Annotated in this window: 371 protein-coding genes, 5 tRNA genes and 3 pseudogenes (2 of these 379 cut by a window edge); 163 read left to right on the top strand and 216 right to left on the bottom strand. The window is 71.8% G+C overall.

Features of this window, described 5'->3' with window-relative positions:
• Window positions 1-606, top strand: partial view of a hypothetical protein gene (locus OV090_RS02985; RefSeq protein WP_267701932.1) — the 3' portion only. It extends 318 nt beyond the left edge of the window; 606 of the gene's 924 nt are visible here — the last part of the coding sequence; its start codon lies beyond the left edge, outside the window; its stop codon occupies window positions 604-606.
• Window positions 607-841: 235 nt separating this feature from the next.
• Here OV090_RS02985 and OV090_RS02980 read toward each other — a convergent pair whose 3' ends face one another.
• From OV090_RS02980 to OV090_RS02965, 4 genes are all read right to left on the bottom strand, one after another.
• Window positions 842-1,225, bottom strand: coding sequence for a hypothetical protein (locus OV090_RS02980; protein ID WP_267701931.1), 384 nt, complete (start codon window positions 1,223-1,225; stop codon window positions 842-844).
• Window positions 1,226-1,306: 81 nt separating this feature from the next.
• The gene (locus tag OV090_RS02975) at window positions 1,307-1,501 is read right to left on the bottom strand and encodes a hypothetical protein (protein WP_267701930.1); all 195 of its coding nucleotides are present in this window, start codon (window positions 1,499-1,501) and stop codon (window positions 1,307-1,309) included.
• 323 nt (window positions 1,502-1,824) lie between these two features.
• On the bottom strand, window positions 1,825-2,511 hold the full coding sequence (gene ung / locus OV090_RS02970) for a uracil-DNA glycosylase (RefSeq protein WP_267701929.1): 687 nt from the start codon (window positions 2,509-2,511) through the stop codon (window positions 1,825-1,827).
• Window positions 2,512-2,522: 11 nt separating this feature from the next.
• Window positions 2,523-3,983 (bottom strand): leucyl aminopeptidase family protein, encoded by a 1,461-nt coding sequence (locus OV090_RS02965; protein ID WP_267701928.1) that lies wholly within the window; start codon window positions 3,981-3,983, stop codon window positions 2,523-2,525.
• A 143-nt stretch (window positions 3,984-4,126) separates the two neighbouring features.
• On the opposite strand from OV090_RS02965, the gene OV090_RS02960 reads away from it, so the two are divergent.
• The 3 genes from OV090_RS02960 to OV090_RS02950 all read left to right on the top strand — a co-directional run bounded on the left by OV090_RS02960 (window position 4,127) and on the right by OV090_RS02950 (window position 8,718).
• Window positions 4,127-6,202 carry a serine/threonine-protein kinase gene (locus tag OV090_RS02960; protein ID WP_267701927.1) on the top strand — a complete coding sequence of 692 codons (2,076 nt, stop codon included), beginning with the start codon at window positions 4,127-4,129 and terminating at the stop codon, window positions 6,200-6,202.
• Between the two features lie 57 nt (window positions 6,203-6,259).
• Window positions 6,260-7,123: a tetratricopeptide repeat protein gene (locus OV090_RS02955; RefSeq protein WP_267701926.1), complete on the top strand. Its 864-nt coding sequence runs from the start codon at window positions 6,260-6,262 to the stop codon at window positions 7,121-7,123.
• A gap of 65 nt (window positions 7,124-7,188) precedes the next feature.
• Window positions 7,189-8,718 carry an ABC transporter substrate-binding protein gene (locus OV090_RS02950; RefSeq protein WP_267701925.1) on the top strand — a complete coding sequence of 510 codons (1,530 nt, stop codon included), beginning with the start codon at window positions 7,189-7,191 and terminating at the stop codon, window positions 8,716-8,718.
• A 232-nt stretch (window positions 8,719-8,950) separates the two neighbouring features.
• Here OV090_RS02950 and OV090_RS02945 read toward each other — a convergent pair whose 3' ends face one another.
• Entirely contained in the window at window positions 8,951-10,759 is a 1,809-nt protein-coding gene (locus OV090_RS02945) for an acyl-CoA dehydrogenase (protein WP_267701924.1), read from the bottom strand.
• Window positions 10,760-10,970: 211 nt separating this feature from the next.
• Here OV090_RS02945 and OV090_RS02940 point away from each other — a divergent pair, with 211 nt between their 5' ends.
• From OV090_RS02940 to mtaB, 3 genes are all read left to right on the top strand, one after another.
• Window positions 10,971-11,564, top strand: coding sequence for a pseudouridine synthase (locus tag OV090_RS02940; RefSeq protein ID WP_267701923.1), 594 nt, complete (start codon window positions 10,971-10,973; stop codon window positions 11,562-11,564).
• 93 nt (window positions 11,565-11,657) lie between these two features.
• Window positions 11,658-13,643, top strand: a complete 1,986-nt coding sequence (locus tag OV090_RS02935) for a serine/threonine-protein kinase (protein WP_267701922.1) — start codon at window positions 11,658-11,660, stop codon at window positions 13,641-13,643.
• Window positions 13,643-14,950, top strand: coding sequence for a tRNA (N(6)-L-threonylcarbamoyladenosine(37)-C(2))-methylthiotransferase MtaB (gene mtaB / locus OV090_RS02930; protein ID WP_267701921.1), 1,308 nt, complete (start codon window positions 13,643-13,645; stop codon window positions 14,948-14,950). The genes OV090_RS02935 and mtaB overlap by 1 nt, the downstream gene beginning before the upstream one ends.
• A 150-nt stretch (window positions 14,951-15,100) precedes the next feature.
• Here the strand turns inward: mtaB and OV090_RS02925 are convergent, their stop codons facing one another.
• The 7 genes from OV090_RS02925 to OV090_RS02895 all read right to left on the bottom strand — a co-directional run bounded on the left by OV090_RS02925 (window position 15,101) and on the right by OV090_RS02895 (window position 22,044).
• Window positions 15,101-15,379 (bottom strand): hypothetical protein, encoded by a 279-nt coding sequence (locus tag OV090_RS02925; RefSeq protein WP_267701920.1) that lies wholly within the window; start codon window positions 15,377-15,379, stop codon window positions 15,101-15,103.
• Between the two features lie 413 nt (window positions 15,380-15,792).
• Complete coding sequence (locus tag OV090_RS02920) at window positions 15,793-16,608, bottom strand: MBL fold metallo-hydrolase (RefSeq protein WP_267701919.1); 816 nt, start codon at window positions 16,606-16,608, stop codon at window positions 15,793-15,795.
• Between the two features lie 387 nt (window positions 16,609-16,995).
• Complete coding sequence (locus OV090_RS02915; protein ID WP_267701918.1) at window positions 16,996-18,207, bottom strand: FAD-binding oxidoreductase; 1,212 nt, start codon at window positions 18,205-18,207, stop codon at window positions 16,996-16,998.
• Window positions 18,204-18,497 (bottom strand): (2Fe-2S)-binding protein, encoded by a 294-nt coding sequence (locus OV090_RS02910; protein ID WP_267701917.1) that lies wholly within the window; start codon window positions 18,495-18,497, stop codon window positions 18,204-18,206. The genes OV090_RS02915 and OV090_RS02910 overlap by 4 nt, the downstream gene beginning before the upstream one ends.
• A gap of 285 nt (window positions 18,498-18,782) precedes the next feature.
• The gene (locus OV090_RS02905) at window positions 18,783-20,084 is read right to left on the bottom strand and encodes a 2Fe-2S iron-sulfur cluster-binding protein (RefSeq protein WP_267701916.1); all 1,302 of its coding nucleotides are present in this window, start codon (window positions 20,082-20,084) and stop codon (window positions 18,783-18,785) included.
• Window positions 20,085-20,270: 186 nt separating this feature from the next.
• Window positions 20,271-21,002, bottom strand: a complete 732-nt coding sequence (locus OV090_RS02900; RefSeq protein WP_267701915.1) for a YggS family pyridoxal phosphate-dependent enzyme — start codon at window positions 21,000-21,002, stop codon at window positions 20,271-20,273.
• A 52-nt stretch (window positions 21,003-21,054) separates the two neighbouring features.
• Complete coding sequence (locus tag OV090_RS02895) at window positions 21,055-22,044, bottom strand: hypothetical protein (RefSeq protein ID WP_267701914.1); 990 nt, start codon at window positions 22,042-22,044, stop codon at window positions 21,055-21,057.
• Between the two features lie 233 nt (window positions 22,045-22,277).
• Here OV090_RS02895 and OV090_RS02890 point away from each other — a divergent pair, with 233 nt between their 5' ends.
• Complete coding sequence (locus OV090_RS02890) at window positions 22,278-22,877, top strand: Maf family protein (RefSeq protein WP_267701913.1); 600 nt, start codon at window positions 22,278-22,280, stop codon at window positions 22,875-22,877.
• 61 nt (window positions 22,878-22,938) lie between these two features.
• Here the strand turns inward: OV090_RS02890 and OV090_RS02885 are convergent, their stop codons facing one another.
• The 7 genes from OV090_RS02885 to glyA all read right to left on the bottom strand — a co-directional run bounded on the left by OV090_RS02885 (window position 22,939) and on the right by glyA (window position 30,061).
• Window positions 22,939-24,183 (bottom strand): hypothetical protein, encoded by a 1,245-nt coding sequence (locus tag OV090_RS02885; RefSeq protein ID WP_267701912.1) that lies wholly within the window; start codon window positions 24,181-24,183, stop codon window positions 22,939-22,941.
• Window positions 24,184-24,334: 151 nt separating this feature from the next.
• Complete coding sequence (locus OV090_RS02880; protein ID WP_267701911.1) at window positions 24,335-25,534, bottom strand: NAD(P)/FAD-dependent oxidoreductase; 1,200 nt, start codon at window positions 25,532-25,534, stop codon at window positions 24,335-24,337.
• Window positions 25,535-25,541: 7 nt separating this feature from the next.
• On the bottom strand, window positions 25,542-26,264 hold the full coding sequence (gene fabG / locus OV090_RS02875; RefSeq protein WP_267701910.1) for a 3-oxoacyl-ACP reductase FabG: 723 nt from the start codon (window positions 26,262-26,264) through the stop codon (window positions 25,542-25,544).
• Window positions 26,261-26,710 (bottom strand): hypothetical protein, encoded by a 450-nt coding sequence (locus OV090_RS02870; RefSeq protein ID WP_267701909.1) that lies wholly within the window; start codon window positions 26,708-26,710, stop codon window positions 26,261-26,263. The genes fabG and OV090_RS02870 overlap by 4 nt, the downstream gene beginning before the upstream one ends.
• A complete protein-coding gene (locus OV090_RS02865) occupies window positions 26,707-27,510 on the bottom strand; it encodes a beta-ketoacyl synthase chain length factor (RefSeq protein ID WP_267701908.1) in 804 nt (267 codons plus the stop codon). The genes OV090_RS02870 and OV090_RS02865 overlap by 4 nt, the downstream gene beginning before the upstream one ends.
• A gap of 85 nt (window positions 27,511-27,595) precedes the next feature.
• Window positions 27,596-28,777, bottom strand: a complete 1,182-nt coding sequence (locus tag OV090_RS02860; protein WP_267701907.1) for a beta-ketoacyl-ACP synthase — start codon at window positions 28,775-28,777, stop codon at window positions 27,596-27,598.
• A 24-nt stretch (window positions 28,778-28,801) separates the two neighbouring features.
• Window positions 28,802-30,061, bottom strand: a complete 1,260-nt coding sequence (glyA, locus tag OV090_RS02855; RefSeq protein ID WP_267701906.1) for a serine hydroxymethyltransferase — start codon at window positions 30,059-30,061, stop codon at window positions 28,802-28,804.
• Between the two features lie 210 nt (window positions 30,062-30,271).
• Between glyA and OV090_RS02850 the strand changes: the two genes are divergently transcribed.
• The 8 genes from OV090_RS02850 (at window position 30,272) to murE (ending at window position 40,660) form a co-directional block, all read left to right on the top strand.
• Window positions 30,272-33,247 (top strand): serine/threonine-protein kinase, encoded by a 2,976-nt coding sequence (locus OV090_RS02850; protein ID WP_267701905.1) that lies wholly within the window; start codon window positions 30,272-30,274, stop codon window positions 33,245-33,247.
• Between the two features lie 243 nt (window positions 33,248-33,490).
• Entirely contained in the window at window positions 33,491-34,126 is a 636-nt protein-coding gene (locus tag OV090_RS02845; RefSeq protein ID WP_267701904.1) for a hypothetical protein, read from the top strand.
• A gap of 152 nt (window positions 34,127-34,278) precedes the next feature.
• Window positions 34,279-35,892, top strand: a complete 1,614-nt coding sequence (locus OV090_RS02840; RefSeq protein WP_267701903.1) for an anthranilate synthase component I family protein — start codon at window positions 34,279-34,281, stop codon at window positions 35,890-35,892.
• Window positions 35,893-35,993: 101 nt separating this feature from the next.
• Entirely contained in the window at window positions 35,994-36,596 is a 603-nt protein-coding gene (locus OV090_RS02835; RefSeq protein ID WP_267707058.1) for an aminodeoxychorismate/anthranilate synthase component II, read from the top strand.
• The gene (gene trpD, locus OV090_RS02830; protein ID WP_267701902.1) at window positions 36,593-37,660 is read left to right on the top strand and encodes an anthranilate phosphoribosyltransferase; all 1,068 of its coding nucleotides are present in this window, start codon (window positions 36,593-36,595) and stop codon (window positions 37,658-37,660) included. Before OV090_RS02835 ends, trpD begins: the two co-directional genes overlap by 4 nt.
• A gap of 9 nt (window positions 37,661-37,669) precedes the next feature.
• Window positions 37,670-38,476, top strand: a complete 807-nt coding sequence (locus OV090_RS02825) for an indole-3-glycerol phosphate synthase TrpC (RefSeq protein ID WP_267701901.1) — start codon at window positions 37,670-37,672, stop codon at window positions 38,474-38,476.
• A 64-nt stretch (window positions 38,477-38,540) separates the two neighbouring features.
• Entirely contained in the window at window positions 38,541-39,212 is a 672-nt protein-coding gene (locus tag OV090_RS02820; protein ID WP_267701900.1) for a phosphoribosylanthranilate isomerase, read from the top strand.
• Window positions 39,213-39,406: 194 nt separating this feature from the next.
• Window positions 39,407-40,660: a UDP-N-acetylmuramyl-tripeptide synthetase gene (gene murE / locus OV090_RS02815; protein ID WP_267701899.1), complete on the top strand. Its 1,254-nt coding sequence runs from the start codon at window positions 39,407-39,409 to the stop codon at window positions 40,658-40,660.
• 82 nt (window positions 40,661-40,742) lie between these two features.
• Here the strand turns inward: murE and OV090_RS02810 are convergent, their stop codons facing one another.
• The 7 genes from OV090_RS02810 to OV090_RS02780 form a co-directional block, all read right to left on the bottom strand.
• A complete protein-coding gene (locus OV090_RS02810) occupies window positions 40,743-41,348 on the bottom strand; it encodes a hypothetical protein (RefSeq protein ID WP_267701898.1) in 606 nt (201 codons plus the stop codon).
• A 68-nt stretch (window positions 41,349-41,416) separates the two neighbouring features.
• The gene (locus OV090_RS02805) at window positions 41,417-41,917 is read right to left on the bottom strand and encodes a hypothetical protein (protein ID WP_267701897.1); all 501 of its coding nucleotides are present in this window, start codon (window positions 41,915-41,917) and stop codon (window positions 41,417-41,419) included.
• A gap of 190 nt (window positions 41,918-42,107) precedes the next feature.
• On the bottom strand, window positions 42,108-43,193 hold the full coding sequence (locus OV090_RS02800) for an aldo/keto reductase (protein ID WP_267701896.1): 1,086 nt from the start codon (window positions 43,191-43,193) through the stop codon (window positions 42,108-42,110).
• 207 nt (window positions 43,194-43,400) lie between these two features.
• Window positions 43,401-44,003 (bottom strand): TetR/AcrR family transcriptional regulator, encoded by a 603-nt coding sequence (locus OV090_RS02795; RefSeq protein ID WP_267701895.1) that lies wholly within the window; start codon window positions 44,001-44,003, stop codon window positions 43,401-43,403.
• 267 nt (window positions 44,004-44,270) lie between these two features.
• Window positions 44,271-45,617: a hypothetical protein gene (locus OV090_RS02790; RefSeq protein ID WP_267701894.1), complete on the bottom strand. Its 1,347-nt coding sequence runs from the start codon at window positions 45,615-45,617 to the stop codon at window positions 44,271-44,273.
• A gap of 386 nt (window positions 45,618-46,003) precedes the next feature.
• On the bottom strand, window positions 46,004-47,869 hold the full coding sequence (typA, locus tag OV090_RS02785; RefSeq protein ID WP_267701893.1) for a translational GTPase TypA: 1,866 nt from the start codon (window positions 47,867-47,869) through the stop codon (window positions 46,004-46,006).
• Window positions 47,870-48,834: 965 nt separating this feature from the next.
• Complete coding sequence (locus tag OV090_RS02780; RefSeq protein ID WP_267701892.1) at window positions 48,835-48,978, bottom strand: hypothetical protein; 144 nt, start codon at window positions 48,976-48,978, stop codon at window positions 48,835-48,837.
• A 27-nt stretch (window positions 48,979-49,005) separates the two neighbouring features.
• Here OV090_RS02780 and OV090_RS02775 point away from each other — a divergent pair, with 27 nt between their 5' ends.
• Entirely contained in the window at window positions 49,006-49,194 is a 189-nt protein-coding gene (locus OV090_RS02775; RefSeq protein ID WP_267701891.1) for a hypothetical protein, read from the top strand.
• 90 nt (window positions 49,195-49,284) lie between these two features.
• On the opposite strand, the gene OV090_RS02770 is transcribed toward OV090_RS02775, so the two are convergent.
• From OV090_RS02770 to OV090_RS02755, 4 genes are all read right to left on the bottom strand, one after another.
• Window positions 49,285-49,905 (bottom strand): RlmE family RNA methyltransferase, encoded by a 621-nt coding sequence (locus OV090_RS02770; protein WP_267701890.1) that lies wholly within the window; start codon window positions 49,903-49,905, stop codon window positions 49,285-49,287.
• Window positions 49,906-50,002: 97 nt separating this feature from the next.
• On the bottom strand, window positions 50,003-50,674 hold the full coding sequence (gene rplC, locus OV090_RS02765; protein ID WP_267701889.1) for a 50S ribosomal protein L3: 672 nt from the start codon (window positions 50,672-50,674) through the stop codon (window positions 50,003-50,005).
• Window positions 50,675-50,817: 143 nt separating this feature from the next.
• Window positions 50,818-51,630: a TatD family hydrolase gene (locus OV090_RS02760; protein WP_267701888.1), complete on the bottom strand. Its 813-nt coding sequence runs from the start codon at window positions 51,628-51,630 to the stop codon at window positions 50,818-50,820.
• Window positions 51,631-51,632: 2 nt separating this feature from the next.
• Window positions 51,633-52,295: a class I SAM-dependent methyltransferase gene (locus OV090_RS02755; protein ID WP_267701887.1), complete on the bottom strand. Its 663-nt coding sequence runs from the start codon at window positions 52,293-52,295 to the stop codon at window positions 51,633-51,635.
• An 88-nt stretch (window positions 52,296-52,383) separates the two neighbouring features.
• On the opposite strand from OV090_RS02755, the gene OV090_RS02750 reads away from it, so the two are divergent.
• Window positions 52,384-53,187 (top strand): YIP1 family protein, encoded by an 804-nt coding sequence (locus OV090_RS02750; RefSeq protein ID WP_267701886.1) that lies wholly within the window; start codon window positions 52,384-52,386, stop codon window positions 53,185-53,187.
• A 266-nt stretch (window positions 53,188-53,453) separates the two neighbouring features.
• Here the strand turns inward: OV090_RS02750 and OV090_RS02745 are convergent, their stop codons facing one another.
• Both OV090_RS02745 and OV090_RS02740 read right to left on the bottom strand, forming a co-directional pair.
• The gene (locus OV090_RS02745; RefSeq protein WP_267701885.1) at window positions 53,454-54,155 is read right to left on the bottom strand and encodes a hypothetical protein; all 702 of its coding nucleotides are present in this window, start codon (window positions 54,153-54,155) and stop codon (window positions 53,454-53,456) included.
• A gap of 198 nt (window positions 54,156-54,353) precedes the next feature.
• Entirely contained in the window at window positions 54,354-55,451 is a 1,098-nt protein-coding gene (locus tag OV090_RS02740) for an OmpA family protein (RefSeq protein ID WP_267701884.1), read from the bottom strand.
• A 105-nt stretch (window positions 55,452-55,556) separates the two neighbouring features.
• On the opposite strand from OV090_RS02740, the gene OV090_RS02735 reads away from it, so the two are divergent.
• Window positions 55,557-56,240: a hypothetical protein gene (locus OV090_RS02735; RefSeq protein WP_267701883.1), complete on the top strand. Its 684-nt coding sequence runs from the start codon at window positions 55,557-55,559 to the stop codon at window positions 56,238-56,240.
• A 79-nt stretch (window positions 56,241-56,319) separates the two neighbouring features.
• Here OV090_RS02735 and OV090_RS02730 read toward each other — a convergent pair whose 3' ends face one another.
• Window positions 56,320-56,937, bottom strand: a complete 618-nt coding sequence (locus OV090_RS02730; RefSeq protein ID WP_267701882.1) for a hypothetical protein — start codon at window positions 56,935-56,937, stop codon at window positions 56,320-56,322.
• An 82-nt stretch (window positions 56,938-57,019) separates the two neighbouring features.
• Window positions 57,020-60,079 carry an ATP-binding protein gene (locus tag OV090_RS02725; protein WP_267701881.1) on the bottom strand — a complete coding sequence of 1,020 codons (3,060 nt, stop codon included), beginning with the start codon at window positions 60,077-60,079 and terminating at the stop codon, window positions 57,020-57,022.
• 519 nt (window positions 60,080-60,598) lie between these two features.
• Here OV090_RS02725 and OV090_RS02720 point away from each other — a divergent pair.
• Both OV090_RS02720 and OV090_RS02715 read left to right on the top strand, forming a co-directional pair.
• A complete protein-coding gene (locus OV090_RS02720; protein WP_267701880.1) occupies window positions 60,599-60,979 on the top strand; it encodes a hypothetical protein in 381 nt (126 codons plus the stop codon).
• A 75-nt stretch (window positions 60,980-61,054) separates the two neighbouring features.
• Window positions 61,055-62,077 (top strand): hypothetical protein, encoded by a 1,023-nt coding sequence (locus OV090_RS02715; RefSeq protein WP_267701879.1) that lies wholly within the window; start codon window positions 61,055-61,057, stop codon window positions 62,075-62,077.
• Here OV090_RS02715 and OV090_RS02710 read toward each other — a convergent pair.
• The 5 genes from OV090_RS02710 to OV090_RS02690 all read right to left on the bottom strand — a co-directional run bounded on the left by OV090_RS02710 (window position 62,046) and on the right by OV090_RS02690 (window position 66,797).
• Complete coding sequence (locus OV090_RS02710) at window positions 62,046-62,744, bottom strand: hypothetical protein (RefSeq protein ID WP_267701878.1); 699 nt, start codon at window positions 62,742-62,744, stop codon at window positions 62,046-62,048. The genes OV090_RS02715 and OV090_RS02710 overlap by 32 nt on opposite strands.
• Window positions 62,745-62,884: 140 nt before the next feature.
• Complete coding sequence (locus OV090_RS02705) at window positions 62,885-64,093, bottom strand: AAA family ATPase (RefSeq protein ID WP_267701877.1); 1,209 nt, start codon at window positions 64,091-64,093, stop codon at window positions 62,885-62,887.
• A complete protein-coding gene (locus OV090_RS02700) occupies window positions 64,093-64,971 on the bottom strand; it encodes a tetratricopeptide repeat protein (protein WP_267701876.1) in 879 nt (292 codons plus the stop codon). The genes OV090_RS02705 and OV090_RS02700 overlap by 1 nt, the downstream gene beginning before the upstream one ends.
• Entirely contained in the window at window positions 64,968-65,207 is a 240-nt protein-coding gene (locus OV090_RS02695) for a hypothetical protein (RefSeq protein ID WP_267701875.1), read from the bottom strand. Before OV090_RS02695 ends, OV090_RS02700 begins: the two co-directional genes overlap by 4 nt.
• A gap of 144 nt (window positions 65,208-65,351) precedes the next feature.
• Entirely contained in the window at window positions 65,352-66,797 is a 1,446-nt protein-coding gene (locus tag OV090_RS02690; protein ID WP_267701874.1) for a lyase, read from the bottom strand.
• 587 nt (window positions 66,798-67,384) lie between these two features.
• On the opposite strand from OV090_RS02690, the gene OV090_RS02685 reads away from it, so the two are divergent.
• The 4 genes from OV090_RS02685 to OV090_RS02670 all read left to right on the top strand — a co-directional run bounded on the left by OV090_RS02685 (window position 67,385) and on the right by OV090_RS02670 (window position 71,576).
• Window positions 67,385-69,016 (top strand): TldD/PmbA family protein, encoded by a 1,632-nt coding sequence (locus OV090_RS02685; protein ID WP_267701873.1) that lies wholly within the window; start codon window positions 67,385-67,387, stop codon window positions 69,014-69,016.
• Window positions 69,013-70,362 carry a TldD/PmbA family protein gene (locus tag OV090_RS50430; protein ID WP_267701872.1) on the top strand — a complete coding sequence of 450 codons (1,350 nt, stop codon included), beginning with the start codon at window positions 69,013-69,015 and terminating at the stop codon, window positions 70,360-70,362. Before OV090_RS02685 ends, OV090_RS50430 begins: the two co-directional genes overlap by 4 nt.
• Window positions 70,363-70,480: 118 nt before the next feature.
• Window positions 70,481-70,993 (top strand): hypothetical protein, encoded by a 513-nt coding sequence (locus OV090_RS02675; protein WP_267701871.1) that lies wholly within the window; start codon window positions 70,481-70,483, stop codon window positions 70,991-70,993.
• A 58-nt stretch (window positions 70,994-71,051) separates the two neighbouring features.
• On the top strand, window positions 71,052-71,576 hold the full coding sequence (locus OV090_RS02670) for a hypothetical protein (RefSeq protein ID WP_267701870.1): 525 nt from the start codon (window positions 71,052-71,054) through the stop codon (window positions 71,574-71,576).
• On the opposite strand, the gene OV090_RS02665 is transcribed toward OV090_RS02670, so the two are convergent.
• From OV090_RS02665 to gcvT, 9 genes are all read right to left on the bottom strand, one after another.
• On the bottom strand, window positions 71,557-71,961 hold the full coding sequence (locus OV090_RS02665) for a hypothetical protein (protein WP_267701869.1): 405 nt from the start codon (window positions 71,959-71,961) through the stop codon (window positions 71,557-71,559). The genes OV090_RS02670 and OV090_RS02665 overlap by 20 nt on opposite strands.
• Window positions 71,962-72,441: 480 nt before the next feature.
• Window positions 72,442-73,977 (bottom strand): sigma-70 family RNA polymerase sigma factor, encoded by a 1,536-nt coding sequence (locus OV090_RS02660; protein WP_267701868.1) that lies wholly within the window; start codon window positions 73,975-73,977, stop codon window positions 72,442-72,444.
• Complete coding sequence (locus OV090_RS02655) at window positions 73,974-75,068, bottom strand: hypothetical protein (protein WP_267701867.1); 1,095 nt, start codon at window positions 75,066-75,068, stop codon at window positions 73,974-73,976. The genes OV090_RS02660 and OV090_RS02655 overlap by 4 nt, the downstream gene beginning before the upstream one ends.
• A gap of 198 nt (window positions 75,069-75,266) precedes the next feature.
• Window positions 75,267-77,834 carry a cytochrome c peroxidase gene (locus OV090_RS02650; RefSeq protein WP_267701866.1) on the bottom strand — a complete coding sequence of 856 codons (2,568 nt, stop codon included), beginning with the start codon at window positions 77,832-77,834 and terminating at the stop codon, window positions 75,267-75,269.
• A 614-nt stretch (window positions 77,835-78,448) separates the two neighbouring features.
• Window positions 78,449-78,769, bottom strand: a complete 321-nt coding sequence (locus tag OV090_RS02645) for an MGMT family protein (protein WP_267701865.1) — start codon at window positions 78,767-78,769, stop codon at window positions 78,449-78,451.
• Between the two features lies 1 nt (window position 78,770).
• On the bottom strand, window positions 78,771-79,940 hold the full coding sequence (locus tag OV090_RS02640; RefSeq protein ID WP_267701864.1) for an aminotransferase class V-fold PLP-dependent enzyme: 1,170 nt from the start codon (window positions 79,938-79,940) through the stop codon (window positions 78,771-78,773).
• On the bottom strand, window positions 79,937-80,929 hold the full coding sequence (locus tag OV090_RS02635; RefSeq protein ID WP_267701863.1) for a hypothetical protein: 993 nt from the start codon (window positions 80,927-80,929) through the stop codon (window positions 79,937-79,939). Before OV090_RS02635 ends, OV090_RS02640 begins: the two co-directional genes overlap by 4 nt.
• A 5-nt stretch (window positions 80,930-80,934) precedes the next feature.
• A complete protein-coding gene (gene gcvH, locus OV090_RS02630) occupies window positions 80,935-81,324 on the bottom strand; it encodes a glycine cleavage system protein GcvH (RefSeq protein ID WP_267701862.1) in 390 nt (129 codons plus the stop codon).
• Window positions 81,325-81,431: 107 nt separating this feature from the next.
• Window positions 81,432-82,553, bottom strand: coding sequence for a glycine cleavage system aminomethyltransferase GcvT (gene gcvT, locus OV090_RS02625; RefSeq protein ID WP_267701861.1), 1,122 nt, complete (start codon window positions 82,551-82,553; stop codon window positions 81,432-81,434).
• Between the two features lie 131 nt (window positions 82,554-82,684).
• On the opposite strand from gcvT, the gene OV090_RS02620 reads away from it, so the two are divergent.
• The 4 genes from OV090_RS02620 (at window position 82,685) to OV090_RS02605 (ending at window position 86,215) form a co-directional block, all read left to right on the top strand.
• Complete coding sequence (locus tag OV090_RS02620; protein WP_267701860.1) at window positions 82,685-83,770, top strand: hypothetical protein; 1,086 nt, start codon at window positions 82,685-82,687, stop codon at window positions 83,768-83,770.
• 163 nt (window positions 83,771-83,933) lie between these two features.
• Window positions 83,934-84,278 carry an SRPBCC domain-containing protein gene (locus OV090_RS02615; protein ID WP_267701859.1) on the top strand — a complete coding sequence of 115 codons (345 nt, stop codon included), beginning with the start codon at window positions 83,934-83,936 and terminating at the stop codon, window positions 84,276-84,278.
• Window positions 84,279-84,536: 258 nt separating this feature from the next.
• Window positions 84,537-85,502: a fatty acid desaturase gene (locus OV090_RS02610; protein ID WP_267701858.1), complete on the top strand. Its 966-nt coding sequence runs from the start codon at window positions 84,537-84,539 to the stop codon at window positions 85,500-85,502.
• Window positions 85,503-85,525: 23 nt separating this feature from the next.
• The gene (locus OV090_RS02605; RefSeq protein ID WP_267701857.1) at window positions 85,526-86,215 is read left to right on the top strand and encodes a hypothetical protein; all 690 of its coding nucleotides are present in this window, start codon (window positions 85,526-85,528) and stop codon (window positions 86,213-86,215) included.
• 47 nt (window positions 86,216-86,262) lie between these two features.
• Here OV090_RS02605 and OV090_RS02600 read toward each other — a convergent pair whose 3' ends face one another.
• From OV090_RS02600 to OV090_RS02580, 5 genes are all read right to left on the bottom strand, one after another.
• On the bottom strand, window positions 86,263-86,964 hold the full coding sequence (locus OV090_RS02600; protein ID WP_267701856.1) for a protein-L-isoaspartate(D-aspartate) O-methyltransferase: 702 nt from the start codon (window positions 86,962-86,964) through the stop codon (window positions 86,263-86,265).
• 202 nt (window positions 86,965-87,166) lie between these two features.
• On the bottom strand, window positions 87,167-89,146 hold the full coding sequence (gene nadE, locus OV090_RS02595; RefSeq protein WP_267701855.1) for an NAD(+) synthase: 1,980 nt from the start codon (window positions 89,144-89,146) through the stop codon (window positions 87,167-87,169).
• A 22-nt stretch (window positions 89,147-89,168) separates the two neighbouring features.
• Window positions 89,169-90,116, bottom strand: coding sequence for a ribose-phosphate diphosphokinase (gene prs / locus OV090_RS02590; RefSeq protein ID WP_267701854.1), 948 nt, complete (start codon window positions 90,114-90,116; stop codon window positions 89,169-89,171).
• Entirely contained in the window at window positions 90,113-91,999 is a 1,887-nt protein-coding gene (locus OV090_RS02585) for an IucA/IucC family protein (protein WP_267701853.1), read from the bottom strand. The genes prs and OV090_RS02585 overlap by 4 nt, the downstream gene beginning before the upstream one ends.
• A 171-nt stretch (window positions 92,000-92,170) precedes the next feature.
• Window positions 92,171-92,923, bottom strand: coding sequence for a sulfite exporter TauE/SafE family protein (locus OV090_RS02580; RefSeq protein WP_267707056.1), 753 nt, complete (start codon window positions 92,921-92,923; stop codon window positions 92,171-92,173).
• A 369-nt stretch (window positions 92,924-93,292) separates the two neighbouring features.
• Between OV090_RS02580 and OV090_RS02575 the strand changes: the two genes are divergently transcribed.
• The 3 genes from OV090_RS02575 (at window position 93,293) to OV090_RS02565 (ending at window position 97,921) form a co-directional block, all read left to right on the top strand.
• On the top strand, window positions 93,293-94,081 hold the full coding sequence (locus tag OV090_RS02575) for a hypothetical protein (protein WP_267701852.1): 789 nt from the start codon (window positions 93,293-93,295) through the stop codon (window positions 94,079-94,081).
• 107 nt (window positions 94,082-94,188) lie between these two features.
• Window positions 94,189-96,513 (top strand): TAXI family TRAP transporter solute-binding subunit, encoded by a 2,325-nt coding sequence (locus tag OV090_RS02570; protein ID WP_267701851.1) that lies wholly within the window; start codon window positions 94,189-94,191, stop codon window positions 96,511-96,513.
• Between the two features lie 250 nt (window positions 96,514-96,763).
• Window positions 96,764-97,921, top strand: a complete 1,158-nt coding sequence (locus tag OV090_RS02565; RefSeq protein ID WP_267701850.1) for a CAP domain-containing protein — start codon at window positions 96,764-96,766, stop codon at window positions 97,919-97,921.
• Between the two features lie 55 nt (window positions 97,922-97,976).
• Here OV090_RS02565 and OV090_RS02560 read toward each other — a convergent pair whose 3' ends face one another.
• Entirely contained in the window at window positions 97,977-98,426 is a 450-nt protein-coding gene (locus OV090_RS02560) for a DUF1579 family protein (RefSeq protein WP_267701849.1), read from the bottom strand.
• A 72-nt stretch (window positions 98,427-98,498) separates the two neighbouring features.
• On the opposite strand from OV090_RS02560, the gene OV090_RS02555 reads away from it, so the two are divergent.
• Window positions 98,499-99,626 (top strand): M20/M25/M40 family metallo-hydrolase, encoded by a 1,128-nt coding sequence (locus tag OV090_RS02555; RefSeq protein ID WP_267701848.1) that lies wholly within the window; start codon window positions 98,499-98,501, stop codon window positions 99,624-99,626.
• Between the two features lie 9 nt (window positions 99,627-99,635).
• Here OV090_RS02555 and OV090_RS02550 read toward each other — a convergent pair whose 3' ends face one another.
• From OV090_RS02550 to OV090_RS02540, 3 genes are all read right to left on the bottom strand, one after another.
• Entirely contained in the window at window positions 99,636-100,601 is a 966-nt protein-coding gene (locus tag OV090_RS02550; protein WP_267701847.1) for a hypothetical protein, read from the bottom strand.
• Between the two features lie 222 nt (window positions 100,602-100,823).
• Window positions 100,824-102,149: an MFS family transporter gene (locus tag OV090_RS02545; RefSeq protein ID WP_267701846.1), complete on the bottom strand. Its 1,326-nt coding sequence runs from the start codon at window positions 102,147-102,149 to the stop codon at window positions 100,824-100,826.
• Window positions 102,150-102,461: 312 nt separating this feature from the next.
• Window positions 102,462-103,469, bottom strand: a complete 1,008-nt coding sequence (locus tag OV090_RS02540; RefSeq protein WP_267701845.1) for an ADYC domain-containing protein — start codon at window positions 103,467-103,469, stop codon at window positions 102,462-102,464.
• A 338-nt stretch (window positions 103,470-103,807) separates the two neighbouring features.
• On the opposite strand from OV090_RS02540, the gene OV090_RS02535 reads away from it, so the two are divergent.
• Window positions 103,808-106,894 carry a tetratricopeptide repeat protein gene (locus OV090_RS02535; protein ID WP_267701844.1) on the top strand — a complete coding sequence of 1,029 codons (3,087 nt, stop codon included), beginning with the start codon at window positions 103,808-103,810 and terminating at the stop codon, window positions 106,892-106,894.
• A 176-nt stretch (window positions 106,895-107,070) separates the two neighbouring features.
• Here OV090_RS02535 and OV090_RS02530 read toward each other — a convergent pair whose 3' ends face one another.
• Window positions 107,071-109,170 (bottom strand): hypothetical protein, encoded by a 2,100-nt coding sequence (locus OV090_RS02530; protein WP_267701843.1) that lies wholly within the window; start codon window positions 109,168-109,170, stop codon window positions 107,071-107,073.
• Window positions 109,171-109,282: 112 nt separating this feature from the next.
• Window positions 109,283-110,155, bottom strand: a complete 873-nt coding sequence (locus tag OV090_RS02525; RefSeq protein ID WP_267701842.1) for a fatty acid desaturase — start codon at window positions 110,153-110,155, stop codon at window positions 109,283-109,285.
• Window positions 110,156-110,343: 188 nt separating this feature from the next.
• Here OV090_RS02525 and OV090_RS02520 point away from each other — a divergent pair, with 188 nt between their 5' ends.
• Both OV090_RS02520 and rpiA read left to right on the top strand, forming a co-directional pair.
• Window positions 110,344-111,528 carry a hypothetical protein gene (locus OV090_RS02520; RefSeq protein WP_267701841.1) on the top strand — a complete coding sequence of 395 codons (1,185 nt, stop codon included), beginning with the start codon at window positions 110,344-110,346 and terminating at the stop codon, window positions 111,526-111,528.
• A 7-nt stretch (window positions 111,529-111,535) separates the two neighbouring features.
• Complete coding sequence (gene rpiA, locus OV090_RS02515) at window positions 111,536-112,177, top strand: ribose-5-phosphate isomerase RpiA (RefSeq protein ID WP_267701840.1); 642 nt, start codon at window positions 111,536-111,538, stop codon at window positions 112,175-112,177.
• A gap of 44 nt (window positions 112,178-112,221) precedes the next feature.
• Here rpiA and OV090_RS02510 read toward each other — a convergent pair whose 3' ends face one another.
• The 3 genes from OV090_RS02510 to OV090_RS02500 form a co-directional block, all read right to left on the bottom strand.
• Window positions 112,222-113,154, bottom strand: coding sequence for a hypothetical protein (locus tag OV090_RS02510; RefSeq protein ID WP_267701839.1), 933 nt, complete (start codon window positions 113,152-113,154; stop codon window positions 112,222-112,224).
• Between the two features lie 92 nt (window positions 113,155-113,246).
• Window positions 113,247-113,627 carry a GFA family protein gene (locus OV090_RS02505; protein ID WP_267701838.1) on the bottom strand — a complete coding sequence of 127 codons (381 nt, stop codon included), beginning with the start codon at window positions 113,625-113,627 and terminating at the stop codon, window positions 113,247-113,249.
• A 33-nt stretch (window positions 113,628-113,660) separates the two neighbouring features.
• The gene (locus OV090_RS02500) at window positions 113,661-115,748 is read right to left on the bottom strand and encodes a PQQ-dependent sugar dehydrogenase (RefSeq protein WP_267701837.1); all 2,088 of its coding nucleotides are present in this window, start codon (window positions 115,746-115,748) and stop codon (window positions 113,661-113,663) included.
• 186 nt (window positions 115,749-115,934) lie between these two features.
• Here OV090_RS02500 and OV090_RS02495 point away from each other — a divergent pair, with 186 nt between their 5' ends.
• Window positions 115,935-116,561, top strand: coding sequence for a hypothetical protein (locus tag OV090_RS02495; protein ID WP_267701836.1), 627 nt, complete (start codon window positions 115,935-115,937; stop codon window positions 116,559-116,561).
• A 34-nt stretch (window positions 116,562-116,595) separates the two neighbouring features.
• Here the strand turns inward: OV090_RS02495 and OV090_RS02490 are convergent, their stop codons facing one another.
• Together OV090_RS02490 and OV090_RS02485 are read right to left on the bottom strand one after the other, a co-directional pair.
• Window positions 116,596-117,870, bottom strand: coding sequence for a site-specific DNA-methyltransferase (locus OV090_RS02490; RefSeq protein WP_267701835.1), 1,275 nt, complete (start codon window positions 117,868-117,870; stop codon window positions 116,596-116,598).
• A gap of 53 nt (window positions 117,871-117,923) precedes the next feature.
• A complete protein-coding gene (locus OV090_RS02485) occupies window positions 117,924-118,430 on the bottom strand; it encodes a hypothetical protein (protein ID WP_267701834.1) in 507 nt (168 codons plus the stop codon).
• An 80-nt stretch (window positions 118,431-118,510) separates the two neighbouring features.
• Here OV090_RS02485 and OV090_RS02480 point away from each other — a divergent pair, with 80 nt between their 5' ends.
• Window positions 118,511-119,581, top strand: a complete 1,071-nt coding sequence (locus OV090_RS02480; protein WP_267701833.1) for an ergosterol biosynthesis protein — start codon at window positions 118,511-118,513, stop codon at window positions 119,579-119,581.
• A gap of 41 nt (window positions 119,582-119,622) precedes the next feature.
• Here OV090_RS02480 and OV090_RS02475 read toward each other — a convergent pair whose 3' ends face one another.
• The 5 genes from OV090_RS02475 to OV090_RS02455 form a co-directional block, all read right to left on the bottom strand.
• Window positions 119,623-120,066 carry a hypothetical protein gene (locus OV090_RS02475; RefSeq protein WP_267701832.1) on the bottom strand — a complete coding sequence of 148 codons (444 nt, stop codon included), beginning with the start codon at window positions 120,064-120,066 and terminating at the stop codon, window positions 119,623-119,625.
• Between the two features lie 40 nt (window positions 120,067-120,106).
• The gene (locus tag OV090_RS02470; protein WP_267701831.1) at window positions 120,107-120,508 is read right to left on the bottom strand and encodes a hypothetical protein; all 402 of its coding nucleotides are present in this window, start codon (window positions 120,506-120,508) and stop codon (window positions 120,107-120,109) included.
• Window positions 120,509-121,200: 692 nt separating this feature from the next.
• Window positions 121,201-122,004 (bottom strand): SDR family NAD(P)-dependent oxidoreductase, encoded by an 804-nt coding sequence (locus OV090_RS02465; protein WP_267701830.1) that lies wholly within the window; start codon window positions 122,002-122,004, stop codon window positions 121,201-121,203.
• A gap of 233 nt (window positions 122,005-122,237) precedes the next feature.
• Window positions 122,238-123,656: a hypothetical protein gene (locus tag OV090_RS02460; RefSeq protein WP_267701829.1), complete on the bottom strand. Its 1,419-nt coding sequence runs from the start codon at window positions 123,654-123,656 to the stop codon at window positions 122,238-122,240.
• A 96-nt stretch (window positions 123,657-123,752) separates the two neighbouring features.
• Window positions 123,753-124,136, bottom strand: coding sequence for a hypothetical protein (locus tag OV090_RS02455; RefSeq protein ID WP_267701828.1), 384 nt, complete (start codon window positions 124,134-124,136; stop codon window positions 123,753-123,755).
• A 104-nt stretch (window positions 124,137-124,240) separates the two neighbouring features.
• On the opposite strand from OV090_RS02455, the gene OV090_RS02450 reads away from it, so the two are divergent.
• On the top strand, window positions 124,241-124,591 hold the full coding sequence (locus OV090_RS02450) for a hypothetical protein (RefSeq protein ID WP_267701827.1): 351 nt from the start codon (window positions 124,241-124,243) through the stop codon (window positions 124,589-124,591).
• Window positions 124,592-124,711: 120 nt separating this feature from the next.
• Here the strand turns inward: OV090_RS02450 and OV090_RS02445 are convergent, their stop codons facing one another.
• Together OV090_RS02445 and OV090_RS02440 are read right to left on the bottom strand one after the other, a co-directional pair.
• On the bottom strand, window positions 124,712-126,385 hold the full coding sequence (locus OV090_RS02445; RefSeq protein ID WP_267701826.1) for a hypothetical protein: 1,674 nt from the start codon (window positions 126,383-126,385) through the stop codon (window positions 124,712-124,714).
• A 342-nt stretch (window positions 126,386-126,727) separates the two neighbouring features.
• On the bottom strand, window positions 126,728-127,225 hold the full coding sequence (locus tag OV090_RS02440) for a hypothetical protein (RefSeq protein WP_267701825.1): 498 nt from the start codon (window positions 127,223-127,225) through the stop codon (window positions 126,728-126,730).
• A 276-nt stretch (window positions 127,226-127,501) separates the two neighbouring features.
• On the opposite strand from OV090_RS02440, the gene maiA reads away from it, so the two are divergent.
• On the top strand, window positions 127,502-128,134 hold the full coding sequence (gene maiA, locus OV090_RS02435; RefSeq protein ID WP_267701824.1) for a maleylacetoacetate isomerase: 633 nt from the start codon (window positions 127,502-127,504) through the stop codon (window positions 128,132-128,134).
• A gap of 62 nt (window positions 128,135-128,196) precedes the next feature.
• On the opposite strand, the gene OV090_RS02430 is transcribed toward maiA, so the two are convergent.
• Window positions 128,197-128,970 carry a helix-turn-helix domain-containing protein gene (locus tag OV090_RS02430; protein WP_267701823.1) on the bottom strand — a complete coding sequence of 258 codons (774 nt, stop codon included), beginning with the start codon at window positions 128,968-128,970 and terminating at the stop codon, window positions 128,197-128,199.
• Between the two features lie 62 nt (window positions 128,971-129,032).
• On the opposite strand from OV090_RS02430, the gene OV090_RS02425 reads away from it, so the two are divergent.
• Window positions 129,033-130,361 carry an alpha/beta hydrolase gene (locus OV090_RS02425; RefSeq protein ID WP_267701822.1) on the top strand — a complete coding sequence of 443 codons (1,329 nt, stop codon included), beginning with the start codon at window positions 129,033-129,035 and terminating at the stop codon, window positions 130,359-130,361.
• Window positions 130,362-130,365: 4 nt separating this feature from the next.
• Here the strand turns inward: OV090_RS02425 and OV090_RS02420 are convergent, their stop codons facing one another.
• The 9 genes and pseudogenes from OV090_RS02420 to OV090_RS02375 all read right to left on the bottom strand — a co-directional run bounded on the left by OV090_RS02420 (window position 130,366) and on the right by OV090_RS02375 (window position 145,562).
• Window positions 130,366-131,205: a DNA-formamidopyrimidine glycosylase family protein gene (locus OV090_RS02420; protein ID WP_267701821.1), complete on the bottom strand. Its 840-nt coding sequence runs from the start codon at window positions 131,203-131,205 to the stop codon at window positions 130,366-130,368.
• Between the two features lie 3 nt (window positions 131,206-131,208).
• Entirely contained in the window at window positions 131,209-135,684 is a 4,476-nt protein-coding gene (locus tag OV090_RS02415; protein WP_267701820.1) for a DEAD/DEAH box helicase, read from the bottom strand.
• A gap of 163 nt (window positions 135,685-135,847) precedes the next feature.
• Window positions 135,848-136,957, bottom strand: coding sequence for a family 2 encapsulin nanocompartment cargo protein terpene cyclase (locus OV090_RS02410; RefSeq protein WP_267707054.1), 1,110 nt, complete (start codon window positions 136,955-136,957; stop codon window positions 135,848-135,850).
• A 131-nt stretch (window positions 136,958-137,088) separates the two neighbouring features.
• Window positions 137,089-137,933: pseudogene (locus tag OV090_RS02400) on the bottom strand (geranyl diphosphate 2-C-methyltransferase).
• 66 nt (window positions 137,934-137,999) lie between these two features.
• On the bottom strand, window positions 138,000-139,403 hold the full coding sequence (locus tag OV090_RS02395; protein ID WP_267701818.1) for a family 2B encapsulin nanocompartment shell protein: 1,404 nt from the start codon (window positions 139,401-139,403) through the stop codon (window positions 138,000-138,002).
• An 81-nt stretch (window positions 139,404-139,484) separates the two neighbouring features.
• On the bottom strand, window positions 139,485-140,882 hold the full coding sequence (locus tag OV090_RS02390) for a family 2B encapsulin nanocompartment shell protein (RefSeq protein WP_267701817.1): 1,398 nt from the start codon (window positions 140,880-140,882) through the stop codon (window positions 139,485-139,487).
• 1,003 nt (window positions 140,883-141,885) lie between these two features.
• Window positions 141,886-143,553 carry a DUF4215 domain-containing protein gene (locus OV090_RS02385; RefSeq protein ID WP_267701816.1) on the bottom strand — a complete coding sequence of 556 codons (1,668 nt, stop codon included), beginning with the start codon at window positions 143,551-143,553 and terminating at the stop codon, window positions 141,886-141,888.
• Window positions 143,554-143,737: 184 nt separating this feature from the next.
• Window positions 143,738-144,292: a hypothetical protein gene (locus OV090_RS02380; RefSeq protein WP_267701815.1), complete on the bottom strand. Its 555-nt coding sequence runs from the start codon at window positions 144,290-144,292 to the stop codon at window positions 143,738-143,740.
• Between the two features lie 310 nt (window positions 144,293-144,602).
• Window positions 144,603-145,562: a fibro-slime domain-containing protein gene (locus OV090_RS02375; protein ID WP_267701814.1), complete on the bottom strand. Its 960-nt coding sequence runs from the start codon at window positions 145,560-145,562 to the stop codon at window positions 144,603-144,605.
• 277 nt (window positions 145,563-145,839) lie between these two features.
• On the opposite strand from OV090_RS02375, the gene OV090_RS02370 reads away from it, so the two are divergent.
• Entirely contained in the window at window positions 145,840-146,829 is a 990-nt protein-coding gene (locus OV090_RS02370; protein WP_267701813.1) for an MBL fold metallo-hydrolase, read from the top strand.
• 21 nt (window positions 146,830-146,850) lie between these two features.
• Here the strand turns inward: OV090_RS02370 and OV090_RS02365 are convergent, their stop codons facing one another.
• The 6 genes from OV090_RS02365 to OV090_RS02340 all read right to left on the bottom strand — a co-directional run bounded on the left by OV090_RS02365 (window position 146,851) and on the right by OV090_RS02340 (window position 152,694).
• Window positions 146,851-148,110 carry a hypothetical protein gene (locus OV090_RS02365; protein WP_267701812.1) on the bottom strand — a complete coding sequence of 420 codons (1,260 nt, stop codon included), beginning with the start codon at window positions 148,108-148,110 and terminating at the stop codon, window positions 146,851-146,853.
• A 205-nt stretch (window positions 148,111-148,315) separates the two neighbouring features.
• Window positions 148,316-148,747, bottom strand: coding sequence for a hypothetical protein (locus tag OV090_RS02360; protein WP_267701811.1), 432 nt, complete (start codon window positions 148,745-148,747; stop codon window positions 148,316-148,318).
• Between the two features lie 176 nt (window positions 148,748-148,923).
• Window positions 148,924-149,604 carry a hypothetical protein gene (locus OV090_RS02355; protein ID WP_267701810.1) on the bottom strand — a complete coding sequence of 227 codons (681 nt, stop codon included), beginning with the start codon at window positions 149,602-149,604 and terminating at the stop codon, window positions 148,924-148,926.
• An 84-nt stretch (window positions 149,605-149,688) separates the two neighbouring features.
• Window positions 149,689-150,375 carry a hypothetical protein gene (locus tag OV090_RS02350; RefSeq protein ID WP_267701809.1) on the bottom strand — a complete coding sequence of 229 codons (687 nt, stop codon included), beginning with the start codon at window positions 150,373-150,375 and terminating at the stop codon, window positions 149,689-149,691.
• Window positions 150,376-150,425: 50 nt separating this feature from the next.
• Window positions 150,426-151,568, bottom strand: coding sequence for a sigma-70 family RNA polymerase sigma factor (locus OV090_RS02345; RefSeq protein ID WP_267701808.1), 1,143 nt, complete (start codon window positions 151,566-151,568; stop codon window positions 150,426-150,428).
• Window positions 151,569-151,614: 46 nt separating this feature from the next.
• A complete protein-coding gene (locus OV090_RS02340; protein ID WP_267701807.1) occupies window positions 151,615-152,694 on the bottom strand; it encodes a hypothetical protein in 1,080 nt (359 codons plus the stop codon).
• A 405-nt stretch (window positions 152,695-153,099) separates the two neighbouring features.
• Between OV090_RS02340 and OV090_RS02335 the strand changes: the two genes are divergently transcribed.
• Window positions 153,100-153,879 (top strand): hypothetical protein, encoded by a 780-nt coding sequence (locus tag OV090_RS02335; RefSeq protein WP_267701806.1) that lies wholly within the window; start codon window positions 153,100-153,102, stop codon window positions 153,877-153,879.
• Between the two features lie 308 nt (window positions 153,880-154,187).
• Entirely contained in the window at window positions 154,188-154,820 is a 633-nt protein-coding gene (locus tag OV090_RS02330; protein ID WP_267701805.1) for a hypothetical protein, read from the top strand.
• Between the two features lie 607 nt (window positions 154,821-155,427).
• Here OV090_RS02330 and OV090_RS02325 read toward each other — a convergent pair.
• The 7 genes from OV090_RS02325 to zigA form a co-directional block, all read right to left on the bottom strand.
• Window positions 155,428-155,748 carry a hypothetical protein gene (locus tag OV090_RS02325; RefSeq protein ID WP_096326272.1) on the bottom strand — a complete coding sequence of 107 codons (321 nt, stop codon included), beginning with the start codon at window positions 155,746-155,748 and terminating at the stop codon, window positions 155,428-155,430.
• The gene (locus tag OV090_RS02320; RefSeq protein ID WP_267707050.1) at window positions 155,745-156,755 is read right to left on the bottom strand and encodes an IS630 family transposase; all 1,011 of its coding nucleotides are present in this window, start codon (window positions 156,753-156,755) and stop codon (window positions 155,745-155,747) included. The genes OV090_RS02325 and OV090_RS02320 overlap by 4 nt, the downstream gene beginning before the upstream one ends.
• A 262-nt stretch (window positions 156,756-157,017) precedes the next feature.
• Complete coding sequence (locus OV090_RS02315) at window positions 157,018-158,508, bottom strand: S8 family serine peptidase (RefSeq protein WP_267701804.1); 1,491 nt, start codon at window positions 158,506-158,508, stop codon at window positions 157,018-157,020.
• Window positions 158,509-158,739: 231 nt separating this feature from the next.
• On the bottom strand, window positions 158,740-159,231 hold the full coding sequence (locus OV090_RS02310; protein WP_267701803.1) for a hypothetical protein: 492 nt from the start codon (window positions 159,229-159,231) through the stop codon (window positions 158,740-158,742).
• Window positions 159,228-161,888 carry a phosphoenolpyruvate synthase gene (locus tag OV090_RS02305; protein WP_267701802.1) on the bottom strand — a complete coding sequence of 887 codons (2,661 nt, stop codon included), beginning with the start codon at window positions 161,886-161,888 and terminating at the stop codon, window positions 159,228-159,230. Before OV090_RS02305 ends, OV090_RS02310 begins: the two co-directional genes overlap by 4 nt.
• Window positions 161,889-161,890: 2 nt before the next feature.
• Window positions 161,891-162,670, bottom strand: coding sequence for a TetR/AcrR family transcriptional regulator (locus OV090_RS02300; RefSeq protein ID WP_267701801.1), 780 nt, complete (start codon window positions 162,668-162,670; stop codon window positions 161,891-161,893).
• Between the two features lie 171 nt (window positions 162,671-162,841).
• The gene (gene zigA, locus OV090_RS02295; protein WP_267701800.1) at window positions 162,842-164,062 is read right to left on the bottom strand and encodes a zinc metallochaperone GTPase ZigA; all 1,221 of its coding nucleotides are present in this window, start codon (window positions 164,060-164,062) and stop codon (window positions 162,842-162,844) included.
• Between the two features lie 207 nt (window positions 164,063-164,269).
• Between zigA and OV090_RS02290 the strand changes: the two genes are divergently transcribed.
• Together OV090_RS02290 and OV090_RS02285 are read left to right on the top strand one after the other, a co-directional pair.
• On the top strand, window positions 164,270-164,626 hold the full coding sequence (locus OV090_RS02290; protein ID WP_267701799.1) for a DUF3592 domain-containing protein: 357 nt from the start codon (window positions 164,270-164,272) through the stop codon (window positions 164,624-164,626).
• Between the two features lie 177 nt (window positions 164,627-164,803).
• On the top strand, window positions 164,804-165,508 hold the full coding sequence (locus OV090_RS02285; protein WP_267701798.1) for a hypothetical protein: 705 nt from the start codon (window positions 164,804-164,806) through the stop codon (window positions 165,506-165,508).
• Window positions 165,509-165,681: 173 nt separating this feature from the next.
• Here OV090_RS02285 and OV090_RS02280 read toward each other — a convergent pair whose 3' ends face one another.
• Both OV090_RS02280 and OV090_RS02275 read right to left on the bottom strand, forming a co-directional pair.
• Window positions 165,682-167,628 carry a membrane dipeptidase gene (locus OV090_RS02280; RefSeq protein ID WP_267701797.1) on the bottom strand — a complete coding sequence of 649 codons (1,947 nt, stop codon included), beginning with the start codon at window positions 167,626-167,628 and terminating at the stop codon, window positions 165,682-165,684.
• Between the two features lie 409 nt (window positions 167,629-168,037).
• On the bottom strand, window positions 168,038-169,744 hold the full coding sequence (locus OV090_RS02275) for a hypothetical protein (protein WP_267701796.1): 1,707 nt from the start codon (window positions 169,742-169,744) through the stop codon (window positions 168,038-168,040).
• 353 nt (window positions 169,745-170,097) lie between these two features.
• Between OV090_RS02275 and OV090_RS02270 the strand changes: the two genes are divergently transcribed.
• The gene (locus OV090_RS02270) at window positions 170,098-171,018 is read left to right on the top strand and encodes a hypothetical protein (protein ID WP_267701795.1); all 921 of its coding nucleotides are present in this window, start codon (window positions 170,098-170,100) and stop codon (window positions 171,016-171,018) included.
• A gap of 127 nt (window positions 171,019-171,145) precedes the next feature.
• On the opposite strand, the gene OV090_RS02265 is transcribed toward OV090_RS02270, so the two are convergent.
• Both OV090_RS02265 and OV090_RS02260 read right to left on the bottom strand, forming a co-directional pair.
• Entirely contained in the window at window positions 171,146-171,721 is a 576-nt protein-coding gene (locus OV090_RS02265) for a superoxide dismutase family protein (protein WP_267701794.1), read from the bottom strand.
• A 125-nt stretch (window positions 171,722-171,846) separates the two neighbouring features.
• On the bottom strand, window positions 171,847-172,341 hold the full coding sequence (locus OV090_RS02260; RefSeq protein WP_267701793.1) for a DUF6265 family protein: 495 nt from the start codon (window positions 172,339-172,341) through the stop codon (window positions 171,847-171,849).
• 116 nt (window positions 172,342-172,457) lie between these two features.
• On the opposite strand from OV090_RS02260, the gene OV090_RS02255 reads away from it, so the two are divergent.
• The 3 genes from OV090_RS02255 to OV090_RS02245 all read left to right on the top strand — a co-directional run bounded on the left by OV090_RS02255 (window position 172,458) and on the right by OV090_RS02245 (window position 176,240).
• Window positions 172,458-173,825 carry a DUF4215 domain-containing protein gene (locus OV090_RS02255; protein WP_267701792.1) on the top strand — a complete coding sequence of 456 codons (1,368 nt, stop codon included), beginning with the start codon at window positions 172,458-172,460 and terminating at the stop codon, window positions 173,823-173,825.
• A gap of 281 nt (window positions 173,826-174,106) precedes the next feature.
• The gene (locus OV090_RS02250; protein WP_267701791.1) at window positions 174,107-175,159 is read left to right on the top strand and encodes a hypothetical protein; all 1,053 of its coding nucleotides are present in this window, start codon (window positions 174,107-174,109) and stop codon (window positions 175,157-175,159) included.
• Between the two features lie 76 nt (window positions 175,160-175,235).
• Window positions 175,236-176,240, top strand: a complete 1,005-nt coding sequence (locus OV090_RS02245; protein WP_267701790.1) for a hypothetical protein — start codon at window positions 175,236-175,238, stop codon at window positions 176,238-176,240.
• 74 nt (window positions 176,241-176,314) lie between these two features.
• Here OV090_RS02245 and OV090_RS02240 read toward each other — a convergent pair whose 3' ends face one another.
• The 3 genes from OV090_RS02240 to OV090_RS02230 form a co-directional block, all read right to left on the bottom strand.
• Window positions 176,315-176,941, bottom strand: coding sequence for a hypothetical protein (locus tag OV090_RS02240; protein WP_267701789.1), 627 nt, complete (start codon window positions 176,939-176,941; stop codon window positions 176,315-176,317).
• A gap of 264 nt (window positions 176,942-177,205) precedes the next feature.
• Window positions 177,206-179,617 carry a VIT domain-containing protein gene (locus tag OV090_RS02235; protein ID WP_267701788.1) on the bottom strand — a complete coding sequence of 804 codons (2,412 nt, stop codon included), beginning with the start codon at window positions 179,615-179,617 and terminating at the stop codon, window positions 177,206-177,208.
• Entirely contained in the window at window positions 179,614-180,213 is a 600-nt protein-coding gene (locus OV090_RS02230; protein ID WP_267701787.1) for a MerR family transcriptional regulator, read from the bottom strand. Before OV090_RS02230 ends, OV090_RS02235 begins: the two co-directional genes overlap by 4 nt.
• A gap of 917 nt (window positions 180,214-181,130) precedes the next feature.
• Between OV090_RS02230 and OV090_RS02225 the strand changes: the two genes are divergently transcribed.
• On the top strand, window positions 181,131-181,637 hold the full coding sequence (locus OV090_RS02225; protein WP_267701786.1) for a hypothetical protein: 507 nt from the start codon (window positions 181,131-181,133) through the stop codon (window positions 181,635-181,637).
• A gap of 181 nt (window positions 181,638-181,818) precedes the next feature.
• Here OV090_RS02225 and OV090_RS02220 read toward each other — a convergent pair whose 3' ends face one another.
• Together OV090_RS02220 and OV090_RS02215 are read right to left on the bottom strand one after the other, a co-directional pair.
• Complete coding sequence (locus tag OV090_RS02220) at window positions 181,819-183,162, bottom strand: DUF1552 domain-containing protein (RefSeq protein WP_267701785.1); 1,344 nt, start codon at window positions 183,160-183,162, stop codon at window positions 181,819-181,821.
• Window positions 183,159-184,916, bottom strand: coding sequence for a DUF1592 domain-containing protein (locus OV090_RS02215; protein ID WP_267701784.1), 1,758 nt, complete (start codon window positions 184,914-184,916; stop codon window positions 183,159-183,161). Before OV090_RS02215 ends, OV090_RS02220 begins: the two co-directional genes overlap by 4 nt.
• A 366-nt stretch (window positions 184,917-185,282) precedes the next feature.
• Here OV090_RS02215 and OV090_RS02210 point away from each other — a divergent pair, with 366 nt between their 5' ends.
• The gene (locus tag OV090_RS02210; RefSeq protein ID WP_267701783.1) at window positions 185,283-186,830 is read left to right on the top strand and encodes a hypothetical protein; all 1,548 of its coding nucleotides are present in this window, start codon (window positions 185,283-185,285) and stop codon (window positions 186,828-186,830) included.
• A gap of 129 nt (window positions 186,831-186,959) precedes the next feature.
• Window positions 186,960-188,447, top strand: coding sequence for a hypothetical protein (locus OV090_RS02205; RefSeq protein WP_267701782.1), 1,488 nt, complete (start codon window positions 186,960-186,962; stop codon window positions 188,445-188,447).
• A gap of 6 nt (window positions 188,448-188,453) precedes the next feature.
• On the opposite strand, the gene OV090_RS02200 is transcribed toward OV090_RS02205, so the two are convergent.
• The 3 genes from OV090_RS02200 to OV090_RS02190 all read right to left on the bottom strand — a co-directional run bounded on the left by OV090_RS02200 (window position 188,454) and on the right by OV090_RS02190 (window position 191,465).
• A complete protein-coding gene (locus OV090_RS02200) occupies window positions 188,454-189,152 on the bottom strand; it encodes a hypothetical protein (RefSeq protein ID WP_267701781.1) in 699 nt (232 codons plus the stop codon).
• A 141-nt stretch (window positions 189,153-189,293) separates the two neighbouring features.
• Entirely contained in the window at window positions 189,294-190,955 is a 1,662-nt protein-coding gene (locus tag OV090_RS02195) for a glycoside hydrolase family 71 protein (RefSeq protein ID WP_267701780.1), read from the bottom strand.
• Between the two features lie 108 nt (window positions 190,956-191,063).
• Window positions 191,064-191,465, bottom strand: coding sequence for a VOC family protein (locus tag OV090_RS02190; protein WP_267701779.1), 402 nt, complete (start codon window positions 191,463-191,465; stop codon window positions 191,064-191,066).
• 490 nt (window positions 191,466-191,955) lie between these two features.
• On the opposite strand from OV090_RS02190, the gene OV090_RS02185 reads away from it, so the two are divergent.
• The 8 genes from OV090_RS02185 to OV090_RS02150 all read left to right on the top strand — a co-directional run bounded on the left by OV090_RS02185 (window position 191,956) and on the right by OV090_RS02150 (window position 202,048).
• A complete protein-coding gene (locus tag OV090_RS02185; RefSeq protein WP_267701778.1) occupies window positions 191,956-192,834 on the top strand; it encodes a hypothetical protein in 879 nt (292 codons plus the stop codon).
• Between the two features lie 16 nt (window positions 192,835-192,850).
• Window positions 192,851-194,701 (top strand): serine/threonine-protein kinase, encoded by a 1,851-nt coding sequence (locus OV090_RS02180; protein ID WP_267701777.1) that lies wholly within the window; start codon window positions 192,851-192,853, stop codon window positions 194,699-194,701.
• A 197-nt stretch (window positions 194,702-194,898) separates the two neighbouring features.
• Window positions 194,899-195,285 (top strand): hypothetical protein, encoded by a 387-nt coding sequence (locus tag OV090_RS02175; protein ID WP_267701776.1) that lies wholly within the window; start codon window positions 194,899-194,901, stop codon window positions 195,283-195,285.
• A gap of 38 nt (window positions 195,286-195,323) precedes the next feature.
• A complete protein-coding gene (locus tag OV090_RS02170; protein WP_267701775.1) occupies window positions 195,324-197,591 on the top strand; it encodes a VCBS repeat-containing protein in 2,268 nt (755 codons plus the stop codon).
• Between the two features lie 73 nt (window positions 197,592-197,664).
• Window positions 197,665-198,138 carry a nuclear transport factor 2 family protein gene (locus tag OV090_RS02165; protein WP_267701774.1) on the top strand — a complete coding sequence of 158 codons (474 nt, stop codon included), beginning with the start codon at window positions 197,665-197,667 and terminating at the stop codon, window positions 198,136-198,138.
• Between the two features lie 754 nt (window positions 198,139-198,892).
• Window positions 198,893-199,675, top strand: coding sequence for a hypothetical protein (locus tag OV090_RS02160; RefSeq protein ID WP_267701773.1), 783 nt, complete (start codon window positions 198,893-198,895; stop codon window positions 199,673-199,675).
• 94 nt (window positions 199,676-199,769) lie between these two features.
• Entirely contained in the window at window positions 199,770-200,846 is a 1,077-nt protein-coding gene (locus OV090_RS02155) for a hypothetical protein (RefSeq protein ID WP_267701772.1), read from the top strand.
• A gap of 38 nt (window positions 200,847-200,884) precedes the next feature.
• Complete coding sequence (locus tag OV090_RS02150; protein ID WP_267701771.1) at window positions 200,885-202,048, top strand: sigma-70 family RNA polymerase sigma factor; 1,164 nt, start codon at window positions 200,885-200,887, stop codon at window positions 202,046-202,048.
• A 39-nt stretch (window positions 202,049-202,087) separates the two neighbouring features.
• Here OV090_RS02150 and OV090_RS02145 read toward each other — a convergent pair whose 3' ends face one another.
• Window positions 202,088-203,455 (bottom strand): hypothetical protein, encoded by a 1,368-nt coding sequence (locus OV090_RS02145; protein ID WP_267701770.1) that lies wholly within the window; start codon window positions 203,453-203,455, stop codon window positions 202,088-202,090.
• 194 nt (window positions 203,456-203,649) lie between these two features.
• A complete protein-coding gene (locus OV090_RS02140) occupies window positions 203,650-205,077 on the bottom strand; it encodes a hypothetical protein (protein WP_267701769.1) in 1,428 nt (475 codons plus the stop codon).
• A 332-nt stretch (window positions 205,078-205,409) separates the two neighbouring features.
• On the opposite strand from OV090_RS02140, the gene OV090_RS02135 reads away from it, so the two are divergent.
• The 3 genes from OV090_RS02135 (at window position 205,410) to OV090_RS02125 (ending at window position 207,752) form a co-directional block, all read left to right on the top strand.
• A complete protein-coding gene (locus OV090_RS02135) occupies window positions 205,410-206,000 on the top strand; it encodes a hypothetical protein (RefSeq protein WP_267701768.1) in 591 nt (196 codons plus the stop codon).
• A gap of 316 nt (window positions 206,001-206,316) precedes the next feature.
• Window positions 206,317-206,925, top strand: coding sequence for a hypothetical protein (locus tag OV090_RS02130; protein ID WP_267701767.1), 609 nt, complete (start codon window positions 206,317-206,319; stop codon window positions 206,923-206,925).
• A complete protein-coding gene (locus OV090_RS02125) occupies window positions 206,922-207,752 on the top strand; it encodes a ferritin-like domain-containing protein (protein WP_267701766.1) in 831 nt (276 codons plus the stop codon). The genes OV090_RS02130 and OV090_RS02125 overlap by 4 nt, the downstream gene beginning before the upstream one ends.
• Window positions 207,753-207,934: 182 nt before the next feature.
• Here OV090_RS02125 and OV090_RS02120 read toward each other — a convergent pair whose 3' ends face one another.
• Together OV090_RS02120 and OV090_RS02115 are read right to left on the bottom strand one after the other, a co-directional pair.
• Window positions 207,935-208,864 (bottom strand): LysR substrate-binding domain-containing protein, encoded by a 930-nt coding sequence (locus OV090_RS02120; RefSeq protein WP_267701765.1) that lies wholly within the window; start codon window positions 208,862-208,864, stop codon window positions 207,935-207,937.
• The gene (locus OV090_RS02115; RefSeq protein ID WP_267701764.1) at window positions 208,861-209,841 is read right to left on the bottom strand and encodes a hypothetical protein; all 981 of its coding nucleotides are present in this window, start codon (window positions 209,839-209,841) and stop codon (window positions 208,861-208,863) included. The genes OV090_RS02120 and OV090_RS02115 overlap by 4 nt, the downstream gene beginning before the upstream one ends.
• A 138-nt stretch (window positions 209,842-209,979) precedes the next feature.
• Between OV090_RS02115 and OV090_RS02110 the strand changes: the two genes are divergently transcribed.
• The 3 genes from OV090_RS02110 to OV090_RS02100 all read left to right on the top strand — a co-directional run bounded on the left by OV090_RS02110 (window position 209,980) and on the right by OV090_RS02100 (window position 211,884).
• Window positions 209,980-210,237, top strand: coding sequence for a hypothetical protein (locus OV090_RS02110; protein WP_267701763.1), 258 nt, complete (start codon window positions 209,980-209,982; stop codon window positions 210,235-210,237).
• 324 nt (window positions 210,238-210,561) lie between these two features.
• Window positions 210,562-210,831, top strand: a complete 270-nt coding sequence (locus OV090_RS02105) for a hypothetical protein (protein WP_267701762.1) — start codon at window positions 210,562-210,564, stop codon at window positions 210,829-210,831.
• Window positions 210,832-210,855: 24 nt separating this feature from the next.
• Complete coding sequence (locus OV090_RS02100; protein ID WP_267701761.1) at window positions 210,856-211,884, top strand: hypothetical protein; 1,029 nt, start codon at window positions 210,856-210,858, stop codon at window positions 211,882-211,884.
• A gap of 64 nt (window positions 211,885-211,948) precedes the next feature.
• On the opposite strand, the gene OV090_RS02095 is transcribed toward OV090_RS02100, so the two are convergent.
• Complete coding sequence (locus OV090_RS02095; protein ID WP_267701760.1) at window positions 211,949-212,584, bottom strand: hypothetical protein; 636 nt, start codon at window positions 212,582-212,584, stop codon at window positions 211,949-211,951.
• 73 nt (window positions 212,585-212,657) lie between these two features.
• Here OV090_RS02095 and OV090_RS02090 point away from each other — a divergent pair, with 73 nt between their 5' ends.
• On the top strand, window positions 212,658-213,908 hold the full coding sequence (locus OV090_RS02090) for a phosphatidylinositol-specific phospholipase C domain-containing protein (RefSeq protein WP_267701759.1): 1,251 nt from the start codon (window positions 212,658-212,660) through the stop codon (window positions 213,906-213,908).
• Window positions 213,908-214,273 carry a hypothetical protein gene (locus OV090_RS02085; RefSeq protein WP_267701758.1) on the top strand — a complete coding sequence of 122 codons (366 nt, stop codon included), beginning with the start codon at window positions 213,908-213,910 and terminating at the stop codon, window positions 214,271-214,273. Before OV090_RS02090 ends, OV090_RS02085 begins: the two co-directional genes overlap by 1 nt.
• A gap of 144 nt (window positions 214,274-214,417) precedes the next feature.
• On the opposite strand, the gene OV090_RS02080 is transcribed toward OV090_RS02085, so the two are convergent.
• A complete protein-coding gene (locus OV090_RS02080) occupies window positions 214,418-215,809 on the bottom strand; it encodes a serine hydrolase (protein WP_267701757.1) in 1,392 nt (463 codons plus the stop codon).
• Between the two features lie 149 nt (window positions 215,810-215,958).
• On the opposite strand from OV090_RS02080, the gene OV090_RS02075 reads away from it, so the two are divergent.
• From OV090_RS02075 to OV090_RS02045, 7 genes are all read left to right on the top strand, one after another.
• Entirely contained in the window at window positions 215,959-217,098 is a 1,140-nt protein-coding gene (locus OV090_RS02075; protein ID WP_267701756.1) for a choice-of-anchor L domain-containing protein, read from the top strand.
• 95 nt (window positions 217,099-217,193) lie between these two features.
• Window positions 217,194-217,844, top strand: a complete 651-nt coding sequence (locus tag OV090_RS02070; protein ID WP_276601084.1) for an SUMF1/EgtB/PvdO family nonheme iron enzyme — start codon at window positions 217,194-217,196, stop codon at window positions 217,842-217,844.
• A 237-nt stretch (window positions 217,845-218,081) separates the two neighbouring features.
• A complete protein-coding gene (locus OV090_RS02065) occupies window positions 218,082-219,809 on the top strand; it encodes a VWA domain-containing protein (RefSeq protein WP_267701754.1) in 1,728 nt (575 codons plus the stop codon).
• A 383-nt stretch (window positions 219,810-220,192) separates the two neighbouring features.
• Window positions 220,193-221,245, top strand: a complete 1,053-nt coding sequence (locus OV090_RS02060) for a radical SAM/SPASM domain-containing protein (RefSeq protein ID WP_267701753.1) — start codon at window positions 220,193-220,195, stop codon at window positions 221,243-221,245.
• A 153-nt stretch (window positions 221,246-221,398) separates the two neighbouring features.
• Window positions 221,399-222,106 carry a class I SAM-dependent methyltransferase gene (locus OV090_RS02055; RefSeq protein WP_267701752.1) on the top strand — a complete coding sequence of 236 codons (708 nt, stop codon included), beginning with the start codon at window positions 221,399-221,401 and terminating at the stop codon, window positions 222,104-222,106.
• A gap of 266 nt (window positions 222,107-222,372) precedes the next feature.
• Window positions 222,373-223,869, top strand: a complete 1,497-nt coding sequence (locus tag OV090_RS02050) for a lamin tail domain-containing protein (protein ID WP_267701751.1) — start codon at window positions 222,373-222,375, stop codon at window positions 223,867-223,869.
• 262 nt (window positions 223,870-224,131) lie between these two features.
• The gene (locus OV090_RS02045) at window positions 224,132-224,869 is read left to right on the top strand and encodes a hypothetical protein (RefSeq protein ID WP_267701750.1); all 738 of its coding nucleotides are present in this window, start codon (window positions 224,132-224,134) and stop codon (window positions 224,867-224,869) included.
• 45 nt (window positions 224,870-224,914) lie between these two features.
• Here OV090_RS02045 and OV090_RS02040 read toward each other — a convergent pair whose 3' ends face one another.
• On the bottom strand, window positions 224,915-225,055 hold the full coding sequence (locus OV090_RS02040) for a hypothetical protein (RefSeq protein WP_267701749.1): 141 nt from the start codon (window positions 225,053-225,055) through the stop codon (window positions 224,915-224,917).
• A 101-nt stretch (window positions 225,056-225,156) separates the two neighbouring features.
• Here OV090_RS02040 and OV090_RS02035 point away from each other — a divergent pair, with 101 nt between their 5' ends.
• Window positions 225,157-225,555, top strand: a complete 399-nt coding sequence (locus OV090_RS02035; RefSeq protein WP_267701748.1) for a CPBP family intramembrane glutamic endopeptidase — start codon at window positions 225,157-225,159, stop codon at window positions 225,553-225,555.
• Between the two features lie 144 nt (window positions 225,556-225,699).
• On the opposite strand, the gene ahcY is transcribed toward OV090_RS02035, so the two are convergent.
• The gene (gene ahcY / locus OV090_RS02030; RefSeq protein WP_267701747.1) at window positions 225,700-226,965 is read right to left on the bottom strand and encodes an adenosylhomocysteinase; all 1,266 of its coding nucleotides are present in this window, start codon (window positions 226,963-226,965) and stop codon (window positions 225,700-225,702) included.
• Window positions 226,966-227,048: 83 nt separating this feature from the next.
• Here ahcY and OV090_RS02025 point away from each other — a divergent pair, with 83 nt between their 5' ends.
• From OV090_RS02025 to OV090_RS02015, 3 genes are all read left to right on the top strand, one after another.
• Window positions 227,049-227,981, top strand: a complete 933-nt coding sequence (locus OV090_RS02025) for a LysR family transcriptional regulator (protein ID WP_267701746.1) — start codon at window positions 227,049-227,051, stop codon at window positions 227,979-227,981.
• A gap of 150 nt (window positions 227,982-228,131) precedes the next feature.
• A complete protein-coding gene (locus OV090_RS02020; RefSeq protein ID WP_267701745.1) occupies window positions 228,132-228,710 on the top strand; it encodes a DUF4269 domain-containing protein in 579 nt (192 codons plus the stop codon).
• A 205-nt stretch (window positions 228,711-228,915) separates the two neighbouring features.
• Window positions 228,916-229,110, top strand: a complete 195-nt coding sequence (locus OV090_RS02015) for a DUF1918 domain-containing protein (protein WP_267701744.1) — start codon at window positions 228,916-228,918, stop codon at window positions 229,108-229,110.
• Between the two features lie 83 nt (window positions 229,111-229,193).
• On the opposite strand, the gene OV090_RS02010 is transcribed toward OV090_RS02015, so the two are convergent.
• The 6 genes from OV090_RS02010 to OV090_RS01985 all read right to left on the bottom strand — a co-directional run bounded on the left by OV090_RS02010 (window position 229,194) and on the right by OV090_RS01985 (window position 241,390).
• A complete protein-coding gene (locus tag OV090_RS02010) occupies window positions 229,194-229,538 on the bottom strand; it encodes a hypothetical protein (RefSeq protein ID WP_267701743.1) in 345 nt (114 codons plus the stop codon).
• A 178-nt stretch (window positions 229,539-229,716) separates the two neighbouring features.
• A complete protein-coding gene (locus OV090_RS02005) occupies window positions 229,717-231,108 on the bottom strand; it encodes an amidohydrolase family protein (protein ID WP_267701742.1) in 1,392 nt (463 codons plus the stop codon).
• 84 nt (window positions 231,109-231,192) lie between these two features.
• On the bottom strand, window positions 231,193-236,241 hold the full coding sequence (locus OV090_RS02000; RefSeq protein WP_267701741.1) for an AAA family ATPase: 5,049 nt from the start codon (window positions 236,239-236,241) through the stop codon (window positions 231,193-231,195).
• Between the two features lie 339 nt (window positions 236,242-236,580).
• A complete protein-coding gene (locus OV090_RS01995) occupies window positions 236,581-238,065 on the bottom strand; it encodes a lyase (RefSeq protein WP_267701740.1) in 1,485 nt (494 codons plus the stop codon).
• Window positions 238,066-238,579: 514 nt separating this feature from the next.
• A complete protein-coding gene (locus OV090_RS01990; protein ID WP_267701739.1) occupies window positions 238,580-239,971 on the bottom strand; it encodes a DUF4215 domain-containing protein in 1,392 nt (463 codons plus the stop codon).
• Window positions 239,972-240,346: 375 nt separating this feature from the next.
• Window positions 240,347-241,390: a hypothetical protein gene (locus tag OV090_RS01985; protein WP_267701738.1), complete on the bottom strand. Its 1,044-nt coding sequence runs from the start codon at window positions 241,388-241,390 to the stop codon at window positions 240,347-240,349.
• Window positions 241,391-241,480: 90 nt separating this feature from the next.
• On the opposite strand from OV090_RS01985, the gene OV090_RS01980 reads away from it, so the two are divergent.
• Window positions 241,481-242,455: a polysaccharide deacetylase family protein gene (locus OV090_RS01980; protein WP_267701737.1), complete on the top strand. Its 975-nt coding sequence runs from the start codon at window positions 241,481-241,483 to the stop codon at window positions 242,453-242,455.
• 185 nt (window positions 242,456-242,640) lie between these two features.
• Here the strand turns inward: OV090_RS01980 and OV090_RS01975 are convergent.
• The 3 genes from OV090_RS01975 to OV090_RS01965 all read right to left on the bottom strand — a co-directional run bounded on the left by OV090_RS01975 (window position 242,641) and on the right by OV090_RS01965 (window position 242,940).
• Window positions 242,641-242,724 (bottom strand) — tRNA-Ser (locus OV090_RS01975).
• 6 nt (window positions 242,725-242,730) lie between these two features.
• Window positions 242,731-242,814 (bottom strand) — tRNA-Ser (locus OV090_RS01970).
• 39 nt (window positions 242,815-242,853) lie between these two features.
• A tRNA-Ser gene (locus OV090_RS01965) sits at window positions 242,854-242,940 on the bottom strand.
• 668 nt (window positions 242,941-243,608) lie between these two features.
• Between OV090_RS01965 and OV090_RS01960 the strand changes: the two genes are divergently transcribed.
• The 9 genes from OV090_RS01960 (at window position 243,609) to OV090_RS01920 (ending at window position 258,604) form a co-directional block, all read left to right on the top strand.
• Window positions 243,609-247,514 carry a serine/threonine-protein kinase gene (locus OV090_RS01960; RefSeq protein ID WP_267701736.1) on the top strand — a complete coding sequence of 1,302 codons (3,906 nt, stop codon included), beginning with the start codon at window positions 243,609-243,611 and terminating at the stop codon, window positions 247,512-247,514.
• A 67-nt stretch (window positions 247,515-247,581) separates the two neighbouring features.
• The gene (locus tag OV090_RS01955) at window positions 247,582-250,644 is read left to right on the top strand and encodes an NAD(P)-binding protein (RefSeq protein WP_267701735.1); all 3,063 of its coding nucleotides are present in this window, start codon (window positions 247,582-247,584) and stop codon (window positions 250,642-250,644) included.
• 23 nt (window positions 250,645-250,667) lie between these two features.
• The gene (locus tag OV090_RS01950) at window positions 250,668-252,686 is read left to right on the top strand and encodes an FAD-binding protein (RefSeq protein WP_267701734.1); all 2,019 of its coding nucleotides are present in this window, start codon (window positions 250,668-250,670) and stop codon (window positions 252,684-252,686) included.
• Window positions 252,687-252,947: 261 nt separating this feature from the next.
• On the top strand, window positions 252,948-253,247 hold the full coding sequence (locus OV090_RS01945) for a hypothetical protein (RefSeq protein WP_267701733.1): 300 nt from the start codon (window positions 252,948-252,950) through the stop codon (window positions 253,245-253,247).
• A gap of 169 nt (window positions 253,248-253,416) precedes the next feature.
• Window positions 253,417-254,613: a PAAR-like domain-containing protein gene (locus OV090_RS01940; protein ID WP_267701732.1), complete on the top strand. Its 1,197-nt coding sequence runs from the start codon at window positions 253,417-253,419 to the stop codon at window positions 254,611-254,613.
• An 8-nt stretch (window positions 254,614-254,621) separates the two neighbouring features.
• The gene (locus tag OV090_RS01935; RefSeq protein WP_267701731.1) at window positions 254,622-255,359 is read left to right on the top strand and encodes an SMI1/KNR4 family protein; all 738 of its coding nucleotides are present in this window, start codon (window positions 254,622-254,624) and stop codon (window positions 255,357-255,359) included.
• Between the two features lie 296 nt (window positions 255,360-255,655).
• Entirely contained in the window at window positions 255,656-257,320 is a 1,665-nt protein-coding gene (locus OV090_RS01930; RefSeq protein ID WP_267701730.1) for a metallophosphoesterase, read from the top strand.
• Between the two features lie 70 nt (window positions 257,321-257,390).
• Window positions 257,391-258,305: a hypothetical protein gene (locus OV090_RS01925; protein ID WP_267701729.1), complete on the top strand. Its 915-nt coding sequence runs from the start codon at window positions 257,391-257,393 to the stop codon at window positions 258,303-258,305.
• 101 nt (window positions 258,306-258,406) lie between these two features.
• Entirely contained in the window at window positions 258,407-258,604 is a 198-nt protein-coding gene (locus OV090_RS01920; protein WP_267701728.1) for a hypothetical protein, read from the top strand.
• Between the two features lie 46 nt (window positions 258,605-258,650).
• On the opposite strand, the gene OV090_RS01915 is transcribed toward OV090_RS01920, so the two are convergent.
• A complete protein-coding gene (locus OV090_RS01915) occupies window positions 258,651-260,018 on the bottom strand; it encodes a serpin family protein (protein WP_267701727.1) in 1,368 nt (455 codons plus the stop codon).
• Window positions 260,019-260,463: 445 nt separating this feature from the next.
• The gene (locus tag OV090_RS01910) at window positions 260,464-261,462 is read right to left on the bottom strand and encodes a hypothetical protein (protein WP_267701726.1); all 999 of its coding nucleotides are present in this window, start codon (window positions 261,460-261,462) and stop codon (window positions 260,464-260,466) included.
• 102 nt (window positions 261,463-261,564) lie between these two features.
• On the opposite strand from OV090_RS01910, the gene OV090_RS01905 reads away from it, so the two are divergent.
• Together OV090_RS01905 and OV090_RS01900 are read left to right on the top strand one after the other, a co-directional pair.
• A complete protein-coding gene (locus OV090_RS01905) occupies window positions 261,565-263,331 on the top strand; it encodes a sulfatase-like hydrolase/transferase (RefSeq protein ID WP_267701725.1) in 1,767 nt (588 codons plus the stop codon).
• Window positions 263,332-263,542: 211 nt separating this feature from the next.
• Entirely contained in the window at window positions 263,543-265,477 is a 1,935-nt protein-coding gene (locus OV090_RS01900; RefSeq protein ID WP_267701724.1) for a serine hydrolase domain-containing protein, read from the top strand.
• A gap of 83 nt (window positions 265,478-265,560) precedes the next feature.
• On the opposite strand, the gene OV090_RS01895 is transcribed toward OV090_RS01900, so the two are convergent.
• The 3 genes from OV090_RS01895 to ftsW form a co-directional block, all read right to left on the bottom strand.
• The gene (locus OV090_RS01895) at window positions 265,561-266,535 is read right to left on the bottom strand and encodes a hypothetical protein (RefSeq protein WP_267701723.1); all 975 of its coding nucleotides are present in this window, start codon (window positions 266,533-266,535) and stop codon (window positions 265,561-265,563) included.
• Window positions 266,536-267,023: 488 nt separating this feature from the next.
• The gene (locus OV090_RS01890; RefSeq protein WP_267701722.1) at window positions 267,024-267,605 is read right to left on the bottom strand and encodes a hypothetical protein; all 582 of its coding nucleotides are present in this window, start codon (window positions 267,603-267,605) and stop codon (window positions 267,024-267,026) included.
• A gap of 56 nt (window positions 267,606-267,661) precedes the next feature.
• Window positions 267,662-268,993: a putative lipid II flippase FtsW gene (ftsW, locus tag OV090_RS01885; protein WP_267701721.1), complete on the bottom strand. Its 1,332-nt coding sequence runs from the start codon at window positions 268,991-268,993 to the stop codon at window positions 267,662-267,664.
• 213 nt (window positions 268,994-269,206) lie between these two features.
• Between ftsW and OV090_RS01880 the strand changes: the two genes are divergently transcribed.
• On the top strand, window positions 269,207-270,364 hold the full coding sequence (locus tag OV090_RS01880; RefSeq protein WP_267701720.1) for a hypothetical protein: 1,158 nt from the start codon (window positions 269,207-269,209) through the stop codon (window positions 270,362-270,364).
• Window positions 270,365-270,605: 241 nt separating this feature from the next.
• Window positions 270,606-271,451: an S-formylglutathione hydrolase gene (fghA, locus tag OV090_RS01875; RefSeq protein WP_276601066.1), complete on the top strand. Its 846-nt coding sequence runs from the start codon at window positions 270,606-270,608 to the stop codon at window positions 271,449-271,451.
• A gap of 402 nt (window positions 271,452-271,853) precedes the next feature.
• Here fghA and OV090_RS01870 read toward each other — a convergent pair whose 3' ends face one another.
• Genes OV090_RS01870 through OV090_RS01860 form a run of 3 tightly spaced genes read right to left on the bottom strand, consistent with a single transcriptional unit; the run spans window position 271,854 to window position 282,372 of the window.
• On the bottom strand, window positions 271,854-276,851 hold the full coding sequence (locus OV090_RS01870; RefSeq protein WP_267701719.1) for a hypothetical protein: 4,998 nt from the start codon (window positions 276,849-276,851) through the stop codon (window positions 271,854-271,856).
• Entirely contained in the window at window positions 276,848-281,683 is a 4,836-nt protein-coding gene (locus OV090_RS01865) for a tetratricopeptide repeat protein (protein ID WP_267701718.1), read from the bottom strand. Before OV090_RS01865 ends, OV090_RS01870 begins: the two co-directional genes overlap by 4 nt.
• A 41-nt stretch (window positions 281,684-281,724) precedes the next feature.
• Window positions 281,725-282,372, bottom strand: a complete 648-nt coding sequence (locus OV090_RS01860; protein WP_267701717.1) for a hypothetical protein — start codon at window positions 282,370-282,372, stop codon at window positions 281,725-281,727.
• A gap of 49 nt (window positions 282,373-282,421) precedes the next feature.
• On the opposite strand from OV090_RS01860, the gene OV090_RS01855 reads away from it, so the two are divergent.
• Complete coding sequence (locus tag OV090_RS01855; protein WP_267701716.1) at window positions 282,422-286,201, top strand: hypothetical protein; 3,780 nt, start codon at window positions 282,422-282,424, stop codon at window positions 286,199-286,201.
• On the top strand, window positions 286,201-286,689 hold the full coding sequence (locus OV090_RS01850; RefSeq protein ID WP_267701715.1) for a metallophosphoesterase family protein: 489 nt from the start codon (window positions 286,201-286,203) through the stop codon (window positions 286,687-286,689). The genes OV090_RS01855 and OV090_RS01850 overlap by 1 nt, the downstream gene beginning before the upstream one ends.
• A gap of 182 nt (window positions 286,690-286,871) precedes the next feature.
• On the opposite strand, the gene OV090_RS01845 is transcribed toward OV090_RS01850, so the two are convergent.
• Window positions 286,872-287,291, bottom strand: a complete 420-nt coding sequence (locus OV090_RS01845) for a hypothetical protein (RefSeq protein WP_267701714.1) — start codon at window positions 287,289-287,291, stop codon at window positions 286,872-286,874.
• 98 nt (window positions 287,292-287,389) lie between these two features.
• Between OV090_RS01845 and OV090_RS01840 the strand changes: the two genes are divergently transcribed.
• Window positions 287,390-287,854: a tyrosine-protein phosphatase gene (locus tag OV090_RS01840; protein ID WP_267701713.1), complete on the top strand. Its 465-nt coding sequence runs from the start codon at window positions 287,390-287,392 to the stop codon at window positions 287,852-287,854.
• A gap of 210 nt (window positions 287,855-288,064) precedes the next feature.
• On the opposite strand, the gene OV090_RS01835 is transcribed toward OV090_RS01840, so the two are convergent.
• The 4 genes from OV090_RS01835 to OV090_RS01820 form a co-directional block, all read right to left on the bottom strand.
• Entirely contained in the window at window positions 288,065-288,931 is an 867-nt protein-coding gene (locus OV090_RS01835) for an MBL fold metallo-hydrolase (protein ID WP_267701712.1), read from the bottom strand.
• On the bottom strand, window positions 288,928-289,344 hold the full coding sequence (locus tag OV090_RS01830) for a DUF6691 family protein (protein WP_267701711.1): 417 nt from the start codon (window positions 289,342-289,344) through the stop codon (window positions 288,928-288,930). The genes OV090_RS01835 and OV090_RS01830 overlap by 4 nt, the downstream gene beginning before the upstream one ends.
• 61 nt (window positions 289,345-289,405) lie before the next feature.
• Window positions 289,406-289,531 (bottom strand): hypothetical protein, encoded by a 126-nt coding sequence (locus OV090_RS01825; protein WP_267701710.1) that lies wholly within the window; start codon window positions 289,529-289,531, stop codon window positions 289,406-289,408.
• Window positions 289,528-289,959 (bottom strand): YeeE/YedE thiosulfate transporter family protein, encoded by a 432-nt coding sequence (locus OV090_RS01820; protein ID WP_267701709.1) that lies wholly within the window; start codon window positions 289,957-289,959, stop codon window positions 289,528-289,530. Before OV090_RS01820 ends, OV090_RS01825 begins: the two co-directional genes overlap by 4 nt.
• A 153-nt stretch (window positions 289,960-290,112) precedes the next feature.
• Here OV090_RS01820 and OV090_RS01815 point away from each other — a divergent pair, with 153 nt between their 5' ends.
• The 5 genes from OV090_RS01815 to OV090_RS01795 all read left to right on the top strand — a co-directional run bounded on the left by OV090_RS01815 (window position 290,113) and on the right by OV090_RS01795 (window position 295,349).
• Window positions 290,113-291,177, top strand: a complete 1,065-nt coding sequence (locus OV090_RS01815; protein WP_346660380.1) for an SMP-30/gluconolactonase/LRE family protein — start codon at window positions 290,113-290,115, stop codon at window positions 291,175-291,177.
• Window positions 291,178-291,386: 209 nt separating this feature from the next.
• The gene (locus OV090_RS01810; RefSeq protein ID WP_267701707.1) at window positions 291,387-292,010 is read left to right on the top strand and encodes a hypothetical protein; all 624 of its coding nucleotides are present in this window, start codon (window positions 291,387-291,389) and stop codon (window positions 292,008-292,010) included.
• A gap of 299 nt (window positions 292,011-292,309) precedes the next feature.
• A complete protein-coding gene (locus tag OV090_RS01805; protein ID WP_267701706.1) occupies window positions 292,310-294,193 on the top strand; it encodes a DUF4215 domain-containing protein in 1,884 nt (627 codons plus the stop codon).
• A 302-nt stretch (window positions 294,194-294,495) separates the two neighbouring features.
• Entirely contained in the window at window positions 294,496-295,029 is a 534-nt protein-coding gene (locus tag OV090_RS01800) for a CPBP family intramembrane glutamic endopeptidase (RefSeq protein WP_267701705.1), read from the top strand.
• Window positions 295,005-295,349, top strand: coding sequence for a CPBP family glutamic-type intramembrane protease (locus OV090_RS01795; protein ID WP_267701704.1), 345 nt, complete (start codon window positions 295,005-295,007; stop codon window positions 295,347-295,349). The genes OV090_RS01800 and OV090_RS01795 overlap by 25 nt, the downstream gene beginning before the upstream one ends.
• 43 nt (window positions 295,350-295,392) lie before the next feature.
• Here the strand turns inward: OV090_RS01795 and OV090_RS01790 are convergent, their stop codons facing one another.
• A complete protein-coding gene (locus tag OV090_RS01790; protein WP_267701703.1) occupies window positions 295,393-297,126 on the bottom strand; it encodes a hypothetical protein in 1,734 nt (577 codons plus the stop codon).
• 691 nt (window positions 297,127-297,817) lie between these two features.
• On the opposite strand from OV090_RS01790, the gene OV090_RS01785 reads away from it, so the two are divergent.
• Complete coding sequence (locus OV090_RS01785) at window positions 297,818-298,729, top strand: FHA domain-containing protein (RefSeq protein WP_267701702.1); 912 nt, start codon at window positions 297,818-297,820, stop codon at window positions 298,727-298,729.
• Window positions 298,730-298,933: 204 nt separating this feature from the next.
• Here the strand turns inward: OV090_RS01785 and OV090_RS01780 are convergent, their stop codons facing one another.
• Window positions 298,934-299,806, bottom strand: a complete 873-nt coding sequence (locus OV090_RS01780; protein ID WP_267701701.1) for a hypothetical protein — start codon at window positions 299,804-299,806, stop codon at window positions 298,934-298,936.
• A gap of 538 nt (window positions 299,807-300,344) precedes the next feature.
• Between OV090_RS01780 and OV090_RS01775 the strand changes: the two genes are divergently transcribed.
• Window positions 300,345-300,992: an SDR family NAD(P)-dependent oxidoreductase gene (locus OV090_RS01775; protein WP_267701700.1), complete on the top strand. Its 648-nt coding sequence runs from the start codon at window positions 300,345-300,347 to the stop codon at window positions 300,990-300,992.
• Window positions 300,993-301,034: 42 nt separating this feature from the next.
• Window positions 301,035-301,199, top strand: coding sequence for a hypothetical protein (locus OV090_RS01770; RefSeq protein WP_267701699.1), 165 nt, complete (start codon window positions 301,035-301,037; stop codon window positions 301,197-301,199).
• 166 nt (window positions 301,200-301,365) lie between these two features.
• Here OV090_RS01770 and OV090_RS01765 read toward each other — a convergent pair whose 3' ends face one another.
• Window positions 301,366-301,668 (bottom strand): antibiotic biosynthesis monooxygenase, encoded by a 303-nt coding sequence (locus OV090_RS01765; RefSeq protein WP_267701698.1) that lies wholly within the window; start codon window positions 301,666-301,668, stop codon window positions 301,366-301,368.
• 104 nt (window positions 301,669-301,772) lie between these two features.
• On the opposite strand from OV090_RS01765, the gene OV090_RS01760 reads away from it, so the two are divergent.
• Both OV090_RS01760 and OV090_RS50425 read left to right on the top strand, forming a co-directional pair.
• On the top strand, window positions 301,773-302,717 hold the full coding sequence (locus OV090_RS01760) for a helix-turn-helix domain-containing protein (protein ID WP_267701697.1): 945 nt from the start codon (window positions 301,773-301,775) through the stop codon (window positions 302,715-302,717).
• Window positions 302,718-302,759: 42 nt separating this feature from the next.
• Window positions 302,760-302,928, top strand: a pseudogene (locus OV090_RS50425) (AraC family transcriptional regulator); the annotation flags it as partial.
• A gap of 198 nt (window positions 302,929-303,126) precedes the next feature.
• Here OV090_RS50425 and OV090_RS01755 read toward each other — a convergent pair.
• From OV090_RS01755 to OV090_RS01745, 3 genes are read right to left on the bottom strand one after another with little or no spacing between them, the layout of a single operon-like run.
• Window positions 303,127-303,831, bottom strand: a complete 705-nt coding sequence (locus tag OV090_RS01755) for a hypothetical protein (protein WP_267701696.1) — start codon at window positions 303,829-303,831, stop codon at window positions 303,127-303,129.
• 45 nt (window positions 303,832-303,876) lie between these two features.
• Window positions 303,877-305,265 carry a sigma-70 family RNA polymerase sigma factor gene (locus OV090_RS01750; protein WP_267701695.1) on the bottom strand — a complete coding sequence of 463 codons (1,389 nt, stop codon included), beginning with the start codon at window positions 305,263-305,265 and terminating at the stop codon, window positions 303,877-303,879.
• Between the two features lie 34 nt (window positions 305,266-305,299).
• Window positions 305,300-306,592, bottom strand: coding sequence for a hypothetical protein (locus OV090_RS01745; RefSeq protein WP_267701694.1), 1,293 nt, complete (start codon window positions 306,590-306,592; stop codon window positions 305,300-305,302).
• 394 nt (window positions 306,593-306,986) lie between these two features.
• Here OV090_RS01745 and OV090_RS01740 point away from each other — a divergent pair, with 394 nt between their 5' ends.
• Entirely contained in the window at window positions 306,987-307,364 is a 378-nt protein-coding gene (locus tag OV090_RS01740) for a hypothetical protein (RefSeq protein ID WP_267701693.1), read from the top strand.
• Between the two features lie 153 nt (window positions 307,365-307,517).
• Here the strand turns inward: OV090_RS01740 and OV090_RS01735 are convergent, their stop codons facing one another.
• The gene (locus tag OV090_RS01735; RefSeq protein ID WP_267701692.1) at window positions 307,518-308,069 is read right to left on the bottom strand and encodes a thioredoxin family protein; all 552 of its coding nucleotides are present in this window, start codon (window positions 308,067-308,069) and stop codon (window positions 307,518-307,520) included.
• 39 nt (window positions 308,070-308,108) lie between these two features.
• The gene (locus tag OV090_RS01730; RefSeq protein WP_267701691.1) at window positions 308,109-309,422 is read right to left on the bottom strand and encodes a cytochrome P450; all 1,314 of its coding nucleotides are present in this window, start codon (window positions 309,420-309,422) and stop codon (window positions 308,109-308,111) included.
• A 349-nt stretch (window positions 309,423-309,771) separates the two neighbouring features.
• Between OV090_RS01730 and OV090_RS01725 the strand changes: the two genes are divergently transcribed.
• The 5 genes from OV090_RS01725 to OV090_RS01705 all read left to right on the top strand — a co-directional run bounded on the left by OV090_RS01725 (window position 309,772) and on the right by OV090_RS01705 (window position 315,125).
• Window positions 309,772-310,383 carry a hypothetical protein gene (locus OV090_RS01725; RefSeq protein ID WP_267701690.1) on the top strand — a complete coding sequence of 204 codons (612 nt, stop codon included), beginning with the start codon at window positions 309,772-309,774 and terminating at the stop codon, window positions 310,381-310,383.
• A gap of 258 nt (window positions 310,384-310,641) precedes the next feature.
• Window positions 310,642-311,313 (top strand): histidine phosphatase family protein, encoded by a 672-nt coding sequence (locus tag OV090_RS01720; protein WP_267701689.1) that lies wholly within the window; start codon window positions 310,642-310,644, stop codon window positions 311,311-311,313.
• Between the two features lie 441 nt (window positions 311,314-311,754).
• Window positions 311,755-313,608, top strand: a complete 1,854-nt coding sequence (ggt, locus tag OV090_RS01715; protein WP_267701688.1) for a gamma-glutamyltransferase — start codon at window positions 311,755-311,757, stop codon at window positions 313,606-313,608.
• Window positions 313,609-313,788: 180 nt separating this feature from the next.
• Window positions 313,789-314,190, top strand: a complete 402-nt coding sequence (locus OV090_RS01710) for a MerR family transcriptional regulator (RefSeq protein WP_267701687.1) — start codon at window positions 313,789-313,791, stop codon at window positions 314,188-314,190.
• A complete protein-coding gene (locus OV090_RS01705; RefSeq protein ID WP_267701686.1) occupies window positions 314,187-315,125 on the top strand; it encodes an alpha/beta fold hydrolase in 939 nt (312 codons plus the stop codon). Before OV090_RS01710 ends, OV090_RS01705 begins: the two co-directional genes overlap by 4 nt.
• A gap of 131 nt (window positions 315,126-315,256) precedes the next feature.
• Here OV090_RS01705 and OV090_RS01700 read toward each other — a convergent pair whose 3' ends face one another.
• Together OV090_RS01700 and OV090_RS01695 are read right to left on the bottom strand one after the other, a co-directional pair.
• Window positions 315,257-315,853: a hypothetical protein gene (locus tag OV090_RS01700; protein ID WP_267701685.1), complete on the bottom strand. Its 597-nt coding sequence runs from the start codon at window positions 315,851-315,853 to the stop codon at window positions 315,257-315,259.
• Window positions 315,854-315,987: 134 nt separating this feature from the next.
• A complete protein-coding gene (locus tag OV090_RS01695) occupies window positions 315,988-316,575 on the bottom strand; it encodes a TetR family transcriptional regulator (RefSeq protein ID WP_267701684.1) in 588 nt (195 codons plus the stop codon).
• Between the two features lie 73 nt (window positions 316,576-316,648).
• On the opposite strand from OV090_RS01695, the gene OV090_RS01690 reads away from it, so the two are divergent.
• A complete protein-coding gene (locus tag OV090_RS01690) occupies window positions 316,649-317,917 on the top strand; it encodes a cytochrome P450 (protein ID WP_267701683.1) in 1,269 nt (422 codons plus the stop codon).
• Window positions 317,918-318,008: 91 nt separating this feature from the next.
• Here OV090_RS01690 and OV090_RS01685 read toward each other — a convergent pair whose 3' ends face one another.
• From OV090_RS01685 to OV090_RS01670, 4 genes are all read right to left on the bottom strand, one after another.
• The gene (locus tag OV090_RS01685) at window positions 318,009-319,832 is read right to left on the bottom strand and encodes a hypothetical protein (RefSeq protein ID WP_267701682.1); all 1,824 of its coding nucleotides are present in this window, start codon (window positions 319,830-319,832) and stop codon (window positions 318,009-318,011) included.
• A gap of 71 nt (window positions 319,833-319,903) precedes the next feature.
• Window positions 319,904-321,343, bottom strand: coding sequence for a hypothetical protein (locus OV090_RS01680; protein ID WP_267701681.1), 1,440 nt, complete (start codon window positions 321,341-321,343; stop codon window positions 319,904-319,906).
• A gap of 293 nt (window positions 321,344-321,636) precedes the next feature.
• Window positions 321,637-322,731 carry a hypothetical protein gene (locus tag OV090_RS01675; protein ID WP_267701680.1) on the bottom strand — a complete coding sequence of 365 codons (1,095 nt, stop codon included), beginning with the start codon at window positions 322,729-322,731 and terminating at the stop codon, window positions 321,637-321,639.
• A 16-nt stretch (window positions 322,732-322,747) separates the two neighbouring features.
• Window positions 322,748-324,547: a bifunctional UDP-sugar hydrolase/5'-nucleotidase gene (locus OV090_RS01670; RefSeq protein WP_267701679.1), complete on the bottom strand. Its 1,800-nt coding sequence runs from the start codon at window positions 324,545-324,547 to the stop codon at window positions 322,748-322,750.
• A 206-nt stretch (window positions 324,548-324,753) separates the two neighbouring features.
• Between OV090_RS01670 and OV090_RS01665 the strand changes: the two genes are divergently transcribed.
• Window positions 324,754-325,188 carry an MAPEG family protein gene (locus tag OV090_RS01665; protein ID WP_267701678.1) on the top strand — a complete coding sequence of 145 codons (435 nt, stop codon included), beginning with the start codon at window positions 324,754-324,756 and terminating at the stop codon, window positions 325,186-325,188.
• 63 nt (window positions 325,189-325,251) lie between these two features.
• Here the strand turns inward: OV090_RS01665 and OV090_RS01660 are convergent, their stop codons facing one another.
• The 3 genes from OV090_RS01660 to malQ all read right to left on the bottom strand — a co-directional run bounded on the left by OV090_RS01660 (window position 325,252) and on the right by malQ (window position 329,352).
• Window positions 325,252-326,196: a ribulose phosphate epimerase gene (locus tag OV090_RS01660; RefSeq protein ID WP_267701677.1), complete on the bottom strand. Its 945-nt coding sequence runs from the start codon at window positions 326,194-326,196 to the stop codon at window positions 325,252-325,254.
• Window positions 326,197-326,596: 400 nt separating this feature from the next.
• Window positions 326,597-327,655, bottom strand: coding sequence for a DUF6263 family protein (locus OV090_RS01655; protein ID WP_267701676.1), 1,059 nt, complete (start codon window positions 327,653-327,655; stop codon window positions 326,597-326,599).
• A 68-nt stretch (window positions 327,656-327,723) separates the two neighbouring features.
• Window positions 327,724-329,352 carry a 4-alpha-glucanotransferase gene (gene malQ / locus OV090_RS01650; protein ID WP_267701675.1) on the bottom strand — a complete coding sequence of 543 codons (1,629 nt, stop codon included), beginning with the start codon at window positions 329,350-329,352 and terminating at the stop codon, window positions 327,724-327,726.
• A 189-nt stretch (window positions 329,353-329,541) separates the two neighbouring features.
• Here malQ and glgX point away from each other — a divergent pair, with 189 nt between their 5' ends.
• From glgX to OV090_RS01635, 3 genes are all read left to right on the top strand, one after another.
• Window positions 329,542-331,689: a glycogen debranching protein GlgX gene (gene glgX, locus OV090_RS01645; RefSeq protein WP_267701674.1), complete on the top strand. Its 2,148-nt coding sequence runs from the start codon at window positions 329,542-329,544 to the stop codon at window positions 331,687-331,689.
• Between the two features lie 386 nt (window positions 331,690-332,075).
• Complete coding sequence (glgB, locus tag OV090_RS01640) at window positions 332,076-334,661, top strand: 1,4-alpha-glucan branching protein GlgB (protein ID WP_267701673.1); 2,586 nt, start codon at window positions 332,076-332,078, stop codon at window positions 334,659-334,661.
• An 89-nt stretch (window positions 334,662-334,750) separates the two neighbouring features.
• Entirely contained in the window at window positions 334,751-336,142 is a 1,392-nt protein-coding gene (locus OV090_RS01635) for an alpha/beta hydrolase-fold protein (RefSeq protein ID WP_267701672.1), read from the top strand.
• Between the two features lie 216 nt (window positions 336,143-336,358).
• Here OV090_RS01635 and OV090_RS01630 read toward each other — a convergent pair whose 3' ends face one another.
• The 3 genes from OV090_RS01630 to OV090_RS01620 all read right to left on the bottom strand — a co-directional run bounded on the left by OV090_RS01630 (window position 336,359) and on the right by OV090_RS01620 (window position 340,394).
• Complete coding sequence (locus OV090_RS01630) at window positions 336,359-336,592, bottom strand: hypothetical protein (protein ID WP_267701671.1); 234 nt, start codon at window positions 336,590-336,592, stop codon at window positions 336,359-336,361.
• A 34-nt stretch (window positions 336,593-336,626) separates the two neighbouring features.
• Window positions 336,627-338,195 (bottom strand): 3,4-dehydroadipyl-CoA semialdehyde dehydrogenase, encoded by a 1,569-nt coding sequence (locus tag OV090_RS01625; protein WP_267701670.1) that lies wholly within the window; start codon window positions 338,193-338,195, stop codon window positions 336,627-336,629.
• A gap of 258 nt (window positions 338,196-338,453) precedes the next feature.
• A complete protein-coding gene (locus tag OV090_RS01620) occupies window positions 338,454-340,394 on the bottom strand; it encodes an aconitase family protein (protein WP_267701669.1) in 1,941 nt (646 codons plus the stop codon).
• Window positions 340,395-340,528: 134 nt separating this feature from the next.
• Here OV090_RS01620 and OV090_RS01615 point away from each other — a divergent pair, with 134 nt between their 5' ends.
• Window positions 340,529-341,440, top strand: coding sequence for a methyltransferase (locus tag OV090_RS01615; RefSeq protein ID WP_267701668.1), 912 nt, complete (start codon window positions 340,529-340,531; stop codon window positions 341,438-341,440).
• Window positions 341,441-341,515: 75 nt separating this feature from the next.
• Here OV090_RS01615 and trxA read toward each other — a convergent pair whose 3' ends face one another.
• Window positions 341,516-341,845 carry a thioredoxin gene (trxA, locus tag OV090_RS01610; RefSeq protein ID WP_267701667.1) on the bottom strand — a complete coding sequence of 110 codons (330 nt, stop codon included), beginning with the start codon at window positions 341,843-341,845 and terminating at the stop codon, window positions 341,516-341,518.
• 194 nt (window positions 341,846-342,039) lie between these two features.
• On the opposite strand from trxA, the gene OV090_RS01605 reads away from it, so the two are divergent.
• Genes OV090_RS01605 through hemA form a run of 3 tightly spaced genes read left to right on the top strand, consistent with a single transcriptional unit; the run spans window position 342,040 to window position 344,573 of the window.
• Window positions 342,040-342,426 carry a hypothetical protein gene (locus OV090_RS01605; RefSeq protein ID WP_267701666.1) on the top strand — a complete coding sequence of 129 codons (387 nt, stop codon included), beginning with the start codon at window positions 342,040-342,042 and terminating at the stop codon, window positions 342,424-342,426.
• Between the two features lie 6 nt (window positions 342,427-342,432).
• Entirely contained in the window at window positions 342,433-343,242 is an 810-nt protein-coding gene (gene ccsA, locus OV090_RS01600) for a cytochrome c biogenesis protein CcsA (RefSeq protein ID WP_267701665.1), read from the top strand.
• Complete coding sequence (hemA, locus tag OV090_RS01595; RefSeq protein ID WP_267701664.1) at window positions 343,239-344,573, top strand: glutamyl-tRNA reductase; 1,335 nt, start codon at window positions 343,239-343,241, stop codon at window positions 344,571-344,573. The genes ccsA and hemA overlap by 4 nt, the downstream gene beginning before the upstream one ends.
• A gap of 210 nt (window positions 344,574-344,783) precedes the next feature.
• On the opposite strand, the gene hemC is transcribed toward hemA, so the two are convergent.
• Window positions 344,784-345,782 carry a hydroxymethylbilane synthase gene (gene hemC / locus OV090_RS01590; RefSeq protein WP_267701663.1) on the bottom strand — a complete coding sequence of 333 codons (999 nt, stop codon included), beginning with the start codon at window positions 345,780-345,782 and terminating at the stop codon, window positions 344,784-344,786.
• A 192-nt stretch (window positions 345,783-345,974) separates the two neighbouring features.
• Here hemC and OV090_RS01585 point away from each other — a divergent pair, with 192 nt between their 5' ends.
• Window positions 345,975-346,319 carry an antibiotic biosynthesis monooxygenase family protein gene (locus tag OV090_RS01585; RefSeq protein ID WP_267701662.1) on the top strand — a complete coding sequence of 115 codons (345 nt, stop codon included), beginning with the start codon at window positions 345,975-345,977 and terminating at the stop codon, window positions 346,317-346,319.
• Between the two features lie 418 nt (window positions 346,320-346,737).
• On the opposite strand, the gene OV090_RS01580 is transcribed toward OV090_RS01585, so the two are convergent.
• The 4 genes from OV090_RS01580 to thiS are packed head-to-tail and all read right to left on the bottom strand — an operon-like array spanning window position 346,738 to window position 349,279.
• Complete coding sequence (locus OV090_RS01580) at window positions 346,738-347,595, bottom strand: S26 family signal peptidase (protein ID WP_267701661.1); 858 nt, start codon at window positions 347,593-347,595, stop codon at window positions 346,738-346,740.
• A complete protein-coding gene (locus tag OV090_RS01575) occupies window positions 347,567-348,247 on the bottom strand; it encodes a thiamine phosphate synthase (protein WP_267701660.1) in 681 nt (226 codons plus the stop codon). The genes OV090_RS01580 and OV090_RS01575 overlap by 29 nt, the downstream gene beginning before the upstream one ends.
• A 50-nt stretch (window positions 348,248-348,297) precedes the next feature.
• Window positions 348,298-349,074, bottom strand: a complete 777-nt coding sequence (locus tag OV090_RS01570) for a thiazole synthase (RefSeq protein ID WP_267701659.1) — start codon at window positions 349,072-349,074, stop codon at window positions 348,298-348,300.
• 1 nt (window position 349,075) lies between these two features.
• A complete protein-coding gene (gene thiS, locus OV090_RS01565) occupies window positions 349,076-349,279 on the bottom strand; it encodes a sulfur carrier protein ThiS (RefSeq protein ID WP_267701658.1) in 204 nt (67 codons plus the stop codon).
• A gap of 274 nt (window positions 349,280-349,553) precedes the next feature.
• Here thiS and OV090_RS01560 point away from each other — a divergent pair, with 274 nt between their 5' ends.
• Window positions 349,554-350,234, top strand: coding sequence for a Crp/Fnr family transcriptional regulator (locus tag OV090_RS01560; protein WP_267701657.1), 681 nt, complete (start codon window positions 349,554-349,556; stop codon window positions 350,232-350,234).
• A gap of 46 nt (window positions 350,235-350,280) precedes the next feature.
• Window positions 350,281-351,492 carry an alanine racemase gene (gene alr / locus OV090_RS01555; RefSeq protein ID WP_267701656.1) on the top strand — a complete coding sequence of 404 codons (1,212 nt, stop codon included), beginning with the start codon at window positions 350,281-350,283 and terminating at the stop codon, window positions 351,490-351,492.
• Between the two features lie 95 nt (window positions 351,493-351,587).
• Here alr and OV090_RS01550 read toward each other — a convergent pair whose 3' ends face one another.
• The 9 genes from OV090_RS01550 to OV090_RS01510 all read right to left on the bottom strand — a co-directional run bounded on the left by OV090_RS01550 (window position 351,588) and on the right by OV090_RS01510 (window position 360,870).
• Window positions 351,588-352,628, bottom strand: coding sequence for a hypothetical protein (locus OV090_RS01550; protein WP_267701655.1), 1,041 nt, complete (start codon window positions 352,626-352,628; stop codon window positions 351,588-351,590).
• Window positions 352,629-352,684: 56 nt separating this feature from the next.
• On the bottom strand, window positions 352,685-354,124 hold the full coding sequence (locus tag OV090_RS01545; RefSeq protein WP_267701654.1) for a L,D-transpeptidase: 1,440 nt from the start codon (window positions 354,122-354,124) through the stop codon (window positions 352,685-352,687).
• Between the two features lie 82 nt (window positions 354,125-354,206).
• Complete coding sequence (locus tag OV090_RS01540; RefSeq protein WP_267701653.1) at window positions 354,207-355,670, bottom strand: radical SAM protein; 1,464 nt, start codon at window positions 355,668-355,670, stop codon at window positions 354,207-354,209.
• Window positions 355,671-355,812: 142 nt separating this feature from the next.
• On the bottom strand, window positions 355,813-356,805 hold the full coding sequence (locus OV090_RS01535) for a hypothetical protein (RefSeq protein ID WP_267701652.1): 993 nt from the start codon (window positions 356,803-356,805) through the stop codon (window positions 355,813-355,815).
• 25 nt (window positions 356,806-356,830) lie between these two features.
• Window positions 356,831-357,493, bottom strand: coding sequence for a hypothetical protein (locus tag OV090_RS01530; protein WP_267701651.1), 663 nt, complete (start codon window positions 357,491-357,493; stop codon window positions 356,831-356,833).
• A gap of 98 nt (window positions 357,494-357,591) precedes the next feature.
• On the bottom strand, window positions 357,592-358,563 hold the full coding sequence (locus OV090_RS01525; protein ID WP_267701650.1) for an N-formylglutamate amidohydrolase: 972 nt from the start codon (window positions 358,561-358,563) through the stop codon (window positions 357,592-357,594).
• Window positions 358,560-360,401: a hypothetical protein gene (locus OV090_RS50420; RefSeq protein ID WP_267701649.1), complete on the bottom strand. Its 1,842-nt coding sequence runs from the start codon at window positions 360,399-360,401 to the stop codon at window positions 358,560-358,562. Before OV090_RS50420 ends, OV090_RS01525 begins: the two co-directional genes overlap by 4 nt.
• Before the next feature lie 305 nt (window positions 360,402-360,706).
• Window positions 360,707-360,778 (bottom strand) — tRNA-Glu (locus tag OV090_RS01515).
• Between the two features lie 21 nt (window positions 360,779-360,799).
• Window positions 360,800-360,870: transfer RNA gene (locus OV090_RS01510), tRNA-Gln, on the bottom strand.
• 184 nt (window positions 360,871-361,054) lie between these two features.
• Between OV090_RS01510 and ggt (OV090_RS01505) the strand changes: the two genes are divergently transcribed.
• Entirely contained in the window at window positions 361,055-362,872 is a 1,818-nt protein-coding gene (gene ggt / locus OV090_RS01505; protein ID WP_267701648.1) for a gamma-glutamyltransferase, read from the top strand.
• Window positions 362,873-362,993: 121 nt separating this feature from the next.
• Here the strand turns inward: ggt (OV090_RS01505) and OV090_RS01500 are convergent, their stop codons facing one another.
• A complete protein-coding gene (locus OV090_RS01500) occupies window positions 362,994-364,469 on the bottom strand; it encodes a metallophosphoesterase (RefSeq protein ID WP_267707047.1) in 1,476 nt (491 codons plus the stop codon).
• Between the two features lie 104 nt (window positions 364,470-364,573).
• Here OV090_RS01500 and OV090_RS01495 point away from each other — a divergent pair, with 104 nt between their 5' ends.
• The 3 genes from OV090_RS01495 (at window position 364,574) to OV090_RS01485 (ending at window position 367,628) form a co-directional block, all read left to right on the top strand.
• Window positions 364,574-366,679 carry a (Fe-S)-binding protein gene (locus OV090_RS01495; RefSeq protein WP_267701647.1) on the top strand — a complete coding sequence of 702 codons (2,106 nt, stop codon included), beginning with the start codon at window positions 364,574-364,576 and terminating at the stop codon, window positions 366,677-366,679.
• Window positions 366,680-366,714: 35 nt separating this feature from the next.
• On the top strand, window positions 366,715-367,014 hold the full coding sequence (locus OV090_RS01490) for a BolA family protein (protein WP_276604490.1): 300 nt from the start codon (window positions 366,715-366,717) through the stop codon (window positions 367,012-367,014).
• Between the two features lie 128 nt (window positions 367,015-367,142).
• Window positions 367,143-367,628, top strand: a complete 486-nt coding sequence (locus OV090_RS01485) for a lipocalin family protein (protein ID WP_267701645.1) — start codon at window positions 367,143-367,145, stop codon at window positions 367,626-367,628.
• 120 nt (window positions 367,629-367,748) lie between these two features.
• On the opposite strand, the gene purM is transcribed toward OV090_RS01485, so the two are convergent.
• Window positions 367,749-368,852: a phosphoribosylformylglycinamidine cyclo-ligase gene (gene purM / locus OV090_RS01480; protein ID WP_267701644.1), complete on the bottom strand. Its 1,104-nt coding sequence runs from the start codon at window positions 368,850-368,852 to the stop codon at window positions 367,749-367,751.
• Between the two features lie 99 nt (window positions 368,853-368,951).
• On the opposite strand from purM, the gene accD reads away from it, so the two are divergent.
• From accD to OV090_RS01465, 3 genes are all read left to right on the top strand, one after another.
• Entirely contained in the window at window positions 368,952-369,845 is an 894-nt protein-coding gene (accD, locus tag OV090_RS01475; protein WP_267701643.1) for an acetyl-CoA carboxylase, carboxyltransferase subunit beta, read from the top strand.
• A gap of 12 nt (window positions 369,846-369,857) precedes the next feature.
• A complete protein-coding gene (locus OV090_RS01470; RefSeq protein ID WP_267701642.1) occupies window positions 369,858-371,075 on the top strand; it encodes a cyanophycin synthetase in 1,218 nt (405 codons plus the stop codon).
• 123 nt (window positions 371,076-371,198) lie between these two features.
• On the top strand, window positions 371,199-371,840 hold the full coding sequence (locus OV090_RS01465; RefSeq protein WP_267701641.1) for a DNA-3-methyladenine glycosylase 2 family protein: 642 nt from the start codon (window positions 371,199-371,201) through the stop codon (window positions 371,838-371,840).
• 230 nt (window positions 371,841-372,070) lie between these two features.
• Here OV090_RS01465 and OV090_RS01460 read toward each other — a convergent pair whose 3' ends face one another.
• Together OV090_RS01460 and OV090_RS50415 are read right to left on the bottom strand one after the other, a co-directional pair.
• Window positions 372,071-372,409: a hypothetical protein gene (locus OV090_RS01460; protein WP_267701640.1), complete on the bottom strand. Its 339-nt coding sequence runs from the start codon at window positions 372,407-372,409 to the stop codon at window positions 372,071-372,073.
• A 96-nt stretch (window positions 372,410-372,505) separates the two neighbouring features.
• Window positions 372,506-373,093 carry a 2OG-Fe(II) oxygenase gene (locus OV090_RS50415; RefSeq protein WP_267701639.1) on the bottom strand — a complete coding sequence of 196 codons (588 nt, stop codon included), beginning with the start codon at window positions 373,091-373,093 and terminating at the stop codon, window positions 372,506-372,508.
• 40 nt (window positions 373,094-373,133) lie between these two features.
• On the opposite strand from OV090_RS50415, the gene OV090_RS01450 reads away from it, so the two are divergent.
• Window positions 373,134-373,847, top strand: a complete 714-nt coding sequence (locus tag OV090_RS01450) for a redoxin family protein (protein ID WP_267701638.1) — start codon at window positions 373,134-373,136, stop codon at window positions 373,845-373,847.
• Window positions 373,848-374,065: 218 nt separating this feature from the next.
• Here OV090_RS01450 and OV090_RS01445 read toward each other — a convergent pair whose 3' ends face one another.
• Window positions 374,066-374,809, bottom strand: a complete 744-nt coding sequence (locus OV090_RS01445) for a MopE-related protein (RefSeq protein WP_267701637.1) — start codon at window positions 374,807-374,809, stop codon at window positions 374,066-374,068.
• A 42-nt stretch (window positions 374,810-374,851) separates the two neighbouring features.
• Here OV090_RS01445 and OV090_RS01440 point away from each other — a divergent pair, with 42 nt between their 5' ends.
• Genes OV090_RS01440 through OV090_RS50410 form a run of 4 tightly spaced genes read left to right on the top strand, consistent with a single transcriptional unit; the run spans window position 374,852 to window position 383,113 of the window.
• Window positions 374,852-375,325 (top strand): hypothetical protein, encoded by a 474-nt coding sequence (locus tag OV090_RS01440; protein WP_267701636.1) that lies wholly within the window; start codon window positions 374,852-374,854, stop codon window positions 375,323-375,325.
• A complete protein-coding gene (locus OV090_RS01435) occupies window positions 375,322-376,512 on the top strand; it encodes a tetratricopeptide repeat protein (protein ID WP_267701635.1) in 1,191 nt (396 codons plus the stop codon). The genes OV090_RS01440 and OV090_RS01435 overlap by 4 nt, the downstream gene beginning before the upstream one ends.
• Window positions 376,509-377,906, top strand: a complete 1,398-nt coding sequence (locus OV090_RS01430; protein WP_267701634.1) for an AI-2E family transporter — start codon at window positions 376,509-376,511, stop codon at window positions 377,904-377,906. The genes OV090_RS01435 and OV090_RS01430 overlap by 4 nt, the downstream gene beginning before the upstream one ends.
• Window positions 377,903-383,113, top strand: a complete 5,211-nt coding sequence (locus OV090_RS50410) for a sigma 54-interacting transcriptional regulator (RefSeq protein WP_267701633.1) — start codon at window positions 377,903-377,905, stop codon at window positions 383,111-383,113. Before OV090_RS01430 ends, OV090_RS50410 begins: the two co-directional genes overlap by 4 nt.
• A 74-nt stretch (window positions 383,114-383,187) precedes the next feature.
• Here the strand turns inward: OV090_RS50410 and OV090_RS01420 are convergent, their stop codons facing one another.
• Window positions 383,188-384,102 (bottom strand): hypothetical protein, encoded by a 915-nt coding sequence (locus OV090_RS01420; protein WP_267701632.1) that lies wholly within the window; start codon window positions 384,100-384,102, stop codon window positions 383,188-383,190.
• A gap of 724 nt (window positions 384,103-384,826) precedes the next feature.
• Between OV090_RS01420 and OV090_RS01415 the strand changes: the two genes are divergently transcribed.
• Window positions 384,827-385,258 (top strand): hypothetical protein, encoded by a 432-nt coding sequence (locus OV090_RS01415; protein ID WP_267701631.1) that lies wholly within the window; start codon window positions 384,827-384,829, stop codon window positions 385,256-385,258.
• Window positions 385,259-385,847: 589 nt separating this feature from the next.
• Here the strand turns inward: OV090_RS01415 and OV090_RS01410 are convergent.
• The 3 genes from OV090_RS01410 to ftsY all read right to left on the bottom strand — a co-directional run bounded on the left by OV090_RS01410 (window position 385,848) and on the right by ftsY (window position 389,532).
• Complete coding sequence (locus OV090_RS01410) at window positions 385,848-386,828, bottom strand: outer membrane beta-barrel domain-containing protein (RefSeq protein WP_267701630.1); 981 nt, start codon at window positions 386,826-386,828, stop codon at window positions 385,848-385,850.
• A 12-nt stretch (window positions 386,829-386,840) separates the two neighbouring features.
• Window positions 386,841-387,839: an outer membrane beta-barrel domain-containing protein gene (locus tag OV090_RS01405; protein WP_267701629.1), complete on the bottom strand. Its 999-nt coding sequence runs from the start codon at window positions 387,837-387,839 to the stop codon at window positions 386,841-386,843.
• Between the two features lie 490 nt (window positions 387,840-388,329).
• The gene (ftsY, locus tag OV090_RS01400) at window positions 388,330-389,532 is read right to left on the bottom strand and encodes a signal recognition particle-docking protein FtsY (protein ID WP_267701628.1); all 1,203 of its coding nucleotides are present in this window, start codon (window positions 389,530-389,532) and stop codon (window positions 388,330-388,332) included.
• 208 nt (window positions 389,533-389,740) lie between these two features.
• Here ftsY and smc point away from each other — a divergent pair, with 208 nt between their 5' ends.
• The 4 genes from smc (at window position 389,741) to OV090_RS01380 (ending at window position 398,186) form a co-directional block, all read left to right on the top strand.
• Window positions 389,741-393,373: a chromosome segregation protein SMC gene (smc, locus tag OV090_RS01395; RefSeq protein WP_267701627.1), complete on the top strand. Its 3,633-nt coding sequence runs from the start codon at window positions 389,741-389,743 to the stop codon at window positions 393,371-393,373.
• Between the two features lie 158 nt (window positions 393,374-393,531).
• Window positions 393,532-394,323: an SDR family oxidoreductase gene (locus OV090_RS01390; RefSeq protein WP_267701626.1), complete on the top strand. Its 792-nt coding sequence runs from the start codon at window positions 393,532-393,534 to the stop codon at window positions 394,321-394,323.
• A 67-nt stretch (window positions 394,324-394,390) separates the two neighbouring features.
• Window positions 394,391-396,484, top strand: coding sequence for a cation:proton antiporter (locus OV090_RS01385; protein ID WP_267701625.1), 2,094 nt, complete (start codon window positions 394,391-394,393; stop codon window positions 396,482-396,484).
• Window positions 396,485-396,767: 283 nt separating this feature from the next.
• The gene (locus OV090_RS01380) at window positions 396,768-398,186 is read left to right on the top strand and encodes a hypothetical protein (RefSeq protein ID WP_267701624.1); all 1,419 of its coding nucleotides are present in this window, start codon (window positions 396,768-396,770) and stop codon (window positions 398,184-398,186) included.
• A 122-nt stretch (window positions 398,187-398,308) separates the two neighbouring features.
• Here OV090_RS01380 and OV090_RS01375 read toward each other — a convergent pair whose 3' ends face one another.
• Window positions 398,309-398,800: an alpha/beta hydrolase gene (locus OV090_RS01375; protein ID WP_267701623.1), complete on the bottom strand. Its 492-nt coding sequence runs from the start codon at window positions 398,798-398,800 to the stop codon at window positions 398,309-398,311.
• 48 nt (window positions 398,801-398,848) lie between these two features.
• Between OV090_RS01375 and aat the strand changes: the two are divergent.
• Window positions 398,849-399,502: pseudogene (gene aat, locus OV090_RS50405) on the top strand (leucyl/phenylalanyl-tRNA--protein transferase); the annotation flags it as partial.
• 646 nt (window positions 399,503-400,148) lie between these two features.
• The gene (locus tag OV090_RS01365) at window positions 400,149-403,529 is read left to right on the top strand and encodes an amidohydrolase family protein (protein WP_267701622.1); all 3,381 of its coding nucleotides are present in this window, start codon (window positions 400,149-400,151) and stop codon (window positions 403,527-403,529) included.
• A 286-nt stretch (window positions 403,530-403,815) separates the two neighbouring features.
• Here OV090_RS01365 and OV090_RS01360 read toward each other — a convergent pair whose 3' ends face one another.
• The 4 genes from OV090_RS01360 to OV090_RS01345 all read right to left on the bottom strand — a co-directional run bounded on the left by OV090_RS01360 (window position 403,816) and on the right by OV090_RS01345 (window position 406,976).
• Window positions 403,816-404,163, bottom strand: coding sequence for a hypothetical protein (locus OV090_RS01360; protein ID WP_267701621.1), 348 nt, complete (start codon window positions 404,161-404,163; stop codon window positions 403,816-403,818).
• Between the two features lie 38 nt (window positions 404,164-404,201).
• A complete protein-coding gene (locus tag OV090_RS01355) occupies window positions 404,202-404,750 on the bottom strand; it encodes an HAD-IA family hydrolase (RefSeq protein ID WP_267701620.1) in 549 nt (182 codons plus the stop codon).
• A 55-nt stretch (window positions 404,751-404,805) separates the two neighbouring features.
• Complete coding sequence (locus OV090_RS01350; RefSeq protein WP_267701619.1) at window positions 404,806-405,813, bottom strand: DUF294 nucleotidyltransferase-like domain-containing protein; 1,008 nt, start codon at window positions 405,811-405,813, stop codon at window positions 404,806-404,808.
• A 65-nt stretch (window positions 405,814-405,878) separates the two neighbouring features.
• Window positions 405,879-406,976 carry an HD domain-containing protein gene (locus tag OV090_RS01345; RefSeq protein ID WP_267701618.1) on the bottom strand — a complete coding sequence of 366 codons (1,098 nt, stop codon included), beginning with the start codon at window positions 406,974-406,976 and terminating at the stop codon, window positions 405,879-405,881.
• Between the two features lie 180 nt (window positions 406,977-407,156).
• On the opposite strand from OV090_RS01345, the gene OV090_RS01340 reads away from it, so the two are divergent.
• Together OV090_RS01340 and OV090_RS01335 are read left to right on the top strand one after the other, a co-directional pair.
• A complete protein-coding gene (locus tag OV090_RS01340; protein ID WP_346660379.1) occupies window positions 407,157-407,639 on the top strand; it encodes an EVE domain-containing protein in 483 nt (160 codons plus the stop codon).
• Window positions 407,636-408,178 (top strand): class IV adenylate cyclase, encoded by a 543-nt coding sequence (locus OV090_RS01335; protein ID WP_267701616.1) that lies wholly within the window; start codon window positions 407,636-407,638, stop codon window positions 408,176-408,178. Before OV090_RS01340 ends, OV090_RS01335 begins: the two co-directional genes overlap by 4 nt.
• 75 nt (window positions 408,179-408,253) lie before the next feature.
• Here OV090_RS01335 and hemH read toward each other — a convergent pair whose 3' ends face one another.
• Entirely contained in the window at window positions 408,254-409,342 is a 1,089-nt protein-coding gene (gene hemH, locus OV090_RS01330; RefSeq protein WP_267701615.1) for a ferrochelatase, read from the bottom strand.
• An 88-nt stretch (window positions 409,343-409,430) separates the two neighbouring features.
• On the opposite strand from hemH, the gene OV090_RS01325 reads away from it, so the two are divergent.
• On the top strand, window positions 409,431-410,180 hold the full coding sequence (locus OV090_RS01325) for a 4'-phosphopantetheinyl transferase superfamily protein (RefSeq protein ID WP_346660347.1): 750 nt from the start codon (window positions 409,431-409,433) through the stop codon (window positions 410,178-410,180).
• 227 nt (window positions 410,181-410,407) lie between these two features.
• Here OV090_RS01325 and trpS read toward each other — a convergent pair whose 3' ends face one another.
• The 9 genes from trpS to OV090_RS01280 all read right to left on the bottom strand — a co-directional run bounded on the left by trpS (window position 410,408) and on the right by OV090_RS01280 (window position 421,745).
• Window positions 410,408-411,487 carry a tryptophan--tRNA ligase gene (gene trpS / locus OV090_RS01320; protein WP_267701613.1) on the bottom strand — a complete coding sequence of 360 codons (1,080 nt, stop codon included), beginning with the start codon at window positions 411,485-411,487 and terminating at the stop codon, window positions 410,408-410,410.
• A gap of 213 nt (window positions 411,488-411,700) precedes the next feature.
• On the bottom strand, window positions 411,701-412,084 hold the full coding sequence (locus OV090_RS01315) for a hypothetical protein (RefSeq protein WP_267701612.1): 384 nt from the start codon (window positions 412,082-412,084) through the stop codon (window positions 411,701-411,703).
• 150 nt (window positions 412,085-412,234) lie between these two features.
• Window positions 412,235-412,702 (bottom strand): response regulator, encoded by a 468-nt coding sequence (locus OV090_RS01310; RefSeq protein ID WP_096332777.1) that lies wholly within the window; start codon window positions 412,700-412,702, stop codon window positions 412,235-412,237.
• A 232-nt stretch (window positions 412,703-412,934) separates the two neighbouring features.
• Window positions 412,935-414,350 (bottom strand): tryptophanase, encoded by a 1,416-nt coding sequence (locus OV090_RS01305; RefSeq protein ID WP_267701611.1) that lies wholly within the window; start codon window positions 414,348-414,350, stop codon window positions 412,935-412,937.
• Entirely contained in the window at window positions 414,347-416,440 is a 2,094-nt protein-coding gene (locus OV090_RS01300) for an ATP-binding protein (protein ID WP_267701610.1), read from the bottom strand. The genes OV090_RS01305 and OV090_RS01300 overlap by 4 nt, the downstream gene beginning before the upstream one ends.
• Window positions 416,441-416,589: 149 nt before the next feature.
• Window positions 416,590-417,960 carry a TrpB-like pyridoxal phosphate-dependent enzyme gene (locus OV090_RS01295; RefSeq protein WP_267701609.1) on the bottom strand — a complete coding sequence of 457 codons (1,371 nt, stop codon included), beginning with the start codon at window positions 417,958-417,960 and terminating at the stop codon, window positions 416,590-416,592.
• A gap of 361 nt (window positions 417,961-418,321) precedes the next feature.
• On the bottom strand, window positions 418,322-420,040 hold the full coding sequence (locus OV090_RS01290; protein WP_267701608.1) for an amino acid carrier protein: 1,719 nt from the start codon (window positions 420,038-420,040) through the stop codon (window positions 418,322-418,324).
• A 103-nt stretch (window positions 420,041-420,143) separates the two neighbouring features.
• On the bottom strand, window positions 420,144-421,166 hold the full coding sequence (locus tag OV090_RS01285) for a hypothetical protein (RefSeq protein ID WP_267701607.1): 1,023 nt from the start codon (window positions 421,164-421,166) through the stop codon (window positions 420,144-420,146).
• A 93-nt stretch (window positions 421,167-421,259) separates the two neighbouring features.
• Entirely contained in the window at window positions 421,260-421,745 is a 486-nt protein-coding gene (locus OV090_RS01280) for a DciA family protein (RefSeq protein WP_267701606.1), read from the bottom strand.
• A 9-nt stretch (window positions 421,746-421,754) separates the two neighbouring features.
• On the opposite strand from OV090_RS01280, the gene OV090_RS01275 reads away from it, so the two are divergent.
• Window positions 421,755-422,141, top strand: a complete 387-nt coding sequence (locus OV090_RS01275; protein ID WP_267701605.1) for a hypothetical protein — start codon at window positions 421,755-421,757, stop codon at window positions 422,139-422,141.
• A 148-nt stretch (window positions 422,142-422,289) separates the two neighbouring features.
• Here OV090_RS01275 and OV090_RS01270 read toward each other — a convergent pair whose 3' ends face one another.
• Window positions 422,290-423,159, bottom strand: a complete 870-nt coding sequence (locus tag OV090_RS01270) for an aminotransferase class IV (protein ID WP_267701604.1) — start codon at window positions 423,157-423,159, stop codon at window positions 422,290-422,292.
• Window positions 423,160-423,220: 61 nt separating this feature from the next.
• Window positions 423,221-423,958, bottom strand: a complete 738-nt coding sequence (locus OV090_RS01265) for a polyprenol monophosphomannose synthase (protein ID WP_267701603.1) — start codon at window positions 423,956-423,958, stop codon at window positions 423,221-423,223.
• 94 nt (window positions 423,959-424,052) lie between these two features.
• On the opposite strand from OV090_RS01265, the gene OV090_RS50400 reads away from it, so the two are divergent.
• Together OV090_RS50400 and OV090_RS01255 are read left to right on the top strand one after the other, a co-directional pair.
• Complete coding sequence (locus OV090_RS50400) at window positions 424,053-424,676, top strand: PilZ domain-containing protein (RefSeq protein ID WP_267701602.1); 624 nt, start codon at window positions 424,053-424,055, stop codon at window positions 424,674-424,676.
• A 107-nt stretch (window positions 424,677-424,783) separates the two neighbouring features.
• The gene (locus tag OV090_RS01255) at window positions 424,784-426,208 is read left to right on the top strand and encodes a hypothetical protein (protein WP_267701601.1); all 1,425 of its coding nucleotides are present in this window, start codon (window positions 424,784-424,786) and stop codon (window positions 426,206-426,208) included.
• A 96-nt stretch (window positions 426,209-426,304) separates the two neighbouring features.
• On the opposite strand, the gene OV090_RS01250 is transcribed toward OV090_RS01255, so the two are convergent.
• Window positions 426,305-428,764, bottom strand: a complete 2,460-nt coding sequence (locus OV090_RS01250; protein WP_267701600.1) for a serine/threonine-protein kinase — start codon at window positions 428,762-428,764, stop codon at window positions 426,305-426,307.
• 174 nt (window positions 428,765-428,938) lie between these two features.
• Window positions 428,939-430,552, bottom strand: a complete 1,614-nt coding sequence (locus OV090_RS50395; RefSeq protein WP_267701599.1) for a rhomboid family intramembrane serine protease — start codon at window positions 430,550-430,552, stop codon at window positions 428,939-428,941.
• A 217-nt stretch (window positions 430,553-430,769) separates the two neighbouring features.
• Here OV090_RS50395 and OV090_RS01240 point away from each other — a divergent pair, with 217 nt between their 5' ends.
• Window positions 430,770-431,654, top strand: coding sequence for a M90 family metallopeptidase (locus OV090_RS01240; RefSeq protein ID WP_267701598.1), 885 nt, complete (start codon window positions 430,770-430,772; stop codon window positions 431,652-431,654).
• Between the two features lie 85 nt (window positions 431,655-431,739).
• Here the strand turns inward: OV090_RS01240 and OV090_RS01235 are convergent, their stop codons facing one another.
• The 3 genes from OV090_RS01235 to OV090_RS01225 are packed head-to-tail and all read right to left on the bottom strand — an operon-like array spanning window position 431,740 to window position 433,690.
• A complete protein-coding gene (locus OV090_RS01235; protein WP_267701597.1) occupies window positions 431,740-432,090 on the bottom strand; it encodes a hypothetical protein in 351 nt (116 codons plus the stop codon).
• On the bottom strand, window positions 432,087-432,488 hold the full coding sequence (locus OV090_RS01230; protein ID WP_267701596.1) for a CbiX/SirB N-terminal domain-containing protein: 402 nt from the start codon (window positions 432,486-432,488) through the stop codon (window positions 432,087-432,089). Before OV090_RS01230 ends, OV090_RS01235 begins: the two co-directional genes overlap by 4 nt.
• On the bottom strand, window positions 432,485-433,690 hold the full coding sequence (locus tag OV090_RS01225) for an NAD(P)-dependent oxidoreductase (RefSeq protein WP_267701595.1): 1,206 nt from the start codon (window positions 433,688-433,690) through the stop codon (window positions 432,485-432,487). The genes OV090_RS01230 and OV090_RS01225 overlap by 4 nt, the downstream gene beginning before the upstream one ends.
• Window positions 433,691-433,941: 251 nt before the next feature.
• On the opposite strand from OV090_RS01225, the gene OV090_RS01220 reads away from it, so the two are divergent.
• Window positions 433,942-435,921 (top strand): hypothetical protein, encoded by a 1,980-nt coding sequence (locus tag OV090_RS01220; protein WP_267701594.1) that lies wholly within the window; start codon window positions 433,942-433,944, stop codon window positions 435,919-435,921.
• A 110-nt stretch (window positions 435,922-436,031) separates the two neighbouring features.
• Here the strand turns inward: OV090_RS01220 and OV090_RS01215 are convergent, their stop codons facing one another.
• Entirely contained in the window at window positions 436,032-436,475 is a 444-nt protein-coding gene (locus OV090_RS01215; RefSeq protein WP_267701593.1) for a universal stress protein, read from the bottom strand.
• Between the two features lie 76 nt (window positions 436,476-436,551).
• Here OV090_RS01215 and OV090_RS01210 point away from each other — a divergent pair, with 76 nt between their 5' ends.
• The 3 genes from OV090_RS01210 to OV090_RS01200 are packed head-to-tail and all read left to right on the top strand — an operon-like array spanning window position 436,552 to window position 439,452.
• The gene (locus OV090_RS01210; RefSeq protein WP_267701592.1) at window positions 436,552-436,977 is read left to right on the top strand and encodes a CBS domain-containing protein; all 426 of its coding nucleotides are present in this window, start codon (window positions 436,552-436,554) and stop codon (window positions 436,975-436,977) included.
• 28 nt (window positions 436,978-437,005) lie between these two features.
• Complete coding sequence (locus OV090_RS01205; protein WP_267701591.1) at window positions 437,006-437,719, top strand: response regulator transcription factor; 714 nt, start codon at window positions 437,006-437,008, stop codon at window positions 437,717-437,719.
• Entirely contained in the window at window positions 437,716-439,452 is a 1,737-nt protein-coding gene (locus OV090_RS01200; RefSeq protein ID WP_267701590.1) for an ATP-binding protein, read from the top strand. Before OV090_RS01205 ends, OV090_RS01200 begins: the two co-directional genes overlap by 4 nt.
• Before the next feature lie 4 nt (window positions 439,453-439,456).
• On the opposite strand, the gene OV090_RS01195 is transcribed toward OV090_RS01200, so the two are convergent.
• The 12 genes from OV090_RS01195 to OV090_RS01140 form a co-directional block, all read right to left on the bottom strand.
• The gene (locus tag OV090_RS01195) at window positions 439,457-440,362 is read right to left on the bottom strand and encodes a hypothetical protein (RefSeq protein WP_267701589.1); all 906 of its coding nucleotides are present in this window, start codon (window positions 440,360-440,362) and stop codon (window positions 439,457-439,459) included.
• A gap of 15 nt (window positions 440,363-440,377) precedes the next feature.
• Window positions 440,378-441,727, bottom strand: coding sequence for a glycoside hydrolase family 18 protein (locus tag OV090_RS01190; protein ID WP_267701588.1), 1,350 nt, complete (start codon window positions 441,725-441,727; stop codon window positions 440,378-440,380).
• Window positions 441,728-441,915: 188 nt separating this feature from the next.
• Complete coding sequence (locus tag OV090_RS01185; RefSeq protein WP_267701587.1) at window positions 441,916-443,157, bottom strand: vWA domain-containing protein; 1,242 nt, start codon at window positions 443,155-443,157, stop codon at window positions 441,916-441,918.
• A gap of 132 nt (window positions 443,158-443,289) precedes the next feature.
• Window positions 443,290-444,486, bottom strand: a complete 1,197-nt coding sequence (locus OV090_RS01180) for a vWA domain-containing protein (RefSeq protein ID WP_267701586.1) — start codon at window positions 444,484-444,486, stop codon at window positions 443,290-443,292.
• Between the two features lie 73 nt (window positions 444,487-444,559).
• The gene (locus tag OV090_RS01175) at window positions 444,560-445,714 is read right to left on the bottom strand and encodes a hypothetical protein (RefSeq protein ID WP_267701585.1); all 1,155 of its coding nucleotides are present in this window, start codon (window positions 445,712-445,714) and stop codon (window positions 444,560-444,562) included.
• Complete coding sequence (locus OV090_RS01170; protein WP_267701584.1) at window positions 445,714-446,352, bottom strand: DUF882 domain-containing protein; 639 nt, start codon at window positions 446,350-446,352, stop codon at window positions 445,714-445,716. Before OV090_RS01170 ends, OV090_RS01175 begins: the two co-directional genes overlap by 1 nt.
• Before the next feature lie 122 nt (window positions 446,353-446,474).
• Complete coding sequence (locus tag OV090_RS01165) at window positions 446,475-446,954, bottom strand: Mov34/MPN/PAD-1 family protein (protein WP_267701583.1); 480 nt, start codon at window positions 446,952-446,954, stop codon at window positions 446,475-446,477.
• Between the two features lie 5 nt (window positions 446,955-446,959).
• A complete protein-coding gene (locus tag OV090_RS01160) occupies window positions 446,960-447,940 on the bottom strand; it encodes a cysteine synthase family protein (protein ID WP_267701582.1) in 981 nt (326 codons plus the stop codon).
• A 13-nt stretch (window positions 447,941-447,953) separates the two neighbouring features.
• Window positions 447,954-448,226 carry a ubiquitin-like small modifier protein 1 gene (locus tag OV090_RS01155; RefSeq protein ID WP_267701581.1) on the bottom strand — a complete coding sequence of 91 codons (273 nt, stop codon included), beginning with the start codon at window positions 448,224-448,226 and terminating at the stop codon, window positions 447,954-447,956.
• Window positions 448,227-448,257: 31 nt separating this feature from the next.
• A complete protein-coding gene (locus OV090_RS01150) occupies window positions 448,258-449,001 on the bottom strand; it encodes a ThiF family adenylyltransferase (protein ID WP_267701580.1) in 744 nt (247 codons plus the stop codon).
• A gap of 6 nt (window positions 449,002-449,007) precedes the next feature.
• Entirely contained in the window at window positions 449,008-449,955 is a 948-nt protein-coding gene (gene cysK / locus OV090_RS01145) for a cysteine synthase A (protein ID WP_267701579.1), read from the bottom strand.
• A gap of 16 nt (window positions 449,956-449,971) precedes the next feature.
• Window positions 449,972-450,388, bottom strand: coding sequence for an Rrf2 family transcriptional regulator (locus tag OV090_RS01140; protein WP_267701578.1), 417 nt, complete (start codon window positions 450,386-450,388; stop codon window positions 449,972-449,974).
• A gap of 366 nt (window positions 450,389-450,754) precedes the next feature.
• On the opposite strand from OV090_RS01140, the gene efp reads away from it, so the two are divergent.
• The 8 genes from efp to OV090_RS01100 all read left to right on the top strand — a co-directional run bounded on the left by efp (window position 450,755) and on the right by OV090_RS01100 (window position 460,920).
• Complete coding sequence (efp, locus tag OV090_RS01135) at window positions 450,755-451,315, top strand: elongation factor P (protein WP_267701577.1); 561 nt, start codon at window positions 450,755-450,757, stop codon at window positions 451,313-451,315.
• Window positions 451,316-451,318: 3 nt separating this feature from the next.
• Complete coding sequence (locus OV090_RS01130) at window positions 451,319-452,320, top strand: amino acid--tRNA ligase-related protein (RefSeq protein WP_267701576.1); 1,002 nt, start codon at window positions 451,319-451,321, stop codon at window positions 452,318-452,320.
• A 339-nt stretch (window positions 452,321-452,659) separates the two neighbouring features.
• Window positions 452,660-453,733: a tetratricopeptide repeat protein gene (locus OV090_RS01125; protein ID WP_267701575.1), complete on the top strand. Its 1,074-nt coding sequence runs from the start codon at window positions 452,660-452,662 to the stop codon at window positions 453,731-453,733.
• Window positions 453,734-453,783: 50 nt separating this feature from the next.
• Window positions 453,784-454,587 carry an energy transducer TonB gene (locus OV090_RS01120; protein WP_267701574.1) on the top strand — a complete coding sequence of 268 codons (804 nt, stop codon included), beginning with the start codon at window positions 453,784-453,786 and terminating at the stop codon, window positions 454,585-454,587.
• A 238-nt stretch (window positions 454,588-454,825) separates the two neighbouring features.
• Window positions 454,826-455,563, top strand: coding sequence for a MotA/TolQ/ExbB proton channel family protein (locus OV090_RS01115; RefSeq protein ID WP_096332814.1), 738 nt, complete (start codon window positions 454,826-454,828; stop codon window positions 455,561-455,563).
• Window positions 455,563-456,087, top strand: coding sequence for a biopolymer transporter ExbD (locus OV090_RS01110; protein ID WP_267701573.1), 525 nt, complete (start codon window positions 455,563-455,565; stop codon window positions 456,085-456,087). Before OV090_RS01115 ends, OV090_RS01110 begins: the two co-directional genes overlap by 1 nt.
• Before the next feature lie 244 nt (window positions 456,088-456,331).
• A complete protein-coding gene (locus OV090_RS01105) occupies window positions 456,332-456,778 on the top strand; it encodes a biopolymer transporter ExbD (protein WP_267701572.1) in 447 nt (148 codons plus the stop codon).
• A 59-nt stretch (window positions 456,779-456,837) separates the two neighbouring features.
• On the top strand, window positions 456,838-460,920 hold the full coding sequence (locus tag OV090_RS01100) for a thrombospondin type 3 repeat-containing protein (RefSeq protein ID WP_267701571.1): 4,083 nt from the start codon (window positions 456,838-456,840) through the stop codon (window positions 460,918-460,920).
• 122 nt (window positions 460,921-461,042) lie between these two features.
• Here the strand turns inward: OV090_RS01100 and OV090_RS01095 are convergent, their stop codons facing one another.
• A protein-coding gene (locus OV090_RS01095) for a hypothetical protein (RefSeq protein ID WP_267701570.1) crosses the window boundary here: on the bottom strand, window positions 461,043-461,373 show its 3' end. 413 nt of this gene lie beyond the right edge of the window; 331 of the gene's 744 nt are visible here — the last part of the coding sequence; its start codon lies off the right edge, out of view; its stop codon occupies window positions 461,043-461,045.

Genomic DNA, 461,373 nt, shown 5'->3' with positions numbered 1-461,373 from the left:
GACTCGATGGCGACGAACTACTGGGACGCCAACAAGTGCGTCGACGAGCCGATGAACGCGGGCGCGGTCGGAGACCCGTGCAACATCGACATGGGCGAGTCGGTGTTCTCGGGGCTCGACAACTGCTCGAAGGGGACGATCTGCCTGAACTTCGACTTCGCCACCGGGCAGGGCGGGACCTGCACGGCGTACTGCGGCGAAGGCAACACGTGCGGCGAGGGCGAGCTCTGCCTCGAGTCGGCGAACGAGGGCGTGCTGCCGGTGTGCCTGCAGTCGTGCGACCCACTGCTGCAAGACTGCGAAGACATGCAGGGCTGCTACGGCGACTCGTCGTTCGGCGGCTTCATCTGCTTCACCCCCGACCCCGGCCAGAACATCGGCGACGACAACTCGCCGTGCGAGTACACCAACGCGTGCCTGGCCGGCTTCAGCTGCCAGGCCGCCGAGACGGTCGAAGGCTGCATGGGCGCGATGGGCTGCTGCACGCCCTTCTGCTCGGTGTCCGGCGGCGACGCCGACTGCGCCCCGACGGAAGACTGCGTGCCGTTCTTCGCCGACCCACCGCCGGGCACCGACGATGTCGGCGTGTGCGTGATCCCGGCCTGAGGTCGAGAGGTCGCACACTCGAGGAGCCGCGAGAGTTGCTCGCGGCTCGCGCGAGGCGATGCGAGGTCGAGCGAGCGGGACGCGAGAGGTCGCGGTCGATCGCTCAAGTCCCGCGAGGTCGGCCAGCGAGATCGCGAGGTCGAGCGGGGGGCCCTGGCGGAAGGCGACCAACGCAAAGAGCCGCGACGAAGATCGTCGCGGCTCTCGGAGCGCGCGTCGTGACGCGATGACGATCTCAGTTCGAGATGCGCGCGGCCGGACGAGCGAAGATCCGGTCGAAGGCGTGCTGGACCTCCTCGGACATGTCGGTGAGGGCGCCGAAGCCGATGAGGTAGAAGGGACGGTCGCGGACGGTGACGCGCCAGACCTGCATCGGCTGGCCGTCGGTCAGTTCGTCGATCATACCGGCACGCAGGGTCGCGGGCTCCTCGACGAAGAGGGGGGCGACCGCGGCGACGCGGCTGCCGAGGTCCTTGTCACCGGTGCCCGAGAGGAACAGACCCTCGCGGGTGGCGAGCGTGAGGTGCTCCAGGCCGGTCCGCTGGGCAACGGCCCGAAGGTAGAGATCCCCGGCGGTCCAGGGGTTTTCGCTGCGATCTTGGCGTCGTTCGTGCGTCATCCGACAAAAACTCCGGTGTGGGTGATGTAGGATAACCGCCGACTTCGACGGGGACAAAATTTCGGCGAATCGCCGGGGTGCTCAGCGGGAGCGGGACTTCAGCCCGGGCGGAGCCTCGTGGCCGAACACGCTCTGCCAGACCTCCTCTACCGACCGGAGCTCCACCTCGCTGCGGTCCAGCTCCGCCAGCCGATGCTTGAGCTCCTTCGGGAGGGTCACCCCATCCGCGTCCGTGAGGATCCGCGGAGGCCGTCGTGCAAAAGGAGGGGTCGTCATGCCGATTCCGTAGCATGACGAGCGAAAGAGAGCAGGGGAAAAAACTCGGGTTCCATCCGGAGGCCGAACGGGAGATGCGAGAGGCCAGCGCCTTCGCCGCGCGACTCGGGCCCGTCCACGTTCACCGATTGGAAGCCGAGTTCCAGCGAGCACTCGGGGCAATGCTGCGTTTCCCCGGAGCCTGGCCGCCGTATCTGTTCGGCACCCGGCGGTGTTTCCTCGCCGGGCTGCCGTACTTCTTCGTGTACCGCAAGCGGCGGCGGGTCGAGGTGGTGGCGCTTTGCCATCACCGGCAACGGCCGGGGCTGTGGCGGCGGCTTCTGTCAGAAGATTTGCCAGTCGATCGCCGGGTAGCCGAGGTCCTCGAGGGCGGCGTTGATGGCCGAGAACGGCCGGCTGCCGAGGAACTTCGGGCCCTTGCCGAGGATCGGCGAGGGGTGGGGGGCGACCAGGATGCGGTGGCGGCGCTCGTCGATGAGGGCGGCTTTCTTCCTGGCGAAGTCACCCCACAGCGCGAACACCACCGGCTCACCGCGGCTGCTCAGGGCGCGGATGACGGCGTCGGTGAACTTCTCCCAGCCCTTGTTCTTGTGCGAGCCGGGGGTGTGGGCGCGGACGGTGAGGACCGTGTTGAGCAGCAGGACCCCCTGCTCGGCCCACGGCTGCAGGTTGCCGTGCGGAGGGATGCCGGACCCGAGGTCGGCCGCGAGCTCCTTGAAGATGTTGGCCAGAGAGGCGGGCGGCTTGACCCCGGGCAGCACCGAGAAGCACAGACCGTGGGCCTGACCCTCGTCGTGGTACGGGTCCTGGCCGAGGATCACGACCTTGACCTGCTCGAAGGGGGTCGCCTCGAAGGCGCGAAACACGTCCTCTTCGGGCGGATAAACCGTATTATTTTCGCGCTCATAGCTGACGAAGTCGACGAGGTCCTTGAAGTATGGCTTGGCCATCTCTTCGGCCAGCGCCGCGTGCCAGCTGCCGGGCAGGGTCCAGTTGCCGTAGCCGTACATGCAGCACCTCCTCAGGCGATCCGGCGCACGGTCTCGGACAGCAGGGCCACGCCGAAGCCGGTCCCGCGGTTCTTCGGGAAGCTCGGGCCGGCCAGGTCGATGTGGCACCACTGCGCCTTGGTGTCGTCCATGTGCCAGTAGACGAACTGCGCCGCGCAGGCCGACTGGGCGTTCATGCGATTCTTTACAGAATTGACCATATCTGCGATATTACTCTCGAATTCTTGCTTGTAGAATTCGGGCGCGAACGGCAGCGGGTGGACGAGGTCGCCGCAGTGCTTGCCGGCGGCGATGATGGTCTGCTCGAGCGACTCGTCGTTGCTGACGACCGCGGCGTGCAGCAGGCCGGTCGAGATCATCTGGGCGCCGGTCAGGGTGGCGGCGTCGAACACGATCTCGGCGCCGAGGGCTCGCGCGGCGTAGCTGACGCCGTCGGCGAGCAGGAGGCGGCCCTCGGCGTCGGTGTTGTTGATCTCGACCGTCTTGCCGGAGTGCAGGCGGAGGATGTCGTCGGGCTTGTAGGCGCCAGGGCCGACCGCGTTCTCGGCGATGCAGAGGAGCAGCGAGACCTTGTGCTTGCAATGATTGGCGGCCAGCACGCAGAAGGCCCCGAGCACGGCGGCCGCGCCGCCGAGGTCGCCCTTCATGGTGTTCATGGCGCCGCTGATCTTGAGACTGAGGCCGCCGGTGTCGTAGGTGATGCCCTTGCCGACCAGGGCGATCGAGCGGCCGCCGCCGGCGGCCGGCGTGTACTGGGCGATGAGCATGCGCGGCGGCTTGACCGCGCAGCGGCCGACGGCGTGGATGCCGGCCAGGCCCTCCTGGAGCAGGGCGTCGCCGACGATCTCGCGCAGCTCGACGCGTGGAATCGCGGTCAACAGCTCACGCGCGCGAGCTGCGAACTCCTCGGGATTGAGCTCGGTCGGCGGCGTGTCGACGTGGAGTGCGGCGATCCGCGTCGCGTGCATCGTCGACTCGACTTCGGGCGGGATCGGGATCGGGCGCCCGGCGGGGTCGAGCGCGAGGATCTGGACCTCGGCGCCGCTGGACGCGCCGCTCTTGCTCGAATAGAGCGGGAGGGCGCGGCCCACGGCGTTGATGGTGGCGAGCAGGTGCGCGGGATCCGGCAGGATGACGATGATTCCGGCCTTGCTGCCGCCGAGGTCCGCGGCCGCCACGACGCGGCGCACACTCTCGGCGCGGCTCGGCGAATTGTAGCGAGAACCGTGGTCGGGGAGCACGCCGAGGAGCAGGCGTCGCGGCTCCGGCAGCCCGGTGAGCGTGCCCGAGACGGCTCCGAGCTCGCCGGGCTTGGTGTCACGCGCGAGTTCGGCGAGCAGCGCCTGCGCCGGCGCCGGCAAGAACACCGGCAACTCACCGGTGAGGACGTTTGCCGCCGCGACGACGAGGACGGCGCGGCTGCCGTGGAGCAGAGCGGGAATGGTCGGGGCGAAGCTCAGGGTCGTGGGCACGGCCGGGAGCATGCCACAAGCCGTCGACTGCGTCGTCCTGCGCCTCTACGCGCGCGCCATTGCGGCGACTGCCGCCGGGTTTTGCCGAAGACGCGCAACACCGGGGGAAGGTGTGTTAACGTCACAGGGTCCCCCGAGAAGCCATGAGCAAACCGGAAGACCAAGCACAAGCAGACCCCCTGCTGGGGACGACTTTCGCTCGGCGCTACTTGATCGAGCGCCGGCTCGGCCGCGGTGGGATGGGCGTCGTGTACCAGGCGACGCAGATCGACTTGAATCGCCCGGTGGTCCTCAAGGTGCTGGCCCCCGATTGGGTCGGCGACTCGGAGGCCCTGGCCCGCTTCGAACGCGAGGCCCGCGGGCTGTCCAGCCTGCAGCACCCGAACATCGTGACCATCCACGACTTCGGCAAGGTGGACGGCCGCGCGTTCATCGTCATGGAGTACGTCCAGGGCGAGACGCTCGACCGCTTCGTCCGCCGCCGCAACCACCTCACGCTCGCCGACTTCGTGCCGATCGCGGCGCAGGTGCTCAAAGGCCTCGGCGAGGCCCATTCGCGCGGGATCATCCACCGCGACATCAAGCCCGCCAACATCATGCTGTGCGAGCGGCAGGGGCGGGCCAACTACGTCAAGATCCTCGATTTCGGGCTCGCCAAGCTGGTCTCCGGCTCGTCCGACATCACCAAGCAGAACGTCCTCGGCACGCCCACCTGCCTGTCTCCCGAGCAGATCCTGGGCGAGAAGATCGACCAGCGGGTCGATGTTTACGCGGTCGGCATCCTGTTCTACTTCATGCTGACCGGGGTGATGCCGTTCCAGGCCGACAACGACGCGTCGGTCCTGTACAAGCACGTCCACGAGAAGCCGCAGCCGATCCAGGAGCTGCTGCCGGCCGACAGCGGGGCCCCGGAGGGGGTGCTGGAGCTCATCAGCCGGTGCCTCGAAAAGAGCCGGGAGCGGCGCCCACGCGACGCCAACGAGGTCGTCGAGGGGCTCATCGATCAGGTGCCGTTCTCGATGTTCCGCTTGCCGCGGGCGCAGCCGCGGACCGAGCCGCTGGAGCCGGAGGAGCCGCAGAGCACCACCGAGCACAGCAAGCCGATCCCGTCGCCGGAGAACATCGTGGTCGGCACGTTCGGCCGGCCGCGGTCGGCACCGGCCGTTGCCGCCGCGCCGCTTGCGCAGGGGATGCCGGGCGCGCCGGGCGGGCCGCAGACGATGCCGTCGTCGGTGATGCCCATCACGGCTCAGTTCCCGCAGGCGACCCTCGACCAACTCAAGGCTCAGGGCATCCCGCTGGAGGGTGGGAGCCTGGTGCAGAGCCAGGACGGGCGCACGCTGCTCGTCGTCGGCCCGCAGGCCCAGGAGGCCGCCGCCCGGCAGCGCACGCTGAACCTGGTCTACGGCGGGGTCGCGGCGCTGACGGTGATCGCGCTGCTGTTCTACGCGCTGAGCGGCAGCGGTCCGGCCGAGGCGGAGACCGAGCGGCCCGAGGTGGCGACCCGCGAGGAGGGCGGGCGCGAGCAGCTCGAGGGCAACCTCGACAAGATCGCGCAGCTCATCGACGAGGGCAAGCTGCCGCAGGCGGAGCGCAAGCTCGAGAGCGCCGAGGAGGAGTTCGCCCGCGACCCGGAGCTGTCCGACCGCGCCGACGAGCTGCGGTCCCGCCTCGAGGTCATGAAGGCGCTGGCCAGCGCGCGCAAGCACGAGCGCGACGGCGACCGCATCAGCGCGGTCAAGGGCTACCGCGACGTGCTGGCGCTCGACGCCGGCAACGAGGAGGCCAAGCAGCGCATCAAGGGGCTTTACCCCAACCTCAACCCGGACATGGGGTTTGCGATCATCACGATCCGCTCGGCCCCGGTGACCGCGGAGGTCACGCTGGACGGCGGACCGCTCGGCTCGACCCCGATCGACGTGCCGCTGCACGCCGGCAAATACAACATCTCGCTGACCGCGCCCGGCTACGGGCCGATGCAGACCGCGCTGAGCGTCAGCGCGGCCAAGGATCAGCCCTACGACTATCTGCTGACCCGGACGGGGGCGCCGGCGAACCCGCAGCCGCCGGTCGAGCAGCCGAAGACGCCGACGGGCGGGGGCAGCAAGCGGCCTCCCGGGGGCGGGACCAAAAAACCGCCCGACGGGCAGGTCAAGCAGAAGCCCAACCCCGCGCCGGAAGACGATTTGTTGCCGGTCGGTCCGAGCAAAAAGCGTTAGTCTCTAGCTCTCGGTTCGTGCGGGTCGCGCGTGACGACCCCGCCCTGAAGGCCCCCCATGAAGAAGCCGATCGTCACTCTCGTGGCCGCTGCGTTTCTCGCCTCGAGCATGCCCGCCCGCTCGGCGGCGGCTGCGGTGTACGTCCCGATCGCCGTGCGCGCGGCGCTGGCCCAGCCGCCGCCCACCGACGCGAACGGCGAGACCTTCGAGAGCTTGGCCGAGCAGGCGCGCGCCAAGTACCGCGAGAAGGACTACGCGGGCGCGGTGGCGCTGTTCGAGCGGGCCTACGCGCTGCAGCCCGACCCGGCGATCTTGTTCAACATCGGCCGCATCCAAGAGCAGGCCAACAACGTCGACGCGGCGATCGCCTACTACCAGAAGTTCATCGCCGACGAGTCGGTCGACATCGGCCTGCGCGACACGGCGCTGCAGCGGCTCGCCACGCTCGAGAAGATCGTCGAGATCCGCGAGAAGGAAGAGGCCAAGTCGAAGCCGAAGCAGCCCGAGCCGAAGCAGCCCGAGGCGGGCCAGCAGGTCGGGCCGCAGCCGGGGCCGCAGCCGCCGCCCGGCGCCGACAAGGCGGGGCAGAGCAAGGCCAAGATCCTGAAGCCGATCGGCTACACGATGTTCGGCGTCGGCGCGGCGCTGCTGATTGGCGGCGGGGTCGCGGGCGGGCTGGCCAAGGGCCAGGAGAACAAGTTCGAGGCCGCGGAGACGCTCGACGACCAGCGCGAGGCCGGTCAGAAGGGCAAGTCGCTGGCGGCCACCGCCGACGGGCTGTTCATCGCCGGCGGCGTGCTCGCGGTGGTCGGCATGGTGCTCTTGCTGGTGCCGAAGGCCCGCAAGTCGAAGGCCGTGCAGGCGATGCAGCCCAAGGTCTCGCCGAGCCAGCTCGGCCTCGGTTACGTCTACCGCTTCTGAGCCGCGAACGCTGGAGCTTTGCGACCATGTCGTCAGTCTTCTCGCATCTGCTTGTCCGGTTCTCTGTGTGCGGCGCTCTCGGGGTGATCGCGGGCGCGTGCTCGGCGACCCTCGACTTCACCGAGTGCTACGAGGACGCCGACTGCGCGGCGTTCTTCGACGACAACAAGCCGATGTACTGCGCGGCCAACGTCTGCAAGATCCGCGAGAAGGGCTGTGACGCCAACTCGCAGTGCGCGGGCCTCGGCGAGTCGTACATCTGCGCGACCTCGAGTGCGCCGCGCGAGTGCGCCTCGACCGAGTCCGACGAGTGCGGCGCACCCATCTACCCCGGCGGCGAGATCAGCGACGACGTCGCGTTCATCGGCGTGATGCTGCCGAAGACCGGCGCCGACGCCGACCTCGGGCTCGAGATGGAGAAGGGCGTGCTGGCGGCGGTCGAGGAGTTCAACGCCAGCGGCGAGCTGCCGAACGGCGACAAGATCGCGCTGGTGGTGTGCGACACCCAGAGCGAGGTCGCGGCGGCGACGTCGGCCGCGCGCCACCTCGGCGACACGCTGACGATCCCGGTGCTCATCGGCCCGGCCGACGACGTCGAGTTCACTGCGGTGGTCGATCAAGTGACGTTCGCCCAGGGCGTCAACGCGTTCACGATGGGGCCGATGATCACGGCCGACATGAGCGAGCTCGACACCTCGACCGGCAGCGGCCTGGTGTTCCAGGCGATGGCCGGCGCGAAGTTCCAGGGCCCGGCGCTGGGCGAGCGCATCGGGGCCGACTTCGCCGGCGACCCGACGGCCAACGCGATCCTGCTGCTGTCGGAGGACGCGTACGGGCTCAGCCTTTACAACGCGGTGGCGACCGAGGAGACGAGCGGGCCGAGCCAGATCCCGCAGGTCCCGGGCAGCCAGTTCATCGCCTCGTACCGCGGGCTCGACGACGCCACCAAGGGCGCCAAGGCCAAGCTCGACACGGCGCTCAAGACCTTCGCCGAGCCGCCGATGCTGATCCTGCTCGGGCGGTCCGAGGTCGCCGAGATCATCAAGCACTACAAGACCACCGGCGCTCCGCTGCCGCAGAAGATCTACGTGACCAAGCGGGCGATGCCGGCGGTCGCGGCGCTCGAGGACCCCGACCTCGCGGGCATCGTCGTCGCAGTCACGCCCGACCTCGAGACGCCGCAGCTGGCCAAGCTGCGCACGCGCCTCGGTGAGGCGAACCTCGCGCCCGAGGGCGCGCTCGCCTACGACGCGACGATGGCGTCGCTGTTCGGCATGGCCGCCGTGAAGTCGGGCGACATCGTGGTCGGCCTGCGCGTCGCCGACGCGTTCAAGAAGCTGTCCGACAAGGCCGGCACGCCGGTCGACTTCGGCGTCGGCCCCAAGATGTTCGTGCCCGCGGCGCTCACCGCCTTCCAGTCGAGCAAGACCGTCGACCTCGTCGGCATCACCGGCCCGCTCGACTTCGACGCCAGCGGCGAGGTGTGCAGCCCGATCGCCGCCTACACGCTCGACGACAAGGGCGGGTGGACGAAGACCGCCGTGTACGCGCCGGCCTGCCCCAGCGCCACCGGCACCTGGGCGCCCGCGCCCTGAGCCGCGCTCACCCGCGCGAGAGGCGTGACCGCCAGGACATGTCCTGGCGGTCATGCTGCTTTCGGGCCCGACCTGGCGCAGGCGACCCAGCGTGGGGAGCCCATGAGCGCTCGAGAATTGCGGTCGTCAGGCTGCTCGTGTCGCTTGTCGACGGAGCAAGCGACAGGGCCGTTCGGACATGTCCGAACGGCCCTGCATGAAAGGGCATGTCCACACGGACATGCCGTAAAGTTCAGACGAACAGCGAGGGGTCGAGGGCGCTCTCGTCGTTCGACTGGATGCTCTTGCCGAGGGCGATCGCCTGCGGGAGGATCGCGGCGACGAAGAACTCGAGGTTGCGCTGCTTGCCGATCAGCAGCGGCTCGTCGCCGCGGGTCTGGCGGAGGCGGGCGGCGACCAGCGCCTGCTCGACGCACTCGATGGCGAGCAGGACCAGGCCGAACATGCGCGTGAAGGGGACGGCCTGGATCATCGCCGCCTCGACCTTGCGCGCCTTGCCGAGGCCCGCGAGGTGCATCGCGCTGGCGGCGAGCAGCTGCACTGCCTTGCCGATCGCCTCGGCGGGGCCGCCGAGGCCGGCCTCCGCGGCGGCGGCGAGCCGGCTCTGGGCCTCCTGCATCCACTCGATGAACAGCGCGCCGCCGCCGATCCGCAGCTTGCGGCCGACCAGGTCCATGGCCTGGATGCCGTTAGTGCCCTCGTAGATCGAGCAGATCTTGACGTCGCGGACGAGCTGCTCGACGGGGTACTCGCCGATGTAGCCGTAGCCGCCGTAGACCTGGACCGCGCCGACGGCGACCTCGAAGCCGAGGTCGGTGCAGGTGGCCTTGAGGATCGGCGTGAGCAGGTCGATGCGGCCGCGCAGGCGCTCGCGCTCGGCCGGGTCCTCGGTGGCGTGCTCGCGGTCGACGACCAGCGCCATGCGCAGCAGCAGCGACCGCATCGCCTCGGCGTAGACCTTCTGGGTCATCAGCATGCGGCGCACGTCGGGGTGCTGGACGATCGCCACGCTGGGCGCGTCCTGGCTGCGGGCCTCGCGGATCGACTGGCCCTGGATCCGCTCCTGCGCGTAGCCGCGGGCGTAGTTGTAGGCCGCGGCCGCCATCGCGTGGCCCTGCACGGCGACGCCGATCCGCGCCTCGTTCATCATCAGGAACATCAGCTCGATGCCCTGGTTCTCCTGGCCGAGCAGAACGCCGCGACACGGGAGGTCGCCGCCGAGGCCGAGGACGCAGGTCGAGGAGCCGTGGATGCCCATCTTCTCCTCGATGCGCAGCACCTTGGCGCCGTTGCGGGCCCCGAGCGCGCCGCCGGCGTCGAACTCGTACTTCGGGACCATGAACAGCGACAGCCCCTTGGTGCCCTTGCCGGCGTTCGGGGTGCGGGCGAGCACCAGGTGGACGATGTTGTCGGTCAGGTCCTGGTCGCCGCCGCTGATGAAGATCTTCTCGCCCTCGAGCAGATAGACGCCAGGCTCATCCGTGGGGGTGGCGCGGCAGCGGTTGTCGCCGACCGAGCTGCCGGCGCCGGCCTCGGTGAGGCACATCGTCCCGCCCCACTCGCCGGTGAACATCTTGCGGGCGATCATCTCCCGCGTGCCCTCCGGGCCGTGGCCCAGGATCACGCGCGCGGCGCCGACGGTCAGGCCGGCGTACATCATGAAGGCCATGCATGCGCCGCACAGCATCTCGCTCAAACTGACGTGGATCGTGAAGGGCAGGCCGCTGCCGCCGAGCTCGCTCGGCGCCGAGGGCGCGAGCCAGCCACCCTCGCGCAGGACCTCCCAGGCCTCGCGATAGCCCTTCGGGGTCGTGACGTTGCCCTGGCCGTCGAAGCTGCAGCCCGCGAGATCGCCGGGCGCATTGATCGGGGCCAGGACCTCCCGCGCCAGGCGCTCGCCCTCCGCGAGCGTGGCCTCGTAGACCTCGCGGTCGAGCTCGGCGAAGCGCGGGATCGCGGCGAGCTGCTCGTGCGCGGCGAGTTGGTCGAAGAGGACGAAGTGGAGATCGCGGAGGTCGACGGAGAAGCTGGTGGTGCTCACGATTCCTCGCTTTGGGCCGCGGCGCGCAGGCGCCGTCGCACTGTGGTACTTCCTCGAACCGAGGGCGTCCAGGCCACAGGCACGGGCTCGCGCCGAAGTCCGGGGGATCGCGCCCCCAGCGGGCGTCGCCGTCGCGTCTGCGCTGTTCGTGAGGATGCAATCGTCGGCGACGCACCCCCGCGAGCGACGAGGCGGCCCACACTTGGCCGGCGTGGCGCAGGTGCTCCTGTTCAACAAGCCCTACGGGGTGTTGACGCAATTCACCGACCGGGAAGGCCGGCCGACGCTGGCGAACTTCATCGACGTCCCCGGCGTGTACGCCGCCGGTCGCCTCGACTTCGACAGCGAGGGCCTGGTGGTGCTGACCGACGATGGGGCCCTGCAGCACCAACTCAGCGATCCGCGCCACAAGCTGGCGAAGACGTATTGGGTGCAGGTCGAGGGGACGGCCCAGGAAGCGGCGCTGGAGCGCCTGCGGGCCGGTTTGGTCCTCCGTGACGGCCCGACCGCCCCCGCCGAGGTGAGGCTCGTCGACCCACCGCCGCTGTGGGAGCGAACGCCGCCGATTCGCACGCGCCTGTCGATCCCGACCTGCTGGTTGGAGCTCGTCCTGCGCGAGGGCCGAAACCGCCAGGTACGGCGCATGACCGCGGCGGTCGGGTTGCCGACGCTGCGTCTGGTCCGCTGGGCGATCGGACCCTGGACCCTCGAGGGCCTCGCGCCCGGGCAATGGCGGGCGCTGTCGGCCGACGAAGCGCGGCCCCGGGGTCAGCGCCAGCTTTTCCGCCCGCGGCGGCCGTGCTAGCGTCCGACGAGCGCGATGGCGACGAACGAAGGGAGCCGCGACTCCGGCCAGGCTGGCGAGGATCGATCGGGGCCGCGGTTGACCGCGGTCATCGTGGATCCTCCGGACTCGCTCCCGCCGACGCCCGTGGTCTCGCACGAGATGGGCGGCGACGACGACCTCGCAGAGGAGTATGAGGCAGCGCTCGAGAACCAGGTCTCGGCGGCCCACTTCTCGATCGAGCTCGGACGGGCGTCCGGCGAGGTCGAGCTCGACGGGCAGCCGACCAGCGTGGACGGCGAGCCCCAGGCCGAAGACGAGGACACCGTCGAGCGCACCGCGGCCAAGAGCCTGAAGGCCAAGGCGACGGCGGCCAAGCGCGACGCGCTGTTCGGCCAGGTGCTGGCCGACCGCTACCGGATCCTCGATCTCATCGGCAAGGGCGGGATGGGCAAGGTCTACCTCGCCGAGCACGTGGCGCTCGGCAAGAAGGTGGCCGTGAAGGTCCTGAACCCGGCCTACACCAACCGCCCCGACCAGGTGAAGCGGTTCCTCCGCGAGGCCCGGGCGGCGTCGACGATCGGCCACGAGAACGTCATCGACATCACCGACTTCGGGGCGATGCCCAACGGCCAGGTGTTCTTCGCCATGGAGCACCTGCAGGGCGAGGACCTCGGCAAAGTCCTCAAGAAGGGGCCGATGTCGTGGGCGCGGGCCCGCCGGGTGCTGCTGCAGATCTGCCGCGCGCTGCAGGCCGCCCACGCGCACGGGATCATCCACCGGGACATGAAGCCGGAGAACGTCTTCCTGATCCAGCGCAACGGCATCCGCGACTTCGTCAAGGTGCTCGACTTCGGGATCGCCAAGTTCCTCGAGGAGAACCGCGACGGCGGCACGAACCCGCTGACGCAGGTCGGCGCGCTGATCGGCACGCCCGAGTACATGGCGCCCGAGCAGATCCACGGCGACCCGGCCGACCAGCGCATGGACATCTATGCGGTCGGCTGCATCCTCTATCAGCTGCTCACCGGCAACCTCCCGTTCACCGACAAGACGATGTACGGGGTGCTGTCGCAGCAGGTGAACGCCAAGCCGGTGCCTCCGCGGCAGCTGGCGCCCGAGGCCGACATTCCGGTCGAGGTCGAGGCGGTCATCCTGAGGGCGATGGAGAAGGACAAGACGCAGCGTTACCAGACGATGGGCGAGCTGATCGAAGCCATCGTAGCGACGCCGCGCGGGGCCGCCGGGCCGGACGCCGGGCGGACCACGACCAACCTCGAGGCGGCGGCCCACGCGGCGCGCCTGGCCGTCGGGGTCAGCATGCCGGCGGGCGTGGCCGTGCCCAACCCGGTGACGCCGGACGATTCGTTGCTGACGCAAGGACTCAACAGCAGCGCGTCGGGGCTGCGGCCGACGTCGCTGTCGCTGCCGTGGCGCGGCGGCACGATGGACGCGCAGATGTTGTCGCGCCTGGTGATCGGCCTCGGCGCGGCGGTGCTGGTGCTGGTGGTCGGCCTGGTGTGCGCGCTCAGCCGCGGCGACGATCCGAAGCCGCAGCCGGTCGACAAGCCGAGCGAGGTCGCGGCGGTCACGGCGGGCTCGCCCGAGGCGCCGAAGCCGGTCGAGACGCCGCCGGAGGCGAAGATCGAGGCGCCGCCGGAGACGAAGGTCGAGCCGACGCCGGAGCCGAAGAAGGCCGACGACGCGCCGATCGTGGTCGACGACGACGCGAAGAAGGACCCGGGCAAGAAGGCCACCGAGCCCAAGAAGACGACCACGGTCAAGAAGAGCGAGCCGGCCGCGCCGAAGGGCGAGGAAGTGTCGGCCAACTGGCCCGAGGTGCTGGGGCCGATGGAGCGCTCGCAGGCGCTGAAGAGCTACCGCGCCGAGTTCGAGACCTGCCGGACGATCAGCACGCCGAAGGGCAAGACCTACAAGCTGCGGCTCAAGGTCGACGGCCCCAAGGGGCGCGTGACCGAGGCGACCTCCGACGACACGAGCGCGGAGGCGAAGTGCCTGGCGCGGGCCTTCAAGACCAAGGTCCGGTTCGTCAACACCCGCAAGACGCCGCAAGAGTTCACGATCGTCGTGCCGCTCTGATGCGCGTCGCGTTCAGCACGCTCGGCTGTCGCCTCAACCAGTTCGAGTCCGACGCCCTCGAGCAGATGGCCCGCGCGGCCGGCCACACCGTGGTCGACGCCGAGGCCGCGCCCGAGGTCGTGATCGTCAACACCTGCACGATCACCCACGAGGCCGACGCCGACGCGCGCCAGCACGTGCGCCGGGCCGCGCGCGCCGGGGCGAAGGTGGTCGTCACCGGCTGCTGGGCGACGGCCGCCCCCGCGGAGGCGGCCGCGCTGCCCGGGGTGACGCTGGTGGTCGGCAACCGCGAGAAGGAGCGGCTGTTCGAGGTGCTCGGAGAGACATGTTCGGAGGAACATGTCCCGGAGATCCACGTGGCCCCGGTCGACCTGCTGCGGCGCGTCCGCGCGGCCCGGTTGCGCCCGGCCGCCGACCCGCGGCGCAGCCGGGCGTACCTGAAGATCCAGGACGGCTGCGACTACCGCTGCAGCTTCTGCATCGTGCCGCAGGTGCGCGGGCGCAGCGTGAGCGTGCCGCCGGCGGAGGTGCGGGCGCAGCTGGACGAGCTGGTCGCGGCGGGGGTGCCGGAGGTGGTGCTCACCGGGGTCCACCTCGGGATCTATGGCCGCGACCTGCGGCCGCGCAGCACGTTGTCGTCGCTGGTCGCGGAGCTGCTGCCGCAGCTCGGGCCGGCGCGGCTGCGCCTCGGCTCGGTCGATCCGCACGAAGTCGACGATCACCTGGTGACGCTGCTGGCGACGGATCCGCGGCTGTGTCCGTACCTCCACTTGCCGGTGCAGAGCGGCGACGACGACACGCTGCGGCGCATGCGTCGGGCGCACACCGCCGCCGACCTGCAGGCGCTGGTGCCTCGCCTGGCCGGGGCGGTGCCGGGGATCGGCGTCGGCACCGACGTGATCGTCGGCTTCCCCGGGGAGTCGGACGAGGCGTTCGCGGCCACGCACGCGCTGCTGGCCGCGCTGCCGCTGGCGTACCTGCACGTGTTCGCCTACTCACCGCGCGCGGGCACCGATGCTGCCTGTCTCTCGGGACAGGTCGATGCGGCGGTCAAGCAGCAGCGCGGGGCGGCGTTGCGGGCGCTGTCGGCGGCGAAGCAGCGGGCGTTCGCGGCGGCGCAGGTCGGGCGCACCCTGCCGGTGGTCGTGCACCGGACGCGACACCGGCGGACGGGGCTGCTGGTCGGTCGGGCCGGCAACGGCTTGACGGTGCTGGCGGCCGGAGACGACGCGCTGCTCGGCCGGGCGACGCAAATCGAGGTCGAGAACGCCGACGGGCCGCTCGCGGTCGGTCGACTGGTCGCGTGAGCGCGCGGCGCGAGCCGCTGCGGGCCCAGGCGCGGACGATCCCGTTCGGAACTTCGGGACAGGTGATGCGCCGCGAGCATGGTCGGCGCGTCGGTCACTACTCTGGCGAGCACGAACGGCGCGCCGGAGCCGACGCGCGCGAGCGGCAGGTCAGCCCCAGAACCAGGCTTCGGCCTCGGACCAGAGCTCGCGCGGCGGGCGGTAGTCGTAGTGGACCGGGACGTTGATGGCGTCGACGCGGCGGGCCAGCTCGCGCAGCGCGACTGCGTCGGGGATGGCGGCGAGCTCTGCGACCGTCGGTTCGGCCGGGAGGACGCAGTCTTCGGGGCGACGATCGGGTCGCCCGTGAACGGGTTCGGGGCCACCAGCTCGCCCTTGTGCACGTGCCGGGTCTTCGGGAACAGCATTCGCGGGCCGAAGTTGATCCACCTGGCGATCAGGTCGCGGTCGTCGATCGGCTCGGCCGCCCGCGTCACCTGCAGCGCGACGGCGCCGAGGGGCAGCGGCCGCGGCGGTTCGGCGTCGGCGCCTCGCAGCACCCCGGCGGCGGCGAGCTCGTGCCACAGCGGCGTGCCGGCGTCGCAGTACAGGGCGCCCTCGAGGAGGAAACCGTTCTCGTGACCGACGGTGGGCCGGTCTTCGACATCCTGATCGCGCGGCGCTTCACCTACCGCCTGCCGATCACCGCGCACCCGCAGTGGTCGTCGCCGCGGTGGTGCTCGTGGAGCACGCGCAGCGAGTCGGCGACGGTGTCTTCGATCTCGTGCTGCGACATGCGAGCTCAGCCGGACGGACGGCACCGCCGAGCTGGCCGCGAGGACATGTCCTGGCGGCCAGTCGGCTCAGAGCTTCAGCTTCATGCCGTCGCGGGCGGCGACGGTGCCGGGGTAGGCCTCCTGGGCGGCCGCCTCGATCTTGCGCAGCATCTCGTCGTCGTGGGCCGGGTCGTGGCTGTAGAGGACGAGCTTGCCGACGCGGGCGGCGCGGGCCAGCTTGACGGCCTCGGCGAAGGTGCTGTGACCCCAGCCCTGCTTGCCGGCGCTGTACTCCTCGGAGGTGTACTGGGCGTCGTAGATCAGGACGTCTGCCCCTTCGGCCAGGTCACGCAGGGTCTCGTTGATGTGGTCGGGCGCGTGCTCGGTGTCGGTGGCGAACACGACCGACTTGCCGCGCTCGTCGACGCGGAACGCGGTGCTCTCCTGCGGGTGCGGCAGCGGGATGTGCCGCAGCGTCGCCTCGGCGATGGTCGTGACCTCCTGCGGCAGCAGGTGATGGAAGAGCTTGGTGGAGCCCATCACGTCGAGGCCGACCGGGAAGAACGGCGTCGACATCTGCCGGTCGAGGACCGCTCGCGCGTCCTTCGTGCAGTAGATGTGGAGCCGGAAGTCCGGCATGAAGGCCGGCGGGAAGAACGGGAAGCCCTGGATGTGATCCCAGTGAGCGTGGGTCAGAAACAGGTGAATGACCCGCGAGTGCGCGGCTCGAGTCTGCACGAGGCGGATGCCGAGCTCACGGATGCCCGAGCCCGAATCGAGGATGACGGTGTCCGTCGTGCTCTCGAGCGAAATCTGAAGGCAGGGCGTGTTGCCGCCGAACTCTGCGTACCGCGGCCCGGAAACTGGAATGCTGCCCCGGGTGCCCCAGAAAGTCACTTCCATGGGGCGCTATCCTTCGCTGGCTGCATGTTTCGCCGATGATAGGGCAGAACAAATTCGGCTGGCAAGCACGGGCCCATGGCACCTCGGAGGTCGGACGGAGATGATATCGCAGTCCGGCCGCCGAGGGGCAGGCGCACCGGGCGGTCGCAACCTGGTTCGCGGGGCGCTGGACGGCCGGCGGGGAGTCGGGAAACGCCGGGGTTTTCCGCCGCCAATCGCCCGGAAGCCGCGGCGGAGCGGCATAAGACCCGTCGCGAAGCCGACCCTGGCGGGGGCGACTCGGGCCCACATCGCGCGGGGCGCGTGAGGCGGCGCCGCCGAATTCGCGCGTGGCTACCGGTTCATGGCGAGGCGCACGGGTTTATTTGCGGGGCCGATCCCGGCGAGTCAGCCGATGATCATGTCCTCGCGGCGGGCGACACCCCCGGCGGCGAAGCGACCCGGGGACCAGCGCGCCAGCATCGGGTGGGCCTCGCCGAGGGCGAGCCAGCGCGCCAGCAGCCGACCCACCGCGGGCGCCATCATGAAGCCGTGCCCGGTGAAGCCGCACACCTGGATGAAGTCGGGGTGGCCGGGGCTGGGGCCGACGATCGCGTCGCCGTCGGGCGAGACGTCGTAGGGACCGACCCACTGCCGCAGGACCTTCATCGCCGCGGTGATCGGCATCAGGCGCGTGAGCGTGGCGCTGAGGTGGGTGAGGAAGCGGAGGCTGGAGTGGAGGGTGAGGCTCTCGTCGCTGCCGTCGGGCGCGTCGGGCAGGCTGATGCCGGTGACGAGCTCGCCGCGGGTGCTCTGGGAGAAGTAGAGGCCGCTCGAGAGGTCGACGACCAGCGGATCGAGGAACGGCTTGAGCGGCTCGCTCGAGAGGATCTCGTGGCGGTGCGGGCGGTTGGGCAGGTCGATGCCGAGCTGGTGGTTGAGCGCGCCCGACCAGGCGCCGGTGGCGTTGACGACCCGGCGCGCGCGCACGACCTCGCCGGTGTGCAGGTGCAGCGCGAAGCCCTGGGCCAGCGGCTCGACGCGGACGACGCTGGTGTGCGTGCGCAGGACGACGCCGCGCTCGACCGCCTTGGCGGCGTAGCCCCACACGAAGGCCCACGGGAACACGACGCCGTCTTCGGGGTTGAAGGTGGCGAGCCGGACCTCGGCGACGTCGAGCTGGGGGACGATCGCCTGCGCCTCGGCGGCGGTGAGCAGGCGGGTCGGCGCCCCGACCTCGCCGTGGAGCTGGACGTTGCGCTCGAGCCGACGCTCGCCGGCCTCGGTGCGGGCGAGGAACAGGTAGCCGCCCTGGCGGAACCACAAGTTGATGCCGAGCTGCTGCGCGAGGTCCTTGCACAGCTCGATGCTGTCCATCATCAGGCGGACGTTGCCAGCGTCGCCCCACTGCATGCGCACGCCGCCGCCGTTGCGGCCGGAGGCGCCGCTGACGAGGTAGCTGCGCTCGATGACCGCGACCGACAGCGGCTGCTTGCCCTTGCCGCCGGACAGCAGGGCCAGGTGGTAGGCGAGCCCCAGGCCCATGATGCCGCCGCCGATCACCGCGACGTCGACGTCGGCCGGCAGCGGAGTGTCGGCGCGGCCCATCGCGACGGTCATGGCGACGGATCCTCCGGGTGGTCGGTGGCGCCGGCCGCGAGGGCGCCGAAGGTCACCGGCTCGACCGGCGGGCGGGCGGTGAACGGGCGCAGGGCGGCGGGCGCGATCAGGTTGCGGGCGACGAGCAGCCGCCCCAGCGCCGACAGGCACTCCTTGCCCTGGCACGGCCCGGTGCCGAGGCCGGTGTAGCGCTTGATCTCCTCGACGTCGGACAGACCGGCGGCGATGGCCCGCTCGATCTCCGTCAGAGTGACGTCCTCGCAGCGACAGACGAAGGTGCGCGCGGTCATGGCAGGCCTCGCGGGGGCAGGAGGGAGGTCGGCGGCGACAGGGGAGGCGAGCGCCGACAGGATGTCCGCAAGGACAGGTCGCCGGCGGCTGGCCCGGGAGACAGGCGAGCGGGCTCGGCCGTCGCGGGCTCGGCGAGCTCGGCAGTTGCTGGTGACGGCTCGTGCGCGGGGGCGGCTGGGGCTGTGAGCTCGGCAGTCGAAAGCCCGGCGAGCTCGGCAGTCGAGGACGACTGGTGGGCCCGGGTGCTCGGGCCTGTCCCACGGGACAGATCGCGGACGCGGGGCTCAGGCGCGGTCATGGCTGTCCTTCGGGGCAGGTGACTCGGCGAGCGCGCGCACCAGGGCCGCGGCGCAGCGGTCGACGGTGCCGCGGATCTCGGCGGGCGTGGTGGCGCCGGCCAGCTCGCCGACGGCCCACAGCGTCCACGGCGGAGGCGGGGCCGTCTGGGCGCCTTCGGCCTCGAGCGGGTGCGCGGCCGGGCCGGCGGCGATCCGGCCGTCGGCGTCAACGACGGGGGCGAAGCCGGCCCCGGTGAAGTGGATCGGGGCGCCGGCCTGGGCGGCCAGCTCGAAGGCGGGCGCGGGGTCGGGGGCGAGGGCGACGAGGTCGCAGCGGAGGATCTTGCCGTCCTCGAGCTGGACGCCCTTGACCCGACGCGCGCCGATCAGCTTGCGCACGCGGGCCGGCGGGACCCGCTCGGCGGCGAGGGTGCTCGCGAGCAGCTCGGCGCGGGCGCCCTCGCCGATGACGACGACGCGCGCGCTGAGCTTGCGACCTGTCTGTTCGAGCATGTCCGCGAGGCCACGTGCGGACACGACCCCCGGGAGGTCGTTGTTGGCCAGGGGGATGGTCGGCTCGTGGGCGCCGACGGCCAGCACGACGTGGCGCGGGCGCAGGCGGTGGAGCACCGGCGGCTGCTCGGAGGCGGCGGCCCACAGCCGCTCCTGCGGGTAGCAGGCGAACACGCCGACGCCGGCGAGGAGCCGGGCCGGGAGATCGCTGCCGGCGAGGGCGGCGGCGGGGCGGCGCTCGACGACCAGCGGCGGGTGGCCGGCGGCGGCCAGAGAGGTAGCGAGCGCGCGGCCCGAGCGACCTGCCCCGATGACCAGGACCTCGGGGGCGTGGTCAACGACGCCGGGGACGTCTTCGGGCGGCGCGTCGGGCAGCTCGCCGAAGCCGGCCAGCTCGCGGGCGACGCCCTGCATCATCTGGTTGGCGATCCGCGGGTAGACGACGAGGTGGTGGTGGTCGATGCCGCGGCGGAACACCTGGTCGACGAGGGCGGTCGGGTCGAGGCCGCCGTAGGTGTTCTGCGGCTCGACGCGCATGTCCTCGCGGACAGGCGTGAGACAGGCCCGCTGGTTGGGCCGACCGTCGACGCGCACGAGGCAGGTGCCGCAGCCACCGTGCAGGCAGGCGGGGCCGCGCAGCCGGCGGTACTTGGCGCTGCGGCTGGTGGCGAGCTCGCCGGCGGCGATCAGCGCGGAGGCGACGGTGTCGCCGGGGCAAGCGGCGACCGGGGCGCCGTCCCAGTAGAAGGAGATCGTCGGGGGCCCGGGCGGTGCGAGCAATGGTGCCTTGGGCACGCGCCTGCGATAGCACGCCGCGCCGCGCGGGGACATGGGCGCCCGCGGGCGCGCCGCTTGCCCTCGGTCACGAGCCCTGGCGGGAGCGCGAGCTCGCCGACGCGGCCGAACATCACCGGGGAGGCGATGGCGGCCTGAACCGTGACGGTGGTCGCGGCACCGCGTGCGATCGCGGCGGCGCAGCGGTCAGGCGCGCGGCGGACGGGCGCCGAAGATGGCGGTGCCGACGCGGACCATGGTCGCGCCCTCTTCGATCGCGACCTCGAAGTCGGCGCTCATGCCCATGGAGAGGTGGACCAGGTCGACGCCGGGGCGCGCGATCGCGGCTTCACGGCGCAGCAGCTCGCGCAGGCGGGCGAAGTACGGGCGAGTCTGCTCCGGCTCGCCCTCGGGGGGGATCGCCATGAGGCCGACGCAGCGCAGCTGGGGACGGGCGGCGATCTGGTCGAGCAGCGCCGGCAGGTCCGTCGGGGAGACGCCAGCCTTCTGCGCCTCGTCGCCGACGTTGACCTCGACGAGCAGCTCGAGCGGGGTGGTGGCGCCTCGGCCCGCGCGCAGGCGCTCGACCTCGCGGGCGAGCTCGTCGACGAGCCCCGGGCGATCGACGGTGTGGACGAGGGCGCCGACGGCGACGACCTTGCGCACCTTGTTGGTCTGCAGCGGGCCGATGAAGTGCCAGCGCGGCGGGGTGACGGCCGCGGCGACGAGCTCGGCCTTGGCGACCAGCTCCTGGGCGTAGTTCTCGCCGAGGTCGCCGAGGCCGGCCCGACAGGCGGTGATCACGGCCTCGGCGGGCTGCTTCTTGCTGACGCCGATGAGGGTGGGCACGGGACCGGGGCCGCGTCGGGCGACGGCGGCGGCGATCCGGGCGCGGACGGCGGCGAGGTTGGCGGCGATGTCGTCTGGCGTCAAGGACATGTCTTGAAGGGCCTGCGCGAAGAGACAGGCAGAGTCGGCGTCGACGGGGTGGTCACTGCGGCAGGCAGGCGCTCGGGGCGACCGCGCCGGCGAAGGTGGGGCCCATGTCGCGGTAGGTGTGGGCGCGCCAGAAGTCGCGCGGATCCTCGGCGAGCTGGAGGGTGCGGTCGTCGCCGCTGCCGCTGACGAGGATCGCGGTGTCGAGGCCGTCGTGGCGCAGCGGGAACGACAGGGCCAGGCGATCGCCGCGCTGGCGGTAGGTCAGGGTCTCAGTGGTCCACTCGTCGTAGTCGCCGCGGTGGTGCCAGCCGACGCCGCGGCCGTCGATCGCTTGCGGCTGCAGCTGGTAGATCGAGAAGCCCATGCCGCCGGTGGCGTAACGGACCTCCTCGCCCCACAGGCGCCCGCCGATCCGCTCGGCGGCGGCGAGGTCGTCGGCGGCGAGGGGCGCGGGGGAGCCTGGCTCTCGGGGCAGGCCCGCGGCGAGCAGCGCGGGCGCGGGGGAGCCTGGCTCTTGGGGCAGGTCGCTGGCGGTGGGCCCGGGCGCGGGAGTGCCTGGCTTTTGGGGCAGGTCGCCCGCGGGGTCGTAGCAGGGCGCGCCGGTGGTGGCCGCCGGGGCCTTGAAGTAGCGGGCGCCGCCGGGCTCGCGCGGGTCGTCGTCGAGGACCAGCCAGGTGCGTCCGCCCTGCTCCTCGAGGCGGTAGGGGACGCGCCGGCGCTCGCCGGTCTTGCGGAAGGTGAGCTCGAGGTGGCCGCCCTCGGCGCGGTAGTCGAAGCTGTGGGTGTTGGTGAGGCCGACCTTGCCGTAGCGGTAGAGGCCGAAGCCGCCCTCGTGGAAGAAGTAGAAGCGCATGCGGTCGCCCTCGGCGAGGGCGTCCCAGCGGTGCCAGACGCCCAGCAGCTCGGGGTCGACGGCGTCGGCGTCGCAGGTGTCCTCGGGGACAGGTTCGCCGGGGTCGGGCGCCTCGACGACGATGAGCGGGGCCGACAGCGCGAGGACCGCGAGGAGGTAGACGCTCGAGAGGCAGAAGGGGCGCCGCATGCCGAGATGGTAGCACGCACCGCCGCCGGGCCCGCCGGGGCGCCGCAGGGCCGCTTGCGGGCTCGTCCGTCGCGGCCGCGGCTGCGTCGCGGACGAGCACGGTCGACCTGCGCGAGGAGCACGGAAGCTGGCGCGTGCGGAAAACATGGCGTGGCGGGCCGAGCCTCGTCGCACCCGCGGGCGGGCGCCGCGGCGAGGTTGCGCGGACGGTCGCTTTCCGGCAAAAGCCGGCCATGACCGAGCCCGCCCCGCAGACCCCGCCTGTCCTCGTCCTCGCCTCGGCGTCGCCGCGGCGGGCCGAACTGCTGCGCTCGGCCGGGATCGCGTGTACGCGCGCGCCGGTCGACGCCGACGAGACGTGGTTGCCCGGCGAGCCGCCGCCGGCGTACGTCGAGCGGGTGGCGCGGGCCAAGGCCGACCTGGCCTTGCGGCCAGGTTCGGTGGTGCTGGCGGCCGACACGACGGTCTGGCTCGAAGGACAGGTCGAACCGCTGGCGAAGGCGGCCGACCGCGCGGAGGCGGCGGCGATGCTGACCCGGCTGGCGGGCCGCTCCCACTTCACGACGACTGCCGTGGCGATCGCGGACCTCCGCGGGCCCGAGGTCCGCTGGCACCCGTTCGCGGTGACGACGACGGTGTGGTTCCGGCCGCTGATTCCGGCGCAGATCGATCGCTACCTCGACACGGAGGAGTGGCGCGACAAGGCCGGGGCCTACGGGATCCAGGGCGCGGCGGCCGGGCTGGTGCGCAAGATCGAGGGCAGCTACACGAACGTGGTCGGGCTGCCGCTCGCGGAGGTGGTGGAGCTGCTGGAGTCGCTCGGGGTCGCCTGAGCGAGGCGGACCGGGTGGCCTCGAGGACAGGAGTCCCAGGACATGGCCGAGAGAGCAGGTGTCAGCCTTCGGGCGGGCCGAGCTTGTCGCCGACTTCGCACAGGAAGTGCGGGCTGACCCAACCCTTGCCGTTCAGGTTGACCGCCTCGTAGCTCGTGAGGACGGGAGGCTGCACGTCGAGGTTCCAGGCGTAGTAGAGCGAGCAGCCGGCGCAATTGGTGGTGCCTGGCTCGTCCAAGAAGATCTTGTCGGTGACCCAGTAGGGCCTCACGACGTCGGGGTCCTGCGGATCGGGCTTCGCGGCCCACTGCGGGCAGTCCTCGCTGTTGAGCGGCTTGCTCGCGCAGCTGAGGCCCGGAGTGACGGGATAGATGCCCATGATCGACAGGTAGCCGGCGGCGTCGCTGTCGGCGGCGACGCCCGAGGGGTAGCCGCCGGTGACGTGGATCGGGGCGAACTCGGGGGCGCTCGCGGCGGTGACGGCGGCTCGCAGGTGCTGCTGCGTGCGCGGGGAGAACAGGCGCAGGCCCCACGAGGCGCACTTCTCCTCGGCTTGCGCCGCGGTGAGCGGCTCGCCGATGAACTTGTCCGGCTCGGGCGGGTTGGGGACCAGAGTGCCCGATGCGTACTTTAAGAATGTGTAGCCGCCGCCGTCGGCTTGCATGTCGCACCACACGGTCACCTGCCTGTCCTCGCGACGGATCGAGTAGAGGCCGGTCTGGGCCGCGTCGCCCCAGCCGGTGCGGATGTCGAGGCACGAGGTCGCCCGCGTGCAGTCGGGGAGGCAGCCGTACATCGGATTGGTGTCGTCGCAGACCTCGCCGTCGGCCGCCTGCAACGTGCCGTCGCCGCAGTGTGGGGAGAAGTCCTTGCAGTACTTGCCGCAGTGGCCGTAGCTGCCGTTCTTGCCCTTGCCGTCGTCGCAGACCTCGTCGCCGATCTTGAGCAGGCCGTCGCCGCAGATGTTCCAGCGGCAGGAGGACGTGCACTCGCGGTCGTCGCCGTTGGCGTCGCCCTGATCGCACTGCTCGGGCACGTCGATCTTGCCGTTGCCGCACGGCGCGGGCGTCGGGTCGCCGGTCGAGCCGCTGTCGCCGTCGCTGCCGCCCGGATCGACGGTGGTGGTCATGATGCCGGGGCCGCTGGTGCCGCTGCTGCTGCTGTCGGTGCCGCTGCCGGTCGACAGCTCGACCGTGGTCGGATCGATCTGCCCGCCGTTGCGATCGAGACAGCCCGCCAGCATCAGAGCCACCGCGACGCGCCAATCGACGCCGACCCGGATGCGAAGAGGGATGCGTGCGTGCATGCGACTCGTTCCCGACGCCGATGAGGGAACAATGGGATTGGGCAAATTGCAACGTTGCACACGCAACCATCGCGCGCCGACCTCTGCCTTTCGCGGAAGTCGGGGGAGGTAGCGAGTGACTAAATTGCGATCTGGCTTACAAAGCTTGCAGTCACTCGCTCGGCGCGGCGACCCGCTGCGGCTGCACGCGAGAGCTTCGCAGCATGTCCTGGAACGGGTTGTCGTCGCGCCAGACGTCGCCCGCGAGCATGCTGATGAGGCCGCGCCGCAGCTGAGGGTCGGGCGTGCGGGCGAAGAACAGGTGCGACACGAGGCGCGTGTGGTAGAAGCGGCGGATCAGCTGCTCGAAGCTGTCGTAGGCGACCTGCATGGTGGCGTGCACCGGGGCCATGAGATCGGCCGCGGCCTCGCGGCCCTCGGCGAGCGCGGGGACGAGGAGGTCGACGGTCCGTTCGGCGCCCAGCATCGCCAGCGAGACGCCCGACGAGAACACCGGATCGAGGAATGCGCAGGCGTCGCCGACGCAGGCCCAGCGCGGGCCGGAGGGGCGAGTGTTCTTGTAGCTCCAGTTGCGGATCGTCCGCGAGGCGCTGCGGGTGGCCCCGGCGGTGAGCCGGCGGCACAGCGGCGAGGCGGCCAGGGCGGCCTCGAAGGCGTCGTCGTCGAGCTTGCCGCGCCACTTCACCAGGCCGACGCTGAGCCGACCGCCGTGCATGGGGATCAGCCAGTGCCAGCCGTCCTCGACGATCAGGACCTTGATGTTGCCCTGCTCACCGAGCTCGGCCCACACCTCGGGCGAGAGGTCGTCGAAGTGGCAGAAGACGGCGGCGCGCCCGAGCTCGTGCAGCGGGGCGATCGTGCGGGCGCCGCGGCCGAGCATGGCGTCCTGGCCGGTGCAGTCGAGGAGGAAGCGGGCCCGGTGCTCCTCGCGGTCGGTGACGACGCGGACGTGATCGCCTATGAACTCGATGTCGCGCACGCGCTCGCCGAAGCGGATGTCGGCGCCGCGGCTCCTGGCGACGTCGCACAGCATGGTGTCGAAGGTGGCGCGGTCGACCTGCCACGCGTGCGGGGGCGTGCCCTCGAGGCCGTCGGCGAAGCTGAAGAAGGCGAACTCGCCGGTGCGCTCGTCGATGAACTCGGCGCCCTGCTTGAACTGCCAGCTCGTGCGATCCATGGCGACGCCGAGGCGGGCGAAGATCGGCAGGTCGATCGGCAGCAGCGACTCGCCGATGTGGAAGCGCGGGAACACGTCCTTGTCGAGCGCGACGGCCCGGACGCCCGCCTGCGCGAGCAAGTTGGCGGCAGTCGATCCGGCCGGGCCGGCCCCGACGATCAGGACGTCGTGCATGGCCGGGTCATACCATGCCGCCGTTGATCCCGATCACCTGACCGGTGATGTACGCGGCGGCGTCGCTGGCGAGGAACGCGACCAGCGCGGCGACCTCGGGGGCGGTGCCGAGCCGTTGCGCCGGGATCCGCGGCATCACGTGGTCGAGCGGGACGTCCTTGATCATGTCGGTGTCGACGAGGCCGGGGGAGACCGCGTTGACTGTGACGCCCTTGCGGGCGAGCTCCAGCGCCAGCGATTTGGTCGCGCCGATGACGCCGGCCTTGGCCGCGGCGTAGGCGACCTGGCCGCGGTTGCCGAGCTGGGCCGAGACGGAGCTCATGGTGATGATCCGGCCCCACTTGCGCCGCACCATCGGCATGATCACCGGGCGGGTGACGTTGTAGAAGCCGCCCAGGCTGGTCCGAAGGACAGCTTCCCAGTCGGCCCGCTCGAGCGCGGGGAACGGGGCGTCGCGGGCGATCCCGGCGTTGTTGACGAGGACACCGAGCGGCCGCGGGTCGGCGAGGATGGCGTTCATCGCCGCATCGGCGGCCGCGTCGTCGCCGACGTCGAAGCGGCTGAGGACGACCTCGCCGCCGGCGGCTCGGATCCGGGCGGCGACGGCCTCGGCGGCCGCGTCGTCGCTGCGGTAGTTGAGGATGATGGGGTGGCCGGCGGCCGCGAGGGCCTCGGCGATCGCAGCGCCGATCCCTCGACTGGCGCCGGTGACGAGCGCGCGTGGCTTCATGCGGGGCTCCCTGCGGAGGTGCTGGGTGGGGCGGTGGTGACGACGGAGAGCACGGCCTCGGCCAGCGGCTGGCCGCGGCGCGTGACTGCGGCGCGGTACTCGGCCATGGCGCCGGCGAACACGCGGGTGGCGACGATCTGCAGCGGGTCGCCGACGGCGAGGTGCTCGGCGTGCAGCTCGAGGTTGCGGCAGGCGGCGATCAGGCCGAGCGCGGGCGGCTGATGGTCGGCGCGCGCGCGCAGGCCGGCGAACGCGGCGATTGTTTGGGCCATGTACTCGAGCAGGGCCGAGGCGTGGACCCGGCCGTCGACGACGAACAGGTTGTCGGGGCGGACCTGCGCGGCGCAGGTGATGCCGTCGTCGCCGGCGGCCACGACCTCGTCGAGCAGCAGCATCGGCGGGCGCTGCGGGACCAACTCGGCCACCGGCGGGAAGTCGGCGGTCATGCCCCGGCTCCGAGCGCGCACTGCCAGCCGACCGCGAGGTGCGGCTCGAGGGCGATCCGCGCCGGGGCGCCGGCGGCCAGCGCCTCGACCAGCGCGAGCGCGGCGGCGCACGGGTTGGCGGCCAGGGCGGCCGGGACCGGACGTGGCGCGGGGAGCATGTCATTCGCGCCATGTTCGAGGCGACATGTCCTCATGGGCATGTCGCCGGGGACAGGCGCCGAAAGGGCGAAGGCGGCGGCGAACGGGTCCCAGCGGCGGCCGGCGGCCAGCGGCTCGGGCAGCGGCTCCTCGGCGAGCACGAGCACCACGTCGCCCTCGCCGGCGGCCACGAGGGCGGCGCACTCGACGAGGCCCATGGCGAGGGTCGAGAGGCCGGCTGACAGGGCGGCGTTGCCGGCCCGGTTGCCGGTGGCGATCGAGACGTAGCCGGCCGCCGTGTTGTGGACGCTGTTGTGGAACTTGGTCGGCGACAGCGGCTCGCCGGGGACGAGCAGGGCGGCGAGGAGGTCGAGGGTGGTGCGGATCTCGCCGTAGACGGAGCCGTACACGAGGGTGGCCGCGGCCCGGTCGACGCCGCCGTCCTGCAGCGCCTGGGCGGCCACCTCGGCGGCCATGCGGGTGAGCAGGCTGGTGCGCCGCCGCATCATCGGTGGCAGCAGCTCGGCCTTCGGGGCGGCCGGCTCGGTCGGAGGCGCCTGTCCTTCGGGCCAGGTGTCGGGCCGGGCCCGCCAGGCGGCGAGGTCGGGGTAGCCGGGGGTCCAGAACCCGAGGCCGCGGACGGCGAAGGCGAGCGCGCTCATGCCGGGCCTCCGACGCGGGCCGCGGGCAGCGGGCAGGATGAACATCGGGACATGTCCCGATGAACATGTCTGGAAGCGCAGGCGCTCATGCCGGGCCTCCGACGAGGACGCTGCAGTTGCTGCCGCCGAAGGCGAACGAGTTGCTCAGCGCGGCGCGGGTGGGGACGTCGCGGCGGGCGGTGACCACGTCGACCGCGAGGGTGTCGTCGAGCGGGTCGGCGCCGACGCTGGCGGGCAGGTAGCCGCCGGCGATGGCGTCGATGACGAAGGCGACCTCGGTGGCGCCCGCGGCCCCGAGCATGTGCCCGGTGTAGCCCTTGGTGGCGACCACCGCGGGCGCAGGGGCCCCGGCGAACACCGCCCGGATCGCCGCGCTCTCCATGCTGTCGTTCTGCTTGGTGCCGGTGCCGTGGGCGTTGACGTGGTCGACGTCGGCGGCGGAAAGGCCGGCGTGCTGGAGCGCGCGCTCCATCGCCATGCGCGCGCCGAGGCCCTCGGGGTGCGGGCTCGTCATGTGGTAGGCGTCGGAGCTCTCGCCGACGCCGAGCAGGCGGGCCGGGCCGTCACCTGTCCGTTCGACCAGGAGCAGCGCGGCGCCCTCGCCGATGTTGATGCCGGCCCGCTCGCGCGAGAACGGACGACATGGCCGCGAGGACAGGACCTCGAGGCCGGCGAAGCCGCGCACGGTGAGGCGGCACAGGCTGTCGACGCCGCCGACCAGGACCGCGTCGCACAGGCCGGCGGCGAGCAGCCGCTGGGCCGAGGCGAACACCTTGGCGGAAGAGGAGCAGGCGGTCGAGACGACGTAGGCCGGGCCGCCGAGGCCGCCGCCGAGGACGCGGGCGACGTGCAGGACGGCGTCGAGGGCGTGCGAGGTCTCGACGTCGTAGGCGGCCGGGAGGGCGCCGCCGTGGGCCTGCGCGTGGGCGTAGGCGGTCTCGCTGGCCTCGATGCCGCCGGTGCTGGTGCCGAGGACGATGGCGACGCGGTCCGAACCCCAGCGGGCGCGCGCGCGGTCCAGCGGGGCCTGCAGCTCGGCCAGGGCGACCGCGGCGATCCGCGCCTGCCGGGTGTCGCGGACCGGGCCGAGGAAGCCGGGCAGCGACGGCAGCGGGGTCGGGATGGCGCCGACGACCGCGTCGAGCTCGAACTCGGCGGGGCACGGGCCGAGGCCGGAGCGACCGGCACGCAAGGCGGCGAGCACGGCGGCGGTGCTGTCGCCCATGCCGTTGCACAGGGCCATGGCAGTGATGGGGTACGGCTGCATGACGGCGAGGGCGGGCGCGGCCGTTCAGAGGCCGGGGGCCGGGAAGGCGCGCAGGAACTCGCGCACGCGGCCGCGGTGGACCTCGCAGCGGGCGTCGTCGGCGTTCTCGACGGCGAGGGCGATGCCGTCGGCGATCAGGTCGGCGACGACGGGCATGTGGTGGGTCTCGATGCCGCGCGAGGTGATGGCGGCCAGGCCGATGCGCAGGCCCGAGGGATCGAACGGCTTGCGCGGGTCGAACGGGATGGCGTTGGCGTTGAGCTCGATGCCGCAGCGGTTGAGCACGCGCGCGACGTGGCGGCCGCCCTGGCCGGTGGGCGTCAGATCGACGAGCAGCAGGTGGTTGTCGGTGCCGCCGGACACGAGGACGTGGCCGCGGGCGATGAGGGCCTCGGCGAGGGCCTGGGCGTTGGCGACGATCTGGTGGGCGTAGTCGCGGAAGCTCGGCTGCAGCGCCTCGCGGAAGGCGACTGCCTTGGCGGCTGTGGTGTGGCAGTGCGGGCCGCCCTGCAGGCCGGGGAATACTGCCTTGTCGATCGCGGCCGCGTGCGCGGCCTTGCTGAGGATCAGGCCGCCGCGCGGGCCGCGGAGCGTCTTGTGCGTGGTGGTGGTGACGACGTCGGCGTGCGGCACGGGGCTCGGGTGCGCGCCGCCGGCGACGAGGCCGGCGATGTGCGCGATGTCGGCCGCGAGGTAGGCCCCGACCTCGCGCGCGATCGCGGCGAAGCCGGCGAAGTCGAGCTGGCGCGGGTAGGCCGAGTGACCGACCCAGATCAGCTTGGGCCGGTTGGCGAGCGCGATGCTGCGGACCTCGTCGAGGTCGATGCGGTGGTCGTCGGGGCGGACGCCGTACTGGACGGCCTTGTAGTAGATGCCGGTGGCGCTGACCTTCCAGCCGTGGGTGAGGTGACCGCCCGCGGGGAGAGCCAGCCCCATGATGGTGTCGCCGGTTTGGCACAGGGCGAGCAGCGCGGCCAGGTTGGCCGGCGATCCGCTGTAGGGCTGGACGTTGGCGTGATCGGCCCCGAACAGCTCGCGCGCGCGGGCGATGGCCAGCGACTCGATCGGGTCGACGAAGTCCATGCCCTCGTAGTAGCGCTTGCCCGGGTAGCCCTCGGCGTACTTGTTGGTGAGGCTGGTGCCGGTCGCGGCGAGCACGGCCTTCGACACGTAATTCTCGCTGGCGATGAGGCGCAGGCTGTCGCGCTGGCGCGCGTCCTCCTGCTCGATCAGCGCGAAGATCTCAGGGTCGGCGGCGGAGAGCTCGGGATCGCGGGCGTGCACGCCCGAGGTTTTCCTGCTCGAAGGGCCGCGGAGTCAAGCCCGGCGCGCCGCGTCGGCCGGGTCCCGAGGCGGCCCCGAGTTCGCCGCAGGCCCGGACGGCGAATGCCGTTTCGCGTCCCGCCGCAGCGGCGCTGCAGCCGCTCCCCTGCAAACAGGGGCGCCGCACGCCTCCAGGCCCACAACGCCGCCGGCCCTTGATACCATGCAGCGGTGGGCGAGGCGGCGAGGACGGGCGAGGGGCCTTTCGCGGAAGGCCCGCCGAGCGCGCGCAGCACCGCCGGGGCCCATTCCGACCTCGATCAGTCGCACCTGACCGGGGTCGAGACGCTGGTCGAGTCGCCGTCGATCGACGAGGTCCAGGCGCTCAAGTTCGAGCGCGGGGCGGCGATCGAGCGCTACACGGTGCTCGACCGCATCGGCGCGGGGGCGATGGGCGTGGTCTACACCGCCTACGACCCGCGGCTCGACCGCCGGGTGGCGCTCAAGATCATGCACGCCCGCCCCGGCCACCGCGCCGACGAGATCGTCGGCCGACTGCTGCGCGAGGCCCAGGCGCTGGCCAGGCTGCAGCACCCGAACGTGGTCGCCATCTACGACGCCAACCGCATCGGCGAGCTGGTGTACCTGACGATGGAGCTGGTCGACGGGCACAACCTGTCGCGCTGGCTCAAGGACGGCAAGCGGACCAGCCAGGAGATCCTCGACACCTTCGTGGCCGCCGGCCGCGGGCTGGCGGCCGCGCACAAGGCCGGGATCGTCCACCGCGACTTCAAGCCCGATAACGTGCTGGTCGGCCGCGACGGCCGGGTGCGCGTGGTCGACTTCGGCATCGCCCGCGGCGCGGAGGGGCCCGAGTTCACGGCTGTCCCTCGGGACATGTCCGAGAACATCTCGACGCCGCCGAGCGCGTCGATGTCGGCGAGCCTGTCGCCGTTCGCCACCACCGACCGCGGCAACCACCCGGCGCCGCTGGCCGACACCGACCCGGCGGCGGCCAAGCTGCAGGCGGTCGCGCTGGCCTCGCAGGCGCCGGCGACGGGGCTCGACTCGGCGATCGCGGGGCTGTCGTCGATGCGATTGACGCGGACCGGCGCGCTGGTCGGCACGCCGGCCTACATGGCGCCGGAGCAGCACATGGGGCAGCGCGTCGATGCCCGCGCGGACCAGTTCGCGTTCGCGGTGGCGCTGTTCGAGGCGCTGTTCAAGGCCCACCCGTTCCCCGCCAAGAATTACGTGCAGCTGACGACGAGCGTGCTCAGCGGCAAGATCGACGCCACGCCGGTGCGCACGTCGGTGCCGCTGCACGTGCGGCGGGCGATCCTCCGCGCGCTGGCGGTCGAGCCGAGCCAGCGGTTCGAATCGATGGACGCGATGCTCGCCGCGCTGGCGCCGACGGAACGGCGGCGGCGCACGATCTTCGGCGCGCTGGCGGTGGCGGGCGTGGCGGCGACGGTGACCGGCGGGATCGTGTGGGCGCAGGTCAAGCCGCCGGGCTGCGAGGGCGCGGACCGCCACCTCGTCGGGGTGTGGGACGAGGGCATCAAGGAGCGGGCGCGGCAGGCGTTCCTCGAGACCGGGCAGCCGTACGCGGCGCGCGCGGCCGAGACCGCGACGGCCGCCCTCGACGAGTACGCGGCGACGTGGGTGGCGATGCGCCGCGAGGTCTGCGAGGCGTCGCTGGTCCACCACGAGCAGTCGCCGCTGCTGCTCGACCGCCGCATGGCCTGCCTCGATCGCCACCTCGAGCAGCTGCAGGCGACCGCGGCGCTGTTCTCCGAGGCGGACCGCGAGGTGGTGCAGCGCGCCGCGGTCGCGGTCGAGGGGCTGCCCGACCTGAAGGCCTGCGCCGACGCCGAGCAGCTGATGCAGGGCCCCGGGCGCGGGCTCGCCAGCCGCGAGGAGGTCGCGCGGCTCGAGGGCATCCTGGCCCACGCGGTGGCCAAGCGGCACGCGGCCAAGTACGCGGCGGCGCAGGGCCTGGCCGAGCGCGCGCTGCAGGAGGGGCGCGCGACCGGGGCGGGGGCGATCGAGGCGCGGGCGCTGATCACCCTCGGGCAGATCGCGGCCGACCAGGGCCGCTTCGAGCAGGCGGTCGAGCTGCACACGCGGGCGATCGCGGCGGCGGAGGCCGGCGCGGTCGACCCGATGCGCGGGCAGGCGATGGCCGAGCTCGGGCTGGTGCTCGGCGGGCTGCAGCAACGCCACGCCGAGGGCGAGCGGATGCTGCAGCTGGCGGCGGCCACCGACCTGCGCGTAGGGGCAGGGCCCATCGAACAGGCGCGAAGGGACATCTCGCTCGGCATCGTGCGGACGGCCCGCGGCGAGCACGAGGGCGCGCGCCAGACGCTGCTGGCCGCGGTCGAGGTGCTGCGCGCGGCGCCGGCGTCGTCGCGGCTGCTGCTGATCGCGGCCTTCAACGCGCTCGGCTCGCTCGAGGACAAGCGCGGGCGCGACGAGGCGGCGCGCCGGTACTTCGGCGACGCGCTGGCGCTGGCCGAGGATCGCCTCGGACCCGACCACCCCGACGTCGCGTCGGTGCTCAACAACATCGCCGTCCTCGAGATGCGGGCCGGTCGCTTCGACCAGGCGATCGCCGCGCTCGAGCGGGCGCTCGACATCCGCGTGCGCACGCTCGGGCCGGACCACCCCGAGATCGCGTCGACGCGGATGAACCTCGGCAGCGCGCTGGTGTTCACCGGCGACTACGCGCGCGCGAGCGGCGACTTCGAGGCGGCGGCGGGGGTGCTGCGGCGGGCGTCGGGGCAGGAGGGGCGGCTGGTCGATGCCCTGTACAACCTCGCCAACAGCTACCACCTGCAGCACGACTACGCCCGCGCGGTGCCGATCTACGAGGAGGCGCTGGCTCGGGGCCAGGCGCTGTTCGGCCCCGACGACCCCGAGGTGGCGTATCCGCTGCACGGCCTCGGCGTGGCGCTGGTCGAGCTCGGGCGCCTCGAGGAGGCCCGGCCGCTGCTCGAGCGGGCGCTGGCGATCCGCACCCGCAAGGACGTGCAGCCGGTCGACCTGGGCGAACTGCGGTTCGCGCTCGCCCGCGCGGTCGCGGGCCGCGACCGTCCGCGGGCGCTGACGTTGGCGTCGGAGGCGCGGGCCGACTACGCCGGCGATCACGCCGACGAGGACGTCTCGCGGGTCGACGCCTGGCTGCTGGCCCACGTCGCTCGCTGAAGCGGCGCCGCCGCGGCCGGGTCTTCGGGTGAGAAGACTGTTCGGACATGTTCATTCGGACATGTCCGATGGGGCTCCTTACATCGTCGCAATCGGGCGCACCCGCGCGAGCGATCCTGGCCGGCGCGCCGACGCGCGCGCGATGTAACGTGTTTGTATGTACCTGCGACTGATCCATTGGCCGCCCGGGCTACGCTCATTCAGCGGGGGATCCGGGCAACTTGCGCCCGGGCGAGAGACAGCATGCCGACACCGAAGCTGAGGCGAGATCTGGTCCTGAAGACGGGGGTCGCGGCGGGGCCCGTGGCCAACCTCGACATCGACCTGAACGCGTCGTTCACGACCGAGCTGACCGGGACGACGATCAAGTGGGAGGACGAGAGCTCGAGCGATCCCGAGGAGCAGACCAAGTTCAAGATGTCCTTCCTCAACGTCGGCGGCGCGAACGTCGGCGCCCTCACCATCAAGCTGGTCGGCAACCCGTGCCCCGACGTGCCGGCGACGGTGACCAAGACGGCCCGCCAGACCACCGATCCGACGGCCACCACCGGCACCGTGACCCTGCTCGACCCGGCCGACGACACCTTCGAGCGGGTGTGGCGGCAGGCGGTCAACAACTCGCGGGTCCAGGTGGTCGACAACGTGGCCAAGATCGACATCCGGGCCAAGGCCGAGGCCGGCTACGTCGTGAATCAGGCCGTCGGCACGGCGACCGACAACTCCCTGATCGTCAACTACGCCTTCGTCGACGCCACCGGCACCGCGGTGGTGTCGGGCAGCGTCCGCTTCGACACCTCGTCGACGGCGTCCGCGGGTTACACGCTCGGCAACGTCCGGGTCGTCGACACCGACTCCGGCGCGAGCGCCCGGCGCCGCTAGCGTCGGCGCGGGCGGACCTCGGCGGCTGCGCGATCGGACAGGCTCCGATGCGCGGCCGCGCGATGCGTCCCCCAGGGGCGGACGCGTGTCCTACCTCGGAGCTCGATCTACGCCGTCGATCGCGTCGGCCGACGCGGTGTATCCTTGACGGCATGATCGCGGGCCCGCCCTTGATTGAGCCGGCGTCGCCGCGGCTGGTGCCGGTGTGGCGCGAGCTGCTGTGCGACGGCATCACCCCCGTCGAGGTCTACGCCCGCTTGCGGGCCTACGCGCGCGGCGGCGGCTCGGGGCCGCCCGACCTGCCCGGCGTCAGCTTCCTGCTCGAGAGCGCGGGCGGGGCCGGCGAACGGTGGGCCCGCTACAGCGTGGTCGGCGTCGGCGCGCGAGCCCACGTGCGCGGGGTGTGGAACGGCTACGACCTCGACGTGACGATCACCCCGGGGCCCGGCTTCTCGCTGCCGCCCGGGGTCGAGACGAAGAGCCGCGGCCTGGCCGGCATCGCCGCGCTGCAGCGGGCCTACGAGAGCCCGCCGCGGCCCGATCTGCCGCGCTTCTGGGGCGGCCTGGTCGGCGTGTGGGGCCACGACGCGGCGCGGGTGTTCGATCCCATCCCGGCCGTACCTGGCCTTTCGGTCATGTCGAGCGATCTGCCGGCGGTCGAGCTGGTGGCGAGCGACACTCTGGTGGTGTTCGACAACTTCTCGAACCGCGTGCGCGTGCTGGCGACCGCGTGCGCCGAGAGCGAGGGCGGGGCGGAGGCGGCGGAGGCGGCCGCGCGGGCCCGCGTCGACGCGGTGGCGCGGGCGCTGCACGGACCCTCGGTGCTGGGTCCGCGGCGGGTTCCCGACGTCGCGCCGCCGGCGACCGAGGTGGCGGCGCCGTGGTCGCGCGAGAAGTACCGGGCGTCGATCGCGGCCGCGCGCGAGCACATCATGGCCGGCGACATCTTCCAGGTCGTGCTGTCGCAGCGGTTCGTGAGCCAGCGCGACGGGATCGACCTGCTCGACGTCTACCGCATGCTGCGGGTCGGCAACCCGGCGCCGTACATGTACCTGTTCGACCTGCCGGCGGCGGCGCTGACGGGCGCGTCGCCGGAGGTGCTGGTCCGCTGCGACCGCGACGCGCTGGCGCCCGCGGTGACGGGGGCCTCGAGCAGCGAGGTGGGCCCGCAGTCGGGCCTGCGCGTGACTGTGCGGCCGATCGCGGGCACCCGGCCGCGCGGGCGCGACGCGATCGAGGACGAGGCGCTGGCCAGCGAGCTGCTGGCCGATCCGAAGGAGCGCGCCGAGCACCTCATGCTGGTCGACCTCGGGCGCAACGACCTCGGGCGCGTCAGCGTGGCCGGCAGCGTGCGGGTGTCGGAGTCGTTCTCGATCGAGCGCTACAGCCGGGTGATGCACATCGTCAGCGAGGTGCAGGGCGAGCTGCGGCCGGAGCTGACGGCGCTCGACGCCCTGCGCGCGACGTTCCCCGCCGGCACGCTGAGCGGGGCGCCGAAGATCCGCGCGCTGCAGATCATCGACGCGCTCGAGCCGGCGCCGCGCGGCTGGTACGGCGGCGCCGTCGGCTACCTCGGCTACGACGGCGGGGCCGACTTCGCCATCTGCATCCGCTCGCTGGTCGCCGTCGGCGAGGAGTTCCGGGTCCAGGCCGGCGCGGGGGTCGTGTACGACTCGTCGCCGGAGGGCGAGGACAACGAGTGCCACGTCAAGGCGAGCGCGGTGCTGCGCGCGATCGCGGCGGCGGCCGAAGGAGGTGCAGCGTGAGCGCGAACGACAACCCCGCGGTCACTGCCGTCGACGCGGCCCCGCCGCTGCCCGGCGGCCAACGCCTGCGACCGGCCGGCGCGCCGCGGCCAGGCTGCCGCGTGCTGGTGATCGACAACTACGACTCGTTCACCTTCAACCTGGTGCAGTACCTGCTGCAGCTCGGCGCGGTGGTCGACGTCCACCGCAACGACGCGGTCAAGCTCGAGCAGGTGCTGGCCGACGCGCCGAGCCACATCGTCCTGTCCCCGGGGCCAGGTACGCCGGCCGAGAGCGGGGTGTGCCAGGACCTGTGCCGCCGGCTGGCCGAGGCCGACGCGCCGGCGATCCCGGTGCTCGGGGTGTGCCTCGGCCACCAGACGCTGTGCGAGGTGCTGGGCGCGCGGGTCGAGCGGGCCGGGCGGATCATGCACGGCAAGCTGTCGCCGATGCTGCACGACGCCACGGGGGTGTTCGCCGGGCTGCCGTCGCCGTTCATGGCCACGCGCTACCACAGCCTGGTCGCGGTCGAGAGCACGCTGCCGGCTTCGCTGATCCCCAACGCCCGCACCGACGCCGGCGAGCTGATGGGCGTGCGCCACGCGACGCGGCCGCTGCACGGGGTCCAGTTCCACCCCGAGTCGGTGCTCAGCGAGCACGGCCACGCGATGCTGCGCACCTTCCTCGAGATACCTGTCCCATCGAACATGGCGGTGACGACATGACCGAAGGGGCAGACGACGAGGCGCTGCGGCGCGGGCTGGGCCGGCTGGTCCGCGCCGAGGCGCTCGACGAGGCCGAGGCGCTGGCGATCTTCCGCGAGATCGTGGCCGGCGCGGCCGACCCGGCGCAGATCGGCGGGCTCCTGGTGGCCCTGGCGATCCGCGGCGAGACGGCGCCGGTGATCGCGGGCGCGGTGCGGGCGATGCGAGAGGCGGTGGTGCCGGTGCCGCTGCGCGAGGGCGGGGCGATCGACACCTGCGGGACCGGCGGCAGCGGGGTGGCCCGACGCAACGTGTCGACCGCGGTGGCGATCGCGGCGGCGGCCTGCGGGGCGCGGGTGGCCAAGCACGGCAACCGCGGGATCTCGAGCCCGTGCGGCTCGGCCGACGTGCTGGCCGCCCTCGGCGTCGACATCACTGCGCCGCCCGAGCGCGTCGGCCAGTGCGTCGACGAGGTCGGCGTCGGCTTCATGTTCGCGCCCAGCCTGCACCCGGCGATGCGCCACGCGGCCGGCCCGCGCAAGGCGCTGGGGCTGCGCACCCTGTTCAACCTGGTCGGGCCGATGTGCAACCCCGCGGGGGTGCGCCGGCAGGTGATCGGCGTGTTCGACCCGGGCAAGGTCGAGGCGATGGCGGCCGCCCTGGGCGCCCTCGGCAGCGAGCGCGTGTTCGTGGTCCACGGCTTCTTCGCCGGCGCGGACCGGCCCGGGATCGACGATCTCAGCCCCGAGGGGCCGAGCACGGTGGCCGAGTGGCACCGCGGCGCGCTGCGCACGTACACGCTGCGCCCGGCCGACGCCGAGCTGCCGGAGGTGCCGATCGCGGCGATCGCCGGCGACGACGCGGCCGGCAACGCGAGCGCGCTGCGGGCCGTCCTGGCCGGCGAGCCGGGGGCCTACCGTACAAGTGTGCAGTACAGCGGGGCGCTGGCCCTGCTGGCGGCCGGCGACGACGGCATCGAGACGCTGCCGGCCAAGGCGCGGGCGATCGGCGCCGCGCTCGAAGACGGCCGGGCCGCGGCGGTGCTCGACCGGCTCGTCGCCGCCAGCCGCGCTGCGCTACCCTGAGGGCAGGACATGAGCGACAAAGGCAGCACGTACCTCGACAAGATCCTGGCCGCCAAGCGGGCCGAGCTCGCCGCCCCCCGGGCGACCCGCTCGGGAGCGCTGACCGACCGCGAGCTGATCGAGCTCGGCGCCCGCCTCCCGCGCCCGCGCGACTTCATCGGCGCGCTGCGCGAGGGCCCGCGCCCGGGGATCATCGCCGAGTTCAAGCGCGCGTCGCCCAGCGCCGGCGTCCTGCGCGAAGGCGCCGACGCGCGCCAGATCGCGATGCTCTACGCGGCCGGCGGCGCGACCTGCATGAGCGTGCTGTGCGACCGGCACTTCCAGGGCTCGCTCGAAGACCTCCGGACGGTGCGCCAGAGCGTGGCGCTGCCGCTCCTGGCCAAGGACTTCATCCTCGAGAAGACCCAGATCGTCGAGGCCAAGCGGGTCGGGGCCGACTGCGTGCTGCTGATCGTCGCCGCCCTGCCGGCGCCGCAGCTGCGCAACCTGATCGAGTTCTCCCACACGCTCGAGATGCAGGTGCTGTGCGAGACCCGCGACGAGGCGGAGATCGATCGCGCCATGGCAGCCGGGGCGAAGCTGATCGGGGTCAACTCGCGCGACCTGCAGACGTTCGAGCTCGACCCCGACCGCGCGGCCAAGCTGCGCAAGTACGTGCCCAAGAGCTTCACGTACGTGGCCGAGAGCGGGGTCCGGACCATCGACGACGCGCTCCGCCTGCGCGACTCGGGGGCCGACGCGCTGCTGATCGGCAGCTACTTCATGACCGCCGACCAGCCGGGCGAGGCGCTGCGCGACCTGGTGATGGCGCTGTGAGGCTGGCCTTCAGACGCGGTGCGGCGAGGCGAGGCGAGGGCGCGCAGCGCCTGGCTTCGGGGACATGTTCTTCTGGACAGGGCGAGAAGGACAGGTCGGTACCCGCATGGTGGTGAAGCTCAAGGTGTGCGGGGTGACCCGCGCCGAGGATCTGGCGGCCTGCGTCGAGCTCGGAGTCGACGCGGTCGGGATCAACCTGTGGAGCGGGTCGCGCCGCGGCCTGTCGCTGGCCGAGGCAGAGGCGCTGCTGCGCGCGGTCGACCCGCCGCGCTCGCTCGAGCGCGTGGGAGTGTTCGTCGAGCCGTCGGCCGACGAGGTCCGCCGCGCGGCCGAGACGCTGGCGCTCGACCTCGTGCAGATCGTCGGCGCCGAAGAGGTGACGGGCTACGGGCTGCCGTACCTGTGGGTGATCCGCGGCACGCCTGCCCTGGCCGAACTGCTGCCGCCGAAGCCCCGGCCAGCGCGCGCGCTGCTCGACGCGGCGGTGCCCGGCTACGGCGGGGCAGGCCAGACGACCGACTGGGGCTGGGCCGCGGCGGCGGTGCAGCAGCTCGCAGGGCTCGAGGTGTGGCTGGCCGGCGGGATCACGCCGGAGAACGCGGCGCAGGCGATCGCGCAGGTCCGCCCGGCCGGGCTCGACGTCGCCAGCGGGACGGAGCTGGCGGGGGCGCGCCGCGGAGAGAAGGACCGCGCGGCGATCGTGGCGCTGCTGGCGGCCTGTCGCGCGGCAACATGAACGATCGGGCATGCTCGGAAGGGCATGTCTGCCGGGGCATGTTTAATAGAGCATGCTCGAATGGGCATGTTGGACGCCGCTGAAGCGCCCGGGAGCTGGGTCGTGGCCGCGCACGCGGGTGATGCCGCTGCGTGCGAGCGCTGCGCTCGGGCCTCGCGCGAGACGAGCGTCGGCGGTCCGGGTATGCTCGCCGGGTGACGAGCGTCTCGCGGCCGGTGCCGGCGGCGGCTCCGTGGGCGGAGTCGATGTTCTCGTTCGGGGTCACCGGCACCAACGGCAAGACTTCGACGACGTGGATGCTGGCGGCGGCGGTGCGGGCGGCCGGGATGTCGGTGCTGCGGGTGTCGACGCTCGGGGTCGCGTTCGACGACGAGGCGTGGCCGCGCGGCAAGCGGTTCACCGACTTCGTGGCCACGCTCGCGCGGGCGCACGAGCGCGGGGCCAGGCACGCGGTGATCGAGACCACCAGCCACGCGCTGGCGCAGGGCTACGCGCGCAGCTGGCGGTTCGACCTCGGGGTGTTTACCAACTTGTCGGTCGATCACTTCGGCACGCACGGCAGCTGGGAGCACTACCTGGCGGCCAAGGCCCAGCTGTTCATGCACCTGGGGCCCGGACGCGTGGCGGTGCTCAACGCGGCCGACAAGCACGCGCTGTTCGTCGACCAGGCGATCCCCGCCGACGTGGAGCGGCGGTGGTTCGCGGCGCCAGGTCGCGGGCCGCGGCTGCGCGCGGCGGACCTCGAGGCCGAGGCGATCGAGGTCGAGGCGACCGGGACGCGGGTGGTGCTGCGCCCGTCGCCGGCCGCGACTGCGCTCGGCGGGGCGCTCTTTACGAGGATGGTGGGCGAGGTGTTCGCCGAGAACGCGCTGACGGCCGCGCTCGCGGGGCTCGCGGCCGGGCTGCCGGGCGAGGCGGTGGCGCGCGGGATCGCCGAGTGCCCGATCGTGCCGGGACGCTTCGAAGTGCTGGCCCACGGGCCTGGCCGGCCGACGATCGCGGTCGACTATGCGCACTCGCCCGACGCGCTGACGCATACGTGCGCGACGGCGCGGCGGCTGGCGGGGCCGCAGGGGCGAGTGTTGGTGGTGTTCGGCGCAGGTGGCAACTCGACGCCAGAGAAGCGCGCGCCGATGGGCGCGGCAGTCGGCGCGCTGGCCGACGTGGCGCTGGTGACGAGCGACAACCCGCGCGACGAGGCGCCGGAGGCGATCGCGGCCGCAGTGGTGGAAGGGCTGCAGGGCGGTCGCGCGGGGTGGTCGATCGTTCTCGACCGCGGGCGGGCGATCGCCGAGGCGGTCGCGGCGGCCGGGGCTGGCGACGTGGTGGTGATCGCCGGCAAGGGCCACGAGGAGGGGCAGACGGCGCGCGGGCAGACGCGGCCGTTCTCCGACGTCGCTGAGGTGCGGCGGCTCGTCGAAGGTTGGCATGTGCCTGAAGGGACATGACCGAGAGGTCATGTGGATTTTCAGGTCGCCGGGGGCGGCCGCGCGGGTGACATGCCCTTTCGGGCATGTCCATACAATCATCTCAGCAGTCGGCCTCGTCGGCGCCGTCGGGGCAGTCGTCGGCCATGTCGCACTTCCAGGTCGCCGGGATCTCGGTGCCGTTGGTGCAGAGGAAGGCCTCGAGGCCGCAGCCGGTGACCTCGTCGGAGTTGTCGAGGCAGTCGGGGACCTCGTCGCAGGCCCAGGTCGCGGGGATCTCCTTCTTGTCGGTGCAGGTGAAGGCCTCGAGGCCGCAGCCGCTGACCTCGTCGGAGCCGTCAGGACAGTCGGGGTTCTCGTCGCAGACCCACGCCGGGTTCTCGAGTGCGGTACCGTCGCTGCAGACGAAGCCCTCGCCGGTGGTGCCCGCGGTGGCCTCGGTGGTGCCCGCGGTGGCCTCGGTGGTGCTGGTCGGGGTTTCGGTGGTCGTCGGCGCGCTGGTGCCGGTGTCGGTGCCGTCGGTCGTCTCGCCCGCCGTGCCGGTGCTGGTCGTGTCGTCCGTGGTGCCGGCGGTGCTCTCGGTCGTGGTCGTCTCGGGGCCGATGTTGGTATCGGAGAGACCGCCGAGGTTGATCGTGCAGCCGGCTGTGGCGACGCCCTGGCTCATGAGGGCGGCGACGGACAAAAATTTGGCGAGGTCGATGTTCATCGTGCCGGCGAATGTGCCACGGGCCGGCGCGCAGGGGCGCGCGCGGCCCATGTGCCGGCGCGCGCGATTCAGGTCGGCGCGAGGCGGACGGTGACCTCTGCGCTCGGATCGAAGGGCGAGCCCTTGACGTCGGCGATGCATTTGACGACGAGCCGCACCCGCGGATCACGCGTGGCGGCGTTCGGATCGGGGAAGCCGTTGCGCGCGAGGATGCCGGCGAGGTCGACCTCGCTCACCAGCCACGGCTGGGTGATGACCTGCCCGGGCTTGAGGTCGCAGGGCATCTTGAGGCAGCTGTCCGAGTAGCTGACGTTCGGATCGGGATCCTTCTCGGCGCGGGCGAGGTTCGGCGAGTCGATGTCGTCCTTCTTGATGTACAGCCACACCTCGTACTTGGTCGCCAGCAAGGTGCACTCCTGCTGCGCGGTGATCACCATCGTGCCCTTGAGGACCGAGTCGGTGACCGGGAAGGTGGCGGTCTCCGCCGGTTGACGCTCGATGACGGTGATGGCGACGCTCGCCATGTTCTTGCCGCCGAGGAACTGCTTGGCCTTGTCGAAGAATCCCATGGCGACGAGAGGTACCACGTCGGTGCACGGGGCGACGATTCCGCGCGGCGATCGATGACGCCGCGAACCGGTGCGATTCGTGGTGGTTCGTCGTGCCCGTCGGCGGCTCGCCCGGGTCGCGGGCGACGGCCGTGCGCCGCGGTAATCGACGTTCCGCGGCGACGGCCCACCTCGACCGACACGAATGATTTCACCCGAGGCTGACGCGGACCGGCGGGGCAAAGGCGGGCGGGCGATCGCTGACTGCGGCGCCGTGCACCGCGGCCTGGTAGCGGTCGCCGAACATCGCGTACGGGGTGGTGACGGGCGGCGCGCTGGCCTCGTCGAGGCGACGCAGGAGCTCGGGCGGGATCTGGAGGTCGAGCGCGCCGAGGTTGTCCTCGAGCTGCTCCGGCCGCGTGGCGCCGAGGATCACCGAGGTGACGCCCGGACGCGTGAGCACCCACTGCAGCGCGACCTGGGCCATGCTGCGCCCGAGCTCGCCGGCGACTGCCTCGAGCGCGCCGACGATCTGCCAGTTGCGCTCGGTGAAGAGGCTGAGCGACTTGCCAGTGCCGGTGCTGAGCCTGCCGCTGCCGCCGTCGCTGTTGGGGCGGTACTTGCCCGACAGGAGGCCGCTGGCGAGCGGACTCCAGGCGGTGATGCCCATGCCGAGGTTGGTGGCGAGCGAGGTGAACTCGGCCTCGATGCCGCGCTCGACCAGCGAGTACTGCAGCTGCAGGTTGACGATCGGCGCGAGGGCATGAGCCTCGGCGTAGGTATGGGCCCGCGCGGCGTACCAGGCGGGGACGTCGGACAGGCCGGCGTAGCGGATCTTGCCGGCGCGCACGAGGTCGTCGAAGGCGCGCACGACCTCCTCGGCGGGGGTGATCCGGTCCCAGGTGTGGAGCAGGTAGAGATCGAGGTAGTCGGTCCGCAGGCGCTTCAGCGAGGCCTCGAGCGCGCGGATCATGTTCTTGCGGCCGTTGCCGCCGGCGTTGGGGTCGCGCTCGGCGAGGTTGTAGCTGTACTTGCTGGTGAGCACGAGGCGATCGCGGTTGCCGTCGGCGATGAACTCGCCCAGCAGCGACTCGCTGGTGCCGCGGGTGTACAGGTCGGCGGTGTCGATGAAGTTGCCGCCGGCCGCGAGGTAGCGGTCGAACACGGCGCGCGCGGCCTGCTTGCTCGAGCCCCAGGCGCCGTACGGGCCGTCGGTGCCGAAGGTCAAGGTGCCGAGCGCGAACGGGCTGACCCGCAGGCCGGAGCGGCCGAGCAGGTAGTACTGATCGAGAGACATGGCGAATCACTCCTGTCGACGACGGCCGCCCCGGGCGGCGCGTCGCGGACTGTCACGATGGGTTGTGGACGATGCGGTCGACGACGGCCGCTCGTGCGGTGCGTCGCGGGCTGTCACGAGCGGTGAGTTGGGAACGGTGCAGTCGACGACGGCCGCTCACGCGGTGCGTCGCAGGTTGCCAGGGGCGATAGGTTGTGGACTATGTAGTCAAGAACTGGTGGAGGGCGGCGCGGCCCGGAGGGCGGCGATGGCGAAGCCGGCGACGGCCCGCAGGGCCTCGGGCGCGGCGCCCGTGCGGGCGCTGACCCGCAGGCCTTGCAGGGTGGAGAGGAGGAAGCGGCCGGCGCTGCGCTCGTCGACGTGCGCGCCGACCTCGCCGCGGCGCTTGGCCTCGGCGACCATGCGCTCGAAGGCGGCCTCGCACAGGGCGGTGGCGCTGCGGGCCAGGGTCACGACCTCGGGGTCGCGCCCGGCCATCTCGATGATCGACTGGATGCCGAAACAGCCGCGCGACCGCCCCTCGGCGGTGTCTCCGGCCACGCCGAGCAGGATGTCCTCGATCGCGCCCAGCGGCGAGGCGACGGCTCGTAGCCGCTCCAGCAGGTCGGCGCCCTGACGCGCCTGGTAGCGCTCCAGCGCGGCGAGGTAGAGGCCGTGCTTGTCGCCGAAGGCGGCGTACATGCTCTGGCGCCCGATCCCCATGGCCTGGAGGAGCTGCTCGGTCGAGGTGCCGTCGAAGCCGTGCTCCCAGAACACGGCCATGGCCCGCTCGATGGCCTCGTCTCGATCGAACTCGCGTGGCCGGGGCATGGCTGGAAAGCTAAGCGTTCTTGACTGCGCTGTCAAAATTAAATGTGAGGGATGCGTGAATGGCGCGGAGGTCTGGAGGCCGCCATACGCAGGCGTCCACGCGTGGACGGCGGGGTGGCTCGAGCGAGGGACGTTGACGCGTCGAATCTTCGGGGCCTGCGCTGCGAAGCACGGCGATGGCGGGCATGTCCTCTCGAACATGGTCTCATGGACATGCTCGATCGGGCATGTCCCCGAGGACAAGCTCGAGCGGAGGGGCGGGGCCAGTCAGCGGCCGCTGGAGACCGGGCGGAACGAATCGACGAAGCGGCGCAGCTCGTCGGCGCGCTCGCGGGCCTGCGCTCGCGGGACTTCGCCGACGATCACGCAGGTGGCGTCGGCGACGGTGACGACGCGGACGAGGCCGTGGGCATTGTCGGTGGTGAGGGTGCCCTCGAGGCCGGCGGTGCCCTCGACGTCGAGCGCACGCACGCCCTGGAGGCGCATGGTGTCGGCGATCCCGCGCAGCTCGTCGGCGGGCGTGCGGCCGGCGATCGGCCTGGCGCGCGCGCTGCAGGTGACGAGCCGCGAGAGGTCGCCGGGCTGCTTGAGCGCGAGCATGCGGGTGGTCATGGCCACGCCGTCGGCGGTGGTGAAGCTCTGGCGCTGCGCGTTGGGCCGCCGGGGGAAGACGGCAGAGAAGCCGACGTCGGGGAAGGCCCAGCGGACCTGCGAGCCCTCGCGCCCGACCTCGACCGGCTGGAGCGCCCCGGCCGCGACCGCGGCGAGCACGGCCTCCTGCTGCTCGAGGTGCTCGCGGAGCTCTTCGGCGAGCGCGTCGACGCGCGGGTGGGGCTCGCGATCGGGGGCGAAGGCGGTGCGCAGGGCGGCGAGCTCGGCGGGGGGGACGTCGACTGCGGCGAGGCGATCGGCGAGGTCGAGGATCCGGTCGCGCTCCTCGGGGAGGAACCACGGAGCGAGGAGGTCGCCGAGCGGGCCGAAGGTGGCGACCGCGACAGCGGGATCGATGGTGTCCGGGAGGGAGAGGGCGCTGGCGAGGACGTCGTGGACGCCGCGCGCGAGGTGAAAGCGGGCCTCGACGAAGGTGCGGCGAGAGGCGTCGTCACTTGTGAGCCGGTCGATGCGAAGGGCGGACTCTTTGAAAAAGGCCGCGGCGACGGCGAGGTACTCGTGTCCGTATTCGCCGCGCGTGAGGGCCCGGGCGGCGTAGAGCTGAAGGATGTCGGCGAGGGCCAGGTGCAATGCGGTGAGCTCGTCGGGGCCGGTGGTGCTCCGGACGGCGGCCTCGATGCCGTCGAGGGCGACGAGGCGCCGGAGCCATTCGCCGTCGGGTCCGTCGAGCCGCGGCAGCAGCTCGGGGCGCTCGCGCTCGAGGCGGACGAAGGCGTCGCGGACTTTTTGATAGTCCTGCGCGGTCCAGGGGGCGTCGGCGGGCGGGAGGTCGTAGGTCCGCCGCAGCTCGCTCGTCGGCTTGTCCTGCGGGGCGTCGACGCTGGCAGGAGCCGTGGTCTCGGTGCTGCGTCGGCAGGCCGCGAGGAGGACGAGGAGGAGCACCAGGCTTCGACCCGTGCCTTGCGAGCGACGGCGCGGCGCGAACGGGTTCGAAGCGAACATCTGCGATGGACGATACAACGGCCGGGACGGAGGCGCACGGACGAGGCCGCGGGTCGCGGGAGGGGGCCGGACGCGGCGAATCCGGGCGCTCGCGGGGCCGACGAATCGGACGCGCTTCCGGGGCGGCAAGGTCGGCCGACATGGCGCGAGGAGCATCGGAAGGCGGCGCTCCGGCCCGCGCGGCCGGGCTGTCGAGGAGCGCTGGTGAGGCGTGGTGCTTCGCTGCGATGACGCCGTCGCTCGCTGCACGAAGAACCCGCGGCGACTTCCGGAGAGGCGCGGTGCTTCGCTGCGATGGGGTCGGCGTCGCACGCATCGCAAAGAAAAAGCGCGACCCCCTTTTTCAAAGGGGCCGCGCTTCGTCGCAGGCGAGGCTCGACGTCGGCTCAGCCCGCGGCGGCCTTGGCCTCGCGCTTGCGGCGGTTGTGGTCGAGGTCGCGCTTGCGCAGGCGCAGGCTCTTCGGGGTGACCTCGAGCAGCTCGTCGTCTTCGATGTACGCGAGCGCCTGCTCGAGGCTGCGCTCGAGCGGGGGCGTCAGGAAGATCTTCTCGTCCGCGCCGGCGCTGCGGATGTTGGTGAACTTCTTGGCGATGCAAGGATTGACGACGAGGTCGTTCTCGCGGCTGTGCTCGCCGAGGATCTGGCCGGCGTAGACCTGGACGTGATCGCCGATGAAGAGCACGCCGCGGTCCTGCAGGCGACCGAGGGAGTAGGCGAAGGTCTCGCCGGGCTCCATGACGATGAGGACGCCGCGCGGGCGGGTCTTCCGTGGGCCGAGGTAGGGGCCATAGCCGGCGAAGGTGGCGGCCATGATGCCGGTGCCGCGGGTGTCGGTGAGCATCTCGCTGCGGTAGCCGATCAGGCTGCGCGTCGGGGTGCGCATCTCGAGGCGGGTGCGGCCGGGGCCGGCGCTGTCCATAGCCCGCAGCTCGCCGCCGCGCTGGCTCAGCTTGTCGATGATCGAGCCGCTGTAGTCCTGATCGCACTGGATGATCAGGTTCTCGTAGGGCTCCTCGAGCTCGTCGTTCTCGTTGCGGCGGAGGATGACCTTGGGCCGCGAGACGCACAGCTCGTAGCCCTCGCGCCGCATGGTCTCGATGAGGACGCCGAGGTGGAGCTCGCCGCGGCCGGCGACCTCGAACTCCTCGGCGGTCTCGCCGGGGCTGACGCGCAGGGCGACGTTGGAACGCACCTCGCGCTCGAGCCGCTCGGCGAGCTTGCGCGAGGTGACCCACTTGCCCTCGCGCCCGGCGAACGGGCCGTCGTTGACGCGGAAGCGCATGGTCATGGTCGGCGGGTCGACGTCGAGCCGCGGGAACACGTGACGCGTGGACGGCTCCTCGGTGGTCAGCGTGTCGCCGACCTGCAAGGTCTCCATGCCGGCGATGGCGATCAGGTCGCCCGCCTCGGCGTACTCGCGCTCGAACCGACGCAGGCCCTGGAAGCCGAGCAGGCGGCGGACGCGGAACACCTCGGCGACGACGGGCGGACCGCCGGTCTCGCCGTGGGCGGGCCGCGGCGGGTGACGCAGCTGGGCCAGACGATCGCCGACGGAGATCCGGCCGCTGCGGATCCGGCCGATGGCGACGAAGCCGAGGAACGGATCGTAGTCGAGGGTGGAGACCCACAACGCGGCGCCGCCCTCGTGCACCACCGGCGGCGGGGCGTACTGGACGATGAAGTCGAGGATCCGCGACATCGGACCCTTCTCGTCGGCGGGGTCGCTCATCGCGTAGCGCTCGCGCGCGCTGCAGAAGATGACCGGGAAGTCGAGCTGCTCTTCGCTGGCGCCGATGCCGGCGAGCAGGTCGAAGGTGGCGTCGACGGTCTTGTGCGGCTCGGCGCCGGGCCGGTCGATCTTGTTGACGACGAGGAGGATCTTGAGGCCCAGCCCGACCGCCTTCTCGGTGACGAAGCGCGTCTGCGGCATCGGCCCCTCGAAGGCGTCGACGACTACGAGGACGGCGTCGACCATGTTGAGCACGCGCTCGACCTCGCCGCCGAAGTCGGCGTGCCCAGGCGTGTCGACGAGGTTGATCCGCACGTCGCCGTAGGTGACGCTGGTCGGCTTGCTGGTGATGGTGATGCCGCGCTCTTTCTCGAGATCGCCGCTGTCCATCGCGCGCTCGATCTGACCTTCTCCGCGGTCGAGCGCGCCTGCTGAAGTGAGTAGTGCGTCGACCAGCGTGGTCTTGCCGTGGTCGACGTGGGCGATGATCGCGAGGTTACGAATCTGCTGCGGGGCGGCCATAGACGCCGTTTTGGGCGGCGGCGGGAAGTAAACCCGGCGGCGCTGCGCTGGCAAGTCGCGCCGATGTGAGCGGCGCGGGCTTATTTTCGGGCGACAGGACGGTCACAGGAGTGAATCGGGGGCGAACAGGGGTCGGTTCGGTCGCCGCGCAGCCGCAAAAGCGGCCGTCCTCCGGCGATCGGCGTCGATCTGGGCCCGCATGACCGCCCATAGGTGCGGCTCGGCCCCGGTCGCGCCCAGGCAGTCGCGGGGATCGCGCGGAGGCACCGGGGCGGGCAGATCCGGCCCGCTCGGCTCGGGCGGCGCGCGCTCCGGCTCGGGCTCGGGCCGCGGCGCCACGTCCGGCAGCCCAGGGTCGTCCGGAGACGGTAGTTCACGGACCGGCGTGGGGGTGATCCGCAGTCGGCGACGGCGTTGCATGGGATCGGATTTGTACTGAACACCCAATCAGTGTCCAGCGATCACCGAGGCTGCCCTGAACTCTTGATCAGAGGGAGACAAACTAAATCGCGCGGCGCAAAACTGCGCGGACGAGCAGATAAGCCCCTGTAGCGGCCCGTGGGCCGTTTCGGGGCCGGGGCGGAGACGCGCGTGCAACGGCGCGACCGGCGGGGCGCGGCAGCGCGCCGAGCTGGTCTTCGGGACAGGGAGATCGCCTCGTAGGGCGCCGCGGCCGCCGGGTCAGGGGCGCAGGGTTACGCGAATGGAAGCGCGGGCCGCCGCGGCTCAGCGGGCGAGCTGACGAAAGCGATGGGCGGCGCGAGCGTCGGGCCCGCTAGCAGCGCTCGATGGCGATGAACAGGGTTCGGACAGGGGTGGTGGTGGCGGCGGCCTGGGCGGTGCCGGGCTGCGGCGACGACGGGCGGGGGATACCGGGGCGACTGGTTCGGCGAGCAGCCCGGCAACGCCGTCGGCGACGGCGACTACAGCAGCGCCGACCTCGGAGCCGGGACGGTCGACTCGCTCTACACCTTCGACGCCCGGGTCAGCGCGAGCGCGCCGGTCAGCCCGGTGCACAACCTGGTGGCGCTGCTCGGGGGCGAGCTGTACCGCTTCAACGTGGTCACCCACGAGGCCGAGTTCGTGGTCGACTTGATGGCGGACGTCACGGGCCTCAGCCAGGACGCGACGGCCACGTGTACGCGAGCCTGTCGACGCTCGAGGTGGTGCGGGTCCACCCGTTCACCGGCGCGGCCTGGTCGTTCGAGACCATGCCGGCGAAGGGTCGGGTGGCGGTCAGCCCGAGCGGGGCGCTGTGGTTCACGCCGGTGAAGTACCTGAACGTCGGGGCGCTGCAGTCGTGGCCGCTGCCGACCGGGCTGTGACGGGCGGGCGCTCGGGCATGTCGTGGAGGACATGTCCCGGCGGCAAGGTGCTTTGGGACATGTCGCGGAAGACATGTCCCCCACGCCCTGTCAGGGCCGGCGGACGGTGGCGTTGGCCTTGAGGCCGCGGCCGACCAGGTACTGCTCGGTGCTGGTGGTGCGCGAGTTCTTGGCGTGGTAGGGGCGCGCCTCCTGGAAGGTGGCGCGGAAGCGCTTGAGCAGCTCGCCGAAGCCGCCGCCCTGGAACACCTTGGCGACGCAGTGGCCGCCGGGGCGCAAAACCATGCAGGCGATGTCGAGGGCGCGCTCGGCCAGGCCCTCGCTGCGGACGACGTCGGTGTGGCGGTCCCCGGTGGTGTGCGGGGCCATGTCGCTGAGGACGACGTCGAACGGCTGCAGCTCGGGGGCGGGGGTCCACTCGAACACGTCGGCGACGCGGTGCTCGACGTGCGCGGGGAAGCTGAGGACGACCGGCTTGAGGTCGATGCCGAGGACGTAGCCGGTCTCGGTCACGCGGTCGCCGGCGTACTGGATCCACGAGCCGGGCCAGCAGCCGAGGTCGAGCACCCGCGCGCCCTGGCGCAGGATGTGGAACCGCTTGTCGATCTCCTCGAGCTTGTAGACCGCGCGCGCGGCGTAGTTCTCTTGCTTGGCGCGCAGGTAGGCGGCGTCGTTGCGGTGGGCCTTGTCGCTGAGGCGGTGGCGGGTCATGACGTGGGGCTTAAGCAGCCGAGCCGGCGCGTGGCCGGCTCGAAGGATGTGGCTCCAAGAGCCTGTCCCGAAGGACAGGGCCTTCGGAACCGGGGTTTCAGCCCTTGTTGTTGCCGGCCTTGATGGCGGGCTTGACGGCGGCGCGGATGGTCACGAAGCCGTTGTTGGGGCCGGGGATCGGGCCGCGCACCAGGACCAGGCCGCGCTCGGCGTCGATCTTGACGACCTCGAGGTTCTGCAGGGTGACGCGCTCGTGGCCCATGTGGCCGGTCATGCGCTTGCCGCGGTGGACGCGGCCGGGGGTCTTGCGGCAGCCGATCGAACCGCCGTGGCGGAAGAACTCGTGCTGGCCGTGGCTGTTCTTCTCGCCCTCCATGTTGTGGCGCTTGATGACGCCCTGGTAGCCCTTGCCCTTGGAGGTGCCGGTGATGTCGACGCGGGTGCCCTCCTTGAACAGGTCGGCGCCGAGCTGGCTGCCGACCGGGTGGGCGGCGAGCGCCGCGGCGGGGACGCGGAACTCCTTGTGGACGTAGAAGGTGCCGACCTTGGCGGCCTCGGCGGCGCCCTTCTCGGGCTTGCTGGCGCGGTTGGCCTTCTTCTCGGCGAAGCCGACCTGCAGGGCGGTGTACGTGTCGCGCTCGTCGGTACGGTGAGCGGTGACGGTGTTGCCGGTGACGTGCAGGACGGTGACGGGGACGCGGTCGCCCTCGTCCTTGAACACCTGCGTCATTCCAAGCTTTTTGGCGATGAGACCGATCTGGAAATTCATGTGGCTCCGGAGGTCTGCAGCGCGGCTTCCTTCACGTTGGAATCAGCGAAGAGCGAGGCGCCGCAGGGACGGGGAAGGTGCCCGCGATCGCGCCGGGCGTCAACCTGCGTACGCGCCGGGGAGGGGGCGGCGGCGGATTTGCCTCACGCGCTGGCGGGGGCGGGCAGGCGGAAGAAGGCGCGGGCGTTGGCCCCGGCCTGCACGGCCAGAGCGGCCGGATCTTCGCGCCGGACGCCGGCGAGGTGCGCGCAGGTGAAGGCGACGTTGGCCGGCTCGTTCTTGCGGCCGCGCACGGGCACCGGGGCGAGGTAGGGGGCGTCGGTCTCGAGCAGCAGGCGATCGGCGGGGCACAGGCGGGCCGCGTCGCGCAGGCCCTCGGCCTGGGGGAAGGTGGCGATGCCGGAGAAGGACAGGAGGTAGCCGCGCTGAAGCCACTGCTCGGCCTCGGCGGGGGTGCCGGTGAAGCAGTGGACGACGCCGCCGCGGGGGAGGGCCGGGGCGTCGTCGAGGATGGCGAGGGCGTCGGCGTGGGCGTCGCGGATGTGCAGGACCAGCGGCTTGTCGAGGTCGCGGGCGATCTCACGGTGGGCGGCCAGCGCGCGTTTCTGCGCTTCGGGGGTGCTGTTGTTGTAGTGGTAGTCGAGGCCGGTCTCGCCGACGGCGACGACCTTGGCGTCGCGGGCGAGGGCGGCGATCTCGGCCAGGGCGGCCTCGTCGGCCTCTTTGGCGTCGTGCGGGTGGATGCCGACGGCGGCGAACAGGTGGGCGTGCGGGGCGACCAGGGCGACGGCCCGCGGGGCGCTGGCACGCGAGCAGCCGACGTGGATCATCTGCACGACGCCGGCGTCGGCGGCCCGCTGCAAGGTGGCGGCGAGGTCGTCGATCATCGGCGGGTAGTCGAGGTGGCAGTGGGTGTCGACGAGGCCAGGGAAACGGGGCGGACGCTGCGCGGGCATGGTCAAGGGTTCATGGCGAAGATGAGGAAGTACTGGTGCGGGAGGAAGTCCTCCTCGCGCTCGAGGGCGAAGCCGGCCTGGGCGAGCTCGGCGACGATGGCGTCGCGCGAGAGCCTGTACTTCGGGTCAGGTGCGAACTTCTCCGGCGGCTGAGCGTCGGGCCGGAAGTCGACGATAGCGAGGCGACCGCCGGGCTTGAGCGCCTGGTGGACTTTCTTGAAGTAGCGCACGCGGTCGCGCAGATAGGCGTAGGTGTTGGCGACGAACACCAGGTCGATGGCCTTCTCGGGCAGCGCCGGGTCGTCGTAGAAAGCGAGGTGCGGCTGGATGTTGGGGGTGCCCCAGCTCTCGCGCTGCGACTCGATGTGGGACCGGAACTCGTCGTCGATGTCGACGGCGTAGACGGTGCCGGTCGGGACCTGCTGGGCCAGCCGGCGCGAGAAGTAGCCGGAGCCGGCGCCGATGTCGGCGATCACTGCGCCCTTGTCGGGGATCGGGAGGGCGCGGACGATCCGGTCGGGCATCTCCCACGACTCGCGCCCCTCGCTCTCCATGGTGGCGATCGCCGCCTTGGGGTCGTCGTAGTCCATGTCGGCGACGACCTCGCGCTTGCGACACCCGACGGCAGCGACCACGAGCACGGCGGCGAGGAGGGGGCGGTACATGTCCGTCAGCTTACGCGCGAGCCCGGCCCCGCGGGAAGTGCCCGAGGCCAGTTCGAGGACGGCCCGAGTCGGCTACACTCCGCGGCCGATGGCTGAGCCTGGAACAGCGAGCGCGGCGCGCGTCCGCCAGGAAGCGAAGGGTCGCGAGCTGCTGGCCGACTCGGGCGTGCTCTGGAGCGCGCTGCCGGTAGAGTGGCCGCGCGAGGCCGAAGGCGGGTCGGCCGCGGCGCTGCCGGGCTGGGGCTGGCGGGTGCGTCGCTCGCTGGCGGCGCTGCTGCTGCGGCCGCGGCGGAGCTTTCAACACGTCCATGAACCAGTCGACCACGGAGCGGCGCTGCGGCTGCTGCTGACGGTGAGATTGCCGCTGTGGGCGGCGCTGCTGGTGACGCTGGGGATTGCAGGCCCGACAGCCGCGATCTACGAGGGGATCCCGCTGTTCGACGCGCACCTGGTCGAGGCGCTGTCGCTGTGGCTGCTGTTGATGGCGCCGGTCGGGGTGCCGCTCCTGTACGCGAGCCTGGGGATCGCCACCCACGTGGCCCTGGCGCTGACCGGCGGAGCGCCGCGCTCGATCGCCGCGACCCTGCGGGCCGTCGGCTACGCCCTGGCGCCCGCGCTGCTGGGGGTGGCGCTGCTCGACTTGCCGCTGTACCTGGGGCAGCTGACGCTGCCGGTCTACCTCGGCGGGCTGGGGGCGCTGACCCTGCTGACGTTCGTGGTCGCCGGCAACGCGCTCACGGGGACGCACCAGATCCCGGCGATCCGCGGGTTCGTGGTCGCGCTGGTGCCAGCGGCGATGTTCGCCGCGACGCAGGTGCTCCGCGCCGTGCTCACGCTCGGCGAGCTGCCCGGGTACGCGCCGCCGCCGGGGCTGCCGTACCTGGTGCCTTGAGGCTGGCCTGAAGGGCATGTCGATCGGGGCATGTCCTCGGGGACATGGCGCGAGGGACATGGCACGAGGGGCATGGCGTGAGGGGCATGCTCGCAAGAGCGAGCGCGATCTTGCGGCGACCGGCCGACGGCGGGCGTTGCGATCGGGGCGGAGGATCTCGCGGAGATGGGCCGACGGGGCGCGGTCCGAGATGCGGCCCTTTAAAAAGACATGTCGCCAGGGCATGGCCCGGGCGACATGTCTTTCAGGGCAGCTCGTGCGAGCGCTCAGCCGGCCTTGGGGGGCTCGGCGGCGTCGGCGGGGACGCCGAGGACCTCCTGGATGGCGGTGTTGAGGCCGGAGAGGTCGGCCGGGGCGACGCCGGAGTACTTCACGGCGTTGCGGCCGTCGGCGAACATGACGGTGCGGCTCTTGGTGATGTTGTACCAGCCGTCGAAGGCGTCGTTCTTGCCGCCCTCGTCGGCCGGGACGACGACCGGGATGGTGACGCCGAGCTCGCTGCGCAGGGCCTTGACCTTGGCCTCGAGCGCCGCGCGGTCACCGGTGGGCGTGGTGGCCTTGCCGTCCTTGATGTCGGTGATGACCGCGAACGCCTTGATCTTGTCCTCGCCGTACTTCTGGACCAGGGCGTCGAGGTTCTTGATGTCGTTGCGGAAGGCCTCGTCTTCGAGGGTGCCGACGGCCATGATCTTGGGGCTGCCGCCGAACTTGCAGACCTGGCAGTACTTCTCGCCGCTGTCGCAGTTGACGATCTCGAACGGCTTGAACTTGCCGCCGACCCCGAGGCCGCTGTCGGCGAGGACGGGCGCCTCGGCGGGCTTGGCCGGGGCGGCCTCGACGGGCTTGTCGGCGGGCGCGGGCGCGGCCGGCTTGGCGGCCTCGACGGGGGCAGGCTTGGTGGCCGCCTCGCCGCCGCAAGCAGCAGCGAGGAGCACGGCGAGGGCGAGGCTCGAACGAGTGGTGAGCATGGGTTCTTCCTCCGAGTGGCGGCCATATTGGCCGGGCGGGCCGCGCGGCGCCAGCCGATCGCCGGCAATTCGTCGCCCGGCGCCGTGCACGCGCGGGGGCTGGGGGCCTCGCTGACGAGGCGGTGGCGCACGGCGCTTCGTGGATGAAGGAGAGGCGAGCGAGGGCCTCGCTGTCCGCACCCGGCGAGTCCCCCGGGCTCACGGGCACAGCGGGCTCGACGGTTCGAGGCAGGCGAGGCCGGCGACGATCTCGACGCGATGGTTGGCGCGCCGGCCCTCCTCGCTGTCGTTGTCGGCGATCGGCTGGTCGGCGCCGCGGCTCTTCACCTCGAGGGTGTGGTGGACGAAGCCGCGATCGATCAGGGCGGCGCGCGCCTTGTCGGCCATGTCGAGGCCGAGCTGGCGCGCCTCGGCGGGCGGCATGCCGGCGGCGGTGTGGCCCTCGAGCACGAACACGCCGCGGGTGGAGAGGCGCTCGCCGAGCTGCTTGCGCCGCGCGTCGAGCTCGCGGAAGCCCTCGGGGTCGAGCTCGCGGGTGCCCGGGTCGTAGGCGAGGCGGACGACGAAGCGCCCGCAGTCGGCGACGAAGGCCTCGGGGCAGCCGTCGTCGTCCTGCTCGCCGTTGATCGTCTCGGGCTGGTCGCGACAGTCGCGGCGGTGGATGCCGCGCTCGAGCTTGCCGTCGCAGTTGACCCACTCGCTGCCGGTCCAGCGCGCGGCGTCGAGGACACCGTCGCCGTCGTTGTCGCGATCGGGGCAGCCGTCGTCGTCGGCGAAGCGGTCGTGATCCTCGGGAACGTCGCGGCAGCGATCGACGGCATCGGCGAGGCCGTCGGCGTCGCGGTCAGGGGCGAAGGGCGGGCAGACGCGCCGCAGCTGGACCCAGCTGCCGGCCCACAGATCGTCGGCGGGACCGCCCGGGACGCCGTGGACGACCAGGCCGATCCGCGCCGCAGGCCGGATCTCGGCGCGCACGCGCGCGAGCAGGTCGGCGCCGAGGGCCCGCATCTGCGCGGAGACCTGCGCTGGATCGGCGCCGGCGCGCGCGGCCGCGGCCATGTGGACGCCGAGCTCGACGCGCACCTGCGGGTCGGCGCGCAGGCGGGCGATCCACTCGTCGAGCTCGGCGGCGCCGTCGCCGTCGAGCTGCAGGGGCATCGCGGTGGCGGCGTAGGGGATCGTGACCAGGATCGCGGCGCACTCCGAGATCGGGGGCGGCTGCGGCCGCTCGGGCACTTGCGGGCCGCTGCAGGCGAAGAGCGCGGCGAGCCAGGCGGTGGCGGAGGATCGTCGCACGCTGAGGGATCAGGATAGCGCGAGGACGACGGACGAACCCGAGTTCTCGTCGCGCTCGCGTCCGCGCGGGTGGTCGGGAGGCCGGGCGGCGGATAGGGTGGACGCATGCGCCGGTTGCAGGTCCTGGGGGTCGTGGTGGTGGTGGGATGTTCGGGCGGGCCGGCGTCGCCGGGGGCGAGCGAGGCGACCTCCGAGGCGACGGCTGGCACGGGCGAGACTGCGGCGACGACCGCGGGGACGAGTTCGACGACGAGCGGCGATTCGTCGACCGAGCCGGCGCCGACGACGTCGACCGGGGTGGCGTCGACGACGTCGGAGCCGGTGGTGTACTGCCAGGGGTTCGAGCGCGACGCGCCGGCGCCGTTCTTCGAGCTGGCGGTGATGGGCGGGGCGCCGCTGGTCGACGGCGCGGTGCTGCCGCTCGAGTGCGGCGGGCAGGGAGCGTGGATGTTCGGCCTGTACCCGTCGCTCGGCGGCTTCGACCCGGGCGGGTACTACCCGCACGTGTCGGTGGTGGTCGACGTCGAGGGCTACGACATCGGGCCGACCGGGCACTTCTACCAGCGCGACGGCGAGTCGTACTACATCGGCTGCGAGGAGCTCGACGGCGGGGTGACGGGAGTGGTGCCGGTGTTCCCGCCCGACGAGCTGGCCAAGCTGTCCGAGGTCGACGGGCTGGCGGCCCAGGTGCACGTCGAGGTCGAGACGCCCGACGGACCGCTGGCGGTCGACGCCCTGGTGACGCTGTCGGCGCCGCCCGAGCTGGTGCAGCTCGGGTGCGTGCTGTGAGGTGTCCTGAGGGACATGGCCTCATGGGCATGTTCGTACGGGCATGCCCTCGGGGGCATGTCCATGAGGACATGTCCTTTCAGCGGTAGAGCGCGCGCTGGTGGAGGCGGGCCTCGAGGGCCGGCCAGAAGTCGCGGCGCCAGCGGTCGGTCCAGGCCCGCTGGGCGAGGGCCCGCCGGTGCTCGGGGATCACGACCAGGAGCAGCAGGACGCTGACGAAGAAGGCGCTGGTCATGAGGCCGATGAAGGCGAGCACCCACAGGTCGCCGGTGACGAGGAACAGGGCCAGCAGCATGGCCGCGCCGAACACGATCTCGCCCCAGAAGTAGGAGTCGTTGTGCCACCACGGGCTGTCGGCGAAATAGCCGTTGGCGGGGCGGATCTGCAGGCCCACGGAGGTGCCGCTGTCGGTCGCCACGGCGGTGACGTCGACCCAGATACCGATGTCGCTGGCGTCGAGGTGCCAGTGCAGGCCGGCGGCCGACGAGTGGTCGTGCAGCTCGAGGCTCTCGGCCAGCGACTCGAGGGCGTCCATCACCACCGGGAGCTCGGCGTCGCAGGGCCGCCACTCGCAGTCGGAGGCGCCGGGCGCGGGCGGGGCGGGACGGCCGGGCTCGTAATATGCGAGCGCGTCCTCGGGGGACCGGACGAGGGCGCTGCCCGGGCTCGGCAGCAGGGGGACGGTCTTCTTCCTCATCGCGGGCGGCGGCGAAGGGAGGTCGCAGCGCTCGCTCGAGGATAGGCGGTCCGGGGCGGCGACACGAGCGCGGGGCGGTTCATCAGGCTGGCTCGGCCGCCGCGGCGGTGGCGGGGCCGTCGGCCGTGGCCGCGTCGGGGGGGATCAGGGGCAGCCACATGCGCACGACGGTGCCGCGACCGAGCTCGCTGTCGATGCGGATGGTGCCGCCGTGGGCGCGAACGAACTTCTGCGCCATCGACAGGCCGAGGCCGGTGCCCTTGCCGGGCGGCTTGGTGGTGTAAAACGGCTCGAACACGTGCGGGAGATCGTGGGCGGCGATGCCGGCGCCGCTGTCGCGGATGACGATCTCGGCGCCCTCGCGGCCGTCGCCGCCGGGCGCGCCGCGGGCCTCGATCTCGATCGCACCGCCGGGGCCGGTGGCGTCGGCGGCGTTGCCGAACACGTTGAGGAGGGCGGACTCGAGCGAGGGGCGGTGGACCACCAGCGCGGGCAGCGAGGCGCCGGTGAACCCGGCGATCAGTCGGACGCCGCGCTCGTCGGCCTCGGGCCTCACGAGCTCGACCAGCCAGCGGAGCACCTGGGCGAGCTCGCAGCGCTCGGCGCTGGGCGGGCGCCGGCGGGTGTAGGCGAGCAGGGCGTCGACGAGGGCGGCGCAGCGCTGCGAGTGACGCTCGATCCGCTCGAGGGCGCGGCGCACGAACGGGTCGCGGGGGCTGCGGCGCAGCAGCATCTGCGCGCTCATGCGGATCACCGCGACCGGGTTGTTGAGCTCATGCGACAGGCCGGCCACGAGGGCGCCGACGGCCGCCATCTTGCTCGACTGGACCAGCTGCTCCTGGGTGTCCTGGAGGGCCTGCAGGGCCTGCTCGAGCGCCTGCTTCTGGCGCACGACCTCGAGGTGGGTGCGGTGCAGGCGGAGCGCGGCGCGGACGCGCGAGCGCAGCTCGACGGCGGCGAACGGCTTGGGCAAGTAGTCGTCGGCGCCGACGTCGAGGCCGCGCGCGGTCTCCTCGCGGCTGGCCTTGGCGCTGAGGAGGACGACGGGGACGTGGCGCAGGTCGTCGTCGCGCTTGAGCCGCGTGACGAGCTCGTAGCCGTCCATCTCCGGCATCATGACGTCGGCGAGGATGACGTCGGGCGGGCGCGCGCGGGCGGCCTGCAGGGCGTCGATGCCGTTGGCGGTCAGCTCGACGGCGTAGTCGGGGCCGAGGACCGCGGCGATGTAGGCGCGCATGTCGGGGTTGTCTTCGGCGACGAGGAGGCGCGGCAGGTCGGGCGCGGGCTCGGGTAGGACGTCGTCGGCGACGACGTCGAAGCGGCCGCGGCGGGTGACGACGGGCTCGCGCGCGGCGGCGAGGTCGACGAGGCGATCGGCGTCGATCGGCAGGTCGACGACGAAGCAGGCGCCCTCGCCGAGGGCGCTGTGGAGCTCGACGGCGCCGCCGAGCTTCGCGGCGAACTCGCGCACGAGCGCCAGGCCGAGGCCGGTGCCCTCGTGCTTGCGGCTGATCGAGCTGTCGAGCTGTTCGAAGCGCTGGAACACCCGCTCGTGCTCGTCGGGGGCGATGCCGGGGCCGGTGTCGCGGACGGTGAGGCGCAGCCGCTTGCGATCGCCGGCGAGCGCGACGGTGACGGTGCCGCCGGCGGGGGTGAACTTGAGGGCGTTGCCGAGGAGGTTGAGCAGGATCTTCTCGAACATGCGCCGGTCGAGCGGGACGACTCCGAGGTCGTCCGCCAGGGCTTGCTGCAGGTCGATGCCCGCGGCCTGGGCGGCCGGCTCGGCGTCGAGGACGATGTCGAGCACGAGGCCGTGGACGTCGATTGGCTCCCAGGTGGGCCGCAGCTTGCCGGCCTCGAGCTTTTGATAGTCGAGGATGTCGTCGACGAGCCTGCCGAGCCGCGAGGCGTTGCGCCACATGCGGGTCAAGGCGGCCCGCGCCTGCTCGCCGCGCAGCTCGTCGGCGCCGGCGAGCAACGACTCGAGCGGGCCGAGGATCAGCGCGAGCGGGGTCCGCAGCTCGTGGCTGATGGTGGTGAGGAACTCGCTCTTGGCTCGCAGCGCGGCGTCGGCGGCCTCCTTGGCCCGCTGCAGCTCGAGCTCCATGCGCTTGCGCTCGGTGATGTCGACGTGAATGCCGAGGAGGCCGGTGACCTCGCCGCGGTCGTCGCGGATCGGGACCTTGCTGGTCAAGAGGTAGGTGTCGGTGCCGTCGGACAGGCGCAACGGCTCCTCGATGTTGAAGATCGGGACGCCGCTCCGCATGACCCTGTCGTCCATCATGCGGAAGAAATCGGCCTCCTCGCGCGAGGTGCAGACTTCGTAGTCAGTCTTGCCGATCACCTCCTCGAGGCTGGTGAAGCGGGTGCTCTGGAGGAAGTGCTGGTTGCAGCCGAGGTAGCGCGAGTCGCGGTCCTTCCAGAAGATCGACTGCGGGACGTTGGCCAGCACGTACTTGAACACCGCCTGCTGGCTGGCGTAGCGCGCGATGGTCTGCTCGCGCTCGGTGACGTCGAGGGCGACGCCGATGAAGCCTTGCAACTGGCCGTCGACGCGGATCGGGCTGTAGTGGGCCTCGTAGAGCACGCCGCGCAGGGGGCCGACCGCCGTCAGCGATTCGCCGGCGAGCGCCCGGCGGGCGGCGTCGACCACCCATGGGATGTCGCCGTAGATCTCGAACAGCGAGCGGCCGACGTCGTTGCCGGGGTGCGGGCGCAGCGGGCTGAGGCCGTGGGGCTCGTTCAAGGTGATGACGCCGCGGGCGTCGCAGGCGAACAGCACGACCGGGGCCTGGCTGAGGAGCGCGCGGAGGTGCTGGTCCGACTTCAAGTCGGGAGCGACGAGCGCGGCGGGCTCGGGGCGGAGGACGATCCAGGCGCCCTCGGGACGGGGGACGACGCGCACGGCGAGCCGGGCGCCGCGGCCGTCGTCGGTGGTGAAGCGGGCCTCGACGGCGCCCCGACAGGCCTGGCCGAGCGCCGAGACGGGCAGCAGGGCGGCGAGGTCGCGGCCGATCAGGGCGGCGCGCGAGGCCCCGAGCAAACGCTCGGCCGCGGCGTTGGCGGCCTCGACGGCGCCGGCCGGCGAGACGACGAGGAGCGCGTCGTCCATCAGTTCGGTGAACTCGGCCCCCGGCAGCACGCTCGCCAAGAATACGTGAGGCGGGCAGGTTGTTCGAAGCGGGCAGCAGGAACGAGGCCGTCTGCGCCCGTGTCCTCGCGGGCGCGACGCCGACCGGCGGGCGGGCCCGCCGCCCCCGCCCTGACGCGACGAGGCCGGTGGCGGCGGGTCAGGAGCGGGCTGGATGGTCGGGTGACATGTCCGAATAGACCTGTGAATAGGGACATGTCCTGAACGGCATGTCGAGAGGATGACGCATCATCGGTGCACCGCGGGCGCGGGGCCGCTCGACGGCGGGGCGGCGCGGGCCGCTCAGTGCGGCGTGGGGCCGAGCGCCGGGGCCTCGCGGGCAGACGCGTGCGCGCGAGCCGGGGAGGAAGTGGGTCGATGTCGGGGCCGAGGCGCCGGCGGGTCGTCCGCCGGTCGTGAGGCGGCGAGGGCGGACTGGCACGCGTGGAGAGCCTCGATAGCTTTCGCCGAGGCGCTGGCGACGTCGCGGGGCGAGGCGCGAGCGCGAGGCGGCCGGGGAGGAGGCCACGCATGGAGATTCGTCGCTGTCGTCGCGGGCTCGTGTTCGTCGGACTGCTGCCATTGATGGTGTCGCCGGGTTGCGAGGAGGTACAGACATTCGTCGACGAGGCGGACGAATGGGACGGGGCGACGAGCGAGATCGAGGAGGCCGAGCCGGTGGCCCCGCGCGGCGGCAGCTCGATGCAATCGCAGCACGGCATGACGTGCAGCAACCGCTGGGCCGACGATTGGGGGGCCACGAATTGCGGCGGCACGCCCGGGGTGAAGTGGCGGCTGCAGGTGCGCTGCAGGTGGCAGGGCGAGCGCCTGGGGCCGTGGCGGTCCGGTCCGGGCTCCGACCGCATCACGTGCAGCCTCGGCGCGTCGCGCTCGATGGTGGTGTGGGGCTGATCCGCGCGGGTCGGAGGCGTTTGCGCAGGCGCGGGCGGCCTGGTTGCGCGCCGCGCCGGCGGTTACCATGCGCCGGTGCGCTCGCCGTACATCGCCGGGCCGATCTACGACGCGGTGATGTTCATCGGCGCGCCGATGCTGGCGCTGGGGCTCGGGGTCGCGATCTCGGGCACGCCGCTGGCCGACGACGAGGTCGAGCTGTGGGGCCGCGAGGGGACGGTCACCAGCTTCTTCATCGGCAGCTTCATCATGGCGCACCTCGGCCTGGTGTTCGTGCGCAGCCACCTGAACCAGCGGATCTTCGTGCGCCATCGGCTGCGCTTCGTGATGGTGCCGGTGGTGCTGCTCCTGCTGCTGTGCGCGTCCGACTGGTTGCTGGCGACGGCGGTGGTGCTGACGGTGTGGTGGGACGTGGTCCACTCGAGCCTGCAGACGTTCGGGCTCGGGCGGATCTACGACGCGCGTCGCGGCAACGCGCCCGAGGCGGGCCGGCGCCTCGACCTCGGGCTCAACCTGCTGCTGTACGTGGGGCCGATCCTCGCCGGGGCGACGCTGCTCGATCACCTGACCGCGTTCGCGGCGTTCGAGCGGGTGGGCGCGGTGGCGGTGCGGGAGATCCCGATCTTCGCCGAGGCGCACCAGGCCGCGTGGGCGCCGGCGCTGCTGATCGGCGGGGCGCTGTACCTGCTGTTCTACGCGCTGGCGTACGTGCGGCTGCACCGCCGCGGCTATCGCGTGTCGCCGCAGAAGGTGGCGCTGCTGGGCTTCACGGGGGCGTGCTCGATCTACACGTGGGGCTTCAACAGCTTCGGCGAGGCGTTCTTCATCATGAACTTCTTCCACGCGTGGCAGTACTTCGGCCTGGTGTGGTGGAGCGAGCGCGACAATCTGCGCGAGCGGCTGGGCCTCTCGCGCGCGCGCTGGGGCGGGGCGGCGGCGCTGGTTGCGATGGTGGCGGTGGCGGGGTCGTACGGAGTGTGGGCGGAGCTGGTCGACTCGCGCGAGCAACGGGTGGCGCTGTGCGTGACGCTGGTCGTGTCCCTGATGCACTTCTGGTACGACGGCTTCATCTGGTCGGTGCGCCGCCGGGAGGTGTGACGAGCCGGAGCTGGCGGCCGGCGAGGTGGTCGAGGAGGGCCGAGGCGAACAGGGTGAGGCCGACGAACTCGAGGGTCTCCTCGCACCAGTCGATGAGGGCGTAGCCGAGGTCGTCGTCGCCGTGACGCTCGGTCCACCAGCCGAGCGGGAGCTCGAAGAGGACGGCGCCGCCGACGTAGAGGGCGCCGGCGAGGATGAAGCGGCGAGCTGTCCCGGAGGACAGGCGGCGCAGGAAGCCGAGAAAGGCGAGGCCGAGGACGAGGACGAGGAGGCCGGCCGGGATGACCCAGTCGAAGTAGAGGACGCCGCCGACGTCGAACTGCCCGCTCAGCCGCTCGTGCAAGGCGATGGTCTCGTCGATCGAGATGGCGAGGAAGCCGAGAGCGAGGAAATTCCAGTAGAAGCGGTCGGAGGTCTCCACGGCGGCGATCCAGCGCAGGAGGCCGGCGCACACGAGCGGGAGGACGCTGGCGTACCAGGAGGGGAGGTTGCCCTCCCAGCTCAGCGAGAGGAGGGTGAGCGCGGGATGATCGAGCTCGCCGAGGTGCCGCAGGAGCTCGGCGAGGAGGCCGGCGAGGCTGACGAGGAGGGCGAGGACGACGAGGAGGCGTCGCACCGCGGACACGGAGAGCTCGAGGACGAGGTCGGGCGCGGAGGACGCGGGCATCGGCGCGGCCACCTTAGCAGCCGGGTGCGAGCGGTGAGCGTCGGGGCGCGCCGCGAAGAACGCGGATGCGTGACGATCGCGCGACTCGGCGTGGAGTGATGCGATCGCTAGCGATCGAGGCGGCGCGAGCGCCCGCCGGGTCACAGCAGTCGCGCAGACTTGAGGTAGTCCTCGACGTCGCGGTAGCTGCCGTCGCCCGCGTACTTGACCAGGTTCCTCGCGGTCCGCAACCACTCCAGGGTCGACGGCTGGACCTCCTTGGCGGCGGCCAGCAGGTCGGACTCGGCGATCGGCCGCTCGGGCCCGCCGGCGAGGATCTCTGTCAGCACCCGCTCCTTGGCCGCCTCGATGACGCCGTCGACGTCGGCGCCCGAGCAGTGCGGCGTGGCCCGGGCGACCCGCAGGACGTCGATGGGGCCGGTCGGCGCGTCGGCCAGCTTGACGCGGAACATCTCGGCGCGGGCGTCGTCGTCGGGCGGCGGGACGAACACCTGGCGATCGAACCGCCCCGGCCGCTTCATCGCTGGATCGACGTCCCACGGCATGTTGGTCGCGCCGAGGACGAGGACGCCCTGATTGTCGTGGGCGACGCCGTCGAGCTGGTTGAGGAATTCGTTGACCAGGGTCCGCGTGTGATCGGTGTGGGCCTTGGAGCGCGAGAAGGCGAGCGCGTCGAGTTCGTCGAAGAACAGCACGGCGGGCCGCTGCTCGCGGGCCCGGTCGAACGCCGCGGCGAGGTTGCGCTCGCTCCGGCCGAGCCACATGTCGAGGATCTCGCTGATCCCGACGGCGATGAACGAGGCCCGACACTCCGAGGCGATCGCGCGGGCGATCATCGTCTTGCCGCAGCCGGGCGGCCCGTACAGGAGGACGCCGCCGCCGGCGCGCTTGCCGAACCGCGCGAACAGGCCGGGGCGCACGAACGGGGCGATGATCCGCACTTCGAGGGTCTTCTTCAGCGCGGCGTGCCCGATCACGTCGTCGAAGCGGACCGCGGCCGGGCGCAACGGGACGACCGCCGCCGGCCGCACGTCGCCGCCGCCCGTGAGGACCTGCAAGGCCGGGGCGGGCCGCGCCGGCCTGATCTCGGGCGAGAAATCCTGCTTGGCCTCTGCCTCCCGCAGGCAGGCCTCGGCGCGCTCGAGGGCCCCGAGCGCGCGATGGCAGCGCATGGCCCCGAGGAACCCCGCAGCCGAGTCGGGCTGTTGTCGGCAGACCAACTCCCATTGACGCAACGCGGCCGCCGCTTGACCGTCGTCCTCGAGCGCACGCGCGTACTCCTTGCGGGTGGCGAGGTCGAAGGGATCTTCGGCGAGCGCCCGCTCGAGCTCGGGGCGGCTCCTGGTCATCAGAATCCCCTCCAGCGCAGCCACCGGCGCAGCAGCGGCGGCCCGACGTAAGAATAGAGGAGCAGGGCGAGGTAGAGGAGGGCGAGGACGAGGAGCACGACCTCGTGGACGAACGGCCGCAGGAGGATGAGGCCAAACACCGCCACGGCCCACAGGACCGCGCTGGCGACCCACCCTCCGCGGAGGATCGGCCACAGCGGCAGCATCGACCAGTGGCTGGCGAGTCGCAGCTCGATCACCGCGTCGACCAGCCGGGGATTGTCGGGGCTCGTGCGCAGCAATTGGCGGCCGATCTCGAGCGCCTGCCGGGGATGACCGCGCTCGCTGAGCACGAGCATCGCCGTCCACGCCACGTGCGCGGCCTCGGGGTCGGCGGCGACCAGCCGCGCGAGGCGGTCGGCGGCGGCTCGATCGTCGCCCTGGATCACGTGCAGGACGGCGTCGAGCACCTGCGCGGCCGCGTCGTCGGGAGCGCAGCGCAGGGCCTCGGCGACCAGGGCGCGGGCCTTGTCGAGCTGAAAGACGTGGAGGAGCAGCCGGGCGTAGTCGGTGAGGGCGACCGGATCGGCCGGGTCGTCGCGCAGCCGCTCGAGCACGACGGCCTCGGCTTCGGCGTGGCGCTTGTCGGCGAGCAGGATGTCGAACAGGAGCGAGCGGGCGCCGTCGTGCCCGGGCGCCCGCGCGAGCGCCTCGTGGGCGCGCCGCTCGGCCTCTGCGCGCTGCTGCTGCGCGAGCTCGACGCGGCCCGCGAGGCAGAGGGTGTCCGGATCGGCAGGGTCGAGCGCGAGCGCCTCGCCGACCAATGCCCGCGCGTCATGCGGCCGCCGGACCTCGAGCAGCCTGCCGATCTGGTGCTGGAGGCCGTGCAGCTCGCTCATAGCGCCTTGAAGATCACCACGAGCGCCATCACGGCAGCGAACGAGACCACCCAGCCGACGAGCATCCACATCAGCGCCTCGCGCCAGCCCGGGAGGTGCGCGTCCTGCAGCCGCGCGGCCCGGTACTCGTCGCGCATGCGGAAGTACAGGCCGGCCCAGATGAGGAGGGCGACGAGACGGCCGGCGTAGCGAACGTACTGAGTCGGCTTGAACTCCGCGGGTAGACCGGAGAGCACTTCGGGGTGGACCGCCGCGTAGGCGCGGGCAAGGCGCGTGGTCGCTGTTCGGCCGCAGGCGGCGGTGTTTCGGCCGCCTGGGCGGCGCCGCGATCGACCCGCCGAGCGGTGGCGTTGCGCGGGCTCGGCGTTGCGAATGGGCGATCAGCCCGGCGGGGGGGTGACGCTCTTGAGCTGGCCGCCCGTCATGTCGCTATATACATAGTGGTCGCCGGCGACGGGGATGTTCTGCATGGCCGGGACGTTGAGCGGGTCGATCTTCCAGGCCCAGCCGGCCTGGTCGACCAGCCACACGAAGCCGTCGACGTCGACGCTGACGCCGATCGGGGTCGAGCACTGGGCGAGGGTGTGCTGGGCGACGAGGGTGCGGGTGGGGACGTCGATCTCGACGAGGCCGCACGGGCTGTTGGAGGCGACCCAGGCGTGGTCGTCGTGGTCGATGGCCATGCCGCGGTGGCAGGCGTTGGTGCCGGCGACCGAGATCCACTGGTTGGTGGCGACGTCGTAGGTCGAGACCGGGCCGGAGCAGCCGGCGAGCCACGGGTTGCCGTTGCGGTCGACGGTCATGCCGTAGGACTGGATGTTGGCGGGCTGGGGGATCCGGGTGAGGGTGATCGGGTTCTCGTTGGCGTTGACGCGCGCGAGCTCGCCGCGCAAGCCGGTGAACCAGGCGTTGCCCAGCGGGTCGAGGGCGCCGCCGTAAGGGGCGTAGCCGCTGCCGTTCCACGCGACGGCCTCCATCGACTGCTCCATGACGCCGGTGGCGCCGTCGAGCCGGACCATGTTGGCAGAGCCGGCCTGGAGGGCGCCGAAGCCGAGCCAGACCTTCTGGTTCTTGTACGTGCAGGTGGCCTTGTCGTAGTCGCCGATGGTCCAGGTGATGCCGCGCGGACCCTCGACGTACTGGCCCGACCAGTTGGCGTGGACGAGGGTCCACACGACGCACTCGTCGGTGCCCCACGGCTTGATGTCGGCGACGCTGGTGGAGGTGGTGATCTGGCCGTCGCCGTTGAAGTCGATGCAATCGGCGATGTTGGCGGCGACGGCGGTGGAACGCCCGGTGCCGCGCGCGTTGACGACGACGAACCGACCGTCGCCCGAGACGGCGGTTCGCGAGACGCTCTCGGTTCCGCCGCTCGGACCGGTGAGGTAGCGCGCCTCCTCGACCATCGTGCGGGTGTTGATCTTGGAGACGAGGCCGTCGCTGGTGGCGGGGATCCAGATGAAGCTCTCGTCGATGTCCATGTCGCCCCCGCAGCCCATGCCGCCGTCAGGCGTGACGCCGAGGTCGAACTTGGGGCCGCCGTTGGTGGTCGGACCCGACATCGAACCGTTGGTGGTGGTCGGCGGGTCGCCGGTGGCGCCCTCGGTCTGACCGACGGTGCCGTCGGTGCCCTCGCTGGCGCTCATCGAACCGCCCTGCGTGGGGTCCGTCATCGTGGTCTCGGGCGGCAGGGTGAGGCTGCCGATGCTGGTCGCCACGGTGGTCGGAGCCGTGGCGCTGGCCGAGTCGGCGCGCCCGCTGTCCCCGCAGGCGACGAGGAGACCGGCGACGGCCATGGATGCGACCGGAAAACGAGGGGAGACCATGGGGCGATGAACGCACGATCACCCTCATGAGGGCAAGTACCCGACCGAAGCGATCGGGACGGGGATGTTCGGATCCATCGTCGGGGGAGCGCCGAGGGGCTTCGCATGCGGGGGTCCGATGTCGCGTCGACGACGCGCTCGCTACGAGCATGTGTCCGGCACGAGGAACGAGACGAGAGGCGGGGTCGCGAGGCGACGGGCGCCATGCGAATGCGCGGAGGCCCGGGGGGCGGGCGAATGCGAGGAGAGGCCGCGAGAGGGCGACAGGAGGACTTGTGGCGAGGTTCGCGGAGAGTCCGGGCGGCAGTGGTGATTGCAGGGAGGGCGGACGGTCGATGCATTGCGAACCGGCGCGGGGGACCGGCGTCGGGGGCGCGGCCGGACGCGGGGATCTCCGCAGGGGCTGCCCGCCGGGGTGGGTCGCGCGCAGGGCGAGGACCCAGGCGTCGATCCGGGGACCGTCGGGGCTGGACGACCCGGGAGGCGCCGCGGGCAGGGGATCCTCCGCGTGGCTCGGGTCCGCGGGCGGCTGTAGAGGCGTGCATTTCGGGCGCGGCGCCGCGGGCGGGATGGGTATCATCGCGCCGATGTCGAGCTCTCGCCGCTCCTTCCTCGCGCTCACGGGGCTCTGTGGGGCCGAGGCGCTGCTCCACGGCTCGCGCGCGGCGTGGGCCGGTCCGGCGCCGAGCCGGATCCCGGCGCCGAAGTCGGCGCCCGCGAGCGCAGACGCGGGCATGGCCCTGCTGGCCGCGAGCCGCTTGCTGGCCGACGAGTCGCTGCTGCGCACTGCGCTCGCGGCGGCGACGAAGGCCGGGGCGAGCTACGCCGACGCGCGCCTGGTGCTGATGCGCCGCGAGCGGGTCGGCGTGCGCGACGACCACGTGAGCGGGATCGGTCGCAGCGAGGACTACGGGGTCGGTCTGCGGGTGATCGCGGACGGCGGCTGGGGCTTCGCGGCGACGGCGGAGCGCAGCGCGAAGGCGGTCGAGGGGATCGCCAAGGCGGCGGTGGCGATGGCTCGCCAGAGCGCGCTGCTGATGCCGCAGCCGGTGACTCTGGCGCCGGCGCCGGTGCTGCAGGGCGGCTGGGTGTCGCCGTTCCAGGTCGACCCGTTCTCGATCGCGCCGGCCGAGAAGGCGGAGCTGCTGCTGGCGGCGGCCCGCGCGGCGCTGGCGGTGCCCGGGGTGGCCCACGTGGACGCGAACGTGGCGTGCGTGCGCGAGGAGAAGCTGGTGATGACGAGCGAGGGCTCGCGGGTCCACCAGATCTTCTTCCGCGTGATTCCCGGGCTGACCGCGACGGCGATCGATCGCCGGCGCGGTCGCTTCGCGGGGCGTGATCACGAGGTGGCGCCGATGCTGGCCGGCTGGGAGCACGTGACCGCGGCGGACCTGGTCGGCAGCGCGCCGAAGATCGCCGAGGAGGCGCTGCAGAAGCTGCACGCGGCGCCGGCGGTGCCGGGCAAAAAGCACGCGATCCTGGCGCCGTCGAACCTGTGGCTGACGATCCACGAGAGCATCGGCCACTCGACGGAGCTCGACCGGGCGCTCGGCTACGAGGCGAACTACGCCGGCACGAGCTTCCTCGGGCCCGACAGGGCGGGCAAGGTCAAGATCGGCAGCGAGATCGTGAACCTCGCGGCCGATCGCACGCAGCCGGGCGGTCTGGCGACGACCGCGTGGGACGACGAGGCGGTGGCGTCGCAGCGCTGGGACCTGGTGAAGAAGGGGACGTTCGTCGGCTGGCAGACGACGCGCGACCTGGCGGCGGCGGCCGGCGAGCAGGCGAGCCGCGGCTGCAGCTACGCCGACAGCTACGCGAGCGTGCCGTTCCAGCGCATGCCGAACGTGAGCCTGCAGCCGGGCACCGAGGGCTACACGACGGAGGACCTGATCTCGGCGACCGACGACGGGGTGCTGATCACGGGCCGCGGCAGTTGGTCGATCGATCAGCAGCGCTACAACTTCCAGTTCTCGGGCCAGTTCTTCTGGGAGATCAAGAACGGGCGGTTGACGCGGCCGCTGCGAGACGTGGCGTATCAGGCCAACACGGTCGAATTCTGGAGCTCGTGTGACATGCTCGGAGGGACAGACACGTACCGCCTCGGCGGCAGCATGAGCGACGGCAAGGGCGAGCCGTCGCAGAGCAACGCGGTCAGCCACGGGTGCCCGCCGGCGCGCTTCGTCGTCAACATCCTCAACACCGGGGGTGACAAGTGAGCGCGCAGTCTCCGTTGAGCCCGGCCGAGGCGCGGGCGCTGGTCAAGTCGGCGCTGGCCGCCGCGAGCTTCGAAGACGTGAGCCTGCGAGTGACCGCGCGGCGCACTGCGTACCTGCGGTTCGCCGCGGGCGCGCCGACGACGTCCGGCGAGGCGGCGCGCTTCGAGGTGTCGGTGACTGCGGCGAAGGACGGGCGGGTGGCGACGGTGTCAGGCACCGGGCGCGACGCGGCGTCGCTGCAGGCGCTGGTGCGCGAGGCGGAGGCGCTGGCCAAGCTGGCGCCGAAGGACCCGGAGCACGAGCCGCCGCTGGGGCCGCAGCAGTACGCGAAGGTGGCGGCCCGCGACGCGAAGACGGCGGAGGTCGGGCCCGAGGGGCGCACCGAGGTGGTGGCGCGGGTGCTGAAGGTGGCGCGCGAGGCCAAGCTGGTGGCTTCGGGGATCGTCGAGCACGAGGACGGGGTGACTGTCCTGGCCAATCGGACAGGTCTGTTCGCGCTCCACGCGGCGACCGAGGCGTCGCTGACGACGACGATGCGCACGCCCGACGGCAAGGGCAGCGGCTGGGCCGGCGGCGCGTCACACCGCCTAGCCGAGCTCGACGCGCCGGCGCTGGCGCGGCGAGCGGCCGACAAGGCGACGATGTCGAGCCAGGGCGCGGACGCGCTGGCGCCCGGGGCGTACACCGTGGTGCTCGAGGCGCAGGCGGTGGCCGACCTGCTCGGCTTCCTGGTGTCGGCGCTGCAGGCCCGCGCGGCCGACGAGGGCCGCAGCTTCTTCAGCCGACCCGGCGGCAACGCGATCGGCGAGGCGCTGTTCGACCCGCGGGTGACGCTGCGCTCCGACCCGGCCGACCCGCGCTGGCCGTCGATCCCGTTCGCGGGCGACGGGCTGCCGCTGCCGGCGACGACGTGGATCGACCGCGGGACGCTGAAGGCGCTGGCCTACAGCCGGTTCTGGGCCCACAAGCAGAGCAAGCCGCCGCTGCCGGGGCCGCGCTCGATCTTCCTCGCGCCCGCCGACCCGGCCGAGGGCAAGGACCTGCTCGAGCTGGTCCGCGGGGTCGAGCGCGGGGTGCTGGTGACGCGCTTCTTCTACAACCGCATGCTCGACCCGCGGCAGATCCTGGCGACCGGGCTGACCCGCGACGGCACGTTCCTCATCGAGCAGGGGAAGATCGCGCGGCCGGTCAAGAACATGCGCTACAACGAGAGCCCGGCGGCGCTGCTGAAGAACCTGGTGGCGATCGGCAAGCCCGAGCGCACGGCTGACGACGGGATGGTCGCGGTGGTGCCGCCGCTGGTGGCGAAGGACTTCCACTTCGCCAGCGTCAGCGACGCGGTGTGAGTCGTTCTGGATGGCCTCGGCGACATGTCGTCGGGGACATGTCTGCCAGGACATGGCCGAGAGGGCATGGTCCGAGGGACCGGTGACGGGCGGCCGCCGGTGAGGTACTCTGGGCGGGATGGTCGTCGCCGCGCTGGTCTCGGTCGCCCTGCTGCTGCAGCCGCCGGCGGGTCTCGAGGCGCCGGAGTCCTGTCCGGAGGGGGCGACGATGTGCGCGGGCGGCTGCATGCCGGGGGGGGAGCCGTGCCCGCCGCCCAGGGTGCCGCGGCCCGATGTCACCGTGTCGCCGCCGACGCCCACCGACGAGGAGATGGCGGCGAAGATCCAGGCGGCGTGGGGCTGCGACGAGAGCGACGCGCAGCTGGCCCGGCGCAAGCTGAAGTGGCTCGCGGCGTTCGGGCTGCCGGGGCTCGCGCTCGCGGCCGGAGGGGTGGCCGCGGCGGTGACGATGCGCGAGCCGGTGAGCCCGCGCGAGGACGCCGAGCTGCGCCTGACCCGTCAGGGCCTCGGGGTGAGCGTGTCGCTGCTCCTGATCTCGAGCGCGCTGCTCTTCACGGCGTCGATCGGGGCGATGCGGCTCAAGCGGAAGCGGGTGCAGTGCGATCCAGGCGGCTGCGCGCTGCGGTTCTGAGGGCCGGTCGCGTGGGGCTCGCGGCGCGCTCGCGGCTCCGTGGTAGCGTCGACGGACCATGATCGCGTTCTCGATCCGCAGCCTCGTGGTCGAAGGTCAGCTCGGCGGCGTGCGACCCGGCGACACCCGCGACATCGTCCTCGAGCGGCTGGGCCCGCCCAGCGAGCGTATGGCCAGCGGCGGCGGCACCGAGGTCTGGCGCTACGGCAACTTCGAGCTGTTCCTCGACGGGGACCTCGTCTACACGCTCTATCACGATTATCTGATCCAGCTCGAAGCGGATGGGGAGCGCGAGATCGACGCGTGGATCCTCGGCGACTCGGAGGCGCCCGATTACGACGACGTCGTCGAGCGGCTCAACGCCGAGCAGGTGCCCTTCATCACCGGACGCGACCGCGAGAAGCGCCGCATGCTGGCGATCCCAGGCGGCGCCCGCCTGCTGTTCGAGGTCGACGAGGACACCGGCGTGGAAGCGTGGACCATGATCGCGGTGGACCACCCGGATTATTCGTGGGGAAAGTTCACGCCCGACGGGTCCGGCGATGGATGTCCTCGGGGACAGGTCAGTCGCGGTGGGCCATGACCACGCGGATCCGCAGGGCGCCGGAGTCGTCGCGGCGGAGGGCGTAGGTCGAGCGCTCGAGGCCGACCTCGCGGCCGTCGCGGTCGATGTAGGGCCAGGCCACGCGGACGAGGACGACGCGGTCGCCGACCCACTCGCGCGACTCGACCTCCGGGCGCGTCATCGTCACGCCGCGCTCGAGGTACTGCGCCCGCGCACCGGCGAAGAAGCGCTCGATCTCCTCGCGCCGGGCGACGGCCTGCGCGCCGGAGTCCGCCAGCACGAAGGCCGGGGTCTCGTACAGCGTCGCCACCGTGAGGGCGTCGCCTTCCACCAGCGCGCGCCCGAGGAGGTGCAAGAACGCGTCGACCTCGCGGTCACGCTCCGGGTTCGTCGGTGCCGTCATGCTCGAGGCATTGAGCGGGCCTCCGGACAGGGCAAGCCGCCGGTGGCTCGCACGCCGGCGAAAGCGGCGATCGGGGCCCGAGGAGCGCGTTTGGAGGCGTGAGCGCAAGAGGCGCGACCGGCCCGGCGAGCGCGGCGCAGCGGCCTGCGGGCGACCTCGGGCGCTGCGGACAGTTGGCCGCCACCGGCCGCGGCTGGCAGGGCGTTCTTGGAAAAGATATCAAAGATGAGATGTCCTGAGGGACAGGTGGATTGGGCTGCGCTCGAGGTGCGGCTGTGAGGGCGCGGACAGCGGACTCGTACGCGCTCGCATCGGTCACGCACGGCGATGGTGCTCGCGGGGTGTTCCGATGCTTCGCCGCGAGGGGCTCGGGGGCTGGAGCACCGCAGAACGTGGTCGGGCACCCCTGGCGCGCAGACCAGCGGACGAGCGCGTCGGTCCGCGGCGATCTCGCGGCGCGGCTCTCTGCGGGTTCGGAGCTCAGCGCGGCTCGTCGTCGGGGCAGACGAAGCGCTCGAAGCGGCGGGCGAGCACCGAGTCGGGCAGGCGCGCGGCCAGGCGCAGGGCGGCGGTCGCGGCGTCGGCGGGGCGGCCTTGCAGGCACAGGAGCTCGACCGCGGCGGCCTCGCGGGCGTCGACGAGGGCGCCGCGCGGGAACTGGCGCGCGTGAGCGTCGAGGAGCTGGGCGGCGCCTGCCGGGTCGCGGGCGTCGAGGCGGGCGCGGGCGCGGTCGAGGAGGCCGACCTCGAGGGCGAGGTCGTCGCGGGCGGGCGAGCGCGCGGATGTCTCTCGGGACAGCAGCTGATCGTAAGCCGGGCGCGTCACCCGGCCGGCGGGCGCGGGGGAGGCTGTCCTCGGGGATAGGTCGGCCGCCGGGCCCGGCGACAGGGGGGCGGTCGCGCGGGTCCACACGCCGGCGACCTGCGCGCGGAGGTGGGCGAACGAGAACGGGGAGGCGTGGGACTGGAGCGGGACGGCGATCGCTAGCGAGGCTGTCTCTCGAGACGTGACGGCGATCGCGGGCGAGGCTGTCTCTCGGGACATGCCGGCGGGCGGGGGAGAGGCTGTCTCTCGGGACATGCCGGCGGGCGGGAGAGAGGCTGTCTCTCGCGACATGTCGGGGGGCGGGAGTGTCGCTGTCTCTCGGGACATGCCGGCGGGCGGGAGAGAGGCTGTCTCTCGGGACATGTCACCGCTGGATCGAGCTGCAGATGGCTTTGCGGACAGGTCCTCGACGTGCGCGGTGGTGGCCCGGCCCGGGGCCTGGCGCGGGGCGACCGCGACGACGGTGGTGGCGCCGGCGACGACGAGGGTGGTCATGACGCCGGCGCGCGCGGTGGTCCAGGCGGCGGCCACGGTGGCGAGCTTGCCGTGCCCGAACAGCGGGACCATCACGGCCCAGGTGCGCGAGGCGGCGTCGGCCGGCGGCGCCTCGCGGCGGCGGCCTTCGGCGACCTCGGAGGCCAGCAGCTCGGGGCTGGCGGCCAGCTCGAGCAGGCGGGCGCGCGCGAGGCGGAGCCGCGAGTAGACGGTGTTGAGCGGCAGCTCGAGCTCGGCGGCGATCTCGGGGCCGCTCATGCCGAGCAGCTCGGTCAGCTCCCACACCTCGCGGGTGCCGCGAGGCAGGCCGGCGAGCAGGCGCTCGAGCAGGCGGGCGGCGTCGTGGCGCTCCTGCGGGGCCTCGCCGACGTGGCCGGTGAGGTCGCCGAGGGCGGCGATCCGGCGGGTCCGACGGGCGACGCCGCGGTGCCAGTGCGAGGCGACGCGGCGGGTGACGCCGTACAGCCAGGCGCGCGCCGAGACCTGGTAGTGGACCTGGTCGAAGCGGCGGTAGGCGGTGAGGAAGACGTCCTGGACCACGTCGTCGCGGGCGGCCACGGGGACGCCGAAGTACTTCGCGGCCGACCACACGAAGTGGAACTCTCGGTCGTAGATGGCGCGAAAGCGCGCGTCTCGGTCGGTGGCGAGCAGCATGGGGCCGTGGGGGCTGTCCCCGGCCGAGACGGTTTCCGTCACCGCGGGTCTCCGAGGCGCAATTCGAGGCCGAGGAGCAGGCGCAGGCTCGCCGGCGCGCTGGTGAACAGGTTGACCGGCTCCGGGGTGTCCTCCAGGTCGAAGCTCGGGGCGGCCAGGCGGACGAGGCCCTGGGCGGCCAGGCTGAGGCCGAGCAGCCGGTGAAACCGCCAGGTGGCGCCGGCCGAGACGAGCACCGCCGCCCACAGGCCGGTGGCCGCGCGCGCGCCCGGACCGCGACCCTGGCCACGCAGGCCGCCGAGCTCGGCGCCGCCGCACAGGGGGAACTCGAAGCGGCCGCGCGACAGGCGAGCGCAGCCGCGGGCGCCGCCGCCGAGCAGGTAGACGCGGACCTCGTTGGGCAGGCGCGCCTCGGTCTGGGGGACGAGGTGGACGCCGTGGAACTCGAGGCGAGCGCGCCGCCACAGGACGCCGGCGACGAGCTCGAGCGCGGCGGTGGGCGCGGGGACGGTGCCGACCTCGAAGCCGGCCGAGAGGCGGAGCAGCGCGCCGGGACCTCGCTTGCGCGGCGGCGGGGCCGGGGCGAGCGGCTCGTCGGCGGTGACGACGGCGGGCTCGGGCGCGGGCGCGGGTTCGGGCGGTTGGAGCGGCGCGGCAGGGTCGTCGACGACGGCCTCGGGGGCGAGGGTGACGGGCGGGGCGGGTTCGGAGCCAGGGGCCGGCTCAGGGCCGGGAGGCGGCTCGGGCTCGGTCGGCGTGGACTCGACCTCCGGCGCGACCAGATCGGTCGGCCCGCCGCGCTCGGCGGCGGTGGGGTCGAGCGCGAGGGCGGTCAGGAGCGCAGCGGCGTCGACCAGCGCGGCGCAGCGACGAGCGCTGAGGCGCCGGGTCTGGGCGTGACCGCCGACGGTGAGGCGCAGGTCGAGGTGGTACTGCGAGGCGCCGTCCCGCTCGACCCGCCCGACCAGAGAGACCTCGTCGGCGGCGGGCTCGCGGCCGAGGCGGCCGGCGATCGCCCCGGCCAGCGCGCGGCGATCGGGGCAGCCCGCCGGCGCCTGCCACTCGATCGCGCCGGCAGACGGGGGCTGGGGCACCTGGAACGCGAGCACTGCGGCGAGGAGCGCGGACGGCATCGTCGGACCGGATCCATCCTAGCGCAGACGGCGACCGCCGGCGCCGGTCGCAGCGGACCGCGCGCCGTGCGCCCCGGGGCGAGCAGCCGCGCGCGGTCGGCCGGCGTCAAGAATTCGCATGGCCGCGAGGACATGTCATCAAGGACATGTCCTGGCAACCATGCATAAGCCAGATCGTAACTCGCAGAGGCGCGAGGATCAGGGCGGGGGCAGGTCGTTGCCCTCGAGGTTGAGGAAGGTGCGGATCGGCTTCGGGCTGCCGGCGGCGCCGACGGCGGGGATCTCGAGGCCGTCCCCCTTGAGCAGATCCTCGTCGGAGCGGCCGTCGGCGGGCTTGTCGTCGTCGACGTCGTCGAGGCCGTTGGGGACGAACAGCTGCGGGTGATCGAACGGCGCCCGCTGGTAGACGACGTTCGCGTCGGTGAGCGACTGCAGGAACAGCACAAGGTCCTTGCGCTGGTCGGCGTCGAGGTCGAGGAAGGTGATGTCGGGGTCGAGCTCGAGGTTGCGGTGGAAATCGCCGCCGCGGTTGTAGAACTCGACGACCTGCTCGAGGGTCGACATGCCGCCATTGTGCATGTACGGGGCAGTGAGCTGGACGTTGCGCAGGGTCGGGGTCTTGAAGGCGCCCTTGACGGCGGTGCGCAGATTCTGGATGAAGCGCTTGTTGGCGGCGTTGTTCTTCGGCTCGCCGGTCGGGGTCTTGAGCTTGTCCTTGCAGTCGGTCTTGTCCCTGAAGCCGCCGGGGAACAGCGGGCGGTCGACGACGATGTTCCACGGGACGTCGAAGGTGCACGGGTCGACCTCGAACGGGTCGCGCACGTCCTTGCCGAGCAGCATCTGCACGTACTGCTCGGTGAACGACAGCGGGTTGCCGAACGGATCCTCGCCGCCGACGCCGATGTCCTCGGCGGTCGGCCGCACGCCGATGTTGTAGAAGCCGTTGTCGTAGAGGGCCGGCTCACGCAGCCTGACCAGCGAGCTGGGGCCCTGGCCGACGAACGCGAGGGTGCCCTCGTCGTCGTAGACGAGGACGAAGTCGAGCCAGGCGTTGGCGACCTTGACGTCGTCGAGGACGGAGATCCGCAGCGCGGAGGGACAACCTTTGCCGTCGGCCCGCTCCGCGTCGATGCGGATGTCGCGAGTGGCCGAGTCGTCGGCGCCGAAGGTCATGGTCTTGGGCTTGTAGGTGCAGCTGGCGTCGTCGTCGACCTTGCTGAGGACGATCTGGCCGACGGCCTTGCCGGGGACGATGTCGTCCTTCTTGGCGGTGGGGGTGGCCTCGACGTCGATCGTGAGGCTGCGCTGGCCCTTGCCGGGCTTCCACTGCGAGAACGGCAGGACCTTGAACGGCGGGCTGGTGCGCACGCCGTAGTGAAATTGCTCCTCGGTCATCAGCATGCGCTCGACCAGGCCGTCCTCCTCCTCCTCGTCGATGAGGTGCAGGGTCGAGGCGCCGGTGAACATGGCGGTCTTGTGGCAATTGACGCACTTGCCCTGGTTGAGGAAGACGTCGAAGCCGGCGAGCTCGCGCTTGCCGAGCGCCTTGGGGTCGCGGCCGTCGCGGTACTTGTCGAACGGAGTGTCGTCGGAGACGAGGGTGCGCTCGTAGGCCTGGATGGCGAGGCCCCAGAACAGGCTGAAGTTGAGCTCCATCAGGGTGAAGCGCTGGTCGGCCGGGACGGAGTTCGGGTTTTTAAGCAGGTTCTTGTCGGCGTCGAACCATTGATCCGACTGCCATAGCTTGGCGGCGAAGGCGGCCTCGATCATCTTCGCGTAGGTGGTCTCCAGGCCCTTGTTCGGCGCGGCCAGCGGGCCGAGCACCGAATCGTCGGGGTGGACCTTCTGGAACGCGAGCGGGACCGTGGGCGCGCGCACCAGCTTGCGGCCGACGTCGGGCAGCGTCCGCCCCTGACACGAGGCCTCGAACGGGCTGAGCACCGGACCGACAGCCTGCGAGGCGAGCGAGCCGTTGACGATCTCTAGCTTGCGCTTGACCGGCTTGCCGCCCTTGACCTCGAGGATGAAGGCGTCCTTGTTGCGGCGGCCGAACGGATCGACGCCGTTGAACCAGCGGTTGGCCCGGCCGTCCCAGAAGTTGCGGAAGTTGAAGGCGGCGTTGATCACGGTCGGGGCGTTGCGCGGCTCGACCCGCCGCACGTTGATGCCGTCGACCTGAAACGGCGGGTCCGGGACGGTCTCACACTTGTCGTCGAGCGCGCCGGGCTTGACGGCCTCGAAGTCGGCGCGCCGGACGCCCTGCGAGGAGGTGACGTCGTCGGAGTCGAAGAGAACCTTCGAGTCGCGGTCCTTGGGGTCCTTCAAGACGTGAAACGGATAGTCGCCGGCGACTAGCTGCAAATTGGGCCCCTTGCCGCCAGTCCGGGTCGGATCGAACTTGCCGTTGCCGCCGAGCAGGCCCGGCGACAGCTGATTGCGCGAGCGGTTGTCGGCGCCGGCCGCGAAGTGACAGCTGGCACAAGCCTGGCCGTCGCTGCCGCTCTGCATGTCCCAAAACAGGGCCTTGCCGAGCGCGATCGCGGCGTCGTTGTCGACGATCAGGTCGGGCTCGACGGGCTTGCCGGTGATCCTGTCGAACAGCGGCGGGAGCTTCTCCTTCGCCAGAGAGCCGGGTATGCCGTCGTTCGGCTCGTCCGGCCCGTCCGGCTCGTCCGGCGGCGCGCCCGGACCGGGGGCCCCGTCGCCGCTCCAGGTGAAGACGAAATCGCATGCAGTCGTCGCCAGGGCGCCGAACCCTATGCCCATGCATGCGAGCGTGGAGAACCATCCACACAGACGATTACGCATGCTCCGTTCATTCGCGGCGACCGCGGCGAAAGCTGTGATCGCGGCGATGTCGGCTCGGGTCGCCACGGGTGTCGCCGCAAGAACGACGTATCGGGTGCCCCCGCGCGCGCCAGACAAAGGGTCAATTGGGACTGCGGCTCCAGCGCCAGGACGAAACGGCGAATTCGCGGGAATCAGGCGTTCCGGGCCGATCTGGGCGCAAGGGAGATGGCGTGTCCCTCCACCTGCGCGTGGTCGGTGGATGTATGCTCTTTGATTGGGGGAAAACCCTATCATGTAAGAACGTGGCTCGCTGCACACGCCGCACCGTCTTGCACAGACCCTTCGCGCACCGCCGGGATGGTCTGAGCAATCGATCGGAGCGGCGTTCGATGGCCACAGGGAATGGCAGTACGCCCGTCGGCGCAGACGATTCGCGGCAGGTCGCTGAAATGCCACGTCCCGATGGACCGGTTTTTCGGGACAGGACGGGCATCAGGCCGGCCAGGTGACGGACATAGCGAGGGACAGTCCGGCGCCTGGGCCGCGCCTGGGGCCCGGCTGTCGCATTGTCGCCTGGCGCGAAGGACAGGTCAGCGGCGCCGGGCGGCGCGCGGACGCCATTGATAGTCGGCGAGGTCGATGCGGCCGTTGTCGCCGAACTCGACGCCCTCGGCGATCAGCAGGGTGCGCTGGCGGTCGCCGGAGGGGCCGGACAGGCTGATCTCGCCGCGGGCGTTGAGGACCCGCTGCCACGGCACGGGGCTGCCCCCGGGCAAGGCGTGGAGGGCGTAGCCGATCTGGCGGGCGCGCCCGGGCAGGCCGGCGAGCTCGGCGATCTGTCCGTAGGTGGCGACGCGGCCGCGGGGGATCCGCTGGATGGTGGCGTAGATCCGGGCGTAGTCGGGGTGCATGCTAGCTGCGGCCGGCGAGGGCGACGACGCGGTCCATCATGCGCTCGACCTCGGCCTCGGTGTTGTAGAAGTGCGGGCCGAGCCGGAGGCCGCAGTTGGGCCGCCAGTCGAGCTTGTAGCGCTCCTCGATGAGCTGCTTGCTGGCGTCCTCGCTGCCCTCGAAGTCGACGGCGACGAATCCGGTGCGGCGCTCGTGGTCGATCGGCGAGTGGACGACGAGGCCGGCGTCCTGCGCCCGGTCGATGATGCGCTGGCACAGGGCGAGGTTGTGGGCCCGGATCCGCTCGATGCCGATCTCGTGCAGGTTCTTGTAGGCGGCGAGGGCGACGTAGTAGGCGGGGATCGAGGGGGTGCCGGCGAGGAAGTGGCGGTGGTCGCTGGCGAAGCGGATCGGGGGCGGCTCGAAGGCGAACGGGTCCTGGTGGCCCATCCAGCCGGTGAGGCGCGGCCGCAGGCGCTCGCGCAGCTCGGGCTTCATCCACATGAAGGCGGTGCCAGGGCCGCCGCACAGCCACTTGTGGCTGCCGCCGACGACGATGTCGGCGTCCCACTCGGCGACGTCGATCGGGACGGCGCCGGCGGTCTGATAGACGTCGACCATGACGAGCGCGCCGACCTCGTGGGCCCTGCGCGTGATCGCGGTGATGTCCTGCAGCGCGCCCGAGACGTAGATGCCGTGCGACAGCGGGACGATCGCGGTCCGCTCGTCGATCGCCGCGAGCATGCGCTCTAGCGGGATCGTCATGCCGTCGTCCGAGGGCACCTGCACGAGCTCGGCCCCGAGGTCGCCGAAGCGCTCCCACACGTAGAGGACGTTGGGGAACTGCAGCGACTCGACGACGACGCGGTTCTTGCCGCGCGAATAGTCCAGGCACGAGGCGATGGCGGCCTGGAAGTAGGCGACGTTCTGGTTGAGGATCGTCTGCCCCGGCGGCGCATTCAGGAAGCGCGCGGCGCTGTCGGCGGTGTCGCGCATGATGTCGAGCCAGTGCGGCCACACCTCGACGCCCTCGCTGGCCCAGTCGTCGGCGTACTTCTGCAGCATGTCGGCGGCCTGCCGCGGCATGGCGCCCATGCTGTTGCTGTTCATGTAGATCGAGTGGGCGAGGATCGGATAGTCGTCGCGGTAGCGGGCCAGCTGGGGCTGGAGTTCGGGAAGGATCGGGGTCACTGGGCGGTCCTCTGGGTCGCGTGGATGTCGTAGGGGCGGAACTCTTGCCGGCTGGTGCGGCGGCCGTTCATGTCGGCGAGCTCGCGCTTGCTGAAGCCGTCGGGGCCGGACCGCGGCAGCTGGCGGCGCACGAACGTCTCGATGATCCGGCGCGCCTGCTCGGCGACGTCGGCGCGGGTGCGATCGATCTCCGACATGGCCTCCTCGGGGATCTCGCCGGCGAACTCGACGCGGTAGGCCTCGTCGCACTCGTCCCAGCGCTGAAACAGCAGCTCGCGCTTCTTCGCCGGGTCGCCGCCGGCGTTCCACAGCTCGAACAGCTCGCGCTCGAGGGTGCCGAGGCGGTAGGTCAAGGTCCGCAGGGTGAACTCGATCGCCATCTGCGTCCGGAGCTCGCGCGTCCGGTTGAGGAACTCGCGCTTGGCGGCGGCGTCCGTCTCGGGGCCGCCGAGCAGGTCCTGCAGCTTGACCAGCCACTCCGACGGGCCCGTGACGCCGAGGCCGGCCATGTTGATCTGGCGCATGGCGGCCCGCGAGCCCTTGACCTTGTTGCCGTGCTGGTCGCGGTTCCAGCGGTCGCCGAAGCGCACGGTGCCGTCGGCGTTGAACACGGCGGTGAACCGCTTGCCGGCGTCGACGTACATCATGGTGCCGTCGCGCTGGCGCTTGAGGCCGAGCGATCCGAGGGTGTCCTCCGAGACAGGTTTGAAAGCACCTGTCCCGTAGGTCCGGAGGGACCGCGGCGAGGGGATCTTCGGCACCCCGCCCGGAGGCTCGGCGCGCTCGTTGCCCTCGGCCTCGATGTTCTCGGGCGCGGGCGCGGCGGGGATGGCCGGGCTCGGGGGCGCCGGCCGCGGGCCCTCGGGCTGGCCGCCCGTCGAAGCAGGAGCAGCCGACGGGCTCGCGGGCGCCGGGCCCTGCGGGGCCGGCGTCGAGGTCGCGGGCGGCGCGAGGCCGAGCGCAGCGACGAACGCGAGCCAGGCGACCACTGCGGTCACTCCTTGAGGAGGGCCTCGTACTGCTCGGCGGTCAGCAGCCGCTCGAACGCGGCCGCGTCGGTCGGACGGATCCGGACCATCCAGCCGTCGCCGTAGCAGTCGGTGTTGACGTCCTCGGGCGTGGCGTCGAGCTCGCCGTTGACCTCGACCACCTCGCCCTCAACCGGGGCGTACAGCTCGCTCACGGACTTGACCGAGTCGACCGTGCCGAACAGAGCGCCGGCGGTCAGGTTGGCGCCGGGGGCGATCCGCAGGTCGATGAAGGTGATGTCGCCGAGGGTGTTGGCCGCGAAGTCGGTGATGCCGACGACGACGGTGCCGTCGCCCTCGAGGCGGGCCCACTCGTGGTCTTTGGTGTAGCGGAGGTTGCTCGGGATCTTGCTCATGGTGAAACTTCGGGGCAGGTTGTCGGGGACAGGTGCTCGGGGACAGGTGCTCGGGGACAGGTGCTCGGGGACAGGTGCTCGGGGACAGGTACGGAGCGACAGCAGGCTCAGGCGGCCGGCTCGGTGCGGCGGTAGAACGGGCCCTTGACGACCTCGGCGGCGAAGGTCTTGCCGCGCTGGGAGATCGTGAGGGCGGTGCCGGGGGCCGACAAGGCGGTCGGGACGTAGGCGATGCCGACGGCGCCGCCGACGGTGGGCGCCGGGGCGCCGCTGGTGACCTTGCCGATCACGGCGCCGCCGGCGTCGACGATGTCGGCGCCGGGGCGGGCGATGTTCTTGCCCTCGGTGACGCGGAAGCCGACGAGCGAGCGCGTGTTGCCGCGGGCCTTGATCTGCGCCAGCGCCTCGCCGCCGACGAAGTCGTCGCCGCGAGCCCGCTTGTCGAGCTTGACGACCCACCCGAGCCCGGCCTCGAGCGGGTTGGTGGTGGCGTCGATGTCGTTGCCGTAGAGGCTCAGCTTGGCCTCGAGCCGCAGGGTGTCACGCGCGCCGAGGCCGATCGGGGCGGCGCCGCCGGCCAGCAGGGCGTCCCACACCGCGACGGCGCGGGCCGGCTCGACGAACAGCTCGAAGCCGTCCTCGCCGGTGTAGCCGGTGCGCGCGGCGACGATGGCGGCGCCGGCGAGGGTGGCCGAAGCGAAGCCGAACGAGGGGACCTGCAGCAGGGCGTCATCGCCGGCGAGGCGAGCGACCAGGCCGCGGGCCTGCGGGCCCTGGACGGCGATCAGGGCGACGTCGTCGGAGTGGTTCTCGATCTTGCACAGGCTGCCCGCGTGCTCCTGAAAATGGGCGAAGTCCTTGGCGATGTTGGCGGCGTTGACGACGATCCGGAAGTTCTCGGGGCCGTGCCGATAGACGATGCAGTCGTCGACGATGCCGCCGTCCGGGTAACAGACGGCGGTGTACATGGCCTTGCCGTCGGTCAGCTTGGCGGCGTCGTTGGTGATGAGCCGCTGGATGGCGGCCAGAGCGCCCGGGCCGGTGAAGTCGACCTCGCCCATGTGAGAGACGTCGAAGATCCCGACCGCGGTGCGCACGGCGCGGTGCTCGGCCAAGATGCCCTCGTACTGCAAGGGCATGTGCCAGCCCCCGAAGTCGACCATCTTGGCGCCACGGGCGACGTGAGCCTCGTGAAGCGGTGTGTGCTGGAGCGAAGACGTTTCGGCCATGGTGCTGCCCCGTTCCCATAGCCAACTTCGGCCGCCGCGGGAAGGGCCGCGGCGTGCTACACCCCGGGGCGATGCGCTCCGAGAGGGAACCCGGAAGCAAACCGCGAAGGCGTGCGGCGCATTTCGCGCCGATGGCCGCGCTGGCGTCCTGCCTCGCCCTTTTGGCCCCCGCGTGCGCGGCTCGCAAAGGCGCGCCGCCGACCGGCCTCAACTCGTTCGGCCAGGGCACGCGCTACATCCAAAAGGCGGTGCGCAGCAGCAGCGAGGGCGTGATCATCCTGCCGTCGAAGCGCGCCGAGAACCTGTTCGACCTGCAGCGCCTGAACGAGATCGCCCAGGCCCTGCGGCCGCCCGCCGCGGCCTGCTTCGTCAACCGGGCGATCGAGACGATGAAGCGAGGCAAGCGCGACGGCGAAGAGTCGTACCTCGACGTGCCCGAGGGCCAGGTCAAGATCCGCACCCGCCTGTCGCCCGACGGCGAAGTGCTGCGCACGGAGGTGCTCGACACGGGCTTCAAGGACCCGGAGATCGAGCCGTGCATCATGGAGGCGATCCAGGGCCGCAAGTGGATCAAGAACCGCAGCGGGGTGGTGCAGTACCTCGACGTGATCTACTGGGTCAGCCTCGGCGACGGCTCGGAGGACAAGTCGCCGCAAGCCAAGGCCGAGCTGCGCCGGCAACAGGCGATCGCGGCCATCCGCGGCAAGGGCTGCCTCGAGCGCCGCGTCGGCGCCGGGACGTACCCGGTCGAGGGCCTCAATCTGGTCGACCGCGACGGCAACACTCTGGTCAGCCGCGTCGAGCCCAATTCGCTGCCGCAGAAGGTCCAGGAGTGCCTGTCGGTGGTGCTCCGCGACATCCAGATGCCGCGCGCGCCCAACTCGTTCGTCCGCCCGATCTCGCCGCAGGTCGAGTACACGGTGGCGACCGACGGCACGGTGTCGTTCGCCGACGAGCGCTGGATCAACCTCGTCCTGATGGAAGAGAAGGCGGCCCGCGAAGACCGCCTGGCAGAGGTCGACCGCGGGCTCGGGATCGCAGAGCCGCGGGCGAGCGAGACCGAAACGGCGGCGACGCCGAGCGAGAGCGTCGAGGCTTCGGCGAGCGCGGGCGAAGAGACGACGCCGCCGCCCGCGAGCGAGCCGGCGCAGGACCCGGGGCAGGGCGGGATGAAGCTCAAGCTCGGCGGGCACCGACGCTCCGAAGCGCCGAAGTGAGCTGCGCGCGGCGCCGGCTGCAGGTCGGCGCTTGCGGGTGAGCGGCGGATGGCATCGCTGATGGCACATCCGCTGGTTCACGGTTGAAGCTGTCTTTGAGGGCATGAGACGGCCTCGGCGGCCCTGTCCGCCCTCAAGACGAGCCTCGAGGAGAGACGCGATCATGACGACGACGACGACGACGGATAAACCCAGCTTCGTGTATGTCACGTACATCACCACCACGGCGGAGAAGCTGTGGGAGGCGCTGACGCAGGGCGACTTCACCGAGAAGTACTGGGGCGGGCGCCGGGTCGAATCGACGTGGCAGCCGGGGGCGCCGATCGTGTACCGCTACGACGAGGGCCGCAAGACCGACATCACCGGCGAGGTGCTGCGCTGCGAGCCGACGACGGTGCTGGCGGGGGTGTCGCGCGGGTGGCCGGGCATCCTGTCGAATCTCAAGACCGTCCTCGAGACCGGCAAGCCGATGCCGTTCGGCAATTGGGACAGGGCGACCGCGACCTGACGACGGAGCGGCGGCGCGCCTGCCGGCCGGCGCCCGCTGCGGGTGTGCGGGTCGGCCGGGCTGCTGCCTGCGCGCGGAAAATTGCCAGGCCCGGCAATTTTTCGGGCCGCTCCGGCGACTCCTCGCTCGAGCCTCGAGACATGATGACCCAGACGATCGGTCTGTCCTCGTGGACCGCTCCACTTCGGCGCATGCGCCGGCGGACGCGGTCGTCACAACGTTCCGGAGGCCGGCGTGATGCGGCGGGGAGAGGGCTCCATGGCGAATGAGGTGTTCGGGGCGTCGGCACGGTCGCCGGCGCACAACTGGCTGTCGGCGGCGCTGGTGTTCGAGACCGTCAGCCTCTACGGCGTCCTCCTCGGCGCGGCGGCCTGGGCGGCGCAGGCGGGGGCGGGGCCGTGGGTGCAGGCGCCGCTGGTGTTCGCGCTCGGGCTGTGGATGGACCGCATGTTCACGGTCGGGCACGAGGCCGTGCATCGCAAGCTGTTCCCCGATCACGTCCGCCTGAACGATCTGGTCGGCACGCTGATGCTCGCGCCGCTGCTCGCGCCGCTGACCGTCGTGCGCAAGATCCACGCCTTCCATCACGGGCACAACCGGCGCGCGCCCAAGATCGCCACGCTCGACGTCGTGCTGCTGCCGCGCGCGCCCGGCTGGCGGCGGAGCCTGGCGTGGGCGATCGGCTGGGCGGGGTGGCTGCTCGGCGTGTTCTTCGGCGGCTTCTACATCCACGGGCTGGTCTCGGTCGTCCTCTTCTTGCTGATGCCGGTCCGCGTGGCCTGCCGGATCTCCCCGGCCTTCAAGGGCTGGCGCGGGCGGCATCGGCTGCGCGCCTGGCTCGAGCTCGGCCTCGGGGTCGCAGTGCATGCGCTGGTGTGGCGCGCCTGGGGCCGCGACGTGTACCTCGCGACTCTCGGGCTGCCCACGCTCGCGTTCGCGTGGATCTATTCGCTGCTGGTCTACATCTATCACTACCGCACGCCGCTCGGCGCCGACGTCCGCGGCAACGTCCGCTCGCTCGCGCCGGGGCGGCTGTTCAGCTGGCTGCTGCTCAACTTTCACGAGCACAGCACCCACCACGGCGACCCACGGTTGCCGTGGTACATGCTGCCTGCGAGGCGCCTGCGCGGGCCGGCGCCCGGCGAGGTCCGCACCGTCCTCGGCGCGGTGCTGCAGCAGCTGCGCGGACCCGTCTTCGTCGACCGCCCGGAGGCGGCGCCATGAATCCAGAAGCTGACCGAATAGACATGTCTCAAACACCATCTCCGGTGTTGCGCCTGCGGGCGGGCGTCCTCGGCGACGCCGAGACGATGCTGCAGATCAAGCAGCAGCTACGGATGCAGCCCGACCCCGGGGGCGCCGAGAGCAGCCGCGGCGGATTCTTGCTCGGCTCTTCGCGCGCGCAGTACGAGGCGCTGCTGGCCGGGGCGCAGGTCGATGTCCTGCTCGACGGCCCGCGGGTGGTCGGCTTCGTCACCGCGCTGCCGGATCCGCCGCTGCGCCAGAGCGCGCTGTGGCAGCGCCGGGCCCATATCGCCTGGGGCGGGGGCCTGGGCGCCGGCGAGCTCGCGGCGCTCGAGGGGCTGCGCCTCGGCTACCTCGATCAGCTCGCGGTGCTGCCTGACCCGAAGTACAGGCTGTGCGCGCCGGCCCTGGCGTGGCGGGCGCTGGCGCGGCTGCTCGAGGACGGCTGCGACCTGGTGTTCGCCACCGTGGTCGCCCGGCCGGTGCGCAACCTCGTCACCCGGCCGCTGCTCGCGGCGGTCGGCGCGGTCGAGCTCGGCGCGATCGACGAGGACTACCCCGAGGTCGGTCCCATCACGTCCGACGTGTTCTGCATGACGCGCGCGGCGCTGCAGGGCGGCGACGGGCGGCAGCGTGCCCGGCTCGCGGCGCTGCAGCGCTGGACCGAGCGACTGCTCGCGGGCCGCGGTTGACGGCGGCTCTCCGCGGAGCCGTGGGGTGATTCGCAACGGGCCGGCGCTCAGTGGCGCGGCTGCGATTCGACCTCGCCGACCATCGGCACGAAGCGGACCGGCAGGACTGTCTCGACGTGGAGGTCGCCGCGCGGACGTTTTTCCAGGACCTGCAGGTCCTGCACGAACTCGCCGACGGGGATCACCAGGCGGCCGCCGACGGCCAGCTGTTCGGTGAGCGGGCGTGGGAGGGTCGGTGCGGCGGCGGCGACGATGATGGCGGAGAACGGCGCGGCCTCGGGCCAGCCGCGGTAGCCGTCGCCCGCGCGCACGTGGACGTTATCGTAGCCGAGCTCTGCGAGCAGGGTCGCGGCTCGCTCAGCGAGGTCGGTGACGACCTCGATGCTGTAGACCTCGGCGCCCATCTCGGCGAGGACTGCGGCCTGGTAGCCGGAGCCCGTGCCGATGTCGAGGACGCGGTCGCCTCGTTTGACGTGGGCCAGCTGGGTCATGAGCGCGACGACGTACGGCTGACTGATGGTGGCCCCGTGGCCGATCGGCAGCGGGTGATCGCCGAAGGCGTAGCGCTGATCCTCCGGCGGGACGAAGCGCTCGCGCGGGACCCGGCGCATGGCGGAGAGGACGGCCTCGTCGGTGATGTCGCGCGCGACGAGCTGCTGCTCGACCATCCGGCTGCGGGCTTGTGACGGTTCGTCCATGGCGGCGGCGCACCCGACGAGCAGGCACAGCAGGAGGCTCGATCGGCGCATACGGGCAGGCTAGCGCGCGCCCGGCTGCAAGCCCGCGCAGGCGCTGCGCCGCGGCGGTCTCAGGCGCGAACGCCTGGGGATTTTCCCGGCGGTCGGGCGGCTGTCTTCCCGGACATGTCGCAAACGCCAGGCAGGCTCAGGCGTGATCGCGGGGGGCGCGCGGGTCGGGGATGTCCTCGGGGACATGCCCCGAGAGCCAGGCTCAGCCGCTCTTCGGCACGACGTTGTCGAGCTCGGTGAGCTCGCGGGCGAAGCCGCCCGAGAGGATCGGGAAGCGGCACCACGTCTTGGGGTCGAGGTTCTCGTCGTCGAGGTGGAAGCTCGGGGCGTAGCGCTCGCGCTTCCACTGGTTCTGGCTCCACAGGCGGAAGAACCGCTTGATCCACAGCAGCAGCTGGTCGCGGCCGTGCTCGGGGAAGCGGCTGGCGAGGACCCGGTAGACCTCTTTCGGCGCGAGCTTGTCGCGGATGGCGGCGCGCTCGATGACGTCGAGGATCGGGTACGGCATCAGGTCGTCCTCGTCGGTCTGTTTGGCGCCGGCGGGCCGCAGCTCGGCGGTCGGGGCCTGGACGTTGACGGCGCTCAGGGCGGGCGTGGGGCCGACGCCGGCGGGGCCCTCGTGCTCGACCCACCGCAGCCACTGGCGCAGGAAGGCCTTGTCGATGCCGGCGATCGGCGACAGGCCGCCGCAGGTGTCGCCGTCCATGGTGGCGTAGCCGACGGCGGCCTCGCTGCGGTTGCTGGTGGCCAGCAGGAGGGCGCCGCGCAAGTTGGCCAGCAGCCACACGCCAGGGGCGCGGGCGCGGGCCTGGATGTTCTGCAGGGCGATGTCGTCGCTCTTCCAGCCGAGCTCGCGGCCGATCGCGCCCTCGACCGTGCGCACGTAGGCGCGCACCAGCGGGTCGACGTCGAACTCGAGGAATTCGGCGCCGACGGCCTCGGCGACCGCGCGGGCGGCATTACGGGTGGTGTCGGAGCTGTTGGCGGTCGCCTGGTAGACGCAGGTCAGGAGGGCACGCACGATCGCCCGCGGGGTGGTGCACGAACCCTCGGGCAGGCCGAGGCGGGCGCAGGTCGCCGCGACGCCGAGCTCCTGCGTGGCCAGAGTGACCATGAGGTGGACGAGGTAGGCGACTGCGGCCGAGTCGGCGCCGCCGCTGAGCGAGACGACGAAGCCGCGCGACCGGCTCTTGCGCAGGTAGTCGAACAGGCCGAGGGCGACGGCGCGCGAGAACTCCTCGCGCTTGTCGTTGCGCAGCGCGTCGTCGGGGGCGTTGGCGTGCGGCGGCAGGTCGGCGGTCGGCAGCTGCATGTCGAACCGGGTGATCCGGCGGACGTTGTCGTCGACCGTGGGCGCGTAGGTCGTGCGCGCGTGGACCATGCGCGCGAGGTCGACGTCGACCACGGCGCTGGTGACGTAGACGTCCTTGTAGCCGAGCCGCGGGCCCTCGGCGATCAGGTGGCCGGACGAGGCGATCATGCACTCGCCGTCGTAGATGACGCGGCCGGCCTCGTTGCCGATGAAGTTGGAGTAGACGTAGGTGGCGCGGAAGCTGCGCGAGGCGTTGAGGACGATCTGCTTGCGCACCTCGTGCTTGCCGAACGCGAAGTGGCTGGCGCTGGGGTTGCAGATCACGTCGACGCCCTGGCTGGCGAGCTCGACGCCGGGGCGGTTCGGGACCCACGCGTCCTCGCAGATCTCGAAGCCGATCCGCAGGCCGCCGACCTCGAAGATCTGGTCGCCCAGCGGGTAGCTGTGGCCGTCGTGCTCCCACTGCACGAACTTGCCGGCCGGCCAGCCCTTGAACCACCGCGGCTCGTAGTGGATGCCGTCGCCGGCGAGGAAGCGCTTGCCGACCATGCCGACGATGTGGCCGTCGGCGACCAGGCAGACCGCGTTGTAGTTGGCGGCGCGGTGCATGATCGGCAGGCCGAGCGCGACGACCATGCCCTTCGTCTCGGGCAGGAGCTCCTGCAAGATCCGCCACGACTCGAGGATCGTGCCGCGGCCGAAGAACGCGTCCTCGCAGCCGTAGCCGGGGATGCACAGCTCGGGCAGGCACAGGACGGCGACGCCCTCCCGGCGGGCCAGGCGGATCGCCTCGACGATCCGGGCCTGGTTGCCGTCCCAGTCGAGCGGCGTCTGGTTGAGGGCGGCGGCGGCGACGCGGACGAGGTGCATTCAATGTCTCCGGGGACAGGGTCTAAAGGACATGTCCTGCGAGGTGGGGCGCGAGCAGGGGGGCGATCGAGGCGACCCGCAGCGGGGTCGGGTCGCCGGCGCTGGCGGCCGCGAGGGCGCGCGCGCGCGGGTGGCTGTCGGTGCAGGCGATGGCGGAGAACAGGCCGGTGGCCTGCAGCTTGTGCAGGGCGTCGCCGGGGAAGATGCCGTGGGTGGCGACTGCGGCCAGGCTGACGGCGCCGGCGCGCTGGTAGGCCCGGGCGGCGCCGATCAGCGAGCCGCCGGTGCGGATCATGTCGTCGTAGAGGATGACCGGCTTGCCGGCGACCTGGGCGTCGATGGCGGTGATCTCGGTGCGTTCGCCGTCGTGGCGGCGCTTGAACACGAAGGCGGCGGTGACCCCGAGGTCGTTGGCCAGCGACTCGACCCACTTGGCCCGGCCGGCGTCGGTGCAGGCGAGCACGAAGGGCTGGCCGCCGGCGATGTCGAGGATGATGTCGCGGATGACCGGCTTGGCGTAGACGTGGGTGGCGACCAGGCCGGCCTCGAAGTAGTGCGGGATGCCCTCGGCGTGGAGGTCGAGGAGGAGCACGCGGTTGCCGTAGGAGGCCGGCGGGATGGCCGAGAACAGCGCGGCGCGGGTCTTGGCGGTGACGACCTCGCCGGGCTTGGTCGAGCGCTCCATCGTCGCGTAGCCGTAGTAGGGGACGACGAGGGTGAGGCGGCGGGCGCCGTAGTGGACGGCGCCGCAGGCGAGGTCGAACAGGGTGAGCGCGGCGGCGTCGTCGACGGTGCCGCCGATCATCACGACGTCGCGGCCCTCGACCGGGGTGACGAGGCGGAGGTAGCGCTCGCCGTCGGGGAAGGCGAAGGTGTCGATGTCGCCGGCCTCCAGCGCGGCCGAGCCGCACAACGCGGCCTGCAAGTAGCCGTACTCGGGAGTGGCGAACACGAGCGGGCGGGTCGTCATGCGGCGGGGGAAGAGTACCCCTCGGCGAGCGCGTTGGCGACCTCGGTATAGGCGTAATCGCTGACGCGTTCGTCGATGCGCATGCGCAGCAGCGCCTTGCTGCGGCAGGTAGCCGCGAAGAAGAACGCGCGATCGTCGGCGCACGCGCGCGCGAGCGCCGGATCGGTGGCCCAGCGGTCCCACTCGCGCTGGCAGATCCGCCGCACCGCGGGCCACAGGGCGTCGGGGTCGGGGCCGCCGGCGTCGTCGACCCAACCGATCACAGCCGCGAGGTGGGCGTGCACGAGGGTGTGTAACAGCTTGCCCTGAGCCTCGGCGAGGTCGGAGGTCAAGGTGAAGGAGTCGGGCGCGAGCGCGGGGGCGTGGCCGGCCGCGGCCAGCCGCCCGCGGTGGAGCCGCACTCCGCCGAGGTCGCGGACGACGAAGCCGCAGGGGCGCCCGGCGTGGACGAGGAGGGTGTTTTGTAGATGCGCCTCGAGGGCGACGCCGTGGGCGGTGAGCAGGCGCAGGGCCGCGGGGACGAGGAGGTCGAGGTAGTCGGCGAAGAAGGCCGCGAGGCGCGCGCGCGGATCGCCGGGGTAGTCGGCGGCGAGCTCGCGCAACAAGAGGTCGCCCCCAGGCCGGCGCTCGCCGAGGGCGGCGCAGACGACCAGCTGCGGGGTGCGCGATCGGACATGCTCTAATAAATATGTCGCACGGGACAGGTCCTCGGGGGCATGTTCCGAGGGATATGTCGCGGAGGACAGGTGCTCAGGGGCAGGCGCGGTGCCGGGGGCGGTCGGCGTCGCGCCGGATGGGTCGGCGGGTGCGGTGAGGTCGGCGTGGAGCTCTTGGGCGAGGGCGGCGGGGTCGGGGCGGAGGACGACGCCGAGCTGGCCGGCGCCGGGGCCGTGGCGGGGGTGCAGGCCGGCGGCGGCGAGGTCGGGCTGGATCTGCAGGCCGCGGCGGGTCTGCGGGTCGGCGGCCTGGATCGCGGCCAGGAGGGCGGCGATCGCCGGGCCGTTGTGCACCGAGGCGGGCGAGACCTGGCGCCGCGCGCTGGTGGTGTGGATGTCGACGGCGAGCTTGAGGTGCAGCGCGGGCGCGACGAGGGCGACGGTGCGCAGGCTGAGCAGGGCGCGCGCGTGGAGCGGAGGCAGGCCGGCCGGACGGACCTCGCGGCCCCACAGCGGGCCGAGCAGGCGCGGGAGGCGGCGCAGCTGGAGGGGGTGGACGGGCAGGCGGACGAGGCCGGGCGGGGGGGCCGGGAACAGGGCGCGCGCGAGGTCGGCGTAGAGGGCCGGCTCGGCCAGCTGGGCGTGGTCGGCGGCGACGTCGACGGCGTGGACTGCCGCCTGGGCCAGGAGGTCGGGGCCGTGGCGCAGGTTCTCCCAGGCGCGCAGGCCGAGCCGGGTCTTGCTCATCGGGTGCCACGGGTGGCCGTCGACGACCAGGTTCTCGGGGTCGAGCGGGGCGGGCCAAGCCTGGCCTTCGGAGCATGTCCGATGGCGCAGGTCGGCGGCGAGGCGGGCGAGCGCGAGGTTCCAGCGGCTGTCGGCGAGCTCGCGCGCGATCCGGGCGCGAGCCGCGGGGGCGAGCGCGGGCAAGAGGCGCGGGAGGAGGTCGGGGAGGTCGGGGAGGTCGGGGCCGTCGAGGTCGGCGGCGTGCAGCTCGAAGGCCCGGCGCCGCCGCAGCGGGAGGCTCAAGGAACATGTGCGAAGGGACATGTCCTGGAGGTCGAATTCGACGAGGCGCTCGCGCGCGCAGGCGAGGACGAGGCGAGCGCCGATCGCCTGGGTCGCGGCCCGCCAGTGCGCGGCGAGCTCGCCGGGCGCCGGCCGGGCGCCGAACGCGACTGGCACGGCCCGGGCGGCGAAGGCGAGGAAGCGGTCGCGCTCGGACACGGGCGAAAGGTAGCGCGCGGGACCGGGCGACGAAAGCGGCCGGTCCAGCCGGGAGTGGAGCTCGCGTCCGAGTCGTCGCGCGGGGCCAGGCGCTGCGAGCGGATGGTCGAGTCAGCCGGCGGAGCTCGCGGACGAGTCGTCGCCGCGCGGCCGGGCGACGAGAGTCGCCGGTCAAGCCGCGCGCCGGAGCTCGAGGCCGAGTTCGCCGAGCATCAGGGCGGCGGACAGGAGCAGGATCCAGGCGATCCAGCGGCGCAGGCTGTCGGGGTCGAGGTCGCCGGTGCGGCGAGCGCCGAGGTTGGCGCCGAGCAGGGTGAGCGGGGTGACGACCGCGAAGGCGGTGAGGTCGACCTGTCCTTGGAGGAAGGTGGCGACGCCGGCCGACAGCCCGGTGACTGCGCCGATCGCCATGTTGGTGCCGACGGCCACGGGCGGGGGGACGCGGGCGTAGCGGATCATGGCCGGCAGGCGCAGGCTGCCGAGGAGGAGGCCGACGAGGCCCGAGATCGCGCCGAGGACGGCGCCGACGACGACCTCGGCGAGGACGGCGAAGGTGCGCGAAGGGACATGTTCGGAGGGACCGGCGGGCTCGGGCCGGCGGCGCAGCATGGCGGCGCCGGTGAGCAGGAGGACGCCGGCGATGGCGGCCTTGAGGAGGCGGGCGTCGACGCTGCCGGCCCAGCGCGCGGTGGCGAAGGCGGCGACGGCCGAGGGCGCGCCGACGCTGGCCAGCAGCCACAGGCTGACGCGGCCGTCGCGGGCGTGGCGCCAGGTGCCGGTGAGGGTGCCGGCGGTGGAGATGGCGAGGCTGGTGGCGGCCCCGGCGGCGGGGCTGCCGAGGGCGTAGACGAGGAGGGCCACCCGCAGCTGACCGAGCACCAGGCCGACGGTGGCGCCGATGTAGCTGAGGCCGAAGGAGACCAGCGCGATGAGCGCCAGCGCGAGGATCTCGGTGGAGCGCAGGCGCCGACGCTATCACGCGCGCGGCGAGTCCGGGCGGCCGCGCCGAGCCAGGCGCGGCCCGCAACGCGGCGGTGGCAGCGAAGCGAGGGCGCGCGCTGGATGAGGTCATGTTCATCTGCGGCGAGTCGCCACGCGAGATGGATTCGCGAGGTCTCGGTGCACGCGCGCGGCGACGAGTGGCGCAGACGATCGGCGTGAGGCTGGAGCGCGCGGCCGACGATGCCGGGCAGGACAGGTGGCCGCGTCGATCGGCGCGAGCGATCGTGTCGGCGACGAAAGGCGGGGAGTCGGCTTGACAGGCGGGCGCGCCGGGGCGGACGCTGCGGCGGCGTGACGGAGCGCGGGGACACTGCGGCGGCGGAGGAGCTCGCAACGGGGCTTTTAGGGCCGACGAGGCCGCGCTGGGTGGTGATCCACTGGACGCCGGAGGCGCTCGGGCTGGTGCGCGCGATCGCGGCGGCAGAGCCGGCGCCGGAGCTGACGCTGATCGGGCCGGCGCCCGCCGACGCGGTCGCGGCGGCGCTGGCCGAGTTGCCCGCGGGACATGTCCAAAAGTACTGGCAGGGTTCGGCGAGCGGCGGGGTCGAGGCGCTGGCGCGCTTCTTCGCCGACACCGCCGGCTTGCCGGCGGCCGACGCGATCATCGTGCTGCCGCTGCGCGGCCACGGCGAGACCGACGCGTTCTCGCGCCTAGTGTGCACGGCGATCCTGCGCGCCTGCAAGGGCAAGCCGCCGCACGTGGTGGTGGCGGTCGAGGACCCGGAGGCCACCCACGAGTTCGAGGGCCTGGGGGTGGCGACGATCTTCTACCCGGGCTTTCTGCGGGCGGCGCTGCTGGCCCACGCGTGCGTCGACCTCGGGGCGTTCCGCTTCATGCTGGCGCTGCTCGGCGGGCGCCTGCGCGTCGAGACCTGGCCGGTGCCGCCGGAGCTGCGCGCGGGGACGTTCCGCGAGGCCTGCCTGAACGTGGAGGTCGACCGCCGCGGCCGCCCGGTGACGCTGATCGGGCTGTTCGCGCCCGGCGAGGGCGGTTCGGACGCGATGCTGCTGAGCCCGTCGCCCGCCCGCCCGCTGCGCGACGCGAGCGCGCTGCTGGTGCTGACCGGGGAGGCCGAGTGAGACGCGGGGAGCGGAGGCAGGACGGCGCGGCCGCGCCAGACGAGCGCGCCGAAAAAGCGAGCTCGTCGTGGGCGCGACGGGCCGCGCGGTGGGCTGGCCGTCGGGGCATGTCCTCGCGGACATGGCCGATGGCGCCTGTCCTCCTGGGCATGTTCCTGCAGACAGGTGCGGCGCAGGCGGGCGAGGCGATCGTGGTCCGCTTCGGCTCGGGGGCGAAGAAGGGCGGGTTCGACGTGACCGCGCACGCCCTGGCCGAGGCGGTCCAGGGCGAGGGGCGGGTGACGATCGCGCCGGAGTCCACCAAGGGCTCGTGCGAGAACGTCCACAAGCTGCTGTCGGGCGAGCTCGACGCGGCGCTGGTGCAGTACGACGTGGCGGCGGAGGCGTTCAAGGCCGGGCAGGCGGACGCGGACGCGGGCGACAGCGGGATCCCGAAGGGCGGCTGGATGTGCAAGCTGTCGCCCGAGGAGGCCGACAAGGCCGAGCTGCGGGTGATCGCGGCGGTGTCCGACGCGGCGGTCCACGTGCTGGTGCGCCGGCCGGTGCGCCTCGAGGAGTTCGACGACATCGGCCGCGAGCCGCTGTTCATGGGCAAGGACGGCTCGGGCAGCTACGAGACGGCGAAGGTGATCCTCGGCGCGGCGGGTCACACTGCGGAGCAGCTGCCGCTGTTCACGGGCACGGCCGACGAGGCGCTGGCGGCGATGAGCCGGCGCGAGCTGCTGACGATGCTGCGGACCACCGAGCCGGGGCACGCGGAGATCCGCGACGTGCTGGCGTCAGGCCTGGCGACCCTGAACCCGCTGCCCGAGGCGGTGCTGAACCGCCTGATCGACGGCTACCCGTACTACCGGATCTGCCCGATCGAGACCGGGACGTATCCGGGCCTCGAGTACAGCATGCCGACGGTGTGCGTGAGCTCGGTGGTGCTGGTGGCGACGCCGCGCGAGCGGGTGGAAGACGAGGGCTTTTTGGCCGACCGCCGGTTGGCGGTCGAGGCGATGGTCCAGGGGCTCAAGAAGCTCGCGCGCGACGAGCAGTACGCGAGCCTCAAGGTCCGCGTGGAGTGGCGCGGGTTCGCCGAGCGCGAGCCGATCCCGCTCCACCCGGTGGCCGAGCTGCACGAGACCAGCGAGCGCCGGCAGGCGTGGCTGCAGGGCGGGGCGTTCGCGGCGGCGCTAGGGGTGGTGCTGTACCTGGTGCGCCGGGCGCTGCGGCGGCGGCGGGTCCCGGGCGCGGGCATCGAGAGCCAGCTGTCGAACCCGCTGGTGCCGTTCGCCGCGTTCGCGTGCGTGGTGACGCTGTCGACGTTCATCGTCTGGTCTTTGGAACATGACTCGAACGCCAGGCTGCGGACGCTGAACGACTCGTTCTGGGAGATGAACACGTTCGCCACCGGCAACTTCACGACCGAGACGCTGAAGACGCCGACGGCGCGGCTGGTCGGGGCGGCGGCGACGATCCTCGGGCTGGGCCTTTTGGCGTGGTTCACCGCGACGCTGACCAACATCTTCGCGCAGGAGCAGACGCGGCTGTGGCGGCGGCTCAACAAGCACCTGGTGGTGCTGAACTTCCGCGAGGACATGCTGCCGCTGATCCGTCTGCTGCGCAGCCCGGGGCCGACGCGGCACCGGCCGCTGCACGTGGTGGTGTCCGACGCGCTGCCGCGGCGGGTGCGGCTGCAGCTGGCGCGCGTCAAGGCGCTGACGATCCACCACTCGAACCCGGAGGTGCCGGAGGACCTGGCGGGGCTGCGGCTGCCGCGGGCGTCGCGGGTGATCGTGCTCGGCGACGGCGACGGGTCGGGGGCCAGCTACGATCCGCTGCGGATCGCCCGCGCGGTCCATCAGGCGTGCGCGCGCGACCCGATCGGCGGCGGTCAGCGGGCGCGGACGCTCGGGGTGGCGGCGACGTCGGTGGAGATCGCCCGCACTGCGCCGGCGCTGCCGGTGACTCTGGTCGAGACGTCGGAGGCGGAGCGCGAGGAGGTGTTCTCGCCGTTCGCGGCCTGGCTGGTGCCGGTCGACTGCCAGGCGCTGGCGCACCGCTGGCTGGTGATGGCGTGCCGCGACCGCGCGTTCGCGGAGCTGTTCAACCGCGTGGTGGCGTTCGCCGACGACAACGCCGAGGTCTACACGGCGCCGGCGCCGACCTGGCTCATCGGACAGCCGTGGCGCAAGGCCCGGCGCGCGCTGCTCGAGGTGCAAGGCCGCGGCGGCGCGGTGCCCCTGGGGCTGTATCGCGCTGCCGATCCGGGCGGCAAGGCGCCGGCGGGCGGGACGTCGCACGCGGAGCTGCGGCGGCGGCTGATCGTCAACCCGCGGCCGGACGAGGCGCTGGTGCCGGGCGACCTGATCGTGGCGCTGTGCGAGGACGAGGCCGATCTGGTGCGGATCGTGGCCGAGAGCCGCAAGGTCGCGGCGCCGAGTTGACGGCGCGGCGCGCGACGCGAGCTCGAGCGCTGCGGAGCGCGTCGTCGGTCCACACTTCGCTGTCGGGTCGACGGTCTGCAGACGCGAAGCCGAGGTGAACGAGCTGCAGGTCGCAATCGCGGGTCGACCGAGGCGAGGATATGACTGCGGGGTCGCGCGATCGCGTCGCGGCTCGTCGACCCCACGAGCGGGCGCGAGCCGCTGGGCGCGCGGGTTGACGGTCGCCGCGGTTGGGTCGTATTCGGGGGAGATGCTGCCGTTTCGCGTCGTCCTCGCGTCGATGTCCATGCTCGTCGTCGGCTGCTATTCGGGCGTCGCGGAGGTGACCGAGAGCATCGGCGCGCCCGAGACCGCGAGCGGGGCGACGAGCGCCGGCGCGAGCGCGGCGAGCAGCGGACCGGGGACGAGCGATGCGAGCGCGGCGGGCCCCAGCGAGGCGTCGACCGCGGAGGAGCCGACGAGCACGAGCGTCGCCGGGACCACGACCACGGGGCCGGACGAGGTGTCCTCGGGGCCAGGTCCGACCGACAGCGGGACGTCCGGCGCGGCTTCGACGACCACCGGCGACATCACCACCACGACCGGCGAGCCGGTCGATCCGGCGGCGGAGGTGTGCGCGCGCTGGACGGCGGACCGAACGGACATGTCCGAAGGGACATGGAGCGGGGCGGTCGCCGGCTGTCAGGCGGGCGACACTGGCGCGCCGGGCCGCGACAACGCGCTCAAGCTGATCAACCTGTACCGCTGGCTGGCCGGGCTGCCGGCGGTCGAGCACGACGCGGGGCTCGACGCCAAGGCCCAGCAGTGCGCGCTGATGATGCACGCCAACGGGCAGCTGTCGCACGACCCGCCCATGCAGTGGGCGTGCTACACCGCCGACGGGGCGCAGGCGGCGAAGAACAGCAACATCTCGTCGACGCCGGGCGTGGTCGCGGTCGACCTCTACATGGTCGACCCCGGCAACGCCACGACCTTCGGCCACCGGCGGTGGATCCTCTCGAACGGGCTCGGGCCGGTCGGGCTCGGCTCGACGGCCGTGAACTCGTGCATGTGGGTGCTCGGCGGGCAGGGCGGCGGCGACGCGGCGTGGACGGCCTGGCCGCCGCCCGGGGTGGTGCCGATCGACGCGATCCACGTGCCGGAGGTGCCGTGGTCCAATGTCGACGAGACAGGCTGGACGATCCAGAGCGACGCGATCGACCTCGGCGCGGCGCAGGTGACGATCAGCGAGGGCGGGGTCGACCGGCCGGTGAAGACGACGGCGCTCATGGGCGGGTTCGGCTCGGCCAGCGCGATCGCCATGACGCCGCAGGGCTGGACCTCGGAGGCCGGCAAGACCTACACGGTGGCGGTGAACGGGGTGCCGCAGCCGTTCAGCTACGACGTGCAGGTGGTCGCCTGCCCTTGAGGGACATGTCCGTGCGGGCATGGCCGAACGGGCATGTCCCGGGGGGCATGGTCGATCAGGCAGCTGTGACGCGGGTGAGGCGGACCTCGATGGCGCGCGTCTCCTCGCCGCTCGGCTCGATGTTGGTGGCCTCGATCACGAGCTCGTCGCCGTCGCGGCGAAAGGCGGTGCGCCAGCCCCAGCGCTGGTCGCCGGCGCGGTAGCTGCCGAGGACCGAGACGGCGGGGCCCGCGGGCCCGGTCGACCACAAGGGGGAGGCGCCGGTGTGGAAGGTGTCGATCCAGTACAGGGTGTGCTCGTGGTCGTCGACGCCGAGGGTCATCTCGCCGTGGTGCAGCTTGCCGGTGCACACGCCGTCGTAGCGGAGGCGCGCGTAGCGGCCGTCGAGCAGCGACTCGATCTGGACGCGCCAGTCGCCGACGTCCGGCTCGCCGCCAGTCGGGTCGAGCCAGGTGCGCGCGGGGCCGGTCCATGAGCCTGTGAGTTCGGTGAGGGGGTGGGCCATGACGCCGGTCATAAGCGATCGGCGGCGGGCGATCCACCGGCGTGGGGCCGGGCGAGTGCTATAGTGACGGTGATGCGAGCGGTCCGCGGTGCGGTCGGGGTGATGTGGCTCGGACTCGGTGCGTGCCCCTCGCCGGCGACGAGCGGCGAGAGCGACGCGGCGACGACGAGTGGTTCGACGGAGACGGGCGCGCCGGGCGGGATCAGCAGTTCGACCAGCTCGAGCAGCTCGAGCGGGACGACGGCGGCGCCGACGACCACGGGGCCGGGGCCCGACGCCGGGATCGCGTCCCGCTGCGGTCACGACAGCCCGGAGGCGCTGATGGACTGCGTCGACCCGGTTCGCTGGGCCGAGGACGTCGCGTTCATGGCCCAGTCGCGGCCGCCCGGATCGATCCACTGGCAGAAGGTGCAGGACCGCTGCGCGACGGAGCTCGAGCAGGCGGGCTTCGTGGTGCAGCGCCAGGACTACGGCAGCGGGATCAACGTGATCGGGACGCGCGAGGGCACTGCGGCGGCGTCCGAGGTGGTGCTGCTGGCGGCCCACTACGATCATGTCAGCGGCTGCCCCGGCGCCGACGACAACGCGAGCGGGGTGGCCGGGGCGCTCGAGGTGGCGCGCGTGCTCGGCCAGGCGAAGCTGCCGCGCACGCTGATGGTGGCCTGCTGGGACGAGGAGGAGTCGGGGCTGCGCGGCTCGCGGGCGTTCGCGCAGACGTTCACGGGCGCGAAGCTGGCGGTGGCGTTCAACTTCGACATGATCGGCTATGCGAGCGCGGCGGAGCACTCGCAGATCTTCCCGGGGCCGCTGGCGGAGCGGTTCCCCGGGCTGGCCGACGAGCTGACCGCCAACAAGGGGCGCGCCGACTTCATCGCGGTGGTCGCCGACGCGTCGGCGGAGCCGTTCGCGCTCGAGCTGGAGGCGCAGGCGGAGGGCCTCGGCCGGCTGACGGGGGTGATGACGCTGACGGACGCGGAGAAGCTCGACGACGACGCATTCGGGGTGCTGAGCATGTCGGACCACCGCAGCTTCTGGGAGCGCGGATTTCCGGCGCTGCACGTGTTCGACACCGGGGTGTTCCGCAACCCGGCCTATCACTGCACGCTCGGGCTCGACACTCCGGACAAGCTCGACCACGCGTTCGCTACCGACGTGCTCAAGGCGACGACTGCGGCGGTCGCGGCGGCGGCCGGGCTGTAGCCGCGCGGCTCAGCTCCACTGCAGGTCGAGGACGAAGCGCCGCCACTCGCGCTCGAAGCGGGGCATGTCGCGGTGACCGACGATCTTCTGCAGGGTGGCGTAGCCGCCGGGATCGAGGTCGGCGCCGGCGACGAAGGCATGATAGTAGTCGCGCAGGCGATCGTGCTCCTGTAAATAATAGCAGAGGTAGCGGGCCTGGGCGTAATTGAGGCCGGAGCGCGCGCCGTAGAACTCGTCGGAGTCGGTGGCGCACAGCTCGGCGAACGAGCGCAGGCGCCGGGCGCGGATGGCGGCCTGCAGGTGCGGCAGGCGCCAGTTGGGGTAGCCGACGATCCGGCCGCCGTGCTCGCCGCACTGCTCGTAGAGCGAGGCGAGGCCCTCGTTGAACCAGGCGGGGCAGGCGGGGAAGTTGGCGGCCATGAACGGGTGGACGATCTCGTGGACGAGGGTGCCGCCGCCGGTGCCGATGTTCATGATCAATGCGGCGTGCCGCGGCGAGTAATAGCCATAGGGGGTGTCGGGCTCCTCGCCGAACAACTCGCGGGTGTTGCGGCCGTAGCTGGCGCGGTCGGCGAACAAATAGACGTCGATGATGCGCGCCGGGTCGCGGGCGAAGTAGTCCTGCTTGAGCCGCAGCACCGACCAGTGAATCGTGCGATCGGCCCGCCGCTGGACGTCGGCGGGCGACTCGTCGCCGATGACGACGAAGGGCGGCTCGACGAGGACGGTGAAGCCGCGGCCGGCGTGGCGCTCGCGCAATTCGTCGGCGCGGGCGTCGAGGGCGGCGCGAGTGATGACGGGCGGGCCGAGGGCCGAAGTTGCGACCGGGGGCGGGGGCGGACCGGGCGCGGGGAGCTCGGGCTCGGGCTCGGGCGCGAGCGCGCGGCGAGGAGGGGGCGGCGCGGGGGTGGGGCGCTCGCCGCAAGCCCAGGCGCCGGCGGCGACGAGCCCGAGGGCGAAATCTCGGCGGTGCATGCAGCGGTAGAGCACGCACGCGCCGGGCCGATGGGTCTGGTGCGGTCGGCGATGCCGCGCGGGGGGATGGAGCAAGAGTATCGGCCTGCGCCTGGAGACGGGTCGTTGCGGACGATGTCGCGCGAGGATCGACCTGTTCTCGGGGACAGGAACGGAGAGACGCGGACGATGTCGCGCGAGGCTGTCCCGAGAGACATGTGATTCGCCGCGCTCGGCGGCGCGTCACGGATCGTGCTGCAGGTAGCTCGGATGCCGCGGCAGGCGCAGGCTGACGAGCGCGGTGAGGACCATCATCGCGCTCACGTACCAGAAGAACGACGTCTCGTGGCCGAGCGACTTGAGCGCCAGCGCCACGTACTCGGCCGAGCCGCCGAAGATCGCGTTCGCCACTGCGTAGGCGAGGCCGACCCCGAGCGCGCGCACCTCCGGCGGGAACATCTCGGCTTTGACGATGCCGCTGATCGAGGTGTAGAGGCTCACGATCGCCAGCGCAGCGAGGATCAGGAAGAAGGCCGTCACCGGGCTGGCGGTGCGCTGCAGGGCGGTCAGGATCGGCACCGTGGCCACCGCGCCGAGGCTGCCGAACAGCAGCATGCAGGTGCGCCGGCCGATCCGGTCCGACAGCGCGCCGAAGGCCGGCTGCAGGCACATGTAGACGAACAGCGCGCCGGTCATCACGTAGCTGGCGGTCCGGATCGGCAGGTGGACCGTGTTGACCAGGTACTTCTGCATGTACGTGGTGAACGTGTAGAAGAAGAGCGAGCCGCCGGCGGTGTAGCCGAGCACGGTCAAGAACGCGGCGCGGTGGTGACGGAGCAGGCCGGCCACGCTGCCGGCCTCGGCGTCGGCCTTGGCCGCGGCGCTCTGCGTCTCGTGCAGGGTGCGGCGGAGCAGCAGGGCGACCACCGCCGCCACCGCGCCGAGGACGAAGGGGATCCGCCAGCCCCAGGCCTTGAGCTCGGCCTCGCTCAGCAGGTGCTCGAGCACCACGAGCGTGAGCACCGCGAGCAGCTGGCCGCCGATCAGCGTGACGTACTGGAACGAGGAGAAGAAGCCGCGCCGGCCCTTGAGCGCGACCTCGCTCATGTACGTGGCGGTGGTGCCGTACTCGCCGCCGACCGAGAGGCCCTGGAACAGCCGGCACACCAGCAGCAAGAACGGGGCCCACATGCCGATCTGCGCGTAGGTCGGCAGGCAGGCGATCACGAGCGAGCCGGCGCACATCATCATGACCGACAGCAGCATCGAGGTCTTGCGACCCAGGCGGTCGGCGATCCGCCCGAACAGCCAGCCGCCGATCGGTCGCATCAAGAAGCCGGCCGCGAACACGCCGGCGGTGTTGAGCAGCTGGGCGGTCGGATCCGACTGGGGAAAGAACGCCGGCGCGAAGTACAGCGCGGCGAAGGCGTACACGTAGAAGTCGAACCACTCGACCAGGTTGCCGGACGACGCCGCCATGATGGCGAAGATGCGATGGCGTCGCTCCGCGGCGTCGGCCTGCGGCGGCGGTGAGGTGGGGCCTCCGGAGGTCGACGTGACTGCGTTCATGGTGCTCGGGGCGCGCGACGCTGCGGCCGCTCAGGGTGCCACAGACGACGGGCGCGCGAACCATAGACGGGTCACGTCACAATGCACGTCGCCGGCAGCGCCGCGGCCGGCGAGCTCGACCGAGGCAAGCGAGCGAGTCGTCGCCCCCGTCGCGTCGGGCCGCCGCGTCGCGCACCGGGGCGGGCTCGCGGCTTGCGAAGGCTGTCCGCCGCGCGCACTCGCGTCCGCACGCAAGGCCGGCCGCTCGTCACCGGGTGCGCGGCACGTCGAGGCGACGCACCCGGTGGGCGGCCCGCGCCGCTGCGACCGACCTCAGATCGACGCGTCGATCTTGGTCCAGAACAGCGCGTCCGAGTAGGTCGTCATGCTCGTGGAGCTCGAGCAGAGCGGCAGGGTCTGGCCGCCGCACACCACCTGCGGCGCCGAGTACGTGGCGTTGCGGGGCGTGTTGATGCAGCGGACCCCGGACTTGGACCACACCGCCTCGGTCGGGTCGTCCGAGCGCAGGAAGGTGTTGATCTTGTACTTGTCCTGGACCTGCAGGTGCGTGCCGGTCTGCGTGTACGAGGTGCCGTCGAAGCAGTAGTCGGCGCGGACCATGCGGGTGGCCACCTCGAACTCGTCGATCGGCCGCTCCCACGGCTTGTAGCCCCACTGCACCGCCTTGCCGACCGCGCCCGAGGTACACGCGAGGTAGAGCGTGTTGCTGCGCTTGCCCATCCGCCCGGTGACCTCGTTCACGGTGAGGTCCTTGATCGGCACCATCGTGTGAACGCCGTCGGTGTCGGCGTCGCACACCGGGACGACGTTGCCCTCGTCGTCGACGGTCTCGAAGGTGTAGTGGGCCTCCTTCGGCGAGATCTGCTGGAACGAGGCGATCCGGAGCTCGACGTCCACCTCGGGCTCGTCGTCCGCGTCGTGGTCGCCGTCGCCGTCGGTGTCGGCGTTGAAGAGCGTCAGCTCCCAGCGCGAACCGACCAGGTCGGCGCCCCTGTAGATCACGGTGCCGACCTTCGCCTCGAGCATCCCGTCCTTGACCGCGCCGTTAGTGACGTTCACCCACACGTTGCCGGGGCGCAGCAGCTTGGCGCCCGTGAATTGCGCCCCCTTGTGGACCAGGCCCGAGAGGTCGAGCTCGGAGAAGGGGGTCGAGCCGATCGAGCTGGTGTTCAGCCACACGCCGCCCGCGGGCCCGCTGCCCGGGCGCAGCGCAACCTCGCCGAGGTCCTCATCGGCGGCGTCGTACTGGTCCATATCGTCACAGGCAGTGACACAGGCGACGCTCAGGATCACGAAGGGAACAAGGTTGCGGATGTTCATGGCGGCTCTCGGCTCCGGCTCGTGGCCTGTGCATGTGGCGTCCCCGGAGCTCGGCCAGCGAAAATCGGTGGTCCGAAGACTCTTTTTTTTAAACTTCTGAAAACAACATTTTTTAGTCTGATTAATATGAAATGACACTTTATTTTCAAGACTATTTTCGGTTTAGCTGCTAAAAATTACGTTAACTATAAAAGTTTTTAGCTAGCGCGAGAACGCGCTGAAAATTTACCGCATTGCCCGCCGACCAATCGTGGGGGCGAACGACAAGACGTTCCTGGCGAACCTTCCCACGTCCTTTATCCTCGGGACGCGCCCCCCGGCGCCTGCCCTCCATGGCGTTGTCGAAGACCGCACTCGATCGAACCGTCATCGCTCCGGTCACCCAGGTCGCGCCACCTCAGCCGCCCGGGTCTTCCGACCTCGCCGACCTCGTCGTCACGCAGCGCGCCGAACCGCCGGTCCACGAACCGCCCGCGCGTCCCATCACCAGCCCGATCCCCTCGCTGCTGGCCCACATCGGTCGCTTCACCATCCTCGAGCGGCTCGGCGAGGGCGCGATGGGCATCGTCTATGCCGCCTACGACGACCGGCTCGATCGCAAGGTCGCCGTCAAGATCCTGCGCAACGACTCGAACCAGCGCGAGCCGCAGGCGCGTGAACGCCTGCTGCGCGAGGCCCAGGCGATGGCCCGCGTCTCGCATCCCAACATCGTCGCGGTCCACGAGGTCGGCTACCACGACGGCGAGGTGTTCATCGCCATGGAGTTCGTGCGCGGGCAGAACCTCGCCAACTGGTTGAAGGCGGCCCGGCCCTGGCGCGCGCGCGCCGAGACGCTGCTGCAGGCCGGCCGCGGCCTCGCGGTGGCCCACGCCGCCGGCCTGGTCCACCGCGACTTCAAGCCGGCCAACGTGATCGTCGGCAGCGACGGCGTGGTCAAAGTCCTCGACTTCGGCCTCGCCCGCGCGGTCGACCGCGAGGTCGAGGAGGAGCCGCCGCCGGCGCTGCACAGCACCCTGACGAGCTCGCTCGACAACCACCTCACGCACACCGGCGCGGTCGTCGGAACCCCCGCGTACATGGCCCCGGAGCAGCTCCTCGGCCAGCCGGCCACCGAGAAGAGCGACCAGTTCAGCTTCTGCGTCAGCCTCTACGAGGCGCTCTACGACGTCTCGCCGTTCGACACCAGCAGCCTCCTGGCGCTGACCGACGCCGTGACGCGCGGGGCCATCCGCCAGCCGCCGTCGGGCAGCCACGTCCCGGCCGCCCTGCTTCAGATCGTCACCCGCGGCCTCGCGGTCGATCCGAAGCGCCGGTTCCCGTCGATGCCCGCCCTGCTGGCGGCGATCGAGCGCACGCTCGAGCGCCGGAGCGTCCCGTGGATCGCGACCTTCGGCCTTGCCGGCCTGCTCACCGCCGCCGGCGTCACCGCGGCCGCGTACTACCCGGCCGGCGACGCCTGCGAGGGCGCCGACGACGAGCTCGCCGGGCTGTGGGACGGGCCCGCGGCCGCGGCCGCGCGCGCGGGCTTGCTGAACACCGGCGTGCCGTACGCCGAGGACACCTGGACGCGCGTGAAGGCCCGCCTCGACGCCTACGCCGGCGAGCTCGTCGGCATGCGCGTCGACGCCTGTCGGGCCCATCAGCAGGGCCGGGCCTCGATGCACCTGTTCGACTTGCGGACCGCGTGCCTCGACCAGCGGCACAAGAGCCTCGCGGCGTTCGTGGCGATCTTGCAGCGCGCCGACGCCGAGGTCGTCGGCAACGCCGGCGCCGCGGCGGCCAACCTGCCGGCGCTGGTCGGCTGCGACGACACTCGCGCCCTCACCGAGGCCGTCCCGCCGCCCGACGATCCCGCCAGCGCCGCGCGCGTCGCCGGCTTGCGCGGCGTGCTGGCCGAGGCCCAGGCGCACGAGCTCGCGGGCCAGTTCAACCAGGGCCTCGCGCTGGTCGACGGCATCGAGCTCGGCGACCTCGCTTATCCGCCGCTGGTCGCCGAGATCGGCCTGCGCCGCGGCAGCCTGCTCAGCGAGGCCGGTCGCCACACCGAGGCCCTCGACCTGCTCACCGGGGCCCTGCAGACCGCGCTCGCCAGCGGCCACGACGTCGTCGCCGCCGCGCTCGCCACCCGCCGCGACTTCGTCCGCGCCGCCCGCCTGCAGCAGAGCCGCGAGGTCCTGAGCGACGCCCCGCTGATCGACGGCCTCGTCGCCCGCGTCGAGACCACCCGCGAGGGCCGCGAGCTGCGCGGCGACCACCTCAACAACATCGGCATCGCCTACGCGGTGCTCGGCCAGATCCAGCGGGCGAGCGAGTACTTCGTCGCCTCGATCGACGCGCGTCGGGCCGTCCTCGGCGAGGACCACCCCCAGGTCGTCTACGCGCTCGGCAACCTCGGCCTGGCCCTGGTCGGCAGCGACAACGCCCTCGAGGGCGTCCGCCAGCTGCGCGCGGCCTTCACCGCCGCCGAGTCGAGCCTCGGGCCCAAGCACCCGCACGTCGCCCTGCTGGCGATCAACCTCGGCATCGGCTTCACCGGGCTGCACCGCTTCCGCGAGGCCGCCGGCTACTTCCAGCGGGCCCTGGCCCTGCAGAGCGAGCTGCTCGGGCCGAACGCCCCCGACCTGCACTGGGTGCTGTCGGGCATCGGCGATCTGGCGGTGGACCAGCGCCGCTGCGACGACGCGGACGCCAGCTACCGCCGCGCGTTGCAGGTGCTGGGCGCGAGCGAGACCTCGCTCGACTCGGCGGCCTTCATGCCCGTGCTCGGCCTCGGGAAGGCGGCTACCTGCCGGGGCGACCTCGCCGCCGCCGAGCGCCACTTCCGCCAGGCGCACGTGCTCGCCGAGCAGAGCTTCGGCGCCGACGCGCTGCGCAGCGCCGACGTCGACGACCAGCACGGGGACATGCTGCTGCGCGCCGGCGACCCCGAGGGCGCGCTGGCGCAGTTCCAGCGCGCCCTGGAGATCCGCAAGGCCCGCATGCGTTCCGACATCCCGCTGCTGGCCGACTCGATGCGCCGGATCGCCGAGGCCCACCGCCTCGCCGGGCGCCTCGACGAGGCGGCGAGCTGGCTGCAACAGGCCCAGAGCCTGCGCGAGCGCGATCCGAAGGTCGAGAGCAGCGAGGCCGCGCTGATCCGCCTCCGCCTCGGCGACCTCGCTCTCGCGCGCAACGACCCCAGGACGGCCATCGGCCACTACGAGCGCGCCATCGCCATCTACTCGGCGGTGAGCGACAGCGACATCCTCGAGCTCGCGCTGGCCCGCTTCGGCCTCGCCCGCGCCCGCGCCGCCGTGTCCGGCGTGCTCGCCCCGGAAGGCCGCGGCCTGGTCGACCAGGCCCTGCTCACCCTGCAGAGCCTCGGCCCCGCGTATCTGCCCGAGCAGGCCACGATGCGGGTCTGGCTGGCCGGGTACCCGAAGTAAGAAGCCCGGGGCATGGCGCTTCGGACATGCCCTTCAGCGCATGTTTGAAGGGACATGCCTCCGAGAGCATGTCCCGAGGCGCTGGCGGAGCCTGAAACGCCGCGTCCCCGGCGAGCCTCGTCGAGGCGCCGCGGGGACGGTCGCATGATGGCTGTCCCGAGGGACAGATCGGTCGCTCAGCCCGGCTGGATCGAGCAGTAGCCGGCGATGCAGGTGCCTTCGCCCTCGCAGCAGGCCGCGTCGACCTCGCACGAGTCGCCGATGTGCGAGCAGGTGTCGGGCTTGTCGGAGCACACGGCCGGGTCGCCGTAGCAGAAGCCGTCGCAGCAGTCGAAGCCGGCGTTACAGCCCTCGCCGAGCTGCTTGCACGGCGACAGCGCCCACTCGCCGCGCATGTTCGAGTTGTTCAGCTCCTGGCCGGGCAGCCAGAAGGCCGGGTGGCTCGGGTCGGTGCCGGGGGTGATGTTGCCGTCGATGGCGGTCACCCACAGCTGCTTGCGCCGGGTGTTGGGGTTCATGTCGGTGAGCGTGTTGCCGTACTTGCGCTCGGAGCCGATGATGAGCCACGAGTAGCCGCCGACCGACACGGGCAGGAAGGTCGGCTCGTAGGTGGTCTGGTCCTGGCCGGGCTCGACGATGCCGAAGCCGTTGGCCTTGTCGAGGCGCACCACCGCGGAGCCGTCGAGGTTGGTCAGCCATACCTCGGTGACCGCGGCGCGGGTGCGGGCCTGGTTGAGGCGGTTGAACGCGATCCACTGCGAGTCGGGCGAGAAGGTCGGGAACGTCGTGGTCGTGAGCCCGGGGATCTTGTCGACGATCTGGTGGGCGTTGGCGAACGAGTTGGTCATCAGGTCGATGTCGACCAGCCACAGCTCGCTGTTGTTGAAGTCGAGCCAGTTGCCGTCGGTCTTGCGCGCGAAGGCCACCTTGGTCCCGTCGCTCGACCACACCGGGTGCTGCGGCTTGCCGCCGGGCACCGTGAGCTGCGCGAGCACGGTGGAGCTGTCGAAGTTGGTCAGCTTGAGCGCGCCGCTCTCGTCGGACTGGCCCCACACCACGTGCGAGCCGTTGGGCGCGATCGCCTGGAAGCCGGAGGCGATGTCGGGGAAGTACAGGACGTTGCCGGAGGCGGCGTCGATGGTGCTCCACGGGCTGTAGCCGCCGTGGAAGCTGGCGGCGATCCGCGAGCCGTCCTTCGACACGCTGTGACAGGCGACGCACGTGACGCCCGGCGGCTTCTGGATGAACTGCTCGGGCGCGGTGGCGCCGATGTTGAGGCGCACGACGTTGCCGTTGTTGACCTCCCAGTAATAGACGGTGCCGGTCAGGTTGGCCGGGGCGATCGTCCAGGTCTGGGTCTTGGCGAGGTAGGCCTTCTGACCGTCGAAGCGGGCGATGTCGACCTTGACGTCGCCCTCGGTCGAGGCGGTCAGCTTGAGCCAGATGTCGGTCGGCAGCTTCGGGAAGTCGAAGCGCGACGGCGGCGGCACGTTGTGCCAGCCCTTGTACTCGAAGAACTCGCTGTAGGCGTGGATGTAATAGAGGTCGTTGGCGCCGCCGCCGTCCCACTGAATGGTGGGACCGATGAGGCCGCGCGGGAACACGGTCTTGTCGTACGGGTAGAGCAGGACCATCGACGGGTCGGGGTCGACCGCCATCGGGAACAGGTCCTTGGTCTCCGGCGGGACCGGGTTCGGCTCGGCGTTGAACAGCAGCTTGACGGTGGCGGTGGTGGTGGCCGCGGGCAGCTCGCCGGCGCCCTCGAAGGTGACGGTGCCGACGCCGCCGGCGAAACCAGTCGCGGTGAACGTGCCCGAGAGATCGCCGATGCCGGCGAGGTCGAGCTTGTCGTACGACCAGGTGCCGGTGACGGGGATCTTGATGCCCTTGTCGGTGACGCCGACGGCGCTGTACTGGGTGCTCGGCGGGATCACGCCGTCGACGACGGTGATGATCGCGTCGAGCGGATCGATCTCGATCGAGACGACCATGCCCGGGTCGTCGCCCGTGGTCGCAGTGGTCGCCGGATCGACCGTGGTGCCGTTGGTGGTGCCCGTGACCGGTCCGTCGGTCGGGTCGCCCATCGTGCCGCTGCCGCTCGGATCGGTGCTCGTCGGCGTCGCGGTGTCGGTGGTGTCGCTGCCGTTGCCGGTGTTTCCGGTGCTCAGCGAGGTGGAGGCGGAGATGACGGAGCTGTCGCTTTCGGCCGGACGATCGGGGTTGCCGCAGGCGAGCAGGCCGGCGGCCGAGAGGAGCGCCACAAAGTTCCAACGCATGCGGCGATTACAGCGAAGATCGCCGGCCGCGGCTACACGGAGATCCCCGGTGCGATGCGAGCCCACGCAAGGCCCCGGGGCCGGCGCCGTCTGCAGGCGCGCAGACGGCTGCTCAGGACTTCAGCGGCTCGCGCGGGGCGACGATGTCGCGCGCGAGGCCGACGAGCGCGAGGCCGCGGATCATGAGGTAGGTGACATCGAGCTCGAACCACCGCCGGCCGTGGGCCGCGGCGCGCTGGTGGGCGTGGTGGTTGTTGTGCCAGCCCTCGCCGAAGGTCAAAAGGGCCACCCACCAATTGTTGCGCGAGTCGTCGCGGGTCTCGTAGTTGCGGTAGCCCCACCGGTGCGCGGCGGAGTTGACGAGCCAGGTCGCGTGATACGTGAAAACCAGGCGCACGGGGATGCCCCACACGACCCAGCTCCAGCCCTGGCCGAGCCACGCCTCGCCGACGACGTAGAGCAGGACGGCGAGCACGAACTGCGGGACGTAGTGCCAGCGGTCGAACCACCGCATCACCGGGTCGCGCAGGAGGTCGCGGGCGAACGCGCGCTCGGTGTCCTCGTCGGCGCGCATGAAGACCCACAACATGTGGGCCCACAACAGGCCGCGCCGCGGCGAGTGCGGGTCGTGCTCCTGGTCGGACCAGCGGTGGTGCAGGCGATGCTTGCCGACCCACAGCACCGGGCTGCCCTGCCAGCTCAAGGTGCCGAGCAGGACGATGACGTACGTCAAGAACCGCGGGACCGCGAAGCTGCGGTGACACAACAGGCGGTGATACCCGAGGCAGATGCCGACGCCGCCGGCGAGCCACCAGAGCGCGGCGGCGACGCCGAGGCCGCTCCACGAGAAGGTGAACGGGGCCGCGATGCAGACCAGGTGCATCAGCCCGGCGCCGATCACGTGACTCCACATGAGTCCGCCGACTGCGGGCGAGCTGGTGGCCGGCGGAGGGACGATATCTTCGACTTCGACTGCCGTGGACAAGGCCTCCAAAGGCTACCAGCGGCGAGCGCAGGTCACAGCGGCCGGCCCGGGAGCGACGGTGCGCGTCGACGCACGTCGGGTCCTCCGCCCCTGCGCCGAGGCCCGGGCTCGACAGTGATGAGAGACCTCCGCCGGGCCCGCCGCCGCACAGGCCAGGGTGGCCGCGCCGGCGGGTTATTCTGCCGTCCATGCGAACTTCGCCCTTGCCCGCTATCGCCCTCTCCTGTCTGCTCGCTTGCGGCGACGACGGCGCGGCCCAGACCGATACGGTCTCCCTGTCGGCCAGTGACACAACCATGACGGACGCGACGCCGACCTCCACGACCCTCGGGCCGACGAGTGCGACCTCGGAAGACACCGGGACGGCGGGCGAGTCGGAGTCGGGGACGCCGACGACCACTGCGCCGACGAGCACGAGCACGAGCACGAGCACGAGCTCCACCACGGAGCCCGACACCACGACGAGCACGAGCACGGGCACGACGGACCCGATCGACACGACCACCACCGGGACGACGTCGACCTCGACGACCACGACGAGCGAGACGACCACCGACACGACCACCGGCGAGCCGGAGGCGTGCGCCTGCCCCGACGACATCGAGGTGCCGCTCGACGACGGCATCTTCGTCCTGTCCGACGACGCCGAGCTGTGGAAGTACTTCCCCGAGACCAACAGCTTCACGATGCTGGGCGCGATCGGCTGCGGCATGACCAACACCTTCTCGATGGCGGTCGACCGCCTCGGCTACGCGTGGGTCCAGTTCAACGGAACCGGCGAGCTGCGCAAGGTCGACGTCACCAACGTCAGCGACTGCAGCAACCCGGGCTTTCTGCCCAACCAGAACGGGGTCAAGAATTTCGGCATGGCGTTCGTGTCGAACAGCGACAGCGACAAGTGCGACCGGATCTACGGCAACACGTACAGCGGCTTCGGCGGCTACTCCGAGGGCGTGAACGTCGGCGACTTCCTCACCATCGATCCGGACGACCTCGGCCTGGCGAAGCTCGGCAAGACCAACTTCGACGGCGCCGAGCTGACCGGCACCGGCGACGGGCGGGCGTTCATCTTCGGCGGGCAGTTCCCGTCGAAGCTGGTCGAGGCCGACAAGAACACCGGCGCGGCGCTGGACGTGCTGCCGCTCAACGGGCTCGAGATCAACAACGGGGCGTTCGCGTTCGCCTTCTTCGCCGGCGACTTCTACTTCTTCACGGACAGCGACAACGACCTGTTCAACTCCGAGGTCACGCACCTCGACTACGACGACAGCGACATGAACGGGGTGCAGGACCTCACCGTGCTGACCCAGGACGCGCCGCTGCTGGTGGTCGGCGCCGGGGTGTCGACGTGCGCGCCGGTGCTGCCGATGTGAGCAGGCGATGCTCGACGCGAAGCAGCGGGCCGCCAGCGCGGCGCTGGAGCTGGTGCCCGAAGGCACGGTGATCGGCGTGGGCACCGGCTCGACCGTGGCCCACTTCATCGACGGCTTGCCTGCGACCAGGATCGCCGGCGCGGTCGCCAGCTCGGAGCAGACGGCGGCGCGCCTGCGGGCCCGCGGGATCGTGGTGCTCGACCTCAACACCACCGGGCCGCTGCCGCTCTACGTCGACGGCGCCGACGCCTGCGACCCGCAGCGCCGCCTGGTCAAGGGGGGCGGGGCGGCGCTGACGCGCGAGAAGATCGTGGCGGCGGCGTCGGAGAGGTTCGTGTGCATCATCGACCCGGGCAAGCGGGTGCCGCGGCTCGGCGGCTCCCCGCTGCCGGTCGAGGTCGTCCCGATGGCGCGCGAACTGGTGGCCCGCACGATCGCCGCGATGACCGGCGGCACGCCCGTGTGGCGCGAGGGCGTGGTCACCGACAACGGCGGCTGGATCGTCGACGTCCACGGCCTCGTGATCGACGAGCCCGAGGCGCTCGAGGCGGCGCTGAACCAGATCGCCGGGGTCGTCAGCGTCGGCCTGTTCGCCCGCCGGCCCGCCGATCTCGTGATCGTCGGCGACGACCCGCCGTGGTCGTGGTGATGTCCGGAGGGACATGCTCTAAGTGACATGTCCCGAGCGACATGTCACTCGGGGTTGGCCTTGAGCCAGCGCTCGTAGGCCTTGAGGTCGACGTCGCAGACCTTGGCGTACTCGGCGGCGACCGTCTTGCGCTCGTAGGCGCGGTCGCTGGCGGCGCGGTTCTGCTGCTCGCGCAGGGCGTCGAGGGCCTCGAGCACGTTGCGGAAGTAGACCCACCGCTTGGGCTGCTCGGCGGTCGGCGGCGGGGTGCCGCCGCAGTAGCGGGCCAGCCAGCCGTGGGCCTCGGCGACCTTGCCCTGCTCGCGCAGGGCCGTGGGCATGGCCGGCAGGCAGCTCTGCAGCATCAGCGACACGCGGTCGGGGCCGCGGGCCTGCTCGGCCAAGCAGCGCTCGCTGAAGCGGGCGTGGTCGCCGGCGAGGAAGGCGTCGCGCACGTAGGTGTCGCGCTCGAACTCGGAGCGCGACGGCTGGGCGCGGTCGCAGGCGTACATGTCGACGAAGATCTTCTGCGGGCCTTCGGGACATGGCACTTCGTACAGGTCGATGACGTGGCCGTCCTTGTTGGCGCCGACGTTGCCGCGGCGGGCCTTCATGCCGCTGGGGATGTCGCCGTCGAACGGGCGGGTGCCGTCCTCGCACTCGGCGTCGGCGACCGCGACGTAGGAGCCGGTGGTGCCGCAGGCGAGGAGCGGGCGGTCCTTGGAGGAGCCGGGCGGCCCAAGCGGGGCGGCGTTTTCGGGGGCGCGCACGTCGCCGATCCGCTCGCGCTCGTCGGTGCGACCGGGCCGCGGGCCCCCGGGGTTGGCGAAGGCGCCCGACGTCGTGGTGGTCGGATCGAGCGGCGAGGCGTCCGCCCCGGCGATGGGGGTGCCGAAGGCGCCCGACTCGGTCGCCGCGGGAGCCTTGGCCCGGCCCGACGTGGAGGTCTTGCAGGCGAGCAGGCAGGCGAGGGCGAGGAGCAGGGGCGGACGACGCATGCGCGAGTCAACGTAGCACGGGGCCCGCCGCCCGGACTCGCGGCGCCGATCGAGGCCGGGCCGCACGAGGCGGTCGCGGGTGCGCAGCGGCGTCAATGCGGGTGCTGCGGCAGGTCGTCGGCGATGTCGTAGTAGTCGCCCTTGTCGGCCACGTGGATGTGCATGGCCAGGCGGGCGTGCGTCGGCGCATCGAAGGCGCCCATGGCGACGGCGATCTTCGCGGCGAAGATCGGGTCCCAGAACAGCCACGAGCCGCAGGTCGAGCAGAAGCCGCGGCGCACCTTGTCCGAGGAGCGGAACCAGGTCAGGCGGTCCTCGCCGCGGATCGTCAGGGCCGCGCGGTCGACGTCGGTCGACGCCCAGTAATGGCCCGACTGCTTGCGGCACTGCGAGCAATGACACGCGTTCGGCGGGGGCAACGGGCCGGTGACCTCGAAGGTCACGGCGCGGCAGAGGCAAGATCCCTTGGGCATGGCGCTCCTGGTTGCGGGCGATGATACCAGCGGTCAATCGGGGCAGGCGGGCAGCGCCGCGATCCAGGCGTCGACGAGGGCGGCGCCCTCGCTGTCGATCACCGCGGAGCCGACCGCGGGCATACGCGTGCTGCCGAGGGTGTGCATGCGGGCGGAGAGGATCGATCGCGCCGGGTCGCCGGGGGTGAGCAGGGTGGCGTCCGCGAGGTCGAGGTCGCCGGAGCGCGGCGTGGCCTGGCACAGGTTCATCGCCGCAGCCGGGACGTCGTGGCGCAGGTCGATGCGGGCGCGGCCGCTGGGGGCGTCGGGGCGGTGGCACTGCGAGCAATTGGCGTGCAGATAGGCGCGGGCGCGTTCGGCCAGCGGCGCGTCGCCGGCGATCTCAGGCAGCGGCGCGACGTCGGGCGGATCGGCGAGGACGCCCCGCGAGGCCAGCAGGAACAGCTGATCGATCGGCTCGCCGGCGTCGCCGGGGACCTCGCGCGCGAGCTGGGCCAGCTCGAGGCCGAGGGTGCGGCCGGCGGCGCGCGAATGGCAGTACATGCAATCGGCGCGGTCGGGGAAGATCCACGTCTGCTCGCCGACGACGCGCGTCTCACCGCCAGGCAGCAGGCGCGCGTCAGTGCCGCCTTCGTCCCAGGCGTAGGTGTAGCCGGCCCAGTCACCGTCGCCGTGGTGGACCAACAGGCGCGTCTCGACCGGCGCGCCGGCCAGCTCGAAGGTCTTGACGACGACGCTGCCGGTCGGCAGGGCGAGGTCGCCGTCCTCTGCGACCTCGGCGGGGCGGTTGGGCGGCAGGAACATCCAGCGGGTCTTGTCGGCGCCGTCGGACCAGAACGGGACGTTGAGCGCGTAAGGGACCGCGCCGGCGGGCGGGCGCCGCGGGTCGGCGACGTCGAGGCAGCCTGTCTCGGAGAGCATGTCCGGGAGGACAGGGCCGCTCGCGGGCGTCGCGGCGCGCAGGCTGTAGATCCCGCCGCCGTAGGCGAGGGCGTACAGCTCGCCGTCCTGGTCCTCGGCGAAGCCGACGGTGCCGCGCACGCCGGCCTCGCTGAGCACGACGGGCGCCGCGCCCTCGGCGACGCCCCACAGGGTCTCGCCGTAGAAGTCGGTGTAGAGGAACAGGCCGGCGAGGCCGGGCAGGGCGGCCCCGCGGTAGACGAAGCCGGCGATCACGGAGGCGCCGCCGGTGTTGCGGTACTGGGCCACGGGATCGACGAGGCCGGCGCCGGCGCAGGCGTCCTGGCCGAAGCAGTCGAGGCCCTCCTTGATGTTCCAGCCGTAGTTGCCGCCGAGGACGATCTTGTCGATCTCCTCCCACACGTTCTGGCCGACGTCGCCGGCCCACAGCGCGCCGGTCATGCGATCGAAGTTGAAGCGCCACGGATTGCGCAGGCCGAGGGCGAAGATCTCGGGGCGACCGCCGCCGGCCGCGTAGGGGTTGTCTTCCGGGATGGCGTAGGGGTCGCCGCCGTCGACGTCGATGCGGAGCATCTTGCCGAGCAGGCTGCCCGGGTCCTGGGCCCGGTTCTGCGGGTCGCCGCCGGCCCCGCCGTCGCCGAGGCCGAAGTAGAGGAAGCCGTCGCGGCCGAAGCCGAGGTCGCCGCCGTTGTGATTGGTGTAGGGCTGGTCGACGACGAGGATCGATTCCTCGCTGGCGAGGTCGAGGGTGAGGCCGTCTTTCGTGTGAAAGCGAGACAGGCGCGACTCGAACACGGGGCCGCCCGGGCCGGTGTACGACAGGAAGAGATCGCCGTTGTCGGCGTAATCGGGGTGGAAGGCCATGCCGAGGAGGCCGGCCTCGCCGCCCTCGACGATCTGCGGCGCGAGGTCGGCGAACAGGGTCGGCGCGGGCGGCTCGGCGACGTTGGGGAAGGTGTAGATTTGCCCGCTCTGGGTGGCGAGGTACCAGCGATCGCTGGTCGGGGCGAGCAGGAGGTCGACGGCACCCTCGATCGCCACGGAGGGGAATACCCGCACGTATTCGACGACATCCCGCGCGGGCGGACGCGGGAGATTCAGGCACTCCGGACCGCCGCTGTCGCTCGCGCTGCAACTACCGAGCAGCGCGACTGCGAGGCCCAGCGGCAGCCGGGACCGATGGGCAAGGATAAGGAGCATGGCGCAGGATACGCCGGGCTCGCGCGCGGGCCCAGGGGGGGCCGCGAGGGGTGTACGGGTCGTCGATGCGTCGCCGGTCGTATCGGCGGACCTGTGTCCACGTCGCGGACAGCGATGGTGGCGGCGGTTGTCGCGTCGATTGCGCGGCTGGTCATTCGAGCCTCGTTTCCCTATGTTCCGCGCCGCGTGACCCTCCGCGATTTCATCCCCCCATGCATCGCTCTGGCCGCTTGCCTGAGCATGGCCTGCTCCGACGACAAGGACCCGCTCGACTCGGTGACCAACCCGACGGCGGCGACGACGACGAACCCGAGCAACGGTTCGAACGCGAGCAACGCCTCCAACGCATCCAACCCCAGCAACGGCACCGACGACTCCGACGGCACCGACAGCACCGACGGCACCGCCGCGACCGTGGCGACGGACACCGGCGTCGACGAGACGACCGGGCCGACCACGGGTGAGCCGACCGCCGGCACGACCGTGGCCGAGACGACCGCGGCCGAGACCACGAGCACGAGCGAGCCGGCCCCGACCGACGGGCCCGGCGTGCTGCCCGGCGAGGACGGCATGCAGGCGTTCTGCCGCCGCTACAAGGAGTGCGGCGGGACCTACTACGGCGACCAGCAGGAGTGCCTCGACGCGACCTACGACTACTGGGGCGACTGCGCGTCGCGCAAGGCGGCGCTCGACGAGTTCGGCGCCTGCATGTCGGAGCTCGACTGCTCCGAGTGGAGCCCCGACAGCTACAACCCGAACAGCACTCCGTGCGCCGAGCAGTGGGGCGGGGTCCAGTCGGCCGACCCCTGCTGACGCGCTGAAGGGACATGTCCCCTGAGACCGGTTCTCAGGGACATGGCTCCGGGGACATGTCCGATTCGTCAGCCTCGATCCGGAAGTAGCGGAAGCCGCCGCCGCCGGTCCAGCCGGCCGCCGCGGTGACGCCGCTGGGATCGCGCCCGTCGACGACCGCGCGCAGGCGCGGGGCGATCAGGGTGTCGCAGTGCTCGCCGCGCTCGACGAGGATCCAGCGCCGCCGCAGCTTGTGGGCGACCGCGCCGGTGGTGCCCGAGCCGGCGTAGACGTCGAGGACCCAGTCGCCCGGGCGCGTCGACAGCTCGAGCACGCGGCGCAGCAGGGCCTCGGGCTTCTTGCCTTTGGGGAAGGCGACGCCGCCCTCGTTGTGCAGGTTGTTGGACAGCAGGTCGTCCCAGATGGTGGTGAGCGGCTCGCCGGCGATCCGCTGGCCGTCGATGAGCTTGAGCTTGGCGGCGTAGAAGAGGATCCGCTCGCCGCGGACGAAGTAGAAGTCGTCGTGGTCGTCGCGCTCCAACCGGAGGACGACGTCGGGCTCGGCCTTCGAGCGGTCGATCATGGCCCGCGCGGCCGCGCTGACTGCGTTGTAGTCGGGCCGCGCGAGGCGGACGACGGCGTCGGCGTGGGCGAGCACGAATTCGTCGAGGCGCTCCGGCTCGGCCCGCGCCAGCCGCTGGGCCGCGCGCTCGCCCAGGCCGCAGGCGTCGGCGAAGGCGCGCATCAGGGTGACGAGCCGCCACTCGGCGTGCGGCGCGGCGCGGTCGACGATGAACTGGGCGTACCGCGGGTCGCGCTCGCGGGCGGTGTACAGCCGCTGCGGGGCCCAGCGCGCGCGGTCCTTGCAGTACACGAGGACGAAGTTGGAGGTCGAGACGCAGCCGGGGTTGATCGCCTTGTGGCCGGTCGGCGCGCCCTGCTTGAAGGTGACGACCGAGGCGCGGTTGGCCCGGCCGAAGATGTCGTCGAGCAGGACGATCAGGTAGCCGAGCTCGTTGTCGTCGATGTGGACGAACAGGGTGCCGTCGGCGGCCAGCAGGTCGCGCAGGACAGCGAGCCGCGCGCGCATGTCGGCCAGCCAGCGCGCGTGCTCGATGCCGTCGTCGTAGTGAGCGAAGGCGCGGCCGGTGTTGTACGGCGGGTCGATGTAGACGCAGCGGATCTTGCCGGCGAACTCGGGCCCCAGCGCGCGCAGGGCCGCGAGGTTGTCGCCGCGGATCAGGCGGTTGTCGTAAAGGTCGCCCGCCACCTCGGGGCCGGCCGCGCGGTGGGACAGCGCGGGTGCCTCGACGAGGGGGCGCGGGTCCACTGCCCGACGCTAGCGCAGGCCGGCGGCGACGACAAGCTGGTCTTCGGGCCAGGTCACGGGATGGCGACCTGGGCGGAGGCGCCGCGACAGACCGGCTCGCACCCGGGGCCGTTGGGCCGCGACTCGACGTAGGTGGGGCTGATGTTGCCGCTGTAGATGGTCTCCTCGCCGCGCTGGATCTTCAGCTCGACGGCCGCGGGGCTGCTCGGGATCTGGATGTCCGCGAAGCCGTGCTGCTCGGGCGGGAGGGCGCAGCCGGACTCGCCGATCTGCACGCGGTCGGCGACGTCGCAGGTGAGCGAGGGGCCGGCGTCGCAGGCCTTGAGCGGCAGGGCGCCCTTGCAGGTGACGGGGACGCCGTCGAGCGCGAAGGTGAACGTGTAGTCGCCTGCCGGCCAGGCGGCGTTCGGCTGCAGCTCGATCCGCAGGCCGCCGATGCAGCCGATCTCGGTGCACACCTTGCCGCCGCCGCCGGGGTCGGTGGGCTCCACCTGGCCTTTGGAACATGCGCCGAGGAGCAGGCCGAGGAGGACGGGGACAGGGGCGCGGAGCCAGGGCATGCCGGAGCTTGGCACGAGTCGCGGCGACACGCACGCGCACGAGGCTTTACAGCCGCCGGCCCGGCCCGTAGCCTGCGGGCGTGTCGTCCGTGTTCGCGCTGATCGCCCTGTATGGGCTGGTGTTCGTGCTCCACCTGATCGTGCCGGCCCGTCGCGTGACCGGCTACGTGCGCGACGAGGCCACCGGCGCGCCGCTGCGCTACCGCCTCAACGGGGTGCGGGTGATGGCGCTGACCGTGGCGCTGTACTTCGTGGCGGGGGCGACCGGCCTCGTGCCGTGGGACTGGTTGTACGTCCACCGGGTAGAGACGCTGGCGACCGCGTGCGGGCTGGGGCTCCTGTTCACTCTGGCGATCGTGCTGCCGGCGGCGCCGCGGCGCGGGCTCTTGGCCGACCTGTACCTCGGGCGGCTGGCCAACCCGCAATGGCTGGAGGGCCACATCGACGCCAAGATGTTCTTGTATTTGATCGGGGCGGTGATGCTGCAGCTGAACCTGCTGTCGTTCGCGGCCCATCACCTGCTGCTGTACCCGCACGATCCGTCGCCGGGGGTGCTGCTGCACGTGGCGCTGTTCTCGTTCTTCCTGTGGGAGTACCTCAACTTCGAAGAGGTCCACCTCTACACCTACGACTTCGTGGCCGAGCGCGTCGGCTTCAAGCTCGGGTGGGGCTGCCTGACGTTCTACCCGTTCTTCTACGCGGTCGGGCTGTGGACGACGGCCGCGCTGCCGAACCCGCACACGCCGGCGCCGCTGCTGGGCCTGTGCGCGCTGCTGTTCTTCACCGGCTGGATGCTGGCCCGCGGAGCCAACATGCAGAAGTTCTGGTTCAAGACGCAGCCCGAGAAGTTGGCGTTCGGCACCATCAAGCCGGAGGTGCTGAGCGACGGCGAGAAGCAGATCCTGGTGAACGGCTTCTGGGGGCTGTCGCGGCACATCAACTATCTGGGCGAGATCACGATGGCGACGGCGCTGGCGCTGTCGCTCGGCCACCCGGGCGAGCTGGGGCCGTGGCTGTACCCGCTTTATTATCTGGTGCTGCTGGTGCCGCGGCAGATCGACGACGACCGCCGCTGCCGCGCGAAGTACGGGGCGCTGTGGCATCAATACGAGCGACGGGTGCGCTGGCGGATCGTGCCCGGGATCTATTAATTGGACCCGCTGACGGTGGGCCTGTGCCGTCAGTGTGGCGCTCAGCTGCCCTGCAGACAGGTGCCGGCTGGCAGCCAGCCAGCCGCCTTGGCCGTCAGAGCGCCGAGCTCGCGGCCGTCGAGCGTTACGCGCACGTGCTCGCCGGGCGCCAGTCGATCGAGCGCGCAAGGGGTCCGGCTCGGGAAGCATTCGTCGCAGATCGCCGGGCTGGGCATTCGCTCGAAGGCGAGCTCGAGCGTGTCACCGCGGCGAGCGGTCCTGCAGGCGAATGATTCGCCGCAGGTGCAATCGAACTCTGCCATCAAGCCGTGACGCTCCGGCGTGGTGACGACGCACAGGCGATCGGGCTGGATTGTGTTCGCCGGGGGCGGCGATGCAGGGCGCTCGGGCGTGGCGTTCGGCGGAGGGGCGGCCGCGGTCGCGGGCGGCTCCGTGGTGTCGGGGCGGCACGCGAGGAGCAGCAGGGCGATGAAGGCGGGGCGCATCGCCGACCCTACGTCTGCGACACGCCCGGCTTACACCCGCTCAGGGTGTCTGCAGCTGGCCCATGAGCCAGTAAGGACCGACGCAGGCGGCGTCGAGCGGCGCCTTCAACTGCTTGCGCAATGCGTCGGTCAGCCGGACCTCGCCGCCGCCGGTGCGCAGCGGCTCGCCGACGCGCGCGACCACCTTGCCGGTGCTGTCGACGATCTCGAGGCGGTCGCCCGTGCGGCGCGCGCCGTAACCCGGCTGCCAGATCAGCAGGTGACCCGGCTGCTTGCCGTCGGGGCTGACGCGAAGGCAGCCGGACTGCTCGATCAGAGTGCCCGAGAGCAGGGCTTCCATGAACGAGTTGCTGGTCTCGCGCAGCTCCGGCAGGACAGGGATCGATCCGGCCGATCCGGGTGGCTGCGCGGCGGGCTCGGGCGCGGGCGCGGGTGCGGACACGGGCGGTGACGTGGGCGCGGACGTGGGCGCGGCGGGCGTCGCGGCGGGGGTCGGCCCTGCTGTGTCGGGGTGGCAAGCGAAGAGGGACAAGCAAAGAGCGAACAGGCGCATCGCCGACCGTACGCTGGCGATGCGCCCGGGCTTACACCCGTGTCGGTGCTGCCATACTCGATCGCAGCCTCGTCAGGGGCCCACGGATGATCCAGGTCGGGCTTTGCCGCGTGAAGGGCGAGGTCGCGGTGGTCGCCCAATGTTCGCAGGGAGGATTGGCATGAGCGTGGAATCAGCGAGGCTCCCTGTCTCGCTCGCGTCATGGGCAATTTTCTTCGAGGAGAGCCCAGGCGACTTTGTGAACGCGTCGATTGCGGGTCTACTCACTCTCGGGCGGTTGCACGAGAAGCTCGCGTTTGACGGCGACGGCTCGCGCGCGAGCGACGAGCACTGCTGTGGAGCGGGGCCGAGCCCTGAAGGCCTTCGCGCGGGGCTCGGGCCGGGGAACCCGCGCGGAGGCGCGGGTGCTCGCGTGGAGAGCGTGTGTAGCGACGAGGTTCGGTGGCCTCGTCACGGGGTGATGCGCAGGTCGCCGTCGAGCGCAGGGGGACGGCACGCCGACCGCGGTGGTGAACGCGTTCGTGGCCGACTACAACAACTTCGTCAACGCGCTCGGCTGGGGCGTGGTGTACTGATTCGCGTCAGTCCCGGGCGTGGAGGCGGGCGGTCTGCGAGCCCATGAGGGCGACCGCCCGCCGGCGCGGGAATAGGCGCCCGAGGACGAACGCGGCCAGCTTGTTGAGGCCGCCCGGGACGGCGCTCGGTGGGCCGCCCAGGGCCTGCAGGGCCTCGGCGACGACGGCGTCGGGCGTCATGGCGCGCGGGCCGTCGGGGCCGCTCGAGCGCTCGAAGCCGGGGGTCCGCGTGGCGCCGGCGCAGCAGACCAGGACGTCGACGCCGCGCGGGCCGAGCTCGTACCACAGCGCCTCGCCGAGCGAGAGGTTGAAGGCCTTGGTGGCGCCGTAGGTGGCGACCAGCGGCGAGCCCCAGAAGGCGGTGAGCGAGGACATGAGGAGCAGGCCGCCGCGGCCGCGCTGCACGAGGCGCTCGCCGAACACATGGGCGGCGATCAGCGGGCCGCGGCAATTGACGTCGACGATCTTGAGCTTGTCGGCCAGCGGGACGTCGAGGAACGGGCCGATCCGCGAGAGCGCGGCGTTGTAGACGCAGAGGCCGACGTCGAGGCCGTCGCTGACGCGGGCGAGCTGCTCGGCGAGGTCGGGGGCGGCGAGGTCGAGGGCGGCGGTGCGCACCTCGACGCGCGCGCGCAGGGGGGCGGCGACGGCCTCGAGGGCGTCAGCCCGGCGCGCGAGCAGGAGGAGGTTGAGGCCGCGGTCGGCGAGGCCGCGCGCGAAGGCGGCGCCGAGGCCCTCGGAGGCGCCGGCGACGACCGCCCAGGGGCCGTACTTGTGGACGAAGGCGGTGCGATCGGAGGAGCTGGTCACGCGCGCCGAGGAGACCACGAGCGGTCGCCGCGGGCAAGAGGGGGCGCGCTCGACTGCGCTCCGGGGCTGCGAACGGCTTTAGTGATATGTCTTTAGGGACATGTGTTCGGCGGAACAGGGGGCGCTTGGGGATGTCCTGAAGGCATGTCGTTGCCGTGAGGACGGACCGATTGTCTGTCTCTCAGGACATGCCTCGAGGTGCATGTCCTGAAAGATCATCGCGCGCGCCGGGCTCACGCGGAGGCGACGATCAGGGTGAACATCTGCTCGGTGACGCCGCCGTTTCCGTCGTCGACGCTGAGGACGACGGGGTGCTCGCCGATGTCCTCGCTGGTGACCGACCACGACAGGACGTTGGTGACGGGGTCGAGGAGCATGTCGGGCGGGCCGGAGACGATCGCGTAGGTGAGCGCGTCGCCGTCGGGGTCGGTGGCGACGAGCTGGTAGAACCACGCGACGGGCGGGTCGCCGGCGAGGACGGTGCCGGAGATGGCGAGGCCGAACGGGCCGAACAGGCCGGGATCGTTGGCGGAGGTGAGCGGCTGGCCGTCGGGCGCGAACTTGAAGATGTCGGCGGGCAGGGTGCCCCCGCCGTTCTCGTAGTCGGCGGTGTAGATGTTGCCCTCGTTGTCGACGCGCAGCGGCACGGGGAAGGCGTCGTTGGGCTGATCGAAGGTGCCGAGCTTCTGGCCGGTGCCGACGTCGTAGCGCACGAGGTCGCCGGCGGCGGCGACGAGCTCGCCGTTGGCGTTGAACTGCAGGCCCTCGAAGTTGCCGGGGTTGCCGGCGCCGCTGAGGGTGGCGATCCACGGGAACTGGGCGAAGTCGTCGAAGTCGGCGACGTGGATGGTGTTGTCGGTCTGGCTGGCGAGGTAGAGCCGACCCTTGCCGTCGAAGGTGATGCCGGTCAGCTGGCCCGCGCCGGCCGGCAGCGCGATCTGCTGCGAGAAGGCGTAGTCCATCGCGTCGTACTGATTGAGCTTGTCGGTGCCGCCGGTGGCGGTGGTGGTGTAGAGATTGCCGCGCGGGTCGAAGATGACGTTCTCGGTCGCCTCGCTGGCGACCTTGGGGTACACCGCGTATTCGACGCCGTAGTCGCTGAACTCGACGAAGCTGCTGTAACCGGCGACGACCAGGTTGCCGCGCGAATTGAAGGAGGCGCCGTTGGGGCCGTAGGTGTAGAGCGGGGAGTCGACCTCGCTGAACACCGGGTGCGTGAAGGCCTGGATGAACGCGAGGCTGTTGCCGTCGTAGACGCGGATCTCGTCGGTGCGCGAGGAGGCGAGGAAGATCTGGCCGGGGGCGAAGTTGCTCTTGAAGAGCTCCTCGATGACGATCTCGGTGCCCGGCTCGGACTCCCACGTCGGCGGCTGATTGACGCCCGGGCCGGTGGTGGTGCTGGTGTCGGTGGCGACGTCGGTGGTGGACGTCGCGTCGCTGGTGCCGGTCATCGTCTCGCCGGCGGTGCCGGTCGGGGCGGTGGTGGTCGGCTCGTCGGTGGCGCTGCCGGTGGTGGTGGTCGTCGTGGGGCTGGTGGTCGTGGTCGTCGCCTGCGTCGCCGAACCGCTGTCGCTGGTGCGCCCGCCGTCGTCGCCGCAACCACCGAGCACCGCGCCGAACAACACGAACATGCCGATCCCTCGCATCACCATCACAAGCTCCTCCGCGGTCGCGCAGGGTACCGCATCGCGGCGGGCAGCGTCTGCGCAGCGGCTTGCGCGTCTGCAGGCGAGCGCCCGGGGAAGCGCCTAGGACGTGGGCGGCGAGAGGTCGCCGAGCGGGGCGTTCATGAGCCACTTCTCGATGCAGGCCAGCAGCTCGGCGAAGCTCTCGGTGGTGAAGCTGGCGAGCTCGTGATCCCAGCCGGGGTCGAGCAGGACGACGCGGTAGGCGGTGCCGTAAAAGCCGGCGTCGAGGTTGAGCTCGCGCCACGGGCTATCGGCCCCCGGGCGGTACTCGCCGCCGGGCGGGGGCAGCTTGACGAGCCACAGCAGGTCCTCGCTGTCGTTGATGTCGAGGCTGCCGTCAGGCAGGCGACGGGCGTGCAGGCCGTTGTGGCGCACTGCCCAGCCGCCGGGGACCCGCAAAGGGACGAGCTGCCAGTCGGGGCCGACGAGGTCGAGGACGTGCATGCGTCGAGAGTAGGGCCGAAGGGCGCGGCATTTCGAGCGCGCCGGACTGTCGGCGCGAGGGTGCGCGCGGCGGGCGAATGCGCGACACTGGGGTCGGAGGTCCGATGACGCTCATCACGCACGCCTATGTGCGCACGGCCGACGGCGAGATGCGGACGCTGGACGCGGCGCCGCCCCGCAACGACCTCGCGGGGCCGGAGAGCTGGCGGGTGAAGGTGTACGGCTCGGCCGCGGCGTGGGCGCTGGGGCTGACGCTGCTGCCGTCGCTGGCGACGTACGACATCCACGCGGAGGACGAGGACCTCGAGGTGCTCGAGCGCGAGGTGCAGGTGCTGCTCGGCAACGCGGCCCGCTGGCCGGAGATCGGGCTCGACCAGCTGCGCTTCCGCCTGCTCAACATCCTCGAGGCGGTCCGCCTGGCGCGAGCCGAGGGCGGCGGGGTGTACCTCGGGTGAGGCGATGACGTGGCCTCCGAGACATGTGTTAATGGACATGTCTTGAGAGACAACCCACCGGGCAGGCGGATGAGGTTCAGGGCGTGTCCGAACGGAGGGTGTCCGTTCGGACAGGTACCATCATTGTGCGAGGAACCACGGGGTGGCGACGGCGGAGCGGCACTGCCAGTTGAAGCTGCGCATGTGCGGGACCTCGCCGAGGTCGCCGAAGCCGGCGGCCAGGTCCTCGGCGGTCTGGCGCAGCTCGGGGTCGGCGGCGCCGTCGTGGTAGTAGGCCATGGCGATGACGTAGGCGCTCTCGCCCCAGTGCTCGTCGTAGTCGTCGACCGCGCCGTTGCCGTCGCCGACGCCCATCCAGTAGAAGGGTTTGCCGTCGGGGTCGAGGCCGTCGCGGGCGATGACGCGGCCGAGCTTGACGATCGAGGCGCGCGCGGCGTCGGCCTGGGCGCCCGGCGACTCGGTGGCGTACTGCTCGAGGCCGTCGGCCAGGATGGCGCTGAGCCACGGCGAGCAGCCCCAGAAGCCGAATTCCTCGTCGGCGGCGACGTCGGTGTGGGCGAAGCAGCGGGCGTCGGGGTCGTCGTAGCCGGGGGGGTAGCTGGCCTGCACGTCGAGGTAGGCGGTGACCGCGTCGTCGGCGAGGTCGCGGAATTGCTGGGCCTGGTCGTCGGAGACGTTCATCGCCCACACGTAGGCGAGCAGGCCGAAGCCGGCGTGGCGCTCGGTCCAGAAGCTGGCGCCGCCCTCGTAGACCGGGTCCCACAGGTCGGCGTAGGCCTCGGCGACGTCCTCGGCGCTCTCGCGGAAGCGGTCGTCGCCGGTCATGAGGTAATGCAGGGCCATGTTCTGCGTATAATAGTACTTGGCGTCTCCGGTCTTGCCGGGCACGCCGATGGCGGTGTCGGGGCCCTGGCCGCTGAGGCCGTCGCGGTAGATGGTGGTCTCGAGGTAGGCGGAGCGCAGGGTCGAGAGGTCGCCGCGGCGGGCGTGGCCGCGCCAGTGGGTCGTGCCGCGATCGTACAGCCAGACGTCGGCGGAGTCGTTGGCGCCGAGGAATGCCTCGACGTTCCATTCGTCGTAGTCGCACTTGTCGGCCCAGGCTTGCCCGGGGGTGCCCTCGGCGGCGGCGGTGGTGCCGAGCGGACCGGCGAATTTGCTGGACGTGAGCCACTCGGCCGGCAGCAAGGCCCACACGTTCGGGCCGGTGTCGACGAGGGTGTCGGCGACCGGGACCGGGTTGATCGATCCGGCGGCCGGGGCGGCATTGAGGGCGACGTCGAGGTCGGTCTCGCCCTCGATCGCGAGGTCGAGCTGGATCTGCACGCTGCGCCAGCTGCCGTCGGGGTGACGCGCGAGGCCGCGGAGCGCGGTGGCCAGCTCGGTGCCGGCGTGGTGGACCTGGACCTGGGTGTCGTCGGCGAGGACGCCGGGCGCCAGGGGGACCGCGAAGTTGATCCGCTGCTCGCCGCCGACGCCCTCTTGCGGGATCAGGTGGACGACGACATTCACGGTCTGGCCGCCGGTGGTGGTGTCGCCGGTCTCCGTCTCGTCGGTGGCGGTCGTCGTGGTGACGGGGCCGTCAGTGGGGTCCGTGGTCGGGCCGTCGGTGGTGTCCGGCGGCTCGCTCGTGGTCGAGGAGGTCGGCGCGGGATCGTCGGTGGCGACTCCCGTCGGTGCGCCGGTGGTCGGGCCCGAATCGGTGGTCGGGTCGGTGCCGGCGGCCGTGTCGGTGGTGGCGCCGGAATCGCCGGGACAGGCCGCGCAGAGGCACGCGGCGGCGGCGAGGAGCCCCATTGTGGGCAGTCGAAGCACTGGCGTCATTGAACAAAAATCTCCGCGCGGCACCGTAGCCGATCACGCGGCGAGGCGCGCGGGGCCATGGGCCCCCGGCGCGGATGTGCGCGGCGCGGGCGAGCGCGGACGATCGCCGCGGCGAATCACGGCGGAATGGCCGGACCGACGGCCGGATGTGGACCACGAGGTGCGCGGGGCTGAGGCGCGCGCTTGCGAAGCCGGGCGACGTCGTCGGCACTACGCGATCGGTCGGCGCCGGGAGCTCGCCGGCTCGTCCTCGATGGAGGGCGAGCGAGCGGCTGCGTCGGTCTGGAGGCCGCTGATTCCCGGGCGGTGGCTCGGCTAATCGATCGTGTAGGCGGTGCAATACGAGGAGTACAGCGCGCTCTCGCCCGACAGCGGCACGAAGGTGACCGTATTGGGCGCCATCCAAGCCGACAGGCCATTGCGCGGCGCGTACCCTCCCGTGTGATACACCGTCCATGCCACGCGCGCCGTGACCGACGGGGGCCAATTGTAGACGCTGCAGCCCTCCGCGCTCATCGTCGACAGGCGAACGCGCGGCTGGAACAGGATCTGCCAGTCGATCGAGCAGCACACCGATTCCGGCGGATAGAGCGACGGTTCGTCGGCCGCGGCGAGAGCGAGCTCGTCGCGGGCCGGCCCCGCGGGCGCGTCCTCGGCGTCCTCGGCGTCGTCGGCGAGCTCGGCGTCCTCGGCCGCGAGCTCGGCCTCCAGCGCGGGGTCGTCACAGCCGGCGAGCGCCACGGCGAACAGCCCGGCGAGCGCCGAAGCCCGGGCACGCCGGGCAGATCCGATGAGAAGTAGATGTCGTTGCATGGGTAAACTCCTGAGAAAGATGAGTGCAGGGCGCCTGGACCGGCGATGCGCGCCGACCCCATGATGACGAGCGCCTTTGTTCGGTAGGTGCTCGGCCGGGGCCAAACAATTGCCGGTGACGCACATTTTCGCCGTCGCGCCGCCGGTCGAGCGGACCTGCGGCAACCGTGCGGGCGCTTCAGGGCCCCTGCTTCAAGTTCGCGCCGACCGGCCTCGTTCCATTCACGCGCGCGCGGTGAGTGGTCGGATCCGCGGACCCGGGCTATCGTGCCGCCCATGAAGCTCCACGGATTTTGGCGCAGCACGGCGACTTGGCGGGTGCGGATCGCTCTGGCGTACAAGGGCTTGACCTACGAAACCGTGGCGGTCGACCTGCTGACCGGGGCGGGGGCGCAGCACTCGCCCGAGCACCGCCGACTCAACCCGATGGCGCAGGTGCCGGTGCTCGAGGTCGAGGCGGGGCTGTACCTGACGCAGTCGATAGCCATCCTGGAATACCTCGAGGAGCGCTGGCCGACGCCGCCGCTGCTGCCGCGCGAGCCGCTGGCGCGCGCGCGGGTGCGGCAATTGACGGAGGTGATCAACGCGGGGATCCAGCCGCTTCAAAACACGGGGGTGCAGCGGCACGTGGAGTCGCTCGGGGCTGATTCGAGGGCGTGGATTCACCGGTTCGTCGGTTCGGGGCTGGCGGCGCTCGAGGCGATGACGCGGCCCCTGGCCGGGCGGTTCAGCGTCGGCGATGCGCTGTCGTTCGCCGACCTGGCGCTGGTGCCCCAGCTGGCGTTCGCCCGTCGGTTCGGCGTCGACGTGACGGGGCTGCCGACGCTGCTGCGCGTCGAGGCGAACTGCGTCGAGCTGGAATTTTTTAAAGTGAGCCACGCGGAATTGCAGCCGGACGCGCCGCGGTAACTCGGGACATGTTCTTTTGGGCATGTCTGCATGGGCATGCTCCTTCGGTCATGGCGAGAGGGTCAGGTTTGGGCGCGGCGGGCGACGAGGGCGGCGATGCCGTCGAGGACGACGCCGAGGCCGAACTCGAGGCCGTCGCCGTCGCCGGGGCCGGTGCCGGCGCTCAGGACCTCCTGCAGGGCCGGGAAGCGGGCCGGGTCGCGGGCGACGAGGGTTCCGGTGGCGGCGGCCCACTGCGGGCCGGACAGGCTGCGGGCGCGGTTGCTGCGGACGCTGAACTGGGCGGCGCTGCGGACGTGGCCGAGGACGACGAGGAAGGCGCGGTGGCGTTCGCCGGGGGGCAGGCCGGTGTCGGCGAGGGCAGCGAGGGCTGCGTCGGCCCACGCGAGCTCGAGCGGGCCCATGACGCGCAGGCGGTTGGTGGCGGCGAGCGACCAGGGGTGGCGGTGAAACACGGCCCACAACGCGCGGGCCCAGGCGGCCAGGCGCTCGCGCCAGCCCGGCGAGGCGGCGAGGTCGGGCGGCGGGCCGACGCCGATGTCGACCATGAGATCGACGAGCTCGTCCTTGCCCGGGACGTGGCGGTACAGGGCCATGGTGGTGAAGCCGAGCTCGCTAGCGACGCGCTGCATCGACACCGCGTCGAGGCCCTCGGCGTCGGCGACCGCGATGGCGGCGCGGGCGATGCTCTCGGCGCTGAGCCCCGGCCGCGGCCCCCGGGTCGGGCGCTGCCGCTCGCCCCACAGGAGGTCGACGCTGCGCGCCTGCTCGCCGAACGGGTCGGGCGGGCGGCGCGGGCGAGAGGCGGGCTTGCGGGCGGGCTTGTTGACGGGCACGGACGGACTGTGTATAGCATACACAAAATTGTGTACGTGATACACAATGAAGGAGAGGCGAGATGATCGGGAGCATCTTGGCGGGCGCGGCGGGCGTGACCGCGACGGCGCTGGCTGCAGGTCTGGGCTGGCGGCGACAGGGGCAGCGGCGGGCGGCGGAGGGGCTGGCGATCGCCGGGCCGGGGGGGATCGTGGAGGAGGGGTTCGTGCGGGTCGGGTCTGTCGACCAGTGGATCGGGATCCGCGGCGAGGACCGCACGAACCCCGCGCTGCTGGTGCTGCACGGCGGGCCGGGGGCGCCGTTCTCGATGTTCACGCCGGTGATGCGGGCGTGGGAGCGCGAGTTCACGATCGTGCAGTGGGACCAGCCGGGGGCGGGCAAGACGTTCGGGCGCAACGGCGCTGCGGCCTGCGCTCCGCTGAGCTTCGCGCGGCTGATCGACGACGCGGCCCGGGTGGCGGAGCACGTGCGCGAGCGTCTACAGGTGCCGCTGGTGCTGCTGGCGGGTTCGATGGGCAACATGATCGGGGCGCCGCTGGCCCGCCGCCGGCCTGACCTGTTCGCGGCCTACGTGGCGACCGACTTCGGGGTCGGGCGGGACAACGAGGCGCGGTCGTACGCGCAGACGCTGGCGCGCCTGCGCGAGGCGGGGAACCGCCGCGGGGTGGCGGAGCTGGAGGCGATCGGGGCCGAGCCCTGGCGCTGGGACCTGCAGGCGTGGCAGCGCAAGCAGCGATGGATCTTGAAGACGGACCCGCGCATGCGCGAGGTGGGGCGGACGCTGTTGATGCCGTCGATCCTGACTGCGCCGGGCTACACGCTGCGCGACGTGTTCGACCTGCAGCGCGGGATGGAATTCTCGGCGGCGCAGCTGTACGGCGAGTTCATTCGCTACGACGTGCGCCGCGAGGGGACGCGCTTCGAGCTGCCGTTCTTCCTGTTCCAGGGCGACGACGACGTGTTCACGCAGAGCGAGCCGGCGCAGCAGTTCTTCGCCGAGGTGGAGGCGCCGCACAAGGAGTTCGCGGCCATCCGCGACGCGGGGCACTTCGCGGCGTTCACCCGGCCCCAGGAATTCCTCGAGGAGCTGCGCGTGCGCGTGCTGCCGCAGGTGCTGCCGGCGACGACGCGTCGGCGCGCGTGGCTGGCACAGGTGGAGGAATCGGGCGAGCGGGTGGCGCTCCGGCTCGACGATCGGACGATCTACGAGGGAACGATCCTCGAAGTGGAGGGCGAGACGGTGATGTTGAGTCCGGCGGTGGGACCGTTCGACCTGATGAACCCGGCGTGGAATGAAGATTGGCTGCTGCGCGGGGTGGCGATCTCGATCGAGGAGATCGTCGCATACGTGGACGACCGCGGGCGCTGGCGGGCGCTGATTCGCGATTGAGGCGTCAGCGGGCCGGGCCGCGCACGAGGACGCGGCCGCGCGGGGGCTCGGCGCCGGCGCCCGCTTGCTGGCAGCGCGGGCAATAATAAGTGGTGCGGCCGAGGGTGCCCTGGCGGCGCATGGCGATCGGGGTGTTGCAGCGCGGGCACAGCTCGCCCGAGCGGTTGTAGACCCAGGTGTTGGCGCGGCCGACGTCCCACCGGGTCTTGCGCGGGCCTGCGCCGACGAGGTTGCGGCGCAGCCACTTGCGGCCGGCCGCGAGCAATCGCAGGAGCGTCGCATCGTCGTAGTCGCCGACCGGCTTGAACGGGTCGAGCCGCTCCATGAAGAGTAGCTCGCTCTTGTAGACGTTGCCGAGTCCGGCGACGATTCGCTGATCGAGGATGGCCTCGCCGAGCGGGCGCCGCGGGTCGGCGCGCAGGCGTTGCAGGGCCTCGGCGAGGGGCTGGTCCGATTCGTCGGGGCCGAGCAGGTCGGGGCCGAGGGCGGAGAGGACGGGGTGATGCTCGATCTCCCAGGCGCTCAGCCACTCGACGGTGGGGGCGTAGAAGCAGACCGCGAGCCACGATTCGGTGGCGATCACCGCGCGCGCGGCCGTGGCGGGTTTACGCCACGGGCTGTGCGGCTGATACAGGTGCCAGCTGCCCTCCATGCGTAAATGGGTGTAGAGCGCGTGGGTGCCGTCGAACCAGATCAGGAGGTTCTTGCCGCGGGCCTCGACTGCGGTGATCGTGCGGCCGACGAGGGCGAGCTCCGGGATCACCGATTCGAAGCGGGTGACGGCCTGGCCGACCATCACCTGCAGGCGGGCGGCGACTTTGTGGAGGGTGTCGCCCTCGGGCATGGATCAGCGCCTCCTCGCGCCGAGGCGCGGCTCGTCGCGGCGCAGGATCAGGCCGTCGTGGGTGGGGCGGAAGCCGGCGGCGGTGAATGCTGCGACCTGTGGCCAGGCGGGGGCCGGTTGATTGTCGATCTGCTCGAGCAGGACGTAGCGCTGGCCGGTGACCTCGGGCAGCAGCGCGAGGGCCTCGGCGAGGGCCGTGGTGGCGCGCCCGCGCTCCGGCTCGGCGTCGGGGAGGTTGGTGACGAGCGAGCGGGCGCCGCGGCTGAGGAAGGCGATGAGCCGGCCGTCGCGCAGGACCACGCGGGCGCCGGCGGCTCGTTCGAACCTGGCCTCGGGGACATCCGGCCACGGCAGCGCGGCGCCGTACGGGTTGGCTGGATCGGTGGCGGCGAGCAGGACGGTGAAGGGCGCGTCCTCGTCGATGTCCCGGACGTCGCGCAGGCGATCCTCGGCGCCGGGCAGGGCGAACTGGGTCGCGCCGAGGCCGGCGACGAAGTAGCCGCGGCGCACCCGGCCGGCCTCCTCCATGGCCTTGAGGACAGGATAGACGGCCGCGAAGCCGCCGTCGTGATCCTCGGCGGCGACCGCCTCGCGGGTGAGCACGCCGTGGCGCGCGAGCAGCTGGCGGGCGCGGGCGGCCCGGCGCTCGGTCTCGTCGACGGGGCGCGGAGTGACGAGCGACCAGCGACCTTCGCTGCCCGGCGGGCCGCTGCGTCGGCCGCGGCCGTCGACGCCGAAGCGCAGCTGCGGGCGCGGGCCCCGATCGCCGCCGGCGAGGCGACTGCGCAGACAGGTGAGGGTGTCGTTGGTGACCTCGCCGGCCCACACGAGGTCCCACAGCGCCTCGAGTAGTTCGTCGGTCGGGGCGTGCACCTGGGTGACGAGCTCGGCGAAGAACGAGGCGCCGCGGGCCTGCAGGGCCTCGCGCACGCGCGCGGCGAGCTCGCCGGCGGCCGGGGTGGGGTCGGGCGTGAGCCAGGCGGCGTCGTCGGCGAGGTAGAGCGCGACGTAGCCGTCGGCCTGGCCGAGCGGCCGGACGCCGCGCCAGACGACGTCGCCGGCGCCGCACAAAACGTCGAGATCGGTGGCACGATAGTTGGCGACCCGCGCCGGCAAGACCTCGCCCTCGAGCACCGAGGCCGGGATCGCGACTCCTTGCAATTGCTCGATCGCCTGCAGCACCGCCTCGGGGCCCTCGCGCTCGCCGCCGATGCCCTGCCACGCGAGCGAGAAGCGGCCGAGCACCGCCTGCTCGACCGGCTCGACCTCCTCGCGCAGGCGCGCCAGCGACATGCGCTTGAGCCGGCGCAGGACCTCGTCGTCGCACCACTCGAGGCCCGCGCCGCGGGGGATGAACTCGCCCTCGACGACCTTGCCGCGGGCGGCGAGGCGACGCAGCGCGCCGATGACCAGGGCGGTGCCGACAGCGAAGCGCTGGGCCAGCCACTCGGCGCGGAACGGGCCGTGAGTGCGGGCGTGGCGGGCGACGAGGTCGGCCAGCGGATCTTCGACCGACTCGAGGAACACTGCCGGCAGGCCCGGCGGCGAGACGACGCCGAGCGCGTCGCGGTAGCGGCCGGCGTCCTCGGCGGCGATGTAGCGCCAGCGACCGCCGAGCTTGACCCTGACGATCCGGCGGGTGTGCGTGAGCTCGGCCAGCCAGCGATCGATCTCGTCCTCGGCGACGCCGGCGCGGGCGACGAGGTCGTCGCGCTCTTGATCGCCGAGCGCGAGCAGCAGGTCGTGGATCTCGTCGGGGTGGTTGAGCTTGCGAGCGCGCCGCTGCAGGGTCGCCTCGAGCTCGGCGATCGCGTCGGCGTCGAGCAGGTCGCGCAGGGCGGCCTCGCCGAGCAGCGCCTTGAGACGCGCGTGGTCGATCGTCAGGGCCTGGGCGCGCCGCTCGGCCAGCGGGGCGTCGCCCTCGTACATGAAGTTGCCGACGTAGTTGAACAGCAGGGCCGCGGCGAACGGGCTCGGGCTGCGCGTCTCGACGTCGACGACCTTGATCGCGCGCTGCTCGACGCGGCGCAGCAGGTCGACGCAGCCGGGCAGGTCGAACACGTCCTTCAGGCACTCGCGGTAGGTCTCGAGCACGACCGGGAAGTCGCGGAAGCGCGAGGCGGCGGCCAGCAGGTCGGCCGACTTGCGCCGCATCGCCCACAGCGGGGTGCGCTGGCCGGGTCGGCGCTTGACCAGCAGCAGCGCCCGTCCGGCGTTCTCGCGGAAGCGGGTGGCGAACAGCGAGGTCTCGGCGAGGCGCGCGACCACGCGGTCCTCGAGCTCGTCGGCGCGCGGGAAGAATTGCGTCGGGTCGGGCGCGCGCTCGGCCTCGGGCAGGCGGAACACGATGCCGTCGTCGGACCAGACGACGTCGAGCTCGGCGGCGTAGCGCTCGAGCAGGGCGCTGCGCACCGCCATCGCCCACGGGGCGTGCACGGCGGCGCCGAACGGCGAGAGGATGCAGACGCGCCAGTCGCCGATCTCGTCGCGGAAGCGCTCGACGACGATCGTGCGATCGGTCGGCAAGGTCTTGGCTGCTTCCTGCTCCTCGCGCACGTACTGCAGGAGGCTGCGGGCCGCGGCCGGATCGAGGCAGTGCTGCTGGACGAGGCGGGCCTCGGCGTCGGCGTCGGACAGCGCTCCGAGCTCGCGGATCAGGGCGCCGATCGCCTGGCCGAACTCGAGCGGGCGCCCGGGGCCGTCGCCGCGCCAGAACGGCAGCTTGCCGGGCTCGCCCGGGGCTGGCGAGACGAGCACGCGGTCGTGGGTGATCTCTTCGATGCGCCACGACGAGGCGCCGAGCACGAATACGTCGCCGATCCGCGACTCGAACACCATCTCCTCGTCGAGCTCGCCGACGCGGCGGCCGCCCTCGCCGCTGCCGGCGAGGAACACGCCGAACAGGCCGCGGTCGGGGATGCTGCCGGCGTTGCCGATCGCCACCCGGCGGGCGCCGTGGCGCGCCGACAGCTGACCGGTGACGCGGTCGTAGTTGACGCGCGGGCGCAGGTCGGCGAAGTCCTCGCTCGGGTAGCGGCCGCTGAGCATGTCGAGCACGCCCTCGAAGGCGTCGCGCGGCAGCTCGGCGTACGGGGCGGCGGCGCGCAGCTTGTCGTACAGCGCCTCGGCGGCCCAGTCGTCCATCGCCACCGCGGCGACGACCTGCTGGGCGAGGATGTCGAGCGGGTTGCGAGGGTAACGCGACGACTCGACCTCGCCGGCGAGCATCGCCCGCGCCGCCGCGGCGCACGGCAGCAGGTCGCCGCGGAACTTGGGGATGATGACGCCGCGCGAGCGCCCGCCGACGTGGTGGTTGGCCCGGCCGACGCGCTGCATGCCGGCGGCGATCGACGGCGGCGAGGCCAGCTGGATCACGAGGTCGACCGCGCCCATGTCGATGCCGAGCTCGAGCGAGGAGGTGGCGACGATCGCCGGCAAGGTGCCGCGCTTGAGCTGCTCCTCGACCCCGGCGCGCACGTCCTTGGCCATCGAGCCGTGGTGCGCGAGCGCCAGCGGCTCGCCCGCGACCTCGTTGAGCGCCGCAGCGAGCCGCTCGGCGAGGCGGCGGCTGTTGACGAACAGCATGGTCGAGCGGTGGGCGCGGATCAGCTCGACGAGGCGCGGGTGCAGGGCGGTGAGGTTGGAGCGCGGGAGCCCCGAGATCGCGGTCGGCCCCTCGTTCGCGGCCGGCGGGACGTCCTCGATGCTCGCGCCGGGCTCCTCGACGGGCATCTCGATCCGCAGGTCGAGCTGCTTGACCTGGCCGGCGTCGACGATCGTCACTGGCCGCGGCGCGATCGCGTCGCCGTCGACGACCGAGCCGCCGAGGAAGCGCGCCACTTCGGTGAGCGGGCGCTGGGTCGCGGACAGGCCGATCCGCTGCAGCGGCTCCGCGCCGGCGCGGAGCCACTCGAGGCGCTCGAGCGAGAGGGCGAGGTGGCTGCCGCGCTTGCTGGCGACGAGGCTGTGGATCTCGTCGACGATCACGGTGTCGACCGATCGCAGCATCGCCCGCGATTCGCTGGTGAGCAGCATGTACAGCGATTCGGGCGTGGTGATGAGAATGTCGGGCGGGTGGCGCTGCATGTGCGCACGCGCCTTTTGCGGGGTGTCGCCGCTGCGGATCGCCACAGTCGGCGTGTGGACGGTCATGCCGAGCCGGTCCGCGGTCGCGGCGATGCCGGCCAGCGGCGAGCGCAGGTTCTGCTCGACGTCGACCCCGAGCGCCTTGATCGGCGAGACGTAGACCACGCGGCAGCGCTCCGCCGACGGCGGCACCGGCGCGAACATGACGCGGTTGATCGCGCCGAGGAACGCCGCCAGCGTCTTGCCCGAGCCGGTGGGCGCCAGCAGCAGCGTCGATTCGCCGGCCTCGATCGCCGGCCAGCCTGCTACCTGCGCGGAAGTCGGCGCGTCAAAGCAGGCCTCGAACCACGCCCGGGCGGCCGGGTGGAGGAACGCGAGCGGATCGCCGGTCACGCCTGAAGATGGCCGAGATGGCTGCACATGCAAGCAGCGCCGCCAGCGAGCCCAGCCGTGAATGTAGTGATCGACCGCGCGGCGTGAATGCCGAGCGCGCGCGGGCGGGGCGCCCTTGTTCCTCACTCGCGCGGCGCGGCGATTCAGCGCACGCGCGCAGGGCCTACGGCTTGCGGCCGGTCTTGTAGCGCGGGTTGCTGTCGTGCCACTCGAACGCGCCGCCCATCCACGCCCGCAGGGCGCGCAGGAACCGCTGCAGCTCGACGCTGGGGACGGCCTGCAGCTCGCGGTGGCTGGCCTCGAAGTCGCGGACGAGGTCGTTGTGGAGCTGGACGGTGACCTCGGTCGCCTCGTCGATCGAGCAGCCGCGATCGGCCGCGACCTGCAGGACCATGTTGCACGGCGGCTTCGCGTCCTCGAGGTCCTTGGCCACCGAGTAGAGGTCGTTGACGAGGACGACCGTCGTGCCGGCCAGGAACGCGGCGCGGCGGATCCGCGCGTCGTAGAAGAGCTCGGGGGGCAGGCGGTAGCCGCCGATGACGTCGCACAGCGTCATCGAGGTGTAAAAGCTGTCGTGCTGGCGCGCGGCCAGGTAGTTCCAGGCAGGCGGGTACTCGCCGGTGTGGCGCCACGCCGCGTAGGCGCTCCACGACACGAACATGGCGAAGGTCGAGTAGCAGGTGCGCTGGACCTGCTCGTGCGTGGCGTAGCGGCCCATGTGCTCGAGGCCCGAGCGCAGGGCGACGAGCACGCGCTCGGCCTCGATCGCTTGCTCGAGCGGGACGCTGAACTCGCCGGCGCGCGGCAGCGGATCCATGGCGGCCATCGCCAGGACGAGGCGCGGCGGCAGCTGCTCCGGCACCGCCCCGAGCGCGCTGTCGTCGGCGTAGTAGTCGTCGGCGGCCCACCACGCGGCGTTCATCTTGGCGCCGATGAGCAGCCGGTCCGGATCGTCGCAATCGGCGTGGGTGAGCATCACCAGCCGCCCGAACCGGGTCTTGCGGATCTTGACGATCTCGTCGTCGTCGAAGCCGCAGTCCTTGGCCCAGACCGCGAGCCGCTCGTCGACCTCGTCGGCCAGCGGCTCGTTGATGCGCTCGGTGATCGGGCAGTACAGCGACGACCCGCTGCCGTCGCCCCAGCGCCGCCAGGCGTACGCGGGATCGAGGGCCGGCTGCGGCGGGTCGAGAACGCCGGCGCGGCCCGATTCAGCAGCTGCGCGAGGCGAGCGGCGTGCGTCCCCAGGCCGGTCGGTCCGGCGAGGAGGGCGGATACATCGTTCGGGTCCGTCGTGCGCTTGGCCTCAGTCATCGCTCGCCTCTGTTGCAGCGGCCGCCGAGGAGCGGCGGCGAAAATCGCAGCGGCCGGCAGGTATGATCATACCCCCGGCCGGCGCCGTCATGGTCAGCGGACGATGCGGTCCGCGACGATGAGGAGGTAGTGGAAGCTGCCCTCCTTGTAGGCCCGCAGGAACGGATCCTCGACGCCGGTGGCGACCGAGCAGCGGGTCCGGAGCTCCCAGTACGGGATCGTGTCGGGGGTCAGGTCGGTGACCTCGATCGGGACGAGGTTGTTGGCCGCCATCGCCTCGAAGTACTCGCTGCGCGGGTGGATGTTGCAGATGTACTGGGCGTCGCGCCGGTGATGTCGTTGTAGCAGCCGGTGATGCAGACGTAGCGCCCGCCGTCCTTCAGCAGCCGCGAGAACTCGCCGTACAGCTTGTACAGGTCGACGTACATCGTGGTCTCGTTGGTCCAGATGGCGTCTATCGAGCCGGTCTCGAAGCCGGTGTCGAGCATGTTGCGGAAGTGGTACTTCAGCTTGTCGGTGTACCCGCGCTTGGCGGCCTGCTCGTTGGCGAAGCCGACCTGGTACTCCGAGATCGACACGCCGTCGACCTGGCACTTGAAGCGCTCGTGGGCCATGAGGCTGGTGCCGCCGCGGCCGGAGCCGGCGTCGAGCAGGCGGCTCTCGGGCTTGATCGGGCCGAGCTTCTTGAGCAGATGCTCCGCCTGCGCGTGCTCGAGGCGGTGCAGCTCGCGGATGATGGCGTCGTCGCGCGTGGCCTCGGGCTGCTCCAGCACCGACCAATTGACGGCGCCGATTCCGTAGTGGTGGTGGTAGTAGCCGTCGACGTGGCCGAGCAGAAGATTGACGGGGTCGTTCTGGTTGGTGTTCCAGTAGTTGGCGACCGACTTCTGGTATTCGCTGCGCAGGACGCTATTGGCCGTGGTGGGCGTGTTCGTGATCGTTGGTTCTCTTTCGTTGCACTGTGACGAGGCGCCCCAAGGTGGCGCCTCGCTCGGCGGGGGCGCTCAGCGCCCGATCTCGATGTTTTCCAGGATCCCGAGCGCGTCCGGGATCAGGACCGCTGCGGAGTAATACGTGCTGACGAGGTACGAGGCGACGGCCTTCTCGTTGGTGCCCATCCTGCGGACGGACAGGCCGGGTTCGCGCTCGTCGGGGAGGCCGCTGCGATACAGGCCGATGACGCCCTGCGCGTCCTGGCCGACGCGCATGGCGAGGATCGAGCTGGTCTGCGTCTCGGAGATCGGAATCTTGTCGCACGGCAGGATCGGCACGCCGCGCCAGCCGGCGACGATGGACCCCTCGTATTCGACGTTCGGCGGATCGAGCCGGCGGCGGGTGCACTCGCGGCGGAAGGCGGCGATCGTCCGCGGGTGGGCCAGGAAGAACCGGGTCTTGCGGCGCCGGCACAGCAGCTCGTCCATGTCGTCGGGCGTCGGCGGGCCGCTGCGGGTGTTGATCCGCTGCTTGTAGTCGGCGTTGTGAAGGAGGCCGAAGTCGCGGTTGTTGACGAGCTCGTGCTCCTGCCGCTCGCGCAGGGCGTCGATGGTCAGGCGCAGCTGCTCCTCGAGCTGGTCCATCGGATCGTTGAACAGATCCGACACCCGCGAATGGAGCTGCAGGATGGTCTGCGCGAGGCTCAATTCGTACTCGCGCGGCGAGGCCTCGTAATCGACGAAGGTGCCCGGCAGGGTGACCTCGCCGTGGTGGCCCGCGGTCAAGCGGATGGCCGCCTGGCCGTGCTTGTCCTGCGGGGTCTTCAGCAGCTCCTTGTAGCGCTCGACGTGCGCGCGCAGGGCGGCCGAGCGGCCGATCAGCTCCTCGAACACGGTCTGCGGCAGCGCGAGGACGATGCACGGCGTGACCGCCTTGACGCTGTAGTCCCAGGCGTCGTCGTCCTGCACGAGCGCGTGATCGCCGAAGTGCGCGCCGTCGGCGATCACCTCGAGCATGATCTCGTCGCCGTAGGGGCCCTCGCCGAGCTTGTTGGCCTTGCCGTGGACCAGCAGGTACACGTGGTCGGCCGGCTTGCCGCGCTCGGCGATGAGCTGGCCCGGCTTGAACTCGGACTGCACGAACCGGCTGGCGAGGTGCGAGAGCACCTCGTCGTCGGCGAATCCGCGCAGGAGCGGCAGCTCGGTGAGCTCGGCCGGGATCACCTGAGCCTTGGCGCCGATGTTGGTAAATTCGATCCGCCCGTCCCCGACCGCGACGTTCATGCGGCGATTGACGCGGAACGTGCCACCGGTGACGTCGACCCAGGGCAGCGAGCGCAACAGCCAGCGAGGCGTGCGCCCCTGGTTCTGCGGCGGGGTCTTGGTGGTCGTCGCCAGCTGCCGCGCGGCTCGGGTCCCGAGGCTCATCGGCTGCTGTCCGTCGCCATCACGGCCGGACTTCTCGAAAATCGACATGTCAACGTCTCCAGGCTGGCATCACGGACGGAGGCGCCCCGGGCCGCGAGGACCGGAGCGCCGATGGGTGCGACGAGGGCCTCAGTCGGCGCGGCCGATCTCGACGCTCTCGAGGATGCCGAGCGCGTCCGGGATCTGGACGGCGGCCGAGTAGTAGAGGCTGACCAGGTACGAGATGACCGCCTTCTCGTTGATGCCCATGAAGCGCACCGACAGGCTCGGCTCGATCTCGTCGGGGATGCCCTTGTGGTGCAGGCCGATGACGCCCTGGTTCTTCTCGCCGACGCGCATCAGCAGGATCGAGGTGGTGCGCGTGTCGGAGATCGGGATCTTGTTGCAGGGGAAGATCGGCACGCCGCGCCACGACGGGACGTGATGGCCGCCCAGGTCGATCGGCGTCGGGTAGATGCCCGCGCGGTTGCACTCGTGGCCGAACGCCGCGATGGTCCGCGGGTGGGCGAGGAAGAAGGCCGGCTCCTTCCACACCAGCGCCAGCAGGTTGTCCATGTCGTCCGGCGTCGGCGGGCCGCTGCGGGTGTGAATCCGCTGCTTGAGGTCGGCGTTGTGCAGCAGGCCGAACTCGTGGTTGTTGATGAGCTCGTGCTCCTGGCGCTCCTTCAGCGCCTCGACGGTCAGGCGCAGCTGCTCCTGCGTCTGATTCATCGGGTCGTTGAACAGGTCGGCCACGCGCGTGTGGACCTGCAGGACGGTCTGGGCGACGCTGAGCTCGAACTCCCGCGGGGAGGTCTCGTAGTCGACGAAGGTGCCGGGCAGCACGGGCTCGCCCGAGTGGCCGGAGGCGACCTCGATCGCGGCCTGGCCGCTGTTGTCCTGCTTCTTCTGCGAGCGCGCCTTGAACTCGTCGACGTGCTTGCGCAGCGACGGGTGCTGGGCGACCAGCTCCTCGAAGGACGCCTGCGACAGCGTCAGGACGCTGCCGGCGGTCACTGCCTTGGCGGTGAAATCCCAGTAGTCCTGCGACTCGAGGATCGCCTGGTACGAGTAATGATCACCGTCGGCCAGGGTCTCCAGGACGCTCTCGTCGCCGTACTTGCCGGTGCCGATCTTGTTGACCTTGCCATGGGCGATGAGGACCATCTCGTTGGCCTCGTTGCCCTTCTGCGTCAGCACGTCGCCCGCCTTGAACTCCTTCTGCACGAAGCGGCCGGCGAGCACATTGAGCACCTCGAGGTCCTCGTAGCCGCGGAACAGCGGCAGCTCGGTCAGCTCCAGCGGCACGACCTGGATCTTGGCGCCGGTGTTGTAGAAGGTGACGCGGCCGTCGCCGACGGCGTAGCTCAGGCGACGATTGAGGCGGAAGACGCCGTTGACGTGCACCCAGGGCAACAATTTGAGCAGCCAGCGGGACGAGATTCCCTGCATCTGCGGCGGGGACTTCGTCGTCGTGGCGAGCTGGCGCGCTGCAGCCGTCGAGAGGCTGGTCTGCTGATCATTTCCCGGCTTTCCTGCGATCGACATGACTATCCTTTTCACCGACAGCTCTGCTGCCGTTTTCCAATTCTGCTCGACAGGGGGCCGTGTCGGCGAAATTCGGCCCTTCGCGGTTCGAGCTCGCGGGCGGAGGTTACGCTCCGTCATCGCGAGGCGTCAAGACAATTTCGGGGAACGAAGATTAATTAAACGATGCATTCGTGACTGAGGAATGCGCGACCCAGCGCGCGGAGGGCCAGGAAAACCACGCTGCGCCGGGTCGCGCGATTCGAAGCGAGCCCCGAACTGCCATGCGGGGAAATGATGCGTGTTCTATTCGCTACCGGTGCCGCGATGTGGGCGGAGGGCCCGACGAGCGCAGGAAGTGGCGATTCCGATCAGCGGCTGATTCGCAGCGCAGGCGAAATGCACATGGTTGGCGACGACGCGGGAGGGTTCGGAAAGGCGTGACGGCGGTCTGTGCCGATTCCCGCGCCGCGCGGGCCCGCACGCGGCCCGCGGGCTGGCAATGGCCATTGTGTCCGCGCGGCAAATGCACCGCTCGCGCGATGCGACGGCGCGGGTCGGCACTGTCGCATCGACGCGCAATGCCGCGCCAGGGCGCGTGGGCGCGGTCAGTACGCTGTTCCCGCGGCGGTGGCGAACTCCTTTGTTAAGGTCGCGGCCAGGTCCGACGAAACGCGGACGAGGGCGAGCCGGGCGCGGCGCCGCGACTCGGCCGGAGGGCCGGGTGCGCATTCGCGAGGCGGACGCGGCGCGCGCCCCGCCGATGGGCCTGCGGGCCGGGCGCGTGGTCGAGGGTCGGCTGCGGCGCCGCGAGTGCGGGCCGACTGACCCGGAGGGCGAGGGCGACAGGCTATCATTGGAATCGGGCGAGGAGCGCCGACCTCGACCGTGAGGCCCCATTCGCAATGGGCACCGCCGGCTACGAATGTGTGATCGATGTGACGGGGCGTGGGGGCGGCGCGAGGCCCATTGAGGAGACCGGCCGAACGCCGCGTGGTACGGCGTTCGGCAGGAAACCCGGCGATCAGCGGACCATCAGCCAGCGGGCGGCGCCGGGCTTGTGACAGTCGTGGATCGGGCCTACCGCGTCGAGGGTGTTGGGGTCGGTGGCGAAGGTGTCGGCGGAGGGGCTGACGACCGCGGCGCCCTTCCACGGGTAGTTGACGAGGCCGCAGCCGTACTGGTTCTGGGCCACCTCGTCGATGTGCCAGGCGCCGGCGCAGCCCTCGGAGGTGCCGACGTGCCAGGTGCAGATGGTCTTGTTCTGCACGAAGTTGCCCTTGAGGCGGGCCTCCTTGTAGAGCACCTGCGACCAATTGAAGCAGCTGTTCGGTCCGCCTTGACCATTGAACAGGTTGCCGGCAGCGGTCAGCAGATAGTCGTCGCCGCGGCAGTCGATGCGCATGTCTGCCGAGAGGTCGCGCAGGACGGTCATCTGCGCCTTGGACAGGCGATGGCGGGCGTTGGCGGGGTCGGCGGGGTTGATGGGGAGGTCGTTGTAGAGCGCCTTGCCGATGGTCTGGGCGCCGAGCGGGCTGCGCTCGAGCAAGGTCCAGCCGCCGCCGGCGGTGACCATGTCGCAGAAGACGGGGTAGCCGGCCTGGACACCGACGCCGTCGGGGTCGACGACGTAGACGCCGCTCGGCAGCATCGGCACGGCCGCTTGCAGGTCCTCGCAGGTCGTCGGGACGGTGCAGGCGCTGGTGCAGCCGTCGCCGTCGATGTCGTTGCCGTCGTCGCACTGCTCGACGCCGACGTGGATGACGCCGTCGCCGCAGGTGGCGGCCTTGCAATCGGCGAGGCAGGCGTCGCTGTCGTCGGCGTCGGCGTCGTCGCATTGCTCGACGCCGGCCTGCACGTGGCCGTCGCCGCAGATGGCGGCCTGGCAGGTGGAGAGGCAGGCGTCGCCGTCGTCGGGGTTGCCGTCGTCGCATGCCTCGACGCCGTCCTGCACGTGGCCGTCGCCGCAGCTGGCGGCCTGGCAGGTGGAGAGGCAGGCGTCGGTGTCGTCGGCGTTGCCGTCGTCGCACTGCTCGACGCCGGCCTGGACGTGGCCGTCGCCGCAGCTGGCGGCGAGACAGGTGGAGAGGCAGGCGTCGGTGTCGTCGGCGTTGCCGTCGTCGCAGGCCTCGCCGTTCTGGACCGCTCCGTCGCCGCAGGTGGCGAGGGCGCAGGTGTTGCTGCAGGCGTCGTCGTCGTCGTCGTTGGCGTCGTCGCAGGCCTCGACTCCGGCGTGGACGAGGCCGTCGCCGCACACGGCCTCGGCGCAGGCGAGGGTGCAGTTGCCGTCGTCGGCGTTGGCCGGACCGTCGTCGCAGGCCTCGCCGTCGTCGACGTCGCCGTCGCCGCAGAACGGGGCGGGGCCGGTGCTGGTCGAATCAGTGGTGTCGACCGAGGTGGTGGTGGCGTCGGTGGTGTCGACCGAGGTGGTGGTGGTCGAGGTCGTGGTGGTGTCGCCGGTGGTGGTGGTGGTCGAATCAGTGGCGTCGCCGGTGCCGAGCGTGCTGTCGCCGGTGGTCGGTACGCCGGTGGTCGGGGCCGGCTCACTGCTGCTGTCGCCGCTGGTCGTCGCCTGCGTGGCCGTGTCGGTCGTGGCCGTGTCGGTGGTGACCGCGACGCCGCTGTCTCCGCACCCCGCCGCGACGAGCACCGTCGCAAATGCACCCCTGCTCCCCCATACAAACAGTTTCATGGGGGGGATGGTACGCGAACGGATCGCAGGCCGGGGAGCCGCCTCGCAGCGCAGAGCCGGCGCCGCCGACGCCCGGCGCTTCGCGCAGGCAGATGCGCGCGAGACCACCCGGCCCGCGTGCGCAGAGCGGGCCGCGGACGAGGCGTTCGCGGCATACATTGCAAGCGGACGGAGACCTCGGACGTCAATCGATCCAGGCCAACAGCTCGGTGGCCTCGGTCATGGCGGTGCCGTCGCCGCGTCGGCGGGCGAGGTGGAGGAATCGCCGGCCAGCGACTCGGCCCAGCTCGACGTCGAGGACGTCGATCGTGCGCGAGACGAGGCTCGAGGCGTCGTGCCGCCAGGCGAAGCCCGACCACGTGCCGAAGCTCCCTTGCAGCCCTTCGATCCGCTCGGGACCGTCGACGACCACGTCGTCGCCGTAACGCGCGCGGCCGCCAGCCTCGAGCGTCAGCAGATCGACGGCCGCGAGGGGCTCAGGCGCGGAGAACCGCAACGCGCCGCGCTCGATCCGGACCTCGAGGTCGCGCTTGTCAGCCTCGACGACGATCGGGTGCTCATACGCATGGAGGAGCTGCTGGTACTCGGCCTCGCTCACCCCGAGGTTCGGGTGGTACGGCAACGGGGCGCCGGGCGGCAATCGCAGCTCCGCGAGGTACTGCTGCACCCAGGCCTCCTGCGTCGCCACGGCCCGGACGAACCGCGTCTGCACGCCGGCGAGCTCCGTCGGGATCGACATCGCAAATGGGACCGCGGTGTGGCGCCCCGGCCGCAGATCGAGCCAGTGCTGAGGCGTCTGCGGGGCCGCGGCGTCGGCCAGCGCAGCGACCGACGCTGCCGCCGGAGGAGCCTGGTTTGGCGACGCGGGGCTGGGCGACGAATCGCTCGCACAGGCGACCAGCGCGAGGACGGCTGCGACGGGGGCGTGGCTCCGCATGAGTGGGACGATCGTACGTGCGGGCCGCGGGCGTCAAGCCGACGCGCGCCGAGCGACGCGAGCGCCGGGGCGAGGCTGCGTCCACGCCGAGTGCGCATCGACGAGCTTCACGTCAGCCCGGGACGATGAAGCAGTTGATGCTGGTGTCGATGCGGAAGTTCGACTGGGTGGTGTGACGCTCGGCGTGGAAGATGTCCATCGAGTAGGTGCCGTTCAGCTGGATGCCGAAGTAACCGGCGTTGCTGTCGATGTCGATGGTCTCGCTGAGGGCGCCGTGGACGCCGCCGAGGTCGATGGCGAGCTTGCCGTTGATGAACAGCCACAGATCGTCGTCGCCGGTGAAGGTGAACACCTCGCCGCCCGCATAGGTGAAGTCGGTGTGGATCTCGGTGGTGAAGTGGAAGTTGTGGTTGTTGCCCTGGTTGCCCCAGCCCTGATCGTCGATCGGGAAGAAGTCGTTGTTCTGGTAGGTGTATTGACCGGGCATCGTCTCGGTCAGCATGATCTCGATCTCGAACGATTGATTGACGTCGGCGACGTCGTTGTACCACTGGGCGAACTCCGCCGGGCCGGTGGTGACCGAGGTGCCGCCGGCGTGGGCGTAGACCGGCTTCTTGTCGGGCCCGAGGTCGGCCTGGACGAGGCCGTCGACGGTGCCGCCGTAGCTCTCGAAGTCGGGATGGCTCGCCTTGAAGTCGCGCACGGTGGCCTTGAGCACCGAGACGCACTCCGGCGGCCGCTCGCCGGTGGTGGTGGTGGTGCTGGTCTCCGTGGTGGTGGTGGTGGTGGTGCCGGGCTCGGTGGTGGTAGTGGTGGTCGAGGGATCGACGGGGCCGGTGGTGGGCTCGGCGGTGGTGGGCTCGACGGTGGTCGCGGCGGTGCCCGGATCGGTGGTGCCGGGGTCGGTGGTGCCGGGCTCGGTGGTGCCCGGCTCGATGGTGCCGGCGCTCAGGCTGCTGATGGTGGTCGCGTCGGTGGCGGAGCTGCCTTGAACGGCCCCGGAGTCGCCGCAGGCGGAGGCGGCGAGGACGAGGGCAGAGACGGTGAAGCTGTACTTGAAGACATGTCGCATAAGACTCCCGCGCGGGCTGGGCCAGCCTACGATCTCATACCACGCGACGCTCCGCGCGGCGCCCGGGGATGCCCGGGCGGGCTCGCCCCGGTCGGCCCGAGAGCCACGCGGCGCGCTAGCCGGGGACCCCGGGCGTGACTGCGCCCGGTGCTGCGCGCGCCGGCCGGAGATGGGGCCTGGGCGCGGCCGTGGGAGGGTTCGGCGCGTGCGGATGTCCTTCGAGACATGCGCGCCGCCGGTGGACACGGCGCGGCGAGGGCACTAGCCTTCGCAGCCGATGTTCGCTCGCGCGCTTCAGCTCGTCACCCTCGCGTCGCTCGTCACCTCGGGGCTCGCCTGCGTGAGCCACTCGTCGACGCCGATGACGGGCCGGGTGGAGGTGCCGCTTTCAGAGCGGCGGATCGGGCAGTACATCTCGTCGGGCTGGTCGTTCGACACGTCGAGCTTCTGGATCGAAGGGCCCGACGGGGTGGTGGTGATCGACGTGCAGTTCCTGCCGTCGGTCGCGGCCGAGGTCATCGCGGCGGCCGAGCGCGTGACCCGCAAGAAGGTGGTGGCGGCGATCGTGCTGCACGCGAACCCCGACAAGTTCAACGGCACCGCGACGTTCCAGGCCCGCGGGATCGAGGTGTGGACCGCCGAGCAGGTGCTGGCGCAGATCCCCGAGGTGTTCGCGAAGCGCACGGAGGCGTTCGCCGAGCGCTACGCGCCCGACTGGCCGACCGCGGTGCCGCAGCCGCGCAGCTTCGGGGCGGCGACGACGACGCTGAAGCTGGCGGGCCTCGAGCTGAAGGCGCACGTGCTCGGGCCAGGCTGCAGCCCGGCCCACGTGGTGATTCAATGGGAGGACCACGTGTTCGTCGGCGACCTGGTGGCCAACAAGGCCCACGCGTGGCTCGAGATCGGCGAGCCCGAGGCGTGGCTGCAGCGGCTGGCGGAGATCGAGGCGATGCAGCCGAAGCACGTGCATCCGGGCCGCGGCCGCTCGGGCGGGCCGGAGCTGGTGGCGAACCAGCGCGAGTACCTGCAGACGGTGCTGTCGCTGGTGGCGGCCGAGAAGCCGACGCTGCCGCCGGACCCCGCCGCGGTGCTGCGGGTGCGCGCGGCGCTCGAGCGCCGCTACGAGGGCTATCGCTTCCCGGTGTTCCTCGAGATCGGGCTGCCGGCGGTGTGGCGCCGAATGGCGACGGGGAACGCGACGGAGGGGCCGGCGGAAGGCCCGGGCGAGGCTCCGCCGGCGGGGTCGGAGGCGACGTCGCAGCCGTAGCGGACGTCGAGCCCGGGCCGTTCAACCAGCAGGATCGAAGCCGACGTCGCAGCCGTAGCGGACGTCGAGCTTGGCGGCCGGGTCGGCCTGCACCTGGCCGCAGGCGTCGGGGCAGAGGATGACCGTGGCGTTCTCGATGTAGAAGGCGTCGGCCTCGCAGGCGGCGAGGTCGACGACCTGATGAAATGCCTTGACCGGCGGGACGCCGCCGACCTGGTAGTCGATCTCGATGGTGTTCGGATCGATGGTTCCCATCGGCGGCTCGGGGATCGGGAAGGAGCAGGCGATCGGGGTGGTCATGACGACGTCCTTGGCGATCTCCTGGAAGAGGACGTCGAAGGCGTCGGTCTGCGACAGCGGGAAGCGCCAACCACCGCTGATGACGCTGACCCGCTGGATCGAGTCGCCCTCGCCCTGCAGCGGGTCGCCCGGCAACCACGGGGCGTCGGGCGGGTTGTTGGCGCCCATGGTGATGATGGTGTGGAAGACGTAGTCGCGCGCGCCGGGGGTGCCGAAGTGCGGCGGGTCGAGGGCGAGCAGGGCGGCGTCGAAGGCGTCGCCGTCGGCGTCGGTGCCCGAGGCGCTGGTGCCGTCGGTCATGGCGAGGATGACCTTGCGCGTGCCGTCGCGCAGGAAGTCGCGGTAGCCGTTCGGGGCGAGGCCGTGCGGATCGGGGGTGGTGTACCAGGCGAGGATGTTGGCGAGGAAGGCGCCCGAGCCGGTGATGCCGTCGTAGTGCTTGTAGCGCTCGGTGACCGCCGGGACCGCCGGTGGGGGGTTGCAGTCGGTGCCGGAGAGCGGGGCGCTGATGCAGATGTCGAGCTGCTCGCCGGGCGGGTAGTCGCCCATGACGATGACGCGGTAATCGACGTTGCTGGCGCCGAGGATGGCGGCAAAATCGTTGTTGATGCTGGCCTCGACGGCGGCGATCGCAGCCTGCATGGAGTTGGAGGTGTCGACGACGACGACGATGTCGACGCCGACCGACTGGACCTGCGGCTCCAACATCTGGGCGGCACACTCGCCGGTGGTGGCCATCTCACCCTGGTCCGGCTGGGCGCCGAGGTCGAGCTTGGGAAGGCCCGAAGTCGAGGTGGTGGAGGTGGTCGGCTCGCCGGTGGTGGTGCCGTCGGTGACGGCGCCGTCGGTGGGGTCGACGGTCGAGGTCGGGCCGGGGCCGCTGGTGGTCAGGGTGGCGTTCGCGGTGTCCTGGGGCCGCCCGCTGTCGCCGCAGGCTGCCAGCAAGGGGGCACACAGGAGGAGCGCTTCGAGGCGAGACATCGCGCGATGGTACTGCATGACAGGGGCGGCGTCGGTGCGCGCGAAGCTGCGCGCCTCGGCCGGCGATCGCGGATGGTCTCGCTCCCGATGAGATGGCCGATGGGACAGGTGAAGGGCGCGGTGAGCGGGAGCGGAGCCCTGATGTCGGCGACGACGCCCTCGCCTCTGCGAGAGGCGCTTCGTCGGAGCCCGCTCCGGGGCACGTCTATGTCGGCGGCGGGAACACTTTGGACTCGTCGACCTCGGTGCAGGTCGCGTACCCGAGATCCTGCCCGCTCGCGTATTCTTGGACGCGACGCGCGCGTTCGACCTCGCACGCCTCCAGGGTCTGCGCGCACATCCAGTTGTTACTGAAGCCCTGGGTGCAGTAGATGGTCGACGTCGGGTGACAGCCGCTGAGCAGACTCTGCCCCGCCTCTTGCCAGGTGTCGAGCAGGCCGGCGCAGGTGTCCTGGGTCCCCTGGCAGCGGGACGTCTCTGCGCCGAGCGGCGTGATCCCGCCGAAACAGAAGTACGGGCCCGCCTGCGGGTGAATCAGGTACTCCCCGCGAAAGGTCGGCCGTCCGTCCGGTCCTCGCACGATCGGCGGTGGGAGGAAGCAAGCCGGCCCGGACGCGATCGTCAGAGCGAACAGCATGAGAAGGCCGAGCCCGCGTGAAGCTGCGTGTTTCATACACCACTTTCAAAGCATGCGAGTCTGCAGGCTGCAGAGCGCGAGTATTGGTCGAAATGACCGCACATGCGCCGACTCGTGCGACGGGTCGGCGACGATCGAATCGCGCCGTTGCGATTTCTCCTCGGTCGTCGCTCCGGTCACTCGGGGTAGCAGAGGCCGCGATTCGTGAGGGCGCCGCCTTCGCAGGTGCAGGCCTCGCCGACGCACTCGAGGTTGCCGCCCTGGCAGGCGCACTTCTGGCCGGTGTCGCAGTTCGCCTGCTTGCCGAGCCTCTCGGCGCAATCGCTCTCGCTGTCGCAGCAGACAGGGCCCCTGCAGGTGCCGGCGTCGTTGCCGACGCCGACGCACACGAGGCCCGTGGCGCAGATGTTCGAGCCGGAGCACTCCCACTCGCCGCTCGTCATGCCGCACGTGCAGGGGTCGCCGAATCCTCCGGCGGAGGGGCCTCCAGTGTCGGTGGGGCCGTCCGATTCGCTGGACCCGCCCGGCGGGTTCTTGCTCGTGCACTCGTCGAGCTCGTCCTCGCCGGCCGTGCAAGGCAGCGCCTCGATGCATTGAATGGCGGCCTCGGTGAGCGAATCGGCGCAGATGTTGCCGCAGAGCTGTGAGACCATGGCCTCGGGCACGTCGCACGCGGTCGCGTGGGCCTCGCAGCGCGAGGTGCAGTCGGCCTGCGGGATCGTCTCGCCGTCGCTGCTGCCCGGGCCCGGGTTCGTGTCCCCGCCGGTGCCCGGGCTCGACGTGCTGCCATTGCCCCCGCTGTCGCCGCAGGCCGCCGACGCCAGGACGACGGCGAACCCGAGGTAAATGGTCTTCACGTGGGCGCTTCTGAGATGCTCTACATATCGCATGGGTACTCGATCGGTCGAAAGGACGAAGCACGTATTGGGCGCCAGCGCGAGCTAGCAGCCGGTCCAGTGAGGCATGCCCTGCAGATCGACGTCGCACTGCTCGATGGCGATGCCGGATTCGCACGGCCTCGATTCACCCGGCTCGCAGGCGATGTCCTGCTCGCGGAGGCAGGCGCCCCACTCGAGGGTCGGCAGGTCTTCGATGTCGTCGATCCACAGGTCGTGGAGGTTGCAGAATTGCCGGCCCGGCCCGGCGGGGGCGTCACAGGCCCGCTGCTGCCCGGGCTCGCAGGTGCCGCAGGGCGTCCACCGGGTGTGGGTGAAGACGACGGCGTCCTGGGCCAGGCAGAAGCTGACGCGGCCGTCGCCGCACGGGTGGCTGTCGCCCTCGGTGCACTCGCACCAGTACTCCTCGTTGAACTCCGAGAGGCACTTCTCGAGCGGCCCGCCCGGAGCGCCACCCGGGCAGCCGGTCGCGCAGGTGGTCGCGTCGGTCGCGGTCTCGTCGCCGGTCACCACGCCGGTGCTCGAGGTCGCGTCGCCGGTCACCACGCCGGTGCTCGAGGCGGAGCCCTGGCTCGACGCGCTCGCGGTGACGATGTCTTCTGTGGCGGATCCGCCGTCGGTCGGCTCCTCGCCGAGGAACTTCGGATACGTGCAGGCCGATGTGGCGAGCGCGAGCGCAGCCGCGAACGCGGCGCGAATACAGGGAGATGCGACGCGGATGCCGGGGTGCATGAACAGGCGGGCGCTCTACTGCTGCTAGTCTCCGCCTCGACCGACTCGTCTCACTCGGGGCACGAATAATTTTCGAACCGCTGCGCGGCGGCGGAGCGCGGGTAGGCGACGACCAGGGCGGCTGCCCGCTCGGCGGCCTCGTCCCGCCGGCCGCCGCGGCACAGGAGCTCGATCGCAAGGACGCCGCGCAGGTCGCCGAAGGCGCCGGCGGGGAAGCGGCGCGCGTGCTCCTCGAGGCGCGCCTGCACTGCCTCGAGGTCGCCGCGCGCGAGCTCGGCCTGGGCGCGCTCCAGCACCGCGACCTCGGCGGCCAGGCGGTCGGCATCCTCCATCCGCGGCGAGGCGACGGGCGGCGGAGTCGGCGGCGCCGGCGGGGGCGAGGCCGCCTCGACGACGACGGCCGGAGCAGCCGGCTCGGCGACGCTCACGGCGACCGGCGCGGCGTCGGACGGGGGAGCGCCGGGCCGAGCGGCCGCCGGCTGGCGCGACCCGGTGACGGCGACGAGGCCCGCGGCGAGCACGAGGGTGGTCATGACGGCCGCGCGGGCGGTGACGAGGGTGGCGAGGCCGACGCCGGCGTGGGTCGACATCAGGCCCGGGGCCAGGGCGGCCCACGAGCGCTGGGCGGCGGCGGGCGGCGGGGCGTCGCGCTTGCGTGCGCCGGCGAACTCGCGCTCGAGTCGGGCCTCGCCGAACTCGCGGATGAGCTGCTCGCGCGCCAGCCGAACCCGCGAGTAGACGGTTTTGACGGGGATCCCCAGCTCGCTGGCGATCTCGGGGCCGCTCATGCCGAACAGCTCGGACATCTCGAAGGCGGCGCGGATGTTCGCGCCGAGTTGGGCGAGGAGCCGCTCGAGCTGCTCCGCGGAGTCGACGCGCTCCTGCGGCGGGTCGGCGGGGCCGGGCGAGACGGCGGCGACCGCAGCGAGCCGCCGCGACCGGCGCTCGGCCGAGCGGTGGTAACGCGAGGCGATCCTGCGGGTCACGCCGTGCAGCCAGGCGCGCGCGGAGACCTCGAAGCGGACCTGGTCGAGGCGGCGGTAGGCGGTGAGAAACACGTCCTGGACCGCGTCCTCGACCAGCGGCGGCGGGACGCCGAGCCGGCGCGCGACGGTCCAGACGAACGCGAATTCGCTGCGGTAGAGCTCACGAAAGGCGCGTTTGCGCGCGTCGTCCTCGGGTTCGGAGTGCATGGCGGTCGCCGGCCTCAGTGTTGTCTCCGGATGCCCCTCAATAGTCTCACCGTGACTCGCCGAGGCGCACCTCGACGCCGAGGGCGAGCCGGGCCGAGGCGACGCCGGGGTCGAAGAGGACGACGTCGGTCCCGCCCCTGCGGACGACGAAGGTGCCGCGCTGAAACGCCGCGAGGCCCTGCAGCATGGCGAACAGGGCGACCCGCGGGTGCACGCGCACGGCCGCGCCGACGCCCACGGTGCCGGCGAGCCACCGCCCGACCGCGGCCTTGTGCCCCACGGGCCCGTCGGCGGCCAGGGGAATGCCGCCGGCCTCGAGCCCGAGACACAGCGGGAGCTCGAAGACGCGCCGGTCGCCCAGGCGGACGCAGCCGAGCGCGGCGCCGGCGACGAGAGAGGCGCGGACCTCGGTCCCCGAGCGGTCGGCGGTCCGCGGGGCCAGGTAGGTGGCGTGCAGCTCGAGGCGGAATCTGCTCCACAGGAGGCCGCCGGCGAGCCCGACGCCGCCGGTCGGGCCGGGCAAGGCGCCGATCTCCGCGAGCCCGTGGAGGCGGAGGAAGCCGCCGGGGCGGCGCCGCGGGGCCGGGATCGGCGGCGCGAGCTCGCGTGCCGGGGCGGCCCCGTGGGTGGGAGCGAGGGGGCCGGAAGGCGCGGGTGCGCCGGTGCTCGGCGGAGCGTCGGCGATGGGCAGCGCGGCGGGCTCCGGCGCGGGTTCGACCGGAGCGGCGGGCTCCGGCACGGTCGCGTCCGGGGTCGGCTCCGAGGAGGGGGACTCCGGTGAGCCTGGGGCGGGCTCGCGGTCGGCGTCGAGGGCGAGCGTGATGACCAGGACGGCCGCGTCGACCAGCGCCTCGCAGCTGTGCGCGAAGAGGGTCCGGCTGTCGCGCCGTCCGCGGACTTCGAGGTCGAGGTCGAGCCGGTAGCGGCGCGGCCCGACGACGGTCGCGCGGCCGACGATCCGCGCCTGTCCGGGCTCGAGGGCGCGGCCTCGACGGGCAACCACCTCGGCGAGCAGGGCATCCCGCCCAGGGCACCGTGCCGGAGCGCTCCAGGTCACGTGGTCGGCGGGCGGCTCGGGGACCTGCGCGAGCGCGCCGAGGAGGAGCAGCACGCTCACGCCGCTCACGCTCACTCCGCTCCCACTGCGACTGCATCCATGCCCCGATCGCCCGATCTCACGGGCGTACGCGTCCGGGCGTCGTCGTGCATGGCGAGGCCCTGGCTACCATGTCCGCCGCCGATTGTGCGCTCGGCGAGGGCGCGGCTGGACGCGGATTCTCTCGCGCCGATCGCCTTGCACCGGGTCGCAGCAAGATCGTCCGGTCCCGCCGTCACAGCTCGCCCGGCGGGTCATCTTCGCTCCCCGGCCTCGCCGGAGACGCACATGCATGCATTCGGCATCATGCTGTCGCTCGGGACATGGCGACACGATGGTGAGCGCCGTCGATAGGGCGTATGGTCAAGCGACCATGGCTCATGGCGAGCCGAGTGTGAGCAGAGGGCCGTGATCGCTTCGCCGAGACGTCGACGGGTGCATCCATTCGCCGCTGCCGCGTGGCTGAGCGTGAGCGTCGCGGCGCTGGTGAGCGTCGCCCGCGGAGGCGATGCGATCGGGCTCGACTTCGAGGGCGGGGCGATGCTGTCACTCGCGACGCTGGCCGAGGACGGCCGCTGCGATCCGCGAGAGGTCGACGCGGTGTTGCAGGCGCGCCACCCGGACCTCGTGTACGCGCTGGAGGCAGCGGGGGAGCGCTGCCAGGTGAACTTCGCGGGGCTGTCCGACGAGCCCACTGTCGACGCGGTCGCGCGCACTCTGGTGACGGAGCCCGCGACGCGGCTCACCGTCGAGCATAGCGATGTGCTCACGCCGGCGCTCACGCCGGTCCTCGGCCGCCCGACCGCGCTCGCGCTCGGCGTGACCGCGACGCTGCTGTGGTGCGCGTCGCTGGTGAGCCGCGGGCGGGCGCTCGCGGTCGCGGGCGCGGCCGTGACTGCGCTGGCCTTCGGCCTCGCGTGGCTGCTCGGCAGCGGCAGCACGCTGAGCCGGGCGTCGTACCTGGCGGCGGTGTGGTTCGCGCCGGCGATCGCCGTGCTCACCGCGACCTCGGGCCGCCCGCGGTTCCGATGCGGTTTCGTCGGCGTGCTGGTGCTGGCGGTTCTCGTCGCCGTCGCGGCTGCGGTGCAGACGCTCGACGTCCGCGCGGCCGGGGAGCTCGCGTGGGTCCGCGCCGCGGCGCGCATGGCGCTGACGCACGCCGTCCCGGCGGCCGCGCTGGCGCTGCTGGCGATCTGGACCGTGCGCGAGGCGTGAGCGCGCCCATCGACCGTCCCAATGGACATGTCATGTCGATCCCGAGCCGAGAGACCGCTCACGCCAAAGGCGGCCGTTGCGGCGATTGGCGGTATCTGTCCCGGAAGACAGATTCCGCCGAGGCCCGTCGAGCCGGCGCGGTCCCGTGGTAGGACGATGTGGACATGTCTTTTGGGACATGGTCGCGCGAGGGAGCGCCGCCAAAGAGCTCCGCAGGCCGCGCAGGCGGGCGAAATAGCCCCGTCCGGGCCGCTGGCGCCGCTTCGCCCGGCTGACTATTCTCCCGCCTCCGGACGGGGGGAGGATTCATGAAGCAGGGTACGCAGATCGTCGTGGGCATCGTCGCCAGCCTCGCGGTGATAGCGATCGGTGGCGCGGTGCTGGTGATGACTGGCAGCATGAAGTTGCCGGCGCAGTTTTATCCGCCGAAGATGCCCGGCGATACGTCCAACCCCAAGATCGTGGCGCTGTTCAACGAGCGGATCGACGGGCTCGAGAAGGGCCACGGCAACGAGACGGGCGAGCTCGACTCGAGCTGGTGGCCCGGGATCATCCCCCAGGCCGCCGCCAACGCCCGTCTGTGGTTCGGCGAGGTGCGCGAGGTCGTGACGCACTGCCGCTACGGCGCCTCCAACAAGTACAACTGGTTCCTGTTCGACCTCACGCTCGCTGACGGCCGGGTCTTTCCCGACCAGATCGCCGGCACCGAGAAGTGCAACGACGAGTACGACACTGCCATGCGCGTGACCTTCGAGGGCGGCCGGGTCGTCGACGTGAAGACCGACGGCTCCGAGCTCACGCGCCCGCTCGACAACACCCGCCGCGGCGTCAGGGCCACCGTGACCGGCGTGCTCCGCCTCGACATGACCGCGCGCCCCGACCGTTACTACTGGCCCACGGCCCCCGCGCCGACGCCCGCCGAGGAGTGGAGCAAGCTGTGAGAATCGCCCCGCTCGTGCGGGCGGACCGCGGAGGCGAGCGCCAGGTCGCGGGGAGCGGCGGAAGCTGTCCTTGAAGACAGCTGCCGCCGATCCCGTCGGCGCAGGCTAGTACTGCCGGTCCGAAGTCCTCCCGGGGTCCCGCGCTACGGCTTGTGAACGCTCGCGGTCCGGAATGCCGAGGGGTCGGGCGTGGTAGTGTTCGACGATGCGAATCGGGAAAATCGCACAGGTGATGGCGCTCGCGGTCGGTTGTACGCGCCAGGCCGCCGTGGAGGCGCCGAAGCCCGCGGCTCCCGTCGCTTCGACGCCCGAGTCGCGCACGACTGTCGAGTCGTCGTGCTGGCTGAGCCTTTGCAAGGGCCACACGTTGAACACGTGCCGGAGCGGCAAGTATACGACGATCGACTGCCAGGAGCACTGTCGGTCCTGGAACCGCGACAGGACGTCGATCGACGAGACGCCGCTGTGGGAGGGGACGTGCGGCGAGTGGAACGGGGAGGCTACGTGTACCTGTTGTGACGTCAGGGAGCCTGAGTGCGCGGCGAAGCTGGGACCCCGGCAGCCGTCATGACGGGCGTACAGCCGGCCCAAAGTTCTCCAGGAGTTGCTAGGCCCTCTCGGCGAGGGTCCAGCCGAAGTTTCCGAGGAGCAGTTCGAGGAGCTCCTCGCGGGAGGCGCGGAAGGGGGTTGGTTCCCAGCGCCCGGTGTGGGTGGCCATCTCCAGCTGCCACAAGTTGGCGGCGAGGCGGCGCAGGCGCGCGTGGAGGACCGGATCGTCAGCGGGGCCGGACTCGAGGGTGATGAGCGGGGCGCGATGGCGGACGCGGAGGTGTGCGAGATCCTGGTGTTGGCGCAGGAACTGCTCGACAGCGCGAGCGTCGTCGTCCGACTTCGCAGCGGCGTTGCGGGTGGTGCGTGGACGGCTCATGCGGCGTGCCGCCGCTGAGTGTGGACGAAGTGGCCGCGGAAGGTCCAGTTGAACGGGTGCGCTTCGTCGCGGTTCCAGCGCCGGATGAAGTTCATCACGGCGCGGGGCATGGCTCCGGCGCAGGGAAAGTCGGCGTAGCGGAGGACGCGGCGCTGCAGTAGCGAGAACCAGATCTCGATCTGGTTGACCCACGAGGCATGGATGGGCGTGTACACGAAGTGAAAGCGGTCGCCGTGGCGCCGGTTGAAGCGGGTCCAACGGTAGTCCGCACCGTCGTAGTGGATGTTGAGGTTGTCCCAGACGACGTAGATCTGGCCGGTAGGATACTTGCGGGCAAGGCCCTCCATGAAGTCCATGAGGTCCTCGGCTCGTCGTTGCGGCTTGCACTCGCCGAGGACCTCGCCGGTGCGGATGTCGAAGGCCGCGAACAGCGACCAGGTACCGCGGCGGACGTACTCGAACTCGAAACGGCCCGCGCGACCGGGCGCGGGGAGCTTGCTGGGAAATCTCCGTCCGAGCGCCTGCATGCCGGTCTTCTCGTCGACGCAGAGCACGTGAGCTCCGTCTGGGGGATGATGGTAGAGGTCGCAGATGCGCTGAACTTTGCGGCAGAAATCGGGATCGGGGCTGTGCAGCCAGAGCCTCATCTTGTGCGGCCGAAAGTCCTCGTTGCGCAGGATTCGCCCCACCTCGGACACGCTGAGCCCGATACCTGTCTCCTGAAGCAGGCGCCTCGCCAACGTCGCGTATGTCCATGTCGAACGAGTCTGTTGACCATGCCTGGCAGGCTTGTCACAGGCGAGCTTGATGAGCTTGCAGCGCGTCGCCGGCGATACCCGAGGAGGTCGCCCACTTCGGGGACGATCCTCGAGCGTCACGAGCCGCCCATCACGCGCGAAGCGCCCACGCCACACCCTCACCGTATCCACGTGGCAGCCCAATCTCCGCGCAATCTCCTGGTTCGAGTGACCCTCGGCGGCGAGGAGCACGAGCCTCGCCCGAAGCACGAGGCGCGCCTCGCTGCGCCCACTCCGAGCCAGCGCCTTCAGCTCCTCCCGGACCGAAGGCGCCACCCGAAGCCGTTGCGCTCGCGGGGCTGGCACACCGACGAGATCGTTTTCGCGCCTCGCTTATTCCGACGCCCAGACCGTGCTGGCGGTGGATCCAGGACGGGAGCAGCTCGCATGAACCCCTGGAAAACTTTGGGCAGGCTGTACTAGAGGTATGTCCATGAGGACATGTTGAAATAGACATGTCCTTAGAGACTCATCACGGCGGGAGCTGGCTGCAGAGGAAGGAGTCCTCGGCGATCGCGGTGCGGCCGAGCGCGTCGGTGAGGGTCGCGCGCACCCGCGCCTGTGTGTTCACGGTGCAGGTGCCGTGGGTGGTCGTGGGGTTGTTGGCGTAGGCCGGGTTGACCGCGGCGTTCAGGACGCCCTGCCAGGTGGCGGTCCACGGCCCGAGCCCGGTCGGCGACGAGGTGCATGCATAGCCGCCGCCGCCGGTCGACTCACACGTGATCGACAGGGTGAAGGTCGAGGCCTGGACGGCGCCGAAGGCATTGACCATACCGGCGCCGCAGTTCGTGCACGGGATGGGCTTGGCAGTCTTCACGAGGATCTGCTTGATCTGCGACGCCGTCAGCGCGGGGTTGCGGGCGCGCATCAGGCCGACCACGCCGCTCACGTGCGGCGCCGCCATCGACGTGCCGGCCCAGTGGCGGTGGCACTGCGGGCCGGTCTGCGCGTAGGGGATCCACGTCGACACGACGCCGTGGGTGCCGGTTTGGGTCGGATCGGAGGGGCAGCCGAGGAGGGCGCCGTTGCCGGCCTGGCCGTTCACCGCCGAGCCGCCCGGGGCGGCGATCGTGATGCCGGGGTACTTGGCGAGGGGGTTGGACTGCAGGGCGTAAGGCTCGGCGTTGCCGAATGCGTCGACCGCGGTGACCACGATCAGGTCGGGGTTCTGGCACCTCGGCCACAGATAATTGGAGGCGTTGAAGTCGGGGCTCGGCGGCCAGGTGGTCCCGGAGTCGCCGTTCCCCGCCGCGACCACCACCACGGTGCCGGCCTCCGAGGCCTTGTCGATGGCGTCCTTGAGGTCGGCCGGGCACGGCTGCGCCAGGTTGCCGATGCTGATGTTGATGACATCGGCGCGCGAGCTGGCCTGCACCGTCTCGCCTCGGCCGTTGTCGGTCGGCAGGCCGGCCGCGTAGCGGATCGCGCGGGCGAGCAGCGTGGTGGTCGGCTCGTTCATCCCGGGGTCGCCGACCTGGGCGCCGCCGCCGGATTGCTTGACGCGGATCGGACGGAGCTTGCAACCCCAGCAGATGCCCGCGCCGCCGACGCCGTTGTTCGCGGCCGCGGCGAGGGTGCCTGCCACGTGGATGCCGTGGTGAAAGTCCCCCGGATCGGTCGGGTCGGGGTCGCCGACGAAGAAGTCGTAGCCGCTCGACCAGGTGAGCTCCGAGTGAGGGAGCGTGCCGCTGTCGGCGATGGCGATGGTGACCGCGGGCGAGCCGGTGGTCAGCCACCAGGCCTCGGGCAAGGAGATGGCGCCGTAGTGCCACTTCTGTCCCGAATGGTAGAGCGGATCGTTGGGCTCGAGGGTCAGCGAGCGGGGCGCGATCTCGTCGTCTGCCGCGAGCTCGTCGATGTCGGCCTCGGGCTCGACGTCACAGGCCGCGCCGCTCGCGAGCAGGAGCGCGGGGGTGAAGGCGAAACCGAGCAGGGTGCGAAGCGAAGGCGTGCGAAGGGGCATGTCCGGGAGTTGCCCGGCGCGGCGGAAGCCTGACAGACGTCGATCGGAAATGCGGACGGTCGCGGCGGTCCGCGTGAGCCACCCTGCGGGACTCGCCGAGCTCACTCCTCCAGAGGCCGCTCGGTGGTGGTCCTCGCACCGGAGGCCACGTGCCCGGCGGAGCGGGTGCTCAGGTCCGAGTGGGGTGCTGTCCTATCGTCCATGTTTCCTTGGACATGTTCTATGAGACATTCACAATCGCGTCAGGCGGACGATGACGTGGGCGGTGGCGCCGGCGGCGAAGGGGAGGAGGCAGGAGGCGGCGATTCGCAGGAGGGCCAGGCGGCCGCCGTAGATGCCGAGCTCCATGGGCAGGCGCAGGAGCGGGAGGAGGGCCATGCTGGTGAGGTAGGTGACGAGGACGCCGATGCCGGCGCCGGCCTTGAGGAGGCCGGCCGCGAGGGGCATGCCGAGGAGGCCGCCGCCGGGGGTGAGGGCGCCGGCCACCCACGCGAGGAGGTGGCCGCGGACGCCGGCGCCGTCGCTCAGCCAGCGCTCGACGAAGCCGGTCGGGAGGAGGGCCTCGGCCATGCCGGCGAGCAGGAAGGCGACGACGAGGATCGGCATCATCGCCAGGAAGGTCCGGCCGGACCGCTGGAGGCCGTCGACGAACACACCCTGGACGGCCGCGAGGGCGCCGAGGACGACGAGGGCGGCGGCGAGCAGGAGGAGGGCGAGCTTCACGGGGCGGCCTCCGCGAGGACCTCGACGATGCCGCGGCTGCCGTCGACGCGCAGGCGCTGGCCCGACTTGAGCCGCTTGGTGCCGTCGCCGACGCCGACGACCGCGGGGATGCCGTACTCGCGGGCGATGACGGAGCCGTGGGTCATCATGCCGCCGACGTCGCACACGAGGCCGGCGGCGTGGACGAACAGCGGGGTCCAGCCGGGATCGGTGTAGGGAGCGACGAGGATCTCGCCGGCGCGCAGGACCTGGGCCGCGGGATCGAGGACGACGTGGGCGATGCCCTCGACGACGCCGGCGCTGGCGCCGAGGCCGGCGATGGCACCTTCGGGCAGGTCCTTCGGGACAGGTCGCGCGGGGACCTCGCCCTCGCTGGTGACGACCAGCGGGGGGCTCAGGTGGCGCGAATGATCATAGTCGGCGCGGCGAGCGGTGATTCGCGGGCGCGGATCGAAGGCGTAAGGGTCGGCGGCGAGCTCGAGCAATTCGTCGTAGGTCAGGAACCACACGTCGCCGCGCGCGGCCAGGCGACCGGCGTGCACGAGCGCGTCGGCGGCGGCGAGGACGTTGCTGCGCACGAGCTCGAAGCACTGGATGAAGAGGAACTTGGGGTGCTCGCGGACGCCGAGGCAGTGGCGCACGCACTGGACCTGGCGGCGGACGATCCAGCGCGCCAGGGCGGGCGCGGCGGCGACGAGGCGCCCGCCGGCGGCCTCGGCCTCGGCCTGCAGGTTGGCGAAGTGCCTGCGGTGCGCGCCGGGGGCGTCGCCGTGGTCCGCCATGCCGCGGATGCTGGTGAGCAGCAGGCCGGGGTCGTCGGCCCAGCGCGGGCGGCCGATGTCGATCTCGGCCTGGCCGCGCATGCCGAAGCGCTCGAGGAAGGCGGCGAGGGCGTCGACGAAGGCGGGGCCGCCGGCGAGCGCGCGCAGGCGGTGGAGCTCGCCGGGGCGGACGTGCTCGAGGGCGGTGCGCAGCTCGGGGTAGGGCCGCGCGAGGTCGGCGAGGTCGCCGACGCGCAGGTCCATCTCGGTGGTGACGTTGCCGACGAGGCCGCGCTGGAGGGCCTCGACGTCGGCGGCGTGCGGGGTGTCGGCGAAGCGGCGGCGCAGGCGGCCGAGGCTCAAGAGGCCCGAGACGAGGCGCGGGGCGATCTTCGGCATGACCTGGAAGACGCCGGTGAGCTGGTGCCGGGCGGCGCGCAGGCGGGCGACGCCGGGCGGCTGTGATTCGACGGCGGCGCGGAAGTCGGCGACGCGCTCGGCGACCATGCGGTCGGCCCAGGCGGTCTGGGTGTCGAGGCGAGCGCCGAGCAGCAGCCAGGCGAGGTCGAACGGCACGCGCCACATCATCCCGAGGGCCAGGCGCAGAGCCGCGGGGCGGGGCTTGGCGGCGGCCTGGATCTCGGGGCGGTCGACCAGAGTCGCCAGGCGCGCTGCCACGTCGGGGTAGACCGCGCGCAAGATCCGGAACATCAGCTGGCGCGTCGGCGCGAGGCGCAGCACCGGCGTGATGTCGAGGTAGATCCGGCTGCCCGCGTCGACCATCGTCGTCGTGCCGCGCGGGATCTCGTCGAGGCGGGTCTTGCCGAACGGGAACACCGCGCGCCACAGGTCGCGGCCCATCGGCGTGATCGGGTCGATCATGTTCTGGGCGTGGCCGAAGCTGAGGTAGAGGTGGACGCTGCCGTCGTCGGGGCCGGGCGCGGGCAATGGATAGAGCGAGGTGATCGGGCGCGCCTGGACGAGCCACAATTGTTGGCCCACCAGGCACCACTCGAGGTCCTGGGGGACGCCGCCGTAGTGGGCCTCGACGCGGGCGCCGAGGTCGGCCAGCGCGGCGACTGCGGCGTCGTCGAGGACGCGGGCGTGCCGCCTGTCCTCGGGGACATCTTCGGTGACCGTGCCGCCGCCGGGCACGGGGCGGATGGCGACCTGCTTGTCGCCGACGCGCAGCTCCTCGAGCGCGCCGGTGCGGCGATCGACGCGGTAGAGGTCGGCGGTGACGAGGCCGCTGACGAGGGCCTCGCCGAGGCCGTAGCCGGCGTCGATGGTGAGGGTGCCGCGGTGGCCGGTGACGGGGTCGGCGGTGAAGAGGATGCCGCTGGCCTCGGGTACCACCATTCGCTGGACGACCACCGCGAGGGCGACGTGGCGGTGGCCGAAGCCGTTGCGGGCGCGGTAGAGGATCGCGCGGTCGGTGAACAGGCTGGCGAAGCAGCGGCGGACCGCGGCCAGCAATTCGTCGTCGCCGCGGACGTTCAAATAGGTGTCCTGCTGACCGGCGAACGAGGCGCCGGGGAGGTCCTCGGCGGTGGCGGAGGAGCGCACGGCGTAGGCGTGCTCGCGGCCGAGCTCGTGGTGGGCAGCGGTGATGTCGGCGACCAGCTCCGGCGGCAGCGGGACTGCGAGCAGAGCGTCACGCACCGCGGCGCCGAGCTGGCGCGCGCCGGCGACGTCGTCGGGATCGAGGGCGTCGAGCCGATCGAGCCACGCCGGAAAGGTGGGACAGCCGGCGACGAAATGGCGATAGGCGGCAGTGGTGACGCAATAGCCGGGTGGGACGGGGAAGCCGGCGCGGGTCAATGCGCCGAGGTTCTGTCCCTTGCCGCCGACGCGCGCGAGGTCGTCGGGTAGGGTGGCGGAGAATGGCACGATCATGGTCACGGAGCACCTCGTTTCACACCGCGGAGGAAGAAGTGGACGATGGTCCTGGCGTCGCGCTCGGGGTCGGGGTCGGCGGGCGAGCCCGACAGGCCGCCGAGCACGCCGAAGCCGAACAGCAGGCCCTGAAAGGCGCGCGCGAGCTGGTAGGGGTCCTCGTCGACCAGCTCGCCGGATTCGACGTAGCGGCGCAGCACCGCGGCGAGGCCGTGGATCGAGCGATCGGCGGCGTCGGACAGCTCGCCGAGGATGCTGCTGCCGCGCAGGCGCTCGACCAGGATGATGCGCATGAGGTCGGCGTCGTCGCGCATCTGCGTGAGCGCGGCGACTGCGAGCCGCTCGAGATCGAGGGCGAGGTCGCCGGAGGGCTCGCGCGCGGTGCCCCAGACGACCTGGCGAATGTTCATACTCTGGGCGAAGGCGCGGAGGAGGCCCTTCTTGTCGCCGAATTGACGGTAGACGGTGGCAGTGCCGACGCCGGCGACCTCGGCGATGGCCTCGACCGTGGCGCCCTCGAGGCCCAGGCGCGAGAAGACGTCGCGCGCGGCGGCGAGCACCTTTTCGCGCGCGTCCCCGCGCATGGGGGCGTCGATCCCCGCGGCTGCGAGCTGCTGCACGAGGGCCTCGCGGCTGCCGACGAGACGGTAGGCCGAACTGCGTGAAATGCCCGCAGCCTCGGCCAGACGGTCCATGGTGAGCGCTTCGGGCCCAGCCTCGTCGAGCAGCCGCCGCGCGACTTCGAGCAGCTCGGGGAGGGTGAGCGGTCCTTGGGATGGCACGAGAGATATGTGAATCAATCGTTCCGTCTCGTCAAGGGGACGCCCCGAGAGCGCGACGGAATTTGTTCGCGCAGGGCGAAAGCGCGCCCGGCGAAAGGCCAACGAGATGTTCGAAGGGACAGGTGATTCGCGCTGTGGTGATTCGAGAGTGCCGCGAGTGCGGCATTGGCGTCACGCCGGCGCCGGTCCGGCGGCCATCGCCGGGAACGGATCTTCGAGCGAGCGCCACGCCTTCGGGCCGCCGCGCATTTCGGCGGGCGTCAGCAGGCAGGCGTCGAAGGCGGCGATCAGGGCTTCGCGGTCCATGCCGCTGCCGATGACCACGATCTCCTGGCGGCGATCGCCCCAGCGCGGACGGTAGTGGCGCTCGATCTCCGCCCGCGTGTCCGGATCGTCGGGCCACTCGCTGCGTGGCTGCGTCGCCCACCACAGGCCGGCCTGCCCGACCCGTAGCGTGCGGCCCGCGTGCGACCAGCTCAGGGCCGCGTCCATCCGCGTGGCCAGCCAGAAGATCCCCTTCGAGCGCAGCACTCCGGGCCACTTGCGCTGGATCTGGGCCCAGAAGCGGCGCGGGTGGAACGGCACCGCCGCGCGGTAGACGAAGCTCGAGATCCCGTACTCGAGGGTCTCGGGGCGGTGTTCGCCGCGGACCTCCTCGAGCCAGCCGGCGGCCTGGGACGCGCGGTCGAAGTCGAAGCGGCGGGTGTTCAGGACCTCCGTCAGCGGCACCTCGCCGTGGGCGGCGCGGACGATCCGGGCCGCGGGGTTGAGCGAGCGCAGGATGGCCTCGAGGCGATCGACTGCGGCGGGGGCGGCGAGGTCGGTCTTGTTGATGACGAGCACGTCGGCGAACTCGACCTGGTCGACGAGGAGGTCGGTGATCGTGCGCTCGTCGTCGTCGTCGAGGGCCGCGCCGCGCTCGCGCAGGCTGGCGGAGGCGTCGTAGTCGGCGAGGAAGCTGACCGCGTCGACGACGCTGACCATGGTGTCGAGGCGCGCGACGTCGGCGAGGCGGGTGCCGTGCTCGTCGGGGAAGGTGAAGGTCTCGGCGACCGGGAGCGGCTCGGAGATGCCGCTCGACTCGATGAGGAGGTAGTCGAAGCGGCCCTCGCGGGCGAGCCGGGTGACCTCGACGAGCAGGTCCTCGCGCAAGGTGCAGCAGATGCAGCCGTTGCTCATCTCGACCAGGCGCTCGTCGACCCGGCTGAGCCCGGCCTCGCCGTCGCGCACGAGGCGGGCGTCGATGTTGACCTCGCTCATGTCGTTGACGATGACGGCGACGCGGAGGCCGGCGCGGTTGCGCAGCACTGCGTTGAGAAGGGTGGTCTTGCCGGCGCCGAGGAAGCCGGACAGCACCGTGACGGGGAGGCGCGGATCGATCGGGGTGTCCACGGCCGAGACTGTTTTACAGATGCAAGTTGATTGCAAGAGTAATTGTTAGGCGATAACTGGGGCGGGCCCCGATCGCGCACAGGCAGCGCCTCTCGGGACTTCGCGGTCGCGTTTACTCGCGGGCGCGCTCTCGCGGGCCCGTGGCGCGATCACGGGCGGGTCGTTGTCGGGGCCCGCGCACCGCCGCGGCGTGGCACACTCGCGGGCATGGCTCGCAACAATCCCGTGCTCGCGTTCTCCATCGTCGGCGCGGCGTTCCTGGCGGTCGGCGTGGGCTGGTGCGTGGTCGACCGGCTCGATCGGCAGGAGGTCGCGCTGCTGCAGCAGGAGGGGGCGATCGGCACGGCGCGCGTGATCTCGTACGAGGACACGGGCTCGGCGCAGAACGGAAAGCCGCGGCTTCGGTTCCGCTTCGAGATCCAGCCCGAGGACGGAGGCGCGCCGGTCCAGGTCGAGAAGACGCTGGTGGTGACCGCCATGGAAGCGCCGCGGCTGCAGGTCGGCTCGCTCCGCAAGGTGCGCTACCTGCCGCGCGACCCCGAGGTGTTCCGATTGCTGGACTGACTCCGCCGATGAGGGGGCGACGACCAGACGAGTCGCTGGCTCGGGCCGCGGATGTCGAATCAGTCGAGCGAGCCCCGCGGGGCGAGGCGCATCACCCGTTCAGGGGGGCGTCGGACGTCCTTCATTTCGTCGCGGCGCGCTTCAACATCTGCGGTCGGCCTCCGTCTACGCCCGGGAATGCGCGTCGCTTCCGTCGTCCTCGCGGCCCTCGCCCTGTCGTCCTGCGCCCCTGCGGCGCGCGGCCCCGAAGCGCCGAGGAGCGAGCCGCAGGCGGCAGTGCGGCCGCCACCGGCCCCGCGGCCCCCGCCGTCGCCCACGTACGAGGCGCTGGACGGACGCTTTCACCACTACGCGGTGACCCGGATCGAGGCGCTCGAGGATCACTTCGTGGCGACCTTCCACGACAGCGAGGGCGCGACGTGCGATCTCTCGGCTTCGGACGCGCTGGGCGTCCGTGTTCGCGGGTGTGGTTTTCCTGCGACGCTGATGGACGGCGACCAGGTGCCTGCGGATCGCCAGCGGCTCCTGCCGGCGCTCCGGGCCGCGGTCCTGGCGGAGGCGCCGCGAGCCACGCTGCTACGGGTGCGCTACGAGGGGACGTACCGGGTGGTGCACCTGGAAGAAGAGGTCCCGTGCGACGGTGAACACGGGCGCGGCTACAACCGCGTCGAGCTGCGCTACGACGCGACGCTGAGCGCGCTGCGAGAGGTGCGGTACCTCGGGGGCTCGGCGTGCGGCGCGGCGCGGTTCTACTGGGCGAGCCCCGATCCCGTGTGGCTGAGCTTCACTTCGACGCGCCCGTTGCTGTCCCCCGCGGAGGTGAAGTCGGCGCTGCCGCCGGACCTGACGGCGGCGTTGCAGGCGGTGCTCGCCGGCCGCTGAGGCCGAGTGCCGTCCGGACTCGGGTCGCGTCGGCCGACGCGATGACGGTGCGACGGCCGGCGGGCGTTCGTCCGCGAGTGCTCGGTGCCTTGGGCGTGCGAGAGGCGGTGTTGAGCATCCGGTCGCGTCGGCCGAAGCGATGGCGGGTGTGGCGGCCTGGGCGCGCGGGGGGCTCAGGCGCAGGTGCCCTTGGGCGTGCCGCACTCGCCGGCGTCGGCACAGGTGCCGCTGACGCACTCGCCGTCGAAGCGGCACGGCTCGCCGGTCTGCAGCGAGGCCTCGCAGTAGGAGTCGCCGCATTCGGCGGGGAACTCGGCCTCGCGCTGGCCGTGCGGCGGCAGGACGACGACGCCGCCGGCGTCGAGGTCGTCGACCGGATCGGCGGGGCCGCTGCGCTCGGCCTCGGCGCGCTCCCACATGCGCACGAAGGCGTCGGCCGAGTCGCGCAGCGGGGTGGTGTCGGTGCCGAGCTGGTCGAGGTCGGCGAGGAGGTCGGGCAAGAGGCCGATGTGGCCGAGGCCGGCCTCGTCAAAGCCGGTGCCGAGCGGGGCGGGGCCGCCGGCCAGCTCGTCGCGGGCCTGGCAGCGGCCTTCGGTCGGGAACGAGGCGGAGCAGGCGTCGGGGCCGAAGCGCGGGCGGACCTGCTGGATGAAGCCGTTGAGGTCGGAGCCGAGAGCGACGGCGACCTTGAGGCCGAGCCGGCCGAAATCATAGGACTGCGCGAAGGAGCGGCTCGAGCCGTGGCAGGTGTTGGCGACCTCGGACGGCTCGTAAGTGTTGACCTCCTCGTGGCCGGTGCGGATGCCGAAGACCCCGCCGACCTGGCGCAGCTGCTCGACGATCCACGCCGGGGTGGTCTTCTCCTCGCGTGCTTTTTCGGCCGGCAGCATCTCGCGGAAGTGGCCGTGCGAGATGTAATAGGGGTAGTAGTCGCGGGCGACGGAGAGCTCGTGGAGGTCGCGGACGCCGGCCTCCGAGAGGTGGGCGGCGTCGACGAGCATGCCGCGATCCATCATCGCCTGGGTGAGCTCCTTGCCCTCGGCGGTGAGGCCGAGGGTGTTGCGGCAATTGGCGTCGACGTCGAAGCCGAGGGTGACGGCGCCCTGGGTGATGCCGCAGTCCATGTCGATGTGACAGTTCTCGGCGTACTGGGCGATGTGGAAGATGTTGTTGTGCGGGGCGGCGCCGCCGAAGCGGTTGTCGAGCTGGTGGACGGGCTGGAGGGTGCGCACGCCGAGAGCGTGGAGCTCGTCGAGCTGGGGCTTCCAGTCGCCCTGCTGCATGAGGTGCGAGGCCTCGACGCTGAGCACGAGGGCGAGGCGGTCCTCGCCGACGATCCGCCGGGCGTCGGCGGCGGTCAGGGCGATCTCGGCCCAGTCGTGGGTTTTCACGAAGTCGTGGGCCAGCTCGAGCTGGATCTTCACGTCCTCCATCTCGTCGCACTGCGGGCGCTCGAGGTTCTCCTCGGCGATCGCGCGGCACAGCCAGTCGTTGGAGACGGCGGAGATGACCTCGAGCCGCAGGCCGGCCATGTAGGCGGCGTGCAGGTGCTCCTCCCAGACCTGCTGGTGGGCGATGGCGTCCCAGCGCGGCCAGCCGGCGAAGCCGGGCCAGCCGTCGACGCGGGCCTTGTGCTCGCCGGTGTCGCCGGTGGAGCCGGGGATCTGGCTGACGAACTCGCTGACGACCTCGCCGCCGCCGGGCGCGGCGATGACGGAGACGAGAGAGACGAGCTTGGCGAGCTCTTCGAGGCTCATGCCCTCGCACTGGCCGAGCAGGGGGGCGAGGTCGGCCTTGAGCCGGCCGTGATCGCCGGGCTCGCCGCCGTCGCACGGGGCCAGAGCATCCTCGCCAGGGCCGGCGTGGCTGCCGTGGAACCAGCCGCCGCCGAAGGCCTCCTCGGCGAACATGTGAAGGTGGAGGTCGGCGACGCCGTGCAGCGGCGGGAGGTCGGGCCCGCCGGTGGTGGTCGGAGCGTCGGTGGTGGTCGGGGCGTCGGTGCCGGTGCCGGTCGTCGTGCCGGTGGTCGTCGAGGCGCCTTCGGTGGCGCCCGGGGTGTCGCCCTTGCAGGCGGTCAGGAGGGCGAGGCTCGAGAAGGTGAAGGCAAGACCCCGGATCATCGTTCCAGGCACGCTAGCGAGGGCGGCGGTCCGGGTCAAGGCGGGCGGGGAGGCGTGGCGAGGCCAGGAGGCCGCGAGGCTCAGCGACGCCACGGCGAGGCAGGCGACGATGCTGGCGATGCCTCGGCGAGGCCAGGAGGCGCCGCGATGGTGACGATCGCCCGGTGGTATCCGGGCCATCTTGTATGGGCGACTTGCCTGCCGTCGCGCGCACGCCCGGGCGCCGCGAGGTCCGTGGGGATCGAGTCAGCGACCGCTGGGCCGCTGTCGATCGGTCGCCGTGAAGTCGGGCGGGGAGCGGGGTGGCGAGCGCCGGTCCGCCGGGGCATGTCGGAGAGGACAGGATCGATCGGGCATGTCCTCGATAACATGCATGAAAGAGCATGCTCTCGAGGACATGGCCGCCTGTTCAGATGTGTGTGATCGTGACGAGGTAGCTGAAGGCGGGGCGGTTGTCCGGGAGGCTGCAGCCGAGGTCGAGGCTGACCTTGGTGTGGGGCGGGGCGCCGAGCAGCCAGCACGGGTACACCTTGGTGCTGAACGGTGAGTCGGGGACGAGGTAGCGGCGCAGCTCGTCGTAGGTGACGGGCTGAGGGTCGGTGATGCCGGCGGGGGTGCGGCTGCCGAGGGCGCTGGTGACGGGGCCGAGGCCGCCGAGAGCCGCGAGGACCGGCTGGAGGCGCGCGAGCAGGTCGTCGAGGCTGGGGAGGTCTTTGACATAAAGGTCGGCGCGGTTGAGGTTGCCGTTCCAGGCGGTGAAGTGGAGCTCGCCGAGCGGGCCGAGGTCGCGGACCAGGCGCTCGTTGCCGGCGTCGAAGCGCAGGTCGGGGCGCTCGCGGTGGAACTCGGCGAGGGAGAGGCGGTGGAAGCCGCGGGCCTCGGCGGCGAACAGGCCGTCCTGCGCGGGGACGACGAGCTGCGGGCCGGTCGGGGTGAAGCCGGCGGGCCTGGGGGCGGGCGTGCCGGCGACCCGCTGGGCCTCGAGGCTGTGGAGCGCGGCGAGGTCGAAGGCGGGGGCGCCACCGGCCGGGCGCGCGGAGGTCGAGGCGTTGGCGGCGGCGTCCGCAGGCGGCGGCTCGTGGTCCCAGCCCTCCTGGATGCCGTTCAGCGGGTCGAGGAACAGCGACAGGGGCTCGCGCGGCGGGATGTGCCGGAGGCTCGGCTGCGGATGCAGGGTGACCCGCGGGCCAGCGCCGAACATGGCCTTGAGCTTGCCGAAGAAGCCGGTCGGCGCCGGCGGGCGCGGGGCCTTGGCCGGGGGGATGCTGCCGAAGCGGCGGCGCAGCAGGTCCTCGAGCTCCTCGGGGGACTTCGGCGGGGCGATGCCGAAGTCGGTGGTGACGCGGCCGTCGCTGGCGATCTTGATCTCGATCGAGGTGAGGCGGTTGCCGCTCTCGTAGCGCGAGAGCTGCTCGAGCAGGCGGCGTGTCTCGGAGGTGAGCGGCGGCAAGGTCATGGACCGCAGCTCGCCGTCGATCTCGTGGAGGACCACGCCGGCCTTGACGACCTCGCCGGAGCGCGGAAAGTGGGCGGTGAACACGACGGTGTCGATCTTGGCGCTGAGCGGGATGATGTTCAGAAGCTCGGCGGCGATCTGCTGGGTCAGCGGGAGCAGGACTGCCTCGTGCTCGCCGGGCCGGGTCCGACCCTCGCGGGCGGGCTTGGCGGGCGCAGGCGCCGGGGCGAACAGGTGCGGGTGCTGGCTCTGCAGCAGCTGCTGGAACTTGTCCGGGGAGATGCGCACGGGCGCCTCCTCGTGCTCGTGATCGGGGCCGGCGACAGGGCCGGGGACGGTGCCCGCGAGCCAGGCGACGTGACGCGCGACGTCGCATTCGAGCCAGGCGCACGGCAAGGTCGGACCGTCGTAGTAGTCGACGACCGCGATGTCCTGCCAGACGCGCTCCCCGGTCGAGGTGTCGCGCAGGACGAGGCCCATGGCCTCGAGCTCGGCGGCCAGATCGCGGGCGCCCATGTCCATGAAGGCGACTGCGAGCAGGTGCTCGTCGCGCCACGAGGGCGACCAGCGGGCAGTGATGGCAGCGACGCCGTCAGGGGCGACGGCGAGGAGTCGATCGATGCGAATCAGGAGGGTGGTGAACTGGATCCGGACGGCCATGGGGGGGAGGCGGAGGATATCGCCGCCGGAGGGCGGTCTCCAGCGCGGTCCGCCATTGTCGAGGCCTCGGGCGGGCCCCGGAGGGCCGGTGCGCGAGATGTACTCGAGGACATGCTCTCAAGGACATGTGGAGGGAGCGGTGCTTCGCACGGCACTCTGCACAACGTTCGGAGGGCGCAGGAAGGGCGAGCGAGCGGTGGCGCTGCACGAGCCAGCGGCCGGCGAACCGAGGCGCGGTTCTGCGCGATATTCTCGTAAAGCTGACTTGTTTTTGTTTGTTTGGAGGCCGATCGGGCATCATGCTCGGCGAAATGCCAGTTTTTCGCTGCGCGCGCTCTGCGGGCCCCTGGATCTTGGCGCTCGAACTCGTGGGCCTCGGTTGCTCGCTGCGGCCTCACGGGTTCGGCGAGACCGCCACCGAAGCTACGAGCTCGGGCACGACGACGGGGACGACCGCGGCGGCGACGAGTACGAGCGTAGCGTCGACGAGCCACGAGGAGCCGACGACCGGGGTCGCCAGCGAGGGCACCTCCGCCGAGCGCGTCGGGAGCAGCGCGGACGACAGTGGCGCTTTCGCGGGCTGGCCCGACCTGGGGGGCGATGAATGCGAGCCGTGGAGCAGGATCTGTCCCGAAGGACAGAAGTGTATGCCGTACGCGAACGACGGCGGCAGCTCGTGGAACAGCTGGGGGTGCTTCGACCTCGTGCCCGATCCGGCCGGCGTCGACGAGCCGTGCATGGTCTTCGACAGCGGCGTCAGCGGCGAGGACTCCTGCGACGACGGCCTGATGTGCTGGTACGTCGACTGGGACACTGGCATGGGCACGTGCCTGGCGATGTGCACGGGCTCGCCGGAGGCGCCGATGTGCCCCGATCCGAAGGCGTCCTGCACGGTCGCTGCAGAGTCCAGCTTGATCCTCTGCTTCCCCAGCTGTGACCCGCTGGCCCAGGATTGCCCGGGCGGCGAGCTGTGCCTCGCCGATCCGAACGATCCGGACCGCTTTCGCTGCATCCTCGACGCGAGCGGCGAGGAGGGTCAGGTGTTCGACGCCTGCGAGTACGTCAACGCCTGCGATCCAGGCCTGTTGTGCGTGCTGCCCGAACTTGCAGCGGAGTGCGACCCGATGGCGCCCGGGTGCTGTTTGCCGTTCTGCGACGTCTCGCAGCCGAACACCTGCCCGGGCGAGGGTCAGGAGTGTCTCGCCTGGTATGACATGGGCCAGGCCCCGCCCGGCTACGAAAACGTCGGCTTCTGCGGCGTTCCTTCGCCGTAGACGCCGACGTGGGGACGGCCCTGCGAAGGTCCGCGCTCGTGACGAGCGGGCCTTCAGGACATGTCCGAAGAGATAGGCGCGAGAGCGCGGGCCGGCGCCGGCGATCCACCGACGGCCGCGCGCGGGCTCACGCGCCCGGAGGGTTGGGGTTCTTGATCGGGGCGGTGTCGCCGGAGGTCGACTGGATGATGCCGCAGGCCAGGCGCGCGCCGGCGTTGCCGGTGGGCTGGCCGAAGTCGTCGGGCTTCTCGTGGACGATGATCGCGCGGCCGAGGACGCTGTAGTCGCCGCCGGCGATCGAGAAGTGGGCCGGGTCCATGGTGAGCGTCAGCTTGGCGGTGCCGGAGGCGTCGGCGTCGAGGTTGCCGAAGTCGCCCGGGTGATGGGTGCCGGTCCCGGGCATGCCGTGGTCGGTCTTGTCGGGGTTGAAGTGACTGCCGGCCGACTCGCCGTCGGGCGAGGTGCAGTCGCCCCACTCGTGGACGTGGATGCCGTGCTTGCCGGGCGAGAGGCCGGTGATCTCGGCCTCGACCCGGATCTTGCCCTCGGTGAGCTGGGTGAAGTCCACGGTGCCGTTGACGCCGCTGCTCATCAGCGCGGTGAGGGTGGCCGTGGCGTCGGGCGAGGGAGCTTCGTCCGGTGTGCAGCCGGGCGCCCCCAGCAGGAGCGGGAGCGCGGCGAGGGGGAGAGCGAGCCGGGTCATGGCGGGAGACTGATCGAGGTCGGCGCCCGGTGCAAACGCGCACGTTGCACGCCTGAGTCCGGAGGTCGCAGGCCCGGGGTGCGCGGCCGAGGAGGCGGGTGATCGGGCGAGCTCGCGGGGGCCGATCAGAGCGCGCAGGCGGCGGTGCGGCGGTACTCCCAGGTCTTGCCGGCTCGCTGCGCCGGGTCGCCGTCAGGGTTCGAGATGGTGGCGGTGAGGCGATCGCCGGCGAGTCGGTAGACGATCCGGCGCGGGAAGTCGTGGGTGGGGTTGTCCCAGATCCACACGCGCTGGTCAGGCGCGGCGACGACGGCAGGATCGCGGACCTCGGTGAAGTCGGTCGGGGCCTGGCCGGAAGGCTCGGCGTGGTAGCGGGTCAGGCCGCCGCGCAGCGCGGTGAGGGTCATGTCCTCGAGCTCGACGATCTTGCCGCCCGGATCGGCGAGGGCGCTGCGGCCCTGGAGACCGCCCGGCATCGGCCACCAGTGCTCGGTGACCGAGTAGCCGTCGTCGTGCCGCCAGGTGCCGCACAGCGGCGCCAGCGCCTCGTCGACCGCGGCGTGACCGCAGCCGCAGCCGGCCGCGAGGACGAGGACGAGGAGCGGCCGAGCGACGCGCATGGCCCGACGATAGCCGGACATGCGGCGTTCCGTCATCGGGTGCCCGCGAACCGCCCCGCGACCGCTCACGGCGCGGCGCGGCCGGCGACGGGCCGCGCTGTGCGACCATTCGGATCGTGGCGCGCGCCCTCGCTCGCATGACTCTCGGGACATGTCTCTCGGCGCTGGTCGCGTGCAACGAGTCGTCGCCGCCGGGGCACACGTTCGCGGCCGAGACGGGGACGGACGCGACGAGCAGCAGCGGGGCCGCCCAGGACGGGCTGGTGCCGCCGCCGCTCGCCACCGAGTCGACGACCGCGGCCTCGGTGTGCGGGGACGGGGTGATCGATGCGGGCGAGGGCTGCGACGACGGCAACCTCGACGCGGAGGACGGCTGCGACGCGAGCTGCACGCCGATCGCGGCGGTCGATTGGACGTACACGCACAACGGCGGGGCCGGGCAGGACGACGTGGCCTGCGGGGTGGCGATCGACGGCGAGGGCCGGGTGTTCGTGGTCGGGGCGGAGGTGGTGCAGTCGCGCGACGCGTGGATCGTGGCGCTGGCGCCCGACGGGCACGAGCTGTGGCGCAAGACGATCGACTCGGCCGGGCTCGACGACGCGTTCGCCGATGTGACAGTGGACGCGGCGGGTCGAGTGTTCGCGGCCGGTCACGAGGAGCTGGCGGCCGGGGTGCGATCGCCGGTGATCCGCGCGTTCACGGGCCAGGGCGCGGACCTGTGGAAGTTCAGCGAGGCGGCGGCCGCGGCCGGGGCGAGCGGCATCGACGGGCTGGCGCTGGCCGACGGGGCGCTCTATTCGACGGCGTCGGAGGCGGGGGACCAGGTGCGCCTGGCGATCCGTCGCCACGATCCGGCGAGCGGCGAGACGGCGTGGAAGACGACGACCGCGGCGTCGGCGAGCCACGCGTACGCGGGCGGGATCGCGGAGTCGGGGGCGCAGATGATCGCGGCGGGCGCGGCGGAGCTCGCGGGAGTGCTCCACCCGCTGCTGGTGCGGGTCGAGCACGACGGTTCGCTGGCGACGACGCAGATCGACGAGGCCCACGCGGGGGCGTGGTCGGACGTGACGCCGATCGGCAGCGAGGGCGAGGTGCTGGTGACGGGGCGGATCGGGTCGGTGCCGGGCGCGGGGTTCGACGTGGCGGTGCGCCGGCTCTCGGGGCGCGACGAGCCGCGCTGGGCGCAGACGATCGACCACCTGGCGAGCTTCGACGCCGGTCGCGGGGTGGCGGTGGGCGCGAACGAGGCGGTGTTCGTGGCCGGGGCGGTGACGAGCGTGAGCGGCGATCTCGAGATCTTCGGGGCGCTGCTGTCGGGGCTCGGCGAGCTGCGCTGGACCCATGTGAACGCGAACCGCGGGGTCGGCCTGGAGGACCACGGCGCGGCGGCGGCGTTCGGGCCGGGCTTCGTGGTGCTGGCGGGCGACGAGCAGGTGCCGGGCCAGGGCGCGAACGTGTGGGTGCGTCGCTTCCGAGCGGAGTGAGGCGGGCTACGATCGAGGCGCGGTGAACGGAGTCACCGTCGCTGCGCGGGACCGATCGAAGACTGTGAATGAACCGACACCGGCGTGGGGTCGGACGAGGGGTGATGGATCACGGCGAACCGCGATCGTGATGCGGGGAGTCCGATGGTGCGCGGCGAATTCGAGACGCGTTCGAGACAGGGCATGGGGTCCGCCGGAGCGCGGCGGATCACTGGAATTCGCGGGAATCAGGCCGCAATTGATCGGAAGCCGGGGGGCACTGTCCGCGAGAGAGGCTCGTCATGTCGTCGTCGATCTGTTTGCCCTCGCTGCTCGCGCCCTCGCACGATCCGCTGCCCGACGCGGGCCGGATCGCCGAGACCTGCGCGATGACGGATCCGGTGCAGCGCAACCTGTGGATCACGTACGTGTATCACCGCCTCGAGGTCGCGCTGGCGAGCCGGCTCGGCGGCGAGGACGTCAGCTGGTGCGCGTACGGGACGTGGGCGTCGAAGAGCGCGGGGCGGTTCATCCGCGGTGAGATGGTGCTCGAGGCGCTGCGGCCGTGGATGGCCCGCACCGCGGCGGTCGGTCGGGTGGTGGCGCGCATCGACGGCGAGGTGCGCGAGCGGATCGCGGGCGGCAACTTGATGGTGTTCGCCGAGCTGGCGCCGCTGTTCCGCGCGCTGGTCGATGTCCTCGACGTGGCGCCGGCGCAGCGAAGCGCGGCGGCGGAGGCGGCGTTCGCGGGGCTCGGCGACGGTACGACGATGGCCGGCGGCCAGACGCTGCTGCGGCGGGCGTTCGCGGCGTACGTGACGGCCGCGGCGACGCGCGAGGCGAAGGCGCGGGCGGAGCAGATCCTGCTGGCGAACACGTTGGTCGGTTACCACGAGCAGATCCGGCTGCAGCCGACGATCGCGGCGGCGCTGTCGGCCCCGCTGGCGGTGCTGGTGGCGGCCGACGCGGCGCCGCTGCGGCGGGCGCTGGGCGAGCGCCTCGGCGATGTCGCGCGCTCGCTGCTGACGCGCTGGATGATGACGATCGAGCTGCCGGAGGGGGCGCTGGCGCTGGGCCGCGACGTGCCGGCGACGCGCGACGGGCGGATGTTCCCGGCCGCGTTGACGCAGATCGAGGATCCGGAGCTGCGCGCGGTGCTGGACGAGGTCGACCGCACGCCCGATACGACGCAGGGCAGCGCGGCGGCGGACTGGGCGGCGCTGGCCGACCGCATGAACTTCATCGTCGACCTGTTCCGCTCGCGTCAGCGCGACGCGTCGCTGCGTCGGACGCCCTTCCGCGCGGACCAGGTGGCGGCGATGCACCTGGGGCTGCGGCCGCTCGGGCCGCTGTAGGTCGGGGCGCGGCAGAAAAAATCGTCGGGCCGCAATTGTTCCGGCGGTCGAGGTTACTTCCCCCGCGGAGGACGTGATGCGCGGACCTGGCGAGAGGTTGCTGGCCCTGGTGCTCGTGTTCGTGGGTTGCCGGTCGGAGCCGGACATCAGCCCGTACGACAGCTCGCTGCTGGGGCTGTACACGATCGAGGCGTGGACGGTGAACGAGGGCAGCTGCGCGGGCGAGGGACCGTCGGTGCTGGAGGCGCGGAGCGAGCGAATGGCGCTCGTCCAGGCGTGCATGACCCCGGGCGACGGGCTCCACGTCGAGCCGTGCGACGACGTGCAGGCGTGCGAGCAGGAGGCATGCGACGCCAACATCTTCCCGGCCTATCCCGAGGGGTGGAACTGGCTGGCGGGCGACGACAAGGAGGGCTGGCGCGGCAAGTCGTGGCAGGAGCCGGAGCAGGTCGGCGATCACTGCGAGGCGGTGCTGCGCGACGTCAGCGTGACGGCGGACGGCGGGGGGCTGGTGCTGCGCAGCCGGATGACCGCGGCGGTGAGCTTCCCGATCGACGAGCGGGGCTACTGCTTTGTCACCGAAGAGGCGCAGGCGGCGGCGAAGCAGCAGCCGTGCGCGAAGCTCGAGGTGCTGCGGATCCGCCGCGACAACGCCGACTGCGATCCGCTCGACGCTGGGTCCTGCGCGGCCGACGAGCTGTGCGCGCCCTACGGCCGCCGCTTCGTGTGTACGCCTTCCGTGGCGGCCGGTCAGTACGGCGACCCCTGCGACTTCGAGTCGTGCGCGCCGGGGCTTTTGTGCGTGGGACCGGACTGGCTGCCCGGCTGCACGACGCCCGGCTGCTGCACGCACTATTGCGACGCGTCCGCGACCGACGCGAAGGCCGAGTGCGGGGACGTGGACGCGGCGCTGCTGTGCCACCCGTATTACTTCGAGGACGGGGAGCAGCCAGGCCGCGAAGACGTGGGGGTGTGCGGGCTCGGGTTCGACTGCGGCGATCAGGTGATCCCGCAAGACTGGGCTTGCGATGGGAGCGAGGACTGCGAGAACGAGGCGGACGAGCTCGATTGTGACGAGTGACGCATGTCATTAAGGACATGTTCGTTCAGAAATGTGCTTGAGGGCATGTCTTCAGGGGCATGCCCTGGAGGACATCACGGCTGGACCCACCGCAGGACGGCCTGGGCGGCGGAGTCCGGCGAGGTGCTGAAGCACAGGCGGGCGTCCGGGGCGAGGGTGTGGATCAGGTCGATGAGGCGCTCGAACAGCAAGAGATGAGCGGGCGCGGTGCGGATTCCGGCGCCGATCATGACCGCGGCGTAGTCGCGGGCGAGGAGGCGCGCGCGCACGGTCGCCTCGACCTCGCGCCAGTCGGTGGTGACGAGGCACCACTCGGCGTCGAAGCCGGCGGCGGTGGTGGTCTCGAGCGAGACGGCGAGGCCGGCGCGGAGCTTGGCCTCGTCGAGGCCGGGGTAGTTGCTGAAGTCGACGATCCGCGGCTCGAAGCCGACCAGGAGGACGGCCTTCCGCGCGGCGGGCCGCCCGAGCGGCTCGAGCACGACGCGATCGGGCGGGCAGTCGGACAGGGCGGGATCGGCGAGGAAGGCGCGGGCCTGGGCGGGGGCGGGGAACTCGAGGGCGATGGCGAGGGTGTCATCGGCTTGGCGAAAGGAGCGCGTGCGGGTGCAGCCGTGGGCACGGGCGGCGGCGGCGAGCCGGTCGTGGAGCGACTGCCAGGCGTCGAGGTCGGTGGTGCGGTGGCGGACGAGGAGGGTGGTCATGAGGGGGAAGGGGGGAGATGTCCCGGGGGACAGGTTTTAAGGGCGACTTGGGTGTCCCGGGGGACAGGTGCTGGAGAGGCGGCCGAGGTGTCCCAGAGGCCAGGGATGGTGAAGGCGGATGAGGTGCCCCAGGGGACAGGTGATGGCAGAGGCGGCCGAGGTGTCCAGGGGACAGGGGATGGTGAAGGCTGATGAGGTGCCCCGGGGACAGGGGATGGTGGCGGTGGTTGAGCTGTCCCCGGGGACAGCTTCACCCGGCGAGAGTCAGCGCCAGAAGCCCTTGCGCTTGGCGGGCGGCGGGGGCGGCGGGCTGCTCTTGTCTCTGGCGAGGTCGCGCAGCGCGGCCACGGCGTCGTGGAGGATCTGCAGCAGGTCGGTGGCGGTCAGAGCGGCGCGCAGGCGTTCGGCGATCGGCGCGAGGCGGCTGGCGAGGGCGTGGAGGCCGACGGTGCGCAGGTCCTCGAGCAGCTCGAGCAGACGCGACACCGCCAGCTGCTTCGCCGGGGTCGAGCCGCCTGCGGCGCGCAGGAGGTCGTCGGCGACGTCGAGCAGGCGCGCGAGGTACGGGCCGGCGTCGACGCTCGCGCCGTCGGACGACTCCTGCTTGGCCGCGGGCGCGCGGAGGCGGGCGGACGCAGGCAGGGGCGCAGGCGCGGGCGCGGAGGGGGCCCGGGCCGGCATCCCCGGCGGCTGCGGTGGCGGGGGTGCGCTCCCTCGCTCGAGCTGGATGGCGCCGACGATCTTCCGCGCGCGGCGGAACCCGGGGTCCGCGGGCATGCTGTCGAAGGTGCCCCCGGACCACCCGGCCGGGCGCTCGACGGGCTGGGTGATCGTCCGCGGGGCGCCGCCGGGGTTGGCGACCTCGCGGTCGACCGCGACGAAGGCGGTGAAGCGCGACAGCACCTGATGACGCAGGGACACTGCGAGGATCGACGACTCGAGCGACGCGCGGTCGGCCGGGCTCGCGGCGTAGCGATCCTCGAGATCGCGGATGTGCGCGCGAGCCCACGACTGAGCGAGCGCGGCACCTGGGCGCGCGGCGTCGAGGTGGAGCCGCTGGGTGTACTCGGTGCCGGCGGGCAGGCGGCCGCGCAGCTCGACGGTGGCGCCGGGGCGCGGGCGGCCGGACCAGCGAGCGTGGATGACGAGGGGGGCGCCAGCGAACACGGCGGGCAGGCGGCGCGGGGCCTGGGTGGCGAGATCGAGGCCGTCGCCGACGAGGCTGATGTCGACGAGGACGGGGGTGGCGATCCGGCGGTGGATCTTGGCCATGACTTCGTCGAGGCGCTCCTCGCTCTCGACGAGCTCGCAGGCGCCGCCGCCGACGGCCGCGAGGCGGCGCAGGAAGCCGGCGTTGACGGCCTGATCGATGCCGAGGGTGAAGACGCGGACGTGCTGCAGGTGGGCGCCGTGGCGGCGCAGGAGCTCGTCCTCGTTGCCGACCTGGCCGTCGGTGACGAGCACGAGGACGCGGTCGCGCTCGTCGGCGCCGGCGAGCATGTGGGTGGCCAGCTCGAGCGGGCGGGTGAGCTCGGTGCCGCCGCGCTCGTGGACCTGCGCGAGGTACTCGACGGCGCGGAAGCGGTTGCGATCGCTGCCGGGGACGAGCTGGGCGCCGAGGCTCGGCGGTGATTCGACGCGGTCGTCGAAGGCGAGCACTGCGAAGCGGTCGCGCTCGCCGAGAGTGTCGACGATGCGGGCGGCGGCCCGCCGCGCGGCGACCATCTTCCACCCGCCCATCGAGCCGGAGCGATCGAGCACGAGGACGACGTCGCGCGGGCGCGCCTCGGCGGCGGCGCCGACCGGAGGCACGAGGGTGATCATGGCGGTGGCGCCCTCGCCGTCGGCGTCGGGGGCCCACACTGCGGCGCTCGCGAGGGCGGCGCCGCCGAGGGTCCAGCGGAGGATGAAGTCGCGGTCGAGGCGCTCGCCGGGGCGCAGCTCGACGCGCCAGCCGTGGCCGTCGGGCGCGGCGAAGACGTCGTGCAGGCTCGAGCGCAGGCCCGACACGGGCAGGCCGGCGCCGTCGATGCTGACCGCGAGCGAGAGACGCACGGGGCTGGCGAAGCCGGGCAGGAGGACGGGTGGGGAGATCCGCGAGGCGTCGGGGACGCGATCGGTGTCGCTGGTGGTGCCGGTGCCGGCCTGCTCGCCGGCCAACAGGGCGCCGGGGCTGTAGCGCGGCGCGACGACCAGCGGGAAGGACCAGGTGACCTCGCCGTCCTCGATCGGCAGCGGGCCGACAGTGCGCAGGGTGATGACTGCGTGCTCGCCGGGGAGGAGGTTGCCGACCCGCAGGGTGAAGACGCCGGGCCTGTCCTCCTCGGCGATCGCGGCGCGTTGCCCGGCCGCGATCGCGTGCTCGTAGATGTCGCGGGCCCGGCCGCGCTCGTCGATGACGCCGTCGACGACGCGATCGCGGAGCTGCATGCGGAAGGCGTGGACTGCGGCGCGATCGGGCAGCGGGAAGATGTACGTGGCCTCGATCGGCGCGGCGGTGTGATTGATGAAGGTCTGCTGGATCTCCGTGGCGACCTCGAGGCCGTGGACGTGGGCCGTGACCGCCAGCGCGGCGAGGGGCAGAGCGCCGTGGGAGGTCTCTAGGCGGCCGAAGGCGTGCTCGCTGCCGGACGGGGGCGCGAGCGTGGGATCGATGGTGAGCGCCGTGGGTATCATGGGGAGTCCTCCTGCGATTCGGGGTGAGCGGATAGAGCGTCGGGGAGCTCGACGAGGCGGCGGCGGGCGAGCTCGGCGAGCAGCGGAGCTGCGGCTGCGAGCAGGGCTGCGGCGTCGGCGTCGGTGGCGGAGCGCGCGGCAGTGAAGGCGAGGCGGACGCCGGGGGCGAGCGGGAGCTCGAGCGTGGGCGTGAGGGCCGGTGCGGCGGGCGGGGCTTCGAGGGGCGGCTCGGGCGTGGTTTCGGCGCGCCAGAAGTCGCGGCGGCCTGCGGCGCGCGGCGGAGGGTGCAGCGCGACGCCCGACGTGCGCGCGAGGGCGGCGTCGTCGAGGGTGGGCAGGAGCTGCTGGATCTCGGCGAGCGATTTGCCGTCCGCCTGCAGGCGCTTGATGGCGATCAGCTGGGCGAGGTGACGCGGGCCGTAGAGGGCGGTGCGGCCGTGGAGGTGCGGGCGATCGAGGAGGCCGAGCGTGGTGTAGTAGCGGATGCTGCGCTCGTCGGGCACGGCCCGCACCTGACCGTTGGCCGGAGCTTCCTCGGCGGCGAGGCGCTGCTCGACCTCGTGGCTGAGCTCGCGGATCGTCCAGGTGGCGGTCACGGCGACAGGATGACACTGTCATATGACAGTGTCGAGGATGTTTTCTCAAATGTTTGAAAATAATCAAGATTTCGAAATAGCTCGAGCAAGGAGAGCGCGAAGGCTCGCGCCCTGGCCGGGGTGGGGAAGTCGAGGGCGGTGGCGACGGCGTCGGGGAGCGTCCGCCTGGCGAAGCAGGCGACGGGCGCTCCGAGGTATCCCAAGAGACGGCGAGAAGGACGGAGGAGATGTCCCAAGAGACATGAGATGGCGGGAGCGACCCGAAGGTCGCAGGGGAGGCGGGGCGACGGGCGATTCGAGGTGTCCCGAGAGACAGGGCGGAGCGCGAAAGAGAAAGGTCCCGGGAGACATGTTGAGCGGGCGGTCGGAGGAGATGGTCCGAGAGACATGTGGCGGCCGAACGACCGCGATGAGCGCCGAAAGGCGGTTGAAGGTCAGCTCGCTCATGAGTGCGGCCCGCGTGAGCCCCGCGATTCGTAGCGGCGCGGCGAAGCGCTTCTGCAGGAGATCGATGGCGCGACCGGCGGGGCTCGCGGGCGCTCGGGAGCTGCGTGCTCGCAGACTCGGGCCGTGCCCGGGCAAAGTCGGACGCGAGTGGCCGCACGGGACGTGCCCGCAAACATCATGACCGATGACCCATCGCGCCCGCGTCCAATGGCGCGGTCGAGCGCCAGACTGAGCGGCGTTGTGTTCATAAGCTGCGACACCGCGCCCGGCCATGGGGCTGAACATGGAACGTACGGCGAAAGCGCATTCGCCGGCGCCTTGATCCCGATGAATGCACCGCATGCCCTGATGATGGTGCGGCCTGTACGTGCTTCGTTTCTCGCGGACGTGGCGCCTGGTCTCGGTAGCGAGCGCTGCGGTTGGATTCGCCGCACGAGATGGACGCATCGTCGACCCCGGAGGATAAATAGATGACCAGCTTCGCTCCGCTTCAACGTCGGACTCTTCCTGGCGCGCCGGCTCTGCCGGGGCGGCACGCCGCCACGCCGAAGCGCGCCGTCGAGGGGGGCAGGGGCGACAGTACCGCCAGTCTCCACGTCGACGAGAAGAGCGGATCCGAGAGCGCCGGGATGACGGCAAAAGGGCCGGAAGACATCCGCATCGGCCGAGTCGACGATCCGCTCGAGCGCGAGGCCGATCGTGCCGCCGAGGCGATCATGAGCGGTGCGAGCTCCCCCGCGCTTCGTAGCAGTGCCGAAGTGCCCGCGGGTCACGTTCAGAGGTCGGAGGCCAGCGCGTCGCCACCGGTCACTCCGCAGCTCGCCCGCGAGCTGCGGCGGCAGGTCCTGCGAGGGCGGCCGCTCGAGAGCGCGACCCGGCAGTTCATGGAATCGCGCTTCGCCGCGAAACTCCCTCAAGTGCGTGTCCACGAGCGTGAGGTTCTCGGACTTCTCGGGACCGATTGCTTTGAGAGGTAGCCGCGTCGCCCATTCGATCAAACTCCCGGAAGCAGCCGATTTCGAGTACGTCGGCGCCACCATGCAGGGCGCGAGGAGCGATCCGCGAGCACGAGCGCGTCACCCTCGCTCCGCTCGCGGGCGTGGCGGAGGATGTCCCGAGAGGCAGGCTATGCTGTCTCTCGGGACATCTTAAAAAACTTCAGGCCAGCAGCTCGGGGATCGTCTCGCTGACGAGGCCTTCGGCGGCGCCGAACGACGTCTCGGGGCTGCCGAACAGCTTGAGCAGGCTGAAGGGGACCTTGCTGGCGTTGTCGCCGGGGGCGCGGTGGTGGAGGTCGCCGCGCAGCAGGCCGCCGGCCTTGCCGGCGACGAGCAGCGGGAAGTCGTCCATGCGGTGGTCCCAGGGCTGGCCGACGCACGAGGTGGTGTAGATGACCGCGTTGTCGAGCAGGTTGCCGGTGACGTCGGGGGTGTCGCGGAAGCGCTTCAGCAGCTCGGCGAGGCCGGACATGGCGTAGGCGACGCCGGTGTGGAAGCCGCCGGTCGCGTAGTCGATGCCCATCGGGCTGAGGCGGTGGCCGAAGTCCTCGTGGAAGGTGACGTTGCCGAGGCCGGCCTCGGTGTAGGGGGCGTGGCAGGCGGCGCACGAGAACACGAACGAGGCCACGCGGGTGAGCTCGCACGCGCATGCGAAGGCGAGCAGGTCGGCGAAGGCGCGGCAGCGGTCGAGGCTGATCGAGCCGTCCTCGCCGCGGTTCGGGTAGGCGACGTCGGGATCGATCGGGGTGCCGCAGTCGGCGGCGGTGATGGTGGCGTCGATCTGGGTCTGCAGCTCGGCGATGCCCTCGAGGTGACGATCGAGGCGGACCCGATCCTCGGCGCCGAGCTGGTGCTGCAGCGCCTTGGCCTCCTCGGCGACGACGTCGAGGATGTTCTTGCGGCGGAACAGCGAGGGGTCGGGCTCCTGCGCGCCCGACAGGGTGAGCAGGGTGGCGAACAGATCGGCGGGGCTGTAGTTGGGCGGGTTGGGGGCGTTGGGGCCGTTGAAGGAGATGTTGAAGTCGAGCGCGCCGGCGCCGGTGACGTTGCTGATGCCGACGTGGACGCCGCTGGGGAAGGCGGTGTCCTTGTTGATCAGGGCGGCGATCTTCTGGTCGATCGAGGGCGCGGTGACGTCGCCGTTCATGGCCGCCTGGGCGCCGGTGAGCACGGCGGCGGGCGCCGACTTGTGGGCGTAGAGCGCGGGGATCTTGACCTCGTAGCCGGACAGCACCGACAGCCACGGCTTGAACTCGGCGAGCGGCATGAGCGAGGGGCTGAGGCTCCACTCGGCGCCGTGACCGACGGCCTGCGGGACCCATTGCGTGGGGTCGGCGCCGTTGCCGAAGAACCACGTCAGGTAGCGCGGCAGGAGCGGGGTCTGGTCGGCCCAGGCGGTGCCGTTGCCGTCGAGCATGGCGGCGAGGCGCGGCAGCGGCACGGCCACGGCGACGCCGGCGAGCATGCCCCGGAGGACGGTGCGACGCGGGAGGGGGCGGCTCATGGCTTGTCTCCTTCGATGTCTTCGCCGACGACTGTGCCCGCGGGGTGGGCGAAGCGGAAGTCGTCGTGGGTGACGAGGGCGAGCAGCAGCTTGTCGAAGCGGTTGCCGGCGAGCGCGAGCTCGTCCTCGACCTCGGCGATGGTGTCGGTCTCGCGCGGCAGCGGCAGGCGACCGCCGGCGTAGGTGTAGAGCTTGCGCACGAGGCAGTTGGCGACCACCGGGTGCTCGCGCAGGAGCAGCGCCAGCTCGCCGCCGTCGGCGAAGTACTTGCCGTCGAGCTCGCCGCTGGCGTCGATGGTGAGGCCCTGATCGGTGTCGCGCCAGCGGCCGATGGTGTCGAAGTGCTCGAGCGCGAGGCCGAGCGGGTCGGTGATGTTGTGACAGCCGGAGCAGGACGGGTCGGCGCGGTGCGGCTCCAACTTCTCGCGCAGGGTCTGCGGGCCGGGGTCTTCGACGTCGGGGTCGTCGAGGTTGGTGTCGACGTTCGGCGGCGGCGGCGGGACGGTGCGGCACAGCAGCGACTCGGCGATGAACTGGCCGCGCTCGGTGGCGGAGGTGCGGGCCGGCAGCGAGTTCATGGCCAGGACGAGGGCGCTGCCGATGAGGCCGCGGCGCGGGCTGCCCTCGGGCAGCATGGCGGCGCGGAAGACGTCGGGCTCGACGGGATCGAGGCCGTAGACCGCGGCGAGCTCGTTGTTGACGAACACTTTTTGCCCGTCGTAGAGGCTGAAGAAGTCGGCCGGCTGGTCGAACACGACGTCCTCGACGCGCGCCAGCAGCTCGTCGCGCATGACCGCCTTGAGGGTCGGGGTCCACTGCGGGAAGAGGGTGTCGTCCTTGACCTTCTCGCCGAGCGCCCACAAACCGTAGAGCTCGGCGATGAAGTTGTGGACGCCCTGGCGCGCGCGCGGGTCGGCGAGCATGCGCGCGGCCTGCTCGCCGACGCCGGGGCCGTCGACCAGCAGGTCGGCCTCGGCGGCGTCGAGCAGGGCCTCGTCGGGCAAGGTGTTCCACAGGGTGAAGGCCAGGCGCGAGGCCATCTCGTAGGAGGTGAACCTGAGGCGGCCGTCGTCGTCGGGCGAGGGCAGGCCGAGCTCGACGCGGTAGAGGAAGTGCGGGGCCTGCAGCAGGGCCCACACGGCGTGGCGCAGACCGACGACGACGTCGCCGGTCTCCGTGCCGACCGCAGCGGCGACGCCGAGGTAGCGCTCGAGCTCGACGCCGGTGAGCGGGCGACGCCAGGCGCGGCGGCCGAAGGTGGCGAGGGCGTCGCGCATGCAGGCGGTGTCGGCGAGCTGGGTCGGCACGCAGCGGAGGATCTGGGCCACGCGCGCGGGGTCGGCGAAGGCCTGCGCGGTGGCGTCGCCGATGGCCTGCTCGTACTTGGCGACGCCCGCGGGCGAGAGGGCGACCCGGGCGGCACCGACGGCGAAGAAGCCGTCTTGCAAGGAGTCGGCCTCGACGGTGCCGAGGTCGACGGGGCCGAGCAGGTCCTGCATGGCGTGGGCGAACTCGGAGGCGGTGAGGCGCCGCAGGGTCGGACCGGGCACGGTCTGCGGGGCGTCGGGCTCGTCGCCGTCGCTGTCGCTCGCCGTGGTGGTGGGCGCGGTGGTGCCGGGGTCGTCGCCGGTGGCGGCGGCGGTGGTGGTGCCGGCGCTGCCGTCGGCGTTGGCGCTGTCGCCCTGATAACAGGCCGAGGCGCCGAGCAGCGCCGCGAGCAGGACGCCGAGGGGTTGCGAGTCACCGCGTCTCATGGACCTCCAGGCGCCCCGCTTCGCGCAGACGAAGGCGGACGCCCTCGCAACGTAGCCCCGGCCGCGCGCGGCCGTCAATGCGAAGCCGGAGCGCGGCGACGCGGCGCGCGAAAGGAGGTCGGGGATTCGCCCGCGACGTGCGCGAGGTCGGGGCCCGCGGTCCGCAGGCGCGGCCCGGGGCGCCGCAGCGGCCGCGGGGCCGGTGGCGGCGACTCAGGGCGCGAGGCGTGGATGTCCGCGGGGACATGTCCGGCCCTCGCAAACGAGGTGGTTGGAAGGACATGTATGAAGAGACATGCAATGGAATGTCGGGCGCGATCGCGGCGGCCGCGGGCGCGCGGACTTTGCTACCCTCGCGGCATTGCCATGACCTACTTCCAGCGTACACGTCCATTCTTCGTTTCGTCGCTGCTGGCCGCCTGCGGCCCTGGAGGCCCCGCGGACACCGAGGGCGCGAGCAGCGAGGGACCGCCGACGTCGACCACGACCGGGCCGGCCACGGAGGGGCCGACCACCGAGGGGCCGACGACGACGAGCACGACGACGACGAGCACGACGACGAGCGAGGAGACGACGAGCGAGGAGACGACGATCGACGAGCCGCCCGCGATCGCCGCGTGCGAGCGGCTGGCAGGCCCGGCTGACGGCGCGGTCGACTGGTACCTCCGCTGCGGCGGGCTGCAGCACGAGTACCTCGGTGGGGTCGCGACCGACGCGGCGGGCAATATCTATCTCGCAGCCGAGACGCGGGTGCTCGCGGGCTCGCAGTCGCTGCAGATCGGCGAGTTCGAGGTGACGCCCGGCGAGCTGTCCGACATCCTGCTGATCAAGCTGTCGAGCGAGGGGGTGCCGGCATGGGTGCGTCAATTCGGCGGGCCCGGGGACCAGAGCGTCTGGGGCCTCGTCGCTTGCGGCGAGGGCTTCGTGATCCACGGGTGGGCCGAGCCGGGCACGCTCGACCTCGGCGGCGGAGCGGTCGAACAAGCGTTCCTGGCCTCGTTCGACGGCGACGGCGACCTCCGCTGGAGCCGCTCGGTGCCGGCGCTCGGCGGCGACGCGCACGTGACGTTCGCGGCGATGAAGTGCGACGAGGCTGGCACGCTGGCGCTGACCGGCGAGTTCCGCAGCGGCGTCGACTTCGGCGGCGGACCGGTCGCGGCGCCCGAGCTCTACGACGGCTTCGTCGTCACCTACGACGCCGCCGGCGAGTTCCAGTGGGTGCGGCAGTTCGGCAGCACGGGCGATGCCTCGGCGCGCGGGCGGGCGCTGGCGTTCACGCCGGCCGGCGAGATCGTGGTGGCCGGCGCGTTCCAGGGCTCCGTGGACCTCGGCGGCGGCACTTTGTCGACCGACTTCCAGGACGACATGCTGATCGCCAAGCTCAGCGCGACCGGCGAGCACGTGTGGAGCCAGCAGGTCGGCAGCTGGGGCCTGCAGTACGGCATGGCGATCGCGGCCGATTCGGCCGGTCGCGTGGCGCTCGGCGGCATGTTCCTCGAGGAGGTCGAGATCGGCGACGACAAGTACACCAACGTGTTCCCGGACCAGATCCCGGACGCGCACGGGACCCTCTACGACGCCGTGCTGGCGCAGATCGATCCGGCCGGGGCGGTGCTGGGGTCGCAGCACGTCGGCACGATGAACGACGACTCGATCGACGACCTCGAGTTCGACGCCGCCGACACGCTGCTGATGACCGGCTTCACCGCGGACGCGTTCACGCTGCGCGCGATCGTCGGCCAGGAGACGAGCTGGGAGTGGACGACAGATCAGTTCGCGCACGCCCTCACGACGCTGTCCGGCGAGGACGCGATCGTCGTCACGATGTCGCCGACGGACGCCGTCGACCTCGGGGCGGGGCCGCTGGCCGGCCGCGGCGAGTCGGACCTGGTGGTCGCGCGGATCCGCCGCTGACGCGATCATACCGGGCGCGTCCGCTCGACCTGGTCGATGGGATAGGTGGCGTGTAGCGACCACCTCGTCGACCAGGCGGTGGACGAACTGCCCGCGGGCCTGGGGCTGTGCTACGCTCGCGGGACTACCATGACTTACTTTGATCACACGACATTGCTTCTGGTCGCTTCGCTCCTGGCCGCCTGCGGTCCCGGAGAGCCGTCCGATACTGACACCGACAGCGAGGGCGAGCCGACCTCGACCGGGCCGACGACGGGCGAGCCGCCGACGACGACGTCCTCCGGTGAAGAGACGACTGGCGAGCCGCCGCTCGTGGGCGTCGAATGCGAGCAGCTGGCGGGGCCGCAGGGCAGCGCCGTCGACTGGTACCTCCGCTGCGGCGGCAAGCAGCACGAGTACGTCAACGGGATCGCCACCGACGCGGCCGGCGACATCTACCTCGCGGTCGAGCTGCGGGTGTTCGACGGCGCGCAGACGCTGAAGATCGGTGAGTTCGAGGTGAAGCCCGGCGAGTTCTCCGACATCCTGCTGATCAAGCTGTCGAGCGCGGGAGTGCCCCAGTGGGTGCGCCACTTCGGCGGACCGATGGAGCAGGGCGTCTCCGGCCTGGTCGCCTGCGGCGACGGCTTCGTGATCCACGGCTGGGCCTCAGCGGGCTCGCTCGACTTCGGCGGAGGGCCCCTCGACGAGACCTACATCGCCTCGTTCGACTTCGACGGCGACCTCCGCTGGAGCCGCTCGGTGCCCTTGCTCGGCGAGGACGCGCGGGTGACGTTCCGCGCCATGGCGTGCGACGACGCCGGCAGGCTCGCGCTCGGCGGCGAGTTCGAGATCGGCGCCGACTTCGGCGGCGGACCGGTCGAGCCGCCCCAGCTCCACGACGGCTTCGTCGTCACGTACGACGCCGCCGGCGCGTTCCAGTGGGTGCGAGGATTCGGCAGCTCGGGCGACGGGTCGCGCGGGCGAGCGCTGGCGTTCGCGCCGGGCGGCGAGCTCGTGGTGACCGGCTCCTTCAACGGGACCGTGGATCTCGGCGGCGGTCCTCTCACCGCCGATGCCTTCGCCGACATGCTCGTCGCCGAATACAGCGCGGCCGGAGAGCACCTGTGGAGCCGGCAGTTCGGCGGCGCGGGCGGGCAGGACGGCACTGCGGTCGCGGTCGACGCGACGGGTCGCGTGGTGGTCGGCGGCGCGTTCTTCAACGAGATCGAGATCGGCGACGAAAAGTTCGTCAACGAGAACCCCGAGGACCCCGAGGAGGGCGCGTCGGCGGAGGACGCCGTGCTCGTGGAGCTCGATGCGTCGGGCGCATTGCTCGGGTCGCAGCATCTCGCCACGCCGCTCAACGATCGGGTCCTGGACCTCTCGTTCGGCGCGGCGGACTCGCTGCGGTTCGCCGGGGTCGCCGACTCGGCGTTCAGCCTGCGGGCGTTCGCCGGGGAGGAGCAGACCTGGGAGTGGTCCGAAATGCAACTGATGTCATTCCCGCGGGCGGCGTGGTCGGGCGAGGGGGCGGTCGCCGTCAGCTCGGCGCCGGAAGGCGACGTCGACCTCGGTTCGGGGACGCTCGGCCCTCACGGGGGTGTGGACATGCTGATCGCCCGGATCCGCCGCTGACGTGAATCACACCGGGCGCGTCAGCTCGACCTGGTCGATGGGATAGGTGGCGTGCAGCGGCGCGAGCACCTCGTCGACCAGGCGGTGGACGTACGGGACGATCCGGTGGTTGCGGTAGACGGGGACCTTGTTGATGCGGATGCCGGTGGCGCCGGAGACGAGGCCGCTCTGCAGCACGAGGTCGCGGCCGCCCGCCGACCGGACGCTGGGGTTCGCGTCGATGCGGCCGAGCACGCCCTGCACGAGGTCGAGCGGCGGAGTCTCGCCGGCGAACCGGACCTGGGTGAGCAGCACCGCGCCGGCGACGGGTCGCTGCTGCAGCGCCTCGAAGTAGCCGCGGACGGGGAACGGGCGCGCGGCCAGCCAATCGCGCTCGCTGGCGACACGGGCGTCGCCAGCGACCGGATCGAGGAAGGCGACGCCGAGCAAGCCGGGCAGGAGGACGGCCATGCCGGCGGTCAGGTAGTCGACCGAGATAAAGCCGGCGGCCATGGCGGCGACGAGGCCGCCGCCGACGAGCATGGGGACGTAGAGGGCGCGCTGGCGTGCGCTGCCGTAGTGGGCGCCGAGAGCGACGCGCATGTGATTGTCACCCAGCTCGAGCTGACGCTGATCGGCGCGCTCGATGTTGCGTGCGCCTTCTGCGGCCAGGCGGAGCAGCTCGGGCGAGGGCGCGCGGCCCGAAGTGGGTGGGTCGAGAGGCACGGGCGGACGATAGCGGGCCGCCCCGCGGTGGGCAACCGGGGCAGTTCCACGCGCGCAAAATGCGACATGTCTCTCGGGACATATATTGATAGCGGCGGGCGCGCGAGTGGTGGCGCCCGCGGCGCGGCGCGGCGGCGAGCGCTACTGCAGCAGCGGGCCGCGGTCGCAGGACAGGCTGCCGCCGGAGCGGTAGAGCATGTCCTGATAGACGATGGTGTTGCTGATCGGGAAGGCGCTGTCGACCTCGGCGACGGTGCCGCCGTCGCGCACGATGCGGAACTTCGGCGTGCCCTCGACCAGCGGGACGCGCAGCGACTGGATCCCGGCCGGCGCGTCGGTGGACTCGGTGGTCCCGCCGACCTCGATCTCGAGCGTCGCGGGGGCGGTGAGGAAGGCGAGCAGCTCGATCTCGTCGGCCGGGGTGCCGCCGTTGACGGGCTCGTAGATCGACTCCTGCAGCATCAGGTCGGGCTCGGCCGTGGTGGCGTGCAGGCGGTGTGAATAATAGATCGCGTCGCGCACGATCGGCGGCTGCTGGCCGGTCTTGAACCACGCGACGTAGTAGGCGGTCAGGTCGAACAGCGCCCACTGGGTGCCGCTCGACGGCGAGACCTCGGAGGCCTCGGAGTAATCGTTCCAGGTGACGAGCTGGACCCAATCGGCGTCGCCGGCGACGGCGGCGTCCCACAGCAATCGCAGGAGCTGCGTGTTGCCGGCCTCGCTGTAGATCAGGTCCTTCGGCCGCGAGTCCTGCGGGCGCACCGGCGACATCCACTGCACGCCGAGCGCGTGGGCCTGCGCGGCGTTGTCGGCGTAATCGGTGGCGCCCGGGACCGTGGCGGGGCCCCACGAGGAGGTGCCGAGGAGCGGGAGCTCGGCCTGGAAGCTCATGGTGGCGGCGCTCCACGGCGAGACGAACACGGGCCACAGGACGGCGTCGACGCCCTCGGCGGCGAGCGCCTGCAGGGCGCCGGCCCACCACGCGGGGCTGCGCTTGTCGGCGGCGAACGGCGCGAGCACGAGCTCGCCGGTGCCGAGGCGATGAACCGCAGGGTGCGCGGCGACTGCGACGATCGAGTCGACGAAGGCGGTCTGGGCCTCGGGGTCGCTGCCTTCATAGGTCGAGGTCATGTCCGGCATGAGGACGATCCGGAACTCGGGGTCGGCGTTGCTGGCGGCGTCGAGCAGCTTGAGCAGGCGATTCCAGTGCGTGCCCTCGGTGTTGAGGATGTCGTAGGTGAAGCCGTCGAGGCCCAGCGCGGCGGCGCGCCGCACCTCCTGCTCGAAGTTCAGCAGCTCGTAGTCGAGGCCGCCCTCCCGCGGCGGCTGCGGCAGGGGGCGCTGCTTGATGAAGCCGCCGCAGTAGGCGAACTTGCCGTTCTCGCCCGAGGGCTGCAGGTAATGCTTGGCGTAGTAATCCTCGGCGGGATCTTTGTTGTCGAGCGAGAGCGGGTAGGGCGAGAAGTAGTGGGCGAAGACCTTCTTGTCGGAGGCGCGCAGCTCGGCGAGCGGCGGCTGGTCGAAAGGCCAGCACGGGGTAACCTCGCCCTGGGAGCCGGTGTCGTCGGTGTCGGTCGAGGTCGAGGTCGGCGTCGCGTCGGTGGTCGCGTCCGTGGTGGTGCCGGTGGTGGTCGGATCCGCGGTGGTCGTGGTCGTGGTCGCGGTCGAGGTCGAGGCCGGCTCGGTGGTCTGGGCGGTGCTGGCGTCGGCGGTGCCGCCGGACGTGCTGTCGGCGGTGCTGTCGCCGCAGGCGACGACGAGCAGGGCGGTGAGCAAGATGTGGCGTCCGCGGGGCGTCGGCATGCTGGCCGGCAGCAGAGCGAACAGGGCCCGAGGTGTCAAGGGGCGGCCGCCCCCACGCGCGCGCCGGCGCGGCGCGGATGCGCGAGGTCGCGGGTGTAGCGATATGTCCTAAGAGACATTCTCGCGGGTGAGCATGACGAGGTTGCCGTCGGGGTCGGCGACGTAGGCGACGCGCTCGCCCCACGGCATGTCGCGCGGCGCGAGCAGGACCGGCGCGCCGGCTTCGGCGAGCCGGGCGACCGTGGCGTCGACGTCGTCGACGTAGACGCAGAGCTCGACGCGATGGCCGCTGGCGGGGCGCAGCGGCTGGCCGTGCAGGGCAGGCGAGCCGTCGATGCGGCCGATGCCGAGCTCGCTCGCGCCGAACTGCAAGGCGACGAAGGCGGGCGGACCTTCGGGCGGGAACCGGTACGATTCACGGCCGCCGAGCTGCTCGGCGTAAAAAGCGAGCGCACGCTCGAAGTCGAGGGCCGAGAGCATCGGGAAGAGCTTGCGGGCAGGGGTGTGCATGCGCGGCGAGCATTGCCGTACAGGGCGTGCGCGGACAAGGGGACCCGAGGTTCCGTACGGCGATGCGGCGAAGCCAACGCCTCGAGGGTCCGCCCTCTGCCCGGAGCGCTCGAGTCCATTGCGTGTGAATCATTGCATCGACATCGAGCGCGAGCCGGGATGCACGACTCTTCCTTCGTGTCGTGGTCGGTTGTGACGAGGGGCGATTCGCGGCCAAAACGGGCAGTCCCAGGCCTGCGTTTCGTTGCGTGGACGACTACCGGCCGGTGGTGCTGCTGGTTGAGGCCAAAGGCGATGCCGGCGGGTCGTCGGAGCCCCTCGTACGTCCGCGCACCGACGGCAGCGAATCCGTCGGGGTGCCCGAGACCCGGCTCCCGCAGAATCCACGTGAGAAAGCGTGTGAGCCTTCTGCGACCCTCGCGTGACCGGCAGGCCGGCTCGCCGGCTTCGCGGTTGCGATTGCCACGAGGATCCGGCAACCTGAGCGTCGATGCCGGCTGCTGGCTGTCTCACCCTCGCGCTGGTGCTCGGGTTCGCCCAGCCCGCCGTGACCCGCGATCCGAGCGCGCTCTACAGGGAGGCCGCTCGCCTGCGAAAATCTGGCGACCTCGCTGGCGCCGCGCGGGTCTACGGGCAGGCGCACGAGCTGCTCCGTGCCCGCGATCTCGACCACAGCAACGTCCTCGACAGCCTGCTCGACTCGGTCGATTTGTCCCTCGAGGCGCATGCCCGGCGCCCCGAAGTTTCGCTCCTTTGTGATGCGGAGCGCATGCTCGCCGAGTACGAGACGGCCGTCGCAGGGCGCGGCGAGTCGCCGGTGGCGGAGGTCCAGGAGCGACGGGGACGGGTCTCCTCGACGCTAGCGAAGGAGGGCGTGTCCTGCCAGGTCGCCGAGGCGACCCCTCCGGAGCCGACTACGACGACGCCGGCGCCGGCCGGCGCGAAGGGTCTATCGCCCGCGCTGGCGTCGAAGCCGTCGACAAATACTGCGAAGACCGGGGCCCCGGAGGGGCCGCTGGCGCCCGCACCGACGTCTGCGCCCCTGGAGGGTCGCGCACATGCCTACCGAATCGGTGGCTATACGAGCCTCGGGATCGCGGGCGTGGGCCTCGTGTTGCTGGCGACGGGAGCCGGTCTCGGGCCCGCGGCCGAAGGCTCGGGCGCGGAGCAGGCCATGAAAGGTCAGAGCGCGGACTGGCTGCAAGAAAATGTGGTCGGGCGAGGAAATGCCGCCAACGCGCTGGTGGTCGCGGGGGCGGTGGTGGCGACCGCGGCGACGGCGACGGCGGTGGCGCTGCTCGTGACGGCGCGCCGTAAGTCCCGAACGACCCTTCGCGCCCGGATCGAGGGCGGCGGCTTGCGCTTCTGACGGGCAGGAGAGGCGCATGCAGGGCCCCGATCTCACTGGTTCGGTCCTCGACGACCGGTACCGCATCTTCGGACGCCTGGGAGTCGGAGGCATGGGCGCGGTATACCGAGGCGAGCACGTGATGCTCGGCACCCCGGTCGCGGTCAAGGTGCTGCTGCCGCAGCTCGCCCACGACAACGAATGGGTCCAGCGATTCCTGCAGGAGGCGCGGGCGGCGTCGCAGATCCGGCACCCCAACATCGTCCAGATCCGCGACTTCGCGGCGTCGCGCGCGGGGGTCGTCTACATGGTGATGGAGCTGCTCGAGGGCGAGAGTCTGGCCGACCTTGCCAAACGCGAGGGTCCGCTGCCGTGGCCCCGCGTGGCCCGACTTTGCGAGCAAGTCGCGGAGGCTCTCGCGGCCGCGCACGCGCGCGGCATCATTCATCGCGATATCAAGCCGGCCAACATCTTCCGCCTGGGGGGCCCGGACGAGCCCGACGTCATCAAAGTCCTCGACTTCGGGATCGCCAAATTCCTGGCCACTAGCGACGACGATGCCGACAATCCGCGCACCGCGACCGGCATCATGATGGGCACCCCGGAGTACATGGCCCCGGAGGTCCTTGAAGGGATGCGGCCCGACGCTCGAGCGGATGTCTACGCGCTCGGCGTGATGATGTACAAGCTGCTCACCGGGCGAGTCCCGTTCTCGGGCGGACACATCGCCGTTGCCCAGCAGATGGTAAGCGGTCGCCCGACACCGCCGAGCCAGGTCGTGCGCGCGGGCGTGTACGTGGCGTCGCAAGTCGATGCGTTGATTCTCAGGGCGATCATGCGCGAGCGGGAGGCACGTACCGCCAGCATGGCAGAGCTGTTAGCGGCTCTGCGCGCCTGTCGTGATATCGAACCGCTGGTTCACGAGCGCCCGCCCGCGGTAGAAGTGAAGACCGCGCCGAGGCCCCGGCAGGAGGTTTTTCCTGCGGGGATGGTGTCTCCTTCCAGGTCGAGCGCCGCGCCGCTGCAGCGCGTCGATCCAGCGCCCCCGCCGAGCGAAATGAGCGAGGAGGCGACGCTCCGGCGCGACAACTCGCGCCCGTCCGAGCCGATCACGGACGTGAAGCCGGTGCTGCAGGAGCTGGCATCGGCGGACGTGGTGACCGATCGCGCCGAATTGCCGCGAGGCGTGGCCAGCTCGCCACCAGCATCGAAGTCGGCGAGCAAGCTCGTTGTCGGGGGCCTTCTCGTCGGGTTCGCCGGCGTTGCGGTCGCGGCCTTGCTGCAAGTCGTCCCGAGCGCCGAGGACGTGGCAACGCCAGGCACCGCATCGATGGCACCTCGGGCCGTGGACGCGGCGGCGCCGCCGGACCTCGCGCGTGCCGGGCTCGGGGCCACGACAGAGCCCGCGAGCGAGGCGGTGCCGCCGCCACCGCCCGGAACGGGGACGCCCGCCCCGCGCGACGAATCCGTCGTCGCGGTGGCGATGCCGGACGCCGTGAAGGCGTCAGTCCCCGAGCCGCCTCCGATCGCCCCGGTGAGTGGCAAGAAGCCGGCGATCGACGCTTCTTCGCCGCGCAAGAAGAAAGCCGAGCCCGCCAAGGATATGCCGATGCCGGATGCGCTCAGCAGCGCGGCGATCGTGCGCAGACTCGAGGCGATCGACGCCCGCTTGCAGGAGCGATGCTTCTGGGCCCACCAGGTCCTCCCGGACACCATGGTCTGGACGAGCGTGGCGGTCGACCCGAGCGGAAAGGCCACGGTGAAGACACGAAAGTCGCGCTCGTCGGCGTTCGTGGGCTGTATCGCCGCGGAGATCGAGGCCTTCGCGTTCCAGGCCTCCCGCGCGGGCGGGAGCGCCGAGTACACATTCACGGCCCGCGAAGAATGACGGCTCCGCGGTCGACGCCCGCGACGCCTTCCGAGCCCCCACGACGGAATGCCTCGCAGGTTCGCTCGATCCCCGAAAAAAGGTTCAGATCGCCTGACGCGCCGGGTGATTCGGTTGGCGAGCGTATTCGAACTCCCAGGCGGCGGGGCAGGGTCGTCTCTTGGTTGGGTCGCCTCCTCGGGGTAAAATCCGCCCCGATGCGCAAGGATGCTCGTGGATGGTGGATGGCCCTGGTGCTCTTCGGGGCACCTGCCTGCTTTCAGAGTGATTTCGTGCTTTATGGGCCTGTCTGCGAGGACGCGGCCGGGTGCGAAGGGGCGCTCGGCGAGCGGGACGGCGACCGCGTGTGCTTCTTCCCGAGGATCGATGTGGCGCTTGGTCCGGGGTACTGTACGGTCCTGTGCAATAGCGACGCGTGCGACAGCCAGGACGGTACATTTCTCGAATGCATCCCCCGAATGACCCAGGAGGGAGAATCACTCTCGGTCTGCGCGTTCACCTGCACGACCGACGCCGATTGCCCCGAGCGCATGACCTGCGCGAATGACCCTTCCGATGGAGAGCGGAAGTTATGCGTTCCTTGACACGTGCATCGGTAATCGTGGTCCTTGGTCTCCCCGGTGTGGCTCGTGCCGCTCCGTGGGAGCTCGACGCGAACGTGCAGCTCCCGGACTCCGGCCGGGTGACGCAGAAGCTCGAGCTGGTCGACGTCAACAACGACAGCTGGGTCGACATCGTGTTCGCCAACAGCTCCGGCGACACCAACGGCGGCCCGCAGAGCGCCCAGCTCAACCAGCTGCTGATCAACGACGGCGGGACCGGCTTCACCGAGCTCGACGCGGTGTTCGAGGAGAAGGACAACGCCTACGTGATCAAGGCCGGTGACCTCGACAACGACGGTGACGCCGACCTCGTGGTCGGCGTCAACTACACCGGCCAGAGCTACGCCCTCATCAACGAGGGCACCAACGAGTTCACGCGCCAGGACATCGCCGCCAGCGCCAACAAGAGCATCGGCGAACTCGAGCTGGGCGACGTCGACGGCGACGGCGATCTCGACATCGTGGCCACCGACTGGGGCTCGAGCCAGCCCTACGGCGACCCGGTCGACCAGGGCGCCTCGGTGCGCCTGTGGCTCGGCAACGGCGACGGCACCTTCGACAACGGCGACAGCAACCTGCCGATGGGCATGGCCACCTGGGCCGCCTACTCGTTCGACATCGAGCTCGTCGACCTCAACAACGACTATGCGCTCGACGTGCTGGTCTCGAGCCGCGGCGTCGGCTTCGGCTTCGGCCTGAAGAACGACGGCATCGGCACGTTCACCAAGCTGACGGCGCCGGCGCTCGAGGTCAACATCGCCAAACAGGTCAACGCGTCGTTCACCCCGACCGACCTGGATGGGGACGGCTTCATCGATATCATCACGCTGCAGGATGGCGTCGGCCAGGGCGGCAACTGCATCGAGATCATGAACGTGCAGTACTGCGCCAAGCGCAACTCGGTGCTGATCAACAACGGGATGGGCAACTACCCGACCGACAACGAGGGCGGCTATTGGCCGATCGTCAGCAACCCAGCCAAGCTCGACTTCGACGCCGCCACCCTCGACTTCAACAACGACGGCCGCCCCGACTTCGTGGCCACCGGCCTGCGCCTCGGCCCGAACGACAAGAACTCGCGCCTGTTCCTCAACAAGAACGGCGCCTCGGTCGAGCCGGCATCGGTCCCGCTCGACGCGGCGTTCCCGATCGTGCCCGAGCTGGCGCAGACTTTCGGCCTGCAGTTTGCCGACTTCAACCACGACCAGCGCGAGGACGTCGCGCTGGCCTCGCGCGACGCGGCGCTGCCGAACTTCGTCCTGTTCGGCCGCGACGACCCCACCGACGGCGTCGCGGTCGACACCCAAGGGCCGCGGATCTACAACGACGGTTTCGCCATCAAGCTCGGTACGCTGCTGTTCTTCGGCCAAAAGGCCGGGATCGAGGCACGCGTCGACGACTACAAAACCCCGGTCCGCTGGCATGACTTCATGTTCGACGACAACCTCGCCGCCCTGAACTTGGTCGGCGACGGCGCGACGAAGACGGCCCACAACCGTCGCCTGCCGTATATGGAGTTCGCGCTCGGCCTCGCCGATCCCAAGGATCTGGCGAAGTTGGGCGACGATGACCCGAAGAAGTTCATCGCACCGTCGATCTGGTTCGGGGAGGCGCTGTGGCGCGTCGACTTCACCGTACCGTATGGAGGCGAGAAGATGGACACGCTGGCGTGGCAGTATTGTGCCATCGACGCTGCCCAGAACAGGACTTGCGTCGGTCCGTTCTGGATCGCGCTCCAGGTCGACCCGGAGGATTGCGGCGACGGCGTGGTGCAGGAGTGGGAGAGCTGCGACAGCGACTCGCCGACGTGTGTCTTGTGCGAGGAGACCTGTGGAAACGGGGCGTGTGACGCGCCGGCCGAGGACGACCGGAACTGCATCAAAGATTGCGAATCGGAGCCAGTGCCGACCACGAGCGCTGGCGAGTCGACGGAGAGTGGGTCGGGCGGGTCCGAATCCGATGGGACCGGGTCGAGCGCGGGCGAAACTGGTTGCGATGGGGTGTGCGAAGCGAGTGATCCATGCGCCGCCGATTGCGAGCCGACCGGTGATGCCCCGTCCTGCGGGGATGGCGTGTGTGCGGCGGGTGAGAGCGAATCGTGCCCGATGGACTGTGCGCATGACAGCGCGACGACCGGCACGGGCATCGATCTGCTGGAGGGTTGCGCGTGTGGGACGACCTCGAACCATGACGCGCTCGGAATTCTGGGCGGCCTGTCGTTCTTGCTGCGCAGGCGCCGGCGCCGGGCGGAGGCCTGTCCGCCAGGCGTCGGTCACAGCAAGCGGTGATGCGCGACCGCGACGGTTCGAGGTCCCCGTGCTATCGTGCCGCGGTCGTTCGACGACGTGGAGGGAGTGGGAGATGCCTGGGATCGAGGAGCATGACGACGAGCAGAAGCAGCGGCTGCGGCGACTGGCGAGCCGCGCGGCGATCGAGGAGTTGAAGGCGGAGTACGCCCGCAAGGCCGACGCAGTGTTCAACAGTCCGGGGGCGGCCAGCGCGACTGCGCTGGCCGACCTGTTCACCGCCGACGGGGTCCTCGACCTCGGGCCGTTCGGGCGCTACGAGGGCCGCGCTGCGCTGTTGAACGCCTGCGAGAACATCCTGCCGCAGGCGACGAAGTGGACCACGCACTTCATCGTCAGTCCGATCCTCGAGGTCGGCGATCATGCGGCGACGGGCTCGTGGTACTTCCTCATCAAGTCGGTGCCGCAGAGCCCGCCCGGCGCCGGGGTGAGCGAGATCCTGGGCGGCTACACCGACAAGTACGTGAAGACTGCGACGGGGTGGAAGATCCGCGAGTCGCTCAGCAGCTTCTTCGTCCCGCCGACCTGAGGTCGATCGGCGCCCGGAGGGGAGCCGCGGCAAGTCCGATCGGGGGCCGCGACTCCCCGATTGCGAGGAGGCGCCACGACTTTCTCGATCGCGCCAGCTTCGCCGCGCGCCTGCGAGTGTGGATCGGCGCCTCGCTGTATTCCGATGGGGACGGATGACTGCGAAGTTCCGGGCGGGTCGCCGGGGCTCGGGCGCAGTGCTCGCAATGCGCGGGCAGCGTACGGCCGGGTCGTCGTGGGTCGTCGGAAAAAAAATCGTGGCGGGCGTGACGGAAGTCGGAGGGCTCGGGGAAGGGACAGGTAGAGATGTCCGGCGCGGCGTCACCGACGGAGCACGAGCGGGGCCTCACGGGTCCGCTCAGCGCCGGCGCGGAGGCGAACAGGGGCGTCCTGGCCCGCTTCTATCCGCTTGGCTTGACCCTTGGCTCAGGTCGCGCAGAGAAAGGAGGCGGTCCGTCGAGGACCTGACTCTCGGGCCAGGTCCTCGGCGGCTCGCGGATGCCGTGAAAGAATGTGAGCAGTCCGGTGCTCGCATTTACACCCACACGAGCGGGCGCTGCGCCCGGCGAAATGTCGTCTGCTCGGCGAGCTTCGTCGCGACCGCGAACCGTCGCGCAATCGTGCGGGACCCGGGCGCGGGGCGAGGGGTTTCGCGGCTCCGTCGCCGCTGTCCGGCAGGTCCGTCACGGGCGGTTTGGCGGATGTCCGTGGCAGGTCCCATTGGAGGCGAGCTCGGCGCGTGCTACATGCGAGGAATGCGTTTTGTTTATTCCTATCTGGTGCTCGCGTTGGCCGTCGGATGTGGGGACGAATCCTCGCACCAGCAACCGGACACGTCCGAAGAGACGGCGAGCGAGGCGCCGGCGAGCACGACGGACTCGGCCGAGCCGACGAGCACGACGAGCCCCACGACGACGGGGGGTGTCGAGCCGAACAGCGTCGAGACTTCGACGACCGGCGAGGCCGAGGCCGAGGACACCGACGATACGGCGGGTTCGAGCACGACGTCGGCGGCGAGCGACACCGACGATACCGCGAGCGCGACGGAGCCCGCGAGCGACACCGAGGCGCCCGCCGAGGAGACGACGGGGGGCAGCGACCCGCAGCCGTGCGTGGGCGCGGCGGGGCCGGTCAAGGCGGAGGTCATCGCGTATCTCGAGTCGCAGATCGGCGATGGCGACACCGACGGCGATCCGGGGCGGCTCTACCTGCGATTCTCCAACCAGAGCTTCACCTGCGCCGACCCCCACGACGACCTCGCGTGCGGCCACAATTGGGAGGTGTCGCTGCAGATCCCCGCGGAGTTCCTGGTCCCCGGCGTCTACGCCCTGGCGGACGGCCCGATCGACGCGACCGCGAACTCGACCGACGGCGGCGACGTGTGCGAAAAGGGCGGGGGCGCGGTGTCGGGGACGCTCGAGATCGACGCGGTGGAGGAGGGGTCCGTCATCGGGCGGCTCTGCCACTTGCGCGCGTTCGTGCTGGAGGGGCAGATCCTGCTCGACGGTACGTTCGAGGCGCCGCGCTGCCCGCAGTGAGCGGCGAATCGCGGCAGGGCCCCGGATGCGCGGGGCGGCGGGCGGGAGATTCGTGCTACCTTCCCCGTCCCTCGTGACGCCAATCATCACAGTCGTGGCCGGGCTTCTCGCCGTGCAGGTGCCGGAGCCGCCGGCGGCCGGTCTGGTGTGGGAAGCGCCCGGCGGCTGCCCGGGGCGCGAGGCGTTGCTGGCGGCGATCGAGCGGCGGCTGGGGCGGGCGTTCGCCGGCGAGGTGCAGGTCGAGGCCCGGGTGGCGCCGCAAGCCGAGGCGCCGCGCTATCGCCTGGTGCTGCGGATCTCGACGCGCGGTCGCGGGGCGGCGCGCACGTTGACGTCGCAGCGCTGCGCGGCGCTGGTCGACGCGACGGCCCTGCTGGTGGCGAGCGCGGCGCGGCGCGAGGCGGAGGCCGGTGCGGCGCCGGTCGCAGACGCGGTCGAAGAGGTCGAGATCGCGGAGGCGGCCGAGGTGGCGATGCCGGAGCCCGAGGCGGCCGCACCGGGGGGCGAGCCCGTCGCTCCGCCGATCGGTCCGGCGCCGGGGCTGGAGGGGGATACGGCGCTCGAGGTGCGGTTGGCGGGCCCGCTCGCGGAGGGGGCGCCGGTGAGCTCGGAGACGCCGCTCGAGGCGCCTGGAGGCCGGACGCGGCGGCTCGGAGGGGCGCTGCGGGTGCAGGGCGGTGCCGAGCTGGGGGCGCTCCCAGGCGTCTCCGGGGCGGTCATGCTGGCGGGCGGGCTGTTGTGGCGGCGCGCGCGGCTGGAGCTGCGGGGCACGTTCCTGACGCCGCGCACGGAGGAGCGGCCGCAGGGCTCGCTGCGGGCGTTCGCCGGCATGGCGGCGGTGCTCGGCTGCGCGCGGCTCGGGGCGCGGCCGCGGGTCGAGTTTCCGCTGTGCGGCGGGCTGGAGGCGGGGGGCGTGCGCGGGAGCGCGCAGGGGGTGGTGGGCGCGCGCAGCACGACGGCGCGCTGGCTGGCGGTGGTGGCCTCGGCCGGGGTGGCGGTGGCAGTGCATCCGCGGCTGCGCGTGGGGGCGACGCTCGAGGGGGTCGCGGGGATCCTCGTGCCGAGCTTCGAGGTGCGCGACCCCGGGCCGGCCGAGGTGCTGTTCGCGTCGTCGCGGGTCTCGGGCAGGCTGCTGTTCACCGCGGAGCTGCGATTTCGCGACCCGCGGTGACGGAAGTCCGGAGCGCCGGAGAATCGAACCAGCAGGCCATGCACGTCCCGGCGACCGACCACGAGCCCGCGCCCGACGAACCGCGCCGCGCGCGGTTTCACGCCATCTATCGCCGCGAATTCGGGTTCGTGTGGGCGGCTGCGCGCCGCTTCGGGGTGCCGCCGGCGCACCTCGACGACGCGGTGCAGGACGTGTTCCTCACCGCGTATCGCCGGCTCGATGCGCTGCACTACGAGGTGTCGCCGCGGGCGTGGCTGTTCGCGGTGACGCGGCGGGTGGCCTGGCGCTACCGCCGGGGCGCGACCCGCCTGGCGCAGCGGCTGACTGCGCTGGCCGAGAACTGGCCGTGGAACCACGACGCGCCCCACAGCCGACGCGACACTGCGCAGCAGCTCGAGCAGGCGCTGGCCCGGCTGAGCGGCGAGCTGCGGGCGGTGTGGGAGATGTCCGAGCTGCTGGGGATGAGCGGGCCGGAGATGGCGGCCGAGCTGGCGCTGTCGGTCAACACGGTCTATTCGCGGCTGCGGCTGGCGCGGGCGCAGCTGCAGGCGCACCTCGGCGAGGCGGAGCTGGCGGCGTGCGCCGAACGGACGCGCCGCGAGGACGCGCCGCCGCCGGGGCAGGCGCAGCGCTCGTGGGCGCTGCTGGGGCCGGTGCTCGGCAAGGGCGGGGCGATCGGGGTGCTGGGCGCGGTGTCGGCGAGCCGCGCGGCGGTGGCGGCGACGCTGATCGTGGCCGGCGGGGCGACGGTGCACGCGGTGGCGCGCACGAGCCCGGCACAGACCGAGGCGGCGAGCCGGACGGAGGTCGGGGGCGGCGAGGTGAGGCTGTCCCGAGAGACAGGCGACGAGGCGCGGCTCGCCGAGCCGGAGGTCGAGCCGCCGCCGACGTCGCCGGTGCAGCGCCCGACGCCGCCGAGCGCGAGCAAGCCGGACCGACTGGCCGCCGAGGTGGCGCTGCTCGACGAGGCGCGGGCCCGACTGGACGAGGGAGCGCCCGCGGCCGCCCTGGCGCTGCTGGGCACGCACGCGAGCGAGTTCCCGCGCAGCGCCCTGGTCGACGCGCGCGAGGCGGCGCGGGTCGAGGCGCTGTGCGGGCTGGACCGCGGGGCAGAGGCGGAGGCGCTGGCCCGCCGGTTGGTGGTCGAGCACCCGGCCTCGCCGCTGGCGCAGCGGTTCGAGCGCTACGTGTGCGCGCGCTGAATGCTGCGAGGGCGCGATTGTCACGAGGGCGCCGGCGGATCAATCGTCGATGAATCGTCGGACCCAGAGATTGAGCGGATCGCGCTGGCCGTTCGACTGGCTGAGGTCCTCCCACCACACGCCGGCCGTGACCCCCACGCCGGGCCCGAGCGCGACCCCCGTGCCGTGTTCGTTCATTTCGGGGCCGGCGTCGAGGTGCTGGGACGACCAAATCGTGGCACCATCGCCGGCGAAGCGGCGCGTGTAGGTATAGAGATCGTCGGAGTCGCCGATACGGCCGGCGCCGGTGACGACGAGCGTCTCGTCGGCCCGGGCGGCGACGCCTTCGAACATCTCGGAGGCGTCGTCGTCGTAGAAGGTCCAGACCTCCTGGTTGTCGGCGTCGACGCGGCGGAGCACGGCGTCCGAGCCGATGGCGCCCTCGTGTCGGACGTAACCGGCGAGCATCAGGTCGCCCGCGGCGCCGATCGGCGCGACGCCGTACCATTCACCTTCGACCTGCTCGTCGATGTCGCTGGCGAGGAGGGTGCCGTCGAGCGCGAAGAAGGCGACGAGCGGGTGCGGCACCTGACCCTCAAGATGCACCGTGGTGCCGGCGACTGCGAGCCGGGCGCCCGAGACCACGATGTCCTTGGCGTATTCTTTCATGGGCTCGGCGTCCGGGCTCTCCCAGGTGGCGGCGCCCGAGAGGAGGTCGTGGCGCCGGACGACGAGCTTCACGAGGCCGTCGAACTGCGCCTCGTTGCTCGCGGAATAGAGGCCCTCGGGGCCGACCGCGAGCGCCCGCGCTTGCCCGAAAGGCTCCGGGATGGCCTTGCGGAAGGTCCACAGCTCCTCGGCGGCGGGACCGAAGCCGCGGATGAGGCTCGTGGTATTGCCGGGGCCGACCTCGCCGCCGGCGACGAAGATCCGCCCGCCTGCGTCGACTTCGACGTCGGCGAACATGCTGTTGTCCTGCTTGGGCCCGGGGTGCGCGCGCCGCCAGACGACCTCGCCGCCGGGATCGAGGACGAGGACGAGCCCGCGGTCGGCCCCGTCCGCCTGCCTCTCCGAGCCGACGACGACGATCCGTCCGGTCGGGTCGATGGCGACGTCGAGGGCCTTGGCGCCCTGCTCGACGATGCCGCGGTCGGTGCGGGTCCACTCGACGGCGGCGGTCGGATGGCAGTCGAGATCGCAGCCGTTCTCGGGGTCGTCGTCGCCGTCGTCGCAGGCCTCGCCCTCGTCGAGGACGCCGTCGCCGCACACGCCGGGGGTCGGCTCAGCGCCTGAATCGTCGCTGTCACCGCCGGCGGTGTCGGTCTCCAGCGGGTTCTGGCCGACCTGATAGTTTTCGATGCAGGCGGTCGCGCAAGTCGCGACGAATACGGTGAAGCAAAGCGAAAGAGGAGGGGATGACGCAGGCATGATCGTCCTTCACTCGAGCGGTTCTCCGCGCCTGGCGACTTCCGTCAACGAGGATGCACGGTTTCTCGGCGCGCGGTATCGTGCGGGCGCCCGAGGTCGCGGAGGACGGCGCGGTGGGGTCGTGACCGACACCCGGACGCGCCCGGTGGCCTGTCCCATGAGACAGGCCACCGAGCGTGCGGCGGTGACCGCGGTCAGGGCTCGCAGGCGACGGGCTGCGGCTTGACGGCGACCACGTTGGTGTTGGCGCTGATCCCGAAGTCGATGAGCCCCGTCAGCGACTGGGTGGCGAGGTCGATCTCGAAGACGCCGTCGTTGCCGGGGAGGTCTCCGGACGGCACGTAGGCGCGGGTGTCGTCGGCGCTGATGTCGACGTCGCGCGGCAGGGCGCCGGCCGGGAGGACCAGGCTGGTGGTCGTCAGCGAGGCGGTGTCGATGAAGTGGACGGTGCGGTCGTCCTCGCAGGCGACCACCACGAGGGCGCCGTCGGAGGTGATGTCGATGCCCCACGGGTCGTTGCCGACCGAGACCGTGGACAGCACCTCGAGGGTGGCGGCGTCGAGGACGTGGACGACGTCGAGGCCGCGATCCGTGACGTACAGAGTCGAGCCGGAGGGGTCGACCCGCAGGTCCCACAGCGAGTCGCCGAGCGGTTTGCTGGTCATGGCCTCGGTCACCGGGTCGAAGCGGATCAGGTTGCTCTCGTACCAGTCGACGAGGTGCACGGCGCCGGTGCACGGATCGAGCGCAGTCTTGCCGCCCTCCATGCCGGCAGGCACTGCGAACGCCTCGAGCACCGAGTAGCTGGCGGTGTCGATCAGGACCAGGGCCCCGCTGTCGCGCGCGCTGACGTAGGCGCGCGAGCCGTCGCCGTTGAACAGGACGTCGACCGCGTACTCGCCCACGCCGGTCAGGCTGATCTCTTGCGCGATCAGCCCGGTCGCGGTGTCGAGCACCTTGACGCCGTCGCCCACGGCGCCGACGACCCATACCTCGGAGCCGTCGGGCTTGATCATGGCGTCGTAGGGGTAGCTGGCGTGCGGCAGCAGGCTGACCGGGGCGCCGACGACCTGCTTGGTCTGCGGGTCGAAGATCACGAGCGAGTTGTTGCCGGACATGCCGGCGTAGCCGAGGCCCTCCTCGACGGGCTCGCCGGTGTCGCCAGTGGTCGAGGTCTCGCCGGTGTCGGTGCTCGTGCTGGTGGTGGTGTCGGTCGTGGTGCTCGTGGTGGTGGTGGTGTCACCGGTGGTGGTGGTGTCGCCGGTGGTGGTGGTGTCGCCGGTGGTGGTGGTGTCGCCGGTGGTGGTGGTCGTCGTCTCGCTGGTGGTGGTGGTCTCGCTGGTGGTGGTCGTCGTCTCGCCGGTGGTGGTGGTCGTCGTCGTGTCGTCGGTGGTCGCCGAAACCTGCCCGGTGGTCGGGTCGGTGGTCACGGTCGAGGTGGTGCCGGTCATTCCGGTGGTGGAGGTGGTGGTGCCAGGCCCGGTCGGCGTGTCGTCGCCGGTGGTGGTGCCGGTGGTCGTCGAGCCGGTCGAAGAGGTCTGGCCGTCGCTGTCGGTCACGACGACCGAATCGTCGCCGCAGGCCGCCGCGAGGGCGACGGAGAGGATGAGAGTGCGATGCATGTGCATGGGCTTACTTTCAGGGCGCCCAGGATACGGCGCTGGCGCCGGCGATGGGGAGTTGCGAGACGTCGATCGCGTCGCGCGGAGCGCGAGGTGTCGCAACGGCGCGTCTCGGGGATCCGACCAGGACGAAATGCGCGATGCGAGTCGCATGTCGCTCGCTGCGACGTAGCGTGTGCAAAAGGCCGTCGAGTTCGCTGCTGTCGACGCAGAGCAGATGGGGCCCGAAGCCCTCGGCTGCCCGCGTGCGCGGGACCTGCGAGGCGATCGGTCCTGCCGCGCGCTGCTGCCCGTCGCCGTCGCGGTGGGCGTGGTAGAAGGGACAGGCCGCGATGCTGCGCGTCGAGACGTCGAGCGACGACGACCACCCCGAGCCGGACCTGCCCGGGATCGAGGAGCTGTGGCTGTACTGGTCGAGCCCGCCGGCAGGCCTGACGGGACGCGCGTTGCGACGGGCGCTGTTCGCCAGCTTCAGCTCGGCGCTGCAGATCCGCTGGCTTCACGGTGGTTATTTCTTCCGCTTCGCCGAGGACTCGCGGCCGGCCCGCGGCACGATCGCGGGCGACGACGTCCGGGTCCAGGAGATGCTGCGCGCGATATATCCGCACCTGCCGGACGGCTCGCTCGGGCTGAGGTGGACCGCGCCGTCCGAGGCGCTCGACGAGTTCCTCGACTGCTGGCTGTTGTTCCGCCGCTATCGCTCGTACGTGCGCCAGGACGACGTGCCCGAGTGGATGCTGCCGGTGTTGCGCGAGCCGTGGGCAGCCTGCGTGCGCGAGTTGGTCGGTGATGCCGTCGGAGCCCACGCTGCAGTGCTGGCACGCGAGGATCTGGCCGACGATTGGGGCGACCACGGCGTGGCGCTGTTCGTGGCCGCCGGGACCCGACTGACGATCGTGCAGGTCAGCCTGTCGACCGATTAACGAGGGAACGACTCTCGGGCGTCGTGCTCGACGAGCTGACCGAACGCGCCGGAGCCCCGGCGCTGGACGGTGCCGCTCGTTGTCAGGGCGCAGGAGTGAAGGCGCCGCCGCGATGTCGACGATATCGGTGAGCCCCGGCATTGCACGGTGTAGTCGGCCATGAGGGCGCAGGTATGAGCATAGCCGGCGACGCCGCTGGCATGACCGCCAGGGCCCCGACGCGATTGTAAACCGGCCGTTGACAGCGCAGCCAACGCAAGATCGCTTCCGCCCGCCCGGTGACTGCGGCATCGTCGAGCTGGGAGGATTCTTTGATATGGCTCTTAAGACATCTCATCACGAACGCGCCCTGGCGGCCGCGGCAGGGCTCGTGGGGCGGCCGCGGCTGCGGTTCGGGCTGATGTTGACGCTGGTGGCCGCGTGCGGGTCGGGGCCGAACGAAGGCGAGACGGAGGCCCCGGGTGACGGGTCGACGGGAGCGACCGCGGCGGAGGCGACGACGCTGGCGACGACGAGCAGCAGCGCGAACGAGACCGAAGGGGCGACCGGGACGGGCGAGGCGCTGACGACGGGCACGACGAGCACGGGCGAGCCGAGCACGGGCGAGGCGAGCACGTCGAGCACCGGCGAGGGCACGCTGCTGACCGACGCGACGACGTTCGCGAGCACGACCTCGACGACGACCTCGGGCGACACCGAGACGGGCGAGACGACGGAGGGCGAGCCGGGCACGGACACGGGCAGCAGCTCGGGGGGGCTCGACGATTGCGTGGACACGCGCACGGGCGAGATCGACTGGGTCTGCTGCGAGCGGCAGATGTGGGAGCCGTCGCCGCAATGCACGCCGTGGGGCCCGCCGGCGCCCCCCGCCGCGCTGCACGAGCGGCTGCAACGGGCCCGCGCGGCCCGCGGGAGGTGGGTATGAGCAGCCTCGATCTGCGCGGGGCAGCCGATCGCGCCGAGCTGCGCCTCGACGCGCGCACGCTGGAGCGGCTCGACGAGGTCGAGCGGACGGCGGCGATCCTGACGTGGCGCGGGCGCATGCTCAACGAGCACGTGTCGGCGCGCGTGTTCTCGGCGCTGGCGCAGCAGCTGGGGCGCGCGGGGATCCGCGGCGATCGGCAGGCGCGGGTGGCGGCGATGGTGGCGGAGGAGTGGCGCCACGCGGATCGCTGCGCGGCGGTGGTCGAGGTGCTCGGCGGCGAGCCGGTGGTGGCGCTGCCGTCGCTGCCGCCGGTGCCCGAGCACGAGGACGCGGACCCGCTCGAGGCGGTGCTGCGCAACGTGATCAGCGTGTCGTGCCTGAGCGAGACCGTGGCGGTGGCGCTGATCGACGCGGAGCGCCGCTCGGCCGGGCCGCCGGCGCTGCAGCGACTGCTGGCGGAGATCCTCGCCGACGAGGTCGGGCACGCGCGGTTCGGCTGGCGGCTGCTCGAGGAGCTGGCGCCGTCGCTGTCGCCGACGCTGCGCGAGCGGCTCGGCGACTACCTGGTGATCGCGCTCGACGAGCTGGCGACGCACGAGCTGGCGCACTTGCCGGCGCGCGCGAGCCCGTCGGCCGCGGCGGAGGCGATCGGGGTGTGCGACGGACACGCGGCGCGCCGGCTGTTCTTCGCCACGGTGCAGGAGGTGATCGTGCCCGGGCTGCAAGCTTCGGGGCTGCCGGCGCTGTCGGCCTGGCGCGCGGCGCAGGCGACCGGGACGTGGGCCGGGGCGATGACGTGCGGGCGGTCGCTCGCGCGGGCGTCGTGAGGGACTCGGGGCATGCTCGTTCGGGCATGCTCCGAGAGACATGTGCGGCGACCAGGTCGCTGACGGCGCAGCGCGCATGTCGTCGGTGACACTCGCGACCCTTCGGCAGCGCGGGCGAGCAGATGACTCGTGTCCTTCAGGACATGTGCTTTCGGGCATGTCCTCGGGGACATTCGCCCGATTCAGGCGATCGGGGTGCGGGCGAGTTCGGCTGCGAGGGCGCGGTAGACGGCCTGGCGGGGGTCGTGGTCGCGGTAGAGGAGGCGGAAGTAGTCGAGCAGCAGGGCGACGCCGGGGAAGAGGCGGCGCAGGCGACCGGCGCGCAGCTCGGCCTCGATCATGTAGAGCGGCAGGACTGCGACGCCCTCGCCGGCGAGCACCTGGACCTTGACGGCGGCGCCGAGGCCGAGCCAGCGGTGGCCGCCGAAGCGGGGCAGGGCCGGGGCCGCGGGGGCGCCGCTGAAGTAGTTGAAGAGGGGGAGGCGGGCGTCGATGTCGAGCAGGACGTGGCGCGGGACGTCCTCGGGGCGCGCGAGCGGGAGCCGGTCGAGCAGCTCGGGCGCGGCGACGAAGGCGTAGCGCTCCTCGTGCAGGCGCTCGGCGAGCAGGCGGCTGTCGTCGACGCGCGCCGAGGTGACGGCGCAGTCGACGAGGCCGCTGCGCAGGCGGTCGACGATCTCCTGACCTGACCCGAAGAACAGGTGCATGGTGACCCGCGGGAGGGCGGCGTGCAGGCGCGGCAGGGCGGGGACGATCCACGACATGCCGAGCTCGAAGCGGGTGCCGAGGGTGAGCTCGATCGGCGGCGGGTCGTCCTCGCCGCGGACGACGCGGATGCAGGCGGCGGCCTCGCCCAGGCAGGCGCGCGCGCGCGGCAGCAGCGACAGGCCGGCGTCGGTGAGGCGCACGGAGCGGGTGGTGCGTACGAACAGGGTCGCGCCGAGCTGCTGCTCGAGCAGGCGGATCCGCTGGCCGACGGCGGCGGGGGTCAGGGCGAGGGCGCGCGCGGCTGTCCTGAAGTTCAGGTGCTCGGCGGCGGCGACGAAGCAGCGCAGGCTGTCGATCGCGGGCAGGTCGCTGGCGGGCGGCGGAGCGGGGCGAGGCCGGCTCACGCGTGGTCCTGGCGGTACGACGCCAGCGCCGACTCGTGGGCGCGCTGGCCCCGAGCCTGGGCGCGCTCGCGCTGGTCGGCCCAGGCGGCGGCGGCGAGCCATTCGGTCAGCGGCTCGATGGCGCCGGCGAGGGCGCGGGCGCGCCGCAGGAGGGCGATCCGCTGGGACAGCCACGGCTCGCGGATCGATCGGGTGGCCTGCATGGTGTCGGCGCTCGGATCGATGGTGGTGGTGACGGGCGGCAAGGCGGCGAGGTCGAGCGCGGGGTCGCCGAGGCGCAGCGCGTCCCAGCCGAGCACGTACCACGCGCCCGCAGCGGTGACGCGCAGGTTGCCGGCGCGCAGCAAGGCGCCGTGGACCGGGAGGTCGGCAGGCACTGCGAAGGACGGCGAGGAGCGCACGAGGGCGGTGACGCGATCGACTTCGCCGGCGAGCCAGGCGAGGGTGGCAGGCTCGAGGAACGGCGGGAGCGCGGCGCGAGCGGCCCGCAAGGCGGCGGTGCAGCGGGAGAAGTGCTCGGCGAGGTAGGCGTCGCAGCAGGTGTGCGGCGGCCCGGGCAGGCGCGCGGCCAGGTCGCGATCGGCGTGCAGGCGGCCGACCAGGGTGGTGAGGGCGCGGGCCAGATCTGGCGCTTCGGACAGGTCGCGCACGACGACGCCGTCGACGTGCTCGAGCAGCAGGCCGGCGAACGGGGTGTCGACGATCTCGAGCCAGCCGAAGATCCGCGGCGCCTGGTAGCGGGCGGCCAAAACGGGACCGAGGTCGTACCAGCGGCGCAGGGCCGCGTGACCGGCGAGGTCGCCCGCGAGCTCGAGGTCGTAGCGGGCGCCGGCGTCGGCGATCGAGAACGAGGCCCGCGCGGGGTCGCCTCGCTCCGGCAGGTGGCGCACGGCCAGCGTCGCCGGATCGAGCGCGAGCCCGGCCGCGAGCATGCGGACCTGGGCCGTGACGCGCGAGATGAGCTCGGACAGGATCATCGAGGCGGGACACTATACGCCCGCCCGGGCCGCGACAGGAGGCCCCCCGCAGATCGGGCTCTGCGCCCGGGATCGCGCGGCGCTGCGGGTCGCCCGGCGCGCGCCCCCGCGGGCGGCGGGCGTGTTAGCCTGACGAACATGCCCACGTCCGACTCGATGCAGCGGCTGGCCTCGCGGGGTGTCGCCGCGGCCGCCGTGACGGTCCTCCTCGGCGGCGCCGCGCTCCTCGGCCTCGAGAGCTGCGCCCAGACCGGCACCAGCAAGCCGATCCAGGCGGCCGAGCCGAAGCCGGCGCAGGAGCCCGACGCCGAGCCGGCGCCGAAGCCGGAGCCGGAGCCGGTGACGGAGCCGGTGCCGGAGCCGGCGGTGGACCCGCGCCCGCCGCCGGTGACCTGAGCGGCGGGGAGCGCTCGCGGGAACATGCCCGAAAGGGCATGGGGTGAAGTACATGTTCTTTCGGGCATGGCGGAAAGAGCATGGCGCGGGGCGCATGTCCTCAGGGACAGGGGCGTTCCGCGGCGAGCCGGGCGCCTGCGCGCGAGGCAGGGTATGACGGCGTGGGCGGTCCCTGGAGACGTTCGCGTGTGCGCGTAGCGAAGCCGCTCGCCTTCCCTCGTGTGCGCGTCGAGTGTGGCCGGCGCGGCGGCGTGGTAGCGTGGGTGAATGTCGAAGCCGCCCCGACCGCGCTCCTCTGCTCCTCCGACCCGTCGCGCGCCGCTCGTGGCCACGTTGACGGCCGCGTGGCTGTCGCTCGGCGCGGTGGCGGTGGCCGGCTGCACCGCGGTGGCGCCGGGGGCCAAGACCGGCGACAAGGAGGCTGCGCCGAAGCAGCCGCCGCCGCCGCAGACGCCGGGCAACCAGCCGTACGCGCCGCCGCCGCCCGACGTGAAGCTGCCGCCCACGCCCACGCCGCAGCCGCAGCCCGAGCCGAAGGTCCCCGATCCGCAGCCCCAGCCGCGGCCGCAGCCCCTGCCGCCGCCGCCGACCTAGCCGAGATCCGCGAGGGGTGAGGACGTGGCGGTCGTCGAGTCCGCGCCGATCGTCGCGGGGCCCATCGACTGGCTCCGCGGGCCGCGCTTCGATCTGTCGCTGATCGTCGGCGTGCTGGCGCTGGCGCTGGTGCTCGGCGCGGCCGGGTGCGCCTCGCCGGCGCTGTTCGCCGCGGTCATCGCGATCGACTTCTGGCTGCTGGCCTATCCGCACGCGCTGTCGACGTTCACGCGCATCGCGTTCGACCGCGAGGGCGCGCGGGCCCACGCGTTCCTGCTGTTCGGGCTGCCGCCGCTGGTGTTCGCGGCCACCGCCGGGGCGGTGGCGCTCGGCGGGGTGCTGGCGCTCCATACGATCTACTTCTCGTGGCAGTCGTGGCACTACACCCGGCAGAGCTACGGGATCGCCCGCGCCTACCACCGCAGCGCGGGGATCGATCCGGCCGGCGATCGCCTCAGCGATCTGGTGGTGTTCGCGTGGCCGCTGTGGGGCCTGCTGCACCGCGCGCACCAGCAGCCGGCCGAGTTCTACGGCGGGCCGATCTGGCTGCCGCAGGTGCCGAAGCCGCTGGTGGTGATGGCCGGGGCGCTGGCCCTCGGGGCGCTGGGGCTGTGGACTGCGCGGCACCTGCGAGCGCTGGCCGCGGGGCGCCCGCGCAGCACGGGGCACGCGCTGTTCGTGCTGTCGCACGTGGTGATCACTGCGGTCAGCTACCTGGTGGTCCGCGAGATCACGCTCGGCTGGCTGTTCATCAACATCTGGCACAACGCGCAGTACCTGCTGTTCGTGTGGGCGATGAACGTCCGCCGGTTCCGCGGCGGGGTCGACCCGCGGCGGCCGTTCCTGTCGCGCCTGTGCCAGGCCGACCAGGCGCTGCGCTACGCGCTGGTGTGCCTGGCGCTGTCTTCCGGGTTCTACTTCGCGCTCGGCCAGGCGACGGGGCGGATGTCCTGGGATGTGCTGCCGTTCGTGCTCGTCTGCCACCAGACGGTCAACTTCCACCACTACATCGTCGACGCGGTGATCTGGCGCTCGCGCGCGCAGCGGGCGTGAACACGAGGACATGTCTTGAGGGGCATGCCTTGATGGGCATGCTTTCAGGGACATGTCGAAAGGGTCATGGCTCGTCGAGCGCGGCGGCGCGGGCGAGGTGCTCGTGGGCCAGGCCAGCGTTGCCGCTGTGGGCGGCCCGCTCGCGGTGGGCGAAGGCGACGAAGCGGCGCAGCTCGCGGTCGTCCGGGCGCTCGCGCACGAGGGCCTCGTAGACTGCGAACACGCCCGGCCAGCCGGGCTCGGGGCAGTGCCAGCGCCGGACCTCGGCGCAGCCCTCGGCGAGGGTGTACTCGTCGAGCCAGCGGTCGTCGGCGTCGCCGGTCGAGCGCACGAACAGGCGCGCGTCTTCGAGGTAGACGGCCAGGCGGTCGAGCGCCCAGCGCAGGTTGCGGGCGTCGATGTAGCAGACGTCCGAGAGCAGCTCGAGCGAGAGCAGCTCCTGGCCGGGCTCGCCGCGACCGAGCGACCAGCCCCAGGCGTGATGGTCACGGTTGATGCGCTGCAGCGGCCAGTTCTGCGCGGGCAGGGCCGCGAAGGCAGCGTCGAGCTCGGCGGTGGCCCCGGGGCGCACGGGGATCAGGGCGCGGTAGTCGTCGCACCAGGGCGCGACCTGCTGGAACCACAGGCGGTAGCGACCGAAGTAGGCCGGGTCGCGGTCGCGGACGAATTCGCGGACGGCGGGGAAGGGCTGCGGGGTCATGTAGCCGGTGCCCGAGGATGGCACGCGCGGCGGGGACGTGACAGCGACGCGGGGCGCGTGCGAAGATGCTCGCATGCGCGCGAACGGGCTGATACGCGGGGTGTTGTGGGGGGCGCTGGCGATGACTGCGTGCGGCGATCCGGATCCCGGTGGAGCGGCGAGCGAGACCGGCGCCTCGTCGAGCACGAGCACGAGCACGAGCACGAGCACGACGGGCGAGGCGCCGACGTCTACCGTGGTGCCGACGTCCGGCTCGGGGTCGGGCGGGGAGACGACGTCCACCGGCCCTGCGTCGTCGACCTCGGAGGCGTGGAGCTCGACCACCGAGGCCGCGACGTCGACCACCTCGACGACGTCGACGTCGACGACGACTACCGGCGACACCACCGAGGGCGAGACCGATGCGACCGGCGGGTCGCTCGACGAGGTGCTGACGCTGCAGCACGTGCAGGTCAAGGGGACGCACAACAGCTACCACGTCGAGCCGCTGCTGCCGTTCGACGCGAGCCACGAGTACAGCCACGCGCCGCTCGACGTGCAGCTCGGCGAGCAGGGCGTGCGGGCGTTCGAGCTCGACGTCCACAGGGGCGTCAGCGAGTTCGAGGTCTATCACATCACAGTGATCGACTCGTCGGCCACCTGTACCGACGTGCCCGAGTGCCTGGGCCTGGTGCGCGACTGGTCGCTGGCGCACCCCGGGCACCTGCCGATCGTGATTTGGATCGAGATCAAGGACTCGACCGGCGGGCTGCCGATCGGGGCGTCCGACCTCGACGCGCTCGACGACACGATCCGCGAGGTGCTGCCGCCCGAGCAGCTGTTCACGCCGGACGACCTGCAGGCCGGGCACCCGAGCGTGCGCGCGGCCCTCGAGGCCGACGGCTGGCCGACTCTGGCGCAGCTGCGCGGGCAGGTCCTGCTGGTGCTGCTCAACGTCGAGGAGGGGCACGCGGACGACTACACCGCCGGGTACACGTCACTGGCGGGGCGGGCGATGTTCGCCCGGGCGGCGCCGGGCCAGTTCTCGGCGCCGTGGGCGGCGATCGCCAAGCTCGGGATCGACGACGACGAGGCGATCGCGCAGGCCCACGCGGGGAGGATGCTGATCGCCACCAACGTGTGCGGCGCGGGCGAGGCTGACGCCGACTGCGAGGCGAAGGCGGAGGCGGCCAAGGCTGCGGGGATACACATGCTCAAGGACGACTTCCCGGCGCCGGTCGACGGCAAGACCTATTTTTTGGATTTCCCCGACGGCAACCCGGCCCGCTGCAACCCGGTGACTGCGCCGCCGGAGTGCACGAGCGTGACTCTGGAGGACCTGTGATGCGGGCGAGCGTGATCGTGGGCGCATTGCTGTGCGGGTGCGTGCGCGCCGAGCCGCCGGCCGGGCCGGCGGGCGTGGGTCAGCCTGCGGCGGGCGCCGGGGCGCCGGCGGGTGCGGCAGGTGAGGCCGCAGCGTCGAACGTCAGGAGCGAGCCCGGCGCCGTCGCGGAGCCGAACGGGAAGGAGCCGCCGCCGCCGCAGCAGGGCGTCGACGGCCGCTGCGAGCCGACGCCGAAGACGGGCGATCCGTGTCGCGCGGGCGACGGCTATTGCGTGCTGTCGTGGGGCGAGCCGGGCGGGTACAGCGAGGCGCTGTGGTGCCGCGACGGCCGCTGGCAGCTCGAGCAGGAGCGCAACCTGCCGTGAGGCGCGGGCGACGGTCGACGCGCTGAGCGGGGCCGAGAGGGAAGAGTCCGCCCAGAAGGGCATGTCGCCCGAGACATGTCGATTCGAGCATGTCCCGATAGACATGCTTTTGAGAGCATGTCGAAAGGGGCACGCGCTGGGCGCTCAGGCGGGCGGCAGGGCGGCGAGCACTGCGGCGGCGAAATTGTCGAGGTCCCAGGCGGCGCGCTCGTGGGTCATGCCGAGGCGGACGATCACGGCGTCGCGCGAGGGCACCACGAGGACGGCCTGGCCCTGGAAGCCGGAGGCCTGGTAGGCGTCGGGGGGCACGTGGGGCAAGCGGCGCTTGCTCGGGTCGGCGGGGTCGGGGGCGTTGGCCCAGAAGTGGGCGGCGTAGTCGCCGGGGCCGGTGCGGGTGGGCGTGCGGCTGTACTCGACCCAGCCTTCGGGGAGGATCCGGGCGCCGTCCCACACGCCGTCCCGCAGGTAGAGCAGGCCGAAGCGGGCCCAGTCGCGCGCGGTCGCGTAGACGAACGACGAGCCGAGGAAGGTGCCGCTGGCGTCGGTCTCGAACACGGCCGAGCGCATGCCGATCGGCGCGAACAGGGCCTCGTGCGGGAAGCGGTGGTAGTCGGCCAGCGCGGGGAACTGGTTGCGGACGATCCAGCTGAGGATGTTGCTGGTGCCGCTCGAGTAGGCGAACACGGTGTCGGGGTCGTGCGCGAGCGGGCGCGCGAGGGCGACCGCGACGGCGTCCTCGACCTCGAACAGCATGTGGGTGGCGTCGGCGAGCGGGCCGTAGCGCTCCTCGAACTGCAGGCCGCTGCTCATGCGCAGCAGTTGATCGAGGGTGATCGCGCCGCGTGGGTCGCCGGACCACGCGGGGACCGGCGCCGGCGCGTCGCGGGTCAGGCGGCCGCGGCCGACGAGGATCCCGATCAATGCGCCCGTGACGCTCTTCGACATCGACCAGCCGAGGTGACGCGTGCCGCGATCGAAGCCGTCGGCGTAGCGCTCGGCGACGATCGCCCCGCCGTGGACGACGACGACTGCGCGCGTGAGTCGCAGCGAGTCGGGGTTCGGCTCGCTGAACGCGGCAGTGACCGCGGCGTCGAGGGCGGCGCGGTCGAGGCCGGGCGGATCGGCGGCGAGGCGCTCGCCCTCGCCGGCCGGCCACGGGGCGTCGCCGGCCGGGGCGTGCTGGACGGCGAGGGTTTGCGCCTGCAGGGCCTCGGGGGCGGCGCCGATGGCGAGGGCGCAGCCGAGGCCGTCGCGGTGCACTGCGGTGCGCCCGGCGAGGCCGAGCACGCTGGCGTGGACGCGCCGCTGCTCGCGATCGACGGCGAAGGACACGTACCACATGGGGGCGAGGTCCTCGCCGATGCGGTCCGGATCGCGGCCGGCGACGAACACTGCCGAGCAGGCGTTCTTGGCCACGTAGCCGGTCGCGGTCGGGAGGATCCAGCCGGCGACGAACACGACGGCCGCGAGCAGCACGAAGGCGAAGCCGAGGAGGAGCCGCCGACGCAGGCGAGGAGGGGCAGGCGGGGCCGACACGTCGAGCCAGTGTACCGCGGCGGGCGGCGAGCAGGCCCTGTCGCCGCGGGGCCCGAGCGGGGGACCAGTGACTTCAGGCATCTCCGCCGCGAGGGCGCCCAGGCGCGGCGGCTGGCGGCGGCGTGATAGCTTGCGGCATGCTGCGATCTTTGTCTTGGCCTGGTCTGGTGGCGGTCTCGGTGCTGGCGTCGGCGTGCGGCGAGGCCGGAGGGGGCTCGGGCACGAGCGCGACGGGGGTCACGGGGGCGACGTCGCTCGCCACCACGTCGACGACCGCGGCGCCGACCACCGGTGGATCGGCGACGAGCGAGGCGAGCACGTCGAGCGGCGAGGACAGCACCGCGGCGCCGACGTCGACGAGCAGCGTGACGGGCGGGCCGGCGCTCGACGTCGGCCTGCCGGACTTCGGCGGGCCGAGCGAGTGCGCGGCGGAGCAGCACGCGGCCTGCGACGCGGTCGACGGCGATCCGCTGCAGGCGATCGGCCTCAACTGTCCGGGCGAGCTGACGGTCTCGGGCGGCTTCGACGGCAACCCGGCGGGGCTGCGGGTCATCTCGCAGTGGGGCCAGGCCGACACGTTCACGCCGCGCGAGGGCAGCAGCTTCCTGGTGCTCAGCACCGGCCACCTGGGGGAGATGCACGACGCGCCGGCCGACGAGGGCGACGTCGCGTATCACTGCAACTCGTGGTTTACGCCCGGGGACGGGATGGACACGACCAAGTTCCCGCCGCCGCTCACGAAGCAGCCGGTGCAGGGCGATTGCCTGGTCGACCCGTCGCTGGTCGGCACCGGTGATTGTTCGAAGACGATCAAGAACCAGTTCGAGCAGAGCGGCTTCAAGTACGACTATCAAGAGCTGCGCTTCACGGCGGTGGTGCCGGACGGGGCGGAGTCGTTCAGCTTCGACCTGGCGTTCTTCACCAAGGAGTACCCGATCTGGCAGGACCAGCCGTATAACGACATGTTCATCGGCTGGCTCGAGTCGACGAACTGGACCGGCAACATCTCGTTCGACCAGCAGGGCAAGGCGCTGTCGCTCAACGCGGCGTTCCTCGAGCTGTACGACGACGGCGGCGACCTGCCCGAGTTCGCCGGGACGTGCATGCGCTACAGCGCGGGGACGAAGTGGCTGACGACCACCGCCGACGTGGTGCCCGGGGAGACCATCGAGCTGGTGCTGGCGATCTTCGACCTCGACGACGTCAACTGGGACAGCTTCGTGCTGGTCGACAACTTCCAGTGGCACTGCGGCGACGCGGGCGGACCGGTGACCGAGCCGGTGGGGTGAGGCGAGGGCGCATTGACACCCGGCGGGGCGGTCGGTAGGAGGTTTTCGCCGTGACGACCTCCGACGAGACGCTGCTCCACGAACTCGACGCGCGCATGATCGCCTTGCCGGCGGCGGGGGTGGTGCTCCGCGACGAGGGCACCAAGACCAACTGGCAGGTCGCGGTGGCGCAGTTCCGCCTGGGGGCGGTGCCGGTGACGCGCGAGCTGTACGCGGCGATCCACGGCGAGGCGCCGGCGTCGTCGGCCGGGCCGCGGACGCCGGTGACCGAGGTGTCGTGGAACGAGGTGATCCGGTTCTGCAACGCGCTGTCGCTGCGGGCGGGGCTGCGGCCGTGCTACGCGTTCGGCGAGGACCCCGAGGCGCGCGACGTGACGTGCGACTGGGACGCCGACGGCTACCGCCTGCCGTCGGAGGCGGAGTGGGAGTACGCGTGCCGGGCCGGGACGACCGGCGAGCGCTACGGCGAGCTCGACGCGATCGCGTGGCACCACGGCAACTCGGGCGGCGCGCCGCACGACGTGGCGACCCGCGAGCCCAACGCCTGGGGCTTTTACGACATGATCGGCAACGCCTGGGAGTGGTGCTGGGACGTCTACGATCCGAAGGTCTACGGGCCGTACCGGGTGTTCCGCGGCGGCGGCTGGAACGACAGGCCGCGCGGCCTGCGGGCGTCGTGCCGCCGCCGCAGCCACCCGACGTTTCGCGTCGACGACCTCGGGTTCCGCCTCGCCCGCTCGCGCTGAACTGCGTCGCAGCCGTCAGCGCTGACGTGGCGAAAGGGACATGTCCGTTCCGCCATGTCACCCGCCGCCCGGCCTGCGACGCGCCTGTCGCAGGGGGCCCCCGCGTGTCGTGTGGGTGTCGGACATCCGCGTCGTGTGGTCGCGCGGCGGCGCCGGCCGGTGATGGGCCGCGACGTGCGCTATAACGGAGGGATGCAGGCTTATCCTCGGCTATTCCTGGCGCGCAATATCGGCCTTGTGACAGCGCTCGTCGCGGCCTCGGGCTGCACCGAGCGAGACCCCGGCGACGAGACCGACGGCGGCACGACGACGGACGGACCGGCGACCGGGGGTCCGATGACCGACGGCACAGTCACCGCGGCGCCGACGACGGACCCACCGACGACCACTGATCCGACTTCGGACACCGATGGCACGACGGACGGGCCGGAGCCGGCGCCGACGGTGCCGATCGGCTCGAGCCTCGAGGCCGACATCCTGTTCGTGATCGACAACTCGCTGTCGATGGCGCCGCGGCAGGCGAAGCTGGCGGCGGCGATGCCCGCGTTCGTCGACGCGCTCGGCGGCCTCGACTACCGCATCGGAATCACCACCACGGACAGCGGCAACCCGCGCTGCAACGCCGACGACAGCGGGCCGGAGCGCGGCGAGCTGGTGCTGACGAGCTGCCTCGAGCGCGTGGCCGCGGGCGAGTTCGAGCTGCCGGGGATCTTCGACGACGTGTCGGAGGCGTGCACCGCCGCGTGCGCGCTGGGCGACGCCGATCTGCCGATCATGCCCACTGCCACGCACGCGTCGAACGGCGAGCTGGCGCCGCGCAAGTGGGTCGAGGTCCACGGCCAGGTCAGCAACCTGCCGGAAGGAGTGTCGCCGGCGCAGGCGCTGCAGTGCTTCATGCCGCAGGGCGTGACGGGCTGCGGCTTCGAGTCGCACCTCGAGTCGATGTTCACTGCGCTGGCGCGCACGAGCGACGGCGGCTCGGCGAGCAACTTCGGCTTCATGCGCCCGCAAGCGAGCCTGTCGGTGGTGCTCTTCAGCGACGAGACGGATTGCTCGCCGGCGCCCGGCTTCGAGGAGATCTTCACCAACAACAAGGTGTTCTGGGAGGACCCCGACGCGCCGGCGCCGACCAGCGCGGTGTGCTGGAACGCGGGCGTGCGCTGCGAGGGGCCCGGGCCGCTGTACGCCGGCTGCTCGGCCGGGAATCACGACCTCCAGGGCAACCCCGGCGTGAGCGACGAGGCCGCGGTGTTGCAGCCGGTGTCGCACTACATCGATTTCCTGCAGGCGATCGAGGATCAGAAGCGGGTGTTCGATTCGTTCGCCGAGGTGCGGATGATGATGATCGCCGGCGTTCCGCCGGGCTACGAGACGCACGATAGCGAGCTCGTGTACGAGGACGCCGCCGACCCGCAGGTCCAGCTCGACTTCGGCATCGGCCACGGCTGCATCGACGCGGAGTCCCTCGGCGCCGTCCCGCCGGTGCGCGAGCGCGAGGTCGCCGAGGCGTTCGCGGTCGGCGAGGACCGCGACATCTTCTCGATCTGCAACAGCGACTACAGCGCGGCGCTGGCGGCCATCGCCACGCGGATCGCCGACCAGCTCCGGCCGGCCTGCATGCCGCTGTGCGTCAAGGACATCCAGCCGGAGACGCCCGTGGTCCAGCCGAACTGCCAGGTGTTCGAGGTCGACCTCGCCGCCCAGACCCGGATCGAGGTGCAGAAGTGCGAGGAGGTGGACGGCAACTTGGCGGTCCCCGCGGGCGCGACGGTGTGCTTCGCGGAGCTCGTCGATCTGGGCAACCAGACCCCGAGCTCCCTCGACGACATGTCCGCCGAGTGCGTCAGCGAGGGCTTCAACCTCGAGTTCCAGTTCTTGCGCACCGCGCCGCCGCCCAGCGGCGCGACGTTCGAGGCGACCTGCGAGAAGTCGCCGAATCCGTCGCTCGCCTGCCCGGCCCTGTGAGCCGGGGAGAGGCCTGACCTTCGCCGCACCGCGAGCGGCGAGGTCGGGCCGCTCGCGGCGGCGGCGGCCGGTGAGGACGTGCGCCCGGGGAGGTTGCGCCGCGGACGCGACGATGACGGACGGACCGCGGTGTGGCCATGCGTGACGGCGATCATGCGCGGCCGAGACGGACGACGCGCGAGGTGGCCACGCGGCGCGTCCGTTCGCGGACACGCAGCGCTGTGCGGCCCTGCAGACGGACGTCGCGAGCCCCGGCCACTGCAACGATCAGAGACGCGAGCGCCGGTCCGCTGAGAGGGCCGCGGCGCGCGTCGCGGAGGTTTTTAAGAGATGTCTCATGAGACATGTGGTCGCATTCGCGACCGGAGCGAGGAGACGAGGTCATGACCGGCGCGACGGGTCCGGGGACGCTGTTGTCGCGGGCGCGGGGGCTGGTGGCGCGCTCGCCGGCCGCGGTGGCGCTGGCCAAGCAGGTCTATCGCTCGCCGCGGCTGCAGCAGACGCAGGTGTTCCGCCGGTTCGTCCGCACGCGCGCGACGCAGGCGGAGGCGGCGGTGCAGGCCGGAGCGCCGCCGCAGCTGTGGCTGGAGACGGTGCTGACGTGCAACGCCCGCTGCTCGATGTGCGTCCACAGCGAGCGCAAGATGGTGGGTGTGATGTCGATGGACCTGTTCCGCCGGCTGGTCGACGAGGCGTCGGCGTGGGGCGTCGACTCGGTGTGCCTCAGCATCTACGGCGAGCCGATGGTCGACAAGCGCTGGCTCGAGCGGCTGCAGTACGTGCGCATGGCGGGGATGACCTACAACTTCTTCTCGAACGCGAGCATGCTGACGCCCGAGCTGGCCGCGGCGATGCTCGAGCTCGGCGGCTGGACGGAGGTCAACTTCAGCGTCAACGGCCTGTCGAAGCCGGTCTACGAGGCCGTGATGCCGCCGCTGTCGCGCGACCGGGTGTACGGCAACATCGAGCGGTTCCTCGCGCTGCGCCAGGCCCACGAGGGCGCGGTGCCGAAGGTGACAGTGTCGTGCGTGACGCTGGCCGAGAACGTCCACGAGATGCCGGAGTTCGTGCGCTTCTGGCGTCCGCGGGTCGATCGCGTGAGCATCGCCGATCGCACCGACTGGCTCGGCGAGCTCAAGAAGACCGACCGCGCGGTGCCGGTGCGCGGGCGCCTGCGGGTGATGGACGATTCGCAGTGGCAGATGCCGTGCCCGGCGCCGTGGCGCAAGATGTACGTGTACGCCGACGGCCGGGTGTCGCCGTGCTGCGAGGACGCGGCGCTGCGCCAGCTGATCCTCGGCGACACGAATGTGCAGAGCCTGCGCCAGATCTACCACGGGCCCGGCTACGCGGCGCTGCGCCAGCAACACCTGCACGACCGCCGCGGCGAGCACCGGATCTGCGGCGGCTGTCGCGTCAACCCGCCGTGGATCTGAGCGCTCGAAATCGGCGACCCGCACGCGCGATGCTTCGTCGCGGACGGATCGCCGTGCGTTTCGCGGAATCGAGATTCGGGGCGAAATTCGTGGCTTGACGGTGATATTGAAAGTCGTTATCACTTTTGGCATGCAAATCAGAGAGGTCGGCGCATGAGCCAAACAGCCTTCGATCTGCTCGACGAACGGACCGCGCGGGTGCTCCGGCGCTTGCACGCCGAGGCCGACCGGCAGATGCCGCGGCTGCTCGTGAAGTATCTGCCGGTGCTCCCGCGGTTGCTGCTGGGCAAGCGGGTCGACTTCAAGGACGAGCACCTCGGGTTCTACGCCGACAAGTACATCCCGCTCGATCGCGAACAGGCGGCGTTCTGTTATCTGACGCTGCGGGCGCTGGGGGCCCGGCAAGTCGTAGAATTCGGGACGTCGTTCGGGGTGTCGACGATCTGGCTGGCGGCGGCGCTCCGCGACAACGGCGGGGGCAAGGTGATCGGCACCGAGATGGTGGCGGCCAAGGCGAGGCGGGCCCGCGAGCACGTCGAGGAGGCGGGGCTCGCCGAGTACGTCGAGATCCGCGAAGGCGACGCGCGCGAGACGTTGCGGTCGATCGAGGGCGAGGTCGACTTCTTCCTCAACGACGGGTTCCCGATGCTCGCGCTCGACATCCTCAAGCTCGTCGCGCCGCGGCTGCGTCAGGGCGCGGTGGTGCTGACCGACAACGTCGGCCACTTCCGCGGCAACTACCGCGAATACGTGGCGTACTTGCGAGACCCGCGGAACGGGTTCCGGTCGATGACGGTGCCGTTCCGTGCGGGGACGGAATACTCGGTGCGCACGGCCGCGTCGGCGGAGCCGGGCCCCTAGGAACAGGCGCGCCGCGGGGTCGATCGCTCGCGGCGGAATGTGCAGAGAGTGCGGCCGACGTCGGGCCGGCGAGGGCGGTCGTCCGCGGCTGCAGGCGCCGCGGTTCAGCGAGCTGACGCTGCGGGACGTCGCACGCAATGCACATTGCGACGGGCGGACGACGCGAGGCGCCGAACAGGTTACGGCGGCGTCACGCGGCAGTCTCGACGGCGAAGATCGGCGCTCACGCTTGGACGACGGCGCGCGGCTTCTATAGGCTCGCGCGCATGTCGACGGGTACACGGCGCCTCGCTGCTCTCTTCCTCCTCTTTCCGGCCTGCAACAACGACACGCAGGAGCCGACCGAGGGTCTCTCGACGGCGCCGATGATCACCTCGGTCGGGGAGTCGCAGACCACGACGTCGACCACGTCGGGCGAGCCGACCACCACCGCGGAGCCCACGACGGACGCGACCACGGGGAGCTCGACCGAGGCGCCGGAGGAGACGACGACGTCGACCTCGACGGACGCGAGCACCACGACCGGGACGAGCAGCGGGGTCGTCGAATCGTGCGAGGACGGCCTGCAGAACGGGAGCGAGACGGGCGTCGATTGCGGCGGCCCGGCCTGTCCGGGGTGCGCCGACGGCTCGGCCTGCGTCGCCGACACCGACTGCGCTGGGATGAGCTGCGTGGACGCGGTCTGCGGGCCGGCACCGGCGACCTGCGACGACGCGGTCCTCAACGGGAGCGAGACGGACGTCGACTGCGGCGGGGCCGACTGTCCGGCCTGCGGCGAGTCGCAAGCCTGCGTGGAGGCGGTCGACTGCGCGTCGCAGAGCTGCGTCGACGGATCGTGCGCGGCGCCGGCGTGCGACGACGACGTGGCCAACGGCGAGGAGACCGCGGTCGACTGCGGCGGACCCGAGTGTGAGCCGTGCGGCGACGCGCTCGGCTGCGAGGTCGCGGAGGACTGCAAGAGCGGGGTGTGCGACGGAGGCCTGTGCGCCATCCCGCTGTGCAACGACGGGGCGAAGAACGGCGACGAGACGGATGTCGACTGCGGCGGTCAGCACTGCGATCCCTGCGACGACGGGCTGGCCTGCGAGATCGACGGCGACTGCGTCGGCGACGACTGTACGGGCGGGATCTGCGTCGGCGCGAGCTGCGACGACGGGGTCAAGAACGGCGGCGAGACGGGCGTCGATTGCGGCGGTCCGGACTGCGCGCCGTGCGGGACGGTCGGCCTCGTCATCAACGAGGTCGACTACGACCAGCCCGGCAACGACACCGCGGAGTTCATCGAGCTGCTCAACACGTCGGGCGCGCCGATCGACCTGAGCAACCACGCGGTGGTGCTGGTCAACGGGGCGAACAACTCGACCTACGCGACGATCAACCTCGGGGGCACGCTCGCGGCGGGGCAGTACCTGGTGCTCGCGCACGCGAACTTCGTCGTGCCGGCGCCCGCGCTCAAGGTGACGATCACGAGCGGCATCGTGCAGAACGGCGGCACCAGCCCCGACGGGATCGCGCTCGTCGACAAGAGCGCCAAGAAGGTGGTCGACGCGCTGTCGTACGACGGGCCGATCACCGCGGTCAACATCGCCGGGATCGGGACCGTGAGCCTGGTCGAGGGGACGCAGCTGCCGGGCAGCGTGATCGACGACGCCGCATCCACGGGCTCGCTGGCGCGGCTGCCCAACGGGCAGGACAGCAACAACGCCGCGAGCGACTGGAAGTTCACGAAGAAGCCCACGCCGGCGGCGGCCAACATGCCGTGAGCACGGCGCCTATGGGGGGGTGCGAGCGGCGCTCGCGGAGCGCTCCCGCCTGCGGAGCCGTGGCGCTCGCTCTCCCCATCCATCGATTTGCAGCGGACTGCGGCGTGCGAACGGCCTCGGCGGGTGCGCGCGCCGGAGGCGGGAAGTCTCTTCGCCGATCGTGCTGGCGGAGGGCTGCCGCCGCGCCCGTGGCGGGGCGAGGTGGCCGCAGTCGAGTGGGTGCTAGCGTGATTCGCGGAGGTTGTTTCGGACCATGCGAATCATGCGTATATTGGCGATCTCATCGCTCGCAGTCGCGTTCGGCTGTGCTTGTCACGGCGACGACGACGCCAGGAAGGACGAGGACGCCGGTGAGACGGGCGCGACGACGATGACCGGGACCGGCGGCGACGCGACGACGACCGTCGAGAGCTCGACGATGTCCGGGACGAGCGGGTCGACGGGGACGCAGGTGACCACCGATGCTGCCGCCGGGTCCATCGACGATGCATGCGCTGCCTATTGCGCCAAGCTCGCTGCGTGCGGGTTCGAGCCCGCATCGATGACTTGCGCGCCGGAGTGCGTCGAGGACGTCATCGCCAGCGGAGCGCAGTGCTTGCCCGTGTACGAGGACCTGCTCGAGTGCGGGGGAGGCTTGGACTGCGAGGAGCTCGCCATTTTCTACGACGGCGTCGAACCTGGCCCTTGCGCCGACGAGCTCGCGGCGGAGCTGGCGAGCGGATGCGACCCGGGCGGGTGCGGGGCCGGCGGAGCGACCGACGGCATGTCCGAGTGTTCGGCCTCGCTGCAGTGCACCGGTGAACCGGTCTACGAGATGCAGTGCAAGGGAGAGCGGTGCGTGTGCCTGGTCGACGGCGTGGAGCGCGGCGATTCGTGCCCGGCCGAGATGGTCTGCCAGCAGGACTTCGAGATGCTCAGCGACAAAGCTTCTCGGTGTTGCGGGTTCGATCTGGAGCCGGATTGGGAGGAGCCGCCGCGCGCGCTCGGGCCGTCGCTATGATCATAGTCGGCGCGCTCGAGCTGCCCTCCGTGCGCCGACCACCCGTCAGCGTTCGAACGGGAAGACGATCGTCGACCACAGGCGGGCGCGTCTGCCGGGCGCGGGGCCGCGTTCGAAGAACGGCCGCAAGGTCGTCTGAAGCGCGGCGACCAGCTCGCGGCATTCGGCGTCGTCGAGGTGCAGCAAGGCGGAGCGAAAGCCGGCGCCGTCCGCCGCGAGATCGACCGATCCCGCCGCCGCTGCGTGCTGGATGTACCGGCCCCACGCGTCGAGCAGGTGGGCCGTGAATGCAGCGAAGCCACGCGTCGATGCCGCCGCCGCTCGCCGGGGTCCTGCCGCAGCCGTCGCCCTGGGATGGCCTTTGGGCCAGCTTCTACGGCGGCATCGCCGAGGAGGTGATGACCCGCCTGGGCATGGCGACGGTGCTCGCGGGGGTGATGGCGCGGTGGCTCGGGCGGCGGGCGGCGCTCGCCGTCGGGATCGCCGGCTCCGCGCTGCTGTTCGGCGCGCTGCACCTGCCCGCGGCTGCGCAGGTGTGGCCGCTGACCGCCCTCGTGGTGGCCCGCACGCTCGTGCTGAATGCTGTCCTGGCCGCGCTGTTCGGCGCAGCCTACGTGCGCCACGGTCTCGAGCACGCCATCGTGACGCAGCCGACCTCGTGCTGCACGTGGCCGTGCCGGCGCTGATGGCGTGACACGGCGCTCTGTGGATCGTCGTCGCGGTCGGCTGAGTTTTCATGAAACACCCGGCGCCACTCGTGGCCGAGGCGCCGACTTGCACAGGGAGCTCGGCGATGACGCAGAAGTGCGTCCCTGGTGGACGATCGGTGCTCAGGTGCCGGCTCGCCAGCCGCCGAGGTAGTCGCGTTGCTCGCGGCTCAGGACGTCGATCTCGACCCCGAGCGCGTGCAGCTTGAGGCGGGCGACCTCTTCGTCGAGGGCGCGCGGCAGGGTGTGAACGTCGGCGGCGAGCTCGCGGCCGGAGGCGAGCACGAACTCGGCGGCGAGCGCCTGGTCGGCGAAGCTGAGGTCCATGACTGCGGCGGGGTGGCCCTCGGCGGCGGCGAGGTTGACGAGGCGGCCCTCGGCGAGGAGGTAGATCCGGCGGCCGTCGGGGCGCACGAATTCGTCGAGGGCGGGACGGATCCGCCGCCGCTGCGGGGCGAGGGCGGCGAGGGCGGCGAGGTCGAGCTCGACGTCGAAGTGGCCCGCGTTGGCGACCACTGCGCCGTCCTTCATGAGCGCGAACTCGGGGCCGCCGATCACGCCGCGGTTGCCGGCGACGGTGCAGAAGAAGTCGCCGACGGCGGCGGCGCGGGCGATCGGCAGCACCTGGTAGCCGTCCATCGTGGCCTCGAGCGCGCGCAGCGGGTCGACCTCGGTGACGATGACGCGGGCGCCCATGCCGGCCGCGCGCGCGGCCAGGCCGCGGCCGCACCAGCCGTAGCCGCAGACGACGAAGCAAGCGCCGGCGAGCAGGCGATTGGTGGCGCGCAGGATGCCGTCGATGGTGCTCTGGCCGGTGCCGTAGCGGTTGTCGAACATGTGCTTGGTGACGGCGTCGTTGACGGCGATCACCGGGTAGCGCAGGGCGCCGTCGCGGGCCATGGCGCGCAGGCGGGTGACGCCGCTGGTGGTCTCCTCGGTGCCGCCGACGATCGCGTCGCCGAGCGCGGCGTGGCTGGTGTGGACGAGGGTGGCCAGGTCGGCGCCGTCGTCCATGACGAGCTGCGGTCGGTGGGCCAGCGCGGCGGCCAAATGGGCGAAGTAGGTCGGCCGGTCCTCGCCGGCGCGCGCGAACACGCCGACGCCGTCGTGCACGGCCAGCGAAGCGGCGACGTCGTCCTGGGTGCTGAGCGGGTTGCTGGCGCACAGGCGCAGGTCGGCGCCGCCGGCCTGCAGGGTGCGCACGAGCGCCGCGGTCTCGGCGGTGACGTGCAGGCAGGCGGCGACGCGCACGCCGGCGAGCGGGCGCTCGCGGACGAACCGCTCGCGGACGGCGGCCAGCACCGGCATGGCCCGCTCGGCCCACTCGATCTTGTCGCGCCCGCGCGGGGCCAGGGTCTCGTCGCTGATGTCTCTCGGGGTGGTGGTCATGGACACGCTCCTGCCGGCGAAGATGCGGGAGGGCGACGCATGAGTCACGTTCGAGTTTCTCTCCGATGGTATAAGTGTGGCTAATGCTGCCGGACTTCAACCGCCTGCGGGTGTTCTTCCACGTCCACGAGGCGCGCAGCGTCAGCGCGGCCGCGGCGGCGCTGCACGTGACGCAGTCGGCGGTGAGCCAGAGCCTGGCCAAGCTCGAGGACGAGCTGAAGGCGCAGCTGTTCGTCCGCCGCCACCGGGCGGTGGTGCCGACGGCGGCCGGCGAGGCGCTGTTCGCCGTGGTGGCGCCGTTCGTCGCGGGGCTGCAGGAGCGGGTCGGGCAGATCCACCGCGCCCGCCACGAGCTGGCGGGGACGCTGCAGATCGGGGCGCCGGTCGAGTTCGGGGCGCACCGCCTGCCGGAGGTGCTGGCGGGGTTCGCCCGCGTCCACCCGGGGGTGCGCTTCTCGCTGCGCCTCGGGCACCCGTCCGAGATCGTGCCGCTGCTCGAGGAGGGCCGCCTCGACCTGGGGTTCGCGGACCTGTTCGAAGGGCCAGGTCCGGCGGAGCGCCGGCTGGCCGGCTTCGAGGTGGCCGAGGTGATGGAGGAGGCGCTGGTGCTGGTGGCGGCGGCGGGCCACGAGGCGGCGACGCTGGCGGGCAGCCGGGCGTTCGCGCGGCTGTCGGGGCAGCGCTTCGTCGACTACCACGCGAGCGCGCCGGCAGTGCGCGGGTGGTTCCGCCACCACTTCGGCCGGGTGCCGCCGCGGCTCGAGCCGGCGCTGGCGGTCGAGAGCGTGCAGGCGGTGATCGCCGCGACGAGCCACGGGATGGGCTTCGGGGTGGTGCCGGCGCACACGGTCGCGCGCGCGCTGGCGGCCGGAGAGCTGGTGGCAGTGACGACGCGCAAGCGGGCGCTGACGAACCGGATCTCTCTGGTGAGGTTGCTCGACCGGGTGCCGAGCCGGCTCGAGCGGACGTTCGTGGCGTTCGTGACGCAAGCGCTGGGGAAGCGCCCGGCGGGGTGAGAGGCCGCGGCGGAGTACGGGCGGTCGCGGCGGAGCGCATGCTGTGAGAGGCGAGGCGCCGCGAGCGACGTCCGTGGGGATGTCTTTTGGAGCAGGTCGCGGACGCTGGGGCGTCGTGAATCGGCGGAGGATCGGCTAGGCTCGCCGGCGATGACGCGCGCGCGGACCGATCTCGAGGGGCTGCGGACGGGCGCGCCGCGGCAGCGACGGGCGTACGCGGTGCTGCGGTCGCTGGCGATCTTCGAGCGGCTGGGCGAGTTCCAGCCGGCGCTGGCAGGGACGCTGCCGCTGCCGATCCACACCGAGGCGAGCGACCTCGACGTGCTGTGCGAAGTGCACGAGCCGGCGGCGTTCGTGGCCGCGTGCTCGGCGTACGCGACGCAGCCCGGGTTCATGGCGGAGCATGTCCCGGTGCGCGGGGTGCCGTCGACGATCGTGCGGTTCGAGGCGGAGGAGTTCGCGGTCGAGCTGTTCGGGCAGCCGCAGCCGGTGGCGCGGCAGCACGGCTGGCGCCACCTGCAGGTCGAGGCGCGGGTGCTGGCGCTCGCGGGCGCGGCGGCGGTGGCGACGATCACTCGGTGGAAGCGCGAGGGCCTGAAGACCGAGCCGGCGTTCGCGCGATGGTTGCAGCTGCCCGGCGACGATCCGTACCTCGCAGTGCTCGCGCTCGAGGAACTCGACGACGAGGCGCTGCGGCGGCTCGTGCGGCGAGCGGAGCACGGCGTGTAGCCGCAATCAGCGCAGTCGGAGGGGCGCGAGGGTCCGGCCGAGCCCGCTGGCGCCGGCGAGGCGCTCCGGGGCGACCTCAGCAGGCTTTTGGCGCCGGCGCGGCGAAACTCGGGCGGGCGGCGCTTGCCGATGGCGAGGATGGAAAAATATTGGAAGAGCACGGTTCGCGCGGCGAGCCGGCGCCGACTCACGAAGGAAGAAGGCCATGAACGTAGTCCCGGTAGGCACGCGCGTCACGACCCCGTCAGGCGAGGAAGGCGAAGTCATCGAAGCCCTGGGAAAGGGCGGTTCGGCGCCGTACCGGGTGAAGTATCCCGACGGGCGTGAGTTCGTGTGGACCCCGCCGCCGGATTACGTGGTCGGCGACGAGCCGGGCCCGCAGAGCGTGCCCGTGCCGTAGCTGTTTTTGCGAGACATGTTCTGTGGGACATGCCTGAACGAGCATGTCCTCAGGGACACTCGATAGCGCACATTCGCGACGGCTCAGCGGTCGACGCGGATCGTCGCCAGCCAGGTGAGGCACCAGGACGCATCCGGATCGCCCGGCCATTCGTCCTGGTCGTGGCACTTCACCGCGAACTCGGAGCTGCCGACCTGCAGGCTGCCGACGAGCGTCGACTCGCTGCCGCCGCTGCCGCCGTCGTTGGCCTCCAGCGCGTAGGCGATCGACACGTCCGCGGCCAGCACCTGCCGCAGCTCGCCCCGCTGCGCCGGGGCGCGCGCGTGGAGGGAGAAGCTATGCGGAGCTCGCGTCCCGGGCTCGAGCACGAAGGTCGCGCCGTCGTCATCGAGCATGACCTCGGTGCCGGCGGCACGTCGAGCGAACACCGCAGCGCGGGGATCTCGGCCCGCTTCGTCGCGACCGCGGGCGGCGGCGTGCAGGCGAGCAGGAGCACCAGCGCGGAGAGAGCGACCCGGGTCATTCGGCGGAGGATACGTCCGGCCTCGGTCTCCGGGAGTCGGGGTTTTTAGTTTTTACGAAGCTCGTACACGGCGGGCCCGAGCGCTAGTTGCCGGTCGCCGAGGCCTCGAACACCACTGCGCCTTCCTTGACCACCGCGACCACGTTGTGGATGTGCTCGATCTGCGACAGGTCGCCGTCGAGCACCACGAAGTCGGCCAGGAAGTTGGGGCGGATGGCGCCGATCCGGTCGTCGGCGCGTAGCAGCTTGGCGGCGTCGGTGGTGGCGGTGGCGAGGGCCTCCATCGGCGTCATGCCGACGTCGTGGACGAATACGTCGAGCTCGCGGGTGCTCTCGCCGAAGGCGGTGTAGAGGGCGTCGGAGCCCATGACGATGGTGACGCCGGCGGCGTGGGCGGCCCTGGCGGTGGCGATGTTGTCGGCGATGAAGGCGTCGAAGGCGGCGCGCTTGTCGGGCGAGAAGCCGAAGCGGTCGATGTTGTCGCGGTAGTAGCGGTTGTGATGGATGGTCGGCACGTAGGCGACGCCGCGGGCGCGCATGGTAGCGAGCGTGTCGGGGGACAGCTTGCGCGGGTGCTCGACGCTGTCGGCGCCGGCGCGGACGATGTCGTCGGTGACGGCGCCGAGGGTGTCGTGGACGGCGACGGGGATCCCGTGGGCGTGGGCGATGTCGACGGCGGCCTTGATCTCTTCGTACGAGTAGGTGCGCTCGCCGGTGAGGTCGTCGTCGCTGCCGGTCGAGGCCCACAGCTTGACGACCTTGACGCCGGCGTCGATCTCTCGCCGCACCGTGGCGGCGACCTGCTCGACGCCGTCGGCCTGACCGGGGCGGGTCGACTCCTTGGGCGCCAGGCGCGACGACCACACGCCGTCGCCGGCGCCGAAGATCCGCGGGCCGACGAGCTCGCCGGCCTCGATGCGCGCGGCGGTCTCGAGGTCGAGGTGGTTGTCGGAGCCGAGGTCGCGGATCGTGGTGACGCCGATCGAGAGCAGGGTGCGGCCGTTGGCCTCGACCAGCGGCTGGAGCTGAGCCTTTGTCTGGGCGATCTGGAACGGGTCGTGCGGCGCGCGGTCACCCCACGCCGGGTCCCAGCAGAACGTGATGTGGGTGTGGGCGTCGATGAGGCCGGGGATCGCGGTGTAGCGGCCGTGATCGACGATTTTGGCCCCGGCGGGCAGCGGCTCGCCGGCCGCGAGCACGCTGTGGAAGCGCTTGCCGTCGACCACCACCGCGCCGCCTTCGACGACCTCGTGCGGGGCGGTGACGACGCGGGCGAACTTGTAGACGGTGAGGCCCGGCGCGGGGATGTTCGCAGGGACAGGTCGGTCGGGGGCCGACGGCTCAGGCCGGCAGGCGGGGGCGACCGCGGCCACCAGGACTGCGAGGCCGACGACGGCCGAGGCGCGCGGCCGCGCGTGCGCGCGAGGCCGGCCACCGGCGCTGTCCGGAGGCCGCAGGCGACCGCGCGAGACCATGCCGGCCGAGGATGCCGGAGGTGTCCCGGGTTGTCGAGCGCTGGGGATGTCGGGTCTCGAGGTGGCAGGGCGTGGGCGTGGGCATCACTCGCGCGGCGCCGGGACTCGCAGGACGAAGGTCGAGCCGCGACCGGGAGCGCTGACGACGTCGATGTCGCCGCCGAGGAGGCGGGCGAACCGGTGGGCCAGCGCGAGGCTGACGCCGCTGCCCTCCTGGGCCCGCGTGGGGGCATCGTCGAGCGGCTGGAAGGCGACGAACAGGCGCGAGAGGTCGCCCGCGGCGATGCCGACGCCGGTGTCGCTGACCCGCAGTTCGAGCCACGGATCGACGTCCCGGGCGATGGCGGCGAGGCGCACGGTGACGCGACCGTGGTCGGTGAAGCGGACCGCGTTGTCGACCAGCGTCGAGACGCAGTGGGCGAGCATGGCGGGATCGGTCAGGCACACGAACGGCGCCGGGTCGAGCTCGAGCGCGAGCGCGTCGCCGCGCGCGCGCGCCTCGACCTCGCAGGCGGCCACCGCCTCGCGCACCAGCGCGGCAACGTCGACGGTCACCCGCGCGGGCTCGACGACGTCGGCCTCGACCCGCGAGAGCTCGAGGATGTTGGTGAGGGTGCGGACCAGGCGCGCGGCGGCGCGGCGGATCTTCTCGGTGTCACCGTCGATCGCCGCGAGGTCGCCCTCGGCCGCCGACTCGCGGATCAGCTCGGCGTAGCCGAGCACTGCGTTGAGCGGGGTCCGCAGCTCGTGGCTCATGTTGAGCAGGAAGCGGGTCTTGAGCCGATCGGCGCGCACCGCCGCGTCGCGGGCGCGGGCCAGATCTTCGTAGAGGCGGGCGTTGTCGATCGAGGTGGCGATCTGGGCCGCGAGGTGGCGCAGCAGGGCGAGCCGACCGCTGCCGAAGGTGTGCGGGGCGAGGTCGTTGTCGAGGTAGAGGACGCCGAGCAGCTCGCCGTGGCCGAGGATCGGCGCGCACAGGACGGAGCGCACGCCGGCCAGCGCGGGGTCGCCGGCGAAGTCGTGGTCGACCTCGGCGTCGCCGAGGACGACGTCGCGGCGGGTGCGGGCGACGAAGTGGACCAGCGACTGCGGGAGACCTGGCTCTTCGGACATGGCCCGAGATTGCAAGACGTCGAGCCGCTCGCGGGCGACGTCGGCGGCGGCGGCGATCTGCAGGCCGCCGTCGCCGGCCAGCAGGACGAAGCAGCGGCGGGCGCCGGCGACCTCGAGGACGGTGCGGACCAGCGCGCGCAGCAGCTTGTCGAGCACGAGCTCGCCGGTGATCGCCCGGGTGCTGCGCAGGAGGGCGGCGACGTCGATCGCCTCGGCGCCGGAGCTGGTGGGCGCGGGGATCGGGGTCGGCGCGGCGACGGGCACGGGGACGGGGGCGGGCGCGGCGAGCCCGGGGAACTCGGCGCGCAGGCGGGCGGCCAGGGCCGACGCGCCCCAGCGGTCGTAGGTGGCCGCGGCTGCCCCGAGGTACATGTGCGAGAGGACATGTGATTGCTGGGCGGCGCAGTGCCGGCCGGCCCGCTCGAGCGCGAGGGCCTCGATCCGCTGGTGACCGGCGCGGCGGGCGGCCTCGACGGCGCGCGGGTAGAGCAGGGCGGCCTGGTCGTGGTCGCCGCGGCAGCGGGCCAGCTCGGCCTCGGCGAGGAAGAGTCGGCCCTCGATGTTTTCGCGGCTCAGCTCGGCCCAGCGGCGCAGGTGTCCGAGCCAGCCCAGGGCGCGCCGCTGGTCCTGGCGCGCGAGCGGCTCGCCGCGGGCGGTGAGGACGAGCAGCGGGAGGGTGATCTGATCGATCAGCAGCAGGGCGCCCTCGGTGCGAGCCCAGCGCAGCCGCTTCGACAGCGCGAGCGCCTCGTCGATGGCGCCGTGGTGGTAGAGGAGCGTGAGCTTGGCAAGGTGGTAGACCGAGGCGAGGGCGCGGCTGTGCGGGCCGAGCTCGTCGACGAGGGTGTCCTCGTCGAAGTCGGGGCCGGCGAGCGAGGTGGGGCCGTCGGTCTCGCCGCGCAGGGCCAGGCACAGGCGCACGAACAGCAGGTGCCAGTGGCGCTGGTCGAAGCCGGGCATGCCGACGCCGATCGGGGCGTGGGCGCGGCCGCTGGCGAGGAGCTGCTCGACGTCGCCGAGGCCGAGCCAGCGCGCGTGGATGATGCCGACCGAGATGTAGAGCGCCATCGAGGTGGCGCCGAGCCGGGTCGCTTGCTCGAGCTCGCGCTCGAGCCGGGCGACCGTGACCGCGGCGGGCTCGAGCCAGGCGGCGACGTAGACGCCGCAGTAGTTGGCGAGCTGGGGGCCGAGGCGCGGGTCGGCGAAGCGATCGGCGAGGGCGTAGGCGACCTCCTGCAGGGCCCGCGCGCCGGCGACGTCGCCGAACATGTGGACGTGGGCGAAGGCGTAGAGGGCGACCGCGATGGCCGACTCGCCGATGACGCCGTGGCGCAGGGCGAGGGCCAGGGCGCGCAGGCCGTAGAGGAGCGAGAGGTCGGGCTGGTGGTGGTAGGCGGAGACGCAGATCGTGCAGAGGAGCCGGAGGGCGCAGGCGATCCGGGCGTCGCGGACCTGGGGCAGCGCGGCCAGGTCGGTCAGGGAGGTGCGGCCGCGCAGCCAGCGGACGGCCGCGAGCTCGCGCAGGATCGCCACGCGCGAGGCGCTGGCCGGCACGTGGACGCCGAGCAAGGCCAGGCCGGCGCGCCCGGCCGCGAGCGCGGCGTGGATGCTGGCGCGATCGGTCTCGAGCGCGACCTTGAGGTCGTGGACGGCGGCGCGGTCGACGTCGTCGCGGGCGCGGGCGAGGAGCGGGGCGAAGCGGGCTGCGGCGGCGTCGGGGTCGCCGGCGAAGTGCTCGCACTCCATGCAGTCGCGGGTCAGCGCGAAGGCGAGGTCGTAGTGGGTCGCCCAGGCGCGGTCGGGCAGGACCGCCAGGCCCTGGCGCAGCAGCTGGACGGCGGTGGGGAAGGCGGCGGCGCGCATGGCCTTGCGCCCGGCCGCGAGGTCGAGCTCGGCCAGGCGCAGGCGCTCGGCCGGCGCGACGAGCTTGGCGGCCGCGAGGTTGAGGTGGCCGACGATCTCGAAGAGCATGTCCTCGAGGACAGCCGAGTCGGCGCCGCGCAGCAGGCCGCGGCCGAGCTCGAGGTGGAGGCGCTGGCGCTCGCCCGCGGGCAGGCCGGCGTAGGCGGCCTGCTGTACGCGGTCGTGGACGAACTCGTAGACGCCGACGTCGACGGCGACGACGAGGCCGCGATCGATGGCCTGGGCGAGCGCTGCCTCGACGGTGGCGGGGTCGCGGCCGAGCAGGCCGGCCAGGCGCTCGCGGTCGAAGCGGGCGCCGACGCAGGCGGCGGCCTGCAGCGCCGCGCGGACGTGGGCGTCGAGGGCGGCGAGCCGGCGGGTCATCAGCGCGACGATGTCGGCGCCGGGGGCGGCGCGGGCGGTGGCGGCGGCGTCCCAGGCCCAGCCGTCGCGCTCGGGCGACCACACCAGAAGGCCCTGGTCGAACAGCCAGCGCAGGTAGGCGCGCACGAACAGCGGGTTGTTGTCGGTGTTGGCGGAGACGACCGCGGCCAGCTCGGCGGCCTGTCCTTCGGGCCAGGCGAGCGTCTCGGCGATCAGGCGCTGGACCTGGGCGGCGGACAGCGAGCCGAGGACGACGCGGACGTCGGCCGCGAGGCCGCGCAGCGGGTGGCCGGGGGCGAGCTCGTCGTCGCGGTAGCTGCCGACGAGGAGCAGGTGGTCGAGGCTGGGCTCGCGCGCGAGCTCGTCGTAGAGGCGCAGGCTGGCCGGGTCGGCCCACTGCAGGTCGTCGACGGCGATCACGAGCGGGGCTTGGCGGCCGGCGAACACGCGCACGAGGCGGGTGACTGCGATGTGGAAGCGGCCGGCGGCCTCGGCGGGCAGGGGGACGCTGGGACGCGGGCGGGCGCCGATGACGAGCGCGAGCGCGGGCAAGACGTCGGCGAGACCGGCCGCGGCGTCGCCGAGGGCGGCGTCGAGGGCAGCGCGCACTGCCGCGAGGCGCTCGTCGGGCTCGGCCAGGGCGCGGCGCAGCAATTGGTCGAGGGCCGCGAGCAGGCCGGCATACGGGGTCGCTTTCTCGCCCTGCTCGAAGCGCCCGCTGACGAACACGCCGCCGGCCTCGCGCACCGCCCCGGCCAGGGCGCGCACCAGCGCCGACTTGCCGGCGCCCGAGGGGCCGGCGACGAGGGCGAGGGCGCGGGCGCCGGCGCGAACACCTGACCAAACGGACAGCAAGCCGGCGAGCTCGCGCTCGCGGCCGAACAGGGTCGCGGGCAGCTGCAGGCCCGGGGGGCGGTCGCGGGCGGCCGGGACGAAGCGCGGCTGCTCGCCGCGGGCGAAGGCGTCGCGGCAGCGGGCGAGGTCGTGGCGCAGGCCGTCGAGGCTCTGGTACCGGGCCTCGGGGCTCTTCTCGAGCAGGTGGAGGACGACGCGGGACAAGGTGTCCCCGAGGTCAGGTACGAGCGCGACCGGGGCCGCGGGCACGCGCGCGAGGTGGGCGTGCACGAGCTCGAGCGGGTCGTCGCTGGCGAACGGCAGGCGGCCGGTGAACAGCTCGTAGAGGGTGACGCCGAGGGCGTAGTAGTCGCTGCGCGGGTCGACGTCGCGGCCGGTGCGCCCGGTCTGCTCCGGCGACATGTACTGCAGCGTGCCCTCGCCGGCCACGGCGGCGCTGAAGTCGATCAGCTGCACGCGCTCGCCCTCGCCGTGGATGATGATGTTGGCCGGCTTGAGGTCGCGGTGGACCACGCCGGCGGCGTGGACCCGGGCGAGCGCGCCGCAGATCGCTAGCGCGAGGTCGAGGCGCGCCACCAGCGAGAGCGGGCGGCCCTGGCGGAAGCGGTGCAGGGAGGCGCCGCCGATGTCGCGCAAGACGAGCACCGGGCAGCCGTCCCAGCGCTCGACGCCGAGGACCTCGGGCACCGCCGGCCCGACGCAGCGCCGCAGCAGCTCGGCCTCCTGCTGCAGGCGAGCGGTCCCGGCGGCGTCGCTGTACTCGCGCCGCAGCGCCTTGAGGATCACGCGCGCGCCGTCGCGGCGGCGGAAGCCGCGGAACACCTGCGACGTGCGACCGTCGTGCAGCTGCTCCGCGAGCTCGTAGTCGCCGGCGGCCATGTGGGCCCCAGTGTGCCTCGCCGCGGCGACGAACGACATGCGCTCGTGGGGCTCGCTTCCGCGCCCTCGAGACGGCGGCGCGGGCGGCCTCGGCTGCTGCGGCGCTGGACGAGGCTCGAAGCGAGTCGCTGCGGTTCGCCGACTGCGCGTGAGGTCTCGTCGGCCGCGTCGCCGGCGCGGCATCGACGGGCCGCTGTGCTGTCGCTAGCGATCGGGGTGGCGTGGCGAGACGACGGCGGCGCCGGCGAATCATCGCGGCGCCGAAACTCCAGGAGCGGAGGTCGATCGTGACGACGCGTCGTCGCGGTCGAAGTCAGGCGCGCTCGCGCCCGGCGGCACTCACTGCGGGAGGATGCTCTTCAGCTGGCCGCCCGTCATGTCGGAATAAACGTAGTGGCTGCCGGGCACCATGACCTGCTGCATCGCCGGCACGTTGTCGGGGTCGATCTTCCACGCCCAGCCGCTCTGGTCGACCAGCCACACGAAGTCCTCGATGTCGACGCTGAGGCCGATCGCGACCGAGCACGGGTTGGTGTTGTGCTGGGCCACCAGGGTGTTGGTCATGCGGTCGACCTGGGCCAGGGCGCACGGCGAGTTGTTGGCGACCCACGTGAAGTTCTTGTCGGCAGTGACGCCGCGCCAGCAGCCGGCCTCGGTCCCGGGGATCGCGGTGTACGTCTGCGTGTCGGGGTCGAAGCGGGTGATGGGACCGCAGTTGCCGCCGAACCACGGGTGACCGTCGGGGTCGACGGTGAAGCCGTACGACTGCACGTTGCCGGGCGGGGTGAAGCGGTCGACGGTGATCGGGTTCTGGTCGGTGTTGACGCGCACGAACTCGCCGCGGAGCGACGAGAACCACGGCTTGAAGTCAGGGTCGAGCGCGGCGCCGTAGGGCGCGAAGCCGCTGCCGTTCCAGCCGGGCACGACGATCGTCTCCTCCACGGTGCCGTCGACCCCGACGCGCACGAGGTGGACGCTGCTCTGATCCTGGGCCATGTAGCCGATCCACACCTTGGGGTCGACGTACTTGCACTGGACCGGATCCCAGGTGCCGGGCGTCCAGGTCACGCCGCGCGGGCCGTCGTCCCAGGCGCCGCCGTAAGGCCACTGGATCTGCCACAGGATGCACTCGTCCTGGCCCCACGGGCGCACGTCGCCCGCGTTCTGCGAGGTGTCGATCACGCCGTTGGCGTTGGTGTCGACGCAGTCCTCGACGTTGGCGGCGAGCATGGTGCTGCGCCCGGTCTGGCGGTTGTTGACGACGACGTAGCGGCCGTCGGCGCTGACGGCCGTGCGCGAGGCGCTCTCGCCCCCGGGGCCGATCTTGTAGCGCGCCTCCTCGACGAGGGTCTGGGTGTTGACCTTGGCGACGTCGTCGGTGTCCTGGCTGGGGATGAAGATGTAGCTCTTCTCCGCCATGCCCATGCCGCCGGTGTCGCCCGGCCGGCACACGCCGCCGGTGGTCATGCCGGTGCTGTCGGTGCCCGGCCCGGTGGTCGTGTCGGTGGTCGCGGTGCTGGTCGTGGTCGTGTCGGTGCTCGCGGTCGTCGAGTCCGTGGTGGTCGAGGTCGTCGGCCCGATCGTGGTCGTCGTCGGCCCGACGGTGGTCGACATCGTCATGCCGTTCGACATCGACCCGCCGCTGTCGCTGTCGGTCGCGGTGCCGCCGGTCGTCGGCGTGGTGCCGGTCGGGTTGGCGGTCGGGTCGACCGTGCCCTGAGTCATCGTCCCGGAGTCGCTGGCCGTGGCGTTGCCGGAGTCACCGCAGCCCGCCAGCCCCGCCGCCACCGAAAGCGCGAGCCACCGCTTGTACGTCGAAGTCATGCGGCGATTGTGCGGAAGGACGGGCGATCCGGCAGCGCCGGCCCCGTGGTTTCTCGCGATCGAGTTTGAGTGGAACCTCTCGTGTATGGGTCCGAGGAAACCACCAGTGTGCGCAGGTGCGAGCGAGGACAACCCCGCTGCGCGGCCGCGAGCGCGCGACGGGGCCGCGCGCAGGGCTGTCTCTTGGACCCGGTCGCGGCGATCGTGTCCCGAAGGGCATCCTCGCGCGCGGCCCGGCGGCCTGGGCGGGGCTCTCCAGGGCATCGGGGCGCTGCCGCGATCTCCTGGGCGGCGGTCGCGGCCGTCGCGCGGGCGAGGACAAGCTCGGGTGACGTGATAGGTGATTTGCCGGGTATACGGCCGATCTGCGACCGGGTGAATGCCGGGTGCCGGCCAGCGACTTCACCGCCCGCGCCAGGGCGTGCAGCCGGGCGCGAATGTCCCGGAGAGCATGCTCGATCGAGCATGTCCGAAGGAACATGCCCTGGCGAGCATGTCCCCGAGGACGTGTCGTTCACATCTTCTCGCAGGCGGTGATGCGGGTGTAGCTGCCGTCGTCGACCCCGTTCCAGAAGGTGCAGTTCATGTCGTTGGCGCAGCCGAGGCACGGGCCGACGTAGCGGTTGTTGACGCCGTCGTGGAAGTGCCAGGCGTTGTCGCCGCCGCCGCAGGAGGCAGGGTCGCTGCAGCACATCGGGGCCTGGCCGCAGCGGGTCTCGGTGTTGTGGACCTGGCGGTACTTGGTGGTCACGTCGCTGCAGTAGCCCTGGTTCATCCACTCGTCGTAGCTGATCGGCTGCCAGCCGAAGCAGCTGTCGCAGGCGGTAGCGGAGGCGTTGCCGGGGGTGCAGGTGAAGCGGATGCAGCGGCCGCCGGCGGTCATGCAGCCGGCCTCGCCCCAGCAGTCGTTGCCGCACGCGAGGGTGCAGTCGGCCTCGCAGCCGTCGCCGCCGACGACGTTGCCGTCGTCGCACTGCTCGGCGCCGGCCTGGACGAAGCCGTCGCCGCACTCGGCGGTCTTGCAGGCGGCGCAGGCGTCGGTGTTCACGTCGTTGTCGTCGTCGCACTCCTCGACGCCGGCCTGGACGACGCCGTCGCCGCAGCTGGCGGCGACGCAGGTCGGGAGGCAAGCGTCGGTGTCGACGTCGTTGCCGTCGTCGCAGGCCTCGACGCCGGCCTGGACGAAGCCGTCGCCACACTCGGCGGCGAGGCAGGTCGAGGGGCACTCGTCGGTGTCGTCGGCGTTGCCGTCGTCGCAGTCCTCGACGCCGGCGTGCACGGCCCCGTCGCCGCAGGTGGCGGCCATGCAGGTGGCGAGGCAGTCGTCGGTGTCGTCGTCGTTGCCGTCGTCGCAGGCCTCGCCGTCCTGCAGCACGCCGTCGCCGCAGCTGGCGAGCGCGCACATCGAGCTGCAGTCGTCGCCGTCGTCGCCGTTGCCGTCGTCGCAGGCCTCGACGCCCTCCTGGACGATGCCGTCGCCGCAGATGGCGTCGGCGCACACGGCCGTGCAGGCGTCGGTGTCGATGGTGTTGCCGTCGTCGCAGGCCTCGCCGGGGTCGACCTTGCCGTCGCCGCAGCTGGCCGCGAGCGGGACGCACACCTCGTCCTCGCACACGAGGCCGTCACCGCAGGCGCCGCCGTCACACGGACAGCCCTCGTCACCGGCCGGACACGCAGGTCCGGTGGTGGTGCCCGGATCGGTGGTCGAGGTCGAGGTCGAGGTCGAGGTCGAGGTCGTGCCGTCGGTGGTCGGTACGGCGGTGGTGGGCTCGGCGGTGGTGCCCGGAGCGGTGGTGCCCGGAGCGGTGGTGGCGTCGCCGGCGGTGGTCGAGGCGTCGGTCGCCGAGGGATCGAGGGGGCCGCCGCCGCTGTCGCTGCAGGCGGGGAGGAGCAGGGAGAAGGTCAAGATCGCACGACTACGCGGGGCGCTTGGCAGTCGCATCCTGTCGGTGTTACCGGACGGGTCCCGCCCGCACAGCGCCCGCAGAGGGGGTCGGGGTGCCCGTGCGTGCGAGTGAGAGGCGCAGCGCGAACGCTGTCCCGCGAGCCATGAGGCAGTCGTCGAGGGGACGCGCGAGGAGCGATCGTCCGCGCGGGCAGGCGTCCTCGCGGCGAGGTCGGCAGCGCTACAGCGGAGCGGCCGACGCGCCCGATCCATCGAGCGGACCGAATCGGGTCGGCGACGCGGTGAGCGGGTGCCTTGGAGAATGTCTCATGGGACATGCCCTCGAGGACATGTTCTGTGATGCCTCGCTTCATGCGCGAGCGTGGAGGTGTTCGGTCAGCCGACCGGCGGCGGGAGGGTGTCGCACGACAGCTGGATCAGCGCGAGCGCCTGGTCGAGGGCCTGGGCCAGGTCGCCCTGGCAGATGTCGCCGAGCATCCCGTTCGGGACCATCGAGGTGAAGGCGTGCAGGGTCGGGGCGGGGTCGGCGCTGCCGAAGGTCGAGTCGCAGGCGACGTCCCTGGGCCCGGCGATGGTGACGACGACGTAGCGCTGGTCGCCGCCGGTGAACTTGTCGAGCGCGGCCTTGGTGCCGGCCGGGGTGGTGGTGGTGTTGCCGACGTCGTCGTCCTCGTCGGTCAACAGGACGATCACCAGCAGCGAGGCGTCGCCGCGATAGAAGCCGTCGTTGACGCCGCCGGGGCCCGCCTTGGCCAAGAACATCTCGATCGCGTCGAGCGGCCGCTCGCGCCCGAGGTCGGTGCAGAGGTTGCAACTCGACCTCGGGTCGGCCGCGAGGCAGCTGAAGGTCGAGGCGACCGCGGGGGCGGGGCCGTCGATCCACAGCTCGCCGCCCATCTCGCAGTCGTCGTCGAACAGGTTTTCGCCGTCGAACAGGGCGCCGTCGAGGCCCATGGTCGACTTGCCGGCCTTGTTGGCGACGATCGAGGAGTTGGTGACGCCGAGGCGGTAGCCCATCGCCTGGTTGCCGGGGTCGCCGACGTAGGCGTCGAGGACGCTGACGAAGGAGGGGAAGTTGGCGTCGAGGTTGGCCTTCTCCTCGTTCATCGAGGCCGAGATGTCGACGACGAACAGGACGTCGATGGACTCGCAGCCGGCCTCGACCAGCGGGCCGAAGTCGGCAGAGACGCCGAGGTCGAGCTTGACCGCCTCGGTGCCGCCGCCGACGCCGTCGTCGGTGGTGCCGTCGCCGGTGCCGGTCGTCAGCAGATCTTGCAAGGTGCCGTCGCCGGTCCCGTGCATGACGGTGGTGATCCCGACGGTGGCGCTCGCGCTGGCTCCGCCGCCGTCGTGGTCGCCCACGCAGGCGCACACGAGCGACGAGAGCGACAGGACGAGCGAGGCGAGACGAAGGTGCATGAGCTGTTCTTATCGCCGATGCCACGGACCGCACGCGGGCGACGTGCACGGCGTCTCACCGGCGAGGACACGGCCTGGTATGGTCGCGCGGTGTTTGCCGGAGCCCGTGTCGCAGCCCTGCTCACCCTCGTGATCGCATGCACGCCGAAGCAGGCGCCGGTGGCGGCGCCCACGAGCGCGCCGGCGGACACGCGCGCGGTGGCGGTGACGTTCGACGACCTGATCGTGGGCGGCCGCGACCTCGAGCCCGCGCGCACGGAGGCGATGACGCGCGCGCTGCTCGGGCACATCCGCGACGGCGCGGTGCCGGTGGTCGGGTTCGTCAACGCGGCCAAGCTGATGGACGGGCCGGCGAAGGCGGAGCGCCTGAAGATCTTGGGGCTGTGGACCGAGGCAGGGCTGGAGCTCGGCAACCACACGTTCTCGCACCCGTCGCTGCACGCGACGCCGGTGGCGGCGTACGAGGAGGACATCGTCCGCGGCGAGCCCGACGTCCAGGCGCTCAACGCGAAGCTGGGGCTGGGGCTGCGGTGGTTCCGCCACCCGTACTTGCACACCGGCACGTCGCTGGAGGTGCGCGCGGAAGTCGACCGCTTCCTCGCGGGGCGCGGCTACACGGTCGCGCCGGTGACGGTCGACAACTCGGACTGGCTTTACAACTTCGTCTACACCGACGCGAATTCGCGCGGCGACGAGGAGACGATGCGCCGCGTGGGCGAGGCGTTCGTGGCCTCGATGGAGGCGGCGCTGACGTTCCACGAGCGCGCGACCGAGGCGCTGTTCGGCCGGCCGATCCGCCACGTGCTGCTGCTGCACGCCAACGAGCTCAACGCGGCCTACTTCGACGACGTGGTCGCCATCTACAAACGCCGCGGCTATCGCTTCATCACCCTCGACGAGGCGCTGACCGACCCGGCCTACCGCGAAGCGGACCGCTTCACCGGCAACTCGGGGGTGTCGTGGTTGTACCGCTGGGACTGGACGCGCGGACGCAAGCAGGTCGACTGGAAGACAGAGCCGGAGCCGCCGGCGTTCGTGCAGCAGCTGTTCGAGGCGAGCCAGTGATCACACCGGCGGAGCCGATCGGCGGCGCGCGGCCCGCCGGCGATCCCGCTCACGCCGATTTTTCGGCGAGGGCGGGGCGACGAGGCGCCATCGAATCGGCCGCGCCCGCCGCCGCTCGAATAATGGCGCCGCCAGGCGCAGGACGGCGCGATACCGCGGCCGCGCCGCGGTGGTGCTGACAATCACGGAAGAGACAGGAATCGAACCTGCTACGGTGTTACCCGCGACGGTTTTCGGGACCGTTTGCCAAACCAAATGGCCGCTCTCCCAATGCGCGGAGCGGGAGGGATTCGAACCCCCGCAGGCTTGCGCCCGCCAGCTTTCCAAGCTGGTGTCCTAGGCCGCTGGACGACCGCTCCGAATGGACAATGTAAATAGCGGCTCGTGGCGAGGAGCGACGGAAGGAGCGCGGATCGAACGCGCGCGGGTTTTCAGGCCCGTCCACGGGTTAGCACCCCGGAGCCTTGCCTCTCGGCCATCCTTCCATATGCGCACGAGCCCCGAATGACCCCGGCGCACCTGCGATTGCCAATCGCAGGTGTGTCGGCGTCGCACGGGAGTTCGCGGGGGCCCTTTCCGCTCACTCGCGCGCGAACGCAAGAGCGAGGGGAAAAGGCCCGCGAAACGCCCGCGGAGGAGCCCTGTGCCGCCTTTCGAGCCGCTGACGCGTGAGCGCCGGGCGGCGCTCACGCTAGCGTGACGGCGAACTGGAGCGCCCGAATCCGCTGACGGATCGAGGACTCCGGGTCCGGTCGCTGCGACGAGGGAACATGTGGACGATTTATCATGGGTGCATCCGGTCGTCAAGCGTACCACCGCATAATTCGACGGTGGCGAGCGCCGGGCGAATTGCAGCAGCGCAATGATGGTGGGGGCGGTCCGCACTGTGATGATTCGCCCGGACCACGCGCGCGGGCCTTCTGCCCCGCGGCGCGCGCACGATCGAGCGCCGCTCGCCGCGGGCGCGTCGTCGAGTTCGCCCGTCGCTGCGGCGGCCGGGTCTTGGCCCCGAGTCGCAGGGCGACGCGACGCGACGCGGGCGACGATCGCAACCGGCATGACGGCAGACGCCTGCGTTCGTCCGCCTCGGCGGCAATTTGCCCCGGCGCGCCCGTTGACGGGGCCTGGGGCCTTGGGGTAGGCATGGGGCCGCATGGCAGTCCACGGCGGCGGATCGCCCGGGCCCAAGGCGGGCGAGGTCGCCGGCGGCGTGGCGGGCCGCGGGGGCTTCGACGTCGCGGTCACGGTCGACTCCGACACCGTCGACGGCCCCAGCGCGGGCATGACCGGCGGTACCACGACCGGCCGGGCCCGGCTGCCCCAGCACCTCGACTCGACGTCGTCACAGGACTCGTCGAGCGTGTTCGACGCGCGCGCGATGCCGATGAACATCGGCCGCCACGAGCTCGTGCGGCCGCTCGGGATGGGCGGCATGGGCCAGGTGTTCGAGGCGCGCGCGCCCGACGGCACCACCGTGGCGCTGAAGATCATTCGCGGCACCAGCCCGGAGCGGCTGTATCGCTTCAAGCGCGAGTTCCGCTCGCTGTCGGCGGTGGTCCACCCGAATATCGTCGCACTCTACGACCTCGTCCACGTCGACGAGCAGGGCGGCCCGGGCCTGGCGTTCTTCACGATGGAGCTGCTGCGCGGGGCCCACTTCGTGACCGCGATCCGCGACGAGCTGGCGGACGACGCCGGGCTCGACGAGGCCGGCCTGCGACGATTGCAGGACGGCCTGGTCGGCCTCGCGTGCGGCCTGTCGTGCGTGCACCGCCACGGCCTGGTCCACCGCGACATCAAGCCGTCGAACGTGATGATCACCCCGACCGGCCGCGTCGTGGTGCTCGACCTCGGGCTGGTGCGCGAGACCCGGGTCGCCTCGTTCGACAGCCTCGGCGAGAACGCGCCGCTGCTCGGCACGCCGCTCTACATGGCGCCCGAGCAGGTCATCCGCTCCGACGACGCCGGACCGGCCGCCGACTGGTACGCCGTGGGCGAGGTGCTGTGGGAGTGCCTCGGCGGCGAGTCGCGCCACGCCGGCCGCACTCTGGTCGAGGTGTTCGAGCGCAAGCTGATGGAGCCGCCCGAGCCGCCGTCGCGCCGGCGCCCGGGGGTGCCGCCGCACCTCGACCAGCTGTGCGTCGACCTGCTGGCGCGCGAGCCCCAGGCGCGGCCGAGCGCCGGCGACGTGCTGGTGCGCCTCGGTCGCAGCGACCTGGTGGCGATCGAGCTCACTGTCCAGGGGCTGCTCGGCCGCGAACACGAGGTCCGCCTGCTGCGCGCTCAACTGGTCCAGACCGGCCGCGCCGGCGCGGTGTTCGTCAGCGGGCCGTCGGGCTTCGGCAAGACCACTCTGGTCGAACACGTGCTCGACGTCGTCCGCCGCGAAGACAGCGTGGTCGCGTTCTCGGGCAGCTGCTCGGAGCGCGAGTCGATCCCGTTCAAGGCGCTCGACTCGGCGATCGACGCGCTGAGCCTCTACCTCCGCAACACCGACGCCGACGCGACCGCGATCGCCCGCCCCGACGATCTCGCGGCGCTGGCCCGGCTGTTCCCGATCCTGCGCACGGTGCCGGCGATCCGGGCGATCGACGATTCGCGGCTCGACGGCCTCGACCCGATCGAGATCCGCCGCCGCGCCGCCGATTCGCTGGCCGAGGTGCTGACGCGGATCGCCGCGCGCAGGCCGGTGGTGCTGGCGCTCGACGATCTGCAGTGGGCCGACCTCGACAGCGTGCTCCTGCTCGAGTCGGTGCTGCTGCGCAAGCACCCGCCGCCGGTCACGCTGCTCGGCAGCCACCGCGAGGGCACCGAGGCCACGCGGGCCCCGCTGGCGCATCTGTGGAAGAGCTTCGAGGCGGCCGATCACATCGGCCTGCGCCGCGTCCTGGTCGGGCCGCTGTCGGGCGAGCAGTCGGTGGCCCTCGCGGCGCGCCTGCTCGGCGGACCGGTCGACGATCCGGTGGCCTTGCGGGTCGCGCGTGAGGCCGGCGGTAGCCCGTTCTTCATCGGCGAGCTGGTCCGTCATGCGCTCGCCCACGGCAGCCTCGACGACGCCGGCCTCAGCCTCGACAACCTGCTGCGCGCGCACCTGCAGCGGCTGCCGCTGTCGGCCAAGCGCCTGGTCGAGGTGCTCGCGGTGGCCGGCGGCCGGTTGCCGCGCGAGCTCGCGGTCGACATCGTCGCCGCCGCGGCCGGCCCGGTCGATCGCGGCACTCTGGCCCGGCTGCGCGCCGAGCACTTGATCCGGATCGCCGACGCGTCGCAGGACGACGTGCTCGAGACCTACCACGACCGCGTGCGCGAGGCCGCGGCGCAGGAGGCCGCCGAATCGCACGGGTCGGAGCTGGCGGCGATCCACCTGGCGATCGGCGAGGCGCTGCTGCGCACCGGCACTGCCGACGCCGCCACTCTGGCGCACCACTTCCGCGCCGCCAACGACGGCGAGCGGGCCACGCAGTTCACCCTCGCCGCCGCCCTCGAAGCGGCGCGCGCGATGGCCTTCGATCAGGCCGCCGAGCTGTTCCGGGCCGCGCTGTCGATCGGGGGCATCGACGCCGCCACGGCCACGCACACGCGCGCGCACCTGGCCTCGGCGCTGGCCAACGCCGGCCGTCTGCACGCCGCGGCGCGCGTCTACACCGACGCCGCGCACGCCGACGACACGCAGGCCAGCGAGGCCCAGCGCAGCGAGTGGCTGCGCCTGGCGACCGCGCACTTCCTGTCGACCGGGCACCACGACGAGGGCAGGGCGGTGCTCGAGGAGCTGCTGCCGCGGGTCGGCCTGTCGCTGCCGCGCGGCACCGCGGCGACGATCGTCGCGCTGCTCGGCCAGCGGGCGCTGCTCGCCACGCGCAAGCTGGTGCTGCCGCCGCGCGGCGGGCCGCGCCTGTCGGAGCGCGACGCCCAGCGCCTCGACGTCTGCTGGACCGCCACGCGCGGCCTCCTCTACAGCGACGGCATCACCTCGGCGCTGTTCCACGCCCGCCACCTGCGGCTCGCGCTGGCGAGCGGCGATCCGCTGCGGGCCGCGCGGGCGATCGGCTACGAGGCCTACTTGCGGGCGCTGATGGAGGGCGGCGACGCCGACGCGGCCGCGACCGCGATCTTCGACAGCCTCGAGGCCTCGGCCGACATCCAGGCCAGCCCGTACGTCCTCGGCATGCTGGCGCAGTACCGGGCCGGCGCGCACCAGATGCTGTGCCGCTTCGAGCCGGCGCTGGTCTCCTACGAGCGCGGCGTCGCCATCCTCCGCGATCAATGCACCGGCGTGATGGACGAGATCGCGCAGATGGACGCGCATCGCATGATGGTCCTGCTGTACCTCGGCCGGATCGGCGAGCTCGGCGACGTCGCGTTCCGCCTGCTGCGCGAATGTGCGGAGCGGCCCAATCCCTACGTCGAGGGCTTCGCGCGCGGCGTGCTCGGCAATCACGTGTACCTCGCGCAGGACCAGGTCGACGCCGCCCACGAGCAGCTCGAGCTGTACCGCCGCCACGCGCCCAAGCGGTTCGAGGCGCACTTCTTCAATTGCGCGTCCAAGCAGACCGAGCTGCTGCGCTACCGCGGCGAGGTCGAGGCGGCGTGGCAGCAGAACCAGGTCGACTCGGCGATCGTCGAGAAATTCCCGTTCTTCCGCGTGCCGTTCGTGAAGGCCGAGTTCTACCGCTCGCGCGCCGCCAACGCTCTGGCTCTGGCGGCGCGGTCGCGGGACCCGGCGCCCTTGCTCAAGATCGCCCGCGCGGCCGCCAAGCAGAGCTTCCGCGTGCCGCTGCCGATGTCGGACGCCTACGGCCACCTCACGCTCGCCAGCGCGGCCGCGCTCGAGGGCGGGCACGACGTCGCGGTCTCCGAGCTGCGCCGCACCGTCGCCATCTTCGAGCGCCTGGCCATGGCCAGCGACCTCGCCGCGTGTCGCCGACGCCTGGCGGTGCTGCTCGGCGGCGACGAGGGCCGCGCGCAGCAGCAGCTCGCCGACGACTGGATGGCCGAGCAGCACATCCTGCGCCCCGATCGCTTCACCGACATGATCGCGCCGGGCTTCGACCGGCAGCCGTAGACCCCCACCGACAATCTGGAGGAGTGCGATGAAGGACCTCTCGCGAGCGCGTGAACTAGCCATTGCATTGTCTCGAAACCCCGGCGGCACCGGCGCCCATGCGCGCGCGGCCGCCCTCACCGGCGAGCTGGCGACGCTGATCGATCACCCGGGCAACGGCTCGGGGCCGCAGGCCGCCGGGTACGAGGCCAAGGGCAACCTCGACGCCCGCGTCGCGGTGCTCGTATTGCCGGCGGCGACGGTCCGGCAATTGCTGCCCGCCGGCCTCGAGCTGGCGCCGCAGCCGGTCGTGCCGGCCGAGTATCACCCGGTCTATCTGTTCTTCTCGCACGAGATCTTCCGCGCGTGGTTCGGCACGATGGACTACGAGGAATTGCTGATCGGCGTGCCGTGGGTGCAGATCAAGGATCCCAAGGCCACCTATCCCGGGCCGTTCATCTACATGCCGCGGCTCTACCTCAACGAGGCGGTGCCGATGGAGCTCGGCGTGCACATGTACGGGTGGGAGAAGCAGATGGGGACGCTCAACGTCGTCGGCGACGGCTCCCCGAAGGTGCAATTCACGGTCACGCCGAAGGGCGGCAGTACGCCCGCGGCCACCGGCGAATTCACCGAGATCCCGGGCGTGGGCCCGCAGGCGGCGGCCGACGTCAAGAACTTCCTCATCGTCCGTCAGCTGTTCGAGCAGCCGACGATCTCGCAGGCGCTGCACATCGTCGATCCGAACTCGTTCAACTCGCCGATCCCCGGCCCCTTCCTGGCCGCCAACAACATCCTCGAGGCCGACCAGCCGGGCGCGACGATCCAGCCGCTCGCGGCCACGATCACGATCGGCGCCTCGCTCACGCCGCAGGGCATCCCGCCGGGCACCTACCGCGTGCCGAGCCTGGTCGACGCCGAGCTCGGCGCGTTCCGGATCCGCTGCCCGCAGGGCATCTCGCTGCCGGGCGCGTGCGCCAACGCCGATTATCCGCGCCCGCCGGCCGCGCGCAAGCTCAAGGTCGCGGTGTTCGGCGGCGGGCCGTCGGCCTGCGCGACCGCGCTGTACCTGGCGCGCCAGACCGATCGCTACGACGTCTCGCTCTACACCACCGGCTATCGCCTCGGCGGCAAGTGCCAGTCGTGGCGCAACCCGGCCAAGGCCTGGCGGGTCGAGGAGCACGGCCTGCACGCGCTCCTCGGCTTCTATCACAACGCCTTCACCGCGGTGCAGGACGCCTATCACGAGGGCTTTGCCACCCCCGAGGTCGGCGAGGCGCTGTACCAGCACGCGTTCTACCCGGAGAATGACAACGGCCTGATGGTCCATCACAACGGTGAATGGTCGTACTGCCCGTTGCCGGGCGTCCCGGCCGCCGCGCCGCTGCCGTCGTCGTCCGCGTCGTCGACCGGCGGCCACGCGCTGCTGATGGCCTGCGAGGCGCTGGCGCGGCGCGTGCTCGATCACTTCAAGGCGATGGCCGAGGCCCACGCCGGCCTGGCCGACGGCATGGACGCGCACGCCTCGGTGCTGCAGCGGCTGCGCAGCGCGGTCGTCGGGCTCGTCACCCGCGTCGCGGAGGATGTCTACGAGACGGACATCGGCGGCATCGACGGCCTGTTCGCCGGCGAGGTCGAGAAGGTGCGCGCCGGCCTCGCGGCCCGGGTGCGCGCCGACGCCTCGCTGTCGACGTACTTATGGTTCCTGTGGACCGGCGCCGACACGATGCTGACGATCTTCGTCGGCCTGCTCAAGAACCCGGTCACCAACCTGTCCGAGCTCGACGCCTGGGACTTCCGCGCGTGGCTCGAGGCCAACGGCCTGAACGAGGCGCCCGGCGAGTCGTGGGAGGTCATCAACCAGGTCTACGAGACCCTGTTCGCCCACCAGAACGCCGACCCCAACAAGGACGCCTGCAAGCTGCTCGACACCGACGTGCGTCCGGCCAACCTGGCCGCCGGCGTGGCGACGCGGTGGTTCTTGCTCGAGAGCCTCGGCTACCGCGGCGCGCCGGCCTACCGTTTCGAATACAGCTGCGCCCAGACGATGATGACCCCGTACTACCTGGCGCTGAAGCGCCTGGGCGCCGAGGTCAACTTCTTCCACACCGTCACCGGCCTCGAGCTCGACGGCAGCGGCGAGCACCGCCGGCTCGTGCGCGTGCACCTGCAACGACAGGCCGAGGTCAAGGGCGGCGCGGGCAACTATCAGCCGCTCGTCATTCCTGACCTCGCCAACAATCCGCCCGAGTTGCACGACTGGCCGCGCGATCCGGACTGGTCTCAGTTGGTCGACGGCGACTGGTACCGCGATCACCACATCGACTTCTATGACACCTGGCGCGCCGGCGAGAACACCAGGGCGCAGCCGGTGCAGCTCGAGCACGGCCAGGACTTCGACCTGTGCGTGCTCGGGGTCCCGGTCGGCGCGCTGCCGCTGATCGACTCGTCGCTGACGCAGCCGTCGCGGCCCGACGCCGATCCGGCGTGGAAGCGGATGATCGACGGCACCGCGCTGACGCAGACGCTGTCGTTCCAGCTGTGGCTGAAGCCGAACGCCGGGGCGCTGATCGCCGGGGCCCCGCGCGGTCTCCTCACCTGCTTCGCCCAGCCCGAGCCGAGCTATGGCGACTTCACGCCGCTCATCGCCCACGAGGAGTGGCAAGCCCCGGGGCCGCACCTTCTGTCGTACTTCACCGGCGCCTCGGTGGCCGGCAAGCCGCCGCTGCCGCCCGACTGCGGGCCCGACTATCCGCAGCGGATCCAGGCCCAGTGGGTCGCCAAGGTCACGCAGTGGCTCGGCGAGAACTATCTGAAGTTCTACGACGGCAGCGCGACGCCGCGCACCTTCGCCGGCTTCCTCGACGACCTCGTGGTCGAGGGCGAGCCGCTGCAGGGCCCGGCGCGGCTCGCATGGCAGCACTTGATCGCCGACGTCGAGCCCTCGAACCTCTACGTGCTGAGTCAGCCGGGCACGATCGCGCTGCGCCTCGGCCAGGCCGAATCGGGGGTCAAGGGCCTGCTCCTGTGTGGCGACTGGACCCGCACCGATCTCAACTGCGGCTGCGTCGAGGCCGCGACCACCTCGGGCATGCTGGCGGCGCGAGCGATCAGCAACGAGCCGCGCACCGTGTGGCGGCCGGGCTTCTGAGTTGTTCGAAGGGAGACACCGTCATGACCGACGAGCGCACCACTGACAGCCACGACTCCACCACCGAGGCCGTCGCCTCGCATTCCACCACCCAGTCCAACTGGTCGGAGACCCTCACGTTCACGCCCGCGAACGCCGCGTCGCCGCGTTGCCTCGCCGAGCTGCGCGAGGTCGTCCGACTGGCCCACGCCCGGCGCAAGCAGGTGCGCGCGCGCGGCAGCGGCCACTCGTGGAACCCGGCGATCGTCACCGCCGATTGCTCGGTGAACACCAGCCGGCTCACGCCCGCCGACAAGAACGCGTGCGTGTGCCACGTCGCCGGCGCCGCGCAGGCGGGGCAGGGCAATTGCATGGAGGTCACGCACGCGACGGTGACCGGCGCCGACGGCCGCACGTACCGGCGAATCAGCGTACCCGCCGGGATGTGCCAGGGCGACTTCGCCGAGCTGGCGCAGCAGCTCGGCGCGCCGCTGCCGACCCAGGGGCCCGCGCCCGACATCACCCTCAGCGGCTTCGTCGCCAACGGCTGCCACGGCACCGGCTGGTCCGAGCCGACCGTCGCCGAGCTGGTGTACGGCCTCGATTTGGTGGCGCCCGACGGGACGGTGCTGACATTCACCGCCGACGCCAGCCCGCCCGGGTTCGAGGACCTCGGCCTGAGCCCGGCCGAGCTGATGAACGTGGTGCGCGTGAATCAGGGCGCCCTCGGCGTGCTGGCGCGGATCGTCTTCCAGCTGCCGGCCGAGCCGTTCAACCTGCGGGTGTCGAACGCGTTCGTGCCGGTCACCGACGTGTTCGACCGCGGCGACCCGGGCAAGCTGCAGCGGCTGCTCGAGGGCCACGACTACGTCGAGATCTTCTGGTTCCCCTACAACGCCTACAAGATGAAGGGTCTGGTGCCGGAGCCGGCCGGGCCGGAGCACGACACCTTGTGGGTGATGATGCTCGATCGCACCGGCGATCCGGTCAGCGGCGACGCGACCTTCGTCGACCTGTGGAACGACGTGTTCGGGGTGCTGGCACTGGCGGGCGGGGCCATCGGGCCGCTCATCGACCGCCTGCCGCGGGTGGTGCCGGCGATGTCGAACTTCGCGCTGCACACGATGAAGTGGAAGAACCACTTCAGCGATCCGGTCGTGCTCACCCCGCCGGACGCGTTTTTATATCAGAAGCACTACTTCCGCGGCTTCCTCGACCTCGAGTTCACGCTGCCGATGGACGGGGCGCAGGGTTTCGCCGACGTCGTGGCGGCGTTTTATCAATTGGTCGACCGCATGGAGGCGTGGCGCAGCGGCAGCGAGGGCGACATGCCGTACCCGGTGAACCTCAACGCCCACGCCCGCTTCGTCCGCAACAGCCAGGCGACCCTGTCGCCCGCCTACGCGCCGGCGGGCTCGTCGCAGCACACGTGCTACTTCGAGTACCTCAGCTATTCGCACGGGGACCTGACCGACAAGTACCTGGGGTTCAACCGCGAGTTCTACGCGCCGGAGCACGGGCTCGGCTGGAAGAAGTGGGGCGGGCTGCCCAATTGGGGCAAGTACCTCGACAGCGTGCCGGGCATCGACGAATACGTGCACTCGCTCCTGACGGCGAAGGCGGGCGCCGGGGCGAACCGCCTCGAGCAATTCCTGACGGTGCGCGACCGCATCGACCCCGACGGGGCGACGTTCACCAACGAGTACCTGCGCGGCTTCTTCACCGGGCACGCGACCCAGCGGCAGGCGCTGCGCGGGGCGCCGGCGGGGAGCTTCCCGGCGATGCCGGCAGCGCCGCCACGGCGGGCGTTCCCGCTGGCCAACGTGGAACACGCGACGCCGACCGCGCCGATGCGCACGGAGGGGATGGAGCTCTACCACGACCTGGCGGCCGGGGCGGCGTTCTTGCTCAACGAACACGGCGAGGTCAACCTGCTGGCGCTCGAGCACGACCCGACGACCGGGATGCTGCACTACGTGCCGGCGACGCCGTCGCAGCACATGGGGTTCGAGGCGATCCTCGACCGCGTGGCGCGGTTCCACCTGCCGCACGCTGCGGTCTGAAGAACTGTTCAGAAGGGCGCAAAGGACATGCTCGAAAGGGCATGTCCTTCGGGCCTTGTGACGCTAGTCTTGCGAATAACCATTACTTCGATGTGACGAAGTCGGCACACCGGGCTCGGCGGTGCGCTGGCTCGCCCCACGTCTGCGAGCACAAGAACAAGCTCAGCGAGCGGCCTCGGCCGCCAGTGGCCGGTGCTAGCGGCGGTGTGCCCGCTGAGGCCGCTCGAATCTTCGGCCGCGCCGGTGCGTTCGAGCCCGGGCATGCCCGCCCGAGCCGTGCTCTTCGTCGCCCTCGTCCTGATCGCCTGCGGCCACACCTCCAGGGCCGGAGAAGTGGCAGAGGCACCCGAGCCGGTGGGACCGCCGCAGGGGCAGGCGCAGCACGAGGTCGAGGTCGAGGTCGAGGCGCCTTCTAAAAAAGATCCGACGGCGCAGGTGATCACGTTCAGCGGCGACGACGCGGATCCCGAGCCGGCGACGCAGATCCGCAGCCCGCCGAAGCGCCCGCCGATCCCGAGCTTCCAGCTGTTCGGCACGCGACCGACCGACGGCCCGCAGTGAGGCGGCATCGGGCGGCCCGTCGTACTGGCGGTCGCCGAGGCGAACCGGGGAGTGTGCTCGCGGCGGGCTGCACGGGCGCGGGCGCGCGGCTATCATCGAGCTCCCGCGCGCCGGTGCGCACGGACGCGCAGGCAGGCGAGCGCGAGGCAACGGGCGAAGGAGTGATGTCGTGAGCGTGTCCGTCAACCCTCCCAAGACGCCGGTGACTGCGGGCAGCAACGGCGTGGCCGCGGCGACTGTGCCGAACGTGTGCAAGATGCCCGGTCCGCCGGCACCGTTCGTGCCGACGCCGCTGCCCAACATCGGCAAGAGCAGCGATTCGCCCAAGGGCTATTCGAAGCAGGTGACCATCGCCGGCAAGAAGGTGGCGATCAAGGGCGCGAGCTTCGGTTCGACGGGCGACATGGCCAGCAAGGCCACCGGCGGCGGAGTCGTCTCGAACAACACGCACGGGCCGACGAAGTTCGTCGGGCCCGGCTCGATGGACGTCAAGATCGAGGGCAAGAACGTCCAGCTGCTGAGCGACCCGATGCTCAACAACTGCGGCCCGAGCGGGACGCCGGCCAACGCGGCGACGCTGCTCGGCGTGATCCAGGCGAGCGGGATGGTGACGGCCGTGGAAGCCGGGCCGTGCCCGATCTGCGAGAAGAGCCACGGAGAGCTGGCCGAGACGGAGCAGACGAAGGTCGACGCAGGCGGGCTGGCAGCGAATTTCGACGCTCAGGTGAAGCCGGTGATCGCCCAAGGCAAGGCCATGGACCCGCCCGTCGATATATCCGTCAGCACGATGCTCGGGGTGGTCGAGTGCAAGTGCGGGAAGAAATACGCGGATCAGTCGGCGGCGACGACCGTCGAGCTGTGCAACGCGGCCAAGGGGGCAGGGATGAGCCACCCCGCGGACGTGACGTTGTCGTACGGCGATGGGAAGAAAAAGCTCGACGACGCTTACGAAGCATCGTTGAAAGCCATGCACGAGCGCGTGGGCGCGCGGCTCGGCCAATCCGCGTTGTTTCAGGAGACGTGGGAGGAAGCGAGAGAGCGCGCGGCCTTCAGCGATGAGAACCGCCACAAGGACAAGAACACCCCCGCGGCCTATCCTCCGGGGACCTGCGCGGCACAGAAGACCTTGTTGCTCCTCCTGAACGACAATGCTCTTCCCGCGGCCATGACCGAGCGGTGGTACAGCCACAGAGGCAGCAAGACCCAGGCGCCCATCAAGTTCCTGGACGAACGTCAAGGACCGCGTAAAGAAGTCATCGACAAATTCAAGCAGGGTGCCACGGTACCGCCGTGCGGCGCTTGCGAGCTCATCGTACCGCTGCTGCTTTGCGACGGAGGCAAGACGTCATGCGAGCACAAGAGCTAGAGCCTGAGGTGGAGGAGTTTCTCCTGGCCCTCGTGCCGGACCTGCAGGACGCGTGGAAGGGGGCCACGGAGGATGAGATCGTCCAGATAGAGGCCATCGCCGGCCGCCCGCTGCCGAGATTCTACCGGTGGTTCCTCATGCGAATGGGACACGACATGGGGCCGTTGGGATATCCCACGGCGGACTTCTCGGCGCCGAAGGTTCTGGAGTGCTACGCCCGGCGCCAGTTCGTCCCCAATCCGCGATTCTTGATGATCGGCCACGAATCGGACGAAATGATGCCGCTGCATTTTTTCTACGATTTCGACCATTCGGTCCGAGAAGACGCACGAGTGACAAAGAGCCATGCGCTCGGCGGGGGCTTTCACCATGTCTTCGACACGTTTCGGGAGAAATTGACGTGGGGAACTTTCCTGGCGTTCTATCTGACGACGCTGCCCCAGTGCTGTGTCGGTTCATTCAGGCGGCACGATGGCGGTGATTTGCGCACGGCTCTCGATCCCCTCATGGAGAGCCTCGGCTTCATCCGTCCCATCGCAACTGGGCCGAACTGTGCGATCTATCGCGGCTCCCGGGCGAGCATGGTCACGTACTCCGGCCCCGAGGGCCTCCCGGGCTACCAGACGTTCCGTTTGGCCGGAGAGGATTCCGCCCGATTGCGCAGGATCTTGGGCTCGCTCGGGTGCGAGCCGGCGTTTCACGTAAAGGTTAGAGAATGGCTTCCTCGGCTCGCCAGCGGCGTTTGAGAGCGGAGCTTGTCGTGAAGAGATAGACGGTTCGTCGACAGTCTCCGGCCCGGGATCGAGAACAGAGGCGACCGGCGACCCCGTCGCTTCGAGACATTGCGCGCCTGCAAGCTCGCCCACGATCGGGTCGGGTCCCTGCGGCGGGCGGAGCAGCCCGTGTCGCGCCGGCGAGGGTGTGCATGCATGGGAGGCGGGGACGCGCGTGCGCTCGTGAGGCCGCGCGCGTGAGCCTGCCGATGCTGACGGCCTCGCCCGTGTCGCCTCGATACGCCGCCGGCTTGTGTATGGTGGGCTGGATGTTCGCGCGTCGTCTCGTCTCGGTCCTCGCTTTGGTCGCCGCCTGCAACTCACCCACGGCCAGCGAGACTGACGACGGCAGCAGCAGCGGGGACGCGAGCGGCACCACGGCGTCACCTTCGAGCACGACCTCGACCACCACCACCGGCGAGCCGGAGCCGACCACCACCGGCACGACCGGTGACGACAGCACCACGAGCACCAGCGAGCCGTTGCCTGAGCCGTTGCCGCCGCTCGCGGGGCCGGTGCCGCTCACCGACGAGCTGCTGCGCACCCCGACGCACCCGGTCGACGAGGACAAGCTGCTCGACTTGCGAGTGCCGGCCGACGTCGAGGTCGCGCTGGCCGAGGGCTACGGCGACGTCATGCTCGGCCCTGGCGAGCCGGTGCTGCCGCGCACGCTCGACGGGTCGGAGCCGCCGTCGCCGGGCGCGGCGCCGAAGCTGCTGGCGCGCTTCGTCCACCTCGCCGACACCCAGTTGGCGGATGACGAGTCGCCGGCCCGGCTGGCCTCGTTCGACGAGGTCTCGGGCGGCGCCTTCCGCCCGCAGGAGGGCCACGTGTGCCGCATGCTCAACGCCGGGGTACGCACGATCAACGCCCTGCACGTCGACATGCCGCTCGACTTCGTGCTGCTCGGCGGCGACAACACCGACAACGCGCAGACCAACGAGCTCGAGTGGTTCATGGGCATCCTCAATGGTGCGCCGGCGGTCGAGTGCGACTCGGCGATCGACGACGATCCGCTGCCGGGGCCCGACAACGACCCGAAGGATCGCTTCGCGCCGGTCGGCCTCGACGTCCCGTGGCTGTGGGTGGCGGGCAACCACGACGTGCTGCGTCAGGGGACGTTTGCGATCCTCGACTTCAGCGAGCCGATCGGCGCGTCGTCGGTCGGCGGGACGCGGGACTACGGCCAGCCCGGGGCGCCGATCGTCAAGGGGATGGTGCCGGCCGACCCGGCGCGGGCGTTCTTGACCGAGCCGGAGCAGGTCGCGCTCGTGGCGGGCGACGGCGACGGTCACGGCCTCGACGAGGCCGCGGTCGCGCTCGGCCGGGCGTTCTACACCTTCGACGTCGCGGGCACGCCGCTGCGGTTCCTGGTGATGAACACGTCGTCGCTGACCGGATCGAGCCAGGGCCTGATCCGGCCGGTCGACCTCGAGGCGGTGATCGGGCCGAAGCTCGACCAGGCGCTGGCCGAGGACAAGTGGGTGATCGTGACGTCGCACCACCGCTCGGGCAGCCTCGGCAACGGGCAGGAGTTCGGCATCGGCACCAAGTACGACGACGCGCTGACGACGGTGCAATGGCAGGAGTTCCTCGGCGGCTACGACAACGTGATCCTGCACCTGGCCGCGCACACGCACCGGCTGATGGTCGAGCCGCTGCAGCCGGTCGGCGGCCACGCGTACTGGGAGATGGTGACGCCGTCGCTCAACGACTTCCCCTCGCAGATGCGCGTGATCGAGGTGTGGGACCAGGACAACGGGGCGCTGTCGATCCAGGCGCGCGCGTTCGACATGATCACCGACGACGACCCGCTGGCCGAGCTCGGTCGCACGCTCGCGGTCGCCGACTTCACCTCCGGCTGGGAGAACGACGGCCGCGGGACCGGGCCCGACCAGCGCAACGTGGAGCTGTGGATCGCCGCGCCGGAGTGAGCGCGAGCGCCGGGCACGAATCGGCGCCTTGACCGCGTCGGGCCGGCCTGCGACCGTGCCGGCCGCCCTCATGACGACGCGATCTTCGCTCACGTTCCTCTTCTCCACGATGATGGCTTGCAACGGCGGCGGAGCAGACTCGGCGTCGGAGAGCACGAGCAGCACGAGCACCGATGCGAGCGGCGCACCGACCGGATCGAGCGGCGTGCCGACGACCTCCGGGACCTCGACCGGCACTGTGGGCAGCGACAGCGACAGTGACGGCACGACGACGGGCACGACGACCAGCACCGGCGCGATCGAGACGACGACGACGACGACCGGCACGAGCACGAGCACGACGACGACGACGACGACCGGCACGAGCACGACCACGGACGAAGGCACGACTGCGCCGGTCGATCCCTGCGACCCCGATCCCTGCGCCGCGCCGCAGCACTGCCAGGACGGCGCGTGCCTCGATCCGGAGCCGCCGGGCGCGGGGCAGGTCCTGGTCGTCGAGATGATGATCGATCCGCACCTGTCCGACTTCGACGCCGAGTGGTTCGAGCTGCTCAACGTCAGCGACGACTACCTCGACCTCGACGGCTGTCGGCTCGCCGACCTCGGCGTCAACGGCAACGATCACCCCATCGACGCCGGCGGCCCGCTGGTCCTCGGCCCCGGCGAGCGGATGGTGATGGCCAAGACGGCCGACCCGGCCGTCAACGGCGGCCTCGAGGGCGTCGCCTACGCGTTCGCGCAGGAGTTCTCGCTGACCAACACCGGGGACGCGTTCATCCTCCGCTGCGATGACGTCGACGTCGACGTGGTCGAGTTCGAGCCGATGACCTGGCCGTACGACACCGGCGTGGGCATGCAGCTCGACCCGGGGCAGGCGGACGCGCTCGCCAACGACGCGCCGGCGGCGTGGTGCGCGGCGATCGGAGAGTATTTTCCGATGCACACCGGCAGCCCGGGCGCCCCCAATCCGCCGTGTCGCTGACGGCCGTCTCGACCGGCCGGGCGCGGGCGCCAAGGGCATGATCGGGGCCGCTCCTGCGAGTCCTGCACGCGATCCGCACGCCGTGGGCGCCGTACTCGGGGATGTTCTCCCACGACGGCACGCGGCACGCGGCCGGCGGCGGGTCCTGGTACGGCGAGGGCGGCATCCTGCCAGCGAGGACGACTGAACAGGTCGTAGAGGCCCTGGCTGGTCTTCGGGCCGCCGCCCAGGTTGATGCCGCCCTCGAAGCGGCCGGACATGCCGGGTTCAATCGCGCAGGCTCGATGGATCATGCATGAAAAGACATGCCCCATCGGGCATGCCCTTCGAGACATGTTCATACGCTCAGGCGGGATCGACGACGCGCCCGTAGAACAGTAGAACGCCGCTGCGGACGTCGCGGACGTAGAAGATGAACGGGCGGTCGGCGATGAACGGGATCGGGGTGGCGCTGGCGTTGCCGACCGAGATCTCGATGGCGCCGCCGGCCCCGCCCTCGCCGTGCTCTGCGACGCTGAGGCGGGCCCGGTGGCGCACGGACGACAGGGCCAGCTTCTTCTCGTCGGAGATGTCGTCGAGCTCGGCGCGGCGGGCGTCGAACACCCGGGCGGCGCCGAGCTTGGCGATGAACGGCGCGAGGTCCAGGTCGCTGTCGAGGCTGAAGCGCGGGATCTGGAGGTCGACCGGGGCCGGCTTGGCGACGTCGAGCCAGCTCTGCAGCCGTTCGAAATCGAAGCCCTTCTCGACGTCCTCGAGCCCGCCGCGGGTCGCGGGCAGGAGGATGATCATGCTGTACTCGCCGCCCTTGTACGGCAGCTCGACCAGGCGCAGCTTGCCGGCCAGGCCGAGGGTGGTGGACACGCGCTGCACGCTGCGCATCATCGGCACCGGCTCGCGGTGTTCGTGGCCGTAGAACATCACCGGCTGGGTGGCGGCGGGGTCGAACGGCTCGAGCCAGTCGGCCTTGAACGCGGCGGCGTCGGTGACGAGCAGGCGCGTGGCGGCGTCGATGGCCTCCGCGGCCACGACCTCGCCGATCTCGTCGCGGGTCTGCTCGCGCACCCAGCCGTTGATGTGCTCGCGCGCGCCGGCGAGGTCGCCGGCGAAGTCGAGCGCGCCCGGCTCGGAGGCGAACACCTTGCGCGTGAGGTCGAGGTACTCGGGCTTGAACGCGTACTTGCGATCGCCGAACACCCGGCTCGCGGTCACGAGGGTGACGTGGCCGCCGGGGTGGTTCCAGCGCGCGGCGAGGTGGGCCAGCGCGGCGTGGACGTCGCCGGTCAGGCCGTCGTGGCGCAGCACCTCGGCCAGCTCGCGCGCGGTGGTGCCGCTGCTGCCGGCGTGCAGCATCGCCAGCGAGACGGACAGGCTCATGCCAGAGACGAGCAGGTTGCCGGGCTGCTTGGCGAGCTTGCGCTGGAGGGCGATGGTGAAGTCGTTGATGCTGCGGCCGAGCGCTTGCTTGAGCTCGCTGCCCTTGCCGGCCGGCGGCGCGGGCTTGCTCGGCTCGGGGGGCTTGGCGGCGGCGGGCCCGGCCTCGACCGCGGGGGCGGTCTTGTCGAGCGACGCGTGGGTGGGGGTCGGCGCGGCGGTGGGGATGGCGGCCGGGGCGGCGACCGTGGCGATCGGGGCGGGCTCCGGTTTCGTCGCCGCGGCGTCGCAGCCGGCCAGCGCGACGCAGACGACGAAGGTGCGGTGGACTCGCTGCGACATGGACTCGCTCCTGGAGGCATGGTGCCGCAGATCGCCGCGCACGAGCGCGCCTGCGCTGCGCTGTCGCTTGGCGACGTCGCGGCGGGGGGCTGCGCGCCCAGGCTTCACGGCGACGCGCCGGAACGACCGGACTCAGCCGCTGGCCGCTCGAATCCGTGGGGGCGTGCGGCCTCGAAGACCGCAATTGCGCGCGCGTCCGCGGCGCCCGTCCGCAGCCCACGCGGGGCCGATCTGTGTGATCGCGTCGTGAGGACCTCGGCGAACGAGTATGTCCCTTCGGACAGGTGATGCGCGGGGGCTCGCGTCGAAGCTGTCCTTCGGGTCATGTTGGTTGCGCGGCGCGAGCGAGGATGGCGCTCGGGACAGGTGAGTCGCGGACTGCTCGCAGTCGCTCCAGACCGTGTGGGTGTGGCCCTGGGCCTCGCTCGACGCGGCGCTCTCGGTCTCAGAAGTGATAGTCGAGCTGGTAGGGCACGCAGGCGAGGTTGTCCGGGGTGTCGACGCGGAGCCACACCTTCGCGCTGTCGTCGAGGCCGTCGCAGTTGAGCTTGGGCGCGACGGTGGTCGCGCTGCAGCAGCCCTTCTGGCCTAGCGGGGCGGTGTCGGGGGTGGCGCCGTTGCAATTGATGCTGGTGCCGCCGCCGTTGCACTGCAGGTAGACGCAGACCCGGCCGCCGCTGCCGTTCTGCTGCACCAGGCTGCGCACCGGGTCGACGTAGTTGAGGAAGGCGTCGTCGCCGGCGAAGGTGTACCAGTCGACGTCGTTGGCGCCCTTGATGGTGGCGCACACGAACGAGCCGTCGTCGTCGGCGTCGGTGATCGTGCCGAGGTTCTGCGCGGTCTCCTGGTTGTCGTGCGGCTCCTGGCCGTAATCCTCGCAGGCGTCGGTGACCTGCTTGCACGGGCGGCAGGCGCCGTCGGTGTGGCAATACTCGGCGCCGCCGGGGCCGCAGGCGCTGTGCATGGCCTTGACCGTGTTGGTCGGGGTGCCGTCCTCGCAGGTGTCGTCGGTGCAGTCGTTGGCGTCGTCGGGGACGTCGGAGGCGTCGAGCATGACGACTGCGTCGCCGGCCTCGCACACGAACCGCTGGCAGTCGCCGGGGACCTGCTTCGGCGGGTCGTCGGCGAACTCGCTCTCGAGGCCGCCCTGGCCGTCGCACACGTCCTGGCGGCAGTCGCCGGGGGCGCTCGGCCAGACTGTCCCTTCGGGCAGGTCGGCGACGCCGCAGACGCCCTCGGTGCAGGTGACCTGCTGGCAAGGGGCCGGGGCGGGGCAGTTGTTCGGGCACTGATCTTCGCCGGCGGTCGGGACGACGTCGGTGGCCTGGCCGGTCGAGGTGCTCGTCGCGGTGTCGGTGGCCGGGCCGGTGGGATCGTCGTGGAACAGACAGGCGCCGGCGAACGCCGTGATGATGATGCCGATCGCCGCCGCCTCGCTTCGCATGCGAACTCGAGGATGCCCGCGCGAGAGGGGCAGCGCGAGGGCCACGTCGTGAGACCGCCGAGAGCGTGGTCGCGCGCGAGGGTCGTGCTAGGGTCGAGCGCCGTGGAGCCGGTCCGTCTCGCGCTGTGCCTGCTGCTCGCAGGGGCAGGCGCCAAGCTGGTGCTGGTGGGGCTGCGCGCGCTCGACGGGGCGGCCGCGGGCCTGGCGACGCCGTGGGCGCTGCCGGCGATGCTGTATCAGGAGGTGTGGGCGGCCCTCGGCGCGCTGGCGCTCGCGGCGGGGCTGGTCCGCGTGGGGGCGCGCGCAATGGCGTGGGGCGGCTACGCGCTCGCGGGGCTGTACATGGCCGCGAACGTGCCGATCGCCCGCCAGTTCGGGACGCCGCTGACATGGGCGTTCGTCGAGGCGACCGGCGGGGCGCTGTGGGACTCGATCGCGGCCTACGTGACGCCGGGCAACGCGGCGGCGGTCGGACTGGTGATGGGATGGGTATGGGCGCTGCCTCGGCTGGTCCGCCGGCCGCCGCGGCCGCTGTGGGCGCTGGTGCCGGCGCTGCTGCTGGTGCTCGGGCCGGCGGGGGTGCGCCGCTGCGAGACTCTGGGGCTGCACCGCAATCCGATCGCGGCGCTGGTGACGACGCGGCTGGCGAGGATGACCGATGGGACAGGTCCTCGGGGACAGGGAGTGACGGTGGCCGCGGAGGGGCCGGCGATCGACCTGAGGCACCTGAACGGGGCGGGCCGCGGCCGCGACGTGATCTGGGTGCTGCTCGAGTCGACGGGGGCCCGCTACCTGACTGCGTACGGGGCGGAGGTGGAGGCGACGCCGCGGCTGTCGACGCTGCTGCGCGGCGGGGTGGTGTTCGAGGCGGCGTACACGAGCTACCCCGAGAGCATCAAGAGCCTGTACGCGCTGCTGTGCGGGCGGCCGCCGGCGCCGGACACCAGCGCGGCCGACTACGCGGCGGGCCGGGCCGAGTGCGAGCCGCTGCCGGAGCTGCTGCGCGGCCACGGCTGGCGCACGGGGCTGTTCCACTCGGGGCGCTTCGTGTACCTGGGGATGCGCGCGCTGGTCGAGGGCCGCGGCTTCGAAGCGCTGCACGACGCGCAGACGATCGGGGGCGAGTTCGCGGTCAGCTTCGGCACCGACGACGCGTCGACGGCTCGGCGGGTGCTGCAGTGGATCGACGAGGCGCCGGAGCGGCCGTTCTTCGCGCTCTACATGCCGATCGCGGGCCATCACCCGTACCGCAGCCCGGGCCGCGGGCGCCGGCCGTTCGCGGCGCAGTCGGAGCTCGAGCACTACCGCAACGATCTGCACGCGGGCGACGAGGCGCTGGGGCTCTTGATCGACGGGCTGGCGGCGCGCGGCCGGCTCGACGAGGTGCTGTGGGTGATCGAGGGCGATCACGGGGAGGCGTTCTACCAACACGCGGGGAACTTCGCGCACTCGCTGTTCGTGTACGAGGAGAACGTGCACGTGCCGCTGGCGATCGTGCCGCCGCGGGGGTTCGCGGCGCCGGTGCGCGCGCCGCAGGTGGCCGGGGCGATCGACGTGGCGCCGACGATCGCGGCGCTGCTCGAGGTGCCGGCGCCGAAGTCGTGGACGGGGCGCTCGCTGTTGACGCCCGCGCCGGGGGTGGCCCGCTTCTTCAGCGACTACAACAGCGCGCTGCTGGGGCTGCGCACGGGCAGCTGGAAATGCATCGTCGAGGCCGAGACGGGGCGGGTGCGGCTGTTCGACGTGTCGAGCGATCCGGGCGAGACCCGCGACCTGGCGGCGGCGCTGCCCGAGCGGGCGGAGGCGTGTCGGGCGGACTTGCTCGAGTGGGCGGCGAGCACTCGGGCTGCGGTGCGGGGGGCGGATTGAGCGGTGGTCGCGGGTCGAAGAAATTCTCGGCTCGAATAAAATGTCCGAAGGGACAGGCTGAGGGACGCGGGTGCGGGGGGTCGCGCGGGCAGGGCGACGGGTGAGGGGGCGTAGCGACGCTCGCGGTCGGGAGGCCGCCGCTTGCACGATCGGCGCGCCCTCTGGGCCTCGACGCTTCCGTCAGGCCGGGAAGGGACAGTAGTCTCTACCGATGATGCGTTCGCTCGCGGTCATCCTCGCCTCGCTCGTCGGCTGCGCCGGCGCTCCGGTGGTTCGTCCCGCGCCCCCGTCCGGGACGGCGGAGCCGCCGGTGGTCGCGGCGCGGCAGTCACCCGAGCCACGGCGGATGCAGCCGACCGACCCGCCGCCGGTGTTCCTCGACCCGGAGCGGCGGGCGAAGCTCGAGGCCGCGTTCCCGGTGATCGACGCGTACCTGCAGCAGACGGTCGCGCGCGACCGGCTGGTCGGGCTGGCGGCCGGGGTGGTCATCGACGGGGAGCTGGCGTGGTTCCGCGGCTACGGGCACCGCGACCCGGCGCGCGGGTTGCCGGTCGAGCGCGACAGCGTGTTCGGGGTCGGCTCGATCACGAAGACCTTCACTGCGCTCGCGGTGCTCAAGTTGCGCGACGAGGGTCGACTCGACCTCGATCGGCCGGCCGCGTCCTACCTCCCCGCGCTCGACGACATCGCCTATCCGACGGCCGACAGTCCGCGCTTCACGGTCCGGCAGATCCTCACCCACACGGCCGGGCTGCCGCGCATGGGCAACTTCGCCGAGTACCCGGAGACGCCGCCGAGCCGCGCCGAGTTCCTGGCGACGCTCGCGGGGATCGGGCTGGACCGACCGCCGGGCGAGCGGCGCGTCTACTCGAACCTCGGGTTCCAGCTGTTGGGTCCGCTCGTCGAGGAGGTCGCCGGCGTCGATCATCGCCGCTACGTCCGCGACCAGATCCTGACGCCGCTGGGGATGACCTCGACGGTGTGGGCGCCCGAGGATGTCCCCGGGGACAGGCTGGCGATCGGCCACGAGCGCGCGCCGGAGGGGACCTCGCGGCCGCGGCCGCACTGGCGCCCGGGGGCCGCCGACGCGGCCGGCGGGCTGTATTCGAGCGTGGAGGACCTGGCCCGCTACGCGGCCTTCAACCTCGCCGCGTGGCCGGCCCGCGACGAGGCGGAGGTCGGGCCGCTGCGCCGCGCGACGGTCCGCGAGGCGCACGCGCTGGCGGTGTTGACGAGCTTCGCGGCGGCCTCGATCCCGGCCGCGCCGGCCCGCGTCCACATCTCCGGCAGCGGGCTCGGGTTCGGCGTGCAGGCGACCTGTCGCTTCGACCATGTGGTGGCCCTCGCCGGCAAGACCCTCAACTACCGCGCCTCGCTGCACATGCTGCCGGGCCGCGGGGTCGCGGTGATCCTGCTGAGCAACCAATCGTCGATCTCGAGCACCGTCCTGCCGACCGACGGCGCCCGGGTGCTCGACCTGCTGGCCGACACGGGCGCGCTCGAGCCGCGCCGGCCCGCGCCCGCGCCCGCGTTGACGCGCGCGGCTGGCGAGCTCGCGGCGCTCGTCGGGCGCTGGGACGACGCCGCCCACGCGCGGCTGTTCGCGCCCGACTTCCGCGACAGCAACCCGCCCGCGGCGCTGGCGGCCAAGTTCGCCGGGTGGCACGCCCTCGTGGGAACTTGCGGCGAGCCGCGGCTGGTGGCGATCGAGGACCCGCGCGCCGGCAGCTTCGAGGCGACGTGCGAGCGGGGCGTGCTCCGCCTCGAGCTCCGCGTCGCGCCGTGGGCCGGCGCGCCGGTCTCGAGCTTCACCGCCGAGGCGGCAGGCCTGGCCGCCGCGCCGGCGCTGGTCGAGGCCGCCGAGGGCACGCTGCGGCTGCTCCGGCGCTGGGACGAGCGCGAGTTCGTCCGCCTCCACGCGGCCAACTTCGATGCCGGACGCGCGCGCGCTGACTTCGCCGAGGCGGCCCGGCTGTGGGGGCGCTGCCGGCTCGGTCCGCCGCGCGTCCAGGGGCCGCTCGAGGCGACCTTCGCCCTGTACTGCGACGCCGGCGCGCCGACGCTGCGGCTGAAGCTGTCCGCCACCGCGCCGGCGAAGATCGTCGAGTTCAACCTCCGAGCGTCGAGCGAGGGGCCGTGCCAGTGAGGCGCGCGGTGCTCGGAGCAGAGGATGGCTTCAAGGGCATGTCCGTATGGGCATGTCCTTGAAGCCAGGGGCTTCGCCTACGGCTACTGCCGGGTGTGGGCGACGCCTCGCAGCTCGGAGGTGAGCGGCGGGGTGACTGCGGTCCAGCTCAGGCCGTCGGGGCTGTAGGCGATGTTGCCGCCGACGCCGACGGCGACGTGGCGCTGGCCGTCGCTGGCGACGTCGTTCAGGTTGGTCATGAACGGGGAGGCCCGCGCGAGCCAGGTGATGGCGTCGGCCGAGGCGAGGATCTGGCCGCCGCCGCCGACGGCGATCCAGCCGCCGGGGCCGTAGGTGAGGCCGCGCGGGTCGGCGGCGAGGTTGAACAGCGGGGTGTAATTCCAGGTCAGGCCGTCGCCCGAGTAGGCGCTCTTGATCGGGCCGAGCATGGCGAAGTTGGGGGCGCCGTGGCCGAGGGCGCTGTAGCGATCGCCGGTCGGGCTGCCGTCGACGCGCTGGACCCAGCCGACGCCGTCCTGCCAGTTGAAGGCGCCGAAGTTCATGGCGTCGGCCTGGTAGTTGCCGATGGCGACGAGGGTGACGCCGTCGCCGGCGAGGTCGACGAGCATGTGCTTGGGGGCCGGCAGGTCGGGCCGCGTCCAGGTGATGCCGTCGTCGGACTCGAGGGTCTCGGCGCCGACGCTGTAGTCGCCGCCGACGGCGATAAAGCGCGTGCCGTGCCAGCGCACGGCGTAGAGGTCGCGCGTGGACGGGCTCGAGGAGGCGCTCCACTCGACGCCGTCCTCGGAGTGGAGGATCTTGCCGGCCTGGCCGACGGCGACGTACATCTCGCCGCCGTAGGCGACGTCGTTGAGGGCGGTGGTGATGCCGGAGGTCGAGATGACCCAGTCGGCGCCATTGGTCGAACGCACGATGGCGCCGGAGTCGCCCACGGCGATGAAGAGGTCGGCGCCGGTCTGACCGCCGGTGCCGCTGTCACTGTCGGTCTCGCCCGCTGGCGGGAAGAAGATGCAGCCGGAGACGGCGAGGACGAACGACGCGACGGCGACGCGGAGCATGACCCGGCAAAGCTAGCCGCGCGCGCCTCGAGTGTCGAGGCGCGGCCCGGCGCGCCGGGCATCGCCGCTGCGAGCATGCATCACGCGCGACGTGAGGCTCCGGACCGGCGGCATCGGGAATAAAGGCGACCGCCCCGCCGACGGCGCGCGGGCGCACTGCAGACGGTGAATTCCCGATCCGCAGCGGCGGCCTGCGACCCGCGATCGGCTCGAGCTCGGACACATCGACGGCTCGCTCGCGAGGCGTTCGCGGAGGCGGGCGCGGTCCGGCGACTTCATGCGTCGCGCACTTCGGTTCGTGGTCTGCGGGCGTTGAGCTCCGGCGCGCCGTCGTCCGCGCTCCATCCGCGGACTTCGGCTCGTGACCTGCGGAGGTGTGTGGCGCCGGCGTTCGTGCGCCATTCCATGCGTCGCGGAATTCGGCGTGAAGCCTGCGGGAGGGGTTCTCCGGCGGATGTCCGCGGTCGGGTCGCGCGGCGCTGCGGACTTCAGCTCGTCGCCTGCGGGAGGCGGCGGGGGCGGCGGTAGGGGGTGTTCTCCAGCGGGTTGTCGCCGACCAGAGAGGGGCCGAGGAGGTGCTCCATCAGGTTGAGCAGCTCGATGCGCTCCTCGTCGGTGCCGCGGGCGCGGGCGAGGTCGTAGAAGAAGGCCGGGATGGTCAGCGCCATGAACATGCCGACGAGGCCCAGCTTGGCGCCGGTGATGCCGGTGAGGCCGAGCCAGGCCAGGCAGGTGGCCCACATGATCCAAAAGCTGGCCTGGCGGGCGAACGGGCCGCGGATGAAGCGGACCTGCACGTCTGTCCCTTGGGGCATGGGGACGAGGTCGGCCTCGAGGGTCATGCGCCGCATGACGGCCGGCCCGGTGTCGACCACGCCGGCGGTGAGGTTCTGGCAGACGCGAAATTTGCGCGGGCCGAGCTCGGCGAGGAACCGGCGGCGGGTGCGGCTGCGGGCCGGGAAACCCTCGAGGATCTGGATGTCGGCGTCGCCGCGGAGCCGCGCCAGGACCTCGGCGGGCGCGAGGTCGACGCGATAGGTGAGCGCTTCGGGCAGGGCGCGCAGGGGCACTTGCGCGTGAGTATTGGCGATTTCTCGGGCGCTCGCCACCCGCCCGGGGCACCGGCTCAGGAGCGCGCGATGCGGGCGTTGCGGCGCGGGCCGCTCGGCGCGGCCGCGGCGCGCTTCCACGGCCACCACGACTTGCGCGGCGGCTCGGCGGAGCGCTGGCGGCGGTCGGTCCGCGCGGGCCGCTCGGAGGCGGGGGCGCGGCTGCGCTGGTCGCTGATCCGCCACGGGCGCGGGCGGCGGGAGATCGAGAGCAGGACCCCGGTGGCGCCCATGCTGACCAGCAGCGACGAGCCGCCGTACGACAGGAACGGCAGGGTGATGCCCTTGGCCGGGATCACATCGAGGACCACCGAGATGTTGATCAAGGCCTGGAAGCCGAACAGGGCCGAGAGCGCGACGGCGAGGTAGGTGCCGAAGCGGTCCGGGGCGCCGCGGGCGGCCACGAGCCCGCGCCACACGAGCAGGCAGAACAGGCCGATCACGGTCCACACGCCGACGAGGCCGAGCTCCTCGGCGATGCTGGCGAGGATGAAGTCGGTGTGGTTCTCGGGCAAAAACCCGAGCTTCTGCCGGCCGGCGCCGAGGCCGAGGCCCCACGTGCCGCCCGAGCCGACGGCGATCAGCGACTGCTGGATCTGGTACGACTGTTCGCCCGAGAGGAAGTCGAGCAGGCGGCCCTTGCGGAAGCCGACGCCGACGATCTGCGACCAGGCGAGCGGCGCGGCCAGCATCATGGCGGCGACGACGTAGGTGATCCGCGTGCCGGCGACGAACAACGCGGTCAGCGTCACGGCGCCGAGGAGGATGGTGGTGCCGAGGTCCTTCTCGAGCAGGACCAGGACCATGGTCAGCGAGGCGACCAGCAGCGGCGGGAGGAAGCCGGCCTTGAAGCGGCGCACGCGCTCGCCCTGGCGGGCCAGCATGGAGGAGAGGAACATCGCCAAAAACACCTTGGCGAGCTCGCTCGGCTGGATGTTGATGCCGGGCGCGCGGATCCACCGGCGCGCGCCGTTGACCTCGTCGCCGACGGCGAGCACGAGCAAGAGGCCCATGAGGCCGATGCCCATCAGGTGCGGGGCGAAGCGGCGGAAGATCCGGTAGTCGAGCCGCGACGTGAGCACCATGACGGCGGTGCCGAGCGCGAACAGCACGCTCTGGCGGCCGAGGAAGTACTCCCAGTCGTGGTAGCGCACGCGCGCGGTGTAGACGCTGGCGCTGTAGACCATGACGAGGCCGAGGCAGGCCAGCGACATGGCGGCGAAGAACAGCCAGGGGTCCATGGCCCGCCGCTCCTCGCCCTCGTCCGCGACGAGCGACGGCGAACCCTCCGCGGGCTCGACGACGGGGTCGTCTCCCGGGTCCAGGGCCGCGGTCTCGCTCGGGGTCACGCCCAGCCCCTCGCACATGTGCGCGCGCGAGGCGAGTTTTCGGCGCAAACCGGGGGGTGCGCAGGTGCGCAGCGCCAGGTTGACAACGAGGGCGTGTCAACTTGACCCGCCTGCGTGCCCAAATGGCGCCGAGGCGGGTCTGGAGGGGCTTTTTGACGTTTTCGGCGGGGCCTTGCGCAAGCCGGGGGGGTCGCGTCATCCTCACGGACGTCCATGCAGCTCTCGCGTCGTCCGCTCCACGGCCTGTGCGTCGTGCTCGCAGTCTCGCTGATCGCGCCGCCCGTGGCCGCCAAGCCGGCGAAGAAGCAAGACGCCCCGATCGGGACCGCCAGCTCGAGCCGGCCGATCGACCCCGACATGCCCGACGCCGGCGACGAGGCGATCCCCGACGCCCCGCTCGAGGAGGGGCAGGTCGCCCCCGGCGCCCGCGCCACCTCGGGATCTGGCCCGAAGAACAGCTCGGGGATCACGATGTCGCGCAAGCCCAACGTCGGCAGCGACACGCTCGCCCTGCAGTTCGACGCCGAGGCGTCGGCCCGCTTCGACGAGGGCAATTACCGCGAGGCGGCCCGCATGTGGGTCAAGGCCCTCGACGCCCTGTCGGAGAACGAGTCCAACCACACCGTCCGCTCGGCCATGTTGCTCAACGCGGTCACCGCGTACGAGCAGCTGTACGTCGAGTCCGGTGAGGTCGACATGCTCAAGCGCGGGCAGCTCATCATCTCGGACTACCTGCGCGCCTGCAAAAAGCGCTACGGCTCGGCCTGCGACCGCTACCAGGAGACCGCCGACGCCCGCAAGCGCCTCGAAGAGCTGATGAAGCGCATCGAGGAGGCGCAGCCGAAGATCAAGAAGATCCCGCCCGAGATCGACACCGCGCCGGGCGGCCGGCCCTACAACCGCCAGATCGTCCAGCCGTCCGCGCCGCCGTGGATCGGCGCCGCGTTCGCGGTCGGCGTGGTGATGGGCGGCGGCGGCGCAGCGATGATCTACTGGTCGCGCACGCACGAGTTCAAGAAGAGCTCCGCCGAGATGCTGGCCGAGGGGACCGCCGAGTCGGCCAAGGTCGACTTCCGCGAGGAGGGCGACACCGGGACCGACACTGGCGATACGGGTGACACCGGCGACACCGGGGACACCGGCTCGACCGGCTCGGCGACGACGCTGATCGAGCTGGAGTCCAAGGTCCGCCGCGACCTGGCGACGGCCGCCGGCGTGTTCCTGGCGGCCGGCGGCCTCGGCCTCATCATCATGGCGTCGGTCAGGCTGGCCAAGCACCGCCGGATCAACCGCGAGCGCGCGTCGGTGCTGTCGGTGTTCCCGGCCCTCACGCCGGGCGGCGGCGGGCTCGGCCTCAGCGGCCGGTTCTGAGGGCCTGGCGCGGCTCTACGCGCCGCGCGGCGAGGGCTGTCCCTGGGGACATGTGGGGCTGCCCTCGCGGACAGGTCTCCGGGGCTGTCTCGGGGGACAGGTGCTCTCGCCTCGCGGAGCGGCGGGCGGGGCGTCTGTCCTCGCGGACATGTGAGGCAGCGGGCTCAGGGGCCGCGAGAGGTGCGGCCCCGGCCGCCGGGAGGCTTCCGCGCGGCCGCGGCCGGTGCTAGGGTCCCGGGCGATGGAATTGCGGACGATCAGCGAGAGCCGCTGCTTCGGCGGCGTACAGGGGACCTACAGCCACGCGTCGACGGCGACCGGGACGGAGATGCGGCTGTCGGTGTTCGTGCCCGAGCAGGGCCGCTCGCGCGCGCTGCCGGCGGTCATCTACCTGTCCGGGCTGTCCTGCACCGAGGAGAACTTCACGGTGAAGGCCGGGGCCCAGCGCTACGCGGCCGAGCTCGGTCTCATCGTGATCGCCCCCGACACGAGCCCGCGCGGCCCGAACGTGGCCGACGACCCGGCCTACGACCTCGGCCAGGGAGCGGGCTTCTACGTCGACGCGACCGAGTCGCCGTGGGCGCCGCACTTTCGCATGTACTCGTACGTGGCCGAGGAGCTGCCGGCCCTGATCGCCGACCGGTTCCCGCTGCGCCCCGGGGCGCTCGGGATCATGGGCCACTCGATGGGCGGCCACGGGGCGCTGGTCCTCGGCCTCCGCGAGCCGGCGAAGTTCGCGTCGGTGTCGGCGCTGGCGCCGATCGCCACGCCGTCACAGGTGCCGTGGGGCACCAAGGCGTTCTCGGCGTACCTCGGGCCCGATCAACAGCGCTGGCGCCCGTACGACGCGACCGCGCTGGTCGAGGACGGCCACCGCCGCGACGACCTCATCCGCATCGATCAGGGCGAGGCCGACAAGTTCCTCGGCGAGCAGCTCCGCCCGGAGGTGTTCGCCGCCGCCTGCGCGCGCGCGCGGCAAGCGGTCGAGGTCCATCACCACGCGGGCTACGACCACGGGTACTTCTTCGTGGCGACGCTGATCGGCGACCACCTGCGCCACCACGCCCAGCTGCTGGCGGGCCGCTGAGCAGCCCGCCTTGCAACGCCACGAGGCGGGCAACCGGCGCTGAAACTTCGCAGCGACTTGCGCTCGGGTCGCTGATCGATTCGGCGCGGCCCAAATGGAGGCGCAGTGCAAGCTTGCCTCGCCGAGATCGACCGAACGGGTCAACGCGACACCGGAGCTCGTCTCGAGCGCGCCCTGCAAGGAAGCCGGCTTCTGAAGCAGCTTCTTTAGTGCGAGCGTCTCGCGCCTTGGCTCGAGGACTGCGTCACGCACGAGACCCACCGCGAGAGCCACTCCCCGTCGTATCGGCGGACCTCGGGTGACGACCGCGCTTGACTGGCTAGTAGGGCGGTGGACATGCCCCAAGGGACATGCCCGTGACGGCATGTCCTGGCGGGCATGTCCCGCGAGCCAGCCGCCAGCTCAGGAGACGGCCTTGCGCAGGGCGAGGTAGGCGTCGCTCAGCATCCACACGCACAGGTCCTGGGCGTTGCGGCTGAGGACGATGCGCTGCTTGATGTTGCCGTTGGCGAAGCCGTCGAGGAGGCAAGCGGCGGACAGGACGCCGGCGACGTCGCCGGACAGCAGCAGGGCCATGCGCAGGTCGGTGGTGAGGGTGGCGCGGGCGGTGGCGGCCGGCTCGAAGTGGTGGCTCGAGAGGGCCTGGCAGACGCGCAGCAGCGGGCGGCGCTGGCGGCGGGGCAGGTTCTTGCCGAGGTTGTTGGCGACGTCGCGGAGGCGACGGGCGTCGGGGTCGGCGGTGATGGCGTTGAAGACCTTCGTGACCTCGAAGCTCGCCGCGATCATGAGGTCGAGCTCGACCGGCACCAGCGAGCGCACGCGGCCGCCGCCGAGGGCCCGGCGGGCCAGGGCCAGCGCCCCGAGGCCGCGCCAGCTGATCGGGTCGCCGCGCAGCCACAGGTTGACGCCGAGGCGCAGCGTCGGCTCCTCGCCCTCGTCGAGGACGGCGACGGTGTTGTTGATCGAGGTGGCGCGCATCGCCATGTCCTCGATGCCGAGCAGGCGACACCACTGCTGCAGGTTGTTGCGGATCGCGCCGGTGTCGACGTTGGGCGGGACGGGCACCGTCTCGTCGCCGTTGAGGCCGGTGAACTCGGGGAACATCCGGTCCATCGCCGTCTCGACGCAGGTCAGCAGGTCGTTGATGTCGGGCAGCTCGCCCGGGGCGAACAGCAGCTGGCGGAGGGCCGGCGTGGCGAAGGCGGCCTGCAGGCCCTGGGCCGAGGCGGGGCGCATGAAGCCGTCGGGCAGGCCGATCGACTCGCCGGGCTCGAGCGCGTGGACGAGGAGGCGGGCCATCTGCGCCAGGCCCGGGTTGGGCCGGTTGGCGACCTCGGCGAGCAGGCGGATGTCGCTCGGGTTGAGCGCGCCGCGGCCGATGCCGCCGAGCATGGCCAGGCGGATCGGCTCGAGGAAAGTGGAGACGCGCTCGGTCTGGCCGAGCCGCTCGAGCAGGCGGGTGAGCAGGAGGATCGTGGTGCGGTTGCCGGGCCCGAGCTCGGCGGCCCGCTCGACGGCGGCCAGCGCCTGGGCCTCGCGACCTGGCACTTCGGCCAGGAGGCTGGCGCGGCGGAAGTAGAGCTCGTGCAGGCGATCGGGGTCGCGCTCGCGGGCGCACAGGCGATCGAGCAGCTCGGCGGCCTCGGCGGGCTGACCTGTCCGTTCGAGCAGGCCGGCCATGAGGGTGATGGCCCGCGGGTCGTCGCCGCGCGAGGCGAGGACGATCCGGCCGTGCTCGAGCGCGCGGGCGAGGGTCTCGGGCGCGCGGGCGAGGTAGCCGGCGAGGATCAGGCGCAGGTCGACGGCCGAGGGATCGGCGGGGTCGTAGAGCGCGAGCAGCTGCTCCATGACGCGCGCCGACTCGGCCTCCTTGCCGAGCTGCTGGTAGCAGCGCACGAGGCCACGGAGGGCCTGCTTGCCGTCGGGCCGGGCCTGGGCGGCGACGGTGAAGTAGGCGAGGGCGTCCTCGTCGCGGGTGCTCTGCTCGCCGAGGTAGACGCCGAGCTCGTAGCGCAGGCCGGCGTCGCTGATCCGGCCGAACACGGTGCGCAGGAGGTCGAGCGCGGGCTTGGGCTCGGGCAGCTGGCTGGCCAGCGCGCGGGCGAGGCCGATGGCGTCGCGGTAGTGCGGATCGCGGCCGAGGATCTGGCCGAGCAGGCCGAGCGCGACCTCGGCGTCGGCGGGCTTGCCGGTGTTGCCGGCCCGCACCGCGGCGTCACGCGCCTCGGCCATGAGGGTGTGGACGCTGACCGCCTTGGTCTTCGGGGCGGCCGACTCGCGCGCGGCGCCGGAGGAGACGCGCTGCAGGCCGAGCTCGGCCGGGGCCAGCGAGGGCATGGCCCGCAGCGCGGCGCGGTAGGCCCGCTGGGCCTCGTTGACTGCGCCGGCCTGTTCGAGCAGCTCGGCGCTCTCGAGGTAGAAGATGGCCCGCTCGCCGTCGCTCTGGGCCCGCACCGCCCGCGCGCCGACGGCGTCGGTCATCGCCAGCGGGTTGTTCGGGTCGGACAGCAGGCCCTCGAGCAGGCGCACCGCGTAGGGGTTGCCGGGGTCCTCGCGCAAGGCGCCGAGGATCGCGTTGGCCGCGAACTCGCGGTCCTCCGGGGCGGCGGAGCGCAGCAGGACCTCGGCCGACTCGACCAGCAGGGTGGCCTTGTAGTGGGTGTCCTCGCTGACGCGCGCGAGCCGGAGCCGTTGATTCGGCAACGACTCGGTGTCGCCGGTCTTGCGCAGCAGGTTCTTGTACTCGCGCAGGAGGATGGCGTCGTCGGGGGTGTGCTCGATCGCCTCTTCGTAGGTGCGCCGGGCCTCGTCGAGGTTGCGCTCGGCGAGGTGCAGGCGCGCGAGGTGGACCAGCACGCCGGCCTTGGCCGGGCCGCTCAGGTGCTGGCTCTGATCCTCGAGCAGGCGGACGAGGTTGGCGACGTCGCGGTTGGCGACCAGCAGCCGGCGCGCGCGCTCGCTGGCGAGGCCGTGCAGCGGCTGGACGGCGAGCGCGGCCCGGTAGTGCTGCAGGGCCCGATCCTCGTCGACGAAGGCGGTGTCGGACTCGGGCCTCGCGTCCTTGCGCGCGAGCGTCTCGGCGAGCAGGCCGAGGCGGTAGTGATAGTCGGCCAGGAGCGCGGGGCTGTGCGGCAGGTCCTGGGCGCGCAGCAGGTCGTAGGCCTCGCGCACGCGGCCGTTGGCCGACAGCAGCTGCAGCAGGGCCTCGCGCGCGGGCACGAGGTCGGGGTTCAGGCGGTAGGCGCGGGTGAGGTAGTCGATCGCCCGGTCCATGTCGCCGACCTCCTCGAAGCAGATCCGGCCGGCCTTGAGCGCGAGCACGGCGGGGTCGCTGGTGGGGTCGAGCTCGGGCTCGTGCAGGCGCAGGAGGTCGTCGAGGTCGCCGCTGTCGCGGTAGATCCGGGCCAGGGCCCGCAGCGCCGGGGTGTAGCCGGGCGTCATCGCCAGCGCCCGCTCGTAGGCCTCGCGGGCCGCGGTGCGCTGCTTGAGGTGGAACTCCTGGGCCTCGCCGAGCTCGACGAGGATCGCCGTGCGGGCGGTGTTCTCCTCGAGGCGATCGACGAGCAGCTGCAGGGTGCCGATCAGCACCGGCGTGCGGCCGTGGGTGCGGCACAGGCCGGCGAGCTGGTAGAGCGCGAGCACGTCGTCCTGATCGAGCTGGGCGATCTCTTGCAGCGTGGCGATAGCGAGGTCGACGTCGTGCAGCTCGTTCTCGGCGATGGCGGCGATCCGGCGCAGCGCGGCCAGGCGCTCGCTGCCCTCGGTCGACTCTCGCGCCTGCCGCTGCAAGGTGGCGGCGGCCTGGGCCCAGCGCCGCATCTTCTCGTAGACGCTGCCGAGCGCGCGCAGGCAGTGGGCGCTGCGCGGGTCCTCGGCGACCGCGAGCTCGTAGACCTCGGCGGCGCGCGGCAGGTTGCGCTCGAGCTCCTCGTGGACGAAGCCGAGGCGCACGAGGATCGCGGCCCGCTCGGCGCCGTGCGGCTGGTGCTGGGCCCACTCGGTGAGGTGGGAGACGAGCGCCGGGATGTCGCCGGTGGCCCGCAGGATGTCGGCCAGCGCCTGCCAGACCCACCGCTGCTCGGGCAGGTGCGTGCGCACGAACCGGAGGTCGATCTCGAGGCGGCGATACGCGGCGGCCTCGTCGTCGCTGAGCGCGTCGGGCTGGACGTCGTCGTCGCCGCCGTCCTGCAGGCGGCGCAGGGTGCCGTCGTCGCTCATGGCGCTCTGACGGGCGGCCAGCGGGGTGGCGCTCCAGCGCATGCGGGCGATCTGCTCGCGCACGATCGCCTGCTCGCGGGTGTCGTCGAGCAGCGGGGCGAGGCGCGCCAGGATCTCGATGTAGTTGGGGTCGGGCTCGCCGCCGTGGCGCGCCAGGGCCTGGCCGGCGAGGGCGTAGGCGAGGGCGTCGAGCAGGCCCTGGGCGGCCGACTCGTCGGCGCTGCGATCGAGCCAGGCGCGCACGTCGGCGAGCAGCGGCGCGGGCACGGGCTCGCTGCCGAGGACGACGACCGCGAGCTGCAGCGCGGTGGCGGCGGTGATCGGATCTTCGGCGAGGCCGGCGAGGCGGCGGTACAGCTCCGACAGCGCCGAGGGGGTGCCGCCGCCGTCGTGGCGGATGGTGCGGATCAGGCGGCGCAGCGCGGTGGCGTTGGTGGGGTCGTCGTTGTGCGCGAGCTCGAGGTAGCTCCGCCGCTGGCGCGGGTCGTCGGTGACGTGGGCGAGGTCGAGGCGCCGGGCGGCGCGCAGGCTCGGCAAGTCGATCTTGCGCACGTTGGTCGCCAGCAGCCGCTGGGCGTCGCCGTGGCGCTTGAGCAGGATCGCGGCGTCGACCGCGAGGGCGACCGCGATCGGGTGATCGGGCATGATCACGAGCGCGGCCTGGTAGCTGGCGTAGGCGCGGCCGATGTCGCCGGTGGCGTCCTCGATCCGCTGGCCGTGCTCGATCCACGCGGCGAGGCGCACGGCGGGCGGCTGACTGGCGTCGCTGGCCTCGTGGAACAGCTCGGCCAGCTCGGCCGCGAGGTCGGCCCGGACCGCCTGCACGGCCCCGGCGACCTGACGCACCGCGGGGCTGCCGGCCGCGAGCACGTCGTCGCCCTCGATCAGGCCGAGGCGCTCGCGCTGGACTCGACCTGTCTCTCCGGTCAGGGCGGCGCGCAGGTCGGGGCTCTGCTCGCGCGCGGCCTCGGCGGCCAGGACGTCGGCGAGCAGCCACCAGTCGACCGCGGGCAGGGCCAGCGCGCCGGGGGCGAGCGGGAGGTCGAGCGGCCAGAAGGCGTCGGGCAGGTCGAGCAGCGACGGCGGGGGGCCGCTGCCGGTGACGCGCTCGGCCGGGGCAGCGCCCAGGTCGAGCGGGCGACCGCACTCGTCGAGAGGGAGGGGCTTGCGCGGGCCGGTCATGCGGGGAGCTCCTCGACGTCGCTCAGCTCGAGCTCGAGCTCGACGTTGTAGCCGAGGGCGCGTCGCAGCGCGAGGTGCTCCTCGGACACGAGGTAGGCGACCAGGGCGGCGGCGCGGGGGATGGCGAGGCTGGGGGCCTGCGCCGCGTCGGAGCCGGCGGGACGGGCGGCCAACCGGCGCAGCGGCACCCGCGGGTCGCCGCAGGCGATCGCGCCGGCCCGATCCTCGCCCTGACGCAAGGTGTCCCGAAGGACAGGCATGGAGAACTGCTGGAGGTTGCGCGCCAGGACCTCGGCGTCGTCGCCGAAGTCGACGGCCACGCCGGCGCCGGCGAGGCCCTCGATGATCGCGTCGGAGACGCTCTCGTCGCGCGGGTGGATGTCGTCGAGCTCGACGCCGGCGCAGCTGGCGAGGCCGTGCATGACCGCCATCACGCCTTCGTCCTCCATGGCGTGGTGGAGGTGGTCGCCGCCGGTCGACAGGCGGAACAGCGCCCGCCCGAGCGCCTCGCGCGAGCCGGGCGAGAACGGGGCGCTGTTGATCTTGCGGCCGATCAGCAGCACCGGCGCGGTGCCGACGTGGGCGACGACGCCGTTGTCGTCGCTCGGGTTGAGGAACAGCAGCGGATCGCCGACGCCGAGGGTGCGGGCCAGCGCGCGGGTGACGACGGCGACCGAGCTGGCGGCCGGCAAGCTGTGGCGCTGCGCCAGGTTGACCGGCGGCGGCGGAGCCCCCGGGATGCCGGACATGTACTTGACGCCAGCTTGCAAGAGGTGCACTGCGGCGGCGCAGGCGGGGTCGTCGACGGTGAAGAACGGCTGCGGCTTGTCGGGCGCGGTCGGCAAGGGCCACGGCGCCGGCTGCAGGACCTCGCAGCGTCGGCTGGTCGGGACGAGATCGGGGTCGACGGTCTCGAGCACCGCGGCGCACACGTAGACGCCGCCCGACTCCTCGGCGGCGTCGAACAGGCGCAGGAGGCCGGCGATCGGGTCGGCGTCGACGGCCTCGGCGTCGGGCCGGCCGCCCTTGTGCGGGCGCACGAGGCCACGGTCGCGCAGGAGGGCCCGCTGGGCGGCGATGCCGGCTTGCAGGGCGACGCGGGCCTCGTCGGCGCGGCCGAGTTCGATGAGCAGGGCGTGCAGCTCGAGGATGACGTCGGTGTTGGCGGGGCGCAGGCGCAGCAGCTCGCGCAGCAGGGCGGCGGCCTCCTCGGGCCGGCCGCGGACGCGGCGATCGATGTCGGCGAGGGCCCGCAGGCTGCGCACGCGCTCGTCGGCGTCGCCGAGCTCGAGCAGGCGCTGCAGCACCTCGACGCGCTGGTCGACGGTGCCGATCGCAGAGGCGATCCGATCGGCGGCCCGCAGGGCGACGAAGGCCTGGAAGCCGCCGCGGCTGGCGGCGAGGTAGTGCTCGAAGGCGGCGTCGGGGGCCCCGTTGCGCTCATGCGCGTCGGCCAGCAAGAACTCGAGCACGGCCCGCAGCTCGGGCGAGGTCTCGCGCTGGAGGGCCTCCTGCAGCTGGCCCACTGCCTCGCCGCCGCGGCCGGCGCGGGCGTAGAGGCGGGCGAGGTCGACGCGCAAGGCGACGTGCTCGGGGAACGAGCCGACGGCCCGCTCGAGCAGGCCGGTGGCGCCGTGGTTGCCGTCGCTGACCTCGACGATGCGGGCGATCGCGCGGGCGGCCTCGGGCGTGAGGGACTTGGCGGCGATGAGGGCGTCGAAGCGACGGGTGAGGGGGCCGAGCAGCGGCTGGGCGCCCTCGCGGCCGTGCTGCTCGCGGGTCCGCCACAATGCGGAGAAGGCCGGATCGGAGGTGGGCTCGATGTCGAGGGCGCGGGCCAGGGCGCGCCAGGCCCGGGCCGGATCGCGGGCCCGCACCGCGAGCAGGCCGGCGCGCACGCACAGCGCGTGCTGATGGGCCGGATCGCCGACGAGGAGGGCGATCTGGGCCAGCAGGTCGGCGGCGACGACGAGGTCGGCCGGGGCGCCGCGCTGCTCCATCAAGCAGGCCTTGGCGTGCAGGGCGGGCAGGTACTTGGGCCAGGTGACGAGCGCGGCGTTGAGGCGCGACAGGGCCTCGTCGAGATCGCCGACGCGGACGTAGAGGTCGGCGCTGCCGCACAGGAGGGCGGCCCGCTCGACGTAGTCCTTCTCGCCGGCGGCGGCGGTGTTGAGCTCGGCCGCGGCGCGACGCGTGGGCGCGAGGTTGCGGCGCGCGGCGATGCGGGCCTGACCGCGGCGCGCCTGGTCGTAGCGCGGATCCCTGGCCAGGATCTCGGCGTAGCCAGTGTCGGCGGCGTCGAGGTCACCGAACGACTCGGCGGCGCGGGCGGCCCGGTAGCGCAGGCTGTGGCTGAAGGTGAGCTCGCCCGACTCTTCGGCCGCAGTGATCGCCAGCGCGGCGGTCATGCCGGCGCGCACGAGGTCGGGGCGGCGGCTGAAGCGGGCGGCGCGGGCGAGCCGGAGCTGGGTGTTGAGGTCGCGCGGGCGGGCCTCTGCGGCGGCCTCGAGGTACTGCACGCCGAGCGCCGGCGAGTCGGACAGCTCGGCCAGCAGCAGCGCGGCAGCCTGACGGTTGCCGAGGCCGCGCTCGTGGGCCAGCGCGCCGCGAGCGGCGACCCGCAGCTCGGCGCCGTCGCCGTTGGCGGCGCAGTGCTCGAGTAACGTCGTCCAGCCGCCGCCGAGGCTCGGCCACTGCGCGAGGGCGCGGCGCAGCTCGCCGGTGGCCTGCTCGGCCTGGCCGGGGTCGGCCCAGATCCCGGCGGGATCGGAGGCCCGCACCAGCGCGGCGCGATAGATGAGCAGGGCGCGGGCTCGCTGGCCGCGCGACAGATCGAAGTGACGCGCGAGGTAGCCGAGCAGCGCGTCGGTGCGCCCGAGCGCGGCGGCCAGGCGCTCGCCGGTGTGCAGCGTCGAGAGGTGTTCGGGCCAGGTCTGAAGGACCAGGTCGACCTCGTCGAGCGCCTGCGGCAGCTCGCCGAGCGCGAGCAGGCGGTGGATGATCTCGAGGTGCAGCGACAGCCGCTGCGCCGGATCGACGGCGCGCTGCAGGCGGCGGCGCAGCAGGTCGATGATGCCGACGTCGTCGCCGCGGTCGCGGAGGATCCGCTCGAGCAGCGCGAGCGTCGGCGGGTGGTCGGGGACCTCCTCGAGCGACTCCTGCAGGCTGGCCTCGGCGTGGCCCGTGTCGCCCATCTGCAGCGCCAGCTCGGCGCTGCGGAACAGCAGCTTGGCGCGCCGCAGCGGGCTGATGGTCAGCTTGATCTCCTGCTCGGTGACCTGCAGCAGCTCGCGCGCGCGGCCGGCCTTGGCGAGCAAGCGGGCCAGCTGCTGCAGCGACGGCAGGTGCTCCGGGAACTCCTTGAGCAGGGCGACGAGGCACTTGATCGCGGCCGACGGATCGCCCTGGCGCTCGTGAAGGCGGGCGAGGATCGACAGCAGGAACACGCGGCGCGGGCCGCCGACGCCGCGTTGCAGCTCGCCGTTGTAGAGCTCGCGCAGGCCGTCGAAGCGGCCGAGCTGGAGGAGCACGCGCTCGAGGCGATCGAGCGCGGGGCGGTAGGTCTGCGACGAGGCGACGGCCTCTTCGTAGAGCTGGCGGGCGCCCTCGAGCTCCTTGAGGTGCTCCTCGAGCACCTGGCCGGCGCGCAGCTGGGCCTGGGCGCGCTCTTCGGGGCTGAGGCCGGCGGCCTCGGCGGTCGCGACCTGGAGCTTCAGCAGCTCGAGCAGCTGGTGCCACGACTCGTTGGCGATGAGGTAGCGGCCGGCGTCCTCGAGCGCCGGGGTGTGGCCGGGGAACAGCTTGAGCGCGCGGCGCATGGCGCCGAGGCCCTCGCTGACGCGGTCGAGGCGGATCATCGCCAGCTTGCCGAGGCGGTAGAACAGCTCGGCCTCGGTGCCGGGGTCGGAGCCGCCGATGGCCTTGAGCTGGCCGGCGCAGGCCTCGACGGCGACGTCGTAGCGGGCCGTCGCCATCGCCAGCTCTTCGAGGTTGCGCCACAGGCTGAAGTTGTCGGGCTGCAGCTTGGCGGCCGCGTGCAGCAGCGAGACGGCGCCGGCTCGCTCGCGGACCTCGCGCAGGACCAGGCTGGCGCGGGCCAGCGGGCCGGCGCGCTGCTCGGGCGGACGGGCGTCGGCCTCGGCCTCGAGCGCGCGCAGCATCAGCTCGGCGTTGCCGGCGGCCTCGGCGACGCGGAACAGGTCTTGAATGAGGAGGAGGTTGCCGGGCTGCTCCTCGCCGGCGGCGATCAGCAGGGCCGCGGCGAGGTTGAGGTCGCCGCCCTGGCGGGTCTCGAGCACTGCGAGGTCGCGCGCGACGGCGGCGACGGCCCGCGGGTCGTGCAGGACCTCGAGCTGCGCCTCGAGGTTGGCGACCAGCGCCATGAGGTTGCCCTGCACGAGGGTGACGGCCTCGACCGAGCGCAGCACCGCGAGGTCCTTCGGGGTCGCGCGCAGGGCCGCCTGATAACACTGCAAAGCGGCGGCGCGATCCTTGAAGTGGGTCTCGACCAGCTGACCTCGCTCGCGGTAGAGCGCCGCCGCCTCGCGCGGGTGGCGAGTGGCGCGGATCTCGAGATCGAGGTAGCGAACGGAGTTGCGGATGTCGCCGCGCCGGAGAAAGATCCGGTAGAGGAGGCGCATCGCCGGCCGCAGGTCCGGCACCAGCTCCAGGGCGTGGGCCAGCAGGCGCTGGGCCTCGCCGTCCTCGCCGCGTACGACACACCAACGCGCACACGTTACGGCGACCACAGCCCGGAGTTGCGGCTCACTCGTCGGTGTCCGCGACAGCACCTGCAACATCTCGAGCAGGGGCATCTCGGCGGTTTCGGGCATCGCTCGGGCGCAGTCTACACCGGGGCGCGCGGCCGGAATACCTAGGACAGGGCGTGGGAATAATCGTCGAGGGTGTAGGTGTGGGGCTCAGACCCGCCCTGCGCCCGCCGCTGCGCCAGGAGATCGACGATCAGGGCGATCGTCTCGAAGCGCGTGGTCAGCGTATAGAATTGATCCTCGGGGACGGGCGGGACGGCCATCAGCCGCTCCTCGATGAAAGCGGCGTCGCTGGCCCCGTCGGGCTCGTTGCCGCCCCGGATGTCGAGGTGCAGGCCGCAGTCGACGTCCTCGTCGTCCGGTTCGCGGCCGAGGATCGCGGACAGCGCGAGCGCGACCGGCGTGAAGTGGAGGTAGGCGGCGCCGAGCAGGAGGCGAAACCCTCGCGGCTCGCCGGCGCGGCCCACCCAGGTGCCGCCGAACTCGCGCCGCACAAGCTCGCCGAAGTAGGCGCCGGCCGACGCGGCCAGGAGGTCGAGGATCGGCGCGCGCGTCTCGCTGCGGGCGAGGCCGAGGTAGTGGTCGAGGAAGGCCAGCGAGGTGACCGAGCCGTCGAGCTCGACGCCGAGGGCGCGCTTCACCTGCTCGCGCAGCTGTCGGTCGAGATCGCCCAGGACGGCGTCGAGCGCGGCGGCGTCGGGGCCGGAGGTCCGGGGGGTCGCGTCCGGTGGGGTCGGGGGCGTGTCGGTCATCGGCGCGGCAGCTTTACACCGTCCGCGGGCGGACGCTATGGTCGCGCGCGTGTCGAATCAAGGCGACTGGAGCTGGTCCGAGGAGGCCCTCTATGCGTGCCCGTGCGGCTCGCTGGTGGCGGCCCGAAGGTGGCGCTGGCTCGATCGTCAGGCACGGCCCGAGCTGGTGGCGACGCTGCGGGCCAGCGGACCCCTGGTAGGCGCGTGTTCGCGCTGCCGCCGCCCCGCGACCGGCGGCGGAGCGTGGCTCGAGGTAGATCCGGACCGCGGCGCCGCGACCCTGGTGCTGAGCGCCGACAGGCGCGGAGATCTGATCCCGGCGCTGCAGGCCCACCTGGCCGCGCTGCAGGCCCGGCCGGAGCTGGCGGCGCCGTGGCTGCTGCAGCCCGCGGTGGCGTTCGTGCCGGTGCCGCCGCCGTGGGCCGAGGAGGCCGACGAGGCGGCGCTCGAGCTGTCGCCGTGGCCGGGCCCGGCGCTCGGCTCGCGGGCCCAGGACTCGGGGGTGCGGGCCAGCGAGCCGGCGCGCGGCCACGACGAGTCGGCGCCTGGCTCGGCGGCCAGGGCCGAAGAGGCAGGTTCGAAGGGGCATGTCCCGGCGGCCAGGGCCGAAGAGGCAGGTTCGAAGGGTCATGTCCCCGGGGGCAAGAGCGCGGGCGACGGCGGGCGAGGCGAGAGCTCGGGGCCGAGCGACGCGGCGCGGACGCGGCGGCGCGAGGGCTCGGGGCCGGTGGCGGCGAGCGACGGCCGGCGGCGCGAGAGCTCGGGGCCGAGCGACGGCGTGACGGCGCGACGGCGCGAGGGCTCGGGCCCGGTCGAGGCGGTCCTCGGCCGCGGGCGCGAGGGCTCGGGGCCGAGCGACGCCGACGCGAAGGGCCCGCCGCGGTCCGGCCGCGACGCGAGCCTGGCCGAGTCGGTGCTGCAGGACACGTTCCCGGGCCGCCGGCGCGGGCGCTCGGCCGAGGACATCGGCCTCGAGGAGTCGGGCAGCCTGGTGTCGGCGGCGCGGCGCTCGTTCGAGGCCAGCGGCCAGGCGGCAGGCAAGCGCGAGGAGCCGGCGGGGCGGCGGCTCGAAGGGACAGGGTCGAACGGCCAGGACGCCGCGGGAGCAGGTCGGCGGGCGGACTCGGCCGGTGACGCGGTGCGGCGGCCAGCGGCGGTGCTCGAAGGGACAGGTTCGAACGGACAGGACGCTTCGGGCATGTCCGGTGGGGCAGGTCGGCGGGCGGACGGGGTCGGCGACGCGGTGCGGCGGCCTGCGGCGGTGCTCGAAGGGACAGGTTCGAACGGACAGGACGCTTCGGGCATGTCCGGTGGGGCAGGTCGGCGGGCGGACGGGGTCGGCGACGCGGTGCGGCGGCCTGCGGCGGTGCTCGAAGGGACAGGTTCGAACGGACAGGACGCTTCGGGCATGTCCGGCGGGGCAGGTCGGCGGGCGGACGGGGCCGGCGACGCCGTGCGGCGGCCTGCGGCGGTGCTTGAGGGCGCGGGCGGAGCGGACGAGTCCGGGCGGCGACCGACCGTGGGCCTCGAGGCGACGGACGGCCCCGCGACGCGGCGGCCTGCGGCTGTGCTGGAAGGGACGGACGGGCCCGCGACGCGACGACCCGCGGCGGTGCCGGAAGGGGTGGACGGCCCTTCGACGCGGCGGCCCGCGGCGGTGCTCGAGGCGACGGACGGACCGTCGACGCGACGGCCCGGGGCTGTGCTGGAAGGGACGGACGGACCTTCGACGCGGCGGCCAGGTGCGGTGCTCGAAGGGACAGGTCTGAACCGACAGGACCCAGGGGCCATGTCCGCGGGGACAGGTCGGCGCGACGAGCCGAACCGGACGGCCGACGCCGATCCCGAGCGCTCGGCGCTGCGGGCGGCGGTGGCCCGCGCGTTGACGCCGTCCGCGCCGGAGACCCCGCGGCCGGCGGCGGTGCTGCCGGGCCCGACGGCCGAGGCGAGCGCGGCCGACAGCAGCGGGACGTGGTCGCGGCGCCAGGTCGAGGCGGCCGACGCAGCGGCCCGGCGCAGCCTCGAGGGCGCGGACAGCCGCCAGGTCAGCGACGCGGCGGTGACCGGGACCTGGCCCAAGCGCCAGATCCTGGAGGGGCCGGGCGACAGCGGGCCCGGCTGGCCGCGGCTGCAAGAGGAGCCGCCGCGCAGCAATCGGCCGGGCAGGGCGCCGGCGGCCCCGCCGGTGCGCCTCGGCAGCGACGTGCAGCGGGCGGCGCTGGCCAGCCTCGGCCGCGACGGCGGGGCGGTGCAGGTGACCGCCAACGTCAACGAGGCGACCGCCCGGGTGTGGGCGACGGTGCCGCTCAAGGTGCGGCCGATCCACCTGCGCGGGCTCGGCTACCCGCTGGTGGGGGTGCGCGTGGTCGCCGACGCCGGCGGCGAGGCGCTGGTGATCGACGCGGTGGTCGATGTCGGCGAGCCGATGACGCTCGACCTCTTCAAGCAGCTGACGCGGGAGTTCAAGATCCGCCTGGCGCTGCCGGGGCACCAGCGCGAGCTGCTGGCGCCGGAGCTGCAGCGCAACGCGGCGTCGTGCCTGGAGAGCGCGCAGGCGCAGCTCGGCACCGGCGAGTTCCCGCCCGACGCGTACCGCACCGCCCGCGAGCTGCTGGCGGGGCGCAACGCGGCCCAGCGGCTCGAGCCGGCGCGCACGCCGCTCCCGGAGTCGCTGGCCGAGACCTGCCGCGACTCGGCGGGGGCGGCCTGGCTGGCGCTCGAGCGCCTCGACCAGGGATCGCGCAAGGAGAACCTGGCGCGCCTGCTCGAGGTCGACGGGCTCAGCGTCGACACGTACGAGAAGATCCGCTCGGCGGTGTTGGCGGCGGCGATCGAATTCGGGCTGCCGGCCCCGGCCCGCTTCTGGCGCCGCTGGCTCGGGTCCGACCAGGCGCGCGACACCGGTCCCTTCGTGCAGAAGCTCATCGCGGCCCGCACGGCCTCGATCGCCCGCGGTGAGGACCTCAGCGCCGAGCAGGCCGAGGCCGCCTGGCGCGGGATCCTCGACCTGTGCCACCACAAGGATTTGACCCCGCCGCCGGAGCTGTCGAAGGCGCTCGGGCTCGGCAAGGTGACGACCGGCCGCCGCGCCAGCCAGCCCCAGATCAAGGCGGCGGCGGAGGTGACCTCGCCGGTGCAGGAGGCGCGGTCCCAGGCGCGGCTGCGCGAGCTGGCCGCCCGCCTCCGCGGCGCGCCCAGCGACGGCGACGTCCGGGCGGTGATCGGCAACCTGCCGGAACTCTCCGAAGCGGACGTCGCCAGTCTGCTTCCGGCCCTGGCGGAGCTCGGTTCGCGGGTCGGGCCGGAGCTGCTGGCCTGCGTCCGCGCCCCCCAACGCCATGTGCGCCAGGCCGCGGCCATCCTGCTGGGCCACCTCGGCGAGCGCAAAGCCGAGGGCCCGCTGGTGGCGATGCTCGGCGACGAACCCAGCGCCGGGTGGGTCGATGCGGCGCGCGCGCTGGGCAACCTGGGGCCCCGGGTGGTGGGGCCGCTGTGCAGCCTGCTCCGGAGCGCCCCGACCAGCCGCAAAGAGGTGGTGGGGGCGCGGGTCGCCCGCGCGCTGGCAGAGCTCATCAAGGCCGATGGCGCGGGCCCGGGCGGCTCAGGCCGGGTGGCGGTCGAGAATTTGCTGGAGGTCGGAGACCCCTCGGTATCCTCCGCGGCCCGGCGCGCGCTTGCTACACTGGGCGCCGTGCGGGACGAGGTCGATGGCGACGAGGCCGAAGCGTCACGCCGTTTCTCTCGGCTGGCGTCGGACGCGATCGCGCCCGAGATCGACGCCGCCGAAGACGACGAGATCGACGAAGTCGAAGTGGAAGTCGGGGACTGATGCGCTACGGGATCTTCAGTGATGTGCACGCCAACCTGGACGCCCTCGAGGCGGTCCTCCGCGCGTTCGAACGCGAGAAGATCGACGCGCTCGTGTGCCTCGGCGACACGGTCGGCTACGGCTCCCAGCCCAACGACTGCTGCGACATCGTCAAGCGCGTCACCCGGTACACGATCCTCGGCAACCACGACGCGGCCGTCGCCGGCCGCATGGACTACAGCTACTACTACGACGCGGCCCGCGAGGCGCTCGACTGGCACTCCCGCCAGCTGACGTCCGAGAACATGAACTGGCTGCGCAAGCTCAACTACTTCGAACGCGACGGCGCGACCCATCCACGGCGCGAGCGTCGAGCCGGCGTCGCAGGTCACGAGCGCCTCTCGGTGCGACTGCGCGGGTGCCGGGGGCGAATCGCCGGGGCAGGCGACGAGGGCGATGCACGCGAGCAGCCAGCACGCCGAGCGCTCCACTCGCGCAGATTATCATGAACCCGGACTGCGCCGCCGAGCGGCCTGGCGTGCACGGGCGGTGAGAACTCGTCCGGGGGGCGGCCGAGGTTGGTGGATGTCTTTCAAGACATGTCCGAAGAGTCGCCCGGCGGATCGGCCCCCTCGTCCCCGCGCCGCGAGCGGCGGGTCGCACTGCGTTCATCAGTGCCTGCTCGCGGCGCTCAGTCGTCGTTCTTGCCGCAGGGCTTCAGCGCGGTCTGGACCTCGGCCGGGAGCTGCGGGCACTCGTTGGCGGAGATGATGTCCTGGCAGCCCTGCCATGAAGTGCCGTCGTTGCAGTCGAGCATCTCCTCGAGGCAATCGTTGTACTCCTTCATCTGGTCGACGATGCACTCGAGGGACTTCTTGGAGGCCTTCTTGTCGACGGCCAGGGCGTCCTCGAGGCACTCGCGGTCGAACGGGCTGATGAAGGAGCCGAACTGCGCCTCGCAGGCGGCGCGGTCGGGGAACACGTTGGTGCAGTCGCACGCGAGGTCGATCGACTTGTCGGACTCGGCGTCCATCTGGTTCAGCAGGGAGTTGACCGAACAGCCGGCGGTGAGCGAGACGAACAGGGCGAGCCCGGGGGCGCGGCGCTTCATGCCGGCATGGTAGGCGAGGCGGCAGGGCGATGGCGCGCGCGGCCGGGCCCCACGAGGCCGAGGCGGCGCGGGCCGGGCCTTGCTACGCTGGGCGGCGCATGGGCAGCTACCGCCTGACCTGGCGGCCGCTCGCGGGCGGCCAGCTCGCCATCGGTCACAAACCCGGACGCGACTTGCGACAGGCGCTGGCCGAGACCGGCTGCACGCACGTGCTCAGCCTTTTGGCCGACCACGAGGCGGGCGTGGCCGCGAGCGGGGTGCAGCTGCGCCTGCCGCTGGCCTCCGCCGAGCCGCCGGGGGCGGAGCGCAGCGCCGAGGTGCGGGCCTGCTTCGCCGAGCTGCGCGGGCTGCTGGCTTCGGGGGCGAAGATCTACGTCCACTGCTCGGCCGGGCTGCACCGCACGGGGATGGTGACTCACGCGTTCCTGCGCTTCCTCGGCCACTCGCGGCCGGAGGCGCTGACGCGCATGGCCGAGCTGCGCGAGGCGACGGCCGAGGCCGCGACCGAGCCGCGGCTCGCGTGGGGCGAGCAGTTCGCCGGGCCGGGCGAAGCGAGCGGCTGAGAACGAGATAACGGCAGCGACTCGAGGGGCCGCGCGGCCCGTGACGCGATAGGACTTTGTGGACATGTCAGATGGGACATGTCCTTGAAGGCGGCCGAGAACGGAGGGGGGAGCGGCGAGGGGGCGCGAGGCGACCGAAGCGAGCGTTGTGAGACATGCTCGAACGGACATGTTTTAAAAACATGGCACCTCGGACATGCCCGAGAGGCCTCACGACTCGCGGATGTCGAGCGGAATTTTGAGGTAGCTGCGGCCGTTGGGGGCGGGGGCGGGCAGCCGGCCGCCGTCGATGTTGACCTGGACGCTGGGGTAGAGCAGCTTGGGGGCGTCGAGGGTGGCGTCGCGGGCGGTGCGGAAGGCGACGAAGTCGTCCTCCTCGCGGCCGGCGGGCAGCTGGACGTTGTCGGCCTTCTGCTCGCCGATGGTGGTCTGCCAGGCCAGCGGGCGGCCGCCGGGTTGGTAATCGTGGCAGACGAACATGCGGGTGTCGTCGGGCAGGGTGTAGAGGCGGCGGGTGATCGAGCGCCACAGGGCGCGGGCGCTGCCGGCCGGGAAGTCGCAGCGGCCGGCGCCGTAGTCGGGCATGAACATGGCGTCGCCGACGAACACCGCGTCGGCGATCCGGTAGCTCATGCACGCGGGGGTGTGGCCGGGCGTGGCGATGGCCTCGACGTGGAGGCTGCCGACGCTGAAGCGCTCGCCGTCGTGGAGCAGGCGGTCGAACTGGCTGCCGTCGACCCGGAACTCGGGGCCGAGGTCGTAGATGTCGCGGAAGACGGTCTGGACCTCGGTGATGGCGGCGCCGATGGCCACAGGGACGCCGGGGAACCGCCGCCGCAGCGCCTGCGAGCCCGACAGGTGGTCGGCGTGGGCGTGCGTCTCGAGCAGCAGGCCGAGGCGAAGGTCGAGGGCGCGGACCCGGGCGGCGATCTTGGCGACCGACTCCTCGAACACCTTGGAGCCGACGGGCTCGTAGTCGAGGACGGGGTCGATGACGAGGGCGTCGCGCGTGGCTTCGTCGTAGACGAGGTACGACAGGGTGTTGGTGCGCGCGTCGTAGAAGTGCTCGATCTTCATGGCGAGGGGGCCTCCACGCGGTTGAAGAGGGACATACCGGCGAGCATGGCGGCGACGAACAGGACGAGGTCGCCGCCGCCGCCGGCGAGGCCGACCAGGGCCGGGCCGGGGCACAGGCCGACCAGGCCCCAGCCGACGCCGAACAGCGCCGCGCCGACGACGAGGCGGGTGTCGATGTGGCGCCGCGCGGGCACGGTGAAGCGGGGCGCCAGCAGCGGGCGGTCGCGCTGCAGGATCGCCGGCGACGCGAGCAAGTAGAGGCCGCTCGCGCCGGCGAGCACGAGCATGAGCGCGGGGTCCCAGGCGCCCGCGAGGTCGAGGAAGGCGAGGATCTTCTCGGGGCGGGTCATGCCGGCGAGGCCGAGGCCGAGCGCGAACATCAGGCCCGAGATCAGGGCGACGAGAACGATCACGCGGCACCTCCGAGCATGACGCACGGACCGAACAGGCCCGAGAGCTGGGTGACGAGGGCGATCATGCGGCGCCTCCGAGGACGAACAGCAAGGCGGGGAGCATGACGAGCAGGCCGAATCCCGGGCCCGAGAGCAGGACGGCGGGCGCGAACACCAGGCCCGAGAGCAGGACGACGAGGGCGATCACGCGGAACCTCCGAGGGCGTGGCGGGCGAGGTAGGCAGTGGCGAAGGCGGTGGTCATGAAGGTGACGACGGCGGTCAGCGAGCGCAGCGAGCGGCGGCCGAGGCCGCACACGCCGTGGCCCGAGGTGCAGCCGCCGCCGAGGCGGGCGCCGAAGCCGACGAGCAGGCCGGCGAGGACGATCACGGGGCCGGACTGTGGCAGGCTCTTGGGCAATGTCTCGGGGGACAGGACCCGAAGGACAGCTCCGCCGACGAGCAGGCCGAGGACGAAGGCGAGCCGCCACGCGAGATCGCCCGCGGGTCGGCGAAGCGCGCCGCCGACGATGCCGCTGATGCCGGCGATCCGACCGGCGGCGGCGAGGAGCAGGAGCGCGGCGGCGCCGATGAGGAGGCCGCCGAGGAGGGCGAACGGCAGGGAGGAGGTGGCCATGCGTCACGCCGGGCGCCGCGTCGCGCCCCGGAGCCCCGAGCCTACGATGCGGAGGGCGGGGCAGGAGCGGCGGCGACAGGAGTCGCACCGGTGGGCGACGTGCGTCGACGCGCGTCGCGGGGCCGGCGAAGATGGCCTACGATGGCGATCTCCATGAAGCTGCTGCTGCGCCTGGTGTTGTTGCTGGTCCTGGGGCTCGGACTGTTCGCGGGGTACCTGGCGCTGGCGCCGGCGCCGATCGACCCGGTGGCGTGGGACCCGCCGCCGGTGTCGGCGATGACGGGGCCGCTGGCGCCGAACGAGCGCATGGCGGGGGCGACGATCCTGGCGGCGGGCAAGATCGACGGGCCCGAGGACGTGGAGACGGACGCGCAGGGCCGGGTGTACGGGGGGACGAACGCGGGCGAGGTGCTGCGGCTGAACGGCGACGCGCTCGAGGTGTTCGCCAACACCGGCGGCCGGCCGCTGGGCCTCGACTTCGCGCCGTCGGGGGCGCTGATCGTCGCCGACGCCAAGAAGGGCCTGCTGTCGGTGAGCCCCGAGGGCGAGGTGTCGACGCTGGTCGACACCGTCGACGGGGTGCGGCTCGGCTTCACCGACGACGTCGCGGTCGCGAGCGACGGGATGATCTACTTCACCGACGCGAGCGACAAGTTCGGCTTCGGCGATCACATGCTCGACCTGCTCGAGGGCCGGCCGCACGGGCGCCTGATCAAGTACGACCCACAGACCAAGACGTCGACGGTGCTGGCCAAGGACCTGTACTTCGCCAACGGCGTGGCCCTGAGCGGCGACGAGTCGTTCGTCGCGGTCAACGAGACCTATCGCTACCGGATCTCCCGTCACTGGCTCAAGGGGCCCAAGGCGGGCACCACCGACGTGCTGATCGAGGGGCTGCCGGGCTTCCCCGACGGGGTGGCGCAGAGCGGCCGCGGGACGTTCTGGGTGGCGATGTTCACGGTGCGCAACGCGGCCGGTGATTTCCTGGCCCCGCGGCCGCTGCTCAAGCGGATGGTCGCCAACCTGCCGCGCGCGCTGTGGCCGAAGCCGGAGCCGTACGGGCTGGCGATCGAGATCGACGAGGACGGCAAGGTGCTGCAGAGCCTGCACGACACCTCGGGCGCGACGGTCCACCAGGTGACGAGCGTCCACGAGCGCGACGGGGCGCTCTACCTCGGCCACCTGCACCGCGACCGGATCTCGAAGGTCCCGCTGTAGGCGGCGGTCCGGAGCGACATGCCGATTCGGGCATGTCTCAAGGGACATGTCGTGGAGTGCGGCGAACGGCCCGGGGACGGCTGTCCGCTGGTGCGGGTCCGGCGCGGAGGGCCATGTCGACGCCGGCGGGCGCGCTGCCCGGGCGCGAGTCGGACGGCGGCGAGGGCCGCGGCGCGGCGGCTGGCGGCGACCCGTGCCAAGAACTGCGCGTGACGCCCCGACGCCGCCCGCTCGCCCTGCTGCCCGCCGCGGCCTGCCTGTGCGCCGCGCTGGTCAGCGCGCCGGCGATCGCGGGCGACGGCCTCTCGCCGGTCGCCACCTACGTCGATCCGTTCCGCGTGCAGGCGCAGGGGCTGCGCGCGACCGGGGTGTATCTGCACGTCTCGCCGGCGCTGTTCGCCCTCGACGTGCGCTCGCCGGGCTTCCAGATGTGGGGCTGGGGGCTCGGCGCGGGCCGCTACTGGACGATGCGCAAGCGCCTGGCGATCGCGCTCGGCGGCTTCTTCGAGCACATGCTGTGGGTCAATCCCTACGAGAACAGCTGGGCCGGCAAGACGCTCAACTTCCTGCGCTTCGGGCCGGAGCTGCGGATCGGCGCCAGCAACGAGCGCGCGTTCGCCTACGGGCTCGTGCGCCTGGGCATGGACCTGCTGGTCGGCACGCCGCAGATCAACCTCGCGCGCATGTTCGTCGCCGAGGTCGGCGTCGGTCTGCAGGGCGCGCTCGGCAAGCAGCGGCGGCTGCTCATCGGCGTCGAGCCGGCGTTCGACGTGTCGGTGCCAGCGCCGTGGCTGCTGATCCGCGCGCGCGCGTTCGTCGGCGTGCGCTTCTGAGGGCGTCCGCGAGAAATCGACGGCGCGAATTCGTCGTGGACGCGGGCCGCGGCGCTGCTTGCATTTCGCGGGCCCGCGGCGAGAAGTGTCCGCGGTGACTGCGGCTTGCGTCGAGGGCACGGGGCCCTTCGTGGTCGATGAAGGCGGCTCGCGCGGAGCGATCCGCGGCGAGGAATGATTCTGCGGAGCGGCGGTTGGAACGTCGACGCTGTCGATTGTCCGGTCCGGTCGTCACACCGCGTGCGTCGGCGGTGAGGCGGCCCTGTTCGATCGCGTGCTGCGATCGGAGCCACGAGAACATGCCATTGAAGATCGTCCCTCCTCCTCTCACCATTTCCTCGCTCACGCTGGCCACGGTGCTGCTGGGCCCGGCCTGCGACTCCGCCGTCGAGATCACGGTCCACGTCGAGGTGCCGGCGGCCCCGGGCGTGTGCGGCGACGGGGCGCTGCAGCCCGGCGAGCAATGCGATGACGACATCGACAACGGGCCGGGAGCGCGCTGCCTGGCGAGCTGTATGCTCAATGTCTGCGGCGACGGCGACGTCGGACCGGAGGAGGAGTGCGACGACGGGGCGGGCAACGGCGACGAGGCCGCGTGCAAGCTCGATTGCACGTTCAACGTGTGCGGCGACGGCCTGGTCGGGCCGATGGAGGGCTGCGACGACGCCAACGAGGTCGACGACGACGCGTGCAGCAACGAGTGCGTGGCGGCGTCCTGCGGCGACGGGGTGGTGCAGGCCCCGGAGGTCTGCGACGACGGCGACGACGACGACTCCGACGCGTGTACCTCGGCGTGCCTGGCGGCGACGTGCGGCGACGGGTTCGTCCAGCCCGACAACGGCGAGGGCTGCGACGACGGCGAGGACAACGCCGAGAACGGCGACTGCACGCCGGGCTGCGAGCCGGCGGCGTGCGGCGACGGCCGGCTGCACGACGCGGGCAGCGGCGCGGAGGCGTGCGACTACGGGCCGGAGAACGGCACGGGCTCGGCCTGCAGCGGAGAGTGCAAGTTCAACGTGTGCGGCGACGGGTACGTCGCCGACGGCGAGGCGTGCGATGACGGCAACACCCTCGACGGCGACGGCTGCGTCGCCGACTGTTCGATGGAGACCTGCGGCAACGGGGAGGTCGACGCGGGCGAGCAGTGCGACGACGGCAAGAACGGCGACTGGGGCGACGAATGTACCGAGTGGTGTACGAGCGCGACCTGCGGCGACGGTGTGGCCAGTTGGGCGATCGGCGAGGCTTGTGACGTCGGCCCGAACAACGAGGAGCTCGGCGCCTGCAATCCCGCGTGCCAGATGGCCTGGTGCGGCGACGGGTACTTGTGGGTCGGGGCCGAGGCGTGCGACGAGGGCGAGAACAACGGGCCGGAGGGCGCGTGCGCGAGCGACTGTACGCTGCCGAATTGCGGCAATGGCGAGCTCGATCCGCTCGAGGAGTGCGACGACGCCAACGACGACGACTACGACGGGTGTACCAGCAGCTGCCGTCTGCCCGTGTGCGGCGACGGGATCGCGCAGGCCGGCGAGGAGTGCGACTGGGGTCCGTACGGCGGCAATTGGCTCGAATGCACCAAGTCGTGCCAACTCGCCGAGTGCGGCGACGGCGTGCTGTGGCTCGACGAGGAGGAGTGCGACGACGGCAACACCCTCGACGGCGACCTGTGCAACGCCGACTGCACGGTGCCGCGGCGGGTGTTCGTGACCAGCGCGACGTACACCGGCAACCTCGGCGGGATCGAGGGCGCGGCGGCGAGATGCCAGGAGCGCGCCGACGCGGCCGGACTCGGCGGCGTGTGGCGCGCGTGGATCGCTACGCCGACGACGGCGGTGTGGCTGCACATCGACGATTCGCCGGCCGGGTACGCGCGCGTCGACGGGCCGGACGTCGCGGGGTCGATGTACGAGCTGTTCCAGGGCACCCTGGCGGCGCCGATCGCCGTCGACGAATGGGGGACGCCGGTCGGCCAGTTCGCGGTGTGGACGGGCATGAACGCGAACCTGACCGCGGCGACGGAGCACTGCGCGAGCTGGACGGACGGCGGCTCGATGCCGACGGCGAAGGGACGCGTCGGCAGGACGACCGCGACCGACTCGCGCTGGACCGACGAGGGGGCGACGAAGGCGGCGAGCTGCGCGAGCATGCGGCGGCTGTATTGCTTCGAGCAGCGGGAAGAGTGAGCTGCTCGCGGGATCGAGGGTGCCGCGATTGCATCGAGGAGGTGCTGTTTGTATTGTAGCGAGTCGCTGGAAGATTGATTTGCTAGCGAGATGGATAGTACCGCGCTACGCGTAGGCGCGCCGGCAGGCTCGTGCGTGTGGCGAGCCTGCCGGGCATCTGCCTGTTCGGACAGGCGAGCAGGCGCCGGCGCCGGCCGCGGCGGTGCGTCGGCGAGGTGTCGCAAAATCGGCGCGCGGAACAGAAGGTGGTGAACGGGGTGCAATGCAGCGACTGCGGCGCGCGGCGGCGATATCCTCGGAGCATGAGACAGGATGTCCGTGCCGCGCGCCGGCAGGCGCTCGGCTTCAGCGTGTTGGTATTGCTGTTCGCGGCGCTCTACGAGGTCGCGATCCTCCGCGCGGGCGGGATGCGGGCGGTGCCGGGGGTCATCCTGTTCGGGTTGATGTGGGTGCCGCTGTCGGTGTCGTTCGCGCTGCGGATTGTGGGGCGCGAGTCGTTCGCCGAGGTCGGCTGGCGGCGCGGGCCGTGGCGCGGCCTGGCGCTCGCGTACGTGCTGCCGGCGGGCTGCGCAGGGTTCACGTACGGGGCGGCGCTGCTGACCGGCGTGGTGTCGTTCGCTCCGCCGGAGAAATTCGCGGGGCATCCGGCCCCGGTGTCGCTGTGGCTGTCGAGCGCGGCGATGGATGCGACGTTGATGGTGGCGATCGGGCTGATCGGAGCATTCGGAGAGGAGGTCGGCTGGCGCGGTTACCTGCAGCCGCGATCGATCCGCGCCGGCTTTCGGGCCCCGCTGGTCTTCACCGGGGTGATATGGGGGCTCTATCACTTCCGCTGATCGTCTGGGGCGATTACACGCTGACCGCCTGGCCGTGGCTCACCGCGGGGCTGTTCATGGCGACGATCGTGCCGGTCTCGGTGGTGTTCGGCTGGCTGCGCCTGGCGACCGGGAGCATCTGGCCGGTCGTGCTCGCCCACTCGTCGCACAACGTGTTCTTCCAGGCAGTGTTCGACGCGTGGTTCGCCGGCCCCCTGGAGCCGCTGCTGGCGGGCGAAGTCGGGGTGTTCTCCTGCGTCGCCTACTCGGCGGTGGCGCTGTGGCTGTGGCGCAGCGGTCGACTGGCGCGGGCGATGGCGACGGCCAGGGCGGGCCGTTGAGCGAGCGGCGCGCCCGGACGATGTGATACGACGCCGGGTCGCGTCACGAGGGAGCGTCGACGAGCTGCGGCAGCCGGGCGGGGTCAGAGCGCGAGGGCGGGCTCAGCTCGGCGAGATCGGCCTCCGGCAGCGCGTAGTCCCATAAGTGCATCAGGCCGAGGTCGCCTTTCAGAGCCCAGTGCCAGGGGGCTCGCAGCGCTCCATCCGGCGCGAGCCAGAGGTCGGCGAGATCGTCGCGCGAGTTCGAGGTCTCGACGCCCTGGAGCGCCCCGTCGAGCCACAGCTCGAGCGACGTATCGCCGTCTTCGGCGAATCGGCGGACGAGGGTGATGTGGTGCCAGTTCGCGTCGAGCACACCGCGCGGAGCCGACGCGGGGGCGTCGATGGACCAGGCGCGACCCGGACCGGCGTCCGCTCCATCCTCGATCAGCCAGCGCAGCCCGCCGTCGTTGCGGAGGAGCAGGGCGAAGCGAGGGGCCTCGCCGCACGCGCCGCTCGCGTCGGCGAGGAGCGGCTGTTCGTCTCGCCACCAGCAATCGTCGGAGTAGGGATCGACGGGCGCGGAGAGGGACCGCGGTTCGGTCGCGTCGAGGCGGAGACGGATCGAGAGGGAGAATTCGCGGCGACCCGTGCGCTCGGGCAAGGCGAGCGTGCGCGCGCAGGGGAGGTTCCAGTCCGTGCAGGCGAGCGCGGAGCGAGGCTCTTCGGAGTAGAAGAGGTACAGATCGTCGAGGAGGACGAAGCCCACGGTCGGCATGCCCGCACCGAGTGATTTGTCGCCGTCGGGGCCGGAGGCGTCCGTCCTGGCGGCCGGCCGCGGCGGGTCGGCGAGCTCCTTGCGGAGGCCCCACTTCGACTCGGTGTTCGGGGCGACTGGCGGCCGGGCGGGTGCAGGGTCGGCGCCGCGGAAGAGCGCCGAGATCGGCGTGCCGGGTCCGGCACACCCATCGAGGACGCACAGCTTCAGCCGGTTGCCCGCCAGCAGCGGGATGATCTGTTCGTCGCTGCGCAGGAAGTGGTGGGTGAGGATGTGACGGGCAGCCTCTCCGCTGTCGAGGTCGGCAGAGAAGGTGATCCACGCCGTGTTCTTCGGGCGTCGCGTCGACACGATCAGGAGCTCGAGGCGCTCTTGCGGCGGGATCTCGTGAATGCTCGGGCGAGCGCACGCAGGCTCCGACGCGCGTTCGCTCGCGGGCTCGGCGGGCGTGGGCCCAAACAGCTCCGGCTCGCGCGAACGGCCGCCCGACCGCGACGGCGGGGGCTCGGGAGGCGGTTTTGTGACGGACGCCGGCGCACCGACGAGCGCCGTGACGAGAGAGCCGGCGCCGAGTGCCATCATGCCGAGCCCGACCGCGAGCAACGCGGCCACGAACAGCCGAGCGGACTCGGACGGCCGAGCGACCGACCTCTCCAGGTTGCCCTCGTGCAACAGCGGCGCGGAGACGATGCGAGGTGGAGACGGTGGCGGAGGCGGGAGCTCCACGTCGAACTTGTGCGCGACGCGGACGATGCGGGTGAACTGTCGCGGGCGCAGCCGCGACAGGCCCATGAACAGGTCGTATTCCAGCCCCCGGCGGTTGACCAACGTGATGAGCTCGCTCGCGAGGTCGCTCACGCTCCCGGGTCCGAGCGAATGGACGATGCTGTCGTCGCCGCACCCTTCTGCGATCGCATGCGCGAGCGTTCGCAGCTCTTCCGGGCTCAGGGTGGCGCACAGCAGGGCGTGCAGCGATTCACGGCACGGACGGGCCGGGGTTGCAGGCGCAGGGTCGTCCATCACTCCGGGATATCCAAAGTCTGACAATACAGCAACCGGTGTAGCGGGCCTGTAACGAGAACAGAGTTATCGTAGATGGTGTTTTTGTACGAGCAAGGATCCTACTCTCCGAATGGAGGAGGTGGCTGAAGGAATGCGCAGGTCCTCGGCGATAATCTGCGGATAAGGCCCGGCCGCGGCGCTTCGGCGGAGGGCCGCCGCCGCAGCCAGCGGGGAAATGGCGTGAGTCGGTCTCTGATATTCGAGCCGAGTCGTCGGCGTGGTCCGGGACTCCCCGGGCGTCGAACCATCGCGGCGAGCGCGGGAGCGCGCCTCTCATCGGCGGTCGTCGACGCAGTGGGCCGCATCCGTTGCGAGCCCGACGATCGCAGTGGGTCGCCAGCGTGGCGGTCATGCGCTGAGCGGCCGCGGCGGAGGATGTCCCGAGGGATATGTCGAATCGGGCATGTTCTTCGGGACATCTTATCGGCGCGCTCGCCGTGGTGCGGGGAGCGCGGCCGACGTGAGGATGTCGACGGCGACATGTTCTTGCGGACATATGCGCGTGCGGTCGCTCGCGCTCGGCCCGATCGAGCGCAGCGCCGAGCGTGCGTCCGGCGCGCGCGTGAGCCCGGCGTGCAGACGGCGCCGGCGACGGCAGGGCGACGCCGTGCTAGCCTCGCGGGCGCGTGCGACGGGGGAGAGGCTGCTGATGGGTGTTCTGCGCGGGCCCGAGGGCGACGTCGAGCTGCCGGAGCGCTGCCTGATCGGCCGCTCGCGCGGCTGCGATCTGGTGCTCGCCGCGCGCGACGTGTCGGGCGAGCACGCGGTGCTGCAGTGGTCGGGGACGCAGTGGGTGCTGCGCGACCTCGGCAGCCGCAACGGCTCGTACGTCGGCGAGGTGCGGCTGGCGCCGGGGGGGCGGGCGCCGCTGGCGGTCGGGGCGACGCTGCAATTCGGCCGCGAGTCGGGGCAGTGGCAGCTCGTCGAGGCGGGCGCCCCGCGAGCCCTGGCGGTGGCCCTGGCCGACGGGGAGCGCCGGGTCGCGGAGGGCGGCTATCTGGCCCTGCCGCACGACGACGAGCCGCGCGCGGCGATCTACCAGGAAGGCGACGGCCGCTGGTGGCTCGAACAGGACGGCACTGCGCGCGAGGTCGAGGATCGCGCGGTGGTCGACGCCGACGGGCTGTGGCGGGTGCACCTGCCCGCCGGCGCGGCGGGGACGTGGGAGGACGGCGCGTCGCCGCTGGTGGTCGCGCAGCTGCGCCTGCGCTTCGCGGTCAGCCGCGACGAGGAGCAGGTGGAGCTGGTGGCGTGGAGCGGCGAGCGCCGCCTCGACCTGCAAGTGCGCGCGCACCACTATCCGCTGCTGCTGCTCGCGCGCCAGCGCCTGGAAGACGCCGAGGCCGGGATGACGCCGGCCGAGCAGGGCTGGGTGCGGCAGGACGAGCTGCTGGCGATGCTGCGGATCAAGGAAGATCACCTCGGCGTGGCGATCCACCGCGCGCGCGCGCAGCTGGCCCGCGCCGGCGTGACCGACGCGGCGGGGCTGATCGAACGTCGACCCGGGACGCGGCTGCTGCGGATCGGGGTGGGGGCGCTCGAGGTGGTGCCGCTCGGGTAATTGCGGGCGCCGAGCGGGCGCGAGGGAGAACGGCGCCGTCGCGTGGCGAGAGCGACGGAGGCACGCGCTGGCGATGGGCGCCGCGGATCGGTCTGCGCTCGCTCGGCGATGCGGCTTCGAGGTCGCGGCGAATCATGCGAGTCTCGGTGCGATGATTGGTGAGAGGTGGTGTGGTGAATGCCGGCAATGGCGAGACCGACAGGATCACGATTCGATCAGCGCCACGAACTCGGGGTAATCGAGGATCGTAGCGAAGTCATCGTCGCCGATCGCGTCGACGCGCAGCTCCGGCTGGGACGCGACGGCGCGGCCCAGCGCGAGGATTGCCGCGTCGACCTGTCCGTGGCGCATGTGCACGCAGGCGCGGTTGTACCAGCCGTCCTCGTCGCCGAGCTCGGTGGCTCGCACGAGCGCGGGCAGGGCCTCGCCGTCGTCACGCAGCTGCGTGAGGGCCGTGCCGAGCAGATACCAGCAGCGGGCGCTCTCGGGCGCGAGCACGACGGCGCGCTGCATCAGCTCGCGCACGCTGGCGGCGTCGTTGTCGAGCGCGAGGCTCGAGGCCGCCTGCTCGAGCTCCTCCGCGTTCCAGTGCCACGGCCCCGGCACCGCGTCCGCGGCCGCGGCGACCGCGGCGCGTTCGTCTCGCCGGCACGCCTGGACGACGGCGTACAGCGGCATCCTCGGCCGCAGCCCCCACGGCTTCTCCCAGAAATGATCGGGGTACGGCGCGGCGAGGCTCGCGGCCAGCTTGCGCAGGGTCGCCGTCGCGGTCGCCTCGTCGCGCGCGACGAGCGAGGCGACGAGCGAGGCGACGAACGGCTGCTCGAGGCGCGTCCATGTCAGCAGCACGTCGAGCAGCGCGACGCGCTCGAGCGGCCGCGCTTCGAGGTGCTCACGGATGACGCTCAGCTGCTCTTCCTGCGCCGGCATGGCACAGAACAGCGGCTCCAGGAACGCGGCGCGGTCCGGCTGCGCCGCGCCGTCGAGCAGCGCGATCACCTCGTCGAGCGTGGCGGCGGTGACCGCCCCGCGCTCGAGTTCTTGCTTGAGTGCGACGCCGAGCTCGAAGGGCTGCATGCGGTCCGGGTAACACGGCCGGCGACGGCGGAGCAAATCACCGCCGGAGAGCCGATCGTCGCGCAGAGGCGGTATCGCTGCCCTTCCCGCGAGCGGGGCGCGTGCGAATTGCGAATGTCGTTCGCACGCATGCGAGGTCGAGGGCGCTACAGGCCCCAGCTTTTGCACGTGCGCCTCGGTGATCGTCGCGGCCTCTGCACGTACGGCGCGCACGGGCAGCTACGATCTCGGCGCACACGAGCTGCGACGGCGGGCCGGGCTCGATGCGAGGCGACGAGACAGTGCCCGCACGAGCCGGCGGCCGGTGACGCGACTCCTTGACGCGATGGCAGCGTCGCGGATCCGGCCTCTCGCGCGAGACGCAGCATTGCGGGGGAGTCGGCGACTCCCGCGTCAGCGAGCGTCTTCGTTGTCGACAATGATGCGAAGCGATCGGGGATCTACCGTGCGCGTCCCCGCACGATGTCGGCGGGCCCTCGGTCTCCCTCTTGTCCTCGCCGTCGGTGTGCGATAGGAGAGGCCGAGGAGGAGCTGTTCCATGGAACAGGTTGCGATCATCACCGGTACGTCGTCGGGAATCGGGCTCGCGTCGGCGGTCGTCCTGGCCAAGGCGGGCTTCAGGGTCGTGGCCACCATGCGGAACCTCGGCAAGGCGAACGCCCTGCGCGAGCGCGCCGCGGACGCGGGCGTCGAGCTCGACATCCGCCAGCTCGACGTCGTCGACCAGGCCTCGGTCGACGCCTGTGTGAGCGGCGTGCTGCGTGATCACGGACGCATCGACGTCCTGGTGAACAAAGCGGGCGCGGGCTACCTCGGGACGTTCGAGCACACGCCGATCGCGGCGGCGCAGCGCGTCATGGACCTCAACTACTTCGGGGTCTGGCGCGTCTCGCAGGCGGTGTTCCCGGGCATGCGCGAGCGCGGATCGGGGCGCATCATCACGGTGTCGAGCCTCGGCGGCGTGATCGGCACGCCCTTCAACGACGTCTACTGCGCGGCCAAGTTCGCCGTCGAGGGCCTGGTGGAGGCGGCGGCGCCGGCCGCGAAGGTGCTGGGGATTCACATGTCGCTCGTCCAGCCGGGGCCGGTAGCGACGGAGTTCGCTAGCACGGCCGTCCCGCCGCAGGAGGAGAGCTCGTTGCCGACCAGCGGGCCCTACGCCGAGCTGTTCAAGACGTATCGCTAGAGCTTCGGTCAGGCGACGAGCACGCCCCAGACCGGCGACGACGTGGCGCAGACGATCCTGGCCGCGGCCACCGACGAGACGCCGCACCTGCGCTACCAGACCTCGGAGCTGGCGCGCGCGCTGGCGAGTCGCAAGGTTGTCGATCCGTCCGGCGACGCGAACCTCGGCCTGATGGTCGGCATGATGGCGACGCCGGCGAGGCGATAGCCTCGACCGGTTCGGCGGCGGAATCGACAGCGCTGAAACGACGCATGTCGATTCCGCGGCGGCGGAATTGCGCCGAGCGTGGGGCACCCGGCGCTCGTGGCATGAATGGGGCCGAAATCTCGCGCGCGAATGCGCCGAGTATCGCGGTGCTCCGCGACGGGTCGGATCAGCCGTGCAGCTTGGCCGCGAGCACTTCGACGTTGTCGATCCGCGGCGGCTCGGCGAGCAGCTCGCCGGCGCGGGCCATCAGCGCCGCGGCGATCGAGCCCTCGAGGTGGGCGCGGCGGCCGGCGTCGTCGGCGAACGCGTCGAAGATGCCGAACTCCTGCGGGCCGAGGCGGATGGCGAACCACACCGTGGTGGCCTCCTCGCGCTGCGCCAGCGGCAGCGCGCCCGCGAGGAACGCGGCGACCTCCTCTTCCTTGCCAGGTTTAGCGACGATACGAGCCAACAGTCCGACCTTCACCATGGGTGTTCTCCTTTGTGCGTGACGCCCGGTCACGGTCGACACCATAACGATCGGGGTTGTCACCCGCTATTGTCGGAACCGACAACGATGGTATCGTTTCCGCCATGCATGTGCAGGTGCTCGTCCTCGACGGGGTGTTCGACGCGGGGCTCGCTCTGGTGCTCGACACGCTCGACACCGCCAACGCGCTGGCGAGCGCGCCGGAGCAGCGCGCGCGCGTGGCGGTGGTCGGGGTGCGGCGGCGGGTCCGGACGCACCTCGGCTTCGCGGTGCCGGTGGTCCCGCGGCCGCGGGCGCGGCCCGACGTCATCGTGGTGCCGGCGCTCGGGGCCAAGACGCCGGACGCGCTCGCGCAGGCGCTGGCGCGGCGCGACGTGGTCGACGCGACGGCGCAGCTGCAGACCGCGGCGGCCGCAGGCGCACGGGTGACTGCGGCCTGCACCGCGACCTTCGTGCTCGGCGACGCCGGCCTGCTCGCGGGCCGCCGCGCGACCACGACCTGGTGGCTGGCGCCGTTCTTCCGCGCGCGCTTCCCCGCGGTCGCGCTCGACGAGGCGCAGATGGTGGTCGAATCCGACAACGTCGTGACCGCCGGCTCGGCCCTCGCGCACCTCGACCTCGCGCTGTGGCTGGTCCGCCGCCGCAGCCCGACCCTCGCGCGCACTGTGGCGAATCACCTGCTGTACGACGCGCGCCCGTCCCAGGCGCCCTACGTGATGCCCGATCACCTGGCCCACGCGGACCCGCTGGTGGCTCGCTTCGAAGACTGGGCCCGCGGCCACCTCGCCGGCTTCACGATGAGCGCGGCGGCGCGGGCCGTCGGCGCGACGGAGCGCACGCTCGAGCGACGCGTCCGCGCGGTGCTCGGCAAGTCGCCGCTGTCGTTCGTGCAAGACCTGCGAGTGGCCCACGCGGTCCACCGGCTGCAGACCACCGACGAATCGCTGGACGCGATCGCGGCCGAGGTCGGCTACAGCGAGGCGACGACGCTGCGGACGCTGCTGCGCCGCCGCACCGGCCGCGGGGTGCGAGAGCTGCGGCGGGCTTGATCGAGGTGAGGGCGCTCGCTCGAGCGCCGCGTCCGCGCGGTGCTCGGCACGTCGCCGCTATCGTTCGTGCAGGACCTGCGAGTGGCCCACGCGGACCACCGACGCGTCGCTGGACGCGATCGCGGCCGAGGTCGGCTACAGCGAGGCGACGACGCTGCGGACGCTGCTGCGCCGCCGCACCGGCCGGGGCGTGCGAGCTGCGGCGGCTTGATGAATGTGAGTGCGCTTGCTCGCCGGCGCTCCGCGAAGTGGACTTACGCGAGCTCGAGGTGGGCCGCGTCGAGACGTGCGAGGACTGCGGCGAGCCCGAGCGGCGTCAGCCGGCCCATGACGACCCTGTAGCCCGTCGCGCCCGCCGGGTGCGAGCTGCGGCGGGCTCGAGCCGCGATGACTCTTCGCCGGTCGCGCGTCAGGGCGCGTACTTGAGGCGGAGCTCTTCGGCGGCCTTGCGGGCGGCCTGCAGCGGCGCTTGCGAGCAGGTCGTGGTCGCGGCCTCGTGGATCGTCCCGTCGAGCTCGACCTCCATCTGCTCGAAGATGTCGGTCGGCGGGTCGCACAGCGGATCGGGGCTGTCGAGGACCTCGACGAGGGCGGGATCGGCGAACACCTGCAGCGCCTGCGCGAAGTCTGCCCCCTCGATCTCGACCTCGAGCACAGGGTTGCCGACCTCGCCGAATTTCTCGACGCGCAAGATGCCCGCCCCCGTCAGCTCGACGAAGCCGTCGCAGTCCGCCCTCGGCGGGCACGGGCCCGCGGCCGTGCGCAGGGTGAAGCGGTCGAAGCCGGTGTTGGCGCCGGTGGTCTCGGGGTCGGGGCCGCTGGTGCCGCTGACGGAGGGGTCGCTGTCGCCGGGGTCGTCGCCGGTGGTGCTGACGCCGCTGGTGCCGCTGACGGAGGGGTCGCTGGCGCTGGGGTCGTCGCCGGTCAAAGTGGCGGCCGAGGTGCTCGGGGTGACGTCGCCGGTGCTGGACTGGCCCTCGGTCTCGTCGCCGGCGGTGGCGGTCGAGTCGCTGTCGGTCTCGAGGGTGTCGCCGATGTTCTTGGAGTCGGGGGTGCAGCCGAAGACGAGGGTGGAGAGGGCGAGGTAAGGCAGGAGAAGGCGTCGAAGATGCATGGTGAATGCTCGTTGGCCCTGAGTGCCCGGGTGCCCGGGGGGCCATCACGGGGTCGGTGATTTTTTTTGCGGGTCTGCCTGGGCGGAGAGGCCGCAGTCCTGCCGCACGCGGGCCGCGAGCGCGCTGTCCGGATGCGCGCGCACGAAGGCCTCGGCCTCGCGCCGACCGTCAGCCGCGCGCTCGGAGCGGCACAGGGCGATGGCCCGCAGGCCGAGCCGCTCGCGCAGCAAGACGCCGGTCGGAAACTCGCGCTGGTGGCGGTGCAAGTCGGCGAGGGCGTCGTCGGTGCGGCCGGCTTCGATCGCGGCGCGCACGCCGGCGATCAGCTCGGCCTCGCGGGCGAGCGGGTCGGCGGGCGCGGGCTCGGTCGGGTGGTCGTTCGGTGGGTGGCCGACAGGCGCGGGCTCGGCTCGGCCGTCGCGCGAGGCATGACCGATGGGCGCGGTGACGCCGTCAGATGGGGCGGGCTCGGCTCGGCCGTCGCGCGAGGCATGCTTGACGGGCGCGGTGATGCTGACGGGTGGGGCGGGCTCGGCTCGGCCCTGGCGCGGGCGGGGCGCGACAAGCTCGGTGCCACCGAAGAGCGGGGCAGGCTCCATTCGGTCGTCGTGCTGGGCGGACGGGAGCTCGGGGGCGGTGTGAGGGTCGGTGGCGTGAATCGAAGCGGCCTTGCGGTTCTCGGAGGTCGCGGCGCCCGAAGGTGATTCGTCGCGGCGCGGGGCGGCGACGATCACGAGGGTCCCGGCCACCGCGAGGCCGAGCGCCCAGGCGATGGCTTGATGGCCGGCCGCGGCCGCGCCCTGGGCGAGCGCGGCGCCCGGGGCCGCCGCGGCGGCGCCGCTGCCGAGGACGAGCAACAGGGCGGCCCACACGCGCGCCTGGGCGCCGGGCGGCGAGTGTTCGGGGGCCTTGGCGACCCGCAGGGCGGCCGGAGCCGCGGCGGCGAAGGTGCGATCGAACTGCTCGCGGACCAGGCGGATCCGCGAATACACGGTGTTGACATTGACGCCGAGGATCTGCGCAATCTCCGGCGCCGACATCTCTTCATATAAATGCAGCACGAACACCGCGCGGCGATCGTCGTCGAGGCCGTCGAGGAATTCGCTGAGCTTGCGGCGAGCCTCGCGGCGCGCGAGCTCGTCGTCGTCGGCGAAGGCCGGGTCGGTCGCGGAGGCGGCGGCGAGGCGAGCGTGCCGGCGCAGTCGCCTGGCCTCGGTCCGCCGGTGGCGCGCGGCGACCCGCCGGGCGACGCCGAAGATCCAGGTCTTGAGGGTCGAGCGCCCGGCGAACTCGGGCAGGCGGCGATGCACGACGAGGAACAGGTCCTGCAGCGCGTCCTCCTGAGCCTCGGGCGGGACGCCGAGGCGACGCAGGCAGGCCCAGGCGTACTCGAAGTGGTCCTGGTAGAGCTCGGGGAAGGAAGGGCCGCTCACGGTGCTCCTGGGTGCCCGCATGCCGGCGCCGCCATCACGGAAATCGGGCTTCGATGCCGAGCATGGGCCGCAGGCCGACGGGCTGGGACCGCGCGAGCTCGCCGAGGCCGGCGACGTGGAAGCCGGGGCGCCGCAGGGCGACGAGGATGTCGAGGCCGAGGGTGAGGGCGAGGACGCGCGTGGGCGCCCAGGCGAGGCCGGGGCTGAGCTGGGCGGCGAGCCACAGATCGCCGGCGGGCCGCGGATCGGCGACGCCGCGGGCGACCGCGTGGACGTAGCCGAGCTCGAGCCCGGCGCAGACCGGGAACTCCAGCCGTCGCCAGCGCGGGACGCCGCAGCCGCGCACGGCCCCGGTCGCGACCCGCACGCGGGCGCCGACCTCCGCCGGCTCGGGGTAGGCGAGGGCCCGCGCGGCGTAGGTGCCGGCGAGCTCGACCCGCCAGGGGCCGCGAAACAGGCCGAGGGCGAGGCCGGCGGCCGGGCTGAAGGCCGGAATGCCGCCGATTTCGCCGCCGCCCGCGAGCCTGACCGCCGCCCGCACGGGGGGACGCGGCGTGAGGGCTGCGGGGGCGGGGGCGTCGAGCGCGGGATCGTCGGCGGGCGAGCCGAGACGGCCGCCCGGCGGCGGTGCGGCGGGCAGGTCAAAGCCGCGAGGAGGGGCGCCGGCGCGCGTCGGACCATCCATCGGCGCACCGGAGATGCGCGGGCCACCGGGCGGAGGGGCGTCGGAGACGTTCGTCGGGTCCGCGGACGGGCCGGGCGTGCCCGTGGGAGGAGCGTCGGCGCGCGCGGAGGCGTCGACCGGGGCTGCGGGCACACCCGGCGCGCTCCGGGGCGGAGCGCCGGCGCGCGTGGAAGCGGGGACTGGGGAGCCGGGCAGGCCGGGAGGGGCGTCGGCGCGCGTCGCCGGTTCGGGCACGCCGCCGGGAGGGGCGTCGGCGCGCGTCGCCGGCCCGGGGGGCTGGCCGGGCGTGCCGCTGGCGGCGATCCGCGTGGCGACTTCCTCCGGCGCGACGGCGAGGGCGATCAGCAGGGCAGTGACGTCCGCCAGGCTGCGACAGTCGCGGGCCTCGATCAGGCGGCGGTCGTCGAGCTGGGCCCCACGCAACACCAACTGTAGGCGCCAGCCGGTCCCGGCGCGCCTCGCCGTGTCGGCCTCGACGCGCACGAGCGGCCCTGGCGGGGGTGCAGGCAACAGTTCGCGCAGTCGCTGGTGGACGTGGTCGACGCTCGGGCACGGGGCCGGAGCCCGCCAGGTCAGCTCGACGCGCGGCGTGGCCGGAGGCGACGCGAGCGCGATGAGCAGGCCTGCGAGCGCCACGACCACGCGCCCATTCTACGCCGCCGACGGGGCCGCGAGCCGGATCCGCGAGCTCGAGCCTTCGATCTTTCGGGTCACCAGCGGCCGCCCTTCCGGCCCGGTTCGAAGGCCTCTCGGGCGCACGCGTGCGAGGTGGCTCGCGCTTCAGGATCTATCTCGAGCGAGCGATCGCTCTGGCCCGGCGTCGCCTTGAGAGCGCGCCACCGGTCAGGGATTTCGCGGTCGTCGATCGAGCGGTAAGCCCTGTCGCCGACGAGCCGCGCCACTGCTCACTCGAGGTGGTTCGAATCGACGCGCCAGCCGCAGAGAGGAGCTGGCCGATCGGACATGCCTATTATTGAATCATGTCGGCGAGGGTCCGCGCGTTGACAGGGTCCGCGGCGCGGGCGAAGGATCGCGCATGGCCCTGGTTCCCGAGACCCACCTGTTCCCCTGCGCCAGGTGCAGCGAATTGCTGCGCGTCACCGACTCGGTCTGCCCGCACTGCGGCGTGACCCGGTCACCCGCCGAGCGTTCGGGCCGATTCGTCGCGTTGGCCGCTGCCTTCGCTATGGCGGCCTGCGGCACACCCTCGCAGCCCGAATACGGCGGTCCCGACACCGAGTCCGAGACTCTGGGAACCAACTCGCCGACGGAGGCGACGACGACGGAGGCGACGACGACGGAGGCGACGACGACGGACGCGACGACGACGGACGCGACGACGACGGACGCGACGGACACGACGGCGCCGACCGGCACCGGCACGACGGCAACGACCGACGATACGACCGGTTAGCGGGTCGCCGGCTGGGGGCGCGATCGGGTCGTCACCGCTCGGATGTCCTCATGGACATGTCCTCGACGACCGACGCCGCGCCGTCGCGCCGATGCTGTCCTCGCGGACATGTCCCTCGCCGAAGACGTGAGCCGCGCGTCCCGTTCGTCTCGGCTAAGACGACGGGCCGAGGTCGGTGCGCCCGGTGACGAGCCCGGACTTGCTGCCGTCGAGCAACGCGAGCAGCTCGCGCTCGATCCCGTTCGGCGCGCTCTCGACGATCCGGCCGACCTCGCGACCGTCGCGCACCACGATCACGGTCGGGACGTAGCGTAGATCGAGCCCCTCCTTGTCGAACCCGGGCGCGGTCTTCTGCCGGTCGACGCCGATGTACTTCAGCGTGAAGGGGAGGTCGGGGCCGGCGGCGTCGAGGGCCCGCCACAGGCGCGGGACCTCGCGCCGCGAGTCGCCGCACCAGGTGCCGAAGATGACCGTCACCTCGGCCCCGGGCGGCACGCTCGCCAGCTTCGTCGCGGCCTCGTGATCGATCTCCGCGTCGCTGATCCAGCCGGGCACTTCGCGCTCGACCTGGGCGCGCTCCAGCGGACCGACCAGCACCGGCGGGGCCTGGTCCTGCGACGGCGAGGTCGGCGGGGTCGTCTCGCCGGAGCGACAGGCCGACGCGGCGAGCAGGACGGTGACTGCGAGGGAGCGAGGCGCGGACATGACTGCGAGACGATAGCAAACTCGCGCGCGCGGCGAGCTTCAGGCGATCCGTTGCATGCGCACCCCGGTCTGCGGGCCGAGGGTGATCCGGCGCCGGACGATCGGCACCGGCCGTGGTTCACGCAGGGCCAGGGTGGCCTCTCGCAAGAGCACCGCCAGGGCGATCCGCAGCTCGTAGAGCGACAGTGCGGCGCCCAGGCAGCGCCGGATGCCGCCGCCGAAGGGCACGAACTCGGACGCGTTCGGCTTGCGGACGAGCATGCGCTGCGGGTCGAAGCGCTTGGGGTCGGGGTAGAGATCGGCGCGCTGATGGACCAGCGGCAGGGCCACGCCGATCGAGGTGCCGGCCGGCAGCTCGTAGTCGCCGAGGCGCCACGGCCGTCGCAACCGCCGCAGCACCATCTCGACGACGGGATGCAGGCGCAGCGTCTCGTCGATCACCGCGCCGAGGAACGGCAGCTTGGCCAGCTCCTCGGGCGCCGCGGGGGCGGCCGCGAGCTCGTCCTGCAGCCGCGCGCGGACGTGGGCGTTCTCGGGCCGGTGCAGCTCCTCGAGCGCGGCGGCGAAGGTGGTCGCGGTGGTCTCGTGGCCGGCGATCAGGAGGGTGCGCAGCTCGTCGCGGATGTCGCTATCGGTCATCTTCGACCCGTCCTCGTAGCGCGCGCTCAGCATCATCGACAGGATGTCGTCGCGCTCGCGCGCGTGCGGGCGGACGCGGTCGATCTGCTCGTAGAGGAGGACATCGACGTCGTCGGAGCGGCGCAGGAACCTCGCCCACGGCCCGAGCCCGAGCGGGGCCCGCTGGAACGCCTCGGCGGCCATGAAGATCGGCAGCGCCGCGTCGAGCATGGCGACGATCGCCTGCGTGTGGCGCTCGACCAGCGCGCGCTCCTCGACGCCGTAGACCGCGCGGACGATGACCTCGAGCGAGATCCGCAGGCCCAGGTCGAGCGCGTTGAACTCCTGCCCCGGCGCGATCGCGGCGAGCGACCGCCGCGTCGCCTCGGCCATCGTGTCGCCGAAGGCCCGCATGCGCTCGCCGTGGAAGGGCGGCAGCAGCAGCTTGCGCTCGCGTCGATGCGGCTCGCCGGCCATCAGGAGCAGCGAGTGCTGGCCGAACAGCGGCACGAGGGTGGTGGTGCCGAAGGTGTCGAACAGCTCGACGTCCTGGATGGCGAAGATCTCGCGGGCGAGCCGCGGATCGGCGGTCAGGACCAATTTGCCGTGCGCCAGCGGGAGCGTGAACGGATCGCCGTAGCGATCGCGGGCCCGCGTCATCGCCTCGATGGGCTCGCGCATCACCGCGAAGCTGGTCAGCAAGGTCGAGCGTGGTCCAGGAGGCAGCGCCGGCATGGCGGGGAGTGTCGTGGATGCCGACGCGCCTGCCAATGGCACGAGATCGCGCGGGGCGGATCGGGCCTGAACGGCAATCGCTAAGAGAGTAGCGAGGGCGATGCGCCCTTCGAGGGAGCTCCACCCGAACTGTCCTGCGGTCTCGCGCGCCACCACCCACGAGGTGGACGAGGCGGAGTGAGCTGCGAGTGGTGGAGTCTCATGGGACATGTCCTCTTGAACATGTCCCATGAAGCACGCAAAAGGCCGCGACGAGCGCGCCCGAGCGGGCCGCCCGCACTTGCGGGCATCATGCCCGGACATGCCGGTGTAAGCCGTAGGCCTGCGGGCGGCGTTTCGGGGGGCGACGATGGACACGCGCACCCTGAAGATCTCCCGGCCTTGCCCCATCGACCTCGAAGCCGACCGCAGCGGGCGCCAATTCTTTTGTGGTCACTGTCAGAAGGACGTTCACGTCCTCGCCAACTGGCCCCGCGCCGAGGCCGAGGCGTTTTTGGCGGACAATCGCGGCCGTTCGGTGTGCGTGTCCCTGCGGCGCGACGCCGAGGGCGAGCTGCAATACGCCGACTCGCCGGCGCGCGCCCCCGCGCCCGCGCTGGTCCCCGTGACGCGCCTGCGCCGGCGCTGGCTGCCGGAGGCGGTCGCGGCGGCCGGCGTGGCCGCGGCCCTCAGCGCCTGCACGCCGCACGGGCCGGTGAAGGGCGCGGAGAAGCTGGCGAGCGACGACGAGGTCCTGCTGCAGGCGATCGCGGGCGGGGTCAACGTGCCCGACAACTTCCAGCCTCCGCCGCCGCCGGCGCTCGAGGGCGAGGTGGTCCCGATGCCGCAGATCGAGCGCGGCGAGAAGCCTGCGGACCCGCAGCCGCCGGCCCGAGGCCGACGTGAGCCGAAGAAGGCGCCGGAGCCGAAAGCAGCGAAGGTGCTTGAGCCGCAGGAGTTCGACGGCGGCATCGACCTGTGAGCCACGCGTGACGCCGGTCGCCGGCATCGACCCGCGGCGAGGCGTGAGCGGACCGGAAGCCGCGCGGTGGCAGTTCGACGACGGCATCGATTTGCGCGACGCGCGAAGCGGGCCGGTCGCCCGTGCGCGGCGGATGCTCCCCGGATCGAGCCCGCAGCGACGCGAGCGGCCGGCCGCTGCAGGTTTCGCGTCCGTGCCGCGCCGGAGGTCCGCGTCGGCCGGCTTGCACTTCGCGCGGAACCGGCAACCCTCGGGTGCATGTCCACCCGGATCTTGCTCATCCGCCACGGCGCCACCGTGCTGTCCGCCGAGGATCGCTTCGCCGGCTCGACCGACGTCGACCTGTCCGACGAGGGCCGACGTCAGGCCCGGTGCCTCGGCGATCGACTCGCGGACCAGGAGCTGGCCGCAGTGTACGCGAGCCCGCTGCGGCGCGCGTACGAGACCGCCACGCTGGTGGCCACGGCCTGTCGGCGCGAGCCGATCGCCGACTCCGGCCTGCGAGAGATCGACCACGGCCGCTGGGAGGGCCTCACGCGCGCGGAGGTCGAGGCGCGCTTCCCCGAGGAGTACGGCGCGTGGGAGGAGGACCCGTACACCTTCGCGCCCGAGGGCGGCGAGCCGGGCCTCGCGGTGATGGCCCGCGCGCTGCCCGTCATCCGCCGGATCGTGCTGCAACACGCCGGCCAGACCGTCGCGGTCGTCTCGCACAAGGCGACCATCCGCCTGGTCCTGTCGAGCCTCCTCGGCATCGACGCCCGCGGCTACCGCGACCGCCTCGACCAGGCCCCTGCGTGCCTCAACATCCTCGAGTTCAAGGACGTCGTGCGCGCCCGCCTGATGCTCTACAACGACGTGTCCCACTACGCGGCCCAGCCCGCGCGCCCCAGCGCCAAGCTGTCCAAGTGGTGGGACTCGTCCCGGGAGTGACCGATGGGACATGCCCGATAGGACATGTCACGAAGATCTTGATTGAGCGCCGCGGAGGGCCGCCGCGGCAGAGCGACCACATCGCCGACAATTGCGAGAAGAGTAGGACCGTGCCGCGGAGATCACGATCTCACGGTCACTTCGCGGGTCGCTTCGGATCACGCCGGCCCTGTGTCGTGAACGACATCGCCCGGCCGCGGCAGCCCGCGACGTCGAGCCGTTCGTCACACGCCTCGTGAACGCCCCGATCATCACGCGCTAGCTTTCTCGGTCGACGCGGTACGCCGGCGTCGGACCACGCTCGATCGTGCGTCCGGGGGCTCCGCTTCACCAGGAGGCCAGATGTCGATGCGACAACGAGGGACAATGTCATGGTGCGCGCGGGCGTGGCTCGCCGCCGTCTTCGTCGGTCAGGTGGCGTGTCAGGAAGCGGGGGAGGCCGTGGCGTTTGGCGACGAGGCGCTCGAGTTCCGCGCCTTGCCCGACGCCCGGCTACCCACGTCGCCGAATCAGATCGGGCCCGGGCCCGCCTTTTACGGCGGGGTCGTCACCACCACCGAGCCGCTGGCCGCCAACGTCGGCCGCGACATCCTCGCGCAGGGGGGCAACGCCGTCGACGCCGCCGTCGCAGTGCAGTTCATGCTCAACGTCGTCGAGCCGCAGTCCTCGGGCATGGGCGGCGGCGGCTTCATGCTGATCCACTTCGCCGGGGCGCCGCCCGGGGAGACCGTTGTCATCGACTTCCGCGACGTCGCGCCGGCGAACGTCACGATCGGCATGTTCGACACCTCGCACTCGTCGGCGGTCAAAGGCTCGAGCGGCTACGCCGTCGGCGTGCCGGGCACCGTGAAGGGCATGCTGTACGCGCTCGAGCAGTACGGCAGCATGTCGCGCGCCACAGTGCTGGCGCCGGCGATCGCGGCCGCCACCAACGGCTTCAACATCAGCTCGCGGCTGGCTGGTGATACGGGGTCGTCGCAGCTGCGCCTCGAGACCACCGCCAACACGCTCAACAAGGGCTATTACGCCGAGGCGCGCGGCGTGTTCCGGCCCAACGGGAGCAGCCTGTCCACCGGCACCCTGTTGCGGCAGCCCAGGCTGGCGACGACGCTGCAGGCGATCGTCGCGCGCGGGGCCACCGCCTTTTACAGCTGCGCCGATCCTTCGGGGATCGCGGCCGCGATCGTCGAGACCCAGACCGCGACCCGCAGCGGCAACTCCGGGGGGCGTGGTCGCATGACCTGCGCCGACCTGGCCAACTACCAGCTCGGCGTCTTCGATCCGGACGTCGCCAATCCCGACTTCAACCACGCCCCGGTCATCGGCAGCTATCACGGCCATACCATCGTGACCGCGCCGCCGCCGTCGTCCGGCGTCTTCTTGATGCAGATGCTCGACCTGCTCGAGCGACTCGAGGCGAGCAGGGGCTTCTCGATCGGCACCGGCAACTACGAGTTCGGCGAGGTCGGGACCCTCAACATCATGCAGGAGGTGATGCGCGCCGCGTTCGCCGACCGCGCGCGATGGCTCGGCGATCCTGACTTCTTCCCGGTGCCCGTCGCCGGCCTGCTCGCGCCCAGCTACATCCAGACCCGCGCCGGCCTGATCACGCCCGGCCAGCGGCGCTCGAGCTTCTCCGCCGGCAGCCCGCCGACCGTGGCGGCGGCGCAGCAGAAGCCGGCGAGCACGAAGGAGGACAAGGAGCACGAGGGCGTCGACACCACGCACTACACCGTCATCGACGAGGCCGGCAACGTCGTCAGCGTCACCAGCACGATCAGCGATCAGTGGGGCACCGGCCTGATGGTCCGCGGTCGCGGGTTCATGCTGAACAACCAGCTGCCCAACTTCAACGACGACCCCCAGGGCACCGCGGCGAACCCCGCCGCCAACGACGTCGAGGGCGGCAAGAGCCCGCGCACGACCATCGCGCCGACCCTGGTGTTCCTCGGCGACGAGCTGGTGGCGGGTTACGGCTCGCCCGGCGGGACCGGGATCATCAACGCCATCCTGCAGGTGACGCTGAACCTCATCGACCACGACCTCAGCCTGCGGACGGCGGTGCAGCGGCCGCGCCTGTCGATCGACAGCGGCAGCAGCTCGGCGGACACCGAGATCGAGTCGGGCTTCAGCGCGTCGGTGCGCTCGAGCCTGCAGAACATGGGCTACGACTTCGACTCGACCAGCTCGATCGGCGCGGTGCAGGCCATCGTCACCTACCCGGGCGGCGGTCAGCAGTACGGGGCCGCCGACACGCGCCGGATCGGCGGCGTCAGCGGGCTCGACGAGCACTGACGCGCCTGCACGCGGCAGCGTCGACAGCGATCGCGCCGTCGTGCGTCGGCGCCCGCGCGCGCGGCGCTGCGAGCTCTCCTCGGCGTCTCGGTGCGAAGCGGCGCGGATCCAGGCGCGCTACGCTTCTCGCTTGACCTTGACACTGACGTCAAGGTTTAGGGTGCCGTCCGGGAGGAGTCGATGAAGATCGGAGAGCTCGCAGCGCGGACGGGGGTCAGCCCCCGCGCGATCCGCCATTACGAGAAGGCCGGGCTGCTCAGCGCCGGCCGTCTCCTCAATGGCTATCGCGACTTCGGCGACGAGGCGGTGGCCGAGGTGAAGCACGTGGTGCGCATGATCCGGCTCGGCTTCTCGCTCGAAGAGATCGCGACCTTTCCAGCCTGCATGTTCACCGGCGGCGCCGCCGTCGTCTGTTCCGTCGCTCTGCAGGCGCACCGCGACAAGCTCGAGGAGATCGAGACGCTGATCGCGGAGCTGGAGGAGCGTCGTGATCGCCTGCTCGCGGTCCTGCGGGCTGCGGCGCACCAGAGCGCCGAGTCGGCGAGGGCCGCGAGTCGCAACCAGGAGGCAACCGGACCATGAGACGGAGACAATTTCTTTCAAAAAACCTCGGGCTCGCTGCCGGCGCTGTGGCGCTGGCCACGACCGGTGACGCGGGCGCAGCCCCGAATGCGGCCCGCCCTGCGGCGCCGCGCACCTACTTGCTGATCCACGGCGCCTGGCACAGCTCGCTGCACTGGGCGCGCGTCGTCCGGCTGCTCAGCGCCAGGGGCCATCGCGTGGTGGCGATCGATCTGCCGGGCCACGGCCTGTCGGCCAAGTTTCCGCGGGCCTACCTCACCGGCGACCGCGCGGCCTTCGCCGCCGAGGTCTCGCCGCAGAAGGACATCCGCCTCGACGACGGCGCCGACGCGGTGATCGCCGCCTTGCGCGAGCTGCAGGGCGAGTCGCGGCCGATCGTCGTCGGCCACAGCATGGGCGGCACGGTCATCACGCGGGTGGGGGAGCGCGCGCCGGAGCTCGTCGGCCGGCTCGTCTACCTCAGCGCCTACTGCCCGGTGCGCCGCGGCCCGGCGAGCGCCTTCGGCGAGCTGCCCGAGGCGAAGCAGCCGTACCTCGACGGCCTGATGCTGGGCAACCCGGCCCAGACCGGGGTCGTGCGCATCGACCCGCGCGGCGACGCCAAGTACCGCGACACCCTGCGCGCGGCCTTTTATCACGACGTGCCGGCGGAGGAGGCCCTCGCCTTCGCCCTGGCGCTGACACCCGACCTGCCGCTCGGCTACTGGACCACCGACGTCGGCGCGACGAAGGAGCGCTGGGGCAAGGTGCCGCGCACGTTCATCCGTTGCACCGAGGATCGCGCGCTGCCGATCGCCCTGCAGGACCTCATGATCCGTGAGGCCGACGCCTGGACGCCCGACAACCGCTTCGATCGCAAGACGCTCAAGACGAGTCATTCGCCGTTCGCCTCGGCCCCCGAGGCCCTCACGGGGCTGCTCCACGAGCTGGCGTGAGGGCTGCGGGGCGGGCGAGGCCGGTGGCTGTCTCTCGGGACGGATCGTCGCGGCGCCTGTCTCTCGGGGCAGGCGCCGCCCATACGATTTTACCTGTCCCTTGGGACAGAGCCGACACGAAGTCGGAAACGCTACTCCGAGCAGCGGGGCGCGACGACGCGGAAGTCCGTCCCGACGGTCGGGTTGTCGTCGACCCACTTTCCCTCGAGGTGGCACAGCCGAACCTGGAGCTCCGTCGCGTCGATGGCGAGGATTTCGAGGGTGCCGCGGAGGTTGCCTCCGCTCGCGCCGTCGCACGCCTCGTGCCCCGTGATGGCGAGGGTCCCCAGGTCGCTCAGGTCGTAGAGCCCTGGCGCCTGGATGTCCGCGGGGATCTGGATGCTGACCGACCAGTCGCCCGCGCATTCGAGCGACTCGGCCGTGGGTTTTTCGCACGTGATCGCCTCGTTGCTGAGCCGGAGGGCGATGTCGGTCGGCTCGTCGGGGTCGGGCGGGGCGATGGCGCCGGCGTTGAGCGCGGGCGCCTCGCCCTCGCACGGCATCGGCTCGTCGACCGCGGGCCCGGTGGTCTCGGTCGTCGTGGGCGCGCCGTCCGTGTCCGTGGTGCCGGCCGTCGTCGTGTCGCCGTCGCTGTCGCTGCCGGCGTCGGTTTGCAGCGGGCACCCGAGCGCGAAGACGAGGGTCAGGCCCAGGAGAGGGACATTTCGTGTCGTTGGGGAAAACTTCATGGCGGGGTGGAGTCGCAGATTTGCGGCGAGAAATTGCCACGAGTTCGAGAGTTCTCGCGCGTCGAAGCGACACCACGCGTCTTGCGAGCTTGGGGTCGGCAGAGCCCATGCGCTCGCTGCCCGGGCGCCTGGCCTCACGTCTCGTCGGTGGGTGCGAGGGCTCCGAGCGCCGCGCGGGTCGCCGCGAGGGCGCTCATGCCCTCGCCGTGCTCCGCCCACCACATCAGCGCGGCGAACGTCGCCGCCACCAGAGTGCGCGCGACCAGCGGGGGCGGCGTGTCACCCGACGAGGTGCGGCCTGCCATCGTCGTGGCGATCAGCGCTTCGATCTCTCGCAGCGGCGGGTGATTGAGCAGCGCCGGCGCGGCCGCCAGCAGTCGCAGGCGCTTGCGCGCCAGCTCGGCCGCCTCGGGGGCGTCCAGCAGGCGCAGGAACGGCTCGGCGAACTCCCGGAGCACCCCGGCGACCCGCAGCTCGGCGCCGGCCAGCGCGGCGGCCCGCTGGCGCACGACGTCGCGCACCGCGTCGAGGCCGTCCCACACCAGGTCCGACTTCGAGGGAAACAGCCGGAAGAGGGTCCGGCGGCTCACCGATGCCGCCTCGGCGATCTCGCCCATGGTCACGCGGTCGAACCCGTGGCGCTCGAACAGGCCCAGGGCGATGCGGGCGATCTGGCGCGGGTCCGCCTCCTGAGGCCGGCCTCGCTTCGCTGCTGGTTGCATTTTGGCACTCGATGCCATAATTGAGATCGAAGCAGAACGAGGCGCCCGATGCGACCTCGGAGGACGACCTAACATGAGGACTCCGTTCGAGTCATCGACGATGAAGCCCGTGCAGCTCGACGTCCGCCGCGAGCTCGAGCGGCCGGAGGCGAAGGCCGACCCCTACGCCGCGTACGCGCGGCTGCGAGAGTTGGGGCCGGTGCTGCACTGGCGCACCTGGTTGCAGGACAGCCTCGTCATCACCCGCTACGACGACGTGATGAGCGTGCTGCGAGACCCGCGGATCGCCAACGACCGCCGCAACATCGGCGACGGCGGCAAGGGCCCGCTCGAGCGCTGGTGGATGCCGAGCATCATGAAGTTGTTCCTCGGCAGCATGGTCATGAAGGACCCGCCGGATCATCGCCGCCTGCGCAACCTCGTGCAGAAGGCCTTCACGCCGGCCATGGTCGAGCGCCTCAACGGGCGCGTCGAGCAGATCACCGCGGAGCTGCTCGACGCCGCGGCGAACAAGCCGGTCTTCGATCTGATCGCCGACCTCGCGCTGCCGCTGCCGCTGACCGTCATCTCGGAGATGCTCGGGGTGCCCGAGCCCGAGCGGATGCGCTTCCGCGAGCTGCTCGGCAAGGTCCTCGATCCGGAGGGCATGAACCTCGCGGGGTTCGTCTTCAACTACGGCAACATGGTCCGGCTCAACCGGTTCCTCCGGCGCATGGTGCAGCTGCGGCGCGAGCAGCCGGGCGACGACCTCGTGACTGCGCTGGTGCAAGCCGAGGAGGGCGGCGACCGGCTCGGCGAGGACGAGCTCATCTCGATGGTCTTCCTGCTGCTGTTCGCCGGCCACGAGACGACCGTGAACCTGATCGGCAACGGCGTGCTGGCGCTGCTGCAGCACCCCGATCAGCTCGAGCTGCTGCGCGGTCGTCCCGAGCTGATCGACAGCGCGATCGAGGAGCTGCTGCGCTTCACCAACCCGGTCGGCACGGTGTCGCCGCGGTTCGTCCGCGAGGACCTCGAGATCGCGGGCGTACGGATCGCCAGGGGCACCACGCTCACCCTGCTGCTCGCCTCGGCGAACCTCGACGAGACCGCCTTCGCCGACGCCGGCCGGCTCGACATCATGCGCGAGCCGAACCGCCACGTCGCGTTCGGCTTCGGCGCCCACTATTGCCTCGGGGCGCCGCTCGCTCGCGTCGAGGCGCGCGTGGCCATCCCCGCGCTGCTGCGGCGCTTCCCGGGCCTGCGCCTCGCGGTCCCGGCCGACAAGATCCGCTGGCGCGCCAACATGGGGCTGCGCGGGCTCGAGTCGCTGCCGCTGTCCGTCGCGTCCGCCCGCGCGTAGGCTCAACGCAGCGCGGGCCGAGCTCGACGAGCCCGGCCCGCGGAGCGAGCGTCAGGGGGGCGCAGGGGGGGCGCAGGGGGGGCGCAGCCGTTTACCAGCGCGCCTGCGCGAGCAGGAAGAAGCCGAGGCGGTTGGTCACGTTCGCGTCTTCGAACACGCGGATCCGGCCCGACTCGTTGCTCGCCTTGACGAACTTCGTGCGGTTGTTGTCGAGCGTGTAGCGGAGCTCGGACACGACCACGAAGAACGGCGCGATGTCCCACTTCAGCGTCAGCTTGCCCGACAGGATGTCGAACGGGTTCTGGCCGGCGGGGAGGACCTCCTGGTCCCAGAACTCGCGGTAGACGTTGGTCGTGTCGCCGACTTTGATCGACGCCGGCGACTTGTAGGCCAGCACCGCGCCGGGCGTCAGCTTGGAGCGCTCGAAGTAGTAGTCGAAGCCGAGCGAGCCCCACAGCTCCGGGGCGACCTGCGCCTCCCTGGGGAACGTCTGGTACGGGAACACGCCCGGGATCGAGAGGACCACGAAGGCCAGGTCCCGGTAGATGGCGTTGGCGAACAGGCGCAGCTTCTTGATGCGCAGCTTGCCGAGGAACGCGGCCGCCTTGGCCGGCTGGATCCGCGTGGTGTCGGGCTCCTCGAACTTCTGCAGCGTCTGGCCGACCGTGGTGAACTCGACCGCGGCCGAGCCGGCGATGCGGTTGTCGTAGATCTGGTTCTGCGTCAGCAGGAAGCTGGCGTCGGGGCTGTAGCGGAACAGCTGGAAGTCGATCGAGGTGCCGATCGGGACGCCCCAGTGGGCGGTGAGGCGGGTCGAGCCGCCGAACGTCTGGACCGTCTTGCCGCCGATCCGCGAGTTCGGCGAGAACATCGGGAACGCGCCCGACTGGTAGTAGCCGCCGTTGACCTCCCAGGCGAGCCAGGGGGTGAAGCCGATGCCGAAGCCGCCGAGGGCCGAGTAGTAGGTCTGCGGCTCGTTGAGCTTCTCGTTGAGCAGGCGCGCCGACTTGGCGCCGAGGAACACGTAGCTGTCCTTGCCGGTGCCGACGTTCCAGTCGTAGCGCAGGCGGAGGCCCGGCGTCTGGCCGGTGTTGTTGGGGAACATGCGCTCGCCGCCCCACGTCACCGCGTACGTGTACCCGAGCAGGAACCGCTGCGAGTCCACCGGGAACATCGTCAGCGAGATGTTATCGCCGGTGTAGTCGTTGCGCTTGGTGTAGAAGTTGAGCTTGCCGTACGAGCCGTCGTCGCTGAGCGTCGTGTAGTTCTGGAACGTCTTGCCGTCGTGCCACTGCTCGATCTCGGTGACGAACGCCGCCTCCGCGTCCATCCGCTTGAAGAACGTCGGCATGCGCTTGTAGACGACGAGCTGCGTCTCGGTCTCGAAGCCGCGCTTCTCCTGCTCGATGGCGTCGTAGAACAGGCGGTCGGCCGCCAGCTTGAAGCCGGCCGAGGGCGAGCGGTCCTTGGCGCCGGCCAGCAGGTTGTCGTCGGAGATGGCGAACGTGAGGCGCGTCGCCATCGCGTTGCCGGCGGTCCACTGGTTGTAGCCGGTCGACGGCATGGCCCGCTGGTCGTCGATCGTGCGCCGCTGCTCCTGGACCGCCAGGCGCTTCTCGGCGCGGTCGACCCGCGTGCGCAGGGCCCGGAGCTCCTTCTGCAGCGCGTCGATGTCGACGGCCTCGGTGCGGGTCGGAGGGACAGGTCCTTCGAGACCGGTGGCGTCCGGCGACGCAGGCGGCGGCGCGGCCGACGGGGCGGGCGGCTCGAGCGTGGGCGTCTGCGTCGCGGTGGGCGGCGGTTGGCTCGAGCCCGGCGGCGGACCGGAGTCGCCGGTGCTGGGCTGGAACGCGAGGGCGAGGCCGGGCGCGAGCCAGGCGACGGCGAGGACGGCGGCGGGAAGGGGCCACTGCATGGGGTACGTGGTCGCTCTCGGCAACGGGGCCAGGGCTGCGGGCTACGGCGGGGAGGCGGGCGAGGGGAGACTTACTGGGCCAGGTCGTCGACGGTGCGCGGCGCCAGCTTGAAGTTCTCGAAGCTGTACACCAGCGCGCCGGTGATCGAGGTGAAGGCGTCGCCGACCATCGGCTTGGGCCAGTCGGCGGTGGCGAAGAACTGGTCGTCGAGGATGAGGCCGCCGTCGACGGTCCACTCGCCGAAGTTGTTGGCTTCGGTGGCGACGGTGACGTTCTCGACGGTGACGAGGACCGACTCGTAGTTCTCGGCCGAGGCGCCGCCGGTGGCGACGTCGGCGGCGTCGACGACGATCGGGGCGGGCACCGCGTCGGTGCCGGTGACCACCACGTCGCCGGCCTGGCCCGCGGTGATCTGGGACATGTCGTAGAACTCGCCGTAGAGCCCGTTGATGGTGACGACGTCGCCGGGCTGGACCGCGAGCATGTCGGGGTTCTGGTTGATGTAGACGTAGATGCCGGAGTACTCGCCGCCGGCCGGGTCCTGGACGAAGAAGCCGTCGCCCTTGAAGGTCAGCGGGCTGGTGACGACCACGTTCTCGACGGTGACGAAGTCACCCTCGCCCACCATGCCCTGCTGGATGTCGAAGATCGTGACCGCGCCCATCGGGCCGGTGGTGGTGTCGGTGTCGGTCGTGTTGCCGCCCTCGCACTCGAAGCCGACGTAGTCGTCGCAGCTGCGCGGCACCAGCTTGAAGTTGCCGAAGTTGTACACCAGCGGACCGGTGAGGGTCAGCGTGGTGCCGACCGGCGGCTTGGGCCCGCCCTCGGGCAGGAAGAACATGTCGTCGATGCGCACGCCGCCGGTGACCTCGAACTCGCCGAAGCCGAGGTCGGCGTTGGTGACTTCGACGTTCTCGACGGTGACCGGCACGCTCTCCCACACCTCGGTCAGCGCGCCGCCGTTGGCGATGTCGGGCGGCGAGACGACCGGCGGGGTCGGGGCGGTGGCGGTGCCGGTGATCATGATGTCGTCGGCGAGCGAGATGTTGATCTCGCTGAACGTCTCCGAGCCGGTGTCGTCCATCGCCTTGTACTCGACGTACTCACCGACCACGGTGAGCTTGTCGCCCGGCTTCGGCACCTTGCCCTGCGCCATCAGCTCGGTCGCGGTGTCGGGGTAGACGTAGAGCTGGATGCCGGAGTACTCGCCGCCGTCGAGCTCCTGGACGAACACGCTGCCGGCCCCGCTGGTGCTGAACTTCGTCGGCGAGACGACGACCACGTCCTTGACGCGCACCAGAGTGTTCGGGGTGACCTTGTCCTGCTGCAGGTCGTAGATGTTCGTGTCCTGCAGGCCGCCGCCCTCGGTCGGCTGGTTGGTCGTCGGCGGATTGTCGGTGGTGCCCGCGGTCGCCTCGGTGGCAGTCGCGTCGTCGCCAGCGGTGTTGGTGTTGTTGAACGCGTTGCAGGCGATCAGACACAGCGCGGTGCAGGGGACGAGTCGACGCATGATCCAGCTCCTTCGCATCTCGTGGCCTCGAGAGGCCGTGCAGTGATTCGCGGCGCGTGCCGCCAGAGTGGCGTTCCGTGCGCCCGGACACTTACTTTGCGGCCATGCGCGATGTCAAGCCGGGCCCCCGTGATCGCAGCAAGCGAGGGCCGGTCCCAGAGCCCCCGTGTGAGGCGATCCCCCAGCGAACGCTGTGACGCGGTCGACAACCAAGCGTCGTCGGACCGACGCCGGCGCAGCACGCGGGCGCCGCCGCGGTCCACCAGCCACGGTCGCCCAGACGCGGCCTGTCGCTATTCGGAGACGACCTCGATGTCGTCGTCGTTGCGGGTGTAGAGCAGCCAGGACGGTCGCGCGGCGGCGTGGTAACGCAGGTCGCCGACGATGTGCAGCTTGCCGCCGACGTGGTCGGCCGGGTCGAACCCCGTCGCGCTGAGGGCGCTCACCACGTTCACGCCGCCGTTGCCGTTGTTGCAGTTGCCGGCAGGGTCGACGAGCACCACCCACTGGCCGAACGTCGCGTAGCCGTCACCGAGCGGACACACCGTGACGTCCCGCACCTCGACCAGGCGGCTCTCGAGCTTCTCCATCGCCTGATCGTCGTCGACGAGATCGCCGGTGATTTCGAACGGCACCAGGTTGGACAGCTTGCCGCCGACCCGATAGGTCGGAAAGCCGAGCTCGGTAAAGCCGTAGAATTCGACCACGGTGCCGATGATCTCCTCGATCACCGAGCCCTGCTCGATGCCCTTCGGCCGCGAGTGGGTGTGGGCGAAGATGGCGTTGAAGCCGGCCGTCATGTCGGACAGGTCGGTCAGGTAGAAGCCGTCGACGGCGATGCCGGTGACCACGAGCGTGCGGCCCTCGGCGTTGACCTTGACGAAGTCGCCGTCGAGCGGCGAGCTGGCGGGGATGTCGGTCTCGTTGATCTCCCGCAGCGTCGGGTGGGCGACGTGGATCGTCGGCGACAGGCCGGTGGCGTAGCTGCCGGGGGCCTCCTCGCTGCCGCGATCCTCGACCCAGATGTTGGTGGCGCCGTGGGCCCGCACGACCTCGACCGGGACGCCGATCGCCTGGCCGTCCTTGATCGTGATGGTGTTCGCCTGGCCCTGCGCGAGCCGCCCGCGCGGGGCGACGTCGAGGTAGACCTGTCCCGAGAACCAGGTGGCCGGCTCGCCGGCGTCGTCGACGGCGCGGACGTCGAGGACGAACTGCCGGCCGGTGCTGCTGTAGGGCAGCGGGTTCTTCTCGGTGCCGGCCTCGCCCTCGATCTCGACCTTGAAGGTGAGCGGCGCGACCTTGCCGGTGCTCTTGTCGATCTCCTGCACGCAGGCGGAGCCGCCGGCGAGGACGAGGGCGAGGGCGAGGACGGGGTGCTTCGAGTTCATGGCGGCGTCCTCGTTCCTAGTACTTGGTGACGATCCGGCCGTCGGGCACCGCGTACCCGGACTTGCACAGGTCGAGCGGCGTGTTCGCGTCGTAGCAGGCGGGCAGCTGCGGGATGTCGCGCATGTACTGGATCATCGCCTCGCGGATCGGGATGCCGGTGTTCACCTTGGTGGTGTTGCGCTTGAGCATGCGGAAGCCGCTGCCGCCCCACGCCATGTAATCGTTGGTGCACATGTCGTAGGCGCGGGCGGCCTCGAGCGGCTCGCCGTTGACGTGGATGTCCTCGGCCTTGCCGGTGCGGCAGTTCATCGTGAAGCTGATGCCGGAGACCTGGATCTGCGAGTTGCAGCCGCGCTCGGCGCTCGACCGCGTGGCGAAGTCGAGCAGCTCCTGCACCTCGAGGCCGCTCAGGATCATCGTCGTGATCGTGTTCTCGAACGGCATCACGTTGTACATCTGCTCGTACGTGATCGGGCCGGCGAGGATGTCGGTGCGGATGCCGAGCGAGTTGGTGACGCAGAACTCGGTCTCGATGTAGCGGCGGTACTGCATCGCCTCGGCGACCAGGTTGCCGAGCATGCTGTCGCCGCCGGTGTTGCCGAAGCGCCGCAGCGGCTCGGTCGCGGTGGTGATCACGCGGTCGAGCAGCAGGGTCTGCTGCATCTCGTTGAGGTACTCCTGCAGGACCTCGCGGGTCTCGGGGTCCTCCGGGACGGTGGTGTCGATCGGGAACAGCTTGAACTTGTGCGAGGTGATGCGCTTGTCGCGGACGACGATGTCGAGCCGGGCGACGAACTTGGCGAAGGCGTTCGGGTGGGCCAGCAGGGTCTGGCGCCGGTGCTCCGGCTTGCACTCGCCGATGCCGCGCGGCGGGTCGGTGCCGTCAGGGTCGGCGCCGGCCTCCGGGTCGTCCTCCTCGCCCTCGCTGTCGACCGTCACGACCTCGGCGTCCATGTCGGGCCGGGCCGAGATGTACTGGGCGTCGGGGTTGTAGTCGATGAGCTTGGGCGGGCTGAGGGCGATGTGGTGGTGGCCGCCGAGGATCAGGTCGAGGCCACAGATGTTGCGCGCCAGCACCTCGTCCTCGGTGAGGCCGAGGTGGTCGAGCAGGACCACCAGGTCGACCGACTCGCGCAGGAAGTTGGTGTAGAACTGGACGGTCTGCAGGGTCTCCTTGGGCAGGATCCCCAGGTTGTTGGTGCCGTCCTCGAGGCTGTTCATCGAGCTCAGGTTGCCCATGCCGATGATGCCGAGCTTGAGGCCGTCGACGTTGTAGATGACGAACGGCTTGACGATGATGTCGAACTTGGTGGCGAACGGCTTGGCGTCGTCCTCGAACTCGTAGTTGGCCGCGAGCAGATCGAAGTCGCCGAAGCTCGAGAACTGCTCGAGCACGTTCTCCGGGCCGTGGTCGAACTCGTGGTTGCCGAGCGCCATGGCGTCGAGGCCGGCCATCGACATCGCCCGCACCTCGGCCTCGCCGCCGAAGATGTTGAAGATCGGGGCGCCCTGGAACAGGTCGCCCGAGTCGAGCCAGATCGACCGCCCGGCGTGCTCCCGCTCGCGCTTGACGATGTGGGCCATCTTGGCGACGCCGCCGTACGGCCCGCGACCCTCGGCGAGCCCGAGCTGCTGCTCGGTGTAAAGAGGATCGTGGTCGTACGGCAGGATCCGCGAGTGCACGTCCGAGGTGTGCAGGATCGTGAGGCGGACGTCCTGACCGGTGAGGTCGGGCGGGTTGGAGTCGTAGAGGCACGAGCCCAGCGACAGGCTCGCGAGCAGGCCGGAGACGATCGATAGACGCGAGTTACGCACGGGTCCCGGCGAGAGGTAACAGGCCCCGCGCGTTCGCGCAATCCGGGCCCGGTTGCGGCCGCCGTGGCCCAGGTCATGCCCGCCGGCGCCGCCCGCCGTGGGGCCGCCGCGGGCCGAACGCTGCTCGGTTCGCCAGTCGGGACGCTCCAGGCGGTGGCCGCGCGCGTCGCTCCAGGTCACAGGCCGGAGTCGGTATCATCGCGACGATGCATACACCGCTGCTCTGCTTGCTCGGGTTCGGGGCGTGGACCCTCCTCGTCGCGGTCCTCGGGATCGTGACACCCCGCGTGCTGGCCGTGGCCATGGGGACGGCGCCCGAAGGCGGGTTTCCGGCCGACGTGCCCCACGGCTCCGACCGCTACCGCCGGACCATGCGAGCGCACCTCAACTGCGTCGAGAACCTGCCGCTGTTCGCGGCGGTGGTGCTGACCGGCGCGGTGGTCCACGCCGGCTCGCCGCGCATGGACACTCTGGCGATCACCTACCTGGCGGCCCGCGTGGCGCAGACGGTGATCCACGTGGCGTCGGGCACCGGCGCGGCGGTCAACCTGCGCTTCACCGCGTTCGCGGTGCAGGCGGTCTGCCTGGTGTGGATGGGCGTGCTGGTCGCGCGGACCCTGGGGGCGGCGGCGGCAGTGTGACAGCAGACCGCGGGGACATGGCCTTTCGGACATGTCCCCGCGGTAAGGTTTAAGCGAGAGGCGTCAGCCCATCGGGATGCCGCACAGGCCGAGGTTCTCCAGGCCCGGAGGAGAGGTGCCGGGGTCGTACCACTGGATGCACTCCTGGCCGGCGCCGGGGCAGTCGGGCTCGGTGATGTCGCAGTAGGGCAGGCAGCAGCCGAGCGCCGCCGGGTCGCACTCGGTGGCGAAGCCGGGGTCCTGGCAGACGAGGCCCTTGTCGCAGGCGTTGGCGTACTCGCACGGGTCGAAGGCGACGCCGGTCTCGCCGGAGGCGTCGAGGACGCACACGAAGCCCTCGTCGTCGGGGTTCGGCAGGCACAGGTCGTTGCCCATGCAGTTCTGCAGCAGCGGGTCGCACGAGGGCAGGCACAGGTTGAGCACGCCCTCGTTGGCGATCACGCAGGTGGTCTGCGGGTCGGCGCAGTTGGTGGCGTCGGGCGAGCCGGTGCAGAGGCCGACGCAGGTGCCCTGGCCGGTGTCGGGGTCGACGTTCCAGCACATCGTGCCCTTGCCGCACGAGTCGACGCCGCTGACGCCGTTGCCCTCGACGGTGCACGGGTCGCCCGGGGCGCCGCCGTTCTCCTCCACGGGGACGCACTTGAGGTTGTTCCACGAGGTGCCGCCGTCGTCGGCGTAGGCGGAACATTTCTGGCCGTCCGGGCAGTCCTGGGTCCAGTTGTCGCACTCCGGGGCGATGCCCGTGCCGCCGGTGGTCTCGCAGCCGAGGAAGTTGCACGTGGTGTCGCCGGTGTCGCCGGAGGTCTCGGTCTCCGTCTCCCCGGTGGTGGCCGGCGGGTCGCTGGTCGCCGGCGGATCCGAGGGCTGGGTCGTGGTGGTCTCGCTGTCGCCCTCGCTGTCTTCGCCCGACGACGTGGTGTTGACGCCGGCGGTCGGATCTTGCGGATCCTTGTTCTCGCACGCCATCAACACCAGGGCGGCCGTAAGGGTCGTCCAAATTCGCTTCATTGCACACCTTCCTCGCGTCGGTAGAGCCGGTTGAGCAACGACATGTCCTTATGGACATGCACGTTGCGACATGTTCTCTGGATCCCCCGCCGGCAGCCGCCCGCTCGCCGGCGCGCGCCTGCGCAAGTGCAGGCGTCCGCAAGAGAGGTAGGCCAGTGATAAAGCTGCAAAACAGTTAATCCTTGCGATAAGTCTTATACAACCTCCGAAACCAACGCAAGGAATTTAAGTTTGTTTGTGTCGATTGTAAGTTTTACCCGGCGAGCCGGGAGCGGCCAGCGAGTGGACCGGACCAGCGTCCTTTGCGCGGGGCGGAATGGCGCTCCGCGGGCCTGGACGGACCCAACGAAAAACGGCGCCCGCGAGGGGCGCCGTTCGTCGAGAGGGCAAAAGGAGCGGCTTACTTGCCGCTGATCTGCAGGTTGAGGTCCATGTCCATGGTCATCGGCATCTTCACGCCGTTGGCGTCGGTGGTCATGGCGATCGAGGACTTCATGTTCATGTCGCCCTTGACCGGGGCGACGCGGGCGAGGTCGACCTCGGTGGTGCCGGCGCCGGTGGAGTCGAGGCGATCGAGGCTGACCTTGGCGCCTTCGGGCATGCCGGGGGCGCTGATCGTCTGCGGGGCGGCGGTCTGGACGATGGTGCTGGCGAGCTGGACGACGCTGCCGTCGCGGCCCTTGAGCTCCCAGGTGGCGACCTGGTCGAGCTTCATGCCCTGCTGGTCGAGCTGCTGGGTGACGGTCCACTTGGCGCCGATGCCGAGCGCCTCCTCCGGGAAGGGCACCGACATCTGGTTGATCTGCTGCCGCATGCTGTCGATGGTCTGCTTGATCTGCGGGTTCACGTCCGGCGGCATGTTGAAGTCGGCCGACTTGACGATGCCGCGCGGGGTGACGAGCGAGGTGCCCGACATCTTGTTCATGGTGCCGAGGACGCTCTTGAGCTGATCGACCATGGCCGCGGGGACCTTGGGGTCGGGCAGGACCTCGATCTTGTCGAGGCTGAACTCGCTGCGGATGTCGCCCTCGCCGGTGATCTCGCTGACCTTGAGGTTCATGGTCATCTGCATCGGCGGGATGTCGGTCTTCGGCATCGCGTTGGGGCCGATCTGCATGCCCATGCCCATGCGCATGGTCATGACCATCGCCTGCTCCTGCCCGGCGGTGAGCTTGAGCCGCAGCGGCTCGCGCGGCTCGGCGCCGGCCTCGATGAGGGTGACGACCGAACCCTGGCCGACGGTGGTCGCAGCATTGGGCGCGGCGGCCGGGGTCGCCGGCTTGGCGTCGGGCGCGGCGGCGACGGGCGCCGGCGGAGCGTCGGTCTTGGGCGCGGCGGCCTCGGTCTTGGCGGCCGGCTTGGCGTCGGACTTGCCGTCGGTCGGCTGACAGCCGAAGAGGTGCAGCGCGACGGCTGCGAGCGGGACACAGAGGGCGCGGAGACGGGGGCGGAGCGACATGCGCGGCGAGGCTACCACAGCGCGGCAGTCGTCGGTGCCGCCCGCCGCGGCGCGAGACCGCCGTTCAATCAGGGCATGCGCCGACCGCTGGCGACCACTGCGGCCTTGACCCGGGTCAGGGCCGCGGTGACCTGGGGGTCGTCGCGCAGCTTCTCGAGCGGGCTCGGCAGCCGCCAGGTCCAGTTGTGATCGCCGAGGGTGGCGGGCTTGTTGATCCGGTCGCGCACGCCGAGCAGGTCCTGCAAGAGGAGGAGGACGAGGTCGCTGCCGGCCTTCAGGACGAGATGGAGCAGGGCGGCGTGGACGGCCGGGGTGAAGGCCTTGCCGATGTCGGGCATGTCCTTCAGGCCAGGTAGCTTCACGACCTCGGCCCGCTCGGCGTCGGACAGCTCGTCCCACCACACCGCGACGGGGGCGGTGTCGTGGGTGCCGAAGGTGGCGACCGAGAGGGCAGGGTAGGCCGCAGGGTCGCGGAAGGCGTCGCCGTCCTTCTCCCAGATCAGGACCTTGTAGCCGGGGGCGCCGAGCTTGTGCAGCGAAGGGCCGACGTAAGCGGGGATCGAGCCGAGGTCCTCGGCGATGAGCTTGGCCCCGCGCTCGCCGGCGCTGGCCATGATGGCGCCGATGACCTTCTCGCCGTGGGCGAGCTGCTCGGGCTCGGTCGGCGGGTCGAAGGTGCCGGGCACGAGCTTGCCCTTGTCGTCGCGCCGCTTCTCGTAGGGCCGCATGTACGTGCGGTAGAAGCCGACCAGGTGATCGATGCGGAAGCGGTCGTAGAGCGTGGCGCTGTAGGCGGCCCGCCGCCGCAACCAGGCGAAGTCGGGGTCGCCCTCGGCCATGATCCGCCAGTGGTAGGGCGGGAGGCCCCAGTCCTGGCCGTCCTCGTCGAACTGATCGGCAGGGACGCCGACCGACATGTCCATGCGGAACTCGCCGCGGTGGACCCATACGTCGGCGCTGTCGCGATCGACCATGAACGGGAGGTCGCCCATGAGCTCGACGCCGAGCTTCTTCAGCTCGCCGCGCGCGGCGGCCCACTGCGCGTGGGCGAGCCACTGGACGTACTCGTAGTAGAGGATGGCCTCGGCGTGGCGGGCCTGGACGGCGCGCAGGGCCGCGCGGTCGCGCTCGCGCAGCGGATCGCTCCACTGCCACCAGGCGGCGCCCTGGTGAGCGTCCTTGATGGCGCGGTAGAGGGCGTAGTCGGGCAACCAGTGGCGCTGGGCGTCGCAGAAGTCGAGGAAGGCGCGGGCCCGCGGCGACTTGCCGGCGCCGGCGGTGAGCTCGTGATCGACGAAGCGCTTGAGGCCGGCGACCAGCGCCTTGCGCTTGAGCTGGCGGACGGTGTCGTAGTCGATGGTGGGGCGCTTCTTGGCGGCCGCGAGCGCGGCGACGCCCGCGGTGCCGAGGACGTCGCGGGTGCTCAGGTGCTGCAGGTCGACCACCGGGCCCAGGGAGATGAACATCGGATCGATGCCGAACGCCGACAGGGCGGCGTACGGCGAGGTGTTGCCGATGGAGATCTCGTTGAGCGGGAGGACCTGGATCAGGGAGATCCCGGCCTTGGCGATGAAGGCCGCGAAAGCGGGCAAGTCGCCGATCTCGCCGATCCCCCACGACTGCTCGGAGCGCAGCGAGAACAGCGGGACGGTGACGCCGGCGACGCGGCCGGCGGACGAGGAGGTGGTTTGTGGCATGGCTGCGGCGCGCCCGGGCGAGGCCGAGCGCCACGATCCAAGTAGCAGGCCGCGCTCGCGCTGCGAAGCCCCAACAGCGGAACCTGCGCAAATGGACCGGGGCGAACGCTGAATCGGCGCCGATCTCGCCGAGCGCGCGCCGGCAGGTCCGTCGCCGCGCGCTGCGGCGGGTGTTGTAGCGTTTGGCCTGTGTCCTCCGTGATCTGGCCCGGCCGACCGGACCCGCTCGGGGCGAACGGCGACGCCGATGGCGTGAACTTCGCCCTGTTCTCCGAGACCGCGACGCGGGTGTTCCTGTGCCTGTTCGACGCGCCGCATCGACCTCCGCGCGAGACGCTCGAGCTGCCCGAACGGACAGGTCGGATCTTCCACGGCTACGTGCCGGGGCTGCGCCCGGGGCAGCTGTACGGCTACCGCGTCGACGGTCCGTACGAGCCGCACGCGGGGCTGCGCCACAACCCGCACAAGCTGGTGCTCGACCCGTACGCGCGCGCGGTGGCGTCGAGCGGCAACGCGGCCGAGCTGTTCGCGTACCGCCTCGGTGACCCGGCCGGCGATCTGGCGTTCGACCGCGAAGACAACGCCGCCGACGCGCCCAAGGGAGTGGTGGCCGACGACGCGTTCGACTGGGGCGACGACCGCCGGCCGGCGACGCCGTGGACCGAGACGCTGATCTACGAGCTGCACGTGAAGGGGATGTCGCGGCTGCACCCGAAGGTGCCGCCCAACCTGCGCGGGACGTACGCGGGGCTGGCGTCGCCGCCGATCGTCGAGCACCTCCAGTCGCTCGGAGTGACTGCGGTCGAGCTGCTGCCGGTCCACGAGATCTACGACGAGCCCGAGGTGCGCCGCCGCGGCCTGGTAAACTACTGGGGCTACAGCACTCTCGGGTTCTTCGCGCCGGCGGCCCGCTACGCCGCCGATCCGCGGCCGGGTGGGCAGATCGCCGAGTTCAAGGCGATGGTCAAGGCGCTGCACGCGGCCGGGATCGAGGTGATCCTCGACGTGGTGTTCAACCACACCTGCGAGGGCGGGCACCTCGGGCCGACGCTGTCGCTGCGCGGCATCGACAACCGCGCGTACTACCTGCTCGACCCCGCGGCGCCGCGCTACAACGCCGACTTCACCGGCTGCGGCAACACGCTCAACCTGCGCCACGCGCAGACGCTGAAGCTGGTGCTCGACAGCCTGCGCTACTGGGCCGAGCACATGCACGTCGACGGGTTCCGCTTCGACCTGGCGCCGGCGCTGTCGCGGCGCGGGGCCGACGTCGATCGTCACAGCCCGTTCCTGGCGGCGATCGGGCAGGACCCGCTGCTGTCGCGCCTGAAGCTGATCGCGGAGCCGTGGGACGTGGGCCCGCACGGCTATCAGCTCGGCGGGTCGCCGCACCCGTGGGTCGAGTGGAACGGCCGCTACCGCGACGCGGTGCGCCGCTACTGGCGCGGCGACCTCGGCCTGGCCGGCGAGCTGGGCTACCGCCTGACCGGCTCGTCGGACCTGTTCTCGGCGACCGACCGCGGGCCGACGGCGAGCGTCAACTACGTGGCCTGCCACGACGGCTTCACCCTGGCCGATCTGACGACCTACAGCGTGAAGCACAACCACGCCAACGGCGAAGACAACCGCGACGGCAACAACCACGAGCACAGCAGCAACTGGGGGGTCGAGGGGCCGAGCGAAGACCCGCGCCTGGCGGCGATCCGCGGCCGCACTGTCCGCAACTTCCTGACGACGCTGGCGGTGTCGCAGGGCGTTCCGATGCTGTGCGCGGGCGACGAGTTCGGCCGCACACAGCGCGGCAACAACAACGCGTACTGCCAGGACAACCCGACGTCGTGGCTGTCCTGGGAGACAGGTCCTGAAGGACAGGCGCTGCTGGCGTTCGCCCGCCGGGCGCTGGCCCTGCGCTCGCGCTTCGCGGTGCTGCGGCGCACGCGGTTCTTCTCCGGCACGAGCGGGCCGCACAGCCGCCTGCGCGACATCTCGTGGCTGCGCCCCGACGGCCGGGCGATGGGCCACGGCGACTGGGTGTCGCCGTCGACCCGCGCGCTGGCGCTGCTGCTCGGCGGCGACGGGACGGGGATCCGCGACGCCCACGGCGAGCCGGTGACCGACGCGACGCTGCTGGTGCTGCTCAACGCGGACGAGCTGCCGATCCAGTTCGCGCTGCCGGGTCGGGAGCTGGGCCGCTGGCAGCGGGTGCTCGACACTGCGTCGCCGATGGCAGAGGAGGAGATCCTGCCGGCCTCGACGGACAGCCTGGAGCTACTGCCGGCAGCGATGACGGTGCTGATGCTGGTCGGCGAAGACGGCGAGCCCCGCAGCGCGAGCTGAGAACGGTGTGTCGCGGTCGTGGCCGACGGGTGACGACCGCGACGCGAAACGGCGATCCGGCAGGTGCCGACCTCGACCGCACGTGTTCGCGGAAGCGTGCGTCGGAGGTCGCGGCAAGGCGAGGGTGCAAGCTGCGCCGCATGCGTCGGACGTCGTCGCAAGGCCACGCGAGGATGCGAGTCGACGCACGCACGGGGGCGTGAAGACCCACGTATCCGCGCCCCGGCAAGGTCACGCGCAGCTCCCGGGTCCTGCGGCCGCGAGCGGTTTGCACGGCGCGGGTTCCTCGGTAAAAGCCGCCGGCCAGGATGCCTCGCCCTCGTAAACCCGAACGCTCCGCGCCGCGCAAACCCACCCCGAGCCGCCGCGAGGAGACTCGCGCGCCCGTGCGCGGCAGCGCGACGCGACCCGCGACCCGCGTGGCGGACGAGGCCGGCGAGGCCGGGGACGCGAAGGCCGACGCGAGCGAGACCCGGGCGGTCGACGCCGGCGCGCCTGCAGAGGCACCGGCGGCGGTCGAGGCCGGCGAGGCGAGCGTGCCGGAGATCGAGGTGGCCGAGGCGGTCGCCGACGCCGAGTCGATGCAGGCGGCCATCCGCGAGCACGAGGCGGGCGCGACCGGCGAGGCGCACGGAACCCCGGCGCCGGTCGAGGCCGGCGAGGCGAGCGTGCAGGCGATCGAGGCGGCCGAAGCCGGCGCGGACGCGGCGTCGGTGGAGGAGGCCATCCGCGAGCGTGAGGCGACCGGCGAGGCGGGCGAACGCCCGGCGAAGGTCGAGGCCGGCGGGCTGGCGGAGTCGGGCGTGCCGGAGGTCGAGGCGACCGAGGCCGCCGCGGAGGCGGTGTCCGTGGAGGCCGCGCTGCTCGAGCGCGACGCGCTGGCGAGCGCGACGCTCGTGCCCGGGGCGCCGGCAGGAGAACTTCAGGACATGCTCGAAAGGCCCGGTACGGAAGGTCAGGCGATTCAAGACATGTCGCAAGAGACAGCTGTTTCGGTGGAGCCGGCGAGCCCGCTGGGCGACCTCGATTATCACCTGCTGGGCGAGGGCACGCACCTGCGGCTGTGGGAGCGCATGGGCGCGCGGCTGGTCGCGGGCGGCGAGGGGGCCCACTTCTCGGTGTGGGCCCCGAACGCGCGCTCGATCAGCGTGATCGGCGAGTGGAACGCGTGGGACGCCGCGCGCGACCCGCTGCACGCGGCGCGCGGCGGGGTGTGGACCGGGTTCGTGCCGGCGGCGCGGCGCGGCATGCTCTACAAGTTCCGCATCGTCGGCGCCGACGGGGCCTTGTACGACAAGGCCGACCCGCACGCGCTGATGAGCGAGACGCCGCCGGCGACGGCCTCGGTGGTGTGGGACCACGCGTACGAGTGGGGCGACGCGACCTGGCTGGCGCGCCGGGCCGAGCGGCAAGGGCCGACGGCGCCGATGGCGATCTACGAGGTCCACCTCGGCTCCTGGATGCGCGGGCCGGGCGGCGAGCACCTGTCCTATCGGGCAGTCGCGCCGAAGCTGATCGCCCACGTGCGCGCGCTCGGCTTCACCCACGTCGAGCTGATGCCGCTGACGGAGCACCCGTTCTACGGCTCGTGGGGCTATCAGGCGACCGGCTACTTCGCGCCGACGCGCCGCTACGGCGAGCCGCAGGAGCTGATGGCGCTGATCGACGCGCTGCATCAGGCGAACATCGGCGTGATCCTCGACTGGGTGCCGGCCCACTTCCCCAACGACGGGCACGGCCTGGTCCACTTCGACGGCACGCACCTGTACGAGCACGCCGATCCGCGCCGCGGGGTCCACCCCGACTGGAACACGATGATCTTCAACCTCGCGCGCCACGAGGTCCGGAGCTTTTTGCTCAGCTCGGCGCTGATGTGGTTGCACGCGTTCCACATCGACGGCCTGCGGGTCGACGCGGTGGCGTCGATGCTGTACCTCGACTACTCGCGCAAGGAGGGCCAGTGGCTGCCGAACCACCTCGGCGGGCGCGAGAACCTCGAGGCGATCGAGTTCCTGCGCGCGCTCAACCAGGCGATCCACAGCGAGGTGCCAGGGGCGATCGTGATCGCGGAAGAGTCGACGGCCTGGCCGGGGGTGTCGCACAAGGTCGAGGACGGCGGGCTCGGGTTCGACTTCAAGTGGGACATGGGCTGGATGCACGACACGCTGCGCTACTTCGGGCGCGACCCGGTGACGCGCGCGCAGCACCACCGCGACGTCACGTTCCGCATGATGTACGCCTACTCGGAGCGGTTCATGCTGCCGCTGTCGCACGACGAGGTGGTCCACGGCAAGGGCTCGCTGGTCCGCAAGATGTCCCCGGGGACAGGCGGCGGGGCGGCCCGGCTGGCCAACCTGCGCCTGCTGTACGCGTACATGTTCGGGCTGCCGGGCAAGAAGCTGCTGTTCATGGGCGACGAGTTCGCCCAGGTGCGCGAGTGGAACCACGACGGGCAGCTCGACTGGGGCCTGCTCGCGGAGGCCGAGCACGCGGGGCTGATGAAGTGGGTCGGCCGCCTCGGCCACCTGCTGCGCGCCGAGCCGGCCCTGTACGAGCTCGACCACGACCCGCTCGGCTTCCGCTGGGCGGTCGTCGACGACTACAAGCGCAGCACTCTGGCGTTCCTCCGCCGCCCGCGTCAGGGGGCGGTGATTTTGGTGATCCTCAACTTCACGCCGATGACGTGGACGAACTACACGATCCCGTTCGAGGCGCCCGGCGAATGGGTGCGCATGCTGTCGTCGGACGAGGCGCAGTTCGGCGGGGCGGGTCACGACGGGCCGGAGCGCCTGATCGCGGACCACTCGGCCGGCGGCGCGCTGCCGTGCGCGGCGACGCTGGACCTGCCGCCGCTGACTGCCCTGGTGTACCGCGGGCCGGAGGTGAAGGCGTACGACGCGGCGGCGCTCGAGCTGCGCGAGTCGCTGGCGGCCGAGGCCGAGGCGGCCCGCGAGGGCGCGACGGCGAGCTGAGAGCGGCGGTAGAACATGTCCTGGAGGACATGTTCGTAACCGCGTTACAGAGTCGCACGCGGGACGTTGCTGTCGTATGGTTCGCGGCCATGCGCGCCGCCCCTTGTTGCCTCCCGCTCGTCGCAGTGGTCCTCGCCTGTCAGCCCGACGAGGGCGGTGAGACCGACAGCGAGGCGATGACGGCGGCGAACCCGTCGACGTCGTTCGGCGAGAGCTTTACCGGCACCGAAGCGACGCCGACGACGACCGGGACGGATCCGGAGACGACCACGACGGGTGAGGCGACGACCACGGCCGCGACGGACGCGGAGACGTCCGCGACCGAGTCGACCACCGGCGGGCCCGAGCTGTCGGAGGACGAGGCGCTGCTGCGCAAGGCGATCGCCGGCGAGGTCGAGGCCGAGGAGGCGATGCGCACGATCGCCGATCGCGGCGGCTTACCGGTGGAGACGGAGTCGGGCGGCTACCTGTTCGCCTGTCTCTGCGGACAGGGGGCATGGACCCTGGCCGGCGACCACAACGAGTGGGCGCCGGCGCCGATGAGCCAGGCCGGGTCGCTGTGGTGGATCGAAGAAGAGATCGCGGCGCCCGACGGCAGCCTTTATAAATTCCACGAGCCGGACTCGATGCAGTGGATCGCCGACCCGTACGGACGTCGCCACGGCTACGACGAATTCGGGGTGTTCTCGCTGGTGCGCGCGAGCGCGGCCCACCTCGAGCGCTGGTACGCGATCGAAGACGCGGACCTGGGGCTCTTGCCGCGCGACCTCGAGGTGCTGGTGCCGCAAGACGGGGAGTTCACCCACGCGCTGTACGTCCACGACGGGCAGAACCTGTTCGACCCGACGGCCTTCTTCGGCGGCTGGCAGCTGACGACGAGCGCGCCGCCGAACATGCTGGTCGTCGGGATCACGAACACTCCGGCGCGCATGGACGAGTACACGCAGGTGCCCGACGAGCTCGACGGCCAGCCGATCGGCGGCGACGGGGAGCTCTACGCGGAGCTGGTCGAAATGGTGATCCGGCCGCGCATGGAGGCGGCGTACGATCCCGCAGCGGTGGTGGGGACGATGGGCTCGTCGCTCGGGGGGCTCATCAGCCTGGTGATCGCCGACCTGTACCCGGACCGCTACGACATGGCGATCAGCCTGTCGGGCACGGTCGGCTGGGGCTCGCTCGAGCTGCACAACGAGACGATCCTCGAGACGTACCAGGCGGCAGGCAAGCGCGACTTCACGATCTACATCGACAGCGGCGGCGAGGGCTCGTGCATCGACGCCGATCAGGACGGGATCGAGGACGACGCGCCTGACTCGTTCGACAATTATTGCGAGAACGCGCAGCTGTACGCGATCCTGCAGTCGATCGGCTACACGCCCGAGGTCGACCTGTTTTACGTGCACGCGCCGGGGGCGATGCACAACGAGGCCGAGTGGGCGGCGCGCGTCGGGGTGCCGATGCAGATCTTCGCGGGGCTGTGAGGCGGGCCGCGAAGGCGCCGCTCTAAGCGCGGCGGTCGAAGTCCACGAGCACCAGCCAGTCCGCCGTGGGCGCCCGGTACAGCACGCTTCCGAGCGCGGAGGGGCGAGAGGTCCTCGAGCTCGACAGGCGCGTCAGAGCGTGTCTGGATGGAAAGGTCCGTTCGAGCCGGTCCGGACGAGCATGTCCTGCCGGACATGTCCGTTCAAACAGCCGAATCAGCGCAGGTCGAGGTCGACGTCGACGCCCTTCTGGCGGCAGGCGGCGAGGATCTCTTCGGTCAGCTGGTCGGTGTCGCGGTTGTCGCCGGGGGGGAGGGCGAGGATGACGCGCGGGCGCTGGGCCTCGAGCGCGGCCATGCGCTCGCGGTGCTCGAGGAAGCGGGCGAAGCCGGCGTAGGCGACGCCCCCGAGCACCGCGACGAGCACGACCAGCGCGAACAGGATCGGCATGTCGGCCCAGGATAGCGCGGCGGGGGGCGTGGCGTCAGCCGCCGAACAGGCGCGCGAGCTGGCTCGCGCCGCCCTGCACGGCGGTGCGCTGCATGTAGAGCTCGAGGCCGAGGCGACCGCCGAGCTCGGCGCCGCCGCCGGCGCGGCCGGGGCCGCCGTGCTGCGCCTGCGGGAACACGCCGCCGGGGCTGAACGAGCCGCCGGCGCCCTTCTCGTCGGACAGCACGAGGCGCCCGAGCTGCGGCCCGAGCTCGGCGACGGCGCGGGCGACGTACTCGCGGTCGTCGCTGTAGACGGTGCTCACCAGGCTGCCGCCGCCGAAGCCGATGATCGCCGCGGCCTGGGCGACGCTGCCGTCGTAGGGCAGGAGGGTGGCGACGGGCGCGAACACCTCGACGCGGTGGAACACCGCGCTGCGATCGAGCACCGAGGCGGCGTCGGCCTCGAGCAGGATCGGCTCGAGGAAGAAGCCCTTGCCGGCCGGCACGTCGACGAACTCGCCGCGCTGCGGATCGCCGCGGACGATGCGGGCGCGCTCGCTCAGAGCAGCGACGCCGGCGCGGGCGTCGGCGAGCTGCTGCGCGGTCGACAGCGGGCCCATCTTGACATTCTTGCTCAGCGGGTTGCCGGTCTGCGCGGCGCGCTCGCCGAGGCGCCCCTCGAGGGCGTCGCGCAGCGCGGGCAGGGCGGCCTCGGGGACGAGGATCCGCCGCGTGGCGGTGCACTTCTGACCTGTCTTTTGGGTCAGCTCGGTGAGCGCGTCGCGGACGACCAGGTCCCACAGCTCGCTGCCCTCCTGCACGTCGGGGCCGAGGACGACGGAGTTGAGGCTGTCGGCCTCGACGTTGACGCGCACGCCGTGGGCGAGGACGTTGCGGTGGCCGCGGATCTTGGCGCCGGTGTCGGCCGAGCCGGTGAAGGCGACGACGTCCTGCGGGCCGAGGTGGTCGAGCAGGTCGCCGACGGAGCCGATGAGGATCTGGAAGGCGCCCGGCGGGAGGATGTTCGCGCCGACGACGAGCTCGGCGATCCGGTGGGCCAGCAGGCTGGTGCTGGTGGCCGGCTTCGACAGCACGGGCATGCCGGCCAGCCAGGCGACCGCGGCCTTGCCGAGCATGCCCCAGGCCGGGAAGTTGAAGGCGTTGATATGGACCGCGACGCCGTGGCGCGGCTGCAGCAGGTGCTGCACGCGGACCTTGCTGGTGCGCACGACCACGGCGGGCTCGCCCTCGACCAGCCACGGCGCGTCCGGCAGGCTCTCGGCCAGCTCGGCGTAGGCGGCGAGGACGCCGAGGCCGCCGTCGACGTCGAACTTGGCGTCGCCGCGGGTGTTGCCGCCGCTGACGACCGCGAGGTCGAGCAGCTCCTCGCGGTGCGCGTGCAGGAGCTTGGCGATGGCCTGCAGGAGGGCGCCGCGTTGCCGGAAGGACATGGCTCGAAGGGCAGGTCCGCCGACCTCGCGGGCGTGGCGGACGGCGTCGGCGAGGCCGCGCGCCGAGGCTGCTTCGGCCAGGACCTCTTCGGTCGCAGGGTTGACGAGCGAGGTCCTGGGACCGTCCGCGGACTGCCAGGCGCCGTTCAGGAAGCTCTCGATCACGCGCATAGAGGCGCAGACGGTACGCCGAGCCGCGCCCGACCGACAAGCCGGCGGGCGGCGCGTTCGATCACGCCTGCGCGCGAGTGAGGCGAGCCATGCGGCACGAGCCCCGACGAAGCCGCGAATCACCGCTGCACGGGCGCGCTCGCCGGGTGGTCCGGAATTCCGGCGAGGCCGGCGCGCTCGAACTCACCGATGCGATCGTGACACGCCGGTGTCACCCGGCGCGTGCGTGGAGGTGAGGGTCGGCGCCGTCGCGACCGGTCACGCCTGCGCGCCAGAGAGGTCGCGAGGATCGGTGAGGTGACCGGTGACGGCCGAGGCCGCCGCGACCGCGGGCGACACGAGGTAGACCGGGCCGGGCGCGCCCATGCGGCGGTCGAAGTTGCGGTTGGTCGTGCTCGCGGTGGTCTCGCCCTCGAGCGGGATGCCCGGGCCGTTGCCGATGCACGAGCCGCAGCCCGGCGCGGTGACCACTGCCCCGAGCTCGCGGAACAGGCCGAGCAGGCCCTCGCGCTCGGCGGAGGCGCTGACCTCGGCGCTCGAGGGCGTGACCGTGACGCGGACCTTGGGCGCAAGCTTGCGGCCGCGGAGGACGTCGGCGGCGGCGCGCAGGTCGGCGAGCGAGCCGCCGGTGCACGAGGCGATGACGACGTTGTGGATCGGGACGTCGCCGACGTCGGCCAGCGCGGCGCGGTTGCGCGAGTCACCCGGGGTGGCGACGGTCAGCGGGACGTCGGTGAGGTCGATGGCGATGGTGCGCACGTACTCGGCGCCCTCGTCGGGCTCGACGAACAGGGCGTCGGTGTCGACGCCGGGCCGGCGGGTGCGCAAGAACTCCCGCACCGGCGCGCACGGCTCGACGACGCCGGTCATGAGGCCGCCCTCGACCGTCATGTTGGTGAGCACGCTGAGCTCGTCGACGTTCCACTGATCGAGGCCGGGGCCGCCGATCTGGATCACGCAGGTGTCGGTGGCCGAGGTGCGCCACTGCTCCTCGCGGAAGTACGGGTCGCCGATGATGTGGAGGATGAGGTCCTTCGGCGAGACGACGCCGCGCGCGTCGCCGGTGACCCAGATCCGCACCGTCTTCGGCACGGTGACCGGGACCAGGCCGGTGCGCAGCGCGAACGCCATGGCGGTCGAGCCGACGCCGAACGCGAAGGCGTTGAGGACGCCGGCGGTCGGGGTGTGCGAGTCGGTGAGGATGATGATGGTGCCGGGGTTGCCGTACTGCTCGACGACGATGCGATGGCACACGCCGGCGTCGTACTTCTGGCCGGGCCCGTGGATCCGGATGCCGTTCTTGAGGCTGGCGCTGACCATCTCGTCGCGCAGCTGGCGGGCCGAGTCGAGCCGCTGCTTCTTGACGCGCAGCGGGACGGTCGGCTGGTCGATGAGGACGAAGTGGTCCTCGAAGGCGGCGGCGAGCTCGGGGTTCTTGACCGGCGTGTTGCCCCACTCCTGCTCGTAGAGGGCCATCACCATGCCGCCGGTGTACTCGTGGACGCCGCGGAAGCCGACCTCGCACAGCACCTGATCGCCGGGCCCCACCGCGGCGATGCCGAAGCGCTCGCCGCCGGCCCAGGTGCGCGCGGCGATGATCTTCTCGACGCAGTTGAGCGGGCGGGCCGGCGCGTCGGTGCGGTACTCGGGCTCGATCTCGCCGGCGAGCAGGCGGCTGCCGTAGCGCAGGAGGCCGCGGTTCTGCACGACGGCGCGGAAGAACGGCGGCAGCTCGGCCGCGAGTCCGCCGAGGTCGACGTCCTCGCCGGCCTGCAGGCGACCGATCACCCCGAAGTCGGTGGTGAACGGCAGGCCGCTGTAGACCATGTTCTCTTGGAAGATCCGCTGGAAACTGCGGGCCACCACGAGCTCGATGCCGGCGCCCTGGTGGGCGACCACCGCGACCTCGCGGCTCGAGCCGGAGCCGTAGGCGTCGCCGCCGACGACGACCTGGAAGCCGCCGTCCTTGATGCTGTCCTTTTGGACCTGTTCCTTGAAGTTCTCGAGGAAGTAGGGCCCGAGGATGTCGCCCGTGTAGCCGAGAGTGCAGGCGGCGCCGCTGATCATCAGGTCGGTGTTGACGCCGTAGTGGAGCGGCGGGGCGGCGTCTGCGCGGGCGTCGAGATCCGTGCCCGTCAACTGCTTGGCGATGCCGTGCGGGTCGTCGGTGAGCCAGAGGATCCTGCCGCGAAGCTTCATGCGAGTTCGGTTTAACACCCGTGCGCAGGCTTCGGAAGGTCAAGACGGGGACCCGCGGGGCCGGGTGACGTGGCTCAGCTCACCGGTGCTCCGCCGGATGGCCGGCCCGGTGCGGTGGAGTATGTTCGCGGCGCATGTTCTTGCGCACGGCCCTTCGCTCCCTTTCGCTGACCGCGCTGGTCACGACGACTGTCCTCCCTGGTTGCGCCTCCAAGCCGGCAGCCCCGGCGGAGACGCCGGCTCCCGGCGGCGAGGATCCCGCAGCCGCGGCGGTCCGCGACGCCGACCCCGCGACGGCGGAAGCGCTCAAGGCGGCCATCGCCGGCCCGCAGCGCTCGGCTGAGAACCGCGCCCGCGACCAGTACCGCCACCCGCTCGAGACCCTGCTGTTCTTCGGCCTCAAGAAGAACCAGACGGTGGTCGAGCTGTGGCCCGGCGGCGGCGGCTGGTTCACCGAGATCCTGGCGCCCACCCTGCGCGACAGCGGCAAGCTCATCGTCACCAACTTCGACACGAGCGGGCCGGCCGACGCCTACCAGACCCGCAACGGCAAGAAGTTCCTCGACAAGCTGGCCGGCGCGCCCGAGGTCTACGACAAGGTCGAGGTCGTGACCGTGACCGACCCGTCGGCGCTGGTGCTCGCGCCCGAGAACTCGGTCGACCTGGTCGTCACGTTCCGCAACACCCACGGGTGGGTGGAGGACGGCATCGACGGGGCCATCTACGGCGCGGCCTTCAAGGCGCTCAAGCCCGGCGGCGTGCTCGGCGTCGAGGCCCACCGCGCCAAGCCGCAACAGGTCGACGACCCGAAGAAGGTCGCCGAGACCGGCTACCTGCCCGAGGACTGGGTGGTGTCCCGCATCGAGTCGTTCGGCTTCAAGCTGCAGGCCCGCTCGGAGATCAACGCCAACCCGAAGGACACCAAGGACTACGAGAAGGGCGTGTGGACCCTGCCGCCGTCGTTCGAGCTCGGCGACAAGGATCGCGACAAGTACGCGGCCATCGGCGAGAGCGACCGCATGACGCTCAAGTTCGTCAAGCCGTGAGCGCGGCGCGCGGATAAACAAAAGGACAGGTCCCGAGGGACCTGTCCTTGAAGACTGCTGGCGAAGGTAGCCGGGTCAGACGACCGTCTTGATGAACTCGGCGATCTTGCCGCGCGAGCCGCCGCCGACCATGCGGTTGGCCAGCTTGCCGTCCTTGAACAGCAGCAGGGTGGGGATGTTGGTGACGCCGTACTCGACGGCGGTGTTCTGGTTGCGATCGACGTCGAGCTTGACGATCTTGACCTGGCCGCCGAGCTCCTCGGCGAGGGCGTCGAGGTGGGGCGCGATCGCGCGACACGGACCGCACCAAGTGGCCCAGAAATCGACCAGGACCGGGGTCTGCGAGTCGAGCACGTCGTTCTTGAAGGTTTGGTCCGAGGTGTTGGTGATCTTGTCGGATGCCATGGTGGTTGGGGCGGGTGAGGTGCAGGCCAGAGGGCCGTGAAGCAGTCAGGCTTGGACGGGCTTGCAGTGGAAGTGGGGCCGCTCGCGGCGGTGGCGCGCGGCGCTCCCGGCGTCGCGCCGGCCAGAGCATGGTGCCGGGCTCGCGGCGGCGCAAGGGTTGTGAGCCCGCGCGCGCGCGGCTACCCTGGCCGGGTATGCCGCGGATCTTCGTCGCTCAGACCCTCGTCGACACCTGGCTCTCGACCGGGGGCGTGTCTCTCGAGCAGGACCTCCTCCGCGTGTCGGGTCCGCCGTCGGTCGATCTCTTCATCAACCCCGCGGTGTGGTTCGAGCGCATCGACGGCGGCGAGGCCGATCCTCATGACGTCGTCGGCCGGGTGAAGACGTCGCAGGAGCTGGCACAGATGGGCGCCGACCATTACGAGAGCTCGGTCGTGATGGGCGACTACGCGTACACCGTGAGGCCCGGCTTCATCGCTACCGTGGTCGACGCGCGCGGCGCCGAGGTCCGCCTCGACGGGCCGACGTGGGGCCGCCTCATGCAACAGATCGAGACCCTCGGCACGTCGTCCGACAACTAGCGTCGCATGCTGATCCTGTTCATCCTCGCCTCGCTCGCCTACGGCGCCGCGATCTTCGCGTACGCGCTCGACCCGCCCGCGAGCGAGGCGCGCGCGGACGCCCAGTCCCGTGAGACGCGCGCGGGGATCTTGCTGGCCATCGCGGCGGCGCTGCACGTGGCGTGCATCGGCGCCCAGTGCGTCGGGGGTGAGCACCCCTTCAGCTCGGTGTTCCTCGCCACGAGCTTCGGCGCGCTCATCGCGGTGGTGGGCGGCCTGGTGGTGGGCCGCATTCGTCGCGCGGCCACGCTCGGCGCGATCGTGGCGCCGGTCGGCCTGCTCGGGCTGTCGATCGGGGTGATGTTCGGGGCGGCGAGCGTGCACGACCCACTGCCGGCGCCGACGGGGGCGCTGGCGAAGGCGCACATCGGCCTGGCGACGGCGGGCCTCGGCGGATTCACGATCGCGGCGGGCATCGCCGCGCTCTACCTGACGATGGACCGGCGACTGCGGCTGAAACGCTGGAAGCCGCAGCCGGGCGGGCTGTCGCTGACCGGACTCGAGCGCCTGCACTACCATGCGGTGATGCTGGTGGTGCCGGTGCTGACCCTGACCATCGTCACCGGGGTGCTGTGGACGGTGAAGTCGGGCGGCGTGGCGGCGATCGGCGGGCGCTGGATCGAGGTGGTGATGGCGGCGGCGGCGTGGCTGTGCAGCGCGGCGATCCTGGTGATGCGCGCGGCGCTCGGGGTGCGCGGCCGCAAGTCGGCGATGCTGACCCTCGCCGCGTTCGCCTGCACGCTGCTGGTGCTCGTATGGTACGGGGTGCGGGCATGACGGAGCTCGTCGCGGTCGGCCTCAACCACAAGACGGCGCCGGTCGAGCTCCGCGAGCGCCTGGCCTTCGGGGCAGGTGACATCGCGGCCGCGCTGTCGGCCCTGCGCGAGCGCGCGGGCCTCGGCGAGGTGATGATCGTGTCGACCTGCAACCGTGTCGAGGTCTACGGGGTGGCGCCGCACTGGGCCCGCGCCGGCGAGCGGGTGCTGCAGGCGCTCGCCGACACGCGCGCGGTGCCGCTGCCCGAACTGGTGGCGCACACGTTCGTGCGCGGCGAACGGGCCGCGGCGAGCCACATCTGTCGCGTCGCGGCGAGCCTCGAGAGCATGGTCGTCGGCGAGCCGCAGATCCTCGGCCAGGTCAAGGACGCGTTCGAGTTGGCGCAGCGCGAAGGGACGGTCGGCGGGGTGCTCGACCGCTGCCTCGGCACGGCCTTCCGCGCGGCCAAGCGGGTCCGCAGCGAGACCGAGGTGGCCCGCGGCGCGGCCAGCGTGCCGTCGGTCGCGGTCGACCTGGCGCGATCGATCTTCGGCGAGCTCACCGGCAGCGGCGCGCTGCTCGTCGGCGCCGGCGAGATGGCGTCGCAGGCCGGGATCCACCTCAAGGCGGCGGGCGTGGCCGAGATCGCGGTGGTCAACCGCAGCGAGGCCCGCGGGCGGGCGCTGGCGGACGAGCTGTCGGCCCGCTTCGCCCCGTGGGACAGCCTCGACGCCGAGCTCCGCCGCGCCGACATCGTCGTGACCAGCACCGGGGCGCAGCGGCCGGTGATCGACCGCGCGCTGCTGCGGCCGGTGATGAAGGTCCGCCGCGGCAAGCCGATCTTCTTCGTCGACATCGCGGTGCCCCGCGACGTCGAGCAGGAGGTGGCCCGCCTCGAGCAGGTGTTCCTCTACAACATCGACGACCTGCAGGGGATCGTCCACGACAACATGCGCGCCCGCGCGGCGGAGGCGGAGCGCGCCGGGTCGCTGGTGGAGGAAGAGGTCGGCGAGTTCGTGGCCTGGCAGCGGGCTCGCTCGATCGGCCCGATCGTGCAGGCGCTGCAGCAGCACGCGCGCGCGATCGCGGAGGCGGAGCTGGGGCGCGTCCGCGGCAAGCTGCAGGGCCTGGCGCCCGACCAGCAGAAAGCCGTGGAGGCGCTGGCCAACGGGATCGTGCAGAAGCTGCTGCACAAGCCGATGACCGCGCTGCGCCAGGCCGCCGTGGGCGAGGGTGCCGAGGCCGATCTGGCCGGCGCGGTGCAGCAGCTGTTCGGGCTCGAGGTGCCGTCAGCGACGGCGGCCGCCGAGGCGGCAGCCGGGCTGGTGAAGCCCGAGCTCGTGCGTGAGTGACGGGCGGCCGCTGAGGACACGCAGGCGGGGCCGCGTAGCGAGTGAAGGCGAACGCGGTGCGGACAGGGCTGCGCTCGCAAGGTGGAGCGGCTCCTGCCCAAGCGCGGGGCGCCGTTTACTGGGGAGCACGCGAGGGCCATAAGGGACATGTCGTATAGAGCATGTCCGATCGGGCATGTCGCCGTGGATATGCCCTTCGGGGCATGTCTCTCAGGTCTTGTGCGCGAGGGCGGCGAGCACGGCGTCTGCGCCGAGGCGGAGCAGGAGCTCGGCGACGGCGGTGCCGAGCTCGGCGGCCGTGGCGGGGGGACCGACGCGGGCGGCGGTGAAGCAGGGGCGGCCGCCGGGGTCGGTGATGACGCCGCGGACGTGGAGGAGGTCTTCGCGCAGCTCGGCGTGGCAGCCCATGGGGACCTGACAGCCGCCGTCGAGGCGGGCGAGGAAGGCGCGCTCGGCCGCGGCGACGGTGGCGGCGTGGGCGTCGCCCAGCGGGGCGACGAGGGCGCGCACGCGGTCGTCGTCGGCGCGGCTCTCGAGCGCGAGGATGCCCTGACAGGCGGCGGGGCAGAACTGCTCGGGATCGAGGCGGGCGTCGATCCGGTCGGCGAGGCCGAGGCGGACCAGGCCGGCGGTGGCCAGCAGGATGGCGTCGTAGTCGCCGGCGTCGAGCTTGCGCAGCCGCGTGGGCACGTTGCCGCGCAGCGGGCGGATCTGCAGGCCCGGGTTCAGGCGCAGGGCGAGCGCGCCGCGGCGCAGGCTGGTGGTGCCGAGGGTGGCGCCGGTCGGCAAGGACTGAATGGACAGGTCGCTCGGGGCATGTCCTTCGGGACAGAGCTTGGCCCGCAGCGCGGGGCCGAGGACGAGGGCGTCGCGGGCGTCCTCGCGCGGCGGGGTGCAGACGATGGCGAGGCCGGGGTGCAGGCGCCCGGGCAGGTCCTTCATGCTGTGGACGGCGAGGTCGACGGCGCCGGCGGCGAGCTGCTCCTCGATGGCGTTGACGAACAGGCCCTTGCCGCCGATCTGGTTGAGCGGCCGGTCCTGGATCCGGTCGCCCTCGGTGGTGATGTGGACGAGCTCGACGACGAGGCCGTCGCCCCAGGCGGCGCGCAGCCGGTCGCGGATGTGGTGCGCTTGCCACAGCGCCAGCTCGGAGGCGCGGGTTCCGATCCGCAGCGGACGGTCGAGGTCGGGCTTGGTCGAGGCGGTCATGCCGGCCGCGAATGATAGCGCCTGCGCTCGTTGAGGCGCCACTGCTGCGGACGGGCGAGCTCGTCGGCGCGGGCGGTCGGCGCCGCGGGCGACCTCGACGCTTTTCGCGGGCGCCTGCATGCTGTTGCCCGTGCGATACGACGACTGGACGCGAGCTAGCCGCTCGCGGGCCAGGTCTCCGGGAGGGCGACGATGATCCGCGTGATGTACGGGTGGAAGGTGAAGCCAGGCCAGGAAGAGGCGTTCGCGGCGGCCTGGGGCGCGGTTACGCGGTGGATCCGGGTGCACGCGCCCGGCGCACGCGGCAGCCTGCTGGTCCGTGGCGCCGAAGACCCGCACGAGTTCGTCGGGGTCGCGCGCTGGACCAGCCGGGCGGCGTGGGAGGCGTACCAGGCGAGCGATCGGCAGGATCCGGAGCTGCTGGCGCACGCCCAGGTGATGCGGGCGACGTCCGAACGGTCGCGCCCGGCCGCGTTCTTTGAAGAGGTGTCCGATCTGACGCTGCGCGGCGAAGGGGAGCGGGCGGACGGGGACTGACGCCGGCTGTCGCTGGCCGACGATCGTGAGCGAGGGCGCCGGAGCGGTGGCCGTGGCGAAGGGAGCGGACGCGGACTGACGCGGTCCATGAGGTCGTCGCCGGTTGCTCGCGCTCGCTGCCGCTGGCCGGTGAGCGCCGGCGCCGGCGCCGGCGCCGCGGCGGGGACGGGCTCTGTCACCCCTCTACGAGCCGCTCGGCGGCGCATGACTATAAGGACATGTCGTCGTAGGCATGTCGAAAAGGACATGTGCCGTGGCACATGCCTCGATGGGTGAGCGAGGGCGCCGGCGCCGCGGCGGGAACGGGCTCTGTCACCCCTCTACGAGCGAACCTTCCGTGCCTGACTATAAGGACATGTCGTGGTGGGCATGACGAGAAGGACATGTGCTGTTGCACATGTCTCTATGAACATGTCCTTCAGCGCTTGTCCTTCGTCGAGTCTTCGGGGGCGCCGCCGAGGCGGAGGACGATCTCGCCGCGGATCTGGTCGGACTCGACCCAGCCGATCGCCCGCGAGTCGCAGCAGGCGCCCTCGTCGCGGTTGTCGGCGACGAGCAGGTAGCCGTCGGCGGGCATCTCGTAGGGGCCGCCGTCGGCGGGGACGCCCATGCCGGGCCAGGCGTCGGCGGCGGTGCTGGCGAGGACCTGGTAGCGGCGATCGCCGATGATCTCGAAGGAGGTCGGGCGCCCGCCGGGCTCGCCGGGGCCGTCGCCGGGCTTGTGCGCGAGGGGCTCGCCGTTGAGGGCGAGGCCGAGAGCGCCGCGCGTGTCGCCGAAGGTGACGCTGTCGCCGGGGACGGCGAGGATCCGCGCGACCCGCAAGCTGCGCGGCGGGGGCTTGCCGGCGACGCCGCTGCGCCGCTGCACTTTCTCCCACTCGTCGTCGAGGCCGAGCTCCTTGGGATCGACGACCGCGGTGTTGCGCAGGCGATCGCGGCTGCCGGGCACGCGAGGGCGCGCCTCGGGCACGGGCTTGGCGCCGGGCTGCTCTTGCACCGGCGTGGGCTCGGGCGGCGGGGGCGGCGGCGTGGGGTCGTAGACGACGAGGTCGCCGCGATCGAGGCCCCAGGTGCCGCGCACGAACAGGACGTGATCGCCGCTGTGGAGGTTGGGCGCCATGCCGTCGCCGTGGATCTCGACGACCGTGGCGAAGCTGCAGCGCAGGACCAGCAGCGCGGCGCCGCCGACGAGGACGCACCAGGCGAGCCGCGTCGGCCAGGTGCGATCCGGCGGCGCGGGGTAGTCGTCAGGCTCTGGTTCGCGGCGAAAGAACATGCAAGGCGCGGAGCTGTTCGCTCAGCGCGGCGACATCTTGCTCGACCCGCGCGGGCGGACCAAAGAAGACGCCGATCCCGGCGAGGGCTCGCGCCCCGGCGGCCAGGCAGTCGACGGCGGTGGCCGGGCCGACGCCGCCGAGCGCGACCACGCAGGCGGCCGGATCTGCGGTCCAGGCGCGCAGGCCGGCGAGGCCGATCGGGCGCTTGCTGCCGAGCGGGGCGCCGGGCTGGGCGGTGGTGGGCGCGAAGACCGGGGCGACGAGGGTGTAGTCGACGAGGTGGTGGCCGGCCTGCGGCTCGCCGTGGACGGCCCGCCCGAGCAGGCCGGGCAGGCGCGGGCGCAGGTCGGCGAGGCGGGCGAGCGAGGGGTCGCCGCGCAGGTGGAGGCCATCGACGTCGAGCGCGGTCGCGCGCAGGGCGTGCCGGGGATCGACCGCGAGGAGCAGCGGGACGGCGCGCTCGCGGCAGCGGCGGATCAGCGGGGCCAGGCGACCGGCGGGGTCGAGGAGGGTCTCGGGCGCGGCGCCAGGCTCCCGCAGCAGGACGGCGAGGGCGAGCTCACCCGCGCCGGTGCGCCAGCGCGCGACCAGCTCGGGGTCGACGGGGCCGGTCGGCGGGGTGATGGCGAGCAGGTGGAAGGGCGAAGCCACGAGAGCGCCAGCGGATGCGCGAGGCGGCGAGTCGGCGGAGCGCCCGTCGCTCACTCGATCATGCCGGTGGTCGGGCTCGAGGCGCTGCCGATCACGCGCGCGGGCATGCGGCCGGCGCGGAAGGCCTTGCGACCGGCGACGATGCCGTCGCGCATGGCCTCGGCCATGAGCACGGGGAGCTGGGCGTGGGCGATCGCGGTGTTCATGAGCACGGCGGTGCAGCCGAGCTCCATGGCGATCGCGGCGTCGCTGGCGGTGCCGACGCCGGCGTCGACGATGACCGGGACCTTGGCCTGCTCGATGATGAGGCGGATGTTGTGCGGGTTGCGGATCCCGAGGCCGCTGCCGATCGGCGCCGCGAGCGGCATGACTGCGGCGCAGCCCATCGCCTCGAGCTTGCGGCAGACGATCGGGTCGTCGGTGCAGTAAGGAAGGACGACGAAGCCCTCGTCGAGGAGGACCTTGGCGGCCTTGAGGGTCTCCTCGTTGTCGGGGAGGAGCGTGCGTGGGTCGCCGATGACCTCGAGCTTGACGAGGTCGGCGATGCCGAGCTCGCGCGCGAGGCGGAGCGTGCGGACGGCCTCGTCGGCGGTGTAGCAGCCGGCCGTGTTCGGCAGCAGCGTGTAGCGGCTGCGGTCGATCCACGACAGCAGGTTGTCCTTGACCTTGAGGTCGACGCGCCGCAGCGCGACGGTCACGATCTCGGCGCCGCTGGCGGCCAGGCAGGCGCGCGTCTCCTCGGCGTCCTTGTACTTGCCGGTGCCGACGATGAGGCGCGAGGTCAGAGTTCGACCGGCGAGGGTCCAGGTGTCTTGTGTGTCGCTCACTTCAGCCTCCGCCGACGAAGGTGACCACCTCGAGCCGATCACCGTCGACCAGCTCGGTTTGGTCGTAGGTGGCCCGCGGCACGATCTCTCGGTTGCGCTCCACCGCTACCTGTCGCGGGTCCAGGCCCAGCGAGGCGACCAGCGCCGCGACCGTGGTCCCGGGCGTGAACGGGTGCGGCTCACCGTTGAGCACGAGGGTCGGCACGGGCGGAAAGGTACAACGAACTGGTGGTGGGACGAGCTGGCGCCATGTGCGCCGGCACGACATGGATCACAGCGTTGCCCAATTCACTCACCTGTGGCGATCGTGCAACAGGTCTCCAGGGGCGCGATGATCGCCGTATTTTTGGAAGATGATTGTAAAATCAAAGGGTTAGGCGTCTGACGCGCCGTGCCGGCGTTTGGCCCGCTTTGTGCTCACCTTCACAAGCATGCACGTTGAGTCGGAATCCCGCCGCCCTAGCATCCCCCTGGAGCGCATGGAAGCCCAGGATATCTTGTCCTGCGTCGAGCCCTTCACCGCTGCCCGCCCCGCCGAACTGGAAGTGTTGGGCCGCACGGCAGTGCGAGTCCGAAAGACGCCCGCCAGCATCCTCTGCCACGACGGGCAGCTCGCTGACGGCCTTTATATCGTGCTCCGCGGACGCATCAACCTGGTCCGGGCCGTCGACGGCAACCGTGACCTCATCCTGTCGAGCCTCGGGCCCGGCGAAGTGTTCGGCGAGAACTGCGCGATGCCCGGGATGGTGATGTCGACGACCGCCGTCGCCGCGGTCCAGAGCGAGATGCTCCGGATCCCCGGCGAGGCGCTCAGCGAGCACCTCCGGCGCGAGCCCGAGACCGTGGTCCGCTTGATGCGGCTGCAGTACGAGAAGCTCCGCGAGGTCGAGGCCGTGGCCAGCGGCCTGGCGCTGTGTGACGTGGAGCAGCGGCTGCGCCGCACGCTCGCCCGTCTCGCCCGCCGCCAGGGCCGCCGCAACCCGGCCAGCGCCGGCTGGATCCTCGCGCCCGTGCCGACGCAGTCGGAGCTCGCGCGCATGGTCGGCTCGTGTCGTGAGACCGTGTCCCGTACGCTCAGCGCGATGGCCCGCAACGGCCTGGTCAGCGGCAGCGGCCGGCGCATGATCCTCAACGACAGCCTCGTCAACGAGACGCCCTGAAGCCGCGGAATGTCGGCGGGGCCGGACGCGTTGGGGGACGCGTCCGATGCCACGTTCCCCGACTCCTCGTGCTAACTTCGGGTCTGTGCATTATTCCGGGCCTGAACGTCGGGTCGCCGACCGCAGGCAAGCTCCGATCATCGAAGTCCGGCCGACTTATGCGTATGTCGACGCCGGCGCGATGGTCCACAACCTGCGTACCGTGCAGGCCGCCGTCGGTCCGCGCTGCCGCGTGCTCGCGGTGGTCAAGGCCGACGGCTACGGCCACGGTGCGATCGAGGCGGCCCGCACGTTCGTCGACGCCGGCGCGTGGGGCTGCGCGGTCAGCCTGGTCGAAGAGGGCGTCGAGCTGCGCCAGGCCGAGCTCCGCGCGCCGGTGCTGGTGCTCGGCGGGGTCCATCCGGGCTCCGAGGACGTGATCGTCCACCGCTCACTGACGCCGGTGGTGTGGGCCCGCGAGCACCTGCAGCTGCTCTCCGCCGCGGTCCGCCGCAGCGGGGCGCCACCGCTGCCGATCCACCTGAAGATCGACACCGGGATGTCGCGCCTCGGCGCGCTGCCGGGGCAGCTGCCGGAGTTCCTCGACTGGCTCGAGGGCGAAGACGGGCAGTACCTCCGCCTCGAAGGGGTGATGACCCACTTCGCCTGCGCCGACGAGCCCGACGACGTGACGAGCCCGCGCCAGCTCGAGTCGTTCCGCGACAGTTTGGCGGTGCTGGCCAGCCGCGGGTTCCATCCGCCGATCCGCCACGTGTGCAACAGCGCCGGGCTGGTCCGCCTGCCGCACGCGCACTTCGACATGGTGCGCCCGGGCGTGGCGATCTACGGCGCCGCCTCGAGCCGCGAGGTCGAGCTGCCCGGCCTCAAGATGGCGATGAGCGTGCACTCGCGGATCCTGGGCATCCGCGAGCTGCCGGCCGGCGCGCGGGTGTCGTACGGGCACCGCATGGAGCTGAACCGGCCGTCGCGGCTCGGCATCGTGCCCGTCGGCTACGCCGACGGCTACCCGCGGCGCATGAGCGGCCAGGCCCAGGCGCTGGTCCGCGGGCATCGCTGCCGGGTGGTCGGCAACATCACCATGGACGTGTCGATGATCGACGTGACCGACCTGCCCGACGCCCGCGAGGGCGAGCGCGTGACGCTGCTCGGGCCGCAGGGCCGCGACCGGATCGACGCGTACGAGCTGGCGCGCTGGGCCGACGTGATCCCTTACGAGATCCTGTGCGGGATCTCGAAGCGCGTGCCGCGGCGCGGGTAGGTGCTTTCGGACATGTCCTCAGGGGCATGTCCGAAGAGACAACGACGAAAGGACATGCTCTTACGAGCATGTCCCTCGTGACAGGCGACGCGAGCTCAGTTGCCAGAGGGCGGCGGGGCCGAGGTGGTCGGCGGCTGGCTGCTGGCCGGGGGCTCGCCGCCGGCGGGCGGGGGCGGGGCGGCCTCGTTGCAGTCCTCGGAGCCGACGTAGTCGGGGTGGCAGGGGTCGCTGATGTCCTGCACCTTGGTCGGCGGCGCGCCGCCGGTCTGGCTGGTCGGCTTGGCCCAGTTCACCTCGGTCTTGGCGAAGGTGTTGGTGTTGCCGGCGTCGAAGATCTGCTCCTCGTTGACGTAGCTGTAGAGGTAGTGCTGCTCGGTGGCGAACAGGGCGGTGATCGTCGACTGCTTCTTGACCTCGTGGCTGCCGCTCGAGGTGGTCGTGATCTCGGTCTCGTCGGTGTCGGTGACGAGCCGCGCGACGGTGATCGGCGGCTCGCCGGTCTTGTAGAAGCCGTCGACCTTGCTGGTGACGGTGCCCTCGCTGTAGCGGCCCAGCTTGCCCTTGCGGCCGCGCTTCTTGTCGTCCTTCCAGGTGTCGCCGGCCTTGAGCGGGCGCGCGGGGACGGTGAGGAAGGCGGTCTCGAGCGCGTCCAGAGCCTGCTGCAGGACGACGCGGAGCTCGGCCGAGAGGTCTTCGGGGAGCTCGGGCATGTGGAGGATCTTGCCGCTGTCGTCGACGTTGAAGTCGACCTCGAGGCCCTGCAGCTGCTGGCCGGCGGTGCGGTTGAACTCGGCGACGCTGACCGGGAAGCTCGGCGGGAGGCTCCACTTGACCTGGACGGCGCTGAAGCGGGCGGTGACGGAGGTGCCGCCGTGGGTCTCGTCAGGGCCGCGCACGGTCAGGGTGAGGTCGAAGCTGAAGCTCTGCGAGGAGCTGGTGGCGCTGCTGGCGGCGCGGATGGTGGCGCTGCGCCGCACGCTGCCCTGGTAGACCTGGCCCGGGGTGAGGTCGTAGCGGAGCGTGATGCCCTCGGCCGGCGCCTCGACCTTGGTGAGGCCGGGCCCGGTCTTGCAGCCGGACAGCGACGGGGCGGCACAGAGGAGGAGCGCGAGGAGCCAGCGAGGGGCGCGAACCATGGCCCGGAACATACGCGGGCGCGCCTCGCACGGTCAACCGGCGCCGATCCGACGCGCTATCCGGCCGCAGCCGCGGCCGGGACGGCTTCCGCCGCCGTTGCGGCAGCCTCGGCCCGGCGCTCGTCGGCCTCCTCCTGCCTGCGCTTCTCCTCCTCGGGGTCGGGCGGGCCGATCGGCCGCTCCTGAACGAAGGCCTGGTCGGGCGGGAGGCTGGAGTCGCGGACGTGGACGACGACGCTGCGCTCGAGGTCGGCGGGCAAGTAGCCGGTCCATCCGGCCGGCAGCGCAGGGGCGACCCACTCGAACAACCACCGCGCGTCGAGCGGGGCGAGGTTGACGCAGCCGTGGCTGCGCCGCTTGCCGAACTGGTCGTGCCAGTAGGCGCCGTGGAGCGCGTTGTGGCCCTGGAAGAGCATGACCCAAGGGACATGTTCGACCATGTACGGGTTGTCCTCGTAGTCCTGGTTGGCCATGGTCATGCTCGCGACCTTGGCCCAGATCGGGTAGTTGCCCTTCGGCGTCGGCGAGCCCTTGCCCGAGCTGATGAGGGTGACGTAGACGGGCCGCTCGCCGCGGTAGGCGACGAGGACCTGCTCGCCGAGGTCGACGTCGATCCACTGGTCGTCGCCGCTGGCGAGCCGGTTGTCGCGCAGGGCGCCCTCGGGGATCGCGGTGAAGACGACCTCGTTGAGGTTCTTGGCCTGCACGTAGCGGCCCTCGCCGATCTTCCACCAGCGGTCGGGGTCGGCTTCGCCTGTCTCTTCGAGCAGGTCGACGCGCTCGCGCAGGCCGAGGGTGCCGACCTGCGCGGCCTTGACGGCGGGCTCGGCGAGGACAGGGACCTTGTCGCGCGAGGACCATGCGAAGGCAGGGCCGATCGCGGCGTCGTCGGTGAGGAAGACGCCGTGCCAGGCGGAGCCCTGGCCGAGCCAGCCGACCGACGACTTGCTGACGAGCTGACCGTCGACGGTCTCGACGTAGGCGGCGCCGTCGACCTCGAGGGTGCGCGCGACGGCGAGGTTCATGCCCTCGCTGAGGCTGCGCGCGGCGACGCCGGTGCGCACGCCGTCGACGCCGCGGTACATGAGGGCGCCCTCTTCGCGGACCTTGGCGTAGTCGTAGGGCAGGCGACGATCGCCGCGCATGCGCTCGCCGAGGGCATGGCCGACGGTCGGCTGCTCGCGCCCGGGCTTGACGTGCTCGGAGCAGACGTAGCCGAACGGGTAGACGGCGTACCACGGCTTGCCCTTGCAGCCGCTGCTGTCGCGGCTGGCGACCACGCCGCGCACGAGCAAACGTGTCCCTTTGGACATGGTGGCGATCCGCTTGCTCGGGGACCACGGCCGCGTGCGAATGCCGGTCTCGGGCCAGTGGGTCTCGACGATCGCTGCGGGCGCCGCGTCGACCTTGATGCCCTCGCGCGCCTCGTCCACGGGCTCGAGACGGCCGAGCGCGGCGAAGGTGCGGAGGACGGTCCAGGCGACGAGGAGCTGCACGGCGAGACGCTACCACGGTCGCGCGCGCGGACCGCAAAGTCGTCCACGCGCGAGCGGGGTGTGGATATTCCGGCGCACCGGCTCAGGAGCCGGAGCTGGCGCCAAGGACAGGCAGCGGGAACTTGTTGCGCCGCTCGGCCGCCTTGCCGCGCCGCCGCGCCCACGCGGCTTCGTCGCCGAACTTGAGCGGGCGCTCGACGGGCGGCGTGTTCTCGAAGGCACGGATCCAGTCGGCGTAGCGCGCGCCAGCTCGCACTGCCTGGATCGCGGCGTGACCGGCGTCAGGGCCGCGCTGGGCCAGGAAGTATTCGATGTGCGCCCAGCGCGGCGACTGCGGCCGGATCTCGACCTTGCCGCCGAGGCCGCTGCGGATCCGTCGCAGCCGCTCCTCGGCCGCCTTGATGCCCATGAAGGCCTGGCCGTCGAGCGGGGTGTTGCGCTTGGCGACGAAGGTGGAGAAGGTCAGCGCGAGGCGACCGATGCCCGCGAGCTCGCGCGCGAAGCGGATGAGCTCGTCGACGTCGGCGTCGGTCTCGCCGGGCGCGCCGATCATCTCGTAGACCTTGAGGCGGTGGAAGCCGTGCTCGTGGACGAGCTTGGCGGCGCGCAGGAGGTGCTCTTCCTTGATCTTGCGATCGAGCAGGAGGCGCATGCGCTCGCTGATGCCGTCGGAGGCGACGGTGATCGTGCGGTGACCGCTGCGCTGCATGTCGCGCAGGAAGGTCGGGGTGAGGCGATCGGCGCGCAGGCTGGAGATGCTGACGGAGCGGCCGGACTCGACGAGGCTGGCGACCAGCGGCTCGAGGTCGGGGTGATCGGTGACTGCGGCGCCGACCAGGCCGACCTTGCGCGCCTGCTCGGGCACGAGGTCGAGGACGCGATCGATCTCGACCAGGCGCATGCCGCCGCCAGGCTGGATCCGCATGACGCAGAAGGCACACTGGCGCGAGCAGCCGCGCTCGGGCTCGACGAGGAACATGTCGGCGAGCTCGGTATCGGGGGTGAGGATCGCCGAGTAGGCCGGGACCCGCTCCTTGCTCGCGCGCGCCGGCTCGGGGATGTCGTGCCACAGGCCCGGGGCGAGCTCGCCGACGATCGTGTGCGGGAGCTCGGCGGCGGCGGCGATGGCAGGCTCGCGGCGGCGATGCGAGAGCAGCCGCTCGATCGCGTCGGGCAGGACATCCTCGGCCTCGCCGGCGATCAGCAGGTCGGCGAAGGGCAGCAGGCTGTTGGGGTTGGAGAAGGTGAGGGGACCGCCGAAGACGAGGATCGGATCGTGCTCGCGGCGCTCGGAGGCCAGCACCGGAATACCTGACCCTTCGAGCAGGCGGACGAGGCCGGCGAGCTCGAGCTCGTAGGCGACGGAGATGGCGACGACGCGGTACGACGACAGCGGGCGCTCGCCCTCGTAGGTGAGGATCGGCCGCTTCGGCTGCGGCCAGGGCAGCGCCATCGGCTCCCAGACGTCGGGCAAGAAGGCCCGGTGCGCGCCGATCTGCAGCTCGTGCAGCAGACGGTAGAGCGTCTGGAAGCCGAGGCTGGACATGCCGGCGCGATAGGGACTCGGATAGGCGAAGGCGACCTCGGAAGGTCGCCCCACACCCAGAGTCCCGATCTCACGGTCCAGACGGGCCCGCAGAAGGGCCCGCTCGTCGCTCACGGCCATGCGTGAAGTCTAGCTGCGCCGACTAGAAGCGCAGCGCGAAGGAGCCGGCAGCGCCGCCACCCGGCAGAGGCGCCGCGCCGAGGCCGGTGACCTCGAGCCGCTTCTTGCCGGCGTAGAAGCCCTTGCCCTTCTTCTTGTTGGTGCGATCGACGGCGATCATGGCGATGCCGCCGACCAGCAGCGCGCCGCCCGCCGCGATGAGGATCGGCGTGACGAGGTTGAGGGTCTTGAGCGAGTTGAAGTCGTCGTCGACGTCGCCGGTGTACTGACCCTGCGGGAAGGTCGTGATGAGGCCGCCGGGCGCGGCGGCCTCTTCGATACCGCTGGCCCGGTTCTTGGCGCCCACGAGGGTGCCGATGCCGCCGCCGACGGCGCCGACGCCGAGCACGGCGAGCACGACGCCGCCGATGAACAGGCCGGACACGCCGCGCTTCTTCGGCGCGTCGTCCTCTTCAGCGCTGCTGCTGCCGCCGCCGTTCTTGCGCTTCTGCAGCAGCGGGTCCTCCTCGTCGGTCGCGGGGCGCGACGAGGTGTTGTTGTTGTTCGTGGGCGTGGGCGCGGCTGCCGGACCGCCGGTGACACACTCGGGGTTGTTATCGGACTTCTGCAGCAGCTCCTGCGCCTTCTTGCGCAGGTCGGCGTTGTTCTGCTCTTTGACGAGGAACAGCTCGAGGTACTGCTTGACGCGAGCGCAGTCCTTCAGCTCCCACGCGTCCTGGCCGATGTTGAAGGCGAAGATGTGCTTGTCGGGCGCGAAGTTGTAGGCCTGCTCGAACCGGATGACCGAGTTGTAGTAGTCCTCGCGGTCGTGCGCGGCCTTGGCCTCGCCGAACAGCCTCTTGGCCCAGGTGAGGCGCTCTTCCTGAGACAGGGTGCTCGGGTCGGGCGGCGCCTCGGGCTGGACGCCGTTGCCGCCCGGCGGGGGCGGAGGCGGCGGACCGGCCCAGGCGACGGAGGTGGGCAGCGCGAGAGTGGTGCAGAGGAGGGCAGACAGCGAGACGCGCAGGATCGACATGGGCAGGTCGTTTCTCTCTGGTTGCTCAGCCGAACGGATCGGCGACTTCGCTCTTCTTCTTGGGCTCGGCCTTCTTGGCGCCGCCGCCTCCACCGCCGCCGCTGGGCTTCTTGGTCTTCTTGACCGCCTTCTTCGCGTCGGGCGTGGCTGCAGCGTTCGGATCGGGCTGGCCCGGCGTGGCGACGCCAGGCTGCGGGGGCGCGTTGGGATCGACCTGGCCGGGCGTGACGACGCCGGGCTGACCCGGGACGTTCGGCTGGCCCGGCAATGGCTGACCCGGGACGTTCGGCTGACCCGCGACGCCAGGCTGTCCCGGCTGATTGGGCGCGGCCACCGGCGGCGGCTGGACCGGAGGCGTGGGCTCCTTGGTCTCGACCTTCGCGGGCGTCGGCGCCGGCGGGGGCGGCGGATCGGGCTTCAGAATCATCGCCAGCGCGACCGCGATGCCGGCGACGGCGAGGCCGCCACCCAACGCCATCGCCAGGATCGGCTTCTGCGGCGGCGGAGCCTCCTGCACGGGCGCAGCGTAGGTCTCAGGCTGCGGGGGCGGCTCTGGCGGCGGCGGCGGTGGCGGAGGCTCGGGCTCCGGCACCATGGTCGGAGTCATTGCAAGCTCGTCGACGAGCTGACCGAGCAGGTCGTCAAACGCATCGGCGTTGCCGGATGTGGTCTTCTTGGGTGCAGCCACGGTGCCTCTCCTTCAACGAAGCCGAGAGCGGTTGGTCGATGTTAGCCTCTCGGGCAGGAGCGATACAAGGGTTTGCAGAAGTGCATCGGCGAAGATGTTCACCGCGCGGCGCTTTCGCTGGTGAGGCCAAGGCCGGTCTGCGCGCTCGCCAATGCGCGCACGAGGGATTCCACACGGTCGATCAGCGCTGCCAAACGCGGGCGGCTGGGCCGGATGGGCGCGGCTCCGGCGGTCGACGCGAACGCGGCGAGCTCCGGCCACACCGCGGATCTCGCCTCGTCCATGTAAAGCGCGCGATTCACCTCGAGCTGCAACGCGTGCTGCCCGGCCTCCGGTCTGCCGAACGAGCGCACGAGTTCGCCGCCGCGGTAGGGGTCGTTGAGGCGCACGGAGAGCGTCGACCGACCGTCCGCAGACGCGCGTAGCGCCACGAGCGCCCGTTGCTGCAGCGCAGGGCTGCAGGCTCCGCCCTCGTAGGTGCCGAGGATCAGGTCGCCCGGGACGCTGCTCGGCATGCTGTGCGCGTCGAGCAGGATGGCGTGGCCGAAGCGAGCCCGTCGACGCGCGAGCAACACCGCGAGCGCGCGGTGGTAGGGCAGGTAGTAGCGGCTGAGACGCTGCGCGAACTCGGCGTACGACAGCGGGCGGTCGAGGATGGGGATGTTGCCGACTGCGTTGCCCCACACGACGCCGCGGTTCTTGGCCTGCGGGCCGCACCAGCCGCGGCGATCGGGGCGCGGGGCGGGGTGGTCCGGGACGATCTCGGGGCTCACGTCGTCGGGCGCGCGGTTGAGATCGACGAGGAGCCGGCTGTACTCGGCGCGCACGACGGCGGCGCCGAGCGCGGCGGCGCGGCTGTAGAGCAGGTGGACCTCGTAATCGGCGTTGCGGGCGAACTCCACCGCGGGTCGCGCCCGCGTGGCGTCGTTGGGCCAGGCGAGGCCGACGTGCGGCAGGCTGATGACGAGCGGGGTGATGCGCTCGGCGGGGATGAACCGGAACGGCAACGGCGTCCCCGTCGAGTGGCCGACGTCTTCGGCGGTGAGTTGCTCGAGCGCGGGTTCGATCACGGATCGCTCCAGCGCCGGCCGGACCAGGCTTCGAAGCGCGCACGGGCGGCGGGATCGGCGTCGCCGATGCGCTCGAGCTGCGGGGCGCCGCGCGCGGCGGCGAAGGCGATCGGGAGCGTCAGCACGCGCTCGCGCCGGCTGATCAGGAGCTCGGCGGGGGCGCCCGGTTGCAGGTGGTCCCATACGCGGGCGGCACGGGCGGAACGCAGGCGCAGCCAGCAGCCGCCCTGGCGGCGCGCGGCCAGCAACTCGTCCCCGGAGGCGAGGCCGGCGCGCTCGGCGGGAGAGTCGGTGCGCACGAATTCGACCCAGGGGCTGCCGGCTCGATCCTGGAGGGTGAAGCCGAGATCGATGAGGCCCGGTTGAACTGGCTTTTCGGACAGGCGAAGACCGAGCTGCGCGAGCGAGGCGAAGTCCAGCTCGATGGGCTTCGACCACAGGGCGCGGATGGCGCCGGGGACCTCGCCGAGGCCGCTCTGCTCGCCCAAGAGTCGTTCGAGATCTTCGACCGTAAAGCCTGGATAGGAATAAGTATTTGCGGTGGTCGGTCCGCGGGTCTCCAGGCGGCCGGGGCCGCGCTGCCAGAGCTCGGCGAGGACACCGTCGAGGCCGCTGCCGCTCGGGCGCAGCTCGCGGAGCCAGAGGTCGAGGAGGAGTGCGACGAGGCTGCCCTTGAGGTAGTAGCTGACCGACGCGTTGGGGCTGTCGTCCTGCGGCCGGTACAGCTTGATCCACGCGTCGAAGCTCGAGTCCTCGAGCGACTGCACGAGGCGGCCGGGGGTGTCGCGCAGGCGGCCCATCGACTCGGCGAGGCGCTGCAGGTGCGCCTTGACGCTGATCTCGCCGCTGCGGAGGACGAGGAGGCTGTCGTAGTAGCTGGTGAAGCCCTCGGCGATCCATAGCTCGCGGGTGTAGTTCTCGCGGCCGTAGTCGAACGGGCCGAGGGCGCGGGGGCGCAAGCGTTTGACGTTCCAGGCGTGGAACAGCTCGTGGCTGGCGAGCTCGAGCAGGTCGTAGACGCCGCCCTCGCTGTCGTCGTCGCGGTCGAGGTTGCCCGCGTGGACGCGCCGCGCAGCGGGCGCCCATGACTCCGGTTCGACGCCGAGGACGCTGCCGGCGAGGTGCTCGAGGCCGCCGCGCGCGCCCACGGCGGCGTGGACGAGGAAGGTGTAGTGGTCGTAGGGGCGCGCGGGCCAGAAGCGCTCGACCTGGTCGACGACGCAGGCGAGGCGCGGGAGGACGAAGTCGGGGAAGGGCTCGCCCCACACGGCCAGGCGCACGTGCTCGCACGGCGTGGGGAGGTGGGTGATCGAAAGGAGGCCGGCCTCGATCGGGGTGTCGAAGAGGGCGTCGAGGTCGGGGAGATCGACCTCGAAGTGGCCGGGGCCGCGACGCTCCTGGCGGTCAGGGTCGGCGGCCAGGCTGACCGCGGTCCAGCCGGGCAACAGCTCGACGGCGACGCGGAACGGGCCGGCGTGACCCTCGGGGACGAGGAACATCTGCGGCGGGTGGAGGTAGGCGTGGCTGGCGTCGTGGTGGGCGGTGCGGACGCTGAGGTCGTGGGCGTAGACGGTGTAGTCGACGACCAGCCGCTCCCCGGGGCGGGTGGCGAGCTCGAACCGGTCCTTGGCGAGCTTGCGGATCTCTCGTGGGGCGTCGCCGACGCTGGCGGCGATCGTGCGGATGTTGCGCGCGTACTCGCGGAGCACGTACGAGCCGGGGCTCCAGGTCGGCATCCAGAGCTGGCAGATCTCCCCGGTCGCGGTCAGCTCCAGGCGGACGTGGACGAGGTGCGCCCCCGGCTGCGGGAAGGTGATGCGGTAGGCGACGAGATCCACGCTCGCAGGATAGCAAGGTGGTCCGGGTCGACGAATTTTTCGCGCCTGCGTCGCCGTTCGTGGCGCCCGGAAAATCGCCTCGAAGCGGGTTCCAAGGAACACGGCCGACGCGACGACCCGCGCGCCCCCGAGCACCTTCGCCGGTGCCCGGGTGGGTCACCCGCCGGCCCGCTGGTCCTCCGACCTCAACGTGTGACCCATCACGCCGCAGCGAGCAGTCGCTGCGGCGTCGTTTTTTGGGCCGCCGGAGTTCGTGAGACCAAAAGAGGAAAGCCCTCAGCGGGTGCTGAGGGCTTTCGAGTGAGTGACCCTGTCGGGACTTGAACCCGAGCTTTCGGCGTGAGAGGCCAACGTCCTAACCGCTAGACTACAGGGCCAGAAACCTTCGGACGTGGTAGTTCGGGGACAGGGATTCGAACCCCGATAGGCGGTACCAGAAACCGCAGTCCTACCATTAGACGATCCCCGAAGAAGGGCGAGGCGCCGAGGGGGGTGTTGGTGGCTCGAACCGAGTCGGTTTGGGCCGCCCCCTGGGCGCGTCCGAGGTGGGGGGAGGATGCTCCAAGCCTCTCGGAGTGTCAAGCACGAATTCGGGCCGACGCGAGGGTGCGAATGGCGCGACAGTCCGAGGGAGGCCATGTAAGGTTCCGGCCATGCCTGCGCCTTCAAAATCGTCCGTATCCCTGGCTCTGACGCTCTGGCTCGTCGCGGGGGCGCTGGCGTGCAGGCCCGCCACCCCTGCGGCGACCCCGACTCCCGGCCCGTCGAACGCGCCGGCCGCGCAAGAATCGGTCGAGCACGGGGCCGCCAGCGGGAGATCGCTCCCCGAGAAGGATGCGAGCGATCCCGCGACGGCGGTGGGGATTCACGGGGCGGTGACCTCCGCCGAGCGCCACGCCAGCGAGGTCGGCGTGGCGATCTTGAAGAAGGGCGGCAACGCGGTCGACGCGGCGGTGGCGGTGGGCCTGGCCCTGGCGGTGACCCACCCGAGCGCGGGCAACCTCGGCGGGGGCGGGTTCATGGTCATCCGCATGGCCGACGGTCGCACCGCCGCGATCGACTACCGCGAGGTCGCGCCGGCGGCGGCTACGCCGACCATGTATCTCGACGCCAAGGGCAACCCGACCCGCGAGAGCGTCGAGGGGCCGAAGGCGGCGGGGATCCCGGGGACCGTCGCGGGACTGGCGCTGGCCCACGAACAATTCGGCAGCCTGCCGTGGCGAGATCTCGTGCTGCCGGCAGTGGCGCTGGCGCGCGACGGTCACGAGCTCGACAGCTTCCACGCCGAGGATCTCACCACCGGCAGCGAGCGAATGCTGAAGCTCGGTTACAAGGACGCTGCGGCGATCTACCGTCGGCCCTCGGGCGAGACCTTCGTGACTGGGGACGTGTGGAAGCAGCCGGACCTGGCGCGCACGCTCGAGACGATCGCCGACCAGGGACCGCGGGCGTTCTACGAGGGGCCGCTGGCCGACAAGCTGGCGCGCGAGGTCAAGGCGCTGGGAGGGATCTGGAGCGCCGACGATCTCAAGGCGTACCGCGCGGTCGCCCGCGAGCCGATCACCTTCAAGTACCGCGACCACGACGTGATCACGATGCCGCCGCCGTCCGGGGGCGGGGTGGTCCTGCGCCAGCTGCTGGCGGCGCGCGAGATCCTGAAGATCTACGAGAAGCCGTGGCTCAGCGTCGACGAGCTGCACCTCTACGTCGAGTCGGCGCGGCGCACCTATGCCGACCGCAACTTCCTGCTCGGCGATCCGGCGTTCGTGAAGATCCCGCTGGCGCAGCTGACCGACCCGTCCTACCTGCAGTCGCGGCTGGCGGACATCGACCCGAACAAGGCGACGCCGTCGTCGAAGATCGCGGCGGGGATCGGCACCAAGACGTCGATGCAGACCACGCACTACTCGGTGGTCGACGTGCTCGGCAACGCGGTCGCCAACACCTACACGCTCAACACCGGCTTCGGCGCCAAGGTGGTCGTGCCGGGCACGGGGGTGCTGCTCAACAACGAGATGGACGACTTCTCGGTCAAGCCGGGCTCGCCCAACACGTTCGGGCTGGTGCAGGGCGAGCAGAACAAGATCGAGCCGGGCAAGCGCATGCTGTCGAGCATGAGCCCGACGATCCTCGTCAAGGACGGCAAGCTGCGTGCGGTGGTCGGCACGCCCGGGGGCTCGACGATCTCGACGACGGTGACCCAGATCGTGCGGGCGCTCATCGACTACGGGGCGACCATCGACCAGGCGGTGAAGGCGCCGCGGGTTCATCATCAATGGATGCCGGACCGGATCGTCACCGAGCCGACCCTCGACCCCGCGACGGTCGAGGGGCTCAAGGCCAAGGGGCACACGATCGCCGAGTGGCCGTCGATCGGCCACGCCAACTCGATCGAGGTCGATCCGAAGACGCAGGGCTATCGCGCGGTCGCCGACATCGCCCGCGACGGCGGCGCGGCTGTCGCCTACTGAGCGCGAACGCAGGCGGCGTAGCGGTCCGCGAGTACGCGTCGGCCGTCCCCAGCGGTCGGCGTTTGCGGTCCGTGGCTCCGCGGCAATCTGGCTCTCAAGACATGTCTAGAAGGACATGCTCTCAAGCACCTGTCGTCACGGGCATGTCCGAGAGCGAGCGGTCGGCGACGACCTCGTCGCTGGGGCGCGCGGACGGGGCCGGGGGTAGGGGGGCGGCGTCGAGGACGACCACTGCGTCGTTGCGCCAGGCGCGGAGCTCGACCTTCTCGAGGCGGCCGGTGGCGTGGTCGCGGCGGACGACCAGGTGGGAGCCGTCGAGGAAGCAGCCGCTGTTGGCGTAGACGACCTCGTCGTTGCGGGCGATCACGCCGTTGTGGCTGTGGCCCATGAGGACCAGGGGCACGCCGGTGGCGCGGCCGACGTCGCAGGCGACGCGGGCCATGTCGTCGGCGATGGCCCGCGGGCGGCGGCGCTTGCGGAGGCGGCGGATCGACAGCCAGCCGAGCAGGGCGCCGGCGGCGAGGCCGGCGACGGTCGGGGCGCCGACCGCCGCGGCGAGGCCGACGCCGATCCCGAGGCAGGCGAGGACGCTGAGGATCGCGTCGAGGGCGGTGATCCGGAGGACGCCGGCGACGGTGGCCGACGCGGGGGGCGGGGCCATCGACTGCAGCGCGGTCAGGGTGCTCATCTGCAGGCCGGCGGTGGCGGCGATCCGCTCGAGGCGGGCGACGTGCATCGCCTGGCCGGCGCGATCGACCCGGCCGGTGCGGGCCCACAGCGCCAGCAGGCGGAAGGCCATCCGGAAGTACAGCATGATCGCGTAGAGGATGAAGCGAAGGCCGCGGGCCCAGGCCCAGCGGATGTAGTCCCACGGGGTGATGAACTTGTCGGCCGCGTCGTAGTCGATCTCCGGCATCGCGTTGGTGAAGCTGCGCGTCGCCACCTCCGCCAGCGACTGGACCAGGCGGCCGCCGCGCGTCGGGGCCAGCATCTGTCCCGTGTGACAGGCGGCGTCGAACACGTGTCCATGCTCGATCCACACGCCGCCGGCTTCGCACAGGAACCACGGCACGAACCGCACGCGCGCGACCTGGTCGAGGCGCGGGCTGCCCGTGTGCGTGATCGTGAGGGAGGCCTCGCCCAGGCCGGCGTAGAGGCGTTCGGTGAGGGCGCGGCGGACGCCGGGGTAGAGGAACTCGGCGTCGTGGTTGCCGACCACGAACACGATGTTGTGGCCGGCTGCGAGGAAGCGGACCAGCGCGTCCTCGACGCCCGGGTAGGCGTCGAGCACGGCGTGGAGGCGATGGACCGCGAGGGCCTCGCCGACGAGGCGCTTCTCCTGGCCGACCTCGACGTTCCAGAAGTCGATGAAGTCGCCGTTGATGACGAGCTGCCAGCGCCCGGAGCCGCGGGCGTAGTGGTCGAGGAAGCGGGGCAGGCCGCGGTCGATGTCGACGGCGAGGTGGACGTACTCGCCGCGCATCCGCGGTTTGAGGTGGGATCCGAGGTGGAGGTCGCTGATGAGGAGCAGGTCGGGCGCGCGGCCACGGGGGCCGGGAGACGGCTCGCGGTCGGGGCGCTGATCGGACGGGACCATCACGGAAAATGCGGGAGAATTCGCCGGGGCGCGGTCTCGCGCGCAGAGGCGAACGCTGGCCTCTGCCCTGTGGTATAGCGTGCTTGCCCAAAGCCCGCCCTGCCATGCTCAAGCAGATCGCTTTCGCCGCCGCCGTCGCGTTCTCGCTCGGCCTCTTCACCTACTCCGTGTCGGCGCTGGTCCGCACCGTCGCGCTCGGCCGCCCGTCGGATCTCAAGGAGACCTGGGCCCAGCGGATCGCCAGCCTGATGGCCTTCTTCTTCGGCCAGGGCAAGGTCGTCGAGGAGAAGCGGAGCTGGCACCACCTGCCCATCTACTGGGGCTTCCTCATCCTGACGATCGCCACGGTCGACATGGGCCTGTCCGGCCTGTTCGGCCCGGGCATGAACCTCTCGCTGCTCATGCCCGACGCGGTCTACCGCGGCGTGATGGCGGTGGTCGACGTCGCCAACGTGATCGTCGTCGCCGCGATCGCCTACGCGATCACGCGCCGCTTCATCCGCCCGCCGTTCGTGCCGCTGAGCCTCGACGCGATGCTGATCCTGTCGGCGATCAGCCTGCTGTGCATCAGCCACTTCGGCCACCATGCGTTCGAGATCGCGGGATCGGGGCACTACGCCGGCGGGGCGCCGGTGTCCGCGGCGATCAGCGGCCTGTTCAAGGGGATGGACCCGCACTTCGCCCACATCGCTTCGGAGGTGTGTTGGTGGGTCCACATGGGCATCGTCCTGGCCTTCCTCAACTACCTGCCGTTCTCGAAGCACATCCACGTGCTGACCTCGGCGCCGAACATCCTGCTGCGCCGCCAGGGCCAGCGCGGGGCGATGCCGAAGGCCAAGCTGTTCGACGGCGAGCCGACCGACCCCAACGCCGAGCCGCTGTTCGACAACTGGGGCGTGGGCAAGGTCGAGGACTTCACCTGGAAGAGCCTCCTCGACAACTACTCGTGCACCGAGTGCGCTCGCTGCACGATGTACTGCCCGGCGTTCGCGACCGAGAAGCCGTTGTCGCCGATGCACCTCATCCACGACCTCAAGGACGAGATGAAGGAGCGCGGCAAGCTGCTGGTCAAGCTGCAGAAGGCGGGCGGCTCGCTCAAGGACGACGCGGCGGAGGGGCCGAACAAGTCGATCATCGACAAGATCAAGGCCGACCTCGGGGCCCTGCCGCCGCTGGTCGGTGGCCGCGTCAAGGACGCGACGCTGTGGGCCTGCACGACCTGCGGGGCGTGCCAGGAGGTGTGCCCGGTGTTCATCGAGCACCCGCTGAAGATCCTGCAGATGCGCCAGCACATCGTGCTCAACGACGAGTCGGGCCGCACGCCCGGCGAGGTCACGCGCGTGCTCGGCAACATCGAGGGCGCCGGCAACCCGTGGAGCCTGCCGCAGGACGACCGCATGAAGTGGGCCGAGGGGCTCGAGGTGCCGCTCATCGACGACGTGCCGGACGCCGAGTACCTGCTGTTCGTCGGCTGCGCCGGCGCCTACGACGACAACGCCAAGAAGACCACGCGCGCGCTGGCCAGGGTGCTGCAGGCCGCGAACGTGAAGTTCGCGGTGCTCGGCAAGCGCGAGAAGTGCACCGGCGACACGCTGCGTCGCCTCGGCGCCGAGATGGCGTTCCAGACGCTGGCGCAGGAGAACGTCGACACCCTCAACGAGGCCAAGGTCACCAAGGTGATCGCCTCGTGCCCGCACTGCTTCCACACGATCAAGAACGAGTACCCGCAGTTCGGCGGCAACTACGAGGTCATCCACCACAGCCAGCTCATCACGCACCTGCTGCAGGCGGGCAAGCTCAAGCTCGACCACACCAGCGAGCGCACGTTCACGTACCACGACTCGTGCTACCTGGGCCGCTGGAACGGAGTCTACGACGCGCCGCGCGAGATCCTCGAGCACGCGACCCGCGGCAAGGGCAAGGTCCAGGAGCTGCAGCGCAACCGCGAGCACGGGTTCTGCTGCGGCGCCGGCGGTGGCCGTATGTGGATGGAGGAGGAGCCGGCCAAGCGCGTCAACATCAACCGCGCCAAGGAGGTCGCCGAGGGCGGCGCCAACGCGGTCGCGGTCGGCTGCCCGTTCTGCCACACGATGCTGTCCGACGGCCTCAAGGCGCTCGGCAAGGACGAGGCAGTCGAGGTCATGGACCTCGCGGTGGTGGTCGCCCAGCAGCTTCCGCCCGAGGCGCCGCGCCCGGAGGCGAGCGCGTGAGCGAGGCTGTCCCTTCGGGCAGGCGGGCGCGGGCGCTGAGCGAGGCGCTGACGGCCGCGTTCGCGCCCGAGCACCTCGAGGTGCGCGACGAGAGCCACATGCACGCGGTTCCGAAGGGCGCGGAGAGCCACTTCCGCGTGGTGGTGGTCAGCGCCGGCTTCGCCGGCAAGTCGCTGGTGGCGCGCCACCGCGAGGTCAACGCGGCCGCGGCCGAGGAGCTGCGCTCCGGGCTGCACGCGCTGGCGATCGAGGCGCTGACGCCCGAGCAGTGGCAGGCCCGCGGCGGGCAGGCGGCCAAGAGCCCGCCCTGCCTCGGCGGCAGCAAGGCCGGCTGAGCCGGAGCCTGCGGCGATCTGTCTTTCGGGGCAGGTCCTTCGGGCGAGGTCTTCTCCCCGCGAGCGAGAGGGCGCCTCGCGCTCGATTGGCGTTGCTGCCGGCGACGAGCTCTGTTAGCGTCGCCGTCATGCGTCGGTCGGTGATGAGCGTCTTGCTGGTGACGGCGGCGTGCGAAAGCAAAAGCGAGTCGCCGCCGGCCGCGTCGAGGGCGGAGGAGGCGGGCGCGCACGACCTCGTGAAGACCGCCGAGGAGCTGGTGAACCAGCCGCCGGAGCCGATCCCGGCCGCCACCAAGCAGGCGGCCGTCGACCCGAAGGGGCTGCTCGGCACCTGGAACATCCGGCACATCGTGTACATCCAGGACGGCAAGCCGCGCCCGCCGGAGCAGCCGATCGTCGAGGGCGCCTGGACCTTCGAGGACGGCGGACGCTTCGTGAAGAAGGGCGGCAACGAGGCCGAGGGGACGTTCGTCCTGACCGCGGACGGGCTCGTGATCTCGGCGTTCGGCACGGTCGAGTACTCGCTCGACAAGCTGACGGCGACCGAGCTGGTCGTGACTCAGATGATCACGGAGAACATGGGCTCCACGACGGTGCTCGATCGCGTGCCGTAGCGGGCGCGAGCGCCGGCCAGACGCCCGGCCTGCCGGCGCACATGTCTCGAGAGACAGCTTCCTCGCAGGCCCGGCCGCCTGGCCCGAGGGACAGAATCAGCTGTCCCGCGGGACAGCCGATTACTCGACCTCGACTGCGCCGCCCATCCAGCTCGCGCCGGACAGGCGCACCTGCGGCGCGACGGCGGCGGGGCGGGGGAGCACGCGGCCGAGCGTGTACGGCTCCTCGCCGATGGCAGCCAGCGCGCCGCGGACGACGTCGACGTGCGCGGGATCGACGTACAGCAGCATGCCGACGCCGCAGTTGAAGGTGCGCAGCAGCTCGCGCACGCCGACGCCCTGGGCGGCGATCGCGGCGAGCACGGGCGGGAGCTCGAGCGACGAGAGGTCGAGCTCGAGCGCGAGGTCGTCGGCGAGCGCGCGCGCCGGGTTCTCGAGCAGGCCGCCGCCGGTAATGTGCGCGGCGCCGTGCAGCGGGGCGTGCTCGAGCCCTCGCAGGGCCGCGAACGCAGGCTCGTAGATCCGTGTCGGCGCGAGCAGGGCCTCGCCGACGCTGCGGCCGGCGGGATCGCCCGGCAGGCGATCGGCGAACGACAGGCCGGCGTGGGCGGGGTCCAGCAGGGCCTTGCGCGCGAGGCTGTAGCCGTTGCTGTGGAGCCCGCTCGAGCGCAGGCCGAGGACGACGTCGCCGCTCTTCACGCGGGTGGGGCCGAGCATCTTGCTGCGATCGACGACGCCGACGGCGAACGCGGCGAGGTCGTAGTGGTCAGGGGCGTAGAGGCCGGGCAGCTCGGCCGTCTCGCCGCCGAGCAGGGCGCAGCGGGCCTGCTTGCAGCCGTCGACGATGCCGCTCACGAGGGCCTCGATGCGCTCGGGCACGACCCGGTCGCAGGCGATGTAGTCGAGCACGAAGAGCGTGCTCGCGCCGGTGACCAGCAGATCGTTGACGTTCATAGCCACGAGGTCGACGCCGACGGTGTCGTGGCGGTCGAGCGCGATCGCCACGAGCAACTTCGTGCCCACGCCGTCGGTGCAGGCGACGAGCACGGGATCGCCGACGCCCGTGGGCAAGCCCATGAGCCCGGCGAAGCCGCCGATGTCGCCGATCTGCTCGGGCCGGCGTGTCCCGGCCACGAGGCGCTTGATCCGCCGCACGGCTTCGTTGCCGGCGCTGATGTCGACGCCCGCGCCCTTGTAAGTGAGAGGGTCCTTGCGATCCTGCACGGGCATGACGCGTACCAAGGCGCGGGCCTCGCGGCAACGGCCTTGAAAAGGCGCCGGGTCGCGGCGATGATTCGCCCCGGCAAGGGAGCCGAAATTCGCATGGCGTGGTGGCGACGCAAAAAGCAGGCGCTCGAGCAGACGAGCGAGAGCAACAAGGTGTCCGTCCCGCGCGGCTTGTGGACCAAGTGCGACGCGTGCGGTGAGATCACGTACACCGCGGAGTTCGTGCAGAACCTCCGCGTCTGCCCGGTGTGCGGGCACCACCACGTGATGCCGACGAAGGAGCGGATCGCGGCGATGCTCGACCGGGACTCCTGGCAGCCGCTGGACCTCGAGCTGCGCTCGGGAGATCCGCTCGGCTTCCGCGACCAGGCGGCCTACAGCGACCGCGTCGCCAAGGCCGACCGCAGCGTCGGCCCGACCGACGCGTTCACCGCCGGCTTCGGCACCATCGACGGCCTCGACGTCAGCGCCGGCTTCTTCGTGTTCGAGTACATGGGCGGCTCGATGGGCTCGGTGGTCGGCGAGAAGGTCACCCGCGTGTTCGAGCGGGCGCTCGAGCGCAAGATCCCCGCGGTCATCTTCAGCGCGTCCGGCGGGGCCCGCATGCAGGAGGGCATCCTGTCGCTCATGCAGATGGCCAAGACCTCGGCCGCCCGCGGCCGCCTGCGCGCCGCCGGGATCCCGTACGTCTCGGTCTGCCTGCACCCGACCACCGGCGGCGTGGCGGCCAGCTTCGCCATGCTCGGCGACGTCATCCTCGCCGAGCCGCGGGCGCTGGTCGGGTTCGCCGGGCCGCGCGTGGTCCAGCAGACGATCGGCCAGGAGCTGCCCCCGGGCTTCCAGCGCGCCGAGTTCCTGCTCGAGCACGGCATGCTCGACCGCATCGTCGGCCGCCTCGAGCTGCGCGAGCAGCTGGGCCTGATGCTGCGCCTGCTGGCCGGCGCGCCGGCCAAGGCGGCCGCAGCGCTGCCGCCGGCGCCGGCTGGCTGATCGGACATGTCCATGAAGACACCTCCGGCCTGGCAGCTGGCGCTGTTCGCCAGGCGCTCCCTGGGGGTGATCCGCGGGCTCGAGGCGGTGCGGGCGGCCCACGTGGCGCTCGGCGAGCCGGGCGCCGGGGTGCCCGTGGTCCACGTGGTCGGCACCAACGGCAAGGGCTCCACGTCGGCGATGGTGGCCCACGCGCTGCGGCGACGCGGCCGGCGGGTCGGCCTCTACACGAGCCCGCACCTGCACCGGGTGGGCGAGCGGATCCGGCTCGACGGGGTGCCGCTCACCGACGCGGCGATGGAGCTGCTGGTCGAGCGCGTGCTGCGGCTCGAGGGCCCGGCGCTGCCGCGCCCGCTGACGTTCTTCGAGGTGCTCACGGCGGCGGCGCTGCTGGCGTTCGCCGAGGCTGGCGTCGAGGTCATGGTCTTGGAGACAGGTCTGGGCGGCCGCCTCGACGCGACCGGGGTGGTGCCGGCGACGGTGACGCTGATGACGCCGATCGACCTCGATCATCAGGCGTACCTCGGCGACACGATCGAGGCGATCGCGGGCGAGAAGGCGGCGGTGATGCGCGACGGGGCGCCGGTGTGGTCGGCGCCGCAACAGCCGGCGGCAGCGGCGGTGCTGCGCGCGGCGGCGGCGGCGCACCGGGTGCGCCTCGAGTTCGTCGAGCCGCTGATGCGCGCGCCCGAGGGCCTGCCGGGGGAGCATCAGCGGGTCAACGGCGCGCTGGCGCTGGCCGGCGCGCGGTTCATCGACGCGGGAGTGACCGCGAGCGACCTCGACGGGGTGCGCTGGCCGGGTCGGTGCGAGCGGGTGGCCAGCGGCGGCGGGACTGTGGTGTTCGACGCCGGACACAACCCGCACGGGATCGCGGCGCTCGTGACCTGGCTCGAAGGACAGCCGCATCCGGGGCGGGCGCTCGTGTTCGGCTGCCTGGCCGACAAGGACGCGCCGGGGATGCTGGCGCAGCTGCGACGGCTCCACGCGCCGATCTGGCTGGTGCCGGCGGGGCCGGGCGGTTACGACCTGGCGCCGCTGCAGACCGCCGAGACGCGGCTGTTCCTCGACGGGATCGGGCCAGCGTTTCACGCGGCGTGGCGCGAGCACCTGGCCGCCGGGGGGGAGCTGGTGGTGTGCGGTTCGCACATGCTCGTGGGCCAGCTGCGCGAAGAGGTGCTCGGCGAGGTCGCGGACGAGCTGCCGCTCACCGATCCACTCCGGCGCTGAGACGACTGTCCGCGACTCGCCCGCGCATGCCGGAAGCGGACCCCTGCAGGCCGATGGATCGCGCGCGCGATTGCGCGTACAAGGGCGTGAGGCCCGGGCGTTGCGAGCCCGGCGAGGCGAACGATGGCGCAGACGCGACCGCTCCCTTACGACACCGACGCTGCGGCGGCTCACCTGCGCCGCAGTCACAAGGCGATGAAGCGGCTGATCGATCGGCTCGGGCCGATCACGCTGCGGCGCGACGCGGGCGCGAGCCCGTACGGGGCGCTGGCGCGATCGATCGTGTTCCAGCAGCTGGCGGGCGCGGCGGCGTCGACGATCTACGGGCGCGCCTGTCTGCTCGGTGAGGGCGGCCAGTTCCCCGAGCCCGCGGCGTTGCTGGCGTTGCCGGCGGAGCGGCTGCGCGGGGCCGGGTTGTCGGCGGGCAAGCAGGCTGCCCTCAAGGACCTGGCCCAAAAGACACTCGACGGCGTGGTCCCGACGCTGCGCGCGCTGGCGCGGATGGACGACGAGACAATCATCGAGCGCCTGACGCAGGTCCGCGGGATCGGGCGCTGGACAGTCGAGATGATGCTGATCTTCCGCCTCGGTCGCCCCGACGTGTGGCCGGTCGGCGACTTCGCGGTCCGCAAGGGCTACGGGCAGACGTTTGGACTGCCCGAGTCGCCGACCCAGCGCGAGCTCGACGCACTCGGGGAGCCGTTCTCGCCGTACCGCAGCGCGGCGGCCTGGTACTTCTGGCGCTCGCTCGACACTCAGACGTGAGCCGGAGACGGCGCTGACCTCCGCAGCGCGGCCACGAGTGACTGCTGGCGCTCGCTCGACCCGTAGACGTGAGCCGCGCCGGGAGGCCGTCGCTCACTCGTGCGGCACCACTAGTGACTGCTGGCGCTCGACCCGCGGACGTGAGCCGCGCCGGAGGGCCGTCGCTCACTCGTGCGGCGCCGCCTGTTACTTCCGGCGCTCGCTCGGCATTCGGAAGTGAGACGCGCCGCTCACTCGCCGAGGCCGAGGCGACGGCGGACGCGGGCGGCGAGGTCGCGGGCGCGGCCGGCGGGGCCGAGGGCGCGCGGTGGGGGGGCGCCGGGGAGGCTGTCCGGTTGGACCTGGCGCTTGCGACCTGTCCGAAAGGACGTGGTCGCAAGGGCAGGTGCTTGCATGAGCAGCTTGACCAGGGCGGTGACCAGCTCGACGGGGCTGTCGGCGCGGACCTCGAGGCCGACCTTGCCGGAGGGGTCTTCGGCGGCGCCGCGCGCGACCGTGCGCGTGCCATCCGAGCGGACCTCGATGACGATCCGGCTGACGATCGGGAGATCCTCGTCGGCGCTGCTCATGCGCCGGAAGCTAGCACGCCCGGGCGGAGCGCGCCGCCGCACCCGCGCGAGCAGCGAACGGCCGCAGCGTGACGTCGAGACGGACGCCGCGACAGACTACGGGGACGATCCCTCGCGGGGCGCGCGAGGGCCCTTGTAGAGGATGTCGCAGCGGACCGCGTACTTGCGGCCGGTGACGACGGCGCGGACCTCGTGCAGGTGCCGGTGCTGAAACAACACGCCGAGGCCGGTGTGCGGGACCACGGTCTGTTCGAGGTGGAGGAAGTGGGTCTCGCCGCCGGTGAAGTCCTCGTTGAGGTAGACCATGAAGGTCAGCAGGCTGCGCTCGTCGTCGGCGCGGACGCAGGCGCTGTCGAAGTGCGGGGCGAACCGCTCGCCGGGGTCGTAGCGGTAGCAGCGGAGGCGCTCGTGGACGCCGAGCACGGTCATGGCGCCGATCTGCGGCGGCACCGCGGGCCGGGCCCGCTCGAACAGCAGGGCGGCGAGCTCGGGGTCGTCGATGATGACGCGCTTGTTGGTGCGAAGCTCGGGGCGCAGCACCGGGGCGCGCAGCATGGTGACCGGGGCGCGCACCGGGCCGAGCGACTCGATGCGATCGATCAGCGCGACGCACTCGCTGGCCGTGAGCACGTCGTCGACGGTCCAGACCGGCGGGTGTGACAGGTCGAGCGATCGGTGGTACACCCGCCCAGGATACGCAAAAGCGCCCATCCAGGAGCCTGCCGTGACCCCGCGAACTTTGCTCGCCCTCGCCCTCGCTCTGACCGCCTGTGACGGCGCCAAGCCGCCCGCTGCCGCCGGAACGCCGACCAAGACGCCTCCCGCCGACGGTGAGGCGAAGGCGGCCACACCTACCCCGGCGCCGCCGGCGAATCCTCTCGCCGACCCGGCGGCGGTGGCGGCGATCGGCAAGCCCGCGCCCGACTTCACCCTGCCCACCGCCGACGGCAAGACGATCAAGCTGTCCGATCTGCGCGGCAAGACCGTGGTGCTCGAGTGGTTCAACCCCGAGTGCCCGTTCGTGAAGGCGGCGCACGACGCCGGCCCGCTCAAGGACCTCGCGGCCAAGACGACGGCGGCGACGCCGACGGTCACGTGGCTGGCGATCAACTCCGGCGCGCCGGGCAAGCAGGGCCACGGCGCGGAGGCCAACCAGGCGGCGGCGAAGAACTGGTCGCTGGCCCACCCGATCCTGCTCGACGAGACAGGCGCGGTCGGCCACGCGTACGGGGCCACCAACACGCCGCACATGTACATCGTCGACGCCGAGGGGGCGCTGGTCTACCGCGGCGGCCTCGACAACGCGCCGATGAACGAAGCGGAGGGCGGCACCCGTGTGGCCCTGTTCGAGGACGCGCTGGCGGCCGTGCTGGCGGGCAAGCCGGTCGAGCAGTCCGACACGCGCGCGTGGGGCTGCTCGGTCAAGTACGCGAAGTGACGGCGCGCTCGCGGCCGGCGAGCATGAGCGCCCAGGGCGAGGGCCTGCACGAGCGAGCGCTGCGTGCGGGCCCTCGGCTGTTCTTGCGGACAGGTCTCTGAGGGTCGCGACGAAAGGACATGTCCTGAAGAAGCTGCTTCAAGGGACATGCCCGGAAGCACATATGAGAACGGCGCGGGCCCGGAGGGCGCCGCGCCGCCAGGGGCCGCGGGGGGCGGTTACTTGTTCTTGAGCTTCGCGGCCTCTTCGGCGGTGAGGCAGCGGTCGTCGACGACGTTGTTGCAGTCGTCGTCGAGGTTGTTGCAGATCTCCTGGCTCGGCTGGACATTGGCGACGCACTGGACGCGGCCGCCGAGGCACTGCATCACGCCGGGGGCGCACACGCCGACCTTGCCGGTCTGGCAGGCGACGCCGGTGCCCGGGACGTCCTCGTCGATCTTGTCGTCGCAGTCGTTGTCGAGGCCGTCGCACACCTCGGCCTTGATCGAGGGCTGCGGGGCGTCACACGTGGCGCCCTTGCCGTCGGCGTTGCACTTCCAGACGCCGGAGGACTTGCACTCGCCCTTGCCGATCGTGCAGGTGGCACCCTCGCGCTCGAAGTCGTTGTCGACGATGCCGTCGCAGTCGTCGTCCTTGCGGTTGCAGAGCTCCTTGACCGGGGTCACCTGGCCGGAGCACGCGCCCCAGACCGCGTCGTCGCTGCAGGTGCGCGTGCCGTCCTTGCAGAGGCCGCGGCCCGAGGTGCCCTGCGGGCCGTCGTAGCAGGACTCGAGGATCTTCGGCTTGCACTGCGCGGGCTTGCTGCCGGCCGAGTTGAGCTCCTCGAGGAGCCGCTGCCGCTCGAGGTTCTGGTCGGTATTGGCGCAAGCGCCCACGAAGGCGCCGATCGCGAGCCCGGCGAGGCATCCGCGGCGGAGGATCCCTGTGCCGAAGGCGAAAAAGGACGCGGCGGGGTTTCCCATGGCCGGGACTATACACCGCCTGATATCATCCGCCGCATCAAAGTGTCCCTGCTGGGCAAAGTCTACCTCTTGGTCAGCCTCATCCTGCTCGCGCTGGGCCTCGTGTGGACGATCGTCACGCTGGGTGCGAACACCGGATGGGTCGAGGTGGTGCTCTACCTGCCGGCCGCCGATCTTTCCCCGTCGCTCGTCCGCCGCCGCTTCGAGGTCCACTCGGCCGCGCTGATGGCCGGATGGGTCGTCACCGTGGCGCTCCTGGCCGTGGCGGCCATCCGGGCGCCGTTTCGGATCCGTGCCGCGGCAATCGCGCAACGGCGCACCCGCGAGCTCGAGCGCGAGGTCCTCGAGCTCCGCACCTTGCCCCTGCGACAGGAGGACGAGGACGAACTGCTGGCCCGCGAGGCCCATCTCAGCGACACGCGTCGGCCGGTGATGCTCGGCGCGTCGGCCCAGAGCATGGCGGCGACGCGGGCGTGGCCGGGTTCGCCGGCGAGGCGCGAAGGAGACGTCGGGTGAGCGAGCTGCTGGCGATCGTGGCCGCCGTGTTGGCCGGCGGCGGAATCGGGGCAGCCCTGGCCTGGTGGCGGCTGGCGCCGCGACGCGAGGCGATCGAGCGGCTGGCTCGCCGCGGCCACGTGGTCCACGAGCTCGCCGAGGGCGACGTCGAGAACGTGGCCGAAGAGCTCGAGCGGATCGCCGAGGTCGAGCCGAACGACGCGACCGTGTTCCTCGCCCTGGCCGCGCTCGACCGCCGCCGCGGCCGCGTCGAGCGGGCCAAGGCGCTGCACCGCACGGTCCTGGCGTCGGCCGAGTTGGCGCCCGAGCTGCGGGTCGCCGGCCTGGTCGGACTCGGGCGCGATCTGCTGGCTCAGGGCAACGAGCAGGCGGCCGTCGGGGCGCTGACGCGGGCGATCAGCCTGGCGCCGCGCTCGGTGGCGACGCTCGAGTCGCTGGCGCAGGCGCTCGAGCAAGCGGGCGCCTGGGAGCGCGCGGCGGCGGCGTGGGAGCGCCACGAGAAGCTGGCCCCGGCGCGTCGACGTAGGCAATCGCGGATCGGTCGCGGCCACGCAATCGCCGGGCAGGCGCTCGCGGCCCTGCACGAGGGCGATCCCTTCAAGGCGCGCAAGCTGGTCGAGCGCGCGCTCGAGCTGGCGCCCGACAGCGGTCACGTGTGGACCGCGCGGGCCCGCGTCGCCGCGGCCGCGGGCGCCCGCGAAGAGGCGCTCGAGGCCTGGCAGCGCGCCTGGGAGCTGGCGCCCGCAGGCGCGCAGGTGCTGACGGCCGAGGCCTGGTCGTGGGCGATGGAGGAGGGCGCCCAGGACGAGCTGCTCGAGCGCATGCAGGCGAGCTTGCGCACGGCGAACGCCAGCAGCCTCGTGGCGGCGCTGGCCGAGCGCGTGGCCAGGCGCGACCCGGACCAGGCGGCCGTGGCGCTCGCCCGGGTCGCGTCCCGCTCCCCCGCGGCGGCGCTAGGACTGATACGCTTGCGCCTCGCTCAGGGGCCGCGCGACGCGGCCCTCGACGCCTCGGTCCGCGACGCCGCGATGAAAGACATCACGCCCCCCATGCTCGTGTGCCGGCAATGCGCCGCGCCGATGGCCAGGTTCGGCTTCCGCTGCAGCTGCGGGGCCTGGGACAGCGCCGTCGCAGTCGAAGACCTGGGCCCGCGCCGCGGCCACGATCCCGGCAGGAGCCGCCCATGACCGAACCCGTGCCGTCGCGCCGGCGCGAGTTCCTCGCGTCGATCGGTCAGTTCCTGCGGCTGTGGGGCTTCCTGCTGTTCCCGGTGCTGCTGGCCATCGTCTTCCGCGAGGTGATGGTCCCGTTCGTGTTCGCGTTCGCCCTGGCGTACCTGATGGCGCCGGTGATCAACCGGATGCAGGTCCGGCTCGGACGTGTCCTTTCGGTCATCCTCGTCTATCTGTCGCTGTTCGGGCTGATGACGGCCTTCCTGACGCTGTTCTTGCCGGCGCTGGTGGCGGACTTCTCGCGCCTGCGCGACACGGCGCCGGCGGCGATCGAGTACCTCGATCAGAACGTGCTGCCGCAGGCGTCGCGGTGGGTCGACGGCTCGCTCGGCACGCTCCACCAGCTCGACGAGGCGGCGCTGGCGACGGTGCCGGTCGAGCCGCCGAAGCCCTCGGAGCTGCTGGCCAAGCCGAACCGGGACGGCTCGTGGTCGATCAGCCTCGAAGGCGCGCGCCTCCACGTCTCCGACGCCGGCGACGGCCGCTACACGATCGCGGCCCCGAGCTCGTCGGAAGAGAAGAAGCTGACCGACACCCTGCGCAAGCTGGTGATGTCGAAGGGCACCGAGTACACCGGCCAGATCGCAGGGTTCCTCCGCAGCCTGGTCAGCGGGGTCACGACCTTCCTGACCAACTTCACCATCACGCTGATGCTGGCGGCGTTCATCCTCGTCAACCCGCAGCGGGTGACGGGCTTCGTGCGGGCGATGGTGCCGATCCAGTACCGCCGCACCTACGACGAGATCATGGGGCTGCTCGACGTCGGCCTCGCCGGGGTCATCCGCGGTCAGCTGTTGATCTGCCTGGTCAACGGCGTGCTGACCTACATCGGCCTCGTCATCTTCGACATCAAGTACAGCTTCTTGCTGGCGGTGGTGGCGGCGGCGTTCAGCCTGGTGCCGATCTTCGGCACCATCATCTCGTCGATCCCGATCCTGCTGGTCGCGCTGGTGTCGAACGAGAACGGGTTGTCGTTCGGGCCGCCGCTGCTGATGTTGGCGTGGATCGCCGGCATCCACTTGCTCGAGGCCAACGTCTTCAACCCGAAGATCATCGGCGACGCGGCGCACATGCACCCGGTCGTGGTGATCTTCGCGCTGCTGGCCGGTGAGCACGTGTACGGGCTGACCGGCGCGCTGCTGGCCGCGCCGGTGGCGAGCATGCTGCAGACCCTGTTCCTGTTCGCGTTCCGCCGCTCGCGCTTCCACCACGGGCCGAGCACCTCGGGCGACGTGGTCCCGGCCACGCAGTCGGTGACGACGTCGGTCGAGGCGTCGCGCGTGTCGGCCGACTCCGGCAGCTTCGTCGCGGCCGACAGCGACGCCTCGGACCGCTTCACCGGGCCGTGACGGAGGGCGCCGTGGGCGGTGCGGAGCGCGACCTCGCCTTCGGCCTCCCGCCTCGGTTCGTCGCGGTCGCGCGGCTCGGCGAGGGCGCCGAGGGCGGGACATGGACGGCCCTGGACGCCGACGCCGGCGGCCGGCGCGTCGCCCTCAAGCGGGTGCCGCCGGAGCGCGTGGGGCAGGTGCGCCAGGCCTTCCGCGTGCTGCGGCGGGTCAGCTCGCCGCACCTGCCGGCGGCGCTCGAGCTGCTCCAAGAGACAGGCGGCGGCGCATGGCTGGTGACGGGGTGGATCGACGGCGCGGTGCTGCAGCCTGGGCCGGTGGCGGCGAGCGAGGCGCTGGCCGAGGCGATCGCGGTGGCCCACGCGTTGCGGGCGATCCACGAGGCCGGCACGCACCACGGCGACGTCAGCCCGGGCAACGTGCTCGCGGGCGAGGGCGGGGTGGTGCTCACCGACTTCGGCCAGGTCGGCTGCCTCGGCTGCGGGACGCCCGGCTTCCTCGCGCCCGAGGCGCTAGCGGGCGGCGGAGGCCCGGCGGCCGACGTGTTCGCGCTCGGGTGCCTGCTGTGCTTCCGCCTGTTCGGGGCGGCGCCGTGGGCCCGTCCGGAAGGGCTGGTCGACGCGCTGCGCCGCGGCGAGCGGGCGGTCGACGCGAGGTTGGCCGAGCTGGCCGCGGGCGCGGCGGTGCCGGAGGAATTGCTGGCGCTGCTGCGCCGCCTGCTGGCGCTCGACGGGGCGCGCCGCCTGGTCGACCTGCGGCTGGTGCTGGCGCGGCTTCAGGCGTTACTCGAGACATGTCGCCAGGGACATGGCTCCGAGGGCATGTCCTCGGGGTCAGGCCCGACGTGGTGGCTGCCGGCGCGCTGGCCGTACGCGGGCACGTCGCTGGCGCCGGCGCTGGCGATGCTGCTGCCGGCGCCGCGAGCCCGGCTGGTCGCGGTGGCGGGGCCGCCCGGGGCAGGCCGGGGGCGTGTGGTCGAGGAGCTGGTGGCCACGCTGCAGGCCCAGGCCGAGGGGCCGCCGGCGCGGCTGTGCCCGGCGGAGCGGCTCGGGGCGGCGCTACAGGTCCCGGCCGCGGGGTGGATCGAGGCGTGGATCGCCGGGGCGGAGGAGGCGGTGTTCGGGCTGCCCGAGGCGCCGCAGTGGCCGGGTGACCTGGCCGAAGAGACCGGTGACGAAGGACATGTCGCGAGGCGCAGGGCGGCGGTGCTGGCCGCGGCGGCGGCGATGGCCCGGACGACGCTGATCGTGCCGGTGTCGCCAGCGCTGGGGTCGGCGCTGGCTCGCGCGGGGGCAGAGGCTGCCGGACGCGGCGAGCCGCCGATCGCGGTGCTGGAGCTGCGGCCGTGGACCGAGGCCGAGCTGCTGCAGGCGCTGCAACCGGTGCTCGACCCGCCGGAGGAGCGCGCTGGCTGGGCCGAGGCGCTGCGGGCGGCCACGGGCGGCTGGCCAGGGGCGACCGTGGAGGCGATCGAGGCCAGCGCGCGGGCGATGCTGGCCAGGCCGACGCCGGAGGGGATCGCCGGGGCGGCGGCGACGACCCGCGGGGCGCTCGACGCCGGTCGGGCCTGCCTGGTGCTCGAGGCGGCCTGGACCGCGGAAGGCCGCGAGGCGGCGGTCGCCACGGGCGCAGGGCTGCAGGCGGCGCACCTGTTCGCGCCCGGCGGGGTGCCGCTCGGCTGGGCCCTGGCGGCGGCGCGGCGGACGTTCGGGCCGCGCCTGCGCGATCTGGCGCGCGAGCGGCTCGCCGAGCTGGAAGATCTGGCAGGGCGTGAAGGACATGGCGAAGAGGACATGTCTGGAGGGACAGCCCGAAGCGTGACTCTGGCGCTGGCGGTCGACGCCGAGTCTCCAGCGGCGGTGTCGCGCTGGCTGGCGGGGTGCCCGGAGACCGGGGGGGCGTGGGAGCGCGATCCGGCGTTGCCGCGCCTGCTCGAGCGGATCGACGCGAGGCTGCCGGACGCGTCCCGGGCCAAGCTGGCGGCGGCGCTGTTGCGCGCGGGGCAGGCCGGTCGGGCGTTGACGCTGGCCACCGGCGGCGGGCCCCGCTGCGCGCTGGTGGCTGCGCGGGCGCTCGAGCAGACGGGGCGGGCCGGAGAAGCGCTGGTCCGCCTCGATGCGCTGCTCGCCGAGCCGGAGCTGTCCGGGGACCTGCGCGCGACCGGGCTCGGGCTGCGCTGGCGCGCCCTGACCGACCTCGGACGCGCGAGCGAGGCGGTGCTCGAGGTGGAGCAGCTGGTGGCGTCCGAGCTGGCGAAGAGGACAGGTCTCGAGGGACAGGTCGAAGCGTCGGTCAGGGGGAGCGTCACGGCTGGCGTCGAAGCGGCGGACGCGAGTGCGAAGGGGAAGGGCGGCGAGCGGGTCGAAGAGACAGGCGCGGGCGGGCCGTCCGCGGGTCCGAAGAAGAACCGGCGAGCGAGTCGCGGCGCGGGGGATTCTTCGGCGACGGGCGCCGCGGTCGAGCCGGAGAGTCTGGTCCAAGGAGCAGGTCTCTTCGAGCATGCCCTCGAGGACAGGCCACGCGCCGCGCTCGCGGCGAGCGGGCCCGGGGCTGCCGAGGCATGGCTATGGGCGGCGCTGGCGGCGATCTACGGCGGCGCCGAGGGGCGCGCGGAGGACTGGTTGGCGCGCGCGGAGGCGCGGCTCGGCGGGGCTGCAGGGCACGCGGGGCTGCAGGCGCGGATCGATCAGGTGCGCGGCAACCTGGCGCACCTGCGCGGGCAGCTCGGGCAGGCGGAGGCGGCCTACGAGCGGGCGGCCGCGGGGTTCGAGCGCGCGGGCGAGGCGATCGGGCGCACGCTGCTGGCGGCCAACCTGGCGGCGCTGGCGATCCTCAGCGGCGAGCTCGGTCGCGGCCTCGAGCACGGGCGGCAGGCGCTGCGCGGCTACCTGGCGCTCGGGCGCGTGCAGGCGCTGCCGGAGCTGGCCGAGAACCTCGTGCAGCTGCTGGTGCGAGCCGGCGCGCAGGCCGAGGCGGTGCGGCTGCACGTGCTGCTGGCGCAGACGCTGAGCGGGACGTCGGGGTCGCTGGCGCAGGCGCGGCTCGAGCGGGTGCAGGCGGAGCTGGTGTGGGGCGAACGGCTGCGCGGACAGGGCAGCGACGCCGCGGTGGCGCACGCGTTCGCGGCGGCGGCCGAGGCCCTGCAGCGCGCCGGGGCGACGCGCGACGCCGGCGAGGCGATGCTGCGGGCGGCCGCGGCGGCGCGGCGCAGCGGGCAACCGGCGCGCGCCGCCGAGCTGCTGGCAGTGGCCGAGCGCGGCCTCGCCGACGGCGACGAGGAGCTGCAGGTCGCGGCGGCGCTCGAGCGCGTGCTGGCGGCGGGGGCCGGCGGCGTGCCCGGCGAGCTCGCGCCCGCCTGCCGTGCCCTGGCCGAGTTGCCGCGACCCGACGACCTCGCTGCGCGCGGACGCCTCGAGCTCGCCTGGCACTACGACCATGTCCTTCACGCTATCCTGAGCCCGAGCGACCCGCGCCGGCCGGCGCTCGCCAGACGTGCCGCGCGCACATGGGAGGTTCTGATGAGCAAGATCCCCGACCTCGACAAGCCCAGCGCGCGCGCGGCCCTGCTCGCGGAGTCCGGCGATCGCGCGGCAGTCGCCGCGCTCGTCAGTGACCTGCCCGAAAGTACAGGTGAGCCGCCCGAAGAGGCTCCGCCGCAGGAGGCCCGGCGCAGCGGCGACGCCGGCCAGCTGCTGCGGATGTACCGGCGGCTGGTCCGCGAGGACGACCTCGAGCGCCTGCTGGCGCAGGTGGTCGACGCGGCGATGGAGCTGTGCGACGCGGAGCGGGGGGCGATCGCAGTGCTGCCGTCGCCGCCGATGCGCAGCAGCGAGGCTGCGGCGCCGACCCTGGTCGCGCGCGAGCTCGCTGGCGGGGCCGGCGGCACGTTCTCGCGCTCGGTGCTCGACCGCGTGCTCGCCGAGGGCACGCCGATCCTCAGCGTCGACGCGATCACCGACGACCGCTTCGGGCAGTCGCGCTCGATCAGCCACCTCAACCTGCGCAGCGTGCTGGCGGTGCCGCTGGTCCACCGCGGCGCGCTGCTCGGGGCGCTCTACGTCGACCACCGGCTGCGCCGCGGGGCCTGGGGCGAGGCCGACCTGGCGCGGCTTGAGGAGTACGCCGAGCTGGCGGCGCTGGCGATCGCGCACCGCGGGGCTGTGGCCGCGCTGGCGGAGCGCGGGCGCGAGCTGGCGGCGCTGCTCGAGGAGCGCGAGCTCGAGGTCCGCGGCCTGCGCGAGGCCGCTCGCACGCCGGAGCGACGCGGCTACCGCAACATGGTCGGAGGGACAGGTTCGATCCAGGCGGTGTTCCGCCTGGTCGACCGCCTGGCCGACAGCGACGTGCCGGTCGTCATCTACGGCGAGAGCGGCACCGGCAAGGAGCTGGTGGCGCGGGCGATCCACGACGGTGGTGCGCGGCGGGCCCGGCCGTTCGTGGCCGAGAATTGCGGGGCGATCCCGGAGACGCTGCTCGAGAGCGTGCTGTTCGGCCATGCCAAGGGCGCGTTCACGGGGGCGCAGCGGGCCACGCCGGGGCTGTTCGAGGCGGCCGACGGCGGCTCGCTGTTCCTCGACGAGATCGGCGAGATGAGCCCGGCGATGCAGACCAAGCTGCTGCGCGTGCTGCAGGAGGGCGAGGTCCGGCGGGTCGGCGACACCACGGTGCGCAAGATCGACGTGCGCGTGATCGCGGCCAGCAACCGCGACCTCGACGCGATGGTGGCGGCCGGGCAGTTCCGCAAGGACCTGCTGTATCGGGTGCGAGTGGTGAAGGTCGAGCTGCCGCCGCTGCGCGCGCGCACCGAGGACCTGCCGCTGCTCATCGAGCATTTCTTGGGCAAATACGACCGCAGTCGTCGGCTCACCGTCGGCGCCGCGGCGATCCGGCTGCTGGCGCGCTACGCGTGGCCGGGCAACATCCGCGAGCTCGAGAACGAGGTGCAGCGGTGGGTCGCGCTGTGCGAGGCCCGCGTCGAGCCCGACGACCTGTCGCCGGCGATCCGCGAGGCCCCGGCGAGCGGTGCGCCCGACCCGGACGACCTGCGCCTGCGGCCGCGCGTGGAGCGACTCGAGCGCGAGCTGATCGACCGGGCGTTGCAGCTGGCCGGCGGCAATCAGACGCGCGCGGCGACGCTGCTCGGGCTGTCGCGGTTCGGCTTGCAGAAGAAGCTGCGGCGGCTCGAGAGCGGCGGCGACGACGAGGATTAGCCGAGGACGCGCAGGTCTCGACGATCCACACGCCGCCGCTCAAGGAGCGTCACAAATCCCCGCTCATCACGTGATCATCCTTCGATGGTGCAGCCGAGGATAGGATTGTAGGCGACCGCGATCCCCCAGGACGGGTAACCACAATTGCCCGGGCAACCGGTTTGGTGTGCCTGGTCGAGATGCGCGCGATACTTGGCCCCCAGAGGGGTGGAGACGAAGAACGTGTAGGCGTTGAAGTCCGTCCCTCCGGTCACATCGGCTTGAAGCAAAATGTTGGTGGCGCCAGAGACATTCGTCCAAACCCCGCTGACGAGCTTCTGAATCGTGAGATCGCGATCGTCCATCCAGTCGTCGGATCCACTCCATGAGTTATCAACGCAAGCTCCGAACCACGTCTTGGTGTTGTTACACGTGCCCGGGTACCAGTATTGCGACTCGGGGAACTCCTGCTGCGTGTAGTAGTCAGAATCCGACACCGTGCTGAGGGGATCGAGAGTATTCGCCCAAATGGCCTGCCACGTACCGTTCGTGCAGTCGTCGCCGATGTCATGATAGCCGTCGTCTTCAAGGTCATAGACGAGAGAGGGCTTATTCGCGGCTTTGAGCGCTTGCGGGCCCATTTGAGTGAGCAAGCGTTGATGATGCAGTTCGAGGCGCGCCAGTGCAGCCGGCTCTTTTCCTCCTGCGAGGCTGTACAGTTGGAACGGGGTGGTTCCTTCTTCACTCAGGAAGCGCCGCATGGCCGACGGTCGCGTGACATCCCGGCCCTCGAGCACGGCGACGTCGTCGTCGCCGAGATCGATGAAGGTCAACCGCGATCCATCGGGGGCGTCGACGGATGCGAGGATCGCCCCCACAGCTTCGGTCGATGGGGTCATTGCATCTTCGACGATCGGCATGAGCTCGTTCGATTCAGTATCGCAGGCGCTCGAGACCAGAGCAGATGTAACGAGTAGGAGCCTCAAATTCGTCCTGTTGCGCGATTTCATCTTGATCCAACCTTCCAACTGTGAATGCCGTTTGCGCACTTCTGTGCGCACAAATCAACTACCCGGGAGCAGTTTGCCTGAAGCGATCGAGAACGGCAAGCTTCAATGGTAATTGAATTTGAACATAGGTGTTTGGCGCTCCAAGACCTCATGGTGCTTATTGGGCCGGATATCAGTGAGTTCCCGGGCTCGGTAGCTGGGTGCCAAGAATCGTCTATAATTTACGTAGCTGCTATGTACACGATCCCATTTGCGCCTACGTGGCCTTGAGTGACTGTGCTGAGCCGAGAGCAACAGGCATCCGAGTACTTTCGAGCTCGACGTCCAGGTGCGGCTGTAGTCAAGGCGCTCGCTTACACGCGGCCGGGAAACATCCGCGAGCCCGAGAGCGAAGACAGCAATGGGTGGACCGCTGACGAGCGTTCGCCGACGCGATGGAGCGCCGACGACCGAAGCGGGGATCAGACGACCTGCGTCCGTAGAGCGATTTCGAGCACAGAACGAACGGCCAAGCGTGGGTTATGCGCATGGGGCGCAAGGTACTCCGGGTGGCTGCCAACGAGGTTGTCAGGATCGCATCCTTCAGCCATCTGAGTTGCCAAGCAGCCGGGCTTTTTCCGCAGGATCTTGGAGCTGATGTTTGGTGCAGAGTTTGCAGAATGCGAAGTTGGTCTCAGACCCACGGCCTAGCCCGTGCGTCGCAGCCGCTCGGAGCCCACGACTCATGATCTTTCGCGCCCTCCTCGTCGCCGCCCTCGTCGTCCTGAGCGCCTGCAACACGCACTTGCCCACGCGCACCGACCGGCCGTTCACCGGGCAGTTCGGGATCTCGGTCCCGGTGCCTCCTCCCAGCCTCAAGGCGGCGCCGGTGCAGTACGTCGAAGTGCAGGGCAACCTCGAGGTCGAAGCGCCCACGCTCGATACACGGGTGTTCTTGTACGAGCGCTCCGGGGCCCGCGGTTACTTCGTGTACGCCGATCAGTTCGGCGACTTCGAGCTGAGCGCGGTCAAGATCGACCTCACCGACAATTGCCTCGAAGTGTGGTTCGAGGAGCCCGGTCCCGACGGACCCGTGAGCCAGCATCGGTTCTATGTCGCGGACATCGACGAGGACGACGCGTCGGTGGTGACGATGGAGCAGGCCGACGAGTGCTGAGCGGGTGCCAGCGGCGGAGGCAGATGTCGTGGAGGGAGCTGGTCGAAGGGACAGGTCAGTGAGCCGGTGACAGACGAGGGACCGGACAGTGGGGGCGAGCGCCCGGCAGGGACCAGGCGAGCTCGCCTGGGCGTCCTGGCTCGACGGAGTTCGTCGAGGGGTCGCTGCGAGGGGCGGACAGCTTGGCGAAGAGCGGGCTGGGTCTGGGACGGAGCTACGGTCGCTCGCGGAGTCTCCGCCGCCTCGAGGTCCAAGCGGTGCCAGCTCGAGGCGACCACGTCCACGGGCGAACTGACTCAAGGGGCAGCGACTGGTTGGCCTGTCGTAGGCCCTCCCGGCGCCGATGGACGGCGCAGCTGCGACCTGGTCGGAAGGACAGGTGAGTGCCGCGTCCGATGTGCGCAGGCACGAAGCCTCGCTTGCGCTGACGGATCTGCGAGGGCTCGAAGGCCGAGGCCGCCTCGAAAGCACGAAGGCCCGTCAGTGCCGAGCAACCACGGGTCCCGCGGGGAGGCGAGGGCGAGGCCCCGAAAGCACGAAGGCCCGTCAGCGGTGCTGACGGGCCCTGCGAGGACTCGACCGGAGCGGCTTACTTGGCGGTGACGGGCTTGCCGCCGATCTTGAGCTGCGAGCGCTTGGCCTTGGGCGGGAAGTAGAACGTGACGCCGAGCGAGAACATCACGTTGTGGTTCCAGTTGGCGTCCTGCTTGTCGACCTTCGGCGGCACGTCCGTCGTGGTCGCGTTGAGGCCGGCCGCGTTGTTGTAGGTCATGATGTCGTGGACATCGAGGTTGAGCGAGGCGAATTCGGCGAGGAAGATGTTCACGCCGCCGCCGAAGCTCGGACCGACCTTGATGCCCGTGTCGGCCTTGACCGGGTGCAGGTAACACTCGCTGTTCGGGTCGGAGTTCGGCGTCGGCCGGCAGTAGTTGGCGATGTCCTTGGGGTCGTTGGGCAGGCCCAGCAACTCCGTGGTCGACTTCTGGTTCGGGTAGTGGCGCCCGAAGTTGGCCAGACCGAGGCCGGCGAACAAGTACATGTCGTACTCGGTGAAGATGCCCGAGAACAGGCCCAGCTTGCCGCTGAAGGGCTTGAACACCAAGTCGAAGCTGGCCAGCCAGTTGTTGCGCGTGAGGCCCGACTGGAAGTCGTGGAGCAGCGGCGCGGGGCTGTTGAAGTCCGCGAGGAGGCGCTCCGGCGCGGCCGACATGTTCTCCGCGGTGTTCGGATCGACGCCGCGCGGGAGGCCGCCGGCCTCGTCGTTGAGCGCCTTGAGCAGCTTGGAGTCGCGGTTGATCACGCCGTACGCGAACTTGGCCTGGATGCCGATCCAGTCGGTGAAGTCGAAGTGGAGCTTGCCGCCGACGTAGCCCTTGTGGACGAAGGTCTGCGAGAGGCTCATGCCGACGAACGGCGTGATGCCGAAGCGAAGCTTGCGCAGCTCGAGCTTGCGGACGACGACCGGCTTGCCCTCGAGCGGACTCTTCCGCTTGGCGTACGCGGTGTCGGGAAGCAACGTGACGGCGACCAGGGATGCCGCCAGAACAGTGAGCGATCGAATCCGGTGCATGTCGAGGTGCTCTCAGCGGCGGGTGGTGTACTGGAAGGTGGTGGGGAAGTAGAAGCTGAGCCCCAGGAAGAAGACCACGTTGAAGGCGAGCTTCTTGACCGCGGCGTCCTTCGCTGCGTCGGCAGAGTCGAGGCTGTCGAGCTGGTTCGGTCCCGGACCGCGCTCAGTCGGCTCGAGCTTGTCCTGGTAGATCCAGGTGCGGACGCCGAAGTTCACCGAGAGCCAGTCGACGCGCGGGCCGTAGAAGCGGGCGCCGATGGCGAAGTTGCCCTGGCCGGTGATGTGGCGGAACGGCTCGTGGATCGCCTCGTAGCGCGGAATCACCTGGGTCTGGATCGCGCCGCCGCCGACCTGGACGTACGACTCCCAGTGCATCAAGGCGCGGTTGAACACCGCGATCTTGCCGTAGAACGGGTTGTACAGGAAGTTGACGCTCGCCTGCCAAAGCGTCTTGTTCGCGGTCAACAGCACGCTCTCCTGGAAGCGGATGTTGGTGTACCGCGAGGTCTTGTTGCCGAAGAAGGCCGTGCCCGTGATGCCAACCGCCATGCGGTTGGTGATCCAGTAGTTGAGCTCGGCGCCGACGGTGTAGTGGCGGACGAAGGGATCGTTGACCGTGATGCCGATCTGCGGCTGCAGCTCGAAGCGCTTCTTCTTCAGGAAGCGCTGGCGCTGCACGACGGTGATGAACGCCTTGTCCTGCTTCAGCTGGTCGGCTTCCGAGGTCGCGCTGACCTTGCCGGCCTCGCCCGTGACAGGCGCCTTCTTCTTCTCGTCGCCGAACAGGTCGGTCGAGACTCCGGCCTCACCGCCAGCCTTCGCGTCGCCCGCGGGCTTGGCCGGCGCCTCGCCCTCGGCCTCGTCGAGGACGATGGTGTCGTCGTCGGCGGGCGCCGCAGGAGCAGGCGCAGCAGCGGGGGCGGGTGCCGCGACGGCCGCGGCGGCGGTTCCAGGAGCAGTGAAGGCCCAGGCTGCCAGGAGAACAGCCGAGCCGGTCAAAGAACGTCGCATGCTCACCTCAAGGTCGACTGGCACGTGGGTATCTCGGAGGTCAGGCCCAGGGGCCTGTGGAGAGGCCCTGCAGGGGCCGGGGGAGGCAGGAATTCAAGTGGCCGGGAGGGCCGGGAAACGCGTGGGCCCGGAGGCCGTGGGAAGCAGAATCGCAGAGCTGGGGTAGAAAATCATCAGGCCCAGAGGGCACCCGACAACCGAAGCCATAGACACCGGTTTAGGGGTGTCGGACGGTATCACAGCCAACCACTAGGTCACAACAGCACAAGCGCTGTTTGAGAGCGGGCGCTGTTTGGAGCAAAGGCACGCAGGGCGGTGCGTAGGCCCCAGGGCCGCAAATTCGCAGGTGAGGCCCCGACACGCGCCCGCCGGCCGCCCCGCGAAGTTGTGCAAGACGATCTCCGCGCCGGGGGTTCGGCCACCCGTCACGACCAGGTGACTTCTACGACGCGCAAAATCAAACACGGCGCATTGTCGTAGAAAGTGCCAGTCACGCCTTCGCGTCGTCGAGGTCGCCGAACATGGCCTCGACGAAGGCGTCGGGGTCGAACGGGCGCAGGTCGTCGACCTTCTCGCCGATGCCGATGAAGCGGACCGGCACGCGGAGCTCGTCGCACACGCCGAGCACCACGCCGCCCTTGGCCGTGCCGTCGAGCTTGGTCAGGACGAGGCCGGTGAAGTCCATCGTCTCCTTGAACAGAACCGCCTGCGCGAGCGCGTTCTGGCCGATGGTGGCGTCGAGCACGAGGAAGGTGTCGTGCGGGCCGCGGACCTCCGCCTCGCCGACGCCGCGGGCGCGCGCGAGCGCCTTGGCGCACGAGCGGCGGATCTTCTGCAACTCGTCCATCAGCTCCTTTTTGGTGTGGAGCCGGCCCGCGGTGTCGCAGAGGACGACGTCGAAGCCCTCGCGCGCGCCGCGGTAGATGCCGTCGTGGATCACGCTCGAGGGGTCGGCGCCCTCCTTGCCGAGGTGGATCTCGCAGCCGACGCGGCGGGCCCAGATCTCGAGCTGCTCGCCGGCGGCGGCGCGGAAGGTGTCGCCCGCGACCAGCAGCACGCGGCGCCCGGCCGCCTTGTGGAAGGCGGCCAGCTTGCCCAGGGTGGTGGTCTTGCCGACGCCGTTGACGCCGATCATCAGCAGCACGTAGGGCGGCGGGTTCGGGCTGTAGTCGAGCGGGGCGGCGGGGACGTTCAGGATCTGCCGCGCGGCGGTGCGGATGACCGCCCACACCTTGTCGGCGTCGGCGACGTCGCTCTTGTCGAGCAGGTCGGTGACCTGGTCGAGGAGCTTCTGCGCCGCCTTGGCGCCGATGTCGGCGGTGAAGAGGACGGTCTCGACCTCGTCGCGGAGCTCGGCGCTGACGCGGGGACGGCCGCTGAACAGGCGCGCGAGCTTGGCGACGAAGCCGCCGCGGGTGCGCGCGAGGCCGGCGACGTAGCGCTCCTGTTCGGCGGCGCGGGCGAGCTCCTCCGGCGTGAGCGGGCGGACCGGGACCTCGGCGCGGCGCCCAGCACCGGACGCGAGGGCCCGGTCGGACGGCGCTGCGGTCAGCTCGGGCGGCGTCTTCCCCGGCGGGAGGGCGCGGCGACGCGCGTAGACGACGCCGCCGGTGACGACGAGCGCGCCGAGGATGGCGAGGAGCAGGTAGATCTCGGTCGAGGTCATCGGCGACGGCCACTGCAGCGGTAGCACAGCCGGCGCCGATCCTGAAGGGTTCGGGCGTAGCGATGCGAGATCTGCGAGATCTCGGGGGCGCGGCCCGCGGGCGCCGGCGGGTCGGGGGCGGCCCGCGTCACCGTTCCCGGGATCGTCTCCGGGGGAGATCGTCACGGCGGGCTTTTCCGGGGCGGCGGGTGGTGCTATCTCGCGGACGCCAGCGTTTTTTTGCGCGCGCCGATCGATGCGAATCAAGAAGATCGAGGTCAACGGGTTCAAGTCCTTCGCCGACCGCGAGGTCATCCACGTCGACGACCACGTGACGGCGATCCTCGGGCCCAACGGCTGCGGCAAGTCGAACGTCGTCGACGCGATGCGCTGGTGCCTCGGCGAGCAGCGGGCCAAGCACCTGCGCGGTCAGGGCATGGCCGACGTGATCTTCGCCGGTTGCTCGACGCGTGGCCCGGGCAACGCGGCGGAGGTGACGCTGACCTTCCAGAATAACGGGCAGGTCCCGACCGCCTACCTCAACTTCGCCGAGATCGCGGTCACGCGCCGGCTGTTCCGCGACGGCACCAGCGAGTACCTCATCAACAAGGTGCCGTGCCGCCTGCGCGACATCCAGGAGCTGATGGCCGGCACCGGCGCGGGCACGCGCGGCTACTCGATCATCGAGCAGGGCCAGGTCGGCCGGATCGTCAGCTCCAAGGCCGAGGAGCGCCGCTACATCATCGACGAGGCCGCCGGCATCACCCGCTTCAAGGCGCAGAAGCAGGCCGCCGAGAAGAAGATCGAGCAGACGCAGCAGAACCTGCTGCGCGTGTCGGACGTGCTGTCGGAGCTCGAGGCGCGGGTCGGCAACCTGCGTCGGCAGGCGCAGAAGGCCGAGCGCTACAAGCGCTACCGCGCCGAGCTGCGCGACCTCGACCTGTGGATCGCCAGCCACCGCTTCCTCGAGCTCGAGGCCATGCGCCGCGTGCTCGAGGTCCGGCGCGGCGAGCTCGGGGTGCAGGTCGACGACATGCGCGCCAACCTGGCGGCCGCCGACGCGCGCGGCGAGGCCCAGCGGACCGAGCTGCTGCAGCGCGAGCAGGAGCTGCGCGCGGCCCAGACCACGGTGTTCGACCTCGACAACCGCATCAAGCTGGCCGAGAGCGAGGGCCAGTTCCGCCGGCGCGAGCAGGAGGGCGCGCGCACGGCGGTCACGCAGGCGCGCGCCGAGGCGGCCGCGGCCGAGCGCTCCCTGACGGCGCTGCGCGGCGAGCTCGAGCAGGTCACGACCCAGCTCGCGGAGCTGCGCGACGGGGCCGACGAGGGCCACGCCGACGTGGCGGCCCGCCTTCAAGAAGAGCACGACGGCCTGGCGGCGCGGCTGCGCGGCGAGGTGTCCGAGTTCGAGCGCGGGCGCTCGCAGCTGAACCGCCTGCAGCAGCGCGAGGCGACCGCGTCGGCCCAGCTGCAGGCCCGCGCCGAGGGCCTGTCCGACCTCGAGCAGCGGATCGCGGCGCTGACGCAGGAGACGGAGCTGCTGGGGATCCAGCTCGAGCGCGACCGCGCCGACCTCGAGGTGGCCGAGTCCGCCCGCGAGTTCGCGGTCGAGCGGGTCGCGGCGCTGCAGGACCGCCGGGCGTCCGGCGACCGCGAGAAGCAGGCGCTCAAGGGCCAAGTCAAGTCCGCCGAGCAGTCCCACGACGCCGCCCGCGCGCAGATGCAGCGGGTGCAGTCGCGCGTGCAGTCGCTCGAGGAGATCCAGAAGCGCTACCGCGGCTGCGCCAGCGGCGTGCAGACGGTGATCCAGAACCGCGACGCGATCGGCGCCGAGGCCGGCGGCGCGATCCTCGGCATCCTCGCCGACCACCTGGCCGCGCCCGCCCAGTTCGAGCCGGCGCTGTCGGCGGTGCTCGGCGACCGGCTGCAGGGCGTGGTGGTCGACGGCGTGCGCGCCAGCGCGGCCGCGGTCTCGCTGCTCAAGGCCAAGCAGGAGGGTCGCACCTCGTTCCTGCCGCGCGAGTGCCGGCCGCGCCGGTCCGAGCATGGCGCAGAGGGCATGTCCGAAGAGGCAAGTTCTTACGGCCCTGGCCTCGAGGACATGCTCCAGCGGCCAGGCGTCGTCGGCCGCCTGGTGGACTCGATCGAGGTGCCCGCTGAGCTGCGGCCGCTGGCCCGCGCGCTGCTCGGCGACACCGTGGTGGTCGAGGACCTGCCGCAGGCGCTCGAGCTGTGGCAGGCCGGGGCGACCGCGCCGCTGGTGACTCTGGCCGGCGACCGCGTCGAGCCCTCGGGGGTGGTGATCGGCGGCTCGGCGCAGGGGCTCGACTCGGCGCTGCTGCAGCAGAAGCGGGAGATCCGCGAGCTGCACGAGCAGGTGACCACACGCGAGACCGAGGTCGCGGCGGCGTACGAGCAGGTCCAGGTGCTGGTCGAGCGCCAGACCCAGCTCGAGGCCGAGCGCGAGATGAGCGAGGCGGAGCTGCTCGAGTCGGAGAAGGTCCGGCTGTCGCGCGTGCAGGAGGTCAGCCGGCTGCAGCGAGAGATCCAGCAGCTCGGCCAGCGCACCGAGCAGCTGACGCGCGAGCGCAACAAGCTGCAGGCGTCGCTCGGCGGCCGCGAGGAGGAGCGGGCGCGCCTGACGGAGGAGCTGGGGCAGGTGCGCGCGGAGCTGCCGGGGCTGCAGCAGACGATCGTCGACGCTGAGGCGCGCATCGAGATGCTGCGCGAGCAGCAGGCGCAGGTCTCGGAGATGCTGACCGAGGCGAAGGTGGCGCTGGCGCGCTTCCAGCAGCAGCTCGGGGCGCTGACCGCGGCCGAGGCCCGCCTGTCGCGCCAGGTCGCGGCCGAGGACGAGCGCCTGCAGCGGCTCGGCCAGGCGCAGGTCGAGGGCGAGGCCAAGATCGCGGCGCTCGAGGAGGCGCTGCAGGCGGCCGAGGCCGAGCGCGAGCAGCAGCTCGAGGCCCACCGCATCGCGACCACGACGCTGCAGGCGGCGCGCGAGGCCCACGACGCGGTCCGCCTGGCCACCGACGAGCTCGACCTCTCGGTCCGCAAGCTGCGCAACGGCCTCGACGAGCAGCGCGAGCGCCTGGCCGAGGTCGAGAGCGTGCTCAAGGAGCAGCGCATGGAGGCGCAGCACCTGAGCGCCGACATCCGCGAGCGCTTCGACGCCGAGCTCGAGCTGTCTCTGTGCGACTTCCACGACCGCCCGCTGGCCGGGCCCGACTCGTCGGCGCGCCAGCAGGAGCTCAAGCGCGTGCTGGCGCGCATGGGCGAGGTCAACCTGACTGCCATCGAGGAGTACGAGGAGGTCTCGAGCCGCTGCGAGTACCTGTCGACGCAGAAGCGCGACCTCGAGTCGGCGATCGCCCAGCTGCAGGAGGCGATCGACAAGATCAACAAGACCACGCGCGAGCGGTTCCTCGAGACGTTCAAGGAGATCAACGAGCGCTTCCAGACCGTGTTCCCGCGCCTGTTCAACGGCGGCCAGGCCCTGCTCAAGCTGACCGACTCCAGCGACCTGCTCGGCACCGGCGTCGAGATCCAGGCCCAGCCGCCCGGCAAGCAGGTCCGCAACCTCGAGCTGCTGTCGGGCGGCGAGAAGGCGCTCACCGCGGTCAGCCTGATCTTCGCCATCTTCCTCATCAAGCCGAGCCCGTTCTGCCTCCTCGACGAGGTCGACGCGCCGCTCGACGAGGCCAACGTCGGCCGCTTCGGCGCGATGGTCCAGGAGATGGCGCAGAACACCCAGTTCATCATCATCACCCACAACAAGCGGACGATGGAGATCGCCGACCGCCTGTACGGGGTGACGATGGAGACCCGCGGCGTGTCCAAGCTCGTCAGCGTCAACATCAAGCGCGCGGTCGAGATGGCGGTGGCCTGAGGCCGCGCGGGGGGGTCCGGAGGGACATGTCTTGCGGGACATGTCCTTCTGGGCATGTCCGATCGAGCATGTTCCAGAGGGCATCTCGCCTCGGGCGCGTGGCCAGGCTCACGGCGGCGGCGGTGCCGCGCCGGGCGGAAACCGGGCATCGTCGCGGCATGAGCATCTTTCGCGCGGACGCGCTGCAGGGACTGGTCGCCCTCGTCACCGGCGGGGGCTCGGGGATCGGGGCGTCGATCGCGGTGACTCTGGCGGAGCACGGGGCTCGCGTGGCGGTGTGCGGGCGGACGCAGGCCAAGCTCGACGCGACGGCGGAGGCGATCGCGGCGGTCGGGGGCGAGGCGCTGGCGGTGGCCGCCGACGTGCGCCGGCCGGAGCAGGTCGAGGCGGTGATGCAGGCGATCGAGGATCGCTGGGGCCGCCTCGACGTGCTGGTAAACTCGGCGGCGGGCAACTTCCTGTGCCCGGCCGCGAGCCTGTCGCCCAACGGCTTCGGCACGGTCGTCGACATCGACCTCAAGGGCACGTTCAACGCCTGCAAGGCCGCGCTGCCGCTGTTGTCGCGCGCGGGCGGATCGATCCTCAACATCTCGGCGACGCTGCACTACGGCGGCACGCCGCTGCAGGTCCACGCGGCCAGCGCGAAGGCGGGCATCGACGCGCTCACCCGCACTCTGGCGGTCGAGTGGGGGGCGGCCGGGATCCGCGTCAACGTGATCGCGCCCGGGCCGATCGACAACACCGAGGGGATCACCCGCCTCTTGCCCCCTGAGCTGCGGGCCAAGGCCGAGCGGGCGATCCCGCTGCGGCGCTTCGGCCAGCCGCGCGAGATCGCCGAGGCAGCGGTGTTCCTGGCCTCGCCCGCGAGCGCCTACACGACCGGCGCGACCCTGGTGATCGACGGCGGCAGCTGGCTCACCGGGATGGGCCTGATGACGCTCGGCGAGTGAACGGGCGCGGACGAGCAGCGATCGGGCGCGCAGAGCCCGGCTGTTTTGCGTTACCTTGTCCGCTCGCATGAGCGCGAGCGCGAGCGCGGCTCACTACGTGCAAGAGGTCGGCGCGATCCTCGGGACCGCGGCGGTGACCAGCTTGCTGTCGCAGCGGCTGCGTCAGCCGCCGGTGCTCGGCTACCTGGTCGCGGGCATGATCCTTGGCCCGCACGTGCCGGGCATCATCATCGGCGGCGAGAGCAGCGTGCAGCTGGCCCACTCGTTGTCCGAGTTCGGGGTCATCCTGCTGATGTTCACCATCGGCATCGAGTTCAGCCTGCGCAAGATCGTGAAGATCGGGCTGCCGGCGGCGCTCACGGCGGTGATCGAGGTCGGCCTGATGATCTCGCTCGGCTACATGGTCGGGCGGATCTTCGGCTGGGACTCGAACGCGAGCCTGTTCGTCGGCGCGTGCCTCGGCATCTCGTCGACGATGCTGGTGGCCAAGGCGTTCGAGGAGCAGCGCCTGCGCGGCGGCTTCGTCGAGGTCGTGTTCGCGGTGCTGGTGTTCGAGGACATGATCGCCATCCTGCTGCTGGCGATCCTCACCGGCCTGGCCTCGGGGACAGGTCTGTCGCCGGTCGACTTCGCGCTGACGGTCGGCAAGCTGCTGGCGTTCCTGCTGGCGATGCTGGCGGCGGGCCTGCTGGTGGTGCCGCGCTTCATCCGCGGGGTGGTCCGGATCGGTCGCGCCGAGACGACGCTGATCGCCGGCATCGCGGTGTGCTTCGGCATGGCGGCGTTCGCGTCGGCCTCGGGCTACTCGGTCGCGCTCGGGGCGTTCCTCGCCGGCATGCTGGTGTCGGAGTCGGGCGAGGGGCCGAAGGTCGAGCACGTGATCCAGCCGCTGCGCGACCTGTTCGCCGCGGTGTTCTTCATCTCGATCGGGATGACCGTCGACCCGGTGCTGGTGGCCCAGCACTGGCTGCCCGTGCTCGTGCTGACGGCGGTGGTGCTGGTCGGCAAGGTGTTCGGGGTGTCGCTCGGCTCGTTCCTGGCCGGCAACGGGCTGCGCCGCTCGGTCCGCGCCGGGATGAGCCTGGCCCAGATCGGCGAGTTCTCGTTCATCATCGCCGGCCTCGGCCTGCAGACCGGCGCGATCCCGGAGTACATCCTGCCGATCATGGTGGCGGTCGCGATCTTGACGTCGCTCACCACGCCGGTGATGGTGCGCCGCTCCGAGCGCGGGGCCGAGGCGGTCGATCGCTGGCTGCCCGATCGCCTGCAGACGTTCGTGACGTTCTACGACGGGTGGATCGAGCAGCTGCGCTCGGCGCCCCGCAGCGCGGCGGTCGGCCGGCGCGTCCGCGGGCCGCTGGTGATGCTGATCGTCGACGCGACGCTGCTGGTGGCGCTGCTGGCCGGGTCGAGTTTGGTCCACTGGCAGGCGGTCGAGGCGATGTTCCAGGCGACGCACCTGTCGCCGACGGTGATCGAGATCATGTACGTCGGCGCGACGCTGACGCTCGCGGGCGTGCTGTTCGTCGGCGTGCTGCGCCGCGCTGCGGCCCTGGCCCGCGCGCTGGCTGCGGTGGTGCTGCCGACCCGCGACGACGGCAAGCTCGACCTCGGCTCGGCGCCGCGGCGCGCGTTCACGGTGGCGATCGAGCTGGCGCTGTCGCTGGTGATCGGCCTGCCGCTGGTCGCAGTGCTGCAGCCGTTCCTGCCGCTGAGCTCGGGCTTCGCAGTGTTCGCGCTGGTGGTGGCGGCGCTCGGCTACAACGTGTGGCGCAGCATCGGCAACCTCGACGGCCACGTCCGCGCGGGCACCGAGCTGATCGTCGAGGTGCTGGCCCGCCAGGGCCAGGGCGGCGCCAGCGGTCCGGCCGCGCATCAATCGCTGGTCGAGGTGGCGCCGATGCTGCCGGGCTTCCCCGACATGACGCCGGTGACGCTGAGCGCGACGAGCCCCGCGATCGGGCAGACGCTCGCCGAGCTCAACCTTCGCGCCCGCACCGGGGCGTCGGTGCTGTCGATCAACCGCGCGTCTGCAGGCGTGGTGCTGCCCGAGGCCCACGAGCGGCTGCAGGCGGGCGACACGCTGACGCTGGCCGGCGGCCACGAGGCGATCGAACGCGCCAGCGCGCTGCTGCAGCGTGGGATCGTCATCGGCGAGTGAAGGGCCAAACGCGTCGATGAGGTCGCGAGTGATTCTCGTGCGGCCGTGAGGCGTCGAGGCGCGGACGCGGCGACGAGGTCGTGACCGCGTGCGTCCTCCTCATGGGCTCGCTGGCTTCGCAACGGCGGCTGGCGCGCCTGCAGGAGCCGCGGCGTGAGGGGTAGCGACGCCCGGCGCTCGAGCGTCGCAGGGCCGTCGCTCCGCGGGAGACGCGTTGCCGGCGAGGGACTTGTGGCCCCTAACTCCGGGGTCGAGCCGGCTCGCGGCGCGACGAGGAGCCGACATGGACGAGGTCCGACCTTCGCACATCGAGACCCGCGGGGACGCACGCGACCCCGACGTCCCCGAGGCTGCGGGGCGCGCGAAGGCCTTCGTGTTCGCCGCGGCGGTGGTCGCGGCGCTGGTGCTCGGCGCGCTCGGCAGCCAGGTGGCCGACGGGATCGTCGTGCTCGGGGCGGTGCCGTTCGCGTTCGTGCTGTTCGTGCTGGTGCTCCTCGGCGTGGCGCTGTTCCACGGCCACACGCTGCAGGTGGCGCTCGGCGGGGCGCTCGTGATCACGGCCTACACGGCGGTGTTCGCCCCCGGCTTCGCGTGGCCGGCCGAGCAGGCGCACCCGGGCCTGTGGGGCCACCTGCTTCACGAGGGCGAGCACACGCTGCTGAACCTCGGCGGGCTGCTCCTCGGCTTCTCGCTGCTGGCCAAGTTCTTCGAGCACTCGGGCGTGCCCGACAACCTCTCGCGGCTCTTGCCGCGGCGCCCGATCCTCGGCGCCTTCACGCTGCTGGCGCTGGTGTGGGTCATCTCGTCGTTCCTCGACAACATCGCGGCGGCGATGATCGGCGGGGTGATGGCTCGCTCGGCCTTCCGCGAGCGGGTGACGGTCGGTTACGTGGCGGCGCTGGTCGCCGCGAGCAACGCGGGCGGGGCGTGGAGCGTGCTCGGCGACACGACGACGACGATGATGTGGCTCGACGGGGTGTCGCCGCTGGCCGTGCTGCGGGCGCTCGTCGCCAGCGCGGTGGCGCTCGTGATCTGCGGCGTGTTCGGGGCGGTGCAGCAGTCGCGCGTGCAGGCGATCGAGCCCCCGACCGGCGAGACGAAGCCGATCGATCGGGTCCAGGTGATGATCGTGGTGCTGATCCTGGCGGGCGCGATCGGGGCCAACTTCCTGTTCACGGGCCCGTGGGCGGGCTTCTTCGCCGGCGGCCCGTGGTACGGGGTGTGGGCGGCGATCCTGGTCGGGGCGCTGCTGCGTCGGCCGGCCTGGGACGAGCTGCCCGGGGCGGTCAAGGGCGCGCTGTTCCTGCTGTCGCTGGTGTGGTGCGCGTCGCTGATGCCGGTGCGCGCGCTGCCCCCGGCGTCGTGGCCGACGGCGCTCGGGCTCGGCTTCGTGTCTGCGGTGTTCGACAACATCCCGCTGACGAAGCTGGCGCTCGAGCAGAGCGGCTACGACTGGGGGCTCGTGGCGTTCAGCGTCGGGTTCGGCGGGTCGATGATCTGGTTCGGCTCGTCGGCAGGCGTAGCGATTTCGAAGGACTTCCCCGAGGCGCGGCACACGTTGCGCTACCTGAAGGAGGGCTGGCCGGTGGTCCTGGCCTACGTGGTGGCGTTCTTCACCATGTTGCTGACGCTGCAGTGGTCGCCCCAGGCGAAGCGCGACGAGTCGGCCCCGGGCGTGCCGGCGGCGCAGGCGAGGGAGTAGGAGCCGGGCGGGCGGAGCACCGCGAGGGCGCGACGGGTGGGCGTCGGGCTCGCGCTCCAGGACATGTTCCGAAGCACATGTGCGAAAGGACCTGCCCGTCGCGGCATGTCCTTTCAGTCACGTCAGTCGCGCGCGAACTCGGCGGCGGCGGCGACGATGCGGTCGAGCGAGCGGGCGAGGACGTGGGCGTCGTCGACGACCTCGAGGCGGACGGCCGGATATGCGGCGGCCCAGGCCTCGATCGCGGCGACGGGGATGAGCTCGTCGTGGCGGCCGTGGATGACGTGCGTCGGGCACGGCGGCGCGAGCTCGAGGGCGTCGGCGGGGGGCTCGCTCAGGATGAGGGCCGGGGCGGCGAGGACGAGGCCGCGGACGCGGCCGCCGGCGCGGTGGTGGAGGATCGCGCCGCACAGGGCGGTGAGTCCGCCGTAGCTCGAGCCGACCAGGACGCAGCCGTCGTGGGCGGCGAGCTCGGGCATCAGGCCGGCGACGCGCGCGGCGAGGTTCATGCCGGTGAAGTCGGGCGCCACGAGGTCGAGCCCGGCGGCTCGCAGCGCCTGGGCCTTGCGACCCTGGGGGCTGCCCTCGAGGCCGTGGCAGAAGACGACCTTCATCGCGCGACAGGATACGCGGCGAGCCGGCCGCCGTGGTAGGCCATGGCCATGCCGGTGTTCGCGCTGACGGACGAGCTGGTGTTCCCCGATCCGAGCCAGGCCGAGCCGGACGGGCTGCTCGCGCTCGGCGGCGATCTGCGACCGGAGCGGCTGCTGCTGGCCTACGCGCACGGGATCTTCCCGTGGAACAGCGAGGACGAGCCGCTGCTGTGGTGGTCGCCGGCGCCGCGGGCGGTGCTAGTGCCGGGCGAGATCGCGGTGCCGCGCTCGCTGGCGAAGGCGATCCGTCGTCGGCGTTACCGGATCTCGCTCGACCTGTCCTTCGAGGCAGTCATCGCGGCGTGCGCCGAGACGCCGCGCCCGGGCCAGGACCGCACGTGGATCACGCCGGGGATCCGCGCTGCGTTCACGGATCTGCACCGCCGCGGCCTGGCGCACAGCGTCGAGGCGTGGGACGGCGACCGCCTGGTCGGCGGGCTGTACGGGCTGGCGCTGGGGTCGGTGTTCTGCGGCGAGAGCATGTTCGCCCGGGCCGACGACGCGTCGAAGATCGCGTTCGTGGCGCTGGCCGAGCAGCTGCGGCGGTGGGAGTTCTCGCTGATCGACTGCCAGGTCGAGACGGCCCACCTGCACCGCTTCGGGGCGACGCCGGTCGAGCGCGCGGAGTTCATGCGCCGGCTCTCGGCCGCGGTTGCGCGACCGTGGCGGGTCGGGGTGTGGACGCTCGACGAAGACCTGGCAGGTCGCGCCGAGGGCGGACCGCCGCCGCGAAAGGCGCCGCCGCCGGTGATGTGGCGACTGTCCCGAGAGACAGACGAAGAGAAGGGCAAGCGCGTCGAGGAGGGGGCTCGGAGCCGGCGCAGGCGGCGAGACGCGAACCGCGGCGGGGAGGCTCCGGCTGCGCGCGAGGCCGTGGTGGGGATGACCCGAGAGACAGGTGAGGCGGCGAGGAGCGCTGCGGCTGCCGAGATGGCGCGAGGGACAGGTGAGGCGCAGGAGGCGGAACAGACCGGGCGAGGCGAGGCGGCGGGCGCGGGCGAGATGGCGCGAGGGACAGGTGAGGCCTCCGTCGGCGAAGAGGCCGGGCGAGGTGAGGCGGCGGGCGCGGGTGAGATTGCGGGAGCGACTGGCCTGGGGCGGGACCGCGAGGCCGGGCGAGAGACCGGGACTCACGGTGAGGCGCTCGGGGAGATGTCGCAAGAGACAGGTGCCGGCGGCTCTCGCGGCGGCGGCGAGTGAGGCGGGCGCAGGTTCTCGCGGCGTGAGTCACCGGGTGCGGTCACGCAGCGGTCGGCTGCGTCGGGCGTGACGGGCGTGGGGGGCGAGGGGTATCATCCGCGCCTCTCGCATGCCTCGTTCGCGCGTCGTTCGGCTCCTCACAACGGCTCTCTCTCCCGCCCTCGCGGCCTCCGTCGCAGCCACCGGCTGCACCCCTCGTACGGCGGCTCCCACGCCGCCGCCGGGGCATCAGCCGGGGGCACCGCCGCCGCCGCCGACGGCAGGCAAGGTCGAGGCCGACGGCAAGGAGGACGCGCCGAAGTGGGACGTGAACGATCCGCCGGGCGAGAAGACCGAGGTCGCTATCGACGTCACCGAGGGCACGTGGATGAGCCTCGACGTCAGCCCCGACGGGGCCGAGATCGTGTTCGACCTGCTCGGTGACCTGTACGCGCTGCCGATCGCGGGCGGCGAGGCGCGGGTGCTGACCTCGGGCATGGCGTGGGACATGCAGCCGCGCTACAGCCCCGACGGCAAGTGGATCGCGTTCACCAGCGATCGCGGCGGCGGCGACAACGTGTGGGTCATCCCGCGCGCGGGCGGCGAGGCGCGGCAGGTGACGAAGGAGGACTTCCGGCTGGTCAACTCGCCGGTCTGGTCGCCAGACGGCAACTTCATCGCGGTGCGCAAGCACTTCACCAAGCACCGCAGCCTCGGCGCCGGCGAGATCTGGCTGTACCACGTGTCGGGCGGCAAGGGCCTGGCGATGACCGAGAAGCCCAACGACCAGAAGGACGTCAACGAGCCGGCGTTCTCGCCCGACGGCAAGTACGTGTACTTCAGCCAGGACACCACGCCGGGCTCGTACTTCGAATACAACAAGGACCCGTACGCCGGCATCTACACGATCCGCCGGCTCGAGCGGGCCACCGGGCGCATCGAGGACCTGGTCGGAGGGACAGGTGGCGCGGCCCGCCCGACGCCGTCGCACGACGGCAAGTCGCTGGCGTTCATCCGCCGCGTCGGGGCGACGCCGCAGCACCCGGGCTCGACCGCGCTGTACGTGCGCGACGTGAAGAGCGGGCAGGAGCGGCTGGTGGTCCGCGGGCTCGAGCGCGACAACCAGGAGACGTGGGCGATCCACGGGGTCTACCCGGCGATCGCGTTCACGCCCGACGACCGCGCGATCGTGTACTGGAGCGCGGGCAAGCTGCACCGGGTCGACGTCGCCAGCGGCAAGGTCAGCGACATCGCCTTCCACGTGAAGTCGACGCGCAAGATCCAGCCGGCGATCCGCTACCCGGTCAAGGTGGCGCCGCCGGAGTTCGCGGTGAAGATGCTGCGCTGGCCGACGGTCAGCCCCGACGGCAAGTCGGTGGTCTACCAGGCGCTGGGCAAGCTGTACGTGAGGACATTGCCGAACGGACAGCCCAAGCGGCTGACCACCCAGGACGAGCACGTCGAGCTCTACCCGACGTTCACGCGCGACGGCAAGTCGATCGTCTACGCGACGTGGGACGACCAGGGCTTCGGCAGCGTGCGCGTGATGCCGGCCAAGGGCGGCAAGAGCCGGGTGCTGACGACCGAGCCCGGGCACTACGTCGAGCCGACGGTGGCGCCCGACGGGCAGACGGTGGTCTACCGCAAGGTCGCGGGCGGGTGGACGCGCTCGCCGGCGTGGTCGGCCGAGCTGGGGCTGTACGCGGTGCCGGTGCGCGGGGGGACGCCGCAGCGGATCGTCCGCGAGGGCGAGCAGCCGCACTTCGGGGCGGCCAGCGACCGGGTGTTCTACGCGCTCGAGAAGGACGACAAGGTCCAGCTGTGGAGCGTGGCGCTCGACGGCAGCGAGCCGTATCACCACGCCAGCAGCGAGCTGGCGACCGCGTTCAAGGTGTCGCCCGACGGCCAGTGGGTGGCGTGGCAGGAGGGCTTCCAGGCCCACGTGGCGCCGTTCCCGGCGACCGGGCGGGCGATGGAGCTGGCGCCCAAGATGGACGCGGTGCCGTCGTACAAGGTGTCGAAGGACGCGGGCAACGAGCTGCACTGGTCGGGCGACAGCAAGCGCCTGCACTGGTCGCTGGGGCCGCAGCTGTACACGCGCGCGCTCGACGAGGTGTTCGCGTTCGTGCGCGCCGACGGCAAGCTGCCCGAGGGGCCGCTGCCCGACGCGCCGGGGCTCGAGATCGGGTTCACGCAGGCGACGGCGCGGCCGAAGGGCGTGGTGGCGCTGGTCGGGGCCAAGGCGATCACGATGAAGGGCGAGGAGGTGATCGAGCGGGCGACGATCGTGATCCAGGACGACCGGATCCAGGCGATCGGTCCCGAAGGACAGGTGGCGATCCCGGCCGGCGCGCGCACGATCGACCTCAAGGGGGCGACTGTGATCCCGGGGCTCGTCGACGTCCACGCGCACGGGTCGGCCGGCGAGCAGGGCATCGTGCCGGAGCAGAACTGGCACCACCTGTCGGCGCTGGCGTTCGGGGTGACGACGCTGCACGACCCGAGCAACGACACTGCGACGATCTTCGCCGCCAGCGAGCTGCAGAAGGCGGGTCTCGTGGCGGCGCCGCGGCTGTTCTCGACCGGCACGATCCTCTACGGGGCGCTGGCGCCGTTCAAGGCGCAGATCGACTCGCTCGACGACGCCCGCTCGCACCTGCGGCGGATGAAGGCGGTCGGGGCGTTCTCGGTCAAGAGCTACAACCAGCCGCGCCGCGAGCAGCGGCAGCAAGTGCTGGCGGCGGCGCGCGAGCTCGAGATGATGGTGGTGCCGGAGGGCGGGGCGCTCTACCACCACAACATGACGATGGTGGCCGACGGCCACACGGGGGTCGAACACGCGGTGCCGGTGGCGACGCTGTACGCCGACGCGCTGCAGCTGTGGGGCGGCACGAAGGTCGGCTACACGCCGACGCTCGGGGTGGCCTACGGCGGGCTCGGCGGCGAGAACTACTGGTACGCGACCACCGACGTGTGGAAGAACGCGGCGCTGACCCGCTTCGTGCCGCAGCACGCGTTCGCCGGGACGGCCTACCGCCGGGTGACGGCGTCGGAGGGCGACTGGAACCACTTCCGCGCGGCGCAGACGGCCAAGAAGCTGCTCGACGCCGGCGTCGGGGTGAACCTCGGCGCGCACGGCCAGCGCGAGGGCCTGGCGGCCCACTGGGAGGTGTGGATGCTGGCCCAGGGCGGGATGACGCCGCACGAGGCGCTGCGCGCGGGCACCCTGAACGGCGCGCGCTACCTCGGCCTCGACGCCGACATCGGCTCGATCGAGCCCGGAAAGCTGGCCGACCTCGCGGTGCTGGCCAAGGACCCGCTGGCGGAGATCCGCAACACCGACTCGGTGACGCACGTGATCGTCGGCGGCCGGGTGTTCGAGGCTGCGACGATGCGCGAGGTCGGCGGGCTCGGCTACGTGCCGCAGCCGCTCTACTGGCTGGCGGCGGAGGGCCAGGCGAGCACGGCGGCGCCGCCGAAGCACGCGCGCTGCGACCACGGCGAGCCATGAGCGGGGCGGGCGGCGGGGCTGGCCGCAAGGACATGCTCTGAAGGACCGGTCACGCGCTGGCCTGGCGACGAGGTCGGGCGCGTGACCGGGCTTGTCGCGTGTGGCGCGGGACCGGAGGGACATGTCCTCGCGGACATGCCTGGATGTCCTTCAGAACATGTCCTGCGCAGCTAGTCGCACGCGCACTGCTTGTACTTCTGGCCGGGCTCGTCGTGTCTGGCGGGAGGACCGGAGGACATGTCCCTGCGGACACGCGGGGATGTCCTTCAGGACATGTCCTGGGCGGCTAGTCCCACTCGCACACGCGGTGCTTGCACTTCTGGCCGGGCGCGCACTCGGCGGCGGTGCTGCAGGCGTAGAAGCAGCGGTTGTGCTCGCACAGCAGGCCAGGGGGGCACTCTGCGTCGGCGTCGCACTCGAAGGTGCACATGCCGCCGTCGCACTCCTTCTTGTCGCAGCAGTGGCCCGAGCTGCACTCGTCGTCGTCGTCGCAGAAGGCACCGACGCCGCCAGGGCAGTTGGGGTCGTAGCGGCAGTCGCCTCCGGGCGGGCCCGGGGGACCGCAGGTGACGCTCAGCAAGGCGCCGATGGAGAGGCCGAGGAGGTTGCGCAGCCAGCCGGGCGATCGGTGCATGGGGGGAGGATCGACAAGGGCGGGGGTGTCGTCAACCGTCAGGGGTGCGGCCCGGGGGCCCCGGCGAGGGCGGCGACGAGCCGGGCCTCCAGATCGGCGCCCGGGAGGGCCCACACGCCGGTGAGACCGGCCGCCCGCGCGGCCACCACGTTGTCGAGCTGATCGTCGACGACGACGACCGCCGGCGCGAGGCCGCGGAGGTGCGACCAGAACCGGGGATCGGGCTTGGCGACCCCGAGCTCGCCGCTGCAGAGCCAGTGGTCGACGAGGCCCGCCGCGCCGAGCTGCTCGCGGACGACGGCCAGCCAGGCGCGGGCGAAGTTGGTGGCGAGGGCGATCCGGTGGCCGCGCGCGCGCAGGCGCGAGACGAGCGCGAGCCGATCTGTCCGCAAGCGCAGGCAGGCGCGGTATGCGGCCGCTGCGGCGGCGTCCCAGAACTCGTGCTCGTCGATGGCGCCGACCCGCAGGCGATGCCAGCGCTCGCGGTCGGGGGCGCCGTCGATCTCCCGCCACGACGGCTCGGCGAGCACGCCGATCAGGTCGAAGGCGACGAGCGGCAGGTCGGGCGAGGTCGTCGGGGCGGACATGGGCGATCGGCGTGGATGACATGTCCTTCAGGACATGGACTTCGAGACCTGTCCTTCAGAGCAGGCCATAGCGGACGAGGTGGTCGGGGGAGCGCTGCCACAGGTGGCCGACGACGGCGGTGGCGGCTTCGTCGAAGCGCTCGGCGCCGGCGCGCAGGCGGCGGAACACCGGCGAGGCCTCGCGGACGTCGTAGGCGAGGACGTCGAGGGCGCGGCGGGTGTCGGGCTCGGCGAGGGCGGCGAGGAAGGCGTCGTAGGCGGTGACGAGGCCGGCGCACAGGTGGAGGCCGCCGAGCGGGCGCAGGGCGTCGGCGACGCGCAGGAGCGGCGGGCGCGGCAGCTGCTCGGCGAGCCAGCCGTCGCGGGCCTCGTCGGGGAGCAGGGCGGCGCGGCAGAACACCGCGAGGTTGGCGAGGTGCCACAACTTGCGCGAGTGGCGGAGCTTGAAGTAGCGGACGGCCCAGTGCTTGCCGGCGTTCTCGACCTTGAAGCGGTAGTCGACGCAGATGGTGCGGTAGTAGCGGTGGAGGTCGTTGCTCAGCGAGGTGAGGTAGCGGCCGCGGGTGACCGCGCCGGCAGTGTAGGCGCCGAACACCTGCTCGACGATCGCGGCCGCGTCGGCGGGGCCAGCCAGCCAGGCGCCCTCGGTGAGCAGGAGGGCGCGGTAGGTGAGGTGGTCGTTGGTGTCGTCGCGGCCGCCGATGTCGCCGAGCAGATCGTCGAGGGCGACGGCGCTGTGGAAGGTCTTGTCGGCGACGTCGAGGCCGCGCGCGCGCAGGGCAGCGGCCACGGCCTCGCGCGCGCCGTGGGCGTCGGCGGGATCGAGGGCGCCGCGGCGGTAGACCACCGCCAGGTCGAGGTCGCTGAGGGCGCTCGACTCGTGACGGCCCAGCGAGCCGAGCGCGAAGGCAGCGCAGCCGGGCGGGACGGCGCCGACGAGGGCGCGCCGCAGCTCGGCGAGGCGGGCGTGCGAGCCGGCCGCGGCCGCGAGCACGTGGACCGCGTCGGCGGCGGTGAGCCCGAGCTCGGCCAACAGCGGGGCGTAGTCGACCGGGCCGCGCACGTCAGGGCCTCCTCGACTGTCCCGCAGGACATGTCCTGGCAGACAGGAGCGCGGCGCGGGGCATGTCAGATCTCCGGCCCCTCCGCGCCCGGCAGGACTGTCCAACGGGACATGTCCTCGTGGACATGATCGTCGACGGCGATCGGCAGCGACAGCTGGGCGGCGGCGTGGCGCGGGCTGACGAACGCGAGCTGACGGCTGTGGCGGTAGCGGCGCGACCACTGCGGGCGGGGCAGGCCGTGCGGGCCGGGCGCGACGGAGAGGTCGACGAAGTAGCGCTTGTGGATGCGCGGGACCACGTCGTCGCCGCCGGTCGGGGGGACGCGGGTGCTCTGGAAGCGGTCGTCTTGCCCTTCGGACAGGCCGCTGCGGCGCGCGTGGGCGTCGGCCAGGCCGCGCAGGGCGGCGTCGTCGAACTCGGCGAAGCGGGCGAACACCCGCTGGTCGAAGGCGTCGGCGACGGCGCGCGACAGCTCGGCCTCGCACACGATGTTCGACGGCAAGTTGATGACCTCGCTGTAGATCCGGTCCTTGAGGGCCCAGAAGCGGTCGATGACGGGCAGGGCGTCGGGGTCGATGAGCAGCTCGCGGCCGCGGCGGACGAACACGGCCCGCGGCAGGCGCACGCCGGCGCGGCCGAAGGTGCGGGCGGTGCGGACGATGCCGTCGAGGGTGTCGAGGTTGATCGGCGCGAGCAGGAGGGCCGAGAGGTCGAGCGCGCGGCCGTCACCGGCGCCGCCGATGATCGCCCACACGCGCTCCGGGTCGAGGTCGACGCGCTGCAGCACGGGGCGCAGCGACAGGGCCTCGGGGATCGCGCCGTTGCCGAGGACGATCCACTCGCTGACGCCGTGGTGGGCGACGCCGAGGGCGCGCTCGAAGCCCGGCTCGGCGGCGTGCGACAGCGGGAAGTGGCCGATGTCGTGCAGGAGGCAGGCGGCGACGAAGTGGCGCAGGTCGCCGTCGGCGAGGTCGAGGGCGGCGCCGAAGCGGTGGCCGAGAGCGGCGACGCCGAGCGAGTGGTCGAGGCGGGTCGCGGGGTGGTGGCTGCGCGGGTGCCAGTCGAGGGTGCCGAGGAAGCTGACCCGACCGAGGCGCTGCACCCACGGCGAGTCGAGCAGCGGGGCGCCGAGCAGGCGGACGAGGGCCGGGGGGGGAGGCACGGCCCACGGACGCTGGCACAGGCCCGCAGGGCTGCCAAGGGGGAAGCCGGGATGCGCCCGCAGCTCGGCGTCGCGGGCCGGGCCTGCCTCGTCCGGCGACTCGCGTCGGGGCCGCTTGCAAACTCGGGCGCGCTCTGCGAAGTCCAGGCTGCAAACGGCATGACCAAGAAGTCCGCGAAGATCCGCTACTGGCTGATGAAGACCGAGCCGGACGTGTTCTCGATCGACGACCTGCAGCGCCTCGGCAAGACCGCGTGGGAGGGCGTGCGCAACTACACCGCCCGCAACTCGATGCGCGACGACATGAAGATCGGCGACCTGGTGATCTTCTACCACTCGAGCGTCGACCCCGCCGGCGCGGTCGGGCTGGCGCGAGTGTGCAGCGCGCCGTACCCCGACGCGACCCAGTTCGACGAGAAGAGCGAGTACCACGACCCCAAGTCGACGCGCGAGGCGCCGCGCTGGATCCTCGTCGACGTCGAGTTCGTCGAGAAGTGGCCGGCGATGGTGACGCTGCACGCGATCAAGGCCGAGAAGGCGCTCAAGACGATGTTGCTGGTGCAGAAGGGCCAGCGGCTCAGCGTCCAGGCGGTCGAGCCGCGGCACTTCGAGCGCGTGCTGGCGATGGCCGGCAGCCGGCAGGCAGAGGCGGTGACGGCGTGAGCGCGGCCCGCAACATCGAGCTCAAGGCCCGCTGCCCCGACCTCGCCGCGGCCCGCGCGGCCGCCGAGCGCCACGGGGCCCGCTTCGTCCGCGTCGAGCACCAGCGCGACACGTTCTTCCACGCCCGCACCGGCCGCTTGAAGCTGCGCGAACGGACATGGCGCGAAGGACAGGATACGGAGGACAGGTCGGGCGCGGAGCTGATCCCGTACGAGCGCTCCGACACCGGCGGGGCGCGCGAGAGCCGATACCACGTGGTGCCGGTGATCGAGCCGCAGGCGCTGGTGGCGGCCCTGGGCGCGGCGCTCGGGTTCCGCGGCGCGGTGGTGAAGCGGCGCGAGCTGTGGATGTGGCACAACGTGCGGATCCACCTCGACGAGGTCGAGGGGCTGGGGTCGTTCGTCGAGTTCGAGGCGGTGATGCTCCCGGGCGAGACGGACGCCGAGGCCCACGCGCGCGTGGCGGCCCTGCAGGCGACGTTGGGGCTGGCCGACGCGAGCGTGGTGCCGGTGGCGTACGCCGACCTGCTCGGGCTGTGAGGGCTCGGGGCAGGGCCGAAAAACGGGGCATGTCCGCATGGACATGTCCCTTGGCTTATGCCCGAAAGGACAGGCTCAGGCGGACAGCGGCGCGGCCGGGGCCCGGTCGGTGAGGACCGGCAGGGCGCGCGGGTGGGGGGCGGACTCGCGGATGATGGTGGCGAGCGCGGCGACCCACACCGGGTGGTCGTTGAGGCAGGGGACGAGGCGCAGGTCCTCGCCGCCCGCGGCCTTGAACGACTCGGCGGCGCGGATCCCGATCTCCTCGAGGGTCTCGAGGCAGTCGGCGACGAACGCCGGGCAGAACACGGCCAGGCGACGGACGCCGCGGCGGGCCAGCTCGACCAGCTCGACGTCGGTGAAGGGTTTGATCCACGGGGTACGGCCGAGGCGCGACTGGAAGGCGATCGAGGTGGCGTCGCGGGCGAGGCCGAGGCGGTCGCGCAGGGCGCCGGCGGTGGCGACGCAGTGGGCGCGGTAGCAGTTGCGGTTGTTGACGCCGATCGTGTCGCAGCAGTCGGGCCGCGCGAGGCAGTGAGCGCCGCTGGGGTCGCTCTTCTTGACCTGGCGCTCGGGCAGGCCGTGGAAGCTGAACATGACGTGGTCGGGCCGGAAGTCCTCGAGGACAGGTGCGCCGACGCGCGCGAGGGCGTCGATGAAGGCCGGGTGGTCGTAGAACGGCGGGACGATGGTGAGGAAGGGGGTGTTCCACGGCTCGCCGGCGGCGCGGTAGAGGGCCTCGACGGTCGAGCCGGTGGAGCTGCTGGCGTATTGCGGGTAGAGCGGGACGGCGACGATGCGGTCGCAGCCGCGGGCGCGCAGGGCGTCGAGGCCGCGCTGCAGCGAGGGCTCGCCGTAGCGCATGGCGAGCTCGATCTCGACGTCGGGCATGGCGAGCCGCAAGGCCTCCGTGAGCTGCTGCGAGTGGTGGAGGAGGGGCGAGCCGCCCGGGCCCCAGACGGTGCGGTAGGCGGCCGCCGAGCGCGCCGGACGGAAGGGGAGGATGACGAGGTTGAGGAGCAACCAGCGACCGACTGCGCCGATGTCGAGGACGCGCGGGTCGGACAGGAACTCGCGCAGGTAGCGGCGCACCTCGGGGGCGCGCGGGGCGTCGGGCGTGCCGAGGTTGATGAGGAGCACGCCGAGCTTCGGTTCGGGTCGCATGCGCGGGCGCATCGTGGCGCGGTTCGTCAGAGGCCGCAACTGCGCCGCCGGCTTGACGCGGGCCCGGCGCGCGCGTCACGTTGCAGGGGTGACGGAGCGGCAGAGCCTGGCAGCGGGCGAGGTCCACGTGTGGCTGTGCGCGGCCGAGACGCAGGTCGACGCGGACTGGTTGGCGGCCGCGCGCGGGCTCCTGAACGCGGAGGAGCAGGCGCGCCAGGATCGCTTCGTGTTCGAGCGCAACCGCCGGCAGTTCGCGGTCGCGCGGGTGCTGGTCCGCCAGATCCTGGCGAGCTACAGCGGGATCGCGGCGACCGAGCTGCGCTTCGTCGCCAACCAGTACGGCCGGCCGGCGCTGGTCCAGGCGGCCGAGCTCGAGTTCAACCTGTCGCACACCGACGGGCTGGCGGCGCTGGCGGTGACCCGTGCCGGCGAGATCGGGGTCGACGTCGAGGACGCGGATCGGCGCTCGCGGCCGGAGGAGGTGGCCGAACACTTCTTCGCGCCGCCCGAGGTGGCCGCCTTGATGGCGCTGCCGGAGGACGAGAGGCGGGCCCGCTTCTTCGACCTGTGGACGCTCAAGGAGGCGTACATCAAGGCCCGCGGGATGGGCCTGGCGATCCCGCTCGACGCGTTCGCCTACGACCTGTCGCGCGGCCGACAGGCGATCGACCTGGCGCTCGACGCGTCGCTCGGCGATCCGCGGGCGGGCTGGGAGTTCTTCCTCGACGACCCGACGCCGCGCCACCGCCTGGCATTGGCGGCTCGCTTGCCCGAAGGACATGGCCCGAAGGTCATGTACAAGTGGGTCGGGCCGACGGGGCCCGGGCGGCTCGGGTGAGGCCGGGTGAACCGAGGGACGATCAGCTGTCCCTCGGGACAGGCGATGGGAGGCGGCGGTCGCCGAGCGACGCTGGGGCCGGTCGCCGCGATCGCGGGTAGCGAAGCGACCGCTCCGGTGAGGCGATGGCGCGGCGGACCGCCAGGCGAGCCGCGTCGATCGCCGGTCGCGAAACGACCGCTCCGGCGTGGGCGCGGAGCGGTCGCTTCGGGGGGCGCGGCGGGGGCTCAGCCCTTCTGGTGGTAGAAGGGCTTCTTGCGCTCCTCGGCGCGCGACTGGGTGGCGTGCACGAGGCCGGACCACAGGTTCTCGAGGCCCATCGCGTCGCGGACCTTGCCGAGGGTCTCGTAGGCGACCTTGCGGGCGGTGATGGTGCCGTCGACGATGATCTCCTCGGTGCGGTGCTTGTCGGCCGCGAACTCGGCCCGGCGGGCGCGGATCGGCACGAGGATCTGCTCGAGCGCCTCGATGACGCGGTCCTGGACGGCGGCGAAGCCGATGGCGCCGCGGTCGTACTCGGCCTTGAGGTTGGCGAGCTCGTCGGCGTCGCGCAGGAACGCCTCGGCGAACAGGAACAGCGGCGCGCCGGCGGACTCGCCGGGGGCCGGGCCGGGCAGGGTGCGGACCTTGCGAGCGACCTCCTCGGGCGTGTCCTTGAGCCAGATCGCGTTGCCGGCCGACTTCGACATCTTGCGGTCGGCACCGCCGGCGACGGTGTTGACGCCCGGCAGCGACGGGGTGGCCGAGACCGTGGCCTGGGGCACGGCGAACACGCGGCCGTAGGCGTCGTTGAAGTGCTCGGCGATGTCGCGCGCGAGGGTGACGTGGGTCTCGTTGTCGGCCCCGACCGGCACCAGCTCGGCGTTGGCCATGAGAATGTCGGCGGCCTGGAGCACGGGGTAGCCGAGCAGGCCGAGCGGCACGTCGCCCTCGCCGAGGCCGGCGTTGACGGCCATGTCCTGGATCGACTGCATGCCCGACAGCCGCGCCACCGGGGTGAGCATCTGCAGCAGGATGGCGATGTCGTAGACCGCCGGTACGCCCGACTGCAGGTAGATCGTCGAGCGCGAGGGGTCGACCCCCACGCTCAGCATGTCGAGCACCACGTCGCGCACGTGCTCCGGCAGGCGAGCAATCTCGTCACGGTGCGAGCGGGTCGTGAGCGAGTGCAGGTCGGCGACGATGATGAAGCACTCGTGGCTGTCCTGAAGCTTGACCCGGCTCTGCAGGGTGCCGACGAGGTGACCGAGGTGGAGGGGCCCCGTGGGCCTATCACCAGTGAGCAGTCGCGGTTTACGAGCGTCCATCGAGTTCAAGGTTCAAGGCGCATCCCGCTAGTGTCAAGCCAACGGGTTCGCGCATCCCGGGGCGTCGCACAGCTGTCCGATGGGACATGTGTGCGTGGACCTGCGACAGCGCCGGTGCGGAGGCGACGACCAAAAAACGAAGCGCCGCGACCGCCGGGCGGTTGCGGCGCATCTGCGCTCCGCGGATCGAGGGGCCTGGGCCCGCGCGCCGAGTCAGCGCAGTGCTTCGCGCAGGCGCGGCTTGATGTCCGGCAACACCACGCTGACGAGGATACCGAGCTGCGCCTTGCTGCAGTCCACTGCCATACCCCAGCGGTACTTGTCGGTGAGGTCGACCACCACGATCATGACGATGCCCTCGTCGCCGAGGCGGAGCATGGTCTCGTTCAGATAGTCGGGGACGGGCAGACCCGACTTCTTGATCGTCTCCATGATGCGCTCACAAAGGATGTTGAAGAGCGCACACGCCTTGGGGCTGCTGCGGACGCCGGCGACCGACATGCCGGACGTTTTGCTGAAGACGTCGGAGGCGGCCAGGCCACCCATCAGACCGTCTTCGACCTCAGCGAGCAGTTGGTTTACGACTTTGAGATTCATTTCGAGTTCCTTCGTGATCCGTGCAGTCGGGGCCAGGTCATGGTAGCCGTGGCGCGGGGCGACAATCTATCATTTTTTGCACGATCCGGACGTTCGTCCAAGCGCGCCTGACGGCGCGCCGCACCGGGCTGTGAGGCCCAGTTCGGCGCCTCAGAAGCTCAGCCCGCGGATCGGCGGCGGCGCGTCTTGCTGCGTCTCTTTGAGGTAGTGCTTCGCAGCCCGACGCAACAGCGCCTTGAGATCCTCGGTGTCCCAGGGCTTCGTGACGTACTGCCACATCAAACCCTCGTTGAGGCCGCGGATTACCACGTTGATGTCGGAGTAGCCGGTGATCAGGATGCGCACCGGCGTCGGGTTGATCTCCTTGAGCTTGCCGAACAGCTCGACACCCGTCATCTCCGGCATGCGCTGGTCGCTGAGCACCAACTGAATCTCGTTGGCCCGGAAGATCTGCAGCGCCTCGGTGCCCGAGTTGGCGGTGTAGACCTTGAACATGTCGCGGAAGCTCTCCTCCAGCGTGTTGAGGATGCCCCGCTCGTCATCGACGATGAGCAGCGAGAGGACCTGCTTGTCCTCTTGGCCGATCGTGCCGGTCTTCTGGAATTCCTTCCAACTCATGCAATACCTCGCTTCTCGCTGGGCAACCGGTCGTAGCGCGGGGAACCCTCGATGCGAGAGAGAGTCTGCTCCGTTCGCGCATGGTGGCAGGGGCGCATCCGGTTCGCAAGGACTCCGTGGAGCCGCTCGCTGGAGCGCCGGTGGAGCGAGCCAGGGCCGGTGGGGCCATGGAGCCCGGAGGGCCTGGGAAGCGGCCCGTGAGGCCAGCTAGGGCCTTTTCGCGCGTGAGTGGTCACGGTAAATCTCCTGTACCACCGTCCGCGCCGCGCACGTAGCGGAAAGTGGACGCAAAGTGGCGAATTCCGGGGGCTTCGACCTCGAAGCGAAGGCCGTGGCGCATGCGCTGGCCCTTCTCTTCGAACACGGTGCGCACGACGTCCGCGACGTACTCCAGGTGCTCCATGGTGTAGACGCGGCGCGGAATGGTGATTCGGCACAGGTCCAGGTTGGGGCGGATGTTCTCGCCGGTGTCGGGGTCGCGGCCGATGAGGACGCTGCCGACCTCCACGGCGCGCACACCGCCCTCCTTGTAGAGCTCGACGCACAAGAGCTGCGCCGGGAACTCGTCCTCGGGGACGTTGGTGAAGAACCGCCGCGCGTCGATGAACACCGCGTGGCCGCCCAGCGGCTCGACCAGCGGCACGCCGGCGGCGCTGAGCAGCTCGCCGAAGCGCTTGACCTGACCGATGCGGTAGGTGAGGTACGGCTCCTCGGTGACCTCGCGCAGGCCCTGCGCGAGCGCCTCCATGTCGGCGCCGGACATGCCGCCGTAGGTGTAGAAGCCCTCGAACAGGATCGTCGGGGCCTTGAGGCGCTCGTACAGCAGGTCGTCGCGCACGGCGATGAACCCGCCCATCGGCACCAGCGCGTCCTTCTTCGCGCTCATGATCGCCGCGTCGGTGTAGCTGCACATCTCCGCGACGATCTCCTGGATCGTCTTGGTCGCGTAGCCGGGCTCGCGGTGCTTGATGAACCACGCGTTCTCGGCGAAGCGCGCGGCGTCGAGGATGACGAGGAGACCGTACTGGTCGGCGATCCGCCGCACCTCGCGGATGTTCTCCATCGACACCGGCTGACCGCCGCCCGAGTTGCACGTCACCGTCATCAGGATGTAGGCGACGTGGCGCGGGCCGTACTCGCGGATGACGCTCTCGAGCTTCGCCAGGTCGACGTCGCCCTTGAACGGGTGGTAGCCCGTCGAGCTGCGGCCGGCGTCGATCGTGCAGTCGATCGCGCGGCCGCCGGCGAACTCGATGTGCGCCTTGGTCGTGTCGAAGTGCGAGTTGCCGGGCACGATCATGTGCTTTTTGATCAGCACGAAGTCGAGCACGCGCTCGGCGGCGCGACCCTGATGCGCCGGGATGGTGTAGCGGTACCCCATCGTCTCGCGGATCTGCCGCTCCATCTCGAAGAAGGAGCGTGAACCGGCGTAGGCCTCGTCGCCGATCATCATGCGGCCCATCTGTGCCGCCGAGAGGGCTCCGGTGCCGGAGTCGGTCACGAGGTCGATGTACACGTCGTGTGATGCGAGGCGGAACAAGTTGTTGCCGCACGCCTCGATCCGCCGGACCCGCTCCTCATAAGGGAGCAGCGCGATCGGCTCGACGACCTTCGCCTTGTACGGGATGATCTGTCTGGCTCTGCTCATGGGCTCTCCGCGGCCTTGGCGGCCCCTTCGGTCCTCGTGCCCGGGTCCTTGGGCTCGGTCGGGATCCGAATGAGGAAGGTTACCCCCGCCGTTTCGTTGCGCGTCACTGCGATCGTCCCCTGGTGTTCCATCACGATCCGGTAGCTGATCGACAGGCCCAATCCTGTCCCCTTGCCGACCGGCTTGGTGGTGAAGAAGGGATCGAAAATCTTCGAGATGTTGGCGTCCGAGATGCCTTCGCCGTCGTCCTTCACCGCGATCTCGACCCAGGGGCCGTTGACCCGCGTGTCCACGTGAACTTCACCACCGCGCGGGGTGGCGTCGATCGCGTTGTTCACGAGGTTCAGTACTACCTGGTTGAGCTTGGCGGGGAAGCAGGCGTAGGGGCGCGTCAGCGTGAGATCGGACGTCAACTTGACGCCCTTGTCGCGCGCGTTGTTGGAGAGGATCATCAGGGTCTGGCGGATCCCCTCGTCGATGTCGGCGTTCTGGAACTGCGCCTCGTCGAGGCGAGCGAAGTTGCGGAGGCCGAGTACGATCTCCGCCATGCGATCGAGGCCGATGAAGCACTCCTCGAGCACCTTCTGCGTGCGCGCGAGGACCTCCTCGATCGGGCCTTCCTTCTGCTCGCGGCTCTGGCTGACGTAGCTGAAGAACATCTTCAGCAGCTCGATCTGCTTCGGCGCCGGCATGCTGCCGAGGTCGGCGATCACGTCCTTGGCGTCGGGGCCGATGTCCTTGTCTTCCTTGAGCTTGTCGAGGATCGCCCGGGCCGCGGCCACGCGCGGCTGCGGGTCGCCGCCGACGCCGGCGTCGAGCCAGCGCTGCACCGCGAGCCGCCGCGCGACCTTGAGGACGCGCTCGTGGGCGAGGTGCGTGTTGTTGCGGCTGAACGCCAGCGGGTTGTTGATCTCGTGGGCGACGCCGGCGGTGAGCTGGCCGAGGCTGGCGAGCTTCTCGCCCTGGACGAGCTGCGCCTGGGTCTGCTTGAGCTCGACGAGGCTCTCTCGCAGGCCCTCGTAGAGCTGGTTGTTCGTCAGCGAGATCGCGGTCTGGCTGGCCAGCGAGAGCGTCAGCTCGAGCGCGGCGTCGTCGTAGGGCAGGACGACGTTGTCGATGTCGGCGGCCGTCAGCGTGGCGGTGCGCGAGATCTTGCGGTTGATCAGCTGGAGGACGCCGATGACCTGGTCGTCCTGGTTCTTCATCGGCAGCACGAGCATGCTGCGCGTGCGGTAGCCGGTGCGCTGGTCGAAGGCGGGGTTGAAGCTGTACTCGGCCTTCGAATCGAGCAGGTAGGCGTCAGGGATGTTGACGGGCTCGCCGGTGACGGCGACGTAGCCGGCGAGGGTGCTCTTCGACACCGGGATGGTGAACTTGACCAGCTCGAGGTGCGGCAGCGAGTCGTTCTGCGAGTTGTTGAAGCGCAGCCGCTTGGTGCCGCTGGCGTCCTTCTCGACGATGTAGAGCGAGCCGGCGTCGGAGCAGGTGAAGTCGCGGGCGGTGGTGAGGATGAAGTTGAGGAGCCGCTCCTGATCACGCTCGGTCGACAGGGCGATGCCGATCCGGTTGAGCTTGGTGATCTCGCCGGCGAGGCGGCGGCGCTCGGCCTCGAGGCCGAGCAGGCGATCGTCGGCCGCGGCGTCGCGCAGGGCGGTGCGGATGGCGACGAGCAGCGCGGCCGCACCTGGCTCCGGGGACAGGATGGAGGAGAGCGCGTCGCCGAAGCGCTGCTGCAGGACCTCGGCCTTGCTGCCGGGCAGGAGGCTGATGATGCGGGTCGGACCGACGGGCTGCAGCTCGACGCGGCCGTCGTCGCAGAGGAGGTGCTCGTCGAGCAGCACCACGCACGGACGACTGGCGCGGCGCGTGGCGACGACGGTGCCGAGCTCGCGGGGCGCGACCGGCCGCAGCTCACCGGCCTGGCGGCACGCGGCCGCGGTCGCAGAGCCGGCGAAGGCCGCCGAGCACAGCAGCAGCGGCGTCAACGGTTCGCGCCGGGGCGAAGGATCGGGTCCGTTGCCGGAGGGCCCGGCCGCGTCACCCGGGGTCGCGGTGCTGGCTGCGTCGTCGGCCTGCACAGTGTTCGCCATGGTCGGAGAAGCGGGGCGCAAAAACAAGAGTCACCGCAGCATCTGCACGCGGATGACGACGACGCCGGAGACCCACATGCACCCTCGCGACTCGAGGCGGCGCGGCCCTCGCCGCGTCGCCTCGACGTATCCAGCGGACGATACCGCGCTCAGATCTTGACGTCGGGCAGCTCGGCCAGAGCCGCCTCGATCGCCGCCTGCGGGTAGGCGTAGTCGGTCAGCTCGCCGCGGAAGTAGGCGTCGTACGCCGTCATGTCGAAGTGGCCGTGGCCGCACAGGTTGAACAGGATCACCGGCGAGGTGCCCTCTTCCTTGGCCCGGATGGCCTCGCGGATCACCTGGGCGACGGCGTGGCCGGCCTCGGGCGCCGGGACGATGCCCTCGGCGCGCAGGAAGGTGACGGCCGACTTGAACACCTCGAGCTGCGGGACCGAGTAGGCCTCGATCAGCTTCTGGTCGAGCAGCTCGCTGATGACGCTGCCGACGCCGTGGTACCGCAGGCCGCCCGCGTGCACCGGCGGCGGGATGAACTTGGCGCCGAGGGTGTGCATCTTGACCATCGGCGCCATGCCGGCGGTGTCGCCGTAGTCGTAGGCGTAGACGCCGCGGGTGAGGGTGGGGCACGCCGCGGGCTCGACCGCGACGACCCGCACGTTGCGGCCGTGGACGATCTTGTCGCGCAGGTAGGGCACCGCGATGCCGGCGAAGTTGCTGCCGCCGCCGACGCAGCCGACGATGATGTCGGGGCTGTCGCCGGCGCGGTCGAGCTGCAACATCGCCTCCTGGCCGATGATCGACTGATGCATCAGCACATGGTTGAGCACCGAGCCGAGCGCGTACTTGTACTTGCCGCCGCTCTTGGCCGCCATCTCGACCGCCTCGCTGATGGCGATGCCGAGGCTGCCGGTGCTGTCGGGATCCTGGGCGAGGATCGACCGCCCGGCCTCGGTCCTGTCGCTCGGGCTGGCGGTGACGTTGGCGCCGAAGCTCTGGATGATCGCGCGCCGGTACGGCTTCTGGTGGAAGCTGACCTTCACCATGAAGACGTGGCACTCGAGGTTGAAAAAGTTGCAGGCCTGCGACAGGGCCGTGCCCCACTGACCCGCACCTGTCTCCGTGGTCAGGCCGGCGACGCCGACCTGCTTGTTGTAGTACGCCTGCGGGATCGCGGTGTTGAGCTTGTGGCTGCCGCTCGGCGAGACGCCTTCGTACTTGTAGTAGATCTTGGCGGTGGTCCCGAGCGCCTTCTCCAGGCGCCGCGCCCGCATCAGGGGGGTGGGCCGCCACAGCTTGTAGATCTCGCGGACCTCCTCCGGGATGTCGATGAAGCGCTCACGCGAGACCTCCTGGCTGATGATCTCGGGCGGGAACAGCGGCAGCAGGTCGTCAGGAGTGACCGGGCTCTTGGTGCCTGGATGCAGGACCACGGGGAGCGGGCGCGGAAGATCGGCCTGGATGTTGTACCAACGTGTCGGAATTGCGCTCTGGGGGAGTTCAAAACGCGTCAGGGACTCGGTCATTCGCGGCGCTCCAGTCTCGCTCGCCCTTTATATCGCGAGGCGACGCTGCGACAAAGGCCCGCGGGTCGGTCTCGGTCCAAGCTTTTGTCGTCCGTCGGGCAGCGGCTCGGGCCCCACTTCGGCGAGGCCCGCAGGGGCCGCAGCTGGGCTGTTCTTTCGGCCATACGCCGCGATTTCGCGGGGCGCGCCGGCCGCTGCGCCCCCCGCCAGCGCGCATGCGCGTGGACGCGCCCGCGGCCAAAAGCCTCGCTGCGCCGCGAATCGTGGCGCTTCGCACCCACGTCGCGGCGGTCCGAGGTCGACCTCACGAGCCGATCCGCGTGGAGTCACGGCCGCGGCGCGACGCGGACACTTGTGACGCTCACCGCCGCCGTGCCGCGCGTACACGCGCGAAGTAGCCGCGGTAGGCCCGCATCGTCTCGCCCGCGAACAGCAGCGTGATCGGGATGTTGACCCACAACATCACGCCGGTGCCGACCGAGGACAAGTTGTCGAGCTCCGCCTCGGTGCTGATCCAGCCTGCGCAGGCGAGCAGGATGCTCAGGCAATAGACGATCTTGAAGGGGACGATCGAGCGGCGCCCGGCCATGTAGACCATGCCCTGCTCGCCGTAGTAGGCGTACGAGATCATCGTCGACACCGCGAACAGCCACGAGGCGACCGCTACCAGCCACTTCCCGAGGCCGGGGGCCACGCGATCGAAGGCGTGGCTGGTCAGCGCGGCGCCGACGTAGTCCTTGTAGACGTCGAGGCCCGCGAGCGCAGGCGCGCTGGCGAGCGGGGCGCCCGGCGACCCCACCGGCGTCCAGTCGACATAGAGGCGATCTCCCGCGCCGACGACGACGCCGTTGACCCGCTGCAAGTCGCCGCCGGTCGCCGGATCGATCGCCCCGTAGCGCGCGAGCACGAACACGGCGTCGCCGGGCCGCCAGGCGGTGCCGGTGATCGCCAGCGCCTGCGCATGTTTCTCGGGCAATGGCGTATCGGACAGGTCCCAACAGCCAGGTTCGATCTGCACCGCGGCCGGCGGCTCGCGCAGGCTGGCCTCGCCGTCGCGGCACCAGGCGCCGCTGGCCAGCACGACCAGCGAGGTGAGGGTGCAGACGACCAGGGTGTCGATGAACGGCTCGAGGCCGGCGACCACGCCCTCGCGCACCGGCTCGTCGGTCTTGGCGGCGCAGTGGGCGATCGGCGAGGTGCCCTGGCCGGCCTCGCTCGAGAACAGGGCCCGCTTCATGCCCCACACGAAGGCCGCGCCCGAGGTGCCGCCGACGAACGCGCCGGCGGCCTCGGCCGGCGAGAAGGCGGAGGCGACGATGAGCCGCAGCATCGCCGGGATGTCGGCGACGTGGACCGCGAGCACGTACAGCGCGGCGGCCAGGTAGAGGAAGCACATCGCCGGGACCAGCGCGCCGGCGACGGCGCCGATCCGCTTGATCCCGCCGAGGATGACTGCGCCGACCAGCGCGGCGAGGACGAGGCCGACGACCTGCTGCGGCACGCCGAAGCTCTCCTCGGTGACGATGCCGACGTTCCAGGCCTGGAACATGTTGCCGCCGGTGATGGTGCTGATCAGCAGGGTGATGCAGAACAGCACGCCGAGGACGCGACCGACGCGCTGCAGCCTGGGGCTGCGCCGCGCGAGGCCGTCGTCGGCGACCCACATCGGCCCGCCGCTCGGCTCGTCCGGCTTGTCGGTGCGCCGGTAGAGCATCGACAGGGTGACCTCGGTGGTCTTGAGCGCCATGCCGGCGAGGCCGACCATCCACATCCAGAACACCGCGCCCGGGCCCCCGAGCGCGATGGCCACTGCGACGCCGCCGATGTTGCCGAGCCCGACGGTGGCCGACAGCGCGGCCGACAGCGCCTGGAAGTGACTGATGGCCCCGGGCGAGTCGGCCTTGTCGTAGTCGCCGCGGACGATCTTCACGCCGTGGGTGAGGGCGTGGTACTGGCAGAAGCCGCTCCACACGGTGAAGAGGAGGCCGGTGGCCATCACGATGTAGAGCACGCTGTCGTGCCACAACACCGCGTTGAAGGCTGTCAGCCAGTCGTTGATGGGGATCCGCAGGGTCTCCACGAGCGAACGAGGCCCGCATGATGGCGGCCCGGCCCGCACCGCGCAATGACCCGCGCGGCCGGCCGACCTTTAATAAAGAAGAAGGAGTCGTGGCGGACCGGCTCTAGCCGGCAGGCGCGGCGGGGGCTGACGGGCCTGTTGCGCTGGCCGGAGGCGGCGTGGCGGGCGGCGAGCTCGCGGCGGGCGGGCCGCCCGGCGCGGCGGACTGGCCGGCGGCGAGGGGCTGCGGCGGGCCTGGAGTCGCGGAGGGTGTCGTGGGCGGGTGGGAGTCTGCGGGCGCGGGCTTGCCGAGGCGCGGGGCGTCGGGACGGATCCCCGGCGGCACCTCGACGCGCTCGCCGACGGTGATAAGGCTGGCGTAGCGCAGCAGGCTGACCTTCACCAGCAGGTCGGAGAAGGCCCACTCGGTCTCGAAGTTGGTGGCGACGGGGATGTCGATCGCACCGTTCGCGTCGGGCTGGGGGAGCTCGCGCGCGGGGACCTTGGTGGGCGGGCCGTAGACGCGGGTGTAGTGGGCGACCGCGTCCTGGTAGTCGGCGAGCGCGGGGACGGCGTCCTTGGCGGTGCGCTGGTACGAGACGTGGCGCAGGGGGTGGTCGGCGCTGTCGAACACGAACAGCAGGCGGCCCTCGGAGGGCGGCCGCGGGCGATCGGTGAGCTGCACGCTGCGGGTCCTGGGGCAGCTGAAGCGGACCTGCGGGTTGGCCTCGCGCTTGCTCTTGCGATCGAGCCACGAGGCGGCGGTGACGGCGTCCTCGCCGCGGGCGCGGGCCTCCTCGATGCGCTTGCGCTCGGCCTTGCGGCGACCTTCCATGCTGGCGCGGATCGAGGTGTCGCCGCAGGTGAGGCCGAGGCGCGCGACGAGGTCCTCGGCGTCGGCGACGCGGTGCAGACCGACCTCGGCGTGCATGGCCGCGGTGACGGGCGCGCGCGGGCCCGGCTTGGGATCCTTGAATTCGAAGCGCCACTCCGGATCCTTGCGCCCGAACAAGCCGGCGAGCCCGGAGCCGGACGGCGCGGCGGCGGGCGCGACGACGGGCGCAGGCGCGGGCGGAGCTTCGTCGGCCCCGCAGGCGGCGAGGCCCAGGAGGCCGGCGAGGGCGGTGATGCGCGAGGAGCTGACCATCGGGACAGGTCGGGGCTTCGGGAGCGGATGAACTTCGGGACAGGTCGGGAGGCTGGGCAGCGAGGGCGATCGGAGCAGGGGAACTCGCGGAGGTCAGGGGCGGCCGAGCCGGACGCGGGCGCCGGCGATGGCCTGGCGCAGCTCGGGATCGGCGACGTCGGAGAGGGCGCGGCTGGTGTCCTCGCTGGGCTCGGCGGTCATGGTCGGCGGGCGCAGCGCGGCGGCGGCCCGCGCGGGGGTGCGCGGGGCGGGCGTGGGGACGGCGCCGAGGCGGAAGCGCAGGCCGGCGAGGCGGGCCTCGGGGGCGAGCTGCTGGAGCTTGTGGAGCAGGTCGTCCCGCGAGTACATCAGTTCGTGGTGGTACTGACTGTCCTCGACCACGATGATGACCTCGTCCCGCATGACCGCGAGCGGGTAGGCGCGCCCGCGCAGCCAGGGCAGGTTCAGCCGCTCCCACGCGGCGCGCACGTGGACGAGCCGGACCATGTGGTCGGGGACGATGGTCTTGACCAACTTCCACACGGCGTCGGCGAGCGGCTGGGGACCGCGGGCGAACGAGCGGCGAGGACGGCGGGCCATCGCCGTCGAGTGTGCCACAGCGCGCTGGCGTGGGCGGCGGCGCTCCTCACGCTGGGGTGCGCGGCCCGGTCCGGCTGGGAACGGACCGAGGCGCGGGCCTGCCGCCCGGCCGATCCGCCGCGGATCTGCGTGCGCGCCGAGCCCGACCGGGCCCTGGTGGTCCGCGCCGGCGGCACTGCCCTGGTGCCCGGGGAGTGCGCGGCGTCACCCCGCCGGCGCGGCGGCCCGCTCCGCGTGACCGCCGAGGACGGCCGCACCGGGGCGACCGACTCCCGCTGGCTGCGGACCCGCCGCGGGTCGACGACCCGGATCACTGCGACGCCCGCGGCGAAGCCGAGGATGATCGCCCGCGACCGCTGCACGGGACAGGTCGAAACGGACATGCCCGAAGAGTAATGGCCGTAGAGACATGGCCGAAAGGCCATGCTCGGGCGATCGAGCGCCGAGGCACTCGTCGGTGAGAGAGGAGATGTCCCGAGGGACAGGCTCGTCAGGAATGCGCCCCGGGGAAGATGTCCCCGGGGACAGGTAGCGCCGCGGCGGCTCAGAGGCCGGGCAGGGCGGCCTGGTAGGCGTTGCGCAGCTTGTTCGTCAGCGGGCCTTCGGCGCCGTCGGCGACCCGGTGGCCGTCGAGGGTGGTGACTGCGATCGGGCCGCGTACGGAGGAGGTCAGGAACACCTCTTCGGCGGCGCGCAGGTCGAACGGGTGGAGCGACGACTCCTGGGCGGGGATCCCCAGGGCGCCGGCGAGCTCGAGCACTGCGGCGCGGGTGATGCCGGGCAGGATGCCGTCCGAGATCGGCGGGGTGAACAGGACGCCGCCGATGACCGCGAACACGTTGCTGGTGGCGCCCTCGGCGACGAGGCCGGCGGGGTTGATCAGGACCGCCTCGTCGTCGCCGGCGGCCAGCGCCTGGCGCAGCCCCTGGATGTTCGGCAGGTAGTTGGAGGTCTTGAACGCCGGGTCGAGGGCGCTGGCCGGGGCGCGCGTGACGTCGACGATCCGGGCCCGCAGGCCGCGGACGTAGCCGGCCTCGTCGGGCAGCTCGAGCGGGATCGCCAGCACCGCCAGCGTGGGCGTGAGCGCCCGGCGCGGGTCGAGCATCAGCGGGGCGACGCCGCGGGTGACGACGATCCGCACGAGGCTGTCGGCGTTGCCGGTGTCGCCGTGGGTGAGGTCGACGAACGCGCGCAGCTCGTCGTCGGACCACGGGAGGTCGAGGCCGATGCCGGCGGCGCTGCGGCGCAGGCGGGCCGTGTGGGCGCCCCACGCGACCGGCCGGCCGGCGGCGGTCCGCAGGGTCTCGAACACGGCGTCGCCGAACAAGAACCCGCGGTCGAGCACGGGCACGGCCGCCTCGGCGGGGTCGAGGGAGCGGCCGATGGTGGACAAGTAGACGCGGGATGCGGACATAAGGCTCAGAACATGTCGGATGGGACAGGGTGGATGAGACAGGGTGAAACGGGCATGTCCTTCAGGACCGGCCGAGAAAGCGGAGGCGGAGGCACAGGCCGACGGCCTCGAGGGCGATCGCGGGCGTCATCTTCGACGCGCCGCGCTCGCGGTCGGGGAACACGATCGGCAGCTCCTGCGCGCGCCTGCCGGCGCGCACGAGGCGGTACTTCATCTCGATCTGGAAGCCGTAGCCGCTGGCGGCCACGGCGGCGCGATCGAGGGCGGCGAGGGCGGCGCGGCCATAGCAGACGAAGCCGGCGGTGGGGTCGCGCAGGCCGAGGCCGAGGATCGTGCGGGCGTAGAGGCCGCCGCCGCGCGACAGCAGGCGCCGCCCGAGGCTCCATCCGCGGGTGCCGCCGCCGCTCACGTAGCGCGAGCCGACCGCAAAGTCGGCGCCGCCCTCGCCGACGGCGGCGAGCAGACCCGGGAGGTAGGCCGGGTCGTGCGAGAAGTCGGCGTCCATGGTGATGATGTGGGTGAAGTCGTGCGGGTGCCGCAGGGCCCAGTCGATGCCCGCGAGGTACGCGCGACCGAGGCCCTCCTTCGCGGCGCGGTGGAGGACGTGGACGCGGGCGTCGGCGGCGGCGAGTCCGTCGGCGAGCTCACCGGTGCCGTCGGGGCTGCCGTCGTCGATGATGAGCACGCGCGCGTCGGGCAGCGCGGCGAGGATCGCCGCGGTGATCGGCTCGACGTTGTCCCGCTCGTTGTAGGTCGGGAGCAAGACGAGCGGGCGTGGGCGGCTGTCGGCGACGCTCATGGCAGGGCAGCCGGCGCAGAGTACCTCGCGCCGGCGCAGGGTTGCGAGGCCGCGCGCCGGACTGCTATGGTGTCGCCCGCCCGAGGTTGCCACGGTGCGACGGATCCGCTGCCATTACGCGTCCGGAGAGGCCTTCGCGGCGGCGCTGCGCGCGGCCGGGGACGAACAGGCGCTTCAGGTCTTCACGACCGAGCGCTTCGAGCCCGGCGAAGAGGTGCTCGCGGAGGTGTTCTTCACCGGAATGAACGGGAAGATGCTGATCCGCGCGATCGGCAAGAAATGGCACATGGCCCGCCCGCGCCTGCGCGTCCGCGCCGGGGGGGTGCTCCGCTGCGCCGGGAGCGAGTGGCGCAAGTTGCAGTATCTCCGCGAGGTCGCCCTCGGGAGAGCGACGATGGCGCCGCGGCGCCGCCACCTGCGCCAGCCGGTCCTGGTCGAGATCCGGTGGCGCCGCAGCGACGCGAGTGACCTCTTGCCGGCGACGATCTCGGAGATCTCCGAGGCGGGCGCGCTGCTCCTGACCGACGCGGGGCTCACGCTCGGCGAGGAGATCATCATCGAGATCACGACCCCGGGCGGAGCCCGACCGCTCGAGCTGACCTCGGTCGTGCGCAACACCCGGCACCCCGAGGGGGGCGTCGGCGTCGAATTCATGCGCCGCAACTCCGGCGGGCTGACTCGCATCCGCGAGGTCATCCGCCGCCTGGTGGACCAGTGAGACCGATGCGACAGGTCCGATCGCGCATGTTCTTGGGGACAGCCTCGGCGGAGCCGCTCGCGCGCTCGCGGGGCGTGCGCTGGCTTTTAGGGCAGGTGCGAAGGGGCATGTCCTTCGGGTCAGTCGCGCTGGCGCTCGGCTGCGGATCGCCGGCGGTCGAGGTGCTGCCGGGGGTGAAGGCCGATCTGGGCTCGGGGGCGCCGAGCGCGGGCGGGGAGCCGACGCCGGCCCGCGCCGAGGGCGACTGCGCCGGGCTGGCGGCGGCCGCCGCGGCGGGCTCGGGCGAGGACGCGGTGCTGCTCGTCTGGACATGTCCCGAAGTGCAGGCGAGTCCGGCGGCCCTGCGCGCCGCGCTGCTGCAGGCGGGCAGCCCGGCCGAGGCGGCCGCGCTGGCGCCCAAGCTGGCGGCGGCGCCCGATCTGGCGGCCCTGGCCCGGCTGGCGGCGATCGATCGCCCGGCGACGGGCTCGCTGAACCCGGCGGAGGCGCCCGATCCGGTGACTGCGGTGGTGAGCCCGATCGACGAGGCGGTGCTCGGCGGGGTGCTGCGGGCGATCGGGGCCCAGACCGCGAGCGGGCTGACGCACGAGCAGCGGACCCGCGCGGCGGCGCTGCTGGCCCGGGTCCACCGCGAGGCGCTGGCGCAGCTCGGCCTGCCGCCGGACCAGCCGCTGCCGCCGTTCGGGCGCCTGCTGGCCGGCCGCTTCCTGCACTTCGGCCGCGGGTTCTGCCAGACGTACTGGCAGCGGCGCGTGGCCGGGCTCGAGCCGCTGTTCGCGGCCACCGAGGACGAGCTGATGCGGGTGATGCTGGCGGTCGAGCGCACCGCTCACGCCGGCGACGACGGGCTCTTGGCGGTCGAGCGCCAGCGGGCTCGCCGCTACCTGCAGGGCAGCGGGGTGGCCGACCGCCTGAAGTCGCGCGGCGTGGCGCAGACGCCTGAGTCCCTGCTGCCGCTGCCGAACGAGCTCGATCGCCTGGTCGATCACGGGTTCGTCGAGCTGGCGCTGCAGCGGGCGCTGTTCCTCGCCGGCGAGCAGCCGGCGCCGTTCGGGATGGCGCCGGTGATCGAGTCGCTGCAGGCGATGCTGACGCAGCGCGACCTCGGCGAATTCCGGGCGCTGCTCGAGCGCAGGATCGGCGAGACGCGCAAGCTCGAGCCGCCGCCGCCGGAGCAGGGGACGCGCGAGTGGCCGGTGCGCGCGCCGTGGAGCTGGAGCGACGCGGGCTCGGTGGCCTCCGCAGCGGAGGCGCTGTGCGAGGAGGCCGACGGCAGCCAGGGCACGACCCGCCAGCGCGGGCTGTGGCGCGCGGTGCTGGCGCTGCGCGACCGGCCCGACGCGTGCCGCGAGCTGCTGCGAAGGGCGCAGAACGGGCTGGCGGCGCAGCTGGCGAGGGCGGTGCTCGACCGCCTCGACGACGACAGCCTGGCGGGCCTGCGCACCCGCGCCGCGGCCCGCGAGGCCGGCGAGGCGCAGGTCCGACGCGCGTTCGCGCTGGCGAGCCGTGACGCCGGGCTGCTGCCGCGCTGAGCGGCTCGCGGGGCTGAGACATCGTCGCAAGACGATGTCTTTATGAGCATGTCCTATAGACCATGACGCGAAGGACATGTCCTTCAGCGCGCCGGGCTACGCCTCGGTGCCGTGGGTGGACAGCCAGGCGGCGATCTCGCGCTGGCGTCGGGCGTTGCGCATGGTGGTGGCGTCGCGCTCGGCCTGGCGGGCGAGGGCCAGGGCGCGCTCGCGCTGGCTCGGGTCGTGGTCCCACAGGGCGCGGGCGAGGGCGAAGTGGGTGACGGCGCGGATGATGGGCTGCTGCGAGCGCTCGGCGAGCTCGTGGGCGCGCTCGAGGTCGGCGAAGGCGCGGGTGATCGCGCCGCGGCCGAGGTGCAGCACGCCGGTGGCGGCGAAGTACTCGGCGAAGTCGAGGCGGTCGGTGCCGAAGGCGGCGATGATCTGCGGCAGCGAGGGCTCGATCAGCCTGGCAGCCTCGTCGAGGTGGCCGAGCTCGAGTCGCGCGAGCCCGAAGTTGGCGCGGGCGATACACGTGAAGGGGTGACGCGCGCCGAGGTGGCGGTCGAGGGTGACGCGGGCCTCGTGCAGGACCTCGGCGGCCTCCTCGACGCGGCCGCTGAGGCGCAGGGCCTCGCCGAGGCCGATCTGGGTGATGCCGAGCGGCAGCAGGTTGTCGGGCTCGGTGCGCTGGCGCAGCTCGATGCCGCGGCGATACAGGCGCTCGGCCTCGATCAGACGGCCCTCGGCGGAGCGCGAGTTGGCGAGGTTGTTGAGCAGTTCGGCCTCGACGCCGACCTCGGGCGGGCGGCGAGCGATCAAGGCCCGGGCGATCGCGGCGGCTCGCTCGGCGGCGGGGTAGTCGTTGAGGCCGTAGCCCTGCACGTGGACGTCGGTGACGAGGGCGCGCAGCTCGACTGCGTCGTGGCCGGCGCGGATGCTGGTGAGGTAGGCGTCCCACAGCGAGCTGGCGGCCTGCTCGAGCTCGCCGGTCTCGGTGTGGATCCGTCCGTGCCAGAACAGCGCCTCGGCGAGGGTGGGGGCGTAGCCGGTGGCCTCGGCGGCCTGGATGGTGCGCTGGACGAGGGCGACTGCGCGGTCGAGCTGGCCGGCGAGGAACAGCGCCTCGACCTGGGCCAGGTCGCGCTGCAACAGCTGCACGCGGGCGGCCACGGCCGGGTCGCTCGGCAGGCCGAGGCGTCGCTGCTCGTCCATCAAGGCGGCCGGGTCGCCGCACGAGGCGACCGAGTGCAGCCCGGCGACCGCCTGGGCGGCGTTCATCACGGTGCCGCGGTCGCCTTCCGCGAGGACGTCGACGAGAGCGTCGAGCTCGGCCCGCCGGCGCTGCAGGCAGTGCATCTGCAGGTCGAGCGCGGCGCTCGAGCGCTCGCCGGCGCGGTGAGCCTCGCAGGTGCGCACGTGCATGTCGGTCCACTCGTCGGCGTGGGCGTCGAGGGCCTGGCGGGTGCGCGCGACGGTGTCGGCGGCGAAGTCGAGGCCGGTGGCCAGCATGGCCCGCTCGACGGTGGCGCTGCGGGCCTCGTCCCACACGCCGACGAGGTGCTCGGCGGCGTCGCGGCAGGCGCCGCCGGTGCCGGCCTGGACGAAGGCGAACGAGGCAGTGGCGAGGCCGGCGAGGGCGAGGGCCCAGCGCAGGCGCTTGCGGCCGCGCTCGGGCGTCGGCGCCAGCTCGGCCAGGAGGTCCTGCATGGTCGGGAAGCGGAGGTTCGGATCGCTCTCGAGGCCGCGCAGCACGGCGCGCTGGATCGGCGGCGGCACCGGGGTGCGCGCGGGGATCGGGGCGCGCTCGCCGAGCAGGACGTTGCGGCTGACCTCCTCGATCGTGCTGCCGGGGAACGGGCGGTAGCCGTACAGCGACTCGAACAGGGCGGTGCAGAAGCCGAACTGATCGGTGCGCGCGTCGGTCGGCTCGCGCAGGAACTGCTCGGGCGCCATGTAGGCCGGGGTGCCGATCAGCGAGCCGGCGGCGGTCATGCGCAGCAGCGATCGGCCCGACTGCGACAGCGCGGGGCCGGTCTCGGCGTCGCCGCCGAGGCCGACCGGCAAGGCGAGGCCGAAGTCCATGACGCGGACGCGCCCGTCGTTGCCGATCATGAAGTTGTCGGGCTTGACGTCGCGGTGGATGATGCCGGCGCCGTGAGCCGCGGCAAGGCCGCGCCCGGCCTGCACGAACATCTCGACGATCTCGGACCACGAGCGCGGCTGTTCTTCGAGCCAGGCGGTGAGGGTGCGGCCGTGCACGAACTCGAGGGCGATGAAGATCTGGCTCTGCCACTCGCCGACGTCGTAGATCTGGATGACGTTGGGGTGCGACAGCTGGGCCAGCGTCTGGGCCTCGCGCAGCAGGCGGGCGCGGCCGGGGACGTCGCCGCTGAGCCGCCGCCGCACCAGCTTGACGGCGACGCGGCGGTCGAGGATCTCGTCGTAGGCGCTGTAGACGACGCCCATCGCGCCCTCGCCCAGGCGGCTGAGGACGACGTAGCGGCCGAAGCGGAGGGCGTTCGCGTCCGGCTCGCTCGAGCCGGGTCCGCTGTCCGTGACCGCTTCGGTGGCCATAAACGGCGGCAGCTTACCCGATGCGGGGCGGGCGGCGCTCGTGCGTCCCCCAGGGCTCGCACGGGTACGGCCAAGCTCACGCGGTCGAAGTCACGCGCTCGGCCGGAGCCGGCGCGCGATCGCGCGCGTGATGTCAAGTGGCTTCAGGGACATGTAGCGAAGGACATGTTTGAATCACCCTGTCTGTTCGAGCATGTCCGAAAATTCACGCGAGCGCCGCGGCAGGAACAGGGCCCCGAGGACCGCGCCGGCGACGATCCCGGCGAGGTGGGCGGTGCCGCTGACCTGGGGGGTGACGCTGTCGAACACGACCTGGAGGCCGAACAGGATGACGAGGGCGACCAGCTCGGCGCGGCCGATCGGGGTGCTCCGGAGGTCGCGGCGCAGCAGCAGGGCGGCGATCACGGCCCCGCCCAGCGCCATGATCGCCCCGGAGGCGCCGATCAGGAGCAAGGGGCTGGCCGGGTCGCGCAGGAAGGCGACTGCGAGGCCGCTGAGCGCGGCGCTGAGGACGTAGATGGCGGCCAGGCGGGCCCGACCGTAGAGCACCTCGACGAAGGTGCCGAAGCGCCACAGCATCAGGACGTTGAGGATGAGGTGCAGGCTGCCGACGTGCAGGAGGGTGAGCGTGCCCAGCCGCCACGCCTCGGACGGGCCGAAGTCGGCGGTGAACAGGGCGCCCCAGGCGTAGGCGTGCTCGGGGTCGTAAGGGTCGCCGGCGGTGGCGAAGATGGCGTAAAAGCCGACGAGGACGGCCATCCAGGCCCAGGTGAGGCGCGGCCGCACTGCGTGGCGACCGAGGAAGGTGGAGACGGCGCGCAGGGCCGGGGCGCCGCGGCGCAGGGCAGCCAGGCGATGGTCGAGGGCGCGGGTGTGACTGGTGGAGGGCCGCGGCGGTCGCCGGGCGATCATGGCGTCGAGCGAGAGGAGCGTGGAGCGGGCGATCCGGTGGTCGCCGTGCTGCTCGAGCGCGCGCGCGAGGGTGCGACGCGCGGCGTCGGGGCGACCGGCGCACCACTCGGCGAGGGCGATGCACAGCTCGCGATCGCCGCGCGCGAGGTACATGCCGAGGCCGTCGGCGAGGGCGCTGGTGCGCGCGACGTCGCCGGCGAGGGCGTGGGCCTGGATGATGAGACGCGCGACCCGCTCGGGCTGTTGGAAGGTGGGATCGCCGGCGAGGGCCCGCGCGAGGGCCTCGGCCAGAGCGTCGCCGTCAGGGTCGGTGCAGGCGACTGCCTGGACGTAGATCGAGCCGAGACCCTGGGCGAACAGGCCGGCCCGCTCCTCGGGATCGGCGAAGGCAGCCCGCACCGCGTCGACGTCGCGGCGGTTGTGGAGGAGGACGATGTCGAAGGCGCGCCGCACCTGCGGCAGGCCGTGCGAGACGCGATCGAGCTCGGCGGGCGGGACATCGTCGCCGGCCCGCAAGGCGAGGATGATCGGCAAGGCGCCGAGCTCGTCGCGCACGGCCCGGGTGGGGTGAATCCGCGCGAGCAGCCAGGCGAGCCGCCGCGCCCGTTCTTCGTCGCCGGCGCCGATGGCCCGGTGCAGCCGGGTCTGCAGCGAGACGGGGGCGATGACGAGGAGGAGGTAGAGGCCGAAGGCGACGAAGCCGGGGCTGCTCGGCGCGAGCCACCAGGCGAGCGCGGCGGCGAGGACGATGAAGGCGACGATGGCCCAGCCGGTGCGCGCGTCAGGCAGGCCCAGCCGCCGTAAGTAGAGGGCGTAGCCGAACAGGCCGATCGCGGTGACGACCAGCAGCGGGAGGGCGAGGGCGTCGATCGGCACGCGCAACGGCAGGGTAGCCGAGGCGGCGCTGCGCGGGTAGGCGCGGGCCTCGATCGCGGGGGCGAGCGGGCGAGTTCGCCGGGCCGGCGGGCGTGCCGGTCGCGGCGGCGCTCGCGGTCACCGGGGCGAGCGAGTCCGGCGCAGACGCGGACGGCAGGTCGCCGGCCAGATCGCGGCGGGGTAGGCGAGCGCGGCGGGTCGCGGTAGATCGGTCGTCGTGCTCGCGCGGGCGGCAATGCGGTTGCAGTCGGCGATCGCGGTGGCGATCGCGGTGGTGACGTCGGTGGTGGTGCTGGCGGTGGCGCCGTGGTGGATGGTGGTGATAGGGCCGCTGCTCGGGCTCGGCTATCGCACCGCGGCGCTGCGACCGATCGCCCGCCGCGAGCGGCTGGCGCTGGCGCCGGTGCCGGACAGCTGGCGCGAGCTGCTGGCCAAGCGGGTGCCGTTCTACGGGCGGCTGACGCCGCCGGCGCAGAAGCGGTTCGAGGGCGACGTGGCGGTGTTCCTGGGCGAGCACCGGATCTACGGGCCGCAGGGCGCGGCGGTGGCGGAGGAGGTCAAGGTGATGATCGGCGCCGGGGCGGCGATGCTGTGCCACGGACGGCCCGACTGGGAGTGGCCGCACGTGCGCGACATCGTGGTCCACCCGACGCAGTGGAACGAGGACGGCGAGCCCGGCGATCACCACGGGATCGCAGGGCAGGTCCACCTGCAGGGGCCGGTGCTGTTCTCGCGCAAGCAGATCCGGTTCGGCTTCCGCAAGCCCGACGGCGAGAACGTGGTGCTGCACGAGCTGGCCCACGTGCTCGACATGGCCGACGGCGCGGCCGACGGGTCGCCGGACCGCTTCGCGTGGACTGCCGTGCCGGGCTGGGAGGACCTGGTCCGCACGCGGCTGAAGGCGGTGCGCCGGCAGAAGGGCGGGCCGCTGCGCGCCTACGCGGGCACCAACTCGGCGGAGCTGTTCGCGGTGGCGGTCGAGGTGTTCTTCGAGCAGCCGCTGCGCCTGCGCAAGCAGGACCCGCAGCTGTACGAGGCGCTGGCGAACCTGTTCAACCTCGACCCCGACACGGGGGCGCTGCGCCGGCCGCTGCCGGCCTGAGGCTGTCTCTTCGGTCAGCTGTTGTTGTGTTTCATGTTGTCCTTTCGGACATGGTCTTCATGACATGCCCGAAAGGACGTGGCTGTCAGAGCGGGGTGGCCGACAGCACGCGCACGGTGCAGACGGCGCCGGGGGTGGCGACCTCGAGGTGGAGGGGGCGGGGCTTGCCGTCCTCCATCGCGGCGAGGCGGACGGCGACGGTGCTGCGGAGGACGGTCGCAGGGGCGGCGAAGCCGATCACGTGCTGCTGGGCCTTCTCGCTGCTGTCGATGCCGTGGAGGATCGCGCGGGCGTCGGGCTGCTGGGGATCGCGGGTCAGCTCGACGGACAGGACGACCACGAAGCTCCGCGGCGAGGCATTGACGAACACGGGGCCCTCGACCGGGTGGTTGGGGTCCAGCGAGGGGTTGGAGAACACGACGTCGTACGCGCTCATGTCGGGGAGGATAGCGCCACTCGCCGCAGAGCTGCCGCCGCGAGGGCGTCGAGCACGTCGGGGTCGGTGGCGAGCGCGTCGCCGGCGAGCGCGATCTCGAGGCTCGCGTGCTCGCGCTGGACCCGGGCGACCAGCTCCGGGACGTCGCGCTTCAAGTGGCGCCCGCCGCCCGAGAGGAACACCGGCACGACGACGACGCGGCGCACGCCGCTCTCGCCGAGCCGCGCGATCACGTCGGCGAGCGCGGTGCCGTGCTCGAGGGTGGCGATGGCGATCGAGAGCGCCGGGGCGAGGACGCGCAGGCGCTCGGCGATCTGCTCGACCGGCCTGAGCCAGTCGGGATCGGGGCTGCCGTGGGCGAGGAGCGCCAGCGCCTGCGCGGGAGCCGGCGCGCTCACGACCGGGCGGCCCGCAGCTCGACGGCGAGGATGGCCTCGTGATCGCGGAGCCGCTGCAGGCACTCGTCGCTCGGCGCCTGCTCGAAGGTGATGGTGGCGCAGGCCGCCTCGCCGCCGGCGAAGATGGTGTTGCTCATGCCCTGGACGTTGACCCGCTCCTCGCGCAGCGCCTGGAGGATGCCGGCGAGCACGCCGACGCGGTCGAGGTGGCGGACGACGAGGCTGTAGCGAGCGACGCGCTCGTTGAGGTTGACGGCGTGGTGGACGATGCCGCGGGCGACGAAGCTCTCGATGATCCGCACCACCTCGTCGCTGATCGCCGACTCGGCCTGTTCGGTGGAGGCGCCGATGTGCGGGGTGGCGTAGACGTCGCCGAGGTCGCCGGCGATGTTCTTGAAGTCGGCCTGGCCGCCGGCCGGCTCGCCCTCGAAGACGTCGAGGCCGGCGCGCAGGCGGCCCGACCGCACGGCCTCGGCGAGGGCCTTGTCGTCGACGACGCCGCCGCGCGAGGTGTGGATCAGGGTGGAGCCCGGCCGCATGCGCGCGATCTGCTCGGCGCCGATGAGGTGATGGCAGGCCTTGGAGTACGGGACGTGGACGCTGACGATGTCGCTGGCGTCGAGGAGCGCGCCGAGGTCGGTGACCTGGACGGTGCCGTGCGCCTCGAGCACGTCGGGCGCGATCGGGCTGCGGGCGAAGGCGAGGATCTTGAGGCCGAAGGCGCGGGCGCGGATGGCGACCTCGCGGGCGATCATGCCGAAGCCGACGAGGCCGAGGGTCTGACCCTTGAGGCCGCGCGCCTTGCCGTACTTGCTCTTGTTCCAGGTGCCGTGGCGCAGCTCGAGGGTGGCGTCGACGATCCGCCGGTCGAGCGCGAGGATCAAACCCATGGCCAGCTCGGCCACTGCGATGGCGTTCTTGCCGGGACAGTTGGCGACGAAGATGCCGCGCCGGCTAGCGGCGGCGGTGTCGATGGTGTTGGTGCCGGCTCCGGCACGCACGACCAGCGAGAGCGGCGGCGAGGCGGCAAGGGCGGTCTCGCTGACGACCGTCGACCGGACGACCAAAATGTCGGCTCGGGTCTCGGCCAGGGCGGCCGGCAGCTGCTCGGCGCTCAGCTCCGGCCGGTACACGACCTCGCCCAGGCGACCTAAGACCTCACGACCACTCGAAGGAAACTTGTCGGCGATCAGCACCAGCATGGCGGCGATCCATACCACGCCCGGCGCGCGCTCCGTCGCGATCTCGCGCGCTCCTGCGGGCTGCGAGGCATGTTCCGAGATGAATGGTTTTTTGGATTAGTCCTCTGGTCTTGGTCGCCATCACTTGAAGTGATGGGCGACGTGGTGCCGGGGCGGTCGGCGGGGTGGTCGGTGAGGGGTCGCGCGGTGCGGCGCGACCGCGGTGGCGCGAGAGACTGGCGGTGTTTGCGAGATCTCGCTATGGGTCGCCGATGTCTCGCATGCGCCTCGAGTGGATCGCGATCGCCTCGCTGACGGCGTGTGGAGCGACGCCGACGGCCGACACCTCGGCGGGTCGGCCGGCGACGGCGAGTCCGGCCGCGCCGGTTGCCGCGAGCGAGCCGGCGATTGCCGAACCGACGGCTCCGCCGGTCGCGGCAGCCGTCCCGGCCGCGCCGCCGCCGCTGCCGACCGCGGCCGAGGCAGGGGAGTGCCCGGCAACCGACGATCGGGCCTACGGGATCCTGGTGTCGCCGCAGCGGCCGGCGGTCGGGCAACCGATGCGCGTCCTGGCGGCGACTCTGGCGGGCGAGGAGGCGCTGGCGCTGCGGGTCGACGGCGGGGCTGTACCTTCGGACATGCGCTTTTGGACAGGCGCTCCGGCGGCGGCGCTGGCGACGGTGACGCCGGACAAGCCGGGCGAGCTGGTGATCGTCGCGGGCCGCGGCGGGGTCGGCAAGGCCTGTCTCAAAGTGAAGGTGCGCGAGCGGGCCGGGCGCGACGCGCCGCCGCCGGCGAGCACGGCGGTGTGGCCGAGCCAGCGCGCGTGGGACAGCGGCGAGGAGGCGCTGTACTCGGCGTGGGTGCGGGCGCTGTTCCACGCCGAGCCGGGGGTCGACCTGGCGTACACGGCGCTCGATCAGGTGACGCGCGACCCGGCGCGCAACATCCTCCACGACGCGTACGCGTGGGGCGAGGACGCGGCCCCGCAGCAGGGCGGGCTGCACATGCGCCCCGACTGCGCCGACACGCCGTACTTCCTGCGCGCGTACTACAGCTGGAAGCGGGCGCTGCCGTTCGGATTCCGCGGCTGCTCGCGCGGCGGGCCGGGCAAGCCGCCGCGCTGCGGCGAGGCGACGTCGAACCTGGCGGTGCCGGGCGGCTCGGGGCCGCAGCCGGGGCAGCTCGGGGCGGTGCAACACTTCATGCGCCGCACTCTGGCGTGGGGGGTGCACACCGGCAACGGGCGGGTGGCGCTGGGCGACGAGCGCAGCGATCTGTATCCGGTGCGCCTCGATCGCCGCTCGCTGCGGCCGGGTACGGTCTACGCCGATCCGTACGGGCACATCCTGGTGCTGGTCGAGCTGTTCGCGGGCGAGGGAGGGCGCCCGGGGGTGCTGTACGCGGTCGACGGTCAGCCCGACGGCAGCATCACCCGCAAGCGGTTCTGGGAGGGCAACTTCCTGTGGAACCCGGACCCGCTGCTCGGCGGCTCGGGGTTCAAGAACTTCCGCCCGATAGCGATCCGCGACGGTGCGGCCACGCCGCTGAGCGACGCCGAGATCGCGGCCCACGCCGACTACGGCGACCTGTCCCAAGAGCAAGGTTCGCTGACTGCGCCGGCGTTCTACGATCGCATGGAGGCGATCGTCTCGCCGGGCACGCGCGACCCGGTCCTCGCGCTCGAGGAGGCGGTGGCGGCGCTGTTCGAGCAGGCCCGCGTGCGCGTGACGTCGGTCGGCAACGGCGACGCGTTCTTCAAGCAGAGCCCGGGGGCGACGATCGCGATGCCGGAGGGCTTCGCGGTGTTCGAGACGACGGGCTCGTGGGAGTCGTACTCGACGCCGGCGCGCGACCTGCGGCTGCTGATCGCGGTCGACGTGGTCCGCGGCTTCGCCGACAAGGTGCGGCGCCAGCCGGCGGTGTTCGCGGCGGAGCAGGACCTCGAGGGCGTCGTCCGCCGGCTCGAGGAGGCGCGCGACAAGCTGCTCGCAGATCCGAAGTTTCGCTTCGAGTACGTGCGCAGCGACGGCTCGAAGTGGCCGCTCGGGCTCGGCGAGCTGGTGACGCGCGCGCGTGCGCTCGAGGTCGCCTACAACCCCAACGACTGCCCGGAGTACCGCTGGGGCGCGCCCGCCGGCAGCGAGGAGGCCAAGACGTGTTCGCGGCGGGCGCCGAACGAGCAGCAGGCGAAGATGGAGCGCTATCGGGAGTGGTTCTCGGCGCGCAAGCGGCCGGCGCGCGGGACGTGAGCGGCGCGGAGGTCGGGCTCGACGATCGCGCCGCGGCGATCCGCGATCGCCGTCGTCGATGAAGATGATGGGACGCAGGTGATGCGCGGCGTCCGGACAGCTGGCCGGAGCTAGGCGGCGGCGTCGCGCGGCGGACGAACGACCAGGACGCTGCAGTGAGCGTGGTTGACGACGCGCGCGGCGGTGGTGCCGAGCAGGCGATCGAGGGTGTCGAAGCCGTGGCTGCCGATGACGATGAGGTCGGCGCCGACGGCGTCGGCGACCTCGCAGATCACTTGCGCGGGTCGGCCGAGGCGGACGTGGATCTCGCCGGGCAAGGCGACCGTGAGGGAGCCTCGCAGGTTGCGCAAATCCTGGTGCGCGAGCTCCACCAGGCGCGAGCCGAGCTCTTCGCCGCTGAGCGACCAGGCCTCGACGGGCATGCCGAGCGGGACGTTGACGGCCCGGCAGAGATCGAGGGCGGCGCCGTGGCTGGCGGCGAGCTCCGCGGCCTGGCGGAGGACGAGGTCGGTCCGCGAGGACCCGTCGAGGGCGGCGAGGATGCGGGTGTACATGCGCGGCGAATTTTAGATCGTCGGCGCGGGGATGTTCACCTTTTCCGTGCGGGCGGGAGAGCGTAGCCTCCCGCCCATGGTCGACCATTCCACCCCGGTTCGCGACGTGATGACGCCGGCCCCGATCACCATCGGCCGCGCCCAGACGCTGTCCGACGCGGCCCGGCGGATGCACGAGCACCACATCCGTCACCTGCCCGTGCTCGAGGGCGGGTACCTGTTCGGGGTCCTCAGCGAGCGGGACATCGACCTCGTCGAGAGCCTGCCGGACGTCGACCCCGACGCGGTCAAGGTCGAGGAGGCGATGACGCAGGACCCGTATCGCGTCGGCCCCGACGTGACGGTGGGAGAGGTGGTGCGGGAGATGGCCGCCCACAAGTATGGCTCGGCGGTGGTGATGCACGAGGGCCGCGTGGCCGGGATCTTCACCACGGTCGACGCCCTGAACCTGCTGGCCGCGGTCCTGGCGCCCGCCGCCGGGCCGCAAGCCAAGGGTGTATGATGCGCCCGGGCCGAGGTTCGGGGCGAACATGAGCGGGCTGATTCTCATCGTCGAAGACGAACGCGACCTGGTGGCGACCCTCGAGTACGCGCTCGATCGCGAGGGCTTTCGTACCCGGTCGGCCTACACGGGTCGGCAAGCGCTCGAGATCGCGGTCACCGAGCCGGCGCCCGACCTCGTGCTGCTCGACCTGATGCTGCCCGACATGTCCGGCACGCAGGTGTGCCAGCAGCTCCGCGCCGGCGAGCGCACGCGGGCGATGCCGGTGATCATGATGACGGCCAAGGCCGAAGAGGTCGATCGCGTGGTCGGCTTCGAGGTCGGCGCCGACGACTATGTGGTCAAGCCGTTCAGCCTGCGCGAGCTGATGCTGCGGATCCGCGCGGTGCTGCGGCGCAAGGCCCCGGCCGAGACGTCGCTGGCGCCGACGCCCTACGGCCGGCTGCGCGTCGACATGGACGGCCACCGCGTGTGGGTCGACGACGGCGAGGTCACGCTGACGGCGCTCGAGTTCCGCCTGCTGACGACGCTGATCGCCCGCCGCGGCCGGGTCCAGACCCGCGACGCGCTGCTCGCCGACGTGTGGGGCGTGCAGCCGGGACTGACGACGCGCACGGTCGACACCCACGTCCGTCGCCTGCGCAAGAAGCTCGGCGAGATCGCCGACTACGTGCAGACGCTGCGCGGCGTCGGCTATCGCTTCACGACCGACCTGCGCGCGGTCGAGGACGACGAACCGTGAGGCTCGACGTCCGCGGCAAGCTGTTCCTCGTCTCCGTCCTGCTGGTGCTGTCCGTCGTGCTCGTGGCCGGCGGCTATCTCGAGGGCCAGATCCGCGAGTGGGCCCACGGCCGCGCGGAGGCCGAGCTGCTGGCCCAGGCGCGGGTCGCCCGGGTCGCGCTGGCCTACGACAACGCCCCCGCCGACGCGGTCGCCGATCAGCTCGGCGCGGCCAGCGGGGCGCGGGTGACGATCATCGACCGCTCGGGCAAGGTGCTCGGCGACTCCGAGATCGCAGCGGACGAGCTGGCGACCGTCGACTCGCACAGCGACCGCCCCGAGGTCATGGCGGCGGTGGCCGAGGGCGAGGGCCGGGCGGTCCGCTACAGCGCGACGCTCGGCACCGACATGATGTACATCGCGGTGCCGTTCACGGCCGGCGCGGTGACCGGCACGGTCCGCATCGCCCGCCCGCTCGAGGAGATGGACGCGGCAGTGCGCCGCCTGCGGATCGCGCTCGGGATCGCCGGCCTGCTGAGCCTCGCCGGCGCGGTGGTGCTGAGCGGCCTGGCGTCGCACTTCCTGGCCCGCACGCTGCGCACGCTGGTCGAGGACGCCCGCCGGGCGGTCGACGGCGAGGAGCCGCGCGCGCCCACCGAGCCGAGCGACGAGCCGGGGATGATCGGCTCGCTCAACCGCATGGCGGCCGAGCTCGAGACGACGGTGGGGATGCTGGCCGCCGAGCGCAGCCGCTTCGAGGCGGTGCTCGAGAGCATGGACGAGGGCGTGGTCGCGGTCGATCAGGTGCAGAGCCTGACGCTGATCAACCGCGCGGCGCTGGGGCTGCTCAGCCTGTCGATCGAGCACGGCGGCTCGACGCTGGCCGAGCGGATCCCGATCCCCGCGCTGCACGAATTGGTGCAGCGGGCGCTGGCCGGCCAGCCGGAGCGCCGCGAGTTCGAGACCCGCACGACGCCGCCGCGGCAGGTGCTCGCGTACGCCTGCCCGCTGCGCAACCAGCAGGGCGCGGTGGTGGTGATGCACGACGTGACCGAGATCCGCCGGCTCGAGCGGGTCCGCCGCGACTTCGTCGCCAACGTGTCGCACGAGCTGCGCACGCCGGTGAGCATCATCCGCGCCAACGCCGAGACGCTGCTCGACGGGGCGATCGAGAAGCCCGAGGTGGCGCGCCGGTTCCTCGACGCCCAGCTCCGCAGCGCCGACCGCCTGGCCGCGTTGGTCGCCGACCTGCTCGAGATCTCGCGCATCGAGGCCGGGACCTACGAGATGAGCCCCGACGAGATCGAGCTCGAGCCGATCGTCGCCCACACCATCGACGAGGTCGAGCGCCTGGCCCAGGAGAAGCACATCGAGGTCACTTCGGATGTCCCCGAGGACATGACCGTGTGGGCAGACGAGCAGGCGCTCGAGCAGGTGCTGCTCAACCTGATCGACAACGCGGTCAAGTACACGCCGGCCGGCGGCAAGATCGTGGTGCGGGCCAAGAAGCGCGGCGACATGGTCCGCATCGAGGTCGAAGACAACGGCCCGGGCATCGAGGCCCGCCACCGCGCGCGGGTGTTCGAGCGCTTCTACCGGGTCGACAAGGGCCGCTCGCGCGAGGTCGGCGGCACCGGCCTGGGCCTGGCGATCGTGAAGCACCTGGCCGAGGCGATGGAGGGCCAGGTCGGCGTGGAGCCGGCCGAGCCGCAAGGGTCGCTGTTCTGGCTGACGCTGCCGGCGGCCTCGGACTGATCGGCTACGGCAGGCGGCAGACGCCGACGTCGGTGATGTCGAACCAGGGAGCGCACTCCTGGCCGACGCCGGGGCAGGTGTCGACGCCGAGCTCGCAGAACGGCTCGCAGCAGCCGGTGTCACCGACGCACTCGACGCCGGCGAACTCGGTCCACACGCACGCGAGGCCCTTGTCGCAGTCCGTCTCCGACGCGCACGGCTCGTGGAGCTGGCCGTCGAGCTCGGAGTCGTCGGGGAGGCACCAGTCCTCCCACGCGTAGATGTTCGGGACGCACAGCTCCTCGGGGTCAGGGCAGTCCTGCTTCAGTGGATCGCAGGTCGGCTGCTCGCACACGGTCAACTGCTCCCAGTATGTAGCGCAGTAGTAGCCGGGCGGACAGGTCAGCGCGTCGCCCGTGCCGGTGCACAGCGGGGCGCAGTGGTACTGCTCGTCGCCGTCGCCGTCCCAGCACATCGCGCCGACGTCGCAATTGTCGAGGCCGCTGACCGGACTCACTTCGAAGGTGCACGGCTCGCCGAGCGCGACCGGATCGGCGACGACGGGGAAACACCCTTCGGCGGTCCAGGTCGGAGTGCCGTCCGGGCTGTAGGGCACGCACTTCTGGCCGGCGGGGCAGTCTTGCGTCCAGATGTCACACTCCTGGGCCGGCAGGTCGACCGGCTCGATGAAGCCGCCAGTGCACACGACCTCGCACGGGAGGTCGGGCAGCGGCGGCAGCGACGACGTGTCCGGCGTGCCGGTGCCGGGGGTGGTGCCCGTGCTGGTAGTGGGTTCACCGCTCGTGGTGCTCGTGCTCGCGGCGCCGCTCGTGCTCGTGGCGTCGCCGGCGGTGGCGGACGTACCGCCCGCGGGCTGCGGCCCGCACGCGGCGAGCCAGGCGAGCGGGAGCCATCGCAGCGAAGGTCGCATGGCCTGTCTCAAAGGTCAGGGAATCAGCGCGTCGGCGAGGACGTCGAGCAGGGCGCTGTCCTGGGTGTCGCCGGCGAGCTCCCAGAACATCGCGCCGCCGAGGCCCTTGGCGGCGATGTAGTCGGTCTTGCGCTGCATCGACTCGGGGTCGTCGTAGGTGATGAAGAGGTCGTCGGCGGCGTCGTACAGCCACGGGACCTGAGCGTCGCCGTGCCAGAAGCGCTCGAGCTCGGGCTCGTAGTTGGCGACGATGTCGTGGTAGTCGACGATGCCGGGCTCCCAGGTGCCGGGGCCTGCGCCGCTGAAGGTCGAGTAGAGGCCGTCCTGGCCGCCGCTGGCGCCGGCGAAGCTGCGGCCGTAGAACGGCACGCCGAGCACGAGCTGATCGGGCGGGACGCCGGCGTCGAGGATCGCGGTGACGGCGGAGTCGTCGCTGAGGAGGGCGTTGTTCGGGTCGGGATCGTCGGCCGGGCTGTAGAGCGCGGCGTTGTGGGTGGTGGTGCCCATCCACGGGCCGGCGAAGTCGTAGGCCATGAGGTTGATCCAGTCGACGCTGGCGGCGATGCCCGGGAGGTCGAGGTTGGCGAGGTTGCCCGGGCCCGCCGGCGCGGCGATCGTCAGCAAGTACTCGGCCCCGTCCTCGGCCTCGGCGGCGTCGAGCTCGGCCCGCAGAGCGGCCAGCAGGGCGCTGTAGTGCTGGCCCTCCTGCGGCGAGGCGGGGAACTCCCAGTCGATGTCGACGCCGTCGAACCCGTAGTCGCGCATGAACTTCACGCACGAGGCGGCCAGCTTGGCCCGGCCTTGCTCGGTCGCCGCGGCAGGGGCGAAGTTGGTCGACCAGGTGTAGCCGCCGACCGAGATCAGGGTGCGCAGGTGGCCGTGCTGCTGCTTGAGCTTCTGCAGCTGGTTGAAGCTCCCCTTGAGCGGGGCGTTCGGATCGTCGCCGTCGTAGACCTTCTCGATGTCGGCGTAGCTGTCGCCGAGCACGCACTCGCCCTGGGCGCTGAGGTTGGCGAAGGCGTAGTTGACGTGGGTGAGCTTGTCGGCCGGGATCTCGCTGACGTGGTAGTCGCGGTCGTAGACGGCCCAGGCGGTGAAGTAACCGACGATCCGGCCGCTGCCGCGCACCGGGTCGCCGGTGGTCGTGGTCGTCGTGTCGTCGGTGGTGGTGCCGGGGCCGGTCGAGGTCGACACTGTGGTGCTGGTGGGCGGATCGCCGGTGGTCGAGGTGACTGTCCCGGTCGGCTCGCCGCTGTCGCTGTCGGTCGCGGTGCCGGTCGGGCCGGCGGTCGTGTCGGTGGTGCCAGGATCGGTCGCGGCGGTCGAGGCGTCGCTGGTCGGGCCCGCGCCTGTCGAATCGGACATGGTCGAATCGCCCTGTCCTCCAGGACATGCGACGACGAGCGCGGCGGTCAACAGGAGCGCGGGAGCGGGGCGGGGTGCGAGCGACGACGTCATGGCGGGTGCTGCCATCTTGGCGGCACCCGCGGCCGGAGATCGAGGACAAAGCGAGCGCGGGGGCGCGCGAGGGCGCTCGCCCCCGAACGCCGGGCTCAGCCGATGAAGCAGCCGTACTCGATCTGCACCACGCCGGTCTCCTTGTAGTACTCGCACGCGTCGCCGCAGAGGATGATCGCGTCGCGGTCGGGCGTGGTGTACTTCCAGCCGGCCTCGTCGTCGCAGTTGGCGACCTGCGTGTCCTGACCCTCGTAGACCTGCTGGTCCGCGTCGCCGTCGCTGCCGACCTCGACGCGCTGGATGTAGAACATCTTCGGGACCGGCTCGCCGAGCTTGATCTCGCACGAGACGACCTGCTGCGTGATCGAGTTGAGCGCGGCCTGCAGCTCGGTCTGGTTGAGCGCGTTGTAGAACTTCTCCTCGCCGGGCCGGGCGGTGCCGCCGAGCTCGGCCAGCTCGTTGAGCTTCTCGTAGGTGTTGGTGTTGTCGGGGTTGCCGTCGACCACCGTCGGCGAGAACACGTCCTCGATGTCGATGCCGATGACGTAGGTCGGGAAGCCCATCGCCGCCGCCTCGGCGACGACCATTGGCAGGTTGTCGTCGTAGGCGTTGAACAGCTCGGGCGTCATCGTGCCCTTCTTGCAGTTGGCGGCGCCGTCGGTGACGAGGATGATGAACTTCGGCTCGTCGTCCTGCAGGCTGGCGAGCTCGTCGAGCGCGACCTGGATGCCGGCGGCGGCCGGGGTGCCGCCGGCGATCGTCATGGTGTCGGCCGGCGGCAAGGCGCCGAGGATCGCGGCGCCGCTCTGCGGGCCGATCGGAACCAGCGGATCGGCGTCGACCGGGCAGGCGGCCGGGCCGTAGGAGCCGGTGGCGGTGAGCGACGGGAACAGCACCGCGCCGAAGTTGATCACGTTGTCGAGGCCGGCGAAGATCGACTCGACCACCGAGTGGAGGCTCATCCAGCGGGTGATGTCGGGCGTGTTGGGATCGGCGTCGTGATCCCAGAAGCCGGACTCCTCGGAGATCATCGAGCCCGACTTGTCGAGCACGAGCACGACCCGCGGGATGACGGGCTCGATCTCCATCGGCACGAACTCGTCACACACGAGCGGACCGTCCTCGGTGGTGGTCCCGGTGTCGGGCCCGGTGCTGGTCGGCGCTACGGTGGTCGGCGCGTCCGGCTCGGTGGTGCCGGTGGTGGTGCCGGTCGGCGGAGGCAGCTCGATGCCGGTCGTGCCGGGGGTCGAGTTGGCTCCCGCGGTGTCGTTGTCTTCGCCAGGGCACGCGCTCAGGAGCGCGACGGAAGCTACGGTTACGAACAGAGGGCGCTGCATGCCGGGGCAGTACCCGCGGTCGGGCTTTCAATTGGGGCGGCGAAAAAAGACGCTAAGCCAAGCCAAGAGGCGACCGCGACGGGTCCGGAGCGCGCGCGCCCTCGCTCGCCCGGACCCGCGCGGCGCCGAACTCTAGGGGATGAAGCAGCCGTACTCGATCTCGATGAGCCCGGTGGCCTTGTAGTGCTCGCAAGCGGCGCCGCACAGGAGGATCGCGTCGCGCGCCGGCGACGTGTACTGCCAGCCGCTCTCGCTGCCGCAATCGCCGACCTGGGTGTCCTGGCCGTCGTACTCCTGCGGGTCGGGCTCGTCGCCGATCTCGACGCGCTGGATGTAGAAGTGGTCGGGGACGGGCTTGCCGAGGCCGATCTCGCACGAGACGACGACGCCGGTGATCGCCATCAAGGCGGCCTGCAGCTCCTGCTCGTTGGTGGCGTTGTAGAACTTCTCGTCGCCCGGCCGCGCAGTGCCGGCGATCTCGGCCAGCTCGTTGAGCTTCTCGTAGGGGTTGATGCCGTCAGGGTTGCCGTCCTGCAGCACCGGGGTGAGCGCGTTCGAGATGTCGATGCCGACGACGTGGGTCTGATAGCCGGCGGCGCGCGCGTCGGCGACGGTGGTGGAGAGGCGGTCGTCGTAGTCGTCGAACAGGCGCTCGTTGCCGGGGTCGCAGTTGGCGGCGCCGTCGGTGATGAAGATGATGAATTTCGGCTCGTCGCCCTCGAGGCTGTCGAGCGCGTTGACGGCCGCCAGGATGCCGTCGGTCGAGGGCGTACCGCCGGCGATCGTGGTGGTGTCGCCCGGCGGGATGGCGTCCAGGATCGCGGCGCCCGCCTGCGGCCCGACCGGCACCAGCAGATCGGAGCCGACGACGCAGGCGTCGATGGTGGGCTTCGCCTTCGCCGCGAGCGAGGGGAACAGGACTGCGCCAAATTCGACGACGCTGTCGAGGCCGCCGACCATCGACTCGACGACGGCGCGCAGGCTCGACCAGCGCGTGACCGCGGCGGTGGCAGGATCGCCGTCGTGGTCCCACTCGAACAGCATCGAGCCCGACTTGTCGAGCACCAGGACGACCCGCGGGACCAGCGGCTCGGGCTTCACCGGGATGAAGTCGTCGCATTTGAGCGGCCCGTCGTCGCCGGTGGTGCTGCTGCTGGTGCTCGTCGGATCGGGCTCGTCCTGGGTGGTGGTCCCCGGTTCGCCCGTGCTGGTACTGTCGTCCAGCGTGGTCGGTGGCAGGATGCTGGTCATCACCTCCGACGCGGCGTCGCTGTCGCTGTCGGCCTTGCCGTCAGGACAGGCGGATAGGAGGAGCGCAAACCAAGCCATGGATAGGAGTGAGCGCGGCATGATCGGGCAGTACCCGCCGCCTCACGATCAATTGCGGGTCGCGTGTCGATCGCTACGGGCAGCCGAAGCGCAGCCGGGCGATCGCGCCCGCGTGTAGGCGAGCGCAGGCGTCGGGACACAGCTCGAGCGCGAGGTGGTTGTCGTCGCGCCAGCGCCACGCCTGCTCGTCGGTGCAGTCCGGATCGGCGCGGTGCATGCGACCGTCGACGTCGAGGGCGACGAGGTCAGGGTAGTCGGGGGCAGCGTCGATGCGGATCCGGCAAGCATCGACCTCGTCGGCGAGGGGCGCCAGGCGCTCACGCAGGCCGGCGATGACCTCGGGCACTGCGGCGCTGTCGCGCAGATGGAGGTAGTGCTCGGGACCCGCCTGCGCGGCGCCGCCGGCCAGCGCGAGCGCGTTGAAGTACTCGTGCGGGTTGACGTCGTCGATCATGCTGTCGCCGGCGGCGGGCGGGGCCATCACGTCCATGACGCTGATGCCGACGACGATGGTGGGGATGCCGGCGGCGAAGCTCTGCTCGACCAGCGGGTGGACCTCGACGTCGAGCTTCTCGGCGAAGTCCGAGCTGATCTGCGGCTTGGCGGTGCAGTTGGGCGGGTTGTCGCTGACGAGGACGATCGCGCGGGCGCGCACCGGGCCGCCCTCGCTCGCCTCGAACAGGTTCGACCAGGCCTCGCGCAGCGGGTTCTCGCCGATCGGCGGCGACGAGATGTCCTCGGGGACAGCCGCCAGGATCGCGGCGGCGGCATCCGCGGCGTCGAACGGGACGCGCGAGTTGTCGTTGAGGTTGCAGATGCCCTGCTCGGAGATCAAGGTCGGGGTGGGGAACACGACGGCGGCGAAGTCGACGCGGTCGGCGAACTCGGGCACGACCGCGTGGACGAGCTGGTGGACGCCGTCCCAGCGCGACGGGCCGGGCGGGTCGTCGGCCTGGGCGCAGCGCTCGCGCTCCTCGGGGTCGTCGAGGCAGCGGCGCATCGACTTCGAGTGGTCGAGCAACCAGGCGACCTGCGGCCGCAGCGCGGGCAGGTCGATCGTCATGCCGCTGCAGCGGCGCTCGCGGGCGCACACGCCGTCGGCCTGGCACGGCAGGCCGGGGCCGCAGTCGGCGTCCGCCTCGCAGCGCTCGCCCCACAGCGCCTGTCCCTCGAAACATGACCCGAGGACCAGGGCGGCCGCGAAGCCGACGAGGGCCGCGCGCGCCATCAGTGGCCCTTCCAGGTGCGGCGCTTGCCGGTGTCGAGGTGGACGAACTGGCTGACGGGGTAGTAGCCGACGCCGCCCTTCCACCGCTTGAGCGCGTACTTGTACAGCTTGTCGGCCTTGACCCCGACCAGCGCGAAGTCGATCGCCTGGCTGCGCGCGTGCTGGCTGTCGCGCGCGGCCTCGCGGCCCTTCTTGGTCAGCATGAGGTTGAATTTGGGGTGGCGGAAGCCGCTGATGACGTGGATCTCGCGGGCGCCGAAGTGGTCGGCCGCCGCGACGACGCCGGCGATCAGCTCGGCCGGGTGGCTGGCCAGCTCGTCGGTGAAGCGGCAGCGGAAGAACCGCGCCAGCGCGCCCTCGGGGTGCGGGCCCCGCAGCGGCATGACCTCGAGGGTGTGCAGGTGGCGGGCGAACAGCACCCGCTCAGCCTCGGCGCCGGCGCGCGGCGAGTCGCGGCAAGCCGGGTCGATGAGACATGTGCCATCGGACATGTCCTTCGGGCAACACGCGCGCCGGGCCGGCGGCGGGGCCCGCTTGGCCGCGAGGTAGGCGGCCTTCTTGTCGTCCTCGTGCTCGCCCGTCGGAGCGGCGGCAGGGCCGGGAGCGACGAGCGCGGCGACGAGGAGGGCGACCAGCACCCGCACAGTCTAGTGCCGCGAGCGGGGCATTTCGAGTCGCGCCGGGACGAGACGCGGCCGGAGCGGCTCGAAAAGGCCCGGATGCGGGCCTTTCGACCGTCACCGGCGCTGCGAGAGCGGCTCTAGCGCGCGTCGCCGGGGAAGCGCGCGACCTCGACGTAGGCCCCGGGGCCGACGTCGCGCACGCGGCGGAACAGCACGGCGCCGCCGATCTCGTGCTCCTGCGCGTCGACGACCAGGTAGTCGACCGGATAGCCGGCGGCCAGCGCCGCGGCCTCGTCCTCGGCGGAGAAGTAGGCGCCGACCCGCGGGTGCGAGTGGTAGATGATCGTCGGCGGGTCGTCGCCGTCGAACGCGCGCGTGAAGTCCATCAGCTCGCGGCCGCCGAAGTTGTAGCCGTTGGCCGAGGTGCGCGGGTAGGTCTCGGGGTCCATCGCGTGCAGCTTGTCCATGAAGTTCTTGCACGGATAAAGCTGCATGTCGGCGCCGCGGCCCTTGAGGTAGCCGCAGCACTCGCCCGGAAACTCGGCCCGCGACTGGGCGTAGATCCGGGCCAGCAGCGCGGCGGGGATGGCGAATTCGGAGGCTGGCGTTTCGGACATGTCCTTCACCACAGGTAGCGCTTCTCCCAGCGCAGCGGGACGAAGTAGCGGTCGCCGCGGTCGCACAGGATGGTGACGACCACGCCGCGGCGGCCCTCGGCGGACAGCTGCTTGGCGACCCGCAGCGCGCCAGCGACGTTGCCGCCGGAGGAGTGACCGACGAACAGGCCCTCCTCCTTGGCGAGCCGCTCGGCCATGTCCCAGCCCTCTTCGGTCGGCATCCAGATGGTGTCGTCGAGCACGCTCGCGTCGTAGATCGCCGGCACGATGCTCGAGGGCAGGTGCTTCATGCCCTCGAGGCCGTGCATGGCGTCGTCGGGCTGGATGGCGATGCAGCGGATCGCCGGGTCGAGCTCGTGTAGCCGCCGCGAAGTACCGACGACGGTGCCGCTGGTGCCGATGCCGGTGACGAAGTGCGTGACGCGGCCACCGGTCTGCTGCCAGATCTCGGGCGCGGTCGTGTGGTAGTGCGCCAGCGGGTTGTTGGGGTTCTTGTACTGGTCGGCGTAGTGCCAGCGATCGGGCTCGCGCTCGACGAGCTCGTGCGCCAGGACGATCGCGCCGTCGCTGCCCTCCATCGGGCTGCTGTAGACGATCTCGACCCCGTAGGCGGTGGTGACCTGCTTGCGCGGGGCGCTGACGTTCTCGGGCATCACCAGGGTGACGGGCACGCCGAGCGCGGCGCCGACCATGGCGTAGGCGATGCCGGTGTTGCCGCTGGTGCTGTCGATCAGGCGCACGCCCGGGCGCAGCAGGCCGCGCTCCAGGGCGTCGCGGACGATCCGCAGGGCGGCGCGATCCTTGACCGAGCCGGCCGGGTTGCAGAACTCGCACTTGGCCCAGATCTCGACGCCGGGCGCGTCGCGCTCGATGTGGTGCAGCCGCACCAGCGGGGTGTTGCCGACGAGGTCGACGATGCTGTCCGTTCGGACAGCTCGCGCGGGACGCAGGTCGCCGAGGAGTTGTTCGCGGCCGGTGGGCAGCATGTGGCGTGGACGCTCAGCCGCCGGCGATCGCGGGGACGATGCTGATCTCGTCGCTGGCCTTGACCGCGGTGGCGAGGTTGTCGAGGAAGCGGATGTCGTCCTCTCCGACGAACACGTTGACGAACCGCCGCACCTTGCCGGCCTCGTCGCAGATCCGCTCCTTGATGCCCGGGTAGCTCTGCTCGAGGCCGTCGAGCACGCTGCCGACGGTCTCGCCGTCGATCGTGACCTCTTCGCGGCCTTGGGTGTACTTGCGCAGGGGAGTGGGGATCCGGACGTTGGGCATGACGGTGTGTTCAGTATAGTGAACAGAGCTGTCAGCGACTGCAAGCCGCTCCCGCCGCCGTGGCGCAGGCCGGCCCCAGCGGGCCGCGGACGGGCGCAGGCGCGTGAGGATCACAGCCGGGACAACCCGCGCGTCGGGCGGGGCGGATCTGCTGCGGGCGGAGCTCGCGGAGGTCGAGGGCGACGAGCGTGCCGGCGACGTCCTGAGCCGCGTCGAGGGCGACCGCGAGGTGAGCCATCATGAAGCCGAGCGCACCAGCGGCGGCGCCGAGCACGCCGACGGCGGCGCACGACGGCGCGAGCTCGGCCGGCGGCGCGGCCTCGAAGACGCAGCGGAAGCACGCGCCGGCGCCGTGACGCACTGCCATCGCCTGACCGCCCCAGCGCTGGACGCCGCCGATGACGAGGTCGAGGTGGTGCTCGCCGCACAGGTCGTGGACGAGGAACTTGAGGTCGGGCTGGTCGCTGCACTCGAGGACGACGGTGTCCGCCGGCTGGGCCGCGAGCAGCGATGAGAGCGTGCGCTCGTCGAGTCGGAGGGGGATCGGCTCGACCTGCAGCCGCGGATCCAGAGCGCGCAAGCGACGAGCCGCCGCCTCGACCTTGGGCGCACCGACGTCGCCGAGGTCGTAGAGGACCTGGCGGTGCAGGTTGGTGGCGTCGACGTCGTCGCAGTCGACGATGGCGATGTGGCGCGCCCCGGCGCCGACGAGGCCGAGCAAAGCAGGGCAGCCGAGGCCGCCGGCGCCGAGCACGAGGAAGCGACCGCCGGCCATCGGGCCTCAGGCGCCGGCTGCTGCGGCGAACTGCTCGTCGAGCGAGAAGTAGCGCTCGCCGGTGTCACACAGGATCGTGACGACGTCCTTGCCCGGCCCGAGCTCGGCCGCGAGCTCGAGCGCGGCGACCATCGCCGCGCCGGCCGAGATGCCGACGAGCAGGCCCTCCTCGCGGGCGAGCCGCTGCTTCATGCGGAACGCCTCGTCATCGCGGATCCGGGCCACGCGGTCGAACACGGACGTGTTGAGCACGGGCGGGACGAAGCCGGCGCCGATGCCCTGGATCTTGTGCGGGCCGGGAGCGTCGCCGCTGAGCACCGCGCTGCGATCGGGCTCGACCGCGACGATGACGACGTCGGGCCAGCGGGCGCGCAAGACCTCGCCGACGCCGGTGAGCGTGCCGCCCGTGCCGACCGCGGCGACGAAGCCGTCGACGCGGCGATCGCCGAGCTGGGCCATCAGCTCGAGCGCGGTGGTCCGGCGGTGCATCTCCGGGTTGGCCGGGTTCTCGAACTGGTGGAGCATGACGTGACCTGGCCTTTGGCACAGCTCACGCGCCCGCGCGACGGCACCCTCCATCCACTCGACCTCGGGGGTCAGCACGATCTCGGCGCCGTAGGCCTTGAGCAGGTTGCGGCGCTCGAGGCTCATGCTCTCGGGCATGGTCAGGATCAGCCGGTAGCCCTTGACCGCGGCGACGAGCGCGAGGCCGATGCCGGTGTTGCCGCTGGTCGGCTCGACGAGGACGCTCTCGCCGGGACGGATCTGGCCGCGAGCCTCGGCGGCCTCGATCATCGCCAGGGCGATGCGGTCCTTGACCGAGCCGCCCGGGTTCAACATCTCGCACTTGCCCCACACGGTGGCGTGGGCGTCGCCGGCGTGGAGCTTGCGGATCCGGACCAGCGGCGTGTTGCCGATCAGGCTCAGGATGTCGTCGACACAGACCGGCGGCATGCGGACAAGGGGCGGATCAAATGATGAAGTCCGCGGAGCGGCGACGGAAGCTGTCGCGCGCCTCGCCGAGCAGCTGCTCGAGGCTGAGCTGGCCGACCGCCGCTTCGAAGCGGGCGTCGACCGAGCGCTCGACGATCCGCGTGATCTCGTCCTGCGGATCGCCGGTCACGGGGCCGCTGCTGGTTGGGGTCGACAGCGCCTGAAGCACCTCGGCGATCGAAATGTCAGCGGCCGGACGGGCCAACTTGTAGCCGCCGCGCGGACCGCGCTTGCCCACCACGAAGCCGGCCTTGCGCAGCTCGCCGATGATTTCCTCCAAATACCGCGAGGGAATCGCCTGTTGCTCCGCGATGACGTGGGCCGAGGCGTATCCACGGTGAGCGACATGGCAAAGGGCGCGCAGGCCGTATCGGGCTTTGGTCGTAAGCTGCATTTTCCGGTGAGCCTCGATGAAAAATCTGGCCCCGGACTTTGCCACAACTTCGCCGCGTCCGTCACCGAATTCTCGCGGGAAAACAGTGGTGCAGGGACCCCGCCGGCACACCTTTTCACCGTTTAAAATTCGGGGAATTGGCGGGCGCCCGCGCGCAGAATGGGTCTGCGCTGGCCTCATGGGCAAATGAGCGAAATCGCTCGGCCGGTCGGGGAGATCCGCGGGGCTCAACCGGGATCCGCCCTGCGCGGCCCCCGCGTAAACGCGCAGTGGGCGCGACGGCTTCGAACGAGACTTCTCTCGAGCGGGCCCGGCGGCGATCGCCGTTGACAGCGAGGGCGCGGAGATACTACCCACCCGACGCCCATGGATGTCTCCGAACTCCGCAAGAACGCAAAGGTCCAGCTCGACGGCCACCCCTACGTCGTCGTCGAATTCTTGTTCGTCAAGCCGGGCAAGGGGCAGGGGCTCTACAAGTGTAAGCTCAAGAACATGATCACCGGCGCGGTCCTCGACCGGACCTGGCGCTCGGGCGAGAAGTTCGACCCGGCCAACGTCGAGTCGCGCAAGATGCAGTACCTGTTCAAGGACCAGAACGGGTACACCTTCATGGACAACGAGAGCTACGAGCAGGTCGCGCTCGCCGAGGAGATCGTCAGCGACGACTCGGCCTTCCTGCTCGACCAGATCTCGGTCGACGTCCTCTTCTACAACGACCGCCCGGTCGGCGTGACGCTGCCCAGCCACATCGTCATGACCATCACCGAGTGCGAGCCGGGCGTGAAGGGCGACACCGCGACCAACGCGACCAAGAGCGCGTCCGTCGAGACCGGCCACAAGATCCAGGTCCCGCTGTTCATCCGCGAGGGTGACAAGGTCAAGATCGACACCCGCACCGGCGCCTACGTCGAGCGCATCAACACCTAGTCGATGGCGGCCGAGCTCGGCGGGCTGGCCTGGCCCGCCCGCGTGCAAATCTGGGACGCCGCGCTGGCCGCCGTGCGCGGCTATTTTCGCGACCAGGGCCTGCGTGAAGTGAGCACCCCGGTGCGCGTGCCGGCCGTCGCGGTCGAGCCGTTCATCGACCCGATCGCCGCGCCGCCAGGCCTCTTGGCGACCAGCCCCGAGCTGGCGATGAAGCGGCTGCTCGTGCGCGGCAGCGGGCCGATCTTCCAGATCGCGCACGTGTTCCGCCGCGCCGAGATCGGCGAGCGTCACAGCGAGGAGTTCCATCTCGTCGAGTGGTACCGCCTCGGCGCCGACCTCGATCCGCTGCTCGCCGACGTCGAGGCGCTCGTCGCCCGCGTGTTCGCTGCGACAGGTTCGAACGGACATGTCCCGAAGACCTGGCAGCGCGCGCGCTTCCTCGAGGTCGTGACCGCGACCTGCGGCGCGGCGCTGCGCGGCGACGAAGACCCGGGGCAGCTGCTCGCCGCGCTGCCGCCGGCGCTTGCCGACGAGGTCGCGCGAGCGGCGGACATGAGCGCCGGCGCCGAGCCGCGCGCGCGGACGCTGCTCGCCTGGACCGCGTTCTTCACTGCCTGGTCGGACATGTTCTTCGAGACATGGCTGAAAGGACATGATGGCACGCACCTGGTCGACTTCCCGGCGCCGCTGGCCGCGCTGGCGATCACCGACCCCGGCCGGCCGTGGCTGGCGCGGCGGGCCGAGTGCCACGTCGGCGGGCTGGAGATCGCCAATGGCTACGTCGAGCTGCGCGACGCCGAGGAGCAGCGGCGCCGGTTCGCCGCGGTCAACGAGCTGCGGCGGGTCCACGGAGCGCCGGCGCTTCCGATCGACGAGGACTTCCTGGCCGAGCTGCCGGGGCTGCCGCCCTGCGCCGGGATCGCTCTCGGCCTCGACCGCCTGATCACCCTCGCAGCCTGCCGCACGCGCCTCTCCGACGTCTCGCTCGCCCTTGCCGGTGGGTGAGAAGACCCGATGCAGAAGGGGCTCGGGCGATCCACGGCCGCGACCCGGCAGGCGGTGAGGCAGGGCGCCGCCGCCGACCCGACCCACCGGCGAGAACCGACGCCCGCGGCCCTGGACGGTGGTACGGCGCCACGGTGCGGCGCGCGCTGGACGGATGGCTAGGGCGAACGAAGATCGGCGGATCGGACCGAGTTCGGACGCCCCACCGTGCAAACCGCCTCGCACGGGCGTCGTGGGCTTGCGGCCCCGCCGCCCGCACTCAAGGTCGCCGCAACGGCCGCGCTCGGAACCGCGGGGCGTCTTGAACTCCCCTCACATCTCTGTACACTGGCGCTCTCCATGCGTCCGATTCTCGCCGCAGTTGCCGCGTGTGCCCTGTTCCTGGCGCCCGGCTGCACCAAGATCGCCGCGCGCGACTTCATCCGCGAAGGAAACAACTTCTACGCCAACGGTCAGTATCGCGAGGCGATCGAGAAGTACAACGAGGCCGAGAAGCTGGAGCCCGACCTGGTCACGCTGTTCTGGAACCGCGCGTGCGCGGCCGAGAGCATCGTCCTGAAGATCAAGGATCCGAACCAGCTCGCCGACCGCAAGGTCTTCACCGACCTCGCGCTGTCCGACTTCAAGACGTGGCTCGACCGCGCCGGCAACGAAGTGACCGATGCCGACCGCGAGGCGTACCTCAACCACCGGCTCGCGCTGCTCGACGCTGACGAGCGCTGCGACGACCTGCTGTCGTACTTCCTCGAGAGGCACAACCAGGAGCCGAAGGAAGAGGGCTGGTACACGCGCATCGCCAAGCAGTACGAGACGTGCGGGCGCACCAAGGACGCCGACGAGTGGTTCGTCAAGCGCACGGTCGACTTCCCGACCAGCGTGCGCGCCTACCTGGCGCTGGCGATCCGCAAGCTCGAGCGGCTCTATCCGGAGCCCGACAGCGGCGTGCAGTACAACGCCAACTTGTCGGAAGAGGAGCGCCTGGCGCTCGCCAACGAGGCGATCGCCCTCCTCGACAAGGCGACGATGATCGACCACAAGTTCATCGAGGCGTACATCTATCGATCGATCGCGTACACCCAGCGGCAGCTGGCGCGCCGGTACGGCGACGATCCGACGCAGAACACCGCCAACGAGAACCTCAACATGATCCTCGCGCGCGAGGACGGCCTGTCGGCGTGGCGGCAGCAGAAAGCCATCTGCGACATCAAGGTCGAGCCCGAGTGCCCGACCGACAAGGTGCCGGAGGGCCCGTGCTGCATGCTGGCGCCGCGCCCGATCTCCCTCGAAGAGGAAGCGTCCGACGCCGAGCGCAAGAAGGCGATCGAAGAGGAGATCCGATTGCTCGAGAGCGGCGGCGAACCGGAGCCGGTCAAGGGCAAGGGCAAGAAGGGCAAGGGGCAGGGGAGCAAGTAGCCGCAGCGCCCGCCTCTGGCGCGGGCGTTCGGGGCCAGTGAGACCGCACCATGTTTGAACACTATCTCACGTACCAAAACTCCGACCCCAAGCGTCAGCGCCGGATAGCGATCGCTTCGGTCGTGTCGGGCACGCTCACCTTCTCCGGCATCATCTTCGTCTGGGCCGCGAACAAGATGAACATCACCAAGGTGGACCCGCCGACGGTCCAGTTCTTGATGGTGCAGATGAGCGCCGAGGAGGCGGCACCGCCACCGCCGCCGCCGCCGCCGCCGGCCGCTGCCGAGACGCAGGAAGAAGAAGAGAAGGAAGAGATCCCCGAGGAGGATGTCCCGGAGGAGATCGTCCAGCCGAAGGAGACGCCCGACAAGGTGCCCGACGTGAAGAAGTCGGCGGGCGGCGCCAAGACCAACGCGGTGCCCGGCGGCGTGCCCGGCGGTGTGCCCGGCGGTGTGCCCGGCGGCGTGCTGGGTGGCGTCCTCGGCGGTCAGCTCGGCGGTCAGCTCGGCGGCGTGGCGACCAAGCGGGACGTGACCCAGGCGACGGCGCCGAAGCCGATCGCGGTGGTCATGGGCAACGCGATCTACAAGCCCGACCCCGAGGCCAACAAGCTCGCCGCGACCAAGGCCGGCATGTTCGACAAGCGGCCCGGCACCGTCTCGGTGTTCTTCTGCGTCGACGTCGACGGCAAGACCGCCGACGTGAAGCTCAAGAAGAAGTTCCCCCACAACGACCCCAAGGTCGACGAAATCTGCCGCGATACGGTCAAGAAGTGGCGCTTCAAGCCCTTCATGGTCGGCGGCAAGGCGACCAAGGTGTGCTCCGAGGTCGACTTCAACATCAAGTTCAACTGACTTCACGGCCCTCCGGGCCTGCTCGCCACACGGCCCCATCCGGGGCCTGCTCGGGCCCTTCGGGCTGCTTCGACGGCTCTCGACCTTCCTCCGTTTCCCGGCCCAGCCATTCGACTTCCGGCCTCGCGGTCACAGGCCGCCGGCCTCGAAAAGACCCCACTGCACGGCCCCTTGGGCCTGATCCACCGCACGGCCTTCAGGCCCTCAGCCGACCCCAACGAGAAGACAGGCATCCGACATGGAGCTCATGGACATCACCACGCTACTCGCCAACACCGGCGGAACGGACTTCTCCCTCGCAGGCATGTGGGAGCAGATGGGCATCTTCGCCAAGGTCATCTTGGTGTTGCTCCTGCTCATGTTCCTGCTGTCTCTGGCGATCGTGCTGGAGCGCCTGCGGGCTTACTCGCGGTCGCGGCGGCACTCGATCCAGTACATCATGCTGCTGCGCAACTTCTTGCAGGAGCGCAAGCTGCAAGAGGCGGTCGCGGCGGCGCAGACCCACGGCGACAGCCCGCTGGCGAAGGTCGTGGGCGCGGGCCTGAACGAGTACATCAAGGGCATGGAGGCCCTCAACGAGGAGGGTCCCGAGGACGTCGGAGACTTCGACCTCGTCGACGCGGTCAACCGCCAGCTGGAGCGCGCCAAGGAGCGTGAGACGGCCAACCTCAAGCGCGGCCTGACCTCGCTGGCGACGGTCGGCACGACGGCGCCGTTCGTCGGCCTCCTCGGCACCGTGGTCGGCATCATCAACTCGTTCCAGGGCATCTCGTCCGACGGCGGCGGCGGTCTGTCGTCGGTCGCGGGCGGGATCTCCGAGGCCCTCGTCGCCACCGCCGTGGGCCTCCTCGTCGCCATCCCGGCGGTCGTGATGTTCAACTCCTTCAACGCGCGGGTCGAGGGCTTCCAGATCGACATGAACGACGTGGCGTCGGAGCTGATCGACTTCGTCCTCAAGGAAGGGCGCTACCCCTGATGTCCGCTTCCACGAGCTCGCGCCGTGGCGGCAAGGGCGGCAAGCACCGCCGACACGTCGCGTACAAGAGCGACCACGGCATCCAGCCGGCGCAGGCCAATAGCGACATCAACGTCACCCCGCTGGTCGACGTCTGTCTGGTGCTGCTCATCATCTTCATGGTGGTGACGCCGATGCTCGGGCGTGGCGTCGCGGTCCAGCTGCCGACGCTGAGCACTGCGACGATGCACAAGGAGGGCGACCAGGTGTTCGTCTCGGTCAACGACGACGGGGCCTGGGTCGAGACGGACATGTACACGGAGAAGGAGCCGTTCCTCGCCCGCCTCGACGAGGACCTCAAGATCGCCTCGGGCAAGGCGCTGGCCAACGACTACAAGGGCCCGATCCTGTTCGTCAAAGGCGACAAGGGCACCCAGTGGGGCCGGGTCAAGACGGTCATGGAGTGGATCACGGGTAGCAACGTCCAGATGCAGGACGTGGCCCTCGTGGTCGAGGTCGCCAATCAGTCCGGACCTGCGACCTGAGGGTCTGTGATGTCGCGGCCGGTCGAGCGGCCGGGCCGCACCGACCCGGCGCTGTCGGCCCCACGTCACCGACCTTCACATCACGACCTCCCCGCGTCCGAACTCAGTCCGAACCAAACCCCGCCCAAACCCTGCGGCGCGCCCCTCCCCGAGGCGCGCCGCTTGCGTTTTTCCTATACCTCCGCGGCAAACGGCGGTAGGCTAACAACAGCGCGAGCCCCCGGCGGCTGCGAAGGATCGCCTCATGAGCATGTCAGCAGGCGGCTCCAAAAAGGGAGCCCAGAGCGATATCAACGTCACCCCTCTCGTCGACGTCTGTCTCGTGCTGCTCATCATCTTCATGGTGATGCTGCCGAAGAACGTGCCCGAGCTCTCGGTCAAGGTGCCGCCCGAGAGCAAGACGCGGCAGAAGCCGCAGCCTGAGAGTGAGAACCTCGTCCTCGGTCTGACGAAGGACGGGGCCATCACGCTCAACCGCACGCCGGTCGAGAAGTCGAGCCTCAAGGACACGCTGGAGAACCAGCTCAAGTTCCGCGACAAGAAGGTCATCTTCGTCAACTTCGACGACGACGCCGTCTACGGGCTCGCGGTCGAGGTGCTCGACATCGCCAAGCACTCCGGCGCCGACGTGCTGGGCATCATGAAGAACAAGGACAAGCCGACTCCGGACACCCTGCGGCAGAAAACCTAACCGACTCGATGAGCAGGACCGTCGCCATGCGTAACAACCTCCTCCGTAGCATTCCCCGCTTGTCGCGCCCGATTCACCGCGGCGACGCCGGTACCGGCGCTTGGGCCCTCGCCGCGCTCGCCATGTTCGGCGCCTCGACCGCGCTGGGCGGCTGTGTATCCGACCCCGATTGCGGCGTGTGTGATCCCGAGAATCTGATCCTCGAGACCGTCGCGGGCGTGAACTATGCCGGCAAGGTCGTCAAGCTGCTCGGCCCCGAGTGCGAGGGCCCTGACTGTCCCGGTGAGATCAACAGCGGCAACTACTTCGTCGAGAAGGTCATCCCCTGTCTCGAGACCGAGGAGGCGATCGAAGCTCCGCGCGGTGCTCAGGAGTGGTGCAAGGTCTCGCCGCTGATCGTCACCGACGGCCTGCAGTTCATCTTCAACAACCTGCTGGATCCGCAGTCGGTCGAGCTCGTCCGCAAGTCGCCGGTCAACCCGCAGCTGTTCGAGGTCTACGACTGGAAGACGCGCATCGTCCACCTCGAGGGTCCGATCACCCGCTACAACGGCGACTATCGCCCGGGTTCGCAGACTCAGCCCGACCAGATCAACCGCCTCGTCAACCTGGCGTGTATCGACAACCTGTCCAAGACGGGCCAGGCGTTCGACCACAACAACGTCGACGACAACACCTGTGACGGCCTGTTCGTCGACCCGACGACCAAGAAGACCATCCCGCTGAAGATGCGGACGGGCGAAGAGGTCAAGACCTACACCGGCGAGACCGACGCCCGCCGCGCCTCGCAGTCGTGCACGACCCCGCAGGACGGCGTCGACACCTGCTGCGACGCGTGTGACTACGAGCTGTCGGTCAACGTCGCCAAGTACGGCGTGACCAAGAGCGTGCCCGCGGATCAGGAGGCGAGCCGCGACCAGCTGGCCAGCCCCAACGCCGGCACCGCGATCAAGTGCGACCTGATGGGCGACAAGTTCGCTCAGTGTCGCGACTTCATCCCGTACGTGAACCGCACCGAAGAGGTGCGCAAGTTCGCGTACGCGTGGGGCGGCGAGAAGGGGACGTTCCGCCTGCCGCTGCAGGACAAGCTGCGCGAGACCCATCCCGATCAGCGCCCCGACGGCGTCGAGCAGCTGAACGTCCCGTGCCAGACCGACGAGGACTGCGCGGCCAAGCCGTCGCCGAACCTGCCGGGCATGAACTGCGTCGGCACCAAGGACGGCGCTGCGTGCACCGGCAGCGATCCCGACTGTCTGGAAAAGGTCTGCCGCGCCGAGTGGTTCGTCGAGTGCCGCGTCGAGCCGGCCACGACCGGTGAGCAGGGCTTCTGCGTCGACAAGCGCTGGAACGGCACCGGCATCGCGGCGTGCTACCAGACCGACGCCCCGTACCCGATCTGCCTCGACGAGAGCTGCACCCAGACCAAGTCGGAGTCGGCCGGCAACGCCAAGGGCCGCCGCTTCGCCTTCGCCGACGCCGACATCAGCAACACGATCTCGGCGCTCGAGGGCTGCCGTGGCGAGCTCAGCGGCGGTCAGCTGCCGGCCGAGTGCGATCCGTACTTCCAGTCCGGCGTGAAGCCGACGCCCCGCTACGACCGCAAGGAGACCCTGCCGAGCATCGCCCGCAACTGCGTGTGCGAGGAGTCGCCGGCGGCGGGCTGCACCGACCTGGTCGCCTCGCTGTGCCACGAGGGCGGCGACATCAGCAAGCCGCTCATCAAGGAGAAGATCGGCCAGTACGCGCTCAAGTTCGTGTCGAAGAACGGCGGCGTGATCTACGACCCGGCGATCAAGGGCGTGCTGTTCCTGCCGGCCGACCTCGGCGCGATGCCGCGGAGCTTCGCCGAGACCTGCTCGGCGGGCCGGGCCAAGGGCGCCGGTGCGCTCAACATCAAGGACGGCTGGCGCGGCAACGACAACGGGTTCTTCGAGAACTACGAGAACTTCGACCGGGCGATGTGCTCGAGCTCGACCTACAAGATCGTCTTCAACGACGAGACCTCGAAGGACGACGACGGCAACATCCTGCAGTACATCCGCGACAAGGTCGGCAACACGCTGCGGGACAAGGCGACCTACGTCATCCACACGCCCGACTTCCACGTGGTCCCGGGCAGCGGCTTCCCGACCAACAACCTGCGCATCGGCGCGTGTGACGACTTCGAGCTGCGCTTCTCGAACAAGTACGACATGAGCCCGTCGAACCTGGAGAAGCTCCAGATCATCGAGCTCGGTGGTACCGACGAGGAGCCGGTCGAGGGCAAGGTCATCGCCGGCGGCGCCGGTTGCGCCAAGACTGCCGAGGATCTCGAGTCTGGTAACGGCAGCGTCCCGTGCCTGTCGGTCAACGTCCGCGACCAGGACATCGGCTCGGTCCGCGTCGAGATCGACGCCAAGGAGTTCGGCGCCATCCTGCAGCCGAACACCGGCGACAACCCGGTTCGCTATCGCTTCAAGGTCCCGGGCCTCACGCTCGCCGACGGCGAGGACGTTTTCGAGGCGATGAAGAATCGCCCCGCCGACTACGCGGCCGCGTTCTGGGACGCGTGCGGCATGCCGCTCGTGCTCAGCATGCCGAAGATCGACGCCGAGGGGAACGTGGCCAAGGGCGGCAAGGCCGGCAAGCCCGACTTCTGGTACGACTTCGAGATCGACTCGCCGAAGTGCAAGGAAGACCTCGATCTCGACGGCTTCCCGTTCTCCTGCGACAACGCGCCCGACGACTTCAACCCGGACCAGATCAACAGCGACGGTGACGAGGCCGGCGACGTGGTCGACTTGTGCCCGACGGTGGCGACGATGAACACGCAGGCCGACACCGACAAGGACGGTCTCGGCAACGAGTGCGACTTCTGCACGCGTCCGGTCACCACCTACAACAAGAACGCGGAGGCGGCCACGGCGTCCGAGCGCATGCGCGTCCGCAACATCCCGGACAACTCGGACTTCGACCGCGACGGCATCGGCGACGTCTGCGACAACTGCATCACCGTGCCCAACTGCGGCGACTTCGGCGAGGGCGGCAACCTGACCCCGGCGAAGATCGGCGACGCGGTCCCGTTCAACAACGACGGCCAGTGCCAGGTCGACAACGACGCCAACCCGTTCATCGGTGACGCGTGCGCCGACCTGATCACGATGGGTGGCCAGGGCGCGGCCGGCCCGGTCGGTTTCGGGCCCGAGGATGACTTCGACCAGGACGGCGTCGCGAACGGCGACGACAAGTGCCCTCGTCAGCGCGTCAAGGCCTGCACCGAGGACGCCGACTGCGGCGGCGAGGACGTGACCTGCGCGGCCGGGTTCTGCAGCAACCACTCGGACTTCGACGGCGACGACATCGGCGACATCTGCGACACCTGCCCGTTCGTCGGCAACCCGCAGCAGGTCCAGATGGGTATGTCGGAGGAGAACGACGCCGACGGCGACTTCGTCGGCTTCAACTGCGAGACCAACAGCGAGTGCTTCGAGACCCCGGACGCGCGCCCGATCGCGTTCTACGACAAGGTCGCGCCCTCGGGCATGTGCTGCACCACGGTGTTCCAGCCCGACACGATCGACGCCCCGCGCCTCATGCCCGACGGCGAGCCGCTCGAGCGCGACGAGGTGGAGCGCCTGATGATGGAGTACCAGGCCGCCCGCGAGGCGTGGGCCATGGCGATGGACGGCAGCGAGCCGCCCAAGCCCCCGCTGTTCGTCCCGCTCAAGGCCGACTGCGGCGGCGAGGGCCCCGACAAGTGCCGTAAGCTGACCGAGAAGGTCATGAATACTCCGGGCGTCGTCAACCTGCCGCCCGGTTGCGCCGAGGCCGGTCAGCCGCTCTCGCTCGACAGCCCGAGCATCAACGGCAACGCCGACGAGCTTTACAAGTTCATGTGCACGCTGCCGCAGCGCGACCAGGACTTCGACGGCATCGGCGACTCGTGCGACCTGTGCCCGTTCGCCTTCGATCAGGACAACACCCTGTACAAGGACCAGAACAACAAGGTGTGGCCGAACTTCGGCCAGTACTGCAGCGGCGTGTGGAACGTCGACGTGGCGCCGCGCCTGCTCTCGCAGTGCGGTGACCTGTCCGAGGACGTGGGCATGACCGGCACCGACACGATGATGACGACCAGCGGCTCGAGCACCACCGGCGGCTGAGCCGAGCTGGACGAATGACGAAGAAGGGGCCGCTTCACGCGGCCCCTTCTTTTTTGCGGCTCACGTCGGGTTCGTGGCCGCGGAAGCGTGCGTGCGCGGGCGAGGCGGGCCTGGCCCGGGGTTCAGATCGACACTGCTGGCTCGAAGCGCCAGACCGCGCGCAGGTCGCCGCCGGCGCTGCGAGCGGCGATCTCGGCTGCGACCTGCTCGAGCTCGTCCGCGGCTCGCGGCGCGCCCTCGTAGAACAATCGGCCGCCCTGTCCTTCGGGACCTGGCTCGAACCAGCAGTCGAGGTCGTCGAGGGTGAGGATATGGCCGCGGCGGAGCCGTAGAATGATGTTCTCGGTGGTCAGGGCGTCGTCGAATTCTTCGCGCAGCTTGCCGATCCGGCGCGCCTCGTCGCTGAGCCCGGCGAGGTCGCCGGCGACCACCGTGTGCAGCTCTCCGAGCCCG

The organism is Nannocystis sp. RBIL2 (assembly GCF_026626745.1).
Taxonomy (GTDB): Bacteria; Myxococcota_A; Polyangia; order Nannocystales; family Nannocystaceae; genus Nannocystis.
The sequence above is the reverse complement of the archived record's forward strand: the minus strand, read 5'-3'. Positions and strand labels throughout refer to the sequence as shown.

Excerpts from the sequence above, each read along its gene's own strand:
- OV090_RS01730 (WP_267701691.1), bottom strand. The coding sequence starts at position 309,422 with ATGCCGGCGCTGCCTCCTGGACCACGCTCGACCTTGCTGACCAGCTTC.
- OV090_RS02070 (WP_276601084.1), top strand. The coding sequence starts at position 217,194 with ATGATCGCCTTGCCGGCGGCGGGGGTGGTGCTCCGCGACGAGGGCACC.
- OV090_RS01315 (WP_267701612.1), bottom strand. The coding sequence starts at position 412,084 with ATGAATCTCAAAGTCGTAAACCAACTGCTCGCTGAGGTCGAAGACGGT.
- OV090_RS02210 (WP_267701783.1), top strand. The coding sequence starts at position 185,283 with ATGACCTACTTCCAGCGTACACGTCCATTCTTCGTTTCGTCGCTGCTG.
- OV090_RS02260 (WP_267701793.1), bottom strand. The coding sequence starts at position 172,341 with ATGCGCGTCGCTCGGCCGCTCCTCGTCCTCGTCCTCGCGGCCGGCTGC.
- OV090_RS01700 (WP_267701685.1), bottom strand. The coding sequence starts at position 315,853 with ATGAAGTTTTCCCCAACGACACGAAATGTCCCTCTCCTGGGCCTGACC.
- OV090_RS02800 (WP_267701896.1), bottom strand. The coding sequence starts at position 43,193 with ATGTCTCTCGATCAGTACTACCTGCTCGGCCGCTCCGGCCTGCGGGTC.
- OV090_RS02610 (WP_267701858.1), top strand. The coding sequence starts at position 84,537 with ATGGCGAATGAGGTGTTCGGGGCGTCGGCACGGTCGCCGGCGCACAAC.
- OV090_RS01120 (WP_267701574.1), top strand. The coding sequence starts at position 453,784 with ATGTTTGAACACTATCTCACGTACCAAAACTCCGACCCCAAGCGTCAG.
- OV090_RS02805 (WP_267701897.1), bottom strand. The coding sequence starts at position 41,917 with ATGGGATTCTTCGACAAGGCCAAGCAGTTCCTCGGCGGCAAGAACATG.
- OV090_RS02560 (WP_267701849.1), bottom strand. The coding sequence starts at position 98,426 with ATGGCCCACCCCCTCACCGAACTCACAGGCTCATGGACCGGCCCCGCG.
- OV090_RS01580 (WP_267701661.1), bottom strand. The coding sequence starts at position 347,595 with ATGTTCTTTCGCCGCGAACCAGAGCCTGACGACTACCCCGCGCCGCCG.
- OV090_RS01985 (WP_267701738.1), bottom strand. The coding sequence starts at position 241,390 with ATGCACCTTCGTCTCGCCTCGCTCGTCCTGTCGCTCTCGTCGCTCGTG.
- OV090_RS02215 (WP_267701784.1), bottom strand. The coding sequence starts at position 184,916 with ATGAGACGCGGTGACTCGCAACCCCTCGGCGTCCTGCTCGCGGCGCTG.
- OV090_RS02015 (WP_267701744.1), top strand. The coding sequence starts at position 228,916 with ATGAACGTAGTCCCGGTAGGCACGCGCGTCACGACCCCGTCAGGCGAG.
- OV090_RS01280 (WP_267701606.1), bottom strand. The coding sequence starts at position 421,745 with ATGGCCCGCCGTCCTCGCCGCTCGTTCGCCCGCGGTCCCCAGCCGCTC.
- hemA (WP_267701664.1), top strand. The coding sequence starts at position 343,239 with ATGACGGAGCTCGTCGCGGTCGGCCTCAACCACAAGACGGCGCCGGTC.
- OV090_RS01460 (WP_267701640.1), bottom strand. The coding sequence starts at position 372,409 with ATGAGCAGCGCCGACGAGGATCTCCCGATCGTCAGCCGGATCGTCATC.
- OV090_RS01735 (WP_267701692.1), bottom strand. The coding sequence starts at position 308,069 with ATGTCCGCGCCTCGCTCCCTCGCAGTCACCGTCCTGCTCGCCGCGTCG.
- OV090_RS02520 (WP_267701841.1), top strand. The coding sequence starts at position 110,344 with ATGCGAACTTCGCCCTTGCCCGCTATCGCCCTCTCCTGTCTGCTCGCT.
- OV090_RS01840 (WP_267701713.1), top strand. The coding sequence starts at position 287,390 with ATGGGCAGCTACCGCCTGACCTGGCGGCCGCTCGCGGGCGGCCAGCTC.
- OV090_RS02305 (WP_267701802.1), bottom strand. The coding sequence starts at position 161,888 with ATGATCGTGCCATTCTCCGCCACCCTACCCGACGACCTCGCGCGCGTC.
- OV090_RS02375 (WP_267701814.1), bottom strand. The coding sequence starts at position 145,562 with ATGCGACATGTCTTCAAGTACAGCTTCACCGTCTCTGCCCTCGTCCTC.
- OV090_RS01755 (WP_267701696.1), bottom strand. The coding sequence starts at position 303,831 with ATGCATCTTCGACGCCTTCTCCTGCCTTACCTCGCCCTCTCCACCCTC.
- OV090_RS02395 (WP_267701818.1), bottom strand. The coding sequence starts at position 139,403 with ATGTCGATTTTCGAGAAGTCCGGCCGTGATGGCGACGGACAGCAGCCG.
- OV090_RS01405 (WP_267701629.1), bottom strand. The coding sequence starts at position 387,839 with ATGCGACGTTCTTTGACCGGCTCGGCTGTTCTCCTGGCAGCCTGGGCC.
- OV090_RS02050 (WP_267701751.1), top strand. The coding sequence starts at position 222,373 with ATGTCGACGGGTACACGGCGCCTCGCTGCTCTCTTCCTCCTCTTTCCG.
- OV090_RS01215 (WP_267701593.1), bottom strand. The coding sequence starts at position 436,475 with ATGTACACCCGCATCCTCGCCGCCCTCGACGGGTCCTCGCGGACCGAC.
- OV090_RS02670 (WP_267701870.1), top strand. The coding sequence starts at position 71,052 with ATGATCGCGTTCTCGATCCGCAGCCTCGTGGTCGAAGGTCAGCTCGGC.
- OV090_RS01285 (WP_267701607.1), bottom strand. The coding sequence starts at position 421,166 with ATGGTCAGCTCCTCGCGCATCACCGCCCTCGCCGGCCTCCTGGGCCTC.
- OV090_RS02205 (WP_267701782.1), top strand. The coding sequence starts at position 186,960 with ATGACTTACTTTGATCACACGACATTGCTTCTGGTCGCTTCGCTCCTG.
- OV090_RS01495 (WP_267701647.1), top strand. The coding sequence starts at position 364,574 with ATGCTCAAGCAGATCGCTTTCGCCGCCGCCGTCGCGTTCTCGCTCGGC.
- trpD (WP_267701902.1), top strand. The coding sequence starts at position 36,593 with ATGACCGAAGGGGCAGACGACGAGGCGCTGCGGCGCGGGCTGGGCCGG.
- OV090_RS02460 (WP_267701829.1), bottom strand. The coding sequence starts at position 123,656 with ATGGTGATGCGAGGGATCGGCATGTTCGTGTTGTTCGGCGCGGTGCTC.
- OV090_RS02195 (WP_267701780.1), bottom strand. The coding sequence starts at position 190,955 with ATGCCGACGCCCCGCGGACGCCACATCTTGCTCACCGCCCTGCTCGTC.
- OV090_RS01465 (WP_267701641.1), top strand. The coding sequence starts at position 371,199 with ATGGCGCAGACGCGACCGCTCCCTTACGACACCGACGCTGCGGCGGCT.
- rpiA (WP_267701840.1), top strand. The coding sequence starts at position 111,536 with ATGCTCGACGCGAAGCAGCGGGCCGCCAGCGCGGCGCTGGAGCTGGTG.
- OV090_RS01445 (WP_267701637.1), bottom strand. The coding sequence starts at position 374,809 with ATGGGAAACCCCGCCGCGTCCTTTTTCGCCTTCGGCACAGGGATCCTC.
- OV090_RS01265 (WP_267701603.1), bottom strand. The coding sequence starts at position 423,958 with ATGAGCGTCGCCGACAGCCGCCCACGCCCGCTCGTCTTGCTCCCGACC.
- OV090_RS01180 (WP_267701586.1), bottom strand. The coding sequence starts at position 444,486 with ATGGCTTGGTTTGCGCTCCTCCTATCCGCCTGTCCTGACGGCAAGGCC.
- OV090_RS02455 (WP_267701828.1), bottom strand. The coding sequence starts at position 124,136 with ATGCACGTCCTCGACCTCGTCGGCCCCGACTGGCAGCTCGTCCCTTTG.
- OV090_RS02675 (WP_267701871.1), top strand. The coding sequence starts at position 70,481 with ATGGTCGTCGCCGCGCTGGTCTCGGTCGCCCTGCTGCTGCAGCCGCCG.
- OV090_RS02600 (WP_267701856.1), bottom strand. The coding sequence starts at position 86,964 with ATGCGCCGATCGAGCCTCCTGCTGTGCCTGCTCGTCGGGTGCGCCGCC.
- OV090_RS02790 (WP_267701894.1), bottom strand. The coding sequence starts at position 45,617 with ATGTTCGCTTCGAACCCGTTCGCGCCGCGCCGTCGCTCGCAAGGCACG.
- OV090_RS01950 (WP_267701734.1), top strand. The coding sequence starts at position 250,668 with ATGACCGACGAGCGCACCACTGACAGCCACGACTCCACCACCGAGGCC.
- OV090_RS02475 (WP_267701832.1), bottom strand. The coding sequence starts at position 120,066 with ATGCGCCCCGCCTTCATCGCCCTGCTGCTCCTCGCGTGCCGCCCCGAC.
- smc (WP_267701627.1), top strand. The coding sequence starts at position 389,741 with ATGCGAATCAAGAAGATCGAGGTCAACGGGTTCAAGTCCTTCGCCGAC.
- OV090_RS02565 (WP_267701850.1), top strand. The coding sequence starts at position 96,764 with ATGCTGCCGTTTCGCGTCGTCCTCGCGTCGATGTCCATGCTCGTCGTC.
- OV090_RS01765 (WP_267701698.1), bottom strand. The coding sequence starts at position 301,668 with ATGGTGAAGGTCGGACTGTTGGCTCGTATCGTCGCTAAACCTGGCAAG.
- typA (WP_267701893.1), bottom strand. The coding sequence starts at position 47,869 with ATGGCCGCCCCGCAGCAGATTCGTAACCTCGCGATCATCGCCCACGTC.
- accD (WP_267701643.1), top strand. The coding sequence starts at position 368,952 with ATGGCGTGGTGGCGACGCAAAAAGCAGGCGCTCGAGCAGACGAGCGAG.
- OV090_RS01295 (WP_267701609.1), bottom strand. The coding sequence starts at position 417,960 with ATGACCGAGTCCCTGACGCGTTTTGAACTCCCCCAGAGCGCAATTCCG.
- OV090_RS02730 (WP_267701882.1), bottom strand. The coding sequence starts at position 56,937 with ATGAGGAAGAAGACCGTCCCCCTGCTGCCGAGCCCGGGCAGCGCCCTC.
- OV090_RS02180 (WP_267701777.1), top strand. The coding sequence starts at position 192,851 with ATGCAGGGCCCCGATCTCACTGGTTCGGTCCTCGACGACCGGTACCGC.
- OV090_RS01805 (WP_267701706.1), top strand. The coding sequence starts at position 292,310 with ATGCCATTGAAGATCGTCCCTCCTCCTCTCACCATTTCCTCGCTCACG.
- OV090_RS02235 (WP_267701788.1), bottom strand. The coding sequence starts at position 179,617 with ATGATACCCACGGCGCTCACCATCGATCCCACGCTCGCGCCCCCGTCC.
- OV090_RS01500 (WP_267707047.1), bottom strand. The coding sequence starts at position 364,469 with ATGGTCCCGTCCGATCAGCGCCCCGACCGCGAGCCGTCTCCCGGCCCC.
- OV090_RS02350 (WP_267701809.1), bottom strand. The coding sequence starts at position 150,375 with ATGCACCCCGGCATCCGCGTCGCATCTCCCTGTATTCGCGCCGCGTTC.
- OV090_RS02605 (WP_267701857.1), top strand. The coding sequence starts at position 85,526 with ATGTCTCAAACACCATCTCCGGTGTTGCGCCTGCGGGCGGGCGTCCTC.
- OV090_RS01845 (WP_267701714.1), bottom strand. The coding sequence starts at position 287,291 with ATGAAGCGCCGCGCCCCCGGGCTCGCCCTGTTCGTCTCGCTCACCGCC.
- OV090_RS01680 (WP_267701681.1), bottom strand. The coding sequence starts at position 321,343 with ATGCGTCGACTCGTCCCCTGCACCGCGCTGTGTCTGATCGCCTGCAAC.
- OV090_RS02290 (WP_267701799.1), top strand. The coding sequence starts at position 164,270 with ATGGCTCGCAACAATCCCGTGCTCGCGTTCTCCATCGTCGGCGCGGCG.
- OV090_RS01310 (WP_096332777.1), bottom strand. The coding sequence starts at position 412,702 with ATGAGTTGGAAGGAATTCCAGAAGACCGGCACGATCGGCCAAGAGGAC.
- mtaB (WP_267701921.1), top strand. The coding sequence starts at position 13,643 with ATGCGCGTCGCGTTCAGCACGCTCGGCTGTCGCCTCAACCAGTTCGAG.
- OV090_RS01725 (WP_267701690.1), top strand. The coding sequence starts at position 309,772 with ATGGACACGCGCACCCTGAAGATCTCCCGGCCTTGCCCCATCGACCTC.
- OV090_RS01720 (WP_267701689.1), top strand. The coding sequence starts at position 310,642 with ATGTCCACCCGGATCTTGCTCATCCGCCACGGCGCCACCGTGCTGTCC.
- OV090_RS01175 (WP_267701585.1), bottom strand. The coding sequence starts at position 445,714 with ATGGCGCGCGCGGCCCTCGTCGGCTTCGCGGCCGCCCTGGTCCTCGGG.
- OV090_RS01915 (WP_267701727.1), bottom strand. The coding sequence starts at position 260,018 with ATGTCGCAGCGAGTCCACCGCACCTTCGTCGTCTGCGTCGCGCTGGCC.
- OV090_RS02510 (WP_267701839.1), bottom strand. The coding sequence starts at position 113,154 with ATGCGTCGTCCGCCCCTGCTCCTCGCCCTCGCCTGCCTGCTCGCCTGC.
- OV090_RS02315 (WP_267701804.1), bottom strand. The coding sequence starts at position 158,508 with ATGCCCCTTCGCACGCCTTCGCTTCGCACCCTGCTCGGTTTCGCCTTC.
- OV090_RS02225 (WP_267701786.1), top strand. The coding sequence starts at position 181,131 with ATGACCAGCTTCGCTCCGCTTCAACGTCGGACTCTTCCTGGCGCGCCG.
- OV090_RS01130 (WP_267701576.1), top strand. The coding sequence starts at position 451,319 with ATGGCGGCCGAGCTCGGCGGGCTGGCCTGGCCCGCCCGCGTGCAAATC.
- OV090_RS02955 (WP_267701926.1), top strand. The coding sequence starts at position 6,260 with ATGAAGAAGCCGATCGTCACTCTCGTGGCCGCTGCGTTTCTCGCCTCG.
- OV090_RS01815 (WP_346660380.1), top strand. The coding sequence starts at position 290,113 with ATGAAGCTGCTGCTGCGCCTGGTGTTGTTGCTGGTCCTGGGGCTCGGA.
- OV090_RS02820 (WP_267701900.1), top strand. The coding sequence starts at position 38,541 with ATGTTCTTCTGGACAGGGCGAGAAGGACAGGTCGGTACCCGCATGGTG.
- OV090_RS02900 (WP_267701915.1), bottom strand. The coding sequence starts at position 21,002 with ATGTCCTTGACGCCAGACGACATCGCCGCCAACCTCGCCGCCGTCCGC.
- OV090_RS02500 (WP_267701837.1), bottom strand. The coding sequence starts at position 115,748 with ATGCTCCTTATCCTTGCCCATCGGTCCCGGCTGCCGCTGGGCCTCGCA.
- OV090_RS01235 (WP_267701597.1), bottom strand. The coding sequence starts at position 432,090 with ATGAGCGCGTACGACGTCGTGTTCTCCAACCCCTCGCTGGACCCCAAC.
- OV090_RS02615 (WP_267701859.1), top strand. The coding sequence starts at position 83,934 with ATGACGACGACGACGACGACGGATAAACCCAGCTTCGTGTATGTCACG.
- OV090_RS02570 (WP_267701851.1), top strand. The coding sequence starts at position 94,189 with ATGTCCTCGCGGACATGGCCGATGGCGCCTGTCCTCCTGGGCATGTTC.
- OV090_RS01115 (WP_096332814.1), top strand. The coding sequence starts at position 454,826 with ATGGAGCTCATGGACATCACCACGCTACTCGCCAACACCGGCGGAACG.
- OV090_RS01560 (WP_267701657.1), top strand. The coding sequence starts at position 349,554 with ATGGAAGCCCAGGATATCTTGTCCTGCGTCGAGCCCTTCACCGCTGCC.
- OV090_RS01110 (WP_267701573.1), top strand. The coding sequence starts at position 455,563 with ATGTCCGCTTCCACGAGCTCGCGCCGTGGCGGCAAGGGCGGCAAGCAC.
- OV090_RS02445 (WP_267701826.1), bottom strand. The coding sequence starts at position 126,385 with ATGGGGCTCCTCGCCGCCGCCGCGTGCCTCTGCGCGGCCTGTCCCGGC.
- OV090_RS02450 (WP_267701827.1), top strand. The coding sequence starts at position 124,241 with ATGACGCTCATCACGCACGCCTATGTGCGCACGGCCGACGGCGAGATG.
- ccsA (WP_267701665.1), top strand. The coding sequence starts at position 342,433 with ATGCTGATCCTGTTCATCCTCGCCTCGCTCGCCTACGGCGCCGCGATC.
- OV090_RS01255 (WP_267701601.1), top strand. The coding sequence starts at position 424,784 with ATGTCCTTCGGGTCAGTCGCGCTGGCGCTCGGCTGCGGATCGCCGGCG.
- OV090_RS01945 (WP_267701733.1), top strand. The coding sequence starts at position 252,948 with ATGCCCGCCCGAGCCGTGCTCTTCGTCGCCCTCGTCCTGATCGCCTGC.
- OV090_RS01835 (WP_267701712.1), bottom strand. The coding sequence starts at position 288,931 with ATGAAGATCGAGCACTTCTACGACGCGCGCACCAACACCCTGTCGTAC.
- OV090_RS01960 (WP_267701736.1), top strand. The coding sequence starts at position 243,609 with ATGGCAGTCCACGGCGGCGGATCGCCCGGGCCCAAGGCGGGCGAGGTC.
- OV090_RS02760 (WP_267701888.1), bottom strand. The coding sequence starts at position 51,630 with ATGCCCGCGCAGCGTCCGCCCCGTTTCCCTGGCCTCGTCGACACCCAC.
- OV090_RS01790 (WP_267701703.1), bottom strand. The coding sequence starts at position 297,126 with ATGGACGACCCTGCGCCTGCAACCCCGGCCCGTCCGTGCCGTGAATCG.
- OV090_RS02125 (WP_267701766.1), top strand. The coding sequence starts at position 206,922 with ATGAGCAGCCTCGATCTGCGCGGGGCAGCCGATCGCGCCGAGCTGCGC.
- OV090_RS02885 (WP_267701912.1), bottom strand. The coding sequence starts at position 24,183 with ATGCACGCACGCATCCCTCTTCGCATCCGGGTCGGCGTCGATTGGCGC.
- OV090_RS02910 (WP_267701917.1), bottom strand. The coding sequence starts at position 18,497 with ATGACCGCGCGCACCTTCGTCTGTCGCTGCGAGGACGTCACTCTGACG.
- OV090_RS02285 (WP_267701798.1), top strand. The coding sequence starts at position 164,804 with ATGCGCGTCGCTTCCGTCGTCCTCGCGGCCCTCGCCCTGTCGTCCTGC.
- OV090_RS01305 (WP_267701611.1), bottom strand. The coding sequence starts at position 414,350 with ATGAGCAGAGCCAGACAGATCATCCCGTACAAGGCGAAGGTCGTCGAG.
- OV090_RS02005 (WP_267701742.1), bottom strand. The coding sequence starts at position 231,108 with ATGGTCTCGCGCGGTCGCCTGCGGCCTCCGGACAGCGCCGGTGGCCGG.
- OV090_RS01705 (WP_267701686.1), top strand. The coding sequence starts at position 314,187 with ATGAGACGGAGACAATTTCTTTCAAAAAACCTCGGGCTCGCTGCCGGC.
- OV090_RS01160 (WP_267701582.1), bottom strand. The coding sequence starts at position 447,940 with ATGCTGCCCACCGGCCGCGAACAACTCCTCGGCGACCTGCGTCCCGCG.
- OV090_RS01270 (WP_267701604.1), bottom strand. The coding sequence starts at position 423,159 with ATGTCCGCATCCCGCGTCTACTTGTCCACCATCGGCCGCTCCCTCGAC.
- OV090_RS01385 (WP_267701625.1), top strand. The coding sequence starts at position 394,391 with ATGAGCGCGAGCGCGAGCGCGGCTCACTACGTGCAAGAGGTCGGCGCG.
- OV090_RS02250 (WP_267701791.1), top strand. The coding sequence starts at position 174,107 with ATGTCGTCGTCGATCTGTTTGCCCTCGCTGCTCGCGCCCTCGCACGAT.
- OV090_RS02325 (WP_096326272.1), bottom strand. The coding sequence starts at position 155,748 with ATGAGCCGTCCACGCACCACCCGCAACGCCGCTGCGAAGTCGGACGAC.
- OV090_RS02720 (WP_267701880.1), top strand. The coding sequence starts at position 60,599 with ATGGAGATTCGTCGCTGTCGTCGCGGGCTCGTGTTCGTCGGACTGCTG.
- OV090_RS01820 (WP_267701709.1), bottom strand. The coding sequence starts at position 289,959 with ATGGCCACCTCCTCCCTGCCGTTCGCCCTCCTCGGCGGCCTCCTCATC.
- OV090_RS01685 (WP_267701682.1), bottom strand. The coding sequence starts at position 319,832 with ATGCAGTGGCCCCTTCCCGCCGCCGTCCTCGCCGTCGCCTGGCTCGCG.
- OV090_RS01105 (WP_267701572.1), top strand. The coding sequence starts at position 456,332 with ATGAGCATGTCAGCAGGCGGCTCCAAAAAGGGAGCCCAGAGCGATATC.
- OV090_RS02770 (WP_267701890.1), bottom strand. The coding sequence starts at position 49,905 with ATGACCCGCCACCGCCTCAGCGACAAGGCCCACCGCAACGACGCCGCC.
- OV090_RS02185 (WP_267701778.1), top strand. The coding sequence starts at position 191,956 with ATGCCGGCTGCTGGCTGTCTCACCCTCGCGCTGGTGCTCGGGTTCGCC.
- OV090_RS02895 (WP_267701914.1), bottom strand. The coding sequence starts at position 22,044 with ATGCGGCGCCCCTTCTGCCTCTCGAGCGTCTACCTCCTCGCGGTCCTC.
- OV090_RS02425 (WP_267701822.1), top strand. The coding sequence starts at position 129,033 with ATGATCGGGAGCATCTTGGCGGGCGCGGCGGGCGTGACCGCGACGGCG.
- OV090_RS01930 (WP_267701730.1), top strand. The coding sequence starts at position 255,656 with ATGTTCGCGCGTCGTCTCGTCTCGGTCCTCGCTTTGGTCGCCGCCTGC.
- OV090_RS02750 (WP_267701886.1), top strand. The coding sequence starts at position 52,384 with ATGGCTGAGCCTGGAACAGCGAGCGCGGCGCGCGTCCGCCAGGAAGCG.
- OV090_RS02265 (WP_267701794.1), bottom strand. The coding sequence starts at position 171,721 with ATGACCCGGCTCGCTCTCCCCCTCGCCGCGCTCCCGCTCCTGCTGGGG.
- OV090_RS02620 (WP_267701860.1), top strand. The coding sequence starts at position 82,685 with ATGGCCGCGCTGGCGTCCTGCCTCGCCCTTTTGGCCCCCGCGTGCGCG.
- OV090_RS02085 (WP_267701758.1), top strand. The coding sequence starts at position 213,908 with ATGCGGGCGAGCGTGATCGTGGGCGCATTGCTGTGCGGGTGCGTGCGC.
- OV090_RS01410 (WP_267701630.1), bottom strand. The coding sequence starts at position 386,828 with ATGCACCGGATTCGATCGCTCACTGTTCTGGCGGCATCCCTGGTCGCC.
- OV090_RS01660 (WP_267701677.1), bottom strand. The coding sequence starts at position 326,196 with ATGAAGCGAATTTGGACGACCCTTACGGCCGCCCTGGTGTTGATGGCG.
- OV090_RS02140 (WP_267701769.1), bottom strand. The coding sequence starts at position 205,077 with ATGCATCGCACTCTCATCCTCTCCGTCGCCCTCGCGGCGGCCTGCGGC.
- ung (WP_267701929.1), bottom strand. The coding sequence starts at position 2,511 with ATGTACGGCTACGGCAACTGGACCCTGCCCGGCAGCTGGCACGCGGCG.
- OV090_RS01630 (WP_267701671.1), bottom strand. The coding sequence starts at position 336,592 with ATGCCGATCCTGTTCGCGCTGGTCGTGCTCGTCGCGGTGCTCGGGGGC.
- OV090_RS01210 (WP_267701592.1), top strand. The coding sequence starts at position 436,552 with ATGGTCGACCATTCCACCCCGGTTCGCGACGTGATGACGCCGGCCCCG.
- OV090_RS01655 (WP_267701676.1), bottom strand. The coding sequence starts at position 327,655 with ATGTCGCTCCGCCCCCGTCTCCGCGCCCTCTGTGTCCCGCTCGCAGCC.
- OV090_RS02240 (WP_267701789.1), bottom strand. The coding sequence starts at position 176,941 with ATGACCACCCTCCTCGTCCGCCACCGCACCACCGACCTCGACGCCTGG.
- OV090_RS01625 (WP_267701670.1), bottom strand. The coding sequence starts at position 338,195 with ATGCGCGTGATCGAGAGCTTCCTGAACGGCGCCTGGCAGTCCGCGGAC.
- OV090_RS01185 (WP_267701587.1), bottom strand. The coding sequence starts at position 443,157 with ATGCAGCGCCCTCTGTTCGTAACCGTAGCTTCCGTCGCGCTCCTGAGC.
- OV090_RS02530 (WP_267701843.1), bottom strand. The coding sequence starts at position 109,170 with ATGCGTTGGAACTTTGTGGCGCTCCTCTCGGCCGCCGGCCTGCTCGCC.
- OV090_RS02000 (WP_267701741.1), bottom strand. The coding sequence starts at position 236,241 with ATGGCCGCCGGCGACTACGAGCTCGCGGAGCAGCTGCACGACGGTCGC.
- OV090_RS01920 (WP_267701728.1), top strand. The coding sequence starts at position 258,407 with ATGTTCTCCCACGACGGCACGCGGCACGCGGCCGGCGGCGGGTCCTGG.
- OV090_RS01675 (WP_267701680.1), bottom strand. The coding sequence starts at position 322,731 with ATGAACTCGAAGCACCCCGTCCTCGCCCTCGCCCTCGTCCTCGCCGGC.
- OV090_RS02175 (WP_267701776.1), top strand. The coding sequence starts at position 194,899 with ATGCGCAAGGATGCTCGTGGATGGTGGATGGCCCTGGTGCTCTTCGGG.
- OV090_RS02090 (WP_267701759.1), top strand. The coding sequence starts at position 212,658 with ATGCGCGCGAACGGGCTGATACGCGGGGTGTTGTGGGGGGCGCTGGCG.
- OV090_RS01710 (WP_267701687.1), top strand. The coding sequence starts at position 313,789 with ATGAAGATCGGAGAGCTCGCAGCGCGGACGGGGGTCAGCCCCCGCGCG.
- OV090_RS02755 (WP_267701887.1), bottom strand. The coding sequence starts at position 52,295 with ATGTACCGCCCCCTCCTCGCCGCCGTGCTCGTGGTCGCTGCCGTCGGG.
- OV090_RS02890 (WP_267701913.1), top strand. The coding sequence starts at position 22,278 with ATGACCGAGCCCGCCCCGCAGACCCCGCCTGTCCTCGTCCTCGCCTCG.
- OV090_RS02245 (WP_267701790.1), top strand. The coding sequence starts at position 175,236 with ATGCGCGGACCTGGCGAGAGGTTGCTGGCCCTGGTGCTCGTGTTCGTG.
- nadE (WP_267701855.1), bottom strand. The coding sequence starts at position 89,146 with ATGCACCTCGTCCGCGTCGCCGCCGCCGCCCTCAACCAGACGCCGCTC.
- fabG (WP_267701910.1), bottom strand. The coding sequence starts at position 26,264 with ATGAAGCCACGCGCGCTCGTCACCGGCGCCAGTCGAGGGATCGGCGCT.
- OV090_RS02035 (WP_267701748.1), top strand. The coding sequence starts at position 225,157 with ATGCAGCGAAGCCACGCGTCGATGCCGCCGCCGCTCGCCGGGGTCCTG.
- hemH (WP_267701615.1), bottom strand. The coding sequence starts at position 409,342 with ATGCGACCCGAACCGAAGCTCGGCGTGCTCCTCATCAACCTCGGCACG.
- OV090_RS01430 (WP_267701634.1), top strand. The coding sequence starts at position 376,509 with ATGACCGAACCCGTGCCGTCGCGCCGGCGCGAGTTCCTCGCGTCGATC.
- ggt (WP_267701648.1), top strand. The coding sequence starts at position 361,055 with ATGCCTGCGCCTTCAAAATCGTCCGTATCCCTGGCTCTGACGCTCTGG.
- OV090_RS02420 (WP_267701821.1), bottom strand. The coding sequence starts at position 131,205 with ATGCCCGAGGGCGACACCCTCCACAAAGTCGCCGCCCGCCTGCAGGTG.
- OV090_RS01220 (WP_267701594.1), top strand. The coding sequence starts at position 433,942 with ATGTCTCGCATGCGCCTCGAGTGGATCGCGATCGCCTCGCTGACGGCG.
- OV090_RS02920 (WP_267701919.1), bottom strand. The coding sequence starts at position 16,608 with ATGGAAGTGACTTTCTGGGGCACCCGGGGCAGCATTCCAGTTTCCGGG.
- OV090_RS02745 (WP_267701885.1), bottom strand. The coding sequence starts at position 54,155 with ATGCTCACCACTCGTTCGAGCCTCGCCCTCGCCGTGCTCCTCGCTGCT.
- OV090_RS01695 (WP_267701684.1), bottom strand. The coding sequence starts at position 316,575 with ATGCAACCAGCAGCGAAGCGAGGCCGGCCTCAGGAGGCGGACCCGCGC.
- OV090_RS02360 (WP_267701811.1), bottom strand. The coding sequence starts at position 148,747 with ATGCTGTTCGCTCTGACGATCGCGTCCGGGCCGGCTTGCTTCCTCCCA.
- OV090_RS02795 (WP_267701895.1), bottom strand. The coding sequence starts at position 44,003 with ATGCCCCGGCCACGCGAGTTCGATCGAGACGAGGCCATCGAGCGGGCC.
- OV090_RS01995 (WP_267701740.1), bottom strand. The coding sequence starts at position 238,065 with ATGACTTCGACGTACAAGCGGTGGCTCGCGCTTTCGGTGGCGGCGGGG.
- OV090_RS01775 (WP_267701700.1), top strand. The coding sequence starts at position 300,345 with ATGGAACAGGTTGCGATCATCACCGGTACGTCGTCGGGAATCGGGCTC.
- OV090_RS01165 (WP_267701583.1), bottom strand. The coding sequence starts at position 446,954 with ATGTCCGAAACGCCAGCCTCCGAATTCGCCATCCCCGCCGCGCTGCTG.
- OV090_RS01585 (WP_267701662.1), top strand. The coding sequence starts at position 345,975 with ATGATCCGCGTGATGTACGGGTGGAAGGTGAAGCCAGGCCAGGAAGAG.
- OV090_RS02540 (WP_267701845.1), bottom strand. The coding sequence starts at position 103,469 with ATGAACATCCGCAACCTTGTTCCCTTCGTGATCCTGAGCGTCGCCTGT.
- OV090_RS02545 (WP_267701846.1), bottom strand. The coding sequence starts at position 102,149 with ATGAACGCAGTCACGTCGACCTCCGGAGGCCCCACCTCACCGCCGCCG.
- maiA (WP_267701824.1), top strand. The coding sequence starts at position 127,502 with ATGAAGCTCCACGGATTTTGGCGCAGCACGGCGACTTGGCGGGTGCGG.
- OV090_RS01250 (WP_267701600.1), bottom strand. The coding sequence starts at position 428,764 with ATGGCCACCGAAGCGGTCACGGACAGCGGACCCGGCTCGAGCGAGCCG.
- OV090_RS02330 (WP_267701805.1), top strand. The coding sequence starts at position 154,188 with ATGAAGCAGGGTACGCAGATCGTCGTGGGCATCGTCGCCAGCCTCGCG.
- OV090_RS02110 (WP_267701763.1), top strand. The coding sequence starts at position 209,980 with ATGCCCACGTCCGACTCGATGCAGCGGCTGGCCTCGCGGGGTGTCGCC.
- OV090_RS02880 (WP_267701911.1), bottom strand. The coding sequence starts at position 25,534 with ATGCACGACGTCCTGATCGTCGGGGCCGGCCCGGCCGGATCGACTGCC.
- OV090_RS02160 (WP_267701773.1), top strand. The coding sequence starts at position 198,893 with ATGCGTTTTGTTTATTCCTATCTGGTGCTCGCGTTGGCCGTCGGATGT.
- OV090_RS02550 (WP_267701847.1), bottom strand. The coding sequence starts at position 100,601 with ATGCACCGCCGAGATTTCGCCCTCGGGCTCGTCGCCGCCGGCGCCTGG.
- OV090_RS02025 (WP_267701746.1), top strand. The coding sequence starts at position 227,049 with ATGCTGCCGGACTTCAACCGCCTGCGGGTGTTCTTCCACGTCCACGAG.
- OV090_RS01635 (WP_267701672.1), top strand. The coding sequence starts at position 334,751 with ATGCGCGCCGCCCCTTGTTGCCTCCCGCTCGTCGCAGTGGTCCTCGCC.
- OV090_RS02055 (WP_267701752.1), top strand. The coding sequence starts at position 221,399 with ATGAGCCAAACAGCCTTCGATCTGCTCGACGAACGGACCGCGCGGGTG.
- OV090_RS01205 (WP_267701591.1), top strand. The coding sequence starts at position 437,006 with ATGAGCGGGCTGATTCTCATCGTCGAAGACGAACGCGACCTGGTGGCG.
- OV090_RS02275 (WP_267701796.1), bottom strand. The coding sequence starts at position 169,744 with ATGGCCGTCCGGATCCAGTTCACCACCCTCCTGATTCGCATCGATCGA.
- OV090_RS02370 (WP_267701813.1), top strand. The coding sequence starts at position 145,840 with ATGTTCGCTCGCGCGCTTCAGCTCGTCACCCTCGCGTCGCTCGTCACC.
- OV090_RS01690 (WP_267701683.1), top strand. The coding sequence starts at position 316,649 with ATGAGGACTCCGTTCGAGTCATCGACGATGAAGCCCGTGCAGCTCGAC.
- OV090_RS01740 (WP_267701693.1), top strand. The coding sequence starts at position 306,987 with ATGGCCCTGGTTCCCGAGACCCACCTGTTCCCCTGCGCCAGGTGCAGC.
- OV090_RS02060 (WP_267701753.1), top strand. The coding sequence starts at position 220,193 with ATGACCGGCGCGACGGGTCCGGGGACGCTGTTGTCGCGGGCGCGGGGG.
- efp (WP_267701577.1), top strand. The coding sequence starts at position 450,755 with ATGGATGTCTCCGAACTCCGCAAGAACGCAAAGGTCCAGCTCGACGGC.
- fghA (WP_276601066.1), top strand. The coding sequence starts at position 270,606 with ATGGAATTGCGGACGATCAGCGAGAGCCGCTGCTTCGGCGGCGTACAG.
- malQ (WP_267701675.1), bottom strand. The coding sequence starts at position 329,352 with ATGCCACAAACCACCTCCTCGTCCGCCGGCCGCGTCGCCGGCGTCACC.
- rplC (WP_267701889.1), bottom strand. The coding sequence starts at position 50,674 with ATGAATTTCCAGATCGGTCTCATCGCCAAAAAGCTTGGAATGACGCAG.
- OV090_RS02735 (WP_267701883.1), top strand. The coding sequence starts at position 55,557 with ATGCGCCGGTTGCAGGTCCTGGGGGTCGTGGTGGTGGTGGGATGTTCG.
- OV090_RS02150 (WP_267701771.1), top strand. The coding sequence starts at position 200,885 with ATGCACGTCCCGGCGACCGACCACGAGCCCGCGCCCGACGAACCGCGC.
- OV090_RS01780 (WP_267701701.1), bottom strand. The coding sequence starts at position 299,806 with ATGCAGCCCTTCGAGCTCGGCGTCGCACTCAAGCAAGAACTCGAGCGC.
- OV090_RS02860 (WP_267701907.1), bottom strand. The coding sequence starts at position 28,777 with ATGCAGCCGTACCCCATCACTGCCATGGCCCTGTGCAACGGCATGGGC.
- OV090_RS01150 (WP_267701580.1), bottom strand. The coding sequence starts at position 449,001 with ATGGCCGGCGGTCGCTTCCTCGTGCTCGGCGCCGGCGGCCTCGGCTGC.
- OV090_RS02485 (WP_267701834.1), bottom strand. The coding sequence starts at position 118,430 with ATGCCCTGGCTCCGCGCCCCTGTCCCCGTCCTCCTCGGCCTGCTCCTC.
- OV090_RS01140 (WP_267701578.1), bottom strand. The coding sequence starts at position 450,388 with ATGCAGCTTACGACCAAAGCCCGATACGGCCTGCGCGCCCTTTGCCAT.
- OV090_RS01850 (WP_267701715.1), top strand. The coding sequence starts at position 286,201 with ATGCGCTACGGGATCTTCAGTGATGTGCACGCCAACCTGGACGCCCTC.
- OV090_RS01785 (WP_267701702.1), top strand. The coding sequence starts at position 297,818 with ATGGGTGTTCTGCGCGGGCCCGAGGGCGACGTCGAGCTGCCGGAGCGC.
- OV090_RS02650 (WP_267701866.1), bottom strand. The coding sequence starts at position 77,834 with ATGGGCATAGGGTTCGGCGCCCTGGCGACGACTGCATGCGATTTCGTC.
- OV090_RS02365 (WP_267701812.1), bottom strand. The coding sequence starts at position 148,110 with ATGTCTCGCCTCGAAGCGCTCCTCCTGTGTGCCCCCTTGCTGGCAGCC.
- OV090_RS01390 (WP_267701626.1), top strand. The coding sequence starts at position 393,532 with ATGAGCATCTTTCGCGCGGACGCGCTGCAGGGACTGGTCGCCCTCGTC.
- OV090_RS02980 (WP_267701931.1), bottom strand. The coding sequence starts at position 1,225 with ATGACGCACGAACGACGCCAAGATCGCAGCGAAAACCCCTGGACCGCC.
- OV090_RS02915 (WP_267701918.1), bottom strand. The coding sequence starts at position 18,207 with ATGACCGTCGCGATGGGCCGCGCCGACACTCCGCTGCCGGCCGACGTC.
- OV090_RS02655 (WP_267701867.1), bottom strand. The coding sequence starts at position 75,068 with ATGCCGTCCGCGCTCCTCGCCGCAGTGCTCGCGTTCCAGGTGCCCCAG.
- OV090_RS02705 (WP_267701877.1), bottom strand. The coding sequence starts at position 64,093 with ATGACCAGGAGCCGCCCCGAGCTCGAGCGGGCGCTCGCCGAAGATCCC.
- OV090_RS01615 (WP_267701668.1), top strand. The coding sequence starts at position 340,529 with ATGTTCTTGCGCACGGCCCTTCGCTCCCTTTCGCTGACCGCGCTGGTC.
- OV090_RS02145 (WP_267701770.1), bottom strand. The coding sequence starts at position 203,455 with ATGCCTGCGTCATCCCCTCCTCTTTCGCTTTGCTTCACCGTATTCGTC.
- OV090_RS01195 (WP_267701589.1), bottom strand. The coding sequence starts at position 440,362 with ATGCGACCTTCGCTGCGATGGCTCCCGCTCGCCTGGCTCGCCGCGTGC.
- gcvT (WP_267701861.1), bottom strand. The coding sequence starts at position 82,553 with ATGGCCGAAACGTCTTCGCTCCAGCACACACCGCTTCACGAGGCTCAC.
- OV090_RS01225 (WP_267701595.1), bottom strand. The coding sequence starts at position 433,690 with ATGCTGGTGCTGATCGCCGACAAGTTTCCTTCGAGTGGTCGTGAGGTC.
- OV090_RS01300 (WP_267701610.1), bottom strand. The coding sequence starts at position 416,440 with ATGGCGAACACTGTGCAGGCCGACGACGCAGCCAGCACCGCGACCCCG.
- OV090_RS02710 (WP_267701878.1), bottom strand. The coding sequence starts at position 62,744 with ATGCCCGCGTCCTCCGCGCCCGACCTCGTCCTCGAGCTCTCCGTGTCC.
- OV090_RS01550 (WP_267701655.1), bottom strand. The coding sequence starts at position 352,628 with ATGGTTCGCGCCCCTCGCTGGCTCCTCGCGCTCCTCCTCTGTGCCGCC.
- OV090_RS02810 (WP_267701898.1), bottom strand. The coding sequence starts at position 41,348 with ATGAACATCGACCTCGCCAAATTTTTGTCCGTCGCCGCCCTCATGAGC.
- gcvH (WP_267701862.1), bottom strand. The coding sequence starts at position 81,324 with ATGAGCAAGATCCCGAGCAACCTCCGCTACACCAAAGACCACGAGTGG.
- OV090_RS02865 (WP_267701908.1), bottom strand. The coding sequence starts at position 27,510 with ATGAGCGCGCTCGCCTTCGCCGTCCGCGGCCTCGGGTTCTGGACCCCC.
- OV090_RS02440 (WP_267701825.1), bottom strand. The coding sequence starts at position 127,225 with ATGCAACGACATCTACTTCTCATCGGATCTGCCCGGCGTGCCCGGGCT.
- OV090_RS02870 (WP_267701909.1), bottom strand. The coding sequence starts at position 26,710 with ATGACCGCCGACTTCCCGCCGGTGGCCGAGTTGGTCCCGCAGCGCCCG.
- OV090_RS02645 (WP_267701865.1), bottom strand. The coding sequence starts at position 78,769 with ATGCACCCCGACTACGCCCGGATCTACGCCACCATCCAGCGGATCCCC.
- OV090_RS02505 (WP_267701838.1), bottom strand. The coding sequence starts at position 113,627 with ATGCCCAAGGGATCTTGCCTCTGCCGCGCCGTGACCTTCGAGGTCACC.
- OV090_RS02020 (WP_267701745.1), top strand. The coding sequence starts at position 228,132 with ATGACGCGCGCGCGGACCGATCTCGAGGGGCTGCGGACGGGCGCGCCG.
- OV090_RS01800 (WP_267701705.1), top strand. The coding sequence starts at position 294,496 with ATGAGACAGGATGTCCGTGCCGCGCGCCGGCAGGCGCTCGGCTTCAGC.
- OV090_RS01380 (WP_267701624.1), top strand. The coding sequence starts at position 396,768 with ATGGACGAGGTCCGACCTTCGCACATCGAGACCCGCGGGGACGCACGC.
- OV090_RS01860 (WP_267701717.1), bottom strand. The coding sequence starts at position 282,372 with ATGACCGACACGCCCCCGACCCCACCGGACGCGACCCCCCGGACCTCC.
- OV090_RS02095 (WP_267701760.1), bottom strand. The coding sequence starts at position 212,584 with ATGACCCCGCAGCCCTTCCCCGCCGTCCGCGAATTCGTCCGCGACCGC.
- OV090_RS01155 (WP_267701581.1), bottom strand. The coding sequence starts at position 448,226 with ATGCCCAACGTCCGGATCCCCACTCCCCTGCGCAAGTACACCCAAGGC.
- cysK (WP_267701579.1), bottom strand. The coding sequence starts at position 449,955 with ATGCCGCCGGTCTGTGTCGACGACATCCTGAGCCTGATCGGCAACACG.
- OV090_RS01910 (WP_267701726.1), bottom strand. The coding sequence starts at position 261,462 with ATGCGAAGCGAGGCGGCGGCGATCGGCATCATCATCACGGCGTTCGCC.
- OV090_RS01870 (WP_267701719.1), bottom strand. The coding sequence starts at position 276,851 with ATGACCGGCCCGCGCAAGCCCCTCCCTCTCGACGAGTGCGGTCGCCCG.
- OV090_RS01620 (WP_267701669.1), bottom strand. The coding sequence starts at position 340,394 with ATGAAGCTTCGCGGCAGGATCCTCTGGCTCACCGACGACCCGCACGGC.
- OV090_RS02115 (WP_267701764.1), bottom strand. The coding sequence starts at position 209,841 with ATGATCCTGTCCGAGCTCATCTCGCGCGTCACGGCCCAGGTCCGCATG.
- OV090_RS02345 (WP_267701808.1), bottom strand. The coding sequence starts at position 151,568 with ATGCACTCCGAACCCGAGGACGACGCGCGCAAACGCGCCTTTCGTGAG.
- OV090_RS02385 (WP_267701816.1), bottom strand. The coding sequence starts at position 143,553 with ATGAAACTGTTTGTATGGGGGAGCAGGGGTGCATTTGCGACGGTGCTC.
- OV090_RS02390 (WP_267701817.1), bottom strand. The coding sequence starts at position 140,882 with ATGTCGATCGCAGGAAAGCCGGGAAATGATCAGCAGACCAGCCTCTCG.
- OV090_RS01925 (WP_267701729.1), top strand. The coding sequence starts at position 257,391 with ATGACGACGCGATCTTCGCTCACGTTCCTCTTCTCCACGATGATGGCT.
- OV090_RS02045 (WP_267701750.1), top strand. The coding sequence starts at position 224,132 with ATGCGTATATTGGCGATCTCATCGCTCGCAGTCGCGTTCGGCTGTGCT.
- OV090_RS01895 (WP_267701723.1), bottom strand. The coding sequence starts at position 266,535 with ATGCTCCGCGTCGCCGTCGCGTCGTTCGTCCTCGCCGTCTCCGGCTGC.
- OV090_RS01375 (WP_267701623.1), bottom strand. The coding sequence starts at position 398,800 with ATGAAGGTCGTCTTCTGCCACGGCCTCGAGGGCAGCCCCCAGGGTCGC.
- OV090_RS02380 (WP_267701815.1), bottom strand. The coding sequence starts at position 144,292 with ATGTCGATCCCGACGGAGCTCGCCGGCGTGCAGACGCGGTTCGTCCGG.
- OV090_RS01360 (WP_267701621.1), bottom strand. The coding sequence starts at position 404,163 with ATGCACCGATCGCCCGGCTGGCTGCGCAACCTCCTCGGCCTCTCCATC.
- OV090_RS01535 (WP_267701652.1), bottom strand. The coding sequence starts at position 356,805 with ATGTCGATCCTGCGCGTCTCGCTGTCTGCCCTCCTCTGCACCACTCTC.
- OV090_RS01365 (WP_267701622.1), top strand. The coding sequence starts at position 400,149 with ATGCCTCGTTCGCGCGTCGTTCGGCTCCTCACAACGGCTCTCTCTCCC.
- OV090_RS02845 (WP_267701904.1), top strand. The coding sequence starts at position 33,491 with ATGCCGACACCGAAGCTGAGGCGAGATCTGGTCCTGAAGACGGGGGTC.
- OV090_RS01900 (WP_267701724.1), top strand. The coding sequence starts at position 263,543 with ATGATGCGTTCGCTCGCGGTCATCCTCGCCTCGCTCGTCGGCTGCGCC.
- OV090_RS02975 (WP_267701930.1), bottom strand. The coding sequence starts at position 1,501 with ATGACGACCCCTCCTTTTGCACGACGGCCTCCGCGGATCCTCACGGAC.
- OV090_RS01125 (WP_267701575.1), top strand. The coding sequence starts at position 452,660 with ATGCGTCCGATTCTCGCCGCAGTTGCCGCGTGTGCCCTGTTCCTGGCG.
- OV090_RS01355 (WP_267701620.1), bottom strand. The coding sequence starts at position 404,750 with ATGTCCGCCCCGACGACCTCGCCCGACCTGCCGCTCGTCGCCTTCGAC.
- OV090_RS01540 (WP_267701653.1), bottom strand. The coding sequence starts at position 355,670 with ATGTCCAGCCTCGGCTTCCAGACGCTCTACCGTCTGCTGCACGAGCTG.
- OV090_RS02840 (WP_267701903.1), top strand. The coding sequence starts at position 34,279 with ATGATCGCGGGCCCGCCCTTGATTGAGCCGGCGTCGCCGCGGCTGGTG.
- OV090_RS02280 (WP_267701797.1), bottom strand. The coding sequence starts at position 167,628 with ATGATCCGGGGTCTTGCCTTCACCTTCTCGAGCCTCGCCCTCCTGACC.
- OV090_RS01795 (WP_267701704.1), top strand. The coding sequence starts at position 295,005 with ATGGGGGCTCTATCACTTCCGCTGATCGTCTGGGGCGATTACACGCTG.
- OV090_RS01420 (WP_267701632.1), bottom strand. The coding sequence starts at position 384,102 with ATGAAATCGCGCAACAGGACGAATTTGAGGCTCCTACTCGTTACATCT.
- OV090_RS02135 (WP_267701768.1), top strand. The coding sequence starts at position 205,410 with ATGCTGCGCGTCGAGACGTCGAGCGACGACGACCACCCCGAGCCGGAC.
- OV090_RS01865 (WP_267701718.1), bottom strand. The coding sequence starts at position 281,683 with ATGCCCGAAACCGCCGAGATGCCCCTGCTCGAGATGTTGCAGGTGCTG.
- hemC (WP_267701663.1), bottom strand. The coding sequence starts at position 345,782 with ATGACCGCCTCGACCAAGCCCGACCTCGACCGTCCGCTGCGGATCGGA.
- OV090_RS01605 (WP_267701666.1), top strand. The coding sequence starts at position 342,040 with ATGCCGCGGATCTTCGTCGCTCAGACCCTCGTCGACACCTGGCTCTCG.
- OV090_RS01880 (WP_267701720.1), top strand. The coding sequence starts at position 269,207 with ATGCAGCTCTCGCGTCGTCCGCTCCACGGCCTGTGCGTCGTGCTCGCA.
- alr (WP_267701656.1), top strand. The coding sequence starts at position 350,281 with ATGCCACGTTCCCCGACTCCTCGTGCTAACTTCGGGTCTGTGCATTAT.
- OV090_RS01485 (WP_267701645.1), top strand. The coding sequence starts at position 367,143 with ATGCGTCGGTCGGTGATGAGCGTCTTGCTGGTGACGGCGGCGTGCGAA.
- OV090_RS02555 (WP_267701848.1), top strand. The coding sequence starts at position 98,499 with ATGCGAGCGGTCCGCGGTGCGGTCGGGGTGATGTGGCTCGGACTCGGT.
- OV090_RS02825 (WP_267701901.1), top strand. The coding sequence starts at position 37,670 with ATGAGCGACAAAGGCAGCACGTACCTCGACAAGATCCTGGCCGCCAAG.
- OV090_RS02190 (WP_267701779.1), bottom strand. The coding sequence starts at position 191,465 with ATGCACACCCCTGCCCGCAAGCTCTTCCCGATGCTCTCGGCCCTCGAC.
- ahcY (WP_267701747.1), bottom strand. The coding sequence starts at position 226,965 with ATGACCACCACCCCGAGAGACATCAGCGACGAGACCCTGGCCCCGCGC.
- OV090_RS02665 (WP_267701869.1), bottom strand. The coding sequence starts at position 71,961 with ATGACGGCACCGACGAACCCGGAGCGTGACCGCGAGGTCGACGCGTTC.
- OV090_RS01665 (WP_267701678.1), top strand. The coding sequence starts at position 324,754 with ATGCATACACCGCTGCTCTGCTTGCTCGGGTTCGGGGCGTGGACCCTC.
- OV090_RS02165 (WP_267701774.1), top strand. The coding sequence starts at position 197,665 with ATGCCTGGGATCGAGGAGCATGACGACGAGCAGAAGCAGCGGCTGCGG.
- OV090_RS02220 (WP_267701785.1), bottom strand. The coding sequence starts at position 183,162 with ATGAGCCGCCCCCTCCCGCGTCGCACCGTCCTCCGGGGCATGCTCGCC.
- OV090_RS01470 (WP_267701642.1), top strand. The coding sequence starts at position 369,858 with ATGAAGACACCTCCGGCCTGGCAGCTGGCGCTGTTCGCCAGGCGCTCC.
- OV090_RS01760 (WP_267701697.1), top strand. The coding sequence starts at position 301,773 with ATGCATGTGCAGGTGCTCGTCCTCGACGGGGTGTTCGACGCGGGGCTC.
- trpS (WP_267701613.1), bottom strand. The coding sequence starts at position 411,487 with ATGGACGCTCGTAAACCGCGACTGCTCACTGGTGATAGGCCCACGGGG.
- OV090_RS02130 (WP_267701767.1), top strand. The coding sequence starts at position 206,317 with ATGGCTCTTAAGACATCTCATCACGAACGCGCCCTGGCGGCCGCGGCA.
- OV090_RS02700 (WP_267701876.1), bottom strand. The coding sequence starts at position 64,971 with ATGAGCGAGCTGCACGGCCTCCAGCACCAGATCGGCAGGCTGCTCGAG.
- OV090_RS01415 (WP_267701631.1), top strand. The coding sequence starts at position 384,827 with ATGATCTTTCGCGCCCTCCTCGTCGCCGCCCTCGTCGTCCTGAGCGCC.
- prs (WP_267701854.1), bottom strand. The coding sequence starts at position 90,116 with ATGACGACCCGCCCGCTCGTGTTCGCCACTCCCGAGTACGGCTACTTG.
- OV090_RS02685 (WP_267701873.1), top strand. The coding sequence starts at position 67,385 with ATGTCGAGCTCTCGCCGCTCCTTCCTCGCGCTCACGGGGCTCTGTGGG.
- OV090_RS02690 (WP_267701874.1), bottom strand. The coding sequence starts at position 66,797 with ATGGTCTCCCCTCGTTTTCCGGTCGCATCCATGGCCGTCGCCGGTCTC.
- trxA (WP_267701667.1), bottom strand. The coding sequence starts at position 341,845 with ATGGCATCCGACAAGATCACCAACACCTCGGACCAAACCTTCAAGAAC.
- OV090_RS02960 (WP_267701927.1), top strand. The coding sequence starts at position 4,127 with ATGAGCAAACCGGAAGACCAAGCACAAGCAGACCCCCTGCTGGGGACG.
- OV090_RS01190 (WP_267701588.1), bottom strand. The coding sequence starts at position 441,727 with ATGTCCGATTCGACAGGCGCGGGCCCGACCAGCGACGCCTCGACCGCC.